At 70.6% G+C, this 451604-nt stretch carries 463 protein-coding genes and 4 pseudogenes (2 of these 467 cut by a window edge); 243 read left to right on the top strand and 224 right to left on the bottom strand.

The window, feature by feature from the left end:
- Positions 1-1527: the 3' portion of an NACHT domain-containing protein gene (locus tag ACSHWB_RS37445; protein ID WP_439658042.1), read on the top strand. 1353 nt of this gene lie to the left of the window's left edge; the window shows 1527 of its 2880 coding nt (coding positions 1354-2880); the start codon falls outside the window, past its left edge; its stop codon occupies positions 1525-1527.
- Here ACSHWB_RS37445 and ACSHWB_RS37440 read toward each other — a convergent pair.
- On the bottom strand, positions 1484-1741 hold the full coding sequence (locus ACSHWB_RS37440) for a hypothetical protein (RefSeq protein WP_439658041.1): 258 nt from the start codon (positions 1739-1741) through the stop codon (positions 1484-1486). The two genes, ACSHWB_RS37445 and ACSHWB_RS37440, sit on opposite strands and share 44 nt — an antisense overlap.
- Before the next feature lie 2 nt (positions 1742-1743).
- Positions 1744-2688 carry a helix-turn-helix transcriptional regulator gene (locus tag ACSHWB_RS37435; RefSeq protein ID WP_439658040.1) on the bottom strand — a complete coding sequence of 315 codons (945 nt, stop codon included), beginning with the start codon at positions 2686-2688 and terminating at the stop codon, positions 1744-1746.
- Between the two features lie 52 nt (positions 2689-2740).
- Here ACSHWB_RS37435 and ACSHWB_RS37430 point away from each other — a divergent pair, with 52 nt between their 5' ends.
- The 3 genes from ACSHWB_RS37430 to ACSHWB_RS37420 are packed head-to-tail and all read left to right on the top strand — an operon-like array spanning position 2741 to position 5547.
- The gene (locus ACSHWB_RS37430) at positions 2741-3826 is read left to right on the top strand and encodes an epoxide hydrolase family protein (RefSeq protein WP_439658039.1); all 1086 of its coding nucleotides are present in this window, start codon (positions 2741-2743) and stop codon (positions 3824-3826) included.
- A 2-nt stretch (positions 3827-3828) separates the two neighbouring features.
- A complete protein-coding gene (locus ACSHWB_RS37425) occupies positions 3829-4578 on the top strand; it encodes a ZIP family metal transporter (protein ID WP_439658038.1) in 750 nt (249 codons plus the stop codon).
- Positions 4579-4620: 42 nt separating this feature from the next.
- The gene (locus ACSHWB_RS37420; protein WP_439658037.1) at positions 4621-5547 is read left to right on the top strand and encodes an isopenicillin N synthase family dioxygenase; all 927 of its coding nucleotides are present in this window, start codon (positions 4621-4623) and stop codon (positions 5545-5547) included.
- Here ACSHWB_RS37420 and ACSHWB_RS37415 read toward each other — a convergent pair.
- Positions 5544-6173, bottom strand: a complete 630-nt coding sequence (locus ACSHWB_RS37415; RefSeq protein WP_439658036.1) for a class I SAM-dependent methyltransferase — start codon at positions 6171-6173, stop codon at positions 5544-5546. The genes ACSHWB_RS37420 and ACSHWB_RS37415 overlap by 4 nt on opposite strands.
- Positions 6174-6223: 50 nt before the next feature.
- Positions 6224-6922 carry an SDR family oxidoreductase gene (locus ACSHWB_RS37410; protein ID WP_439658035.1) on the bottom strand — a complete coding sequence of 233 codons (699 nt, stop codon included), beginning with the start codon at positions 6920-6922 and terminating at the stop codon, positions 6224-6226.
- Between the two features lie 49 nt (positions 6923-6971).
- Here ACSHWB_RS37410 and ACSHWB_RS37405 point away from each other — a divergent pair, with 49 nt between their 5' ends.
- The gene (locus ACSHWB_RS37405) at positions 6972-7559 is read left to right on the top strand and encodes a PadR family transcriptional regulator (RefSeq protein ID WP_439658034.1); all 588 of its coding nucleotides are present in this window, start codon (positions 6972-6974) and stop codon (positions 7557-7559) included.
- Complete coding sequence (locus ACSHWB_RS37400; protein ID WP_439658033.1) at positions 7556-7885, top strand: hypothetical protein; 330 nt, start codon at positions 7556-7558, stop codon at positions 7883-7885. Before ACSHWB_RS37405 ends, ACSHWB_RS37400 begins: the two co-directional genes overlap by 4 nt.
- Here the strand turns inward: ACSHWB_RS37400 and ACSHWB_RS37395 are convergent.
- The gene (locus ACSHWB_RS37395; protein WP_439658032.1) at positions 7876-8247 is read right to left on the bottom strand and encodes a DoxX family protein; all 372 of its coding nucleotides are present in this window, start codon (positions 8245-8247) and stop codon (positions 7876-7878) included. The genes ACSHWB_RS37400 and ACSHWB_RS37395 overlap by 10 nt on opposite strands.
- A gap of 110 nt (positions 8248-8357) precedes the next feature.
- Here ACSHWB_RS37395 and ACSHWB_RS37390 point away from each other — a divergent pair, with 110 nt between their 5' ends.
- From ACSHWB_RS37390 to ACSHWB_RS37380, 3 genes are read left to right on the top strand one after another with little or no spacing between them, the layout of a single operon-like run.
- Positions 8358-9221 carry a sucrase ferredoxin gene (locus ACSHWB_RS37390; RefSeq protein WP_439658031.1) on the top strand — a complete coding sequence of 288 codons (864 nt, stop codon included), beginning with the start codon at positions 8358-8360 and terminating at the stop codon, positions 9219-9221.
- A gap of 10 nt (positions 9222-9231) precedes the next feature.
- A complete protein-coding gene (locus ACSHWB_RS37385; RefSeq protein WP_439658030.1) occupies positions 9232-9747 on the top strand; it encodes an AAA family ATPase in 516 nt (171 codons plus the stop codon).
- A 4-nt stretch (positions 9748-9751) separates the two neighbouring features.
- Entirely contained in the window at positions 9752-10369 is a 618-nt protein-coding gene (locus ACSHWB_RS37380) for a hypothetical protein (RefSeq protein WP_439658029.1), read from the top strand.
- On the opposite strand, the gene ACSHWB_RS37375 is transcribed toward ACSHWB_RS37380, so the two are convergent.
- A complete protein-coding gene (locus ACSHWB_RS37375; RefSeq protein ID WP_439658028.1) occupies positions 10323-10937 on the bottom strand; it encodes a TetR/AcrR family transcriptional regulator in 615 nt (204 codons plus the stop codon). The genes ACSHWB_RS37380 and ACSHWB_RS37375 overlap by 47 nt on opposite strands.
- Complete coding sequence (locus tag ACSHWB_RS37370) at positions 10924-11130, bottom strand: hypothetical protein (RefSeq protein WP_439658027.1); 207 nt, start codon at positions 11128-11130, stop codon at positions 10924-10926. Before ACSHWB_RS37370 ends, ACSHWB_RS37375 begins: the two co-directional genes overlap by 14 nt.
- A gap of 26 nt (positions 11131-11156) precedes the next feature.
- Here ACSHWB_RS37370 and ACSHWB_RS37365 point away from each other — a divergent pair, with 26 nt between their 5' ends.
- Positions 11157-11657 carry a CGNR zinc finger domain-containing protein gene (locus tag ACSHWB_RS37365; RefSeq protein WP_439658026.1) on the top strand — a complete coding sequence of 167 codons (501 nt, stop codon included), beginning with the start codon at positions 11157-11159 and terminating at the stop codon, positions 11655-11657.
- On the opposite strand, the gene ACSHWB_RS37360 is transcribed toward ACSHWB_RS37365, so the two are convergent.
- Positions 11645-12517, bottom strand: a complete 873-nt coding sequence (locus tag ACSHWB_RS37360; protein ID WP_439658025.1) for a pentapeptide repeat-containing protein — start codon at positions 12515-12517, stop codon at positions 11645-11647. The genes ACSHWB_RS37365 and ACSHWB_RS37360 overlap by 13 nt on opposite strands.
- 92 nt (positions 12518-12609) lie before the next feature.
- Positions 12610-13107: a hypothetical protein gene (locus ACSHWB_RS37355; RefSeq protein WP_439658024.1), complete on the bottom strand. Its 498-nt coding sequence runs from the start codon at positions 13105-13107 to the stop codon at positions 12610-12612.
- A gap of 50 nt (positions 13108-13157) precedes the next feature.
- Between ACSHWB_RS37355 and ACSHWB_RS37350 the strand changes: the two genes are divergently transcribed.
- The gene (locus ACSHWB_RS37350) at positions 13158-14582 is read left to right on the top strand and encodes an amidase (RefSeq protein WP_439658023.1); all 1425 of its coding nucleotides are present in this window, start codon (positions 13158-13160) and stop codon (positions 14580-14582) included.
- Positions 14583-14618: 36 nt separating this feature from the next.
- On the opposite strand, the gene ACSHWB_RS37345 is transcribed toward ACSHWB_RS37350, so the two are convergent.
- The 5 genes from ACSHWB_RS37345 to ACSHWB_RS37325 form a co-directional block, all read right to left on the bottom strand.
- Positions 14619-15710, bottom strand: a complete 1092-nt coding sequence (locus ACSHWB_RS37345) for a hypothetical protein (protein WP_439658022.1) — start codon at positions 15708-15710, stop codon at positions 14619-14621.
- Positions 15711-15779: 69 nt separating this feature from the next.
- Entirely contained in the window at positions 15780-17054 is a 1275-nt protein-coding gene (locus tag ACSHWB_RS37340; RefSeq protein WP_439658021.1) for an RNA polymerase sigma factor, read from the bottom strand.
- A gap of 25 nt (positions 17055-17079) precedes the next feature.
- Positions 17080-17502 (bottom strand): YciI family protein, encoded by a 423-nt coding sequence (locus ACSHWB_RS37335; RefSeq protein WP_360036415.1) that lies wholly within the window; start codon positions 17500-17502, stop codon positions 17080-17082.
- A 185-nt stretch (positions 17503-17687) separates the two neighbouring features.
- The gene (locus tag ACSHWB_RS37330) at positions 17688-18911 is read right to left on the bottom strand and encodes an SPFH domain-containing protein (RefSeq protein ID WP_439658020.1); all 1224 of its coding nucleotides are present in this window, start codon (positions 18909-18911) and stop codon (positions 17688-17690) included.
- Positions 18912-18937: 26 nt separating this feature from the next.
- Entirely contained in the window at positions 18938-19363 is a 426-nt protein-coding gene (locus ACSHWB_RS37325) for an NfeD family protein (protein WP_439658019.1), read from the bottom strand.
- Between the two features lie 150 nt (positions 19364-19513).
- On the opposite strand from ACSHWB_RS37325, the gene ACSHWB_RS37320 reads away from it, so the two are divergent.
- A complete protein-coding gene (locus tag ACSHWB_RS37320; RefSeq protein WP_439658018.1) occupies positions 19514-20095 on the top strand; it encodes a dihydrofolate reductase family protein in 582 nt (193 codons plus the stop codon).
- Here the strand turns inward: ACSHWB_RS37320 and ACSHWB_RS37315 are convergent.
- From ACSHWB_RS37315 to ACSHWB_RS37300, 4 genes are all read right to left on the bottom strand, one after another.
- Positions 20076-20882 carry a DUF3097 domain-containing protein gene (locus tag ACSHWB_RS37315; protein WP_439658017.1) on the bottom strand — a complete coding sequence of 269 codons (807 nt, stop codon included), beginning with the start codon at positions 20880-20882 and terminating at the stop codon, positions 20076-20078. The genes ACSHWB_RS37320 and ACSHWB_RS37315 overlap by 20 nt on opposite strands.
- An 11-nt stretch (positions 20883-20893) precedes the next feature.
- Positions 20894-21595: an aminoglycoside phosphotransferase family protein gene (locus ACSHWB_RS37310; RefSeq protein WP_439658016.1), complete on the bottom strand. Its 702-nt coding sequence runs from the start codon at positions 21593-21595 to the stop codon at positions 20894-20896.
- Positions 21596-21600: 5 nt separating this feature from the next.
- On the bottom strand, positions 21601-22047 hold the full coding sequence (locus ACSHWB_RS37305; protein ID WP_439658015.1) for a hypothetical protein: 447 nt from the start codon (positions 22045-22047) through the stop codon (positions 21601-21603).
- 135 nt (positions 22048-22182) lie between these two features.
- Positions 22183-23217 carry a S66 family peptidase gene (locus ACSHWB_RS37300; protein WP_439658014.1) on the bottom strand — a complete coding sequence of 345 codons (1035 nt, stop codon included), beginning with the start codon at positions 23215-23217 and terminating at the stop codon, positions 22183-22185.
- Positions 23218-23303: 86 nt separating this feature from the next.
- On the opposite strand from ACSHWB_RS37300, the gene ACSHWB_RS37295 reads away from it, so the two are divergent.
- Positions 23304-25769 carry a P-loop NTPase fold protein gene (locus tag ACSHWB_RS37295; protein WP_439658013.1) on the top strand — a complete coding sequence of 822 codons (2466 nt, stop codon included), beginning with the start codon at positions 23304-23306 and terminating at the stop codon, positions 25767-25769.
- On the opposite strand, the gene ACSHWB_RS37290 is transcribed toward ACSHWB_RS37295, so the two are convergent.
- Positions 25766-26551: an SCO1664 family protein gene (locus ACSHWB_RS37290; RefSeq protein ID WP_439658012.1), complete on the bottom strand. Its 786-nt coding sequence runs from the start codon at positions 26549-26551 to the stop codon at positions 25766-25768. The two genes, ACSHWB_RS37295 and ACSHWB_RS37290, sit on opposite strands and share 4 nt — an antisense overlap.
- A 1-nt stretch (position 26552) precedes the next feature.
- Complete coding sequence (locus ACSHWB_RS37285; RefSeq protein ID WP_439658011.1) at positions 26553-27119, bottom strand: DUF3090 domain-containing protein; 567 nt, start codon at positions 27117-27119, stop codon at positions 26553-26555.
- 78 nt (positions 27120-27197) lie between these two features.
- On the opposite strand from ACSHWB_RS37285, the gene ACSHWB_RS37280 reads away from it, so the two are divergent.
- Genes ACSHWB_RS37280 through ACSHWB_RS37265 form a run of 4 tightly spaced genes read left to right on the top strand, consistent with a single transcriptional unit; the run spans position 27198 to position 31112 of the window.
- Positions 27198-29084 carry a dipeptidyl-peptidase 5 gene (locus ACSHWB_RS37280; protein ID WP_439658010.1) on the top strand — a complete coding sequence of 629 codons (1887 nt, stop codon included), beginning with the start codon at positions 27198-27200 and terminating at the stop codon, positions 29082-29084.
- On the top strand, positions 29081-29929 hold the full coding sequence (locus ACSHWB_RS37275) for a S66 peptidase family protein (protein WP_439658009.1): 849 nt from the start codon (positions 29081-29083) through the stop codon (positions 29927-29929). Before ACSHWB_RS37280 ends, ACSHWB_RS37275 begins: the two co-directional genes overlap by 4 nt.
- 60 nt (positions 29930-29989) lie before the next feature.
- Entirely contained in the window at positions 29990-30703 is a 714-nt protein-coding gene (locus ACSHWB_RS37270) for a poly-gamma-glutamate hydrolase family protein (RefSeq protein ID WP_439658008.1), read from the top strand.
- Positions 30704-30755: 52 nt separating this feature from the next.
- Positions 30756-31112, top strand: a complete 357-nt coding sequence (locus ACSHWB_RS37265; RefSeq protein ID WP_439658007.1) for a VOC family protein — start codon at positions 30756-30758, stop codon at positions 31110-31112.
- A 143-nt stretch (positions 31113-31255) separates the two neighbouring features.
- On the opposite strand, the gene ACSHWB_RS37260 is transcribed toward ACSHWB_RS37265, so the two are convergent.
- Genes ACSHWB_RS37260 through ACSHWB_RS37245 form a run of 4 tightly spaced genes read right to left on the bottom strand, consistent with a single transcriptional unit; the run spans position 31256 to position 34635 of the window.
- Positions 31256-31762 carry a GNAT family N-acetyltransferase gene (locus ACSHWB_RS37260; protein ID WP_439658006.1) on the bottom strand — a complete coding sequence of 169 codons (507 nt, stop codon included), beginning with the start codon at positions 31760-31762 and terminating at the stop codon, positions 31256-31258.
- A 4-nt stretch (positions 31763-31766) separates the two neighbouring features.
- Complete coding sequence (locus tag ACSHWB_RS37255; protein ID WP_439658005.1) at positions 31767-32978, bottom strand: acyl-CoA dehydrogenase family protein; 1212 nt, start codon at positions 32976-32978, stop codon at positions 31767-31769.
- Entirely contained in the window at positions 32978-33982 is a 1005-nt protein-coding gene (locus ACSHWB_RS37250; protein ID WP_439658004.1) for a phosphotransferase family protein, read from the bottom strand. Before ACSHWB_RS37250 ends, ACSHWB_RS37255 begins: the two co-directional genes overlap by 1 nt.
- Positions 33979-34635, bottom strand: coding sequence for an HAD family hydrolase (locus tag ACSHWB_RS37245; RefSeq protein WP_439658003.1), 657 nt, complete (start codon positions 34633-34635; stop codon positions 33979-33981). The genes ACSHWB_RS37250 and ACSHWB_RS37245 overlap by 4 nt, the downstream gene beginning before the upstream one ends.
- Positions 34636-34789: 154 nt before the next feature.
- Here ACSHWB_RS37245 and ACSHWB_RS37240 point away from each other — a divergent pair, with 154 nt between their 5' ends.
- The 4 genes from ACSHWB_RS37240 (at position 34790) to ACSHWB_RS37225 (ending at position 40444) form a co-directional block, all read left to right on the top strand.
- Positions 34790-36274, top strand: a complete 1485-nt coding sequence (locus tag ACSHWB_RS37240) for a carboxylesterase/lipase family protein (protein WP_439658002.1) — start codon at positions 34790-34792, stop codon at positions 36272-36274.
- Positions 36271-37761, top strand: a complete 1491-nt coding sequence (locus ACSHWB_RS37235) for a carboxylesterase/lipase family protein (RefSeq protein WP_439658001.1) — start codon at positions 36271-36273, stop codon at positions 37759-37761. The genes ACSHWB_RS37240 and ACSHWB_RS37235 overlap by 4 nt, the downstream gene beginning before the upstream one ends.
- A gap of 3 nt (positions 37762-37764) precedes the next feature.
- Positions 37765-39024, top strand: a complete 1260-nt coding sequence (locus ACSHWB_RS37230) for an MFS transporter (RefSeq protein WP_439658000.1) — start codon at positions 37765-37767, stop codon at positions 39022-39024.
- 232 nt (positions 39025-39256) lie between these two features.
- Entirely contained in the window at positions 39257-40444 is a 1188-nt protein-coding gene (locus ACSHWB_RS37225; protein WP_439657999.1) for a diguanylate cyclase, read from the top strand.
- Between the two features lie 74 nt (positions 40445-40518).
- Here ACSHWB_RS37225 and ACSHWB_RS37220 read toward each other — a convergent pair whose 3' ends face one another.
- Positions 40519-41361 carry an alpha/beta fold hydrolase gene (locus ACSHWB_RS37220; RefSeq protein WP_439657998.1) on the bottom strand — a complete coding sequence of 281 codons (843 nt, stop codon included), beginning with the start codon at positions 41359-41361 and terminating at the stop codon, positions 40519-40521.
- A 10-nt stretch (positions 41362-41371) separates the two neighbouring features.
- Between ACSHWB_RS37220 and ACSHWB_RS37215 the strand changes: the two genes are divergently transcribed.
- Positions 41372-41836: a PPOX class F420-dependent oxidoreductase gene (locus ACSHWB_RS37215; RefSeq protein WP_439664737.1), complete on the top strand. Its 465-nt coding sequence runs from the start codon at positions 41372-41374 to the stop codon at positions 41834-41836.
- A 16-nt stretch (positions 41837-41852) separates the two neighbouring features.
- Entirely contained in the window at positions 41853-42248 is a 396-nt protein-coding gene (locus ACSHWB_RS37210; protein ID WP_439657997.1) for a hypothetical protein, read from the top strand.
- On the opposite strand, the gene ACSHWB_RS37205 is transcribed toward ACSHWB_RS37210, so the two are convergent.
- From ACSHWB_RS37205 to ACSHWB_RS37195, 3 genes are all read right to left on the bottom strand, one after another.
- Positions 42241-42885, bottom strand: coding sequence for a VOC family protein (locus tag ACSHWB_RS37205; RefSeq protein WP_439657996.1), 645 nt, complete (start codon positions 42883-42885; stop codon positions 42241-42243). The genes ACSHWB_RS37210 and ACSHWB_RS37205 overlap by 8 nt on opposite strands.
- Before the next feature lie 15 nt (positions 42886-42900).
- Positions 42901-44901: a putative bifunctional diguanylate cyclase/phosphodiesterase gene (locus ACSHWB_RS37200; protein WP_439657995.1), complete on the bottom strand. Its 2001-nt coding sequence runs from the start codon at positions 44899-44901 to the stop codon at positions 42901-42903.
- Positions 44902-44973: 72 nt separating this feature from the next.
- Positions 44974-45315, bottom strand: a complete 342-nt coding sequence (locus ACSHWB_RS37195) for a hypothetical protein (RefSeq protein WP_030475304.1) — start codon at positions 45313-45315, stop codon at positions 44974-44976.
- Positions 45316-45601: 286 nt separating this feature from the next.
- Between ACSHWB_RS37195 and ACSHWB_RS37190 the strand changes: the two genes are divergently transcribed.
- Both ACSHWB_RS37190 and ACSHWB_RS37185 read left to right on the top strand, forming a co-directional pair.
- Positions 45602-46363 carry a glycerophosphodiester phosphodiesterase gene (locus ACSHWB_RS37190; protein ID WP_439657994.1) on the top strand — a complete coding sequence of 254 codons (762 nt, stop codon included), beginning with the start codon at positions 45602-45604 and terminating at the stop codon, positions 46361-46363.
- Positions 46364-46417: 54 nt separating this feature from the next.
- The gene (locus ACSHWB_RS37185) at positions 46418-47830 is read left to right on the top strand and encodes an MFS transporter (protein WP_439657993.1); all 1413 of its coding nucleotides are present in this window, start codon (positions 46418-46420) and stop codon (positions 47828-47830) included.
- Between the two features lie 50 nt (positions 47831-47880).
- Here the strand turns inward: ACSHWB_RS37185 and ACSHWB_RS37180 are convergent, their stop codons facing one another.
- Positions 47881-48762, bottom strand: a complete 882-nt coding sequence (locus tag ACSHWB_RS37180; RefSeq protein ID WP_439657992.1) for a hypothetical protein — start codon at positions 48760-48762, stop codon at positions 47881-47883.
- Positions 48759-49106 carry a PadR family transcriptional regulator gene (locus tag ACSHWB_RS37175; RefSeq protein WP_439657991.1) on the bottom strand — a complete coding sequence of 116 codons (348 nt, stop codon included), beginning with the start codon at positions 49104-49106 and terminating at the stop codon, positions 48759-48761. Before ACSHWB_RS37175 ends, ACSHWB_RS37180 begins: the two co-directional genes overlap by 4 nt.
- A 559-nt stretch (positions 49107-49665) precedes the next feature.
- Between ACSHWB_RS37175 and ACSHWB_RS37170 the strand changes: the two genes are divergently transcribed.
- Together ACSHWB_RS37170 and ACSHWB_RS37165 are read left to right on the top strand one after the other, a co-directional pair.
- Positions 49666-50421 (top strand): thymidine kinase, encoded by a 756-nt coding sequence (locus ACSHWB_RS37170; RefSeq protein ID WP_439657990.1) that lies wholly within the window; start codon positions 49666-49668, stop codon positions 50419-50421.
- A gap of 238 nt (positions 50422-50659) precedes the next feature.
- Complete coding sequence (locus ACSHWB_RS37165) at positions 50660-51004, top strand: RNA polymerase-binding protein RbpA (protein WP_030466135.1); 345 nt, start codon at positions 50660-50662, stop codon at positions 51002-51004.
- An 82-nt stretch (positions 51005-51086) separates the two neighbouring features.
- On the opposite strand, the gene ACSHWB_RS37160 is transcribed toward ACSHWB_RS37165, so the two are convergent.
- Entirely contained in the window at positions 51087-51728 is a 642-nt protein-coding gene (locus ACSHWB_RS37160; protein ID WP_439657989.1) for a TVP38/TMEM64 family protein, read from the bottom strand.
- Positions 51729-51758: 30 nt separating this feature from the next.
- On the opposite strand from ACSHWB_RS37160, the gene ACSHWB_RS37155 reads away from it, so the two are divergent.
- The 3 genes from ACSHWB_RS37155 (at position 51759) to ACSHWB_RS37145 (ending at position 53814) form a co-directional block, all read left to right on the top strand.
- Positions 51759-52583, top strand: coding sequence for an aldo/keto reductase (locus ACSHWB_RS37155; protein WP_439657988.1), 825 nt, complete (start codon positions 51759-51761; stop codon positions 52581-52583).
- 8 nt (positions 52584-52591) lie between these two features.
- Positions 52592-53179, top strand: coding sequence for an SMI1/KNR4 family protein (locus ACSHWB_RS37150; RefSeq protein ID WP_439657987.1), 588 nt, complete (start codon positions 52592-52594; stop codon positions 53177-53179).
- A 209-nt stretch (positions 53180-53388) separates the two neighbouring features.
- Complete coding sequence (locus ACSHWB_RS37145; RefSeq protein WP_030466138.1) at positions 53389-53814, top strand: MgtC/SapB family protein; 426 nt, start codon at positions 53389-53391, stop codon at positions 53812-53814.
- Here the strand turns inward: ACSHWB_RS37145 and ACSHWB_RS37140 are convergent.
- The 3 genes from ACSHWB_RS37140 to ACSHWB_RS37130 all read right to left on the bottom strand — a co-directional run bounded on the left by ACSHWB_RS37140 (position 53811) and on the right by ACSHWB_RS37130 (position 56457).
- Positions 53811-54119 carry a DUF1540 domain-containing protein gene (locus ACSHWB_RS37140; RefSeq protein WP_439657986.1) on the bottom strand — a complete coding sequence of 103 codons (309 nt, stop codon included), beginning with the start codon at positions 54117-54119 and terminating at the stop codon, positions 53811-53813. The two genes, ACSHWB_RS37145 and ACSHWB_RS37140, sit on opposite strands and share 4 nt — an antisense overlap.
- A 107-nt stretch (positions 54120-54226) precedes the next feature.
- Positions 54227-54994 (bottom strand): amino acid ABC transporter ATP-binding protein, encoded by a 768-nt coding sequence (locus tag ACSHWB_RS37135; protein WP_439657985.1) that lies wholly within the window; start codon positions 54992-54994, stop codon positions 54227-54229.
- Positions 54991-56457, bottom strand: coding sequence for an ABC transporter substrate-binding protein/permease (locus ACSHWB_RS37130; protein ID WP_439657984.1), 1467 nt, complete (start codon positions 56455-56457; stop codon positions 54991-54993). The genes ACSHWB_RS37135 and ACSHWB_RS37130 overlap by 4 nt, the downstream gene beginning before the upstream one ends.
- Positions 56458-56524: 67 nt before the next feature.
- On the opposite strand from ACSHWB_RS37130, the gene ACSHWB_RS37125 reads away from it, so the two are divergent.
- Positions 56525-57304, top strand: a complete 780-nt coding sequence (locus ACSHWB_RS37125) for an alpha/beta fold hydrolase (protein WP_439657983.1) — start codon at positions 56525-56527, stop codon at positions 57302-57304.
- On the opposite strand, the gene ACSHWB_RS37120 is transcribed toward ACSHWB_RS37125, so the two are convergent.
- Complete coding sequence (locus ACSHWB_RS37120) at positions 57288-58040, bottom strand: class I SAM-dependent methyltransferase (RefSeq protein WP_439657982.1); 753 nt, start codon at positions 58038-58040, stop codon at positions 57288-57290. The genes ACSHWB_RS37125 and ACSHWB_RS37120 overlap by 17 nt on opposite strands.
- Before the next feature lie 84 nt (positions 58041-58124).
- Here ACSHWB_RS37120 and ACSHWB_RS37115 point away from each other — a divergent pair, with 84 nt between their 5' ends.
- Together ACSHWB_RS37115 and ACSHWB_RS37110 are read left to right on the top strand one after the other, a co-directional pair.
- A complete protein-coding gene (locus tag ACSHWB_RS37115; protein WP_439657981.1) occupies positions 58125-58709 on the top strand; it encodes an NADPH-dependent F420 reductase in 585 nt (194 codons plus the stop codon).
- Positions 58706-59725 carry an LLM class flavin-dependent oxidoreductase gene (locus tag ACSHWB_RS37110; protein WP_439657980.1) on the top strand — a complete coding sequence of 340 codons (1020 nt, stop codon included), beginning with the start codon at positions 58706-58708 and terminating at the stop codon, positions 59723-59725. The genes ACSHWB_RS37115 and ACSHWB_RS37110 overlap by 4 nt, the downstream gene beginning before the upstream one ends.
- Positions 59726-59763: 38 nt before the next feature.
- On the opposite strand, the gene ACSHWB_RS37105 is transcribed toward ACSHWB_RS37110, so the two are convergent.
- Genes ACSHWB_RS37105 through ACSHWB_RS37090 form a run of 4 tightly spaced genes read right to left on the bottom strand, consistent with a single transcriptional unit; the run spans position 59764 to position 63249 of the window.
- Positions 59764-60300 carry a hypothetical protein gene (locus ACSHWB_RS37105; RefSeq protein WP_439657979.1) on the bottom strand — a complete coding sequence of 179 codons (537 nt, stop codon included), beginning with the start codon at positions 60298-60300 and terminating at the stop codon, positions 59764-59766.
- Positions 60301-60317: 17 nt separating this feature from the next.
- A complete protein-coding gene (locus tag ACSHWB_RS37100; protein WP_439657978.1) occupies positions 60318-61487 on the bottom strand; it encodes an ABC transporter permease in 1170 nt (389 codons plus the stop codon).
- Positions 61484-62218, bottom strand: a complete 735-nt coding sequence (locus ACSHWB_RS37095; RefSeq protein ID WP_439657977.1) for an ABC transporter ATP-binding protein — start codon at positions 62216-62218, stop codon at positions 61484-61486. The genes ACSHWB_RS37100 and ACSHWB_RS37095 overlap by 4 nt, the downstream gene beginning before the upstream one ends.
- Positions 62215-63249 (bottom strand): peptidoglycan-binding protein, encoded by a 1035-nt coding sequence (locus ACSHWB_RS37090; RefSeq protein ID WP_439657976.1) that lies wholly within the window; start codon positions 63247-63249, stop codon positions 62215-62217. Before ACSHWB_RS37090 ends, ACSHWB_RS37095 begins: the two co-directional genes overlap by 4 nt.
- Before the next feature lie 79 nt (positions 63250-63328).
- Here ACSHWB_RS37090 and ACSHWB_RS37085 point away from each other — a divergent pair, with 79 nt between their 5' ends.
- The 6 genes from ACSHWB_RS37085 (at position 63329) to ACSHWB_RS37060 (ending at position 69794) form a co-directional block, all read left to right on the top strand.
- Positions 63329-64024 (top strand): response regulator transcription factor, encoded by a 696-nt coding sequence (locus ACSHWB_RS37085; protein ID WP_439657975.1) that lies wholly within the window; start codon positions 63329-63331, stop codon positions 64022-64024.
- The gene (locus tag ACSHWB_RS37080; RefSeq protein WP_439657974.1) at positions 64014-65711 is read left to right on the top strand and encodes a sensor histidine kinase; all 1698 of its coding nucleotides are present in this window, start codon (positions 64014-64016) and stop codon (positions 65709-65711) included. Before ACSHWB_RS37085 ends, ACSHWB_RS37080 begins: the two co-directional genes overlap by 11 nt.
- A 34-nt stretch (positions 65712-65745) precedes the next feature.
- Entirely contained in the window at positions 65746-66537 is a 792-nt protein-coding gene (locus ACSHWB_RS37075; RefSeq protein ID WP_439657973.1) for a glycoside hydrolase family 20 zincin-like fold domain-containing protein, read from the top strand.
- Positions 66538-66752: 215 nt separating this feature from the next.
- Positions 66753-67442 carry a response regulator transcription factor gene (locus tag ACSHWB_RS37070; protein WP_439657972.1) on the top strand — a complete coding sequence of 230 codons (690 nt, stop codon included), beginning with the start codon at positions 66753-66755 and terminating at the stop codon, positions 67440-67442.
- Positions 67439-68683: a sensor histidine kinase gene (locus ACSHWB_RS37065; protein WP_439657971.1), complete on the top strand. Its 1245-nt coding sequence runs from the start codon at positions 67439-67441 to the stop codon at positions 68681-68683. Before ACSHWB_RS37070 ends, ACSHWB_RS37065 begins: the two co-directional genes overlap by 4 nt.
- 331 nt (positions 68684-69014) lie before the next feature.
- Positions 69015-69794: a transposase family protein gene (locus ACSHWB_RS37060; protein WP_439657970.1), complete on the top strand. Its 780-nt coding sequence runs from the start codon at positions 69015-69017 to the stop codon at positions 69792-69794.
- Between the two features lie 99 nt (positions 69795-69893).
- Here the strand turns inward: ACSHWB_RS37060 and ACSHWB_RS37055 are convergent, their stop codons facing one another.
- The gene (locus tag ACSHWB_RS37055) at positions 69894-71390 is read right to left on the bottom strand and encodes an aromatic amino acid ammonia-lyase (protein ID WP_439657969.1); all 1497 of its coding nucleotides are present in this window, start codon (positions 71388-71390) and stop codon (positions 69894-69896) included.
- Between the two features lie 63 nt (positions 71391-71453).
- Here ACSHWB_RS37055 and ACSHWB_RS37050 point away from each other — a divergent pair, with 63 nt between their 5' ends.
- Genes ACSHWB_RS37050 through ACSHWB_RS37025 form a run of 6 tightly spaced genes read left to right on the top strand, consistent with a single transcriptional unit; the run spans position 71454 to position 79524 of the window.
- Positions 71454-72995, top strand: coding sequence for an NAD(P)-binding domain-containing protein (locus tag ACSHWB_RS37050; protein WP_439657968.1), 1542 nt, complete (start codon positions 71454-71456; stop codon positions 72993-72995).
- Entirely contained in the window at positions 72982-74397 is a 1416-nt protein-coding gene (locus tag ACSHWB_RS37045) for a class I adenylate-forming enzyme family protein (protein ID WP_439657967.1), read from the top strand. The genes ACSHWB_RS37050 and ACSHWB_RS37045 overlap by 14 nt, the downstream gene beginning before the upstream one ends.
- An 11-nt stretch (positions 74398-74408) precedes the next feature.
- Positions 74409-75953 carry an NAD(P)-binding domain-containing protein gene (locus tag ACSHWB_RS37040; RefSeq protein WP_439657966.1) on the top strand — a complete coding sequence of 515 codons (1545 nt, stop codon included), beginning with the start codon at positions 74409-74411 and terminating at the stop codon, positions 75951-75953.
- Entirely contained in the window at positions 75950-76945 is a 996-nt protein-coding gene (locus ACSHWB_RS37035; RefSeq protein WP_439657965.1) for an alpha-hydroxy acid oxidase, read from the top strand. The genes ACSHWB_RS37040 and ACSHWB_RS37035 overlap by 4 nt, the downstream gene beginning before the upstream one ends.
- Complete coding sequence (locus ACSHWB_RS37030) at positions 76939-78234, top strand: cytochrome P450 (RefSeq protein ID WP_439657964.1); 1296 nt, start codon at positions 76939-76941, stop codon at positions 78232-78234. Before ACSHWB_RS37035 ends, ACSHWB_RS37030 begins: the two co-directional genes overlap by 7 nt.
- Positions 78235-78249: 15 nt before the next feature.
- A complete protein-coding gene (locus ACSHWB_RS37025) occupies positions 78250-79524 on the top strand; it encodes a cation:proton antiporter (protein ID WP_439657963.1) in 1275 nt (424 codons plus the stop codon).
- Here ACSHWB_RS37025 and ACSHWB_RS37020 read toward each other — a convergent pair.
- From ACSHWB_RS37020 to ACSHWB_RS37010, 3 genes are read right to left on the bottom strand one after another with little or no spacing between them, the layout of a single operon-like run.
- Positions 79499-80614 (bottom strand): glycosyltransferase, encoded by a 1116-nt coding sequence (locus tag ACSHWB_RS37020; protein WP_439657962.1) that lies wholly within the window; start codon positions 80612-80614, stop codon positions 79499-79501. The two genes, ACSHWB_RS37025 and ACSHWB_RS37020, sit on opposite strands and share 26 nt — an antisense overlap.
- Positions 80615-80634: 20 nt before the next feature.
- Positions 80635-81033, bottom strand: a complete 399-nt coding sequence (locus ACSHWB_RS37015; protein WP_439657961.1) for a VOC family protein — start codon at positions 81031-81033, stop codon at positions 80635-80637.
- Positions 81030-81881 carry a helix-turn-helix transcriptional regulator gene (locus ACSHWB_RS37010; RefSeq protein ID WP_439657960.1) on the bottom strand — a complete coding sequence of 284 codons (852 nt, stop codon included), beginning with the start codon at positions 81879-81881 and terminating at the stop codon, positions 81030-81032. Before ACSHWB_RS37010 ends, ACSHWB_RS37015 begins: the two co-directional genes overlap by 4 nt.
- A gap of 102 nt (positions 81882-81983) precedes the next feature.
- Here ACSHWB_RS37010 and ACSHWB_RS37005 point away from each other — a divergent pair, with 102 nt between their 5' ends.
- Entirely contained in the window at positions 81984-88970 is a 6987-nt protein-coding gene (locus ACSHWB_RS37005; protein ID WP_439657959.1) for an alpha/beta fold hydrolase, read from the top strand.
- On the opposite strand, the gene ACSHWB_RS37000 is transcribed toward ACSHWB_RS37005, so the two are convergent.
- Together ACSHWB_RS37000 and ACSHWB_RS36995 are read right to left on the bottom strand one after the other, a co-directional pair.
- Positions 88951-89817, bottom strand: a complete 867-nt coding sequence (locus ACSHWB_RS37000; protein ID WP_439657958.1) for a hypothetical protein — start codon at positions 89815-89817, stop codon at positions 88951-88953. The genes ACSHWB_RS37005 and ACSHWB_RS37000 overlap by 20 nt on opposite strands.
- A 51-nt stretch (positions 89818-89868) precedes the next feature.
- Complete coding sequence (locus ACSHWB_RS36995) at positions 89869-91521, bottom strand: choice-of-anchor B family protein (protein WP_439657957.1); 1653 nt, start codon at positions 91519-91521, stop codon at positions 89869-89871.
- A 134-nt stretch (positions 91522-91655) separates the two neighbouring features.
- Here ACSHWB_RS36995 and ACSHWB_RS36990 point away from each other — a divergent pair, with 134 nt between their 5' ends.
- From ACSHWB_RS36990 to ACSHWB_RS36980, 3 genes are all read left to right on the top strand, one after another.
- Positions 91656-93101 carry a phenylacetate--CoA ligase family protein gene (locus ACSHWB_RS36990; protein ID WP_439657956.1) on the top strand — a complete coding sequence of 482 codons (1446 nt, stop codon included), beginning with the start codon at positions 91656-91658 and terminating at the stop codon, positions 93099-93101.
- A gap of 99 nt (positions 93102-93200) precedes the next feature.
- Entirely contained in the window at positions 93201-93659 is a 459-nt protein-coding gene (locus ACSHWB_RS36985; RefSeq protein ID WP_439657955.1) for a peptidase inhibitor family I36 protein, read from the top strand.
- 181 nt (positions 93660-93840) lie between these two features.
- Positions 93841-94764 carry an ArsR/SmtB family transcription factor gene (locus ACSHWB_RS36980; RefSeq protein WP_439657954.1) on the top strand — a complete coding sequence of 308 codons (924 nt, stop codon included), beginning with the start codon at positions 93841-93843 and terminating at the stop codon, positions 94762-94764.
- Here ACSHWB_RS36980 and lnt read toward each other — a convergent pair.
- The 5 genes from lnt to ACSHWB_RS36955 form a co-directional block, all read right to left on the bottom strand.
- Complete coding sequence (gene lnt, locus ACSHWB_RS36975) at positions 94741-96210, bottom strand: apolipoprotein N-acyltransferase (RefSeq protein ID WP_439657953.1); 1470 nt, start codon at positions 96208-96210, stop codon at positions 94741-94743. The two genes, ACSHWB_RS36980 and lnt, sit on opposite strands and share 24 nt — an antisense overlap.
- Entirely contained in the window at positions 96197-97645 is a 1449-nt protein-coding gene (mptB, locus tag ACSHWB_RS36970) for a polyprenol phosphomannose-dependent alpha 1,6 mannosyltransferase MptB (RefSeq protein WP_439657952.1), read from the bottom strand. Before mptB ends, lnt begins: the two co-directional genes overlap by 14 nt.
- Positions 97646-97712: 67 nt before the next feature.
- Positions 97713-99302 (bottom strand): sigma-70 family RNA polymerase sigma factor, encoded by a 1590-nt coding sequence (locus tag ACSHWB_RS36965; RefSeq protein WP_439657951.1) that lies wholly within the window; start codon positions 99300-99302, stop codon positions 97713-97715.
- 94 nt (positions 99303-99396) lie between these two features.
- The gene (locus ACSHWB_RS36960) at positions 99397-100167 is read right to left on the bottom strand and encodes an SDR family NAD(P)-dependent oxidoreductase (RefSeq protein WP_439657950.1); all 771 of its coding nucleotides are present in this window, start codon (positions 100165-100167) and stop codon (positions 99397-99399) included.
- 46 nt (positions 100168-100213) lie between these two features.
- Positions 100214-100795 (bottom strand): TetR/AcrR family transcriptional regulator, encoded by a 582-nt coding sequence (locus ACSHWB_RS36955; protein ID WP_439657949.1) that lies wholly within the window; start codon positions 100793-100795, stop codon positions 100214-100216.
- Between the two features lie 53 nt (positions 100796-100848).
- Here ACSHWB_RS36955 and ACSHWB_RS36950 point away from each other — a divergent pair, with 53 nt between their 5' ends.
- The gene (locus ACSHWB_RS36950) at positions 100849-101871 is read left to right on the top strand and encodes an alpha/beta hydrolase (RefSeq protein ID WP_439657948.1); all 1023 of its coding nucleotides are present in this window, start codon (positions 100849-100851) and stop codon (positions 101869-101871) included.
- Positions 101868-102344, top strand: a complete 477-nt coding sequence (locus ACSHWB_RS36945; protein WP_439657947.1) for a GNAT family N-acetyltransferase — start codon at positions 101868-101870, stop codon at positions 102342-102344. The genes ACSHWB_RS36950 and ACSHWB_RS36945 overlap by 4 nt, the downstream gene beginning before the upstream one ends.
- Here ACSHWB_RS36945 and ACSHWB_RS36940 read toward each other — a convergent pair.
- Positions 102337-103176, bottom strand: a complete 840-nt coding sequence (locus ACSHWB_RS36940) for a helix-turn-helix transcriptional regulator (RefSeq protein WP_439657946.1) — start codon at positions 103174-103176, stop codon at positions 102337-102339. The genes ACSHWB_RS36945 and ACSHWB_RS36940 overlap by 8 nt on opposite strands.
- Before the next feature lie 102 nt (positions 103177-103278).
- On the opposite strand from ACSHWB_RS36940, the pseudogene ACSHWB_RS36935 reads away from it, so the two are divergent.
- Positions 103279-104042, top strand: a pseudogene (locus ACSHWB_RS36935) (SDR family oxidoreductase).
- A 10-nt stretch (positions 104043-104052) separates the two neighbouring features.
- Here ACSHWB_RS36935 and ACSHWB_RS36930 read toward each other — a convergent pair.
- Together ACSHWB_RS36930 and ACSHWB_RS36925 are read right to left on the bottom strand one after the other, a co-directional pair.
- Positions 104053-104211 carry a hypothetical protein gene (locus ACSHWB_RS36930; RefSeq protein ID WP_439657945.1) on the bottom strand — a complete coding sequence of 53 codons (159 nt, stop codon included), beginning with the start codon at positions 104209-104211 and terminating at the stop codon, positions 104053-104055.
- Between the two features lie 141 nt (positions 104212-104352).
- Entirely contained in the window at positions 104353-104661 is a 309-nt protein-coding gene (locus tag ACSHWB_RS36925) for a hypothetical protein (RefSeq protein WP_439657944.1), read from the bottom strand.
- Between the two features lie 48 nt (positions 104662-104709).
- Between ACSHWB_RS36925 and ACSHWB_RS36920 the strand changes: the two genes are divergently transcribed.
- Complete coding sequence (locus tag ACSHWB_RS36920; RefSeq protein ID WP_439657943.1) at positions 104710-105066, top strand: 5-carboxymethyl-2-hydroxymuconate Delta-isomerase; 357 nt, start codon at positions 104710-104712, stop codon at positions 105064-105066.
- A 16-nt stretch (positions 105067-105082) separates the two neighbouring features.
- Here ACSHWB_RS36920 and ACSHWB_RS36915 read toward each other — a convergent pair whose 3' ends face one another.
- Positions 105083-105598, bottom strand: a complete 516-nt coding sequence (locus ACSHWB_RS36915; RefSeq protein WP_439657942.1) for a winged helix-turn-helix transcriptional regulator — start codon at positions 105596-105598, stop codon at positions 105083-105085.
- An 89-nt stretch (positions 105599-105687) separates the two neighbouring features.
- Here ACSHWB_RS36915 and ACSHWB_RS36910 point away from each other — a divergent pair, with 89 nt between their 5' ends.
- Positions 105688-106461 carry an SGNH/GDSL hydrolase family protein gene (locus ACSHWB_RS36910; protein ID WP_439657941.1) on the top strand — a complete coding sequence of 258 codons (774 nt, stop codon included), beginning with the start codon at positions 105688-105690 and terminating at the stop codon, positions 106459-106461.
- A 389-nt stretch (positions 106462-106850) separates the two neighbouring features.
- Here the strand turns inward: ACSHWB_RS36910 and ACSHWB_RS36905 are convergent, their stop codons facing one another.
- Together ACSHWB_RS36905 and ACSHWB_RS36900 are read right to left on the bottom strand one after the other, a co-directional pair.
- On the bottom strand, positions 106851-107558 hold the full coding sequence (locus ACSHWB_RS36905; RefSeq protein ID WP_439657940.1) for a type 1 glutamine amidotransferase domain-containing protein: 708 nt from the start codon (positions 107556-107558) through the stop codon (positions 106851-106853).
- Positions 107559-107639: 81 nt separating this feature from the next.
- Positions 107640-108227 (bottom strand): TetR/AcrR family transcriptional regulator, encoded by a 588-nt coding sequence (locus ACSHWB_RS36900; RefSeq protein ID WP_439657939.1) that lies wholly within the window; start codon positions 108225-108227, stop codon positions 107640-107642.
- 164 nt (positions 108228-108391) lie between these two features.
- Between ACSHWB_RS36900 and ACSHWB_RS36895 the strand changes: the two genes are divergently transcribed.
- From ACSHWB_RS36895 to ACSHWB_RS36875, 5 genes are read left to right on the top strand one after another with little or no spacing between them, the layout of a single operon-like run.
- Complete coding sequence (locus ACSHWB_RS36895; RefSeq protein WP_439664736.1) at positions 108392-109300, top strand: ABC transporter ATP-binding protein; 909 nt, start codon at positions 108392-108394, stop codon at positions 109298-109300.
- Positions 109297-110091 (top strand): ABC transporter permease, encoded by a 795-nt coding sequence (locus ACSHWB_RS36890; RefSeq protein WP_439657938.1) that lies wholly within the window; start codon positions 109297-109299, stop codon positions 110089-110091. Before ACSHWB_RS36895 ends, ACSHWB_RS36890 begins: the two co-directional genes overlap by 4 nt.
- Positions 110091-111221 (top strand): streptophobe family protein, encoded by a 1131-nt coding sequence (locus ACSHWB_RS36885; protein WP_439657937.1) that lies wholly within the window; start codon positions 110091-110093, stop codon positions 111219-111221. The genes ACSHWB_RS36890 and ACSHWB_RS36885 overlap by 1 nt, the downstream gene beginning before the upstream one ends.
- Positions 111200-111910: a response regulator transcription factor gene (locus ACSHWB_RS36880; RefSeq protein ID WP_439657936.1), complete on the top strand. Its 711-nt coding sequence runs from the start codon at positions 111200-111202 to the stop codon at positions 111908-111910. Before ACSHWB_RS36885 ends, ACSHWB_RS36880 begins: the two co-directional genes overlap by 22 nt.
- On the top strand, positions 111907-113370 hold the full coding sequence (locus tag ACSHWB_RS36875) for a sensor histidine kinase (protein ID WP_439657935.1): 1464 nt from the start codon (positions 111907-111909) through the stop codon (positions 113368-113370). Before ACSHWB_RS36880 ends, ACSHWB_RS36875 begins: the two co-directional genes overlap by 4 nt.
- 62 nt (positions 113371-113432) lie before the next feature.
- On the opposite strand, the gene ACSHWB_RS36870 is transcribed toward ACSHWB_RS36875, so the two are convergent.
- Together ACSHWB_RS36870 and ACSHWB_RS36865 are read right to left on the bottom strand one after the other, a co-directional pair.
- A complete protein-coding gene (locus ACSHWB_RS36870; RefSeq protein ID WP_439657934.1) occupies positions 113433-114419 on the bottom strand; it encodes a LuxR C-terminal-related transcriptional regulator in 987 nt (328 codons plus the stop codon).
- Between the two features lie 57 nt (positions 114420-114476).
- A complete protein-coding gene (locus ACSHWB_RS36865; RefSeq protein ID WP_439657933.1) occupies positions 114477-115919 on the bottom strand; it encodes an RICIN domain-containing protein in 1443 nt (480 codons plus the stop codon).
- Between the two features lie 250 nt (positions 115920-116169).
- Here ACSHWB_RS36865 and ACSHWB_RS36860 point away from each other — a divergent pair, with 250 nt between their 5' ends.
- From ACSHWB_RS36860 to ACSHWB_RS36845, 4 genes are all read left to right on the top strand, one after another.
- Positions 116170-116910 carry a FadR/GntR family transcriptional regulator gene (locus ACSHWB_RS36860; RefSeq protein ID WP_439657932.1) on the top strand — a complete coding sequence of 247 codons (741 nt, stop codon included), beginning with the start codon at positions 116170-116172 and terminating at the stop codon, positions 116908-116910.
- Positions 116911-117244: 334 nt separating this feature from the next.
- Positions 117245-119629, top strand: a complete 2385-nt coding sequence (locus tag ACSHWB_RS36855) for a non-reducing end alpha-L-arabinofuranosidase family hydrolase (protein WP_439657931.1) — start codon at positions 117245-117247, stop codon at positions 119627-119629.
- A 17-nt stretch (positions 119630-119646) separates the two neighbouring features.
- On the top strand, positions 119647-123390 hold the full coding sequence (locus ACSHWB_RS36850; protein WP_439657930.1) for a glycoside hydrolase family 2 TIM barrel-domain containing protein: 3744 nt from the start codon (positions 119647-119649) through the stop codon (positions 123388-123390).
- A 125-nt stretch (positions 123391-123515) separates the two neighbouring features.
- Entirely contained in the window at positions 123516-124082 is a 567-nt protein-coding gene (locus tag ACSHWB_RS36845; protein ID WP_439657929.1) for a hypothetical protein, read from the top strand.
- 2 nt (positions 124083-124084) lie between these two features.
- Here the strand turns inward: ACSHWB_RS36845 and ACSHWB_RS36840 are convergent, their stop codons facing one another.
- The 4 genes from ACSHWB_RS36840 to ACSHWB_RS36825 all read right to left on the bottom strand — a co-directional run bounded on the left by ACSHWB_RS36840 (position 124085) and on the right by ACSHWB_RS36825 (position 128446).
- Positions 124085-125365 carry an NAD(P)/FAD-dependent oxidoreductase gene (locus tag ACSHWB_RS36840; protein ID WP_439657928.1) on the bottom strand — a complete coding sequence of 427 codons (1281 nt, stop codon included), beginning with the start codon at positions 125363-125365 and terminating at the stop codon, positions 124085-124087.
- Positions 125366-125440: 75 nt separating this feature from the next.
- On the bottom strand, positions 125441-126817 hold the full coding sequence (locus tag ACSHWB_RS36835; protein WP_439657927.1) for an FAD-binding oxidoreductase: 1377 nt from the start codon (positions 126815-126817) through the stop codon (positions 125441-125443).
- A gap of 49 nt (positions 126818-126866) precedes the next feature.
- Entirely contained in the window at positions 126867-127721 is an 855-nt protein-coding gene (locus tag ACSHWB_RS36830; RefSeq protein ID WP_439657926.1) for an alpha/beta hydrolase, read from the bottom strand.
- A 152-nt stretch (positions 127722-127873) separates the two neighbouring features.
- Positions 127874-128446, bottom strand: a complete 573-nt coding sequence (locus ACSHWB_RS36825; protein ID WP_439657925.1) for a TetR/AcrR family transcriptional regulator — start codon at positions 128444-128446, stop codon at positions 127874-127876.
- 86 nt (positions 128447-128532) lie between these two features.
- Here ACSHWB_RS36825 and ACSHWB_RS36820 point away from each other — a divergent pair, with 86 nt between their 5' ends.
- From ACSHWB_RS36820 to ACSHWB_RS36810, 3 genes are all read left to right on the top strand, one after another.
- Complete coding sequence (locus ACSHWB_RS36820) at positions 128533-129759, top strand: amidohydrolase family protein (protein WP_439657924.1); 1227 nt, start codon at positions 128533-128535, stop codon at positions 129757-129759.
- A 63-nt stretch (positions 129760-129822) separates the two neighbouring features.
- Positions 129823-130575, top strand: coding sequence for a DUF1963 domain-containing protein (locus tag ACSHWB_RS36815; protein ID WP_439657923.1), 753 nt, complete (start codon positions 129823-129825; stop codon positions 130573-130575).
- A gap of 131 nt (positions 130576-130706) precedes the next feature.
- Positions 130707-131594 (top strand): hypothetical protein, encoded by an 888-nt coding sequence (locus ACSHWB_RS36810; RefSeq protein ID WP_439657922.1) that lies wholly within the window; start codon positions 130707-130709, stop codon positions 131592-131594.
- A gap of 159 nt (positions 131595-131753) precedes the next feature.
- On the opposite strand, the gene ACSHWB_RS36805 is transcribed toward ACSHWB_RS36810, so the two are convergent.
- The 3 genes from ACSHWB_RS36805 to ACSHWB_RS36795 form a co-directional block, all read right to left on the bottom strand.
- A complete protein-coding gene (locus ACSHWB_RS36805; RefSeq protein ID WP_439657921.1) occupies positions 131754-131915 on the bottom strand; it encodes a hypothetical protein in 162 nt (53 codons plus the stop codon).
- A gap of 133 nt (positions 131916-132048) precedes the next feature.
- Positions 132049-132609 (bottom strand): CBS domain-containing protein, encoded by a 561-nt coding sequence (locus ACSHWB_RS36800; RefSeq protein ID WP_439657920.1) that lies wholly within the window; start codon positions 132607-132609, stop codon positions 132049-132051.
- Between the two features lie 133 nt (positions 132610-132742).
- A complete protein-coding gene (locus ACSHWB_RS36795; RefSeq protein WP_439657919.1) occupies positions 132743-133573 on the bottom strand; it encodes an SPFH domain-containing protein in 831 nt (276 codons plus the stop codon).
- A 212-nt stretch (positions 133574-133785) separates the two neighbouring features.
- Between ACSHWB_RS36795 and ACSHWB_RS36790 the strand changes: the two genes are divergently transcribed.
- The 3 genes from ACSHWB_RS36790 to ACSHWB_RS36780 all read left to right on the top strand — a co-directional run bounded on the left by ACSHWB_RS36790 (position 133786) and on the right by ACSHWB_RS36780 (position 135563).
- The gene (locus ACSHWB_RS36790) at positions 133786-134877 is read left to right on the top strand and encodes a carboxylate-amine ligase (protein WP_439657918.1); all 1092 of its coding nucleotides are present in this window, start codon (positions 133786-133788) and stop codon (positions 134875-134877) included.
- Between the two features lie 67 nt (positions 134878-134944).
- Positions 134945-135334, top strand: a complete 390-nt coding sequence (locus ACSHWB_RS36785; protein WP_439657917.1) for an AMIN-like domain-containing (lipo)protein — start codon at positions 134945-134947, stop codon at positions 135332-135334.
- Between the two features lie 34 nt (positions 135335-135368).
- Entirely contained in the window at positions 135369-135563 is a 195-nt protein-coding gene (locus ACSHWB_RS36780; RefSeq protein WP_439657916.1) for a hypothetical protein, read from the top strand.
- 30 nt (positions 135564-135593) lie between these two features.
- Here the strand turns inward: ACSHWB_RS36780 and ACSHWB_RS36775 are convergent, their stop codons facing one another.
- Positions 135594-135725, bottom strand: a complete 132-nt coding sequence (locus ACSHWB_RS36775; RefSeq protein WP_439657915.1) for a hypothetical protein — start codon at positions 135723-135725, stop codon at positions 135594-135596.
- Between the two features lie 47 nt (positions 135726-135772).
- A complete protein-coding gene (locus ACSHWB_RS36770; RefSeq protein ID WP_439657914.1) occupies positions 135773-136696 on the bottom strand; it encodes an MBL fold metallo-hydrolase in 924 nt (307 codons plus the stop codon).
- A 145-nt stretch (positions 136697-136841) separates the two neighbouring features.
- Between ACSHWB_RS36770 and hypF the strand changes: the two genes are divergently transcribed.
- The 10 genes from hypF (at position 136842) to ACSHWB_RS36720 (ending at position 146276) form a co-directional block, all read left to right on the top strand.
- Positions 136842-139034, top strand: a complete 2193-nt coding sequence (hypF, locus tag ACSHWB_RS36765) for a carbamoyltransferase HypF (protein WP_439657913.1) — start codon at positions 136842-136844, stop codon at positions 139032-139034.
- Positions 139034-139282 (top strand): HypC/HybG/HupF family hydrogenase formation chaperone, encoded by a 249-nt coding sequence (locus ACSHWB_RS36760; protein ID WP_439657912.1) that lies wholly within the window; start codon positions 139034-139036, stop codon positions 139280-139282. The genes hypF and ACSHWB_RS36760 overlap by 1 nt, the downstream gene beginning before the upstream one ends.
- A complete protein-coding gene (gene hypD, locus ACSHWB_RS36755) occupies positions 139279-140382 on the top strand; it encodes a hydrogenase formation protein HypD (protein WP_439657911.1) in 1104 nt (367 codons plus the stop codon). The genes ACSHWB_RS36760 and hypD overlap by 4 nt, the downstream gene beginning before the upstream one ends.
- Positions 140379-141404 (top strand): hydrogenase expression/formation protein HypE, encoded by a 1026-nt coding sequence (gene hypE, locus ACSHWB_RS36750; RefSeq protein ID WP_439657910.1) that lies wholly within the window; start codon positions 140379-140381, stop codon positions 141402-141404. The genes hypD and hypE overlap by 4 nt, the downstream gene beginning before the upstream one ends.
- 107 nt (positions 141405-141511) lie before the next feature.
- A complete protein-coding gene (locus tag ACSHWB_RS36745) occupies positions 141512-142582 on the top strand; it encodes a 4Fe-4S dicluster domain-containing protein (protein WP_439657909.1) in 1071 nt (356 codons plus the stop codon).
- Positions 142579-143043 carry a Crp/Fnr family transcriptional regulator gene (locus ACSHWB_RS36740; protein ID WP_439657908.1) on the top strand — a complete coding sequence of 155 codons (465 nt, stop codon included), beginning with the start codon at positions 142579-142581 and terminating at the stop codon, positions 143041-143043. The genes ACSHWB_RS36745 and ACSHWB_RS36740 overlap by 4 nt, the downstream gene beginning before the upstream one ends.
- Positions 143040-143822: an FAD/NAD(P)-binding protein gene (locus ACSHWB_RS36735; RefSeq protein WP_439657907.1), complete on the top strand. Its 783-nt coding sequence runs from the start codon at positions 143040-143042 to the stop codon at positions 143820-143822. Before ACSHWB_RS36740 ends, ACSHWB_RS36735 begins: the two co-directional genes overlap by 4 nt.
- Positions 143822-144559, top strand: a complete 738-nt coding sequence (locus ACSHWB_RS36730) for an oxidoreductase (RefSeq protein ID WP_439657906.1) — start codon at positions 143822-143824, stop codon at positions 144557-144559. Before ACSHWB_RS36735 ends, ACSHWB_RS36730 begins: the two co-directional genes overlap by 1 nt.
- Positions 144556-145851, top strand: a complete 1296-nt coding sequence (locus ACSHWB_RS36725) for a Ni/Fe hydrogenase subunit alpha (RefSeq protein WP_439657905.1) — start codon at positions 144556-144558, stop codon at positions 145849-145851. The genes ACSHWB_RS36730 and ACSHWB_RS36725 overlap by 4 nt, the downstream gene beginning before the upstream one ends.
- On the top strand, positions 145848-146276 hold the full coding sequence (locus ACSHWB_RS36720) for a hydrogenase maturation protease (protein ID WP_439657904.1): 429 nt from the start codon (positions 145848-145850) through the stop codon (positions 146274-146276). Before ACSHWB_RS36725 ends, ACSHWB_RS36720 begins: the two co-directional genes overlap by 4 nt.
- An 18-nt stretch (positions 146277-146294) precedes the next feature.
- Here ACSHWB_RS36720 and ACSHWB_RS36715 read toward each other — a convergent pair whose 3' ends face one another.
- Positions 146295-146888: an Rv1733c family protein gene (locus ACSHWB_RS36715; protein WP_439657903.1), complete on the bottom strand. Its 594-nt coding sequence runs from the start codon at positions 146886-146888 to the stop codon at positions 146295-146297.
- A 285-nt stretch (positions 146889-147173) separates the two neighbouring features.
- Between ACSHWB_RS36715 and ACSHWB_RS36710 the strand changes: the two genes are divergently transcribed.
- Positions 147174-147911, top strand: coding sequence for a calcium-binding protein (locus tag ACSHWB_RS36710; protein WP_439657902.1), 738 nt, complete (start codon positions 147174-147176; stop codon positions 147909-147911).
- A 349-nt stretch (positions 147912-148260) separates the two neighbouring features.
- Here the strand turns inward: ACSHWB_RS36710 and ACSHWB_RS36705 are convergent, their stop codons facing one another.
- Positions 148261-148689: a DUF2267 domain-containing protein gene (locus tag ACSHWB_RS36705; protein WP_439657901.1), complete on the bottom strand. Its 429-nt coding sequence runs from the start codon at positions 148687-148689 to the stop codon at positions 148261-148263.
- On the opposite strand from ACSHWB_RS36705, the gene ACSHWB_RS36700 reads away from it, so the two are divergent.
- From ACSHWB_RS36700 to ACSHWB_RS36655, 10 genes are all read left to right on the top strand, one after another.
- Positions 148688-148867 carry a hypothetical protein gene (locus ACSHWB_RS36700; RefSeq protein WP_439657900.1) on the top strand — a complete coding sequence of 60 codons (180 nt, stop codon included), beginning with the start codon at positions 148688-148690 and terminating at the stop codon, positions 148865-148867. The two genes, ACSHWB_RS36705 and ACSHWB_RS36700, sit on opposite strands and share 2 nt — an antisense overlap.
- A gap of 161 nt (positions 148868-149028) precedes the next feature.
- Positions 149029-149475, top strand: a complete 447-nt coding sequence (locus ACSHWB_RS36695) for a hypothetical protein (RefSeq protein WP_439657899.1) — start codon at positions 149029-149031, stop codon at positions 149473-149475.
- The gene (locus tag ACSHWB_RS36690) at positions 149472-150371 is read left to right on the top strand and encodes a hypothetical protein (RefSeq protein WP_439657898.1); all 900 of its coding nucleotides are present in this window, start codon (positions 149472-149474) and stop codon (positions 150369-150371) included. Before ACSHWB_RS36695 ends, ACSHWB_RS36690 begins: the two co-directional genes overlap by 4 nt.
- Before the next feature lie 4 nt (positions 150372-150375).
- Complete coding sequence (locus ACSHWB_RS36685) at positions 150376-151602, top strand: V-type ATPase 116kDa subunit family protein (RefSeq protein ID WP_439657897.1); 1227 nt, start codon at positions 150376-150378, stop codon at positions 151600-151602.
- On the top strand, positions 151599-152015 hold the full coding sequence (locus ACSHWB_RS36680; protein ID WP_439657896.1) for an ATP synthase subunit C: 417 nt from the start codon (positions 151599-151601) through the stop codon (positions 152013-152015). Before ACSHWB_RS36685 ends, ACSHWB_RS36680 begins: the two co-directional genes overlap by 4 nt.
- 3 nt (positions 152016-152018) lie before the next feature.
- Positions 152019-152234 carry a hypothetical protein gene (locus tag ACSHWB_RS36675; RefSeq protein ID WP_439657895.1) on the top strand — a complete coding sequence of 72 codons (216 nt, stop codon included), beginning with the start codon at positions 152019-152021 and terminating at the stop codon, positions 152232-152234.
- Positions 152231-152737, top strand: a complete 507-nt coding sequence (locus ACSHWB_RS36670) for a hypothetical protein (protein ID WP_439657894.1) — start codon at positions 152231-152233, stop codon at positions 152735-152737. Before ACSHWB_RS36675 ends, ACSHWB_RS36670 begins: the two co-directional genes overlap by 4 nt.
- Positions 152725-154446, top strand: coding sequence for a V-type ATP synthase subunit A (locus ACSHWB_RS36665; RefSeq protein WP_439657893.1), 1722 nt, complete (start codon positions 152725-152727; stop codon positions 154444-154446). Before ACSHWB_RS36670 ends, ACSHWB_RS36665 begins: the two co-directional genes overlap by 13 nt.
- A complete protein-coding gene (locus ACSHWB_RS36660; protein WP_439657892.1) occupies positions 154443-155798 on the top strand; it encodes a V-type ATP synthase subunit B in 1356 nt (451 codons plus the stop codon). Before ACSHWB_RS36665 ends, ACSHWB_RS36660 begins: the two co-directional genes overlap by 4 nt.
- A complete protein-coding gene (locus tag ACSHWB_RS36655; protein WP_439657891.1) occupies positions 155795-156415 on the top strand; it encodes a V-type ATP synthase subunit D in 621 nt (206 codons plus the stop codon). Before ACSHWB_RS36660 ends, ACSHWB_RS36655 begins: the two co-directional genes overlap by 4 nt.
- A gap of 47 nt (positions 156416-156462) precedes the next feature.
- Here ACSHWB_RS36655 and ACSHWB_RS36650 read toward each other — a convergent pair whose 3' ends face one another.
- Positions 156463-157056: an Rv1733c family protein gene (locus ACSHWB_RS36650; RefSeq protein WP_439657890.1), complete on the bottom strand. Its 594-nt coding sequence runs from the start codon at positions 157054-157056 to the stop codon at positions 156463-156465.
- 62 nt (positions 157057-157118) lie between these two features.
- Here ACSHWB_RS36650 and ACSHWB_RS36645 point away from each other — a divergent pair, with 62 nt between their 5' ends.
- Positions 157119-158120: a polysaccharide deacetylase family protein gene (locus ACSHWB_RS36645; RefSeq protein WP_439657889.1), complete on the top strand. Its 1002-nt coding sequence runs from the start codon at positions 157119-157121 to the stop codon at positions 158118-158120.
- A 24-nt stretch (positions 158121-158144) separates the two neighbouring features.
- On the opposite strand, the gene ACSHWB_RS36640 is transcribed toward ACSHWB_RS36645, so the two are convergent.
- Genes ACSHWB_RS36640 through acsA form a run of 5 tightly spaced genes read right to left on the bottom strand, consistent with a single transcriptional unit; the run spans position 158145 to position 163458 of the window.
- Positions 158145-158381: a phosphopantetheine-binding protein gene (locus ACSHWB_RS36640; protein WP_439657888.1), complete on the bottom strand. Its 237-nt coding sequence runs from the start codon at positions 158379-158381 to the stop codon at positions 158145-158147.
- Positions 158378-159796 (bottom strand): dihydrolipoamide acetyltransferase family protein, encoded by a 1419-nt coding sequence (locus tag ACSHWB_RS36635; protein ID WP_439657887.1) that lies wholly within the window; start codon positions 159794-159796, stop codon positions 158378-158380. Before ACSHWB_RS36635 ends, ACSHWB_RS36640 begins: the two co-directional genes overlap by 4 nt.
- A complete protein-coding gene (locus ACSHWB_RS36630; protein ID WP_439657886.1) occupies positions 159789-160766 on the bottom strand; it encodes an alpha-ketoacid dehydrogenase subunit beta in 978 nt (325 codons plus the stop codon). The genes ACSHWB_RS36635 and ACSHWB_RS36630 overlap by 8 nt, the downstream gene beginning before the upstream one ends.
- On the bottom strand, positions 160763-161716 hold the full coding sequence (gene pdhA / locus ACSHWB_RS36625) for a pyruvate dehydrogenase (acetyl-transferring) E1 component subunit alpha (protein ID WP_439657885.1): 954 nt from the start codon (positions 161714-161716) through the stop codon (positions 160763-160765). Before pdhA ends, ACSHWB_RS36630 begins: the two co-directional genes overlap by 4 nt.
- Complete coding sequence (gene acsA / locus ACSHWB_RS36620) at positions 161713-163458, bottom strand: acetate--CoA ligase (protein ID WP_439657884.1); 1746 nt, start codon at positions 163456-163458, stop codon at positions 161713-161715. The genes pdhA and acsA overlap by 4 nt, the downstream gene beginning before the upstream one ends.
- Before the next feature lie 172 nt (positions 163459-163630).
- On the opposite strand from acsA, the gene ACSHWB_RS36615 reads away from it, so the two are divergent.
- Positions 163631-164002 carry a VOC family protein gene (locus tag ACSHWB_RS36615; protein WP_439657883.1) on the top strand — a complete coding sequence of 124 codons (372 nt, stop codon included), beginning with the start codon at positions 163631-163633 and terminating at the stop codon, positions 164000-164002.
- A 41-nt stretch (positions 164003-164043) separates the two neighbouring features.
- On the opposite strand, the gene ACSHWB_RS36610 is transcribed toward ACSHWB_RS36615, so the two are convergent.
- Positions 164044-164331 carry a hypothetical protein gene (locus ACSHWB_RS36610; RefSeq protein ID WP_439657882.1) on the bottom strand — a complete coding sequence of 96 codons (288 nt, stop codon included), beginning with the start codon at positions 164329-164331 and terminating at the stop codon, positions 164044-164046.
- Positions 164332-164421: 90 nt separating this feature from the next.
- Here ACSHWB_RS36610 and ACSHWB_RS36605 point away from each other — a divergent pair, with 90 nt between their 5' ends.
- Positions 164422-164766: a YidH family protein gene (locus ACSHWB_RS36605; RefSeq protein WP_439657881.1), complete on the top strand. Its 345-nt coding sequence runs from the start codon at positions 164422-164424 to the stop codon at positions 164764-164766.
- Complete coding sequence (locus ACSHWB_RS36600) at positions 164763-165047, top strand: DUF202 domain-containing protein (protein WP_439657880.1); 285 nt, start codon at positions 164763-164765, stop codon at positions 165045-165047. The genes ACSHWB_RS36605 and ACSHWB_RS36600 overlap by 4 nt, the downstream gene beginning before the upstream one ends.
- Positions 165048-165053: 6 nt before the next feature.
- Here the strand turns inward: ACSHWB_RS36600 and ACSHWB_RS36595 are convergent, their stop codons facing one another.
- Genes ACSHWB_RS36595 through sqr form a run of 3 tightly spaced genes read right to left on the bottom strand, consistent with a single transcriptional unit; the run spans position 165054 to position 167113 of the window.
- On the bottom strand, positions 165054-165521 hold the full coding sequence (locus ACSHWB_RS36595) for a DsrE/DsrF/DrsH-like family protein (RefSeq protein ID WP_439657879.1): 468 nt from the start codon (positions 165519-165521) through the stop codon (positions 165054-165056).
- A gap of 22 nt (positions 165522-165543) precedes the next feature.
- Complete coding sequence (locus ACSHWB_RS36590; RefSeq protein WP_439657878.1) at positions 165544-165861, bottom strand: TusE/DsrC/DsvC family sulfur relay protein; 318 nt, start codon at positions 165859-165861, stop codon at positions 165544-165546.
- A 13-nt stretch (positions 165862-165874) separates the two neighbouring features.
- Positions 165875-167113, bottom strand: a complete 1239-nt coding sequence (sqr, locus tag ACSHWB_RS36585) for a type III sulfide quinone reductase, selenoprotein subtype (RefSeq protein ID WP_439657877.1) — start codon at positions 167111-167113, stop codon at positions 165875-165877.
- Positions 167114-167223: 110 nt separating this feature from the next.
- On the opposite strand from sqr, the gene ACSHWB_RS36580 reads away from it, so the two are divergent.
- Positions 167224-168945, top strand: coding sequence for an aminotransferase class V-fold PLP-dependent enzyme (locus tag ACSHWB_RS36580; protein ID WP_439664735.1), 1722 nt, complete (start codon positions 167224-167226; stop codon positions 168943-168945).
- Here ACSHWB_RS36580 and ACSHWB_RS36575 read toward each other — a convergent pair.
- On the bottom strand, positions 168912-169175 hold the full coding sequence (locus tag ACSHWB_RS36575) for a metal-sensitive transcriptional regulator (RefSeq protein WP_439664734.1): 264 nt from the start codon (positions 169173-169175) through the stop codon (positions 168912-168914). The two genes, ACSHWB_RS36580 and ACSHWB_RS36575, sit on opposite strands and share 34 nt — an antisense overlap.
- Positions 169176-169281: 106 nt before the next feature.
- Here ACSHWB_RS36575 and trxA point away from each other — a divergent pair, with 106 nt between their 5' ends.
- On the top strand, positions 169282-169641 hold the full coding sequence (trxA, locus tag ACSHWB_RS36570; protein ID WP_439657876.1) for a thioredoxin: 360 nt from the start codon (positions 169282-169284) through the stop codon (positions 169639-169641).
- Positions 169642-169653: 12 nt separating this feature from the next.
- Positions 169654-170052: a DUF302 domain-containing protein gene (locus ACSHWB_RS36565; protein ID WP_439657875.1), complete on the top strand. Its 399-nt coding sequence runs from the start codon at positions 169654-169656 to the stop codon at positions 170050-170052.
- On the opposite strand, the gene ACSHWB_RS36560 is transcribed toward ACSHWB_RS36565, so the two are convergent.
- Positions 170036-171355, bottom strand: coding sequence for a HAMP domain-containing sensor histidine kinase (locus ACSHWB_RS36560; RefSeq protein WP_439657874.1), 1320 nt, complete (start codon positions 171353-171355; stop codon positions 170036-170038). The genes ACSHWB_RS36565 and ACSHWB_RS36560 overlap by 17 nt on opposite strands.
- Positions 171345-172031 (bottom strand): response regulator transcription factor, encoded by a 687-nt coding sequence (locus tag ACSHWB_RS36555; protein WP_439657873.1) that lies wholly within the window; start codon positions 172029-172031, stop codon positions 171345-171347. Before ACSHWB_RS36555 ends, ACSHWB_RS36560 begins: the two co-directional genes overlap by 11 nt.
- A 144-nt stretch (positions 172032-172175) precedes the next feature.
- Here ACSHWB_RS36555 and ACSHWB_RS36550 point away from each other — a divergent pair, with 144 nt between their 5' ends.
- Positions 172176-172814 (top strand): DUF2202 domain-containing protein, encoded by a 639-nt coding sequence (locus ACSHWB_RS36550; protein ID WP_439657872.1) that lies wholly within the window; start codon positions 172176-172178, stop codon positions 172812-172814.
- 26 nt (positions 172815-172840) lie between these two features.
- On the opposite strand, the gene ACSHWB_RS36545 is transcribed toward ACSHWB_RS36550, so the two are convergent.
- Genes ACSHWB_RS36545 through ACSHWB_RS36535 form a run of 3 tightly spaced genes read right to left on the bottom strand, consistent with a single transcriptional unit; the run spans position 172841 to position 175658 of the window.
- On the bottom strand, positions 172841-173689 hold the full coding sequence (locus tag ACSHWB_RS36545) for a sulfite exporter TauE/SafE family protein (protein ID WP_439657871.1): 849 nt from the start codon (positions 173687-173689) through the stop codon (positions 172841-172843).
- Positions 173690-173694: 5 nt separating this feature from the next.
- The gene (locus ACSHWB_RS36540; RefSeq protein ID WP_439657870.1) at positions 173695-174270 is read right to left on the bottom strand and encodes a rhodanese-like domain-containing protein; all 576 of its coding nucleotides are present in this window, start codon (positions 174268-174270) and stop codon (positions 173695-173697) included.
- The gene (locus ACSHWB_RS36535; RefSeq protein ID WP_439657869.1) at positions 174267-175658 is read right to left on the bottom strand and encodes an MBL fold metallo-hydrolase; all 1392 of its coding nucleotides are present in this window, start codon (positions 175656-175658) and stop codon (positions 174267-174269) included. Before ACSHWB_RS36535 ends, ACSHWB_RS36540 begins: the two co-directional genes overlap by 4 nt.
- Before the next feature lie 416 nt (positions 175659-176074).
- Here ACSHWB_RS36535 and ACSHWB_RS36530 point away from each other — a divergent pair, with 416 nt between their 5' ends.
- Together ACSHWB_RS36530 and ACSHWB_RS36525 are read left to right on the top strand one after the other, a co-directional pair.
- Positions 176075-177010 carry an alpha/beta hydrolase gene (locus ACSHWB_RS36530; RefSeq protein WP_439657868.1) on the top strand — a complete coding sequence of 312 codons (936 nt, stop codon included), beginning with the start codon at positions 176075-176077 and terminating at the stop codon, positions 177008-177010.
- Between the two features lie 137 nt (positions 177011-177147).
- The gene (locus ACSHWB_RS36525; protein WP_439657867.1) at positions 177148-177411 is read left to right on the top strand and encodes a hypothetical protein; all 264 of its coding nucleotides are present in this window, start codon (positions 177148-177150) and stop codon (positions 177409-177411) included.
- A gap of 10 nt (positions 177412-177421) precedes the next feature.
- Here the strand turns inward: ACSHWB_RS36525 and ACSHWB_RS36520 are convergent, their stop codons facing one another.
- A complete protein-coding gene (locus tag ACSHWB_RS36520) occupies positions 177422-179986 on the bottom strand; it encodes a cation-translocating P-type ATPase (RefSeq protein ID WP_439657866.1) in 2565 nt (854 codons plus the stop codon).
- Positions 179983-180489 carry a universal stress protein gene (locus tag ACSHWB_RS36515; RefSeq protein WP_439657865.1) on the bottom strand — a complete coding sequence of 169 codons (507 nt, stop codon included), beginning with the start codon at positions 180487-180489 and terminating at the stop codon, positions 179983-179985. The genes ACSHWB_RS36520 and ACSHWB_RS36515 overlap by 4 nt, the downstream gene beginning before the upstream one ends.
- A 124-nt stretch (positions 180490-180613) precedes the next feature.
- Between ACSHWB_RS36515 and ACSHWB_RS36510 the strand changes: the two genes are divergently transcribed.
- Positions 180614-181063, top strand: a complete 450-nt coding sequence (locus tag ACSHWB_RS36510) for a universal stress protein (RefSeq protein ID WP_439657864.1) — start codon at positions 180614-180616, stop codon at positions 181061-181063.
- Between the two features lie 62 nt (positions 181064-181125).
- On the opposite strand, the gene ACSHWB_RS36505 is transcribed toward ACSHWB_RS36510, so the two are convergent.
- The gene (locus ACSHWB_RS36505; RefSeq protein ID WP_439657863.1) at positions 181126-181428 is read right to left on the bottom strand and encodes an HPF/RaiA family ribosome-associated protein; all 303 of its coding nucleotides are present in this window, start codon (positions 181426-181428) and stop codon (positions 181126-181128) included.
- 153 nt (positions 181429-181581) lie between these two features.
- Between ACSHWB_RS36505 and ACSHWB_RS36500 the strand changes: the two genes are divergently transcribed.
- The 6 genes from ACSHWB_RS36500 (at position 181582) to ACSHWB_RS36475 (ending at position 187467) form a co-directional block, all read left to right on the top strand.
- Positions 181582-183912 carry a phosphoketolase family protein gene (locus ACSHWB_RS36500; protein WP_439657862.1) on the top strand — a complete coding sequence of 777 codons (2331 nt, stop codon included), beginning with the start codon at positions 181582-181584 and terminating at the stop codon, positions 183910-183912.
- Positions 183897-184976 (top strand): acetate/propionate family kinase, encoded by a 1080-nt coding sequence (locus tag ACSHWB_RS36495; RefSeq protein WP_439657861.1) that lies wholly within the window; start codon positions 183897-183899, stop codon positions 184974-184976. The genes ACSHWB_RS36500 and ACSHWB_RS36495 overlap by 16 nt, the downstream gene beginning before the upstream one ends.
- An 89-nt stretch (positions 184977-185065) precedes the next feature.
- On the top strand, positions 185066-185404 hold the full coding sequence (locus tag ACSHWB_RS36490; protein ID WP_439657860.1) for a spore germination protein GerW family protein: 339 nt from the start codon (positions 185066-185068) through the stop codon (positions 185402-185404).
- A 6-nt stretch (positions 185405-185410) separates the two neighbouring features.
- A complete protein-coding gene (locus tag ACSHWB_RS36485) occupies positions 185411-185725 on the top strand; it encodes a hypothetical protein (RefSeq protein WP_439657859.1) in 315 nt (104 codons plus the stop codon).
- A 62-nt stretch (positions 185726-185787) separates the two neighbouring features.
- Positions 185788-186201: a hypothetical protein gene (locus tag ACSHWB_RS36480; protein ID WP_439657858.1), complete on the top strand. Its 414-nt coding sequence runs from the start codon at positions 185788-185790 to the stop codon at positions 186199-186201.
- A gap of 102 nt (positions 186202-186303) precedes the next feature.
- Entirely contained in the window at positions 186304-187467 is a 1164-nt protein-coding gene (locus ACSHWB_RS36475) for a globin domain-containing protein (RefSeq protein ID WP_439657857.1), read from the top strand.
- Between the two features lie 52 nt (positions 187468-187519).
- Here the strand turns inward: ACSHWB_RS36475 and ACSHWB_RS36470 are convergent, their stop codons facing one another.
- From ACSHWB_RS36470 to ACSHWB_RS36460, 3 genes are read right to left on the bottom strand one after another with little or no spacing between them, the layout of a single operon-like run.
- Positions 187520-187735 (bottom strand): PLDc N-terminal domain-containing protein, encoded by a 216-nt coding sequence (locus ACSHWB_RS36470; protein WP_439657856.1) that lies wholly within the window; start codon positions 187733-187735, stop codon positions 187520-187522.
- Complete coding sequence (locus ACSHWB_RS36465; protein ID WP_439657855.1) at positions 187732-188175, bottom strand: universal stress protein; 444 nt, start codon at positions 188173-188175, stop codon at positions 187732-187734. The genes ACSHWB_RS36470 and ACSHWB_RS36465 overlap by 4 nt, the downstream gene beginning before the upstream one ends.
- The gene (locus tag ACSHWB_RS36460) at positions 188175-188861 is read right to left on the bottom strand and encodes a CBS domain-containing protein (RefSeq protein WP_439657854.1); all 687 of its coding nucleotides are present in this window, start codon (positions 188859-188861) and stop codon (positions 188175-188177) included. Before ACSHWB_RS36460 ends, ACSHWB_RS36465 begins: the two co-directional genes overlap by 1 nt.
- A 161-nt stretch (positions 188862-189022) precedes the next feature.
- Here ACSHWB_RS36460 and ACSHWB_RS36455 point away from each other — a divergent pair, with 161 nt between their 5' ends.
- From ACSHWB_RS36455 to ACSHWB_RS36440, 4 genes are read left to right on the top strand one after another with little or no spacing between them, the layout of a single operon-like run.
- Entirely contained in the window at positions 189023-189487 is a 465-nt protein-coding gene (locus tag ACSHWB_RS36455) for a universal stress protein (RefSeq protein WP_439657853.1), read from the top strand.
- Positions 189444-190367, top strand: coding sequence for an ATP-binding cassette domain-containing protein (locus ACSHWB_RS36450; protein ID WP_439657852.1), 924 nt, complete (start codon positions 189444-189446; stop codon positions 190365-190367). The genes ACSHWB_RS36455 and ACSHWB_RS36450 overlap by 44 nt, the downstream gene beginning before the upstream one ends.
- Before the next feature lie 2 nt (positions 190368-190369).
- Positions 190370-191539: an ABC transporter permease gene (locus ACSHWB_RS36445; protein ID WP_439657851.1), complete on the top strand. Its 1170-nt coding sequence runs from the start codon at positions 190370-190372 to the stop codon at positions 191537-191539.
- Positions 191536-192627 (top strand): ABC transporter permease, encoded by a 1092-nt coding sequence (locus ACSHWB_RS36440; protein ID WP_439657850.1) that lies wholly within the window; start codon positions 191536-191538, stop codon positions 192625-192627. Before ACSHWB_RS36445 ends, ACSHWB_RS36440 begins: the two co-directional genes overlap by 4 nt.
- Here ACSHWB_RS36440 and ACSHWB_RS36435 read toward each other — a convergent pair.
- Positions 192533-193933, bottom strand: coding sequence for a wax ester/triacylglycerol synthase family O-acyltransferase (locus tag ACSHWB_RS36435; protein WP_439657849.1), 1401 nt, complete (start codon positions 193931-193933; stop codon positions 192533-192535). The two genes, ACSHWB_RS36440 and ACSHWB_RS36435, sit on opposite strands and share 95 nt — an antisense overlap.
- Positions 193934-194027: 94 nt before the next feature.
- Complete coding sequence (locus tag ACSHWB_RS36430; protein ID WP_439657848.1) at positions 194028-194726, bottom strand: CPBP family glutamic-type intramembrane protease; 699 nt, start codon at positions 194724-194726, stop codon at positions 194028-194030.
- A 12-nt stretch (positions 194727-194738) separates the two neighbouring features.
- Here ACSHWB_RS36430 and ACSHWB_RS36425 point away from each other — a divergent pair, with 12 nt between their 5' ends.
- Both ACSHWB_RS36425 and ACSHWB_RS36420 read left to right on the top strand, forming a co-directional pair.
- Positions 194739-195797 carry an acyltransferase family protein gene (locus tag ACSHWB_RS36425; RefSeq protein WP_439657847.1) on the top strand — a complete coding sequence of 353 codons (1059 nt, stop codon included), beginning with the start codon at positions 194739-194741 and terminating at the stop codon, positions 195795-195797.
- Positions 195794-196594: a 2-oxo acid dehydrogenase subunit E2 gene (locus ACSHWB_RS36420; protein WP_439657846.1), complete on the top strand. Its 801-nt coding sequence runs from the start codon at positions 195794-195796 to the stop codon at positions 196592-196594. The genes ACSHWB_RS36425 and ACSHWB_RS36420 overlap by 4 nt, the downstream gene beginning before the upstream one ends.
- Before the next feature lie 3 nt (positions 196595-196597).
- Here the strand turns inward: ACSHWB_RS36420 and ACSHWB_RS36415 are convergent, their stop codons facing one another.
- Entirely contained in the window at positions 196598-197725 is a 1128-nt protein-coding gene (locus ACSHWB_RS36415) for a Gmad2 immunoglobulin-like domain-containing protein (protein WP_439657845.1), read from the bottom strand.
- Positions 197726-197735: 10 nt separating this feature from the next.
- Positions 197736-197981 (bottom strand): hypothetical protein, encoded by a 246-nt coding sequence (locus ACSHWB_RS36410; protein WP_439657844.1) that lies wholly within the window; start codon positions 197979-197981, stop codon positions 197736-197738.
- A gap of 225 nt (positions 197982-198206) precedes the next feature.
- Here ACSHWB_RS36410 and ACSHWB_RS36405 point away from each other — a divergent pair, with 225 nt between their 5' ends.
- From ACSHWB_RS36405 to fbp, 5 genes are all read left to right on the top strand, one after another.
- Positions 198207-198482, top strand: a complete 276-nt coding sequence (locus tag ACSHWB_RS36405; RefSeq protein ID WP_439657843.1) for a DUF4342 domain-containing protein — start codon at positions 198207-198209, stop codon at positions 198480-198482.
- The gene (locus ACSHWB_RS36400) at positions 198479-199126 is read left to right on the top strand and encodes a LiaF transmembrane domain-containing protein (protein WP_439657842.1); all 648 of its coding nucleotides are present in this window, start codon (positions 198479-198481) and stop codon (positions 199124-199126) included. Before ACSHWB_RS36405 ends, ACSHWB_RS36400 begins: the two co-directional genes overlap by 4 nt.
- A complete protein-coding gene (locus ACSHWB_RS36395; RefSeq protein WP_439657841.1) occupies positions 199123-200214 on the top strand; it encodes an AI-2E family transporter in 1092 nt (363 codons plus the stop codon). Before ACSHWB_RS36400 ends, ACSHWB_RS36395 begins: the two co-directional genes overlap by 4 nt.
- Positions 200147-201085 carry a DUF2157 domain-containing protein gene (locus tag ACSHWB_RS36390; RefSeq protein ID WP_439657840.1) on the top strand — a complete coding sequence of 313 codons (939 nt, stop codon included), beginning with the start codon at positions 200147-200149 and terminating at the stop codon, positions 201083-201085. Before ACSHWB_RS36395 ends, ACSHWB_RS36390 begins: the two co-directional genes overlap by 68 nt.
- 67 nt (positions 201086-201152) lie before the next feature.
- Complete coding sequence (gene fbp / locus ACSHWB_RS36385) at positions 201153-202271, top strand: fructose-1,6-bisphosphate aldolase/phosphatase (RefSeq protein ID WP_439657839.1); 1119 nt, start codon at positions 201153-201155, stop codon at positions 202269-202271.
- A gap of 40 nt (positions 202272-202311) precedes the next feature.
- Here fbp and ACSHWB_RS36380 read toward each other — a convergent pair whose 3' ends face one another.
- The 3 genes from ACSHWB_RS36380 to ACSHWB_RS36370 are packed head-to-tail and all read right to left on the bottom strand — an operon-like array spanning position 202312 to position 205730.
- Positions 202312-204597, bottom strand: coding sequence for a heavy metal translocating P-type ATPase (locus tag ACSHWB_RS36380; protein WP_439657838.1), 2286 nt, complete (start codon positions 204595-204597; stop codon positions 202312-202314).
- A 25-nt stretch (positions 204598-204622) separates the two neighbouring features.
- The gene (locus tag ACSHWB_RS36375; protein ID WP_439657837.1) at positions 204623-205147 is read right to left on the bottom strand and encodes a flavodoxin domain-containing protein; all 525 of its coding nucleotides are present in this window, start codon (positions 205145-205147) and stop codon (positions 204623-204625) included.
- A 10-nt stretch (positions 205148-205157) separates the two neighbouring features.
- The gene (locus tag ACSHWB_RS36370; RefSeq protein WP_439657836.1) at positions 205158-205730 is read right to left on the bottom strand and encodes a CBS domain-containing protein; all 573 of its coding nucleotides are present in this window, start codon (positions 205728-205730) and stop codon (positions 205158-205160) included.
- 149 nt (positions 205731-205879) lie between these two features.
- On the opposite strand from ACSHWB_RS36370, the gene ACSHWB_RS36365 reads away from it, so the two are divergent.
- Positions 205880-206350 carry a GyrI-like domain-containing protein gene (locus ACSHWB_RS36365; protein ID WP_439657835.1) on the top strand — a complete coding sequence of 157 codons (471 nt, stop codon included), beginning with the start codon at positions 205880-205882 and terminating at the stop codon, positions 206348-206350.
- Here ACSHWB_RS36365 and ACSHWB_RS36360 read toward each other — a convergent pair.
- Positions 206311-207690, bottom strand: a complete 1380-nt coding sequence (locus ACSHWB_RS36360) for a DUF4389 domain-containing protein (RefSeq protein WP_439657834.1) — start codon at positions 207688-207690, stop codon at positions 206311-206313. The two genes, ACSHWB_RS36365 and ACSHWB_RS36360, sit on opposite strands and share 40 nt — an antisense overlap.
- A 124-nt stretch (positions 207691-207814) precedes the next feature.
- Here ACSHWB_RS36360 and ACSHWB_RS36355 point away from each other — a divergent pair, with 124 nt between their 5' ends.
- Complete coding sequence (locus ACSHWB_RS36355) at positions 207815-208321, top strand: flavodoxin domain-containing protein (RefSeq protein WP_439657833.1); 507 nt, start codon at positions 207815-207817, stop codon at positions 208319-208321.
- An 11-nt stretch (positions 208322-208332) separates the two neighbouring features.
- Here ACSHWB_RS36355 and ACSHWB_RS36350 read toward each other — a convergent pair whose 3' ends face one another.
- Both ACSHWB_RS36350 and ACSHWB_RS36345 read right to left on the bottom strand, forming a co-directional pair.
- Positions 208333-208749: an OsmC family protein gene (locus ACSHWB_RS36350; RefSeq protein WP_439657832.1), complete on the bottom strand. Its 417-nt coding sequence runs from the start codon at positions 208747-208749 to the stop codon at positions 208333-208335.
- 10 nt (positions 208750-208759) lie between these two features.
- Entirely contained in the window at positions 208760-209641 is an 882-nt protein-coding gene (locus ACSHWB_RS36345; RefSeq protein WP_439657831.1) for a universal stress protein, read from the bottom strand.
- Between the two features lie 222 nt (positions 209642-209863).
- On the opposite strand from ACSHWB_RS36345, the gene ACSHWB_RS36340 reads away from it, so the two are divergent.
- From ACSHWB_RS36340 to pflA, 3 genes are read left to right on the top strand one after another with little or no spacing between them, the layout of a single operon-like run.
- Positions 209864-210859, top strand: coding sequence for an Acg family FMN-binding oxidoreductase (locus ACSHWB_RS36340; RefSeq protein ID WP_439657830.1), 996 nt, complete (start codon positions 209864-209866; stop codon positions 210857-210859).
- A 34-nt stretch (positions 210860-210893) separates the two neighbouring features.
- The gene (pflB, locus tag ACSHWB_RS36335; RefSeq protein ID WP_439657829.1) at positions 210894-213143 is read left to right on the top strand and encodes a formate C-acetyltransferase; all 2250 of its coding nucleotides are present in this window, start codon (positions 210894-210896) and stop codon (positions 213141-213143) included.
- On the top strand, positions 213140-213871 hold the full coding sequence (pflA, locus tag ACSHWB_RS36330) for a pyruvate formate-lyase-activating protein (RefSeq protein WP_439657828.1): 732 nt from the start codon (positions 213140-213142) through the stop codon (positions 213869-213871). The genes pflB and pflA overlap by 4 nt, the downstream gene beginning before the upstream one ends.
- Here pflA and ACSHWB_RS36325 read toward each other — a convergent pair whose 3' ends face one another.
- Positions 213872-214384 carry a DinB family protein gene (locus ACSHWB_RS36325; protein WP_439657827.1) on the bottom strand — a complete coding sequence of 171 codons (513 nt, stop codon included), beginning with the start codon at positions 214382-214384 and terminating at the stop codon, positions 213872-213874.
- 104 nt (positions 214385-214488) lie between these two features.
- Between ACSHWB_RS36325 and ACSHWB_RS36320 the strand changes: the two genes are divergently transcribed.
- Positions 214489-214698, top strand: coding sequence for a hypothetical protein (locus tag ACSHWB_RS36320; protein ID WP_439657826.1), 210 nt, complete (start codon positions 214489-214491; stop codon positions 214696-214698).
- 4 nt (positions 214699-214702) lie between these two features.
- Here the strand turns inward: ACSHWB_RS36320 and ACSHWB_RS36315 are convergent, their stop codons facing one another.
- The 4 genes from ACSHWB_RS36315 to ACSHWB_RS36300 are packed head-to-tail and all read right to left on the bottom strand — an operon-like array spanning position 214703 to position 219222.
- On the bottom strand, positions 214703-215602 hold the full coding sequence (locus ACSHWB_RS36315; protein ID WP_439664733.1) for a carbamate kinase: 900 nt from the start codon (positions 215600-215602) through the stop codon (positions 214703-214705).
- Positions 215602-216594: an ornithine carbamoyltransferase gene (argF, locus tag ACSHWB_RS36310; RefSeq protein WP_439657825.1), complete on the bottom strand. Its 993-nt coding sequence runs from the start codon at positions 216592-216594 to the stop codon at positions 215602-215604. Before argF ends, ACSHWB_RS36315 begins: the two co-directional genes overlap by 1 nt.
- A gap of 13 nt (positions 216595-216607) precedes the next feature.
- Complete coding sequence (locus tag ACSHWB_RS36305) at positions 216608-217852, bottom strand: arginine deiminase (RefSeq protein ID WP_439657824.1); 1245 nt, start codon at positions 217850-217852, stop codon at positions 216608-216610.
- Complete coding sequence (locus ACSHWB_RS36300) at positions 217849-219222, bottom strand: APC family permease (RefSeq protein WP_439657823.1); 1374 nt, start codon at positions 219220-219222, stop codon at positions 217849-217851. Before ACSHWB_RS36300 ends, ACSHWB_RS36305 begins: the two co-directional genes overlap by 4 nt.
- A gap of 190 nt (positions 219223-219412) precedes the next feature.
- On the opposite strand from ACSHWB_RS36300, the gene ACSHWB_RS36295 reads away from it, so the two are divergent.
- Positions 219413-220450 carry a zinc-dependent alcohol dehydrogenase family protein gene (locus tag ACSHWB_RS36295; protein ID WP_439657822.1) on the top strand — a complete coding sequence of 346 codons (1038 nt, stop codon included), beginning with the start codon at positions 219413-219415 and terminating at the stop codon, positions 220448-220450.
- 63 nt (positions 220451-220513) lie between these two features.
- On the opposite strand, the gene ACSHWB_RS36290 is transcribed toward ACSHWB_RS36295, so the two are convergent.
- A complete protein-coding gene (locus ACSHWB_RS36290; protein ID WP_439657821.1) occupies positions 220514-221122 on the bottom strand; it encodes a CBS domain-containing protein in 609 nt (202 codons plus the stop codon).
- 11 nt (positions 221123-221133) lie between these two features.
- On the bottom strand, positions 221134-221823 hold the full coding sequence (locus ACSHWB_RS36285) for a CBS domain-containing protein (protein WP_439657820.1): 690 nt from the start codon (positions 221821-221823) through the stop codon (positions 221134-221136).
- Positions 221824-222009: 186 nt separating this feature from the next.
- Between ACSHWB_RS36285 and ACSHWB_RS36280 the strand changes: the two genes are divergently transcribed.
- The 3 genes from ACSHWB_RS36280 to gap are packed head-to-tail and all read left to right on the top strand — an operon-like array spanning position 222010 to position 226285.
- Positions 222010-223005, top strand: a complete 996-nt coding sequence (locus tag ACSHWB_RS36280; RefSeq protein WP_439657819.1) for an Acg family FMN-binding oxidoreductase — start codon at positions 222010-222012, stop codon at positions 223003-223005.
- Positions 223002-225248 (top strand): phosphoenolpyruvate synthase, encoded by a 2247-nt coding sequence (gene ppsA / locus ACSHWB_RS36275; protein ID WP_439657818.1) that lies wholly within the window; start codon positions 223002-223004, stop codon positions 225246-225248. The genes ACSHWB_RS36280 and ppsA overlap by 4 nt, the downstream gene beginning before the upstream one ends.
- Before the next feature lie 26 nt (positions 225249-225274).
- On the top strand, positions 225275-226285 hold the full coding sequence (gene gap, locus ACSHWB_RS36270) for a type I glyceraldehyde-3-phosphate dehydrogenase (protein ID WP_439657817.1): 1011 nt from the start codon (positions 225275-225277) through the stop codon (positions 226283-226285).
- Positions 226286-226392: 107 nt separating this feature from the next.
- Here the strand turns inward: gap and ACSHWB_RS36265 are convergent, their stop codons facing one another.
- A complete protein-coding gene (locus tag ACSHWB_RS36265; protein WP_439657816.1) occupies positions 226393-226599 on the bottom strand; it encodes a hypothetical protein in 207 nt (68 codons plus the stop codon).
- Positions 226584-226796: a flavodoxin domain-containing protein gene (locus ACSHWB_RS36260; protein ID WP_439657815.1), complete on the bottom strand. Its 213-nt coding sequence runs from the start codon at positions 226794-226796 to the stop codon at positions 226584-226586. The genes ACSHWB_RS36265 and ACSHWB_RS36260 overlap by 16 nt, the downstream gene beginning before the upstream one ends.
- 121 nt (positions 226797-226917) lie before the next feature.
- Here ACSHWB_RS36260 and ACSHWB_RS36255 point away from each other — a divergent pair, with 121 nt between their 5' ends.
- On the top strand, positions 226918-227412 hold the full coding sequence (locus tag ACSHWB_RS36255; RefSeq protein ID WP_439657814.1) for a flavodoxin domain-containing protein: 495 nt from the start codon (positions 226918-226920) through the stop codon (positions 227410-227412).
- A 24-nt stretch (positions 227413-227436) separates the two neighbouring features.
- Here the strand turns inward: ACSHWB_RS36255 and ACSHWB_RS36250 are convergent, their stop codons facing one another.
- Entirely contained in the window at positions 227437-229032 is a 1596-nt protein-coding gene (locus tag ACSHWB_RS36250) for an ABC transporter permease (protein ID WP_439657813.1), read from the bottom strand.
- Entirely contained in the window at positions 229029-229916 is an 888-nt protein-coding gene (locus ACSHWB_RS36245; protein WP_439657812.1) for an ATP-binding cassette domain-containing protein, read from the bottom strand. The genes ACSHWB_RS36250 and ACSHWB_RS36245 overlap by 4 nt, the downstream gene beginning before the upstream one ends.
- A gap of 135 nt (positions 229917-230051) precedes the next feature.
- On the opposite strand from ACSHWB_RS36245, the gene ACSHWB_RS36240 reads away from it, so the two are divergent.
- Positions 230052-230393, top strand: a complete 342-nt coding sequence (locus ACSHWB_RS36240) for a spore germination protein GerW family protein (protein ID WP_439657811.1) — start codon at positions 230052-230054, stop codon at positions 230391-230393.
- Positions 230394-230404: 11 nt separating this feature from the next.
- Here the strand turns inward: ACSHWB_RS36240 and ACSHWB_RS36235 are convergent, their stop codons facing one another.
- A complete protein-coding gene (locus ACSHWB_RS36235; RefSeq protein ID WP_439657810.1) occupies positions 230405-230656 on the bottom strand; it encodes a hypothetical protein in 252 nt (83 codons plus the stop codon).
- Between the two features lie 163 nt (positions 230657-230819).
- On the opposite strand from ACSHWB_RS36235, the gene ACSHWB_RS36230 reads away from it, so the two are divergent.
- From ACSHWB_RS36230 to ACSHWB_RS36220, 3 genes are all read left to right on the top strand, one after another.
- Positions 230820-231962 (top strand): site-2 protease family protein, encoded by a 1143-nt coding sequence (locus ACSHWB_RS36230; protein WP_439657809.1) that lies wholly within the window; start codon positions 230820-230822, stop codon positions 231960-231962.
- A complete protein-coding gene (locus ACSHWB_RS36225) occupies positions 231959-233287 on the top strand; it encodes a nicotinate phosphoribosyltransferase (RefSeq protein WP_439657808.1) in 1329 nt (442 codons plus the stop codon). The genes ACSHWB_RS36230 and ACSHWB_RS36225 overlap by 4 nt, the downstream gene beginning before the upstream one ends.
- A gap of 323 nt (positions 233288-233610) precedes the next feature.
- On the top strand, positions 233611-234162 hold the full coding sequence (locus ACSHWB_RS36220) for a hypothetical protein (RefSeq protein ID WP_439657807.1): 552 nt from the start codon (positions 233611-233613) through the stop codon (positions 234160-234162).
- A 55-nt stretch (positions 234163-234217) separates the two neighbouring features.
- On the opposite strand, the gene ACSHWB_RS36215 is transcribed toward ACSHWB_RS36220, so the two are convergent.
- Together ACSHWB_RS36215 and ACSHWB_RS36210 are read right to left on the bottom strand one after the other, a co-directional pair.
- The gene (locus tag ACSHWB_RS36215) at positions 234218-235123 is read right to left on the bottom strand and encodes a universal stress protein (protein ID WP_439657806.1); all 906 of its coding nucleotides are present in this window, start codon (positions 235121-235123) and stop codon (positions 234218-234220) included.
- Positions 235124-235128: 5 nt separating this feature from the next.
- Positions 235129-235722 (bottom strand): Rv1733c family protein, encoded by a 594-nt coding sequence (locus ACSHWB_RS36210; RefSeq protein WP_439657805.1) that lies wholly within the window; start codon positions 235720-235722, stop codon positions 235129-235131.
- Between the two features lie 167 nt (positions 235723-235889).
- On the opposite strand from ACSHWB_RS36210, the gene ACSHWB_RS36205 reads away from it, so the two are divergent.
- Positions 235890-236279: a hypothetical protein gene (locus ACSHWB_RS36205; protein WP_439657804.1), complete on the top strand. Its 390-nt coding sequence runs from the start codon at positions 235890-235892 to the stop codon at positions 236277-236279.
- Positions 236280-236413: 134 nt separating this feature from the next.
- Here the strand turns inward: ACSHWB_RS36205 and ACSHWB_RS36200 are convergent, their stop codons facing one another.
- The 12 genes from ACSHWB_RS36200 to ACSHWB_RS36145 form a co-directional block, all read right to left on the bottom strand.
- Positions 236414-236824 (bottom strand): Hsp20/alpha crystallin family protein, encoded by a 411-nt coding sequence (locus ACSHWB_RS36200; protein ID WP_439657803.1) that lies wholly within the window; start codon positions 236822-236824, stop codon positions 236414-236416.
- Positions 236821-237642, bottom strand: a complete 822-nt coding sequence (gene ppk2, locus ACSHWB_RS36195) for a polyphosphate kinase 2 (protein ID WP_439664732.1) — start codon at positions 237640-237642, stop codon at positions 236821-236823. The genes ACSHWB_RS36200 and ppk2 overlap by 4 nt, the downstream gene beginning before the upstream one ends.
- A complete protein-coding gene (locus ACSHWB_RS36190) occupies positions 237642-240104 on the bottom strand; it encodes an HAD-IC family P-type ATPase (RefSeq protein WP_439657802.1) in 2463 nt (820 codons plus the stop codon). Before ACSHWB_RS36190 ends, ppk2 begins: the two co-directional genes overlap by 1 nt.
- Positions 240085-240480 carry a CBS domain-containing protein gene (locus ACSHWB_RS36185; protein WP_439657801.1) on the bottom strand — a complete coding sequence of 132 codons (396 nt, stop codon included), beginning with the start codon at positions 240478-240480 and terminating at the stop codon, positions 240085-240087. Before ACSHWB_RS36185 ends, ACSHWB_RS36190 begins: the two co-directional genes overlap by 20 nt.
- Positions 240477-240932, bottom strand: a complete 456-nt coding sequence (locus tag ACSHWB_RS36180; protein ID WP_439657800.1) for a universal stress protein — start codon at positions 240930-240932, stop codon at positions 240477-240479. The genes ACSHWB_RS36185 and ACSHWB_RS36180 overlap by 4 nt, the downstream gene beginning before the upstream one ends.
- Positions 240933-240955: 23 nt before the next feature.
- The gene (locus ACSHWB_RS36175) at positions 240956-243550 is read right to left on the bottom strand and encodes a bifunctional acetate--CoA ligase family protein/GNAT family N-acetyltransferase (RefSeq protein ID WP_439657799.1); all 2595 of its coding nucleotides are present in this window, start codon (positions 243548-243550) and stop codon (positions 240956-240958) included.
- A gap of 33 nt (positions 243551-243583) precedes the next feature.
- The gene (locus ACSHWB_RS36170) at positions 243584-244102 is read right to left on the bottom strand and encodes a universal stress protein (protein ID WP_439657798.1); all 519 of its coding nucleotides are present in this window, start codon (positions 244100-244102) and stop codon (positions 243584-243586) included.
- Between the two features lie 78 nt (positions 244103-244180).
- Entirely contained in the window at positions 244181-245395 is a 1215-nt protein-coding gene (locus ACSHWB_RS36165; RefSeq protein WP_439657797.1) for an MgtC/SapB family protein, read from the bottom strand.
- A 3-nt stretch (positions 245396-245398) separates the two neighbouring features.
- The gene (locus ACSHWB_RS36160) at positions 245399-245614 is read right to left on the bottom strand and encodes a DUF1918 domain-containing protein (protein ID WP_439657796.1); all 216 of its coding nucleotides are present in this window, start codon (positions 245612-245614) and stop codon (positions 245399-245401) included.
- Positions 245611-246489, bottom strand: a complete 879-nt coding sequence (locus ACSHWB_RS36155) for a universal stress protein (protein ID WP_439657795.1) — start codon at positions 246487-246489, stop codon at positions 245611-245613. Before ACSHWB_RS36155 ends, ACSHWB_RS36160 begins: the two co-directional genes overlap by 4 nt.
- Positions 246489-247058, bottom strand: coding sequence for a CBS domain-containing protein (locus ACSHWB_RS36150; protein WP_439657794.1), 570 nt, complete (start codon positions 247056-247058; stop codon positions 246489-246491). Before ACSHWB_RS36150 ends, ACSHWB_RS36155 begins: the two co-directional genes overlap by 1 nt.
- A 25-nt stretch (positions 247059-247083) precedes the next feature.
- Positions 247084-247776: a hypothetical protein gene (locus ACSHWB_RS36145; RefSeq protein ID WP_439657793.1), complete on the bottom strand. Its 693-nt coding sequence runs from the start codon at positions 247774-247776 to the stop codon at positions 247084-247086.
- Positions 247777-247903: 127 nt separating this feature from the next.
- Between ACSHWB_RS36145 and ACSHWB_RS36140 the strand changes: the two genes are divergently transcribed.
- The 3 genes from ACSHWB_RS36140 to ACSHWB_RS36130 all read left to right on the top strand — a co-directional run bounded on the left by ACSHWB_RS36140 (position 247904) and on the right by ACSHWB_RS36130 (position 249152).
- A complete protein-coding gene (locus ACSHWB_RS36140; RefSeq protein ID WP_439657792.1) occupies positions 247904-248173 on the top strand; it encodes a DUF1876 domain-containing protein in 270 nt (89 codons plus the stop codon).
- Positions 248174-248180: 7 nt separating this feature from the next.
- Positions 248181-248414 (top strand): SHOCT domain-containing protein, encoded by a 234-nt coding sequence (locus ACSHWB_RS36135; protein ID WP_439657791.1) that lies wholly within the window; start codon positions 248181-248183, stop codon positions 248412-248414.
- Between the two features lie 81 nt (positions 248415-248495).
- Positions 248496-249152: a response regulator gene (locus ACSHWB_RS36130; RefSeq protein ID WP_439657790.1), complete on the top strand. Its 657-nt coding sequence runs from the start codon at positions 248496-248498 to the stop codon at positions 249150-249152.
- A 3-nt stretch (positions 249153-249155) separates the two neighbouring features.
- Here the strand turns inward: ACSHWB_RS36130 and ACSHWB_RS36125 are convergent, their stop codons facing one another.
- Positions 249156-250835, bottom strand: coding sequence for a GAF domain-containing sensor histidine kinase (locus tag ACSHWB_RS36125; protein WP_439657789.1), 1680 nt, complete (start codon positions 250833-250835; stop codon positions 249156-249158).
- A 138-nt stretch (positions 250836-250973) separates the two neighbouring features.
- On the opposite strand from ACSHWB_RS36125, the gene ACSHWB_RS36120 reads away from it, so the two are divergent.
- Positions 250974-251978, top strand: a complete 1005-nt coding sequence (locus tag ACSHWB_RS36120; RefSeq protein ID WP_439657788.1) for an Acg family FMN-binding oxidoreductase — start codon at positions 250974-250976, stop codon at positions 251976-251978.
- Positions 251979-251983: 5 nt separating this feature from the next.
- Here ACSHWB_RS36120 and ACSHWB_RS36115 read toward each other — a convergent pair whose 3' ends face one another.
- Entirely contained in the window at positions 251984-253357 is a 1374-nt protein-coding gene (locus ACSHWB_RS36115) for an MBL fold metallo-hydrolase RNA specificity domain-containing protein (RefSeq protein WP_439657787.1), read from the bottom strand.
- A 153-nt stretch (positions 253358-253510) separates the two neighbouring features.
- Here ACSHWB_RS36115 and ACSHWB_RS36110 point away from each other — a divergent pair, with 153 nt between their 5' ends.
- From ACSHWB_RS36110 to ACSHWB_RS36095, 4 genes are read left to right on the top strand one after another with little or no spacing between them, the layout of a single operon-like run.
- Positions 253511-254203 (top strand): universal stress protein, encoded by a 693-nt coding sequence (locus ACSHWB_RS36110; RefSeq protein WP_439657786.1) that lies wholly within the window; start codon positions 253511-253513, stop codon positions 254201-254203.
- Entirely contained in the window at positions 254151-254750 is a 600-nt protein-coding gene (locus ACSHWB_RS36105; RefSeq protein ID WP_439657785.1) for a hypothetical protein, read from the top strand. The genes ACSHWB_RS36110 and ACSHWB_RS36105 overlap by 53 nt, the downstream gene beginning before the upstream one ends.
- A complete protein-coding gene (locus ACSHWB_RS36100; protein WP_439657784.1) occupies positions 254747-255634 on the top strand; it encodes an ABC transporter ATP-binding protein in 888 nt (295 codons plus the stop codon). The genes ACSHWB_RS36105 and ACSHWB_RS36100 overlap by 4 nt, the downstream gene beginning before the upstream one ends.
- Complete coding sequence (locus ACSHWB_RS36095) at positions 255624-256424, top strand: ABC transporter permease subunit (RefSeq protein ID WP_439657783.1); 801 nt, start codon at positions 255624-255626, stop codon at positions 256422-256424. The genes ACSHWB_RS36100 and ACSHWB_RS36095 overlap by 11 nt, the downstream gene beginning before the upstream one ends.
- Here ACSHWB_RS36095 and ACSHWB_RS36090 read toward each other — a convergent pair.
- Positions 256414-257532, bottom strand: coding sequence for a lycopene cyclase family protein (locus tag ACSHWB_RS36090; protein WP_439657782.1), 1119 nt, complete (start codon positions 257530-257532; stop codon positions 256414-256416). The two genes, ACSHWB_RS36095 and ACSHWB_RS36090, sit on opposite strands and share 11 nt — an antisense overlap.
- 107 nt (positions 257533-257639) lie before the next feature.
- Here ACSHWB_RS36090 and ACSHWB_RS36085 point away from each other — a divergent pair, with 107 nt between their 5' ends.
- The 5 genes from ACSHWB_RS36085 (at position 257640) to ACSHWB_RS36065 (ending at position 262015) form a co-directional block, all read left to right on the top strand.
- Entirely contained in the window at positions 257640-257876 is a 237-nt protein-coding gene (locus ACSHWB_RS36085) for a hypothetical protein (protein ID WP_439657781.1), read from the top strand.
- 1 nt (position 257877) lies between these two features.
- Entirely contained in the window at positions 257878-258294 is a 417-nt protein-coding gene (locus ACSHWB_RS36080; RefSeq protein WP_439657780.1) for a hypothetical protein, read from the top strand.
- Between the two features lie 88 nt (positions 258295-258382).
- A complete protein-coding gene (locus tag ACSHWB_RS36075; RefSeq protein ID WP_439657779.1) occupies positions 258383-259003 on the top strand; it encodes an SRPBCC family protein in 621 nt (206 codons plus the stop codon).
- The gene (locus ACSHWB_RS36070; protein ID WP_439657778.1) at positions 259003-260226 is read left to right on the top strand and encodes a wax ester/triacylglycerol synthase domain-containing protein; all 1224 of its coding nucleotides are present in this window, start codon (positions 259003-259005) and stop codon (positions 260224-260226) included. The genes ACSHWB_RS36075 and ACSHWB_RS36070 overlap by 1 nt, the downstream gene beginning before the upstream one ends.
- A 310-nt stretch (positions 260227-260536) precedes the next feature.
- Positions 260537-262015, top strand: a complete 1479-nt coding sequence (locus tag ACSHWB_RS36065) for a family 43 glycosylhydrolase (protein ID WP_439657777.1) — start codon at positions 260537-260539, stop codon at positions 262013-262015.
- Between the two features lie 229 nt (positions 262016-262244).
- Here the strand turns inward: ACSHWB_RS36065 and ACSHWB_RS36060 are convergent, their stop codons facing one another.
- The gene (locus ACSHWB_RS36060; RefSeq protein ID WP_439657776.1) at positions 262245-262433 is read right to left on the bottom strand and encodes a hypothetical protein; all 189 of its coding nucleotides are present in this window, start codon (positions 262431-262433) and stop codon (positions 262245-262247) included.
- A gap of 8 nt (positions 262434-262441) precedes the next feature.
- Between ACSHWB_RS36060 and ACSHWB_RS36055 the strand changes: the two genes are divergently transcribed.
- From ACSHWB_RS36055 to ACSHWB_RS36030, 6 genes are read left to right on the top strand one after another with little or no spacing between them, the layout of a single operon-like run.
- Positions 262442-263014 carry a hypothetical protein gene (locus ACSHWB_RS36055; RefSeq protein ID WP_439657775.1) on the top strand — a complete coding sequence of 191 codons (573 nt, stop codon included), beginning with the start codon at positions 262442-262444 and terminating at the stop codon, positions 263012-263014.
- Between the two features lie 22 nt (positions 263015-263036).
- Entirely contained in the window at positions 263037-264023 is a 987-nt protein-coding gene (locus tag ACSHWB_RS36050) for a 3-oxoacyl-ACP synthase III family protein (protein ID WP_439657774.1), read from the top strand.
- Entirely contained in the window at positions 264020-264769 is a 750-nt protein-coding gene (locus tag ACSHWB_RS36045) for a glycosyltransferase family 2 protein (RefSeq protein WP_439657773.1), read from the top strand. Before ACSHWB_RS36050 ends, ACSHWB_RS36045 begins: the two co-directional genes overlap by 4 nt.
- Positions 264766-265899 carry a cytochrome P450 gene (locus tag ACSHWB_RS36040; RefSeq protein ID WP_439657772.1) on the top strand — a complete coding sequence of 378 codons (1134 nt, stop codon included), beginning with the start codon at positions 264766-264768 and terminating at the stop codon, positions 265897-265899. Before ACSHWB_RS36045 ends, ACSHWB_RS36040 begins: the two co-directional genes overlap by 4 nt.
- Positions 265892-267394 (top strand): class I adenylate-forming enzyme family protein, encoded by a 1503-nt coding sequence (locus ACSHWB_RS36035; protein WP_439657771.1) that lies wholly within the window; start codon positions 265892-265894, stop codon positions 267392-267394. The genes ACSHWB_RS36040 and ACSHWB_RS36035 overlap by 8 nt, the downstream gene beginning before the upstream one ends.
- On the top strand, positions 267394-268275 hold the full coding sequence (locus tag ACSHWB_RS36030) for an NAD-dependent epimerase/dehydratase family protein (RefSeq protein WP_439657770.1): 882 nt from the start codon (positions 267394-267396) through the stop codon (positions 268273-268275). The genes ACSHWB_RS36035 and ACSHWB_RS36030 overlap by 1 nt, the downstream gene beginning before the upstream one ends.
- Before the next feature lie 39 nt (positions 268276-268314).
- Here ACSHWB_RS36030 and ACSHWB_RS36025 read toward each other — a convergent pair whose 3' ends face one another.
- Positions 268315-269811, bottom strand: a complete 1497-nt coding sequence (locus ACSHWB_RS36025) for a hypothetical protein (protein WP_439657769.1) — start codon at positions 269809-269811, stop codon at positions 268315-268317.
- Between the two features lie 650 nt (positions 269812-270461).
- Here ACSHWB_RS36025 and ACSHWB_RS36020 point away from each other — a divergent pair.
- Positions 270462-270650: an aroma-sacti cluster domain-containing protein gene (locus ACSHWB_RS36020; RefSeq protein ID WP_439657768.1), complete on the top strand. Its 189-nt coding sequence runs from the start codon at positions 270462-270464 to the stop codon at positions 270648-270650.
- A gap of 1 nt (position 270651) precedes the next feature.
- Positions 270652-271680: a BTAD domain-containing putative transcriptional regulator gene (locus ACSHWB_RS36015; protein ID WP_439657767.1), complete on the top strand. Its 1029-nt coding sequence runs from the start codon at positions 270652-270654 to the stop codon at positions 271678-271680.
- Between the two features lie 129 nt (positions 271681-271809).
- On the opposite strand, the gene ACSHWB_RS36010 is transcribed toward ACSHWB_RS36015, so the two are convergent.
- The 5 genes from ACSHWB_RS36010 to ACSHWB_RS35990 all read right to left on the bottom strand — a co-directional run bounded on the left by ACSHWB_RS36010 (position 271810) and on the right by ACSHWB_RS35990 (position 275759).
- Entirely contained in the window at positions 271810-271935 is a 126-nt protein-coding gene (locus tag ACSHWB_RS36010; protein ID WP_439657766.1) for a hypothetical protein, read from the bottom strand.
- Positions 271936-272062: 127 nt separating this feature from the next.
- Positions 272063-272659 carry a TetR/AcrR family transcriptional regulator gene (locus tag ACSHWB_RS36005; RefSeq protein WP_439664731.1) on the bottom strand — a complete coding sequence of 199 codons (597 nt, stop codon included), beginning with the start codon at positions 272657-272659 and terminating at the stop codon, positions 272063-272065.
- Between the two features lie 28 nt (positions 272660-272687).
- Entirely contained in the window at positions 272688-273734 is a 1047-nt protein-coding gene (locus ACSHWB_RS36000) for a hypothetical protein (protein ID WP_439657765.1), read from the bottom strand.
- Positions 273731-275200, bottom strand: coding sequence for an NAD(P)/FAD-dependent oxidoreductase (locus ACSHWB_RS35995; RefSeq protein ID WP_439657764.1), 1470 nt, complete (start codon positions 275198-275200; stop codon positions 273731-273733). The genes ACSHWB_RS36000 and ACSHWB_RS35995 overlap by 4 nt, the downstream gene beginning before the upstream one ends.
- A gap of 79 nt (positions 275201-275279) precedes the next feature.
- Entirely contained in the window at positions 275280-275759 is a 480-nt protein-coding gene (locus ACSHWB_RS35990; protein ID WP_439657763.1) for a DUF6326 family protein, read from the bottom strand.
- A 164-nt stretch (positions 275760-275923) separates the two neighbouring features.
- Here ACSHWB_RS35990 and ACSHWB_RS35985 point away from each other — a divergent pair, with 164 nt between their 5' ends.
- Positions 275924-277138, top strand: a complete 1215-nt coding sequence (locus tag ACSHWB_RS35985; RefSeq protein WP_439657762.1) for a sensor histidine kinase — start codon at positions 275924-275926, stop codon at positions 277136-277138.
- On the opposite strand, the gene ACSHWB_RS35980 is transcribed toward ACSHWB_RS35985, so the two are convergent.
- Entirely contained in the window at positions 277074-277916 is an 843-nt protein-coding gene (locus ACSHWB_RS35980) for an SDR family oxidoreductase (RefSeq protein WP_439657761.1), read from the bottom strand. The genes ACSHWB_RS35985 and ACSHWB_RS35980 overlap by 65 nt on opposite strands.
- Positions 277917-277968: 52 nt before the next feature.
- Between ACSHWB_RS35980 and ACSHWB_RS35975 the strand changes: the two genes are divergently transcribed.
- The 3 genes from ACSHWB_RS35975 (at position 277969) to pdxY (ending at position 280304) form a co-directional block, all read left to right on the top strand.
- The gene (locus tag ACSHWB_RS35975) at positions 277969-278901 is read left to right on the top strand and encodes an MmyB family transcriptional regulator (RefSeq protein WP_439657760.1); all 933 of its coding nucleotides are present in this window, start codon (positions 277969-277971) and stop codon (positions 278899-278901) included.
- A 58-nt stretch (positions 278902-278959) separates the two neighbouring features.
- Positions 278960-279349 (top strand): HPF/RaiA family ribosome-associated protein, encoded by a 390-nt coding sequence (locus tag ACSHWB_RS35970; protein WP_439657759.1) that lies wholly within the window; start codon positions 278960-278962, stop codon positions 279347-279349.
- Between the two features lie 103 nt (positions 279350-279452).
- A complete protein-coding gene (gene pdxY / locus ACSHWB_RS35965; RefSeq protein ID WP_439657758.1) occupies positions 279453-280304 on the top strand; it encodes a pyridoxal kinase PdxY in 852 nt (283 codons plus the stop codon).
- Positions 280305-280390: 86 nt separating this feature from the next.
- Here pdxY and ACSHWB_RS35960 read toward each other — a convergent pair whose 3' ends face one another.
- From ACSHWB_RS35960 to ACSHWB_RS35945, 4 genes are all read right to left on the bottom strand, one after another.
- Entirely contained in the window at positions 280391-280819 is a 429-nt protein-coding gene (locus ACSHWB_RS35960) for a hypothetical protein (protein WP_439657757.1), read from the bottom strand.
- A gap of 239 nt (positions 280820-281058) precedes the next feature.
- Positions 281059-281856, bottom strand: coding sequence for a heavy metal-binding domain-containing protein (locus tag ACSHWB_RS35955; protein ID WP_439657756.1), 798 nt, complete (start codon positions 281854-281856; stop codon positions 281059-281061).
- Complete coding sequence (locus ACSHWB_RS35950) at positions 281853-282572, bottom strand: heavy metal-binding domain-containing protein (protein ID WP_439657755.1); 720 nt, start codon at positions 282570-282572, stop codon at positions 281853-281855. The genes ACSHWB_RS35955 and ACSHWB_RS35950 overlap by 4 nt, the downstream gene beginning before the upstream one ends.
- Entirely contained in the window at positions 282569-282955 is a 387-nt protein-coding gene (locus ACSHWB_RS35945; protein ID WP_439657754.1) for a hypothetical protein, read from the bottom strand. Before ACSHWB_RS35945 ends, ACSHWB_RS35950 begins: the two co-directional genes overlap by 4 nt.
- A 224-nt stretch (positions 282956-283179) precedes the next feature.
- On the opposite strand from ACSHWB_RS35945, the gene ACSHWB_RS35940 reads away from it, so the two are divergent.
- Positions 283180-284079: a tyrosine-type recombinase/integrase gene (locus ACSHWB_RS35940; RefSeq protein WP_439657753.1), complete on the top strand. Its 900-nt coding sequence runs from the start codon at positions 283180-283182 to the stop codon at positions 284077-284079.
- A 461-nt stretch (positions 284080-284540) separates the two neighbouring features.
- Here ACSHWB_RS35940 and ACSHWB_RS35935 read toward each other — a convergent pair whose 3' ends face one another.
- Positions 284541-285155 carry a hypothetical protein gene (locus ACSHWB_RS35935; RefSeq protein WP_439657752.1) on the bottom strand — a complete coding sequence of 205 codons (615 nt, stop codon included), beginning with the start codon at positions 285153-285155 and terminating at the stop codon, positions 284541-284543.
- Positions 285156-285664: 509 nt separating this feature from the next.
- Between ACSHWB_RS35935 and ACSHWB_RS35930 the strand changes: the two genes are divergently transcribed.
- From ACSHWB_RS35930 to ACSHWB_RS35920, 3 genes are all read left to right on the top strand, one after another.
- Positions 285665-286006: a hypothetical protein gene (locus tag ACSHWB_RS35930; protein WP_439657751.1), complete on the top strand. Its 342-nt coding sequence runs from the start codon at positions 285665-285667 to the stop codon at positions 286004-286006.
- A 143-nt stretch (positions 286007-286149) separates the two neighbouring features.
- On the top strand, positions 286150-288705 hold the full coding sequence (locus tag ACSHWB_RS35925; RefSeq protein WP_439657750.1) for a tetratricopeptide repeat protein: 2556 nt from the start codon (positions 286150-286152) through the stop codon (positions 288703-288705).
- Between the two features lie 458 nt (positions 288706-289163).
- The gene (locus ACSHWB_RS35920) at positions 289164-289853 is read left to right on the top strand and encodes a DUF7822 domain-containing protein (RefSeq protein ID WP_439657749.1); all 690 of its coding nucleotides are present in this window, start codon (positions 289164-289166) and stop codon (positions 289851-289853) included.
- Here ACSHWB_RS35920 and ACSHWB_RS35915 read toward each other — a convergent pair.
- From ACSHWB_RS35915 to ACSHWB_RS35900, 4 genes are all read right to left on the bottom strand, one after another.
- Positions 289777-290193, bottom strand: coding sequence for a recombinase family protein (locus ACSHWB_RS35915; RefSeq protein ID WP_439657748.1), 417 nt, complete (start codon positions 290191-290193; stop codon positions 289777-289779). The two genes, ACSHWB_RS35920 and ACSHWB_RS35915, sit on opposite strands and share 77 nt — an antisense overlap.
- A 229-nt stretch (positions 290194-290422) precedes the next feature.
- Positions 290423-290713, bottom strand: coding sequence for a hypothetical protein (locus ACSHWB_RS35910; protein WP_439657747.1), 291 nt, complete (start codon positions 290711-290713; stop codon positions 290423-290425).
- A gap of 24 nt (positions 290714-290737) precedes the next feature.
- Positions 290738-290875: a hypothetical protein gene (locus tag ACSHWB_RS35905; RefSeq protein WP_439657746.1), complete on the bottom strand. Its 138-nt coding sequence runs from the start codon at positions 290873-290875 to the stop codon at positions 290738-290740.
- 451 nt (positions 290876-291326) lie between these two features.
- Positions 291327-292235, bottom strand: coding sequence for a LysR family transcriptional regulator (locus ACSHWB_RS35900; RefSeq protein ID WP_439657745.1), 909 nt, complete (start codon positions 292233-292235; stop codon positions 291327-291329).
- Between the two features lie 93 nt (positions 292236-292328).
- Here ACSHWB_RS35900 and mdlC point away from each other — a divergent pair, with 93 nt between their 5' ends.
- The 3 genes from mdlC to ACSHWB_RS35885 are packed head-to-tail and all read left to right on the top strand — an operon-like array spanning position 292329 to position 296554.
- The gene (mdlC, locus tag ACSHWB_RS35895) at positions 292329-293897 is read left to right on the top strand and encodes a benzoylformate decarboxylase (protein WP_439657744.1); all 1569 of its coding nucleotides are present in this window, start codon (positions 292329-292331) and stop codon (positions 293895-293897) included.
- 2 nt (positions 293898-293899) lie between these two features.
- The gene (locus ACSHWB_RS35890; RefSeq protein WP_439657743.1) at positions 293900-295327 is read left to right on the top strand and encodes a benzaldehyde dehydrogenase; all 1428 of its coding nucleotides are present in this window, start codon (positions 293900-293902) and stop codon (positions 295325-295327) included.
- A 12-nt stretch (positions 295328-295339) separates the two neighbouring features.
- Positions 295340-296554, top strand: coding sequence for an MFS transporter (locus ACSHWB_RS35885; RefSeq protein ID WP_439657742.1), 1215 nt, complete (start codon positions 295340-295342; stop codon positions 296552-296554).
- Between the two features lie 92 nt (positions 296555-296646).
- On the opposite strand, the gene ACSHWB_RS35880 is transcribed toward ACSHWB_RS35885, so the two are convergent.
- From ACSHWB_RS35880 to ACSHWB_RS35840, 9 genes are all read right to left on the bottom strand, one after another.
- Positions 296647-296790 carry a hypothetical protein gene (locus ACSHWB_RS35880; RefSeq protein ID WP_439657741.1) on the bottom strand — a complete coding sequence of 48 codons (144 nt, stop codon included), beginning with the start codon at positions 296788-296790 and terminating at the stop codon, positions 296647-296649.
- Entirely contained in the window at positions 296775-297056 is a 282-nt protein-coding gene (locus ACSHWB_RS35875; RefSeq protein ID WP_439657740.1) for a putative PEP-binding protein, read from the bottom strand. Before ACSHWB_RS35875 ends, ACSHWB_RS35880 begins: the two co-directional genes overlap by 16 nt.
- Positions 297057-297165: 109 nt before the next feature.
- Positions 297166-297921 carry an IclR family transcriptional regulator gene (locus tag ACSHWB_RS35870; protein ID WP_439657739.1) on the bottom strand — a complete coding sequence of 252 codons (756 nt, stop codon included), beginning with the start codon at positions 297919-297921 and terminating at the stop codon, positions 297166-297168.
- Between the two features lie 9 nt (positions 297922-297930).
- On the bottom strand, positions 297931-299307 hold the full coding sequence (locus ACSHWB_RS35865) for an amidase family protein (protein WP_439657738.1): 1377 nt from the start codon (positions 299305-299307) through the stop codon (positions 297931-297933).
- A 49-nt stretch (positions 299308-299356) separates the two neighbouring features.
- Positions 299357-300376: a branched-chain amino acid ABC transporter permease gene (locus tag ACSHWB_RS35860; RefSeq protein ID WP_439657737.1), complete on the bottom strand. Its 1020-nt coding sequence runs from the start codon at positions 300374-300376 to the stop codon at positions 299357-299359.
- The gene (locus ACSHWB_RS35855) at positions 300373-301245 is read right to left on the bottom strand and encodes a branched-chain amino acid ABC transporter permease (RefSeq protein WP_439657736.1); all 873 of its coding nucleotides are present in this window, start codon (positions 301243-301245) and stop codon (positions 300373-300375) included. The genes ACSHWB_RS35860 and ACSHWB_RS35855 overlap by 4 nt, the downstream gene beginning before the upstream one ends.
- A complete protein-coding gene (locus tag ACSHWB_RS35850; RefSeq protein ID WP_439657735.1) occupies positions 301242-301955 on the bottom strand; it encodes an ABC transporter ATP-binding protein in 714 nt (237 codons plus the stop codon). Before ACSHWB_RS35850 ends, ACSHWB_RS35855 begins: the two co-directional genes overlap by 4 nt.
- Positions 301952-302680: an ABC transporter ATP-binding protein gene (locus ACSHWB_RS35845; RefSeq protein ID WP_439657734.1), complete on the bottom strand. Its 729-nt coding sequence runs from the start codon at positions 302678-302680 to the stop codon at positions 301952-301954. The genes ACSHWB_RS35850 and ACSHWB_RS35845 overlap by 4 nt, the downstream gene beginning before the upstream one ends.
- A complete protein-coding gene (locus ACSHWB_RS35840) occupies positions 302677-304005 on the bottom strand; it encodes an ABC transporter substrate-binding protein (RefSeq protein WP_439657733.1) in 1329 nt (442 codons plus the stop codon). The genes ACSHWB_RS35845 and ACSHWB_RS35840 overlap by 4 nt, the downstream gene beginning before the upstream one ends.
- A gap of 253 nt (positions 304006-304258) precedes the next feature.
- Between ACSHWB_RS35840 and ACSHWB_RS35835 the strand changes: the two genes are divergently transcribed.
- The 7 genes from ACSHWB_RS35835 to ACSHWB_RS35805 all read left to right on the top strand — a co-directional run bounded on the left by ACSHWB_RS35835 (position 304259) and on the right by ACSHWB_RS35805 (position 311170).
- Entirely contained in the window at positions 304259-304426 is a 168-nt protein-coding gene (locus tag ACSHWB_RS35835) for a hypothetical protein (RefSeq protein WP_439657732.1), read from the top strand.
- On the top strand, positions 304423-304590 hold the full coding sequence (locus ACSHWB_RS35830) for a hypothetical protein (protein ID WP_439657731.1): 168 nt from the start codon (positions 304423-304425) through the stop codon (positions 304588-304590). Before ACSHWB_RS35835 ends, ACSHWB_RS35830 begins: the two co-directional genes overlap by 4 nt.
- Before the next feature lie 23 nt (positions 304591-304613).
- Positions 304614-305531: a malate dehydrogenase gene (locus ACSHWB_RS35825; RefSeq protein WP_439657730.1), complete on the top strand. Its 918-nt coding sequence runs from the start codon at positions 304614-304616 to the stop codon at positions 305529-305531.
- Between the two features lie 72 nt (positions 305532-305603).
- A complete protein-coding gene (locus tag ACSHWB_RS35820; RefSeq protein ID WP_439657729.1) occupies positions 305604-306617 on the top strand; it encodes a carbon-nitrogen hydrolase family protein in 1014 nt (337 codons plus the stop codon).
- Between the two features lie 263 nt (positions 306618-306880).
- Complete coding sequence (locus ACSHWB_RS35815) at positions 306881-308170, top strand: MFS transporter (RefSeq protein ID WP_439657728.1); 1290 nt, start codon at positions 306881-306883, stop codon at positions 308168-308170.
- 8 nt (positions 308171-308178) lie between these two features.
- Entirely contained in the window at positions 308179-310530 is a 2352-nt protein-coding gene (locus ACSHWB_RS35810) for a glycoside hydrolase family 3 C-terminal domain-containing protein (RefSeq protein WP_439657727.1), read from the top strand.
- 10 nt (positions 310531-310540) lie between these two features.
- On the top strand, positions 310541-311170 hold the full coding sequence (locus ACSHWB_RS35805; RefSeq protein WP_439657726.1) for a TetR/AcrR family transcriptional regulator: 630 nt from the start codon (positions 310541-310543) through the stop codon (positions 311168-311170).
- Positions 311171-311586: 416 nt separating this feature from the next.
- On the opposite strand, the gene ACSHWB_RS35800 is transcribed toward ACSHWB_RS35805, so the two are convergent.
- Positions 311587-311952, bottom strand: a complete 366-nt coding sequence (locus ACSHWB_RS35800) for an ArsR/SmtB family transcription factor (RefSeq protein ID WP_439657725.1) — start codon at positions 311950-311952, stop codon at positions 311587-311589.
- 156 nt (positions 311953-312108) lie between these two features.
- Between ACSHWB_RS35800 and ACSHWB_RS35795 the strand changes: the two genes are divergently transcribed.
- Entirely contained in the window at positions 312109-312774 is a 666-nt protein-coding gene (locus ACSHWB_RS35795; protein WP_439657724.1) for a CBS domain-containing protein, read from the top strand.
- 99 nt (positions 312775-312873) lie between these two features.
- Here ACSHWB_RS35795 and ACSHWB_RS35790 read toward each other — a convergent pair whose 3' ends face one another.
- The 10 genes from ACSHWB_RS35790 to ACSHWB_RS35745 all read right to left on the bottom strand — a co-directional run bounded on the left by ACSHWB_RS35790 (position 312874) and on the right by ACSHWB_RS35745 (position 323213).
- Positions 312874-314688, bottom strand: a complete 1815-nt coding sequence (locus tag ACSHWB_RS35790) for a phosphoenolpyruvate carboxykinase (GTP) (protein WP_439657723.1) — start codon at positions 314686-314688, stop codon at positions 312874-312876.
- Positions 314685-315443: a hypothetical protein gene (locus ACSHWB_RS35785; RefSeq protein ID WP_439657722.1), complete on the bottom strand. Its 759-nt coding sequence runs from the start codon at positions 315441-315443 to the stop codon at positions 314685-314687. The genes ACSHWB_RS35790 and ACSHWB_RS35785 overlap by 4 nt, the downstream gene beginning before the upstream one ends.
- Before the next feature lie 2 nt (positions 315444-315445).
- Positions 315446-315652 (bottom strand): hypothetical protein, encoded by a 207-nt coding sequence (locus tag ACSHWB_RS35780; RefSeq protein WP_439657721.1) that lies wholly within the window; start codon positions 315650-315652, stop codon positions 315446-315448.
- Between the two features lie 106 nt (positions 315653-315758).
- Positions 315759-317228, bottom strand: a complete 1470-nt coding sequence (locus tag ACSHWB_RS35775) for a hydrogenase large subunit (protein WP_439657720.1) — start codon at positions 317226-317228, stop codon at positions 315759-315761.
- Complete coding sequence (locus ACSHWB_RS35770) at positions 317225-318682, bottom strand: proton-conducting transporter transmembrane domain-containing protein (RefSeq protein ID WP_439657719.1); 1458 nt, start codon at positions 318680-318682, stop codon at positions 317225-317227. The genes ACSHWB_RS35775 and ACSHWB_RS35770 overlap by 4 nt, the downstream gene beginning before the upstream one ends.
- Complete coding sequence (locus ACSHWB_RS35765) at positions 318682-319344, bottom strand: hypothetical protein (protein ID WP_439657718.1); 663 nt, start codon at positions 319342-319344, stop codon at positions 318682-318684. Before ACSHWB_RS35765 ends, ACSHWB_RS35770 begins: the two co-directional genes overlap by 1 nt.
- Positions 319345-319356: 12 nt before the next feature.
- Complete coding sequence (locus tag ACSHWB_RS35760) at positions 319357-320304, bottom strand: respiratory chain complex I subunit 1 family protein (protein ID WP_439657717.1); 948 nt, start codon at positions 320302-320304, stop codon at positions 319357-319359.
- Positions 320301-322298 (bottom strand): proton-conducting transporter transmembrane domain-containing protein, encoded by a 1998-nt coding sequence (locus ACSHWB_RS35755; protein WP_439657716.1) that lies wholly within the window; start codon positions 322296-322298, stop codon positions 320301-320303. The genes ACSHWB_RS35760 and ACSHWB_RS35755 overlap by 4 nt, the downstream gene beginning before the upstream one ends.
- On the bottom strand, positions 322295-322786 hold the full coding sequence (locus tag ACSHWB_RS35750; RefSeq protein ID WP_439657715.1) for an NADH-quinone oxidoreductase subunit B family protein: 492 nt from the start codon (positions 322784-322786) through the stop codon (positions 322295-322297). Before ACSHWB_RS35750 ends, ACSHWB_RS35755 begins: the two co-directional genes overlap by 4 nt.
- 76 nt (positions 322787-322862) lie before the next feature.
- Positions 322863-323213 carry an ArsR/SmtB family transcription factor gene (locus tag ACSHWB_RS35745; protein ID WP_439657714.1) on the bottom strand — a complete coding sequence of 117 codons (351 nt, stop codon included), beginning with the start codon at positions 323211-323213 and terminating at the stop codon, positions 322863-322865.
- 107 nt (positions 323214-323320) lie between these two features.
- Here ACSHWB_RS35745 and ACSHWB_RS35740 point away from each other — a divergent pair, with 107 nt between their 5' ends.
- Both ACSHWB_RS35740 and ACSHWB_RS35735 read left to right on the top strand, forming a co-directional pair.
- Positions 323321-323713 carry a response regulator gene (locus tag ACSHWB_RS35740; protein ID WP_439657713.1) on the top strand — a complete coding sequence of 131 codons (393 nt, stop codon included), beginning with the start codon at positions 323321-323323 and terminating at the stop codon, positions 323711-323713.
- Positions 323710-324105, top strand: a complete 396-nt coding sequence (locus ACSHWB_RS35735; protein ID WP_439657712.1) for a DUF5313 family protein — start codon at positions 323710-323712, stop codon at positions 324103-324105. Before ACSHWB_RS35740 ends, ACSHWB_RS35735 begins: the two co-directional genes overlap by 4 nt.
- A gap of 369 nt (positions 324106-324474) precedes the next feature.
- On the opposite strand, the gene ACSHWB_RS35730 is transcribed toward ACSHWB_RS35735, so the two are convergent.
- Positions 324475-324738 (bottom strand): hypothetical protein, encoded by a 264-nt coding sequence (locus tag ACSHWB_RS35730; protein ID WP_439657711.1) that lies wholly within the window; start codon positions 324736-324738, stop codon positions 324475-324477.
- A gap of 161 nt (positions 324739-324899) precedes the next feature.
- Between ACSHWB_RS35730 and ACSHWB_RS35725 the strand changes: the two genes are divergently transcribed.
- The 9 genes from ACSHWB_RS35725 (at position 324900) to ACSHWB_RS35685 (ending at position 334537) form a co-directional block, all read left to right on the top strand.
- Positions 324900-325400, top strand: coding sequence for a hypothetical protein (locus ACSHWB_RS35725; protein ID WP_439657710.1), 501 nt, complete (start codon positions 324900-324902; stop codon positions 325398-325400).
- Positions 325401-325507: 107 nt separating this feature from the next.
- On the top strand, positions 325508-326167 hold the full coding sequence (locus ACSHWB_RS35720; protein WP_439657709.1) for an RraA family protein: 660 nt from the start codon (positions 325508-325510) through the stop codon (positions 326165-326167).
- Positions 326164-327315 (top strand): pyridoxal phosphate-dependent aminotransferase, encoded by a 1152-nt coding sequence (locus ACSHWB_RS35715; RefSeq protein WP_439657708.1) that lies wholly within the window; start codon positions 326164-326166, stop codon positions 327313-327315. The genes ACSHWB_RS35720 and ACSHWB_RS35715 overlap by 4 nt, the downstream gene beginning before the upstream one ends.
- Before the next feature lie 99 nt (positions 327316-327414).
- Entirely contained in the window at positions 327415-327993 is a 579-nt protein-coding gene (locus ACSHWB_RS35710; RefSeq protein WP_439657707.1) for a TetR/AcrR family transcriptional regulator, read from the top strand.
- A gap of 230 nt (positions 327994-328223) precedes the next feature.
- Positions 328224-329336, top strand: coding sequence for a DUF3500 domain-containing protein (locus ACSHWB_RS35705; protein WP_439657706.1), 1113 nt, complete (start codon positions 328224-328226; stop codon positions 329334-329336).
- Between the two features lie 91 nt (positions 329337-329427).
- On the top strand, positions 329428-331161 hold the full coding sequence (locus tag ACSHWB_RS35700) for a gamma-glutamyltransferase family protein (protein ID WP_439657705.1): 1734 nt from the start codon (positions 329428-329430) through the stop codon (positions 331159-331161).
- The gene (locus ACSHWB_RS35695) at positions 331158-331847 is read left to right on the top strand and encodes a DUF1275 family protein (protein ID WP_439657704.1); all 690 of its coding nucleotides are present in this window, start codon (positions 331158-331160) and stop codon (positions 331845-331847) included. Before ACSHWB_RS35700 ends, ACSHWB_RS35695 begins: the two co-directional genes overlap by 4 nt.
- A gap of 78 nt (positions 331848-331925) precedes the next feature.
- Positions 331926-333323 carry an MFS transporter gene (locus ACSHWB_RS35690; RefSeq protein WP_439657703.1) on the top strand — a complete coding sequence of 466 codons (1398 nt, stop codon included), beginning with the start codon at positions 331926-331928 and terminating at the stop codon, positions 333321-333323.
- Entirely contained in the window at positions 333320-334537 is a 1218-nt protein-coding gene (locus ACSHWB_RS35685) for an FAD-dependent monooxygenase (protein ID WP_439657702.1), read from the top strand. Before ACSHWB_RS35690 ends, ACSHWB_RS35685 begins: the two co-directional genes overlap by 4 nt.
- 193 nt (positions 334538-334730) lie before the next feature.
- Here ACSHWB_RS35685 and ACSHWB_RS35680 read toward each other — a convergent pair whose 3' ends face one another.
- Entirely contained in the window at positions 334731-335351 is a 621-nt protein-coding gene (locus ACSHWB_RS35680; protein ID WP_439657701.1) for a TetR family transcriptional regulator, read from the bottom strand.
- Between the two features lie 80 nt (positions 335352-335431).
- Here ACSHWB_RS35680 and ACSHWB_RS35675 point away from each other — a divergent pair, with 80 nt between their 5' ends.
- The gene (locus tag ACSHWB_RS35675) at positions 335432-335902 is read left to right on the top strand and encodes a nitroreductase family deazaflavin-dependent oxidoreductase (RefSeq protein ID WP_439657700.1); all 471 of its coding nucleotides are present in this window, start codon (positions 335432-335434) and stop codon (positions 335900-335902) included.
- A gap of 252 nt (positions 335903-336154) precedes the next feature.
- On the opposite strand, the gene ACSHWB_RS35670 is transcribed toward ACSHWB_RS35675, so the two are convergent.
- The 11 genes from ACSHWB_RS35670 to ACSHWB_RS35620 all read right to left on the bottom strand — a co-directional run bounded on the left by ACSHWB_RS35670 (position 336155) and on the right by ACSHWB_RS35620 (position 346990).
- Positions 336155-336409, bottom strand: coding sequence for an integrase core domain-containing protein (locus tag ACSHWB_RS35670; RefSeq protein WP_439664730.1), 255 nt, complete (start codon positions 336407-336409; stop codon positions 336155-336157).
- A 95-nt stretch (positions 336410-336504) separates the two neighbouring features.
- Complete coding sequence (locus ACSHWB_RS35665) at positions 336505-336768, bottom strand: hypothetical protein (RefSeq protein WP_439657699.1); 264 nt, start codon at positions 336766-336768, stop codon at positions 336505-336507.
- Between the two features lie 179 nt (positions 336769-336947).
- Entirely contained in the window at positions 336948-338405 is a 1458-nt protein-coding gene (locus tag ACSHWB_RS35660; protein ID WP_439657698.1) for a pyridoxal phosphate-dependent decarboxylase family protein, read from the bottom strand.
- Positions 338406-338670: 265 nt separating this feature from the next.
- A complete protein-coding gene (locus tag ACSHWB_RS35655) occupies positions 338671-340212 on the bottom strand; it encodes a hypothetical protein (protein WP_439657697.1) in 1542 nt (513 codons plus the stop codon).
- Between the two features lie 393 nt (positions 340213-340605).
- Complete coding sequence (locus ACSHWB_RS35650; RefSeq protein WP_439657696.1) at positions 340606-340755, bottom strand: integrase core domain-containing protein; 150 nt, start codon at positions 340753-340755, stop codon at positions 340606-340608.
- A gap of 52 nt (positions 340756-340807) precedes the next feature.
- Complete coding sequence (locus ACSHWB_RS35645) at positions 340808-342037, bottom strand: MFS transporter (RefSeq protein ID WP_439657695.1); 1230 nt, start codon at positions 342035-342037, stop codon at positions 340808-340810.
- A 7-nt stretch (positions 342038-342044) separates the two neighbouring features.
- Positions 342045-342995, bottom strand: coding sequence for a fumarylacetoacetate hydrolase family protein (locus ACSHWB_RS35640; protein ID WP_439657694.1), 951 nt, complete (start codon positions 342993-342995; stop codon positions 342045-342047).
- Positions 342995-343933 carry a VOC family protein gene (locus tag ACSHWB_RS35635; RefSeq protein WP_439657693.1) on the bottom strand — a complete coding sequence of 313 codons (939 nt, stop codon included), beginning with the start codon at positions 343931-343933 and terminating at the stop codon, positions 342995-342997. Before ACSHWB_RS35635 ends, ACSHWB_RS35640 begins: the two co-directional genes overlap by 1 nt.
- The gene (locus ACSHWB_RS35630; RefSeq protein ID WP_439657692.1) at positions 343933-344937 is read right to left on the bottom strand and encodes an amidohydrolase family protein; all 1005 of its coding nucleotides are present in this window, start codon (positions 344935-344937) and stop codon (positions 343933-343935) included. Before ACSHWB_RS35630 ends, ACSHWB_RS35635 begins: the two co-directional genes overlap by 1 nt.
- The gene (locus ACSHWB_RS35625) at positions 344934-346049 is read right to left on the bottom strand and encodes an FAD-dependent monooxygenase (protein WP_439657691.1); all 1116 of its coding nucleotides are present in this window, start codon (positions 346047-346049) and stop codon (positions 344934-344936) included. The genes ACSHWB_RS35630 and ACSHWB_RS35625 overlap by 4 nt, the downstream gene beginning before the upstream one ends.
- Positions 346046-346990: a fumarylacetoacetate hydrolase family protein gene (locus ACSHWB_RS35620; RefSeq protein WP_439657690.1), complete on the bottom strand. Its 945-nt coding sequence runs from the start codon at positions 346988-346990 to the stop codon at positions 346046-346048. Before ACSHWB_RS35620 ends, ACSHWB_RS35625 begins: the two co-directional genes overlap by 4 nt.
- Positions 346991-347101: 111 nt before the next feature.
- On the opposite strand from ACSHWB_RS35620, the gene ACSHWB_RS35615 reads away from it, so the two are divergent.
- Positions 347102-348019, top strand: a complete 918-nt coding sequence (locus tag ACSHWB_RS35615; RefSeq protein ID WP_439657689.1) for a LysR family transcriptional regulator — start codon at positions 347102-347104, stop codon at positions 348017-348019.
- A 2-nt stretch (positions 348020-348021) separates the two neighbouring features.
- Here the strand turns inward: ACSHWB_RS35615 and ACSHWB_RS35610 are convergent, their stop codons facing one another.
- Together ACSHWB_RS35610 and ACSHWB_RS35605 are read right to left on the bottom strand one after the other, a co-directional pair.
- Entirely contained in the window at positions 348022-349131 is a 1110-nt protein-coding gene (locus tag ACSHWB_RS35610; protein WP_439657688.1) for an alpha/beta fold hydrolase, read from the bottom strand.
- Positions 349056-350417, bottom strand: a complete 1362-nt coding sequence (locus ACSHWB_RS35605; protein ID WP_439657687.1) for a glycoside hydrolase family 3 protein — start codon at positions 350415-350417, stop codon at positions 349056-349058. Before ACSHWB_RS35605 ends, ACSHWB_RS35610 begins: the two co-directional genes overlap by 76 nt.
- A gap of 354 nt (positions 350418-350771) precedes the next feature.
- Between ACSHWB_RS35605 and ACSHWB_RS35600 the strand changes: the two genes are divergently transcribed.
- The 4 genes and pseudogenes from ACSHWB_RS35600 (at position 350772) to ACSHWB_RS35585 (ending at position 353069) form a co-directional block, all read left to right on the top strand.
- Positions 350772-351719, top strand: a complete 948-nt coding sequence (locus tag ACSHWB_RS35600; RefSeq protein ID WP_439657686.1) for a cyclase family protein — start codon at positions 350772-350774, stop codon at positions 351717-351719.
- 123 nt (positions 351720-351842) lie between these two features.
- A pseudogene (locus tag ACSHWB_RS35595) lies at positions 351843-352163 on the top strand (carboxylesterase family protein); the annotation flags it as partial.
- A complete protein-coding gene (locus ACSHWB_RS35590) occupies positions 352051-352464 on the top strand; it encodes a carboxylesterase family protein (RefSeq protein ID WP_439664729.1) in 414 nt (137 codons plus the stop codon). The pseudogene ACSHWB_RS35595 and the gene ACSHWB_RS35590, both read left to right, overlap by 113 nt.
- Positions 352461-353069, top strand: a complete 609-nt coding sequence (locus ACSHWB_RS35585; RefSeq protein WP_439664805.1) for a hypothetical protein — start codon at positions 352461-352463, stop codon at positions 353067-353069. Before ACSHWB_RS35590 ends, ACSHWB_RS35585 begins: the two co-directional genes overlap by 4 nt.
- 81 nt (positions 353070-353150) lie before the next feature.
- On the opposite strand, the gene ACSHWB_RS35580 is transcribed toward ACSHWB_RS35585, so the two are convergent.
- Both ACSHWB_RS35580 and ACSHWB_RS35575 read right to left on the bottom strand, forming a co-directional pair.
- The gene (locus tag ACSHWB_RS35580) at positions 353151-353405 is read right to left on the bottom strand and encodes an aldehyde dehydrogenase family protein (RefSeq protein ID WP_439664728.1); all 255 of its coding nucleotides are present in this window, start codon (positions 353403-353405) and stop codon (positions 353151-353153) included.
- An 87-nt stretch (positions 353406-353492) separates the two neighbouring features.
- Entirely contained in the window at positions 353493-354617 is a 1125-nt protein-coding gene (locus ACSHWB_RS35575) for a hypothetical protein (protein WP_439657685.1), read from the bottom strand.
- 840 nt (positions 354618-355457) lie between these two features.
- Between ACSHWB_RS35575 and ACSHWB_RS35570 the strand changes: the two genes are divergently transcribed.
- Both ACSHWB_RS35570 and ACSHWB_RS35565 read left to right on the top strand, forming a co-directional pair.
- Entirely contained in the window at positions 355458-355895 is a 438-nt protein-coding gene (locus ACSHWB_RS35570; RefSeq protein WP_439657684.1) for a MarR family winged helix-turn-helix transcriptional regulator, read from the top strand.
- A 31-nt stretch (positions 355896-355926) separates the two neighbouring features.
- Complete coding sequence (locus tag ACSHWB_RS35565) at positions 355927-356403, top strand: hypothetical protein (RefSeq protein WP_439657683.1); 477 nt, start codon at positions 355927-355929, stop codon at positions 356401-356403.
- Positions 356404-356594: 191 nt separating this feature from the next.
- Here the strand turns inward: ACSHWB_RS35565 and ACSHWB_RS35560 are convergent, their stop codons facing one another.
- Both ACSHWB_RS35560 and ACSHWB_RS35555 read right to left on the bottom strand, forming a co-directional pair.
- Complete coding sequence (locus tag ACSHWB_RS35560; RefSeq protein ID WP_439657682.1) at positions 356595-356777, bottom strand: hypothetical protein; 183 nt, start codon at positions 356775-356777, stop codon at positions 356595-356597.
- An 86-nt stretch (positions 356778-356863) separates the two neighbouring features.
- Positions 356864-358120, bottom strand: coding sequence for an FAD-dependent oxidoreductase (locus ACSHWB_RS35555; protein WP_439657681.1), 1257 nt, complete (start codon positions 358118-358120; stop codon positions 356864-356866).
- A 62-nt stretch (positions 358121-358182) separates the two neighbouring features.
- On the opposite strand from ACSHWB_RS35555, the gene ACSHWB_RS35550 reads away from it, so the two are divergent.
- The 3 genes from ACSHWB_RS35550 to ACSHWB_RS35540 all read left to right on the top strand — a co-directional run bounded on the left by ACSHWB_RS35550 (position 358183) and on the right by ACSHWB_RS35540 (position 361312).
- Positions 358183-358773, top strand: a complete 591-nt coding sequence (locus ACSHWB_RS35550) for a TetR/AcrR family transcriptional regulator C-terminal domain-containing protein (RefSeq protein WP_439657680.1) — start codon at positions 358183-358185, stop codon at positions 358771-358773.
- Positions 358774-359592: 819 nt separating this feature from the next.
- Positions 359593-360213, top strand: coding sequence for a histidine phosphatase family protein (locus ACSHWB_RS35545; RefSeq protein WP_439657679.1), 621 nt, complete (start codon positions 359593-359595; stop codon positions 360211-360213).
- Between the two features lie 25 nt (positions 360214-360238).
- Complete coding sequence (locus tag ACSHWB_RS35540) at positions 360239-361312, top strand: DegT/DnrJ/EryC1/StrS family aminotransferase (RefSeq protein WP_439657678.1); 1074 nt, start codon at positions 360239-360241, stop codon at positions 361310-361312.
- Here ACSHWB_RS35540 and ACSHWB_RS35535 read toward each other — a convergent pair.
- The 6 genes from ACSHWB_RS35535 to ACSHWB_RS35510 are packed head-to-tail and all read right to left on the bottom strand — an operon-like array spanning position 361231 to position 365793.
- On the bottom strand, positions 361231-361995 hold the full coding sequence (locus tag ACSHWB_RS35535) for an alpha/beta hydrolase (RefSeq protein ID WP_439657677.1): 765 nt from the start codon (positions 361993-361995) through the stop codon (positions 361231-361233). The genes ACSHWB_RS35540 and ACSHWB_RS35535 overlap by 82 nt on opposite strands.
- A complete protein-coding gene (locus ACSHWB_RS35530) occupies positions 361992-362603 on the bottom strand; it encodes a dTMP kinase (protein ID WP_439657676.1) in 612 nt (203 codons plus the stop codon). The genes ACSHWB_RS35535 and ACSHWB_RS35530 overlap by 4 nt, the downstream gene beginning before the upstream one ends.
- Positions 362600-363724, bottom strand: coding sequence for a glycosyltransferase (locus tag ACSHWB_RS35525; protein WP_439657675.1), 1125 nt, complete (start codon positions 363722-363724; stop codon positions 362600-362602). Before ACSHWB_RS35525 ends, ACSHWB_RS35530 begins: the two co-directional genes overlap by 4 nt.
- Entirely contained in the window at positions 363721-364452 is a 732-nt protein-coding gene (locus ACSHWB_RS35520) for an alpha/beta hydrolase (RefSeq protein WP_439657674.1), read from the bottom strand. Before ACSHWB_RS35520 ends, ACSHWB_RS35525 begins: the two co-directional genes overlap by 4 nt.
- On the bottom strand, positions 364449-365048 hold the full coding sequence (locus tag ACSHWB_RS35515; protein WP_439657673.1) for a dTMP kinase: 600 nt from the start codon (positions 365046-365048) through the stop codon (positions 364449-364451). The genes ACSHWB_RS35520 and ACSHWB_RS35515 overlap by 4 nt, the downstream gene beginning before the upstream one ends.
- A gap of 4 nt (positions 365049-365052) precedes the next feature.
- On the bottom strand, positions 365053-365793 hold the full coding sequence (locus tag ACSHWB_RS35510; protein WP_439657672.1) for an alpha/beta hydrolase: 741 nt from the start codon (positions 365791-365793) through the stop codon (positions 365053-365055).
- 93 nt (positions 365794-365886) lie between these two features.
- Between ACSHWB_RS35510 and ACSHWB_RS35505 the strand changes: the two genes are divergently transcribed.
- From ACSHWB_RS35505 to ACSHWB_RS35480, 6 genes are read left to right on the top strand one after another with little or no spacing between them, the layout of a single operon-like run.
- Positions 365887-366591 (top strand): histidine phosphatase family protein, encoded by a 705-nt coding sequence (locus ACSHWB_RS35505; RefSeq protein WP_439657671.1) that lies wholly within the window; start codon positions 365887-365889, stop codon positions 366589-366591.
- Positions 366581-368044, top strand: a complete 1464-nt coding sequence (locus ACSHWB_RS35500; protein ID WP_439657670.1) for a hypothetical protein — start codon at positions 366581-366583, stop codon at positions 368042-368044. Before ACSHWB_RS35505 ends, ACSHWB_RS35500 begins: the two co-directional genes overlap by 11 nt.
- On the top strand, positions 368026-368751 hold the full coding sequence (locus ACSHWB_RS35495; protein ID WP_439657669.1) for an SDR family NAD(P)-dependent oxidoreductase: 726 nt from the start codon (positions 368026-368028) through the stop codon (positions 368749-368751). Before ACSHWB_RS35500 ends, ACSHWB_RS35495 begins: the two co-directional genes overlap by 19 nt.
- Positions 368752-368764: 13 nt before the next feature.
- A complete protein-coding gene (locus tag ACSHWB_RS35490) occupies positions 368765-369910 on the top strand; it encodes a nucleotidyltransferase family protein (RefSeq protein WP_439657668.1) in 1146 nt (381 codons plus the stop codon).
- Entirely contained in the window at positions 369907-370857 is a 951-nt protein-coding gene (locus ACSHWB_RS35485; RefSeq protein ID WP_439657667.1) for a GNAT family N-acetyltransferase, read from the top strand. The genes ACSHWB_RS35490 and ACSHWB_RS35485 overlap by 4 nt, the downstream gene beginning before the upstream one ends.
- Entirely contained in the window at positions 370857-371843 is a 987-nt protein-coding gene (locus ACSHWB_RS35480; RefSeq protein ID WP_439657666.1) for an aldo/keto reductase, read from the top strand. The genes ACSHWB_RS35485 and ACSHWB_RS35480 overlap by 1 nt, the downstream gene beginning before the upstream one ends.
- A gap of 4 nt (positions 371844-371847) precedes the next feature.
- On the opposite strand, the gene ACSHWB_RS35475 is transcribed toward ACSHWB_RS35480, so the two are convergent.
- From ACSHWB_RS35475 to ACSHWB_RS35455, 5 genes and pseudogenes are all read right to left on the bottom strand, one after another.
- Complete coding sequence (locus ACSHWB_RS35475; protein WP_439657665.1) at positions 371848-372426, bottom strand: O-methyltransferase; 579 nt, start codon at positions 372424-372426, stop codon at positions 371848-371850.
- A complete protein-coding gene (locus ACSHWB_RS35470) occupies positions 372423-373157 on the bottom strand; it encodes a hypothetical protein (RefSeq protein WP_439657664.1) in 735 nt (244 codons plus the stop codon). The genes ACSHWB_RS35475 and ACSHWB_RS35470 overlap by 4 nt, the downstream gene beginning before the upstream one ends.
- The gene (locus ACSHWB_RS35465) at positions 373144-374376 is read right to left on the bottom strand and encodes an MFS transporter (protein ID WP_439657663.1); all 1233 of its coding nucleotides are present in this window, start codon (positions 374374-374376) and stop codon (positions 373144-373146) included. Before ACSHWB_RS35465 ends, ACSHWB_RS35470 begins: the two co-directional genes overlap by 14 nt.
- On the bottom strand, positions 374373-375035 hold the full coding sequence (locus ACSHWB_RS35460; RefSeq protein ID WP_439657662.1) for an LLM class flavin-dependent oxidoreductase: 663 nt from the start codon (positions 375033-375035) through the stop codon (positions 374373-374375). The genes ACSHWB_RS35465 and ACSHWB_RS35460 overlap by 4 nt, the downstream gene beginning before the upstream one ends.
- A 247-nt stretch (positions 375036-375282) precedes the next feature.
- Positions 375283-375717 (bottom strand): annotated as a pseudogene (locus ACSHWB_RS35455) (LLM class flavin-dependent oxidoreductase); the annotation flags it as partial.
- Positions 375718-376126: 409 nt separating this feature from the next.
- Here ACSHWB_RS35455 and ACSHWB_RS35450 point away from each other — a divergent pair.
- Together ACSHWB_RS35450 and ACSHWB_RS35445 are read left to right on the top strand one after the other, a co-directional pair.
- Positions 376127-376927, top strand: coding sequence for a phytanoyl-CoA dioxygenase family protein (locus ACSHWB_RS35450; protein WP_439657661.1), 801 nt, complete (start codon positions 376127-376129; stop codon positions 376925-376927).
- A 575-nt stretch (positions 376928-377502) separates the two neighbouring features.
- On the top strand, positions 377503-378120 hold the full coding sequence (locus ACSHWB_RS35445) for an AAA family ATPase (protein ID WP_439657660.1): 618 nt from the start codon (positions 377503-377505) through the stop codon (positions 378118-378120).
- Positions 378121-378865: 745 nt separating this feature from the next.
- On the opposite strand, the gene ACSHWB_RS35440 is transcribed toward ACSHWB_RS35445, so the two are convergent.
- Positions 378866-379549 carry a TetR/AcrR family transcriptional regulator gene (locus ACSHWB_RS35440; protein WP_439657659.1) on the bottom strand — a complete coding sequence of 228 codons (684 nt, stop codon included), beginning with the start codon at positions 379547-379549 and terminating at the stop codon, positions 378866-378868.
- 59 nt (positions 379550-379608) lie between these two features.
- Here ACSHWB_RS35440 and ACSHWB_RS35435 point away from each other — a divergent pair, with 59 nt between their 5' ends.
- From ACSHWB_RS35435 to ACSHWB_RS35420, 4 genes are read left to right on the top strand one after another with little or no spacing between them, the layout of a single operon-like run.
- Positions 379609-380436 (top strand): alpha/beta fold hydrolase, encoded by an 828-nt coding sequence (locus tag ACSHWB_RS35435; protein ID WP_439657658.1) that lies wholly within the window; start codon positions 379609-379611, stop codon positions 380434-380436.
- Positions 380433-381323: an alpha/beta fold hydrolase gene (locus ACSHWB_RS35430; RefSeq protein WP_439657657.1), complete on the top strand. Its 891-nt coding sequence runs from the start codon at positions 380433-380435 to the stop codon at positions 381321-381323. Before ACSHWB_RS35435 ends, ACSHWB_RS35430 begins: the two co-directional genes overlap by 4 nt.
- A 2-nt stretch (positions 381324-381325) precedes the next feature.
- Positions 381326-382888: an FAD-dependent oxidoreductase gene (locus ACSHWB_RS35425; protein WP_439657656.1), complete on the top strand. Its 1563-nt coding sequence runs from the start codon at positions 381326-381328 to the stop codon at positions 382886-382888.
- Positions 382885-384195: an amidohydrolase family protein gene (locus ACSHWB_RS35420; protein ID WP_439657655.1), complete on the top strand. Its 1311-nt coding sequence runs from the start codon at positions 382885-382887 to the stop codon at positions 384193-384195. Before ACSHWB_RS35425 ends, ACSHWB_RS35420 begins: the two co-directional genes overlap by 4 nt.
- A gap of 195 nt (positions 384196-384390) precedes the next feature.
- On the opposite strand, the gene ACSHWB_RS35415 is transcribed toward ACSHWB_RS35420, so the two are convergent.
- Entirely contained in the window at positions 384391-385707 is a 1317-nt protein-coding gene (locus tag ACSHWB_RS35415) for an MFS transporter (RefSeq protein ID WP_439657654.1), read from the bottom strand.
- 88 nt (positions 385708-385795) lie between these two features.
- The gene (locus tag ACSHWB_RS35410) at positions 385796-386626 is read right to left on the bottom strand and encodes an alpha/beta fold hydrolase (protein WP_439657653.1); all 831 of its coding nucleotides are present in this window, start codon (positions 386624-386626) and stop codon (positions 385796-385798) included.
- Between the two features lie 208 nt (positions 386627-386834).
- On the opposite strand from ACSHWB_RS35410, the gene ACSHWB_RS35405 reads away from it, so the two are divergent.
- From ACSHWB_RS35405 to ACSHWB_RS35390, 4 genes are all read left to right on the top strand, one after another.
- Complete coding sequence (locus ACSHWB_RS35405) at positions 386835-387665, top strand: IclR family transcriptional regulator (RefSeq protein WP_439657652.1); 831 nt, start codon at positions 386835-386837, stop codon at positions 387663-387665.
- A 24-nt stretch (positions 387666-387689) separates the two neighbouring features.
- Positions 387690-389270 carry an AMP-binding protein gene (locus ACSHWB_RS35400; protein ID WP_439657651.1) on the top strand — a complete coding sequence of 527 codons (1581 nt, stop codon included), beginning with the start codon at positions 387690-387692 and terminating at the stop codon, positions 389268-389270.
- A gap of 69 nt (positions 389271-389339) precedes the next feature.
- A complete protein-coding gene (locus tag ACSHWB_RS35395) occupies positions 389340-391580 on the top strand; it encodes a CoA transferase (protein WP_439657650.1) in 2241 nt (746 codons plus the stop codon).
- Between the two features lie 11 nt (positions 391581-391591).
- Positions 391592-392359 (top strand): enoyl-CoA hydratase/isomerase family protein, encoded by a 768-nt coding sequence (locus ACSHWB_RS35390; RefSeq protein WP_439657649.1) that lies wholly within the window; start codon positions 391592-391594, stop codon positions 392357-392359.
- A gap of 43 nt (positions 392360-392402) precedes the next feature.
- Here the strand turns inward: ACSHWB_RS35390 and ACSHWB_RS35385 are convergent, their stop codons facing one another.
- Complete coding sequence (locus ACSHWB_RS35385; protein ID WP_439657648.1) at positions 392403-392738, bottom strand: indolepyruvate ferredoxin oxidoreductase subunit alpha; 336 nt, start codon at positions 392736-392738, stop codon at positions 392403-392405.
- A gap of 18 nt (positions 392739-392756) precedes the next feature.
- Positions 392757-393743 (bottom strand): NAD(P)/FAD-dependent oxidoreductase, encoded by a 987-nt coding sequence (locus ACSHWB_RS35380; protein ID WP_439657647.1) that lies wholly within the window; start codon positions 393741-393743, stop codon positions 392757-392759.
- A 226-nt stretch (positions 393744-393969) separates the two neighbouring features.
- Between ACSHWB_RS35380 and ACSHWB_RS35375 the strand changes: the two genes are divergently transcribed.
- The 9 genes and pseudogenes from ACSHWB_RS35375 (at position 393970) to ACSHWB_RS35335 (ending at position 402543) form a co-directional block, all read left to right on the top strand.
- Complete coding sequence (locus tag ACSHWB_RS35375) at positions 393970-395193, top strand: Rieske 2Fe-2S domain-containing protein (protein ID WP_439657646.1); 1224 nt, start codon at positions 393970-393972, stop codon at positions 395191-395193.
- On the top strand, positions 395193-396125 hold the full coding sequence (locus ACSHWB_RS35370; protein ID WP_439657645.1) for a hypothetical protein: 933 nt from the start codon (positions 395193-395195) through the stop codon (positions 396123-396125). Before ACSHWB_RS35375 ends, ACSHWB_RS35370 begins: the two co-directional genes overlap by 1 nt.
- Positions 396122-397393, top strand: coding sequence for a M20 family metallopeptidase (locus tag ACSHWB_RS35365; RefSeq protein ID WP_439657644.1), 1272 nt, complete (start codon positions 396122-396124; stop codon positions 397391-397393). The genes ACSHWB_RS35370 and ACSHWB_RS35365 overlap by 4 nt, the downstream gene beginning before the upstream one ends.
- Positions 397390-398256, top strand: coding sequence for an alpha/beta fold hydrolase (locus tag ACSHWB_RS35360; protein WP_439657643.1), 867 nt, complete (start codon positions 397390-397392; stop codon positions 398254-398256). Before ACSHWB_RS35365 ends, ACSHWB_RS35360 begins: the two co-directional genes overlap by 4 nt.
- 106 nt (positions 398257-398362) lie before the next feature.
- Positions 398363-399220 (top strand): alpha/beta fold hydrolase, encoded by an 858-nt coding sequence (locus tag ACSHWB_RS35355; RefSeq protein WP_439657642.1) that lies wholly within the window; start codon positions 398363-398365, stop codon positions 399218-399220.
- Positions 399217-400170: a quinone oxidoreductase family protein gene (locus ACSHWB_RS35350; RefSeq protein ID WP_439657641.1), complete on the top strand. Its 954-nt coding sequence runs from the start codon at positions 399217-399219 to the stop codon at positions 400168-400170. The genes ACSHWB_RS35355 and ACSHWB_RS35350 overlap by 4 nt, the downstream gene beginning before the upstream one ends.
- A gap of 70 nt (positions 400171-400240) precedes the next feature.
- Positions 400241-400999: an IclR family transcriptional regulator gene (locus ACSHWB_RS35345; protein WP_439657640.1), complete on the top strand. Its 759-nt coding sequence runs from the start codon at positions 400241-400243 to the stop codon at positions 400997-400999.
- A gap of 355 nt (positions 401000-401354) precedes the next feature.
- A pseudogene (locus ACSHWB_RS35340) lies at positions 401355-401626 on the top strand (transposase); the annotation flags it as partial.
- 137 nt (positions 401627-401763) lie between these two features.
- On the top strand, positions 401764-402543 hold the full coding sequence (locus tag ACSHWB_RS35335; RefSeq protein ID WP_439657639.1) for an AfsR/SARP family transcriptional regulator: 780 nt from the start codon (positions 401764-401766) through the stop codon (positions 402541-402543).
- Between the two features lie 94 nt (positions 402544-402637).
- Here the strand turns inward: ACSHWB_RS35335 and ACSHWB_RS35330 are convergent, their stop codons facing one another.
- Entirely contained in the window at positions 402638-405751 is a 3114-nt protein-coding gene (locus tag ACSHWB_RS35330; RefSeq protein ID WP_439657638.1) for an ATP-binding protein, read from the bottom strand.
- A 23-nt stretch (positions 405752-405774) separates the two neighbouring features.
- Between ACSHWB_RS35330 and ACSHWB_RS35325 the strand changes: the two genes are divergently transcribed.
- The 15 genes from ACSHWB_RS35325 (at position 405775) to ACSHWB_RS35255 (ending at position 419483) form a co-directional block, all read left to right on the top strand.
- Entirely contained in the window at positions 405775-406770 is a 996-nt protein-coding gene (locus ACSHWB_RS35325) for a hypothetical protein (RefSeq protein WP_439657637.1), read from the top strand.
- 168 nt (positions 406771-406938) lie between these two features.
- On the top strand, positions 406939-407898 hold the full coding sequence (locus tag ACSHWB_RS35320) for an amino acid--tRNA ligase-related protein (RefSeq protein WP_439657636.1): 960 nt from the start codon (positions 406939-406941) through the stop codon (positions 407896-407898).
- Positions 407895-408905 (top strand): S66 peptidase family protein, encoded by a 1011-nt coding sequence (locus ACSHWB_RS35315; protein ID WP_439657635.1) that lies wholly within the window; start codon positions 407895-407897, stop codon positions 408903-408905. The genes ACSHWB_RS35320 and ACSHWB_RS35315 overlap by 4 nt, the downstream gene beginning before the upstream one ends.
- A gap of 29 nt (positions 408906-408934) precedes the next feature.
- Positions 408935-409807 (top strand): class I SAM-dependent methyltransferase, encoded by an 873-nt coding sequence (locus tag ACSHWB_RS35310; protein ID WP_439657634.1) that lies wholly within the window; start codon positions 408935-408937, stop codon positions 409805-409807.
- Positions 409804-411138, top strand: a complete 1335-nt coding sequence (locus ACSHWB_RS35305) for a diaminopimelate decarboxylase family protein (protein WP_439657633.1) — start codon at positions 409804-409806, stop codon at positions 411136-411138. The genes ACSHWB_RS35310 and ACSHWB_RS35305 overlap by 4 nt, the downstream gene beginning before the upstream one ends.
- A complete protein-coding gene (locus tag ACSHWB_RS35300; protein WP_439657632.1) occupies positions 411135-412040 on the top strand; it encodes a hypothetical protein in 906 nt (301 codons plus the stop codon). The genes ACSHWB_RS35305 and ACSHWB_RS35300 overlap by 4 nt, the downstream gene beginning before the upstream one ends.
- A 4-nt stretch (positions 412041-412044) precedes the next feature.
- Positions 412045-413061 carry a phosphotransferase enzyme family protein gene (locus tag ACSHWB_RS35295; RefSeq protein ID WP_439657631.1) on the top strand — a complete coding sequence of 339 codons (1017 nt, stop codon included), beginning with the start codon at positions 412045-412047 and terminating at the stop codon, positions 413059-413061.
- Positions 413058-413744 carry a P-loop NTPase gene (locus ACSHWB_RS35290; protein WP_439657630.1) on the top strand — a complete coding sequence of 229 codons (687 nt, stop codon included), beginning with the start codon at positions 413058-413060 and terminating at the stop codon, positions 413742-413744. The genes ACSHWB_RS35295 and ACSHWB_RS35290 overlap by 4 nt, the downstream gene beginning before the upstream one ends.
- A complete protein-coding gene (locus tag ACSHWB_RS35285) occupies positions 413737-414648 on the top strand; it encodes a cupin-like domain-containing protein (protein WP_439657629.1) in 912 nt (303 codons plus the stop codon). Before ACSHWB_RS35290 ends, ACSHWB_RS35285 begins: the two co-directional genes overlap by 8 nt.
- Positions 414641-415654, top strand: coding sequence for a hypothetical protein (locus ACSHWB_RS35280; RefSeq protein WP_439657628.1), 1014 nt, complete (start codon positions 414641-414643; stop codon positions 415652-415654). Before ACSHWB_RS35285 ends, ACSHWB_RS35280 begins: the two co-directional genes overlap by 8 nt.
- The gene (locus ACSHWB_RS35275; protein WP_439657627.1) at positions 415651-416262 is read left to right on the top strand and encodes an HAD family hydrolase; all 612 of its coding nucleotides are present in this window, start codon (positions 415651-415653) and stop codon (positions 416260-416262) included. Before ACSHWB_RS35280 ends, ACSHWB_RS35275 begins: the two co-directional genes overlap by 4 nt.
- Before the next feature lie 216 nt (positions 416263-416478).
- Positions 416479-416733, top strand: coding sequence for a PqqD family protein (locus tag ACSHWB_RS35270; RefSeq protein ID WP_439657626.1), 255 nt, complete (start codon positions 416479-416481; stop codon positions 416731-416733).
- The gene (locus tag ACSHWB_RS35265; protein WP_439657625.1) at positions 416726-417448 is read left to right on the top strand and encodes a lysostaphin resistance A-like protein; all 723 of its coding nucleotides are present in this window, start codon (positions 416726-416728) and stop codon (positions 417446-417448) included. Before ACSHWB_RS35270 ends, ACSHWB_RS35265 begins: the two co-directional genes overlap by 8 nt.
- Complete coding sequence (locus ACSHWB_RS35260) at positions 417445-418248, top strand: nucleotidyltransferase domain-containing protein (RefSeq protein ID WP_439657624.1); 804 nt, start codon at positions 417445-417447, stop codon at positions 418246-418248. The genes ACSHWB_RS35265 and ACSHWB_RS35260 overlap by 4 nt, the downstream gene beginning before the upstream one ends.
- Positions 418245-419483 carry an MFS transporter gene (locus ACSHWB_RS35255; protein ID WP_439657623.1) on the top strand — a complete coding sequence of 413 codons (1239 nt, stop codon included), beginning with the start codon at positions 418245-418247 and terminating at the stop codon, positions 419481-419483. The genes ACSHWB_RS35260 and ACSHWB_RS35255 overlap by 4 nt, the downstream gene beginning before the upstream one ends.
- Positions 419484-419488: 5 nt before the next feature.
- Here the strand turns inward: ACSHWB_RS35255 and ACSHWB_RS35250 are convergent, their stop codons facing one another.
- The gene (locus ACSHWB_RS35250) at positions 419489-419824 is read right to left on the bottom strand and encodes a methyltransferase (RefSeq protein ID WP_439657622.1); all 336 of its coding nucleotides are present in this window, start codon (positions 419822-419824) and stop codon (positions 419489-419491) included.
- Between the two features lie 369 nt (positions 419825-420193).
- Here ACSHWB_RS35250 and ACSHWB_RS35245 point away from each other — a divergent pair, with 369 nt between their 5' ends.
- A complete protein-coding gene (locus ACSHWB_RS35245) occupies positions 420194-420913 on the top strand; it encodes a TetR/AcrR family transcriptional regulator (RefSeq protein WP_439657621.1) in 720 nt (239 codons plus the stop codon).
- A gap of 346 nt (positions 420914-421259) precedes the next feature.
- Positions 421260-421964, top strand: a complete 705-nt coding sequence (locus ACSHWB_RS35240) for a response regulator transcription factor (RefSeq protein ID WP_439657620.1) — start codon at positions 421260-421262, stop codon at positions 421962-421964.
- 278 nt (positions 421965-422242) lie between these two features.
- On the opposite strand, the gene ACSHWB_RS35235 is transcribed toward ACSHWB_RS35240, so the two are convergent.
- From ACSHWB_RS35235 to ACSHWB_RS35205, 7 genes are all read right to left on the bottom strand, one after another.
- Positions 422243-423370, bottom strand: a complete 1128-nt coding sequence (locus ACSHWB_RS35235; RefSeq protein ID WP_439657619.1) for a hypothetical protein — start codon at positions 423368-423370, stop codon at positions 422243-422245.
- A 53-nt stretch (positions 423371-423423) separates the two neighbouring features.
- Positions 423424-436005 (bottom strand): hemopexin repeat-containing protein, encoded by a 12582-nt coding sequence (locus tag ACSHWB_RS35230; RefSeq protein WP_439657618.1) that lies wholly within the window; start codon positions 436003-436005, stop codon positions 423424-423426.
- A gap of 234 nt (positions 436006-436239) precedes the next feature.
- On the bottom strand, positions 436240-439026 hold the full coding sequence (locus ACSHWB_RS35225) for a helix-turn-helix transcriptional regulator (protein WP_439657617.1): 2787 nt from the start codon (positions 439024-439026) through the stop codon (positions 436240-436242).
- A 530-nt stretch (positions 439027-439556) separates the two neighbouring features.
- The gene (locus ACSHWB_RS35220; protein ID WP_439657616.1) at positions 439557-439727 is read right to left on the bottom strand and encodes a hypothetical protein; all 171 of its coding nucleotides are present in this window, start codon (positions 439725-439727) and stop codon (positions 439557-439559) included.
- Positions 439728-439911: 184 nt separating this feature from the next.
- Positions 439912-440451 carry a carboxymuconolactone decarboxylase family protein gene (locus ACSHWB_RS35215; protein ID WP_439657615.1) on the bottom strand — a complete coding sequence of 180 codons (540 nt, stop codon included), beginning with the start codon at positions 440449-440451 and terminating at the stop codon, positions 439912-439914.
- A gap of 51 nt (positions 440452-440502) precedes the next feature.
- The gene (locus tag ACSHWB_RS35210) at positions 440503-441030 is read right to left on the bottom strand and encodes a hypothetical protein (protein ID WP_439657614.1); all 528 of its coding nucleotides are present in this window, start codon (positions 441028-441030) and stop codon (positions 440503-440505) included.
- Between the two features lie 4 nt (positions 441031-441034).
- On the bottom strand, positions 441035-441628 hold the full coding sequence (locus ACSHWB_RS35205; RefSeq protein ID WP_439657613.1) for a protoglobin domain-containing protein: 594 nt from the start codon (positions 441626-441628) through the stop codon (positions 441035-441037).
- Between the two features lie 208 nt (positions 441629-441836).
- On the opposite strand from ACSHWB_RS35205, the gene ACSHWB_RS35200 reads away from it, so the two are divergent.
- Positions 441837-442475: a MarR family winged helix-turn-helix transcriptional regulator gene (locus ACSHWB_RS35200; RefSeq protein WP_439657612.1), complete on the top strand. Its 639-nt coding sequence runs from the start codon at positions 441837-441839 to the stop codon at positions 442473-442475.
- Between the two features lie 6 nt (positions 442476-442481).
- Here the strand turns inward: ACSHWB_RS35200 and ACSHWB_RS35195 are convergent, their stop codons facing one another.
- From ACSHWB_RS35195 to ACSHWB_RS35150, 10 genes are all read right to left on the bottom strand, one after another.
- Positions 442482-442712 carry a hypothetical protein gene (locus ACSHWB_RS35195; protein WP_439657611.1) on the bottom strand — a complete coding sequence of 77 codons (231 nt, stop codon included), beginning with the start codon at positions 442710-442712 and terminating at the stop codon, positions 442482-442484.
- 160 nt (positions 442713-442872) lie between these two features.
- Positions 442873-443445 carry an alkaline shock response membrane anchor protein AmaP gene (locus tag ACSHWB_RS35190; RefSeq protein ID WP_439657610.1) on the bottom strand — a complete coding sequence of 191 codons (573 nt, stop codon included), beginning with the start codon at positions 443443-443445 and terminating at the stop codon, positions 442873-442875.
- A complete protein-coding gene (locus ACSHWB_RS35185) occupies positions 443442-444305 on the bottom strand; it encodes a DUF6286 domain-containing Asp23/Gls24 family envelope stress response protein (RefSeq protein ID WP_439657609.1) in 864 nt (287 codons plus the stop codon). Before ACSHWB_RS35185 ends, ACSHWB_RS35190 begins: the two co-directional genes overlap by 4 nt.
- 4 nt (positions 444306-444309) lie before the next feature.
- The gene (locus ACSHWB_RS35180) at positions 444310-444486 is read right to left on the bottom strand and encodes a hypothetical protein (RefSeq protein ID WP_439657608.1); all 177 of its coding nucleotides are present in this window, start codon (positions 444484-444486) and stop codon (positions 444310-444312) included.
- A gap of 58 nt (positions 444487-444544) precedes the next feature.
- Positions 444545-444868 (bottom strand): hypothetical protein, encoded by a 324-nt coding sequence (locus ACSHWB_RS35175; protein WP_439657607.1) that lies wholly within the window; start codon positions 444866-444868, stop codon positions 444545-444547.
- On the bottom strand, positions 444865-445335 hold the full coding sequence (locus ACSHWB_RS35170) for an Asp23/Gls24 family envelope stress response protein (protein ID WP_439657606.1): 471 nt from the start codon (positions 445333-445335) through the stop codon (positions 444865-444867). Before ACSHWB_RS35170 ends, ACSHWB_RS35175 begins: the two co-directional genes overlap by 4 nt.
- 95 nt (positions 445336-445430) lie before the next feature.
- Positions 445431-445781 (bottom strand): hypothetical protein, encoded by a 351-nt coding sequence (locus ACSHWB_RS35165; protein WP_439657605.1) that lies wholly within the window; start codon positions 445779-445781, stop codon positions 445431-445433.
- Positions 445778-446203, bottom strand: a complete 426-nt coding sequence (locus ACSHWB_RS35160) for an Asp23/Gls24 family envelope stress response protein (protein WP_439657604.1) — start codon at positions 446201-446203, stop codon at positions 445778-445780. The genes ACSHWB_RS35165 and ACSHWB_RS35160 overlap by 4 nt, the downstream gene beginning before the upstream one ends.
- 57 nt (positions 446204-446260) lie before the next feature.
- Positions 446261-446824 carry an Asp23/Gls24 family envelope stress response protein gene (locus ACSHWB_RS35155; RefSeq protein ID WP_439657603.1) on the bottom strand — a complete coding sequence of 188 codons (564 nt, stop codon included), beginning with the start codon at positions 446822-446824 and terminating at the stop codon, positions 446261-446263.
- The gene (locus ACSHWB_RS35150) at positions 446815-447366 is read right to left on the bottom strand and encodes an RNA polymerase sigma factor (protein WP_439657602.1); all 552 of its coding nucleotides are present in this window, start codon (positions 447364-447366) and stop codon (positions 446815-446817) included. The genes ACSHWB_RS35155 and ACSHWB_RS35150 overlap by 10 nt, the downstream gene beginning before the upstream one ends.
- A 236-nt stretch (positions 447367-447602) precedes the next feature.
- Here ACSHWB_RS35150 and ACSHWB_RS35145 point away from each other — a divergent pair, with 236 nt between their 5' ends.
- Positions 447603-447809, top strand: a complete 207-nt coding sequence (locus tag ACSHWB_RS35145; protein WP_439657601.1) for a CsbD family protein — start codon at positions 447603-447605, stop codon at positions 447807-447809.
- 296 nt (positions 447810-448105) lie between these two features.
- On the opposite strand, the gene ACSHWB_RS35140 is transcribed toward ACSHWB_RS35145, so the two are convergent.
- Positions 448106-448243 carry a hypothetical protein gene (locus tag ACSHWB_RS35140; RefSeq protein WP_439664804.1) on the bottom strand — a complete coding sequence of 46 codons (138 nt, stop codon included), beginning with the start codon at positions 448241-448243 and terminating at the stop codon, positions 448106-448108.
- Here ACSHWB_RS35140 and ACSHWB_RS35135 point away from each other — a divergent pair.
- Positions 448184-448543, top strand: coding sequence for a hypothetical protein (locus tag ACSHWB_RS35135; RefSeq protein ID WP_439664727.1), 360 nt, complete (start codon positions 448184-448186; stop codon positions 448541-448543). The genes ACSHWB_RS35140 and ACSHWB_RS35135 overlap by 60 nt on opposite strands.
- A 43-nt stretch (positions 448544-448586) precedes the next feature.
- Here ACSHWB_RS35135 and ACSHWB_RS35130 read toward each other — a convergent pair whose 3' ends face one another.
- Positions 448587-449042: a hypothetical protein gene (locus ACSHWB_RS35130; RefSeq protein ID WP_439657600.1), complete on the bottom strand. Its 456-nt coding sequence runs from the start codon at positions 449040-449042 to the stop codon at positions 448587-448589.
- A gap of 82 nt (positions 449043-449124) precedes the next feature.
- Positions 449125-450453, bottom strand: coding sequence for an NB-ARC domain-containing protein (locus ACSHWB_RS35125; protein ID WP_439657599.1), 1329 nt, complete (start codon positions 450451-450453; stop codon positions 449125-449127).
- 340 nt (positions 450454-450793) lie between these two features.
- Between ACSHWB_RS35125 and ACSHWB_RS35120 the strand changes: the two genes are divergently transcribed.
- Both ACSHWB_RS35120 and ACSHWB_RS35115 read left to right on the top strand, forming a co-directional pair.
- Positions 450794-451108: a hypothetical protein gene (locus ACSHWB_RS35120; protein ID WP_439657598.1), complete on the top strand. Its 315-nt coding sequence runs from the start codon at positions 450794-450796 to the stop codon at positions 451106-451108.
- Between the two features lie 112 nt (positions 451109-451220).
- Positions 451221-451604 carry the 5' portion of a YbaB/EbfC family nucleoid-associated protein gene (locus tag ACSHWB_RS35115; RefSeq protein ID WP_439657597.1) on the top strand. The gene runs 75 nt beyond the window's last position, so only the first 384 of its 459 coding nucleotides appear in the window; it begins with the start codon at positions 451221-451223; the stop codon falls past the right edge of the window.

Below are 451604 nucleotides of genomic sequence, written 5' to 3'. Positions count from 1 at the left end.
CAGGTGGTGCGGTTGATGCCGTTCGACGAGGAGCAGGTGCGCGCGTGGCTGGAGGTGTGGAACGCGGTCAACCGACCGCTGCCCGCCGAGACGGTGCTGCGCTACCCAGACCTGGCTTCTCAGCCGTTGCTGCTGTTGATGCTGGCGTTGTACGACGCGGTGGACAGCTCGTTCCAGCGTGACCACGAAGGACTGAGCCGCGGTCAGTTGTACGGGCGGCTGCTCGACCGGTTCGCCGAGCGCGAGGTCACCAAGACCGAGTTGGACCGCACAGAGGCCGATCTGGCTGAGGATGTCGGTTTCGAGCTGGACCGCTTGTCGGTGGTGGCGCTGGCGATGTTCAACCGAGGTGCACAGTGGGCCGCCGAGCACGAGGTGACTGCGGACCTGGTCCAACTGCTGGATGTTGCGTCTCCAGAAAGGCTCAGGGGCACACGCACTCCCTTGTCGGCCGGTGAGACGGTGCTGGGGCGGTTCTTCTTCGTGCAGAGGGTCGAGGCCATCCGGGAGGACCTGACCAAGCTGCGGACCTACGAGTTCTTGCACGCGACGTTCGGCGAGTACCTGGTGGCGCGTTTCGTGTGGGACAGGCTGACGGAGCTACGCCGGGAGGACGAGGCACGGTCGCGGAGGAAGGTGACGGTGGACGACACCGAGCTGTACTCGGTGCTGTCGTTCGCCGCGCTGACGGCGAGCAAGCCGGTGCTGGATTTCCTGCGGGAGTTCGCTGCCGACTCCGACCGGGACGGGCTGTTCGACCTGGTGTCGCGGTTGTTCGCCGCGCGGGACGAGTCACGGAGTTCGCGTGGTGGGTATGCGCCGGTGGCGTTGACGGACTCGGTGCGGGACGCGAAGTACTCGCTGAACCTGGTGGTGCTGACGCTGGCGCTGCGTGGAAGGTGCTACTCCGACGATCTCGGGCTTGGCGTCGACGATTGGCGGCGGCTCACATTGTTCTGGAAGTCGCGGCTGCCCTCCAGCGAATGGGCGAGCGTGGTGCTGTGGCTCTGGGTGGAACGGGACGCCGATCGGCATTTCTCGGTGTGCCTGAACTCCCGGACCCGCGAGGTGGGCACGGAGTGGCTGGTGATGGCGGAGCCGTATGTGACCCTGGACGAGGTCGCGATGACGCTGCGGGACGCGGTGACGCCGTTGGCCTCCGTGCACGGCATCGCGGTGACGGCCGTGCTGATCGAACTCATGGCCGCGTCACCAGCAAAGTCCTTGCCTGCGTTGGAGCAGCTGAAGGACTCCTTCTCCGCGAGGGACATCTATCTGACAGAGGTGGTCAGGCACTTGGGGCGGGGCGGGGACGATCGCGAGCTGCTGAGGCTCGCCAGGAATGATCTCGACCTGCTGCCGCCTGACGAAGTGGTGGATGCGTTGGTGCGGATGTTCGAGGCGGGCTCTCGCGCCAGGTTCGATCTGGCCGAGGACCTGGCGCTCGCCCAGAAGGGCTGGTTTTCGGAACGGATTGATCTGATCAGGCATGCCGCTGCTGATCTGGATCTTGAATGGCCTCCGTAAGAGCCACCGCCATCGCCGCCAGCTCTTCCTCGCTGAGATCCCGCTCCCCCACCCTCCGCAGGATCTCACTGCGCGAGCACACCACCACGGCCCCAACATGCGAGCCCAGCTCCGCAGCGGCCACGATCTCGGTCACCCCGTTGTGCACGACCAGGATCGGGTCGGGCGTGTCGGTGTAGAGCAGGTGCTCGATGTCACGTCCGGTGATGGCCATGCTCAGTCTTGTACGGCGCGGGCGTAGCGGGCCGCAAGAGAGCGAACGTGTGCCACGAGCTCCGGTGGTGAGGTGACCTCGAAGTCGTAGCCGAGCATGCCGATCCACACGGCGAGCGTTTCGACGGAGTCGGAGCCGGTCACGAGCACGCACGACTGCGCGTCGACGGCTTCGACGGTGCCGATGGCGGCATGAATGCGGGCGGCGACGGCGTCGGCGGATGCACGAACCAGGACGCGGGCCTGGAAGCGCCAGGCGGCCTGGGTGACGCGGGAGGCGACGTAGGTGGTGGCGTCGAAGTCGCGTGCGGTGAAGCGCGGGCCGAACGGTGGCTGAGGCGGGGTGATGCGGTCCACGCGGAAGCTGCGCCAGTCGGACTTGTCGGCGTCCCAGGCGACGAGGTACCAGCGGCGGCCCCAGTTGACCAAGCGATGGGGCTCCACCCGGCGGCGAGTCGATGCTCCGTCGTGGGCCTGGTAGTCGAAGCGCAGGGTGTCGCTGTCGCGGCAAGCGGCGGCGAGGGTAGAGAGCAGTTCCGGGTCTAGGGCGGGGGCCGGGGAGTCGCGCGGAACGGATTCGACCTGTTCCAGGGCGGAGACGCGGTGACGCAGGCGGGAGGGCAGGACCTGTTCGAGTTTCAGCAGCGCGCGCAGGGAGACCTCTTCCAGGCCCGTGACGGCGTTGGTGCGCAGGGCGGCGGCTACGGCGACGGCCTCGTTGTCGTCGAGCAGCAGGGGTGGGAGTTCGGCGCCGGCGCCGAGGCGGTAGCCGCCGAACGAGCCTGTGGTGGCGTTGACCGGGTAGCCGAGCTCGCGCAGGCGGTCCACGTCGCGGCGGACGGTGCGGGGGCTGATGTGCAGCTCGTCGGCCAGTTCGCTGCCCTGCCAGTCGCGGCGTGACTGCAGCAGGGCGAGCAGGCGCAGCAGGCGCGCCGAGGTTTCCAACATGGACCGACACTTTAGGACAGGGGCTGGCCGCAAGCGTCGTTAGCCTCGGGTTATGACGGAGATCAGGGAATTCCAGGTCGCGATCGACGATGCCGACATCGACGAGCTGCGCGCTCGGCTGGCGCGGACGCGGTGGACCGACCAGGTCGCGGGGGCCGGGTCGCTCTACGGCGACGACGTGGCGGACGTCGCGGAGATGGCCCGGTACTGGGCGGAGGACTTCGACTGGCGGGCGGTCGAGGCGAGGCTCAACGCCTTCCCGCAGTTCGTCACCGAGATCGACGGCACGAACGTTCACTTCCTGCACGTCACCAGCCCGAACCCGGACGCGTTGCCGGTCATGCTGATCCACGGCTGGCCGGGTTCGGTGGTGGAGTTCCTCGGCGTGGTCGAGCACCTGCGCGAGGACCACCACCTGGTCATCCCCTCGATCCCCGGTTTCGGGTTCTCCGGGCCCACGACCGAGACGGGCTGGCACTCCGGGCGGATCGCCAGGGCGTTCGCGGAGCTGATGGCGCGGCTGGGGTACCAGCGCTACGGGGTGCACGGCAACGACGCGGGGGCGATCATCGCGCCGCAGGTCGGGCAGGTCGACCCGGAGCACGTGGTGGGGGTGCACGTGACGCAGATCTTCTCGTTCCCCTCGGGCGACCCGGCTGAGATGGAGGGGCTGACCGAGGACGACTACCGGCGCCTGGGTGTGCTGCAGAACTTCTGGGAGACCATGTCCGGCTACGCGAAGCTGCAGCAGGCGAGGCCGCAGAACGTGGCGTTCGCGCTCGCGGACTCCCCCGTCGGCCAGCTCGCCTGGACGATGCAGCTGATGGGAGAACCGGCCGTCACCAAGGACTTCCTGCTCGCCAACGTCGCGATCTACTGGTTCACCGCCACCGCGGGCTCCAGCGCGCGCCTGTACTTCGAGGACGCTCACCGCGAGGACCAGCCCACCGAGCCGACGACGGTGCCGATGGGCGTGGCGATCTTCCCCGACGACTTCCAGACCATCCGCCGCTTCGCCGAGCGCGACCACCACAACCTGGTGCACTGGTCGGAGTTCGAACGGGGCGGGCACTACTCCGGGCACGACGCGCCGGAGCTGCTGGCGGGCGACCTGAAGGTGTTCTTCGCCAAGATGTAGCGGTGCCGCAGTGGGTGGAAGCAGGGATCTGGGGACTGGCAGGCGGCGGGGCGCTCGTGGTGGGCGCGCTCGTCGCCTGGTTCCTGCGCGTGCCCCGTGACGTCGTGGCCGTGGTGATGGCGTTCGGTGCCGGGGTGCTGACCGCGGCGGCGGCGTTCGAGCTGATGGACGAGGCGGAGAAGACCGGCGGGCTGCTCGCCACCTCCGCCGGGTTCCTGGGCGGCGCGGTCGGTTACGTGCTGGCGAACCTGCTGCTGGCCCGCCGCGGGGCACGGCACCGCAAGCGCAGCAGCAACCAGCCCACCGAGTCCGACCAGGCAGGCAGCGGCACGGCGATCGCGGTGGGGGCGCTGCTCGACGGCGTCCCCGAGTCGGTCGTGCTGGGCGTGTCGCTGCTCAGCGGCGGCGGGGTCGGGGTGGCGATGCTGGTGGCGGTGGTCATCTCGAACGTCCCCGAGGGCCTGTCCAGCGTCGCCGGCATGAAACGGGCCGGACGCGGATCTGGGTACGTGTTCGGGGTGTGGGGTGGGATCGCGGTGGTGAGCGGGGTGTCCGCCGCGCTGGGCAACCTGCTGCTCGACGGCGCGTCGCCGCAGCTCATCGCCGTGATCACGGCCGTGGCCGCCGGGGCGATCCTGGCGATGATCGCGGACACGATGATCCCCGAGGCCTACGAGCGCGCCCGCCTCTACACCGGGCTGTGCACCACCGCCGGGTTCCTGACGGCGTTCGTGGTGGAACGGCTGGGCTAGCCCCACTGGCGCGGCGCACGCCGTGGCGGTAGGAGTGCGGTCATGGGTGTTCCGCTGGTGGACCTGTCCGGGTGGTTCGACGGCACGCGGCGTGCCGAGGTGGCGGCGCGCGTCGACGCGGCGCTGCGGGAGTCGGGGTTCCTGCTGATCACCGGGCACGGCGTCCCGGACGAGCTGCGCGAACGGACCCGGTCGCTGTCGCGCGAGTTCTTCGCCCTGCCCGCCGCCGGCAAACAGCCCTACGCGGTGCGCACGGGCGGACGGGGCTGGTTGCCGCCCGACGAGCAGGCCACCGGACGGGCCGACGGCGCGATGGCACCGGCCGACCTGAAGGAGACCCTCGCGTTCGGGTCGGACGACCCGGCGGGCGGCGACCCGTTCTTCTTCCGCCCCAACGTCTTCCCCGCCGAGGTACCGGGTCTCGAGGGTGCCGTGACGGAGTACCTGCGGCGGATGCGGGCGCTGTCCGACGAGCTGCTGACGATCTTCGCCGTCGCCCTGGGCGAGCCGCAGACCCGGTTCACCCGCCACACCGGCAAGGCCTCCTACGCGTTCAACGTCAACCACTACCCGCCGCTGCGCCAGGTCGGGCCCGCCGCGGCCGGGCAGTTCCGCATCGGCGAGCACACCGATTTCGGCACCGTCACGATCCTGGACCGCCAGCACGGCGTGGGCGGGCTGCAGGTCCGCGGCGCCGGCGGGGAGTGGGAGGACGCGCCGTTCGACCCGGCAGCCTTCACCGTCAACATCGGTGACCTGATGGCGCGCTGGACCTCGGACCGGTGGCGTTCCACCCCGCACCGCGTGCTGCCCCCGGACGCCTCCGCACCCGACGAGGACCTGGTGTCGCTGATCTTCTTCTACAACACCGACCACGACGCGCGGATCGTCTCGCTCGACGGCCGCTACCCGGAGGTCGGCGGCGGGCAGTACCTGCGCGCCAAGCTCGACGCCATCTCGATCGGCTAGGCGCGCCACACCGTCGCGCTGCGGGTCTCGGTGCTCTCCAGCGTCAGCGGCACCGGCACGTCGTAGCGGGCCTGCTCGGTGAACCGGTCGCGCGGCAGGTGCGCGCGGTCCGGGTCCCCGAGCAGCACCAGCGCGCCCCGTGCGGCGGCCCTGGTCAGGAACGGCAGCACCAGCGCGGTGATCTCCGCGTCGTAGAACACGTCACCGGCCAGCACGACGTCCGCGCCGAGGGCGTCGCTGTCGAGCTGGTCACCGTCCACCGTGTGCACCGTGACGCCGTTGGCCGAGGCGTTGAGCTCCACCGCGGCGAGCGCCAGCGGGTCGATGTCGTTCGCCGTCACCGAGTCCGCGCCCGCCAGCGCCGCGGCGATCGCGACCAGGCCCGAGCCGCACGCCAGGTCGAACACCTTCTTGTCGCGCACCAGACCCGAGTTGTCGAGCAGGTGCCGCGCCAGGGCCTGCCCGCCCGCCCACGGGAACGCCCAGAACGGCGGCTGGTCGTGGTGCGTCAGCTCCCACAGGTCCATCGCCTCGGCCGCGCTGTGCAGCAGCACCTCCGGCACCAGCGGCACCGGGGCCAGCGTCGTGTTGGCGAGCACGAAGTGGGTGAGCGTGGGCGCGGACATGACGGTGAAGCTTAGGGGCAGCGCGAACACCGCCCGAAGAGGCGAAAGGCTCAGGTTCCGCCGGTCACCCGCAGGATCGCGCCCGTCGTGTACGAGGCCTCGTCGGAGAGCAGCCACGCGATGGCGTTCGCGATCTCGTCCACCTCGCCCGGACGGCCCATGGGCACCCGTCCGGCGACGCGGTCCGGGCGGTCGGGCTGCCCGGAGAGCTGGTGGATGTCGGTGCGGATGGTGCCGGGCTGCACGCAGTTGACCCGGATCCCGCGCGGCGCGAGCTCCTTGCCCAGGCCGATCGTCAACGCGTCCACGGCGGCCTTGGTCGCGGCGTAGTGCACGTACTCCCCCGGACTGCCCAGCGTCGCCGCGCCTGAGGACACGTTCACGATCGCGCCACCCGTCATCCGCCGCGCCGCCTCCCGCGCGACGAAGAACGCGCCGATGACGTTGACGTCCACCACGCGGCGCAGGTCCTCGGTGCGCAACTGCGCCAGCGGACCGGACGGCGAGGTGATGCCTGCGTTGTTCACCACCCCGGTGATGTCGTCGCCGGCCGCGTCGAACAGCCTTGCCACGTCGTGCTCGTCCGCGGTGTCGGCTTGCACGGCCAGCACCCCGAGCTCCTTCTCCAGCAGCCGCGCCTCGGCCTCTGCCTGGCGGTAGCTGATCACGATCCGATGCCCGTCGCGCACGAGCCTGCGCGCGGTCGCGGCACCGATACCCCGGCTTCCCCCGGTGATCACCGTTGTCATACCGCCCACCCTAACCCCTATACTCGGCGCCGGATATACGGGAGCGGATATGACGTTCAAGCGCACGAACCCCCTGGCCCTCGCGGTGCTGGCCCTGCTGTCGGAGCGGCCCATGCACCCCTACGAGATGGCGCAGACCATGCGGGAACGCCACCAGGAGGAGGTCGTCAAGCTCAACTACGGCTCCCTCTACACGGTGGTGGAGTCGCTGCGGAAACACGAGCTGATCGCCGCGTCGGCCGTGCAGAAGGCGGGCAACCGGCCCGAACGCACCGTCTACTCCGTCACCGACGCGGGCACGGTGGAGCTGCGGGACTGGCTGCGCTCGCTGATCGCCGAACCGGCCAGGGAGTACCCGCGCTTCGAGGCCGGGATCTCGATGGTCGGCCTGCTGCCCCCGGACGAGGCCCTCGACGTCGTGCGCCGGCGTGAGGCCGCCGTCGCCGAGCAACTCACCGCACTGGCCGTGCTGCTGGAGAAGCTCGCGGGCATGGGCCTGCCGCAGCTCGCGTGGATCGAGCTCGACTACCGGATGGCCGTGCTGCGCGCCGAACGCGCCTGGCTGTCCTGGTTCGCCACCGCCACCGCCGAGGGCACCGTCGGCGGGTTCGACGACTGGGAGGACAGACACCGATGAGACTGCTGTTCGAAGTGACCGGCGTCGTGCACGCGCCGCTGGAGGACGTGCGCGCGCGGATGTTCGCCGACGCCGGCGAGTCCGGATCGCACCGGCTCGTGGACCGCGAGCAGGGCGTGATCGCCTACTGGGGCGACTGGTGGTACCGCGGCGAGGACACGCTGCACCCGCACCCCGAGGGCGCGCTCGTGCGGCACCGCGTCTACAACATCGCCAGGCAGGGCAACTGGGCGCCCTACCTGGCGAACAAGCTGTTCCTCGGCTACCGCGCCAAGCTCGAGGCGTCGATGCGCGAGCAGGTGCGGCAGCTGGAGGGTCAGAGCTGACCGAAGCGCACCACGGCGACGAACACCGCCAGCGCGCACAGCACCAGGTTGACCGGCACCGTCGCGCCCTCGCCACGCCGGATGTGCGTGATCGCGGCACCCACCTGCACCAGCGCCAGCCCCAGCGCCGCGATCGGGGTGAGGATCGGCGCGACGCCGGTCAGCCACGGCAGCACCAGCCCGAGCGCGCCCGCGACCTCGACCGCGCCGATGCCCTTGACCTGCCCCTCGGTGAAGTCGCCGGCCCACGACATCCGCGGTTCGGCCAGCAGGTCCTGTTTGGCCTTGACCAGCTTGGTGAAGCCCGCCATGAGATAGAGGGCCGCCAGCACTCCCGAGACGATCCACACCGCGAGGTTCATGAACGAAACCTAGACCTCTCCTCCACGTCCCTACCACTGATGTCCAAGGTCACACAGATTAAGTAAGGGTGTCCTTAGTCATCACCCGAACGGCCGTATAGGGTGTGCAGATGAGGTGCTCGATACTCTCCGACTTCGCGGGCGAACCGCTGGCCGGCACGGCCGCGACCGCGACGGCGTGGCTGTGCCTGGAACAGCCGGGCCCCTGGGGCCGCGACGCCCTGCTGGAGAGCCACCTCGACCCCGAGCTCGGCGCGGAGCTCGCCCGACGCGCCGCCGGCACCGGTGTGCGCATCCTGCTGATCCGCCGCCCCGGCAAACACGCCGACACCCACGTTCCCGCGACCCGGCGCCTCTACCTGGCCTCGACGAAGCCCGGCGCCTCGTGGCTGGAACAGGCCGACCTCGACTCCCCGGAGGAAGCCCTCGAGCTCGACTTCGAGGCACTGGGCGCGGGCCGCTCCACCGCGTTCGGCACCCCGGTCGCCGACCCGCTGCTGTTGATCTGCACGAACAGCAAGCGCGACGTCTGCTGCGCCCTGTACGGCCGCCCGATCGCCACCGCGCTCAACCTCTGGGAGTGCACCCACACCGGCGGCCACCGCTTCGCGCCCACCGGCGTCCTGCTGCCCACCGGCCACCTGTACGGGCGAATCGACCACCAGTTGGCCGAGCGCGTCGTCACCGAGGGCATCGTCGCCGACCGCTGCCGGGGCCGTTCCTGCTTCACCCCGCGGGGTCAGGTCGCGGAGGTCGCCGTGCGTTCGCAGATCGGTGAGTCCCGCGACGTGCTGACCGTCGTCGGTGAGACCGCGGACTCCGCGACCGTGCGGCACGCCGACGGGCGGGAGTGGCGGGTGGCGCTGACCGAGCAGCCGGTGCCGCCGCGGCCCGCCAGCTGCGGGAAGTCGCCGGACATCGCGATCGCGCTGGTGGCGACGGCGATCGACGAGCTGGTGAAGGTCTGCCGCTGACCTCGGCCCGGTGCCTCGGCTGATCCACCTCAACGGTCCCACCGGCGTCGGCAAGTCCACGCTCGCCGCCCGCTACGCCGCAGCCCACTCCGGAACCCTCAACCTCGACGCCGACGAGATCGTCCGCCTCGTCGGCGGCTGGCGCGAGGACTTCTACCGCGCGGTCGACCTCGTCCGCCCCCTCGCGCTGAGCATGGCCGCCACCCACCTGGCCTCCGGAAACGACGTCGTGATGCCGCAGCTGATCATGCGCCACGGCGAGCGCGACAGGTTCGCCACAGCGGCCACGTCCGCGGGCGCGGACTACCTCGAGTTCGTGCTGCTCACCCCGCCCGGGACCGCGATCAGCCGCTACCAGCACCGCGAGCACCACATCGACCACGTCGTCGAAGCGCTCGGCGGCGAGACCGTCATCCAGCACAGCCACGACCGCATCACCGCCTACCTCACCCCAACCACGACGGTCATCGACGCGACGGGCGACGCGGACCATACGTACGCAACGCTGATCGCTGAACTAGATTGATCGAATGGGCACCCTGCACAGCACGCACGCCGTCGCCACCGACCGGCGGCACGTCCTGGGCCGCGTGGTCCTGATCGTCGCCCTCGCGAGCGCCGCCCTGCTGGCCCTGTCGTTCGTGCTCGACCTCGGTGGCGCCCAGAACGGTCTGGTCTTCGCGCTCATCCCCCTGGTGCTGGCCACCCCGGCCGCGGTCGTCCTGCTGCGTGCCCCGCGCACCCCCCAGCTGATCGAGCTCACCGACGACGGCATCGCCCACGTCGTCGCCGGCGCGCGGCGGTCCTGGGCGTGGGACCAGGTGCGGGTGATCGACGAGTACCCCGACTCCGGTGCCACGATCCTGTTCACCGACGGCGCCCAGCTGCACTTCGGCGGGGCCACCGAGAACAGCCGCGTGATCGTCGGCGCCCTGGGCACGCACTGTCCCGACGCCTCCCGCTCGTCGCTGCGCGGGAGGAACAAGGGACGTGCGGCGGCGCTCATGGGGACCATCGCGCTCATCACCGGTGGTGTGGCCGTCTGGGGATGGGACACCGGGCCGACCGTGTTCACCGTGGCGTGTGCGGTGCCGGCGGTGCTCAGCCTGATTCTGCTGGTCTGCGTTCTGGTGACGGGCCGGCGTTAGGCACGGTCGCGGAGAACACGCCGATGCCCAGCGCGTACGGGTCGTCCAGGCCCACGGTCGCGAGCGTCTCGGTCGGCAGGGCCAGCAGGGAGATCGCCACGCCCAGGAAGTAGGCGTCGAGCAGGCCCGTGTCGCGCACCGTCGAGGGCAGGCCCGCCGCCTGTTGCAGCGCGGCGCCGGCCTCGGCGTTGGCCAGCACCATGCCCGACAGCGCCTCGCGGACGCCGGGGCGGCGGACGGCCTCCAGGTAGAGCTCGACCATCGCGAGCATCTGCGTCGGGTCGTCGGCCACCGCGCGGCGCAGCAGGGCCGGGTAGAGCTCGGCGACGTCGGTGGCGCTGATGTCGGGCGGGGTGGTCTCGCGCAGGCGTTGCACGGCGGCGCGGTGCAGGGAGGTCATGCGGGCGGCGCACGCGGTGAGGACGGACTCGCGGGTCGGGAAGTAGTTCTTGGTCGTGCCGATGGGGACGCCGGCCTCGCGGTCGATCGCGCGGTGGGTCAGGCCCCTGCCGCCTTCCACCGCGAGGATCTGGATCGCGGTGTCGCACAGGAGATCACGACGGCTCACGGTCCGGGACACTAGCAAGATCACCACGGGTGTGGTGACTCGGGGCGAACGTGCTGGTCCCGGCGGTCGCGGTGACCTCGCCGCGTTCGACGACGAGGAACAGGCCGCAGACGCAGCGGACGTAGGCGACGGCGCCGTGCGAGGAGACGGCGGAGGAGCAGGGCCAGTGGCAGGCGGGGCAGGTGGCGATCATGACCACCAGCGTGCTGTCATGGTCTAGTGCATTTCAACCCTTACGGCGGGGCGGCCGCCGAACTCGCCGCGACGCTGGTCAACGCCGATCGGTCCGCACACCTGCTGGACGTGCTGAAAGCGTCGGACTACAAGCCGCTGGGCTCGCTCGACGCCCGGCAGGAACGTGACGTACGAGACTGGATCGAACGGCTGCGGCAGGTGTTCCGCGAGCCCGCGGTGGAGCTGCTCAACGACCTGCTGGCGAAGTCGTCGACCACGCACTACATCTCCACCCACGACGGACGCGCCCCGCACCTGCACTACGCCCGCGAGGACGCGCCGACCGACGTGCGCCTCAAGGCCTACACGGCGGCGGGCATGGCGGCGTTGTTCTGCGAGGACGCCGGACGCATCGGCTGGTGCGGCCGCGAGGGCTGCGACCTGGTGTTCGTCGACACCAGCCGCAACGGCAAGCGCCGGTTCTGCTCGACCAAGTGCGCCAACCGCGTCGCCGTGGCCAACCACCGGAGCCGTCAGTCGGCGTGAACGCGGTGCCCGAACCGGGTGTTCTCGAACGAGGAGTCGCCCCCGAACACGGCGTCCACGAAGTCCTCCCGGCCGCGGAACCACGCGCCCTGGAACGACGAGGCACCGGCGAACCAGGCACGGCGGAACACCGCCCGCCCGCCGAAGCGCACCCCGGAGCAGTCCAGCTCCGACCCGAACCGCGCGCACCCGAAGTCCGCACGCCCTGAGACCCGCGCGCCACTCAACACCGCGGGCCCGGCGACGTGGATGTGCGACAGGTCGCCGTTGCCACACAACGCCACCCCGCGCAGACCCAGGCCGCGGGCGAACACCGACCGCGTGAACAGCACGTGCCGCCCGAAGAACGCGCCGTCCGCGACGAAGGCCCCGAGGAACGTCGTGTGGTCGAACCGCGTGTCCCCGCGGAACCGGGTGCCCTCGAACCGGGCGTGCCGAAGCCGGCACCCCGACAGGTCGAAGTCCGTCAGCGTGGTGTGCCGCAGGTCGACGTCGCTGTCGAGCCAGAACCCCGGACCGGGCCGCAGCCGCGCGGCCAGCGTCGCCTGCAGCACGCCGCGCCACCGCCGGTCGACCTCGGTGCCGGGCCACGGCAGCTCCCGCAGCGCCTCGCACAGCACGTCCAGCGCGGGCTGCCGGTTCTCCACCCGGCCCTCACCGAAGGCCACCCAGTCCCGCAACCCGCCCAGCCGCACGTCCGCCTCGGCCACGCGCAGCCGCGACCGGATGTCCTGCAACGGCGACACGACGGGCTCGTCGGCCTCGGCGGGCATCGAGGCCAGGCGACGCCTGCCCAACGTCACCGCCGCCACGGTCAGAACACCGGAGGTCGCTGTGAGCCAGCGCGAGAGAAGGGACATGACTCGATGATGTGACCCGGGTCATTGCATCGGACAGTGGTGGAGTTCAACGCGGTGCCCACCGACGGTGACAGCCAGTGGGCACCGCCACCTCAGCCGGTCACGTTGGTCAGCCGGCGCGCCACGTACTGGTCGCCGCCCAGGCCGTAGCGCAGCACCCGATAGGTCGTGCCGTGGACACTGCGCTGCTCGTAGCCGTAGTAGGCGGTCTTGTACGGGTCGGCCCACTTGTCGAAGATGACCGCGTGACGGGTGTTCCCGTCGCCCACGGGATCCACGACGATGTCACCCCACCGCAGGTCGTTCATCGCGATGCCGGTGGAGAACGGCTTCTGCGCCAGCTCGACGGTGCGCTGACCGGGAGCGCCGATCCTGGCGGCCATCGAGACGTAGCCGGAGCAGTCCTGGCGGTAGCCCTCGGCACCCCAGTACAGGTTCTGACCGTAGGGAACAGGACCGCCGTTGCTGGCGGTCAGCCACGACTTCGCCCGGCTGATCATCTCCTGGCGCGACACCGACACGGCGTGGGCCGGGGCCACCAGTGTGCTCAGGGCGACGAGTGCGGCGGCGGCCATCGCGAGGACTCTCATGCGTGCTACTCCCATTCCGTAGATCACCTGTGGGCGCTTAGGGTCGGTTCATGGAGCTGACGGAGCTGTGTTTCGCCGGGGTGGCCAGGCAGGCGCACGCCGTGCGCTCCGGCGAGGTGACCGCGCGCGACCTCGTCGCCGAGCACCTGCGCCGCATCGAGCGGATCGACCCGCGGCTCAACGCGTTCCGGCTGGTCTTCACCGAGCAGGCGCTCGCGGCAGCCGAGAAGGCGGACGAGCGCAGGGCCGCGGGCGAGGACCTGCCGTTGCTGGGTGTGCCGATCGCGGTGAAGGAGGACATCGCGATCGAGGGCCTGCCCACGACCAAGGGCACCAACGCCGCCCGCACCCCGCAGCCGGCCGACTCCGCGATCGTCACGAGGCTGCGCGAGGCCGGGGCGGTGATCGTCGGCCGCACCCGCATGCCGGAGCTGGGTCTGTGGCCCTACACCGAGAGCTCCTGGGCGGGTCCGACGCGCAACCCGTGGTCGCTGACGCACTCGCCCGGCGGCTCCAGCGGCGGTTCGGCCGCGGCCGTGGCGGCGGGGCTCGCGGCGGCCGCGATCGGCACCGACGGCGCCGGCTCGATCCGCATCCCCTCCGCCGTGACGGGCCTGTTCGGCCTCAAGCCCCAGCGCGGCCGCGTCTCGCTGTCCCCGGAACCGGAGATGTGGGGCGGTCTGGTCGTGGCGGGGCCGATCACCCGCACGGTGGCGGACTGGGCGCTGGTCGCCGACCAGATCCACGGCGCCGCCCCCGGTGACGTGCACGTCGCCCACCCGCCGCGCACGAGCTTCACGCAGGCCGCGCGCACCGATCCCGGCCGACTGCGGATCGGGGTGTCGCTGCGGCCGTGGGGTCCGGGCATCGCGATCGCCGACGAGGTCCGCGACGTCGTGCAGGACACCGCGGCGCTGCTCACCGACCTCGGTCACGACGTGGTGCGCCTGGACCCGCCGATGCGCGACGTCACCGCCTCCACCCAGTTCGCCGCCCGCTACCTGCACAACGCCTACCTCGCGCGCACCGGCATGGAGTTCCCGGACCTGGTCGAACCCCGCACCCGCGCGGTCGGCGAGCTGGGCCGCCGCATCCCGCGCGGCGCCGTGCGGTGGGCGGCCAAGGACGACGCGACGCTCACCGCCTACGCGAACCGGGTGTTCACCTCGGTCGACGTGCTGCTCACCCCGGCGCTGACCCGCCCGCCGATCCGCGTGGGCGAGTGGGACGGCCGCAACGTCGTCACGGCACTGCTCGCGGCCTCGCACTACACGACGTTCCTGCCGCTGTGGAACATCGTCGGCAACCCCGCCGCCTGCGTTCCCGCCGGCCGCACGTCCACAGGCCTGCCGCTGGCGGTGCAGCTCGTGGGCCGCCAGCACGACGAGTGCACGCTGCTGTCGGTGTCCGCCCAGCTGGAGCGCGCCCGGCCGTGGGCGGACCGGATCCCCTCCGGCCTCGATCATGCGAAATAGGATAGTACGAGTACGGACTATCCGAACCGGGATCGGTCAGAATCCGCGGCGGGACAACTCGTCGAGCAGTTCGCGGTCCGCCACGTGCCGCGACTTGATGTGGTCCAGGTAGTCGGCGAACGCGTCGGGCTGCAGACCGCGCAGCTGCGCCAACCACTCCACGATCAGCTCCTGCTCCTCGATACCGCGCCGGGCGAGCTCGACCTCCACGACGCGCCGGTAGACCTCCACGGCGAGCCGGCTGCCGTCGCGCACGAGGTGGTCGATGAGCTCCGCGCGCAACGGCGGCCAGTCGTCGGTGTGCACGACCAGCGCCCGCAGCTTGAGGTAGACGTCGAGGTTCGGGCGGGCGAAGAACGCCTCCCGGCACACGTCCACCGCGCGCTGGGGCGTGCCGCGGCGCAGGTGCTCCTCCACGGCGAGGTCGATCAGCCGCAGCGCCGCACCGCGCCCGCCGACCGCGCGCAGTCCCCGTTCGACCCACTCCAGGGCCTCGCCGGAGCGGTCGTTGTCGCGCAGTACGGTCGCGACCTGCAGGTAGTGCCATCCCGAGGACAGGTCCTTGGTCAGCACGAGCAGCTGCAGGTCGACGTCCTCGGTGTACTCGGCGAGCTCCTCCATGACGCGCAGCAACGCCCAGCGGGCGCGGTCGTAGCGTCCTGTCTCGCCGAAGCCGATCACGGGCAGCGGCTCGAACAGCTCCACCGCCTGCTCGCGGTAGTGCGCGAGACCGTCGTCGTCCAGGGCGTCGGCGTAGGCGGCGAGACTGACGTCGGGGGCGTCGGGGTGGTGCAGCTGCAGGTCGAGCAACCAGTCGGCGAGCCGCCGCGGGGCCGGCCGGGTCTGCGCGCACGCGAGGGCGTGGGTGCCCAGCACGCGGTGGGCGAGCTCAGCGAGTTCGACGCGATGCCGGCGGCTCCCGGCGACCCCGTCGGCGAGCTGGGTGACGATCTGCTCGATCAACGCGACCAGCTCCGGGCCGGGGTCGGTGACCAGCAACGACTGCAGCTCCACGGACACGGCGGTGAGCGCCTGCCACTGCGCGGGCCAGTCGGTGTTCTCGCTGTCGGCCTCGGCGAGCGCGGAGGCCACGGTGCTGGGCAGCGAGTGCATCACAACATCATTCACGTGTCACCCGGTCGAGTGCCACCGGTGTCGCCCTAACGGATTTAAGGTTCACCCTGAGTGCTGGGGCGCCTACAGTTCCGCCAGCTTGCGGGTCAGCACGGCACGTTCGCGTTCGTTGCCGCACAGACGTATGGCCTGCTCAAGTTCGGTGCGGGCCTCGTCTATGCGGCCGAGCCTGCGCAGCAACTCTCCGCGCACGCCCGGTAGCTGGTGCGACTCCTTGAACGCGTCGGCCGACGCCAGCGCGTCGACGATCGGCAGGGCGGCGGCGGGCCCCTGGGCCATCGAGACGGCCACCGCGCGGTTGAGGTCCACGACCGGCGACGGGGCGAGGCTGCCCAGTCCCTCGTAGAGGGCGACGATGCGGCCCCAGTTCGTGTCCTCGACCGAGGACGCCAGCGCGTGGCACTCGGCGATCGCGGCCTGCAGCCCGTAGTAGCCGTAGCCGCGGCCGGCGTCGGCGGCCTTGGCCAGCGCGGCCCGGCCCCGTGCGATCGCGGAGCGGTCCCAGCGGCGCCGGTCCTGTTCCTCCAGCAGCACGGTCTCCCCGTCGGGGCCGCGGCGTGCCGGGAACCGGGCGGCGGTGAGCTCCAGCAGCGCGAGCAGGCTGTGGACCTCGGGTTCCTCGGGCATCAGCCGCGAGAGGATCCGCGCGAGTCGCTGCGCCTCCCCGGCCAGGTCGAACCGGATGACCTCGTCACCAGAGCTGGCCGACGAACCCTCGGTGAAGATCAGGTAGACCACGCTCAGCACCTGGGCCAGCCGCGCGGGGCGTTCGTTGACCGGCGGGACCTCGAACGGCACGCCGGCGGCGCCGAGGGTCTTCTTCGCGCGGGTGATGCGGGCCTGCACGGTCGCGGTCGGCACCAGGAACGCCCGCGCGATCTCGTCGCTGGTCAGACCACCGATCACGCGCAACGTCAGCGCGACCCCCGCCTCGCGCGAGAGCACCGGGTGACACGAGGTGAACATCAGCGCGAGCGTGTCGTCGTCGATCTGGTCCGGGTCCCACAGCACGTCGTCAGGCGCGGGGCCGGGGTCGGCACCGGTCAACGCGCCTCCCTCCGGCAGGTGGTGGGCCATCGCGGCGTACTTCTCGTCGCGGGCGCTGCGGCGCCGGAACGCGTCGATCGCGCGGCGCCGGCCGACGGTGAGCAGCCAGCCAGCCGGGTTGTTCGGCACGCCCTCGCGCGGCCAGGTCACCAGCGCCTCGGCCAGTGCCTCCTGCGCGAGGTCCTCTGCCAGGGCGAAGTCGCCGGTGTAGCGGGTGAGCGCACCGATGATCCTCGCGGAGTCGATGCGCCACACCGCCGCCACAGCCTTGCGTCCCGTGGGGTCGCTCATGGCGCTAGATCAAACCAAACGCCGTTCAGAGCTGGCCGGTGGACTCGCGCCACGCGCGTTCCTTCTTGATCCACTCGTTGTCCTGCGGGAACTCGTCGATGGTCGGGACGCGGCGGATCTCGGTCTTGAACCCGGCGGCGGTCATCGGGGTGCGCTTGGCCCAGCCGATGGCGTCCTCGATGGTGGGGACGTTGATCAGGTAGAAGCCGTTGAACAGCTCCTTGGTCTCCCCGTACGGACCGTCGGTGACCACGGGCGGTTCGGAGGAGAAGTCGACGACCACGCCCTCCTCGGCGGGAGCGAGGCCCTCGGCGGCGATCAGCACACCGGCCTCGATGAGCTCCTCGTTGAACCTGCCGACGGTCTCGAGCATCTGGTCGAAGTCGATCTCACCGAGGTTGGCCCACGCCTCGTCGGAGGCCACTCGCCAGATCAGCATGAACTTCATGATGTGCTCTCCCAGTGGGTTCGTGCGGGTCCGTCGTGGACCCTTTCACGCCAAGGTCGAACGGGCCGGGCGTTCGATCGACACACGATCCGGATTTTCTCGGACTTTTCTGTTCGTGCTGGTGAGACGACTGAGCGGCCCACCCCGGTGATCGGGATGGGCCGCTCGGTGTGTCGTGCGGGCGCCTAGACCTGCTCGTCGGGCTGGTGCAGCGAGCGGGGCTGTTCGCTCTCGAACTCGGTGCCCGCCAACTCCGGCAGCGGGGCGGAACGGCCGACCGGGCGCGGCATGCCGCTGAGCGGGCCGGGCACCTCCTGACGCGCCACCGCCTCCGCGGCGGCGACGGCCTCGGCGACCTTCGGGTCCGACTTGAGGTCGAACCAGGCGGCGACCGACTCGTCCTCGTCCTCCGGACGCGACGCCTCGCCCTCCTCGGTGGCGGGGGGCTCGTAGCGGAACACCCCGTCGTCGCCGGGCGCGCCGAGCATGCGGGCGAACCCCTCGAGGGCCTTGCCGTAGTCGGACGGGATCATCCAGACCTTGTTGGCGTCGCCCTGGGCCATCTGCGGCAGCGTCTGCAGGTACTGGTAGGCCAGCACCTCCGGCGTGGGCTTGCCGGCCTTGATCGCGGCGAAGACCTTCTCGATGGCCTTGGCCTGGCCCTGCGCCTGCAGGTAGCGGGCGGCACGTTCACCCTGCGCGCGCAGGATCTGCGACTGCCGCTCACCCTCCGCGGACAGGATCGCGGCCTGCTTGCCGCCCTCGGCGGCGAGGATCTGCGACTGCTTCTGACCCTCGGCCGTCTTGATCGACGACTCGCGCTGGCCCTCGGCGGTGAGGATCATGGCGCGCTTCTCGCGGTCGGCGCGCATCTGCTTCTCCATCGAGTCCTGGATGGAGGGCGGCGGGTCGATGGACTTGAGCTCGACGCGGGCCACGCGCAGGCCCCAGCGGCCGGTGGCCTCGTCCAGGACGCCGCGCAGCTGACCGTTGATGTGGTCACGCGAGGTCAGCGTCTCTTCCAGGCTCATGCCACCGACGAGGTTGCGCAGCGTGGTGATGGTGAGCTGCTCGACACCGACGATGTAGTTGGAGATCTCGTACACCGCGGAGCGCGGCTCGGTGACCTGGAAGTACACGACGGTGTCGATGGACACCGTGAGGTTGTCCTGGGTGATCACCGGCTGCGGCGGGAACGACACGACCTGCTCGCGCAGGTCGATGCGGGCCCGCACCTTGTCGATGAACGGCACGATGATGTTCAGGCCGGGTGCCGCGGTGTTGCGGTAGCGGCCGAGGCGTTCGATGACGGCGGCCTGCGCCTGCGGGATGACCAGCACCGACTTGATGGCGATGGTCAGCACGAAGATCGCGATTACGGCCACGACCACAGCGGTGATCGGGTCCAACTCGGTTCACACCCTCCTGCGGGCGCTCACACCGCGGCTATCACCACGGCGACGGCGCCCGAGATCTCGACAACGGTGACGGCTTCACCTTCTTCGACCACGGACCCGTCGAGGGTGCGTGCGCTCCAGGTGTCGCCGCCGATCTTGACCTGCCCGCCGTGCTCGTCCACCTTCGACACCGCGACGGCCCTGCTCCCGAGCAGCGCCTCGTGGTGCATCCTGATGCCGGACCCGAGCTGCAGCCGCTTCTTGAGCAGCGGCCGGGCCGCGACGATCAGGCCCACCGACGACGCCGCGAAGACGAGCACGCTCACCAGGTCGGCGGCACCCAGTGCGGACACGCCCGCCGCGGCCAGCGCGGCGGCGCCGAGCATGACCAGCACGAAGTCACCGGAGAGAACCTCGGCGACGACGAGCAGTATCCCGACGATCAGCCAGATCAGCGCGGCCATGCGCCCATACATACACCAACGGGGACCGCCCGGCTTCAAGATTCACCGTGCTGGGCCCCTGACCGTGACGAAATCGATCAACCGGCGGTGTCGAAACGCCTCACAGCCGTTCGTGCAGGCGGTGACTTCGACTTTCCAAGGGGTGCAGTGATGCGATCGATCTCCGCGACGATGTTCGTGACGCTCGACGGTGTGGTGCAGGGTTTCGGGCGTCCGGACGAGGACACCCGCGGCGGGTTCGCCCACGGCGGGTGGGGTGCGCGCTACCAGGACGAGGTGCTGGCCGCCGAGATGAGCAAGGGCATGGCGTCCTCCGGCGCGATGCTGTTCGGGCGCCGCACGTGGCAGGACTTCATCGGCGTCTGGGCGTTCGCCACCGACGGCAATCCGTTCACCGAGCACATGAACGCGGCCCGCAAGTACGTGGTGTCGCGCGAGCTGGCGGACGCGGACGCGTGGCAGAACTCGGTGCTGCTGCGCTCACTCGACGACGTCGCCGCGCTCGATGATGACCTGTCGGTCATCGGCAGCGCGGCGCTGCTGCGGTCGCTGCACGCGGCCGGGCTCGTCGACCGGTACACGCTGGTGATCCACCCGCTGACGCTGGGCGGCGGCGCGCGGCTGTTCGACGGGCCGGCACCGGTGACGGAGTTCGAGCTGACCGGCACCGTGGCGACGCCGAAGGGTGTGATTGTCGCGCACTACGCGCGGGTCAGTCCTGGGGCACGGTGACGAAGTCGATGAGCCGTTCGACGGCGCCGAGCAGGTCGGACTCGATGTCGCGGTAGCTGCTCACGGAGTTGAGGACGCGCTGCCAGCCCTCCCAGGGCTCGCCCCAGCCCAGCTGCGCGCACACGCCGGTCTTCCAGTCGACGCCGCGCGGGATCTGCGGCCAGGCCTTGATCTTGACGGCCTGGGGTTTCACGGCCTGCCAGATGTCGACGTAGGGGTGGCCGGTGACCAGCACGTTGTCGTCGCGGATCTGGTCGACCACGCGTTGTTCCTTGGAGTGGGCGACGAGGTGGTCGACCAGGACGCCGAGGCGGCGGTGCGGGGCCGTGCCGAACTCGGCGATGCGCTGCGGGAGCTCGTCGACGCCGTGCAGGGGTTCCACGACGATGCCCTCGACGCGCAGGTCGTGGCCCCAGACGCGTTCGACGAGCTCGGCGTCGTGCTTGCCCTCGACCCAGATGCGGCTGGCCTTGGCGGTCTGCGCGCGCAGCCCCTCGACCTTGACCGAGCCGGACGCGGTGATCTTCGGCTTCTGCGGCTGCGGCATGGGTTTGACCAGCGTGACGGGCATGCCGTCGACGAGGAAGCCGGCGGGGTTGAGCGCGAAGAGCCGGCGGCGGCCGTGGCGGTCCTCCAGGACGACCTGGCCGTACTCGAACTTCACGACGGCCCCGCAGAAGCCGCTGGCGGGGTCCTCGACGACGAGGCCGGGTTCGGCCGCGATCTCGGGGACCTTCTTGCGCTTCGGGTTCGACAGGATGTCGCGGCCGTAGTCGTGGGAACGCACGACTCGCAAGGTTAGCCGTAGAAGGGTTTGAAGGCGGTGAGCCACTCGTGGACGCGGTCGAGGTCGACGTCGGCGCCGTGCAGGTCGTGTCCGCCGTGCACGAAGTCCATCCAGTCGACGGCCGGGTCGCCGACGCAGGCACGCGGGTCGATCGCGACCGGGCCCGCGGGGCCTTGCAGGACGTTGCCGGGGTGCATGTCGCCGTGCAGGAGCACGGGTTTGACGTTGTCCTCGGCGAGTTTGCGGGCGCGGTGGTGTTCGGTGGCGTAGTAGGTGCCGGTGCGGCGGGTGAGCAGGGTCTCGAAGAGGAAGTCGACGCGGGCCTTGAGCGGCGGGAAGCCCTGGGGGCTGGCCTCGTGCAGGTGCGGGACGACCTTGGCGGGTTCGGCGGCGGGGGTGCCGGGCCGGATCGGCGCCAGCAGCAGCGCGCCGCGGGACAGGTCGGTGTCGTAGAGGTCGACCATCGCGGGGGTGCCGGACCAGGCGGCGAGTGCCCTGGCCTCGTGCACGGCGAGGTCGTGCTCCGGGGTGAGCTTGAGAACGGCGCTGGTGCACAGGAACGTGGCGCTGGTGCCGCCGGGCAGGTGCCGCACGAGGGTGAGTCCCCAGCGTGCGGTCAGCGTGGCGACCAGGTCTGGCAGCGCGTCGATCCACCCCGTCACGCCGGTGCCGAAACGTCGGATCAGGCGGGCTCTGGCGTCCTCATCGATCACTCAACTCAGATTAGCGAGTTCGCTCCCGATTGTCGGCGGAACTGGTAGTCCGCCAGCGCCGGGCGCCACAGTCCGTTGGCGTCGAAGCACGTCGAGAGCAGCCGCAGATCGGCCCCGTCCCCGGCGACGGCGACCTTGCCGTCGACGATCCACCGGTTGACCGGCAGCAGCGGCACGGGCCACCCGGCCACGACGAGCCGGTCGCACACCAGGCGCTGCAGGCGGCCGCCGTCGTTGTCGACGATGACCGCGGGCGTGTCGAGGTCGAGCTCGCGGACGGTGGCGTGCGGGTAGCGGCGGACACCGACGTCGGCGAGCGTCTCGGCGCCGGGGCCGATCAGGTGAACCGGCCCGAACCGTCGCGCCAGGCACGTGGCCGCCCAGGCGCCGAGACCGGCCGCACCCACGACGACGATTCGTTCGAAATAGGTCATGTCCACCGTGTCCCGCATTCACAATTCGATGTTCACGCAGGTCAGAACGCCCACCAGAAGATAAGGGCACGATGATCCGCACGTCAAACTCCCGCGCCATCTCAATTGGCGAACATCAATGGGCAAGGAATAGATCGCGGATGGTGGCCACCGTCAGTAGGTGACGGTGATCGTGCGCGCCGGTCCGTTCACCTCGATGGTGCCGCCGACGGGGATGATCACCTGCGGGTCGGTGTGGCCGAGGTCGACGTCGAACACGATCATGGTGTCGGGCGCGTACTCGGCGAAGGCCTTGAGGACGGCCTCGCGTTGCGCGGTGGTGTGGGCGAGGCGGTCGGTGTCCTGGTCGGTGAAGAACCAGGCCTTGGCCCGCCCGACGAGCACGGCGGCGAAGCGCTGCAGCAGGCCGCGTTCCCCCATGTGCCGCAGGATCCGGTAGACCTCGGTCGCGGAGGGCATCTCCTCGGAGGTCTCGAAGAACAGCACGGCGCCGTCGTAGGTCTCGGGGGCGTTGATCTCGCGGTCGGCCATCATCAGCCAGGACAGGATCTCGAGGTTGCCGCCCCACGACCGCGCCTTGACCACGTGCTCGGGCCGGTGCCAGATCCAGCCGCCGCTGGGTTCGAGGACGGGTTCGGTGTCGAAGGTGGCGGGGTCGTCCCAGGGGCTGTCCCGGTCGCCGTAGGCGGTGGACTCGGTCAGCCGGTACTCCCCCGGCGTGAACAGCGCGGCCCGCAGCGAGTCGGCGGTGGTGGGGTGCATGGCGCCGGGCCGGCCGAACTGGACCATGACGCTGCCGCCGTAGAAGCCGACGATGCCGCGGTTGGCGAGCCACGTCAGCACGTTCGTGTTGTCGCTGTGCCCGAAGTACGGCTTGGGGTTCGCGGTGATGAGGTCCGCGTCCAGGTGCGGCAGGACGGTGATCTGGTCCTCGCCGCCGATCGTGGCGATGACCGCCTTGATGGACGGGTCGGCGAACGCGGCGTGCAGGTCGGCGGCCCGTTCCCGCGGGGTGGAGCCCATCTTGCGGGTCGCCGGGTACTCGACCGGGATGAGGCCGAAGTCGTGTTTGAGGCGCTGCAGGCCCAGTTCGAGGGGCAGGGGGAACAGGCCTGCGACGCCGGCGGCCGGGGAGACGATCGCGACGCGGTCGCCGGGCCGGGGTTTGGGCGGGTTGATCAACGACATGGTGGCTGAGCGTAGTAACGGCGGGCGCGCAGAGTGCGAAGTCACCCGATGCCGGATGTCGACGCAGGGGTATCGGTGATCAACAGGTGACTCGGCCAGGCTCTGACGTCCGCATCCTCGTGGTGACGTCGCAGCGAGTGGATTTCGACGCGGTAGAACGCCATTTCGCCGCCAGCGAGGTCGTCGACGACGAGGCCGGCGCGACGTTCGTGGTGGGGACGCTCCTCAACACGGGTGTTCAGCTGGTCCTGTGTCCTCCGCACACCGGGGTCGACCCACAGGCGCTTCTGACACATCGGGCGATCACCCGATTTCAGCCGAACGCGATCCTCTCCGTGGGCCTCGCCGCCTCGCACGCGAGCGTTGCCCAGGCCGGAGATGTCGTCGTGGGCATCGGCTCCACTCAGAAGTTCTTCGGTTCGATGCTGATGCTCGCCCGCGATCTCGCACGCACCGAGTGGTGGCGGAACGGCGCTGCATTCCCAGAACCCGGCCGAGTCCATTTCAGACCGGTGGTGAGCTCCGCACTCGACCCGCAGCCGGACGACTCCGATGTCGTTCTGGCAGCCAACTCCGACGTTATGGCCGTTCAGCACGCGCTCCGTGCCCTCGGGCTGCCGTTCCTGCCGATCTACGGCGTCAGCGATGTGCTTGGTGCCGGACCGGGTGGCGCGGCAGGCTCGAAGATGGTCGCCGCTCGCAACGCGGCGCTGTTCGCCGTCTCGTTCGCGGCCTTCTTCGAACGGGCGAGCAACTCGGTGGTCCACCACCTGGTGTCGATGGGCCATGGTGACCGGATCGCACGTACGGACCTGCTCGCCCGGCACGCGTTCGTCGAGTCCCTGGCCGAGCTGTTGTCGCGCTCGGCGCCACCTGATGCCGACGAGGACCTCGCGGGTCCGACGGTGATCGCCATCGAGGGTGCGTGGGGTTCGGGCAAGAGCACCCTCATGGACATGACCCGTACCCGGCTCGACACGGCGGGACCTGTACCGGCGAGGCGCGGCCCGTGGGCGAAGCAGGTGGCCAGATGGCGGGAACGGAAGCTGCGGGCGTGGGACGCCGATCTGACGTTGAACGGCAGGTCCACGCGGCGAAAGCGCAAGAACGTCGAGGCGCCGAAGGTGCTGACGGCCATGTTCAACCCGTGGTCCTGCCAGACCAGCGAACACGTGTGGGCCGGGCTGAACGACTGCATCGTCAGCACGGGCGCGCCGGTCATCGCCACGAACTCCGGCTCATCGCTGCAACGCTTCTGGTTCGCGCACAACGTCGAGCAGCTGGACCGCAGCCATGTGCAGCGGACGTTGCGCAAGCGGATCGTGTCGCCGTCGCTGCGGCTGGGTGTGTTCGCGTTGCCGGTGCCGTTGCTGGCTCAGCTTGTCCGTGCGCCGGCGCCGTTCAACGTGCTCGGATTCGACGTCGCCCCGGCGGACCTGACGCTGTGGGTAGTCGGACTGATGCTGGGGATCGGGTTGGCGCACACCGCAGTCCGGTACCTGGTCCGGGCTGCCGACACGTTGCTGCCCGCCGAGCTGTTCGGCCCGTCCGGGGCGATGGGCGCCTACTCGACGGCCGTGGGCATGGACGACCCGTTGCGTGATCCCCATCGGCGCACGCGCAAGGGCCAGTTGCACAGCGCGCAGGAGGACGTTCACCGGTTGATTCGCGAGCTCGGTGAGCAGGGGACGCAGCTGGTGGTGTTCATCGACGACCTCGACCGGTGCTCGCCCCGGACCACCGCGGACGTGTTCGAGGCGATCAACGGGTTCCTGAGCGGGTCGTTCCCGTCGATCAGGTTCGTGCTCGGCATCGACGCGGCCGCCACCGCCGCCCATCTGGATGCGGCGTACTCGGCGCTGGTCGTCGCGGACGCGGGCAGGGACTCGGCGGATCCCAGCCCGGGGTGGACGTTCCTGCGCAAGCTCATCCAGCTGCCGCTGCCGTTGCCGCGGGTGGCACAGACACAGGTCGAGCCGCTGCTGACGGGACTGCTGGGCACGCCGCCCGCGGAGGACGATCTCGTGATCACGCCAGAGGAGGTGGCGCGACTGACGCCGTTCGTCCCAGGTAAGGCACCTGCGGACGTCGCCGGGGCCGAGGTGATCCACACCCTGCCGGCCGTGGTGGCGTTGGAGCACGACGCGAAGGTGAAGGAACGGTTCGCGGAGCGTCTGCGCGCTCAGCCGGACCTGTCGGTGCGTGAGGCGAAGCGGATCCTGACGGTGTGGATGTTCTACGTCCGGGTGCTGGACCGGCTTGATCCCGAGACGGGGCCGGAGGCGGTGCGCAGGGCGTGTCACCTGGTGTTGCTGGCGGAGATCGTCGCGCGCTGGCCCGCGTCACAGCGATGTCTGCACCGGCGTGTCGACGGTGTGCACGGCTTGAGGGCGCTGGCCGGTTCCGTGGACGACACCGTGCAGTGGGAGATCGAGGTCCGCAAGTACGAGCTGCACGGTGATCGGCACAGGTCGTTCCGCAAGGGTGTCCAGCAGATCCTGAAGGACTACGACGGCGTCAGGATCGCCGGGCTCGCCGAGCAGCTGACCTAGAACGCGGGCCAGGGGATCGCGGGCCAGTCACCGGACGGCTCGGGGTAGACACCGGCGGCCAGCAGCTTGTCGGTCCTCTCCCCCACGGCCCGGACCTCGGCGCGCGTGAGGTGGTCGTGCAACGACTCCCCCAGCGCCCCGTCGAGCGACGACCTCAGCCGGCGCAGTGTCTCGACGACGTGCTCGGGCAGCGGTTCGCGGGCCCAGCCCCACAGCACGGTGCGGAGTTTGGGTTCGGTGTGCAGGCAGATGCCGTGGTCGACGCCGTAGACCGCGCCGTCCAGGGCGTGCAGGACGTGGCCGCCCTTGCGGTCGGCGTTGTTGACGACGACGTCGAAGGCGGCCATCTCGGCGATGCGGGGGTGGTCGGCGTGCACGAGGACGGCGGGGTCGCCGAAGCGGTCGTGGGCGTGGAAGACGGGGATCCAGCCGGGTTTGACGTCGTCGACGCCGATGATGTCGACGAGCTCGTCCTCTTCGCGGGTCTCGACCCAGAGCTGGACCATGCCGCTGCCGAACGGGCCGGGGCGCAGCACGGTGGGCGGGACGACGCCGAAGGACGCGGCGGAGATCAGGTAGGTGGCCACCTCGCGGCCGGCGAGCGTGCCGTCGGGGAAGTCCCACAGCGGCCGTTCGCCCCGCACGGGTTTGTAGACGCACTGGGCGTCGACGCCGTCCAACGAGATCTTGCAGAACAAGGTGGCGTTGGAGGCGTCGACCAGGCGTCCTTCGACCTCGATGCGGCCGTGTTCGAGCAACCTCAGGGCCGCGGAGGTGTCCACGTCAGTCTTCTTCGGTGCGGCGGTAGCCGTTCTGCCGCGGGCAGATGTGGCCGTCCGCGTCGAGCGGTTCGGCGCACAGGGGACAGGGTTTGCGGCCCGCGTTGATGACGCGGTCCGCGCGTTCGGCGAAGGCACGGGCGGCGGACGGGGACAGGAAGACCCGCACGGCGTCGGGGCCCTCCTCGGTGTCGTCGAGCACGACGGCCTCGTCGACCTCCTCCTCGGAGACCGCGAGGAGCTCGATGACGACGGCCTTGGACTCGGCGTCCCAGCCGAGGCCCATGGTGCCGACGCGGAACTCCTCCTCGACGGGCACGTCGAGGGGCTGGGTGTCGAGGTCGTCGGGCGGGGCCTCGTCGGGCACGTCGGTGCCGAAGCGGCGATTCACCTCCTCGAGCAACGAGCCGATGCGCTCGGCGAGGACCTGGACCTGCTGCTTTTCCAGGGCGACGCTGATCAACCTGCTCTGCTCTGAGGCCTGCAGGTAGAAGGTGCGGTCGCCGGGCTGCCCGACGGTTCCTGCGATGAACCGGTCGGGTGCGCGGAATACGTGAATGACGCGAGCCATGGCAGAAACGAGCCTAGGCCACGCGGAGATCGTCGGCAGGTCCTCCCCCGCCAAACACCGCCCGTATAGGGTCGGGTTGTGGTGAAGATCGCTTCGTACGGGACCTGGACCTCGCCGATCACGGCCGGCGACACGTCGAAGCCGGGGGGTGGGTTCCAGTGGGCCGACCTGCACGGCGAGCACGTGTGGTGGGCGGAGAGCCGGCCTGCCGAGGGCGGCAGAGTGGCGTTGGTGCGCGACGGCGTGGAGGTGCTGCCCGCTCCGTGGAACGCCCGCAACCGGGTGCACGAGTACGGCGGCCGGCCGTTCGTGGTGCTCGCCGAGGACAAGGTGGCGTTCACGCATTGGGACGACCAGCGCGTCTACGTGTTCAACCCGGACTCGCCCGAGCCCAAGGCGCTGACCGAGGCGCCGCAGCGGCACCACGGGGTGCGCTACTCCGACCTGTCGGCGGGCCCGGACGGCGAGGTGTGGTGCGTGCGGGAGACCGTCACCGGTGACGCGCGCACCGATGTGCGCCGCGACCTGGTGGCGATCACTCAGGCGGGTGAAGTCCGGGTGCTGGGTGCCTCGCACCACTTCATGACCGGCCCGAAGATCAGCCCGGACGGCACGCGGTTCGCCTGGATCGGCTGGGACCACCCGCAGATGCCGTGGGACGGCACCGAGCTGTGCGTGGCCGAGGTCGGCTCCACCGAGCACCGGGTCGTCGCCGGGTCGCGGACCGAGGCGGTGTGCCAGTTCGAGTGGGAGGGCGAGCACCTGCTGGCGCTGACCGACCCGGACGGCTGGTGGAACCTGTTCCGCGTCTCCCCCGACGGCACGCGCACGAACCTGGCGCCGTGCGAGGAGGAGCTGGGCGGCCCGATGTGGCGGCTGGGCAACCGCTGGTTCGCGACGCTCTCGCCGGGCCGCTACCTGGTGGTGCGGTCGGGGCACCTGGCGGTGCTCGACGAACGTTCCGCGACGGTGACCGACGTGCAGACCGACCTGCCGACGTGGGTGCCGGACCTGTCGGTGCGCGACGGCGTGGTCATCTGCGCCGCCGCGGGGCCGACGTCGGACTTCGCGGTGGTGCGCCTGGACCTGTCCAACGGTGAGCTGACCTACCTGACCGGCGGCGAGCAGTCGCCGGAGGCGGCGTACCTGCCGGTGCCGGTGGAGCGGATGTTCGGGGAGATCCCGGCGTACGTGTACGCGCCGTCGAACCCGGACTTCGAGGGGCCCGAGGGTGAGCTGCCGCCGTACGTGGTGCACGTGCACGGCGGGCCGACGGGGCGCGCGCTGCCCAAGCTCGACAGCGACATCGCGTACCTGACCAGTCGCGGCATCGGTGTGGTGGCGGTGAACTACGGCGGTTCGACCGGGTACGGGCGGGCGTTCCGGGAGCGGCTGCGCGAGCAGTGGGGTGTGGTGGACGTGCAGGACTGCGCGTTCGTCGCCCAGCAGCTGGCCGCGGAGGGCACGGCGGACCCGAAGCGCCTGGGCATCCGGGGCGGGTCGGCGGGCGGCTGGACGTCGGCGGCGTCGCTGACCTCGACCGACGTGTACCGGTGCGGCATGGTCGCGTTCCCGATCCTGGACCTGGCGGGGTGGACGTCGGAGGGCGGCGAGACGCACGACTTCGAGTCGCGCTACGTCGAGGGCCTGGTGGGCACGCTGCCGCAGGCCGCCGACCGCTACCGGGACCGTTCGCCGTCGACGAAGGCGCGGTCGGTGTCGGGGCCGGTGTTGTTGTTGCAGGGCCTGGAGGACGAGATCTGCCCGCCGGAGCAGGCGGACCGGTTCGCCGCGGACCTGGCCGGGTCGGGCATCCCGCACGCCTACATCACGTTCGAGGGCGAGCAGCACGGTTTCCGGATGGCCGAGAACATCAGGACGGCGCTGGAGGCGGAGCTGTCGTTCTACGGGCAGGCGTTCGGCTTCGTCCCGCCCGGTGTGCCGGTGCTGGAACTGTCGGAGTGAGCCTGCTGTCCCACGGGGACCGGGTCGCGCTGGTGTCACCGGCCGGCCCGGCCCTGGCTTCGACGATCGCCGCGGGCACCGAGGTGTTGCGGTCGTGGGGTCTGCGGGTGAGCGCACCCGTGGTCGAGCCGTGGTCGTTGCCGTACCTGGCCGGCTCGGACGAGGCGCGGGCCGCGGAGTTCGTGGCGGCGTGGCGTTCGGACGTGGCGGCGGTGTTCTGCGTGCGCGGCGGCTACGGGTGCCTGCGGATGACGGACCTCGTGCCGTGGCGGGACCTGCCGCCGCGGGTGTTCGTGGGGTCGTCGGACGTGACGGTGCTGCACGCCGAGCTCAACGCGGCGGGTCAGGCGACGGTGTTCGGGCCGATGCCGGGCACCTCGGACTTCGTCGGCGACCCGCTGGCGCAGGCGCGGCTGCGGGACGTGCTGTTCTCCGGTGCCAAGTCGTGGACCTCGGGCACGCCGGTGGTGGCGGGCACGGCGCGCGGGGTGCTGACGGGCGGGAACGCGGCGTTGCTGGCGGCGTCGGTGGGCGGGCCCCGGTGGGCGCCGCCTGCCGAGGGTGCGATCGCGTTGCTGGAGGACATCGGCGAGGAGCCCTACCGGCTGGACCGGATCCTGACGCAGCTGCTGCGGGCGGGCTGGTTCACGCAGGTGTCGGGGATCGTGCTGGGGTCGTGGACGGACTGCGGTGACGTGTCCTCGGTGCTGGCCGACCGCCTGTCCGGGCTGGGCGTGCCGGTGCTGGGCGACTTCGGGTTCGGGCACTGCGCGGGCTCGTGGTCGTTGCCGCTGGGGGTGCCGGCGGAGCTGGACGTGGCCGCGAGGACGTTGACGCTGGTGTGAGCGGGGGTCACCCGGTGGGCCGCGGCCGTCCGGGTGACGCCGGGTAGGCTTCCGGCCGCCATGAGACCCCAGCCTCAGTGGGCGGCGTTAGACGTCTACGCGTCCAACTCCGACCTCTACGCCGATCCCCGACTGGTGGAACGGGTGGACTACCGGCGTCGCTTCAAGCGGCACCGTCCCCGTACCGCGTCGGTCGTCCTCGCCCCGCACGGCGGTGGTATCGAGGTCGGAACGTCCGAGCTGTGCCTCGCGATCGCGGGTTTCCACCCCGCCACGCGCGTGCCGATCGGTCAGACGCACGACTACTGGATGTTCGAGGGCCTGCGCACGGCCTCCAACGACGAGCTGCACGTGACGTCGTCGAACTGCGACGACCGCGTGGCCCGCACCCTGGTCTCGGGCGCCTCGCACGCGCTGGGCCTGCACGGCTGCACGGCGGCTGCGGCGGGTCTGGAGGACCACGACCGGGCGGTGCTGGTCGGCGGCAGGGACGCGCTGCTGCGGCTGGAGCTGCTGACGCGGCTGCGGCGGGCGGGGTTCCACACGGTCGACGCGGTGGACCACCCGATCCTGGGCGGTTATGACCGGGCGAACATCGCGAACCGGACCCGGTCGCGGCAGGGCGGGCAGCTGGAGCTGACGACGCCGTTGCGGTCGGCGATGTTCGAGGAGAACTCGCGTTCGGACCGGCGGTACACGACGACCGAGGTGTTCTGGGACTTCGTGCACGCGTGCCGGGCGGCGGTCGCGGCGCGTGAGGCGCTGAACAACTAGTCCTGAACAACCAGTCCTGAACGACTGGCCCTGGACGGCTAGCGTCGGGGGCGTGCGCCTCACCTCGGTCACCGTCGGTACGTCGCAGCCGGTCGAGCTCGCCGGGTTCTACGCCCGTTTGCTCGGCGCGTCCGTGGGGGCGGTGGAGCACGACTGGGCGCAGGTGCGGGTGCCGGGCGGGTTGACGCTGAACTTCGAGCGCGAGGCGTGTTTCCGCAGGCCGGTGTGGCCGAGTGTCGAGGGCGGGCAGACGGCGTCGCAGCACCTGGACATCGAGGTGGAGGACCTGGACTCGGCGGTCGAGCATGCGCTGGGGTGCGGGGCGGTGCTCGCGGTGGTGCAGCCGCAGGAGAACGTGCGGGTGCTGATCGACCCGGACGGGCACCCGTTCTGCCTGTTCACCGGGTAGGAGCTCCGGGGCGGAGGATCCGGGTGTGCGGCGCCGGGTCAGGGGCGCAGGGGTCAGGGGCGCAGGGGTCAGGGGCGCAGGGGTCAGGGGCGCAGGGGTCAGGGGCGCAGGGGTCAGGGGCGCAGGGGTCAGGGGCGCAGGGGTCAGGGGCGCAAGGCGAGCAGCCGGCCGGGCCAGGTGCCGTTGCGGGCCTTGAAGGTGGCGACCGAGGTGAAGCCCTGCTTCTCGTAGTAGGAGACGAGGCGGTGGTCGTCGCTGTCGTAGCAGTCGACGCGCAGCAGGCCGACGCCGGCGGCGCGGGCCTCGCGGCGGGCGTGGGCCAGCAGGGTGGCGCCGACGCCGCGTCCGGCGTGGGCGCGGGCGATGACCAGCAGGGACACGTAGTGCTCTGGTTCGGTGGCGGGCGGCACGTACTCGGGCGGGGTGGTCGAGGTGATGACCACGCCCGCGGGTTCGTCGTCGATCACGGCCAGCCAGACGGTGCCGGACGTGGCGAGGCGGGTGAACCGGTCGACGGCGGACGGGACACCGGACCAGTGGTCTGTTCCCCACTGTCCGGTGCGGCCCTGCGAGGCGAGCCAGTCCTGCGCGTCGTCGAGCATCGCCATGATCGCCGGCACGTCGGCCGGTCCGCCTCGCGTGACGTCCATGCCTCTACAGGTACTTCTTGAGCTCCCGCTTGGCCAGCGACATGCGGTGGACCTCGTCGGGTCCGTCCGCGAGGCGCAGGGTGCGGGTGGCGGCCCAGAGCTCGGCCAGCGGGAAGTCCTGGCTGACGCCGGCGCCGCCGTGGGCCTGGATGGCCTTGTCGAGGACCCATTCGGTCATCGCGGGGGTGCCGATCTTGATGGCCTGGATCTCGGTGTGGGCGCCCTTGTTGCCGACGGTGTCCATCAGCCACGCGGTCTTGAGCACGAGCAGGCGTGCCTGTTCGATGCGGACGCGGGACTCGGCGATCCACTCGTGCACGACGCCCTGGGCGGCGATGGGCTTGCCGAACGCGATGCGCGAGGACGCGCGGCGGCACATCAGTTCGAGGGCGCGCTCCGCCATGCCGATCAGGCGCATGCAGTGGTGGATGCGGCCGGGGCCCAGGCGGGCCTGGGCGATGGCGAAGCCCTCTCCCTCGCCGGAGATGAGGTTCGAGGCGGGGACGCGGACGTCGACGAACTCGATCTCGGCGTGGCCGCCGTGGGCGTGGTCGCCGTAGCCGAAGACGTGCATGGCGCGTTTGACGGTGACGCCGGGGGTGTCGCGCGGGACCAGGATCATGGCCTGCTGGCGGTGACGTTCGGCGTCGGGGTCGGTCTTGCCCATGACGATGAAGATCGCGCAGTTCGGGTTCATCGCGCCCGAGGACCACCACTTGCGGCCGTTGATGACGTAGTCGTCGCCGTCGCGTTCGATGCGGGTGGCGATGTTGGTGGCGTCGGAGGAGGCGACCTCGGGTTCGGTCATGCAGAACGCGGAGCGGATCTCACCGTCGAGCAGGGGCTGCAGCCACTGCTTCTTCTGCTCGTCGGTGCCGAACATGGCGAGCACTTCCATGTTGCCGGTGTCCGGGGCGGCGCAGTTGAGGGCCTCGGGGGCGAGGTGGGGGCTGCGGCCGGTGATCTCGGCGAGCGGCGCGTACTGCAGGTTGGTCAGGCCGGCGCCGTGCTCGGGGTCGGGCAGGAAGAGGTTCCACAGGCCCTGGCGGCGGGCCTCCGCTTTGAGCTCTTCGAGGATCGGCTGGCGTTCCCACGGGTCGGCGGCGTCGTGCAGCTGCTGTTCGAGGACCGCTTCTGCCGGGTAGACGTGCTCGTCCATGAACGTGAGGAGCTTGGTGCGCAGTTCCTCGGTCTTGGCGTCGTAGGCGAAGTCCATTAGAGCTCCTTGTGGGCGGCGGCGAGTCCCTGCCGCACGAGGGGAACGGTGAACGCGCCGAGCTTCTCGAAGCCGGCGCCGACGGTCTTGCCACTGGCGAAGCGGAAGTGGATGCCTTCGACGATGACGGCGAGCTTGAAGTAGCCGAAGGCGATGTACCAGCCCAGGCCGGAGGTGTCGGTGCCGGTGCGGGCGGTGTAGCGGGCGACGAGCTCGTCGGCGGACAGGAACCCGGGCAGGGAGGTGACGCCGCCGGTGATGGGGTCGTTGTCGGAACCCAGGCCCGCCCAGTAGACGTAGAGCAGGCCGAGGTCGGCGAGCGGGTCGCCGAGGGTGGCCATCTCCCAGTCCAGGACGGCGCTGATCTCCAGCGGTTCCTGGGTGACCAGGGCGTTGTCGAGGCGGTAGTCGCCGTGGATGATCGTGGCGCGCGGCGAGTCGGGGACGGTGTCGGCGAGCTTGTCGCGCAGTTCCTCGATGCCGGGCAGGTCGCGGCTGCGGGAGGCGTCGAGCTGCTTGCCCCACCGCTTGACCTGCCGGGCGAGGAACCCCTCCGGGCGGCCGAAGTCCTGCAGGCCCACGGAGGCGGGGTCGACGGAGTGCAGGTCGGCGAGCACGTCGACGAGGCGTTCGGACAGTGTGCGCGCCTGCTCCGGGGTGATCCACGGGCACTGGGAGCGTTCGCGCAGGGCGGCGCCGGGCATCTCCTGCATCAGGTAGAACGGCGCGCCGATGACGGAGGTGTCCTCGACGAGCTGGTGGGCCGCGGGCACGGGGACGTTGGTGTTCGCGAGCGCGGAGATGACGCGGAACTCGCGGGCCATGTCGTGCGCGGTCGCGAGGACGTGCCCGAGCGGCGGGCGGCGCAGCACCCACGTCCGCGTGCCGTCGCTGACGCGGTAGGTGAGGTTGGAGCGGCCGCCGCGGAACAGCTCGCCGGTGAGCGGGCCTGTGCCGAGGTGGGTGGCCAGTGCCTGCAGGTCGAGGCCGGGAAGGTCGGTCACAGGTTCACTCCGAGGGTGGCGAGGTGGGCGCGGGTGCTCTCAGCGCTCGTGTGGCGGAACGCGTGCATGCCGGTGGCCTGGGCGGCTTCGACGTTGATCGGCGCGTCGTCGAAGAACACCGAACGCCCGGCGGGCACGCCGACCTGCTCGAGGGTGTGACGGTAGATGCGCTCGTCGGGTTTGCGCAGGCCGACGCGGCCGCTGATGACGACGGTGTCGAACAGCTCGAGCAGCAGGTCCTTCGGGTAGCCCTCGCCCCAGCTGTTGGACAGCAGCGCGGTGTGCAGGCCGGCGGCGCGGGCCTTGCGGACGAGCTCGACCATCGCCGGGTCGGGCGTGGCGCCGCCGAACATGCGCTTGAGCAGCCCGTTCTCGTCGATCCTCGAGCCGGTGGTGGTGATCAGCTCGGCGGCGAGCAGCCGTTCGAACTCGGGCACCGTGAGCTCGCCGGTCTCCAGGCGGAACACGGGGTTGTCCGGCAGCGCCTCGCGGCTGAGCCATTCGCGCATGATCCGGCCGTAGACGTCGCGGTCGATGGCCTCGGCGTGCAGCCAGGCGCCGACGAACTCGGGCACCGAGACCGTCAGGACGCCGCCCCAGTCGAAGATCAGGGCGTCGACGAGCGGCTGGGGAGGAAGCGTTGTGTCACCCACGGACCGGAGGGTACCGACCGGTCGGTATGTCGGCAACCGGTGGGCGTCCCGTCCGACTTTCGATGGAGGGGACAAGTGGCCTTTGTGTGGTTTCCGGGTGCCTCGGACCTCGATACGTTCGAGCCCGAAGGGGGTCGGACAACTCATGGCGAGAATGACGACGGTGGCCTTGGCCGCCGCGATGACGCTCGCCGTCATCGTGACGCCGGCACTGGCCGAGAACGACAGCACAGTGGTGAGAACACAGGACGGCGCCGTGCGGGGAACGGTGGCCGGGGCGGTGCGGACGTTCGGGAGCATCCCGTTCGCCGCTGCGCCGGTGGGCGAGAACCGGTGGCGTGATCCGCAGCCGGTGACGCCGTGGCGGGGGGTGCGGGACGCGACGACGCCCGCGCCGATGTGCGCGCAGGGCGCGGGGCTGGGGCAGCCGCCGTCGCAGTCCGAGGACTGTCTCTACCTCAACGTCACCACGCCGGCGGGCAACGCCCACAAGCGGCGGCCGGTGATGGTGTGGATCCACGGCGGGTCGTTCACCGGCGGCGGCGCCTCGATGTACGACGCGCGGTGGCTGGCGAGCAAGAACGACGCCGTGGTCGTGACCGTGAACTACCGGCTCGGGGTGTTCGGGTTCTTCGGCTATCCCGGTCTGGCCGGGTCGGGGACGTTCGGGATCGCGGACCAGCAGGCCGCGCTGTGGTGGGTGCAGCGCAACGCCCGCGCGTTCGGCGGGGACGCGCGCAACGTGACGGTGTTCGGGGAGTCTGCGGGGGCGTTGAGCGTGTGCGCCCAGCTGGCCTCACCGCGGGCGGCCGGGTTGTTCGCCAAGGCGATCATCCAGTCCGGGCCGTGCGGGGTCGACGCGCCCTCGCCGACGGAACCGGGCAGGTTCGTGCACCTGTGGAAGCCGCGGGCCGAGGTGGAGCAGCAGGGTGTGGGCACACTGGGCTGTGCCGACCTGGTGTGCCTGCGGGCGCAGCCGGTCGAGAAGCTGCTCACGGTGCACGACCAGTTCTCCTCCCCCGCCTACGACACCGCGGTGCTGCCGATCGACCCGGTCGTGGCGCAGCGGACGGGACGGATGCACCGGGTGCCGACAATGGTGGGCACCACGCACGACGAGATGACGCTGTTCGTGCCGGACGCCTTCCCTCAGCCCGTGCCGGACGCGGCGTACCGGGCCACGTTGGGCGCGTTGTTCGGCGCGGACGCGGACAAGGTCGCGGCGCGGTACCCGGTCAACGGCAACGGCGACGCGCGCGACGAGATCGCCACGCTGCTCACGGACAAGTCGTGGTCGTGCACGGCGACCGTGACGCGCACGGAACTGGACCGGCACGCACGCGTGTCGGGCTATGAGTTCGCGGACCAGGACGTGCCGATGTTCTTCCCCGGCAGGCAGCCGTTCCCCGGCGGGTACCGGGCGTTCCACGCCTCCGAGCTGCCGTTGCTGTTCGACTTCGGGGTGCCGCTGACGGCCGGGCAGCGGGAGCTGTCGGACTACATGGTCACGGCGTGGGGACGGTTCGCGCGCACCGGTGACCCGGGCTGGCGTGCGGACGTGCAGTCGCTGGTCGCGGGAGCGGCCGGGCCCGCTGACTTCGAGAAGGACCACAAGTGCGACTTTTGGGGGTCGTTGTGAGAAGGACTGTGTCGGCGGTCGTGGCCGCCGTGATGGCGTGTGCGGTGGTGACGAGCCCGGCCGCCGCGGACAGTGGTGCGGTGGTGCGCACGGACAAGGGTGCCGTGCGGGGGAAGGTCACGCAGGCGGTGCGGACGTTCGGGAGCATCCCGTTCGCCGCTGCGCCGGTGGGCGAGAACCGGTGGCGTGACCCGCAGCCGGTCGCCGCGTGGCAGGGGGTGCGGGACGCGACGACGCCCGCGCCGTTCTGCGCGCAGAACTCGATGCTGGGGCAGCCGTCGTCGGACACCGAGGACTGCCTCTACCTCAACGTCACGACACCGGCGGCCGGCTCGCACAGGAAGCGGCCGGTGATGGTGTGGATCCACGGCGGTGGGTTCACGTCCGGGGCGGCGTCGATGTACGACGCGACGTGGCTGGCGGCCAAGAACGACGCCGTGGTCGTCACGGTGAACTACCGGCTCGGGGTGTTCGGGTTCTTCGGTCACCCCGGCCTGCCCGGCTCGGGCACCTTCGGGCTGGCCGACCAGCAGGCGGCGATGAAGTGGGTGCAGCGCAACGCCCACGCGTTCGGCGGTGACGCCCGCAACGTCACGGTGTTCGGCGAGTCCGCGGGCGGCCTGAGCATCTGCGCGCAGCTGGCGTCGCCGCGGGCGGCGGGGTTGTTCGCGAAGGCGATCATCCAGTCCGGGCCGTGCGGGCTGAGCCTGCCGTCGTTCACCGCGCCGGGCGAGTTCGCGACCGTGTGGCGCTCGCGTACCGCCACGGAGAACGCGGGCGTGGGCGTGCTGGGCTGCGCCGACGTGGCGTGCCTGCGGGCGCAGCCGGTGTCGAGGCTGCTCACGGTGCACGAGCAGTTCGCCTCGCCGTCGTTCGACACGGCGGTGCTGCCGATCGACCCGGTCGTGGCACAGCGGACCGGCCGGATGCACCGGGTGCCGACGATGGTGGGGTCGACGCACGACGAGATGACGTTGTTCGCGCCGTTGTTCTGGCCGCAGCCGATCCCGGAGGCCACCTACCCCGACCAGCTGGCGTGGCTGTTCGGCGCGAACGCCGGCGAGGTCGCCGCGCGGTACCCGGTCAACGGCAACGACGACGCGCGCGACGAGATCGCCCGGCTGCTGACCGACCGGTCCTGGGCCTGCACGTCACAGGTCACGCGCGACGAACTGGACCGGCGCACGCGGGTGTCGGGCTACGAGTTCGCCGACCCGGACGTGCCGATGATCTTCCCGGACCTGCCACCGTTCCCGGAGTACGGGGCTTACCACGGCTCCGAGCTGCTGATGCTGTTCGACATGGGCCAAACGCTGACACCGCGGCAGCGCGAGGTCTCGGACTACATGATCGCGGCGTGGGGACGCTTCGCGCGCACCGGTGACCCCGGCTGGCGTGCCGACGTGCAGTCCCTGGCACCCAGGGCGATCAGGCCGGCCGATTTCGCCCGAGATCACCAGTGCAGGTTCTGGTCGTCCATCCTGTAGCCCATGCCCGGCTACCGCGACCTCGCTCGCGACCGCGAGTTCCGCGCCTTGGTCCTGGCGCACGTGGTGTCGGTGGCCGGGGACCAGTTCGCCAGGGTCGCGCTGACGGTGCACGTCTACCACCGCACCGCCAGCGCGGGCCTGACGGCGCTGACCTACGCGCTGACGTTCCTGCCCGACCTGATCGGCGGGCCACTGCTCTCCGGGCTCGCGGACCGGTTCGCCCGCAAGAAGGTCATGGTGACCGCCGATCTCGTCCGGGCGGCCCTGCTGCTGTTCATGGCGATACCGGGACTGCCGCTGTGGGCACTCGCGTCACTGGTGGTGGCCGTGCAGCTCGCCGGCGCACCCCACGGCGCGGCACGGGCGGCGTTGCTGCCGCACATCCTCCCCGACGCGCGCTACCCGATGGGACAGGCGGTGCTGAGCACCCTGACCCAGGCCGCGCAGGTCGCCGGGTTCCTCACCGGCGGCGCCCTGGTCGCCTGGCTCGGACCCGGACCGGTGCTGGTGCTCGACGCGGTGACCTTCTGGATCTCCGCACTGCTGGTCACGACCTGGCTGCTCGACCGGCCCGCACCGCGCAGAGCGCACGTGCGGGCCTGGCCGACCGACCTGGCCGGCGGCACGCGACTGGTGTGGGGCGACCGCAGGCTGCGCGCGCTGCTCGCGCTCGCCTGCGTGTCCGGTTTCTACATCGTCGGCGAGGCGCTCGCGGTGCCGTACGCGGCACAGCTCGCGGCCGGCCCCGCCGGCGTCGGGCTGATCTTCGGTGCCTACGCCGCGGGCGCGGCGGCGGGCATGCTGGCGCTGGCGCACCTGGACGAACGGCTGCAGGCGCGGCTGATGCCGTGGCTGGCGATCGCCGCGTGCGCCGTTCTCGTCCCGGCCGCGCTGCGGCCGGGCCTGGTCGTCAGTGTGGGGTTGTTCGCGCTGTCCGGGGCGGCCAGCGCCTATCACCTGGTCGCGAACACGCGGTTCGTGCGCGCGGTGCCCGACGAGTCACGCGGGCAGGCGTTCGGCCTGGCCGTCACCGCGCTGCGCGTCTCCCAAGGCGTGGGGGTGGCGCTGGCGGGTGTGGCGGCCGAGACGGTCGCGGTGCACCGGGTGGTCGCCGCCGCCGGAGCACTGGGCGTGCTCGCGGCAGGCGGTGCGGCAGTCCTGTGGTGGCTCAGCGACGCCAGTCGGTCGGCCGGTTCCAGTCCGTCGGACGGTTCCAGTCGGTCGGGCGAACGGGGCGGCCGGTGGCGGAGACACGGTTGATCATGACTGCTCCTATGGGTGTTCGTTGCGCCTGAACTGCAGCGGCTTCTTGTGAGTGCGAACTGTGAGGACTACTCACGGTGAGGTCCCCCACATGGAGCCACGACTTTGCGTGACCCGGTAGCTACAGTGGTTGGTTCCTGGACGGTGGTGTGGGGGTGGCAGCGTGCCTTGGCTCGACCCGCGCCGGTGGAAGTTATGGTCGCTTCCTCCTGTGGTGCTGGCCTATGTCGTGACGGTGGTTGTTTCGGCGACCCTCGTCACGCTCGCCACCGCATGGCGTACCCCTGCCGAGGCCTTGAACTGGCCCTGGTTCCTGCTGCTCGCCGCTGGTGCCGTCGGGCACCTGGAAGCAGCACGGGGCATCGAACGCATCCGCGAGATCGGCGCCGAAGGATCGCCACACGCCCACATGCAGTCCGTGTGGCTGTTCGCGGGCGTGCTCGTGCTCCCGATGCCACAGCTCGTCGCGCTGATCGTCATCAGCTACGCGCACTCGTGGTTCCGGGTCTACAAGCGGCGGGCCGTCCTGTTCCGCAAGGTGTTCTCCGCGGCCACTGTCGTCCTGGGCAGCGCGGCCGCGCAACTCGTTCTGGGGTTGTTCCCAGACCGCGCTGTCGACGTGGACGGACCGCTTGGCCTGTTGGCACTGGTTACGGCCGGGGCGCTGTATTGGTTCATCAACTATGCGATGGTCGTGACCGCGATCTACCTGACGAACCGCCAGAACCCGGTCCGCACGGCCCTGGGCAACGCCTCCGACGTGCTCATCGTGCTCGCCTCCGTCGGCCTCGGCTCCGGCGTCGCGATCATCATGAACTGGCGGCCGTGGCTCACCCCGATGCTGCTGCTCACGGTCCTGGCCCTGCACATGGGCCTGCTGCTGCCCCAGTTCCGCGTGGCGGCCCGCACCGACTCCAAGACCGGCCTGGTCGACGCCACCTTCTGGCACGACGTCGCCGAACGCGAACTGCAGCGCGCCCGCCGCCTGGGCTCCACCGTCGGCGTGCTGATCCTCGACCTCGACCACTTCAAGCTCATCAACGACACCTACGGCCACCTCGCCGGCGACCGGGTGCTGCGCGCCGTCGCCGACGCGCTCAAGCACTCCGTGCGCTCCTACGACCTCGTGGGCCGCTTCGGCGGCGAGGAGTTCGCCGTCGTGCTGCCCGGCGTCGCCAACGGCGAGGTCCGCGCCACCGCCGAACGCATCCGCTACGAGATCGCGAGCCTGCACATCGTCGTGCTCGACCGCCTGGGCGAGAGCCAGGTCGTCGCCGGCCTGACCGCCTCGGTGGGCGCCGCCGTGTACCCCGACACCGCGACCGAGCTCAGCCCGCTGCTGCTGGCCGCCGACGAGGCGCTCTACCAGGCCAAGAGCAACGGCCGCGACCGCGTGGCCACCGCCCAGGTCTTCTAGTCACCCCACACGCCCCGGCCGTCACCACCCGACGCTGTGGTTCGTGCAGGCGGCAGGGAAACAAATCCCGCGGCTCAGCGGTCCAGGAAAGCGGCGATCCGCCGGGACACCTCGGCGGGCTCCTCCACCCACGGGTAGTGCCCCACACCCTCGTGCACCGACAGCGTCGCGTCCGGGAACAACCCGGCCAGCTCCGCACACCGGCGCACCGGCGAGATCGGGTCCACCGAGCACGCGTACACCAGCACCGGGTGGTCGAACTCGGCGAGAGCCCGCCGCAGCACGCCGGGCACGAACGCCCCCTCGGCGTTGTAGCCCAGCGCCACCTCGTACTTCCACTGCCCCAGCTCCGCGTCCGCGTGCGCCCGAGCCCGCTCGTCCCACCGCGCGTACAGCAACGGCGACGCCGCCACCCGGTTGCGCACCGAGTCGTCCCCCGCCGCGTTGCGCTCCAGCGCCGCCGTCGCCGCCTCGAACCACGGCTCACCGGCACGCGAGGCCAGGAACGTGTCCCAGTCGCTCTGCTCCGGCGACAACCCCACACTGCGCAACGCCGGCGTCAGCAGCACCAGCCTCCCGATCCGGTCCGGGAAGTCCGCCGCATAGCCCATCGCGATCCCGGCGCCGGCGGAATGCCCCAGCACGTCCACCACGTCCAGGCCCAGGTGCCGGCGCAGCATCTCCACGTCCCGCACCAGCATGTCCCGCCGGTACGTGAACGGGTCCGCAGGCTCGTCCGACTCACCCGTGCCCCGGTTGTCCAGCACGATCAGCCGCCGCGACGCGTCCAGCCCACCCAGCGTCCCCAGGTACTCCGACGCCCGCCCCGGACCACCCGCCAGCACGAGCAGAGGGAGACCCTCGCCCGCTTCTCGATAGGCGAGTTCGGTGCCGTCGAACGAGGTGAAGCGTGCCATGCTGCACATCATGCCGAAGATCGCCACGGCCGACCTCGTCGACCGGCCGCAGCTGCTCGAGTTCCTCTCCACCCGCCACCACGGCGTCCTCATCACCCGCCGCTCCACCACCGACGGAGTGCAGGTCTCCCCCGTCGCCTGCGGCGTCGACACCCAGGGCCGCATCGTCATCGCGACCTACCCGCAACGTGCCAAGGTCCGCAACGCCCGCCGCAACCCCGCCGTCACGATGTGCGTGCTCTCCGACGACTGGAACGACGCCTACGTCCAGATCGACGGCACCGCCGAGGTCCTCGACCTGCCCGAGGCACTCGACGACTTCGTCGAGTACTACCGCTGCATCGCGGGCGAACACCCCGACTGGGACGAGTACCGCGCCGCCATGCTCCGCCAGGGCAAGTCACTCATCCGCGTGACCATCGACAGCTGGGGCCCCATCGCCACCGGCGGCTTCCCACCCGAGCTGGACGCCTGACCCCGTGAAGCTCTGGATGAAGACCGTCCTGTGGGTCTACATCGCGTTCAACCTGCTCCAGGCCGTCGTCCTCACGTTCAGCCCCGAGCTCACCGACCGCGCCTACCTCGGCGGCGAGATGACCCCCACGCGGCACTTCCAGTGGTACGCCGTCGCCGGCTACCACGTCCTCATCATCGCCGTCACCATCATCGCGATGGGCCTGCAGCGCGCCGCTGACCGACGCAAGATCATCATCGTCAACGCGCTGATGTACCTGTTCTGGGACGCCGGCTCACAACTGACCTACTGGGGCCGCGAGATCGGCATGGCCACCCCCGACCTGCTGATCAACTCCGGCGTCAGCATCGCCACCGGCCTGATCCTGCTCGCCATCGCCTGGCTCGACCGCGACCCCGCCACCGCTAGCTAGACCACGTCCCGCCCCAGCCCGCCGGCGACTCCAGCAACACGCACGAGCCGCCGTGCGGGCCCTCGACCGACGCGATCAACCCCGTCGGCACCGTCGTCGGCTCCAGCAGCACCCGACCGTCCAACTCGGACACCCGCGCACACGCCGCCGCCAGATCATCCACCGCGAAGTACGTCTGCCAACCCTGCGCACGCGTCGTCGTCAACCGGCCCGCGACAGAACGCGGCTCACCGTGACGCGCCGACGTGAACAACACGAAGTCCTCGGACTCCGGCTTGATCTCCCAGCCGAGCTCGGCGGCCCAGTACTCGTCCTCCGCCGTCTCGGTCATCAGCTCGACCCAGCACGGCTCACCACCACGCGGCGGCGGCGCCCACGGACCGTGCAACACCCGGCCCGAGTCCACAGAGGAGTTCGCCTTCAGCTCCCGCGGCTCATCGCCACCGAAGAACACGCGCCAACCCTGGTCCCCCGCAACGACCTGAGCCGCCAGCCGATCACCCACCCAGCCCGAGAACGAACCACCAGGCTCCGAGATCACCGTCCACCCGAGAACACCGGCGAAAAAATCCACCGACGACTCAGGCTCGGCAACACTCAACTCAAGACGACGAAGACCACAAGACGACACGGGCATCCCATCGGGCGGAAATCACGAGCGCGCCCCATCCTCTGCTCCGACCACCTGAGACGACAATGCGCCATTCGGCGGCATGCGCTCCGCGCTCACCACGTCACGCAGCGGCACCGGCCTGCCCAGGTGAAAACCCTGACCCACCCGCACCCCGAGCTTGCGCAGAGCGTCCACCTGCGACGGACGCTCCACCCACTCCGCCACCGACGACAACCCCAGCCCGTTCGCGATCTGCACGATCCCCGACACCAGCACCGCGTCCGCCGCGTTGGTCTCGATGCCCTTCACGAACTCACCGTCGATCTTGATCCCCGTGATCGGCAGATGCTTCAGGTGCACGAACGACCCGAACCCGGAACCGAAGTCGTCGAGGGTGATCCGGCACCCGAAACTGCGCAGCTGCGTCGCCAGCGTCACCGCCGCGTCCAGGTTCGTCACCGCCGCCGTCTCGGTGATCTCCAACCCCAACCGGCCAGGAGCGACACCGGCCGACCCCAGCTTGTCCAGCACGAAGTCCCCGAAGTCAGGATCCTCCAGCGTCCGCCCCGACACGTTCACGTTGAACCGCAACCGCGGATCCGGCTGCGCCACAAGGGCATCGATCGCCGTCGTCAGCACCCACCGGTCCACCTCCAGGATCAGGTTCGACCGCTCCGCCACCGGCAGGAAGTCCGCAGGCCCCAGATACGGCTCCTGCCCGTCCTCCAGCCGCAGCAACAACTCGTGCCCGAGCACCTGCCCCGTCGCCAGCTCCACCATCGGCATCCCGTACAACGCCAGCCCGTTGCCCGCCAGCGCCGCACGCAACCGGTCCAGCACACTGACCCGCTTCACCGTGTCCGCGTAATGCGTCGGCTCGTACACCGTCACCCGGTCCCGGCCCGCCGCCTTCGACGCGTACAACGCCAGATCCGCGTTCGCCAGCACCAGCTCCCACGAGTCACCCGGCCCGAACTCCGCCAGCCCCGTGCTCACCGTGATCCGCGCCGGAGTCCCGATACCCGCCAACGGAAAACCCGCCACCGCGTCCCGCAACCCGTCCGCGACCTCCGACGCGTCCTTCGGCGACGCCCCCGGCAACACCACCGCGAACTCATCACCACCCAGACGAGCGATCAACCGATCACCCAAACGGGACTGCAACGCCGACGCCAGCATCCGCATCACCCGGTCACCCACCGCATGACCACGCAGATCGTTGACGTCCTTGAAGTTGTCCAGATCCAGCACCAGCAACGCACCAGAACCGTTGTTCGCCAGCTCCTGCTCCAACGCACGCGTCAGCGCCCGGCGGTTCGGCAGACCCGTCAACGGATCCTGCTCCGCCATCCTCACGAGCTCGTCGTGCACCCGCGACGACTGCGTCACGTCGTGCGCCGTCCCCAAAGCCCGCAACGGCGTGCCGTCATCCCCCACGACGACCTCACCGAAGCACTCGAACACCCGCTCCTTGCCGTCCGGCCGCAACATCCGATGCGTGTACGTGAACACCGAACCGGTCTTGAGCGCGGTGTCGAGGGTCTCCTCGATCATCGGCAGATCGTCCGGGTGCACCAGCTGCGAGTACATCTCGAAGTCGAACGCCGTCCCCGGCGCGAACCCGAACATCTCCAGCAACGTGTCCGACCACGTCACCCGGTCCTCGCGGATCGACCACTCCCACGTCCCCATGCGCCCCAGCGCCTGAGCCCGCCGCAACGCGTCCGCCTCCTGCGTCACCGTCAACTCACGATCACGCCACGCCGACACGTCCACGACCTCGTACATCAGGTCGTCACCCAACCGGGAACACCGCACCTCGAGCCACTTCGGACCCGGCACCAGCACTTCCCTCACGGGCGCCGGCACCTCGGGCACCCCCGGCAGCAACGCCGGCAACGAGCGGCCGTACGCCTGCTCGACCGGAACCCCCAGCACAGCACCCAGCGCGCGGTTGCACCACAACAGGTTTCCGCGCGAGTCCGTCACGGCATAGCCGACACCCGCTCGGTCCAGCACCGTGCGGCAGTAGGAGGTCACGCGCGTCATGATCGTCCGATCACCGGACGTAAGCAACCCGCTACGCCGGTCAGTTCGCTGATGTGCGAACGGCTATCGCAGCCGCTCCAAACCCTTCGCCGACTCCACCAGCTCCGCCGCCAGCTTCCTCAGCTCCTCGTTCTCGGCCCCGTCCTGCGCCGCCGTCACCACATCCTCCGCGGCGCACCGCAACTGGAACAACCTGTCCTGCAGATCCGCCAGCTCGGCGGTGCTCAGCACCACCGCGTCCTCCGGCAGACCACCACGTTGCAACGCCGCCCTGCGCTCGTACGCGCGCTGACGACACGGCTGTGCGCAGTACCTCCGCGGCCGGCCGATCCGCCCGCTCCCGGGCAACCGCCTCCCGCACCACGCACAGTGCCTGGGCTCATCCGCCTCCATGGAGCGCTCCATGGCGCGCGACGGTAGCGAATGGTGGCGGGTGGTCTCCAGCGACGCGCCAGAAAGCCCGACCTTCGTAGGGAACCGGACACTACCCGCATGGCCGTTGGTGTCGGATCAGGGTGGGGTTTGATCAACTTCCGTCGTTCCGTGGCGGTTTGAGGGTAGTGCGTTCCGCTGGGACGAACGGCCGACAGGCCTCATTTCAGGCAACACTGAAGAAATAGAGACAAAGAAGAAAGTGTGTCGCCACCCACCGTCCACCCCGGAGCCACCGCCGGAAGGCAGACTCCCCCACGTGACACATCCCTACCTCGCAGGCCCACGCCCCCGAGCCTTCGCCCACCGCGGCTGGCACGTCGACGACCTCACCGGCATGGAGAACTCGCTGAGCTCCTTCCGCAGGGCCGTGCAGGAGGGCTACCGCTACATCGAGACGGACGTCCACGCCACCGCCGACGGCCACGTCGTCGTCCACCACGACGCCACCCTCGACCGCACCACCGACGCCCACGGCGTCGTCTCCGAACTCCCCTGGACCGAGGTCCGACACGCCCGCGTCGGCGGCCGCGAACCCATCGCCCGCCTCGCCGACGTCCTCGAAGAACTCCCCGACACGTTCTTCAACATCGACGTCAAGTCCGAGAACGCCGTCGAACCCATCATCACCCTGCTGCGCAAAGCCAAGTCACTGCACCGCGTCTGCCTCGCGAGCTTCTCCGACAACCGTCTCGCCCGCCTGCGCAGGATCGCCGGACCGGAACTGCTCACCTCCATGGGCCCTCGCTCCGCCGGCGCCCTCTGGGCCGCCGGCCGCCTCCCCCTCGCCGGACTCGCCGTCCGCGGCCAGGTCGCCCAGGTCCCCGTCAGCCAGGGACGCCTGCAGATCGTCGACCGCCGCTTCGTCCAGGCAGCCCACCGCAGAGCCCTCGAAGTCCACGTCTGGACCATCGACGACGAAGCCGACATGCGCGCGCTTCTCGATCTCGGAGTGGACGGACTCGTCACCGACAGGCCCGACGTCCTGCGCGAAGTTCTCCAGTCGCGCAACAGCTGGTAACAGGTTGGGCAGTAGATCATCGGCCCCGTCGGCGGACAAGTACAGTCCGCCGACATGAAGAGCACGGGCGACGACACCGCCGACGCCAACACCGCCGGGCGCCGCAAGAAAGAACAACGCGGCTGGGTCTGGTACGACGTGGCGAACTCCGTGTTCCCCACGTCGGTGATCACCGTCTTCCTCTCGCTGTACCTCACGAGCATCGCGACCAACGCCGCCAAGGCCGACACCGCGCTCAACGGGGCCAACCCGTGCGCGAACGACAACGCCTTCGACCACTGCGACGTCACGATCCTCGGCCTGCAGTTCCCCTCCGGCTCGCTGTGGGGCTACCTGCTCTCCATCGCCACCGTGGTCCAGGTGATCGTGCTGCCCGTCATGGGCGCCATCGCCGACCGCACCCAGAACAAGAAGAAGATGCTCGGCGCCTTCGCCTTCACCGGCTCCGCCGCCACCATCGCGCTCGCCGCCGTCGAAGGCACCAACTGGAAGCTCGGCGTCTTCTTCTTCATCATCGCCAACATCTGCTACGGCGCCAGCGTCGTCGTCTACTACGCCTTCCTCCCCGAGATCGCGACCCCCGACGAACGCGACGCCGTCTCCAGCCGCGGCTGGGCCTTCGGCTACCTCGGCGGCGGCGTCGCCCTCGCCATCCAGCTCGGCATCACCCTGTCCGCCGACTCCCTCGGCATCACCTCCGGCGACGCCGCGCGCATCGCGTTCGTCATCTCCGGCATCTGGTGGGCCGCCTTCACGATCATCCCGCTGCGCGCCCTCACCGAGCACCAGCGCCCGCACGGCGGCGAACACGGCGCCTCGGTGATCTCCGCAGGCTTCAAGGAGCTCGGCACGACCCTGAGGCAGGCCAAGGCCTTCCCTCTCACGCTCGCGTTCCTCGGCACCTACCTGATCTACACCGACGGCATCGCCACCGTCGCCAACGTCTCCGCCCAGTACGGCAGCGTCGAGCTCAAGTTCACCCAGCAGACGCTGATCACCGTCATCCTCATCGTCCAGTTCGTCGCCTTCATCGGCGGCGTCCTGCACGGCTACGTCGCCAAGCGCGTCGGCGCCAAGAAGACGATCCTCGGCTCCCTGGTCGTGTGGATCGTCGTGATCACCGCGGCGTTCTTCGTCGAGGCAGGCGACGAGACCTCGTTCTACCTCGTCGCCGCGGGCATCGGCATCGTGCTCGGCGGCACGAACGCCCTGTCCCGCAGCCTGTTCAGCCAGATGGTGCCGCCCGGCCGCGAGGCCCAGTACTTCTCGCTCTACGAGGTCGGCGAGCGCTCCACCAGCTGGCTCGGCCCGCTGGTGTTCGCCGGCGTCGGCCAGGCCACCGGCAGCCTGCGGCCCGCCATCCTGGCCCTGATCATCTTCTTCGTCGCCGGGTTCGTCCTGCTGATCTTCGTGCCCGTCCGCCGCGCCATCAAGGCCGTGGGCAACGAGGAACCCGCACTCGTCTGATCCTCCCGACCACCGCGGGCGGTGCCGCTTCGCCGCGGCACCGCCCGTTCTCACGCCTGGACCCTCTGCGCCCGCCTCCGCACCGGCGCCACCGCGGACAGCAGGAGCAACAGCGCCAGCACACCCGCCGGCACGACGAACCCACCGGACGGGATCACCAGGTACAGCAACGGCACCAGCTGCAGCACCGCGAACAACGACAACGCCCGCCCCAGCACCGGATCGTCCCGCAGGAACGCCACCACCCGCACGACCACGGTGACCAGCCCGACCGTCAGCATCCCCGCCCCCGCGGAGACACCGCCGACCACACCGAGCAGCACCGCTCCCCCGCCCCACCACAGCAGCCGCCGCGCCGGCGGCGTCGGCGCCTCCCGGTGAAACCCGAGGCACAGGCACACGAACGTCACCAGCGACGGCAGCTGGAACACGCTCCACGTCAGCAGGTACCCGGGCTGCCCCAGCGAGACGACCGCCAGCAGCACGGGCGCACCCGCCGCCACCTTCGCGAGCGTCCGCCGCCCGCCCAGCAACGCCCCGAACGCCACGAACGGCCCCAGCTCCAGCACCCGCCACCAGGCGACGTCCTGCTGGTACGGGCCACCGAACCCCACGGCGAGGCCCACGACCGCCGCCGTCGCGTAGAACAGCCCCAGCAACAACCCGAGCATCCCCAGCGCCCGCACGACCTCGCCCCGCCACACCACCTTCGCCGGGACGCTGCTCATCCCCGCCCCCGCCGCGAGGTGCGTGCGCACCGACAGCGCGAGGATCGCGCCCGTCTCCCCCCACCCCGGCCAGCTGTGCTCCAGGTCGAGCTCGTCGTCGCGCTCGGCCAGGAAGATCCCGACCATCTCCTCCTCGCGGTCCTGCCGGTACCACCGGGGCAACACGCCCAGCAGTGCCCGGTACCGCCGCTCCAGATTGCTCACGCCCGGCTCGACCACGTCTGGACACCCCTCCCCCTCAGCACCGCACTCGCCGCGCGCACGTTCGCGCTCAGCCGTGCGACCTCCGCCTGCAGCGCCCGCACACCGGAGTCGGTGAGCTTGTAGTAGCGCCGCAGCCGCCCCTGGTGGATCTCCTCGCGGTCGCGCTCGGCGAGCCCGTCCGCCACCAACCGGTCCAGCACCCCGTACAGCGTGCCGACCCGCAACACCATCCGCCCCTCGGACAGCTGCTCCACCGCCTGCACGATCGCGTACCCGTGCAAGGGCTCCTCCGCCAGCGCGGTGAGCACCAGAAACGTCTGCTCGGACATGACCCGACCACTCATGTCGCTGAATATATCGCGGCGCGAGGTATATCGGGAAGCGGATGCCAGCCGAAAGGTTGACTTCAGGCAGCACTGAAGTTATCGAGCGCTTCGAGCTGGGGTTCGGGTCGGTGTGAGGCGGTCCGTCCCCCACGTTCGCAGGCAAGCGTGCCGCACTGAGCGACAAGAACCGCCAGCCCGAGCCGGCCGTTCGCAACAAGCCCGGCCTCCGTTCGCGTCGAGCCCGGCCTGGACGAGGCGCGTTCGCCACGAACCCGTCCTCTCCCTCACCTCCCTTCCCTCCACCTCTCCCCCGGCTGCGGGCACCCACTTCTCGCGGCCTCGCCTCGTCGAGGCCTTCCCGAACGTCCCGTTCCACCCTCGTCACCCCTCGGCACGAGGCCTCACCTCAGCCTGCACTGAAACTATCGAGTGATCCGAGTCGAGATGATGTTTGAAGGTCCCCCACAGCGGCTATGTCGTCCGAAATGGCAGGTAGCGGCCGAAACACACCATCGAGGGGAGGCGCACACCGTGGGGATTCCTCATGATCGGGATCCAGGCACTAGGGTGACCCGCCGTGGACGCCCTCCCCGATCCGACAGACGCCCTCTCCGCAGTCCCTGTCGCTGGTTCCCGGCGCTCGACGCCGGTGGTCGGGCACCTCAAGTTCTTCTTCGGTCCGATGGACTGCGGCAAGTCGACGCTCGCGCTCCAGATCGACCACAACAACTCCCGCCAGGGCCGGCGCGGCCTGCTGCTGGTGCGGCACGACCGGTCAGGCAAGCCGCAGATCTCCAGCCGCATCGGCATCACGCGCGAGGCCGCGGAGATCAGCGACGACGATCTCCGCCAGATGGTGCGCTCGGAGTGGGCGCTGGGCCGGCGGGTGGACTACCTGATCGTGGACGAGGCGCAGTTCCTCTCCCCCGGCCAGGTCGACCAGCTGGCGGAGCTCGCGGACGACGTCCAGGTCGACGTGTACTGCTTCGGGCTCGCCACGGACTTCCGCGGCGACATGTTCCCCGGCTCGCGGCGGCTGTTCGAGCTCGCCGACGAACTGCACGCGATCCAGGTCGAGGTGCTGTGCTGGTGCGGGGTGCCCGGACGCTTCAACGCGCGGGTGCGGGCCGGACGGGTGATCCGCGCCGGCGACACGGTTCTGGTCGCAGATACCGCGACGGACACGGAACAGCACCAATCGGGTACAGAGAGCAACGGTGTAACCGACGCCACGGAAACTACTGTCCGTTATCAGGTGTTGTGCAGGCGTCACTTTCGATTGGGCGACCTGGGCCCTGACGTCGCACAAAGTGGTCAGCTTCGGTTGGCCTAGGCGACTACCCACAGCCCCCACTGGGCCATTAGAGTGATGCATGAGCGCAGGAGCTTGATAACGCGTCACGATCCTGTGGCGATCGCATCCATTAGTAGGAAGCCTTCGTTGACGAGTGAACGACGTCACTGTGGGCGACCATGAGAGCGAACCGGAAACAAACGGAGCAATCCGGGCGTTGCACACGGTGAGCAAGAAGCCTGGGCCCCGGCCCTGAGCCGAGCGAAAGGACACCGCCATGGCCGACCGCGTTTTGCGTGGAAGCCGGCTCGGAGCAGTCAGCTACGAGACCGACCGCAACCACGATCTCGCTCCGCGCCGGGCAGCGCGGTACGCCTGCCCGAAGGGACACGACTTCGAGGTCCCGTTCTCCGACGACGCCGAGCTGCCGCCGACCTGGGAATGCCGTCTCCACGGCACAGAGTCGAAGATCATCGACGGCGTCGAGCCGGAGGTGAAGAAGGTCAAGCCGCCGCGCACGCACTGGGACATGCTCCTGGAGCGCCGGTCGATCCCCGAGCTCGAAGAGCTGCTCGATGAGCGCCTCGAAGAGCTTCGCGGACGCCGCACCCGCACGGCCTGATCTTCGGTCAGCAGGTTCGCAGACGCTTCAAGCCGTCCCGGTCTCCCGCCGGGGCGGCTTTTTGCGCACCTCGTGCGGGCCCCTAGGAGGCCCGTGCGGCCGCTGTGATCAAGTTCCGGCCCCACCACAGGCCCACGGCCGCCAGTACGGCCCAGATCGCCAACGCGGCGATCGAGCGCGGTGAGCCGAGATCGCTCAGCGCGTCTCCCAGCACGGCGGCGAGCACGGTCGAGGGCACCAGCCCGAGAGCGGTGCCGAGAGCGAAGTGCCTCCCCTTGACCGACGTGACGCCCGCGCCGTAGTTCGCCAGCGTGAACGGCAGGACCGGCAACAGCCTGAGCACGAGCGTGGCCTCGATCCCGCGCCGGGCGAAGACCCGTTCGAGCACCGCGAGCCGCTCCCCGAGCCAGCCCTTGACCGTGTCGCGGCCGAGTCCGCGGGCGATCGTGAACGCGATCATCGCGCCCGCCGTGAAGCCCGCGATCGCGAGCGCGCTCCCCCAGCCGACGCCGAACAGCAGCCCCGCCGCCGTGGCGAGCACCGGTTTCGGGAAGAACACCGCCGTGCCGAGCGCGCACACCGCCACGAACGCGAACGGCGCCGCGTTCCCCGCACCGTCCACGAGCGCACGCAGTTGTGTGCCGTCGGGCAGGTCCACGAGCTGGGCCGCGACCGCCAGGGCGACGACGAGCAGCACCAACAGGATCGGGCCCGCACGTCGCATCAGACCAACGTACCGGGCAGGCTGGGGAGCATGACCGTACTGCTCCCCTCCGGCGAGACCGTCCCCGCCCTCGGCATGGGCACCTGGAAGATGGCCGAGGACCGCGACCGGCGTGCCGACGAGATCGACGCCCTGCGCACCGGCCTCGACCTGGGCCTGACCCTGGTCGACACGGCCGAGATGTACGGCTCCGGCGCGTCCGAGACGCTCGTGGGCGAGGCCGTCGCGGGCCGGCGCGACGAGGTGTTCCTCGTGTCGAAGGTGCTGCCGTCCAACGCCTCCGCGGCCGGGACCGTGCGCGCGTGCGAGGCCTCCCTGCGCCGGCTCGGCACCGACCGGCTCGACCTTTACCTGCTGCACTGGCGCGGCGGCATCCCGCTCGCCGAGACCGTGGAAGGGTTCGCGGCGCTGCAGGCCGCGGGCAAGATCCGGCACTGGGGCGTCAGCAACCTCGACCTGGACGACATGCTCGAGCTGACGGCGTTGCCGGGCTCCTGCCAGACCAACCAGATCCTCTACAACCTCAGCCGCCGCGGCCCCGAGCACGACCTGCTGCCGTGGCACGCCTCCACCGGCATCCCGGTGATGGCCTACTCCCCCGTCGAACAGGGCAGGCTGCTCGGCTCCCCCGCGCTGGCCACGGTCGCGGCCCGGCACGACGCCACGCCGGCCCAGGTGGCGCTGGCGTGGGTGCTGCGCCTGCCGTACGTGAACGCGATCCCGAAGGCGGGCACGGCCGAACATGTCCGGGAGAACGCAGGGGCGTTGGAGCTCGAGCTCACCACCGAGGATCTGTCCGAACTCGACAGGGCCTTCCCTCCCCCTGCTGGGCCCTCGCCGCTGGCCATGCTTTAGTTCCGCGCGTGAGCTGGACCGACATCGAGCGCTGGACCGCCGACCGCGCCCCGACCCTGTACGCGGCGCTGCTCCCGCCTTCGACCGCCGCGGACGTCGCGGACGCCGAGGAGGAGATCGGCTACGCGCTGCCCGCCGACCTCACCGCGTGGTGGCGCCAGTTCGGCGGCATCGGCGAGACGTACAGCCAGTGGCCGCTCATCCCCGAGCTCTGGCAGCCCCACGGCCTCGACCGGTCGCTGCACGTCCGCACGCTGATGACAGAGGCGATCAGCGGCATCGCCTTCTCCACCCTGGGCGAGGAGAAGGACTACGAGAAGGCCGCGCTGAGGGAACCGGCCGGCACTCCGTGCGTGGACATCTGGCTGCCCGCCTGGCTTCCCGTGGCGGCCGACGGCTCCGGGCACGAGCTGTTCGCCGACCTGCGCGGCGGGCCGCGGCACGGATGCGTGATGGAGTGGGACAAGTACAGCGGCGCGGACAGCGAACCGTTGTGGCCCAACGTGACCGCGATGCTCGACGACACCCTGCGCGCGCTGCGCGGCGAGAGCGCGCGGCGGCTGGTGTTCGAGCACAACACCTTCCACTGGGACTGAGACGCGCGTCCCACTCTCACCCGGGGCTCACGCCCGGTTCAGTACAGTGACTCCTCGGTCTTACCAACCAGACACAGGAAGCGAGGTGAGCGACACATGCCAGGCGACAGTAGCCCGCGCAGGTCTTTCACCTCGCGGAACCCTTTTTAGGGCACGCTCGCAGTTCTGGCGTGTGACGCACACCCCTGCAACACAAGGGGAGTCACACGATGCACGTCTTCGACATGACCCTGCGCATCGCCGAGAGCATGGGCCTCGGCGCGCTGATCGGTTTCGAACGGCAGTACCGCTCGCGCATGGCGGGCCTGCGCACCAACGCCCTGGTGGCCGTCGGTGCCGCACTGTTCGTCCTGCTGTCCGCGCAAGGCTTCGACGGCCAGGGCGACCCCACGCGCGTCGCCGCACAGGTGGTCTCCGGCATCGGTTTCCTCGGCGCGGGCGTGATCCTGCGCGACGGACTCTCGGTGCGGGGCCTGAACACCGCGGCCACGCTGTGGTGCGCGGCCGCGGTGGGCTCGCTGGCGGGCGCCGGCCTGCACGTCGTCGCGGCGGCCGGCACGGTGGCGATCATCGCCGTCAACGTCGGCCTGCGGGAGCTCGGCCGGGCCGTCGACCGCAAGGACGAGGAGGTCTAACGCGGTTGGTACGTGAGGCAGTTCGCGTGGTGGTCGCCTTCACCCTGACCGACTCGCACGCTCTGCGCCGTGCACTCCAGCGAGGCGTTGTGCGTGCAGTCGGTGCGGGAACAGGCACCCACCCGCGCGACCACCTTGTCCAGACCGCCCTTCGTGCCCAGCGGGATGAACGTGCCGCAGTCGGCCGCACCGTTGTCGCCGCGCACGGTGATCGCGAACGCGTGGCAGCCGTCGTGGTTGTAGGAGCAGTCGCTCACGGTGCAGTCGTGGACTGCGGGCATCGCCGGGTTCTCGAGTGTGGTCATGTCCGCTCCTGCCGTGGTGGGAAAGGTTCGGTGAACCGGACGATGCCACCGCGGCAGGAGCCCCGCAATTCGAGTGGAATTAGGCGAGCCTATCCTCAAGAATCATTTCAGTCGTGTTCCAGGACCCGCTTGAGGAATCGCCGCGTGCGTTCTTCCTGCGGGTCCGCGATCACCCGAGCGGGCGGCCCGTGCTCCACGATCACGCCGCCGTCCAGGAACAACACCTGGTCAGCGACCTTCTCGGCGAACCGGATCTCGTGCGTGACGATGACCGTCGTCCATCCCTGCGAGGCCAGGTCCTTGATCACGGCCAGCACCTCCCCCACCAGTTCCGGGTCGAGTGCCGAGGTGGGTTCGTCGAACAACACCACGCGCGGTTTCAACGCCAGCGCGCGGGCAATCCCGACGCGTTGTTGCTGACCGCCGGAAAGCTGGTACGGATACGAATCAGCTTTGTCCGCCAGTCCCACCTGATCGAGCAGAACGCGGGCTTCGGCGGTGACTTCCTCCAGCGGGCGCTTCTGGGCGACGACCGGGCCCTCGGTCAGGTTCTGCAGGACCGTGCGGTGCGGGAAGAGGTTGTGCGACTGGAACACCATGCCGCTCTGCGCCCGCAGCCGCGCGCTCTCGGCCCGGCCCGCCTTGCCCGGAGGCAGGGCGGAGAAGTCGACCGACACGTCGTCGATGCGGACCACGCCGCTGTCGGGGGTGTCGAGGGCGTTGAGCGAGCGCAGCAGGGTGGTCTTGCCGGAGCCGGACGGTCCCAGCAGGACGGTGGAGGTGCCGCGCGGGGTGCTGAAGTCGATGCCGCGCAACACGTTCAGCTCGCCGAACGACTTGTGCAGCCCGGTGACGTCGATGCGGATGTCGCTCATGCGATCACGTACCTGTTCAGCCTGGTCTCCAGTCGTTTCTGCCCGGCGGACAGCGCCACGCAGATCACCCAGTAGTAGAGCCCCGCGAACGCGTAGAGGGCGAGGAACTCGTTGCTCTCGGCCGCGGCCAGCTGGGACTCGCGGAAGAGCTCGGTCAGCAGCACGACCGAGCCCAGCGAGGTGTCCTTCAGCAACGACAGCAGCGTGTTGGACAGCGGGGGCACGGCGGTTCTGGCGGCCTGGGGCAGCACGATGCGGCGCAACGTCTGCGCGTAGCCGAGGCCGATGGTGGACGCCGCCTCGAACTGGCCGCGCGGCACGGACAGGATCGCCGAACGGATCACCTCGGCCGCGTAGCCCGCGACGTTCAGCGAGAAGGCGACCACGGCGGCGGTGAACGGCGGGAACTTCAGGCCTATCTGCGGCAGTCCGTAGAAGACGATGAACAGCTGCAGCAGCAACGGGGTGCCGCGGATGATGGAGATGAACGCGCGCGCCAGGCCGGAGAGCACCTTGTAGGGCGAGATCCGCGCCAACGCCACCAGCAGCGCCAGGACCAGGCCGATGGCGAACGACAGCGCGGTCAGCGGGATGGTGACCTTGACCAGGCCCACGAACATCGGCCACGCCGTGGCACCGAGGATCTCCCAGGTGCTGCGCGGGCCCCGGCCCTCGGACAGGTCGGCCGCGCCGCCGTCCGCGACGGACACGTCGGCCTTGAAGTACTTCTGCGAGATGCCGCGCAACGTGCCGTCGGCCTTGAGCGCGTCGATCGCGGTGTTCGTCTGGGACAGCAGTGCCGAGTCGGCCTTGCGCAGCGCCAGCACCTGTTCGCTGCCGGACTCGCCCGCGTCGCCCGCGATCTCGACTTCCTTCGAGCCGGTGGTGGCGAGGTAGTCGAGGACGGCGATGTTGTCGTTGACGATCGCGTCCACGCGGCCCTGTTGCAGCAGCGCGGCGGCCTGGGCGAAGCCTTCGACGGCCTCGACGTTGGCGCCGGCGTCGCGGGCGACCTTGGCCCAGTTGCTGGTGCTGGACTGGGCGGTGGTCTTGCCGCGCAGGTCCGCCAGCGACTTGATCCGGTCGTCTCCGGTGCGGCGCACGACCACACCGCGGGAGAAGGTGTAGGTGGTGGACAGGCCGTACTTCGCGGCGCGTTCGGGGTTGCGCGACACCTGGTTGGCGATCAGGTCGATGCGGCCGGAGTCGAGGGCGGGGAAGATCGCGTCCCACTGGGTCTCGACGAACTCGAGCTTCCAGCCGGCCTTCGCGGCGATCGCCTTGACGACCTCGATGTCGTAGCCGGTCAGTTCCTGGCTCTGGGGGTCGTGGAAGGAGAACGGCGGGTAGGTGCCCTCGGTGCCGACCTTCACCACCGGTGGTTGTTGTTGCGCCGTCGCCGGTGCGGGGACGACGATCAACAGCAGCAGGAGCAGCACCGCGCCCCTGAACACTTGTCGCATCCGGGCAGGGTAGAGCGGATCGGGCAGGCGGTGCTGAAGATCCACTATGCGGGACGAGGTGTACGGCATGACTACGGTGACCACCGCCGACGGGCAACAGGTGTCCTACGTGGACCACGGCGGTGACGGCCCGGCGGTCGTGCTGCTGCACAGCTTCCTGATGGACGCGTCGATGTGGGCGCCGCAGGTCGCGGCCCTGGGCGAGCGCTACCGGCTGGTCGCGATCGACGAACGCGGCCACGGTGCCACGCCCGCCGGCGCGCCGTTCGACCACTGGGACGTCGCCCGCGACACCCTGGCCGTGCTCGACGAGCTGGAGATCGGCGGCGCGGCCGTCGCCGGCACGAGTCAGGGCGGGTTCGTGGCGCTGCGGATGGCGTTGCTGGCGCCGGAACGGGTCACGGCGCTGATGCTGCTCGGGACCTCCGGCGAGACGGAGGACGAGCAGATCTCCGCCGCCTACCAGCAGCTCGCCGAGGTGTGGATCGCGCAGGGCCCGGAGACGGTGATCGAGGCCGTCGCGAAGATCTGCCTGGGCGACTACGACCCGTCCGAGTGGACGCCGAAGTGGGGCGAGATCCCGCCGGAGCGACTGCGGCTGATCATGAACGCCCTGGTGGGCCGTGAGGGCGTGCTGGACCGGGTCGCGGCGATCGAGGTGCCCGCGCTCGTGCTGCACGGCACCGCCGACCTCGCCTACCCGGTCGCGAAGGCCGAGGCCCTGGTCGCGGCACTGCCCAAGGCCGAGCCTCTCGTCCTCGTCGAGGGCGGCGCGCACTTCCTGAGCCTCACGCACGCGGCGGACGTGAACCCGCACCTGGAGCGGTTCCTCAGCGCGAACCTCTGACGGCCCAGGCCCGCGCGGTCAGCTCGATCGGGCCTTGCGCGGGCAGACGGGAGCGGAGCAGGTCGCGCACGGCGTCGAGCTGCTCCGGCGGCAGCTTCGCCGCGTAGGCCGGCGCCGCGCCCGTGCCGCCGAGGAACGGTTCCCAGAAGTCGGCGAAGTCGCGGAACACCGTGGGCACGACGATGCCCGTCACCTCGACGTCGCGCAGTCCGGCGCCGGTCCACAACGCGCGCAACGGGTCGGCGCCGCTCACGTCGCCGAAGCGCAGCCCTTCGTCGTGGGCTGCGGCCGCCGGGTCGACGTCGCGGGCGGCGTCCCAGAACAGCCGCATCATCTGCATGCCGGTCGTGTAGTCCCACACGTAGGAACCCACGTACGGAGCGGCACGGGCGAACTCCGCGACCGCCTGGGCCGCGTCGGGCACGAACGTGAGCACGAGCCCGCTGACCACGACGTCGGCCGTGCGTCCACCCAGGTCGGTGGCGTCGCCGACCTCGAACGCGGCGTCGGGAACGCGCTGCCGGGCGCGGTCCAGGAAGCCCTCGGACGGGTCGACGCCGGTGATCACGGCAGGCCCGGCGTGCGCCAGGACGGTCTCGGTCAGCGCGCCCGTGCCGCAGCCGACGTCGAGCCACGTCCACCCAGGCGGCGCGGCCAGCCAGCGCAGGAACTCCACCGCGACGGGCCGGCTCCACCGGCCGACATAACGCTCATACGCGTCACTCGCAGCCCACACCCGCTGAAGGTACCCCCACCGGAATAAACGGGGGCTAGTCCGGTTAAGCTAGATGACAAGTCAACTAGCGAGGTCGGGTGTGCTGTGAAGATCGCTGTTCTCGGTGCGGGCCACGTCGGTCCCGTCCTCGCGCGCCTCGCCCTGGCGGCGGGCTACGAGGTGACCATCGCGGGGTCCGGTGATCCCTCGCGGATCGAGATGATCACGGAGTTCCTCGCGCCCGGCGCGGTGGCGCTGTCCGCCGCCGACGCCGTCGCGGACGCCGAGATCGTCGTGCTCGCGATCCCGTGGCACCGGTTCCCCTCTCTCGACCCCCACCTGCTCGACGGCAAGGTCGTCATCGACTCGATGAACCACTGGCCGCCCGCCGAGGCGCCGCTGGGCACGAGCGAGGAGGTCGCGCGGCGGCTGGCGGGCGCCCAGGTCGTCAAGACCCTCAACCACGTCGCCTACCAGGACATGGAACCCGCTGGCGGCCGCGCCGTCGGCCTGGCCGGTGACGCGCCGGCCGCGCTGAAGACCGTCGCGGAGTTCCTGGAACGCATCGGGTTCGACCCGGTGCCGGTGGGGTCCCTGGCCGCGGGACGGCTGCTGGAACCCGGCAGCCCGGTGTTCGGCGTCGCGGCCCGCAGGCAGGAATTCGAGAAGATCATCGAGGAGCAGTCATGACCACGTTCGGGCTCGACACGTTCGGCGACGTCACCAACGACGCGTCCGGCACCCCGCTCACGCACGCCCAGACCATCCGCGACCTCGTCGACCAGGGCGTGCTCGCCGACCAGGTCGGCCTCGACTTCTTCGGCATCGGCGAGCACCACACCCCGGACATGCCGCTGTCGGCGGCCGACGTGGTGCTGGCCGCGATCGCCGCCCGCACGTCGTCGATCCACCTCGGCTCGGCGGTGACGGTGCTCAGCTCGGACGACCCGGTGCGGGTGTTCCAGCGCTTCTCGACGCTCAACGCCCTGTCGGACGGCCGCGCGGAGGTCATCCTGGGCCGCGGGTCCAGTGTGGACTCGTTCCCGCTGTTCGGGTACGACCTCGCGGACTACGAGGACCTGTTCGAGGAGAAGACGCACCTGTTCGCCGAGCTGCTCAAGGGCGGCAAGATCACCTGGCAGGGCAAGACCCGCGCGGCGCTGCACGAGCAGGACGTCGTGCCGTACACCGAGCCGTTCCCGACGTGGATCGGCGTCGGCGGCAGCCCGCAGTCGGTGGTGCGCGCGGCGTCGTACGGGTTCTCGCTGATGCTCGCGATCATCGGCGGCCATCCCGGGCGGTTCGCGCCGTTCTCGGAGCTGTACAAGCACGCGCTGGAGAAGTTCGGCCGCGACCCGTTGCCGATCGGGATCCACTCCCCCGGTCACGTGGCGCCGACCGACGAGCAGGCGCGGGAGGAGTTCTGGCCGCACTACCTCGACGTGATCGGCCGGCTCGGCAAGACGCGGGGGTTCTCCACGCCGACGCCGGAGTCGTACGCGCACGAGGTGGGGCCGCACGGCGCGTTGTTCGTGGGCTCGCCGGAGACGGTCGCGGAGAAGATGGCCCGCACCATGAAGAAGCTCGACGCGAGCCGGTTCGACCTGAAGTACGGCATCGGCGGGCTCTCGCACGAGTCGCTGATGCGGACCATCGAGCTGTACGGGACGAAGGTCGTGCCGCTGGTGCGCGACATGCTGGCGTGAGGTGGGCGGGGGCCTGTCACGGGCCCCCGCCCGTCGCGTCACTTCTTGGAGCTGGCGATCTCGCAGTCCTTGACGTGCTCCAGGCCGAGCGAGATCGACGCGGCGTCGTTGTTGGGGCCGCCGAAGGCGTAGGAGACGGTGTCCGAGCCCGGTTCGTTGTGGACCTCGACGTAGCGGACCCCCTTGCCGCGCAGGCACTGCACGACGCGGTTGGCGAAGTCGACGGCCTCCGGGTTGGTGACGTCCTTCTCCCACGGCGGCAGGGGCGTCTTCGCCTCGCAGACCTGCAACGCCTTGTCGAGCTCCTCCTTCGTCGGCTGCGGCCCGACGCTCCCCTCGGCCGCGCGGCCCTTCTTGTCCATGCCGAAGCTCGCCATGCACTGGTTGTAGGGGACGTAGAGGGCCTCGACGTCCTCCGGGGTCATGTCGAGGCGTTCGCGGGGCCGTTGCTCCTGGGCCGCGGCGGACGTCGGGGACGCGCTGCTGGGCGCCGAGATGGAGGCGACCTGGGGCTGGGTCTCGGGCTTCGCGCACGCGGCCAGCAGCAGCAGGAGGGCCAGGGTGGCCTTCTTCATCGGGGAACTTCCTTTCGTCACGCGGCGAGCGCCTGCGTCGGGGTGAGCCGGGCGGCGCGGAGGGAGGGGTAGAGGCCGGCGGCGGCGCCCACGACGAACGCGGCGAGCACACCGGCGGCCAGGACTTCGAGGGGGATGACGAGCGGCCAGCGGTGCAGGGTCGCGTACCCCGCGACCCCCAGCGCCCCCAAGGCCGTGCCCGCCAGACCTCCCAGACCGGACAGCAGGACGGCCTCGGTGAGGAACTGCGCGCGGATGTGGCCGCGGGTGGCCCCGAGCGCGCGGCGCAGGCCGATCTCGCTGCGGCGTTCGAGCACGGAGATCACCATCGTGTTCGCCACCCCGACCCCGCCGACCAGCAACGCGACCCCCGCGAGGCCCAGGAACAGCGCGCTGTAGGAGTTCTGCGTGGCGCGTTTGGCCGCGAGCGCGTCGGACGGGCGGCTCACCTGCACCAGGCCGGGGATCTCGCCGTGGAGCGTGGCGGGCAGGACCGCGCGAACGTCCTCGATGGACTCCTCGCGGGCCTTCACGTAGACGACCGTGGGGTGGCCGTCGAACCCTAGCTGCGTGCGGGCGGTGTCCCAGCCGACCAGCACCGAGCGTTCGATGTCGGGGGCGAGCGGCATCGGGCCGAGCACGCCCGTGACCGTGAACCACTGCTCCCCCACGAACACCGCCGGGCGTTCGCCGACGTCGGGGATGCCGAGCCGCTGGGCCGCGACGTGGCCGAGGACGACGTTCGGGAAGTCCGGCCGTGGCAGGAACTCTCCGCTCTGCACGTGGCCGTTCACCGTGTCGAGCAGGCCCGCGGTGGCGGCCAGGACCGTGATGTCGGAGCTGTGGCCTGGGTCGAGCAGGTCGTTGCGGCGGACGCGGACGTGGGTGTTGGCGACCGCCGCGGCGGCGGTGACCGGGCCGATGCGCTGGACCATCGCCACGGAGGACTCTGGCAGGAGCACGGGATCGTCCTGGCGCGGGGAGGGCTGGGCGCGCAGGAGGTTGGTGCCCAGCGTGGTGAGTTCGTCGAGCAGGGCCTGCTGACTGGAGGCAGGGATGCCGGTGACGACCACGACGGTGGCGATGCCCAGGGCGATACCGAGTGCGGAGAGGGCGGCTCGGAGGCGGCGGGTGCGCATGCCGAGGGAGCCGACGGCCAGGAGGTCGACCGGGGAGAGGCGGGTCATGGCTTGGTCCTGGGGAACTGGACGGTCGTGGCTGTCCGGGGATCGGTGGCGAGTCGGCTGTCTCCCGTGTCCGCGACGACCCTCCCGTCCCGCAATTCCACCCGGCGTGGCAACGACGCGGCGATGTCCCGGTCGTGCGTGATCAGCGCGATGGTCGTCCCCTGCCCGTTGAGCTCCCGCAACAACTCCAGCACCGCGAGCCCGTTGGCGGTGTCCAACGCGCCAGTGGGTTCGTCAGCCAGCACGAGGGCCGGGTTGTTCACCACGGCGCGGGCGATGGCAACGCGCTGCCGTTCGCCACCGGAGAGCTGCTGCGGCTTGTGGTCGGTGCGGTGGCCGAGTCCGACGCGGTTCAGCGCCTCCACGGCGAGCGGGCGGCGGTCCTTGCGGCGCACGCCGGCGTAGAGCAGGCCGGTGGCCACGTTCTCGGTCGCGGTCAGGCCGTCGGAGAGGTGGAACTGCTGGAACACGAACCCGAGACTGCTGCCGCGCAGTGCGGACAGGCGTCGGTCCGGCAGGCGGGAGACGTCCTGGCCGTCGAGCTCGACGGTGCCCGACGTCGGCAGGTCCAGGGTGCCGACGAGGTGGAGCAGGGTGGACTTGCCGGAGCCGGACGGGCCCACGATCGCGAGCAGCTCCCCTGCGGCGACCTGCAGGGACACGTCGTCCAGGGCCGTCACGCCGCCGGGGTAGCGCTTGGTCACCGAGCGCAGGGCGAGCACCGGGGTCACTGGGCCGTCACCACTTCCAGGCCGTCGGTCACGCCGTCGCCGGAGATCTCGACCTTGTCCTGCGAGTACAGGCCGGTCTTCACGGCCTTCAGGGCACCGGACGGCAATTGCACGGCGTAGCCGCCCTCCTTCAGCGCGATCAGGGCGGCCAGCGGCACGGTCAGCACGCCGGTCCGGCTCTCGGTCGTGACCATCAGGCGGACGGGGGCGGTGTCCAGGTCGCCGACGTCCGCGGGGTTGTCCGGGGTGATGACGACGTCGGCCTTCGGGCTGCCGCCGTTGTCGGCGGTGGCGGCCACCTGCGTCACGGAGGTGACCTTGGCGGGGACCGGGCGGTTGTCCGGGCGCATGATCGTGACCGGCAGGTCCGCCTTCAGCACGCCCGCCTCGGACACGGGCACCTGCAGCGACACCAGGCGGGTGGTGGGCGTGAGCTCGAACAGCTCCTCCGCGGCCGGCTCGCCGAGCTGGGCCTTCACGGTGCCGACGCGCATCGGGCGGTCCAGGACGAGCACGCGGCCGGGCGCCAGGGTGCCGGTCTGCTCGACGCCGAGGGCCTTCTGCCACTTCTTCACCGCGTCGATGACGCGATGGGTGAGCTCGGCCTTCGTGGCGTCGCGGGGACGGGTGCCGACCGAGTAGCCCAGGGCGGCGAGGTTGTCCATCACGACGGCGACGTCGGAGCCCTTGAGGCCGGGGGTGTCGAGGGCGCGGAACAGGGGTGTGGCGCCGATGAACACGACGACGGGCTGGTCGTCGACGCGGTAGAGCTCCTTGCCCGGCTCGGTGTTCTGGCCGGTGGCGGGCAGCTTCGTGACGGTGCCCGCGGCGCCCTTGACCGGGCGGGCGGCGCCGAAGCCGAGCTGGGCCTGCAGCGTGCGGGTGTTCGCGAGGTCTCCCCGTTGCACCGTCGTGGTCTTGACCGCCGGTGCGGGGGCCGCGGCGGGCTCGGGTGGCCTGCCGCGCACCACCAGCACCACGGCGAGGACGACCACGACGAGCACCGTGGCCGCGATGACTGTCTTGCGCATGGTGTGGATCTTCGGAGGCACTTGTGAGGATCCTGTGTCGAACCGGTGATCGCCGCGAGGGCGTCCATATGATCGGCCGGTGGGCGCTCTCATCCTGGTCGCGGAGGACGACGAGAACCAGGCCGAGCTGGTGCGCCGGTACCTGGAGCAGGACCACCACCGGGTGATCGTCGTCCACGACGGACGCGACGCGCTCGACGTGGTCCGCCGGCACGGTCCCGCGCTCGTGGTGCTCGACCTGATGCTGCCGGGGCTGGGCGGGCTGGACGTGTGCCGGGCGTTGCGGGCGGACTCGGACGTGCTGGTGCTGATGCTGACGGCGCGGTCCACTGAGGACGACCTGCTGCACGGGCTCGGGATCGGCGCGGACGACTACATGACCAAGCCGTTCAGCCCGCGCGAGCTGGTGGCGCGTGTGCGGACGTTGCTGCGGCGGCTGCCCGTGGAGAAACCGCGGCCGGTGCTGCAGGTCGGGCCGATCGTGGTCGACCAGCTGCGGCACGAGGTGCGGGTGCACGGCGGGCTGGTCGAGTGCACGCCCGGCGAGTTCGGGCTGCTGGAGGTGCTGGCGTCCGAAGTGGACAGGGTGTTCAGCCGCGAGCAGCTGCTGGAGCGGATGCACGGCATCGACAGCTTCCTGACCACCCGCACGATCGACACGCACGTCAAGAACCTGCGCCGCAAGATCGAGACCGACCCGCGTTCGCCCGCGCACCTCGTCACCGTCTACGGCATCGGCTACAAGCTCACGGCAGGACGCGCTGATGCGCCGTAGCGTCTTCACGCGGTTGCTCGTCGTGGTGGTGCTGATCGCGGTGTGCTCGATCGCCGCGACGGCGTGGCTGGCGACGCAGCTGACCACGGCGTCGATCGCCCGCGAGCAGGGCCGTGAGCTTGCCTCGGACCACCAGATCTACACGACGTTGCTCGCCTACGCCGCCCAGCACCGCGACTGGTCCGAAGTGGACGGTTACGTCGAGTCGCTGATGGCCGAGCACCCCGGCCGGCGCGTCGTGCTGGTCACCAAGGACGGTCGCACGGTCCTCGACAGGGGCGGGGACGGCGGCCAACTGCCGGCGAAGGCCGCGGCGGTGGTGGACCCGCTGGCGGTCGACCCGGTGCTGGTGCCGGGCGCGCCGGCGGACCGGATCGACAAGCGCGTGCTGGGGCCGTTCCGCACGCCGATCGACTTCCGCGACCGCGAGGACCCGACCGGGTCGCTGTACTGCCTGCGGCTGGTCGAGAAGGAGCAGGCGCGCCTGGACTGCCGGGAGCGGGACCTGCCGTTCGACACCCAGGCCGACTTCTTCGCGTTGCTCGACCTGGAGGACCTGGTCAACGCCTGTCTGGCGCGCCGCTCGTTGCCCGCGGTGGAGCTCGACCCCGACTTCACGCCCGCGCAGAAGCAGTCCACGGGCACACCGCCACCGGACGAGCCCGCCGTCGCCGCGTGCGTCGCCGCGTCGCGCAAGGAACAGCTCACGCCGTACGTGGCGGCGCCGGTCCTGCTGTACCTGACGAACCCCACTGGCCTGCCGACCGCCGCGATCTCGTTGTCGGGCAACGGCTGGCGGGTGATGGGCGCCGCGGCGGCGGTGCTGCTGGCGGCGATCGGGGTGGCGGCGTTCGCCGGGGCGCGGATCACCCGGCCGCTGCGGGCGTTGACGGCGGCGGCGACGCACCTGTCCGGTGGCAGCGAGATCCCGCCGGTGCCGGTGCGCGGGCAGGACGAGATCGCGGGGCTGACCAGGGCGTTCAACACGATGGTCGCGACCAGGGCGCAGCTGGAGCAGGCGCGCAAGGCGATGGTCGGCGACGTCGCGCACGAGCTGCGCACGCCGTTGAGCAACATCCGGGGCTGGCTGGAGGCGGCCGAGGACGGGGTGAGCGACCTCGACCCGGCGCTGATCACGTTGCTGCTCAAGGAGGCGCTCGTTCTTCAGCACGTGGTGGACGATCTCCAGGACCTCGCCGTGGCCGAGGCGGGCTCGTTGCGCCTGACGCTCGAACGGGTGAACGTCGCGTCGGCCTTGGAACAGGTCCAAGCGGCGCACGAGGCACGGGCGACGCAGGCCGGTGTCGCGCTGACGGTGGCCGCGGACCCGTCGCTGTTCGTGCGGGCAGATGCGCTGCGGTTGCGGCAGATCCTCGACAACCTCGTGGCGAACGCGCTGCGGTACGTGCCCTCCGGTGGGTCGGTGAGGGTCGAAGGCATGTCCGGGGACGACGAGGTCGTGATCACGGTGACCGACACCGGATCGGGTATCGCCGCGGAGGACCTGCCGCACGTGTTCGACCGGTTCTGGCGCGCGGACAAGTCGCGCAGCCGCAGCACGGGCGGCAGCGGACTGGGTCTCGCGATCGTCCGCAAGCTCGCCGAGGCGCACGGCGGAACCGTCGATGTGACCAGCACGACAGGCACCGGAACCACGTTCCGCGTCCGTTTGCCGGAACTCACCTGATACACCCAGCGTTAGTTCGCTGGAGAGGAAACCGGTGATTGTTCCCATGCCCTCGAGCGCGCCCCGTCGCACGGGCTCGTTCGTACTGACCGAAGACGTGACCGTCCGGGTGACCGGGCAGGCGCGGACGGCGGCCGCGATGCTGCGCGAGCACATCTTCCGGGAGACCGGTTACCTGCTGGCGGAGTCGCCGGACGGCATGCTGATGGTGTCGCACGACCCGGCCATGCGAGGCCTCGGCCCCGAGGGCTACGCGCTGCTGGTCAGCAACGACGCGGTGATGCTGCGCGCCGGCACTCAGGCGGGGCTGCGGCACGGCGTGCAGTCGTTCCGGCAGCTGATGACGCGTGACGCGACGGTGCGCGCGGCCGACGTGCGCGACTCCCCCGTGTTCGCGTGGCGTGGAGTGTCGAGCGCGCTGCTGCCGCCCGCCGAGATGCGCAAGGCGATCGACCGGATGGCCGCCTACAAGCTCAACGTGCTGCACGTGCTGCCCGACGGTGATCCCGACGCGTTGCGCGATCTCGTCGAGTACGGCCGTGATCACGGGATCATCGTGGTGCCCGAGCTGAGCCCGGCGACGGTCGAGCTGCTGGAGCTGTTCCCGAGCCGCTGGGTGCACATCGGGACCACGAAGATGACGGCGAAGTACGCGGGTCTGCTGGAACGGCACGGCAAACTGCCGGTGCGGTGGCACGACGGCAGCAGGGACGTCCTGGGCCCGCACGGCGAGCTCGCCGAGGGCGACGACGGGCTGCGGGCCGTCGCGACCGCGGGCTGGGTCGGCGGTCTGCGCACCACCGCCGCGGTGGCACCGGCCTGGTAGTCGTTCACAGTCGTGGTGTGATCGCAGGTCACGGGTGGCCCGTGGTTCACATGTTTATCTTTGACCGGCGGGAGCCCGAGGTGCGCTCGAGCCGCGTGGCGCCGGAAACTCCGCTGTACCAGGCGTTGTGGTCACGTCCGTGAACATGTCCATTGGCTGTTGCCCCACCGAGATCATCTGGTTCCGTGCTGTGAGCGCGTGCGATCGTGGTCGCTGTGCGGGCCTCTTCGAAGTTCCGGTCGGTCCAGCGCTTCCGGCTGCTGCTCGTGGACGACGACCGGGAGCTGGTGGAGCTGCTTGCCGCGGTGCTGCGCGGTGAGGGATATGACGTCGATGTCGCCTACGACGGGCAACGCGGACTGCACCTGGCGCTGACCCGCACCTACGACGTGGTGGTGATCGACCGCGTGCTGCCGGTGGTCGACGGGCTGGACCTGTTGTCCCGGTTGCGTTCCCGGTCCGTGCGGACGCAGGCGTTGATGCTCACCGCGATGAGCTCCGTCGACGAACGGATCCACGGCCTCGACGCCGGCGCCGACGACTACCTCACCAAGCCGTTCGACCTCGGCGAGCTGACCGCGCGGCTGCGAGCCCTCTGCCGGCGTGCCGCGGAACTGGCCGCGGTGCTGCGCATCGGCGCCGGCCGCCTGGAGCTCGAACAACACCAGGTAGTGCTGCCCGACGGCGAGAAGGTGCCGCTGACGACCAGAGAGTTCGCACTGCTGCGAGTCCTCGCCACGCACCCCGACACGGTGCACACTCGGGCGGCGTTGCGGCGCACGGTGTTCTGCGACGCACCCTCCCAGTCCATTGTGGACACCTACGTGCACTACCTGCGTTCGAAGGTGGGACGTTCGGTCGTGCAGACCGTTCAGGGGATCGGCTACCGGTTGGGGGCGCTGTGAGGTCGTGGGCCGAGGCGGAACGCACGGAGGTCCGGCGGGCGCGGCTGCGGGTCAGCGTGCTGGTGGGCCTGGCGATCACGCTGATGATCACGTTCGTCGGCGCGATCGCGTACGTCGTCATGGCGCACGCGCAGGCCACCGAGATATCGCGCGAACTCCGCTACAACGTCACGTACGGCGTCCCGGGCGTGGCGCCCCGCTGCGCGTGGGTGTTCGTGCTGGAGGACGGCGTGCTGCACGAGGGCCCGCTGGAGGTGCCGCCCGGTTTCCCCCTGCGCACCGACATCGACGCGGTGCACTCGTCGGGCCGGTCGATCGAGCGCGACGTGACCGCGAACGGCACCGAGTACATGACCCTCACGGCTCCCGGCGCCGACGGCACGACGGTGCAGGCGGTCTTCGACCTGCGCTACCAGCTGGCTGACCGCGCGCATCTGCTGCAGGCACTGGCGATCTCCCTGGTGGCGGGCCTGCTCGTCGCGGCGTTGATCGGATTGGGCATCAGCCGCCGCACCGTGGGGCCGCTGGCGGAGGCGCTGGCCCGGCAACGTCGCTTCGTCACCGACGCGAGCCACGAGCTGCGCACCCCGATCGCCCGTGCCTACCTGCGCGCCCAACTGCTCGCCGCCGCCTCGGACCTGCCCGATGCCCAGCGCACCGACCTGAACGCGTTGGCCAAGTCGATCCGCGGGCTGGCCGACGTGGTGGACGACCTGCTGGCGTCCGCGCAGCTTCAGCAGCGGCCGGACCGCGGCCAGGTGGACCTGGCGGACGTCGCGGAGGCCGCGGTGGTCGGTGAGACCGAACGCGCTGCCGAGCGGCGGATCACGTTGTCGCTGGACCACCCCGGACATCCCGTGGTGGTCGACGGTGTCGAGACCGGGTTGCGGCGGGCGGTGGACGAGCTGCTGGCCAACGCCGTCCGGCACACGCCTGAGGGTGGGCGGATCGAGGTGCGCGTGCGGGCCGTGGACGGGCAGGCGGAGCTGGTGGTGGCCGACAGCGGGGAGGGGTTCGAGCCTCGGGAGGCGGAGCGGGTGTTCGAGCGGTTCCACCGCGGGGCCGGGGAGGGGCGGTTCGGGTTGGGGCTCGCGTTGGTGCGGGAGATCGTGACCGGGCACGGGGGGACGGTGCAGGCGGTGGGACGGCCTGGGGTGGGGGCTCGGTTCACCCTGCGGATCCCGGTGGCTCGGGTGGAGGCGGGGGTGGCTCGGGAGCGGATCGCCAGCGCCTCCCTGTGATGGAGCGGCACTACCGCCCAAGCCCGCCCGACCGGTGTTCCCTTGTTGGTGCCGAGGCGTCTGCAAGTACCACCAACTCTTGATCGAATCGCCGTCAACCACATCCAACCTGTTCGCCGTCTGACGAACAGGCGCCGTGTTCTCGGGCCCCGCAGGCCTGTTGGTAGTAGGAAAGTGCCTGTTGATGTTGAGTTGGTGGTGAGCCTTTTCCATCCTGATCTTGCTGGTCACAAGATCGGATCGGTGTAGCTCGACGGCCTTGAACATGGCGAAGCCCCTGGTAGCACTGGCATCACGACCAAGATCAACCGATGCCGACCAGGAGCTTCGTGTGTTGTTCTATCCGTCCGTGATCACGTTGTCCAATCGCACCCTGGACTACGTCGCACGCCTGATCCGCCGCCACCGCACCAGCATCGGGTCCCGCTGGCGCCGCCTGCCCAGCAACCGCCAGGCCCTGCTGGTGCTGGCGCATTTACGCAACGGCGACACCTACCAGCGCCTGGCCACCGGGTTCGGCATCGGCCTGGCCACCGCCTACCGCTACATCCGCGAGACCACCGACCTGCTCGCGGCACGAGCACCCAGCCTCACACACGCGGTCGCCCGGCTGGCCGGATCGTTCTCCAACTACGCGCTACTGGACGGCACCGTCATCCGCATCGACCGCGCCGGCGACCGTGAGCGCCTGAAAGCCTGCTACAGCGTCAAAACCCGCCACCACGGCATCACCGTGCAGATCCTGACCGACCCCTACGGCCGGCTCGCCTGGGTCTCCGACGGACTCCCCGGCTCGGTCTACGACCTGACCGCCGCCCGCACCCACGGCATCCTCGACACCTGCCGTGACGCCGGGCTCCACCTCGTCGCCGACCGCGGCTACATCGGCGCCGGCGAGGGCGTTCATCTGCCCTACCGCCGCTACAAAAACGAGTTCACCCCAGGCAGACGCGCCGCCAACCGCGCACACTCCGCCATCCGCTGCCTCGTCGAACGCGGCATCGCCACCCTCAAGAACTGGCGCGTCCTCACCCGAGTCCGCGCCAGCCCCCACCGAGTCACCCACTACGCCCGCGCCATCCTCACCCTCGAACAACGCACCCGATCATGAAGATGGAAAAGGCTCGGTACTTGCAGACGCCAGCAGGACCAGGCGTGGCGCGCGGGCAGCGGTGATCACCGCTGCCCGGCGGTCACCACTCCCCTGCGGTCACCACTGGCCGGCGATCACCACCTCCGCCGCCACCCGCACGTCCACGTCCAACGGCCGATCCGGATCCACCGGCTCGATGGCCTCCGCCAACGCGTCCACCAACGCCGCACACCGAGCCGCGGTAGGCCGGCGCCCGCCCACGTGCACCGCCTGCCGCAACCCCAGCGCCAACGACCCGCACAACAGCCGCAGCAACTCCGCGAGGTCGTAGGCGCGCAACGCAGACTGGGTGCCGAACGGCACCACGTCCTGGTTGTGCAGGTTGGTCGGCAGGCTCTGCGTGCTGGCGGGCAGCACACCGCGCCGGATCTCGGCGACGAACGCGGTGGTGGCGAGCTGGACGCCCTGCAGTCCGTGTTGCTGACCGGGGCCGGCGGCGAGCATCGGGGGCAGGCCGGTGTTGCGGGCCGGGTCCACGAGGAGGTCGAGCTGGCGTTCGGCGAGGTTGCCCAGGGACGCGGTGACCATGGCCAGGACGTCGGCGGCGAACGCGGCCGGTTGGCCGAAGAAGTTGCCGCCGTGGGCGACCAGGTCGTCCTCGGGGAAGAACAGCGGGTTGTCGCTGACGCCGCCCAGATCTGCGGCGACGATGCTGTCCACGTAGCGCAGGGCGTCTTCGGCAGCGCCGAGGAGTTGGGGTGAGCAGCGGATGCTGTAGGGCTCCTGCAGGGCGCGCAGGCCGGTCGGGGTGGTGCCGTCGAGCATGGAGCGCATCCACGAGGCCACGGTGACCGCGCCGGTGTGGCCGAAGGCGGAGATCAGGCGGGGGTCGGTGAAGCCGGGGTCGGCGCCGACGACGTCCACCAGCAGGCAGGTCAGGTCGGCCAGGGCTCGGTGTGAGGCCCGGACCGACGACAACGCGAGAGCCAGGGCGGCGGTGGTCACGGAGGTGCCGTTGACCAGGGCCAGGGCGTCGCGGCCGTCCAGGGCCAGGGGTGAGAGTCCGGCCGAGGCGAGGGCTTCCGAAGCGGGCCGGCGGACGCCGTCGAGGTAGGCGTGGCCGCGGCCACGCAGGGCCTGGGCCGCGTAGGCGAGCGGGATGAGATCGCCGCTGGCGCCTACGGAGCCGTAGCGCGGGATCGCCGGGACGAACGTCGTCGCGAACATCGCGGAGAGGCCCTCGACGACGTGGGCGGACACACCGGACAGGCCCTGGGCCAGTGACCAGGTGCGGACCAGCAGGGCGGCGCGGGCGACGTCGAGGGGGAGGTCGGGGCCTTGGCCCGCGCCCAGGTGTGCGAGGGTGTTGTCGCATTGGTCGGCTTCGGAGGATCTGCCCGCGAAGCCCACCAGGGCGCCGAAGCCGGTCTTGGCGCCGTACACCGGGCGTTCGTCGTCGGCCAGCACCGTGCGCAGGTAGGCGCGGCCCCGCTCCACGCGGTCCAGGACGCCGGTGCCGACCAGCAAGTCCAGTGGTGCGGCGGAGCGCTGCAGGTGCGCGGGAGTCAGGGGCGAACCCAGGTCCACGGACGTGTCTGAGGCGGTCGTGGTCACCGCACGGACGGTAGGCAGCTGATCTCAGAAAGTTCTGAGATCGCGTGGGTAGCTTCCCCGTCCATGGCTCACGACTACCTGATCATCGGCGCGGGACCGGCCGGTTTGCAGCTCGCCGCACTGCTCGAGCGGGACGGTCGCGACTACGCGGTCCTCGAACGCGGCAGCGGGGCCGGCACGTTCTTCACGCGCTACCCGCGGCATCGCAAGCTCATCTCCATCAACAAGGTCCACACCGGGTTCACCGACCCGGAGCAGCGGATGCGGATGGACTGGAACTCGCTGCTGCTCGACGACCCCGAGCTGTTGTTCACCCGCTACAGCCCGCGGTACTTCCCCGACGCCGATGACATCGTCCGCTACCTCCAGGACGTGGCAGCAGGGCTCAAGGTCCACTACGACATCGATGTCACGCGGATCTCCCGCGACGACAACGGGTTCGTCGTCCAGGACGACAGCGGACAGACGTGGCAGGCGAAGAACCTCGTGATGGCCACCGGGGTCTCCCAGCTCTACGTGCCGCCGATCCCCGGCATCGAGCACGCCGAACGCTACGACACCTTCGACACGGACCCGGAGTCGTTCACCGGCCAGCGGGTGCTCGTGATCGGCAAGGGCAACTCGGGCTTCGAGACGGCGGACGCGCTGGTCGAGCACGCGGCCGTCATCCACGTCGCCGGGCCGCACTCGGTGAAGCTCGCCTGGCAGACGCACTACGTCGGGCACCTGCGGGCGGTGAACAACAACTTCCTCGACACCTACCAGCTCAAGAGCGAGAACGCGGTCATCGACGGCTCGATCGAACGCATCGAACCCAGGGCCGAGGGCGGGTTCCGCATCCAGTTCCGCTACGCCCGCACGGTCGAGAAGCTGCGCGAGCTGGAGTACGACCGGATCATCGCGTGCACCGGCTTCCGGTTCGACTCGTCGATCTTCGCGGAGGACTGCCGCCCCGCGCTGATCATCAAGGACCGCTTCCCGCAGCTCACCTCGGCGTTCGAGTCGACGAGCGTCCCCGGCCTGTACTTCGCGGGCACGATCACGCAGTCGCGGGACTTCAAGAAGTCGACCAGCGGCTTCATCCACGGCTTCCGCTACGGCGCCCGCGCGCTGCACCGCGTCCTGAGTTCCCGCGACGGCGTCCCGTGGCCGGGCACGAACCTGGAGCTCTCGCCGGAGGCCGTCAGCGACGCGGTCATCGCCAGGGTGAACACGTCGTCCTGTCTGTGGCAGCAGTTCGCGGTCATGGGCGATGTCGTGACCATCGACAAGAACACCGCGCGGTACACCGAGGAGGTGCCGGTCGCCTACGTGGCCGATGGTGGCCTGGGTCCGGCCGAGCACCGGTTCGTCGCGACGCTGGAGTACGGGCCCGACCACGACACCGTGGACCCGTTCGACATCACCATCCCGCGCGTCGCCGAGAACGACGCCCTCAACGCCGCCGACGCCAGCTACCTGCACCCGGTGGTCCGCTACTACCGGCACGGCGTGCTCGCCGCGACGCACCACCTGGCCGAGAACCTCGAGAACCACTGGGACATGCCGGAGGTGCACCAGCAGCCGCTGGTGGTGTTCGTGAAGGAATGCCTTGCCGGCGCGTGACGAGCCGTTCCCGCGCGCCGTGCTCGACGTGCTCGGCGCCGCCGCGGACCGGCCCGTGTTCGAGCACGGCAGCCGTGTGGTGACCGGGAACGAGATGCTCGACCTGATCGCCCGCATCGCCACCGGGTTGCGCGCCAACGGGATCAAGCCCGGCGACGGGCTCGCGCTGCTGCAGGGCGTGCACCCGGAGGCCTTCGCGACGATCCTCGCCGGGCACGTCGTGGGTGCACGGGTGGTGGGCGTGCGGCCAGGGCTGACAGAGGCTCAGGTGCGGCACCTGCTCGGCCTGGACATCGCGGCGGTGGTGACGGACGCGGATGACGCGGCGGAGGCCCCTGTCCGGCTCACCGTCCCCGAACTGCTCATCCACTCCCCCGAACCGCTGCACTGCGACGGCCGGCTCGAAGACATCGCCCGGCTGATCCACACCAGCGGCAGCACCGGCGCTCCCAAGGCGTGCGCGCAGACCTACGCGTCGATGACCAACGCCTGGACCGCGCGGCCCGGCGCCTGGCCTCCCGCGGTCCGGGAGCTGGCCACGAGACTCGACCGCTACCTCGTGTTCGGATCGCTGTCGAGCCAGGTGATGTTCGAGTACGCGATCCTCACCCTGACCGCCGGCGGCACGATCGTCGTCGCCGGCGACCCGGCGGACGCGATCACCCGCCTGAAGGCCACCGCGCGCGTGATCACCGTGCCGGGCCTGGTGAAACTCGTCGCCACGCAGAAGACCGAGCCCGCCGACCTGTCGACGTTGAAGGCGTTGCTGGTCTCCGGCTCTCCCCTGACGCCCGAACGCCACCGCGAGGCCCTGGACACCCTGGGGCCGGTGCTCTTCCACGGCTACGGCCAGACCGAGACCGGCATGATCTCGATGGCCACGCCGGCCGATCCCCCTGGCACGGTGGGAAAACCTCCGGTCGACGTGGAGCTGCGCGACGGCGAGCTCTTCGTCCGCACGCCGGGACAGGCCTGCGGCTACTGGGGAAACCCCGATGAGTCCGCCGAGGTCTTCACCGGCGGCTGGGTGCGCACCCGCGACCTCGGCCGGTTCGACGCCTTCGGGTACCTGCGCCTGACCGGCCGGGTCCGCGACGTCGTGATCGTCAACGCCACCCTGCACTACATCGGCCCGATCGAGCAGCTGATCGCCGAGCACCCGGACGTCGCCGAGGCCTACGTCGTCGCGGTCCCGGACGACCGGACCGGTGAGGCCGTGCACGCCTTCGTGGTGGCCAAGGCCGACCGCGTGCCCGAACTCGACGAGCTGCGCGAGCTGGTGACCGCACGGCTGGGCGCGGCCTGCGCGCCCGCCAGGGTCACCGCCATCGCCGAGATCCCCGTCGCCCCGAGCGGCAAACCCGACAAGCGCCAGTTAGCCAAATTGATCGACTCCGCGTGAAGGAGAACGTCGTGTCCAGCGAGGTTTCGACCGAGTATCTCGTCATCGGCGCCGGTCCGGCGGGCCTGCAGGCGTCCTACCTGCTCAAACAAGCCGAACGCGAGCACATCGTGCTGGAGGCCGGCGCGACCGCGGGGACGTTCTTCACCCGCTTCCCCCGGCACCGCCAGCTGATCTCCATCAACAAGGTCCACACGGGCTGGGACGACCCGGAGCTGAACCTGCGCGTCGACTGGAACTCGTTGCTGTCCGACGATCCCGACCTGCTGTTCACCGGCTACACGCCGCGCTACTTCCCCAACGCCGACGACATGGTCCGCTACCTCGGCGACTTCGCGGTCAAGAACGACCTGCCGATCCGCTACGACACCAAGGTCGTGTCGGTGACCCGGCCCGATGACTTCGTGGTGCGCGACCAGCACGGCGTCACCTACCGCGCGAAACGGGTCATCGTCGCGACCGGTGTGTCCAAGCAGTACGTCCCGGACATCGACGGCGTCGAGCACGCGGAGCCCTACTACGACGTCTCGGTGGACCCGCAGGACTTCGTCAACCAGAAGGTACTGATCATCGGGCGCGGCAACTCGGCGTTCGAGACCGCCGACGCGCTGGTCGAGACGGCGTCGGTGATCCACGTCGCCGGGCCCGGATCGCTGAAGCTGGCGTGGCAGACGCACTTCGTCGGCCACCTGCGGGCGGTGAACAACAACTTCCTCGACACCTACCAGCTCAAGTCGCAGAACGCCGTGCTGGACGGGCACATCGCGGGCATCCGCCGCGACGGCGACGACTACCTCGTCAAGGTCAGCTTCCAGCGCGTCAACGAGGTGATCAAGGAGATCCGCTACGACCGGGTGATCCTCGCGACCGGGTTCCGGTTCGACGCCTCGATCTTCTCCGACGACTGCCGCCCGGAGCTGACGATCAACTCCCGGTTCCCGCACCTGAGCGCCGCCTGGGAGTCGGTGAACGTGCCGGACCTGTTCTTCGCCGGCACGATCACGCAGTCCCGCGACTTCAAGAAGTCCACCAGCGGCTTCATCCACGGCTTCCGCTACGGCGTCCGCGCGCTGCACCGGATCGCCGAACAGCGCTACCACGGCGTCGACTGGCCCAGCAGGGACATCGCCGCCGGGGACGTCACCGAGGCGATCATCGAGCGGGTCAACCGGACCTCCGCGCTGTGGCAGCTGTTCGCGTTCATGGCGGACGCGGTGCTGACGCTGAAGGACGGCACGGTCCGCTACGTCGAGGAGGTGCCGGTCGCGCACCTGCACGAGGCCGTGGCGCGCGGCGAGTTCGGTGACGTCGAGTCGTACCTGGCCGTGACCCTGGAGTACGGCGCGGACCACGACAAGATCAACCCGTTCGACATCGCCGCGGGCAGGAACTCGCAGGACGACACCAGCGGTCTCGACGGCCGCTACCTGCACCCGGTCGTGCGGCGGTTCCGCGGCGGCGAACTGGTCGACGAGCACCACATCACCGAGAACCTCGAGAACGAGTGGGACAGCGAGACCGTCCACAAGGCTCCGTTGCGGGAGTACCTGCGGTGAACCCGGTGCTCGCGGAACTGCACGACAAGGCACGCGCGGTGCTCGACCCCGTCCACTACGACTTCTTCGCGGGCGGGGTCGGGGACGAGGTCGTGCTCGCGGAGAACGAGGCCGCGTTCCGGCGCCTCGCCCTGCTGCCCAGGGTGTTGCGCGGCAAGGAGATCAGCGGTGACTTCCCGTTGCTCATCTCGCCGACCGCGTTCCACCGGCTCGCCCATCCCGACGGCGAACTGGCCACGGCACGGGCGCTGGCGGGGACGACGCTGGTGTCGAGCATGGCCTCCACCGTGCCGATCGCCGACGTCGCGGCCGCCGCGACCGGGCCGGTGTGGTTCCAGCTGTACGTGCAGCCGGACATGGCCGTCACGGAGGCCTTGGTGCGGCGGGCCGAACAGGCGGGCTGCACGGCATTGGTCGTGACGGCCGACTCCCCCGTGTTCGGCCGGCACCGGCGGGACATCGCGCACGGCTTCCACGACCTGCCCGCCGGACTGGCCGCGGAGAACATGCGCGACCTGAACGGGGCAGGCCTGCGGAACATCGAGATGTCGGCGGCGATCTCCTGGGAGCACGTCGACCGGCTGCGGGAGATGACCGGGCTTCCGTTGTGGGTCAAGGGAGTCCTGCATCCACAGGACGCGGTGATCGCGGTCGAGCACGGCGTCGCGGGCGTCGTCGTGTCCAACCACGGCGGCCGCCAGCTCGACCTCGTGCCGGCGGCGCTCGACGCGTTGCCCGCCGTGGTCGACGCGGTGGCCGGACGAGTGCCGGTCGTACTCGACGGAGGTATCCGCAGCGGTGGGGACATCGCGCTGGCACTGGCGCTGGGAGCGTCCGCGACCGGCATCGGCAGGCCCGTGCTGTGGGGACTCGCGGCGGACGGCGAACAAGGCGTGCGGCGGGTGCTCGACGTGCTGCGCGACGAGTACCGGCACGTCCTGGCGATGTGCGGCGGCGAGCTGACCAGGGACATGGTGGTGTCCCGGTGCTGAACTGGTTGCCCGCACGGGTGGTCGCGTTGCGCGCCAAGGTGTTCGAGAAGGTCAACGGCGACAACGCCATCACGTTCCCGAACGCCCAGGTCGGCCCCGACCGCTTCCAGGAGCTCTACAGCCACCCCGCCGCGAACGGCCGCAGCAGGGGCGCCGGGCTGTCGGACCTGTTCTGGTACTGGCTCGCCCCTGGCCCCGAGGTGCACCAGGAGCACCTGGAGGCCGGACCGCGCTACGACGACGTGGCCCGCGCGACCCGCACTTTCCTGGCGGGGCCCAGTGATGCGCTGTCAACGGCCGCAACGCGCTGCACGGCGAAGGTGCTCGACGAGGTGCTCGCCGGACGCGTCACCGCCGTCCGGTTGCGCGACCTGATGATGCCCGTGTGGGCCGAGTACTTCTACGAGCTGGTGTTCGGCGAACCGTGCACCCGCCACGTCCGCGACCTGATCGTCGACCACGCCACGGACGTCGTGAACTCGTTGAAGTGCGTGAGCCTGCGCCACACCGCCCGCCGCGACCGCCTCACGCGCTACCTGAAGGTGCGGCTCGCGGACGTCCGGCACCCCATGCCCGAGACGTTGTCGGAGACCGAACAGGTGTACTACCTGCAAGGCACCTACTTCAACACCGCCGTCGTGCAGATGTCCGAGGCGATGGCACACCTGCTGCTCGCGCTCGCCCAGCACCCCGAGGCGGCACAAAGGGTCGGCGACGACCGCTACTTCGCCCACGTCCTCGACGAGACCTTCCGGCTCTACCCGCTGTTCGGCATCGCCCACCGCATCACGACCGCCGACATCGAACTCGACGAGCACACGTCGTTCCCGGCGGGATCGGTGCTGTGCTTCAACTATCCCGCCTACCACGCCACCGGCTACGACCACCCCGAAGAGTTCGACCCCGGCCGCTGGGAGAACACGGCGGCGCGCAACGAGCACCACATCCCGTTCGGCATCGCCGCCAACCGCCCCTGCCCGGCCTGGCGGCTCTCCCCCATCGCGATGCGCGCGGCCGCCAGGGAGGTCCTGCGCCGCGTGACGCTGCACTCCACCGTGACGCACACCCGCTCGCTGCCCAGCCGAGGCCCGTGCCTGCTCGTCCGCGACGGCCCCGCACCCCGCCTCAGGCTGACGCTGATGCGCGTGCGCGACCGCGGGGAGGACGTCTGGCGCAGCGTCGTCCAGCTCGTGCTCGGCACCGCGATGGTGCTGCACGCCCACCGGCTCCGCCTGGCAGGGCGCTACTTCGACACGCACGACACGCAGGGTTGCCCGGTCCGGCACTGACCACAGGAGATCCCGGTGAACCAGATCCACTTCGCGTTGCAGGTCTTCGCCGCGCTGGCGTTGGTGCTCGCCGCGACCACGCTGTGCGGGCGCCTCGCCATGCTGGTCAAACAACCCAGGGTCGTCGGCGAGATGGTCGCCGGCGTGCTGCTGGGCCCCGCGCTGTTCGGCGCCATCGCACCCGGCGTACAGGCCCAGATCTTCCCCGCCGACGTCAAGAGCACCCTGTACGTGCTCAGCACGATCGGCCTGACGTTCTACATGTTCCTCGTCGGGTCCTCTTTGGACCACGGCCTCACCACGGGAGCGAACGCCCGCAAGGCAGGGGTGCTCGCCGTGTCCGGCATCGTGCCCACGTTCCTGCTCGGCGCGGGCGCGGCCGTGCTCTTCTACGACTCGCTGAGTCCAGAGGGAACGCAGCTGTGGGTGTTCATGCTGTTCATCGGCGGCGCCCTGTCGATCACCGCGTTCCCCATGCTGGCGAGGATCCTGCAGGAACGCGGCATCGCGAACACCCCGATCGGCGGCCTCACCCTCGTCGCCGCCGCGATCGACGACGCCGTCGCGTGGGGGTTCCTCGCGCTGATCATCGCGGTCGGCACGTCCGGCAGCCCCGCAGGCGCCCTGCGCACGATCCTCGGCGCGGCGATCTTCGCGGGACTCATGCTCACCCTCGGCCGCAAGTGGCTCGCCAAGCTCGGTGAACGCGCCGAGCGCGACGGCAAGCTCAGCCGCGACATGGTCGCCGTGATCCTGCTCATCGTCCTGCTGGCCGGCTGGTACACCGACCTCATCGGCGTGTTCTCCGTGTTCGGCGGTTTCATCACCGGTCTCGCGATGCCCAAGTCGAAGGTCGTGCGCCAGGAGCTCGAGACCAAGCTCTCCGACCTGAACTCGATCCTGCTGCTGCCGGTGTTCTTCGCGTTCAGCGGCCTCAACACGCGACTGGACGGCTTCGGCTCCGGCGGCGCGCTGTGGTTCCCGCTCGCGGTGATCATGCTGGCCGCGTTCGCCGGCAAGTACCTGGGCTGCGGGCTGGTGGTCCGCGCCCAGGGCTACTCCTGGCGCTACGCCTCCGCGGTCGGCGGCCTGATGAACGCCCGCGGCCTGATGATCCTGATCTTCATCAACATCGGCCTCGCCTACGACCTGGTGACACCCGAGATGTTCGCGATCCTCGTCGCCGTCGCGATCGTCACCACCGCCGCGGCCATGCCGATCTACCGCGCCTCACTGCCAGAACACCTGGAGGCACAGGCCGACGTCAGGACCCCGTCACCAGTGCGGTGAGCCGCTCGACCACGGCGGCCGGGGCCGGCATCCCCGCGATCTCGGCCGCCGCCCTGCCCGCGACCTCCCGTGCCGCCGGGTCGTCGAGCAGACGCCCCGCAGCGGCTTCGATGGCGTCGGCCGTGACCTCCTCGCCGACGAGCCTCACCCCCGCACCCGTCTCGGCCAGCACGTCGGCGTTGACGAACTGGTCGGCCCCCTGCGGCAGCACCAGCTGCGGCAGTCCGGCCGCGAGCGCGCCCAGCACTGTGCCCGAACCGCCGTGGTGCACCACGAGATCGGCTCGCCGCAACACCGCCGCCTGCGGCACGAACCCCGCCACGACCACGTTCGCCGGCACGTCACCCAGCCGTGCCGGATCTCCGGGGCCGACGGCGACCAGAACCGTGACGGGGAGCCGGGCGAGGCCGTCGATCACCTTGCGCAGCAGGTCCGTGGCACCGGCCTGCATCGTGCCGAGCGTCAGGTAGACGAGCGGCCTGGTCGTGTCGACGGCGGGCATCGGCACGTCCAGGTCGAACGCCGTGGGCCGCAACCGCACCACCGTCGGCAGCGCCGCGACGACCGGGTCGCGGACGGTGTCCGGCCACAGGTCGATCGCGGCGTCCCCCAGCATCAGGTCGGCGGGCGTCGTGCCGTCCCACATCCACGCCATCTCCCCCGCCGCCATCCGCTGGATCTCCGGCGGCATCGAACGGCCGATCACGTGCGACACGAACGGGATCCCGGCGTCCCGCGCGGCCTTCGCGGCACCGGTGTCGCTCTGCTCGTAGACGACCAGGTCGGGCTTGACGCCCGGAATCAGCGCGCCGAGGTCGGCGACCGTCGCCCGCGGCAGCACGTCCGCGAACATCGTGATCAACAGGCGCGGCACCTCCGCGTCGCCGTGCCGCCTGCGGGCCTCGGCTTCGGCCTCCTCGATCGAGATGCCCGACGCGTGCGCCTCGAAACCCAGCCCGCGCGCCTTCTCCACGAAGCTCCGGCCGGTCGCGAACACGACCTCGTGACCGGCCTGTTGCGCCGCTCTGGCGAGCGGGGCCAGCGGAAACAGGTGGCCGTAGGCGGGGCGGCACGAGAAGAGGATGCGCACCCCGTCCAGATTAGCGATCTTCAGTGCTGGAAGCACTTGTAGACCGCCTCCAGGCTGTAGCCGTCCGGGTCCAGGACGTTCGCGGCGTAGTAGCGCGGGTCGTAGTACTCACGGGCGGAAGGCGGGCCGTTGTCCTTCGCGCCGGCCTCGATCGCCGCCTCGTAGAAGGCGTTCACCTCGGCCTGGCTCGTCGCGACGAACCCGACGTGCGTCGCCCGCGCGTCCGCCTCGCCTTCGCGCAGCCACAGGAACAACCTGCCGTCGCGGCCGAAGCCCTTGAGGTCCGGATGGCCGGGAGGACCGTCCGCGCCGTCGAAGTCGCCGAGGTGGCCGATGCCCAGCGGGGCCAGGGCCTGTTCGTAGAAGCGGATCGAGCGGTCGAGGTCGGACACCGTCAGGAACACGTGGTCAAGCGTCATGTCTCCGAACGTAGATCCCTATCCGGACGCGATCGGTCCGCATTGTGCTCGGCGAGTTCCAGAGCACGTCGCCGGACCGCCGAACGCACCTCGTCCGGTTCGAGCACGGACAGCGGAGTCCCCAGGCGCAGCAGGAGAACCGCGACCGACTCGGCGTCCGTGCCGCCGATCTCCACGATCGTCGATTGTGGACCGTCCGCGCGGTGCTCACCGGCCGTGGGCGGCACGAGCCGCCGGGCCTCGGCGAGCGGCAGCGGCAGGCGGACCGTGGCGTAGAGCGGATAGGCGCTCGTCAAGGTGCTCGCGACGAGCTGCGCGGCGTCCGGCGGGTTCTCCAGCCGGACCACGCGGCCGGTCGGACGGGCCTCGGTGACGCGGTCGGCCCGGAACGTCCGCCACGCGTCCTTCGAGACGTCCCTGGCGACCAGGTACCAGCGGTGTCCGGTGTGCACCAGGCGGTGCGGATCGGCCTCGCGCACACTCTCGCGGCCGTTCATGTCTCGATAGGACAGCCGGACCCGCTCGCTCTTGCGGCACGCCATGGCCAGCACCGCGAGGGTGCTGAGCGAGACCTCGCCGATCGGTGTGGTCTGCTCCACCGCGTCGTCGATCGCACCGAGCTTCGTGATGGCCGTGGCGGGCAGCCGGACGACCTCGGCGAGCTGGTAACCACCCCAGCGGCCGGGATCGGAGCGCACGTCGTACCCGAGGTCGCGCAGCCTGGTGATGTCACGGCGCACCGTGCGCTCGGTGATGCCGATCCGGCCGGCCAGCTCGGCCGCGGTCCAGCTCGGCCGGGAGGACAGGACCGTCAACAGCTGCAGTAGTCGGGACGACGTGGTGAGCACGGGTCCATTGTGGCGCGAACGCCTGAATTCAGTCCACACTGAAGTCATAGACACGCTCGACGCGTCCGTCGTCGCTAACGTCGGTTTCGGGGAGGTACCGGGGTGAAGCCGATTTCTGAGTTGCTCATGGACAACGCCCGTGAGCGCGGTTCCAGCGATGCCTACGGCGACGACCGCCGGACCGTCACGTGGTCCGCGCTGGCCGAGCGCACCGGCCGGCTCGCGGCGGGACTGGGGGTCGAACGCGGGGCGCGGGTGGCGGTGCTGCTCGACGACGGCGTCGACCTGGTCGAGGCGGTGCTGGCCGTGGCACGGGCAGCCGCGGTGTGCGTGCTGCTGAGCCCGCACACCACCGAGACCGAGCTGAGACAGCTGCTGACCGACTGCGAGCCGTCGCTCGTGATCACCGATCCGCGTCAGGTGCCGAAGCTGCCCGCCTCGCTGCGCGTCGTGGTGACCGGGGACGGGTTCGAGGCGCTGGCGACGTCCGGGCAGGGCTCGCCGCGCGACGACCTCGGGCTCGACGAGCCGGCCTGGATGCTCTACACCTCGGGCACGACCGGGGCGCCGAAGGGCGCGGTGTCGACGCAGCGGGCCGGGTTGTGGTCGCCGCTGACGTGCTACGGACCCGTGCTGGGGATGACCGCCGAGGACCGGCTGCTGTGGCCGTTGCCGATGTCGCACAGCTGGGCGCACACGATGTGCCTGCTCGCCGTGCTGACCTTGGGCGCTCAGGCGCGCATCTGCGGACGGGTCGAGCCGACGGTGTTGAAGCGGTTGATCAGCGAGTACGAGCCGACCGTGCTCACCGGCGTGCCGACGACGTACCGGATGCTGCTGGAGACCTCGCCCGATCCCGTGCCGTCGTTGCGCTTCTGCCTGACGGCCGGGGCGCCCAGCAACCCGAAGCTGCTGGCCGACGTCGGCGCCGCGCTCGGCGCTCCGCTGCTCGACCTCTACGGCACCACCGAGACGTGCGGTGCGATCAGCATCGGGGCTCCGGTCACCGGGGTGTCCGTGCGGATCGTCGACGGCGAGATCCAGGTCAGCAGCCCCGGGCTGTTCTCCGAGTACCACGGCAGGCCAGAGGAGACCGCGAAAGCGTTGCGGGACGGGTGGTACCGGACCGGCGATCTCGGGCGGTTCGCCGAGGACGGGACCCTGCTCGTGACCGGGCGGGTCGGTGACCTGATCATCCGCGGCGGGCAGAACGTCGACCCGGTGGAGGTCGAGACCGTGCTGCTCGGGCTCACCGGGGTGCGCGACGCGGCGGTGGTGGCCCGGCAGGACTCGGTGCTGGGCGAGGTGCCGGTGGCGTTCGTCGTCGGAACGACCGACGAGGCCTCGGTGCTCCGGGCGTGCGCGGAGGTGTTGTCGGCGCACAAGGTTCCGGTGGAGGTGCGGTTCGTGGACGCCGTTCCGCGCACCGGATCCGGCAAGGCCCGGCGGAACGTGCTGCGCGAGAGTCTCACACCGGCACCGCGGACCGGTTCTCTGGAACAGCTCGTGCTGGACGAGGTCGCGGCCATGCGCGGAGCGCCGATCGGCGCCACCACCGCGTTCGCCGACACCGGCATGACGTCGTTGGACGGCACCACGTTGCGGCATCGGCTGAGCGTGCTGACCGGTCTGACGCTGCCCGCCACGCTGGTCTGGGACCACCCGACACCGGCCGCGGTCGCCGCGCACCTGTCGTCGCTGCTGCACGGGTCTTTGTCGGAACCCGTTGCCCCGCAGGCATCTGAGGCCGAGCCGATCGCCATCGTCGCCGTGGGATGCCGGTTCCCCGGTGGGGTCGAGTCGCCGGACGAGCTGTGGCAGCTGATCGCGGACGGTGCCGACGCGACGAGCGAGTTCCCGGTGAACCGCGACTGGGACCCCGATCTCTACGACCCGGAGCCCGACCAGGCGGGCAAGACCTACGTCCGGCGGGGTGGGTTCCTGCACGACGCGGCCGACTTCGACGCCGGGTTCTTCGGCATCTCCCCGCGTGAGGCGATCACGATGGACCCGCAGCAACGCCTGCTGCTGGAGGTCGCGTGGGAGACCGTCGAACGCGCGGGGATCGCCCCGACCTCGTTGCACGGCAGGGATGTCGGGGTGTTCACCGGCCTCATGCACAACGACCACGCGACGCGGGTGGACGGCCACGGCATCGAGTCGCACCTCGCCCTCGGGTCGACGGGCAGCGTCGCGTCCGGGCGGATCTCGTACGTGCTCGGGCTGCGCGGGCCGTCGATGACGATCGACACGGCCTGTTCGTCGTCGCTGGTCGCGATGCACCTGGCGGCTCAGTCGCTGCGGTCAGGCGAGTGTTCGCTGGCCCTGGCCGGCGGGGTGACGGTGATGGCGACGCCGGGGCCGTTCGTCGCGTTCAGCCAGCAACGCGCGCTCTCGCCGGACGGGCGGTGCCGGTCGTTCTCCGCCGGCGCCGACGGCACGGGCTGGGCGGAGGGCGCCGGACTCGTGCTGCTGGAACGGCTGTCGGACGCCCAGCGCAACGGTCACCCCGTGCTCGGGGTGCTGCGCGGGTCGGCGGTGAACTCCGACGGTGCCTCGAACGGCCTGACCGCGCCGAACGGGGTGGCGCAGCAGGACGTCATCCGGCGGGCGCTGGCCGACGCCGGCCTGAGCGGGTCCGACGTGGACGTCGTCGAGGGGCACGGCACCGGAACCGCGCTCGGGGATCCGATCGAGGCCTCGGCGCTGGTCGCGACCTACGGGGCCGACCGGGAACGGCCGCTGTGGCTCGGGTCGGTCAAGTCGAACATCGGGCACACGCAGGCGGCGGCGGGGATCGCGGCACTGATCAAGGTGCTGTGGGCGATGCGGCACGAGGTGCTGCCCCGGTCGCTGTACGCGGAGGAGCCCTCCCCGCACGTCGAGTGGTCCGGCGTCCGGTTGCTGTCCGAACCCGTTGCCTGGCCCGCTTCGCGGCCTCGGCGGGCGGGGATCTCGTCGTTCGGGATCAGCGGGACCAATGCGCACATCATCGTGGAGGAGCCACCCGTTCGTTTGGTTGAGCCTGGTGGCGTGGGGATCGCGCCCTGGTTGGTCAGCGGTGATGACGAGGAAGGGTTGCGGGCGCACGCGGCTGCGCTGGCCAGTGCACTTCGCGACGAATCCTCAGTGGACGTTGGCTGGTCACTGGTCTCATCGAGGGCTCAGCTGAGCCGGCGGGCGGCGGTGCTTCCCGGCGACAACATGGTCGCCGGGTTGCGGGACCTGGCGCGCGGAGTGCCGAACCTCGCGGTCCTGGTCGGCACCGCGCAACGGTCGCCGCGGCCTGCTTTCCTGTTCACCGGCCAGGGTTCGCAGCGTCCCGGCATGGCGGAACTCGCCTCGGAGTTCCCCGTCTTCCGGGAGACCTTCTCCGCGGTGTGGGCGGAGTTCGGCCTGCCGGTGGAGGTCCTCTCCTCGCCGTTGATCGATCGCACCGAGCACGCCCAGCCCGCGTTGTTCGCGTACGAGGTGGCGATGTGCGCGTTGCTCGGGTCGCAGGGCGTCCGTCCAGGGGCGGTCGTGGGGCACTCCATCGGCGAACTGGCCGCCGCGCACGTCGCGGGGGTGTTGTCGTTGCCCGACGCCGTTCGGCTCGTCACGGCTCGTGGACGGGCAATGGCCGCGATGCCCGCCGGTGCGATGGTCGCCGTTCGTTGCAGTCCTGACGAGGCAAGGCGGATCGCCGCCGAGTACGGGGTGTCGGTCGCGGCGGTCAACGGACCCGAGTCGGTGGTGTTGTCCGGTGCGGCTGAGGCCGTGGAGGCGATCAGTGGCCGCCGGCTCAGCTCGTACGCCTTCCACTCCGCCCTGCTCGACGGTGTGCTGGACGAGTTCCGCTCGGTCGCGGAGACCGTCACCTACCGCCTTCCCACGCTGCCGTTCTTCTCGACACTGACCGGTCGGCATGAGTCCGAGGCGTTGACCCATCCCTCGTACTGGGTCCGCCAGGCCCGCGAGACCGTGCTGTTCGCGGACGCCGTCGCGGGTCTCGCCGGCACGGTGTTCGTCGAGGTCGGGCCGTCCGCGACGCTCACCGCGCTGGCGCAGGAGTCCGTGGACGGGGCGTTCGTGCCGATGTCCCGTGGTGTGCTGGAGGGTTTGGCCGCGTTGCACGTGCACGGTGTCGACGTCGACTGGAGCACCGTGTACGCGGGCACCGGGGCGCGGCGCTGTGACCTGCCCGTGTACCCGTTCCAGCGGGAGCGCTACTGGCTGAGGTCCGGGGTCGCCTCGTCCTCGTCCGAGCCTGTGGTGTCTTTGGCGCGGTGGCCGTGGCTCGAGGACCACCGCATCGGTGACGACGTGATCGTGCCCGCGACGGCGTTCGTCGAGATGGCGTGGCAGGCCACCGGCGATCGGCTAGAGGACCTCGTCGTGCACGAACCGTTGGTGCTCAAGGAGGACGTGCGAGTCCAGGTCCTGGTGGACCAGGAGCGGACGGTGACCATCTGGTCCCGTGTTAGCTCCAACGAGCCGTGGACGCGGCACATCTCCGCGACTGCCGCGCCCGTTCGCGGGTTCCCGGACTCCCCTGTTTCGTTTGACGGGGCCTCGCCGGTTCCCGTCGACTACGCGGGCCTGGCGGCGCGGGGACACCACTACGGGCCGGCTTTCCAGGGCGTCACGGCGTTGTGGCGGCACGGGGACGACCTGCTCGCCGACATCGACCTGCCTGCCGGCCCGTTGCCGTGCGTGCTGGACGCGGCGTTGCACGCCTCGCTGCTGGCGGAACCCGGTGGCGCGGTGAAGGTTCCGTTCGCGTTCAACGGCGTCGAGATCTACCGGACCGATGCCACGGCCGTGCGGGCGCACCTCACCCGCATCGGGCCGGACGAGCTGCGCGTGCTGATCACTGATCGGGATGGGCGCCCGGTGGCGCTCATCGAGTCGCTGGTGACGCGGCCGCTGAAGGTCCACGACGTGGTGAAGCAGGTGCGCTGGGTCCCGGTCACGCCGTCACCGGTGGACGGCTCGGTCTTCGAGGCCACCGATCTTGCATCCACTTTGGACCGGCTGCACCGCTGGCTCGCCGGGCCGCCGGAACGACTGGTCGTGGTCACGCGCAACGCCACCGGCGACGACCCGGATCTCACGGCCGCCGCGGTGTGGGGACTCGTCAGCAGCGCACAGGCCGAGCACCCCGAGCTCGGTCTGTGCGATCTGCGTGCTGCTTCCGACACGGTGATCGTCTCTGCCGAACCACGCATCGCCGTTGACGGCCCGCTCGTGTTCGCGCCTGAGCTGGTGCCGGCCTCGGAGCCTTCCGGTGTGCGGCCCGCTTTCGACGGCACCGTGCTGATCACGGGTGGTACGAGCGCGCTCGCCGAGCCGCTGGCCCGCTATCTCGCTCCCCTGTCGCGGCACCTGGTGCTGGCGAGCCGGAGCGGCGGGAAGCCCGAGTGGTCGGCCGAGCTCGCCTGCCCGGTGACCGTCCTGGCGTGCGACGTCAGCGACCCGGCGGCGGTCACCGAGCTGGTGGCGTCGTGCTCGCCGTTGCGCGCGGTCTTCCACCTCGCCGGTGTGTTGGACGACGGTCTGCTCGGCGCCATGACCCCAGCGCGTTTGTCTCACGTTTTCGCGCCCAAGGCCGATGGTGCTTGGAACCTGCATGAGGCGACCGCGCACCTGTCACTGTCCGCGTTCGTGCTGTATTCCTCGGCCTCCGGGGTGCTGGGCAGGCCCGGGCAGGCGAACTACGCGGCCGCCAACGCGTTCCTCGACGCCCTCGCCCGGCATCGGGTGGCGCGCGGGTTGCCCGGTCTGTCGCTGGCATGGGGGTTGTGGGACACCTCGTCCGGGATGGGCGCCGGGCTGCCGGCCGACGGGGTGGTCGCGATGAGCGCGGAGACCGGGATCGCGGCGCTCGACCGGGCGTTGCGGACGCGGGAGCCGGTGCTGGTGCCGGTGCAGCTGGCGCCTGTTGCGGCCGTCGCGGCCGTTTCGGACAGCTGGGGCGATGTCGGGCAGGGGGTTCGCGGTGTGGTCGCGGCGGTGCTCGGGTATGCCGATCCGGCTTCGCTGCCTGCCGACAGGGAGTTCGGCGAGCTCGGGTTCGACTCGCTGACCGCGTTGCAGGTGCGCAACCGGATCAACGCGGCCACGGGGTTGAGGCTGGGTGCCACGGTGGTGTTCGACCATCCGACGCTGCCCCGGCTCACGGCCCACGTGCAGGCGTTGCTCGACGCCTCCGAACCTGGCCAGCTGGGCGGAATCGATCCAGACTCGCAGGCCCCCTGGGGGGATCAGGTCCCCACTCCTATCGTCTCAAACGGGTCTGACAATTCCGGTCGACGGCCGGAGGGGTTCGCGGCCCTCTACCACCGCGTGCTCCACCAGAAGGGTCCGCGCGAGGCCATGGCCCTGCGCTTCCTGGCGTCCTACGCCCTCCCCACCACCACTCCGGCCCCGGTCGAACCCCAGCAGCTGACCAAGGGAACCCAGGACCCGGTCCTGATCTACCTCCCCAGCTACCTCACCCCGGGAGACCAGACACCGCTGAACCTGGCACGGCAGTTCGACCACGACGTGCACCTGCTCCCCTACCCCGGCTTCGGAGACGACCCGGCAATCCCCGCGGACGTCGATGCCCTCGTCCAGTCCCACGCGGACGCGGTGCGGAACCTCGCCCCAGGCAGACCGAAGGTCCTCATAGGACACTGCCTCGGCGGCGCAGTCGCCCACGCGGTCGCCGAACGGGCGGGCGCAGCCGGAGTGGTTCTGATCGAAACCGACGAAGGCGCACTCGCCAGAGACGACGACCGAGCCCTGGCACTGGTCAGCGGCGAGGCCAGACTCCCGGCGCACCACTACGGCAGCATCGTCGGCGACGCGGCCCTGCTCGCCGGCGGCGGCTACGTGCGGCTCTTCGACGGCTGGCGACCGGAACCGTCAGCAGTGCCGTCCCTGCTGCTCAAAGCAGGGCCGACACCCGAGATGCGCAAAGCCGACCCCGACCGGGACTGGCGACCTCGCTGGCCGGCCCACGAAACAGCCGACATCCCTGGAGACCACGACACGGTGCTCACCGAGCATGCAGCGTCCACCGCGCAAGCCATCACCCAATGGCTCAGCCGACGTCGACGGTGAAGGCCGCCCGGTGCACCTTGCCGCCGTGGGCGAACTCCAGGAACAGCCGGTACTCGCCCCGGTCGGCGAACACGGCCTGGAAGCTCAGCTCGCCGTTGTCGAGCGGGATGCCGGCCAGTTCGACCGGGTGCAGGTGGGTGGCGGAGAGCAGCATGGTGTGGAAGCCGGTCATGTGGCCGTTGGCGCCGAGGTGTGGTTCCAGGGAGCTGACCGGCTTGCCGTCCGGGGCGCGGATCGACAGGCGGAGGGTCTGCGGGCTCATCGCCTTCGGCTGGGCCGGGGTGTCCACGCGCGTCACGGTGTAGCCGTCGGTGGTGGTCGCGCCGTCGGACGGGGCGGGCAGCGGGGCCAGTGCCGTGTCACCGGGGACGCTGAACGGCACGCCGAGCACTACCGGGTGGCGCGGGTCCGCGGTGTCGAGCGGGACGAACTCCGCGAACATGCGGTAGGCGCCGCCGTCCGGCAGGGAGAGGGTGGCGTGCCAGGTGTCGCCGTCCAGCACTGGGTGCAGGTGCTCGAAGACGTTCATGTCCTCGCGGACGGCGAAGAAGTGCATCTGCTTGGTCTGGTTGTCCAGGAAACGGGTGACGGGCGCGCCGGCGCCGTCGAGGATGCGGAACGCCACCGGGACGGCCGTGCCGCGGGTCTCCGGCATGGTGACGCGGTCGAACCGGTAGCCGCTCTCCACTTCGGACAGTCCGTCGCTGTGCGCGGCGGGCAGCACCGGGCCCATGTTCTGGTGCTGCATGGCCGGTGCGGAGCGCGAGAACATCATGACCCCGCCGCCCGCCACCACGGCGAGGGCGAGCAGGGCGAAGAACCAGTCGGTGAGACTCAGCTTGCGCATGACAACTCCTCGGAGCGCGGGTGGGCGGTGCTGCCGCCCACCCGCGTCAGGTCAGAACTGCAGGCTCCACGCGTCGACGTAGCCGACGTCGGAGCGGGCGACGTCCTGCACCTTGAGCTGCCACGTCCCCGCGGCGTCCTCGGCGGCGGCGTTGACCTCGTAGGTGGTCAGCACGTTGTCACCGGAGTCGTTGCCGGAACCCTTGAGCCGGAACGAGGTCCCGTCGGGCGCGACGAGGTCGATCACCAGGTCCCCGCGGTACGGGTGCAAGATGGCGACGTTCACCTTCAACTCCGCCGGCGCCTTGCCGGGCACACCCGAGACCGAGACGGACGACGTCACCGCGGCGCCCGCGTCCGGGATCTGCACGTCCGCGGTGTTCTCGAACCTGCCGCCGGTGGGCGGCGGCTCGACGGCGCCGAGGTTGGGCTTGACCACGACCAGGCCCTGCTCGATGCCGTTGACCAGGACGATGCCGCTGGCGAAGTACGGGTAGTTGCTCCACGCCCCGTTGAACTTCGCCTCGTTCGCCGCCGGGTAGATGTCGAAGAACCCGGCCTCCGTCAGCTGCGCCGAGGCGATGCCGCTGACGTCGAGGATGCGCAGCCCCGCCTGGTAGTTGGCCTGGTAGGAGTACTTGCCCTTGATGTACTGGTTGTGGTCGATGGCCGTGGCCGGCGAGTTGTAGACGCCGGTGTGCACGGGGTTCGCCAGCGACGCGAGGTCCCAGATGTAGGTCTTGGTGCGCTTGTCGGTGCCGCGCGACTCGTCCAGCTCGTCGTCGAGCAGGAAGTAGCGCTGGTCCTCGGTCAGCCAGCCCTGGTGCGAGTACTGCGCGCCGGAGTAGGCCTTGCGCACGATCTGGACCGGGTTGGCCTTGTCGGTCACGTCGACGATCGTCAGCGTGTCCTCGTTGGAGTTGAAGCAGATCTCCCGGCCGCGGTAGGTGGCGTCCGGGCCTCGGTAGACCACGCACTGGTTGTCGTGCGTGTAGCCGTCCTGCGCGACGCAGCCTGCGTTCTTCGGCGACTTCGGCGTGCGGATGTCGACCATGTGCGGGCCGCCGCTGCACGTGTTGGAGCCGATCGCGTACGCGTACCCGGTCTCCTCGTTGATGGCGATGTTGTGCGCCGGGCCGAAGTCCTTGTACAGGGTGTCGGCCGTGAACGTCTGCGGCGTCGTGATCGTCCGCAGGCGGGTCAGGTCGAACACCTGCATCCCGTGGCCGGTGATGAAGTCGGCGACGATGAACGCGTGGTCCCTGTAGACCTTCATGTCACGCCAGGAGCTGCTGCCGCCGTTGGACGGCAGGTTGCCCAGGAACCTCGGCGCGGTGGGCGTGCTGACGTCGACGAACGCCGTGCCGTTGGTGCGGCCGACGATCGCGTACTCCTTGCCGGAGGCCGGATCGGTCCAGCCCCAGACGTCGTTGCCGTTGCCACCGCCCATCGAGGACAGCGGCAGCACGCTGAGCAGGTCGACGTTCTTGCAGGGGTAGATGTCGGCCTTGCCGTCGACGCACGGCACGCCGGCAGCCTGCCCGGTCACGGCGTGGCGGTCGGCGGGGAGGTGGTCGGCGAGGAACGTCCTGGCCGCGGCCTGTCCCTCGGCGGTGTTGGGGTCGTGGGCGGAGGCGCCCGTCATCGAGAGGGCGACCACTGAAGCCGTCAAGACGGCCAGCGCCCCCGTGCGCAGGGATTTCATGAAGTTGTGCTCCTCACGACCGGGAGGCAGGGGGTTCCCGGTCAGACACAGACGGTAGAAGCGGCGAGCACTCCCCGTGAACCGTCCTTCGTCTGGTTCGGGTGGAATGTGGATCAGATCGATACGCTCGGGTGATGGACAGCAGCCGGCAGGACCGCGTGCGCCAGGCGTTCGACGACTTCTTCGCCCCCGCCGAGCCGAAGTCCGGGAGCTGGGTGCTCGACCTGTTCCAGCACACGGCCGCGACCGTGCCCGCGTACCGGAAGCTGCTGCGGGAGAACGGGATCGAGCCCGCCACCGTCACCACGTTCGAGGACTTCCAGCGGCTTCCGTTGCTGGACAAGGCGAACTACCACGAGCGGTACCCGCTGCCGGAGCTGTGCCGCGACGGCCGGCTGGAGAGCTGCGACATGATCGCCGTGTCGTCGGGATCCAGCGGCAGGCCGACGATCTGGCCCAGGAGCCTCGAGGACGAGCTGCACGTCGCGCGGCGGTTCGAGCAGGTGCTGGTGGACGGATTCCACGCGGACGAGCGCAGAACGCTGGCCGTGGTGTGCTTCCCGCTCGGCACGTGGGTCGGCGGGCTGTTCACCCAGGCCTGCGTGCGGCACCTCGCGGCCAAGGGCTGCCCGATCACGGTCGTGGCGCCGGGCAACAACAAGGCCGAGATCCTGCGGGTGCTGCCGGAGCTGGCACCGCACTTCGAGCAGGTCGTGCTGCTGGGCTACCCGCCGTTCGTGAAGGACGTCGTCGACACCGGGCTCGCGCAGGGCGTCGACTGGCCCGCGTACCGGATCAAGCTCGTGCTGGCGGGCGAGGTGTTCAGCGAGCAGTGGCGTTCCCTGGTGTCCGGGCGGGCCGGCATCGCCGACCCCGTCACGGACGTCGCTTCCCTCTACGGCACAGCGGATTCCGGCGTGCTGGGCAACGAGACCGCGCTGTCGGCGAGCATCCGCCGGTTCTTCGCCGGCCACCCGGACAGGGCACGGGAGGTCTTCGGCGATTCGCGGTTGCCCACGCTCGTGCAGTACGACCCGGCGAGCCGGTTCTTCGAGGTGCACGACGGCACGCTGGTGTTCACCGCGGACGGCGGGATCCCGCTGATCCGCTACCGGATCGCCGACGAGGGCGGGGTCCTGCGGCACGCCGACCTGCTGGCCTACTGCGCCCGCAACGGCTTCACTCCCCCGCCGGGCCCGGAGCTGCCGTTCGTGTTCCTGTTCGGGCGGTCGTTGTTCACGGTGTCGTTCTTCGGCGCGAACGTCTATCCGGAGAACGTGACGGTCGGATTGGAACAACCCGGCATCAGCGAGACGGTGACGGGAAAGTTCGTGATCGAGTCGGTCGAGAACGAAGATCGCGACCGGCTGTTGCGGATCACCGTCGAGACCGCGCAGGGCGCGACGGCGGACGCCGCGGTGATCGCGGAGGCGGTGCGGGCCCAGCTGCTGCGGCTCAACAGCGAGTTCGCGCACTACGTCCCCGCCGAACGGCAGCTGCCCGAGGTCGTGCTGCGCCCCGCGGGAGATCCGGAGTACTTCCCGGCAGGCGTGAAACACAGGTACACCCGACGGCCGTGAAATGTGCTTTTGCGCCACGGAGCAATAGCTTTCTTCCCGATCCTCTCTCTGTTTAAGGTGACCTCGGCCGAATTCATTTCGGGTTTAGGGAGGAATCCTTTGAGGTTCGTTCGGCGTATTGTGCTGGCGTTGATGCCGCTCGCCATGCTGTTCAGTGTCGCTCTCGCGGCGCCGAGCGCTCAGGCGGAGGCCCCGGTCGCCCAGGCCGCCGCTGTGGGCGCGGCGTTCGACTCCGAGACCGGCCAGGCGCTCGCCGCCTGGGACTGCAACACCGGCAACATCTGCTTCTGGAACGGGTTCGGCGGAACCGGTGGCCGGTGCATGTGGGACGTGGCGGACTCGGACTGGACCGCGGGGACCTACAAGTGTTCCTGGGCCACGACCAAGGAGGTCAAGTCCGTCTACAACCGGGGGACGTCGTCCGCCACGGGCGTCCGGTTCTACCGCAACACCGGGTACAACAACTCGATCGGCTGCACGAGGCAGGGTCAGAAGGGTGACCTCGCCGGGACCTACCAGGTCCGTTCGCACCAGTGGGTCAGCACCAGCTGCGGCTGATCCCGCCAGATGGCGCGTAACCGGTCTCGGGGCATTGGTCCCGAGACCGGTTTTCGTTGCGTGATTCGGCGGAGTGACACGCCCGGTAACGTTATGCGCGGTGACCTGGCCTGGGGAGGTTGCTGTGTTGCGCATCCATTTTTCGCCTGGCGATCTGGAGCGTACGCAGGTAGCAGAAAGGGTGGATCCGCTCTGGGAAATGGTGTTCAGCTGGCTTCGGCTGACCGAACTGGACAGCGGGTTGTTGCTGCAGCCGTGGCTTCGGCACATCCGCCGCAACGGCGACCGGCAGGTGATCACGTCCGGCGTCCGCATGCTGTCCGTGCTCGCCCCGCTGGGGCCGTACTTCCCGGATTTCCTCACACCGCCGGAGGGCGCGCAGGGACTGGGGAGCGCGCTGGCCGCGATCCGGTCCACGCCGCGGCACCGGTTGCGGGAGGAGTTCGGGCGGCTGGAGGACGTGCGTCCCACACCTGAGTGGACGCGTCCGCTGGCGGCGGGTGACGGTGAGTCCCTGCTGGAGCTCACCGAGGCGTTCGCCCGCTACCACTGCGCGGTGATCGCGCCGTACACCGATCTGATCGAGGAGGCCGTCGAGACCGATCGTGTGCACCGCAACGGCGTCGCGGGGTCCATCGAGGGACTGCTGCGGGGCATGTGGCCGTTGATGAACTGGCGGCCGCCGGTGCTGGAGGTCCAGTACGCGTACGACCGCGACCTGTACCTCGACGGGCGTGGACTGCAGCTGGTGCCCTCGTACTTCTGCCGCCGCACACCCGTCGCGTTCGCTGATCCGGAGCTGCCGCCGACGGTGGTGTACCCGTTGCACCACGACTGGACGTGGCAGCGGCAGCTCGCGAGTGGACGGCGTGAGCAGGGCGCGCTCGCGGCGTTGCTCGGCAACACCCGGTCTGCGGTGCTGGCGGCGGTCGGCGCCGGGGCCACGACGACCGAGCTGGCGGAACGCCTGGGCGCGTCACCGTCGTCGGTCAGCAGGCACACGACCGTGCTGCGGGAGGCCGGGCTGCTGACGACGGAGAGGCAGGGGTTGTCCGTGCTGCACCAGCGAACGCTGCTGGGGTCAGCCCTGCTCGGCAAGAACTGAGGCGCGGCGGCGCCTCCACAGTCCCACCACGCACGCGGCCAGCGCCGCACCCGTGAGCAGGACGTGGACCGCGCCGCCGAACCTCGTCGCGAACGTCAGGTCCGTGCGCAACGGCACGGTGTCCACCATCAGGTCGTCGGTGAACATCCCGGTCGACTGCACGACGCTGCCGTCCGGCCGCACCACCGCGCTGACGCCGCTGATCGCCGCGACGACGACGGCGCGGCCGTGTTCGATGGCGCGCAGGCGGGCCATCCCGAGCTGCTGGTAGGTCATCTCGCCGCGGCCGTACCAGGCGTTGTTCGTCGGCACCACCAGCAGCTGCGCGCCTTCAGCCGCGCTCTCGCGCAGGACGTAGTCGTAGGCGACCTCGTAGCAGATGCCGACGCCCACGCGCGTGCCCGCGATGTCGAGCACGCCGGGTTCGGTGCCCGCGTCGAGGTCCGGCTGGTCGGCGAACGGCGTGAAGATCCGGGCCAGCGGGCGCAACGGGATGTGCTCGGCGAACGGGACGAGCTCCTGCTTCGCGTACGACTCCCCCGCGCCCTTGACGGGATCCCAGGCGATGACCGAGTTCTGCCCGTCGCGCAACGCGCTGACCAGGGTCGGCACGCCGAGGTCGGCAATGGCGTTGTCGAGCACGGGGTCGCGGTCACCGGTCCTGGTCGCGCTCTCCGGCCACACCACGAGGTCCGGCCTCGGCAGCGCGCCGCCGCGGACCAGCGCAGCCAGCTCCGCGGTCTTGCGCAGGTGGTTGGCGCGCAGGGTGGCGCCCTCGGAGAGCAGACCGAGGCCGAGGTCGGGGGCGTTGCCCTGCACGACGCCGACGGTGCGCTGGCCGGTCTGCGCCTCGATCGAGATCAGGGGGCTCACCGCGAGCGCGGCGACGATCGGCACCAGTGCCCAGGCACGGGTCCATCTGGGGAACCAGGCGGCCAGGCCGAAGCCGGTGAAGACCACGGCGAACGTCACCAGCGGCGCGCCACCGAGCACGGCGAGCCGCGCGAACGGGCCGTCGACCTGGCCGAACGCGACGCGGCCCCACGGGAAGCCGTTGAACGGGATCAGCCCGCGCAGGGTCTCCTGCAGCACGAACAGCAGCGCCGCCCACACAGGGGCGGCGGGCAGCCGGGAGACCAGCGGGAACAGTGCGCAGACGGCGCAGATGAACAACGCCATCAACGCGCTGAGCACCAGCCACGGCCACGGGCCGAAGTCGTTGCCGAGGAAGTGCTGGATCCACCACAGGTGCGGCAGGAAGAACGTCAGGCCGAACGTGAACCCGAGGCCGGCGCTGCGACGGGCGCCCGCGCCCTTCAGGGCGAGCCACAGCACCACGAACGCGGGCACGGCGAGCCACCAGAGCGTGCGGGGCGGGAAACTCAGGGCCAGCGCGCCGCCGGCCAGCGCGGCAGCCCCGTACCGAGCGAGGTCAGGCTTGCGCAACGGACACCCTCGCGCGGCGCAGGCCGAGGTACGCGCCCCCGACCAGGGCGATCCCGAGGACGTAGGCGCCGACCAGCTCGGGCACGCGGCCCGCGAAGTTGCCGGCGAGCGGCGGCACGAGCAGCGCGAACGCCCCGGCGAGCACGGCGACCCTGGTCCGCCACGTCCCCACCGGCAGGCACGCGGCCAGCGGCAGCACGGCCCACAGCAGGTACCACGGCTGGATCACCGGCCCCAGCACCACGATCAGGCTCATCATCAACCCCAGCGACATCACCTCGGAGATCCCGCCGCGCAGCTGCCGGTGCACCACCACCGCCACCCCGCACAGGATCAGCACGAGCCCCGCGATCCGTGCCGAGGAAATCATCGCCTGACCGCTTTCCGGACCGAACACCGCACCCGACAGATAGCCGGGCCAGTTGGTCGGCGCCATCCAGCTGTTCACCTTCGACGGAGTCCCGAGCGCCTGCACCCAGCCGAAACCGGCCATGCCCGCCAACGAGGTCACGACCGACACGACGCACGCGGCCACGACCATGCCGAACCCCGCGGCGACGAACCGGGCCCAGCCACCGCCGAGCCGGCGCGCCAGCGCGGTACCGACCACCGCGAGCGCCACCAGTGCGGGCAGCTTCACCTGAGCGCCCAGTCCGATGAGGACGACACCGGCCGTGTACTGCCACCACTTCAGCTCCGGCAGCGCGTGCAGCGCGACGACAGTGCCCGACAGCATGAGGCCGAGCATCAACGCGTCATTGTGGACACCGCCGATGAGATGCCACAGCACCAACGGGTTCATCACGCCCAGCCACAACGCCGCGCGTTCCTGCACGCCCGTCATGGCCGCGAGCCGGGGCACCGCCCACACGACGAGCAGCAGGCCCAGCACGGCGACCAGCCGGTACAGCACGATGCCCGCGACCGGATCGCCGCCGGTGACCTGGGTGATCGACCGCTCGACCGTTGTGAACAGCGGCCCGTACGGCGACGGCGTCTCGCGCCAGTAGACGCCGACGCGGGCCACCGCCTCCGCACTCGCGCCGACCGCAGGGCTCACCACGTTGGGATCCAGGCCCCGTGCCGCGACCTCGCCCTGGGCCAGGTAGCTGAAGACGTCCCCGCTGAACAGCGGCGGGGCCACCAGCAGCGGCCCGCACCACCACGCCAGCGTCCGGCGCAGCCAGCCGGGGTCCGGCCTGGTGCGGCCGAGCAGCGCCCACGTCAGCACGACCAGGCCCGCACCCGCGATCGCGACACCCAGCGCCAGTCCCCCCGCTCTGGCGCTCACCGCCCAGGCACCGGCGGTGAGCAGGAGCGCGCCGCCGAAACCGGTCCAGCGCAACAGTTCCGGGGTGTCGGTCGTGACCGCGGTCGGCCAGCGGTAGGTGACGGTCTGCACGGGAGAGACAGTGGTGTCCGGACGGATCGTCACGCGTCCGACCGTGGTCGCGTTCCCACGTACGACTTCAGGATGATCTTTTTTAAACCGGCGTCTCGAATCAACTTCCGGCGAAGTCGTGCGTCATCCACACGGTGCCCTTGGCGTCGCGGATCACCACGATGCCGATGCGGGTGGACGACTTGCTCAGGATGTTCTTGCGGTGGCCGTCGTTCGGGGGCTTCTCGTCGATCATGCCCTGGGTGAGGCCGAGCGCCATCTTGGAGATCGCCTCGACGTTGTCCTTGACCGGGCCGCCCATGCCGACGTTCTCCGCGACCGAGCTCCACTTCACGCCCGCCGCGGTGCTGCGCTCGCCCAGGCCGCTCTCGCCGGGGCACTGGTGCGACAGGCCGCAGCCGTTGGCCATCATCGCCCTGGTGTGCCGGTCGGCGGCGGTGACCAGGGCCGGGTCGACCGTGAGCGGCGCGAGGCCGTCCTTCGCCCTGGTCTCGTTGATCAGCGCGAGAACGCGTTCCTCCGGGGTGGCGACGCGAACGGGTTCGGGCGGCGCTGTCGTGGTGGTCGTCGTCGTTGTGGTCGTGGTGGTGGTTGTGGACGACGGCGCGCTCGACGTCGCGGACGTGGTCTCCGGCGACGAGGACGTGGTCTCCGGCGACGAGGACGTGGGTTGCAGCAGCGCCTGGGTGGTGGCCGGGCCCGCCACGGCGGCCGGAGGGTCGGACGGCATCAGCACCATGGCGCCGACCACCCCGATGATCGCGCACACCCCGACCGCGCCCGCCACCGCGAGAACCGGCTTGGCGGCGAGCTTCGCGAACACGCCCGCCGGTTCGGCGAGGTGCGAGGGAACGAGCTCGGTCGCGTGGGCCGCGAGGTCCGGCGTCACGTCACCGAGGTTCTCGAGCAGCTGCGGCAGGTAGGCCGCCGGGACGACGAGCAGCGCGGCGCCGGTCAGGATGCGTTCGACCGGCATCGCGTCGTCCACACCGCGCCGGCAGCGCCCGCACTCGTCGACGTGCCGCAGGAGCCGCTTGCGCCACAACGGGTTCGGCTCGCCGTTCCAGCCCTGCGCCGCCCGGTCGAGCCCGGCGCACCGCGGCTCCATCGACAACGCGCGCACGAGGTGCCGGATCGTCTCCAGCCTGCCCTTGAGCCTGCTGACACGCACCGTGACCGCGTGCGCGCCGAGGTCGAGCGCGTCGGTGACCTCGGCCCTGGTCAGCTGCCCGACGCGTTCGAGCGTCCACAGCGCCAGCAGCTCCCGGTCGGCCGGGTCGAGCCAGCGGGCGGCCTCGTCGACCTCGCGGCGCTGCTGGGCGAAGTGCAGCCGGGACAACGCGACCTCGACGAACTCGGCGCCCGGATCGGCCCTGTCGTACTCCTCCAGCGGGGCGGGGGCCAGGTCGCGGCGCCGGTAGTGCTCGCGGACCTGGTTGATCGTGACGGCGACGAGCCACGACCGGAACCGGTCGGGCTCCCGCAGCGCGTCGATGCCGCGGATCACGCGGACCATCGTCTCCTGGACCACGTCGTCGACGTCGGCGTCGGCGTGCAGCGCCCGACCGGCGACGTTGTAGACCAGCGGCAGGCAGCCCGTGACGACGGCGTCGAGCGCCGCCCGATCACCGGCCCGCGCGGACTCCACCTGCTCGGCGTCCACCTGCCCCAGCCACTCCCGACCCGTCACTTCCGCACCCTTCGCCCGACAACTTTCCGTACGCCATGGGAGACCGGCGAGTCTCACCTCAGGTCACAGAAACCGGGCGGATAGGTGACCCAGGTCACACGGCGACGACCGCCACTCCCGTCCGGCCGCCGTCGACGTCCAGCACGATGCCGTGCACGAACTCGGCGTCGTCCGAGGCCAGGTAGACGGCCGCCCCGGCGATCGCGTCGGGATGTCCCGACCGACCGGCCGGGGTGCCGTGCATCATCACGTCGGCCATCTGGCGGGTGGCGTCGTCCCAGCCGTCGGAGGCGATGACGCCGGGCGAGATCGCGTTGACCCGGATGCCCTGCGACCCGAACTCCGACGCCCACGCGCGGGTCAGCGTCTCCATCGCGCCCTTGGTGGTGCTGTAGATCGACCCGCTCGGGACGCCGAGCCGGGTGATCCACGAACCGAGGTTGACGACGACACCGCCACCGGCGGCGATCATCGCGGGAACGAGCGCCTGGGTCAGGAAGAACGGCGCCTTCACGTTGACGCCGAAGACGCGGTCGAAGAGCGCCTCGTCGGTGTCCGGGGTGGTCGAGGGCGGGTAGATCCCCGCGTTGTTGACGAGGACGTCGACGCGTCCGCCCAGCAGGGCCGAGGCCTCGGCGGCCAGTGCGTGACTCGCGGCGGAGGAGCCGTCGAGGTCGGCGCGGGCGAAGTCGGCCTTGCCCCCGTCGGCGCGGATCTGGTCGACGACCTCCGCTCCCCTGGTCTCGTCACGCCCGGAGACGACGACGTGCGCTCCCTCGCGGGCGAAGGCGACCGCGATCGAGCGGCCGATGTTGCTGGTGGAACCGGTGATGAGGGCCGTCCTGCCCTGCAGTCGCTGTGTCATGTCCTCGAAGTTAGGAGCGGAATTTTGGACCCGCAAGTCCAGGAAATCAGCCGCGGAGGTGGTCGATCAGCGTGTCGAGCACGGCCTCCAGGTAGGTGATGCTGCCCGTCGACCTGAGCACCTGCACGCCACCCTGGATGCCCGCGATCAACGCGGCGGACATGCGGTCGGCGTCCACGGTGGGACGCACCAGGCCGGCCTGCTGCATGTCCAGGACGCCCTGCCGCAGCTGGTACTGCCACTGCTCGATCAGGGTGCCGATGACCTCGTGCGCGCCCGGCGTGCTGTCGAGCTGGCCCATCAGCACACCCAGGGGGCAGGACCGGCCCTGCGCCCGGTAGCGGGCGACGACCGAGTCGCGCCAGCGTTCCCAGGCGGTCCACGACGTCAGGGCGCCGAGGTGCGGCTGCTGGTCGGAGAGCACACGATCGGCCTCGAACCGCGCCACGGCGAGGAAGAGCTCCTCCTTGCCGTCCGGGAAGTAGTGGAAGATCTGCCCCTTGCTGGTGCCGGTGATGGCCCGGATGTCGTCCAGCGTCACGCCGGCCGCGTCGTCGCTGCGCAGGTGTGCCGCCGCGCCCTCGATGATGCGCTGCCGCGTAGCCTGCCCCTTCGCCGTGAGCTTCATGCCCCCACGCTACATTTTCTGGACCAGTGAGTCCACTGTGGTTGACTGGGGGCATGCTGCCTTGGGAGGGACCGCTCGCCGGTCGGCTGGACCAGCACACCGTCGAGTCCGCGCTGCTGCGCGACAACCCGCTCGGTGATCCGCACGAGCGCCCGCTGTGGGTGTACGTGCCGCCGGGCTACGACTCCGGGACCGAGCGCTACCCGACGATCTACATGATCCAGGGCTACACCGGGCACGTGGCGATGTGGGCGAACCGCACGCCGTTCCGCCAGCCGTTCATCGAGACGGCCGACGCGGTGTTCGCGCAGGGAGCGCCTGGGTGCATCGTCGTCTACGCCGACGCGTGGACGAGCTACGGCGGCTCGCAGTTCGTCGACTCCCCCGGCACCGGCCGCTACCACTCGTACCTGTGCGACGAGATCGTGCCGTGGGTGGACGCGCACTACCGCACGATCCCGGACCGCGAGTCGCGGGCGATCGCCGGTAAGTCCTCCGGCGGGTTCGGCGCGATGATCACACCGATGCTGCGGCCGGACCTGTTCGGCGCGCTGGCCACGCACGCGGGTGACGCGCTCTACGAGCTCTGCTACCAGGCGGACTTCGGCAAGGCCGTGCGGGCGTTGCGCGGCTACGACCACGACGTGCAGAAGTGGTGGACCGACTTCCGCAGCCGCACGGCGTTCACCAAGCCCGAGGACATGGACCTGCTCGGGATTCTTGGTGTGGCGGCGTGCTTCTCGGCCACCGAGGACGGCACGCCGGAGCTCCCGTTCGACGCCGTCACCGGTGTGCCGAAGCCGGAGGTGTGGCAGCGCTGGCTCGACTGGGACCCGGTGCGGATGGTGGCCGGGCACGCCGACGCGATCCGGTCGCTGCGCGCTGTGTGGATCGACGCGGGCACGCGGGACGAGTACTTCCTCGACCTCGGCGCCGAGGCGTTCCGCAAGGAGATCGCGCTGGCCGGGATCCCGGACGAACGCGTGCACTTCGAGCTCTTCGACGCGGGCCACGGCGCGATCGACTACCGGTATCCCCTCTCGCTGGCGTGGCTCGCGACTAGGCTGGCTCGATGATCACAGAGGTGACGCTGCGCGGCGTCGAGGACGCGGACCTGGACGTGTTGTTCGAGTTCATGCGTGATCCCGAAGCGGCGTGGATGGCGGCGTTCACGGCGGAGGACCCGGACGACCGCGAGGCGTTCGACGCGCACATGCGCAAGATCCGCTCCAACCCCGAGACCCTCAACCACGTGATCCTCGGTGACGGGGTGGTCGTCGGCAGCATCGCCAGCTTCGTGATGGAGGGCGACACCGAGGTCACCTACTGGGTCGACCGCTCCGTGTGGGGTCAGGGCGTCGCCGGGCGGGCGCTGGCGTTGCTGCTCGAACGCGTCACGGTCCGGCCGCTGCACGCCCGCGCCGCCAGTGACAACACGGCCTCGCTGCGCGTGCTGACCAGGGCAGGGTTCAAGCCCGTCGGCACCGACACCGGCTACGCGGCGGCGCGGAAGGCCGAGATCGAGGAGACGATCCTCGTCCTCAGCTGACGAACTTCTCCGTGCCCAGCACACCGAGCAGCTGCAGCTTGTCGAACGCCTCGGTGCGCGGCGGCGCGGTGAGCACCAGCAGCGCCTGCGACTGGTCCTCGGTGAACAACGCCTGGCAGTCGACCTCGATCTCGCCGAGCTGAGGGTGGATCAGCACCTTGTGGTCCTCGAACCGCTTCGAGACCTCGTGCCGTTCCCACAGCTCGGCGAACTCCTGGCTTTCCTTCTGCAGAGCGCGGACGAGCTCGCCGGCGCGTGAACGCGGGCCCATCGAGGCGTAGGCGGCACGCAGGTTCGCCACCTGGGTGCGGCTCTGCCGGTCGCGGTCGTGCTCGGGGTAGATCAGGCGCTCGCCCGGCTCGGTGAACCAGCGGTAGATCCCGCTGCGGGCGTGGCCGGTGAAGTGCGAGGAGTCGCCGTACAACGCCTCGGCGAACCGGTTCTGCACGAGGACCTCGCTGAGGTTCGACAGGATCAGCGCCGGAGTGTCGTTCAGGCGGTCCAGCACCCGTTGCAACGCGGGCGCGACGTGCGTGGCGGTGGCCTGGGGCGACGGGGCGTTGCGACCGGCGACGCGGAACAGGTAGTCGCGTTCGTCGTCGCTCAGCCGCAGGGCCCTGGCCAGCGCGGCCAGCATCTGCTCGCTCGGCTGCGGGCCGCGTTGCTGTTCCAGGCGCGTGTAGTAGTCCGTGGACATGGCCGCCAGCGCCGCGACCTCCTCGCGCCGCAGCCCCGGTGCCCGCCTGCGCGCACCCACCGGCAGGCCGACGTCCTGCGGCCTCAGTTCCTCCCGGCGGCGACGCAGGAAGCCGGCCAGTTCCACCCGATCCATGTGGTCGAGTATCCGGCTTGTGCGGCTGCGAACCAGGGAGCGCCGATCCCCCGATAAGGGCTCTCTGGTGAGGTACCAGTGACCGGGCCGAGACTCAGTGCCATGGACATCACCGGAAACACCGTCTTCATCCCCGGCGCCACCAGCGGAATCGGCCTGGCGCTCGCCCTCGCCCTGCGCGAGCGCGGCAACCCGTGATCGTGGGCGGCCGGCGCACCGAACTGCTCGACCGGATCGCCGCCGAGCACCGCGGCGTCGAGACCGTCCGCATCGACACCGCCGACCCCGCCAGCGTCCAGACCGCGGCCAAGGACGTCATCGCCCGCTTCCCGGCGGTCAACGTGCTGATCACCATGGCGGGCGTCATGCGGATCGAGGACTGGCACCGCCCCGAGTCGTTCCTGGAGTCCGCCGAGGGCATCGTCACCACCAACGTGCTCGGCCCGATCCGCCTGATCGCCGCGTTCGTCGAGCACTTCCAGACGCTGCCGGACGCCACGATCATGACCGTCTCCTCCGGCCTCGCCTTCGCGCCGTTGAAGATCACGCCGAGCTACAACGCGTCCAAGGCCGCCATCCACATGCTCAGCGAGTCGCTGCGGCTCCAGCTCTCCGACACGTCGGTGAGGGTCGTGGAGCTGGAGCCGCCGTCGGTGCAGACCGACCTGCTGCCCGGCCAGGCCGAGAGCGACCACGCCATGCCGCTCGACGAGTACGTCGCCGAGGTCATGAGCATCATCGAGACCCAGCCCGACGCCCGCGAGATCCAGGTCGAGCGCGTCAAGTTCCTGCGCTACGGCGAGGCGCGCGGCGACTACGACCAGGTCGTCGCCGCGCTCAACACCTACGACCCGCACGGGAAGTGACTCAGGCTCGTCAGAGACCCCGGGCGTACTCCCGGAACGTCGTCGGCCGGCGGCCGATCAGGTTCGCCAGTGCGCCGGAGCCGGCCGCCATCGTCGAGCCGTGCTGCGCCACCCGTGCCGCCACCGAGGTGATGTGGCCCGCCATGTCCGGGTTGACGATGTCGTCCACTTCGGACAGTTCTGTTGGCTCGCGCCACCACTGCTCCGCGGAGACCGGCTCGAACCGGACCGGCCTGCCCAGCTGTTCGGCGAGGACAGCAGTTCCCGGTAGGTCGCCGGGGGCGTGTGTCCCCAGAGGACCTCGACGATCTCACTCTGGGGACACGAAGCTGTTGGCGTGCAAGGCGAGCAGCCCGACGAGGCCGCGTTGCTGCGGCGACCTGATCACCACGGCCTCGTCACCCCGGTGCACAGCCGGCGGCCCCAGCACGTCGATGGCGAGCGGCCCGCGCGCCGGCTGCCCGAGCACCGCGCACAGCCGGCGCACCGACTCGTGCCAGGGCTGCTCGACGCACCCCTGCTCGATGTGGTGGATGGTCCGCACGGACACCCCGCTGAGCCTTGAAAGCTCGCTCTGCGTGACCGACTGCGGCGCGAGCTGATCCCACGTCCTGGTCACCCGGTTGTACGGCCAGGACCCGGCCCTCGTCGCCGGTAGCGTGAAGCCATGCCACAGATCACCGTCGAGTACTCCGCCGAACTGAGCGAGGCGTTCGACCGCCGCGCCTTCGCCCTCGCGCTGCACCGGACCGTGGGGCCGCTGGTCAGCGCGGAGGTGGCGGCGTTCAAGACGCGGTTCCGGCAGATCGAGGAGTCCGTGATCGGCGACGGCTCGCCCGCCGCGATGATCCACGTCAGGGTGGGGTTGCTGACGGGCCGGTCGGTCGAGCTCAAGCAGGAGGTCGGGCAGGTGAGCATCGGGATCGCCCGTGATCACCTCAAGCCCGTCGAGGGCCTCCCGACGCAGGTGACGCTCGAGGTGTACGACATGGACCGCGAGCAGTACCAGAAGGTCGTTCTATGACATCAACGCCCGCCGGTCAGTCCCGCGCGCTGGCGCCGGGCCCTGGGGCGGCTTGGATGTCGCCGAGGCTGTCCACGGGGTGGTCGTGCGCGCAGCGGATCTCGGTTCGGATCGACGCGCCGCAGCCGTGGTGGGTGAGCACGACGGTGGGTCCGCCGGGAGCGGGAAGCCAGCGGTCGGCCCAGTTCAGCAGACTGATGATCGCGGTGGCCAGGTCCCGCCCCTTGTCGGTGAGGCGGTATTCGTGGCGGCCGCGTGACCCGGTGTCGTGGTAGGCGACCTTGGTCAGGATGCCCTGGTCGGTCAGGTCGCCCAGACGTGCGGACAGCACGCCCGGGGTCAGGCCCGTGTGGCGGCGGAAGTCGTCGAAGCGCCGGGTGCCGTAGAACGCCTCCCGCACGATCTGCCCGGCGCTGCGCGGCACGAGCACGTCGAGCGCTCGTTGCACGGAGTCCGGTTCCAGGAGCCACGCTTCGCGGTTCCAGGCCGGGTCCCCGGCCTCGGCCGATTCGTGCGTGCGGGACTGCTGCATGCGCGCACTGTGTCACATGACCCGGTACGCGGCGTCCGCAAGAGCAGCTGTCGTGCGGTGTGCCGGAGGGTTCCACTACGGTGCTGGGTATGGTTTCCAGAACTCAGCCGGTGCGGCGGTTCGTGGCGCTCGGCGACAGCCTCACCGAGGGGGTCGGCGACCCCCGTCTCGACGGCACGCTGCGCGGCTGGGCCGACGTCCTGGCCGGCGAGCTCGACCACGCGTGGCCCGGACTGCGCTACGACAACCTCGCCGTCCGCGGATGGCACGCACAGCACGTCCTCCAACACCAGCTCGAGCAGGCACTGCGCCTCAAGCCCGACCTGGCGAGCGTCATGGTCGGCGCCAACGACGCGTTCGACCGCCAGGGCTTCGACGGCGCCGCGGTAGGCCGCGTGCTGCGGCAGACGGTGGCGGCCCTGTGCGACACCGGCACACGGGTGGTCATGGCGACCCTGCCGGACATCACCCGCCGCTGGCCCGGACCCGCACGCCTGCACCAGGCAACACGCTCACGGTTCCAACTCGTCAACGACCACGTGCGCACGATCGCGGCGGAGCACAACGCGATCATGCACGACCTGTGGCACGACGAACGCACCCACGCGCCGAGGATGTGGTCCATCGACCGCGTCCACCCCGGCACGCACGGACACGCCGGCATCGCCCACAGCTTCGCCGAACTCATCCTCGGCCAGGCCCGCTCCCCCTGGACCCCGGCCGGACCGGCAGTGACGGCGGCACAACGACTGGCCGAGATCCGCTCGCTCTACACCATCCTGCGAACCGACCGCGGCCGGCCGCTGCCCACCCAACTCCCCCGCGGACCGTGGAACCTCACCCGGACCGGCGTACAACACTGATCGGTTGATCTGACGCGTTGTCGGGGAACTGCCGGCCACTGGAAAGGGCTTCGGGCGGTTCCTCGAGCCGGAGTTGCAGGCCGAGAGGCTGCCGTACTCGGCGGACGAGCATCACCAGGCGCAGATGGGGTTCCGGACGGGCAGCCGGAACACCTTCCGATCGAGGCGGGCTCTGTCACAGGAGATGCCATCGGGATTTCCCGTGCTCCGCTCGGGTCCACCCGGTTACACGAACCGCGACGGTGACGAATGATCTCGCAGGGAGATCAACCGAGGGAGACCGCGATGGCACTCGCGCGGTCTCCCTCCAGCCCGCCGCCGAGCAGATCATCGGTGCCTGCGTGCCGCACCGGCCCCAGCAGAGTGGCCGAGCCGTTACCGCGACATGCTCACGCGTCGGCCTTGTCGCGCCCGGCGGTCTTCGTGACGAGCTCGATGAGCGCGTCGGCCGCAGGACCGGAGGAGGCCGGGTTCTGCCCCGTGATCAGCAGGCCGTCCGTCAGGACGTACGGCGCCCAGTCCTCACCCTTGGAGTAGTCGCCGCCCAGCCGCACGAGCTCGTCCTCGACCAGGAACGGGACCACCTCGGTGAGCTGGACGCCCTCCTCCTCGCTGTTGGTGAACCCGGTGACCTTCTTGCCCCGCACCAGTGGCGTGCCGTCCTCGTTCACCGCGTGCCGCAGGACACCGGGAGCGTGGCAGACCAGGGCGAGCGGCTTGCCTGCGCGCAGCGTGGTCTCGATCAGCCTGATGGAGGTGGCGTCCTCGGCCAGGTCCCACAAGGGGCCGTGACCGCCGGGGTAGAAGACGGTGTCGAAGTCGTCCACGGAGACGGAGTCGAGGCGGACGGTGTTGGCCAGAGCGTCCATGGCCTCCGGGTCCGCTTCGAAGCGGCGGGTCTCGTCGGTCTGGCTGGCCGGCTCGTTGCTCTTGGGGTCCAGCGGGGGCTGACCGCCCAGAGGCGAGGCGAGCACGACGTCGATGCCGGCGTCACGGAAGCGGTAGTAGGGGGCGGCCAGCTCCTCCAGCCAGAAGCCGGTCTTCCTGCCGGTGTCGCCGAGCTCGTCGTGCGAGGTGAGAACGAGAAGAACGTTCATGGTGCTGCTCCTTCGATTGCTATTAGACCGGTCGTCTCTAGACGGCGGTGATCAGACCGCGCATGATGCGCGGGCGTGGTGCTACAGATGCAGAAGCCGACGAGTCACCGTTGTGACCGTGTCCAGAGGGCCGATGTCCCGGTGGATCTTGGCCATGACGCTCGCGCCGAGCCACATGTCGTACAGGGCCTGCGCGGTGGTGCGTGCGTCGTCGTCGACGGCGAGCGAGCCGTCCTCCAGGCCGGCGGCGATCACCCGTTCCAGGCGGTCGACGATGGCGGTGGTGCCCTCCTTCAGGGCGAGCCGCATCGCCTCCGACAGGTCGGCGACCTCCGCGCCGAGCTTGACTGCCAGGCACTTGCCCTGGCAGTCGTCGACGCTCTGCGTCTCGCGCCAGCTCTGCCAGTAGTCCATCAGCCGCTGCGCCGAGGTCGCGCCCGGCTTGGACAGGACGCGGTCCATGTCCGCCAGGTAGTCGACGAAGTACGAGCGCATCATCGCCTCGCCGAAGGCGTCCTTGGAGTTGAAGTAGTGGTAGAAGGACCCCTTGGGCACGCCGGCCTCGATCAGGACCTCGTTGATGCCCACCGCGGCGAATCCCTTGTGCGACATGATCCGCTGAGCGGCGTCGAGGATGCTGCGGCGGGTGTCGCCCTGACTGACCGGCATGGCACCACCGTAGCACGATTAGACCGGTCGTCTACACCTCTCCGAATCTGGGTGTTCTCTGGGAACGTGCCGCCGCGGCCGTGGTCGGGAGCGGGATTCTCCGGGTTCTCCCAGGAACTCCCAGGGGTCGGTCAGACCGGCTCGCCAGGGTCGGGTCCATGACGATGATCGACGTACGGGGGCTGACCAAGCGGTACGGCCTCGACACCGTGGTGGACGACCTGTCGTTCACCGTGGAGGCCGGTCAGGTGACGGGGTTCCTCGGGCCGAACGGCGCGGGCAAGTCCACGACCATGAAGATGATCCTCGGCCTGGCCGCGCCCACCGCCGGTTCGGTCGCGGTCGGCGGGCGCCGCTACCGCGACCTGCCGGCGCCGTTGACCGAGGTCGGAGCGTTGCTCGACGCCGGCGCCGTGCACGGTGGGCGGAAGGCGCGGGACCACCTGCTGGCGCTCGCCGTGGGCAACGGCCTGCCTCGGCGCCGGGTGGACGAGGTGCTCGCCAGGACCGGGCTGGAGAGCGTGGCGCACAAGCGTGCGGGTGCGTTCTCGCTCGGCATGCGGCAGCGGCTCGGTATAGCGGCGGCGCTGCTCGGCGACCCGCGGGTGCTGATCTTCGACGAGCCGGTCAACGGGCTCGACCCCGAGGGCATTCGCTGGATCCGCGACTTCATGCGCTCCCTGGCCCGCGAGGGGCGCGCGGTGCTGGTCTCCAGCCATCTCATGAGCGAGATGGCCCAGACCGCCGACCACCTGGTCGTGATCGGCCGGGGCAGGCTCATCGCCGACATGGGCGTCGCCGAGTTCCTGCGCGGCCGCGGTGAGGGGACGGTCCTCGTGCGCACGGCCGAGCCGGACGCGTTCGCGCTCCAGCTGACCGCGACGGGTGCCACCGTGCGGGAGGGACCCGGCTCGGCGCTGGTCGTGTCCGGCCTGGCGAGTGTGGAGATCGGCAAGCTCGCCGCCTACCACGGGACCGTGCTCAGCGAGCTCACCCCGCAGCGGCCGTCGCTGGAGGACGCCTTCATGGAGCTGACCCGGGACAGCGTCGACTACCAGGGGGTGACGGCGTGAACCGGCCGGCACAGCGGGCGTTGTTCGTCCACACGCTGCACGCGGAGTGGGTGAAGCTGCGCAGCCTGCGTTCCACCTGGTACACGCTCGCCTGCCTGATCTGCGTGGAGCTCGGTATCACGGTCCTGGCGGCGAGCAAGGCGGGCGAGGCGTACCGGGGCGCGCCCCCCGCCGAACAGCTGGCGTGGGACCCGACCGAGCGCAGCCTGACCGCGTACCTCGTGGCGCAGCTGGTGATCGGGGTGCTCGGGACGCTGGTCGTGACCTCCGAGTACGCCACCGGACTGGTGCAGACGTCGCTGGCGGTCACGCCGCGGCGGCACCGGTTGCTCGCGGCCAAGGTGGTGGTGGCGACGGCCGTCTCCGTGGTCGCGAGCCAGTCGCTGATGTTCGCCACCTTCCTGATCGGCCAGGCGCTCTTCGCGGCTCAGGGTGTGCCGAGCGCGGCGCTCGACGACCCCGGCGTGCTCTCGGCCGTGACGGGCGGCGGGCTCTACCTCGCGGCGATCGCGGTGCTCGCGATCGGCCTCGGCACGATCCTGCGTGCCACGGCGGGTGCGATCACCACGCTGGTGGGGGTGGTGCTCCTGGTGCCGGCCCTGGCCGGCCTGTTCCCCTCGTGGCTCCAGGGCCTCCTCGACTTCTGGCCGACGCTGGGCGGCGCCGCGGTGCTCGCGACGGTGCCGGATCCCGCCCATCCGCACCCCTGGCTGAACCTGGGCGGGATGTGCCTCGGTGTCGCCGCGGTGGTGGCCGTCGCGTTCGTCGTCTTCCAGCGCCGGGACGTGTGATGGCGGTGCGACGGGACGTGGGGCGGGGCGTGACGGCGGGGGTCGCGGCCCTGGCCGCGATGGCGGGTGTCGCCGCGGCCGGGTTGCTGCTGCTCGACGCGGGCCGGGTGGGCGGATTCGGCCGGCTGACGGCGGCGGTCGTGGCCATGGCCGTGGGCGGTTCGGCCGAGTTCGGCGCCGCACCGGGTGATGCGCGGTTCGCGGTGCGGGGTGGCGTCGAGGTGGTGCCGTCGGGGGTCGCGCTGGCCGGCGCCGTGGTGCTGGGGTGGCTGCTGCTACGGCATCGGGACGGATTGCTCGTCCGCGGCGGGGCGGCGGCCACGACGTTCACGGCCGGTGCGGTGGCGATCGCCTTGACAGCACGGGGAACGGTGACACCACCCCGTGGTGCGACAGGCGGGTTGTCCGGCATCTGCGGACTCCCTTCAGCCAGTCCCCTCGGCCGGGTCGGGTCTGTCGACTCGCTCGGTCTGGGGTTCTCCGTGCCCGTCGGACCAGTGGTGGCCGGAGCGGTGTGCTGGGTGCTCGCGGTCGTCGGGGTGTGCCGGCTGGTCGCACGGTTCGAGATCTCGCTGCGCGCTCCACTGTGGACGGTCGGTGCGCTCGTCGCCGCGAGCCTGCTCCTGGCCTGGGTTCTGGGTGCCCCGGCCGTCGCGGGCGGAATGCTGCTCCTGCTGCCGTCGGTCGTGTTCGGTGTGGTGTCGCTCGGACTGGGGGTGCCCTGGACGGTCGAGTCCGGCGGTGTGCTGACGTGCGCTCTCGACGGGGTCGCGCCGCCCGCGCCAGGCGGATGGCTGACCGGGGTGGCGCTCGTCGTGCTGCTCGCTCTCGGTGTCGTCACCGGTCTGGCCATCGGTCGTGGCGATCGGCCGCTGGTCCGCGCGGCGTGCGGCGGAGCGGTGCTGGGTGTGTCGCTGGGAGTCCTGGCGTGGGTGTCGCGGCCGGCGGCACGGCTCGGCGTCGAGGCGTTCGCGTTCTCGGTGCCGGTGCTCGAAGTGCGGGCGGCGGCGAGCCTGGTGGGCGCGGTGCTGCTGGGAGGTGCGGCCGGTGTCTCGGGCGGTCTGCTCGTCGCGGGGGCTCTCAGGTTGACGTCCGTACCGTGGCCCGCGTGGAGAGATCGAGTCCGGTGACGACTCTGCTGGTGGTGGACGACGAGCCCACGGTCCGCGAACTGCTGTCCGCGACCCTGCGTTTCGCGGGGTTCCGGGTGACGTCCGCGGCGACCGGTGCCGAAGCGGTCGCCGCGGCCACCGAGGAACCGCCCGACCTGGTACTGCTCGACGTGATGCTGCCGGACGTGGACGGGTTCGAGGTGGTCCGGCGGTTGCGCGAGCAGCGCGCGCAGGGGCACCGCGGGCCCGTGCCCGTCCTCTTCCTCACCGCCAGGGACCGCAAGGCGGACAAGGTCACCGGCCTGTCCCTGGGTGCCGACGACTACGTGACCAAGCCGTTCGACCTGGAGGAGCTGATCGCCAGGATTCGGGCGATCCTGCGCCGCACCTCCGGTCACCGCGAAGGCCTGCTGACCGTCGGGGCGGTCGTGCTCGACCCGCAGGGGCACCAGGTGACCAGGGACGGACTGCCCGTCCGCATCTCCCCCACCGAGTTCCGGTTGCTGCACTACCTGATGGAGAACGCCGGGCGCGTGGTGTCCAAGGCGCAGATCCTCGACCGGGTGTGGCGCTACGACTTCGGCGGCGACGCCGGAATCGTGGACACCTACATCTCGTACCTGCGGCGCAAGGTCGACGTCGAGGACACCAAGCTGATCCACACCGTGCACGGCGTCGGCTACGTGATGCGGGAACCCGCGCGGTGACGCGCGTGCTGGGCAGGCTCTCCCTGCGGACCAGGTTGCTGCTGCTCACAGCGAGCCTCCTGCTCGCGGGGCTGGGGCTGGTCGGTGCGGTCGTGTCCGACCAGCTGGAGCGCTACCAGCTCGACCGGATCGACGGCCAGCTGCGTTCGCTCGGCGAGATCCTCTCCCGCGTGCCCGCCTCCGGGCCGCTCGCGTCCACCGACGCCACGGCCCGCCCCGAGCTCCTCGATCCCGCCCTGCGCCTGATCGGCGCGCCCTACCTCGTGTACCTGGACGCGAACGGCGCGGTGGTGGGAGGCCTGCACACCAGCCGACTGGACGGTGCGTCCCTGCCGGGGCCCGGCGAGCTGCGCACCGTGCCCGCCGACGGCCGGCCCGTCGACCTGAACGCCGCGGACGGCTCGGGACGCTGGCGCGCCGCCGCACGGCCGACCACCGGCTGGGACGGCGCGGTCGTCGTCGCGGCATCGCTGGCCGAGGCCGACGCCACCACGACCCGGCTCCGCACCACGAGCCTGGTCAGCGGCGTCGTGCTGCTCCTGCTCCTGACGGCGGTCGGCTGGTTCGCGCTGGGCCGGGGTCTGCGGCCGCTGCGCCGGATCGAGCACACCGCCGCCGCGATCGCCGAAGGCGACCTCACCCGGCGCGTCCCCGCCCTCGCGGCACCGGCCACCGAGGTCGGGCACCTGGCGGCCTCGCTCAACACGATGCTCGGCCAGCTCGAACAAGCCTTCGCCGACCGGACCGCGTCCCAGGCGCGCATGCGGACATTCCTCGCGGACGTGAGCCATGAACTGCGCACCCCGTTGTTCGGCATCAAGGGCTCGACCGAGCTGTACCGGATGGGCGCGATGCCCGCCCGCGCCGACGTGGACGAGGCGATGCTGCGCATCGACCGCGAGGCCACCCGCCTCACGAGCCTCACCGAGGACCTGCTCCTGCTCGCCCGGCTCGACGAGGCCCCGCGGGCCCAGCTGGACCCCGCGCCGATGGACCTGCGCACCCTGGCCAACGACGCCCGGCACGACCTGCGCGCGCTGGACCCGTCCCGCCCGGTCGAGCTCACCGGCCCCGGCGGCACCGGACCACCGGGCCCCGCCCCCGTCCACGCCGACGAGGACGTGCTGCGCCAGGTCGTCACCAACCTGATCGGCAACGCCGCCACCTACACCCCGCCGGGCACGGCGGTCCGCATCGGCGTGGGCACGGCGAACGGACGCGCCGTGCTCGAGGTCGCGGACCGGGGCCCCGGCCTGACCGCCCATCACGCCGCCCGCGTCTTCGAGCGCTTCTACCGCGCCGACCCGTCGCGCAACCGGGCGGGCGGTGCCAACGCCGGACTCGGCCTGTCGATCGCCCTCGCCCTGGCTCGCGCTCACGACGGCGACCTCGAGCTCGACACGACCGTGGGCGAAGGCGCGTGCTTCCGCCTCACCCTGCCGCTGCTCGACCGGTGCTGAGAACCGGACGGCCGAGGGGACGGGACCGAGGTGCTCGTCTCGCCTCGGCGTCGCACCGCAGGTCACTCGCCCGGATGCACGAACCCGCTCTCGCAGGCGTGGACGACGGCGTGGACGCGGTCCCGGAGGTCCAGTTTGGACAGAACTCTGCCGACGTGGGTCTTCACCGTCGTCTCGCCGAGGAACAGCCGCCGCGCGATCTCGGCGTTGCCGGCGCCCTTGGCCGGCAACGCGAACACCTCGCGCTCCCGGTCGGTGAGGCGTTCGAGGCGCGGATCGGGTGGTGGCATCGCCGAGGCGGCGGTGTTGCGCACGCACAACCGCACGTCCCGTCGGTCAGCTCCACTCCCCCAGTCCACCAGCACCTGTGCGGTGACGGGAGGAACGGCGTGCTTGAGGACGTTGGCGAGCGCCTCCTGCACGATCCGCACGACCTGCACCACCAGCCCTGCCGGCAGGTCGTCGGTCCCGCCGCGTTCGTCGAGGTCCACGGCCAGCCCGGCGGCCCGCACCCCGTCCACCACGGCGCGGAGGTCGGCGCCGGTGGGCTGCGGCGCGGTGCCGTTCGGTTCCTGGCGCAGCATGCGCCGCAGCTCCCCCATCGCGTCGCGGCCGCCCTGACTGATGTCGCGCAACGCCTGCTCCACGTGGTCACCGCCGCTCGTGAGCGATATCCGCGCGCCCTCGGCCTGCATCACCATCATGCTCACCGCGTGCGCCACGACGTCGTGCATCTCGCGGGCGATCCGCGTGCGCTCCTCGGCCACGGCCGCACGTGCCAGGGCCTCCTGCTCCCGTTCGGCCCGCACGGCGCGATCCTCCACGGCGAGCAGGTAGGCGCGGCGAGCGGAGACGAACTCCCCCAGCAGCCAGCACGCGAGCAGCAGCAACACGACGAAGCCGACCGCGACGACGAACTCCCGCCACTGCCCGTCCCTGGCGTCGAACGTCCGCACGGCCCACCAGGACACGAAGACCGCGAGCCACATCTGGCGCCGCCGGCCGTAGACGGCCACCGAGCACAGGACCGGCGCCAGGGCGAGGTTCATGACCGGCACGAACGGACAACCGGCTGCGGGAAGTCGAGGACGAGCTGAGGTCGGCGATCAACCGGCGGCGACGATCCGCCACTGCTGGTTGGTGCTGTTGCTGTCACCCCACTGCCCGAGGTTCGCGCCGCCCGACGTGCGGCCCATGCCGTCGAGGTAGAGGTTCGTGGCACGGTTCCTGATGCGCACGTCGTTGCCGCGGCTCTTGCCGGTCACCACCGTCCACTGTTGACTCGTGGCCGTGCCACCGGGGCGCTGGCCCGCGTCGGAGCCGTTGCCGGTACGGCCGGCGCCGTCGAGGTAGAGGCCGGTGACCGCGTTCCTGAACCGGACGTAGGGGCCGGCGTTCTCGACCGTCCACCGCTGGCTGGCGCTGGTGCCACCGGTGCCCTGGCCGGCGGCGGAGTCGGTGGTCCGGCCCAGACCGTCGATGTACGAGCCAGTTGCGATGTTGCGGACCTCGACCGTGGTGCCACCGCTCTCGCCCACGCCCCAGGCGTGGCGCAGTTGCTGCAGTCCTGACGGGTTCGTCAGCGACAGAGCGATGTTCGGTCCGCTGCCGCTCCTGCTGGTCATGCTGTACCAGTCACCGTCGCGCAGGCCGGGCCAGTACACGCTGCCCATGCCGAGGCTGCGCAGCTTGGCGCTCACACCCCGGACGTAGTCGGCCATGTACGAGCCGCTCGGGATGCTGTAGTCGACGGCGTCGAAGGACACGCCGTTCTTGGAGCCGGGGCTCATCGGTCCGCCCCACTCGGTGGCGATGGTGCGGCCGGCGTAACTGCCGATGTAGCCACCGATGTGGTCCGCCCACTCGGTCTCGCTCTCGTAGCCGGCGAAGAACGAGTAGTCGTGCACCGCGAGCAGCGTCCCGTTCAGCCTGCTGTCGCCGCCTACCGCGGGAACGTTCTGGGCGAGTCCCGCGCCGTCGAGGATCACCCTGCCGCGCGGAATGGTGGAGTACCTGTTCAACCAGGAGTTGTACATGTTGTTCAGGTCAGTCGTGCTGTAGCCGTGCGGCTCGTTGATGACCTCGAAGTAGGCGTTCGGGTTTCCGCCGTACCTCGCGACGACCCGGTCCCACATCTGGTCGAACGCGGTCACGTCGGGCGGCCTGCCACCGGTGTGCGCCCAGTAGGCGATGATCACGTTGCCCTTGGCCAATGCGGTGTCGATCGCGCCGGTGTACGTGCCCCAGTAGTTCGCCGCGGTCGGCTCGTTGATCGGGATCCGGACCGTGTTCGCGCCCGTGATCGAGTACATCTGGCCGACCACCCTGTCCGCCACGGTGGCCGCAGACGAGTAGGTGTCCGACGCGCTGAGCCCGGACGGGTACAGCACCCCGTTGACGAAGTTGTCCCTCTGGTCGGCCCAGTTCACGCCCCTGAACTGGCTGGTGTTCGCCTGCGCCTGACCCGATGCGGCTGTCACCAGGCCGGCGGCGAGCACCACCGAAGCCGCCAGGCGCAGAACGGAAAGCGCTTTCCAACGACAGATCATCGGCTGCTCCACCACGTTGTGTCACTCATAGCTGCCGTTCGAGCGCAGACAGTGCCCGGCACCAAATAAGAGCAGCCAGGCGAAGCCGACGTCAAGCAGATGAGCATGCTTATCTGGCACCGCAGCACCGCATCGCACCAACGCCCTGACCGGCGGCGATCTCCCGTTCGACGGCCTGCCCTGCTCGTTCGATGCGCATGTACCCTGATTCGACGGTCGAAAAGTCGTACTCATAAAAGGAGCCGTCCCGGTGGATGCCGATGCCGCGTACGCGCCGCCCGCCACGTACCGGCCGGGCTACGAGCTGGTGGCCGAACGGATCCTGCAGCTCATCGCGGAGCTGGAACTGAGTCCCGGCGACCGCATGCCGACCGAGAACGAGCTGGCCGAGCGGATGGGGACCAGCCGCACCGTGGTGCGGGAGGCGGTGAAGATCCTCTCCGCGCTCGGCAGGGTGCGCGCCCAGAAGGGCCGCGGGCTCTACGTGGCCGACGACGACGGCATGCTCGGCTCCTCCAGGTGGGGTGGCATCTTCCTGCCCACCGACCTCGACCACGTCTACATGCTCTTCGAGTTCCGCCGGGTCCAGGAGACTGCGGCCGCGCGGCACGCCGCGACCCGTGCGACCCCTGCTGAGCTGCGCGCCATCGAGGCCGCCGCCGACCTGTGCCGCGAGGGGCACCTGACGGGGCAGGCGGCACTGTTCGACCGCGGGGACGACGACTTCCACCTGGCCGTCGCCGCCGCCTCGCACAACCAGTTCCTCGTCGCGGCGGTGCGCGAGGCCCGCCGGCTGCAGCGCCAGTCCAACATCATCGGGATGAACGGCGCGGTCGGCAGCCACACCGCGGAGGCGGTGCAGGAGCACGCCGCGATCTACCAGGCCATCCGCGGCGGCGACCCGGAGGCGGCGGCCGCGGCCGCCGCGGTGCACGTGGACAGGACCCTCGAGGACTACCGGCGGGAGATCCAGCGCCGCGTCTTCGGCTGACCTGGACCCGTCTTCCGCATGTGTGCTACAACTTTTCCCGGTGTTCGGTGCGATGAATCGCACTGAACCGACGCGGCAACACAGCGAGGAAGGACGCACGTCCGTCGCTGGACGTGCGCATCTGACGCCCTGAACGCGCCATCGCCCCCGGCCGTTCCCGGACGCACCTCGGCGTTGCCGATCGCCACCCGCCCCATGGCGAGGAACCTGACTGTCCACTGAGGATCCACCGGAGCCGCACCGCCGTCGGCGCCGGTGATGACGCACGGCCGGTGTGCCTCAACGCCGGAGAACTCGATTAACCCCACCTTTCACTGACGAAACGAGGGTTGCGATGTTCAACAGCCATTCCCTGCGACGGCGGGCCCGTTCGGCGGCAGCCGTCCTCGCCGCCGCGGGACTCACGGCAACGACCCTGGTCGTCCTTCCGGGCCCTGCCACCGCGGCGGCGAGCACACTGGGCGCCGCGGCGGCGCAGAGCGGCCGGTACTTCGGGGCCGCGATCTCCCAGAGCCACCTCGGCGAGTCGGCGTACGTGAACACGTGGAACGCGGAGTTCACCAGTGTCACGCCGGAGAACGAGATGAAGTGGGACACGGTCGAGCCGGGCCCCAACCGGTTCAACTTCGGCCCCGCCGACCAGATCGTCGGCCAGGCGCGCAGTCGCGGCATGTCGGTCCGCGGTCACACCCTCGTGTGGTACCAGCAGATTCCCGACTGGGTGAGGAACCTGAACGGGAACGACCTGCGCGCGGCGATCGCGAACCACATCAACCAGGTGGCCGGTCACTGGAAGGGCCAGATCCACTCCTGGGACGTGGTGAACGAGGCGTTCGAGGAGAACGGGTCCCGGCGCCAGTGGTTCGTCCAGCAACGGCTCGGCGACGGGTACATGGACGAGGCGTTCCGCACCGCCCGCGCGGCGGACCCCGGCGCGAGGCTGTGTTACAACGACTACAACACCGACGGCATCAACGCGAAGAGCACCGGCATCTACAACATGGTGCGCGACTTCAAGTCCCGCGGGGTGCCGATCGACTGCGTCGGCTTCCAGAGCCACCTGAGCTCCGGCGCGAACCTGAGCAGCTACCAGGCGAACCTGCAGCGCTTCGCCGATCTCGGCGTCGACGTGCAGATCACCGAACTGGACGTCGGCGGTTCCGGCGCGAGCCAGGCCGCGACGTACCGCACGGTGGTCCAGGCCTGCATGGCCGTGACCCGCTGCACCGGGATCACTCCCTGGGGCGTCACGGACAAGTACTCGTGGCGCAACGACACCCCGTTGTTGTTCGACGGCAACTACAACAAGAAGCAGGCCTACACCGCGGTGCTCGACGTGCTCAACAGCGGCGGCGGCGGGGGTGGTGGCGGCGGAACGCTGCGTGCCGTGGCCGCCGGCAGGTGCCTGGACGTGCCGAACTCGTCGACCGCCGCCGGTACGCAGCTGCAGATCTGGGACTGTCACAGCGGAACGAACCAGCAGTGGACCCGCTCGACCTCCGGTGAGATCACGGTCTACACCGGCGACTCGAAGCGGTGCCTCGACACCTCAGGGACGGCGGCAGGGGCGAACACCGTCATCGCGAACTGCACCGGCGCCGGCACCCAGAAGTGGAACGTCAACGGCAACAGCACGATCACGAACGTCCAATCAGGACTGTGCCTCGACGTGAACGGCCGGGCGACCGCCAACGGCACCAAGGTCATCATCTGGTCCTGCACCGGTGGCACCAACCAGCAGTGGACAGGACTGAGCACCCCTGCTCCCCTGCCGTCGCGCCACACGTGGAGCTCGAGCCAGCAGCTGATCTCTCCCAAGTCCGACGCGACGCACGACGTCGCGGGCATCAAGGACCCGTCGGTGGTGTACCACGACGGCAAGTGGCACGTCTTCGCCAGCGTGGCGAACTCGGCGGGCTACAACATGGTGTACCTGAGCTTCACCGACTGGGCGCAGGCGAGCGCGGCGTCCCACTTCTACCTCGACCGGTCGGGGATCGGCACCGGGTACCGGGCGGCGCCCGAGGTGTTCTTCTTCGCGCCGCAGAACCTGTGGTACCTCGTGTACCAGGACGGCAACGCCGCCTACTCGACCAACCCCGACATCAACAACCCGGCGGGGTGGACCGCGCCCCAGCACTTCTACCCGGGGATGCCGCAGATCATCCGCGACAACATCGGCAACGGGTACTGGGTCGACATGTGGGTCATCTGCGACACGGCGAACTGTCACCTGTTCTCCTCCGACGACAACGGCCACCTGTACCGGTCGCAGACCCCGGTCGGCAGCTTCCCCAACGGGATGAGCGACCCGGTCATCGCCGCGCAGGACGCCGACAGGTACAAGCTCTTCGAGGCGGCCAACGTGTACAAAGTGGATGGTTCGGACCAGTACCTGATGCTCGTGGAGGCGATCGGCGCACAGGGACGGTACTTCCGCTCCTGGACGTCCACGGCCATCGCCGGTCCGTACACGCCACTGGCCGACACGGAGAGCGTCCCGTTCGCGGGCCCTGCCAACGTCACCTTCGCCGGCGGCAAGTGGACGCAGGACATCAGTCACGGCGAGATGATCCGGTCCGGCAGGGATCAAACCCTGACCATCAGCCCGTGTGGCATGCGTTATCTCTACCAGGGCCGTGATCCCAGCTCCGGCGGCGACTACAACAGCCTGCCGTGGCGGCTGGGCCTGCTCACGCACACCAACTCCCCCTGCTGACCGGCTAGGAGACGACGTTGCCCACCACCCCAGAAGAGCCGTCGGCGCACCGCGACCGGGTCCGCAGGCGCACGCTGCTCGGCGGCGGCCTCGCGGCGCTGGCCGCTCCCGCCCTGTCCACGCCCGCATCGGCCGAGACCACCGCGGCGCCGGCGACCGGTGACGTCGGTGCGGCGGCGTGGGTCGATCCGCCCAACGGCTATCCCGAGTGGAACAACAACATCGGGTACTTCCAGGTCAACTCCCAGCCGGCGCACGCGACGTTCATGCCCTACGCCGATCTCCAGCAGGCGCTGACCGGGGACCGCACGAACTCGCCGTTCCGGCTCGACCTGACCGGCACCTGGCGGTTCAAGCACGTCAGCCGCGCGGCCGACCGGGACCAGAACTTCTGGCGCACCGACTACGACGACAGCGGCTGGGCCACTCTCCCGGTGCCGTCCAGCTGGCAGCTGCACGGCTACGACAACCCGATCTACGTCAACGTCACGTACCCGTGGTGGGGCGCCAACGGCCAGAACGAGAACGCGCAGCCGCCGTTCGCGCCGTCGCGGGTCAGCCCCGTCGGCCAGTACCGCCGGACGTTCACGCTGCCGGCCACGTGGCAGGGGCGGCGCGTCCACCTCCACTTCGAGGGCGTCAAGGCCGGGTTCTACCTGTGGGTCAACGGCACGAAGGTCGGGTATCGCGAAGGGTCGTACACGCCGTCCGAGTTCGACATCACCGATCACGTCAGGGCGGGTTCGAACCTGGTCGCGGTCGAGGTCTTCAAGTTCCCTGACGGGGACTGGCTGGAGGACCAGGACATGATCCGGCTGTCCGGGATCTTCCGGCCGGTCTGGCTCTACTCGCTGCCTTCCACGCACCTGCGCGACTTCACGATCACCACGCCGTTGCGGGACAACTACACCAACGCGGACCTCGCGGTGGCGGTGGCCGTCCGCAACAACGGCGGCCAGCAACCGGGCACGTTCACCGTGGAAACCCAGCTGTACGACCACAACCGGCAGCCGGTCTGGCCGGAACCGTTGCGCACGGCGGTGAACTCACCTTCTCCAGGTCAGGAGGCGACCGCGCGCGGTTCCAAGGCGGTGGCGGGACCGCGACTCTGGTCGGCGGAGCACCCGAACCTCTACACCGCCGTGCTGACGTTGCGCGACCCGTCCGGCGCGGTGACCCAGACCGTGTCGGCGCGGGTCGGTTTCCGCGAGTTCGCCCTCAAGAACGGCCTCATGCGGATCAACGGCCAGCCGGTGTCGTTGCGCGGTACCAACCGGCACGAGATGGACCCGGACCGCGGGACCGCCCTGACCCGTGAGGACCACGTCCGCGACATCACGGTGATGAAGCAGCTCAACATCAACTCGGTGCGCACGTCGCACTACCCGAACAACACCGTGTTCTACGAGCTCGCCGACGAGTACGGCCTCTACGTCGTGGACGAGGTCAACCTGGAGACGCACGGGATCCGCGACAACTACCCCGCGTCGAGGTCGGACTGGACCTCGAACGTCCTCGACCGCGCGGCCCAGATGGTCCACCGGGACAAGAACCACGCCTCGGTGGTGATCTGGTCGCTCGGCAACGAGGCCGGTGGCGGCAGCAACTTCGTGGCGATGCGCGACTGGATCCGCGCGGCCGACCCGACCAGGGTCATCCAGTACGAGGGAGACAACCGTCCCCAGGTCAGCGACATCCGTTCCGCCATGTACGAAAGTCCCGCGGCGGTGGCGAACCGGGCGCGGAACACGTCCGACACCCGGCCGTACGTGATGATCGAGTACACCCACTGCATGGGCAACTCCGGGGGCAACCTCAAGGAGTACTGGGACATCATCCGGGCCAACCCGGTCCTGCAGGGCGGCTGGATCTGGGACTTCGTCGACCAGGCCCTGACCTGGAAGACCTCGACCGGCGTCACCTACCTCGCCTACGGCGGCGACTGGGGCGACAACCCGAACGACGGTGCCTTCTCCGGCGACGGCATCGTCACCCCCGACCGCCGGATCAGCGGCAAGGCCGTCGAGGTCAAGCAGGTCTACCAGGCGATCAACGCCGACAACGCCGGCACCGCGGGAACCATCCGGATCACCAACGAGCACCTGTTCACCAACGTCAACGAGTTCGTGTGCGCCTGGGCACTCGTCGCCGACGGCGTAATTGTCCAAAGTGGACAGCTCACCGCTCAACAGACCGACATCCCGCCGCTGTCGGCCAAGACGGTGCAGGTGCCGATCCAGCGCCCGTCCGCCCCCGCCCCCGGCGAGGAGCACTTCCTGCAGCTGTCGTTCAGGCTGCGGGCGGCGACGTCGTGGGCGGGCGCGGGTTTCGAGGTGGCCAAACAACAACTGCCCGTCAACCTCGGCAGCCCGCCGGTCGTGCCGACCCCGGTCACGTCGGTGCCGGTGCTGACCGCCACCGAGACCGGCGACCGCTTCACCGTCACCGGCCAGGACTTCAGCGTGACCATCGCGAAGGCGTCCGGCCTGATCACCTCGTACGACGCGATGGGCATGCGGCTGCTGAACTCCGGCCCCGTGCCCAACTTCTGGCGGGCGCCGACCGACAACGACTACGGCAACGGCCACCAGAACCGCAACGCCACCTGGCGCTACGCCGGCACGAACCGGACGGTGAGCCGCGTCGTGCTCGACCGCCCGTCCGACCGGGCCGTGCGGGTCACCGTCACCGGCACCCTGCCGACCAGCACCGTGTCGACGTTCTCGACGACGTACACGATCTACGGCAACGGTGAGATCAAGGTCGACAACGTCCTGCACCCCGGATCGTCGAGCCTGCCCTACATACCCGAGGTCGGCACGATGCTGTTCGTGCCGGGCGAGCTCTCCCGGATCCGCTACTACGGCCGGGGTCCGCACGAGAACCAGTGGGACCGCAAGACGGGCTCCGACGTCGGCGTCCACACCTCGACCGTGGCCGAGCAGTGGACCGGCTACCTGCGTCCGCAGGAGAACGGCAACAAGACCGACGTCCGCTGGGTCGCCCTGGTCAACGGCAGCGGCCGCGGCCTGCTCGCGTACGCCGAACCGCTGATGGAGGTCAACGCGTCCCACTTCACGCCGGAGGACCTCTCGAAGGGGGTCCGGCACGACTACCAGCTGACCAGGCGGCAGGAAGTGGTGCTGCGGCTGAACCTGCGGCAGACGGGTGTCGGCGGCAACGACAGCTGGGGCGCGCACCCGCTCGACACCTACAAGGTGTTCCCCAACCGGGACTACGCCTACACGTACCGGTTGCGGCCGCTGCCGGACGTCGCCGAGGCGCTGGCGCTGTCCCGCAAGCCGGTCGAGACCGCCGGTGGCGGCACCGGTCCGGTGCAACCGGGCGTGGACTACCGGCTCGTCGCCCAGCACAGCAACAAGCTGCTCGACATCAACGGCGGCTCCGTCGCGGCGGGTGCCGCCGCGATCCAGTGGACGGCCACGGGCGGGCAGAACCAGGTGTTCGACTTCCTCGACTCCGGTGGCGGCTACTACCGGATCCGCGCCCGGCACAGCGGTCTCGTGCTCCAGGTGGCGAGTGCGAGCAGTGGTGCGGACATCACGCAGCAGACCGACACCAACGCGAGCAGCCAGCAGTGGCAGGTGGTCGACCAGGGCCTCGGGGTGGTCAGCCTGGTCAACCGGCAGAGCGGTCTCGCCATGGACGTGTGGGAGGCCTCGACCGCCGACGGTGCCCGCATCTCGCAGTGGGCGACGGGTGGCGGTCTGAACCAGCGGTTCGGGCTTCAACGGCTCTAGCCGAGGGCGTCTGGTGGTGTCGGCGGAATCGGCAGGTTCCGCCGACACCCGCGATGCTTGCCCACCGGCGAAGCCGGTGCCGAAACCGAGATGCCCCCGACCCGACAATCGTGGATCTTGGTGAGATGGCAGCCGCGCACGACATGAGTGACGACGAGAACTGGACGGGCGGTTTCTACGAACTGTCCGTGGTCCTGGGCCCAGCCGGGGACCACAGGCTCGACCAGGCCGTGCGGTCCCTGTGGCGCGCCGCAGGTGTCCAGGAGTGCCGGGTGGGTTCCGGCCTGCACGTCGAGCCCAGCGCGGCGGCGCTGCACGAGCACGGGCATCTGCGCGGGTGGCTGGCCCTGCCGTTCGGCGACCGGGTCGTGTGCGGTGCCCTTGTGTTCCGGTACGAGGGCACCGACGTGCTGGAGTTGTACCTGCCGCTCGGCGCGCTGGCGCGGGTCGACCACAGGATCGGCGGCTATCCCTTCGACGAACGCGGCGGTGTGGAGTCACTGACCTGGCGAGCCCCGCTCGACCGGTGGCTTGCCGACGTGGCCGTCGCCGTGCACGCCGATGTGCCGTTCCACCGTGCTTTCATCGGCTTCGAGATCGACGAGGACGCCGACATCACCGCCGAGCAGAGGTACGCCGCCGTCCTGCTGCCCGGCACCGAGGGCTGGGACTACCGCCCGGCAACCGCCTGAACTCAGCCCAGCACCGTTCCGGTGTTCGCGGTGTTCCTGCTGCGGCGCCGGGAGAACGCGCCCAGGTCGAGCTCCAGTCCGGTGCGCGGGGCGACGAACCGGACGGGCTGTGCGTCGTGGTCGGCACCGTTCTCGACCCGGCCGATCAGTTCCGCCATGAGCTGTCCGACGACGGGAGCGTTCTTGAACTGGTTGCCGCTCGTGCCGATGGCGACGTAGAAGCCGTCGAGCTCGGTGCGGTCGTAGATCGGCGTCCAGTCGTCGGCCACGTCGTAGACGCCCACGACGCCACGCGCGCGGTTCGGCACCGCGAGGTTCGGCAGCCGCCGCGCCGCCCTGGTCACCTGAGCCTCGAACACGGCCGCCGTCGGGTGGACGTCGACGCTGTCCGGGACGTCGGTCCACTGCATCGGGTCGCACTCCGGTTCGGTTCCGCCGACGAGGATGCCGCCGACCTCGCCGCGGAAGTACGTGCCGAGGTCCATGTCCGCCACGATCGGGCCGTCGTAGCCTCCTGGAAACGGCACGTGCGCGACCTCCTGTCTCATCGCCCGCAGGCCGACGGTGAAGTCGGAACCCGCACCTGCCAGGCGGTTCAGCGTGCTCGACCACGGACCAGCGGCGTTGACGACCACCCCGCACGGGATGCTGGTGCCGTCCGCCAACCGCACGCCGGTCACACGTCCGCCTGACGTGTCCACGGCCGTCACCGTGCTGCGAAACCTGAACTCCGCCCCCTGTGCCGCCGCCGCGGCCGCGAGGTTGACCGCGGCAAGGCCGGGATCCGAGACGTAGCCCGCGTCCGGTGTGTGCACGCCTCCGAGGGAGTTGTCCGAGTCCTGCCAGAACGCGTCGTCGTCCAGCCGTTCCGGCGGCCAGTAACGGCCGACGTCGATGCCGGGGACGCGCTCCGCCAGCACGGCGGCGTCCCACTCCTCGTACGGGACACCGACATCGCTGAACAACGGCAGCCAGGACGCGCGCGGAGCGGCGTCGACGTCCAGCATGACCAGGCCGGTCTTGCGGAACGCGGCCAGAGCACCGATGTCGTGTCCGAGGTGTCCCGCCCAGTCGAGCCAGCACCAGTGCGACTCCCACGCCATCGCCACCCCGGAGAAGGTCGAGAAGTTGTACCGGACGATGGCGCTCGACGCCGATGTCGAGCCCTGTCCCGCACCAGACGCGCGGTCGAGCACGACCACCCGGTGGCCTGCTCGCGCCAGCTCGAGCGCGATCGACGAGCCGATCACGCCTGCCCCGATCACGACCGCGTCGGTCCCCAATGCGTGTCTCCCTTCGTGAGGTAACGCGATGCTCGTGTCGTCATGGCTTTCGGGAAACCCGGGCCGTTCGGCCGCTCACGGAAGTGGTGGCAAGACCTTGCCGGGGTTGAGGATCCCGTGCGGGTCGAGCGCCTGCTTGACGCTGCGGTGCAGCGCGAGGGCCTCGGGTGCCAACTCGCGGCTCAGGCCGTCCCTCTTCAGCGTTCCCACGCCGTGCTCGCCGGTGACGGTGCCGCCGAGGTCGAGCGCGTCCGCGATGATCTGGTGGAACGCGGCCTGGGCGCGCGCACGGGCCGCGTCGTCGCCCGGTGGGGTGATCAGCAGCGGGTGGAGGTTGCCGTCGCCGGCGTGGGCGATGTTGGCGATCCTGATGTCGTGCACCTGCGCGGTCCGGTGGATGCGCGCGAGCATCTCCGGCACCGCGGCCTTGGGAACGCAGACGTCTTCGGTGAGCACCGGGCCCAGCCGTTCGAGGGCGGGATAGGCGAGCCGGCGCGCCGCGAACAGGGCGTCGGCCTCCTGCTGGTCGGTGGACCGGGCGGCCCAGGTCGCGCCGGCCTGCTCGAAGCAGGACAGGATCGTGGCCGCCTCGTCGTCGCCTTCCGCCCCGGCCGAGTCGCAACGGGCGAGCAGGACGGTGTCCGCCTCGACCGCGAGACCCATGTTCTTCCAGGCGTCCACAGCGGACAGGCAGTGGTGGTCGACCAGTTCGAGCGCGGACGGGATGACGCCTGCCGCGCCCACGAGGGCGACCGCGCGCCCGGCGTCGACGACCGAGGCGAAGTGGCCCGCGACGGTGCGCTCGGGCGGACGGCGAGGCCGCAGCCTCACGGTGATCTCGGTGATCACGCCCAGCGTGCCCTCCGAGCCGACCAGAAGGCTGACCAGGTCGTAGCCGGCGACACCCTTCGCCGTGCGGCGGCCGAGACGCACGAGTTCGGCGGTGCCGGTCACGACCTGGAGCCCGAGCACGTAGTCGCCGGTGACGCCGTACTTCACGCAGCACAGACCGCCCGCGTTGGTGGCGACGTTGCCCCCGATGGTCGACCAGGGCGCGCTGGCCGGATCAGGCGGATACCACAGCCCGAGCTCCGCGCAGGCGGCGCGCAGGTCGTCGTTGACCACGCCCGGCTCGACGACGGCGAGGCGCTCCACCGGGTCGATCTCCCTGATGGCGGTCATCCGCTCGGTGGACAGCAGGACGCAGCCGTCGACGGCGTTGGCTCCGCCGGAGAGCCCGGTGCCGGCACCTCGGGGCACGACCGGGACGCCGTGCCGGACACAGGCGGCCACGACCGCCTGGACCTCCTCGGCACTTCTCGGCCGGACGACCACCAGCGGAACGCCGTGCTCGGCCCACTCGGCCTCGTCGTGCACGAAGCCCTCGACGACGTCGGGGTCCTCGACCAGGCGGTCGCCGGGCAGCTCGAGACGCAGCTCGTCGATCAACACGTGGATCCTCCGGAACCTGGTTCACGCACCGCGGGCGACGCTTCGGCGCTCACGCGGAGCGGCAGGCCCTGAGATAGCTGAGGAACGACGCCTGCAGGCCGGTCAGGTGCGTTTCCCGCATGACTGCGCTGGTCACGGCCGCACCGCGTGCGGTGAGGTCGCTCAGGAGAGTGGCCGTGTTCCTCGCGAGGTTCTGGTACACGGGCAACTCGCCGAGCAGCTCCTGCTCGTTGAACGTCACGTGGAGCTTGGCGGCGGGCAGGCCGTCGCCACGCCGCGCGAGCTGTGCGAAGACCTGGCTGTCCGTGCTGACGACGCCGGGGCTGCCCGCACCGACGCTCTCGAAGAACCCGCCACTGTTGAGCCAGGCGTAGAGGCTGAAAAGTCCGCCGTAGGAGTAGCCGAAGAGGCCGTGACCGCTCGTGGCCGCACCGTGATCGCGTTCGACCCGCGGATGCAGTTCATCGGTGAGGAAGCTCAGGAACGCGTCGGCCCGGGTGTTGCGCAGTTCGCCGACGTAGGCGTCGGCTTGCTCCCGGGTCGTCGTGCCTGCTTCGACCCCCATCTCCACGGCGTCGAGGAACTCCTGGGCGACGGGTTCGCCGGGAGGAACGAGGTCGCGGTTGCGCAGCCGATCCCAGTGCTGCGCCTCCTCACCCGCATACCCCACGCTGACCTGGACGTAGGGCTGGATCTGGTGCATGCGGTCCAGCTGGGTGACGATCAGCGGGGCGGTCAGCCCCACCGCCCAGTTGCCGTCGAGCACGTACAGGACGGGTGCGGTCGCCTCGGCGGGGTCGTAGCCCGGCGGCGTGGTGACCCAGACCCCGTAGTCGTACCCGCCGCTCGAGCGCATCTCGAAGTAGTCGGTGTCGGCGAGGCAGCCCTGCCACATGGAGCTCATCGGGGGTCCTTCACAACTCGGTCGCTGAAGGCATGGCGCCCTTTCTTTTCCAATGGAAAACTACGGTGGCGATCCTGTCAAGCGCGGAACGCAGCACGTCGATCAGAACGTGGCGCCGGCCTCCTAGCGTCCACTTCGGACACTGACAGCCCTCAGGATCGACCCTTGCTCATGCGCAGGATCGAAGCGACCGCGTCCTCCGAGTGGGTTCCCGGAGTCAGGACCTCCTGCAGGAGCAGGCCGCGTATCGCGGCTACCGCCACGGTCGCCATGGTCCGCGCGTCCTCGGCGCTGACCTGTTCGCGTTCCGCGAGCGAGGCGAGGACCATGGTCAGGTCGTCGAGCGAGTCGATGAACTCGCGGAAGTCGTCGGGGCTGTACGCGGCCAAGCCGACGACGTGGAAGAAGCCGCGGACGCGCGACAGCTGCTCCGGGCGGGTGTAGGTCCGCCAGATCGCCACGACGAGGTCGTCGAAGGTGTTCTGCTCGGCGGCCCTGAACAGCTCCTCGTTGTCCCGGGCCCGCTGTTCCTTGAGCATGGCCGCCAGCACGCCCGAGAGCGACCCGAAGTGGTACCGCAGCAGGGCGTGACTGGTCCCGGTCCGTACCGCGATCTCGCGCAGCGACACCTCCGGCGAGGGAAGGGCCTCACCGAAGGCGTCGAGAAGGCGCGCCAGGAGACGTTCGCGTGCTTCGCCCTTGCGTTCCGTGCTTGACAGGACCACTCCCGCAGTTTATCCATTGGAAAGAACAGCACCGTGGTGCACCGCACATGGTCGCAGCCGGCTCGCAACGGCGGAGGGATCGGTCCTTGGGACGTGTGCGGATAGCCGGCGCGACGGTGGTCGACGGGTCGGGTCGCGACCCCGTCGACGTCGACGTCGAGATCGAAGACGGGCTCATCACCGAGCTCGGTGCGTCCAGTGCGCACGGCGAGCGGCTCGACGCCGGTGGGCTGACCATGACACCCGGCCTCATCGACGCGCACGTCCACTTGGGACTGTCGAGCCCGATCCAGCCTCAGTTCTCGTTCCAGATCAGCGCCGCCGAGATCGCGGCGGACATCTTCGCCACGGCCGGCACGGCGCTCGACGCCGGCTTCACGACCGTCCGGGACACCGGTGGAATCGACGGCGGTGTCGTCACCACGATCGCGAAGGGCAAGGTCAGAGGGCCACGCGTGCTGTCGTGCGGACCTGTTCAGTGCCAGACCGGCGGGCACGGCTACTACGGGGCCGCCTGGGAGCCCACCGAGCTGTGGAGCAGCCATCACGTTCCCGGCCTGTGCGCCCTGTCCATGATGGCGGGCAACGCCGACGAGCTGCGGCGCAACGTGCGCGAGGCGTTCCGGCGCGGTGCGTCGTTCCTGAAGCTCTGCGTGACCGGCGGAGTGGTCGGAGCCCACGACCAGCTGACCGACACCCAGTTCACCGTGGAAGAGATCGCTGTCGCCGTTCAAGAAGCCGCGGCACGGGGCACCTACGTGACCGTGCACGCCCACAACAACGAAGGCATCCGGAACGCGGTCGAGGCCGGGGCGCGCTGCGTCGAACACGGCACCGACCTCGACGAATCCACGGCCACCCTGATGGCCACTCGCGAGGTCGCGCTCGTTCCCACGTTCGCCGTCGTCGACCAGCTGCTCCAGGACACCGCAGGTGCCGGCCTCGGCGAGTCGACCCGCGATCGCGTGCTGGGTGTTCGTGAGCGGATGACCGAGGCGCTCGCCGTCGCCAAGAAGGCCGCGGTGCGGATCGGGCTGGGTTCCGATCTCATCGGCCCTGCCCAGGACCGCCGAGGCGAGGAACTCAGATTGCGCGCAGCGCTGGAGACGCCGATGGAGGCACTCGTGGCGGCCACGAGGACCAACGCCGAGATCCTCGGCCTGGCCGGCCAGGTGGGGGTCATCGCTCCCGGCATGCAGGCGGACCTCGTGCTCTGGAACGGCAACCCGCTCGAGGACCCGGGCCTCTTCGCCGATCCCGCCAACGCCGTGCTCGTCGTCCAGGCTGGACGGGTTGTGAAGGACCTCAGATGAACGACTCGGCGATGTGCTTCTCGACGGCCGACCGGTTGTGAGCGCCGGATAGCCTGCGCGGCTGTGGATCAACTACAGCCGTTCCGCGACGAGGCGCTTCGCCTTGGCATTCCGGGCGACGAGGTCGAGCGGTGGATCAGGACGGCCAGGCCCGGCCTGACGATGGTGCCGGGCGCTGGTCCGGGATCGCGGATCGCCGGGCAGCTCGGCGGTCATCCCCTGCTACCGGAGGACGTCCCGCGTCCCGAGCTGTCCTTCGCCGGCTCGCTCGACTGCGCCGCCGTACCGGCCGGGGCGAGCGACCTCGACCTGCCGCCGGACGGGACCCTGCTGTACTTCGCCGAGCCCGATCTCACCGCCGGCACCGACGAGGCGGCGGTGATCTACGTCGAGGCCGGTACGCCCGTGGCCGAACGCCCACCGCGGTCCGGGAGCGTGGTGGTCTTCCCCCGCGGCGACGCGCACCCGGTGATCGATCTGGTCCTGCCGAACAGGGCGCGGAACAGTCCCCTGTTCCCGCACGCCGAGGCGCTCGCCGACGTCTGGTGGGACCTCGGCGACCAGCTGGTCCGAGGCAGAGGACCGCTGCAGATCGGCGGTGTCCCCTGGATGGAACAGGACGACCCGTTCGAGATCGCGGCCGAGGAGGCCGGGAACCGGCCGGAGGACTGGGCGCTGCTCGGCAGCTGGACACCCGAGGGCGACGGCGAGTACGACGGCTACTTCATCGGCTCCCTCCAGATGTTGATCAGGCGCGAGGACGTGACCACACGCCGCTTCGACCGCTTGTCGCTGTTCTGGCAACAGGAAGGCTGACCGAGCGGAGTCGTCCCTCAGACCGGCGAACGGCTCCGTGCTGGAAGGTGGTGGCGCGCGGGGACCTTGGGCCGGGCAACGGTGGACGGTCAGCCCTGTGGCGGAACGCTCGACGAGCCCAGGCTCGAATCATGACGAAACCTCAACCTGAACCCGGTTCATCTGGGCGGGACACTCGGTCTCGCGAGCACCGCACCCGGCGTGGCGTCATCGCGGCCGGTGCCGTGGTGTTGATCGTCATCGGTACTCTCAGCCTGCTCGTGATGGTGCGCGGCGATCGGAACGTCACGCCTGGCGCGCAGGACTCGTTGACGACCGGCCCGTCACCGACCACGACCAGCCTGACGACCACGACGGCGACCACGAGCCGCCCCAGCGCCGCCGAGGGGCTCGCAGCGTTCCTGTCCGCAGCGGCCACGCTGGACCAGCAGCTGCACGACGCGTCCGCCGCCATCAACGCCGCCGGTCCACCGTGGACCCACACGGGACCCGAGGTCGCGCGTGTGGTGACCGCCGCCGACCTGGCACCGGTGGCCCGTGCGATCCCACCCGGTCTGCCCCACGACCTGCAGCAGTCGGTGATCCTGGTCTACAGCGATCTGTCCTCCCGCCGGCACGCCATGACCTCCTTCCAGAGCACGCCGCCCTTGCCGACCCAGGACTCCACCGAGGGCCTGCTGCGCGAGCTGGGCAGGGGGCACGCCGCGGCGGCACGGTTCGAAGCGGACCTCGCCGCGACCCGAGCGCTCGCCACCCGGACACCGCCGATCGACGCCGTGCCAGGGGATTCCCGGCTGGTCGCCGAGGTGCTGCTGCGGGTGCAGTACGTCGACATCGGCAACGGCGGATGCAACGCCCGTGGCGGACTGGTCTTCATCGACCTGCCGGAGATCAGATGGGGGGCCGTCGTCTGGAACCCCGAGAGCGACGGGACCATCGGTCGCGGTGACGCCGCCACCGACTTCACGGCGGACCTCCGTCCCGATGGAACATGGGCCGTCCAGGTCATGGCTTGCTGAAACGACGTCCTGTGCCGTTGCCGGTCCCGCCACGACCCTGAGGACGTGGACACCCGGTGGCCACGTCCTCAGGGTCGTCGCACACGAAACGCAATCTGTGCCTGTGCACGTCCACCAGACCTGCGCTGGCCGACGACCGGAATCCGGCCGACCCGACCGTCACGGTGGCGCCCGGCACGACGCGAGCGCACCTGCCGAGACCACGACGGCCCCGACCGGGACCACGCCGGCAGAGCCGGACCAGGCCTCGTCCACCGCACCCGCACCGACCACGCCCGCGACCCCCGAGCCGCCACCGTTCGAACACCGCGATGTGACCATCGCACCTGGCCAGGGCGCGCGCCAGAGGCCTGCCGGTCCCGGCTCGCGCAGCGCCTGGGGCTGCCTGTTTCCGTCGGCGGCGGGACGTCCGGGGGTTCCTGGTCATCGGTGACGAACGGCCCGCCACCCGTCGTCAGGACGCGACGCTCGACTCGCGCACTCCGGGCACCGTCCGCACCAGCGCCTCGACGATCTTCCGTTCCGCCTCGTCCGCGAACCGGCCGGTCACGTTCACCTCGCCGTCCTGCACGTCCACCGTCCATCGTGGAGCGCCGCTGTAGGCCCGCAGGGCGATCTCGACCCGCGCCGCGAGCACCGCGTCCTCCGGCGTGAGGATGCGCAACAGGTCGCCGCGGCTCACGACACCCACGAGCATCTGCCCGTCCGTCACGATCGGCAGGCACCGCAGCCGCTGCGAGAGCATGGTCGCGGTCAGTTCGGAGGGGGTGGCCGTCATCGGCGCGCTGATCACCGGTCGGCGCATCACCTCGGAGACGGGCCCGTCCGCGATCGCCGGCGTACCGCTCGCCTGCAGGAGGTCGGTACCGGACACGATCCCGACCAGTCTGCCCTCGTCGTCCACCACCGGCAGCGCGGAGAACCCGTGCTCCCCCAGCGTCGCACTCGCCGAGCGGACCGTGGTGGCGGGGTTCACCACGACCGCCGGGCTGGTCATCACATCTGCAGCGTTCATACGTCGAGGGTCTGACTTCGCGGTGTGTCGTGGCAGGGCGGTTGGCCACACCTCCGCCGTGACCTAGGTCCTGGCCTCACCGCGGTGAGGCCAGGACCACCGGTTCAGGGACGCGTGCACTCCATTGTGGACGTCACCGCGGCGAGGAGAGCGGCTGCTCCGGGATGGCGGCGACCGAGGAGTCCTTGCCGGAAACAGCCGCGGCGGACTCGCGCGAGAGGAACGAGCCGAGCTCGCCGATGGTGCTCATCAGCGGTGCGGGGAACACGACCGTGGTGTTCTTGTCCACGCCGAGCTCGACGAGGGTCTGCAGATTGCGCAGCTGCAAGGCGAGCGGGTGCGCCATCATCGTGTCCGACGCGTCGCCCAGCGCCGCCGCGGCGAGCGACTCGCCCTCCGCGTTGATGATCTTCGCGCGCTTCTCCCGCTCGGCCTCGGCCTGCCTGGCCATCGCGCGCTTCATGCTGTCCGGGAGCTGGATGTCCTTCAGTTCCACCAGGGTCACTTCCACACCCCACTCGACGGTGGTGACGTCGAGGATCTTGCGGATGTCGAGGTTGATCTGGTCGGTCTCGGACAGGGTCTGGTCGAGCGTGTGCTGTCCGACCACCTTCCGCAACGTGGTCTGGGCGATCTGGTCGATCGCGGCGTAGACGTTCTCGATGGCGACCACCGACTTCACCGCGTCCACGACCTTGAAGTACGCCACGGCCGACACGTCGACGCTGACGTTGTCCCTGGTGATGATCCCCTGCGACTGAATCGGCAGCGTGATGATCCGCAGCGACACCCGGCGCATGACGTCGATCACCGGGATGATCAGCCGCAGGCCCGGCATCCTCACGCCGCGCACCCTGCCCAGGCGGAACAGCACCCCCTGCTCGTACTGCTTCACCACCCTCACCGACATGCCCAGCACCAGCAGGACCGCGGCCGCGATGCCGGGGACGACCCAACTGCTCATGACGAGACTCCGTCCTGATCCGTGAGGCCCACGACCAGTACGCCGGCCTCGCGGTCCCCACGATGCGTTCACGTCGATCACGGCGCCGCTGCCGAAGGTCCTCGAAGTCCGGCGCCGATCGGCCCGGGCCGAGACCACCGTTGCCCTCTGGGAACGGCGCCCACCTGGGACGACCGTGGACTTGTGGACCCTGTCGTGAGGCTGGTGGAGTCGTGAGCACCGCGCTGACGTTCGGCATCGAGGAGGAGTACCTGGTGCTCGACGCCGTCACCAGGCGCCCGTCGCCGGTCGGCGCGCGGAGCGTGGAGCATTTGTCCGATGTGGACTTCCACCGGGAGTTCTCCGCGGCACAGGCCGAGTTCGCGACGCCGGTGTGCCGGGATCTGGCCGCGGCCGGCACCGAGCTGGTCCGCGGACGAACGACGCTCGCCGAGGCCACGCGCGACCGCGGCGCGTTGGTCATCGCCTCGGGGACTCCACCGCTGGGCCGTCCGGGACCCCCGCCGGTCACGGACGAGCCGCGCTACCGGCGGATGGCGCACCGGTTCGGCATGCTCACCGAGGACCAGGGCGTGTGCGGATGTCACGTGCACGTCGGCGTCCCGGACGTCGACCAGGCGATCCGCGTGAGCAACCACATCCGGCCCTGGTTGCCCGCGTTGTTGTTGCTGGGAGCCAACTCACCGTTCTTCGACGGCCGCGACACCAGGCACGCCAGCTGGCGGACGGTCGTCTGGTCGCGGTGGCCCGTCGTGGGAGTGCCCCCGCACTTCCGCGACGCGCAGGAGTACCACGACCTGGTCGGCCGGCTGCTCGACGCCGAGGTCGTCACCGACGCCGGAATGATCTACTGGTACGTCCGGCCGTCCCGGCACGTGCCGACCGTCGAGGTGCGGGTGGCGGACGTCGCGACGACCGTGCCGGAAGCCCTGCTGCAAGCCGCGCTGACCCGAGCGCTCGTCAGCGTCGCACTGGCCTCGGACCACCGGCCGGACGTGCCGGACGCCCTGCTGCGCGCCGCGTGCGCGCAGGCTGCGCTCGTGGGGCCGGACGGACGCTGCCTCGATCCGTTCAGCGGCACGGCGACCGGCGGCTGGAAACTGGTGGACCGCCTGGTGCGGCACGTGTCGCCCGCTCTGCGCGCCGCCGGGGACGTGGACTTCGTCGAGAACCAGATGTCCTGGTTGCGCGCGCACGGCGGTGGTGCGGCACGGCAACGCCGCGTGTTGCTCGAACGCGGCGGGCTGACCGCCGTCGTGGACCACCTCGCGGCCGCGACCACCGGAACGGAACCGCTGTGGTGACAGGCCCTGTCCCGCAGGGACCTTGGCCACTGCCCCGTGCCATTCCGTTCTCGCGATGCTCACCTGAGTGGTCGCGGCCAGTGGCGCCTCGACCCTGGTCGCGATCCGGGCGGCACATCACCCCGGCCACGACCGCGTCGTGTTCGAGTTCAGCGGACCGGTCCCCGCGCAGCGGGTGACCGGCTACGTCCCCGATCTCGCCGGCGATCCCTCCTGGCTGCCCGTTCCGGTCGCCGCAGACGCGATCCTCCAGGTCCGCATGGCCTCCGCGCGAGGCCACGACGACAACGGCAACGGGACGTACAGGCCGACGCGGCGCACCTACCCGCTGCCCGACGTCATCCAGATCGTGAACTCGGGCGACTTCGAGGGCGTGCTGACCTTCGGAACGTCCACTTCCTCGGCCGATTCGAGTCCGGAGTCCCGTCTTACACCCGTGCCGTCACACGGCCGGTGATCCGCCGGCCACCGGGCTCACCAGTCTGCCCATTGTGGACGGGATCGCGCGGGTGCGGCTCACCGGCGGCTGTTCCAGCCACGGCTCGACCTTCTCGGTGGCCGACGAGATCATGCCGACGCTCAAGCAGTTCAGCTCGGTGCGCTGGGGCAAGATCTACGACCCGCAGGGCGACACCGAACGTCCCACCGGGCAGACCGACTCGATCCCCGAGTGCCTGGAGCCCTGAGGAGGTGCCGCCATCAGGCGAACGGCGCGTTCACCCCAGGTGTCCGTTCAGCCTGACCTCGTGGTCGTCGGGCTGGTTCTGCGCCTCGGCTGTCTCGTCCGAGCTCGTGCTCTCGGTCAGCAGGTCCGCGGCGAGCGCATCGAAGATCGGTGTACTCGTCATGCCAGCCACTGTGTGGCATCTCCCGCCCTGGAGGAAAGGGGCCGCTCTCAAGCCTGGCCGGAGGGGCCGAACGGGTCCGAGGGCTGCCACGCCACCGGCAGCAGGACCTCCACGGCGTCACGTGCGGAGAGCGTCGAGAGCCGGCGCAGGGTGGTGTCCAGGTCGTCGGCCGGGTACGGCATCGGACGCAGCGGCCGGTCCAGTGAGACGAAGAAGTCGTCCCAGTGGATCAGCACCACCCTGCGCGCGCCGGTCGCGCGCACGACCTCGTCCCAGTAGGCCTCGACGTAGCGGGCCGGCTGTCTGCCCAGCGCGCCGACGCCCAGGTACACCACGTCCGCGCGCGTGCCGTGCAGCGCGCCTGGCCGGAAGCCCGCGCTCGCGTGCAGCAGCAGTCGCCCGCACCGATGCGACACGAGGACGGAGTACACGGCGCCGGTGCGCCACTGCCTGCTCCGGCCGGGTGGCACGAGCGGGGCGTCCACGGTGCCGGGAAAGCGGTCGCCTGGGCTGTGCTCGGACTCGAGGAACGTCAGCTCGAACCCGCCGTAGACGAGGGTGTCGCCCTCGCCGACGACGCGCAGGCTCTGCTCCGGCACACCGAGTCCGCGCCCGATGTTCGCCGTGGACTCCGAGCCGACCAGCTCGGCCTGGGCCGACAACGCCCACACAGGTGCGTCCAGCGCGTGGTCGTAATGCGAGTGCACGCAGACAACGGCCGCGATCGGCGGTGAACCGAGCCGTTCGATCGCCGCTCGGACCACCCGCTCGTCGGGCGCGATCCTGCCGAACACGACTCTGGCCAGTCCCGGCCGCGTGACGAAGCCGTCGCTGAGCACCGCCGTGTGCCCGTCGCTGAGCAGCACCGAGCTCGTGCCGAGGAACCACGCCGTCACACCGCCGCCGGCCGTGCCGGGCTGCAGCTGCGCCGAGTAGCGCTCCAGGCTCGGACGGCTCGACCACAGCTTCACCGGCCCATCATGCCGGATCAGGTGATCAGGCGTCCGCCACAACGGTCCCTGCCCTCCGGGGACCTAGGCCCCTGCCCCGCACCGTGCTCCCGATGTGAGGTTCATGGGGAGCGGGCAGGCCATCGCGACAGCGGGAGCAGCGGCTGTGATCACGACCGAACGCATCGAGGTGCACGGCACCGTGCAGGGTGTCGGGTTCCGTCCGCACGTGTTCCGCCTCGCGACCGAGCTCGGCCTGCGCGGCGACGTCCGCAACGTCGGTGGGTACGTCGTGATCACCGCCTCCGGACCGCCCGACGCGCTCGGCGAGTTCCGGCAGGCGCTGCACGAGCGCGCGCCACGCCATGCGCGCGTCGACCGCGTCACGGTCACCCCTGCGGCCGACGTCGGCCATTCCGGGTTCGTCGTGCGGGACAGCGGGTTCGCGGACGGCCCGCGCGCCATCGTTCCCGATCTCGCGACCTGCGACGCCTGCGTGGCGGAGCTGTTCGACCCCGGTGATCGCCGCTACCGGTACCCGTTCGTCAACTGCACCGACTGCGGTCCGCGGGCGACGATCGTCGAGTCGGTGCCCTACGACCGATCCCGCACGACCATGCGCGGCTTTCCGCTGTGCGCACTGTGTTCCGACGAGTACCACGATCCGGCCGACCGCCGGTTCCACGCGGAGCCGGTGGCGTGCCCTGCCTGCGGTCCCCGGCTGCGCTGGGGTGACGTGACCGGTGACGAGGCGTTGCGCCTGGCCACCGGGACCATCGCGCGAGGTGGTGTCGTCGCGGTCAAGGGCAACGGCGGCTACCAGCTGGTCTGCGCTGCCGGGGACGAGCAGGCAGTCGACCGGCTCCGCGAGCTGAAACACCGGCCGCGCAAGCCGTTCGCCGTGATGGTGCGCGACCTCGCGCAGGCACGCGATTTGTCCGATGTGGACGATCAGGCGGCCGGGCTGCTGCAGTCCCCCGCCGCACCGATCGTCGTGGTGCCGTCGCGCACCGGAGGCATGGACGTCGGGCTCTTCCTGCCCTACAGCCCCCTGCACCACCTGCTTCTGCACGACCTCGCCCGTCCGCTCGTGGTGACCAGCGGCAACCTCTCCGGCGCGCCCATCGAGATCCACGACGACGAGGCGGAGTCGAGGCTGGGGCCGCTGGTGGACGGCCTCCTCGCGCACGACCGGCCGATCCTGGCGCGCTACGACGACTCGGTCGTCCGCGCCGGACGGATGGTGCGCAGGGCCAGGGGTTTCGCGCCAGAGCCGATGCCCTTGCCCGTGTCGTCACCGGCTCCCGTGCTGGCGCTGGGCGCGCAGCTCAAGCACACCGCCGCGCTCGTGACGGGCGACCGCGCGACGCTCGGGCCGCACACCGGTGACCTGGAGAACGCCGAGACGCTCAGCGCGTTCGAGAGCACGGTGGAGACACTGTGCCGGTGGCAGCGCGTGCAGCCGGAGTGGTGTGCCCACGACCTGCATCCCCGCTACCTCTCGACCCGGTACGCCGAGCGGTGGCCGCGGGATCGCCGCATTCCCGTGCAGCACCACCACGCGCACGTCGCGGCGACCGCGGCGGAACACGGTGTGCGAGGCCGGTTCGTCGGTGTCGCCTACGACGGACTGGGCCTGGGCGACGACGGCACGTTGTGGGGTGGTGAGATCTTCCTGACCACCTACCGGGACTACCGGCGGGTGGCCAGGTTCGGCCGCGCCCCGCTGCCCGGTGGCGAGGTCGCGGTGCGCCGGCCCGCCAGGATGGCGCTGGGTTACCTCCACGGCGCGGAGGACTTCGGCGCACCGTCCATTCCGGACCTCCGTCCGGCGCCGGACACCGGTCTCGTGCGGCGCATGATCGAGCGGCGGGTCAACAGTCCGCTCGCGTCCAGCGCGGGCAGGCTCTTCGACGCCGCGGCGTCGTTGCTGGGCCTGTGCGACGAGAACTCCTATGAGGGAGAAGCCGCCGTGCTGCTGGAGTCGGCCGCCTCGGGGCACTCCGGTCCGGCACTGGACTGGAAGCTGCACCGGCGCGACGGGATGTGGGTGTACGACCCGGTGCCCACGTTGCGCGACCTCGTCACGTCCGGCGATCCGGCCGGCGTCGCCGCCGCGCGGTTCCACACCACCGTCGCGGAGGTCACCGCGGCGCTGGTGCGCGAGGTGGCGGGCGGGATCAGGACGGTGTGCCTGGGCGGCGGGGTGTTCCAGAACCGCAGGCTCGTCGACGAGGTGGCCCTCGGGCTCGACGGCTTCCGCGTGCTCGTCGGCGAACGCGTGCCGGTCAACGACGGCGGGATCGGCTACGGGCAGGCCGCCGTGGCGGCGGCGCTGCTGTCGGGAGGGGAATGCTGATGTGCTTGGGAATTCCGGGCCGGATCGTGAGCGTCGCCGACAACGACGAGCCCCGCACGGGCGTCGTCGACTTCGACGGTCTGCGCAGACCGGTGTGCCTCGCGTACACCCCGGAGGCGCAGGTCGGCTGCTACGTGATCGTCCACGTCGGTTTCGCGATCAGCGTCGTCGACGAGGACGAGGCGGCGAAGACGCTGGCCGTGCTGCGCGCCATGCCGGACGCGATCGAAACGGAGCTGGGGCCGTGAAACACCTGGAGGAGTACCGCGATCCCGTGCTGGCACGGCGTCTGCTGGCCGAGTTGCGCGCCACCGCCACGACCCCGTGGACGATCATGGAGGTCTGCGGCGGTCAGACGCACACGATCGTGCGGCAGGGCATCGACGAACTGCTGCCCGCCGGCATCCGGATGATCCACGGACCGGGCTGCCCCGTGTGCGTGACACCGCTGGAGACCATCGACAAGGCGCTCGCCATCGCGGCACGACCGGACGTGGTCTTCACCAGCTACGGCGACATGCTCCGCGTGCCGGGCACGTCCGGCGACCTGCTGGCGCTCAGGGCCAGGGGCGCGGACGTGCGGGTGGTGTACACGCCACTGGACGCGGTGCGCATCGCGCGGGAGAACCCCGACCGGCAGGTGGTGTTCCTCGCGGTCGGTTTCGAGACCACCGCACCGGCCAACGCGATGGCGGTGCTGCACGCCGCGGCGTCCGGGGTGGCCAACTTCAGCGTGCTGGTGAGCCACGTGCTGGTGCCGCCGGCGATCACCGCGCTCATGGACGACCCGGACACGCAGGTGCAGGCGTTCCTCGCGGCCGGGCACGTCTGCGCGGTCATGGGCTGGACGGAGTACGAGCCGATCGCGGACACCTACCGCGTGCCGGTCGTGGTGACCGGGTTCGAGCCGCTGGACCTGCTGGAAGGCGTCCTGATGGCCGTGCGGCAGCTGGAAGAGGGCCGTGCCGAGGTCGAGAACCAGTACGCCCGCGCCGTGCGCCGGTCCGGCAACCCGGCTGCGCAGGAGGCGATGCGCCGGGTGTTCCAGGTGAGCGACCGGACCTGGCGCGGCATCGGCCCGATCCCGCGCAGCGGGCTGGTGCTGCGCGCCGAGTTCTCCCGCTACGACGCGGAACTCCGTTTCGACATCGGCGATCTCGTCACCCGCGAGTCGCCCGACTGCATCGCGGGCGACGTCCTGCGCGGCACCCGCGTGCCGACCGACTGCGTCGCGTACGGACGTACCTGCACCCCGAGAAACCCCCTGGGCGCACCGATGGTGTCCAGCGAGGGCACCTGTTCGGCGTTCTTCAACGCCGGCCGCACACTCACCGTGGAGCACCGATGAGCCTTTCCTGCCCCGTCCCGCGAGTGGAGACCGAACGCGTCCTGCTGGGCCACGGCTCCGGCGGTCAGCTCATGGCCGAACTCCTCGCCGACGTCATAGCCCCCGAACTCGGCCTCACCGAGCCGATGGAGGACGCCGCGCTGATCGGGCTGGACCAGGTGTTCAGCACCGACAGCTACGTCGTGACGCCGCGGTTCTTCCCCGGCGGCGACATCGGCTCACTCGCCGTGCACGGCACCGTGAACGACCTCGCCATGCGCGGCGCCCGCCCGGTCGCGCTGAGCCTGGCCTACATCATCGAGGAAGGCCTGCCGATCTCGGAACTGCGCGCCATCACGCACTCCGCCGCGGCCGCCGCGCGTGCGGCGAACGTCCCGATCGTCACCGGCGACACGAAGGTCGTGGGGCGTGGTGCCGCCGACGGCCTCTACATCACCACCACCGGTGTCGGCGTCCGGCTGCGTGACGCGTGGCCTTCCGCGGCGAGCGCGGTCCCCGGTGACGTCGTGCTGGTGTCCGGGCCGATCGGGCTGCACGGCGTCTCGATCCTCAGTGCCCGCGAGGGACTCGGCTTCGAGGCGGACGTCTGGTCCGACACCCAGCCGCTGCACGAGCTCGTCGCCGCGATGATCCGCGCGGGCGGCGCCGGCGTGCACGCGTTGCGCGACCCCACGCGCGGCGGTCTGGCCGGCTCGCTCAACGAGATCGCCGCGGCGTCCGGGGTGTGCGTGGAGGTCGTCGAGTCGCGGGTGCCGGTGCCCCGGTCCGTGGCCGCGGCCTGCGACCTGCTCGGCCTGGACCCGTGGCACGTGGCCAACGAGGGCTGCCTGGTGGCCTTCGTGGCACCGGACGCCGCCGACGCCGTGGTGAAGGCGATGCGCGGCCTGCCGGAGGGCGTGGACACCACCGTCATCGGCGAGGTGACGCACGGGGTACCGGGGCGGGTCCTCGCACGCACCCTGGTCGGGTCGTCCCGCGTGGTGGACGTGCTGGTCGGCGAACAGCTGCCCCGGATCTGCTGACAGGGCGTGCTTCCAGGACCGAAGCGCCGCGCCGCGCGGGCCTTTCGTCACTGGGAGCGGCGACCGCTCGTCGTGACGATGGAGGAGAAGCCCCGAGGAGGACCGCCATGGACGTGGTACTGGACTTCACCGGACTCGACGCGCTCATCGGCGCGCTCCGCGAGGACGGCCGGACGGTCGTCGGTCCCGTGCACCAGGACGACGCGATCACGCTCGCCGAGCTGACGTCCGCCGCGGACCTGCCGAGCGGCTGGGGCGTCGAGACGGGTCCCGGTCACTACCGGGTGCGCCGGAGGCAGGACGACGCGGTCTTCGGGCACTCGGCTGGACCGCAGTCGTGGAAGTCGTTCCTGCACCCACCGCGCCGCGCACTGGTCTCCAGCGACAGCAACGGATTCCACGCCGCGGAGGTGCCCACGCCGGACTACGCGTTCCTCGGTGTGCGGCCGTGCGACCTCGCCGCGATCGCGAAGCTCCGGCAGATCGTCGGGGGCCGGGCGCCTTTCGTGGTGGCGGCGCAGTGCACCGAACCCGGCGAGGTGTGCTTCTGCTCGTCGATGGGCTGCGGCCCCGGTGCCGGCCAGGGCTACGACATCGCGCTGACCGAGCGGATCGACTCCGCCGGCCACCGGTTCCTCGCCACCTCCGGCACGACCGGCGGCGCCGACGTGCTCGCCCGCGTACCCGCTCGCCCGGCCACCACCGAGGACGTCACGACGGCCGAACAGGACGTCGCGGCGGCGGCAGGGCGGATGGGCCGGGCCATGCCCGAACTGGACCTGCGCGACCTGCTCGCCGCCAGCCGGGACTCCGGCCACTGGGAGAGCGTCGCGGAGCGCTGTCTCACCTGCGGCAACTGCACGATGGTGTGCCCCACGTGCTTCTGCGTCTCCGTCGAGGACACCACGGACCTGCACGGCGGCGCGGAACGCTCCCAGCGCTGGGCGTCCTGCTTCGAGATCGACTTCTCCTACCTGCACGGCGGCGCCGTGCGCGCGTCCGGCGCGGCGCGGTACCGGCAGTGGATGACGCACAAGCTCGGCACGTGGCACGACCAGTTCGGCACGTCCGGGTGTGTCGGTTGTGGACGGTGCATCGCCTGGTGCCCGGCCGGGATCGACATCACCGAAGAGGCCGCTGCTCTCGGCCGCGACCACGACGCACGGGGTGAACGATGATGACAACGCCGGCTACCAGCCTCGACGCCCTCCCGCTGCTCGCGAACCTGTCGCACACGCAACGTGCCGCGATCGCGGGGGTCAGCCAGATCAAGTCCTACGACGCGGGCACGCGCCTGTTCGACGAAGGAGGTCTGGCCGACCAGTGCTGGGTGGTGCTGTCCGGGTGCGTGATGCTCGACGCGCTCGTCCCGCCCCGCGATCTCGTCGTGTTGCAGAGCATCGGGCCGGGTGAGCTCATCGGCCTGTCGTGGCTCGTGCCGCCCTATCGCTGGCACTTCGGCGCCACGGCGGTGTCGCCGACCCGGGCGGTGGTGGTGGACACCGCCGCGCTGCGCTCGCTCGCCGAGGGTGATCCGGCGCTGGGCTACCAGCTGGCGCTGATCCTGCTCGAGGCGTTGCTGAACCGATTGCAGGCGACCAGGATCAGGCTGCTCGACCTCTACCGGAACCCCTCATGACCTGGGTTCCGGTCCCCTACCGGGTCGTGACGCGCACAGTCGAGACGCACGACTCCGTGACGCTGGCGCTGCGGCCGGTCGGAGAGTCGCTGCCCGCGTTCCGGCCCGGTCAGTTCGCGATGCTCTACGCGCACGGCGTGGGCGAGGTGCCGATCTCCATCAGCGGGATCCCCGATGACGGCACGCTGCTGCACACCGTGCGCGCGGTCGGCGCGGTCAGCCGTGCGTTACACGACGCCCAGCCGGGAACGGTGCTCGGCGTGCGCGGCCCGTTCGGCACGGCCTGGCGGCTCGACGACGCCGAGGACCTGCTCGTCGTCGCGGGTGGCATCGGCCTGGCCCCGTTGCGGCCCGTGCTGAGCCACCCCACCAGGCGCACCGTGCTCGTCGCGGGTGCCAGGACGCCGCGAGATCTCCTGTACGCGGACGAGCTCGCGCGGCTGTCCGATGTGGACGTGGTGCTGACCGTCGACCGCGGCGACCACGACTGGCACGGGCGGATCGGCTTCGTCACCGAGCCGCTGGCGTCGATCCCGCTCGACCCCGGCCGCACGACGGCGCTGTTGTGCGGACCGGAACCGATGATGCGCTTCTGCGCCAGGACGTTGCTCGGGCGGGGCGTGCCACCCGAGAACATCCAGGTGTCGCTGGAACGCAACATGCAGTGCGGTGTCGCGCTGTGCGGGCACTGTCAGCTCGGCCCGCTGCTGGTGTGCCGGGACGGGCCGGTCACCGGCTACCCGGTCGCCGAACCTCTGCTGCTGGCGAAGGAGTTGTGATGCCGACCATCGCGGTGTGGAAGTTCACCTCCTGCGACGGCTGTCAGCTGACGTTGCTCGACTGCGAGGACGAGCTGCTGCCGTTGACGGACCACGTCCGGATAGCGCACTTCCTCGAAGTGACCAGTGTCAGCGAACCGGGTCCGTACGACATCTCGATCGTCGAGGGATCGGTGACGACACCCGAGGAGGCCGAACGGATCCGGTGGATCCGCGAGCAGTCCGCGGTACTGGTGGTCGTGGGCGCGTGCGCGTCCTCCGGTGGCATACAGGCGTTGCGGAACTTCGCCGACGTCGACGAGTTCCGCTCGATCGTCTACGCCCGGCCAGAGCACATCACCGCGCTCGCCACCTCCACGCCGATCTCCGACCACGTCACCGTCGACCACGAGCTGCGCGGGTGCCCGATCGACAAGGGGCAGCTGCTGGAGGTGCTCACGGCACTGCTCGCCGGACGGGCGCCCGACCTTCCCGACACCAGCGTGTGCACCGAGTGCAAGCGACGCGGACTCACCTGCGTGCTGGTCGCGCGGAACACGCCGTGCCTGGGCCCCGTGACGCACGCCGGCTGCGGCGCGCTGTGCCCCGCGGTGAATCGGGGCTGCTACGGCTGTTTCGGCCCCATGAAGCAACCGAACGTGCCCGCGCTCGTGCCGTTGCTGCGGCGCAGCGGGCTCGGCGACGACGAGCTGGAGATGGTGTTCCGCACCTTCAACGCCAACGCGGAGTGGACATGACGCATCGCGCGAACCGCACCCTGCAGGTCGCGGGTCTGGCCAGGGTCGAGGGCGAGGGCGCGCTGCACGTACGCACCGTCGGCGGCGAGGTGGACCGGGTCGAGCTCAACATCTACGAGCCGCCGCGGTTCTTCGAGGCGTTCCTGCGGGGCCGCGGCTTCCGCGAGCCACCGGACATCACCGCGCGCATCTGCGGCATCTGCCCGGTGGCGTACCAGATGAGCGCGTGCCTGGCGATCGAGGACGCGTGCGGCGTCGAGGTCGGCGGCACGCTGCGGCTGCTGCGCCGGCTGTTGTACTGCGGAGAGTGGATCTCAAGCCACTCCCTGCACATGTACCTCCTGCACGCACCGGACTTCCTCGGCTTCCCGGACGGCATCGCGATGGCGCGCGAGCACCGGCCGCTGGTCGAACGGGGGCTGGCGCTGAAGAAGGCGGGCAACCAGATCATGGACCTGGTCGGCGGGCGCGCCATCCACCCCGTCAACGTGCGGATCGGCGGGTTCTACCGGGTGCCCACCGCCGCGGAGCTGCGACCCCTGGCCGAGACGCTGCGCCGGGCGCTGGACGACGCGCTCGCGACCGTCAGCTGGGTCGCCGGGTTCGACTTCCCGGACGTCGAGGTGCCGCACGACCTGCTGGCGTTGCGCGACACCGACGGCTATCCGCTCGACCGCGGCACGCCGCACGTCAGCACCGGGCTCGCCTTCCCCGTCGCCGAGTTCGGCGATCACGTGGTGGAGCACCAGGTCCCGCACTCGACGGCGCTGCACGCCCGGCTCGACGGCGAGGTGTTCCTCGTCGGCCCCCTGGCCAGGTACAGCCTCAACCACGACCGCCTGTCCCCCGTCGCGCGGCAGGCCGCCGATGCGGCCGGGCTCGGTCCGGTGTGCCGCAACCCGTTCCGCGGCATCGTCGTGCGCGCCGTCGAGGTGGTGTACGCCGTCGAGGAGGCCCTGCGGATCATCTCCGCCTACGAGCGGCCGGAATCCCCGAGCGTCGAGGTCGCTCCCCGTGCCGCGATCGGGCACGGCGTCACCGAGGCGCCGCGCGGCCTGCTCTACCACCGGTACGAGCTGGGCCCGGAGGGCCGGATCCTCAGCGCGGACATCGTGCCGCCCACCTCGCAGAACCAGACCGCTATCGAGGCGGACGTGACCCACGTCGTGCGCACGCACCAGCACCTCGACGACCACGCGCTGCAGTCGTTGTGCGAGCAGACGATCCGCAACTACGACCCGTGCATCTCGTGCTCCGCCCACTTCCTCGACTTCACCAGGGAGCGGGTGTGACCAGCGTGGTGATCGGGGTGGGGAACGAGTACCGCCGCGACGACGGCGTCGGACCGGCCGTGGCGCGTGCCCTGGCCGCCCTCGGTGTCCGCGCGGAGCTCAGCGACGGTGATCCCGTCCGGCTCATGGAGTCCTGGGAGGGCGCCGACGTCGTCGTGATCGTGGACGCGGTGCGGTGCACGCCGGCGGTACCGGGCCGTTGGCACCGCACGACTCTGCCGTGCACCGTCCCGGCGGCGAGCACGCACGGGTTCGGGGTGCCCGAGGCCGTGGAACTGGCCGAGGCGCTCGACCGCCGGCCCGAACATCTCGTCGTGTACGCGGTGGAGATCACCGACACCGGTTTCGGCACCGGCCTGAGCCCGGCCGTCGCCGCCGCGGTCGCCCCGCTCACCACCGCCGTCCAGGCCGAGCTGTCTTCCTGACGGCCACCCCTGGGGCCGTCAGCGTGCGGTCCAGTCCGACGAGATCCGTTCCCACTCCACCGCCCACCGGCGGGCGCGGAGCCGCTTGTGCGTGCACCGCACCGCCAGGAACAGCGCGAGCATCACGGCCGACACCCCCGCCCAGAGCACGACCGCCAGCACCACCGCCTTGACCACGGCGCCTCCGGTGGTCAGCGCCGCCCCGGCGGGAACGCCGTCCTGATCCACCCAGATCGGCACGGTCCCACCGGCCTTGCGGCCGTGAGCGGCCCGGACGGCCCCCTGCCTCTGCTTGCCGTCCGGTCCGCGCCACGTCGCGAACACGAGTGCGGACTCCACCGGCCCGTCCGGGTCCACGAACCCGCTCACCGGCGGCGCGTCCTCCAGCAGCACGGCCGCCACCTGCTGCCGCGTCTGCCGCTCACCCGCCGACTGGATCGACTGCGCGGCGTAGTACTCCGAGCCCACCGCACCCGAGATCGGGAGGGCCAGCAGCACGACAGCCACCACCACGACGAGCACAGCGCCCTCGACGCGGTCCCCCGCGGTCGCGAGGCTGTTGCGGCCGGGAAAGGCCTGCCGGACAACCCGGGTGAACAGCTTCGCGTCCACGGCGCACCTCCGTGGTCGAGGTTTGCGCACGCAAGTGCCCTCGTCCCAGGGCCTTTGGTCCCGTTGCGCGGGAAATGTCGGGTGACGGCCGATCGACCTGAGGCGGAAGTCCCTGGTGCGTCAGGGAACTCGCGGGAAGACTGTGCACCGCGTCGGCGCGCCGGACGCAGATGTCACAGTCGCACCATCCGCGCGCTGACGTCCAGACGCGAAAAGTGTTGTCCCGCAACCGATCCTCGACATGGCCCCTTGGTTCGGCATGGCGTGAGCCGAGAAACTGCGGACATGGACACATCTCGAAGGTCGGTCGTTCCCCCGCTGCTGGTGGCCGCGGGACTGATGCTCTGGCCGGTGCACACCGCGGCGGCGCAACCTGCTCCCACGTGCAACGGACTTCCCGCCACGCAGGTGGGCACCAACGGCAACGACGTGCTGTTCGGCACGAACGGGCCGGACGTGTTCGTCGCACTCGGCGGTGACGACGTCGTGTTCGGCATGGCCGGCAACGACACCGCGTGCCTGGGAGCAGGCGCCGACGAGTTCTTCGGCGGCGCGGGCAACGACTGGGCCGCCGGGGATGCCGGCGCGGACACCCTCAACGGCGAGGCGGGTGCCGACACGCTGAACGGCGGCGAGGGTCCCGACCGCCTCGACGGAGGAGTGGGCAACGACACGCTCACCGGCGCCGAGGCGGCCGACGTCATCGAGGCCGGAGCGGGCGACGACACCGTCAACGCCGGTGCGGGGGCGGACTCCGTGTCCGGCGGTGACGGCGACGACACCCTTGACGGTCAGGGCGGCGCCGACCGGATGAGCGGTGGCGCCGGCAACGACCGGCTCACCGGCGGGGCAGGTGTCGACGACCTCGACGGAGGAGACGGCAACGACGTCGTCAGCGGTGACGCGGGCAACGACACCCTGACCGACCCGTCGGGACTGGACGTCGGTGACGGCGGCGCGGGTCCCGCGGACCGCTGCGACTCCCGCTTCGAGTCGCTGTCCGACTGCGAGGTCATCTTCTGACCGGATCCCTCCGGCCGGACCCCGGCACGGCGCGACCGGGAGACCGCGAGGCCGCGAGCCCCGACCGAGCGGCTGTCCCTCTTCCGGTCGTGCCGATCCCGTCGTTCCCCGCGTCGAGGCGGGGCGCCAACGGACCGAAACGGGTCGTCGGCGCCGCGCCCGGTGACCTTCGTCCGTGAGAACGACGATGGCGCGGTCCCTGGACCCGTGCGCGCGACCCGGTCTTGGACGCGTGCACGAGTCCGGCCGGAGTCGCGTACACCGCGGCCACGTGGTGGCTGCGACCGCAGCGAACGCTCAGCCGCCGGGCGTCAGCACGGTGCGGACAGGCCCTCCCGCGCCTGCCTGTTCACGGCAGCGGGGCGAGCACGCGACGGACATCCTCGGGAAAGTGCGCGAGCACCTTGTCCAGCATGCCGTCGGAAAGGTGGTGCGGCACCACGGAGGCGACCGCGGCCGTCGCGGTCGTCACGTCCTTGCGCGCCACGTTCGCCTCGCCGGCCAACCGTGCGGCGCACTGCTCGGCGTCGTACTTCTCCGGCACGCGGCTCGGGTTCCAGCCCTCGTAGTACATCCCGCGCACCAGCTCCGGGAGCTGTGCGGCGAAGTGCGCGCTCACCTCGACGGTCAACCGGTCCCGCAGCAGGTGCAGCCACGCGCGCAGCACGCGGTGCGCGAACTTCCGGTCTTCGGTGGGAAAAGCCTCCGCGACGTCTCGCACCAGTTTGTCAGCGCTCTCCAGGGCGTGGTCGAACACGCCCGTTCTCGTCGTCGTCATGACTCCATCCGACTCCACGTGGCGGGTGTGGACCACTGTCGTTCGTCTTGCCGGTCGAGTGACGAACGGCCTGTCCTCGCCGTTCGGACCGCACGGCGTCGAGACGGGCGAACGCGCGGCACTCGACCGCCCGCCGGGCTCTTCCGGTGAGCCCACCCGCAGATCGACCGGTGCGTGACGAGAAGGTCGAGGTTCTCGCCGTTCGACATCCCCTGCTCGCCCGGCGGCAGCAGGGCGCCCACCGTCCTCAATGGACGAAGAGGGCAGGGGACTTGGTCCCGGCCCGGTGGGGTTGGAGGACCCTGACGGGCCGCGGGACGGCGTGGCCAGCATGGAGGGGTGACCGGCCTTCGCGACCTCCTGCAGCGCTACCGCCCGGTGGGGACACCGGGCGCCGCGGCACGGCCGGGGGTGCCCGCCGATCGCGCGACCGAGGTGGCGACGGAGCTCGAACCGGTGCTCGCGCTGCTCGCGGACACCGAGGACGAGATGCGGCGCCTGCGCGCCGCCGCGCGCGAGGAGGCGCGCCGGATCCGGGAACAGGCCGCCCATCAGGCGGAGGAGCTCGTCGACGCGGCACGGGACCAGGCCGTGGAAGTGCGGTCACAGGAAGCCGCGCGCGCACGAGAGGAGGCGGCGCCCGATGGCGAACTGCTCGTCGACGCCGCGCGGGACCACGCGCGCCGCATGCACGAGCGCGCCAGGACGTTGATGCCCGAGTACGTGGCCCGTGCGGCAGCGACGGCGCTGCGCGGCATCGCGCGTGCGAATGCGGAGAAGCGATGAGCGCGGCGTGGATCGCGGGAGGCGTGCGCGCGCGGGCGTTGTTGCGGCGCCGGACCGGCGCGGTCGGCGCGCGGGAGATCGCCGGGTGCTCGTCCACGGCGGAGGCGACGGGGCTGCTCGCCGCCGGCCCCTACCAGCGCGACGTGCGGGCCGGGCAGTCGCTGGAGCGGGCCGAGCACGGTGTGGCGGCGACGTTGCTGTGGCACCTGAGGGTGCTCGCCGGATGGCAACCGCGCGCGGGCGCCGAACTGGTCCGGTTGCTCGCCGGGTGGTTCGAGGTGGCCAACGTCGTGGAGCACGTGCGCGCACTGGCCGGCGCGGCGGCGGGTGAGACCTTCCGGCTCGGCACGCTCGCCACCGCGTGGCCGCGGCTCGCCGCCACGTCGTCGCTCGCGGAGCTGCAGCTCGCGCTCGCGGCCTCCCCCTGGGGTGATCCGGGAACCGCCGATCCACGGCGGATCGTCGCCTCCGTGCAGCTCGGATGGGCGTCGAGGGTCGCAGGTGGTGTGCCGCAGGCGCGGGAGTGGGCAGCGGGAGGCGCGGCACTGCTGGTCGCGCGCGAGAGGTTCCAGCTCGGTCACCCGGTGCCCGGCTCGGTGCTGCTGGGGGACGTCGGACAGCTCGATCTCACCGACTTCGCCGCACGGTTGCCGGGCGAGGCGGCGTGGGCGCTCGCGGGTGTCACGGATCCCGATGAACTGTGGCAGGCCGAGGAGAACTGGTGGACGCGCGTGGAGAGCGACGCGCGCAAGCTGGTGCGCGGACGAGGTTTCGGCCCTGGCGCGGTGGTGGGGTGCGCCGCCCTGCTCGCGGTCGACGCCCGCCGGGTGCGGGCCGCGCTCGAGTGCGCCGCGCGTGGCGGGCGGCGGCTGGAGGCGTTCGATGCCATCACATGACGCGATGACACCTGTGCGGATGGAACGGATCGCCGTCGTGGCACCGCAGGACGCGCTGCGTGAGGCCCTGGACCTGGTGGCGGAGGCGGGTGTGGTCGACGTCGACCGCGCCGACGACCAGCTGGAGACCGTCCTGGCCGCCGCGGTGCGCCGGGAGTCGGTCGCGGCCGTCGCGGGGTGGTGCCCGGCGGAGGAACGGCCTGGTCTGGCCGCGATGCTCGCCGGGGTGGGGGCCGCCGCGGTGCCGTTGCCCGTGCCACGTGGCGTGGATCCACCCTCGTTGTTGCGTTCGGACAGCACGGTCCGGCGGTCGTTCACGCCGCTCGTCACGACGTACGGCACGGTGCCGTACCAGGACGTCGACCCCACGGTGCTCGCGGGCGCCGCCTACGTGCTGATGTTCGGGATGATGTTCGGCGACGCCGGGCAGGGACTGCTGCTGGTCGCCGTGGCCCTGCTGCTGCGGGCCGGGTGGCCGCGGCCCCTGGCGCGCTGGCGTTCCACCTGGCCCTTCGTCCTGGGTGCCGGGGTCGCGAGCACCTTGTTCGGGGCGCTGTACGGGGAGTTCTTCGGGCCGACGGGCGTTGTTCCCGTGTTGTGGCTCGACCCGCTGGACGACCCGGTCGAGCTGCTGGGCGCGGGGATCGCCACAGGGGCGGTGCTGCTGGCCGCGGCCTACGCCGTCGCGATCGTGAACCGGTGGCGTGAGGGCGGGCCGCGGCTCGCCGTGTACGCGGCGTCCGGCATCGCGGGAGCCGCGCTGTTCCTCGGTGTCGCCGGGATCGCGGGTGGGCTGCTGCTGGGCGCCGACCTGGTCGTCGTGGCCGGAGCCGTGATCGCCGTGGTGGGCCTGGTGCTCGCCGGGGTGGGGTTCGCCGCGGCGTCCGGTGGTGGCGCCGCGGGATGGGTGCAGGCGGCCGTGGAGCTGTTCGACATCGTGATCAGGACCGGGTCGAACCTCGTGTCCTTCGCGCGGCTCGCTGCGTTCGGCCTGGTGCACGCCGCGATCGGCTCGGTCGTGTGGCTGGGGACGACGGCGCTGGCGGACGGTGGTGTCCTGGGCATCGCCGCGGCGGTGCTGGTCTTCCTGCTGGGCAACGCACTCGCGTTCTCCCTCGAGGCGCTGGTCGCCGCCGTTCAAGCATTGCGTCTGGAGTTCTACGAACTGTTCTCGCGGGTCTTCGAGATCGAGGGCCGGCCGTTCCGCCCGTGGCACGGGGAGGCTCGATGATGGTCTGGTTGGCAGGACTGCCGGTGCTCGCCGCGGTGTGCGCGGGAGCCGTGTTGTTGATGCGCCGCAAAGGACGCGCCGTGCTCACCCTGTTCGCGGGGCTCAACGGAGCGTTGCTCGTGGGTGCGCTGGTCGTGCTGGTGATGGCGTTGCAGGCGGGTGAGGCGTCCGCGGCCGCGGCCCAGTCCCCCGCTCCCGCGGCGAACTGGGCGGCGCTGCTCGGAGCGGCCATCTCGGTCGCCGGATCGTCCATCGGCGCGGCGATCGCGGTCGCCCACACCGGATCCGCCGCGCTCGCCGCGCTCAGCGAGCGACCCGAGCTGTTCGGCCGCGCGATGGTGATCGTGGGCCTCGCGGAGGGCATCGCCATCTACGGGCTGATCGTCGCGGTGATCCTCCTCGGGAAGGCGTGAGCGGTGGGAGCCGTGGCCGTGATCGGCGCCGGTGTCGCCGACTGGGCGCTCGCCGGGGTGCGGGTCAGCGAGGCGGCCGACCCCGCGGCCGTGCGCGTGGCCTGGGACAGCCTGGGCGACGACGTGTCCGTCGTGCTGCTCACCGACGCCGCCGCGGCGGTGCTGGGCACCGAACTCGCGGAGGCCGGCACGCGGCTCGTGGCGGTGATCCCGTCATGACCGCGCGGCAGCAGGACGCTCTGGCCCCGGTGCGGGCGGCGTTGCTGACCAGAGCGCGTGCCGACGCCGAACGCGAGCTCGCCGCCGCACGCCTCGACGCGGACGCGACGCTCGCCAGTGCTCGTGCGGAGGCGCGGACGATCCTCGGCAAGGCCGCGCGGGCAGGGCGCGCGGACGCGGTGTCGTCCATCGCCGCCGAGCACGAGAAAGCCCGCCGTGCGGCTCGCAGGCTCGAACTGAACGCACAACGTGAGATCTACGACGAACTCCACCGGCGCGTCACCGACGCAGTGGCACTTGCGTTCGCCGAACCGGGCCGGCGAGACGACCTCGTGTCGATGATCCGGGCCGAGCTGGGCGCAGGCGCCACCGTGCGGGACGCCGCGCGCGGAGGCGCGACCGGTGAGGCGGCGGGCCGGGTGGTCGACCTCGGCGTCGAGGCGGTCGCCGACCGCGCCGTCGACGCGCTCGGCGACGAGGTGCGGGCGCTGTGGACACCGTGAGCCCCGGACGGGTCGTCCGGGTGTCCGGCCCCCTGGTCGAGGTCTGCGACGTCGGCCCGGTCGCCATGCACGACCTCATCGCTCTCGGGCCCGAGCGGATCCCGGGCGAGGTCGTCGCGATCAGGGACGACCGGGCGAGCGTGCAGGCCTACGAGTACACCGGCGGGCTCAGCCCCGGTGCCGCCGCGATCCCCGCGGGCAGGCCGTTGTCGGTCCGTCTCGGTCCCGGACTGCTCGGGAACGTGTTCGACGGGTTGTTGCGCTCGCTGACCGCCGCGCCGGTCTTCCTCACTCCCGGTGCGACCACGCACGACTCCGACCGCCGGTGGCGCTTCGACCCGAGGGTGGTGGTCGGTGACCGGGTCGAGCCGGGGCAGGTGCTCGGCGTGCTGGCCGACGCCGGTGCGCTCGAACACCGGGTGCTCGTGCCGCCGGGCGTCGACGGAGTCGTCGGGTCACTGGCGGACGGCAAGTGCGGAGCGGACACCGTGGTCGCCACCGTCGGTGGAACGGCCGTGCGCCTGTTCTCGGACTGGCCGGTCCGGGTACCGCGGCCGTGCCGGACCCGTCTCACCGATGTGACGCCTCTGCGCACCGGGCAGCGCGTGCTGGATCTGCTGTACCCGGTGGCCCGTGGCGGGGCCGCCGCGGTCCCCGGAGGTTTCGGCACCGGGAAGACCGTTCTGCTGCAACAGATCGCGAAGTGGTGCGACGCGGACGTCATCGTCTACGTCGGCTGCGGTGAACGCGGCAACGAACTGGCCGAGGTCGTCGCAGAGCTGTTCGAGCTGACCGACCCGCGCACCGGCGGGCGCCTGACGGACCGCACGGTGGTCATCGCCAACACCTCGAACATGCCCATGATGGCGCGCGAGGCGAGCATCTACACCGGTGTCGCCGTCGCGGAGTACTACCGCGACATGGGGTATCACGCGGTCGTCATCGCCGACTCCACCTCGCGCTGGGCGGAGGCGCTGCGGGAGTTCGCGTCGCGCACCGGGGCGCTGCCCGCGGAGGAGGGGTATCCCGCCGATCTCGCCTCGGCGCTGGCGGCGTTCTACGAACGCGCGGGTTGCGTGCGGACACTCGGCGGGGAGACCGGTTCGGTCACGATCATCGGCGCGGTGTCTCCGCCCGGTGGTGACATGACCGAGCCCGTCACGGCGCACACGGAGCGTTTCGTCCGGGTCCGCTGGACGCTCGACCGGGACCTGGCCTACGCCCGGCACTACCCCGCTGTCTCGTGGTCGGGCTCGTTCTCCCGCGACGCGCCGGCGGTGGGCGATCACCACGTCCGGGCGGGCGAGCACGAGTGGCCCGCCCGGCGGGCCCGCGTGATGACCGCGCTGGCCGAGGCCGACCGGCTCGCCGCCCTCGCCGAGCTGGTCGGCGCGGCCGCGCTGTCCGGACCAGAGCGGGTCGCGTTGCTCGCCGGACGCCTGCTGCGCGACGGCGTGCTCCAGCAGAGCGCCCTGTCCGCGGTGGACGCGGCCGGAGGCGAGGAGAAGGCGGCGGCGCTCGTGGCGGCCGTCCTGGCGGTGGTGGACGAGTGCCACCGGCTGGTGACGGCGGGGGTGCCCGCCGAGGAGCTGGAGGAGTTCGACTTCACCGCGCTGGTGCGGTTGCGCGAGGAGGCGGCGCCACACGACGTCGAGCTGATCGGCAGGCGCCGCGACGAGGTGCTCGCCGGGTTGCGGAGGCTGCGATGACGGTCGAGTTCACCGGCGTGCGGGAGCTGCGCGGCCCTCTGGTCGTGGTCGGCGGCGTCGAGGGCGTCGGGTGGGACGAGTTCGTGCGCATCAGGCTGGACTCCGGCGAACTGCGGCACGGTCTCGTGCTGGAGGTCGACCACGACCTCGCCGTCGTGCAGGTGCTGGAGGGCACGGGCGGCATGACCACGGCGGGAACCCGGCTGGAGTTCACCGGACGGCCGCTGAGCATCCCGGTCGGCACCGGGTGGCTCGGCAGGACCTGCGACGGCCGCGGTGCCCCGGTGGACGGCGGGCCACCGGTGTTCGGCGCGCGGCGCGAACCGGTCGCGGGCGCGCCGCTGAACCCGACGTGGCGTGAGGCACCCGCCGAACCGGTGCTCACCGGCGTGTCCGTCATCGACGCGCTGACCACGCTGGTCCGCGGCCAGAAGCTGCCGCTGTTCTCCCTGCCGGGGCACCCGCACCTGGAGCTGGCGACCCAGATCGCCGTGCAGTCCACGGCGGGTGGCGAACCGTTCTGCGTGGTGTTCGCGGGCATCGGCCTCACCCACGCGGACGCCGCGTACGCACGCGACGCACTGGAGGCACGATCGGCGGCGGGCGAGCTCGTCCTGCTGGTGAACACCGCCGACGATCCCGTCATCGAACGGATCCTCACCCCCAGGCTCGCGCTGACCATCGCCGAGTCGCTGGCGTTCCGCGAGGGCAGGCACGTGCTGGTCGTCATGACCGACATGACGACCTACGCCGAGGCGTTGCGCGAGGTGTCCGCGGCCCGCGGCGAGATCCCCGCGCGACGGTCGTACCCCGGCTACCTCTACAGCGACCTCGCCTCGTTGTTCGAGCGCTGCGGCCGCATCCGGGGCAGGCAGGGGTCGGTGACGGTGCTGCCGGTCCTCACCATGCCGGGAGGCGACATCACCCACCCGGTCCCCGATCTCACCGGGTACATCACCGAGGGGCAGGTCGTCTTCTCCGCGGAGGCCCACGCGCACGGCCTGTACCCGCCGGTCGATCCGCTCGCCTCGCTGTCACGGCTGATGCGCAACGGCGCCGGGCCGGGCCGGACCCGCGCCGACCACCTCGACGTCGCGGCCCAGCTGCTGTCCGCGCTGGCGCGGGCCCGGCAGGTGCGCGACCTGGCCGAGCTCATCGGGGTCAGCGGCCTGAGCCGCACCGACCAGGCCTATCTCGACCTGGAGCAGGCCTTCCGGACCGAGGTCCTCGGTCAGTCGCCCGGCGAGGCGCGGACGCTCGACGACACCCTCGAGCGGGTGTGGCGGGTGCTGCTGCGGCTGCCCCGTTCGGAGCTGTCGATGCTCCCCGCCGCACTGCTGGAGGGCCGGTGAACGCCCTCCGCGTGCCTTCCGGCCGGTCAGGACGCCAGTGGTTGCGCGGCCGTCTCGACAGCGCCGAGCACGCGGCCACGTTGCTGGAGCAGAAGCTGCGCGCGTTGCGCGCGGAACAGCGCCGGCTCGCCGACGAGGCCGCACGCAGCCACCACGACCTGGTCGCGCAGGCGGAGGAGACGGGGACCTGGACGCTGCGCGCCGCGCTGACGGCGGGGCGCCGCGGGATGCGCCTCGCGTGCGGCGACGCGGAAGCCGACGTGACGATCTCGTGGTCCACGACGGCGGGGGTGCGGCACCCCGCCGGCATCACCTGGTCGACACCGCCGGACGTGATCGGGGTGCCGACCGGTTCCCCGGTCGCGCGGGCGGTGCTCGAACAACGCCGGATGCTCGACGCCGCGCTGCGGCACGCCGTCGCGGCCGACGCGCTGCGGCGGCTCACCGCGGAGGCCGACACGACCCAGCGGCGGGTGCGGGTGCTGCGCCGGCACTGGGCGCCGCTGCTGCGGGAGGCACTCGCGCGGGTCGACCTGGAACTGGAGGAGCGGGAGCAGGCCGAGAACCTCCGGCACCGGATCGCCCTGGAGGCTGACCGGCACCGTCCGGGGCGATGACGCAGAGGTGACGCGGACCGTTCGGGCGACGAACGCGAACCTGGTGGTCAGCGGGCGGTCCAGTCGCGAGCGATCCGCTCCCACTCCCTCGCCCACCTCACCATGCGAATCCGCTTGTGCGCGTACTGGATCGCCAGGTAGAGCAGCATCATCGTGCCCACTGCCACCGCCCAGAGCAGCACGGCGACGAAGACGCCGTTGACCGCGGCACCCTCCGTGCTCAGCGGTGCCGTCGTGAGATTCCCGTCGCGGTCGATCCAGATCGGGACGGACGTGCCCGCCTTCGCCTGGGAGGCGGCCTGCACGGCGCCCTGGCGCATCCCTCCGTCCGGCGCGGTCCAGGTCGCCTCGACCGGCACGGACTCGACGACCCCCTCGGCCACCGCCGCGCCGACGACCAGCGGTGCGTCCGCGATCAGCTCTGCGTGCGCCCGGAGCGTGGTCTGCTGCTCGCTGACGGCCTCGGCGGACTGCTGGACGTACAGCTCCGAACCGACGGCGCCCGCGAGCGGAACGGCCACCAGAGCCACCAACGCGGTCAGCACCAGGACGAAGCCCTCCAGCCGATCGCCCGCGGTGGCCAGCTCGCTGTGGCCGGGGAACGCCCGCCGGAGGACTCGGGTGAACAGCTTCCTGTCCATGGGTCACCTCCGTGTTCAAGGGTTCTCCGCACGGGCAGCCCTTCCCCAGGGCACTTGGTCGCGTGACCACAGTGCCCGTGGTCTCACCGGAATGCCGTTGTCCGGCACTGCCTTGGTCCCGCCTGGAACAGGACCTGGCACCCGGTTCCGCCGGCCCGCAGGCCGTCACGCTGGGCTTGGAGGTGAGTGCGGTGAAGGAATGGTTCAAGGCCCACCGGCCCCTGGTTGCCGGTGTGGCGGTGCTGGTGCTCGGAGGTGTGGTGGTGCTGGTCCTAGCGCTGCTCCGCGCGACACCCGGACCACCGGTCGCGGCACCACCGAGCACGTCGGTCACCGCGACGACCACCAGCGTGAGCAACCCGGCGACGACGACACCCGTGGCGACGACCACCGCAAACACGACGACCGTTCCCCCGGGACCCGGTGTCCCGGATGCGTTGCGCGGCAAGGACATCTCCAGGATTCCGACCGATCGCAAGGTGGTCGCGCTCACGTTCGACGCGGGCGGCAACGCCGCCGGGCTGCCCAGCATCCTGCGCACGCTCGCGGACCAGCGCGTGCGCGCGACGTTCTTCCTCACCGGCACCTTCGTGCAGGCCGATCCGGGCGGCGTCCAGGCGATCCTCGCCGCCGGGCACCGCACCGGCAACCACTCGATGACGCACCCGTACCTGACCCGGTTGCCGGACAACGAGATCCGCGGCGAGGTGACCGGCGCGGAGCAGGTGCTCATGCGCACCGGTGCCGACCCCCGGCCGTTGTTCCGCTTCCCCTTCGGCGATCGAGACGCGCGCACGATCGGGGCCGTCAACTCCCAGGGCTACGTCTCCGTCCGCTGGACCGTCGACACGCTCGGCTGGCAGGGCACGAGCGGTGGCGCCGGCGTCACGAAGGTCGTCGACCGCACGATCGAGGCGTTGCAGCCGGGTGAGATCGTCCTGATGCACGTCGGAGCCCACCCCGAGGACCGATCCACTGTGGACGCCGACGCGCTGCCGGACGTGATCGCCGCCGTGCGGGCGCGCGGGTACGACTTCGTGACCCTCGACGCCCTGCTGGGGTGAGGGCTCCACCGGACGAGCGTCGCGTCAGCGGGTCAGGAACGTCACGCCCGCGGCCAGTGTCGTGAGGCGGCGCTGGTCGTCCTCGGACACCGCAAGCCCGCTGCGCCTGCTCAGTTCCGCCGCGTAGGCCTGGAAGTCGATCGAGTCCAGGTCGAGCTCCTCGCGCAGGTCCGCGTCCGGGGCGACGTCACCGAGCTCCGCGTCCGGAGCTACGGTCAGCAGGGCCGCACTGATCATCTCGCGGGCGTCGTCGGGTGTCATGGTTCCTCCGGTGTGTTCAGCAGTTTCTCGACGATCTCCAGGAAGCGCGCTCCGGTGTGCCCGTCGGTAGCGCGGTGGTCGGCGGACAGGGTCACGGTGACCACGGGGCGCACGCCGAGGAGACCGTCGACCGCCCACGGACGCTCGACCACCTTGCCGACGCCCACGAGAGCGACCTGAGGCGGGTGGATCACCCCGAACACGGACTCGACACCGCGGTCCCCGAGATTGGTCACGGTGATCGTGGCGCCCGTCAGCTCGCTGCCCCGCAGCCGGCCGCTCCTGGCGCGGGTCACGAGGTCGCGCACCCGGTCCATCAGCTCCACCGGCCCGAGTTCCGTCGCGTCCGCGATCACCGGGACGATCAGTCCGCCGCCGCGCAGCGCCACCGCCATCCCGAGGCGCACTCCGGCACCGGGCTGGAACCGCTCGTCCGTCCACGACCCGTTGAGCTGCGGCACCTTGGCGGCGGCACGGGCGCATGCCCGCAACACCAGTGCGATCGGCAGCACGCGGCGCTCCACCGGGAGATCCCGGTTGAGCTCGGCGAGCCGGGCCATCGCGGTGGACATGTCGACCGTGGTGCTGAGGTAGTAGTGCGGGATCTCGCGCTTCGACCGCGCCATCAGCTTCGCGGTGGCCTGACGCATCGCCTGGACCTTGTCCACGGCGGGAGTCACCGGCGCCCGCGTGGCCCGCTCGGCTTGCTCCGGGACCGGCTTCGCCGCGCGCACGTCGCCGGCGCGCACGACCCCGTCCGTGGCGGACGCGGTGACCTGGGTGAGGTCCACGCCCAGTTCCTTCGCGAGTCGCCGGGCGTACGGCGACACCCCGCCGCGACCGGCAGGTGCGGGCCGCGCGGCTCGTTGCACGTCGGCGCGGGTGATCGCACCGCCTCTTCCGGTGCCGCGCACGGTCGTCAGGTCGACACCGAGCTCCGCGGAGAGCTTGCGCACCAACGGTCCGACGACCGGAGGCCGTGGCGCCGGCTTCAGGTTCGGCACGGGTACGGGTTTGGGCTGCGGCGCAGGCGAAGGCGCGGACTCCGGCTGCGACGCGGACACGGTCGCGAGCTCCACAGCGGACTCCGGCGCGGGAACGGGCACGACCGCGGCCTCGGGCCTGGGCTCTGCCTGCGGCGTGTGCTCCGGCCACGGCTCACGCTTCGGCTTCGCACCGTCGGCCGTCCCGATGACGGCGAGCGGGGTGCCCACGGGCACGGTCGTCCCGGGCTGCACCAGGATGTCCTCGATGACGCCGCTGTCGAAGCACTCGGCCTCGACCGCGGCCTTCGCGGTGTCCACGACCGCGACGACATCGCCTCGCGCGACGGTGTCTCCCGGTTTCACCAGCCACTCGATCACCGTGCCCTCGTCCATGTCGGCACCGAGGGACGGCATCGTGAACTCAGCCACCGCGCACCACCTCACGCGCGGCGGCGGCGATCGACGCGGGCTGCGGGAGCGCCGCCTCCTCCAGGTGCTTCGCGTACGGGATCGGCACCTCCGCGGTGCACACCCGCCGCACCGGTGCGTCGAGGTCGTACAGCGCCTCCTCGGCGATGCGCGCGGCGATCTCGGCGGACAAGCTGCCGCTGCGCCATCCCTCGTCGACGACCACCGCCCGGTGGGTGCGCCGCACGGATTCGAGGAAGGTCGCGGAGTCCAGCGGCCGCAACACGCGCAGGTCGATCACCTCCGCGTCGATCCCGTCCGCCGCCAGGTCGTCCGCCGCGGCCAGCGTCTTGGCGAGGCTGCCGCCGTAGGTGATGAGCGTGACGTCCTTGCCCGGCCTGCGGATCGCGGCGCGCGTGATGTCGGCGGGACCGGCGCCGTCGGCCAGCTCACCGGCGAGGTTGTAGAGGCCGTTGTGCTCGAAGATCAGCACCGGGTCCGGGTCGCACAGCGCGGGCCACAGCATGCCGCGCGCGTCCTCCAGGGTCGCGGGCGCCAGCACCCGCAGGCCGGGGATGTGCGCGTACCAGCCCTCGAGGCTGTGCGAGTGCTGCGCGGCGAGCTGCCGTCCCGCGCCGGTGGTCATCCTGATCACCAACGGCACCGGGAACTGGCCGCCGGACATGTGCAGCAGCGTCGCGGCGTTGTTGAGGATCTGGTCGAGCGCGAGCAGGCTGAAGTTGACCGTCATGATCTCGACGATCGGCCGCAGGCCGTTCAGCGCCGCACCGATGCCCGCGCCGACGAACGCCGACTCCGACAGCGGGGTGTCGCGGATCCGCTCCGGCCCGAACTCCTCCAGCAGCCCCAGGCTCACTGCGTAGCAGCCGCCGTAACTGCCGACGTCCTCACCCATGAGGAACACCCGCTCGTCGCGGCGCATGGCCTCGCGGATCGACTCCCGCAACGCCTCCCGGTAGGTGGTCTTCACCTGGCCACCTCCGAGGTGACGAAACGGGTGAGGTCGGCGACCGGTTCGAACTCGGCCGCGTCGGCGGCGGCGACGGCCTGGTCGATCTCGGCCGCCACCTCCGCTTCCAGCGCGGCCAGGTCGTCGTCGGTGAGGTCCGGCCGCATCGCGGCGACCAGGCGGTCGATCGGGTCGAGGTCACGCCACTTCGCGACCTCGACCTTGTCCCGGTACCGCTCCGGGTCGTACATCGAGTGCGCGCGGAACCGGAACGTCTTCAGTTCCAGCAGGCACGGACCGCCGCCGGCCCGGATGGACTCGGTGGCGCGGCGAGCGGCGTCCCGCACCGCGAGCACGTCCATCCCGTCGACCGGCCAGGCCGCTAGTCCGTAGGAGGAGGCTCGCAGTGCGAGGTCGGGTGCGGCGTGCTCCTTGGCGAACGACGTGCCCATCGCGTACAGGTTGTTCTCGCAGCAGAACAGCACGGGCAACCGCCAGAGCGCGGCGAGGTTGAGCGCCTCGTGGAACTCTCCCTCCGCGGCAGCACCCTCGCCGAAGAAGCAGGCCACGACCCGTGGTTCGCCGCGCATCGCGTGCGCGAGAGCGAGTCCCACGGCGACGGGCAGCCCACCGCCGACGATCGCGTTGCCGCCGAAGAAGCGGTGGCCGGAGTCGAACAGGTGCATCGACCCGCCGCGTCCCCTGCTGCACCCGGTCACCTTGCCGAACATCTCGGCCATGACCGCGTCCATCGGCACGCCCCTGGCCAACGCGTGGCCGTGGTCGCGGTACGTCGACACGACCGCGTCCTGCGGGTCGAGCTCGGACACGACGCCGGCCGCCACCGCCTCCTCCCCCACGTACAGGTGCAGGAATCCGCGGATCTGCGCCGAGCTGTACAGCTCGGCGCACCGTTCCTCGAACCGCCTGATGCGCGTCATCTCCCGCAGCAGGTCCAGGTGTTCCTTCACCCTCCCACCTCCAGTGTGGACGTGTCGCCCTCGGGCAGTCCCAGCTCCCGTGCCTTCAGCAGCCTGCGCATCACCTTGCCGCTGCGGGTGTGCGGCAGGTGCTGGTCGAACGTGATCTCCTTGGGCGCCACCGCACCCAGCCGCCTGCGGCCGAACGCGATCAGCTCCGCGCGCAGTTCCTCGGTCGGCTCGTTGTCCGGACGCAGCGAGACGAAGGCCTTCACCACCTCGCCGACCACGGGATCCGGTTTGCCTATCACTCCGGCCTCCGCGACGGACGGGTGTTCCATCAGCGCGCTCTCCACCTCGAACGGTCCGACGAGGTGGCCGGCCGACTTGATGACGTCGTCCGCACGTCCGACGAACCAGTAGTAACCGTCCGGATCGCGGCGGGCCAGGTCGCCGCTGAGGTACCAGCCATCCACAAAGGACTTCGCGTAGCGGGCGTCGTCGTGCAGGTAGCCGCGGAACATCGACGGCCAGCCAGGACGCAGCGCGAGCTCCCCCGCCGCCTCCGGATCGTGCACCTCCACGACGCGACCGCCCTCGCTCGTCACGATCCCGGCCTCCACGCCCGGCATCGGCCTGCCCATCGAGCCCGGCCTGATCTCCTCCGCGGCGTAGTTGCTGATCATGATGGCTCCGGTCTCGGTCTGCCACCAGTTGTCGTGCACGGGCAGTCCGAGAGCCTCCTGGCCCCACACCACGACTTCCGGGTTCAGCGGCTCGCCGACGCTGGCGACGAAACGCAGTGCCCCGAGGTCGTACCGCTTGGCCAGTCCGGCACCGGACCGCATCAGCATGCGCAACGCGGTCGGCGCGGTGTACCAGACCGTCACGTGTTCGTCCTGCAGCACCTCGTACCAGCCGTGCGCGTCGAAGTCCGAAGCGTCGACGATCATCGTCACGCCGTGCGTGAGGGGCGCGAAGATCCCGTACGACGTGCCGGTCACCCATCCCGGATCGGCCGTGCACCAGTACACGTCGTCGACGTGCAGGTCGAGAGCGAACGCCGCGGTGACGTGATGCGCCAGCACCGCGCCGTGCACGTGCACCGCGCCCTTGGGCTTTCCCGTGGTGCCGCTGGTGAAGTGCAGGAGCGCCATGTCATCCGGCGACGTGGGCGGGATGGTGAAGTCCTCGCTCGCCGACGCCATCGCCTCGGTGAACGACGTGGTGCCGTCCGGCGCGGGTCCGTCGCCGATCACCAGCACGTGTTCCAGCGCGGGCAAGGAGTCGCGCAGCTGCTCGACCCTCTTGCGGTACAACTGCGGCGTCGTGACCAGCACCCGGACGTCACCGAGACGCAGGCGCTCCCGCACCGGTTCCGGCCCGAAGGCGGAGAACAGCGGTGCGTAGACGCTGGTGTTCTTCACCGTGCCGACCGCCGTGACGTACAGCTCGGGCACCCGCCCCAGCAGGGTCGCCACGCGATCACCTTTGCCGATGCCGAGTCCGCGCAGCACGTTCGCGAACCTGTCGGTGGCGCGGCGAAGACCGTCGTAGGTCAGCTCCGTCACGTGCCCGCCACGGTCGCGGCAGCGCAACGCGACCTTCTCCCGCAGCGGTCCGGCCGCGTGCCGGTCCACCGCCTCGTGCGCGATGTTGAGCCCGCCGCCCGGCAGCCCGTCGAGCAGCGTCCTCGCCTCGTCCCAGGAGAACGTCGCGCGCGCGTGCCCGTAGTCCGTCAGGTTCGGCCTGATCCCGCCGGTGTAGCGCTTTCTGATCGGTTCCCAACCCATGTGTCCAGGCTGGAACGCCGAGGAACCCGGCAGCAGGGACGAAGGTCCTCGGTGTGCCCGTCGTTGGTGTGCGAAGTGCGTCCGGTCCCGCCATCGGTCCCAGCCGCGGCGGGACCTACGCCCCTCACCACACCGCCGCGCCCGATCGACGATGAACGGTGGAGGTGTCGTGATGAGCAGAGTCGTGCACTTCGAGATCCCCGTCGACGACCCGGACCGGGCAGGAGAGTTCTACGGAGCCGTGTTCGGCTGGGAGGCGCACAAGTGGGGACCCCAGGACTACTGGACGATGGCCACCGGACAGGAGCCCGGTAGCGGCCCCGGCGCCGAGGGCGCGCTCACCCCGCGAGCCGAGGCGCCGGAGGGCGTGCTGGTCTACGTCGACGTCGCGGATGTGGACGCCGCACTGGCCCTGGTCGAGAAGGCAGGCGGTTCCGTGGTGCACGACAAGATGCACATCCCCACGGTCGGATGGTCCGCGCACGTGCGCGACAGCGAGGGCAACCTGATCGGCCTGTTCCAGAGCGACGAGTCCGCGACCTGACTGCGCGTTCGAACGGGCAGGTCATCGCCGCGACTCCTCGGTCACGCGACGAGCTCGCCGCCCAGCGCCCGCGCAGGTGACCCCTTCGAGCAGACGGCCACAGCCGAACGGAGTCCGGACGAGTCGTTGCCGCGGCGCGGCAGCGCGGCGACCCGATGCGCGAACACCTGCCGGGCGTGCGCGAGATCGAACCCCTCCGTCTCGGCGAACAGCAGGACCACCCCGAAGCAGGCCGACGCGGTCGTCGTCCATTGCCAGGAACGCACGGTCCGCCGGACTCGCCGGTCGACCGCGGGAGCGCCGGGATCGGCTCCGCCCCAGGGCATCATCACCCCAGGAGACCCGCGAGCAGGCGGGGCGACCAGGGGCCGGCGTCCCCAGGGGCGCCGCCGCTCGACCGTGCGACCGAGGAGGGGCGGATGGCCGCCGAACCACAGGAGGGTGAACCGGACTACCGGTTCACCCTGGCCAACGAACGCACGTTCCTCGCCTGGATCCGCACGGCGCTGGGTCTGCTCGCCGCGGGGGTGGCGGTCAGCCAGCTCCTGCCCCCGTTCAGCGTGCCGGGAGCCACGACCGGGCTGGCCCTGGCCTGCACCGCGCTCGCCGCGGTGGTCGCGGCCACCAGCTTCCCGCGCTGGCGCCGGGTGCAGGAGGCGATGCGGACGGGTGCCCCGCTGCCGCGCAGCCCGATGGCCGGTGTGCTGGCGGCCGGGGTGCTGCTGATGGCCGTGCTCGCCGCGGTCCTGGTGGTCGTCGGATGAGGCGGGACACCGGTCTGCAGCCCGAACGCACGAACCTGGCGTGGAACCGCACCGCGCTCGCCGCCGCGGCGTGCGCCCTGGTGATGCTGCACGTCGCGGCCGAGCGCGGCTGGGGCATCGCCACGACGCCCGCGGTGTGCACGGCCGCCGTGGCGGTGACGCTGGTCCTGCTCGGCCGGCACCTCGGCGCCACGCGGCCGCGCGTCCTGTTGCTGGTCGCGGTCCTGGTCACGCTCGGCTGCGCCAGTGCCCTGCCTCTCGTGCTGAGCGGGCCGCGCTGACCCCGGTCACGTGAAGATGATCTGCCCGCCCGCCGCGAGCTCGTAGAACTCGCCGACCGTGATGATGTCCTGGACCTGGTCGATGAAGTCCTCTTTGGACAGGCCGAACAGGTCGACGGACGCCTGGCAGGCGTAGAGACCCGCGCCGGTGTCCGCGATCATCTCGACGAACTCGGGGATCGGCGGGATGTCCAGCTCCTCCATCTTGTGCGACAGGTAGCGCGTCATCACCGAGGACACGCCGGGCAGTCCTCCCGCCCAGGTCGCGAGGTGAAGGCCGGGGTTGCCGACGGTGGCGAGCTTGATGTGCTCGTGCCGCGCCCTGTGCACGGCGTCGAGCCCGAAGAAGGTGAAGAACAGGTTGGCGTCGATGCCTTCCGCGCGGGCGCCGTTGGCCATGATCAGCGCGGGGTAGATCCCCTCCAGGGAGCCCTTGGAGACGATGATGGAGACCTTCTCGATCTTGTCCGACATCGCGAACGGTTCCTTTCTGCGCTCAGATGCAGCCGCGCGGCTTCGGGATTCCCGCGATGCGGGCGGCGAGCTTCGCCGGCCCCTTCGGGAACAGCTGGTAGAGCTCCTTCACGGTGACGCCGGAGGTCTTGCCCAGGGCGCGGACCGTGGGACCGGTGCCCTTCTCCGCGAACTCCGCGCGCATGAACCTGATGACCTGCCAGTGCCGATCGGTCAGGTCGCCGACGCCCGTCTCGCGGGCGATCTCGGGCGCCATGTCCTCACGCCACTGCCCGGGTTCGACGAAGAACCCCTCGTCGTTGACCGGCACCTCGGTGCCCGCGTACACCTTCGTGGACATTCGCCACTCCCTCTCACCGGGCTTCGAACCGCTTGCCCGCCACGGGCATCGCGGCGGACACGCCGGGCAGGTCCCGGCCGGGCAGCAGGCTGTGCCAGTACAGCCAGGAGAACATCAGCTTCCCGAGGTGGTTGAGCCTCGACTCCGCCAGCAGCGGCAGTCCCACCGCCGACGGGTAGTGGCCGGGCAACGGCTCGGTGTCGTAGTTGAAGTCGATCAGCAGGGCCTTGCCGAACCCGCTCTCGATGAAGCAGTTGGTGTGCCCGTCGAAGCTCGCGTCGAGCTCCTGCCCCGCGAGGAACCGGGCCACGTTGCGGGTCAGCACCTCACCCTCGAAGTGGGTGACCGATCCCGCCTTCGAGGTGGGGATCGCCGCGGCGTCGCCGATGACGAAGATGTTCTCCCTCACTTTGGACCGCAGGGTGTGCTCGTCGGCGGGGACGAAACCGAGCGCGTCGCCCAGACCCCACGAGCGTTCGACGCATTCGGCTCCACCGTGCACGGGCACCACGACCGCCAGGTCGAAGTCGACCTCGCGCTCGTCGTAGGAGATCAGCCTCCCCGCCTCGCCGTCGACCTCGCCGGTGTTGAACTCGGTCACCAGCTCGATGCCCTTGTCCTGCAGCATTCCCGCGAGCGTGCGGGAGGCGACGGGCTTGGTGAACGCCCCGTCCAGCGGCGTGACGTAGGTCAGCCGGACCCGGTCGCGGATGCCGCGTTCCTGGAAGTACCAGTCGGCCAGGAAGCAGAACTCGAGAGGCGCCACCGGGCACTTGATCGGCAGGTCCACGACGTTGACGACCAGCCGGCCGCCGTCGAAACGCTCCAGCGCCCGTGCCAGCGCGGTCGCGCCCTCCAGGTCGTAGAAGCTGAACACCTTGCTCATCCAGCCCGGTCCCGTCAGGCCCTCGGTCTCCTCCGGCACCAGCCGGGCGCCGGTCGCGATGATCAGGACGTCGTAGTCGAGCAGACCGCCGTCGGTGAGGTGCACCCGGTTCGCCTCCACGTCGACGCGGTCCACGCCGCTGTCGCGGTAGGTGATGCCGTCGTGCAGCTGCCGCCGCCGGGACCGGACGAGGTCGTCCGCGTGGGCGAGCCCGAACGGCACGAACAGCAGGCCCGGCTGGTAGACGTGGTCGTCGTCGCGGTCGACCACGGTGATCTCGCACTCGGCGTCCAGCTCCCGGCGCAGCCTGTTGGCCGCGAGCGTGCCGCCCGTACCGCCGCCGAGGATCACGATCCGCTTGCTCATGCCTCCAGTCTTCGACGCGGCGTGGCCGCTCCCCAGGGGCCTTCGTCCTCGCACACGCGGGCCCATCGACAGCGTCCGCCGGCGCACGGGCGATCCACGATGGACAGGTGATGGGCACCGTTCTCGACGCGGGGGCCTCGCCCCTGCTGGACCGCATCCGGCGCGGCCTCATCGGCGACGACGAGGTTCTCGACGGACCCTACGGCCCGCGCCGGATCATCTACGCGGACTACACGGCGTCCGGGCGGGCACTCGACTTCGTCGAGGACTTCGTCCGCGCGCACGTGCTCCCCCGCTACGCCAACACCCACACCGAGAGCTCGACCACGGGCCGGTACACCACGAGGCTGCGCGAACAGGCCCGGCGGCTCGTCCGCGACTCGGTCGGCGGCACCGAGGACGACCTGGTGATCTTCTGCGGCTCCGGTGCGACGGCCGCGATCGCCAAGCTGGTCGGCATCCTCGAACTGCGGCTCCCCGCCGGGCTGGGCGAGAGGTACTCGCTCGCCGACCGGATCCCCGCGGACCAGCGTCCGGTGGTGTTCGTCGGCCCGTACGAGCACCACTCCAACGAACTGCCGTGGCGCGAGTCCATCGCGGACGTCGTGGTCATCGGCGAGGACTCCCGCGGGCACGTCGACGTCGCCGAGCTGCGCCACCAGCTGGTCCGGTACGCCGGCCGTCCACTGAGGATCGGCAGCTTCTCCGCCGCGTCCAACGTCACCGGCGTGCTCACCAACACCGACAGCATCGCCGCGCTCCTGCACGAACACGGCGCACTGTCCTTCTGGGACTACGCGGCCGCCGCCCCGTACGTGCCCATCCGCGTGCGTGAGAGCGCGCCGGGCCGTGGCGACCACAAGGACGCCATCTTCCTGTCACCGCACAAGTTCGTCGGCGGCCCGCAGACCCCCGGCGTGCTGGTGGTCCGCCGCGAACTGGTCACCAACGAGGTGCCGACGGTGCCGGGCGGCGGCACGGTGGCGTTCGTACGCCCGGACGGTCACCGCTACCTCGACGACCCGGTCGCCCGCGAGGAGGGCGGTACACCCGCGATCGTCGAGTCGGTCAGGGCCGGTCTGGTGTTCGCGCTCAAGGACGCCGTCGGCACCGGGGTGATCCAGGAGAACGAGGAACGGCTGTGGCGGCACGCCCTCGCCAGGTGGGAGGACGAACCCGGCATCGAGATCCTCGGCAACCACGACGCGGCCCGGCTGTCGATCGTGTCGTTCCGCGTCCGCCACGGCGAGCGGTTCCTGCACCACAACTTCGTGGTCGCCCTGCTCGACGACCTGTTCGGCATCCAGTCCCGTGGCGGCTGCTCCTGCGCAGGACCGTACGGGCACCGGTTGCTCGCCATCGACACCGCGCACTCCCGCGGGTACGACCACGAGGTCGCCATCGGCTGTGACGGGGTCAAACCGGGCTGGGTGCGGCTGAACTTCCACTACTTCATCACCGACGCCGTCCGCGACTACCTCGTCGAGGCCGTGCGCCTCGTCGCCCGGTACGGCCACCGCCTCCTGACCGACTACGTCTTCGACCCGCGCACCGGGTCGTGGCAGCACCGCGCCACCGCGACAGTCCCGCTGGGACTGCCGGACCTGCGCTCCGCCGTGACCACTCCCCCGCCCCGTCCCTCAGCTCACGCCGGCGACGACGTCCTGGCCGCGCGGCTGGAAGAAGCCCGGTGCCTGCTGGCCGGACGCGCGGACCTGCTCGACGACGGCACCACCGGCCTGCCGGAGGACTTCGAGTCGCTGCGCTGGTTCGTGCTGCCGCCGGTGTGCCTGCTCGGTCAGGCCAGCGCGAGAAACAGCTTCTCCAGTTGAGCGCGGTCGGCCACCGACTGCTCGGAACCGTCGGCGATGCACTGCTCCAGGCCGCTGGCGATGAGTTTGAAACCGGCCCGGTCCAGCGCGCGCGACGCCGCGGCCAGCTGGGTGATGACGTCCTTGCAGTCACGGCCGGACTCGATCATCTGGACGATCCCGCCGACCTGCCCCTGCACTCGCCGCAGACGCTTGACCACGTCGGTGAGGACTTCTTCGTTCAGCTCCACCAGCAACCTCCTTGAGTACCCCCCAGGGTACCCGAGCCTGGAACAACCGAGCCGCGTACGACGGTGGAAGGTATACCCCTGGGGGTATCAAGGAAAGGAGAGCCTCATGGCGGTCGTCGAACTGACCAAGTCCGACTTCACCGAGATCGTGGGCCGGCCGGGCACGGTCCTGGTCGACTTCTGGGCGTCCTGGTGCGGCCCCTGCCGGATGTTCGCACCGGTCTTCGAGCAGGCCGCGCTCCGGCACACCGGCATCACGTTCGGCAAGGTGAACACCGAGACCGAGACCGACCTGGCCCGGACGTTCGGCATCTCGTCGATTCCGACGCTGATGGTCGTCCGCGACGGTGTCGTCGTCTACTCACAGCCCGGCGCGCTTCCCGCCGCCGCACTCGAGGAGCTGATCACCCAGGTCGGCGCACTCGACATGGACCAGGTGCGCGCCGGCGCCCAGCCACACCGCTGACCAGGAGGCGCCATGAAGTACGACCTGACCATCACACTCGACCTGCCCTACGACGACGCGGTGCCCGCAGTCCGCGCCGCGCTGAAGGAACAGGGTTTCGGTGTGCTGACCGAGATCGACGTCCGAGCGACCCTGCGCGAGAAGCTGGGCGCCGACGTGGAGCCGTACGTGATCCTCGGCGCGTGCAACCCGCCGCTGGCGCACCGGGCGCTGGAGGTCGACCGGACGATCGGCCTGCTGCTGCCGTGCAACGTCGTCGTCCGCGCCGATGGCGACGGCAGCCTCGTGCAGGCGCTGGATCCCGCGCTGATGGCCGAGGTGCCGCAGCGCGAGGAGCTGGGCCCGATCGCCGAGGAGGCGGGCAAGCGGATCCGGGCCGCGCTGGACTCGCTGATCACCACGGCAGGCTGAGGGTGAGGACGGTACCGCCGGCGCCGGACGTGGCGTCGACGGTGCCGCCGTGCGCGGTCACGAGCTCCCGGACGACGGCGAGCCCGATGCCCGACCCCGCCACCGCCTGCCCCGCACTGCCGCGCCAGCGCCGTTCGAAGAGGTGCGGCAGTTCGTCCTCGGGGATCCCCGGCCCCGTGTCCCGTACCTCCACCACCGCCGCGTCCACCTCGCGGCGCACGGTGACGGTGACGGTGTCGCCCGGCCGGAGATAGCGGACGCAGTTGGCCAGCAGGTTGCCCACCGCCTGGTGCAGGCGGTCCGGGTCCGCCCGCACCACGACGCCCTCCGCGAGTTCGAGGCGCACCCGCAGACCCGCGGCGCGCAGGTGGGCGGCGTGTGCCGTCGCGGCGGTCCTGGCCACCGCCGCGAGGTCGACTTCCTGCCGCCGCAACGACAACGCCGCCGACTCCGCGTCAGCCAGCTCCGTGAGGTCCTGCACGATCCGGCCCAGTCGCTGGGCCTGGTCGTGCAGGCTCGTCAGACGCTCCGGGTCCGGCGGGACCAGACCGTCGCGCAGTTCCTCGAGGCCCGCCTGCACCGTCGCGAGCGGTGTGCGCAGCTCGTGCGCGACATCGGCGGTGAGGTCGCGCAGCACCTGGTCGGAACGGGCGACCTCGGCCGCCATGTGGTCGAACGCGCCCGCCAGCTCGCCGAGCTCTCCCGGGGCGTCCACGGCGGCACGCGCGGAGAGGTCGCCCGCCGAGATGCGCCGCGCGGCGCCGGTGAGGCGGGTGAGCGGCACGACGATCCGCCTGCCCACGAACCAGCTCGTGCCCGCCGCCACCGCGAGCGCCACCACGGCGGCCAGCGCGATCCAGCCCCAGGCGATCTCCCGCGCCGCGGACGCCGGCGCGCCGAACGCCAGCCGCACCGTGCCGACCACCTCGCCGGAGACCGTCACGGGAGCCTCGGTCCACCCCGCCCCGGCGTTCATCGGCATGCCCCGGCCATGACCGGAGACGACGCCGCCCTCGGAGGTGTGCACGACCAGACGGGCGCCCGCTCCCGCGGCGAGCGTCGACGCGGGCCCCAGATCCACGCCGTCCCAGCCTCCCGCGGCGGCGTGGGCGGCCGCGACCGCGTCGGCGACCCGCGTGGCGGCCTGCCGGCGGGCTTCCTCCTCTGCGGAGGCCAGCCCCTGCCCGGTGCCCCACAGCGCGGCTGCGGCGAGCACCACCACGGCCGACAGCGCGGCCAGCACGAACGCGGCGAAGAGTCTCCTGCTCAGCGGCCCCCAGGCGGCCGGGCTCTCACCGGTCACGACGCAGCCCCAACCGGTAGCCGACGCCGTGCACCGTCTGCACGACCTCCGGCCCGCACTCGCCGAACTTGTGGCGCAGGTTCTTCACGTGCGAGTCCACGGTCCGCTCGTAGCCCTCGAACTCGTACCCGCGCACCTGGTTGATCAGCTCGTAACGGGAGTAGACCCGCCCCGGCACAGCGGCGATCACGGCCAGAAGGCCCCACTCGGTCGGTGTCAGCTCCAGCGGCTCACCGTTCCAGCGCACCTCGTGCCTCGGTTCGTCGATGAGGAGCCGGCCGTTCGCGAAGGACGCCACAGCCGGGACGGCGGCGCCGGCCCGGTGCAGCACCGCCTGGACCCGCAGCACCAACTCCTTGGGGCTGAACGGTTTGGTGACGTAGTCGTCGGCGCCGAGCTCCAGCCCGCGGATCCGGTCCTCCACGGCGCCGCGGGCGGTGAGCACGACGACCGGCGTCGCGCCGGCCTCCCTGGCCGCCCGCAGAACCTCCACGCCGTCGACGTCGGGCAGTCCCAGGTCCAGCACCACGAGCGAGGCCACCCTGTCGGCCACCATCGTGAGCGCCTGTGCCCCGGAACCCGTGGTCAGCACGGTGAGACCCGCCCGCTCCAGGTAGCGGCGCAGCAGGTCGCGAATGTCCTTCTCGTCCTCGACGACGAGCACCGTCTCAGCCACGAATCCCTGTGTACGCAGGCGAACAGGCCCGAACGAGGGTCGAAGTACCCCGCCCCGCCGGGCTCCACGTCATCTCCACACGACCTGCACGTGGCCTCCTCCACCCGGCGCGACGATGAGGTCGTCACGATGAGAGGAGGAGCCATGAAGACCCGGACACGGATCGCCGCGATCACCGCGGCCGGCATCGTCACCGCAGGTGCGTTCGCCGGGACGCTCGCACTGGCGAGCGGTCCTCCCCCGACGCCCGGCCCTGGGCCCGGCCCCGGAGGAATGGACATGCCGCGCGGCGGGCCGCGTGACGGTGGATGCCTCGCCGTCCCCGGTGTCGTCGACCCGAGCGGCACGCTCACCGAGGCGCAACGCACCTCGCTCGCGGCCAACGCCGAGGAGGAGAAGCTGGCGCACGACCTGTACACCGCGTTCGCCGACCGCTACGACCTGCGGATCTTCGACCGCATCGCCGCGGCGGAGACCTCGCACCTCGACGCGGTCCGGACCCTGATGACCCGTTACGGGATCACCGATCCCACCGCGAACCAGGCGGCCGGCCGCTTCACCACCCCGGCCGTGCAGGCGACCTACGACCAACTGCTGGCCAAGGGGACCGGCAGCCAGGACGCCGCACTCGAGGCCGGTCGCACCGTGGAGACAGCGGACATCTCGCTGCTGCGCCAGTCGCTCGACGGCCTCACCGCGCCGGACGTCCAGCGCGTGTACGGCCACCTGCTGACCGCTTCGCAGCACCACCTGACCGCGTTCGACCGGTGGCTGAGCCGGTGACACGACGGTGGGCAAGGGTGGCGGCCCTACTCGGGGCCGCCACCCGCCGTCACCTTGCGGCGCTTGAGGTGCACGAGCCACGCGCCACCGCCCGCGGCGGCGAGCACGACCGGGACGATCCAGGCCGCGACGGGGACCTGCTGGGCCAGCACGAAGCCACCCATCACGAGCACGAACCAGCCGAACCCCTTGCGCAGCACCGTCTCCGGGATCCGTCCGGCCAGCCTGCCGCCCGCCAGACTGCCCGCCACCGCCGCCAGGGTGACCAGCACGGCCAGCGTCCAGTCGACGTGGACGGTCGCCAGGTACCCCGCCAGTCCGGCGAAGGACTTCATCGCGATCACCACGAGGGACGTGCCGACCGCGACCGCCATCGGCAGGCCGCCCAGCAACGCCAGCGCGGGCACCACCAGGAAACCGCCGCCCGCGCCGACCAGTCCGGTGACCGCGCCCACCGCGACGCCCTCGGCGACGACGCGTCCGATCGGCAGCTCTCCGTGCGGCTTCGCCTGGACACCCTCACGACGTCCGCGGATCATCGCCACGGCGGTCGCGATCATCATCAGCGCGAAACCCACCAGCAGCCACGTACCGGGGATGAACTGCGCGAGCCTGCCGCCGCCGTACGCCCCGGCCATGCCGGCCGCGCCGAACACCAGTCCGGTGCGCCACCGCACCCGGCCAGCCCGTGCGTGTGCCACCGCACCGACCGCGCTGGTGACCCCCACGACGAACAACGACATCGCGATCGCCTGCTTGGGGTCCTGACCGGCGAGGTAGACCAGGATCGGCACGGTCAGGATCGACCCACCGCCGCCCAGCACCGCCAGGGCGACCCCGACGAGCACCGCGGCGAGCAGCGTCAGGACGATCATCGTGCTCACCCCCTCCCGTCACCCAGCGCGGCGACCACGGCCTCGACGGTGGCGCGCGGGCCGCGGTTGTACGGCAGCTTCGCCAGCAGCTGGCCGAGCAGGCAGGTGTTGCTCAGCGCGGCCACGACCAGACCTGCGCCGACCAGACCCGCGAGCCAGGTGACGGGCGGGACGAAGGCCCCGACGAGCACCGCGATCGCCACGATCGCGCCCGCCACCAGCCGGACCTGGCGTTCGAGGTCCCAGCGCGGTGTCCCGTGCCGCACCGGGCCTCCCGCCGCCTGCCAGGCCGTCATCCCGCCGGCCAGCAGCCGGAGGTGGGGCAGGCCCGCCGCCGTCAGCGCCTGGCCGGCCTGCCCTGCCCGCTGTCCGGACCGGCAGATCAGCACCACCTGCTCGTCGAGGTGGTGGCGCAGCTCGTCCCTGTGCTCGCGCAACAGGTCGAGCGGCACGTTGTAGGCACCGGGGATGTGCGCGGCCTCGAACTCGCCGGGGGTGCGCACGTCGATGAGCCGCGGCCCGTTCCCGGACTCCACCAGCTGCCGGAGCTCCGCCGCTTCCAGCGTCACCGCAGTGCTCACCGCTGCTCCCCCGTCACGAGCAGACCGGCGTTCCGGGCGGTGTCGAAGTCGTCGTCGACGTGCACCACCGTGCGGCCCGCCCTGGCGAGCACACTCGCCGCGATCGACGCCCGGTAACCGGACTGGCAGTGCACCCACACCACACCGCCGGGCACGTCCGCCACCCGCTGCGGCAGGTCGGGCAACGGGATGTGCAGCGCCCCGTCGAGGTGGCCCTGCTGCCACTCACCGCCCATGCGCACGTCCAGCAGCACGTCGGCGGGAGGCAACCCGTGCGGCGGCTGCCCCGCCCGTGCCGCGGCGAGGTCGGTGAACGTGGCCACGGCCAGCTCACCCAGCCGGCTCTCGTCGCCTGCCCACTGCTCCGGGGCACCGGTCGCCGCGGCCGCGGGCCGGTCGATCCCGATCCGCACCAGCTCGCGCTGCGCCTCCGCCACCTGCTCGGCGGACTCGCCCAGCAACGTGATGGGTGCGCCCCACGGCGCCATCCAGCCCAGCCAGGTGGACATCGGCCCGTCCAGGCCGAAGCTCAGCGTGCCGGCCAGGTGGCGATGGGCGAAAGCCTTGCGCGAGCGCAGATCCACGACCCACTCCTGGGCGTCGATCCGGCCGCGCAGCTCCGCCGGGTCCGCTACGCGCACCGGCGTCAGGTCGGCCAGCTCGGCCCCCTCGGCGTTGCGCGCGCCCATGTGGGCGTAGTAGGCGGGATAGGCGTCCAGCCCGGCGAGCACCTGCGCGACGAAGTCGTCGGTCTCCAGCCGCAGCGCCGGGTTCGCGGTCTTCTCCCTGCCGATCGTCGAGGACGGCGCGTCCGCCTGGGTCGCGGAGCAGAAGCTGCCGAACCCGTGCGTGGGCCACACCTGCGCCCCGTCCGGCACCAGGTCGGCGAGCCGTCGCACCGAGGCGTGCTGGTGGCGCGCCAGCATGTCGGCGTGCTGCTTGCCGAGCAGGTCCGTCCGGCCCGTCGTGCCGAACAACAGCGAACCGCCGGTGAACACACCGATCGGGCCGTCCTCGCCGTGCAGGACGTACGACAGGTGGTGGAACGTGTGCCCCGGCGTGGCCACCACGGTCAGCCGCATCCGGTCGGACAGCACGATCTCGTCGCCGTCGCGCACCGGTGAGCGTTCGAACTTCACGTCATCCGCTGCCGCCACCGCGTACACGGCGCCCGTCAGCTTCGCCAGCGCCAGTCCGCCGGACACGTAGTCGTTGTGCAGGTGGGTCTCCACGACGTGCGTGATGCGCACCCCGCGCCGGCCCGCCAGTGCCACCACCCGGTCGATGTCGCGTTGCGGATCGACCACCACCGCCACCCGTCCGTCGTGTGCGAGGTAGCTCCGGTCGCCCAGTGACGAGGTCGTCACGACCTCGACTTCTACCGTCATGATCTTCCTTCTCGTGTCGTACCGCTTGGCCGTCAATGGAATTCCCCGTCCGGATCACATACCCCCTGGGGTACCTCCTGAAGCCACTGTACGTCTCGCCCGAGCGTTCCGACAACTACCCCCGGGGGTATGCGGATCTGCCTGCGCAGACCGCCCGGACAACGGCGAGGCATTCCACTCCACCGTCTGCTCCTGGCGGTCGGGTGACCAGAACCCAGCGGCATCGGCGTGCGCGCCGAAGGTCCCGCGAGATCCCGGCCGGGGCGGAGGACGGTCGCCGGAGAGGACCAACGGCACTGCGGCCGGGACCACGCCGAACGGGACGCTCGAGGAATGGGGCGACGCGGCATCACCGCCTGCGTCGGTGGCGCGTCACGCACTCGACCTCCTCGACGAGGAGGAGAAAGCAGGTTGCCATGTCCTCCCCGCGTGAAGTGTTCTTCGACTCCGCCGGCGTGCGCTGCGCCGCGGACCTCCACCTGCCGGACGAGGCGTCAGGACCCCTGCCGTGCGTCGTGATGGCGCACGGCGGCAGCGGCACCAAGAGGCTGGGACTTCCCGCCTACGCCGAGAAGTTCGCGCGCGGTGGAATCGCCGCCTTCGTCTTCGACTACCGCGGTTTCGGCGCCAGCGCGGGCGAACCGAGGCAGGTCATCGACGTCGCGGCTCAGCGCGAGGACTACCGGGCAGCGATCGCCCACGTCCGGGGCCTGCCCGAGATCGACCCGCGCCGCGTCGCCGTGTGGGGCACCTCGCTCAGCGGCGGGCACGTGCTCGCGGTCGCCGCCGCCGACCCCGGCATCGCCGCCGTGGTGTCGCAGGTACCCGTGATCGACGGCTTCCACCGGGGACGCACGCTGCGGCAACGCCTCGACCGGGAGGTCACCGCACGCACCCTGCAGTTCACCGCGGCGGCCGTCCGCGACGTGCTGGGCGCCCGGCGCGGCGAGCCGCCGCACCTGGTGCCGGTGGTCGCCCCGCCCGGACGGGTGGCGGTGTTCACGGAGCCCGACGCGAGAAGGACCTTCGCCGCGCTCGGAGGCGAGGCGACCGGCTGGCGCAACGAGCTCGCGCCGAGGTTCGTGTTCGCCCTGCCGCGCTACGTTCCCGGCACCGCCGAACGACTGTCCATGCCCCTGCTGATGTGCCTGGCCGACCACGACCTGCAGGCGTCCAGCGCGTTCGCCGCCCGCATCGCCGCCCGAGCACCGCACGCGGACCTGCGCCACTACCCGCTCGGCCACTTCGACGTGTACACGGGCACGGCCTTCGACCGGATCAGCGATCAACAGCTCGCATTCCTGCAGGCCCACCTGCGTTCATCGGGCGAGAACGGCACCGGACCGTTGTGACAGCGCGACCGTGCGCCGGCTCCGCGGTGCCGGTCGCTCTCCACCGGTCCCTGCGAGAACGGGACCTTGGCCCCTGGGACGGTTGCTCCACACGACGCAGAGTGTGGGCCTTCGCTCAGTCCAGCAGGAGGTTCCCCGTGCACCACACCGGCGTAGCCCGGACCCCGGTCGCCATCACCAGATACTTCGACGAGGTCGTCGACGCCCTTGCGCGCGAGGGCGTCGACGTCACGCAGGTCGTTCTGGAACTCTCACCCACACGCCCCATGTGCGGCGAGCTGGTCACCGGCCGGGGACCGGTGCTGCGCTGGCGTGAGGACCTGGGCTGGAGCAACGGTGTCCGTTCCACCAGCCCGGCCGCACACCCCGGCGAGGTCGCCGACCTGATCGGTCGCAACTGAGCGACACTCGTCAGCGCGGTGATGACGTCCGCGCGTGCCTGCGCGCCAGCAAGGCTTTCGCCGCCGCGTCCGCAAGCAGGACCGCGGGCACCGTGGCCACGGCGAGCGCCCAGCCCAGTGCGCTCGGCGCCTGCCCGCCGAGCAGCGTGGGAAGCGGCGGCACGAAGAGGAACACGACCAGCACGGCGAGCTCGAACGCCACCGCCCAGAGCAGCAACCTGTTGCCCGCCAACCTCTTCGACGTCACCGGCCGCGACGCGCTGCGGCACGCGTAGGCGTTGGCCAGCTGACCCAGCACGATCGCGGTGAACGCCGTGCCGGACGCCGTCGCGAGCAGTGCCGCGTCCGGGGTGTCCCCCAGCCGCCAGCCGCCCGCGAGCAGCACCACCAGGAACGCCGCCATCGACACCAGTGCCTCGGCGGGGCCGAGCACTCCGAACACCCGCCGCAGCAACGAGCCGTCGATGAGCGAGCCGGTGCGCAGACGGCCGCGCATGGTGCGGGAGTTCGGTGGTTCGGCGCCGAGCGCGAGTGCCGGCATCAGGTCCGTGCCGATGTCCAGGGCGAGCACCTGGAGCACCGTGATCGCGAGCGGTATCGAGCCTCCGGACAACGCCCACACCACGAACGGCGTCAGCTCGGCGACGTTGTCGGTGAGGTGGTAGGTCAGGAAGCGGCGGATGTTGGCGAACGTGGCGCGGCCCAGTTCCACCGCGGCGACGATCGTGCTGAAGTGGTCGTCGAGCAGCACCAGGTCGGCCGCCTCGCGTGCCACGTCGGTGCCGGACGCTCCCATCGCGACACCGATGTCCGCCGCGCGCAGGGCGGGGCCGTCGTTCACGCCGTCGCCGGTCATGGCGACCACGTGGCCCTTGCGTTGCAGCGCGGTGGCGATGCGCAGCTTGTCCTCTGGCGTGACACGGGCGACGACGACTCCGTCGCGGTCCAGCAGCGCACCGAGCTCGTCGGGGTCGGCGGGCAGCGCCGCCCCCTCCACCACGAGGCGGTCGGGTCCAAGCAGGCCCACCTGCTCGGCGATCGCCCGCGCGGTCGCGGGGTGGTCGCCGGTGATCATGGCGATGCGGATGCCCGCCGACCGGCACGCGGTGATGGCGTCGGCGACGTCGTCGCGAGGCGGGTCCTGCAGGCCCACCAGCCCGAGCAGCTCCAGGTCGCGTTCCGCGTGCTCCCAGGAGGTCTCGTCGTCCGGACGCGCCGGCCTGCGCGCCACCGCGAGCACGCGCAACCCGCGCCGGGCCAGGGCCGCGATCGCGTCACCGGCGCCGGGTGCCGGACGGCACTGCGGCAGCACCGAGTCCGGAGCACCGGCGACGTGCACGCCGTCGGAGTCCACAACGGACGAACGGCGGCGCCTGGGGTCGAACGGGAACCGCACGGCGTCCGCCGACGGGCCGTCGACACCGACACGGGCGGCGAGGACGTGCAGCGCGACCTCCATCGGGTCGCCGACGGGCAGCCAGCGGTTCTCGTGCTGCCGGGCGTGGGCGGTGGGCGAGCACCGTTTCGCGCTGCTCGCCAGTGCGCGCACCTGGTCGACCGCCTCGGGCGAGCCGTTCACCGTGCCGGTGGGCTCGTACCCGTCGCCGTGCACGGTCACCTCGCCGGCCGGCGTCCAGACGTGCACGACCGACATCTCGTTGCGGGTCAGGGTGCCGGTCTTGTCGGTGCAGATGAACGTCGTGGCGCCCAGCGTCTCCACGGCGTCGAGCCTGCGCACCAGCGCGTTGCGGGTGGCCATGGTCTGCGCGGCGCGGGCGAGGGACAGCGTGACGGTCGGCAGCAGGCCTTCGGGGACCAGCGCGACGGTGACGCCGACCGCGAACAGGAAACCCTCGGTGAGCGACAGCCCCAGCAGGACCGCGACGCCGAAGAACGTCAGGCCCACCGCGATCGCGAGCACCGCGACGACGACCACGACCCGGTGCAGCTGCCCGGCGAGCGGACTGCGGGGCGGCTTCGCCTCCTGGGTCAGCGCGGCGATACCCGCGAGCTCGGTGTGCGCGCCGGTCGCGGTCACCGCCACGGCCGACTCGCCCTCGGTGACGTAGGTGCCCGCGTGAACTCGTTGTCCTGCAACGGGCCTGACCGGCACGCTCTCGCCGGTCAGCATCGACTCGTCGACGGCGAGCCCCGCCGAGGTCAGCACCTCGCCGTCGGCGCAGACCCGCGCGCCCGCCTCCAGGACCAGCTCGTCGCCGACGACGAGGTCGGCGGCGTCGACCTGGCGGAGGTGACCGTCCCTGCGCACCGTGGCGCGCAGTGGCATGAGATCGCGCAGCCGCTGGGCGGCCCGGTCGGCGCGGTACTCCTGGGCGAACGCGAAGACGCCGTTGAGCACCACCACGACGACGATCGCGACGGCCAGTGCGGGCATGCCCGCGACGAGCGCGAGCACCGCGGCGACCCACAGCATCAGGGCGAAGAAGTGGACGAGTTGCTCGACCAGCAGCAACAGCGGATGCCGCCGGCGGGTCTGCGGCAGGACGTTGGGGCCGTCGTCGTGCAGCCGTCGAGCGGCCTCCGCCGACGAGAGCCCGGTGCTCGCGAGAGTCATAGCAGCGGTCCCGGGGTCAGCGGAGGACGGACGACATCGCCGTTGCGCTCCTCCTGCCGCGGCCGCGCCTCCTTCACCACCACGACGGGGCACAGGGCGTGGTGAACGCAGTACGAGCTGACCGAGCCGAGGACGGCCGCGACGAACGGGCCGTGGCCGCGGCTGCCGACTACGAGCAGCTCGGCGTCGGCGGAGGCGTCGATGAGCTCACTGCGCGGATCACCGTGGACCACCACGGTGCGCAGCCCGACCTCGGTGATGTCCTTGACCGCGTGGTCCACCACGGCGCGCTGGGCGGCTTCGACGCGCTCGGGCGTCATCCGCATGCCGATCTCGGCGGGCAGCGGGCCGATCACGACGCCGGGTTCGCGGTACCAGGCCGAGATCACCACGAGCGGGCGGTTCCGGCGGCGGGCCTCGTCGGCGGCCCAGCTCAGCGCGGCCCTGGCGGCGGGTGACCCGTCCACCCCGACGACGACGGGCTTGGGTTCTGAGTCGCTCATGGTCCCAGCGTCGCGGTCCTCGACGGGAGGAAGCAGTGCGGATGGGCTCGGCCGCAACATGCCATTGGTCCCTGCCAACGCTTCCGCTGCTGCCGCACGCTCGGGGAGAGCGATGGGAGAACCGATGAGACGACGAGTGATCATGGTGGGAGTGGACGGCTCCGCGTCCTCCCGCGCCGCGCTGAAGTGGGCGCTGACCGAGGCCGGCCGCACCGGGGCCGACGTGGAGGCCGTGCTGGCCTGGCAACGCGAGGACGCCTTCGTCCCGGCGACCTCCATGGGGATCCACCCGTACCGGGAGAAGCCGCAGCGGCACCCGGCGCAGGAACTGCACTCGGCGGTGCTGGACATTCGGGCCGCGGTGCCGTCGGCGCCCGAGGTCGTGGAGACCACGGTGGTGAGTCAGGCAACGGACGCGCTCGTGCGCGCCTCACGGCACGCGGACCTGCTCGTGCTGGGCACGCGAGGACACGGGCCACTGGCGGGAGCGCTCCTCGGCAGCGTCACCGCGCATTGCATCAAGCACGCGGAATGCCCGGTCGTCGTGATTCCACCTCGGGCCGTGCACGAATAGACCTCTGTACACGACGAAGGGCGCTTCCCCGCACGGGAAGCGCCCTTCGTCATGCACGCCGGTCAGTTGTGCATCTTCACCAGCCGGGTGTGCAGCTGGTCGTGCACCTCGTCGATCGCCTCGGTGAACGTGGCGGCCTCCGCCTGCGCGGGCAACGAGGTGCCGTTCACGTCGAGGTTCACCCGGACCGCGACGGTGCGCGGTCCGGGACGGGTCAGCCGCACTCGCGCGAACTGCACCGGCGCGGGTGCGTAGCGGCTGAGCGGTGCGATCTTGTCGTGCGCGTACTGCCGGGCTTCGGCGGGTACGCGCTCACCGAGCTCCACCACCACGTTGCCGATCTCGGTCGCGCCTGCGTGCTTCATCGAACACCTCCGTTGGTCCTGATGGGTGCACTGTCGTCGAACTCGATCACCGCGCGACAGGTGCCAAGGGGCCGTGCGGACAGGGACCTGGGTCCCTGTTCCCTGATCGATCAGGTCAGCATCGTGAAGGCACACCGAGCAGAGGAGTGCGAGATGTCCCACGCCGACCTGTCGCTGGTCGACGCGTACTGGCGAGCCGCGAACTTCCTGTCCGCGGGCCAGATCTACCTCATGGACAACCCGTTGCTGAGCGAGCCCCTGGCGCCGGAGCACATCAAGCCGAGACTGCTCGGCCACTGGGGCACCACACCGGGCCTGAACTTCGTCTACGCCCACCTCAACCGGGTCATCAGGGAACGCGAGCTCGACGTCCTGTTCGTCACCGGTCCCGGTCACGGCGGCCCCGCGCTGCTCGCCAACACGTGGCTGGAGGGCTCCTACAGCGAGACACATCCGGACGTGCCGCGCGACGGGGAGGGCATGCGCAGGCTGTTCCGGCAGTTCTCGTTCCCCGGTGGCGTACCGAGCCACGTGGCGCCCGAGGTGCCCGGCTCCATCCACGAGGGCGGTGAGCTCGGGTACTCGCTCGCGCACGCGTTCGGCGCCGCGCTCGACAACCCCGATCTCATCGTGGCGTGCGTGGTCGGTGACGGCGAGGCGGAGACCGGGCCGCTCGCGACCAGCTGGCACGCGGGCAAGTTCCTCCACCCCCAGCGCGACGGCGTGGTGCTGCCGATCCTGCACCTCAACGGCTACAAGATCGCCAACCCGGCACTGCTGGCCCGGATCCCCCACGACGAGCTCGACGCGTTGCTGCGCGGCTACGGCTACGCGCCCTTCTACGTGGAGGGCGACGAGCCGGAGGCGATGCACACGCGGATGGCCGAGGTGCTCGACCAGGTCGTCGACGAGATCACGCGGATCAAGGGCTCGCAGGACCGGCCGACGTGGCCGATGATCGTGCTGCGCAGCCCCAAGGGCTGGACCGGTCCGTCCGAAGTGGACGGCGTGCCGGTCGAGAACACCTGGCGCGCGCACCAGGTGCCGCTGGCCGGTGTGCGGGACAACCCGGACCACCTGCGGCAGCTGGAGCAGTGGCTGCTCAGCTACCGGCCGGCCGAGCTGTTCGACGAGAGCGGCGCGCCACGACCGGAACTCGTCGCCCTCGCGCCCGAGGGAACCCGGCGCATGGGCGCGACACCGCACGCCAACGGCGGCCTTCTGCTGCGCGAGCTGAAGATGCCCGGTCTCAAGACCCACGCCGTCGAGGTGAGCAAGCACGGCACCACGCACTCCGAGCCGACCAGGGTGCTCGGCCGGATGCTGCGCGACGTCGTCACGCTCAACGCGGACCGGCGGAACTTCCGCGTCTTCGGGCCGGACGAGACCGCCTCCAACCGGCTCGACGCGCTGTTCGACGTCACCGGCAAGCAGTGGCAGGCGCAGACGCTGCCGGTGGACGAGCACCTGGTCCACGACGGCCGGGTGATAGAGGTCCTGTCCGAGCACCTGTGCCAGGGCCTGCTGGAGGGCTACCTGCTCAGCGGCCGGCACGGGTTGTTCAACTGCTACGAGGCGTTCATCCACATCGTCGACTCGATGTTCAACCAGCACGCCAAGTGGCTCAAGACGCACAAGAAGCTGGAGTGGCGCAGGCCCGTCGCGTCGCTCAACTACCTGCTCAGCTCGCACGTGTGGCGGCAGGACCACAACGGCTTCTCCCACCAGGACCCCGGTTTCATCGACCACGTCATGAACAAGAAGGCCGAGGTCGTCCGCGTCTACCTGCCGCCGGACACCAACACGTTGCTCGCGGTGGCGGACCACTGCCTGCGCAGCAAGGACTACGTGAACGTCGTCGTGGCCGGCAAGAACGAGACGCCGGACTGGCTCGACCCCGAGGAGGCCGTGCTGCACTGCACCCGCGGCGCCGGCATCTGGGAGTGGGCCAGCACGGACGACGGCGTCAGCGAACCCGACGTCGTGCTCGCCTGCGCGGGTGACGCGCCCACGGTCGAGGTGCTCGCCGCGGCCCGTCTGCTGCGCGAACACCTGCCGGAACTACGAGTCCGCGTGGTGAACGTGGTGGACCTCATGCGGCTGCAGCCCGAGACCGAGCACCCGCACGGAATGCCGGACCGCGAGTTCGACGCCCTGTTCACCACCGACCGCCCGGTCCTGTTCGCCTACCACGGTTATCCCTGGCTGATCCACCGGCTGACCTACCGGCGCACCAACCACCACAACTTCCACGTCCGCGGCTACAAGGAGGAAGGCACCACGACCACGCCGTTCGACATGCTGGTGCTCAACGACATGGACCGCTACCGGCTCGTGATCGACGTGGTCGACCGGGTGCCGGGACTCGGTCCGAAGGCGGCCAGGCTGCGGCAGTTCATGCAGGACCAGCGCACCCGCCACCACGCCTGGATCCGCGAGCACGGCGAGGACCTGCCCGAGATCCGCGAGTGGACCTGGCAGTGAACGTCCTCGTGGTGAACGCGGGCTCCTCCAGCCTGAAGCTCGGTGTGCTCGGCGAGGACGGCACCGTTCTCGCCGAGCACCACGCCGAGCGCTGGCAGGGAGACACCGGTCCGCTGAAGGACTTCCTCACCGACGCCCCTGACGTCGACGCGGTGGGACATCGTGTCGTACACGGCGGATCCACTTTCACCAGTGCCACAGCGATCGACGATCACGTGCGCGGGGAGATCGAGGCACTCACCGCTCTCGCACCGTTGCACCAGCCCCGTGCGCTGGCCGGGATCGACGCCGCCCGTGAGCTGCTGCCCTCGATCCCCCACGTCGCGTGCTTCGACACGGCGTTCCACACCACGATGCCCTCCGCCGCGACGACTTACGCGATTCCCGAGTCGTGGCAACGCAAGTGGCAGCCGCGCAGGTACGGGTTCCACGGGCTCTCGCACTCCTACGCGTCCCGGCGCGCGGCAGAACTGGCCGGCACGCCGGACGCCCGCGTGGTCAGCTGTCACCTCGGCGCCGGGGCGTCGCTCGCCGCCGTCGCGAGTGGACGGTCGGTGGACACGACGATGGGCTTCACTCCCCTGGCGGGCCTGGTGATGGCGACCCGCAGCGGCGACGTCGACCCCGGCCTGCTGGTGTGGCTGCAGCGGGCGGGACTGTCCCTCGACGAGCTCGAGGACGGGTTGGAGCACCACGCGGGGCTCGCGGGACTGTCCGGCGTCGGCGGTGACCTGCGCGACGTCCGCCGGGCCGCCGGCGCCGGTGACCCGCGCGCGGGACTCGCACTCGAGGTGTACGTGCACCGCTTGCGTCAGGGCGTCGCCGCCATGGCGGCGTCGCTGGGCGGGATCGACCTGCTCGTGTTCACCGGCGGCGTGGGCGAGCACGACGCCGTGCTGCGTGCCGACACCACCGCGGGGCTGGGGTTCCTCGGTGTGGCGGTGGACTCGAACCGCAACGACGGACCTGGGCTGATCAGCGCGGACGAGTCGGCTGCCGGCGTGTGGGTCGTGCCCGCGCGGGAGGACCTGGAGATCGCGGCGCAGACCCGCGCAGTGGCTTGAGGCTCACCCGCGCGGGGACCTGAGACCCTGTCTCCTCCTGTCGCCACGGCCGAGGCTGGAACCGTCAGCCCGACGCCGAAGGAGCGACGATGAAGATCGACGAGATCATGGGCAACACCAAGGACTCGCTGAAAGCGCGCACCGTCTACGGCGAGCCCGTCGAACGGGACGGGATCACCGTGATCCCCGCCGCCACGATCGCGGGCGGTGCGGGCGGCGGCACGGGGAAGGACGAGAAGGGCCAGCAGGGCGAGGGCGGAGGGTTCGGCATCAACGCGAAGCCGGCCGGGGCCTACGTGATCGACAACGGCAAGCTCCGCTGGCAGCCGGCGGTCGACGTGAACAAGCTGGTGGCCATCGCCGGCTCCGTCGCCGTCGCCGCGCTCCTGGTCGTCGCGCGCGTCCTCCGGTCACGCCAGAAGGACTGAGCAGCGATGTCCCGCCGGACGTGGGTCGTGCTCGCGGCCGTGGCGCTCGTCGTCACGGCCTGCGCGGCAGGCCCGAACGTGGTGTCCTCCGTGCAGGGAGTTCCGGTCGCCGGGTTCTGGCGCGGGGTGTGGCACGGGCTCATCTACCCGGTCACGTTCCTCATCTCGTTGTTCACCGACAACGTGAACATCTACGAGGTGCACAACAACGGCAACTGGTACGACTTCGGCTTCGTGGCCGGAATCGGTCTGCTGCACACCGTTCTCGGCCACGGTCGACGGATGTCGCCCAAGCGCCGCAAGGCTTCTGCGGCTTCCTGAGCGGCACCGCACCCGCGTGGGCGATCGCCGTGCTCTCCCCCGTCCCACGAGGAGGAACCGACGTGGACACACGAGCGAAGCGGATCGCGCATCCGTGGATCAACCTGTTCGCCGGCGCGATCGCGCTGTCCGCGTGGGCGGGGGCCGCCGGTCTGGCGACGGGAGTCCTCGACTTCGGGCCCGCCATCACGGCGAGGCTGCCCCTGCACAGCGGCGCCCTCGCCGCGGCAGGGCTGAGCCTCGTCGTCGCACTGCCGATGACGCTGGCCGCCTGGCTGTGCGGACGGAACCATCCACAGTGGAGGCTCGTCACCGCGGCGGCCGGCGCGCTCCTCGTGGGGTGGATCCTGATGCAGGTCGCCGTCATCCGGACGTTCAGCTGGCTCCAGCCGCTGATGGCGACGGCGGGCATCGTCGTCGTGGTCTGCGCGATCGCTCGCCGCGACCGGTTCCAGGGACCAAGGTCCCGTTCCTGAGACGACGTTCCGATCTGCGGTGGACCACACCTGATCGCGCAGGCTCGAGCTGCGATCGCGCGTTCCCGCGCCATCCTCCCGATCCTTCTCGAGGAGTCCTCCGTGCTTTCCGCTGCTTCAGCCGCCGTGGTGCGTGCGACGCTGCCCGTCGTCCGCGACCACGCCGCCGAGATCACCGCCGAGTTCTACCCGTCGATGTTCGCCGCGCACCCCGAGCTGCTGAACCTGTTCAACCAGGGCAACCAGGCCAGCGGCAAGCAGCAGCTCGCGCTGGCGGCCGCCGTGGTCGCGTACGCCCAGCACCTGCTCGACGGGACACCGTTCGGTCCGATCGCCGAGCGCATCGCCCACAAGCACGTCTCGCTCGGCGTGCGGCCCGAGCAGTACCCGATCGTCGGCAGGCACCTCATCGGCGCCGTGGCCGCGGTCCTCGGTGACGCCGTCACACCGGAGGTCGCCGCGGCGTGGGACGAGGTCTACTGGCTGTTCGCGGTGTCGCTGATCGCCGCCGAGGCACGTCTGTTCCAGACCGCCGGCGTCACCCCCGACACGCTGTGGCGGCCCTGGCGCGTCGCGAAGCGCGCCGAGGAGGCTGCCGACACCGTGTCCTTCACGCTGCTGCCCGACGACGGCGGCCCGGTGCCGGCGTTCGAGCCTGGCCAGTACGTGTCCGTGGCGGTCGACCTGCCGGACGGGCAACGGCAGCCGCGCCAGTACTCGCTGTCGCAGGCACCCGGGCGAGACGAGCTGCGCATCACCGTGCGCCGTGTCCGCGGTGTGGACGGCGCCCCGGACGGCGCGGTGTCGAGCTTCCTGCACGACCACGTGCGAGCCGACGACACCGTGCTGGTCGGTCCTCCGGCGGGCGAGGTCGCCCTCCAGCCCGGCGACCGGCCCGTGGTGCTCATCAGCGCGGGCATCGGCATCACCCCGATGGTGTCGATGCTCGGCCACCTCTCCGCCACCCAGCCCCGACGCACGGTCGTCGCCGTGCACGCCGAGATCTCGGCGGATCGGCACGCACACCGCGAGGAGTACGTCCGCCTCGCCGGTCCCCAGCAGATGACCTGGTACGAGAACGGCGACGGGGACGGCCGGTCCGGACGCGTCGACGTGGACGCGATCCCGCTGCCGGCGGACGCGATCGTCCACCTGTGCGGCCCGATCACCTTCATGCGCGACGTACGTGCCGCACTCCTCCGCCGCGGCGTGAGTGCGGACGACGTCCACTACGAGGTCTTCGGCCCCGGCATGCTCGAGCGGTGAGCTCACACGCGGGCAGGTCGAGCGCCCGGCCGGTCGGCCGGCCGGGCGCGGATCAGGTTCGCCTGCCCCAGCGGAAGTAGGCGACCGGGCCGGCGAAGTTGACCAGGATCGCCAGTGCCCACCACAGCTTCCTGCCGCGCACGAACTGCGCCGGTCGCAGTGCCAGGTCGGTCCACGCCGCCGCGGCGAGGAGGACCTCGACGACCCCCGTGGCCACCGCGGTCCTGCGCTGCCACGGAGTCATGTCGCTCCAGTGCTTTCTGGTCATCCGGTCGTCGCCTCCTTCACGACCACGACGGGACAGGCCGCGTGGTGCACGCACTGTGCGCTGACGGAACCGAGCAGTGTCTCGGTGACCGCGCCGTGCCCGCGGTTGCCGACGACGAGGAGATCCGCGTCCGCGGAGGCTTCCACGAGCACATGCCGCGGATCGCCTTCGACGAGCACCGGACGGATGCGCGCGCCGACGTTGCCGATGTCGTACAACGCCTCGTCCAGGGCCTTCTGCCCGAGGGACTTCTGGTGCTCCTCCGACAACTGTGCGGCCACCTCCACGGGCACGGGGCCCGAGACGACGCCGTTGTCGCGGTGCCACACCGAGATCGCCGCCACGTCGGAGTCCCGCCGCACGGCCTCGTCCACGGCCCAGCGCAGGGCCGCCTTCGAGACCGGCGAGCCGTCGACCCCGACCACGATCGAGCCGGCCATCAGCCGAAGATCTCGGTCTGGCGCGGAGGCTTCGAGTCGTCCCACTCCGGCCTGAGGTTGTTGTGGACCTCCACCACGCCGGGGGTCGACCGCACGAGGTGCTCCGCGATGTCGATCTCGCTGCGCCGCTCCAACCGGCCGCTCAGCGTGACGACGCCCTGGGCGACGGTGACGCCGATGGTCAGGGGGTCGACCCACAGCGTCCGGCCGAAGACCTCGTCCTGGATCTGGCGGCGCAGGTCGGCGTCCTCGCGGACGAACAGCGACAGCAGGTCCCGGCGGGACAGCACGCCGACCAGGACGCCGTCGTCGTCGACCACGAACAGCCTGCGCACGCCCGAGATCGCGAGCTCACGCGCCGCCTTGCTCGCCGGGGTGTCCGGGGTCGTCGTCCGCACAGGGGAGGTCATGACGTCCCGTGCGGTGAGCCCGGCGGACTGCGCCCAGCGGTGCTTCTCCGCGCGTCCGGCGAAGAGACCGGGAGGCTCCTCGGCACCCGCGCGGAACTCCTCCTTCGGCAGCAGGTCCGCCTCGGAGACCACGCCGACGGGCCGGTCGTCCTCGACCACCGGCAGGGCGCTGATCTTGTTCTCCTCGAGCAGTCGCACGAGGTCCTGGAACGAGGTGTCGGGGCTCGCACCGATGACCTCGGCGGTCATCAGTGAGGCCACGGTGGGTTCGCGCATGGCGGTCCTCCTCAGGTCTTCGGGTGTCCCGTTCCCAGCGTTCATCCGCGCCGAAGCCCGCGACACGTGCGAAAGCCGGTGCCGGTACGGGACGAAGGGCTCTGCGCGACGGCGGCGCGCACTGGGCACGCTGATCACCGAACCCACTCGAGGAGCGACCCATGAAGGACAAGTCCCGCATCGTCGTCGGCGTCGACGGCTCCCCCGCCGCGCGGGGAGCACTCGCCTGGGCCGTCGCGGAGGCCAAGCGCACCAACGCGTCCGTGCTGGCGTTGTCGGTCTGCCAGTTGAACCCCTCGCTCGACGAGGGTGTCGACCCGTTCAGCGAGAGGCACCGCCAGGACCTGGAGGCCGCCCTGGAGTCGCTCGGCCCGTCGGTGCTCGACGTGCGCATCGACACCGAGGTGCCGCAGGGCGTGGCGGGTCCGGTGCTGGTGGAGCGTTCCGCCGGCGCGGCCTGCCTGGTGGTCGGTGAGCACGGCTCGCACCGGGCGGACGTCCTGGTGATGAGCTCCGTCACGAGCTACTGCCTGCGGCACGCCGTGTGTCCCGTCGTCGTGGTCCCGTTGGAAGGAGCGCACCATGACGGTCCTCTCATGCTCCGGCCTGAGCCGCAGGTTCGGTGACGTCCAGGCCGTGGACGACGTCTCGTTCACGATCGCGGAAGGCGAGACCTACGGACTGCTCGGACCCAACGGCGCCGGCAAGACGACCACGATCTCGATGATCACCGGCGTGCTCGAACCGGACGCCGGTGAGGTGGTCGTCGCCGGACAGCCGATGTCACCCCGGGCGATCGCCGCCAAACGGCTGGTCGGCTACGTGCCGCAGGAACTCGCGCTCTACCCCGACCTCACCGGCCGGGAGAACCTGCGGTTCTTCGCGAGCCTCTACGGCGCGGCCCGCTCCCGCGTCGACCACGTGCTCGACGTGGTCGGCCTGACCGACCGCGCGGGCGACCTGGCCCGCGAGTACTCCGGCGGCATGAAACGGCGGCTCAACGTCGCGATCGGGCTGCTGCACGAACCTCGGCTGCTGGTGCTCGACGAACCCACCGCGGGCGTCGATCCGCAGAGCCGCAACCAGATCATGGACAACGTCCGGGCGCTCGCCGCCGAGGGCATGGCGATCCTCTACACCACGCACTACATGGAGGAGGCCGAACGGCTCTGCGACCGCGTCGGCGTCATCGACTCCGGGCGGCTCATCGCCGAGGGCACCCGCCGCGAGCTCGTGGAGAAGCTCGGCGAACGGGACCGGATCTCGTTGCTGCTGGACGGAGATCTCGCCCACGCCGCGACGATGCTCGGCGAGCTGCGCGACGTGAAGAACGTGGCGGTGCACGGGCACGGCGTCGAGCTCGTGGTGGACGACGCGCGGGAATGCCTGCCCGTCGTGCTGTCGGCCGTCACCTCCAACGGTGTCGTGGTGCGCTCCGTCGAGGTGGACGAGCCGAACCTGGAGACCGTCTTCCTGCACCTCACCGGCAAAGCACTGCGGGAGTGACCATGCGGCACGCACTGCTGATCGCCCTGCGCGACCTGCGCGAACGAGCCAGGGACCGCACCGCCTACGTGCTGGCGCTCGTGCTGCCGCTCGGTCTCGCCGGCGTGTTCACCCTGATCCTGGGCAACATCGGCGGCGACGGCGAGGTGTTCCGCTACGCCGTCGCCGACGCCGACCGCGGTGTCGTCGCCACGACGTTCACCGGCGAGGTGCTGCGCGGCGCGGCGTCGTCGGGCGCGATCGAGATCCGCACCGCGTCGTCCGCCGCCGAGGCCAGGTCGTGGGTGGACGGAGGTGAGGTCACCGCGGCTTTCCTGCTGCCGCAGGGCCTCACCGAGGACGTGACCGCGGGTCGTGCGGCACGGATCGAGGTCGTCGGCGACGTCGACGCTCCGACCGGCACCCAGGTCGCCCGTTCACTCGCGGAGGCCTACACCGGCCGTCTGGCCGCGGTGCGGGTCGCGGTGGCGGCGACCGTCCACTCCGGAGTCACCACGCCACCGGCGGAACTGGCGGCCGAGGCGGCGGCATCGCTGCCCGAGACCGTCCTCGCCGAGGACACCACGAACCGCCGCCAGCTCGACCCCAAGACCCAGTACGCGGCAGGCATGGCGGTGTTCTTCCTGTTCTTCGCCGTGCAGTCCGGCGTCACCGGTCTGCTCGACGAACGCCGCACCGGCACGCTGGCGCGGTTGCTCGCGGCGCCGGTGCGGCGTTCGTCGATCCTCGCGGGCAAGCTGCTCACGAGCGTCGTCATCGGCGTGCTGAGCATGGCGGTGCTGATCGTGGCGTCCTCGTTGCTGATGGGCGCGCGCTGGGGACACCCGGCCGGTGTCGGCCTGCTCGTGCTCTCCGGTGTGCTGGCCGCCACCGGGGCGATGGCCGTCGTGGCCGCCCTCGCGAAGACCGCGGAACAGGCGGGTGGCTGGCAGGCCGTCGTCGCGATCGTGCTCGGCGCGCTCGGCGGCGCGTTCTTCCCGGTGGCGCAGGCGGGCCGGGTGCTGGAGGTGCTCAGTCTCGTGGCGCCGCACCGCTGGTTCCTGCGCGGGCTCGCCGATCTCGCCGGCGGCGGGGTCGCCGCCGTGCTGCCCTCGGTCGCCGCCATGACCGCGTTCGCCGCGGTCACCTGCTCCGCGGCCCTGCTGCTGTTCCGGAAGGTGGTGCGACCGTGAAGGTCCTCTCGATCGCCTGGATGAACCTGCTGCGGGTGATGCGCGACCGCACCGGCCTGTTCTTCCTGGTGGCTCTGCCGATGATGCTGGTCTTCATCATCGGCGCCTCGTTCGGCGGAGCCGGCACCCCGCTGCTCGGCGTGGTGGGCGATGCCGGCGTGCTGCGCACCGAACCCTCGTTGCGGGTCAAGGACTTCCCCGACGAGACCGCGTTGCGCGCGGCCGTCGAGCACGGTGAGGTGAGTGCCGGCCTGGTGCGCATCGGCACGCCCAGGATGCTGGTCCGACCGGACCGCACAGGTCAGCAGCTGCGGATGCTCGTCACGACGACCCTGACGAGGGAGGCGAACCGCTCCGCCTCCGGTGACTTCGTCGCGTCCCACACCGGGCTCGACCGCGCCACCGCACTGTCCGTTGTGGACTCGATCCGGGTGGAGCCGGTCGAGGTGCGCACCAGCACCACGGGCGAGGCCTTGTTCCCCCAGGACTTCTCCGGGTTCGACCTCGGCGCGGCCAACCAGCTCGTGCTGTTCACGTTCCTCAACGCGCTCACCACCTCGGCCGCGCTGGTCGAGTCCCGCGCGCTCGGTGTGACGCGGCGCATGCTCGCCACCCCGACGCCGGCTCGTGTCGTGGTCGCCGGCGAGGCGCTGGGCCGGGTCGTGATCGCGTTGCTGCAAGGGCTGATCGTGCTCGTCGGCTCGGCCCTCCTGTTCGGCGTGCGCTGGGGCGACCCGCTCGGCGCCGCCGCTCTGCTGGGCGCGTTCGCACTGGTCTCCGGAGGGGCCGGGTTGCTGGTCGGCTCGTTGTGCCGCACTCAGCAGCAGAGCACGGGCGCGGGCATCCTGGTCGGGCTGAGCCTCGCGGCGTTCGGCGGGTGCATGGTGCCGATCGAGTTCTTCAGCCCCACGCTGCGCACCGTCGCCTTCGTCACGCCGCACGGCTGGGCCGCCGACGGGTTCGCGGCGCTCACCCGCCGCGGCGGTGATCTCCTCACCGTGGCGCCGCACCTGGGCGTGCTGCTCGGGTTCGCCGCCGTGCTGTTCCTGCTCGGCTCCTGGAGGTTGCGGCGGGCGGTGACGGCGTGACGCGTGCCTTCGCCGCGACGCTCAGCGCGGCGAAGGCGTCCCGCAACGCCGCTGCCAGCACGTCCACGTCGGGGTTGCTGTCGTAGTCGGCGGTGATGCCCAGGGTCAGCCGGTCTGCGTAGGAGAGCACCGCGATGCCCGTCCTGATCCGCACGGCGATCGGCACGTAGGGCAGGATCTCGACGATCCGGCGGCCCAGCACGTCCAGCGGTCCCCTCGGTCCCGGCACGTTGGTGGTCACCGTGACGATGCTGCGTTGCGGCAGCATCGCACCGAGCCGGATGCTCCACGACAACGGCGCGAACGGTTCGTGGCGCGCAAGTTCGGTGACCGCGTGTCCCGCCTCGGCCTCGTTGCCCTCCTTCAGCGCCGCGAAGCGCTCGTGCACGGCCGCGAGCGCGTCCACGACGTCCTCGCTGTCGACGGGCAGGAACGCCAGCCGGAGGCTGACCTGGTTGTCCATCCTGCGGTCGCCGCGCACCGACACCGGCACCATCGTCCGCACGCTCTCCGGATCAGGCCGTTCTCCCCGTGCGAGCAGCACAGCGCGGTACGCGGAACTGACCGCCGCGAGCACCACGTCGTTCACGGTGGCGCCGAACGCGTGCGCGACCTCCTTCACCTCGGCCAACGAGGTACGGACGATCCGATAGTGCCGTGCGGTGCCGAGCGGCCCGAACAACGAAGAGGCGTGCACCGGCAACAGAGAGCCCAGGAGCGACACCAGTCCGCTCACCGCGGACGTGACCAGCCGCGCGGTCCGCAGCGGAGAGGTCACCACGGCGCCCAGCAGGGCCAGCAGGCCCGGGTCCGCGTCCGGTGCGTGTTCCGGCGGGGGCGCGTCGCCGTACAGCACGTCGTAGAGCATCGTGCCGCCCACGCCGTCGACCAGGCAGTGGTGCACCTTGGCGACGATCGCCCAGCGGCCGTCCTCGAGCCCCTCGACCACCCAGTACTCCCACAGCGGGCGGTCGCGGTCCAGCCGCTGCCCCATGATGCGCGCGACCAGCGCGGACAGCTCCGCGTCGCCTCCCGGCACCGGCAACGCGGTGCGGCGCACGTGGTAGGCGAGGGTGAACGCCGGATCGTCCTCCCACCCCGGCGTGCCGAGGTCGAGCGGGACGCGGACGAGCTTCTGCCGGGCGCGCGGCAGCACGTGCAGCTTGGCGCGCAGGAAGGCGAGGAACTCGTCCTGGGACGGGGCCGGGCCCTCGACCACCGCCACCGAGGCGATCGCGAGGGAGGCGTGCGGATCCGCGTCCTCGATGTCGAGGAACGCCGCGTCGAGCGGGCTCAGGTGGTCCATGAACCCAGTGCAGCAAGGGAGATCCCGGTGCGACACGGCCCGGCGTCCCTCGCCGGACGAGCACTTCGGCCCTGCCCGCGCGCGCCCGCGCGGATCACGCTGACGACAGGACCCACCAGGCGACCAGCACACCGCCGGAGTTCGTCGCGAGGTGCACCAGCGCGGGTGCGAGCACGCCCTTGCCGGTGTGCCGCCACCAGAGCAGGAACACACCGGCGACCGCCGCGGCGAGCATCGCCACGACCGACACCAGCGCCAGCGACGCACCGCCGAAGACGGCGCCGACCGCCGCGTTGCTCGTCAACGCCAGTGAGGGAAGCACGTGCCACAGCCCGAACAGCGCCGACGCCCCGAGCACCGGCCCCCAGCGCCAGCGGTCCCCGCCGCCGAGCAGGGCGGGCAGCACGCCGCGGAAGGCGACCTCCTCCAGCAGCACCGTGCCGAACGGGATGCGGACCAGCATCGCCCACAGCAGCGGTCCCACCGCCAGGTCGTGCACCCGGCCGTCGTGGAAGAACGTCCGCAGCGCCGGCACCGCGAGGGCGATCCCGAACCCGAGCGCGATCACCCCGAGGCCCAGGAGCCCGAACAGACCCGCGCGGCGCAGGTGCGCGCGCTCGAGTCCGATGGCGGCGGCACGCAGCCCGGACCAGTACGCGAGACCGACCAGCCCGGCGGTGGTCACGACGCCGGTGATCGGGTAGGCCCAGCCGGGCAGCACGCGGTTGACGAGAACGGTGGCGAGGGCGAGAAGGACGACTGCGGCGGCGAACGCGGCGACACGACGGCTCATGGTTCTTCCAGTATGCGCCCGCGTGAGGAGTACCTGGACTGGCTGCGCGCCACGAGCTTGATCGTCGTTGTGTTGTGGCACTGGGCTTTCACGATTCTGCGCTGGACACCGGACGGGCCGGTGGCGACGAGCCCGCTCGGTTTCCTGTCCGGGCTGTGGATCCTGACCTGGCTGTTGCAGGTGCTGCCGGTGTTCTTCTACGTCGGCGGGTGCGTGCACAGTCACTCGTGGGAACGTGACAAGGAGCACGGCGCCTGGCCGTACGTCTGGCGGCACGTCCGGCACCTGGTGTTCCCGTCGCTGGCTTTGTTGTGCACGTGGCTGGTGCTGGGGTCGCTCGTCGGCGCCGCCTTCGGCCTGCCCTGGATGCGCGGCGTGGTGCTGCTGGTGATCAGCCCGTTGTGGTTCGTCGGCGTCTACGTCGTGCTCGTCGCGCTGGTGCCGCTCAGCTCGTGGCTGCACCGGCGGTTCGACCTGCTGGTGCCCGTGTGGCTCGGTGGCGTCGCGATGCTCGTGGACGTGCTGAGGTTCCGCTACGACGTGCCCTGGATCGGCTGGGTCAACATGCTCGTGGTGTGGTGGCTCGCCCATCAGGCAGGCTTCTTCCACGAGCGGCTGACCAGGCGGACGGGCTGGGCGCTGCTGTCCGGCGGCCTGTTCTGCCTGGCGGGGCTGGTGTCCTCCGGCCTCTACCCCGGATCCATGGTCGGGGTGCCCGGCGACCGGCTCTCCAACGTGGGCCCGCCCACGTTCGTTCTGGTGGCGCTGCTCGCCTTCCAGGTCGGGTTCGCCGAGGTGACCCGCCCTCTGGTGAAACGCCTGCTGCGGCACGGCCCCGCGCGGCGGATCGTGACGGTGGTCAACGCGGTCGCGCTGCCGCTGTTCCTGTTCCACAGCACCGGAATGGCGCTCGCCAGGACGTTCGGCTACCTCGTGCTCGCCGGCCAGATCTCCGACGACCGCGCCCCGGACCTCGTCTGGTGGGTGCAACGCCCGCTGGCCGTGCTGGGGTCGCTGGTGTTCACCCTGCCCGTGATCGCGCTGGTGCGAACGAGAAGGAGACGATCATGACCTCGCGGACCCTCCCGACGTGGCGCAAACTCGCCTGGGCCGCGTGGCGGCCTCCCTCGGATCCCCAGTTCTACGGCGAGCTCGACGTCGACGCGCAGGCGATGCTCGACCACATCGCGCACGTCCGGGCCACGAGCGGACGGCACGTCACCGTCACCCACCTCGTCGGCAGAGCGGTCGCCCGCGGTCTCGCCCGCGTTCCCGAGCTGCGCACCCGTGTCGTGCTGGGGCGCGAGCACGACCGCGAGTCGATCGACGTCTTCTTCATCACGTCGGTCCACGGTGACAAGGAACTCAGCGGTGTGAAGATCAGCGACGTCGCGCACAAGTCCGCTGTGGACGTCGCGGAGGAGCTGGCGCGCCGGCACTCCGCGATCGCCGACGGCACCGACCCGGAGTTCGGCAAGGGCAAGGCACTGCTCGGGTGGCTGCCGGTCTGGCTGTTGCGGCCGGTGCTGCGCTGCGGCGCCTGGCTCACGTCGGGACTGGGCCTGGACCTCCGGGCGATCGGCCTGCCGCGGGAGGCGTTCGGCGGTGCGATGATCACCTCGGTCGGCATGTGGGGAGTGCGGCGCGCGTTCTCGCCCCTGGCCGCGTACTACCGCGTTCCGGTGCTCGTGCTGGTGGGGGCGGTGGAGCACCGGGCCGTGGTGGTCGACGGAGAGGTCGTGGCGCGGCCCGTGCTCGGGATCACCGCGACCTTCGACCACCGTTACGTCGACGGGTCGCAGGCCGTGCGGTTCGCCGCGGCGGCGCAGGAGTACTGCGCCGACCCCGGTGCGTTCGAGCCCGCCTGAGCGTCAGCCGTTCCCGGTCGCCTTCGGTTGCGCCACACCGAAACCCACCCGGACGGCCGTGGTGAGCACGACGTCGCCGTTCGCCGCCGAGAACTCCTGGAACAGCACCCATCCCTCGCCGCCGTTGGGCTGGGCGAAGGGGATCGTCCCGGTGAACGGCTGCAGCGCGTCCCCTCCCCCGGTCACGAAGCCGCGGCCGATCTCGGTGGAGGCCTTGTCCACCAGGACGCGCACGGTCACGTTGCCCTCGAACACGTGCGCGCGACCGCTGACGGCCAGCGGGGTGGCGACCACGTCGCCGGAGCGGGGCCCGTCGACCTGGATCACCCCGGCAGCGGCCGCGGTGACCGTCCACCTGCCGTTGTCCCTGCGCAGGGCCACCACCGTGGGTTGTCCCGTCGACGGCACGGTCACGTCGTTCGCCCTCGGCGGGTAGCAGGTGACCTCGGCCAGGTCACCGGTGCGCCGGGCCGTCCCGGTGAACACGGCGCGCATGCCGGCGACGTCGAGCAGGAACCGCCTCGCCTCGGCCGTCGCGTCCCCGACGTCGTCCTGGGACGGTGGCGTCAGCTGCAGCCAGTGGTAGAAGGCGGACACGTCGCCGTCGAAGGAGTGCACAGTGGACTTGACGGTGGGGAACTGCCTGAGTGTCGAGTCGAGTTCCGCGAGCAGTGCCGCGCCACCGAAGCTGGAGCTCGCGTTCGGAATCGCCTCCCGGAAGTCCCGGAAGTCCGCGTAGGCGACCCCGTCGACGACGCGGACGCTCCTGAGGTGGTCCGCCGTGCCGTTCCCGAACATCGACCAGTGGCCGCTCGTGCGCTCCGCCTCGGTGGGACCGCGCAACAGCTCCGTCAGTGCCGCCGTCGCGACCGCCGCGGTCTTCGGCACCGACCGCGGCACCGCGACCACCTCGCGGGGATCGTCCGGCGAGCCCTGGTGGAAGTACACGGCGAAGCTGGTCATGTCCGGCGCGGTCGTGGAGGCCGTGGCCGGACTCGTGGACGGGTCCGGTGGTGGTGCCGCGGTGCGATCTGTGCGCACGGCGACCAGCACCACCGCGACAACGGCGAGCAGCGCCGCCACAGCAACGGCCAAGAGGCCCACGCGTCGTTTGTCCTGCCACCACTTCATCTCGGTCTCCTCACGCGAACGAGCTCAGGACGCGCAGTCCGGACGTCGTCAGCTCGGCGGGCGCCTGCGCGCCGAACGCGGCAGGCCGCGCCGGGCGGAACAGGCCCTCGGCGAACATCTGGCCGGTGGCGGCGAAGTCGCACCACAGTCCGTCGACGGCGAGACTGGGCACACGCCCGCACAGCAGCTGGCCACGCCCGTCCGCGATCGCCTGCAGCATCGCCCGGTGCCTCGCCGTGTAACCGTTGGCGCTCATCGTGTTCCCCTTCCTGTTCGCGACGAACCGACTGAAGGAGAGCCTGGCCTTCGGCACCGTGCTCCTCGCAGAAGCCAAGGTGGGCAACGGTTCGGGACCATCGCGACGAACCGCTCGGGCCCTGTCCCGGCTCTCGGGAGGACCGACGAACCTCTCGGAGAGGACCGAAGGGCACTGCCCCCGCCCCGCTCCTGGAGAGAGGGTGGTGGTGGAAGGGAGACAGAGATGACCGTCCAGCAGGAGACCAAGGTGAGCAAGCTTCGCGGCGAGGCTCTCGTCGAGAAGGTCAGGGAGCTCATCCACGAGGGCAACGTCCGGCGCCTGATCCTCAAGAACGACAAGGGTCACACCGTCATGGAGATCCCGGTGACCGCGGGTGTCGTCGCCGCGATCGCCGCCCCCGTCGTGACCGCGATCGGGGCCGTCGCCGCGATCGCGAGCGAGTGGACCATCGAGGTCGAGCGCCGCGGTGGCACCACGCCGGAGGAGCCGCAGTCGTGAGGCCCGTGCGCGCGTGGGTGGGGCTGGTGCTGCTCGCACTCGGTGTCTTCGGCATCCTCGACGCCACCGACGTGCTCGACTCCGGCACCGCCGTCGAACGCTGGTGGCCGCTCGCCCTGGTGGGGCTCGGGCTCGTGGCGATGGCCGCGCAGCGCCGGGTCTCGTTCGGTCCCGTCGTCATCACCCTCGCCGGGCTGGTGCTGCTCACGGGGTCGCTCGGGTGGGCCACCGGCGATGTCCTGTGGCCCACGGTGTTGATCTGCGCCGGAATCGCCGTGCTGGTCGGCATGCGCAGGCACCAGGGGGCCCACGTTCCCGTCACGGTGTTCGGCGGCACGACGACCCGCGAGCGCGCGCGGCACCTCGAGCACGCCGACGTCTCCGCCATCTTCGGAGGCGCCACGCTCGATCTGCGCCAGGCTCACGTCGACACCGAGGCCAGCGTCGACGCGTTCGCCCTCTTCGGCGGCGTCGAGGTGCTGGTGCCGGAAGGGTGGCGCGTGTCCGTGGGCGGGTTGCCGTTCATGGGCGGGATCGTGGACAAGACCGAGAACGACGGGCTGAGCGACGACGCACCGGTGCTGACCGTCAACGGCACAGCGCTGTTCGGCGCCGTCGAGGTCGCGAACCAGCCGAAGCCGTGAACGGTGACGTGCGCCGGTGGAGCCGGGGCGGTGCTGCCGCCCTGGTTCTGCTGGCGCTCGGCTACGTGGGCTGGCGTGCCGCAGTGGCGCTGGCGGCGGTGCTGATCCCGGTGGCGGTCGCCGTCCTGCTGGCCGCGCTGCTCTGGCCCGCGGTGGCCTGGCTGCGCCGCCGTCACACCCCCAGTGCCCTCGCGGCGGCTCTGGTGCTGGTCGCCTCCCTCGCACCGCTCGGCACCCTGCTCGCGTTCACCGTCGACGCGCTGATCAGCGGCGCGGGCGGACTGGGGACCGCGCTGCGCGACGCCGTCGGCGAGGGCCGGGACTGGCTCGTGCACGGACCGCTCTCGCTGAGCGAGCCGCAGATCGACGCGGTGCTCAACGACCTCGTGAACCTCGTCGCCGGGCAGAGCCGGCAGATCCTCGGCGGTGCCACGGCGACCGCCGCGGCCGTGGGTACCGCGTTCGCCGGCGCCGTGCTCAGCCTGTTCACCCTGTACTTCTTCCTCTACGACGGCGATCGGTTGTGGCGTGGTGTCCTGCGCGCGGCACCGATGCGTCTGCGTGAGCGCGTCGACGGCATCGGCCGCAGGGCCTTCCACGCGTTGTCCGGGTTCACCAGGGCGACGCTGGCGGTGGCCGTCGTGGACGCGGTGGCGATCGGCGTCGGGCTGGCCGTGATCGGCGTGCCGATGGTGGTCCCGTTGACGTCATTGGTGTTTCTCGGCGCGTTCGTGCCGTACGTGGGCGCCTTCGTCGCCGGATGCGCCGCGGTGCTGGTCGCGCTCGTCAGCGGTGGCCCGGTGACCGCGCTGCTCGTGCTGGCGCTCACCGTCGCCGTGCAGGAGCTCGAAGGTGATGTCCTGCAACCGTTCCTGCTCGGCCGGGTGGTCCGGCTGCACCCGCTGACCGTCGTGCTCGCCGTCGCGACCGGCGTGGTGCTGGCCGGGGTCGTGGGGGCGTTGTTCGCCGTTCCCGTCGTGCTCGTGATGCGGGAGATCTGGCATCGGGAGGGTGAGAGCCGTGAACCTGAGGACACAGCAGAACGAGGCGCTGCACCGGCTGACGACGCGCGGAGTGCTGTCGCCTGAGCAGGAGACCGCCGTGCGCGAGGCGCTCACCGGAACGGGGGCGCCGTCGCGGGTCGCGGACCGCATCGCGGAGGTCGCCGGCTACGTCGGAGGCGGTCTGGTGCTCGGTGGGGCCGCGCTGCTGCTCGGGGTGTCCTGGGAGGACCTGTCCCGCCTCGGCCGCGTCGCCGTCCTCGGCGGTACCGCGGTCGCGCTCGTCGTTGCGGCCATGGTGGTCGCCGGTGGTCTCAGGGCGATGCGCACCGTTGTGCGTCACCGCAGACGTGTCGTCAGCACGTTGTTGTCGCTTGCCGCTGTCACCACGGCGTTCACCGCGGGTGCCGGGGCGACGTCCCACGAGGTGACCATCGGCAGCACCACCGGACTCGCCGCCGCGGTCCTGGCCTACGTCGTGGTGCCGACGGCGCTGGCGTACCTCACCACCGCCGCGGCGGCCATCAGCGCCGTGCTGGCGTGGGTCACCGACTTCGTGCCGGACAGCTCGGTGCCGGGAGGCGTGGCGTTGTTCCTGCTCGGCCTGGCCGGCGGATGCCTCGCCCTGTTCCAGGTGCTGCGCCCGGTCCCGCTCGCACTCGCCACCGGCGCCGCGGTCGCGTTGTTCGGCGCACAACAACCGTTGGCGGGCAACGGCCCTGCCGCTCTCACCTACCTGCTCACCGCCGGCCTCGCGCTCGCGTGCTTCGCGGCCTATCTGAGCGTGCGCACCACGGTGCTGCTCGTCGCGGGCGTGGTGTGCACGACGGTCGTCGTGCCGGAGGTCGTGTGGGACCTGACGAACGGTGCCGCAGGAGGCGGCGTGCTGCTTCTCGTGGCAGGTGCCGTGCTGCTGGCGACGAGCCTGGCGAGCCGATGGCTGTGGCACACCCGTTGAGGGCCACGGGCCCTCTCGACCGGAATGCGTGACAACAGGGAATCCCGACACTCGCCTGGAGGCGAAAATGATCACACTGAGCATCATCAAGGCCGACACGGGCGGCTTCGTCGGTCACTCCGCGGTGCACCCGGACATGCTGGCCGCCGCCCAGGAGGCGCTCACGACCGCGGTCGGGGACCACCTGCTCGTCGACGCGAAGGTCGCGAGCTGCGGCGACGACATCTCGCTCATCATGACCCACGAGCACGGAGCCGACGCGGAGCCGATCCACTCGTTCGCGTGGGACGTCTTCGGCACGACCACGGGGATCGCCCAGCGGCTCGGTCTCTACGGCGCGGGCCAGGACCTGCTGTCCGACGCGTTCAGCGGCAACCTGCGCGGCATGGGACCCGGCTACGCGGAGCTCGAGTTCATCGAACGGCCCAGCGAGCCGATCATCTGCTTCCTGGCGGACAAGACCGAGCCCGGCGCGTGGAACCTGCCGCTGTACAAGATGTTCGCCGACCCGTTCAACACCGCGGGTCTCGTCATCGACGCGAAGATGCACGCGGGCTTCCGGTTCGAGGTCTACGACCTCTACGAGGAGAAGAAGATCTGGTTCGACTGCCCCGCCGACCTCTACGAGATGCTGATGTACATCGGCGCACCCGCCCGTTACGTCATCCACTCCGTGCGGTCCAAGACGCTCGACGAGCAGGCCGCCGCCACGTCGACCCAGCGGCTGTCGCTCATCGCCGGGAAGTACGTCGGCAAGGACGACCCGGTCATGATCGTCCGCGCGCAGTCCGGCCTCCCGGCGGTCGGTGAGTTCCTGGAGCCGTTCGCGTTCCCCTACTCGGTCGCCGGGTGCATGCGCGGCTCGCACCACGCTCCGATGATGCCCGTCAGCATCGAGCAGGCCCACCCCGCCCGCTTCGACGGGCCCCCGCGCGTCACCGCGCTGGGGTTCCAGGTGCGGGAAGGCAAGCTCATCGGCCCGAGGGACATGTTCGACGACCCGTCGTTCGACCTGGCGCGGTCGCAGGCCAACGAGGTCATGGACTACCTGCGCCGGCACGGCCCGTTCGAACCGCACCGGCTGCCGCTCGAAGACCTCGAGTACACCACGATGCGCCAGCTCGAGCAGCGCCTCGCCCAGAGGTGGGAGCCGATGGCCGCCGCACCGCTGCCCGTCGTCCGGTGACACGGGTCGTGAGTGGTCTCCGTCGCAGGACGGAGACCACTCAGGACTGCGAGTCGGCCAATGCGAAGTACGCCTCTTCCTCCTGGGCGAAGTGCAGGCGCAGCACGGCGTCCAGTCCGTAGAGGGTGGCTCTCAGATCGTCCACTCCGCCGGACGACGAGCCTTCCCATCCGGTGAGGTGCCGTCCGAGCCTGCGGGTGAGCCTTTCGATCTCGGCGTGGCCCCTGCTCATCGTCACGGTCGACTCGGCGTCACCGAACTCGGCGGCGAGGGCGGGGTACAGCTCCACTTCCTCGGCGTGTTCGTGCGGCAGCACCGATGTCACCATCAGCTCGTGCGCCCGGCGCACCGCGGCCAGTGCCTCCTCGGTGGGGCCCGCGCGCAGTTCGTCTGCCGCGAACCGCACGGTCTCCCTGGCTGCGCGCAGGTCCTCGTGCTCGGCGTCGAACCTCTGCAGCAACCGGGTCGTGTCCGCACTGAGCTTCAGCCGCCGCACCGGTAGCAACGCGCGCAACGAATGCAGGATCACCGCGGCGTCGATCGCCTCCTGCACCACCGCGCCGCCCACGGGTGCGAGCAGGCCGAACGCCGCCAGTCCCATCGCGGCCAGTGCCAGGCCCATGCCCCACATCGCGCTCTGCGTCGCGATCCGCCGGGCCCGCGCGGCGATCTCCACGCCGTCGGCGAGCCGGTCGATGCGGTCGTCGAGGATGATCGCGTCGGCGGCCTCCACCGCCGCGGACGATCCCCGGTTGCCCAGCGCGACGCCGACACCGGCCGCGGCGAGTGCGGGAGCGTCGTTGATGCCGTCGCCCACCATGACGGTGAGACCGGCGGTGTTCTCCGTCCGCACCCTGTCCACTTTGTCCTGTGGCGTGCAGCGGGCGACGACGTCGTCGAATCCCAGCATCCCTGCCACGTCCTGCGCCACGGCGGTGCGATCACCGGTGAGCATCACGATGCGGCGCAGGCCGGCGGCGCGAAGCCTGCGCACCGTGCGGACCGCGTCGCGGCGCACCGGATCCCGCAGCAGCACCGCACCGGCCACCTGACCGTCGACCTCCACCCACACCGCGGTCGCCGCGTCCAGGGCCGCACGCGCGACCACCGCGCGTTCCCACTCCGCTCCCCCGCTCTCGTCGCGCCTGCCCACGACGACGACGCGCCCGCCGACCGATCCGGTCACCCCTCGTCCTGGTTCCTCCCGCACGTCGAGTGCCGGAGGTGGCCGCAGCCCCGCCGTGGCCGCGGCCTCGACGACCGCGGCGGCGAGCACGTGGGTGGACAGCTGCTCCACCGCGGCCGCCACCCCCAGCACGCGTTCGGTGTCCCAGCCCGGTGCGGGCACCACCTCCACCACGGCCGGATGTCCCTCGGTCACCGTGCCGGTCTTGTCCAGCACGGCGATCCTGACGTGCCCCAGCGCCTCCAGGGCCTGGCCGTCCCGCATCACCACACCGGCACGCGAGGCGCGCGACATCCCGGCGGTGATCGCGACCGGCACCGCCAGGAGCAACGGGCACGGCGTCGCGGTCACGAGCACGGCGACCGCGCGCACCGGGTCGCGGGCGAGCACCGCGGCGACCACCGCCACCCCCAGCGCGAGAGGCAGGAAGAAGGCGGCGATGCGGTCGGCGATCCGCACGATCGGCGCGGTCGAGGCCGCGGCCTGCTCCGCCAGTCGCAGCACGCCGGCGTACGTGCTGTCCGCCGCGGCCGCCGTGGCCCGCAGCTCCACCGCGGCACCCGCCGCGACGACACCGCTGCGAACCCGGTCTCCGCGTGGACGGTGCACCGCGAGGGGTTCGCCGGTCAGGGCGGACTCGTCGAACTCACCGTCGGTGAGCAGCACCGCGTCGACCGGAACGACCTCACCGGGACGGACCGCGACCACGTCGCCCGGCACGACCTCGTCCACGGGCACCTGCCGCAGGTCGTCCCCGACGCGCACCTGCGCGAACCGCGGCGCCCGGTCGAGCAGCGCGCTCAGGTCCCGCCGGGCCCTGCGCTGGGCGAACGAGTCGAGCGCGTGGCCGGTGCCGAGCATGACGGCGACCATCGCGCCCGCCAGGTACTCCCCAACCACCAGCGTGCCGGCCAGTGCGAGCACGGCGAGCACGTCCGCACCGAACCGCTTGGCACGCAGGTCCGCCACCACCCAGGTGACGGCGGGCAGCAGGGCCGTCACGGTGGCCGCGGCCCAGCAGACGCGGGCGGCACCGGGTTGCCAGAACCACAGGCCGCCGCCCACCACGGTCAGCGTCACGACGAGCACGAGGAACGCGGGCCCCGCCCACCGCTTCGTCCTCGCGAGCACGGCACCCATCACACGTCCCTCCCCCGCCGCCGGGTCACCTGGTCGCGGCCTCGATGTCGGCCAGCACGCCGGCGATGTCACCGGCCCACACCTCGATCTCCTGCCAGTCGCGGAAGTCGCCGAACCGGCCGCCCACGGCGCGGAAGACCAGCGCGCCGAGCTTCCCGAGCATCTCGGCCCGCACCACGCCGCTGAACAGCCGGTGCTCGACAGGCGTGACGTCCTCGCGCAGATGGCTGAGGATCGTCGGCTCCTCCAAGCCCGCCCATCTGCGCAGCGGACCGCGCAGGGAGTCCGGCAGGCCGACGCTGAAGAGCCAGACGGGCTTGCCCCGCAACGTTCCGCGTTCCCTCGTCAGGAACGCCGCGCCGGAGGGCAGCCAGGCCTGGTCGTGCACGGCGCTGCCGATGACGTAGGCGTCGTACTCGCCCGCGTCGGCGACCTCGTCCACGCTGTACGTCGTGACCTCGTGGTCATGTGCGCGCAGCACCGCCGCGATGCGCGCCGCGACGCCCACCGTCGAGCCCGCCGCGGTCGCGTAGGCCACCAGCACCTTCATGATCTCCTCCTCAGACGTCTTCCGCACAGGGCTGCACCAGGACGGAACGCACCCCGGGCACGCTCTCCGCCAGCGCGGCCACCGCCTGCTCCTCGTCCCTGCCGGTGAACGGCCCCAGGACGGTGGCCGTCCCGGACACCACCACGACGTCCCACGGCCGCGCGCCGAGGTTGTCGCACAACAGCTTGCTGATCCGCGCCGCCGTCACCTCGTCCTGCGGGGTGAGCGCCCGCAGGAGGTCCCCGCGGCTCACCACGCCGACGAGCAGGTCACCGGCCAAGACCGGCAACGACCGGTAGTGGTGGCCGAGCAGCTGCCGCGCGATCTCCCCCACCGGCATCTCGGCGTCGACGGCCACGACGAGATCGCTCATCGCCTCGCCCACGTGGTGTGCGACCCGGCGCGCCCGCAGCTCCTCGCGCAGCAGGTCCTCACCCGACACGACACCGACGAGCCGTCCCTGGTCGTCGACCACCGGCAACGCCGCGAAGCCGTGCTCGGCGACGAGTGCCGCGGCCTCCTCGATCGACGTTCCCGGCGACACGGTCACCGCGGGCGCGGACATCACGTCGAACGCACGCATCTGCACTCCTCCGTCCACTCAGGACAACGGGCGGCCCGCCCACAACTCCAGCCTCCGCCGCTCAGCAGGTGGCCACCAGCTCCTTGAGCCCCAACGGTCATGGACCTTCGGCCCTCCCGGGCCGGGACAACACCCACGACGCTCGGTGCATGACCTACGACATCACGCTCACCGAGCTCTCCCCCACGACGACGTGTCACCTCAGGGTGCGCACGTCCGCCCACGACATCGCCGCGTCGGTCGGCGGCGGGCTGCAGGACCTCTACGAGTTCGCGTCCGCGGCGCACCTGACGCCGTCCGGTCCGCCGCAGCTCGCGTATCCGGAACCGGTCACCGACGGCGACTTCGAGCTCGACCTGTACCTGCCGATCTCCGGCGAGGTGCAGGGCAGGTCTCCCGTCGACGTCGTGACCCTGCCGGGAGGACCGGCCGCCCGCACGATCCACCGGGGTGCCTACGACGAGATCCCCGCCGCGTACGAAGCGGTGTTCCGGTGGATCCACGACCACGGCCACGACCCGTCCGGCCCGCCGAGGGAGCTGTACCTCACCGGGCCGGACGAGGAGAAGAACTCCGACGACTACGTCACCGAGGTCGTCGTCCCGCTGTCGCGACGCTGAGCACCGACAACGGCCAGCACCAGCACGACCACGCCCAGCAGGAACAGCACTCCCCCGCCGATCATGAGGCCGACGGACACCGGACGCAGCGCGGGGACCTCGGCCTGCGCGGCGAGAGCGGCGTCGACCCCGCGCGAGTGGTCGGTGTTGAGCACCACCGCGGTCCAGCTGCCCTGCTCCGCCCGCCAGGTCACCTCGCCGGTGCCCGACGCCGCCCAGAAGGTCTGCGCGGCGGGATTCGCCGGCGCGCCACCGTCGCGGTGCCAGTACGTGACGCGGTCACCGGTCACGGTCACCTCGTCGTGGTCCACATCGGACAGGTACCGCCGGACGTCGTCGGTCCGGCCGATGCCGATGAACACGTCGTTGCCGGCCTTGAGCCGCACGTCGCCCAGCCAGTTCTCCGCCAGCACCCAGTCCGCGTCCGTCCAGCGCAGCTCCACCGTGCCGAACTCGAGCGCGTAGCCGTTGCTGTGGAACGACTCCGAGCGGGTGCTGAGCATTCCGGCCGAGTCGCGTTGCGTCTGGTCGGCCCACAGGCCGAAGCCGCCCGTTCCACCGACCGACGCACCGGTGATCAGCAACAGCGCCCCGATCACCACGGCGGCGACCCGGCCGGCTGTCCAGCCGTTCGCGGGCGACGGCGGTGGCGGCGGCGACTGGTCGATCGTCGTCACGCCCGCCTCGTCGCCTCCGGAGTCGAAGCGGAACGGCGGGTAGGAGTCGGTCATCAGGCCCGCGTAGGCCGCCACGCGCAACGCCCAGCGGTCCATGCCCAGCACGAAGTCGAACAGTCCCTGGGGATACCGTCCGGTGAACAGCAACGCGATGCCCGCGAACAACGCCATCAGGCCGACGAGGCCGCCGGAGTTGTAGACGGTCTCGCCCGTCTGGTAGGCGACGTAGCTGCCGCCGCCGACGAAGAACCCGACGATCAGGTAGTGCGGAATCGCGAGCAGCCACCACTTCACCAGCACCAGACCGCGGGAGAGGTGCTCGGGGTAGGCGATGTCGAGCGTCGCCGGGTAGTCCGGCTCCTCACCGAGGCTGAACGGCGGGTAGCGGTCGGTCGCCAGTGCCCCGTAGGTGTAGTAGGCCACCCTCCACGTCCAGCGCAGCACGCCGACGTTGAAGTCGAACAGGACGCGCGGATAGCGGCCGGTGAACAGGATCGCGAAGAACGCCACCACGCTGAACAGGACGAACCCCAGCCAGAGGAACGCCAGCACCAGGTAGTGCGGAATCGCGAGGAACCACTTGACGAGCCACAGCCAGCGGCTCAGCCCGGGTTCCAGCCGTGCGTGCACGTGCACCGGATAGCCGGTCGTAGCAGTTGTCATCGTTGCCTCCCTACTCACCACCACCGTCACCCGGTTCCGCGGGCCCCGGCAGTACCGCGCGACCCTTCGCAGCACAGACCTAGGGCCCTGTTGCCGTCTCGAAGAGGTGGCAGATCGTGGTGGTATGACTGATGTCCTGGTCGCGTACGCGACGAAGATGGGTTCCACCAAGGAGATCGCCGAGGCGATCGGCGAACGGCTGCGCGCCGCGGGGCACGAGGTGACCGTGCTCGACGCCGCCCAGGTCCGTTCGGTCGAGCACCACAGCGCACTGGTGCTCGGCAGCGGCCTCTACGCGGGCCGCTGGCGCCCCGAGGCGGTGAAGGTGCTCAAGCGCAACGAGAAGCTGCTCGTGGACAGGCCCACGTGGCTGTTCCACGACGGTCCGCTCGGCAAGGAGCTCACGCCCCAGCCCGCACCGCGCAAGGTGCGGCAGATCGCCGCCCGCATCGGCGCCGACGCGCCGACCACGTTCCCCGGCAGGCTGACCGCGCAGACCGCCACCGGCTTCATCGCGAAGAAGATGGCCCAGGGCGACATGGCGGGCGACTTCCGCGACTTCGACGAGATCCGCGCCTGGGCCGACCGGGTCGCCGGACAGCTCACCGCCGGCTCCCCGGCAGGCGCGTGATCACGACACCCTCACGGCAGGCCGTCGCGGACGAGGATCTCGATCTCCGGCGGCTGCCGGAGGGTGTTGTGCACGGTGCAGTGCTCGACGACGGCCTGCAGTGCCTGAAGGCGGCGCGGTTCGAGCTCCTGGCCGGGATCCACGGAGATGCGGACGCGGCCGATCCGCGGCGGGCGGTCCTCCGCCATGCCGTACTCGGCCACGACCGCGAGTCCGTCTCGCGGAAGGGAATGCCGGTGCAGGTAGCTCCCCGCGTAGTGGGCGATGCACGTGGCCAGTGACGTGGCGAACAGCTCGACCGGGGACATGCCCCGGTCGCTGCCGGGCTGGTCGGTGTGCACCTCGTGCGCCCGCACCTGGACGGCGTACTCGTCACCCTGGACGTGGCGCACTCGGATCCGTTGGCGCAGCGCGACTTCGGTCGTCATGGCGGACCCGTCACCTCTTCGGCGGACGCACGATCGCGAGCGGGCAGGGGGCGTGGTGGACGAGAGCCTGACTGGTCGAGCCGATCAGCATGCCGACGAACCCGCCGTGCCCGTGGCTGCCGACGACCAGCAGCTGCGCCTCGGCCCCGTAGCGCACGAGCGCCCGCGCCGGGCGGTCCCGCAACGCGATCCGGTTGACCACGACGTCCGGGTACTTCTCCTGCCACCCGGCCAGGCGCTGGGCGAGCAGTCGCCGTTCGTCCTCCTCGGCCTGTCCCCAGTCGGCTCCCAGGCGCGACAGCACGTACGCGCTGTCGGCGGCGAAGCCCGTGACGGTCGTGACCGCGGTCAGCGAGGTGGAGCGCAGCGAGGCCTCCTCGAACGCGAACGCCAGCGCGGCCTCACTCGTGGGCGAACCGTCCACACCGACGACCACCGGGCCGTCAGGCACGGCGTTGCCCCGAACGACGACGACCGGGCTTTGGGCGTGCGCCGCCAGCGCCACCGCCGTGGAACCGACCGCCAGACCGGTCACGGTGCCCAGGCCGCGCGACCCGATCACGACCTGCCGGGCGCTCTTCGACAGCTCGGTCAGCAACGCGCCCGCGCCGCAGCAGAACACCTCGGCCGTCACCTCGACCCCGGGAGCGGCCGCTCGTGCCGCCGCCCTGGCCTCCTCCAGCCACGCCCGGCCCTGTTTCTCCATCGCGTGACGGATGTCGTTGCCGATCAGCACGATCTCCGGAAAGCCGCGGGTCGGCAGCATGAAGGCGTGCACGAGCCGCAGCGGCACCTGGTGGCGGGCGCACTCCTGAGCGGCCCAGCCGACGGCGGCCAGCGCGGAGTCAGAGCCGTCGACGCCGCACACGATCGGGGCGGATGGGGATTTCATCGTCGTCCTCCAGTCACAACGGGCGTGACCCAAACGCTAGGAAGCGGGAGAGGGCGCGGACGCTGCCGTTGGTCCCGCACCGGCCGGGCCCTTGGCACCGGCCACCCGTCCGATACCCGTCGTTCCCGGTCAGGTCGGGACCTTCGACGGTGGGACCACCTCGTGACCGGACGGAGAGTGGAACCACGGAGACGTCCACCGCGACAAGATGAGGTGAAGGACATGGCCGAGCTGCCAGGGGCGCTGGGGCTGGCGCCGGAACAGGTCCACCAGGTGCTCGAGGCCGCCTCGCTCGCGCCGTCGGTGCACAACGCCCAGCCGTGGCGGTTCCGCGTGCTGCCCGACCGGATCGAGCTGCATCCCGACCCGCACCGCCGGCTGCCCGCGACCGATCCGGAGGACCGCGAGCTGCGGTTGTCCTGCGGCGCGGCCCTGTTCAACCTGCGGATGGCGTTGCAGGGCATGGGCGTGCGGCCACTCGTGTCGATGCTGCCCGGTCAGACCGCACCCGGAGCGCTCGCGGTCGTGCGGCGCGGGGGCACGATCGTCCCCAACGCCGAGCAGCTCGCTCTGCTCAGGGCGATCCCGCGCCGCCGCACGAACCGCAAGCCGTTCCACGAAGCGCCCGTCGACCCCCGGCAGCGTCACGCGCTGGTGCGAGCGGCCGAGCTGGAGCGCTCGTGGCTGCACGTCATCTCGACGCCGGAGGAGCGGGCCCAGCTCAAGAAGTTCGTCCACGAGGCGCACGAGATCCAGCTCCACGACCAGGACGTGCAGGCCGAGCTCGCGTCGTTCACCGGGCACCGGCCACACGCGAGCGACGGCATCCCGTCGGCGTCCGCGGGGGTCCGGCCCGCGCTGCAGGACGAGTGGGTCTTCCGCGACTTCCAGGGCCCCGAACGCCTGCCGGGCAAGGACTACGAGTCCGACCCGCTGGTCGTCGTCCTGTGCTCGTTCTACGACGGCCCCCTCGGCGAACTGCAGGCAGGACAGGCGATGCAGCGCGTCCTGCTCGCCGCCACCGTGCGCGGGCTGTCGGCGTCGTTCCTGTCGCAGCCGGTCGAGGTCCAGAGGGTCCGCGAGCAGTTGCGCCGTTCGCTCGGCGGGATGCTCGTGCCGCAGACCGTGCTGCGCCTCGGGTACAGCACGCCGGTTCCGCCGACACCGCGGCGTCCCGTCTCCGAACTGCTGCTCGAACCCAACGACTGCCGGTCCTGAGCGGACACCCGACCGGCCGACGAGGAGGAACACGATGACCGCTACGGCGGAACGCCCGACCACCGCCTGGCGTGGATTCCACACCGGACAGTGGTGCGACGAGATCGACGTGCGGGACTTCATCCAGGCCAACTACACGCCGTACGAGGGCGACGCGGGCTTCCTGTCCGGGCCGACGCCCCGCACGACGGCGTTGTGGCACCGGCTGACGGAGATGTTCACCGACGAACGCGCCCGCGGGATCTACGACGTCGACGTGAGCACCCCGTCCTCGATCACCGCGCACCGGCCCGGCTACATCGACCGCGACCACGAGCTGATCGTCGGTCTGCAGACCGACGCACCGCTCAAGCGCGCCATCATGCCCGCGGGCGGGCTGAGGCTGGTGGACAACAGCCTCAAGACCTACGGCTACCGGCTCGACCCGCGCGTCGAGGAGATCTTCACCAAGTACCGCAAGACGCACAACGACGGCGTGTTCGACGCCTACACCGCCGAGATCCTGCGAGCGCGCAAGGCCGGCATCATCACCGGACTTCCGGACGCGTACGGCAGGGGCCGGATCATCGGCGACTACCGGCGCGTTGCCCTTTACGGCGTCGACCGGCTCGTCGCGGCGAAGCGAGCCGAACGAGCCGTCCTCGACGACATGGCGTCCACCGAGGACATCATCAGGGACAGAGAGGAACTGGCGGAGCAGATCCGCGCGCTCGGCGAGCTCCGCGACATGGCCGCGGCGTACGGTCACGACATCTCCGGCCCCGCCACCACCGGCCGGGAAGCCGTGCAGTGGCTGTACTTCGCCTATCTGGCGGCGGTGAAGGAGCAGAACGGCGCCGCGATGTCGTTGGGCCGCACGTCCACGTTCCTCGACGTCTACCTGCAGCGCGACCTCGACGAGGGTGTGCTGACCGAGCGCGAGGCCCAGGAGCTCGTCGACGACCTGGTCGTCAAGCTGCGGATCGTGCGGTTCCTGCGCACGCCGGAGTACGACCAGCTGTTCTCCGGCGACCCGACGTGGGTCACCGAGTCGATCGGCGGCATCGGCCGCGACGGACGCCCGCTGGTCACCCGCACGAGCTTCCGGCTCCTGCAGACCCTCTACAACCTGGGACCCGCGCCGGAGCCGAACCTGACCGTGCTGTGGTCGTCGCGCCTGCCGGAGGGCTTCAAGCGCTTCTGCGCCAAGGTCTCCGTCGACACGAGCTCCATCCAGTACGAGAACGACGACCTGATCCGTCCGAGGTTCAGCGACGACACCGCGATCGCGTGCTGCGTCTCGGCGATGCGCGTCGGCGAGCAGATGCAGCTGTTCGGTGCGCGCGTCAACCTCGCCAAGGCGTTGCTGTACGCGATCAACGGCGGCCGCGACGAGGTGTCGGGTGTCCAGGTGGCCCCGGCGTTCCCGCCGATCACCTCGGAGTACCTGGACCACGAGGAGGTGCGGGCGGCGTTCGACCGCATGACCGACTGGCTGGCGAAGACGTACGTCGAGGCGCTCAACATCATCCACTACATGCACGACAAGTACGCCTACGAACGCATCGAGATGGCGCTGCACAACCATCCGGTCCAGCGGCTGCTCGGCTGCGGCATCGCCGGCCTGTCGGTGGTCGCGGACAGCCTGTCCGCGATCCGGTACGCCAGGGTCAGGGTGATCCGCGACGAGACCGGCCTCGCCGTCGACTACGCGGTCGAGGGCGACTTCCCAAAGTACGGCAACAACGACGACCGCGCGGACGCGATCGCCGTCGGCCTGGTCGAGGACTTCATGCGGAAGGTGCGGCAGTACCCCGCGCACCGCGGCGCCGTGCACTCCCAGTCGGTGCTCACCATCACCTCGAACGTCGTCTACGGCAAGCACACCGGCAACACCCCGGACGGCCGGCGCGCGGGTGAGCCGTTCGCACCGGGCGCCAACCCGATGAACGGCCGCGACCGGCGCGGACTGGTGGCAGCGGCCCTGTCGGTGGCGAAACTGCCCTACGACCAGGCCCAGGACGGGATCTCGCTGACCGCGAGCATCACCCCGACCGGCCTCGGGCAGACCGAGGACGAGCGGGTGAACAACCTGGTCGGCCTGCTCGACGCCTACACCGACGCGGGCGGGTTTCACCTCAACGCCAACGTGCTCAACCGCGAGACGCTGCTCGACGCCATGGCTCACCCGGAGAACCACCCGCAGCTGACGATCAGGGTCTCCGGTTACGCGGTGAACTTCATCCGGCTCACGCCCGAGCAGCAGCGCGACGTCATCAACCGCACCTTCCACGAGTCGCTGTGACGATCACCGGATCGATCCACTCGTGGGACGTCTCCACGGCGGTCGACGGACCGGGCACCCGCTTCGTGCTGTTCCTGAGCGGGTGCCCGCTGCGGTGCCTGTACTGCGAGAACCCGGACACCTGGCACATGCGCGACGGCCACCGCAAGACGGTCGACGAGGTCATGGCCGAGGTCGCGAAGTACCGGCGGTTCATCGAGGTCGCCGGCGGTGGCATGACCATCACCGGCGGGGAACCGTTGCTGCAGCCCGACTTCACCGCCGCGGTGTTCCACCGCGCCAAGGAACTCGGGCTGCACACCGCGCTCGACACGTCCGGGTTCCTCGGCGCACGGGCGTCCGACGAACTGCTGGCCGACACCGACCTGGTGCTGCTGGACATCAAGTCGTGGGACCCGGCCACCTACCGGCACGTCACCGGCGGCGAGGTCGCGCCGACGCTGCGGTTCGCGCGCCGGTTGTCCGACCTGGGCAAGACCATGTGGATCAGGTTCGTGCTCGTGCCAGGACTCACCGACGACCCGGACAACGTCGCGGGCATCGCGTCGTTCGTCAGCACCCTGAAGACCGTCGAACGCGTGGAGGTGCTGCCGTTCCACAAGCTGGGCGCGCCCAAGTACACCGCGCTCGGCATCCCGTTCCCGCTGGCCGACGTCCCCACCCCCGACAACGACCTCGTCCGGCGCGTGCGGGAGCAGTTCGCCGGGTGCGGCGTTCCGGTGCACTGATCAGGCGAGCGAGAGCTGGTCGCGGTGGAAGTCGAAGTGCCGCACCGGGAAGCGGTACAGGTCCGCGATGGTCATGAACTCGCGGAAACACGGGTCCCAGCGCGTCGGGTAGGGCATGCCCTTCGCCAGGCCGATGTCGTTCTCGCGGTCGAGCCGGCGGTGCAACGACGCGATCGTGCGGTCGCACAGCACGAGCATCGCCCGCCGGGGCAGGAGGCTGCCGCCGAGCCACGAGCCCGCGAAGTTGACGACGTCGAAGGGTTTGGTGCCGGCGTCGAGCAACCGGGCCCAGGTCCGGCCCACCCCGCCGGGCAGCCGCGCGACGATCCGGGCCAGGCCGATCAGCGCACGCATGATCAGGAAGCCGAGCAGCATGTGGAACAACAGCTGCCGGTTGTTCCACCGCGTGCCGTTCGACCGGCGGCGAAGTTCGCCGTCGGACGCCCCGCCGAGCAGCGTGCGGAACGTCGTCCGCACGCGCTCGAAGTCCTCGTGAACCGCCTGTCCATCCACCACACCAGTGTGCGCCTCGCACGTCACATTCGTCATGGCGTTCGCGGTCGCCTTACAATTTTCGACGAGGAGCGAGGCCTTCGCAGCCGGGAGAGTCGTTCACCATGAGTCGGTTCGTCAACGACCTGCGCAACGCGGTCCGGCGCGGCGAACTGCCCGCGCGATTTCGTCCCGACGACGTCCGCAAGGCCTGCCCCGGTTGGGCCGACCACACCTACGGGGTGTTCCTCCCGAAACATCGCCAGGGCAATCCCGGTGGCTGCACCGCCTACTTCGCGCGCCACGCGGACGGCACGTACAGCCTCCTCTCCTGACCGCCTAGGCGCTGATGGTCGTGCCCGCCTCGCCCGAGAGCAGTGCTCCCGCGTCGGCCAACGCACCGATCGCCGCCACCGAGCCGGTCGCCAGCACGAACCGGCGGCAGGCCTCGATCTTCGGCCCCATCGAGCCGGCGGGGAAGCTCAGCTGATCGATCTCCGCCACGTCGAGGTGCCGCAGCGGTTCGGCGTCCGGCAGGCCGAAGTCGGTCATCACGGCCGGCACGTCGGTCAGCAGGAGCAGGCGGTCGGCCTTCAGGGCGATCGCGAGCGCGGCCGCGGTGAGGTCCTTGTCCACGACGGCCTCCACGCCGCGCAGCTGTCCCTCGTCCACGACCGGCGCGCCTCCGCCGCCCGCGCAGACCACGACCGTTCCGCCGCTCACCAGTTCCTCGATCGACTCCTGTTCGACGAGCCGCAGCGGTTCCGGTGACGGGACGACCCTGCGCCAGTGCGGGCCGTCCGCGGCCGTGGTCCAGCCGTTCTGCCCGGCCAGGCGATCGGCCTGCGCGCGGTCGTAGATCGGCCCGATGAACTTCGTCGGCGCGAAGAACGCCGGATCCGCCGCGTCGACGACGGTCTGGGTGACGACGGCGAGGACGGGTTTGCGGACGCCCGCGTTGCGCAGCGACTGGGCCAGCCAGTAGCCGATCATGCCCTGGGTCTCCGCGCCCAGGGTGTCGAGCGGGTACGGCCGGCTCAACGACGGGTCGGCCTCGCTCTCCAGGGCGAGCAGGCCGATCTGGGGGCCGTTGCCGTGGCACACCACGAGTTCGTGTTCGGCCGCCAGCGGCGCGAGTGCTCGCGCCGCCGCCTCGACGTGGTGGAGCTGGACGGACGCGTCCGCGCGTTCGCCGCGCATCAGCAGGGCGTTGCCTCCGAGGGCCACGACGATCCGCATCACGAGGCCAGTCCGGCGACGATGACCGCCTTGATGGTGTGCAGGCGGTTCTCGGCCTGGTCGAAGACGACCGACGCGGACGACGAGAACACCTCGTCGGTGACCTCGGCGCCCTCGAGGCCGTACTGGTCGTACACGCGGCGGCCGACGGTCGTGGTGCGGTCGTGGACGGACGGCAGGCAGTGCAGGAACTTCGTGCCCGGCTTGCCGGTGGCCTTCATCAGCTCGGCGGTGACGCGGTAGGGCGTCAGCAGCGGCACGCGGGTGTCCCAGGCCTCCGGTGAGTCGCCCATGCTGACCCAGACGTCGGTGTAGACGAAGTCGACGCCCGCGACGGCCTCTTCGGGGTCCTCGGTGACGAGCACGCGGGCACCACTGGCCGCTGCCAGCTCGTGCGCCTTGGCGATCACGTCGGCAGACGGCAGCAGCTCGGCGGGCGCGCAGATCCGGACGTCCATGCCGAGCAATGCGCCCGTGATGAGCAACGACCGGGCGACGTTGTTGTGACCGTCCCCCACGAAGGCGAAGGCGATGTCCTCGACCTGGCCGTCGAAGTGCTCGGTCATCGTGAGGACGTCGGCGAGCATCTGGGTGGGGTGCCAGGAGTCGGTCAGGCCGTTCCACACGGGCACGCCGGCGTGGTCGGCGAGCGTCTCGACGGTGTCCTGGGCGAAGCCGCGGAACTCGATGGCGTCGAACATGCGGCCGAGCACCTTCGCGGTGTCCGGAACGGACTCCTCGCGGCCCATGTGGGAGCCGGTCGGGTCGAGGTAGGTGACGTGGGCGCCCTGGTCGTGGGCGGCGACCTCGAACGCGCAGCGGGTGCGCGTCGAGCTCTTCTCGAAGACCAGGGCGATGTTCTTGCCCGTCAGCACGGGGTGCTCGGTGCGGGACGCCTTGGCGCGCTTGAGGCCGCGGGCCTGGGAGACGAGGTCGAGGAACTTCTCCTTGGTGAGGTCGAGTTCCTTGAGCAGAGAGCCGGGGTGTCGCATCGGAGGGGTCCTTTCAGATGCCGTCGCGCTGGATCGGGCAGGTCATGCAGCGGGCCCCGCCCCGGCCGCGGCCGAGTTCGTTGCCGGGGATGGAGATGACCTCGATGCCGTGGTCGGCGAGCATGGTGTTGGTGACGGTGTTGCGCTCGTAGCCGACGACGACGCCGGGGGCGAGCGCGAGGAAGTTGTTGGCGTCGTCCCACTGTTCGCGTTCGGCGGCGCGGGCGTCCTCGTCCGCGCACAGCACGCGAAAGCGGTCGATCTCCAGCAGTTCGGCGATCGTGGCGAACACCGAGACGCGTTCCTCGACCCGCAGGCCCGCCGAGGCGTGCTCGACGACCTCGTGCGGATCGGCCGGTGTGATCACCCACGTGCGCAACGCGGCCGGGTCGAGCTCCGGGTAGCGGATGAACGTGTCCAGGTCGAGCATCGTCATCACGGTGTCGAGGTGCATGAGAGCGTGCGAACGCGGCAGCTGCACGGCGATCACCGAGGTGGCCTGGCCGGTGCGGAACAGTTCGCGTGCCAGGATCTCCACGCCCATCGGGGTGGTCCGCTCCCCCATGCCGACCAGCACGACACCGCGCCCCAGGACGAGGATGTCGCCGCCTTCGAGCGTCGCGGGCTGGTGGTCGGCGTCGTCGGCGCCGTAGTAGACGGGGAACATCGCGTCGGCGAACAACGGGTGGAAGCGGTAGACGGCCTGGCAGTGCAGGGACTCGCGGCGGCGGGCGGCCTTCGCCATCGGGTTGATCGTGACGCCGCCGTAGACCCACGCCGAGCTGTCGCGCGGGAACAGGGTGTTCGGCAGCGGTGCAAGCACGAAGTCGTCCAGTCCCAGGGTGTTCCAGCGCAGGCTGTGCACTCCGAGCGGGGACAGGTCCGCGCGGGTCACGCCTCCGACGAGCAGTTCGGCGAGATCCGTGGCGTCGACCTTCTCCGCGAACTCGCGCACCGGCCCCGCCAGCGCCGGTCCGAGCAGTTCCGGCGTGCACACGCGGTCGAGCACGAACGCCCGTGCCTCCGGCAACGCCAGGGTCTGGGCGAGCAGGGTGCCGGTGTGGTGCACGGTGATCCCGCGGCCGCGCAGCACACCGGCGAACACGTCGTGCTCCTCCTGGGCCTTCGCGGCCCACAGCACGTCGTCGAACAGCAGCTCGTCGCAGTTGCGCGGGGTGAGCCTGCTGAGCTCCAGCCCCGGCCGGTGGACGATCACCTGGCGCAGCGCACCGACCTCGGAGCCGACGCCGAGGGTCATGACGCGACCTCGCCGTACTCGCGGCGGCCGACCTTGAGCCAGATGTAGAGCGGCACACCCAGCAGCAGACAGATGACGCCGTAGTAGACGGCCTGGTAGCCACTGCCGGCCAGCGCCCAGAAAGCGAAGGCGAGGGCAAGGATCGAGACTGTGCAGTCCCGCACGAGGTGCGGCCACTCGGCTTTGCGGCCGCGGACCAGCAGCCAGAACAGCTGTGCGGCGGCGCTGAACAGGTAGGGCACGACGGCGGTGAACACCGACAGCAGCACGAGCGTGGTGAAGACCTGCTCGAAGTTGGTGTAGCTGACGACGACCAGCGCCGAGGCCAGCACGGTCGAGCTGATGATGCCGAAGCTCGGGATGTCACCGCGGGTGCGCAGGAACGCCTTGGGGAACAGCTTGTCCTTCGCCGCGGCCATCGGCATCTCACCGATGATCAGCGTCCAGCCGACCAGGCAGCCCAGGCCGGAGACGACGGCGGCGACCGCGATCGCCTGCCCTGCCCACTGACCGCCGAACATGGCGTTGGCGGCGTCGGTGAACGGCGCCTTGCTCTCCTGCAGCGCCCCGTTCGGCACGGCGCCGAAGACGGCGAGGGTGCCGAGGACGTACACGACGGCGCACCCGATCGTGCCGAACACGGTGGCGCGGCCGACGTTGCGCTCGGGGTCGCGGACGCGGCCGGCGGCGACCGAGGCGGTCTCGATGCCGATGTAGCTGAACAACGCGATCGCCGCGGCGGCGGAGACGGCACCCCCGAGCGAGAGGTCGCTGGCGTTGAACGGGCCGAAGTTCGCCGACTTCACGAAGAACAGCCCGACGGTCGCCATGAACAGCAGTGGCACGATCTTCAGCACGGTGAAGACGATCTGCGTCACGGCCATGCTCCGCAGCCCGGACAGGTTGACCAGGGCGGGAATCCACAGGCCCGCCAACGCGATCACGATGGACCAGCCGACCTGGTGCTCGGTGTTCACGAACACCTCGACGTAGCCGACCAGCGCCACGACGATCGCCGCGTTGCCCGCCCACGCGGTGATCCAGTAGCACCACGCGTTGAGGAATCCCGCGAACTCGCCGAACGCGTCCCTCGCGTACACGTACGGGCCACCGGAACCGCTGAGTCGCTTCGCCAGCGCACCGAACGTGAGCGCGAGGGCGAGAGCGCCGATCGACACGAGGACGAACGCCACGAGGCTCACCGGCCCGAACGGCGCCAGTGCGGACGGCAGGCCGAACACGCCGGTGCCGATCACGGATCCGACCACCAGCGCGGTGGCGGTGGGGAGGCCGAACCTCGACGGCCGCGGCCGGTCACTTCCCGGGTCGGGCCGCGTCTCGGCAGCCGGCCCGGCGATGTCTGTGCTCACGGCGAACTCCTCACTCCGATGTGGACCGTGTCGCTGTCAGCAGCGTGCGCCGCGGCCGCGCGATCCCCCACCACCCCAGGTCTTCTCGGCGGCAGGTCCTAGGTCCCCCGGCGGGCGGGACCCCGGTCTCTGCGCGGCACGCACCCGCGCGAGCAGCCTGGGGTGGAAACCGGAAAGAGGAGGAATCCTGATGAAGGCGCTGGTCTACCACGGGCCTGGGAAGCGCGCGTGGGAAGAGGTTCCCAAGCCGGGGATCCAGGACCCGACGGACGCGGTCGTGCGCGTCACGGCGGTGACGATCTGCGGCACCGACCTGCACATCCTCAAGGGGGACGTGCCGGAGGTCGAGAACGGACGGATCCTCGGGCACGAGGCCGTCGGCGTGGTCGAGGAGGTCGGCGCGTCCGTCACCGGTCTCCAGCCCGGCGACCGCGTGCTGATCTCGTGCATCACCACCTGCGGACGCTGCCAGTACTGCCGCACCGGCAGCTACGGCCAGTGCCTCGGCGGTGGTGGCTGGATCCTCGGTCACCTGGTCGACGGCGTGCAGGCCGAGTACGTGCGCGTGCCGTTCGCCGACACCTCGACCCATCTGCTGCCCGACGACGTGAGCGACACCGCCGCGGTCGTGCTGGCCGACATCCTGCCCACCGCCTACGAGGTCGGCGTGCTCAACGGGACCGTGAAGCCCGCGGACACCGTCGTGATCGTCGGTGCAGGGCCGATCGGCCTCGCCGCGATCCAGACCGCGCAGCTCTACAGCCCCAGCCACATCGTCGCCGTCGACCTCGCGGCCTCGCGGCTCGACGCGGCCAAGCAGTTCGGCGCCGACATCACCGCGTCGAGCGCGGAGGAGGCCGAGCGGATCGTCGGCGAGCTCACCGGCGGCCTGGGCGCCGACGTCGCCATCGAGGCGGTCGGAGTGCCGGACACGTTCGAGCTGTGCGCCAAGCTGGTCCGTCCGGGCGGGCACGTCGCCAACGTCGGCGTGCACGGCAAGCCCGCGACGTTGCACCTGGAGAACCTGTGGATCCGCAACGTCACCATCACCACCGGGCTCGTCGACACCGTCTCCACCCCGACGTTGCTGCGCATGGTCGCGGCCGGCCGGATCGACGGGGAGCGGTTCATCACGCACCGGTTCGCGCTCGGTGAGATGGAGCAGGCGTACGAGGTGTTCGAGAACGCGGGTGACACCGGAGCGTTGAAGGTCGTTCTGCAAGCCTGACCGCGCAACGACAATAGGCGCCGGGGAGAACCCCGGCGCCTTTCGTCCGCCGTGACGCGGTGGTCAGTTCCCCGCGTACTGCACGATCCGCACGTCGGTCACACCGGCGACGGCGCGGGCGAGCACGTCCGCCACGTGCCGGTCGGTCGCGTCGTTCAGCTTGTCCACAATGGACACCTTGCCGTCGCGCACGGAGACCGTCCACCGGTGCTCGGAGCCGATCACGTCCAGACGGTGCCGGATCTCCGCCTCGATGATCCAGTCGTCCCTGCTGATCGAGCGCAGCAGGTCCCTGCGGGTCACGATGCCCGCGAGGTGGCCCTCGTAGACGACCGGCACGCTGCGCACTCCGCGTTCCAGCATCAGGTCCGCGACCTCGGCCAGGTCGGTGTTCGGCGTGACCGTCGCCGGGGAGGTCATCACCTGGCCCACCAGGTCGGCGGGGGCGACCCTGGCCTTGGGCGGCTCGCCGTGCACCAGTTTCCTGGGGTCCTGCGGCAATCGGTGCCGCAGCAGCTCGGTCTCGCTCACCAGGCCGACGAGCACGCCGTAGTCGTCCACGACGGGCAGCGCGGTGAAACCGCGTTCGGCGAGCAGGTGCGCCGCCTCGCGGGCGGGGGTGTCCGGCCTGACCACGACGACGTCGGCCGTCATCACGTCTCGAGTCCTCATCGTGCTCTCCTTCACCCGAAGATCTCGGTCTGGCGTGGATGGGTGGTGTCGTTCCACTCGGCCCGCAGCCCGTTGCGGACGTCGACCACGCCCGGCAGGGTGCGTACGAGGTGCCCGGCGACCTCGACCTGGCTCTGGCGCTCCAGCTGTCCCTGCAAGGCGACCACGCCGTCGGTGACCTCCACGTCGATGCCGTCCGGGTCGACCCACAGCATCTGGCCGAAGATCTCGTCGCGGATCTCGGTGCGCAGTTCCTCGTCCTCCCGCAGGAAGAGCTTCAGCAGGTCGCGACGGGACAGCACGCCGACGAGCGCGCCGTCGGAGTCCATCACGAAGAGCCTGCGCAGCCCCTCGGCGGCGAGCTCCCGCGCGGCCGCGCTCGCCGCGGTGTCCGGCGACACGGTCTTCACCGGAACCGTCATGACGTCCTCGGCGGTGAGCCCGGACGCCTGCTCCCAGCGGTGCTTCACCGCACGGCCCGCGAACAGACCTGGCTCCTCGGCCGCACCGCCGCCGCGGAACTCCTCCTTCGGCAGCAGGTCGGCCTCCGACACGACGCCGACGGGATAGCCGCCGTCGAGCACGGGGACAGCGCTGATCGCGTTGTCCTCCAACAGCTTCACGACGTCCTTGAACGAGCTGCCGACGTCGGCGGTGATCACCTCACGCGTCATCAGCGAGGCGACTGTCGGTTCACGCATGACACCCTCCGGTGATCCTCGGTCCACGTGCCTCCAGCCTTCTGCCGGGACGGCGTGCGGGACACCTGCCAAAGGCGTGGGCGACCCAGGACGCGGGTCCCGGCGATGCGGGGACCTACGCCCCTCACCTCAGGCCGTCGTCGCTGCGAGTTTCAAAGGTGCGACTCAGACCTGGAGGTGAACCGGATGGACCGCGGTCAGCCGGACAAGAACACGCTGCGGGCGGCGGTTGCGCTCGCCTGCCGCGCGCCGTCGGTGCACAACACCCAGCCCTGGCGCTGGGAGCTCGGCGCGCACACCCTGCACCTGTACGCCGATCGTGCGCGGACGCTGCCCGCGATCGACCCGACGGGTGCCGACCTCGTGATCAGCTGCGGTGCCGCGTTGCACCACCTGCGCGTCGGGCTCGCCGCGCTCGGCTGGCGGGCGGTCGTGCACCGCCTGCCCAACCCGAGCCGGCCCGACCACCTCGCCGCCATCGAGTTCCAGGCGCGCGAGCCGAGTGAGGCGCTCGTCGCCCTCTCGACCGCGATTCCGCGCAGGCGCACCGACCGCCGTGCCTTCTCCTCCTGGCCCCCGCCGGACGCCGTGCTCGAACAGCTCGTGCAGCGCGCCCGCAACGAGGGCGTGGAGGCTCAGGTGGTGACCGGCAGGGCCAGGGACGAACTGCTGATCGCGATCGAGAAGGCCGCCTCGACCCAGGAGGCGAATCCCGCCTACCGCAAGGAGATCCGCGAGTGGAGCGGGGTCTACCCCGGCGCGTCGGCCGGCGTGCCCGCCGCGAACATCCCCTCCGGCTCGCACCAGTACGGCAACCTCCGGATGCGCGAGTTCGCGCCCGGTGAGCTGATCCAGGCCGACCAGCGGCTGCTCGGCGAGGACGCGGGGGCGCTGCTGTTGCTCAGCACGTCGTCCGACGACGACCTGTCGCGGCTGCGCGCGGGTGAGGCGACCAGCGCGGTGCTGCTGGAAGCCACGTCGGCCGGGCTCGCGACGTGCCCGCTGAGCCAGCCGCTGGAGGTCGTCGAGACCAGGGAACTGGTGCGTGACCACGTCCTCGGGGGCGCGACCTGCCCGCAGCTCGTCATCCGGATCGGCTGGGCCGGGTTCAACGCCGACCCGCTGCCCGCCACGCCCCGCCGTCCCGTCATCGACGTCCTCAAGCCTCAGGAGCAGCCGTGACCACGTACATCCGCGACTTCACCACGCTCGGCAAGAACGACACCGACATCGCCGGCGGGAAGGGCGCCAACCTCGGCGAGCTGACCCGCGCCGGCCTGCCGGTGCCGCCCGGCTTCGTCGTGACCGCCGAGGCGTTCCTGACCTCGATGAGCCAGGTCCGCGACGACCTCGACGCCGAGCTCGCCGTCGCGCTCGACCGGGCCACCACGCCGGACCGGCTCGCGGAGTCCGCCGAACGCATGCGCGACCTGGTGCGCAAGGCCGGGATCTCCGACACGGTGCGGCACGCCGTCCTGGAGGCCTACCGCGCGCTCGGCCAGGACGAGTCCGTGGCCGTGCGGTCCTCGGCCACCTCCGAGGACACCGCCGGCGCCTCGTTCGCCGGGATGAACAGCACCTTCACCAACACCAGGGGCGCGCACGCCCTGCTGGACCGGCTGCTCGACTGCTGGGTGTCGCTGTTCGGCACCCGGTCCGTGGCCTACCGCGCCGAGCAGAACATCTCCGACGAACCCGCGATCGCGGTGGTCGTGCAGCGCATGGTCGACTCGGAGCGCTCTGGCGTCATGTTCACCGCCGACCCGTCGACCGGCGAGCGCGACCGGCTGCTCGTCGAGGCGTCGTTCGGGCTCGGTGAGGTCGTCGTCAGCGGCTCGGTGGAGCCCGACACCTACATCCTGCACCGCGACGGCGACACCGTGTCCCTTGTGGACACCCGGATCGGCCGCAAGACGCACAAGATCGTGCGCGGCGCGAACGGCAACGACGAACGGATCGAGCTCACCGCGGAGGAGTCGCACGCCCAGGTGCTCAGCGAGGAGGAGGCCGTCGCGATCGGACAGCTGGGTGTGCGCGTGCAGCGGCACTACGGCGAGCCGCAGGACACCGAGTGGGCGATCGCCGACGGCAAGACGTGGCTCGTGCAGTCCCGTCCCATCACGACACTGCCCGCCACCGGCACGACTCTCGACGGCCCGCTGGTCGCCGGGCTCGGGGCCTCACCGGGCATCGCCTCAGGCCGGGTGCGCGTGCTGTCCTCCCCCGACGAGGGCTCCCGCCTGCGGGACGGCGAGATCCTCGTCGCCGAGATGACCAACCCCGACTGGGTGCCGACGATGCGGCGCGCGTCCGCGGTCGTGACCGACGGCGGTGGCATCACCTGCCACGCCGCCATCGTGGCGCGCGAACTGCGCGTGCCGTGCGTGGTCGGCACCGGCTCGGCGACCTCGGTGCTGAAGGAGGGCCAGCAGGTCACCGTCGACGGCAGCGCGGGCGAGGTGCGCGCGGGGTCGGCTCCGATCACGACGGCGCCGCGGATCGTCGCCCCGGTGGTGCAGGGGACCGAGGCGCTCGGCACGCGGGTGTACGTGAACCTCGCGCTGCCGGAGCACGCCTCCGAGGTGGCCGCGATGCCGGTGGACGGCGTCGGCCTGCTGCGGGCGGAGTTCATGCTCACCGAGGCGCTCGGCGCCGAGCACCCGCGCCGGTTCCTGGCGCAGCACGGCACCGAGGACTTCCTCAACGCCATGACGTCGTCGCTGCTGCAGATCACCCACGCGTTCGCGCCTCGCCCGGTCGTCTACCGGACGATGGACTTCCGCACCAACGAGTTCCGCGAGCTCAAGGGCGGCGACGAGTTCGAGAAGCACGAGCACAACCCGATGATCGGCTACCGCGGCTGCTACCGGTACGTCGACGACCCGATGCTGTTCGGGCTGGAACTCCAGGCGCTCGCACGGGTGCGGGAGCAGACGCCGAACCTGCACCTGATGATCCCGTTCGTGCGCACCAAGTGGGAGCTCGAAGCCTGCCTGGAGCAGATCGACCGCAGTCCGCTGGGCCACCACCGCGGCCTGCACCGGTGGGTCATGGCCGAGGTTCCCTCGGTGGCGTACTGGATTCCCGAGTACGCGCGGTCCGGCATCGACGGGGTCTCCATCGGCAGCAACGACCTCACGCAGCTGATGCTCGGCGTCGACCGCGACTCCGAGCTGTGCGCGGACCTGTTCGACGAGTCCGACCCCGCCGTGCTCGACATGATCGGCCGCATCGTCGGCGCCGCCAGGGACGCGGGCATCACCTCGTCGCTGTGCGGGCAGGCGCCGTCCAACAAGCCGGAGTTCGCCGAGAAGCTCGTCGAGTTCGGCATCACGTCCATCTCGGTCAACCCGGACGCCGTTCCGGCGGCCAGGGCGGCGATCGGGTCCGCCGAACGCCGGCTCCTGCTGCGGCACGCCCACTGACACACCACTCACCAGGGAGAAGCACCATGGCTGTACGGGTCGGCATCAACGGGTTCGGGCGCATCGGCCGCGACGTGCTGCGCGCCGCCTTCGACCGCAACGACGCGGCGATCGAGATCGTCGCCGTCAACGACGTCACCGACGCGGAGACGTTGGCACACCTGCTCGCCTACGACTCGACGTACGGTCCGTGGAGCCGCCACGTCACCGTCGAGCACAACACCATCACCGTGGACGGCCGCAGCATCCTCGTGACCGCGCAGGCGGACCCCAAGGAGCTCAACTGGGGCATGCTCGGCGTCGAGATCGTCATCGAGGCCTCCGGCCGCTTCCGCACCCGTGAGACGGCCGGCGTCCACCTCGAGCGAGGCGCGCGCAAGGTCATCATCACCGCCCCCGGCAAGGACGTCGACGCCACCATCGTCATGGGTGTCAACGACGACGTCTACGACGCACGCCAGCACCACATCATCTCGAACGCCTCGTGCACCACCAACTGCGCGGCACCGATGGCCGACGTGCTGAACGAGGCGTTCGGGATCGTCGAGGGCGTGATGACGACGATCCACAGCTACACCGGCGACCAGGCGTTGCTCGACCGCCCGCACAAGGACCTCCGGCGGGCGCGCTCGGCCGCGGTGAACATCATCCCGACCTCCACCGGCGCCGCGCGTGCGATCGGCCAGGTCATCCCGTCGCTGGACGGCAAGCTGGACGGCCTCGCGGTGCGCGTGCCCGTCGAGGACGGCTCGCTCACCGACCTGACCGTGCGGCTGGCCGAGCCGGCGACGGCGGGCCAGGTCAACCGGGCGTTCGCGGAGGCGGCGGCCCGGCACCTGAAGGGGATCCTGCGCTACACCACGGATCCCGTCGTGTCCCGCGACATCATCGGTGACGCGGCGTCGTGCGTGTTCGACGCGTCGCTGACCAAGGTGCAGGGACACGTCGTCAAGGTGATGGGCTGGTACGACAACGAGTGGGGCTACGCCAACCGCACGATCGACCTCACCGACCGGGTCGCCAGGACGCTGCCGTGAACGTGGTGGACGAGGCGGGGAGCTCCGAGGCGGTGCCGCGGTCTCCCCGCAGGTAGGAACTGAGCACGACGGCCGAGGCCGGGGCACCGCCGGTGTCCCGGCCTTCGTCAGCGGCGCGCCTCGATTCCGGCGAGCACGTCGGAGATGGAGGCACTCCACCTCTCGATCTCGTCCCAGTCGCGGAAGTCCCCGAACCTGCCGCCCACCAGCCGGAACACCGCCGCCGCGAACCACCCGAACGCCTCCGCGGTGACGACGCCCGTGAACAGGCGGTGTTCCACCGGGTCGACGTCGCCCATCAGGGAGGCCGGCACGTCGGCCTCGCTCCAGGCCAGGCTTGGTCGTGCACGGCGCTGCCCAGGACGAAGGCGTCGTAGGCGCTCACGCCGCGCACCTCGTCGAACGAACGCACGACGACGTCGTGCCCACGCGCCCGCAACGCTCCCGCGATCCAGTCCGCGATCCCCGCCGTCGATCCCGCCGCGGTCGCATAGCCCACGAGAACCTTCATGGCCGTCTCCTCCGACTGCCATCGTCACTCGCGGAAAACGTTGGTATCAGTAACAGGCGACCTCGCCCAGGCGAGCACAAGTGCTCTGTCGGCGCGCGCCGCCCAGTCGCATCGTGGTGGTATGGCCGAAATTCTCGTCGCGTACGCGACCAAGTCCGGTTCCACCAGGGAGATCGCCGAGGCGGTGGCGGAGCAGATCCGCCACGCCGCGCACGAGGTCACCGTGCTGGACGCGGCCGAGGTGCGCTCGGTCGAGCCGTACAAGGCCGTCGTCCTGGGCAGTGCGCTCTACGCCGGCCGCTGGCGGCGCGAGGCCGTCAGGCTGTTGAGGCAGAACGAGGAACTGCTCGCCCACAAGCCGGTGTGGCTGTTCCACAGTGGACCCATCGGTCCGGGGCAGGTGCCCCAGCGCGCACCGCGCAAGGTGCGTGAGATCGCGGCGCGCATCGGCGCGGAGGAACCCGTCACGTTCGGCGGCAGGCTCACGAGCGACACGGCCGCCGGGTTCGTCGCGAAGAGGATGGCGCGCGGCGGAATGGCGGGCGACTTCCGGGACTGGGACGAGATCCGGCTGTGGGCGTACGTGATCTCGGAGAGGCTGGTCGCCGCGCGTTGAGACGTCCTGGCGCGCGGCGATCCCTCACCCCACGTCCCGGCGCCTCAGCGCGGTCAGCCCCGCCGCGGTCAGCGCGGCGGCCACGACCACCAGCCACACCAGCGGTGCCGCTGTGACGGTCCCTCCCGGCATGCGCGGCACGTGGGCGAACGGGGAGAGGTCCCTCAGCCACTGGTCCAGCTCCAGCAGCGGCCCGAGCTCGCCGAGCAGCAGGAACGCCACCAGCACCGCCCAGCCCGCCACGGCAAGCCTCGGCGCGGTGCCGAACACCGCGACGACGACACCGGTCAGCACCCATGCGGCGGGCACCTGCACCAGCGCGCCGACGAGAACGCGACCCACCTGGCCTGCGTCACCGGTCTGGGCGGCGTGCACGACTCCAGCGGCGACTCCGGCGCTCACGAGCAGAAGCGCGGTACCGCCGAGAGCGACCCAGACGTGACCCATCGCCCATCGCGCGCGGGTCACCGTCGTGGCGAGCACGGGGTCCGCGCGGCCCGCCGACTCCTCGGCGTGCAGGCGCAGCGAGGTCTGCACCCCGTACGCCGACGCCACGACGGCCAGCATCCCGAACATGGCGGCGAACACCGCGTCCGTCAGAACGTCGCGGCCGCCGAGCTTGAGGAACATCTCCTGGGCCTCGGCACTGCCGACCATGTCACCGATGCTGCCGGCGACGCTGCCCACCATCAGCCCGTACGTCACGAACCCCGCGGTCCAGCCCAGCAGGGCGCCGCGGTGCAGCCGCCAGGCCAGCGACAGCGGCCCTCGCAGCGACGGCGCCGCGGTGGCGGGGCCGAGCCGTTCGGGGAACACCCCGGCACCGTGGTCACGGCGCGACACGAGCAGACAGGCCACCGCCGTGACGACGACGCCGAATCCCAGGGTGATCGCGAGGACCCACCAGCGGTCGCCGGCGTACGGGCGGAACTGCTGTCCCCACCCGAAGGGCGACAACCAGGACAGCCACCTCGGTCCCGCCACGTCCGCGGTGTCACCCGCGGCACGCAGCAGGAACACCACCCCCGCGACGGCCACCGACAGCCCGATCGCGGCACGCGCGGTCCGCACGAGTTGCGCCGCCACCGCCGCGATGCAGGCGAACGCGATGCCGACGCTCGTCCAGGCCAGGCCGAACGTCACCGATCCGGCGACCGGCAACCCCGCCGCCGCCACCGCGACCGCCGTCAGCAGCCCCAGCACCGCGTCCGCACCGACCACGACCGTCAGCGCGGCGGTCAGCGGCGCCCAGCGGCCGACCACGCCGGATCCGACGAGCTCGAGGCGCCCCGCGTCCTCCTCGGCACGGGTGTGCCGCACCACCAGCACGATCGACAGGATCCCGACGATCACCGCGCCGGATCCCGGTGCCTTCAGCATCGCCAGCGCGCCGAGCGACGACGGGTCGTAGATCCGTCCGTACACGGCGACCAGCGCGGGGGTGCCGTTCATGACGGACGCCGCCTGCACCACCGACTCCACCGTGGGGAACAGGCCTTTCGTCGCCGCGGCCGAGGTGACGGCCATCAGCACGAACACCGCGATCCAGGCCGGCAGCAGCACCCGGTCACGCCGCAGCGCGAGCCGGACGAGCGTGCCGGTGCCGGTCAGCGCGTTCACCGGTGCACCTCGTAGTGGCGCAGGAACAGCTCCTCCAGCGTCGGCGGGCGGCACACCAGGCCGCGCACACCGAGCCCGGTCAACGCCTGCAGCAAGGGATCGAGCTGGTCGGTGTCGACCTGGCACCGCAGATGCGTTCCGGTCACGTGCGCCTCGTGCACGCCGGGCAGTGTGACGACGCCGTCCGGCGGGCTGACCAGATCGGCCTCGACGGAGGTCCGGGTGAGGTGCCGCAACTGGGTGAGCGAGCCGCTCTCGACGAGCTTGCCGTGCCGGACGATGCTCACCCGGTCGCACACCTTCTCGACCTCGGCGAGGACGTGGCTGCTGAGCAGCACGGTGCGGCCCTCCGCCCGGACCTCGGCGACGCACTCCTCGAAAACGGCCTGCATCAACGGGTCCAGGCCGGCCGTCGGCTCGTCGAGCAGCAGCAGTTCGACGTCGCTGGCCAGTGCGGCGATCAGCGCGACCTTCTGCCGGTTGCCCGACGAGCAGGCGCGGCCCTTCTTCGTCGGGTCGAGCTCGAAGCGCTCGACGAGGGTCGCCTTGCGGGCGGCGTCGACGCCACCGCGCAGCCTGCCGAGCAGATCGATCACCTCACCGCCGGTGAGGTTCGGCCACAACGTCACGTCACCCGGCACGTAGGCCAGGCGCCGGTGCAGGGTGGCGATGTCGCGCCACGGATCGGCGCCGAGAACCTCGGCCGTGCCCTCGTCTGCGCGCAGCAGTCCGAGCAGGACGCGCAACGTGGTCGTCTTGCCCGCGCCGTTGGGGCCGAGCAGACCGTGTACCTCTCCGGCGCGGACGGTCAGGTCGAGTCCGTCGAGCGCGGTGGTCCGGCCGAACGACTTCCGCAAGCCGGACAAGGCGATTGCCGCTGTCATGCGTTCGAAGCCAGGGATGCGAGCAGAGCCGGTGGAGGGGCTTGGGACACCACCGCGCGGCATCGAAGGACCCTGGCAGCGGTGGTTCCGACGGCGGAGGCTGGGGTGGCAGCCAACCGCGAACCGGGAGTTGTCATGAAGATCGACGAACTGATCGCGAACGTCAAGGACTCGGTGGACGCCAAGAAGGTCTACGCCGAGCCCTGCGAGCGGGACGGGGTCACGGTCATCCCGGCTGCGAGCGTGTCCGGCGGCACCGGAGGCGGCACGGGTCGTGATGAGAAGGGGCAGGAGGGCGAAGGCGGCGGCTTCGGGATCAGCGCGAAACCGACCGGTGCCTACGTCATCAAGGACGGTGAGGTGACCTGGCAGCCCGCGATCGACGTGAACCGCCTGATCGCCACCGCGGGCGCGGTCGCCGTCGTGGCGCTCCTCGTCGCCGCGCGGATCGTCAGGGCGTGCACCCGCGAGCGCTGACGAGCTGGGCGTCAGGCGGCCACCAGCGTGCCGAGGACCTGCCTGCCGACCGGCGTCAGGACCGCGGGAACCCGCGCCCCCGTCCGGGATCGTGACGCCGCCACGACCAGGCCCGCGGCGCACAGGTCGTTCGTGGCGGTGAAGTCGCACCACAGTCCGTCCACGGACAGGCTGGGGACGCGGTCGCCCTGCAACTCGGCGCGGCCGTCCGCGACCGCCTGCAACATGGCCCGGTGCCGGGCGGTGTATCCGTGGACGCTCATCCGACTTCCCTTTCCGCGCATGCCTTCGTGGTGAGGTAAGGCTGCTCTTCGGGCCGGGGTGTGATGCAGGTCCCAACGTGGTGACCGCACTGGGACCATCGCCGCGCGCCGGCGAGACCTGAGGCTCTGCCCGGTGAGGACACCGGCCGAGACGCTGGAGTGCATGAACACACTTCTGCGTTCCGTTCCGCTCGGCCGTTACCGGGGCGTCGCGCTGGGCGCGCACTGGTCGACCCTGGTCGTGGTGATCCTCATCGCCCAGGCCGTGGCCATGGCGTTCCTTCCCGTCGCCGCACCCGGTCGTTCGCCGGTGAGCTACTGGCTGGCCGGTGTGCTCGCCGCGTTGGCGTTCATGGTGTCGCTGCTGGTTCACGAGTTGGCGCACGCACGCGTCGCGAACCGCTACGGCATCGAGGTTCGCCGCATCGACCTGTGGCTGCTCGGCGGCGCGACGGAACTGACCGCGCCGCCACCGACACCGCGGGCCGATCTGCTGCTCGCACTCGCGGGGCCCGGTGCCAGCGCGGCCGTGGGTGTGGTCGCCGCCGTGACCGCGACGGCACTGGACGCGGCCGGCGCACCGCCGCTGGTGGTGTCGCCGCTGATGTGGCTCGGCGTGGCCAACGTGCTGCTCGCCGGGTTCAACCTGGTGCCCGCCGCGCCACTGGACGGAGGACGGGTGCTGCGGGCGATCGTCTGGTGGCGCACGGGTGAGCAGGCTCGCGGTGAACGGGCGGCCGCCTTCGCCGGGCGCGCGTTCGGCCTCGTCCTCGTCGCGCTCGGTGCGGGCAACGCCTTCAGCGGCCGGACCTCCGGGCTGTGGCTCGTGCTCGTCGGCGTGTTCCTGGTGTTCGCCGCCTCCGCGGAGCAGTCGTACAACGAGGTCCGGCACCGGCTGGACGGTGTGCTCGTGCGCGACGTGATGAGGACGGATCCGCCGGTGGCTCCGGCGTGGTGGACCGTGGACAGGTTCCTGCGCTCCTGCACCGCCGACCGGCACCAGCGGGTCTTCCCGGTGGTCTCCTCCGAGGCGGCGCCGATGGGCGTCGTCAGCCTCACCGATCTCGTGAGCGTGCCCGACCAGGCCCACACCACGGTGTCCGACGTCGCCAGGGACGTGCCGGTCGCGCTGCCGGGTGAGCCGCTGCTGGACGTGCTCGGCAGGGGTCCGCTGACCGCGGGCAGGGACATCGTGCCGGTGCTCGACGACGGCGTCCTGACCGGCGTGCTCGACGCCGAGGACGTCGCATGGGCGACCGAGATCAGCAGAGCGGTCCGGCTCGGCGACCGGGAGACGTCGTCATGAGCGGAAACCGGACCGACCTCTACGAGATCAGGATGGCGCTGAGCTACCTGCGCCGCGACATGGGCGCGCCGGCGACGTTCAGCCTGTTCGTCCGGGGACTGCCGCAGGCGCGCGGATTCCTCGTCGCGGCCGGGCTCGCCGACTGCCTGTCGTTCCTCGAGGACTTCGGCTTCACCGACACCGAGCTCGACGACCTGAGCCGGATCACCGGTCTCGACGTCGCGCCGCTGGCCGGTCTGCGGTTCACCGGCGAGGTGCGCGCGGTCGCGGAGGGACGGGTGGTGTTCGCGGGCGAACCGCTGCTGGAGGTCACCGCTCCTCTGCCGGAGGCGCAGCTGGTGGAGACCGCGCTGCTGAACCTCCTCAGCTACCAGACCGCGATCGCGTCCAAGGCGGCCCGGTGCCGGATCGCCGCCGCCGGACGTGACGTCGTCGACTTCGCCGCCCGCCGCACGCACGGCCCCGACGCCGCGATGGCGGCCGCGCGGGCCTCGGCCATCGCGGGCTTCGCGGGCACCAGCTACGTCGCGGCCGCAGCCCGGTACGGCCTGAGCCCGAGCGGCACCATGGCTCACTCCTACGTGCAGGCGTTCCCGGACGAGAGCACGGCTTTCGAGGCCTTCGCCGCCGACTACCCCTCCACTGCCGTCTTCCTGGTCGACACCTACGACACGCTGACCGGAGTGGACCGGGCGATCGAGGTGGCCCGGCGGATGCCCGCGCACCACCCGATCGGCGTCCGGCTCGACTCGGGCGACCTCCACACCCTGTCGTGGGTGACCCGCAAGCGCCTCGACGACGCCGGCCTGAGCGACTCCCTGATCATCGCCAGCGGCGGGCTGGACGAGCGCGCCATCGACCGTCTCGTGACCGCCGGCGCGCCGATCGACGTCTTCGGTGTGGGCACCAGGATGGGCGTCTCCTCCGACGCGCCCGCCCTCGACAGCGTGTACAAGCTGGTCGAGCACGACGGCAGGCCGACGATGAAGCTCTCGGCCGGCAAGGCCGGCCTCCCCGGACGCAAGCAGGTCTTCCGCGCGGCGGACCGGCCGGCGGACGTTCTGGCCCTGCACGAAGAGGAAGCCCCACCGGGACACGAACCGTTGCTGACGACCGTCCTGCGCGGCGGGCGGCGCGTTCATCCACTTCGGACCGACTCCGAACTGGTGCGGGACGCGCGGGCCCGGTGCACCGCCGACCTCGCCTGGCTGCCGCAGCACGCGCGGGACCTCGTCGATCCGGCACCGGTGCGGGTGCGGGTCAGCGAGCGGCTGCACGCGCTCACCGAGGACGTGCGCCGATCGCTGAGCCCTCACCCGGCGTGACTCGGCGGCACGGCGGAAGAGGAACGGTGACTGTCGCAAGTGGACTATCTGGGAGGCCCGTGCGGCCGCGGATCTCTCGACGGCCTCCCGTTCGCGGGCGGCTCCACGACGAGACCTCGCCGGACGAGGACCTTCCCGCGGACGACCTGTGCCCGTGGTCGACGAACTGGCGTCGTCCGGCGCGGACACGGCGACAGACGAGCCCAGGGAGGAGTGACCCGGCGACCAGGTCGTGACGTCCCGGCCGGATCGGGACCAAGGACCGCGTCCCCGCCCGCACCACCGGAGAAGACTCAAATCAGGGAAACACATGGGAGGCAACGATGTCCGCTGTTCACGCTCCAGCCCGCAGCCGCGTCGACGCGGCCGCGACGTCCCTCGCGGTGCTGCGCATCGCGACGGGACTGCTGTTCCTCTGGGCGTTCTTCGACAAGGCGTTCGGCCTCGGCTACGCCACCCAGTCCAAGAACGCGTGGTTCTCGGGTGGCTCGCCCACGAAGGGCTTCCTGAGCCGGGTCGACGTCGGACCGTTCCAGTCCACCTTCCACGACATCGCGGGGACCTGGTGGGCCGACGGTCTCTTCATGATCGGCCTTCTCGCGATCGGGGTCGCCCTGGTGCTCGGCATCGGCCTGCGCATCTCGGCGGTCGCCGGCGCTCTGATGATGCTGCTGATGTGGGTCGCCGAGTGGCCGCCTGCCCAGCACAACGCGGCCGGTGAGGCCACCATGTCGACCAACCCGCTCATCGACTACCACGTCGTGTACGCGATCGTGCTGGTCGTCCTCGCGGCGACGGCGTCGGGTGTCGTCTGGGGTCTGGGCCGCTGGTGGGCCGAACTGCCGCTGGTCAAGGCGAACACCTGGCTGCGGTGACGGCACCGCGAAATGGGAGGGCACCTCGGTGCCCTCCCATTTCGCGTGCGCGGGATCAGCCCGCGCGGCGGGCGTTCTCGATCTGCTCGTCGAGTGCCGGACGCACGAGCAGGACGGGGCACGGTGCGTGGCGGATGACCGCCTGGCTGGTCGAGCCGAGCAGCTTCCCCCGCAGACCGCCGGTGCCGTGCGAACCCACGACGAGCAGGGACGCGCCGGCGGCGAACTCGACCAGGCGGTGTGCTGCGGAGCCGTGCACCACGTGCCGCTCCACACGCACTCCGGGGTGCCGGTCCGCACACGCGGCGAGCCTCTGGGCCACCACCGCGTCGCGGACCGTCTGGAGCTCGGACCACACGATCCCGACCGAGGCGGCGAGCTTCTCGTTGCCCATCGGCGGATGCCAGGCGTGCACGGCGACGAGCAACGTGCCCCGCGCCTCGGCTTCCGCGAACGCACGGTCGACGACCATCCAGTTGTGCGGTGCCCCGTTCACGCCGACGACCACGGGTCCTTCCACCTCGTCGCCGCGGACGACGACCACGGGACACAGCGCACGGCACGACAGCGAAACGGCGACCGAACCGAGCAGCAGGCCGGTGAAGCCGCCGAGGCCCCGTGAGCCGACGACGACCAGCACCGCGTCGGCCGACTCCTGCTCGAGCAGCCAGGCGGGCGTGTTCACCTCGACGCGGTGCGTGACCTCAAGTCCCGGTGCGACTTCGAGTGCACCCGTGACGGCGTCGCGCACCCAGTGCATCGCCTCGTCGTGCAGCGCACGGCGGGCCATTCCCGTCATGTCCAGCGCATCGGCGGGCAAAGGCAGTTCCGCGTGCACGACGCGTAGCGCGGCGCCCCGGCGCGCGGCCTCCGCCGCGGCCCAGCGGGCGGCGCGCTGTGCCGCGTCCGAACCGTCCACCCCGACGACGACCACGTTCGAATGTCCGATGGGGACGGTCACGGAACTCACCTACCGGTCCATTCCGGGGAGATCTGCTCCCACTCACGAGCCCATCGCCCCAGACGGATGCGCTTGTGCGCGAACCGCGCCGCCAGGTAGAGCAGCGTCATGGCGCCGGCCACACCGCCCCACATCATCAGCGCCAGCGTGATCGCGTCGATCGCGGCACCCTCGGCGGTCATCGGCGGATCGGACGGGTTTCCGCTCTCGTCGATCCAGATCGTCACCGTGGAGCCGGCCTTCGACTCGTAGTGCGCCTGAACCTCGCCCTGCCGCGCGCTTCCGTCCGTCAGGCGCCACGTGGCGAGCACGGCGGTCGCCTCGACGGTGCCGCCCCGTTCGGACGCCCCGATCGACTCCGGGGCGTCCTCGATCAGCACAGCGGTGGTCTCGTGCCTGCTCGCCTGTTGCACGACCACCTGGGAGCGCTGGTACGCGTAGATCTCCGAGCCCGCCGCACCCGCGAAGGGGATGGCGAGGACCGTGACGGCGAGCCCCAGCGCGAGCACCGCGCCCTCTGCGCGGTCTCCCGCGGTGGCGAGCTGGTTGCGGCCGGGAAAGGCTTGATGGACGAGTCGGGACATCGGTTTCGCGATCATGTGGTCCACCTCCTGGTTCAAGATTTCCGCGTGGAGGCGCCAGGTCCCAGGGTCCTTCGTCGCATCGCGGATGAGCCCGTGGTCTCGCCGGAACGAAGCCGGGATGCGGTGTTCGCGGCGGTGGGGGCGGAGCACGCTGGAGCGGACCTCGACACCGGGAGAACGCCATGACAACGCCACTTCTCGTCGCCGATCGACAGCGCTACGCGGACGTCAGGGACCGCCGGCTCGCGGCGATGCTCGCCGAGGAGGACGCGGCGGAGGATCTCGGGCTCGACCCGCTGGAACGCGTCTCGTGCCGGCTGCATCGCCGATGGCTGCACCACTGCGTGCATTCCGCGGACCACGTCATCAAGGTCACCGGCCACCGGTGGTGCCGGGACTGCTCGTCGGTCGCGTCCGTCGGTGTCGACGAGCTGACCGGTGACGTCCTGGTCCGCTGCGGGTCGTGCGGCACGGCCCCCGGCACCGCTGCCACCCGGCAGATCGTCCGCACGTGCCGGGCGAGCCTGGCCGCGGCACAGGGGTTCTTCCCCGATCACGCCGGAGCGAGGTAGGCGGGCACCGTCCTGGTTCCGGCACGGCAGTCACGAGCGGGCATCGCCTCGACCGTCCTGAGTGGACGACGAACGAGCGGCGCGGCGTGGCCTGCCTGCGAAGCCACGCCGCGCTCTTCCCCCGTGGTCTCAGCCTAATCCGGCTGGACCTCGATCTCGATCTTGCGCTCCTCCGGCGCTGCCGGCAGCGGAACGCGCACCTCCAGGATGCCCTTCTCGTACTTCGCAGAGATGTTCTCCGCTTCCGCCCCCGCGGGGAGGGTGACCGCACGGGTGAACGAGCCGTAGTGGAACTCGGTCCTCTGCTGCTTCTTGGTGGTCTCCTCCCGCTTGGCCTTGATGGTCAGCACTCCGTTGACCGCGCTGACGTCGACGTCCTTCGTGACGTCGAGCCCTGGCAGCTCCGCGCGGACGACGTAGGCGCCCTCCTCGACGAAGTCCTCGATGTGGATGGGGTGCCTGGTCGAGAACGGCCAGGACGCCTCGAACACGTCCCACAGGTCGGGCAGAAGTGTCCCGGTGGGACGACGGACGACCGAAGTCATGTCTTCACCTTCCTGTTGTGGTTGTCTCGCACCAGCCCCGCGGCGTGGTCGGGAACCTCCGTCTGCAGGGCACGTGCGGTGCGCTGGTAGCCCGTCGAGGACGGGCGCTCGGGCAGGGTGATCCGCGGCGCGGTCACCTCGTGGTAGTCGACGGTGCCGAGCAGGTGGGCGATCATGTTGATCCGCGCGCGCCGCTTGTCGTCGCCTTCGACCACGTACCAAGGGGAATCGCTGATGTCGGTGTGCACCATCATCTCGTCCTTGGCGCGGGAGTAGTCCTCCCAGCGGGTCAGCGACTCGAGGTCCATCGGGGACAGCTTCCACCGCTTGAGCGGGTCGTCGAGCCGCTTGCGGAACCGGCGTTCCTGTTCGGCGTCGCTGACGGAGAACCAGTACTTGCGCAGCAGGATGCCGTCCTCGACGAGCATCCGTTCGAACAGCGGGCACTGGCGCAGGAACAGCCGGTGCTCCTCGGGTGTGCAGTAGCCCATCACGTGCTCGACGCCCGCGCGGTTGTACCAGCTCCGGTCCAGCAGCACGATCTCGCCCGCCGCCGGCAGATGTGCCACGTAGCGCTGGAAGTACCACTGGGTCCGCTCGCGTCCGCTGGGAGCGGGCAGGGCCACGATCCTGGCGACCCGCGGGTTCAGGTGCTCGGCGATCCGCTTGATCGCCGAGCCCTTGCCCGCGGCGTCACGTCCCTCGAAGATCACCACCAGCCGCGCACCGGTCTCCCGGACCCACTCCTGCAGCTTCACGAGCTCGGTCTGCAGCCGCAGCAGCTCCCGCTCGTACGTCTCGCGGTCCAGCCGGTCCATCAGGCGCCCTTCCCGGACCCACTCCACCAGCACGTACGCACGCTGTGGAACAGCGTGTTCATGAACGGCGTGTAGGTCAGCAGCAACTGGAGTCCGACCGTCAGCGCGACACCGACGAGCAGCCACCGGTTCGGTCCGGTGCGCGGCCGGAAGCGTTCCAGCGACCGGCAGTTGGCCAGGTAGGCGATCTGGGCGCCGACGAACACGTTCACCGCCACCGTGCGCGCGACCTCGAGCGACGCTCCGGCCGAGAGCTGCCAGCGGAAGGCGCCGAACGAACACGCGAGCAGGATCGCCGAGACGAACAGGATGCGTCCGACGAGCTGCCTGGTCAGCAACGGCAACGACGGCGGCAACGGCGGCCGGTTCATCACGCCCGCCTCGCGCGGCTCGAACGCCAGCGTCAGTCCCAGTGCGACGGCCGTGGTCATGTTGATCCACAGGATCTGCACCGGCAGGATCGGCAACGCCGCGCCGAGCAGGATCGCGGTGAGGATCACCAGGCCCTCGGCCATGTTCGTCGGCAGCGTCCAGATGATGAACTTGCGGAGGTTGTCGAAGACCGCGCGGCCCTCCTCGACCGCGGCGCGGATCGAGGCGAAGTTGTCGTCGGTCAGCACCATGTCCGCCGCCTGCTTCGCGACCTCGGTGCCACCCTTCCCCATCGCCACACCGATGTCCGCACGGCGCAACGCGGGCGCGTCGTTCACGCCGTCGCCGGTCATCGCGACGACCTCACCGCCCGCCTGCATCTCCTTGACCAGCCGCAGCTTCTCCTCCGGCGCCACACGGGCGTGCACGGTGGAGATCCCGAACTCGGCCGCGATCGAGCGCGCCGTGGCGGGGTGGTCCCCTGTGATCATCTTGACCTCGATGCCCGCCGCCTGGCAGGCCCGCACGGCCTCGATCGCCTCCGGACGCGCCGGGTCGTGCATCGCCACGACGCCCAGCAGTTCCACGTTGCCCCGCAGGCCCTCCTCGGTCAGCTCGGCACCCGCCGCCCGGCCGATCGCGAGCACCCGCAGGCCCGCGCGGGCCAGTTCCTCTGCCTGCGCGAAGTGGTCGAGTCCCGCCAGGGCCAGGACGCGTTCGACCGCGCCCTTCACGTACACCACGTCGTTCGCGTGCCGGGTCGCCATGAACAGCCGCTCCGAGCTGAACGGCAGCGCGTCCACCCGTGCGGGCACGTCGTCCTCGGACAGCCCGGCCTTGCGCGCCGCCACCACGAGCGCGGCCTCGGTCGGATCACCGATCGGCAGCCAGCGCCCGTCCTCCTCCACGATCCGCGCGTCGTTGCACGCCAGCCCGGCGAGCAGGCACTCGCGCAGGGCCGGGGTCACGAACGGTGTCACGGAACCCTCTGGGGCGTAACCGATGCCGGACAGCTCGTAGCGCGTGCCGGCGCTCAGGACGACCGTGCCGACCGTCATCGCGTTGGCGGTCAAGGTTCCTGTCTTGTCCGTGCAGATGACGGTGGTGCTGCCCAGCGTCTCCACCGCGGGCAGCCGCCGGATGATCGCGTTGCGGCGTGCCATCCGCGCCACACCGATCGCCAGCGTCACGGTGACCGCCGCGGGCAGGCCCTCCGGGATCGCACCGACGGCGAGAGCGACGGCGGCGGTGACCATCTCCGCGAACGGCTCGCCGCGCAGCACGCCGACCAGCACGCTGAACGCCGCCAGTCCGAGGATCACCGCGGTCAGGACCTGGCTGAAGTGGGCGAGCTTGCGGGTCAACGGCGTCTGCACGGTCGTGGTCGTGCTCACCAGCCGGTGCACGCGGCCGATCTCGGTGTCCGCGCCGGTCGCGACCACGACACCGCGCCCGGCCCCCGCGGTCACCAACGTGCCGGAGTAGGCCATGTTCGCGCGGTCCGCCAGCGCGGTGTCGGAGGGCAGCGTCACCGGGTTCTTCGTCACCGGCACGGACTCCCCGGTCAACGCCGACTCGTCGACGTGCAGCTCCTCGGTGGACGTCAGCCGGAGGTCGGCGCCCACCTGGTCCCCCGCCTCCAGCACCACGAGGTCACCGGGCACGAGGTCCGCGGAAGCAACGCGCGCGGTCAGTCCGTCGCGCACCACCGTGACCTCGGTGCGCACCATCGCGGTCAACGCGTCCAGCGCCCGTTCGGCACGTGCCTCCTGGACGAACCCGATGATCGCGTTGACCACCACGACGCCGAAGACCACCGACGCGTCCACGATCTCGCCGAGCGCGGCGGTGATCGTCGCGGCCGCGAGCAGCACGTAGATGAGCGGGTGGTGCAGCTGTCCGAGCAGCCGCACCACCCACCCCTGCCCGCGGCGGGCGGGCAGCTCGTTGGGGCCGAGCTGGGCCAGCCTCTGCCGCCACTGGGCGGTGGAGAGGCCGGCGCCGGAGTCGGTCTCGGCGAGCAGGACGACCTCCGCCACGGGCAGCCCGTGGTGGACGACGTCCTCACGCTCAGGAGCGGTGACCGGCATGGTCCACCCTCAGGTGCGGATCGTCGTGGCTGAGCGCGCGCAGCACGTCGAGGCGGGTGACCACGCCGACGACCTCTCCCCGGTCGAGGACCGGCACGCAGATCACCTCGTAGCGGGTCATCGCCTCGAACAGGGTCCCGGCGTCGAAGTCGGGGCCCACGGTGAGCGCCGGCTGCGACATGACCCTCTCGACCTTGGGCGCCTCGTCCTCACCGCGCCGGCACCCCGCCTTGGTCACCACACCGCAGAAGAACCCGCGGTCGACGACGGGCAGCATCGTGAGGCCGAAGTCGTCCATCAGCCCCTCGGCGTGGCGGGCGAAGTCGCGCGGCCCCACGGTCACGAGGGGCCGCCTCACGAGGTCCCCGGCCTTCATCGCTTGCTCTCCGCGTGCTCACGATCGGTCACCGGGATGACGACGATCGGGGCGTGCGCGTGGCGCACCACGTGCATGCTGGTCGAACCGAGGACCATCTGCCGGATCCGGTGGTTCGTGTGCGACGCGACGACCAGCATGGCCGCGCCCTCCGACGCCGTCTCCAGCACCTCGGCCGCGTCACCGCGCAGGCAGCGCCGCACGATCTCCGGCTGGTCGGCCCTGCCGGCGAGCACGCGGTCCAGCGCCTGCTCGACCAGCCGTTCCGCCGCGGCCTGCTCGCGCTGCGCCGAGGTCTCCGTCCAGTCGACCAGCGCCTCGTACTGCCAGGCGTTCACGACGTGCAGCGGGCACCCGCGCACGACCGCCTCTTCCACAGCCCACGTGAGCGCGCGGTCCGAAGCCGGCGTCCCGTCCACACCCACCACGACGGGCTTTGCGTTCGTGCTCATCTCGATCTCCTCGTCTCGTGTTGTCAGCTGGTCCGCAACCGCCGCAGGAACGGGTCGGTCCGCCGCGCGGGTGCGACGCGGACCCTGGCGTCGACCACCAGGCACCCCTTCTCCGACACGACGAGCGGGTTGATGTCGAGCTCGACCACCTCGGGCAGTGCCGCGGCGAGCGCCGCGACCCGGAGGAGGACGTCGCGCACGGACTCCCTGTCTGCGTCCGCCAGCACGGCACCGGCCGCGCGGAAGCTGTGCAGCAGGCCGTCCGCGTCCGTTGTGGACAGTGGCGCCAGCGCGGCGGCCCTGTCGTCGATCACGTCGGTGTCCACGCCGCCCAGACCCGTCACGACGAGCGGTCCGAACTTCTCGTCGGTCGCCACGCCGACGAGGAGTTCCCGTCCGCGGTCGGCCATCGGCTGGACGAACACCCCGCGCAACCGGTCGCCGAAGCGCTCCTGGAACGCGCGGAACGCCGCGGCCGCACCGTCCGCGTCGGCGACACCGAGCTCCACGCCGCCGCCCTTGCTCTTGTGCAGCAGGTCGTCGGCCACGGCCTTGAGCGCGACCGGTCCGTCGTACGCGCGTTGCGCCGACGCCGCGTGTTCGGCGGTCGTCGTGAACGTGCCGCCGAGAACCGGCAGGTTGAACGCCTTGAGCAGCGTCACGACCTCGTCCGGTGTCAGCCAGCCCTCGCCGCGGCGGGCGACGACCGCCTGGGCGGTGGCCAGGTCCAGGCCGTCGAGCTCGGGAACCTCAGCGGGCTTGGCGAGCCACTCCGCGCGTTCCGCGAGCCGGGCGAGCGCGGCGGCCGCCCTGGCTGGTTCGGCGTAGCAGGGCACCTCGCCCGCGAGCCGTTCGGTCTGGCCGGTGCGCACGGCCAGCACCGGCTTGCCCTCGACGCGGTGCACTCCGCCGGTGGGGTCGCCGAGCGCGGTCGGCACGGTCACGGTGATCACCGCGTCCACGGCGGGATCGGCTCCGATGACGTCCAGGCAGCGGGCGAACGTCGCATCGTCCACGACAGCGGTCGTGTCGACCGGGTTGTGCACGCTCGCGACGGGAGGCAGGAGCTTCCGCAGCGCCGCGACCGTGTGTTCGGAGAGATCCGCCACGTGCAGGCCTTCGCGCACGCACGCGTCCGCGCCCAGGACGCCGAGCCCGCCCGCGTTGCTCACCACGGCGACGGAACGACCTGCCGGCAGTGGTTGCCAGCTCAGCGCCATCAGCACGTCGACGAGCTCCGGCACGCCGTCCACGGCGATCACCCCGGCCTGGCGGAACAACGCGTCCCTGGTGACCGAGGGCGTCGCGGTCGACGCCGTGTGCGAGGCGGCGGCGCGCTGGCCGGCCTCGCTGGTGGCGGACCGGATCGCGAGCACCGGCTTCTCGCGGGTGACGCGCCGGGCCAGGCGGGCGAACTTGCGCGCGTTGCCGAAGGACTCGAGGTACAGCACCACGAACCGGGTCTCCTGGTCGTGCTCCCACCACATCAGCAGGTCGTTGCCGCTGACGTCGAGCTTGTCGCCGGTCGACACCAGGCTCGACAGCCCGAGCCCCAGGCGCCGCAGCTCCTCCTGCACCCCGATGGCGATGCCGCCGGACTGGGTGACGAGCCCGATGTCGCCCGCGAGAGTGCTGTGGGCGGCGAAGGTGGCGTTCATCCGGACGGCCGGCGAGCTCGTAGAGACGCCCAGGCAGTTCGGACCGACCAGCCTCATGTCGTAGCTGCGCAGCACCTTCGTCAGTTCGCCGGCGTCCACACCGGACGAGATGACCACCAGGGCGCGCACCCCGCGTCGCCCGCACTCCTCGGCCACACCGGGCACGGCCTTGGCCGGGACGCACAGCACCGCGAGCTCCGGCGCCTCGGGCAGCGCGGTCACCGAGGAGTAGCAGTCGACACCGGCGACCGACTTCGCGTGCGGGTTGACCGCGTACAGGTCACCGGTGAAGCTCCCCTCCACCAGGTTGCTCAGCACCACGTGGCCCACCGAGTCCGACGACCTGCTCGCACCCACGACCGCGATCGAGCCCGGACGCAGCACGTGCTCGAGGCTCGCGACGTCGGCGACGGCCTCGCGTTCGGCGACCGCGTCCAGATAGCGGTCGCTGGCCTCCAGGCCGAGATCGACGTGCACGACGTCGCCATCGGGGACGACCGTCCACACTAGACCCATGTCGGTGAACACCCGCAGCATCCGGAAGTTCATCGCGAGCACTTCCGCCTTGAACTCCCGCACGCCCCGGCTTCTGGCCAGGGACACCAGGTGTTCGAGCATCAGCGTGCCCACCCCGTGGGTCTGCTCGGCGTGCGACACGACCAGCGCGACCTCGGCGCAGCCGGTGTCGCCGAGCAGGACGTAGCTCGCCGCGCCCAGCAACCGGTCTCCCCGCAGCGCGCCTATCACCACGTGGCCCGGTACGTCCGGGGACACCATGCGCTGCACGAAGTCCTCGAGCTGGTGCGTCGAGGTGCTGAAGAACCTCAGATACCTGTCCTCGACCGGCAACGACCGGTGCAGGTCCAGCAGCGAGGACACGTCGGCAGGCCCCAGCTCGCGGACCGTGACGGCCGTCCCGTCGGCGAGCAGTGCCCGCACGGGTGCCTGTGACGGGGTCATGTCGTTCCTTCCTCGGCGGTCGTCCGCGAGTGGTCAGAGCAGGGGGCCGGGGGTGAGCGGCGCGGGGGTCGCGGCGAACCGCCGGTCCTGCACGGGCTCGGTCTCGACGGGCTTCGGAGCGCGGACCACGACCACCGGGCACGGTGCGTGGTGCACGCAGTACGAGCTGACCGAGCCGATGATCGCCTCGACGATCGGCCCGTGCCCGCGGCTGCCCACCACCAGCAGCTCCGCGTCCTGGGACGCCTTGACGAGCGCGGTCCTCGGGTCGCCCTCGACGAGCACGCGCAGGATCTCGACGCCGGCGAACTCCTCCACCGCGCCGTCCAGCACCGCCTGCTGGGCCGCCCGCCGGTTCTCCGGGGACAGCTGCAGGGCGATCTCGGTGGCCATCGAGCCGATGGCCATCCCGTAGTCCATGTGCCACGCGGAGACCGCTTCGACACGGCAACCGCGCAACCGGGCTTCGTCCACCGCCCACCTCAGGGCCGCCTGAGCGGCCGGGGACCCGTCCACGCCGACCACGATGGGCCGGGATTCGTTCTCGCTCATGTACTTCAGCCTCGCGGTCCGCGGCGCCGCAGGTGAGTGCCCCGGGTCCCCCGCCGTCCGGGACCTTCGTCCCAGGGCCTACCAGGTCATCCCGAGGGCCACCGCGGCCACGACGGGGGCCAGCCAGGCACCGAGCCGCAGCGCGAAACGCGGCCCACCCGTGACGGTGGCGAGGACCAGCTTCACGACGGTGTTCGTGGCCAGCGCGGCACCGCACGCGAGAACCGCCGTGTGCACGGGAATCGACTGTGGCGCAAGCGAAGCGGCCGCGATCGACGCAGCGTGGGCGTCCGCGAGACCACCGATGGCGCTCGCGGCCACCACTCCCCCGCCACCGAGCCATTCCGCCGCGGCACGGGTGGCCACCAGGAACAACACCAGCACCGCGGCGAGGGACAACGCAGCCTTGAGCGACATGGGCCTGCTCACCACGGGTTCGTCGTTCGGCGCGTCTGCGGGCTTCGTGCGCCACACCAGCCACGCGACCTCGGCGAGCAGCACCACCATCCCCGCGCCGATCGGGGGCAGCAGCCTCAGCGCGACCGGTGGGCTCGCGACCGCGGTCACCGCGAGGATCTGCGCGAGCGTGGCGAGGTTCACCGCCACGGCACCGGGAAACGCCGCCGTGCCGACGACCCTGTACTTGCGCGCCATCACCGCCGTCGTCGCCGAGCCGGAGACGAACCCGCCGGCGAACCCGGTGACCAGCAGCCCCCAGCGCTCACCGAACGCCCTCGCGGCGACGTACCCGGCCCAGCCGATGACCGTGACCGCGATGACGAGCCACCACACCCGAGCGGGGTTGAGCACCCCGTACGGGCCGAGCGGACGGTTGGGCAGCAACGGCAGAACGACGAACGCGACGACGAACAGGATCATCGCGTCGCGCACGTCCTGGTCGCTGATCACCTTGCGCGCGAACGTGTGCAACGGCCGTTTCGCCGCCAGCAGGGCCGCGGCCGCCACTCCCACCGGCACCGCCAGCTCCGGGCGCGACCACGCGAGGGCGCCGAGCAGGAACGTCGCGATGGCGGCGATCTCCGTCGTCGCACCGGGTTCGGTGGTGCGCAGGTACCAGGCGATGACCAGTGCGGCCACGGCGACGAGCGCCACGCCCAGCGCGACCGGGGACAGCGCGGCGCTGATCGCACCGGCCAGTGCGATCAGCGGGAAGGTCCGCGAGCCCGCGGGCCTGGTGGAGTCGCGGGCGTTGTCGTGCTCGCGCTCCACCCCGAGCAGCAGCCCGATCGCGAGCGCCGTCGCGAGGTGGCCGAGCGCGACGGCGGTGCCCACGGTTCAGCCCGCGTGCAGGCGTGCGGCCTCGTCCTCGGCCGGCACGACGTGCGCGTCCGGGCCGGGGAAGACCAGTGCCTCGTGGTCGCTGTCCAGCCAGCGCACGACGTACGGCGGGCTGCCGTCCTCGTGCCGCAGGCTCACGATCTGCCCGCGCCGTCCGCCGTGGTCGACCACCGGGCCCTCGACGACCAGCCAGTCGCCCGCCTTCGCCTTCATGACACTGGCCTCACGATCGCCAGCGGGCAGGGCGCGTTGTAGGCCAGCGCCTGGCTCGTCGAACCGAGCAGCATGCCGGCGAACCCGCCGTGCCCGTGGCTGCCGACCACCAGGAGCTGGGCCTCGGCGCCGTACCGCATCAGAGCGCGCACCGGCCGGTCACGCCGGACCACGCGGGTGACCGGCACGTCCGGGTACTTCTCCTGCCACCCGGCGAGGCGCTCGGCCTGCACCTGACGTTCGTCCTGCTCGACCTGGCCCCAGTCCACGGTGAACCGGGAGGCCGTGTAAGCGCTCTCCACCATGAAGTCCTGCCAGCACGTCACCGCGGTCAGCGGTGCGTTGCGCACAGACGCCGCCTCGAAGGCGAAGGCCAGTGCCGCCTCGCTCGTCGGGGAGCCGTCCACGCCGACCACGACCGGTCCGCCCGGCACCTCCGTGCCGCGCACGACGACCAGCGGGCACTTGCCGTGGGACGCGAGCGCGAGGGCCGTCGAGCCCACCAGCAGGCCCGTGACGGTGCCGAGTCCCTGGGAGCCGAGCACCATCAGCCGCGCCTCGCGGGACTCGTCGATCAGCAGCGTGGTGCCGTTCTCGCAGACGCGCTCGGTGGTCACCTCCACGTCCGGCGCCACGGCGCGAGCGGCCACGGCGGCCTCGGTGAGCCAGGTGTCGGCCTGCTCCTCGATCGCACCGCGCACGTCGATGCCCGTGAGCACGACCTCGGGATATCCCGGTGCCGGCACGCCGTACCCGTGCACGATCCTCAGCGGGGTGTGGTGGCGGGCGCAGTCGGCTGCGGCCCACCTCACCGCGGCCAGTGCCGAGGACGAGCCGTCGACGCCGACCACGACCGGGGCAGCGGGTCCCTTCATCACTTTCCTCCTGTCAGCACGCGGACCCGCAGCACGCCGTGGATCGACCTGGCGAGTGCCGCGAGAACGTTCCTGGTCTCCTCGTCGGTGTTCTCGGCGCCGATCGTCGCCTCGCCGTCCCGCACGACGACCGTCCACTTGCGACCTCCGCCGCCGTAGAGGTCGAGCACGCGCTGGACCTCCGCCGCCACGGTCGTGTCGGTCCTGGCGAGCGCACGGACGAGGTCGCGCCTCGTCACGACGCCGACGACCTGCGCGCCGTCCACGATCGGGAAGCAGCGGACGTGGTCGTCGACCATCGCGCGCGCCAGCACCGGTACCTGTGCGTCACCGTCCATCCCGACGGCGGGGGTGGTCATCACGTCGCCCACGCGGGAGGCGCCCGCCTCGTCGCCGTAGCCGTTGCGCAGCAGGTCGGCCTCGGTCACGATGCCGATGAGCCTCTTGTCGTCGTCGACGACCGGCAGCGCGGTGAACCCGTGCGACACGAGCAACGCCGCGGCCCCGCGCACGGGCACCTCCGGCTTCACCGTGATCGCCGGGCTGGTCATGATCTCGCGAGCGCGCATGGCGTTCTCCCTTCCACTTCCGACGCTAGGAACGGGTCGCGCCCGAGGACGCGGTCGTTGGTCCCGCCCCGTCCGGGTCCTTGGCACCCACGTGCAGCACTGCCTGGGGGAAGCCCGCGAGCTCGTGCTGTTCGATCAGGCCGGCCCGCCACTCCTGGCGGTGCATGAGGTGCACGACCGGCCGCACCCGCGTGCCCGCCGAACGGGCCGCCAGGATCGCGGCCTGCAGGGCCGCCCCGCCGCGCACGTGGTCAGGGCGCCCGTCCCCCACCGTGACGACGACCAGCGTGTCGTCGGCGACGCGGTGCAGCTCGGTGCCCGCCCAGTGGTTCGCCGCGACCAGGTCGCGCGCGTCGCCGTCGCCGGTGCCGTCCGGCAGCAGGATCGCCTGGTGCTGCGCGAGTTCCTCCTGCACCGGGGGTTGCCGGCGGTCGGCCTTGACGACCGCGACCAGGTCCGGGTTCGCGTGGTCGGCCGGGAACACGACCTTGGCGTGCCAGCCGGTGGCCCTGATCGCGAGCACGACGTGCTCCATGGCCGCTCCACACGTGAGCAGGCGGTCCATTCCCAGCGGGTCGTGCAACGACCTGCGCGCCACCTCGTACAGGTAGACGGACCGGCCGTGCATCTCCAGCACCCAAGGCCTGCCCGCGCTGTACACCGGCGCTTTCCGCGCCGCCTCGACGATTGCCGCTGCCTCTCCCGGATTCCACCGCATGTCCCGACGATCCCGTCCGCCGACCGCCCGCCGACAGGGCGCACCGGCTCGCCCGGCACGGGCCCTTGGACTCTGCGCCTGGGCACGCACCTCGCCGCAACCTGGAATCCCCGGACGAGGAGGATTCATGAGCACCGCCAAGAAGTGGAGCGTCGAGCTCCTCATCGACGAGCACGAAGGCCGCACCAGGGCAGAGGCCCGCCTGCACACGCAGGACCCGACCAACCTGGTCGGCGTCGGCACGGCCCGGCTCAACCCGTCGGACCAGGACGTCCCGGAGATCGGCGACGAGCTCGCCGCGTCGCGCGCACTGTCCGAGCTCTCGCACAAGCTGCTCGACGCGGCCGCGAACGACATCGAGGGCGTCACCCGCGCCTCCGCACAGCTGAGCGAGTGAGGTGGACATGATGTGGTACTACGGCGGTGCCCCGGCTGGCTGGGGCGGAGTCGTCATGATGACGCTGAGCATGATCGTGTTCTGGAGCGTGCTGGGAGTGGCGGGCGTGCTGGTGCTGCGCAGGACCGCGGAGACCGGGCGACGTGGCTCCGCGCTGCGTATCCTGGAGGAGCGGCTGGCCAAGGGCGAGATCGACGTCGAGGAGTTCGACCGCGTGCGCAAGACCCTGAGCACTCGTTGATCAGAGTCTTTGGACCCTGTGTGGGTCCCGGCTGCCAGGGCATCGTCCATTGTGTTGTCGGCGGGCGAAAGGTGGTCAGCGGTGGTCTCGCGTGTGTTCCTGGTGGACGACCACGAGGTGGTCCGTGTCGGGATCAGGGAACTTCTAAGCGCCTCAGAGGACCTCGAGGTCGTCGGCGAGGCTTCTTCGGTCACCGAGGCGCTCACCAGGGTGCCCGCGGTGGCGCCGGACGTGGCCGTGCTCGACGTGCGGCTGCCCGACGGCAACGGCATCGAGCTGTGCCGTGAGCTGTTGTCGCGGCTGCCCGACCTCAAGTGCCTGATGCTCACGTCGTTCACCGACGACGAGGCGCTGTTCGACGCGATCATGGCGGGCGCTTCGGGCTTCGTGCTCAAGCGCATCGTCGGCAGCGACCTCACCAACGCGGTGAAGACGGTCGCCGCCGGTCAGTCCCTGCTCGACGCGCGGTCGACCGCGGCGCTGCTCAACCGGATCCGGCGCGAACGCGAGCAGGGCGACCCGGTGCGCTCCCTCACCGAGCAGGAACGCACGGTGCTGGACCTGATCGGCGAGGGCCTGACCAACCGGCAGATCGCGGACAAGATGTTCCTGGCGGAGAAGACCGTCAAGAACTACGTGTCCCACCTGCTCGCCAAGCTCGGCCTGGAGCGCCGCACGCAGGCAGCCGTGCTCGCGTCCAAGCTCACCGCGCCGCCCGAGCCGCGCGAGGACGGCTAGGCGCTAGTCCAGAGGGACCTGCCAGGTCACCCGTGTGCCGCCGCCGGGTTCGTCCGCGACGGCACAGGTCCCCCCGTATCCCGCGGCCCGCTCCTCCAGGTTGCGCAGCCCGCTGCGGGCGACGTGCGGCGGCATGCCCACACCGTTGTCCACCATCGAGATGACCAGCGCTTCCCCGGCCTCGACGGTCAGCGTGAGATCCGTGGCCCGCGAGTGTCTCAGCGCGTTGCTGACCAGCTCCCGGACCACGGCCTCGGCGTGCTCGCCGATGTGGTCGGGCACCAGGTTGTCGATCGTGCCGCTCATCCGCACGGCCGGCGTCAGCGCGGCGCCCTCCGTGAGCTCGGCGACGATGTCCAGCAACCTGCGGCGCAGACCGGTGTCACCCATGTCCGCCTGCAGGTCGAAGATCGACGTGCGGATCTCCAGGACCGTCTGGTCGAGCTGGTTCACGGCCTTCTGCACCCGCTTGCGGGCCTCGGGGTGGTTCACCCACGTCAGCGAGCCCTGCAGGCTCATGCCGGTGGCGAAGAGCCGCTGGATGACGTGGTCGTGCAGGTCGCGGGCGATGCGGTCGCGGTCCTCCAGCACGTCGACGAGCCGGCGCGCCTTCTGGTTCTCGGCGAACTCCAGCGCCACCACGGCCTGGTCGGCCAGCGAGGCCAGCAACGGCATGAGGTCGGCGTTGAACGGCGTGGCGCCCTTCTCCCGCAGGCACATCAGCAGGCCGGAGACCGCCGAGCCCGCCCGCATCGGCACGATCACGCAGGCGCCGAGCTCGGGCCCGTCGGAGCCGAACAGTCCCTCGACGTCCTCGGCGAGCGCGGGCGCCCCGGTCTCCAGCACCTCGGCCAGCAGCGTGTCCTTCGCGTCGAACACCCCGTCCACCAGCGCCACGCCGGCCTGGGCGGCGGCGCGCAGCACCTGTCCTGCCCCTTCGGTCAGCAGCACCATCGCGCTGCAGCCGGACGTCAGCTCCACCGAGCGCTGGGCGATCAGGTGCAGCGCGTCCTGCCCCGACGCACCGCCCAGCAGCTGTGAGTTGATCTCCGCGGTGGCCTCCAGCCACCGCTCGCGCATCCGCGACCGCTCGAACAGCCGCGCGTTCTCGACAGCCACACCGGCCGCGGCGGCCAGTGCCTCCAGCACCACCTCGTCGTCGGCGGTGAAGTCCTCGCCGTTGTTCTTCTCGGTCATGTAGAGGTTGCCGAAGATCTCGTCGCGCACCCTCACCGGCACGCCGATGAAGCTGTGCATCGGCGGATGGTTCGGCGGGAAGCCCACCGAGGCCGAGTGCTCGGCGAGGTCGTGCAACCTGATCGCCCTCGGGTCCTTTATGAGCAGTCCGAGCAACCCCTTGCCCTCGGGCAGGTGGCCCATCTTCGACCGGGTCTCCGGGTCGATCCCGACGTAGACGAACTGCGAGAGGTTGTCCCGCTGTCCCAGCACTCCCAGCGCGCCGTACCGCGCGCCCACCAGTTCGACAGCGGCCTGCACGATGCGCTGCAGGGTCGAGTCGAGCTCCAGCCCCGCGCCTACGGCCAGGACCGCGTCGAGCAGTCCCTGCATCTTGTCCCGGGTCGAGCCGATCTCGGCCAGCCGATCGCGCATCTCGTCGAGGAGGTCGTCGAGGCGCAGTCCACCGAGCAGGCTTCGCGCCCGGCTCTCTGCTGAACCAGTCATGGATCACACCTTGCCGCAGTCTTTGTCGCAACACCAGGCGGTCCCTGTCAGGTGAGGACCTTCGGCCGTGTGATCCCGGCCCCTCAACGCTGAAGGTGGATCGCACCACGATCTTCCGGAAACGCATGGGGTGAAAGCATGACCGAGGTGTCCTCGGCGCTGGGCCTGGCACCTGACCAGGTGCGGACGGTTCTCGAGTCCGCGTCGCTCGCGCCGTCGGTGCACAACAGCCAGCCGTGGCGGTTCCGGTTGCTGCCGGACCGCATAGAACTGCACGCGGACGCGGAACGCCGCCTCCCCGCGACCGATCCCGACGCACGGGAGCTGCGCCTGGCCTGCGGCGCGGCGCTCTTCAACCTCCGGGTGGCGTTGCAGGGGCTCGAGGTGCGTCCGCTGGTCTCCCTCCTGCCAGGTCAGGCGGCACCCGGCGCGCTCGCGACTGTCCGCAGGGGCGGGACGATGCGACCGGACGACGAGACGCGGGCGTTGCTGCGCGCCATCCCGGCCCGCCGGACCAACCGCCGCCCGTTCTTCGAGTCCGGAGTGGATGGACGCCAGCGGCACGCGCTGGTCCGTGCCGCCGAGCTGGAACGCTCCTGGCTGCACGTCGCCGGTGCTCGGGAACAGGTCGCCCGGATCAAGTACCTCGTCCGGCGCGCCCATCAGATCCAGCTGGAGGATCCGGGTGTGCAGGCCGAGCTCCGGTCGCTCACCGGCCACCGGCCGGGGGCCCTCGACGGTGTGCCGCCGGCCTCCGCTGGTGTCAGTCCGGAGGCGCAGGACGAGTGGGCCTTCCGCGACTTCCACCCCGGCGCGAACCACGATCGCCTGCCCGGCAAGGACTACGAGTCCAACCCCCTGGTCGTCGTCGTGTGCTCGCACTACGAGGGACCGCTCGGCGAGCTCCAGGCCGGCCAGGCGATGCAGCGCGTGCTGCTCACCGCGACCACGCTCGGGCTGGCCGCGTCGTTCCTCTCGCAGCCGATCGAGGTGCGCAGCGTGCGCGAGGAGCTCCGCCGCGAGCTCGGTGGGGTGCTGGTTCCGCAGACCGTGCTCAGGGTCGGGTTCAGCTCCCCCGTGCCCGCGACGCCGCGACGCCCGGTCACCGAGCTGTTGCTGGAACCGAACCGCGCGGTGAACTGAGCAACTCACACCAGCACCCGTTCGCCGTCGCGCGGGACCACGGCCGTCCAGCGGTGCTCGTTCTCCAGGCGTTCCGCCAGCGTCTCGGCCCCCTCCGGTTCGCCGTGCACCACGTACGCGGTGGCCGGAGGGGGTCCGGTGGCCGCCCACGCCAGCAGCTCGTCCGCGTCGGCGTGGGCGCTGAACGCGTCCAGCACCCGGACCTCGGCCCTCACCGGCAGGTACCGGCCGTGGATCTTGATCTCGCGGGCGCCGCTGACCAGCTGGCGAGCTCGTGTCCCAGCCGCCGCGTACCCGACCACGACGATGGTGTGCCGGTTGTCGGGCAGCATCGACTTGAGGTGGTGCAGCACGCGGCCGCCGGTGGCCATGCCGGAGGCCGAGATGATGATCGACGGCGTCCTCGGGTTGTTGGCCTGCATCGACTGGGTGGCGGTGTGCAGCTCGGCGAGCCGGCCGGGGTCGAAGGCGTCGTCGCCGTCCGACAGCTCCGGGCGGATCTCCTGCCACCTCTTCGCCACCGCCTGCCGGTAGACCCGCAGCGACGCGAGCGCCATCGGGCTGTCGACGAACACCGGCAGGTCCGGGATCTCGCCCGCACTCACGAGCTTGGCCAGCTCGACGAGGATCACCTCGGTCCGGTCCACCGCGAACGCCGGGATCAGCACGCTGCCACCCCGTGCGGCCGTGCGGCGGATGGTGTTCGCGAACAGGGCCGTCGCCGCGGCGTCGTCGTGCCTGCGGTCGCCGTAGGTCGACTCGATCAGCAGCGTGTCGCACTCGGGCCGGGGTTGCGGTGGCAGCAGCACTCGGTGGGCCGGCCTGCCCAGGTCACCGCTCACGACGGCACTCCGGTCGCCGAACGTGAGGTGGGCCCACGCCGACCCGAGGATGTGCCCCGCGCGGCCGAACTCCAGCTCGACGCCGTCGGCGACGGCGTGGACCATCCCGAAGTCGATCGGCCGGAACAGCCGGGTGGCGCGGTCGGCGTCCTGCGCGTCGTACAGCGGCAGTGCGGGCCGGTGCTTGGTCCACCCCACCTCGTTGGCCTGGCGGGCCTCCTCGACCATCAGGTGCGCGCTGTCGGCCAGCACGATCGCGGCCAGGTCCGCGGTGCCCTCCGTGGTGAACACCGGCCCGCGCCACCCGTTGCGCACCAGCACCGGCAGATAGCCGCAGTGGTCGAGGTGCGCGTGGGTGAGCACGACCGCGTCGAGCCGGTCGAGGTCGAGCGGTGGTTGCTTCCAGTTCCGCCGTCGCAGCGGCGCGAGGCCCTGGAAGAGCCCGCAGTCGACCAGGACCTGGGAACCGCCTGTGTCGAACAGGTACTTGCTGCCGGTGACCGTGCCAGCGCCACCGAGGAACGTCAGCGTGCTCATCCTCAGCCTCCTCGTACTCGCCGACCACACGGTCCTTTCTTGCCGGCTTCGATCCCAGCGGCGCGCGACCCTGCGCAGGCAGGACCTTCGTCCCGGCTCACCGGCCTGCTTTGCGCCCTGTGCAGGTCGCCCGCGGCGAGCGACCGTGAGGACATGGAACCTGTCGTGGTGATCGCAGACGGCTCCCCGTGGGACGAGGCAGCCGCCCGCTGGGCCCGTGCACACGCCGAACTGGTCGACGCCGAGGTGGAGGCCCATCAGCCGCGAGACCACTTCCACGCCCAGCTCGTCGTTCTGGGCTACCAGAACCGCAGCGGCTCGCCGCTCGGGCTCGGCAAGCACGTTCTCCCCTCGGTGTGCGCGACCTTCTGCGACACGGTGGTCGTGCGCGGCACGGCCGCCGCGCTGCGCGGCGAGCACGGCCGCGTCACCGCCCTCGTGAGCGGCGGCCACGACGACGGACTGGTGCTCGCGGCCGCGGCGAACTTCGCCCTGCGGCGGGGTGCCGTGCTGCGGCTGCTGCACGCCGCTCCGCCGCCCGTGCTGCGCGAGGACCACGCCGAGGACCACAGCTGGGTGCTCGCCAGGGCCTCCGCTCTCCTCGGCGGCTTCCCGCACACCGCCGTGCTCGTGCGGCGGCATCCGCACGAGGCCATCAGCCGCTGCACCGACAGCGACCTGGTGGTCGTCGGTCCCGGCGAGACCCGCGCCTGCGGATCGGTGACCAGGGCAGCGCTGCACCACGCCCCGTGCCCCGTTCTCGTGGTGCACCGACCCGTACAGGAGGAACGCCGTGACATCCCTTCCGTTCCCGCTCCTCGTCGACCGGTTCGCACCTCGGTGTGAGTTCGGCCGTGCCGACCACGTGGTCGTCGAGGCCGATCCCGCGACGGCGTTCCAGGCCGTGCACGACCTCGATCTGACCGACCTGCACGGGTTCCTGGTCACGGCCGCGGTGCGGTTGCGCGAGCTGCCCGAGTCCTGGCGTGAGCGCGACCGCCGGACACCCCGGCGGCGCACTCGCCTGACCATCAACGACCTCACGACGGGCTCCGACTGGGTCCTGCTGGGCGAGCAACCCGGTCAGGAGATCGTCTTCGGTGCGATCGGCAAGGTCTGGCAGCCGGTCGTGAAGTGGGTTCCCGTGGAGGCACGCGACTTCACCGACTTCGCCGAACCCGGCTACGCCAAGGTCGTCTGCTCGATCTCGGTCCTCCCGTACGGCGTGCGGCGTTCCCTCGTCACCGCGGAGATGAGGGTCGTGCTCACCGACCCGCGCGCGTGGCTGAGCTTCCGCCGGTACTGGCGGATCAGCACGCCGTTCATCGGGATCATCAGCCGCGCGATCCTGCGCACCGTCAAGCACTCCGCCGAAACCGGAGGTCCGCGATGAACGTCATCAGCACCCATCAGCTCACCAAGAGCTACGGCAGCACGAAGGCCTTGCGCGACCTCGACCTGCAGGTGCGCCCCGGCGAGGTCTACGGACTGCTCGGACCCAACGGCGCCGGCAAGACCACCACCCTGCGCCTGCTCATCGACGTCATCAGACCGACGCGCGGCCGCATCAGGCTGTTCGGCGAGCCGATGTCACCCCGGCTGCGCGGGCGCATCGGCTACCTGCCGGGGGAACTGGTCCTCTACGACCGCCTCACCGGAGCCGACTACCTCCGCTTCTGCGGTGCGTTGCGCGACCACCCGGACCTCGGCGAGGCGGTGACCCTCGCGAAGCGCCTCGACCTGGACCTGGACCGGCCCGCCGGCGAGCTGTCCAAGGGCAACCGGCAGAAGCTCGGACTCGTGCAGGCGTTCGCGCACCGCCCCGACCTCGTGATCCTCGACGAACCCGCGTCCGGTCTCGACCCGCTCGCGCAGCGGGAGTTCCACTCCTACCTGCGCGAGTACATCGACGGCGGCGGCACGGCGTTGTTGTCGTCGCACGTGCTGTCCGAAGTGGAGCACGTGGCCGACCGGGTCGGCATCCTGCTCGCGGGCAGCCTGGTCGTCGAGGACACCGTCGCGTCGTTGAAGGCGAACGCGTTGCGGGAGCTGACGTTCACCTTCGCCGAGGAGGTCGCGCCGGCGACGTTCAGCGGGATCCCCGGTGTGCAGGCCGTGCAGGCCAACGGCACCGAGGTGCGGTGCCGCGTCACCGGCGCCGTCGGTGAGCTCGTCCGCACCGCCGCCCGGTTCCCGCTGCTCAACGTGACGAGCCACGAGCCCGACCTCGAGGACATCTTCGTGCACTACACCGAGGAGCACGGCGATGAAGGCTGAACTGATGACGAAGTCTCTGCGCGACAACCAGTCGGGCATCATCGGCTGGGGCGTCGCGCTGGTGGCGAGCGTGCTGCTGCAGCTCGCCGTCTACCCCGCCGTCCGCGACGCGGCCGGCGACTTCGAGAGGCTGCTCGACTCCTACCCGGAGGCGTTCAAGGCGCTGTTCAACGTGCAGCAGTCCCTGGCCAGCGGCGTCGGGTACCTGCAGGGCGAGGTGTTCGGCTTCCTCGCACCGCTCGTGCTGCTCGGCATCGCGATCGGGCAGGCCGCCAGGGCCACCGCCGCCGAGGAGCAGAACCACACGATGGACCTGTTGCTGGCAGGCCCGATCTCCCGCACGCGTCTCCTGCTGGACAAGGCCGCCGCCGTGCTCGCCGCGGTCGCGATCGTCACCGGCGCGTTCGCCGTCGTGCTCGTCGCCGGCAGCGGGGTCGCGGGCCTGGGGGTGCCGTGGCAGGACCTGCTGGCCGCGGTGCTGGCCAGCGCGGTGGTGGCGCTCCCGTTCGGTGCCATCGCCCTGCTCGTCGGCGCGCTGACCGGACGACGCGGCCTGGCGATCGGGGCGGCCGTGGGACTGGCGCTGTTCACGTACCTGCTGGACGCCCTGTCCGTGCTCGCCACCGGGCTGCGGCCGTGGCGGGTGTTGTCCCCGTTCCACCACGCCGGTGTGAACGAGGCGCTGACAGGCGACCCGAACTGGTTGGGCCTGGCCGGCCTGCTCGTGCTCACCGCCCTGCTCGTGGCCGGTGCGGCGGCGGCGTTCGAGCGCCGGGAGATCAGGAGCTGACCAGCCGGTGCCGTGCGGCGGCCAGATAGGTCGCCGCCGGCATCCCGGCGAACAACCGCCATTCCTGGGACGGCGTCGTGGCCTCGTCGAGGAACCGCAGAGCGGGCTCCGCGGTGCGGTAGCGGAACAACGCCGCGAACGCGCGCTCCAGCTGGGCGGGCTCCTTCGTCACCACGTCCAGCAACACACCGTCGAACATCCGGAACCTCGCCGACTCCCCCGGCAGCGCGAACGGGTGACCGTTGCGGTGCAACGATTCCGCGATGGCGGCGCTGTCCAGCTGCACGCGCTGGAACGCGAACCCGGTGGACGCCTTGAGCAACCCGCCCTTGGCTCCGATCGTGACCGCGTTGCCGTGCACGCGTCCGGTCCTCCCGGCTCGCAGCGGGAGCACCGCGTGCTCTTCGCGTTCGATCTCGTACCGCCCGGCGCCCACGACCTCGGTGAGGTACTCGGCGAGCGCCTCCCGTTGCGCCGCTGGATCAGTCACGACATCCGGCGCCAGGAACGAAGTGTGTTCGACGAGTGCGTGATGGGCGTCGTCCGGCAGCACGTACACGAAGCTCGCGCCACGCGCCTGCGGCGTCCGGAAGTCGAACAACGTCGGGATCTCCGCGTCGAACACCGCCCGTTCGGTGTGCACACGCCATCCCCGGAACGACAAGAACGCGTCCGCAGGCGGTTCCTCCGCCTGCCCGAGCACGCTGTCGAACACCCACCGCGCCCGCAGGTGCTGCCCGTCCACCACCACGCCGTCGTCCGCGATCCGATCCACGTGCCCTTCGAGGAACGTGAAGTGCCGCAACGGATCGGTGAACCTCCGCACCACCTCGGCCAGATCCCCGCCACGCACCACCCGATACCGGTACCGGCCGAGCCGCAACACCTTCGTGGTGCCGTTCACGTGCACCCGGATCTTGTCGAACCACCGGCAGGCCGCCGCGTCCAGCAGGCCGGCACGATCACTCCACGAGGCCCATGCCCTGCCGCCCAACGGATCGCGGCCGTCGTCGACCACGATCACCGGATGCCGGTGGTCCACCACCGCGAGATGCGCCGCGAGACTCAGCCCGCTGAGGCCACCTCCTGCGATCACGATGCGCGTCATACCACCACTCTGTGCGGAAACGTCCTCGTCCACCACGGCAAGGAGCACTGCCGAGCTGAGGACCTTCGTCCCTGCGCCCGGCGCCGCAGAGGGCGCACCGTTGAGGTATGGGCACAACGCTGACGACCCGCGAGGTCTGGCGGACCTGGTTCGCCCGGGTGACCGTCGGAGAGTTCCTCGGCTTCCTCGCACCGGCGCTGCCCGGCGCGTTGACTTCGTCGGCACTGGTGCTCGTCCTGGCCGGCACCGCGGAGGGCGCCAACGCGGTGGCCTGGGCCACGGGCCTGGCCGTGTTCGCGGCGATCACCGGCTCTGCCCTCACCCGTCTCCTGGACCGGAGCTGACATGAACACCGACAGCTACATCGCCTTCCTGACCATCAGCACGCTGCTGGTCGTCGCCGACGCCGCGATCATCACCATCAGCGGGCGCCACTACCTCGCCAAACGCGGCACGAGCATCGCCGCCGGCTGGCTCACCACCACGCTGTTCGTGCTGATCGTCCTCGGACTCGTCGCCCTGATCTCCACCTTTGACGTGCCGGTCGACGGTCAGCTGCAGCAGCTCGTCACCAAACTCGGCATCGTGCTGCTCCTCCTGGCGTTGGCCCACGCGATCACCATGAGGGTTCTCGCGAGCTACCGCGGTGAAGAACTTCAGGAACAGCTCGCCGACCAACTGGCGGAAGAACACGTCGAACGGAACCACAGGCCTTCTGTCACGCAGTCGATCGAACGGTCAGAACCCTATTCGACGCCGTAGAGCCACACCCGCTGCCGGGCGGACTACCCCGGCAGGTCGGGTCCTACGGCTCTGAGCAACCGGTACGGGCCGAAGCACGGTGGGAACCATGAAGATTGCCAACCTCTCGGGACTGGTACTGGGTGCCGCCGCAGCAGCGGTGGCGTCGTACCCGCTGCTGTGGCGCAAGTGGTGCGTGACCTGGGGCGCGACCGACGACGAGGCTCAGAGCACGTTGCCCGGTGACGACCTGCTGCGCCGACCGGACCTGCTGACCACCCGCGCGATCACCATCGCAGCGCCTCCCAGCCGAATCTGGCCGTGGCTGGTGCAGATGGGCAGCGGGCGCGGCGGTGCCTACACCTACGACTGGATCGAGAACCTGTTCGGCCTGAACATGCACAGCGCCGACGAGATCCTGCCGGAGTTCCAGGACCTGCACGTCGGTGAGGTGCTGCCGGTCGGGGAAGGAGGCCCCACACTGCTGGTGGAGATCCTCGAACCCGATCACGCGCTCGTGCTGCGTTCCGACGACGGCAGGTGGGTCTGGGCGTTCGTGCTGCACGAGGTCGTCGGCGGAACCAGGCTGATCAGCCGCAACCGCATCACCGTCCCCGACGCGTCACTGCCCGTCCGTTGGTTCAACCAGCTCGTGATGGAGCCGGGAAGCCTGGTCATGGAGCAGAAGATGTTGCGCGGCATCGAACAACGAGCCGAACGGCACCCCTGATGATCGACCGGACGACCCCCGAAGACATGATGTCGCTGGCCTCGGACATGCAGGTCGGCGCGATTGTCGTGCTGCAACGGGATCCTGGCGACGTCGAGTCCCTGCTCGCGGACCGCGTCCGCACTGTTCCGCGGCTGCGCCGGCGACTCGTCCGCACACCGTTCGGATGTGGCCGCCCCGTCTGGGTCGACGACGCCGCGTTCGACATCACCAGGCACGTGCATCGCATGGCCTGCCCGGCTCCTGGCGACGAGGCGGCACTCCTGCACATCGCCTCCTCGCTGGTGACCCGCCCGTTGCCCCGCTCGGCACCGCTCTGGTCGGCGACGCTGGTCACCGGCCTGACGGAGAACAGGGCGGCGCTGATCCTGGTGTTCCACCACGTGTTGTCCGACGGCATCGGCGGCCTCGCCGTGCTGGCGAACCTCCTCGACGGGGCACCCAGGACCGAGACCGCGCCCTTTCCCGCTGCCGCTCCTTCCCGCCGCGCACTCGCGAAGGACGCCTGGAAGACCCGGCTGAGCCCGCCAGGACGCATCTCGTCGCCCAGGTTCCAACGGCCGTCACGCGGTGCGCGCTGTTCCCTGAACCAACCGACCGGCCCACGACGGCAGCAGACCATCGCACGAACCAGCGTGTCCCAGCTCCACGCCGCCGCACACCTCTACGGGGGCACGATCAACGACGCCCTGCTCACCGCCGTCACAGGTGCACTCGGCACGTTGCTGACCGGCCGCGGTGACCACGTCGGCGAGCTGGTCGTCTCGATCCCCGTGTCGACGCGCCGCTCGACCACGGCCGCCCACCTCGGCAACAGCACCGGCGTCATGCCCGTCGCACTGCCGATCGGCGGCGACCACCGGTCACGCCTGACCCGCATCGCCACGATCACCCGTTCCCACAAGAAATCGGTCGCCTCGGCCACGTCGATCTTCCGGGTGTTGAAGCTGCTCGGCATCGCCGACTGGTTCATGAACCACCAACACCTGGTGCAGACCGTCGTGACCAACATGCACGGCCCTGACCGGCCCGTGCACCTGGGCGGGGCGCCGGTCGTCGGCCTCATCCCGTTGTCGGCCACCACCGGCAACGTGACGGTGGCGTTCGCGGCTCTGTCCTATGCCGACACCTTCACCGTCACCGTGGTCTCCGATCCCGACCACGTGCCCGACCTGCAAGTGCTCACCAAGGCCCTGCAGGCCGAGCTCGATCTGTTCAGGTGAACGTCATCCGCGACGCGCCGGCCAACTCGACCGCGGGCTCGGGTGGTTCCGCGCAGTGGCAGGAGAACAGCTTCAGCCTTGGAGAGTCTGCGCGAGCTGTCCACAGTGCTTCCGCTGTCAGGACCGGTTTGATCGGTGTTCCCAGGTCGACCGCGCGTTGTGCCTGCAAGATCGCCGCCGCCCGCACAGCCCAGCGCACCGCGCCTCGTCCCGACCCCGCGATGGCTGGACACCGCCCACGGAGAGTGTTTGGATCGATCCAAGACGGATTTTACAACGTTGTAAAGACTCCCTGCAGATTGGACGAGACGTGACGTCAAAGATCGTCGTGACGGCCTTGGCGCTCTCCCTGCTCGGCGGCGTGCCCGCGGCCGCCGTACCCGCACCGCCCGACTTCCCGACGGCCGAGGCCGGCAACCCCTTCGTCGACGGGTGGTACGCCGACCCGGACGTCGCGGTCTACGGCAACCGGTACTGGGTCTTCCCCACCTCGTCGCGCCCCTACGACGAGCAGACCTACCTCGACGCCTTCTCCTCGACCGACCTCGTCACCTGGACCAAGCACCCCGACGTCCTCACCAAGGCGAACATCTCCTGGGCCCGCCGCGCGGTCTGGGCACCCGCCCCGATCGAACGCGCCGGCAAGTACTACCTCTACTTCGGCGCCAACGACATCCAGAGCAACTCCGAACTGGGCGGCATCGGCGTCGCCGTCGCGGACCGCCCGGAAGGCCCCTACCGCGACGCCATCGGCAAGCCGTTGATCAGCCAGTTCGTCAACGGCGCGCAGCCCATCGACCAGGACGTCTTCATCGACACCGACGGCCAGGCGTACATGTACTACGGCGGCTGGGGTCACGCGAACGTCGTGAAGCTCAACGCCGACATGACGAGCCTCGGCACGTTCCCCGACGGCAGCACGTACAAGGAGATCACCCCGGCGAACTTCACCGAGGGCTCCCAGATGTTCAAGCGCAACGGCAAGTACTACTTCATGTGGTCAGAAGACGGCTGGACCGGCCCGAACTACGCCGTGGCGTACGCGATCTCCGACTCCCCCACCGGCCCGTTCACCAAACTCGGCCGCGTCCTCGCCCAGGACGCCGCCGTGGCACGGGGTTCCGGCCACAACTCCGTGATCAACGTGCCCGGCACCGACATCTGGTACATCGCCTACCACCGCCGCCCGCTGAGCCGCTCGGGCGCCAACGACCGGCAGCTCGCCTACGACCGCATGACGTTCAACGCCGACGGCACCATCCAGCCCGTCACCATGCGGGTCAAGGACAACTTCGACGACAACAACGCCATCGGCTGGACCACGCACGGCGGCACCTGGACGGCGAGCGGCGGACGGTACGAGACCGGCGCGTCGTACGGCGGGAAGTCCTTGCTGGACACGAACTTCACCGACTTCGTGCAGGACGCCGACATCACGCCCAGGTCAGCGAACGGCGACAGCGGGGTCGTGTTCCGCGCGACGCAGGCGACCACCGGCACGGACGCCTACCGCGGCTACTACGCCGGGATCACCGGCAGCGGACGCGTCGTGCTCGGCAAGGCCGACAACAACTGGACGCAGCTCGCGTCAGCACCCGTGACCGTGCGGCCGAACGTCAAGCACCACCTGCGGGTCGAGGCGGTCGGCTCGTCGATCAAGGTGTACGTCGGCGACATGAGCACACCGAAGATCTCCGTCACCGACACGAGCTTCACCAGCGGCGCCAACGGAGTCCGAGTCTTCAACACCGGTGCCGCGTTCGACGGCTTCGCTGTCGCGCACCACTGACGCGGAGGACGGGAGGGTCCCTCGGCTGGGGCACCGAGGAACCCTCCCGTCGCGCGAGCCCGTCAGACCGAAGGCCGAGGCAGCGCTGGGCGACCATGCCTCCGTCCGGGTCATCGCACCGGCCAACCCCTTCCGCCACCGGGGTGCGCGGCGAGAATCGTCCGATGACGTCCGGGCCGACAGTCCGGGTGACGCGGTGGTCAACACGGTCCACGGCCCCGTGTCGGGGTCAGTGGTCCAGGCGGGTGTCGTCGAGGGCGGCGTCCACCAGCGCTTCGGCACCCGTGCCCACGTCGTCCAGCCGTTCCGGACACCGAGCCCGCCCAGCACCGCGTGGCTGATGGCCCAGCCACGCCGTCTGCCGGACGCCCGCAGCCAGGTGGTCCCGTTCGTCGGCAGGGACACCGGGCTGGAGCACCTGCGGGAGTGGCGGGACTCGCCGAGATCGACCGCGTCGCGCACCTGCCCGCTCTGGCCTCGGCGATGGTCGACCACGCTGTGTTCTTCGAGCACCTGGGGCGCTCAACAGAATCCCTGGACCACTCACGCCGTGCCGTCGATCGCCGCGAGGAACCCGCGCGGCACGGTCACGTGACCCACCTGCCGGCGCTGGCGGCATCGGTGCGTACGCACGGGCGCCGGTCGCTGGACGCCGGGCAGGAGACCCGCGAGTTCACCCGGCGCGTCGCGGAGGCGTACGGCGAGCCGGCGGCGCACGACCGCGCAGCCCATCTGCACGACGCGGCGATGGCGGCCGGGTACCACTCGATGCGGCTGAGTGAGGCCGGCCACACCCGTGAGGCGCTGGAGTGCTCCCAGCGAGTTCGCGGTGTTCTGGATTCTCCAGACACGCGAGTTGGGGAACGAATAGGTCAGCTGGCGCCGTTGCGGAGAGCCGCTCGACCGGGTCTGGCGTTCGATCTCCTGCAACTCGACCACCAGCGCCTGCTCGGCCATCCAAGTAGTTCTACCGACGTCGCTCCGCACTGCCGCATATAACGTGCACGCAGGAGGTGCGGGAGTGAGCACAAGGTTGGCCGGCGTGGCCGTGCATCTGCCCGAGGCACGGCTGAGCACGGACGAGGTGGAACGGCGTTTGGGACCGTTCTCCCCTCCGCCTGGGCTCATAGGCCGGTTGACCGGTATCCGGTCACGGCACGTGATGCGCGATGACGAGCAGGCATCTGACCTGGCGGTCGCGGCGGCACGCAAGCTGTTGGCGGACACCGGATCCGAGCCTGCGGACGTCGACCTGCTCCTGTTCGCTTCCGCCAGTCAGGACATGGTGGAGCCGGCGACCGCCCACATCGTTGCGGCGAAGCTCGAGCTGCGCTGCCCCGTGATGGACGTCAAGAACGCGTGCAACAGCGTGCTCAACGCGATCGAGGTCGCCGATGCGTTGATCTCGGCGGGTCGTTACCGCACCGTTCTGATCGCGAGCGGTGAGTCACCGTCGCGGGCTGTGCGCTGGGACGTGGCGGATGCAGCGCAGTTCCGACGTGCCTTTCCCGGGTACACGCTGTCCGATGCGGGCGCGGCTGTACTGCTCACCGCCGGGGATGCCGGCGTGCTGGGCAGTGCGTTCACCGCGGATTCGACGTGGTGGGACGTCGGCACTCTCCCCGGCGGCGGATCTCGGCATCCGCGCGATCCGGAGTTCACCTACTTCGACATGGACGGTCCGCGGCTCAAGGACGCGTTTTTGCACCTGGGCCGCGACGTCCTCGACAACACCCTCCGCGGGCTGGATTTGACGTGGGACGACTTCGCGGTGGCGTGCGTGCACCAGGTGTCGTTGCCGTACTTGGAGATCTTCGCCGAGCGGGCGGGCGTGCCGCGCGACAAGTTGGTGGTGACGCTGGCCGAGCACGGCAACGTGGCGTCCGCGAGCCTGCCCCTGCAACTGGTCACCGCGCAGCGCATGGGTCGTTGCGGTCCCGGCGACCTCGTCGCGTTGGTGGGCCTGGCCGGCGGAGTGAGCCTCGGGCTCGTGGTGGTGCGGCTGTGAGCCTGTGGGTGGTCGTGCCGGCCTACAACGAGGAACGCTCCGTCGTCGCGACGCTGAGAGCTCTCGCGGCGCAGGAAGACCTGGATTTCACGCTGGTCGTGGTGGACAACGGCTCGACTGATTCCACAGTGGACCTGGTGCGCCGGTTCCACAGGGAGAATCCGGGGCTGCGACTGCAAGTCGTGCACGAGCCGCAGAAGGGCACCGGCGCGGCGGCGGACACCGGGATGCGCCACGCGGTCGCCCATGGGGCGCGATGGCTGGCGCGCACGGACGCGGACTGTCTTCCGGCTCCTGATTGGACGGTTCGGATCAAGGCCGCGCTGGGTAGCGGACTTCGCCTGGTGTCTGGACAGCTCCTGCCACGCAAGGACGAAGGGGTTCGGGCTGTCACGCGGTGGGTGCTCATCGCCGCCGTCGAGGTCGCCTCGGTGTTCGGCAAGATGAGGTCCGGCAACCGGGATCCCCGCTACCTGGGGCCGTACGTGATGACACCCGGCTGCAACATGGCGATCACGGCCGAGCTGTACGTGCTCGCCGGTGGGTTCCCGCGGTCGAAGATCGAAGACCTGCACGAGGACCGCGCCCTCGTCAACGCGGTTCGCCTGCACACCAAGGCGTACGGGCTGCGGCGGGACGTGGTCGTCCACGGCTCGTCGCGGCGGGCACAGGCATGGGGGTTGCGCAAGACGCTCGCCTGGTATGCCGACCACCGCTACCGGCCAGACGTCGTGGACATCCGATGAGCTGGGAGTTGAAGCTCCACCTGGCCGCGCACCCGGTCGCCTACCCCTTGGTCCGCGCCGTCGGCCGCATCGCACCGGTGGTCCGCGTACCGCGGGTGGGGGTCGTGGTCAGCGACGCCGCTCTAGCGAAGGAAGTGCTCAACGACCCGGCGCACTTCACCAAGACCGGACCTGGGTCACCTGCGGACCTGTGGACGCCGGTGGTGGGCCCGACCGTGCTGCTGAACATGGAAGGCGCGGCGCACGGTGACCTCCGGCGCAAGCTGTCCGGGCTGTTCACACCGCGCAGCGTGGCCGATCTGTGCGGGACGGTCCTCGAGGCACCGGTGGAGGAGCTGCGGAACGCGCTGAAGGCCGGTCCGGTCGACCTGGTGGCCGTCGTGCGGCGGCTGGTGGGCGCGGTGATCTGCGGACTGGTCGGACTGGAGGTGTCCGAGGCGGTGGCGGCACACGTGGCAGGGACCGCGATCACGTCGGCGATCCGGCTGGGCCGTCGGTCCCTGACGCCCGCACAGGTGCTGCGGTGCCGGGAGTCGCTGGGGGTACTCACCAAGCCGGCCGCGCGGGCGTGGGCCGACGGCGACCCGACGACTGTGCCAGGCCGGATGCGCCAACTCGGGCTGACCGAGGAGGAGGCGCTCGGCGCGGTGGCGGCGTTCGTGCTCACGGGGACCGAGACGTTGGTGTCGTACGTCCCGCGGCTGGTGGCGTTGCTGCACGACTTCGGCTGGCTGGACCGGCTGGCCGCGGACAGGAGCCTGGTCGACGACGCGGTCGCCGAGGCGCTGCGGGTGACCGTGCCCTCGCCGGTGATGCTGCGCAGCGTGGCCGCGGACTCCCGGATCGGCCGCGTGCGGGTGCGGGCCGGCGACCGGGTGGTGATCGCGACGATCTCGGCGGCCAACGCGTTGGGGTCCTTCGATCCGGAGCGTCCGCACCCGCCGCAGATCAGACAGCTGTGGTTCGGCGCGGGACCCCACTTCTGCCTGGGCATGCCGCTGGCCCAAGCGGAGATCCGCGCGGTGCTCGGCGCCGTGCTCGACGCGGCACCTTTGTCTGTTGTGGACCGAAGCGCCGCCGGACGGGTGCTGATCCCCTCTTATTCGAGACTGGTGGTGCGCCGTGGCTGACGACCTTCTGATCGGGGTGTTGCAGGCGGCCAGGCTCCACAGCGGGAGACCTGCGTTGACCGACGGCCGCGGAAGGACGATGACCTACGCCGAGCTGGCGGACCGCGTGCTCGGCACAGCGCACCGGTTGCGCTCAAGGGGTTTCTCGCCTGGAAGCCGCATGCTGTTCTCGGTACGACCAGGGCCTGACGCGATCGTCCTGGCTCTCGGAACCGTCGCGGCCGGCGGCACGGTGGTCTTCGTCGACCCCGGCGGCGGGCAGGAGCTCTTCACGAGGCGCACCGAACTGGCAGGGCCGGGCTGGGTGGCGGCCGAGTCCCTGCTGTACGCGGCGAGCGCACCCGGCCCGCTGCGCGCCCTGGCTCGTCGCAGGGGCGTGCTCCTGCCGGACTACACCTCCTTGCCGGTGCGGTACATCAGGTCCGGGCCCTGGCTGCCCGGTGTGCCACTGCGCGCGGTGTCCACCCGGAGGCTCGCGAAACCAGTCGCCGGCGCGCCGCTGCCCGACCCTCGACCAGACCAGGACGCCGTGGTCGTGTTCACCTCGGGCACCACGGCGGAGCCGAAAGCCGTTGTGCACACGAGGGGTTCGCTCGCGGCCGCGCTGAACGTGCTGGCGATGCGGTGCGAACTGGATCAGGACTCCCGAGTGCACACCGACCAGATGATGCTGGGACTGCCCGCGCTGGTCGCGGGTGCGCACTGGTCCATGCCGCCCTACGGGTTCGCGCCCGCTGCCGAGCCCGCCGCGCTCGCGGCCGGTCTGGAGGGCGCCACCCACACCTTCCTGGTGCCTTCCGACCTGGCCGCGATCCTCGACAGCGGGGTCGCGCTGCCGCGGTCGCTGCGCCAGGTGTTGCTGGGATCCGCACCGGTCCTGCCGCCTCTGCTGCGACGTGCACGCGCCGCGTTGCCCGGGGTCGAACTGCTCGCCGTGTACGGCATGACCGAGATCCTTCCGGTGGCGATCGCGACCGCCGAGGAGAAGCTCGCGCACGACGGCGACCTCCTCGGCCGGCCGCTGCCGGGCGTGCGGGCACGCGTCGCCGAGGACGGGGAACTGATGGTGTCCGGCCCCAACCTGTGCCGCGGTTATCTGGGGTCGCCACCGTTGACGGAGCACGCCACCGGCGACCTGGCTCGGCTGGAGGGCGACTTGATCGTGCTCACCGGCCGGAAGAAGGACATGATCCTCCGCAAGGGGACCAACGTGTATCCCGGCCTGTACGAAACGGCCATCACCCGCCTGCCGGGAGTCGCGGCCGCCGTCATGATCGGAGTGCCGGACGAGATCGGCGACGAGCGGATCGTGCTGGCGCTCGCGGCCACCCCTGACGCCGGCCCCGGACTGGCCGCGCGGGTCCGAGCCTCGTTGCCAGACCTGATCGACGTCTACGCGCTGCCCGATGAGGTCGTGGTCCTGCCGGAGCTGCCGGTGTCGGGCCGCACCAAGAAGATCGACCGATCCGCCCTCCGCGCGCGACTGGCTCGCTGATGCGGCTCGCGGTGACGGGGGCGACCGGCTTCGTGGGTGGGGCGGTGTGCCGTGCCGCCGAAGCACGGGGTTGGCAGGTGCACGCCTACGGGTCACGTTCGTGGGACATCACGGCGGGGCCGCTGATCGATCCGCCGGTCGTCGACGCCGTGGTGCACTGCGCCGCTGCCGTGACCGACTGGGGTTCTCCCGCGAAGATCCGGCGGGTGAACGTCTCCGGTACGCGGAGCGTCCTGGAGACCTTCCCTGATGCACGGTTCGTGCACATGTCGACGGCGAGCGTGTACGACCCGTTCAGGCCGACCGTCTCGGCGATCGAGTCCGCTGCCCCGGTGAGTCGCTACCTCACTGCCTATGGTGCGACGAAGGCCGAGGCGGAGGGATTGGTGCTGGCACGCCCGGACAGCGTCATCCTCCGCCCCCATGCCGTCTACGGCCCGGGCGACCCCACTCTGCTTCCACGGGTCCTCAGCGCGATCCGCGGCCGGACCTTGTTCCTCGTGGGCAACGGGCAGGCGCTGCAGTCGCTCACGTCGGTCGACAACCTGGCACAAGCCAGCCTGTTGGCGTGCACCGGCCAAGCCGGCGTCTACAACGTGGCGGACTCTTCGCCGGTCGTACTGGAAAGTGCGTTGCGGGACCTCATGCGGGAACGTGGCCTGGACGTCCGGATCCGCCATCTTCCCCTGAGACTCGCCTGGGCTCTGGCAACAATGGTCGAGCCCGTCTGGCGACTGGCGGGTCGAGCTGAGCCTCCTCGCCTGACCAGGTACGCCATCAGCCACCTGGCCAGCGAGCGCACTCTGGACATCACCGCCGCCCGGACGCACCTCGGTTACGAGCCCGCGCCGACGTCTTTCGCCGGCGCGGCAACGTGGTGAGCAACCGTCGTCCGGCATGCGCCCGACACCGCACAGACCTCAGTGCGGGCCGGGCGCGCCCTTGATCCGGCAGCCGACGCCGCCTTGGCTCTCCAGGCTGTGCTCGGCCGCGCCGACCGGGCTGGTGTGCACGGCCACGGCGACCTTCAGTTCGTTGACCAGCAGAGTGACGAAGCTCTTCATGACCGCCTCGGTGCTCGTGCCATTGGTCAGGTAGTGGACCTGATCCCTCTCGTCCGCGACCAACTCGCCGTTGAAGAAGTTGTAGACGGTTCCGCTTTCCAGCTTGTGCCGGTGCACCGTCAACCCTCCGGCCGCGAGGTCACGCGCCGCGAGGTCCTCCAGGCCGCACTGAAGACGCAGCTTCGCCGCGTGCCGCCGGCTGGCGTCGTTCGGGTAGGTCGTGAGCCTGGCCTCCGCCTCCTCGAGCTGGGCCCGGCTGTCGTTGAGCAGCACGACGCCTTTGCCGACGAACAGCAGACCCATGTCCAGGTGGAACTTCCCCGGCTGCTCGACGGGGATCACCCGCTGCACCGCGATGCCGAGGTCTTCGGCGATCAACGCCAGCACCGGGTTATCGCCGACGAACAGGTACTCGCCGGCAGTCGCGGCGATCGAGTCCCGCCCGACCAGTGCGATCGTCTCCCCTGCCGCGTTCTCACCGACGATCAGGTTGCCGCCCTCGGCGTAGAACCGGAGGTGTCTTGCTCTGCGGTGCTGCCGTTCCAGCGCGGACTCCACCATCTCGCGGGTCCTGCCCGCGACGACCAGCAGCCCTTCCGGCACCCACTGCTTGGACCCGATCGGATCGAAGACGTCGTTCACGTAGGTGGCGTCCAGCAACGCCGCCCATCGCGCCTGGCGCCCGGCCACCAGCCCTGCCCGCAACGCGGTGGCGTTGAACTCCTCCAGCACCGCCACCTCTCCGGACTGCAGGTGCTCGACGCTGTCCTCGGCCCACTCGGAGGCCACCTGGTCGACGATGGTCCACTGCGGGTCGAGGCCCTTGAACACGTCGTCCTTCAGCAGGTCCTGCCGCCCACCCTCGGTGGTGAGGACCCGCAGTCCCAGCTTGAGCGCGCGTGCCTGGTCGGCGAAGAACAGAGCGTGGTCGAACTCGGTGCTCTTCCGCACGTCCCGCTGCCCGGTCTTGTAGTTGAAGGCGATCACCCTGGTCTTCCCGGCAGGTGTCTTCTTCTGCGGCGGAACACCACCTGTGTCGCAAGGGCGCACCGCCGCCGTCACCGCGTTCTCCACCGCCCGGAGGTGCTGTTGTGCCTGCAGGACCGGCAGATTCGCCCGCAGGAAGTGCAAGTCGCGCCGTGGCCAGGTGCCGAGCTGCCGCAGCGCCGAGCCGAGCAACGCGTTCAGGTCCGCGAGCACCGCCTGGTCGTCCCTCTTCTTGGACATGTCGAGCAGCAAGGACACGCTCGAACCGCTGGGCAGCTCCCGCATCGCCGCCGACTTGCGTTCCGGCGCCCAGTCGGTGTCCCACAGAACCGTTGCGGTCGGACCGAACCCCGTCTTGAACCTCATCGTGCGGTCTCCCCCTCGTCGTGGCCGACGCTTTGCGCGTCCCGAGATAGATCGCCGCTTCCCGCACCAGCGCAACGTCCGAGTCGCCGGCACTACTCGAAAGCACCAATCCGCGGCGGAGGACGGAGAGACATTTCGATAACCCGGATGTAAAACAGGCGGACATGACCGGAATTGCTCCACAGCCCGCCACGCGGCGACCAAACGAGACGCGGGACGAGGGCCGCAGGCAGGCGGAGCGCATGTGAGGCGCCCGAGGGAGACTTGGGACTTCCTTGCTGCCGCTATCGTTCGGCACGAGTTCAGCTCTCCAAGCCAGGCGTTGTCGCCGAGCCGGGGTGGCGCGGCAAGATCGTTGCCAGCACTTCACCCCGTGTCCCACCATTCGGTCGATTGACTGCGCAGTTCCGCGGCGAGATTCTTGATCCGACCCCTGAGCGGGGTTGCGATCGAACAGGCTCATTAACGCGTTGACTTGCAGCCGAAGAAAGCGAATAAGAGCATTTGCTTTCTCCGGAGCCATTCGTTGCGATGCGCGAGTGCGTCCTGGGCGCGGGCCGGACTCAGCCGATCCGAGACGCTCCCGCTGTGGGTCCGGACGTTGACGGGTGTCCACTTAGGACATCTCCGGGCACTGCGAGGGAGCCCTAATGACGTTCGACGCGCTGGCCGTACTACGCGAGGCGGGGAATCCGGTCGACATGCTCGCCGCGGAGCAGCGGGACGTGCTCGCCCAGCTCACCGAGGACGAGGTCGCGGTGCTGAACTCCGTCAAGAGACGGCTGGACGCCCTGGCGGATCCCGATGTCGAAGGCCACACGAGCGTAAAAATCGCCTAGCATGACCGGCTCACCTCCGACGGCCGGCAGGCCGGGGATGCGTTTCGGGATCCTCGGTCCCCTGCGGGTCGAGGCGCACGGCGACCTCCTGGACGCCGGGCCGCGCAAGCAGCAGATCGTGCTCGCCGCCCTGCTGTGCCACGCGAACTCGCTGGTGTCGGTCGACGCACTGGCCGAGGCCCTGTGGCTCGGCTCGCCGCCGAGGACGGCGCGCAAGAACATCCAGGTGTACCTGTCCACGTTGCGCGGGATGATCGGCACGGGGCCAGGTCCCCGCATCCGCCACCAGAGCGGCGGGTACGTGCTGCACGTGGAACCGGCCGAGCTGGACTCGCTCCGCTTCGAGCAGCTGGTGCGGGACGCGGGGAGGTTGCGGCGCGTGGAGTCGCCGGCGGCCGTGGCCGAGGTACTGGCCGGCGCTCTCTCGCTGCGGCGCGGCCAGGCGCTCGACGGGATGCGGGACGTGCCGCTGCTCGCCGCCGCCGCGAAGCGGCTCGACCGGCAGTGCCTCGCCGCGATCGAGGACTGGGCCGAGGCCGAGATCGAGATGGACTGCGGTGCGAACACGGTGGAGCGCCTGGCCGAGGTCGCGCAGCAGCACCCACCTCGCGAACGGCTGCGCATCCTGCAGATGACCGCGCTGTGCCAGTCCGGCCGGCAGCCGGAGGCACTGGCGGTCTACGACGAGATGCGGCGCCTGCTCGCGCACGAGCTCGGGCTGTCACCGAGTTCCGCACTCGAGTCGTACTACCAGTCGGTGCTGCGCGGGGACGTGCCCGCCATCCGCACGTCCAGCCGGCCCCCGCGCCGGCTGCCCTGGGACCCGCCGAACTTCACCGGGCGGACGGAGATCACCCGGCAGCTGACCGACGCGGTCGCCCGCGGCAAGCACCGGCTCGTCGTGGTGACGGGACCGCTCGGCACCGGCAAGACGGCCCTCGCGGTGCACGCCGCGCACCAGCTCGGTGACCGGTTCCCGGACGGCCGGGCGCCGAGACGAGCTATGCCACCCCGGCCGAGGAACCAGTAGTTCTTCTTGCCCGCGAGGACCCGCGCCCCGCTGTCCAACTTGACGTGGTCCACGCTCACAGAAACTCCGCAGGGTTCGCTGATTCCGATGACGATCTCTCCGACCACGGGCGCCCAGGGCAGTCCGTCGTTACAGGACTTCAGAGGAGTTGAACGTGCAACCCGCGTTCAACTCCTCGTCCTCGTCGGCGCTGTGCGCGACGACCTCGATCTCCTCAGGGGTCTGCCCCTCGGGCTCTTTGTTCTCGTCTGGCATGGCGCGTGACCTCCAGCGGGTAACAACGAAGTCGGATGCCTCGCGAGTCACCGTATGAATCCGTGGTTCGGCGACGCCCAACCAGCGGTAGGGATTCGGTAAACCAGCACCGGAGAGGCCGCGGCGGCTACTGGAGAGCGGGCCCGATCCACCGGCGGACGAGAGCCCGCAGCTGGTCATCGTCGAGCGCCGGGGTCGAGGGGTGCTGCAGGAACGACAGGAAGAGCCGCATCAGGATCTCGGCGAGCCCCTGGAGCTCGTCGTCGGTGGTGATCCCGGCACCGGCCCAGTCCACCGGCACGTCGCGGAGGATGCGCGCGCCGAGCGCGAAGGACTCGGGCGAGGTCACCGCGACGGTGAAGAAGTCGGACTCGCCCGCCTGCAGGAGCAGGCCCAGGTACGGCTCCCGCGGGACCTCCAGGACGCCGAACACCACGGACTCCACGGCCACCTCGGCCGGGCTGCCGAACGTGGCGAGGTGCCGTGCCATCCGCGCGGCGAAGTCCTCGGCGCCGGCCACCGCCACGGCGCTGAGGATGTCCGCGAGCCGCGGGAAGTAGCGGTAGACGGTCTGCCGCGTCACGCCCGCCTCGGCGGCGACCACGGACATGCTGGTCTTGGTGAGCCCGACGCGGTCCACACAGGCCGTCGCGGCCTTGACGATCCGGCGGCGTGCCTCGTCCTCGGTGCCGGGCGGGTTGCCCTGCCAGCCGTGGTACCCCATGCGCACCATCATCCCCGAGAGCGTCGGCTCAGACGGTGGAAGGTGCCTTCCGGTGCACTCGACGCAGCGCCGCGAGCAACAGACCTGCCCCGATGAAACAGGCGAGCGCGTAGAGCGCGCCGGTGATCGGCGGGCCGTCGGGAAGCGCACTGACCCAGAACACCGCCATCCCGCCCAGGTAGACGGCCGGGTAGATCCGGACGAAGGCGGACAGCGGTTCATCAGGCCCTGGCGACCTCAGCTGCGACAACACGATCCAGCCACCGGCCAGCCACACCAGGGCCAGCTCGACGCCGAGAACCCAGGCCTGGGCGGTGGCGTTGCCGCTGAAGAAGCTCGACGGGATGCCCGCGATCGCCATGGTCGGCGGCGTGAGGACGCCCGCGAGCAGAACGCGCGGCACCAACGACCACCCGCGGCGCTCGCCGGCCAGGCGCACGACCAGATAGGTCATGGCCCCCAGCGAAACGGACGCGAACAGCAGCATGCTCGTCATCGGCACCGCCGCCAGCGCGGGGTGGTTGACGATGTGGTTGTCCGGGTTCCAGGCCCACCACCTCAGCTGTGGTCCGATCTGGTCGAAGACCTCGTAGAACACCTGGCAGGCGAAGGCGACGGCGACCGACCCCACGAGCGCGCCGCGGCGCAGGAAGACGCCGAGCGACCGCACCAGCTCGTAGGCGAGCTGACTGATCACCGGGTAGAACGCGATGATGTAGAGCGGCAACCTGTCCCACATGAACTGCACGGTGAACTGGTTGTGGGCGAAGATGAAACCGTAGATCTCGTTGAGTCCGAACCACTCCGGGAAGTACAGCGGTGGTTCGATCACCGCGAGGTACACCAGCGACGTCCACCACAGCGCCAGGTTGATCGGATCGCCGTTGCGGTAGCGGCGCCATGCGTGCACCAGGGCGAAAACGGCGCCGCCGATGATGAGCAGCTCGAGCAGCGGCATCGTCCAGTGCGCGAGATCCCACGGAAACCGCACGGAGACCACGGGTGAGACGTCGTGGCAGTCGAAGCCGAGGCCGCGGGTGACGGCTTCCGCCTCCGGCCCGCACACGGCGCTCATCGCGCGGAAACCGTTGCCGCGGCACCGTTCGGCGAGTAGTCCGTGGCCGGCGGCTCCGCCTGGGGATCGAACCCGAAGGGAATCCGCTGCCTTCCCAGCGCTTTCCGGATCCGGTAGCGCACGAGCGCCGCGATCACCCTCGGGTTCCGCATCATCTCGCCCAGCGACTCGTCCATGTTGAACACCTTCGCGAAGTGCTCGTCGACCACCTCGTACTCACGCGCCGCACCGACGATGAGACTGAAAGCCGGGCCGGACACGGCCGCCAGCACGCGACGCCACCACTCCGGCACCTTCTCGGTACCCACCGCGCACTCGTAGCCCTGGTCCCTCGCCATGGCCAGCGACCAGGGCACGGTGAGGGATTTGCGTTGCGCCAGGAGGAACCTGGCGTGGAACTCCGCGTCGAGGCGTTGCGCGCGGGACAGGTGCTCGCGCAGCAACAGCGCGGACATCGCCGCGGAACTGATCCCCTGTGCGTAGAACGGGTTGAACGCGCAGATCGAGTCGCCGACGAAGACCAGACCAGGTGTGCTCAAGCGGTCGTAGCGCCGCCACTTGTTGCCCGTCGACCGGGTCAGGTGCACCTCCGAGGTAGGTGAACACCGGTCCATCGCGGCCGCGAACAACGGCGTCCGCACCCGGCGCGCCGACTCGACGAACGCCTCGGTGGTGCGAGGCATGTCGATGCCCCACGAGCCCATGCAGGCGATGACGCGGTTCCCCTCGACGGGGAAGAAGTTCACCAGGAACTCGTGCTCGGCGGGGTGCTCCCCCTTGTCCGGGGTCGGCATGATCACCAGGTGCCGCCACCACCACGAGGCCGGCCGCTCGGCCGGTGAGGGCAGCTCGTACCAGCGCGAGGTGTAGGTGACCTTGGCGTCGAGCGTGCGCACCTCGGGTTCTGGCCATCCGGCGGCCACGAGCCAGCCGCTGACCGAGGACCCGCGCCCCATCGCGTCCACCACGAGGTCGGCGTCGAGGTGCTCGTCGCCGGCGGACGTGGACAGGCCGACCCCGGTGACCACCCCGTCCCGCGTGGTGAGGCCGTGCACCGAGACGCCCTCGCGGATGGTCGTGTTGGGCAGAGCCCGAACGGCGTCGCGCAACACGCGTTCGATGAGGATCCGCGATCCGTAGATCATCGTCATCGCCCCGCGCTTGCGCGCCGACCAGCCCTCCCCGTCGAGGTAGGCGGCGTCCAGCGACGGCATCAGGTGCAACCCGCCCGCGGCGATGAGCTCGTCCTCGAATCCGGGGAACAGCGCCCCGATCGAGCGCCGTCCCGAGTTCAGCAGGAAGTGCGGGTGCTTGCTCTGAGGCACACCACGGCGGTGCTCCGCGGAGGCCGGGAGCTCGTCGCGTTCCAGCACCACCACCTGGTCGAAGTGCGGGGCGAGCGCCCCGGCGGCGCACAGACCAGCGGTGCTGCCACCCAGTACGACGGCGGTTCTGCCCAGCGTCACGCGGACCACCCCTCGTCATTCATACAATCAGGACTCGAATGTATGAATGACGAGGGGTGGCGTCAATCCGGCTTACGGGCTACGGCTGCCGGGCGTGCACGGTTTCGCGGTCCGAACTGGTCGCCGTCGGTGCGGTGCGGGGCCAGGTCCAGGCGTACCGCAGGACGAGGACGAGAAGGACCACTTCCAGTGCGATGCCGAGGCCGTAGAAGTACGTCCAGGTCTCCCCCACCACGTTGAACGCCGCGTAGGGGATCTGCACCGAGGCCACGACGAGGTTCGTGATGCGGTTCGCCCTGGCCGGCAGCGTCATCGACAGCACGATCATGAGGATCGGGATCGCCATGAGCACGAGGAAGGTGGTCAGCAACGTCTGGCTGACGTCGAACTCCCAGACGACGCCGACCTCGATGTCGTCGATCACGCCGGGCTTGAAGAAGGCGATGATGTCCACGTAGGCGTACAGGAACATCACGCTCGTCCACGCCGCGGCGAGCTTGGCTCTCACCGGGATCCGCGGGTCTTCCAGGGCGGTCTTGGTGGGGTGACGTGTACTCATCGCAGGCTCCGTTGTCGTGGTGAGGACCGGTAGGCGCCCACGATCGCCGAGCCCGGCGACGGGCACATCGCCGTCGAGGCCGGAGCTGACCTGGCCGTTGGTAGAGGCGGCGTCTCGTTCTTTCGGTTGGTCCCCTGCGCCTCGGCGGTCCCTAGGCTGCGTTCGTGACCACCAACGCCCTGACCTCGCTGTGGACCGAGCCCCGTGCTCCGGACGCTCCCGCACGGGTGTCGCGCGACTGGGTGCTGGTCGGGGCGTTGATGGTGACGGCGCTGCTCGAGGGAGTCCTCCGCGACGACGTCGCCTGGCGGCCGTTGGCGACGATCGTGGCGGTCGGACTCGCGCCGCTGCTGCTGTGGCGGCGCACCCACCCGTTGGCCTGTGTCGTGGTGGCCTTCGGCACCGCGACGGCGTTGGCGCTGGCGAACCTGCTGGGCGGTGCCCCGAGCGTGGGCCTTGACACGATGGTCTACGTCCTGGTGCTGCTGTACGCGCTGGTCCGCTGGGGCTCGGGGCGCGAGATCGTGATCGGGCTGGCGGTGGTGGCGGTCGCGGCCGGAATCGGCACGGTCGCCGACCACGCCGGGCCGGCCGACGTCTTCGGAGCGTTCGCCGTCCTGACGGCGTCGGCGGCGGCCGGAGCGGCGTTCCGCTACCGCGCCGAGAGCTGGCGGCGGGCGTTGGACCAGAGCCGCAGCGAGGAGCGGGTCGGCCTCGCGCGCGTGCTGCACGACATCGTCGCCCACCACGTCTCGGCGATCGCCGTGCAGGCGCAGGCGGGCCGGGCGATGGCAGGGCAGCGACCTGAAGCGGCGCTCGAGGCGCTGGCGGTCATCGAAGGGGAAGCGTCGCGGACGCTGGCGGAGATGCGGACGATGGTCAGGGTGCTGCGCGACGGAGCGCCGGCGGAGTACGCCCCGCAGCCCGGCGTCGCCGACCTGGTGTCCCTCGCCCGGCGCGCCCCTGTCCCGGTCGTCGACGTGGAGTTGCCGGACGACCTGGACGAGCTTCCGTCCCAGGTCGACGCGGCGGTCTACCGGCTGGCGCAGGAGGCGCTGACCAACGCCCTGCAGCACGCCCGCAACGCCTCGCGGGTGGAGATCCGCGTCGTGGAGGGCGCGGGAACGTTGCGGCTGCGCGTGATCGACGACGGACAGGTCGATCCTGCACGGTCGGTGAACCACGGCTTCGGGCTGCTCGGGATGACCGAGCGGGTGCAGCTGCTCGGCGGCACGCTGCGTGCCGGGCCCGCGCCCGAACGCGGGTGGTCGGTCGACGCCGAACTGCCGACGACGGTAGGCCGCCCAGAGCCGGTCAGTTCAACTTCATCTGCCGGCGCAGCACGCGGTCGAGGAGCCGGTCGGGAACGATCCGGCTGAGCGGGACCACCATGGCCGCGTCAGGACCGACGGTGTAGCGCGTGCGCGGCTTCCGCGCGGCGATGGCCCGTGAGATCACCGCGGCGGCGCGCTCGGGCTCGACACCGTCCCTGGCGAACGCCTCGACCTGACGCAGGAATGCGGCCATGAGCTTGTCGTAGCGGCCGTGCTGCTCTGGTGTCATGCCTTCCGACAGCCGGGTGGCGGTGGCGATCCCGCTCTCGGTCATGTTCGTGCGGACCGCGCCAGGGGTGATGACCACGACCTCGACCCCGAACTCCGCCACCTCTCGGCGCAAGGCGTCGCTGACCGCCTCCATGGCGAACTTCGCGGCGGCGTACGGACCGAAGCTCGGCATGGCGACCCGGCCCGCGACCGATCCGATGTTGATGACGCGGCCGGTGCCGGCGAGAATCGCCGGCAGCAATGCGCGAGTCACCGCGATCTGACCGAAGACGCTGACGTCGAACTGCCGCCGCCACTCCTTGAGCTCCAGCGTCTCCACCGGAGCGTTGATCGCGATACCGGCGTTGTTGACGAGCGCGCGCAAGCGCCGCCCGTCGCCGGCCACCCGCTCCCCCAGTGCGGCCACGTGGTCGTCGTTGGTGATGTCGAGGATGAGCGGTTCGACGTTGACGGCGGCCAGACGTTCGGCGTCCTCCTGTCGGCGCACACCCGCGAGGACGTGGAGGCCGTCCAAGGCCAGCCGCTGCGCGGTCGCTCGGCCGATGCCGGTCGAAGCGCCGGTCACCACCACCAGTTCAGAAGGCCTCGTCATGTTCTTGTCCCTTGCTGCCGCGTTCCGTCGGTTCACGACTCCAAGGTCCACTGTGGAAGGAGGTGCCGACAGCCACGGATCGTCCTGGTACAGCCAGTACCACGACGCGGCCGGCGCGGTGCGGGACACTGCGGGGATGAACGACCTCGGCAATGCCGTTCGTGCGTGGCGGACCCGCCTCGATCCTCAGGCGGTCGGGCTCACGCAGAACTCGCCGCGCCGTGCTCCCGGACTGCGACGCGAGGAACTCGCCGTCCTGGCAGGCATCTCGATCGAGTACGTGATCCGCATCGAACAGGGCCGAGCCGCCACACCGTCGGCACAGGTGTGTCTCGCCTTGGCACGAGCGCTGCAACTGTCCGATGAGGAGCAAGCCCACCTCATGCGCCTGGCCGGTCACCACTCGGACGCCGGCCGCATTCCGCGGCTGATCCCGGGAAGCGTGCACCGGATCATGGACCAGCTCTCCGGGCACCCGCTGTCGGTCTACGACGCCACCTGGCAGCTGCTGCACTGGAACCGGCTGTTCGCGGCGACCTTCGGCGACCCCAGCGCCGTGCCCGTCGAGCACCGCAACATGCTGCTGCTCCAGTTCGAGGGCCCGCCGACCCGCGCGAGGTACACGCCGGCGGAGCGTTCCGCGTTCGAGAGGTCGCTGGTGGCCGATCTGCGTGCCACCACGAGCCGGTACCCCGACGAGAAGGAGCTCCAGGCGTTGATCGTGCGACTGGAGCGCAGCGCACGTTTCCGTGAGCTGTGGGCTCAGGGTCTGGTCGCGACACACCAGAGCGGGCACAAGATCGTCGAGCACCCGGAGGTCGGAGACGTCGACCTGGACTCCGATACCCTCACCACACAGGGCTCGAATCTCCGCGTGGTCGTGTACACGCCTCGGCCGGGCACGGACGCGCGGAGCAAACTGGATCTGCTGGCGGCGATCGGCGTCCAGGAGCTCTCACCGCGACCTGATCAGCGCCGCGTTTGAGCCGGCCGCTGCCGTGGTACCGACCAGAACCATTGCTGTCCCGTTTCGGAGGGTGCTCATGCAGATCCAGGTCAACACCGACCACAACGTCCACGGTGGCGAACGACTGGCCACCTATGTGACCACCGACCTGGAAAGCAGCCTGTCCCGGTTCAGCGGATGGTTGACCCGCGTGGAGGTGCACCTCAGCGAGGACGCGGGCGGCAAGCCGGAGGACAAGAAGTGCGTCATCGAGGCGCGGCCCGGAGGCAAGCAGCCGGTCGCGGTCACCCACCACGCGACCACCGTGGACGACGCGTACGCCGGGGCGGCGCAGAAGCTGGGACGGGTGTTGGACTCCCGGTACTCCCGCGCCCACGACCACAAGGGCAGTGACAGCATCCGGCACATGCCCGCTCCGGAGGACCCGGAGCTGGTCGGCGTGGTCGAGGACGAGCCTCGGAGCTGATCGAGGCGACGCGGCGCTGCAGGCCTCATCGGTCGGGCGACGGTCGAGGATCACCAGCGTGGTCCAGCGACACCAGTCGAGGTGTCCGTTCTAGGGTGGACGGATGAAGGTTCTGTCCATCCAGTCGGTCGTCGCCCACGGCCACGTCGGCAACTCCGCCGCCGTGTTCCCGCTGCAGCGCCTCGGGGTCGAGGTCGTCCCGATCCCCACGGTGAACTTCTCCAACCACACCGGGTACGGCGCGTGGCGCGGTCCGCTCCTGCCGCCGTCGGACGTGGCCGAGATCCTGCTCGGGGTGGAGGAACGCGGGGTGTTCCCGCAGGTCGACGCCGTGCTGTCCGGCTACCAGGGCGGCACGGGCATCGCCGATGTGATCATCGACGCGGTGCGCAGGGTGAAGGCCGCGAACCCGGCGGCGCTCTACGCGTGCGACCCGGTGATGGGCAACGCCAAGTCCGGCTGCTTCGTCGCGCCCGAGATCCCCGTGCTGCTGCGCGACAGGGTCGTGCCGGTGGCCGACATCATCACCCCGAACCAGTTCGAGCTGGGCTTCCTCACCGGCACCGAGCCGGCGAGCGTCGAGGAGACGCTGGCGTCGGCCGACCTCGCCCGCGCGATGGGCCCGTCGACCGTGCTGGTCACGAGCGTGGAGCGGCCCGACCGGGAGGAGGGCACGATCGAGATGCTCGTCGTGGACACCGCCGGGTCGTGGCTCGTGACCACCCCGCACCTGCCGTTCAAGGCGAACGGGTCCGGCGACGTCACGGCCGCGCTGTTCACCGCCCACTACGTCCAGACCAACGACGCGGCGCTGGCGCTGGAGCGCACCGCGTCGAGCGTATTCGACCTGATCGACCTGACCCACCGCTCCGGTGAGCGCGAACTGCGGCTGGTGCAGGCCCAGGAGTTCTACGCCACGCCGCGGATGCAGTTCAAGGCCGAGCAGGTGCGCTGAGCACGAGTTCCCACACGATCAGCCGATCGCCCCGTCGTCCGCTCATGCCGAGCTGAGGATGTCGACGCACGGGGTCGATCGGTTGGTCACGGGCGCTGCTTCTTGCCGCGACGCCCAACGCCGAAGAACGAGAATCGTGACCGGGCAGGACTCTCCGAACCTGGAAGGTTGACCGCACCGACGATACCCAGCTGGATCAGGCTGCCGTGGACGGTGCCGGTGTAGACGTTGTACACATTCTTCGCCGTGGGACCGAACAGCACCTCGGGCCAGAGAGCGTCGAGCAGCACGGAGAACGCGCCACCATCGTCATAGGCTGCCTTGAGGCCGTTCGCCAGTTCCCCCGCGAGGTGGATCGCGTCGGACTCGTCTCCCGCGCGAGCCGCGTCCAGCGCATCGCCCAGGCCGGGCACCGCACGGACCGCTTTCTCCAGCTGCGCCAGAGCTGTGAGGTCCGGCTCCTCCTCGGAAGCGATGAGTGCGGCGGCAACGGACAACATCCACATGTCCACCATGGTCGATCCCCCCAAGAGACACTGCGCCACAGGTCAAACAGTTGGAGAACACTAACACCCACGTGGTCGGACACGATGATCCTTCCAGCCTCAAGAGGATGTGCTGCCGACGGCGCGACCGACCGCATGGCGCCCGTATGAAACGCGTCGGGACGGACATCCGCTCATGCCACTGATCGTGTGCCGAGCAGAGACGCGCTCATGCCGATGAGCGGACGATGTGGGTGCTCGGTTCGCGTTCAGGAGTCCAGGCCGAGCACCAGCTGCGGGGCCGGGATGGTGTGGTCGTCGCGGACAGGCCGCACCGCCGTCCCCACAGCGAAGAACTCCGTGACGTGACCGGACCAACTGTGGTTGTGCTGCAACAACTGCACGCCGACGATGCCCTCCGCCCCGAGCGCCGCCGCCTCCGCCTGCATCCGTTCCATGGCGAGTTCCCTGGCCGTGTAGAGGCCTTGGGTGAACGCGGGCAGCTCGGCGTTGCGGCCCACGTTCCTCGTGACGGCACCGATCTTCCGATGCGCGACGTGGTAGACGCACGTGCCCATCACCAGGCCGGACGGCGCGTACCCGGCCTGCAGCAACGTCCAGAAGTCCTGCCCTGACAGGTCCGAGGTGAACGGCTTTCCCGCGTGGTTGCGCCAGTTCCCGCCGTCCTCCGCCTTCACCGCGGTGCCGATCGCGCTGAACTCGGCGACGTGCGTCCCCCACTCCTTGAGCTCGACCTTGAGCCGCACACCGACGATGCCGTCCGCGCCGAGCACCTCCGCCTCGGCCTGCATGCGGGTCATCGCGAGCTCCCGCGCGTGGTACATCGCCTGCGAGAGCACGTCGAGCTCCTGGTTGGCGTTCCAGCGCCGGAACTGCGTGCCCACGTGGTAGATCGACACGCCGAGCACCAGCCCCAGCGGCCGGAAACCCGCCTGCCGCACCAGCAGGAACTCGTTGACCGACAGGTCGGACGTGAAGATCCCCTTGCCTCCGGGCTGGAGCTGGCGGAGTCTCTTCATCGCCTCGGTGGACAGCTCGACGCTCATCGGGTTCCCCCTTCGTGCAACGGCATGATGGCCATCGGCGGGCGCGAGACCAGCCGGAACCGCGCGATCGCCGTGCCGACGATCAGCACCCGCGCTTCGACGTCGGTGCCGTGTTCACCGCTTCCGCACTCCTCGTTGCCGACCCAGGTGCTCATGTCCTGGACGACGACTTCCTCCGCGCTCTGGCGAAGCGCATCGTCGTGGAACGCGCGCCGTGCGGTCACCATCGCGTGGGCGAGTGTGTCGGTGTGCTCGGGTTGTTCGTCTACCTGCGGAAGTCTCCTGCCGAGGTGGCCGCGGACCGTGGCCGGCCCGACCACGACTCCCGCCGGCACCCATCCCGCGGCCATGAGAACAGCGAACTCCCCGGCCTCGACATGTGCGGTGAACGGCAGTGCCGGGTGCATTTCGCCGTCCGCGCGCACAGCCGTGCCCGATGCGGTGAACTCGACCAGGCGCCCCAGCTTCTGCTGTGCCAGGCGCACGCCGATCACGCCGTCGCCGCCCAAGACCCCGCAGTGCTCCCTCAACCGGGCGAGTGCCGACGTCCAGCCCTGGTACCGCAGCGCGCCCGCGGCCGTGTCGGGGTAGACCTCGAAGCCGTCGCGGTTCCGCCCGCACCGCGGCCGCGGAGCCCTCGCTTCGAACACCGAGGTGCCGCTTGCCGGGCCGAGCGGGGTGAAGCCGACCGGCCTCAGTGCCGCGATCTCCTTCACGGCAGATCCGGCAACGTGATGCGGCGCAACAGTTCCGCGGCCTCGGCGTGGTGCGCGGCGTACGACGTCAACGCGCCCGCGAGCTCACGGGACCACGCGTCGATCCTGACCTCCGAGGTGCTCAGCACGATACCGCGCGACTCGTGGACGATCTGCGCACCCACCTCGGCGCCGACCGCCTCCCTGCGCAACGTGAACCGGCGGTCCCCCACCCGCACGGTCACGGCGAGCACCGCGCCGTTGCCCCGCCGCAGCACACCGTTCTTCCGCCGTACCTCGACCATGTCCGGCGGCAACGCCTCGGACAGCGTGTTCACCATGAAGCCCGCGTACAGCGCCAGGTCTGCACTGCAGGCCCGCAGGCCAGCTGCGAGCGTTTCCACGTCCAAGTCCGGCAACCTGCCCCCCAAGCGCGGATCGATGTCCCCAGATCGTATCCATCACCACGCCACTGGAGACATCACCCAGTAGCCGCAGGCGTGGTGGCCGAAGCGGACACCGCGCCGGGCGACGTGAACACCTCGCTCGCACTCTCACGAACATCCACTCATGCCGCAGCGGGTGTGATCGAGTAGCTGACACATGAGGCTTCGCCTGTCCTCGAGGTATGACTCAACCGGATGCGTCGTCTCTTGATGTTGTGTTGCGGTTAGCGGCTTCCGCCTTCCTCGGCCGCTACACCGGTGTCTCGCGGGTGCACTCGGAGTCGGATCTGCGTTTGTTCTTCGCCTGGTGCGCCGAACGTGATCTCCCACCGCTGGCCGCCCAGCGAGCGCAGATCGAGTTGTACGTGCGCTGGATGCAGGAAGTGCGCCGGTTCAAGCCCTCCACGGTCTCGCGTCGCATGGCTGTCGTGACCGGGTTCTACCGGACCTGTGTGATCGACACGGTGCTCGAGCACTCACCCGCCGACTACGTCCGCCGGCCACGAGTCCCTAATGAATCACCCGTACTCGGGCTGTCGCACCTGCAGTTCGAGGCGCTGCTCGCGGCCGCACGCGAGTCGACAAACCAGTTCGACTTTGCGTTGATCGCGATGCTTGGACTGTTAGGCCTGCGCATCTCCGAAGCCACCCGCGCCGATGCCGACGATCTCGGCGAAGAACACGGCCACCGTGTGCTGCTTGTGCACGGCAAAGGCGGCAAGGAGACCCTCGTGCCTCTGCCTCCCGCGGTCGGACGGGCCATCGACCGCGCCGTTGACAACCGTTCCGCGGGGCCGATCCTGCTTAACCTGCGCGCCAGGCGAATGGATCGACACTGCGCCACTCGCCGGCTACGAAGGCTGGCCGAGGCCGCCATCGTGCGGCTGCCTCCACTGCATCCACACCTACTCCGGCATACCTATGTCACCACCATGCTCGACGCCGGAGTCGACCTCCGCGACGTCCAAATCGCCGCCCGGCACGCCGACCCACGCACCACCATGCGATACGACCGCGCCCGCAAGAACCTCGACCGCCACCCCAACTACATCCTCGCCGCCTACATGGCCTCAGCCACCTGACAACGCACCCGCAACGAACCGAGTCTTCATGTCGCAGGCGCCCACGATGGCGGCCACACTGGCAAAACCAGGAAGGAGTGACCGAGGATGATCGTCCGAGGATGAGCAACGGATCGCCGCGACTCTCCTGCGCGGGCTACGGCTCTCCGCTGCGGATCGAGACCAGCACTTCCGACGCGAATGGACATCCGTCCAGATCGACCTCGGCCCCTACGGCGTCACCACAGTGGCCCTGTCCGCCTCGTTCTGGCGAACCTGCACAGAACTGCGAAGCGCAGACGTAGGCCACTGGCTTATCACCCAACAGCTTGCGCCGTGGCCGAAGGGGGCACCCCCGCACCTCAACCTCGAACACCTCGGAGACGCCCGATTCCGGCTCACCCACCCAAGCTAGACACGCGCTAGACGAACATCCGACCATGCCGATGAGCGGACATTCACCGGAACCAGGCACCATCGTCTCAGCCGTCAAGCTGAGTCCTGATGCTCGCTCCATTCGCAGGTTGGGTGGACGGGAACTGGCGGTGCGCGATCTTGATCCAGTCAGACTCGAACCGGTTGTCCGTGATGCTGCGGAACGCCGTGGCAGCCGCTTCCGGAGATGGAGGCCTCCTTGCGGACTTGCCCCGCCTCAAGAGGCTTGACATGAAGACCGCGAGGTTCTTCATGGCGACGTACTCTGCGGCCCCGGAGAAGTGCCAGGGCAGTTTGCGGTTGCGCCGCATCGATTTGCGAAGCTGCTGGAACGCCTGCCGCAGCGAGCCGAGCGCCTCGACGTCGGAGTCGGAGAGGATTCGCTCCGCGCATACCTTGGTCAGCAGGGCCTCGATGCCACCCTCCATGACGGACGCCCGTTCGAGCAACGCCCAGACCACCCCGTCGGGAGGCTCGGCGGCGTGTACATCTTCGTTGGCCGCATTCCAGATCTTCCACACGGCGAAAAACTCGCCGTAGAGCCGTTGAAAGTCTTGTGCAGCGGCGAGATCCAGTTCCCGGGCCTTCTTCACCCGGTCCCATCTGTCAGTGACGCGGGTGGTCACCAGCCATCCGCCGGCGAGAGTCAGCAGCACTCCCACCAGTGGGACGGCCGCAGAAGGCAACATGTGACATGTGGTCGCTGTTCGCGATCAGAGCGTTACTTGGACCAGGCGGACGCGATGTGGCGAGGGCATCGATGTCCACTACTGCCGATGAGCGGGCGTACTCGTACATTGTCCTGCTGCGGCCGGTGCTTCTCTGCTCGGATCAGCGCGCGGGCTTTCTTCCAACTGTGGGCGGTGGTGTGGGATGCCAGGTGTTGCAATGATGAGGCTCAGAGGCGTCGCCTGCCGAGCGGATATTCCAGGTGACTAGTACTTGGTTCCCTATCTCATCCGACTTGTGGATCCATCGAAGTGGGCCTGCGCGGTAGGAGTAACGCTGCCCTGCGGGTAGACGAAAAACGAGTACGAGTTTGTGGCTAACCGGACGTTCTGTGGTTCGCGGCTGCGGACCGTGTCGGTTATCTGGTGCGTTGGGGTGGGTCGTGGCCGTTGGGCGCAGTGCGCGGTGGGTGTGGGTGGGGCGGGTTGTTTTTGGTGTGATCGTGGCCGGGTTGGTGGTGTACCTGTTCGTGGTCGGCTTGGACAAGGCAGACAAGGTGGGCAGCAGCATCGGTGGTGTCTTGGCGTTGGTCGCACTGGGTACGCCGTATCTGCTGCCGCGGTCACGAGAAGAGGACCCGATGTTGGAGCACACTCAGGCCAGCGAGATCGTGGTCGAGGATTCTGGGGACGCCAACGCCACAGGGGGCGGTGAAGCGAACACCGGTGCGCAGGCCGTCGAGGGTGCCATGGGCGCCGTGCGGGTGACCGGGTCGGGCAACGCGACCGCGGATGGGCCGGGTTCGGTGGCCAACACCGGCGCTCAGGGGATTCCTCGTTCGTGACCGCCCACCATCCCCAGTCTGCCAGGGCACGTGACGTGGACGCGCAGAACACCGGTGATGCCACAGCTGATCACGGTGGTGTGGCGAACTCTGGCGTAATCCGCGATGTGCACGTCCATCATCACCAGTCGCGCCGACCGGTCGTGACCTTGCCTCATCGGGCTGGTGTCACGCCGCTTCCGGCGGCGTCTTTTCAGGACCGCGAGGAGACGACACGTCTGCTGGTACAGGCGTTGGACCGCGGGGACGCGGCGGTGCTGACCGGTCAGTCGCGGGTGCACACCGGTGTGGTGTCGGGGTTGGGCGGGGTCGGCAAGACACAGGTCGCGCTGGACTATGCCCAGCGGCTGTGGACCGCAGGCGAGGTGGAGTTGTGGGTGTGGGTGACGGCGGGGTCGCGGGAGGCGGTCGTGTCCAGCTACGCCCGCCTGGCCGCGGACCTCACCGGTGTCGAGGATGCCGATCCCGAGGATGGTGCGCGGCGCCTGGTGGAATGGCTGTCCGCGGCGTCGGTTCGGTGGCTGGTCGTGCTCGACGATGTGCAGAACCCCGCTGATCTGCGTGGGCTGTGGCCGCCTGCTTCGGCCGGTGGCCGGGTGGTGGTGACGACCCGGCGTCGTGATGCCGCGTTGCGTGGGCACGGCCGGTGCCTGGTCGAGGTCGATGTGTTCACTGGGCAGGAGGCCGAGGCGTACTTGCGGTCGGCGCTGGCGGATCAGCCGCATCTGGCGTCTGGTGCGGCTGAGTTGGCTGTCAGGCTGGGTTGTTTGCCTCTGGCGTTGGCGCAGGCTGCCGCTTTCATGCTGGACCGTGGTCTGTCCTGCTCCGATTATCACGCCCGCTGGGCGAGCCGCCGGCGGAGCCTGGTGTCGTTGCTGCCCGAACTGGACGGGCTGCCAGACGAGCACCGCGCCACGGTGGCCACCACATGGTCGCTGTCGGTGGAGCAAGCCAACCGGCTGGAACCCGTGGGGATCGCGGGGATATTGCTGGAGGTCGCCAGCGTGCTCGATCCCAACGGCATCCCCGCCGACCTCTTCACATCCCCGCCGATCACCGACCTGCTCGCGAGCGGCACCGGAGGTGAGGTGGACGCCGAGCGGGCCAGCGATGGGTTGAGGTGTCTGCATCGGCTCAACCTGATCACCCTGAACCAGGGGACGGTGTCTGCGGCGGTGCGAGTGCACGCGCTGGTGCAACGCGCCACTCGTGACACGCTGCCCGCCCTGCGGCTTGCTGAAGTGACGTCCGCGGCGGCGGACGCACTCATGCACATCTGGCCGGAGACCGAACGCGACACCGCGCTCGGACAGGTACTGCGCGCCAACACCGATGCTCTCGCCGAGGTGGCCGGCGAGCACCTGTGGACGCCCGACGGACATGCCGTGTTGTTCCGCGTTGGGAGCAGTCTTGGCGGCAGCGGGTTGGTTGCCGAGGCACGGGACTACTTTCACCTGCTTCACACCACCGCCACACGGCGATTGGGGCCAGACCATCCCGACACCCTGACCACCCGCAGCAACCTCGCCCACTGGCGGGGTGCGGCGGGTGATCCCGCCGGCGCCGCCACCGCGTACGAGGAACTGCTCACCGACCATCTGCGGGTCCTGGGCCCCGACCACCCCGACACCCTGACCACCCGCAGCAACCTCGCCCGGTGGCGGGGTGAGGCGGGTGATCCCGCCGGCGCCGCCACCGCGTACGAGGAACTGCTCACCGACCGAATGCGGGTCCTGGGCCCCGACCACCCCCACACCCTGACCACCCGCAACAACCTCGCCCACTGGCGGGGTGAGGCGGGTGATCCCGCCGGCGCCGCCACCGCGTTCGACGAACTGCTCACCGACCGAATGCGGGTCCTGGGCCCCGACCACCCCGACACCCTGACCACCCGCAGCCAACTCGCCTACTGGCGGGGTGCGGCGGGTGATCCCGCCGGCGCCGCCACCGCGTACGAGGAACTGCTCACCGACCATCTGCGGGTCCTGGGCCCCGACCACCCCGACACCCTGGCCACCCGCAGCCAACTCGCATCTTGGCGGGGTGCGGCGGGTGATCCCGCCAGCGCCGCCACCGCGTACGAGGAACTGCTCACCGACCGAATGCGGGTCCTGGGCCCCGACCACCCCCACACCCTGGCCACCCGCAGCAACCTCGCCCGGTGGCGGGGTGAGGCGGGTGATCCCGCCGGCGCCGCCACCGCGTCCGAGGAACTGCTCACCGACCATCTGCGGGTCCTGGGCCCCGACCACCCCGACACCCTGACCACCCGCAGCAACCTCGCCCGGTGGCGGGGTGAGGCGGGTGATCCCGCCGGCGCCGCCACCGCGTACGAGGAACTGCTCACCGACCATCTGCGGGTCCTGGGCCCCGACCACCCCCACACCCTGACCACCCGCAACAACCTCGCCCGGTGGCGGGGCGTGGCGGGTGATCCCGCCGGCGCCGCCACCGCGTACGAGGAACTGCTCACCGACCATCTGCGGGTCCTAGGCCCCGACCACCCCCACACCCTGACCACCCGCAACAACCTCGCCCACTGGCGGGGCGTGGCGGGTGATCCCGCCAGCGCCGCCACCGCGTTCGACGAACTGCTCACCGACCGAATGCGGGTCCTGGGCCCCGACCACCCCCACACCCTGAACACCCGCAACAACCTCGCCCACTGGAAACAATTGGTCAGACGCACATCCGAGTGATGCACTCGACGCCACTTAGAAACCAACCGACGCAGCTCGCGTACGGCGCTGGCGGTCGAACGTACTCTCATGCCGCCGAGCGCGCTGGTGTCATCGAACGGCGGTTCAGGGTGATGTACGGATAGGGCTCCATAAGCCACCCGAGTGGCCGAGCTACCCCAACTCGTCCTCCAGACACCGGAACCCTTGATCGCGGACGCACTCGGCTCCACAGCAAGCACGTCACCCGAATCTGGGCCGACGCAGGTGGCGTCTGGAAGACCTACACCCCCGGCGATCACAGCAGGTGAGATTCACCGTGGATTACCAACTACTCGATCAATGAAGCCTGCCCGCCCCAAGGGCCAACTCGTGCGGGGCGGAGGAAGCGGAGAACGCCCGCGTCTACCCGCAACCGAAACGGACCATTCGCCTCGGCCAGGTCCAGCCCCGCCGCAGGCCCGTCATAGGATCCGGTCATGGCGAACCGTTCGTACCTGTACAGCACGGGAAACCGGCCGGAGTCCTATGAGGACCGGCCGGAGACGGTCTCCGGGTTGTCGGAATGGCCCTACGCCATCCCGTTCTCCTTCCTGGTGCTCCTGTCCGGCGATCCCCGGCTGTGCGCGTCCCTGATCGCCGACGGGTTCGACGGCGAGCCCCCGGAAAGCAGGACCACGCTGTACGCCATCAGCGGTGAGTTCGACGCCGGGTTCGCGCGGCTGACGAAGTTCGCCGCCGCCGTGCGCGCCGTGAGCGACGCCGAAAGCCTGCACGCCGCGCTCGCCGAAGCGGAGCGGTTCCTCCACGCGCACCGCGACCGGTACGTCCTGCTCGAGACCATCGAGCTCGACACCATGATCGAAAGCGGCGAGGACGAGCTGCGCGCGCTCATCGAAGGCCACCTCGACCTGTGCCGGGCGGCGGGCACGGCCATCGACGCGCTGCCCGACGACGCGGCGGCGGCCGGGGCCGTGCTCGCCGCGGCCGCGGCCCAGCGGTCGGCGCCGCCGCTGGACGCGTTCCACGGGCTCGTGCTGACCGACGACTTCGACAACACCCGTGACGACAAGACCGAAAACCCGATCGGCCTCAGCTGGTGGACCGACGTCCTCTACTTCGCGCTGTGGAACCGGGCGGAGTATGCGGCGAACCAGCCGAATCGGTAACCCGCGGCGGCCAGGACGGCCTCGGCGACGGCCTCGTGCCCAGCCGGGGTGAGGTGAGGTGAACGTCCCATCCCGTGACCGGGTTGCGGGTCACCCGGCCCGCGGCACGTCCACCGAGCTGACCGCCAGGGCCCCTCCCCCGAGTGCCGTGCCGATTCCACACCTGCCTGCCCGTGTAACGCGGGTTCTCAGGAATTGCCGCGACCGCGGTCACCACCCACCGCCCGCCGTTCCGGTGCGCGTTACGGCCAGGATCCGCACTCGGACATGGGGCGCCGCGGTCATTGAGCTCGCGGGCGATTGACGCCAGCGGACGACCACACCCACGCTCCCGGAACATCCACCGTACCCACGGGGCGGTCACGGGATCCGGCGCAAGGACCTGCACCCGCCGACCCCACCCGCCGTGGCGGGCATTCGAATGCGGGCACCGTCGACCAGGCGGTACCCGTAAGGCGGGCGAGCGCCGAGAAATCTGCCCTGCTGACTGGTCTGCGCCCGCATCGCCGCCAGCACACGCTGACGAGCACGGGCCACCTCCCGCTGAGCCTGCGCACCGAGCAACGCCATCAACGCCTGATGAACCGGGCTGTCCAACTCGACCGGACCGCCGGCCTCGGGTACCACACCGCGACACCCAACTCGTTCAGCCGCGAGACCACATCGCGGAACTGGTCACCGTAAAAAGCGCGCTCGTACTCACCGATCACCACCGCGTCGAACACACGATCCGACCGGGCCGCCGCGGCGAGCAACGCCGACGCCTCAGGACGCTCCCGCCACGACCAACGACGCGACCTCCCCACATCGAAGAACTCCACCACCACCGAGCCGACACCGTCGATCAACTCATCCGACACCGCACGCTGCCACGCTCGAGAGGTCTACGGGTCCTGAAACTCACTCGTCGACATCCGGCCATAGAACGCGAACCGCACACCTATCTCGGGCACCGGCATCGGCACTGGTCGGCGGTTTGTCACCACAGCCAGCAATTCGGCGTTCGTCAGCACGGTCATCATCAGCTCCTCAGGTCAGAGCCGAGACCGCAACGCCGCAGACGCGTGATGAGCCCCGGCCCCGGCTCATGTCCACCCGAACAGCGCAGTCCGCCACTTCCCATTGGCCAGCCAGTCGCCGTGTTGTTTGTCTGCAGTCCGGACTGCCCGTGCCTGGTGTTATCGAGTCTGCGGGTCAAGACGCAAGGCTGGCCGTCATGTGGATTGACCACGCGACCGGTCCCTGGACTCGCAACTACATCGTGCACCGCTAGACATCAAGGGGGTCCTGGCTTGGCGATCGCGACGTACAACAGCGCGAGTTCGACGTGGATGCTTGCTATCCCCACCTGCACAGACGTGTTTCTCGTCGGCACGCCAACCCCACACTCACGGTGGGCGGCTACGGCCTTGGACGCCGAGGTCTGCGAGCAGCGCACGTGGTCGAACGCTTCTTCAACCGGCTCAAGCAGTCTCATGACCTGGGCATCTCCTGACCGAGCACCTCGCGCATGAAGCCCACCAGCCAGTGCTGGGCCGGACTCCGCGCGTGCGGGTGCCGCGCGTACACCGACACCTGGGCGGGCTCGATCTCGAACGGCAGCTCGAACAGCCGGACCCGGTGCTCGGCCGCGAACATCTCCGCCACCAGCCTCGGCACCATCGCCACCAGCTCGCCGTCCTGCACCAGGTACGGCAGCGCCGCGAAGCGGGTCACCTCGAGTACCACGCGGTCAAGCAGGCCGTATGCCTCCAGCGCGCGGCGCGGGCCGTCGTGGCCGGTCGGGCCGACCACCGTCACATGGCGCTCAGCCGCCAGCCGGCCCGCAGACACAGCGGAGCCCAGTCGCGGGTGGTCCCGCGCCACCATCCCGACATAGCCCTCGGAGAACAGCGGGATGCGGGCGGCGCGCTGGGTGCTGATCAGCGAGGACGCGATGAACGCGTCGACCTCGCCGCGGCCGAGCTGGTCGGCTGCCCGGTCGACGTCCAAGGGCCGGACGGTCAGCGTCACCCGTGGTGCCCGCGACCGCAACGCCGCCATCAGGCGTGGCAGCAGCGACATCTCCCCCAGGTCCGACAGGCAGAGGGTGAACTCCGCCTGGGCCGTCGCCGGCGAGAACGACTTCGCGCCGCTGACCGCAGTCTCGATCTCCGACAGCGCGCTGTGCAGGGGCTCGTAGAGCGCACGAGCGGTCGTCGTGGGTACGAGGCCGCCGCCGGTTCGGCGGAACAGCTCGTCGGAGAACCGGCGCCGCAGCTTCTGCAGGCTGTAGCTGATCGTCGGCTGCGTGACGTGCAGGGACTCGGCCGTGGCGGTCACGCTGCGGGTTTCGTAGAGCAGCACGAACGTGCGCACGAGGTTCAAGTCGAAGTCCGGCATATCGATCCCATCGATGAAGCAGCGAGCCAACATTTATTGGAACACAGCCGCGCGGCTTCATAGGGTCGGTCCGATTTCGAGGAGGCCCCGCCCATGCCCACCGTTCGCCGGATCGCCCACGAATTCCTGGACCGCCGTGGCCTGACCACCATCTTCGGCAACCCCGGCTCCAACGAGCTGCCGTTCCTCGCAGGGTTGCCGGAGCACTTCCAGTACGTCCTCGGCCTGCACGAAGGCGCCGTCGTCGGGATGGCGGACGGCTACGCGCAGGTGACCGGCCGCCCGGTGCTGGTCAACCTGCACGCCGCCGCGGGCTCCGGCAACGCGATGGGCGCGCTCACCAACGCCGTCTACTCGCGTTCTCCCCTCGTGCTCACCGCCGGCCAGCAGGTCCGGACGGCGATCGGGATGGAGGCGATGCTCGCCAACGTCGACGCGACGCAGCTGATGCGGCCGCTGGTCGCCTGGTCCGGTGAGCCGAGCTGCGCCGAGGACGTCCCGAGGTCGCTCGCGCAGGCGGTCTTCGAGGCCGAGTTGCACCGCCGCCCGACCTACCTTTCGGTGCCCTACGACGACTGGGCCGCCGAACTGGCGGGGAGCACGATCCTCGACCGGGAGGTCCACAAGGGACTTGTCCCGAGCGGGGCCCAGCTCGACGCCCTCGTCGCGAGTGTCGCCGCGGCGAGAAACCCGGCGCTGGTCCTCGGCGGCGACATCGACGCCGCGGGGCTCTTCGACCGCGCCGTCGCGCTGGCCGAGCACCTCGGGCTGCCGACGTGGGTGGCGCCGTCACCGCACCGGCTCCCCTTCCCCAACCGGCACCCGCTCTTCCGCGGCGTGCTGCCCGCCGGCATCGCGTCGGTGTCGGCCGCGCTGACCGGGCACGACCTCGTGCTGGTGCTCGGCGCGCCGGTCTTCCGCTACCACCAGCACGTGCCCGGCGCGTACCTGCCCGAGGGCACCAGGCTGATCCAGGTCACCGACGACTTCGGCGCCGCCGCCCGCGCGCCGATGGGCGAGGCGCTGGTGGCCGACCCGGCGCCGGTGATCGAGGCGCTGCTGGCCGAGGTGCCCGCACGCGGTACTCCCGGCGATCACGTCGAGAACCCGGAGCCGAGGACCGGCGACACAGCGCTGCACCCGGAGCAGGTGTTCGCCGCCCTGCGCGACACCCAGGCCGCCGACACCCGCTACGTCGTCGAGTCGACGTCGACGAACTCGGCCTGGTGGCGGCAGATGGACCTGCGCCGCGAGGGCTCGTACTTCTTCCCGGCCGCGGGCGGGCTCGGCTTCGGTCTGCCCGCCGCGGTCGGCGTGGCGATGGGCAGCCCCGACCGGCCGGTGGTCGGCGTGATCGGCGACGGCTCGGCCAACTACGGCATCACGGCGTTGTGGACCGCCGCGCACTACCGCGTGCCGGTCACCTTCGTGATCCTGCGCAACGGCGTCTACGGCGCCCTGCAGTGGTTCGGCAAGCTGCTCGGGACGCCGGACGTGCCCGGCACGGAGATCCCCGGCATGGACTTCACCGCCATCGCGGCCGGCTACGGCGTCGAAGCCACCGCCGCCCGCGACGAAGACGACTTGCGCGCCCAGCTCAAGGCGACCGCGGACGGCCCACGGCTGATCCAGGTCGACACCGAAACGACCACACCGGAGTGATCATGACTTTGCTGGAGAGCGAGTTCCGCAACGGCAGCGGCGGGACCCACCGGGTCGTCGAGCCGGCCACCGGCAACGTGCTGGGAAGCGTGGGCGTCGCGACAGCGGGCGACGTCGCGGAAGCCGCCGCGGCCGCCGCGAAGGCGCAGCGCGACTGGGCACGGCGCAAGCCCGCCGAACGAGCCGCCGTGCTGCGCCGCGCCGGCGAGCTGTGGGAGACGCACGCGGCGGAGGTGCAGGACTGGATCGTCCGCGAAGCCGGTTCGACGCGGCCCAAGGCCGGGATCGAGACCGAGATGGCGGCGGGGATCTGCTTCGAGGCGGCGGCCCTGCCCACCCACCCGCTCGGCGAGGTGCTCAGCACCGGCGAACCCCGCTGGTCGCTGGCCCGGCGGACCCCTGCCGGCGTGGTCTCGGTGATCGCACCGTTCAACTTCCCGCTGATCCTGGCCATCCGCTCGGTCGCCCCTGCGCTCGCGCTCGGCAACGCCGTGCTGCTCAAGCCCGACCTGCGGACGGCCGTGTGCGGCGGGGTGAGCATCCTGCGCGTCTTCGAGGAGGCCGGGCTGCCAGAAGGCGTGCTGCACCTGCTGCCCGGTGACGCCGCCGTCGGTGCCGCGGTGGTCGACGCGCACGAGGTGTCAGTGGTGTCGTTCACCGGCTCGACCGCGGCCGGCCGGAAGGTCGGCGAAGCCGCCGCGCGCTCGCTCAAGCGCGTGCACCTGGAGCTGGGCGGCAACAACGCGCTCGTCGTGCTGCCGGGCGCCGACGTCGCCAAGGCGGCCTCCGCCGGCGCGTTCGGCTCGTTCCTGCACCAGGGCCAGATCTGCATGACCACCGGCCGCCACCTGGTCCACGAGTCCCAGGTGGACGACTACGTCGAAGCGCTCGCCGAGAAGGCGCGGCGGCTGCCGGTCGGGAACCCTGCCGCGGAGGACGTCGCGCTCGGCCCGATCATCGACGACCGCCAGCTCGCGCACGTCACCGACGTCGTCGACCGGAGCGTCGCGGCGGGCGCGCGGGTGCTCGCCGGAGGCAAGCCGGACGCGCCGTTCTACCCGCCGACCGTCCTCTTCGGACTCGACGACGCGAGCCCCGCCTGGCGCGAGGAGATCTTCGGTCCAGTGGCGCCGGTACGCGCCTACCGCGACCTCGACGAGGCCGCACGGCTGGTCAACGACTCCGAGTACGGCCTGTCGGTCGGCATCCTCGGCGACGTCGGCACGGCGATGAAGCTGGCCGAGGAGGTCCGCTCGGGGAAGGTGCACATCAACGAGCAGACCGTCGGCGACGAGCCGACCGCGCCCTTCGGCGGCGTCGGCGACTCCGGCAACGGCTCCCGCTTCGGCGGGGCGAAGGCCAACATCGAGGCCTTCACCGAGACGCAGTGGCTCACCGTCCGCGCGGACATCGCGAACTACCCGTTCTAGAGGAGCACGACGATGACAACGACGTCTCGTGGCACGTGGACGGCGATCCTCTGCTGGCTGACCGTCCTTCTCGAGGGATACGACCTGGTCGCGCTCGGCGCCAGCATCCCGACGTTGCTCCAGAGCGGCCACCTCGGCTTCACCGCGGCCGGCGCGACCGCGGTCGCCACGGTGTCGCTGATCGGCGTGGCCGTCGGCGCCGCCGGTCTCGGCCCGCTCACCGACCGGTTCGGCCGCCGCGCGCTGCTGATCGGCTCGGTTCTGCTGTTCTCGCTGTTCACCCTGGTGACGCCGCTCGCGCCGAACGTCGCGACGTTCGGCGTCTTCCGGTTCGTGGCCGGGCTCGGCCTCGGCGCGTGCATGCCGGTGGCGCTCACCATGATGTCGGAGAACCTGCCGGCCCGGCGGCGCGCCAGCGCGAGCACGTTCACCATGACCGGGTACCACGTCGGTGCGGTGCTGACGTCGGTCCTGGCGCTGTACGCCAAGGAGGACTGGCACCTGTTGTTCTACGGCGGCGGGATCGCCGGTCTGCTGGCCGTGCCGCTGATGTGGTGGAAGCTGCCCGAGTCCGCGGCCTACCTCGCGGCCCGCGAAGCGTCCGAGCGAGTGGGGATCAGGGACCTTCTCGGTCCCCGGTTCCGGCGGATCAGCATCGCTGTCTGGACGGGTTCGTTCATGGGGCTGCTGCTGGTCTACGGGCTCAACACCTGGCTGCCGCAACTGATGCGCACAGCGGGTTACCCGATCTCGACGTCGATCACGCTGCTGCTGGTGCTCAACATCGGCGCTGTGCTCGGACTGGTGCTGGCCGGGATCATCGCCGACCGGTTCGGCATCCGTCCGATCGCCCGGCTCTGGTTCGGTGCCGGGGCGGTCCTGCTGGCGGCGCTGAGCCTGAAGATCGGCAACGCGGTCGTGCTCAACACGGTCGTGCTGCTGACCGGCGTGTTCGTGTTCTCCGCACAGGTGCTCATCTACGGCTACGTCGCGCAGGCGTTCCCGGCGTCGGCTCGCGGTACCGCGCTCGGGCTGACGTCAGCGGTCGGCCGGCTGGGTTCGATCCTCGGCCCGTTCGTCACCGGGGCGCTGGTGACGGCAGGAATCGCCTACCCGTGGGGTTTCTGGTTCTTCGCCGTCGTGGCCGCGCTGGGTCTGGCCTCCTTGCTGCTGCTGCGCGGCGAGACGCCGGTCGAGGAGCCGTTGACGCCGGTGTCCGCCCGGTAACCGCGAAGGATCGGCCATCGGCGCATCCGGCCACGCCCGTGTGCGCGACCACAGGGACCAGCCCGCTCCGCTGATGCCCTCGACGCCACGGTTCAGCAGCCCGCCTCCGGGACGAGCACCGCGCGGGCGAGCTCTCGCGCCTGCCGGGGAGTGACCGCCGACAGCACCTTCCCGGCCGCCGCCCGGCACTTCTCGGCGGTGACGCTCTCCAGCTGAACTCCTACCTCGGGCGCCATGGACAGCGACGTGACTCCAGTCCGATGAGGACGGCGGCGAGCAGCGGATCGGCGGCTGCCTCGCCGCACACCCCGACGGGTTGCCGCGGACGCCGGCCGGCGTCCGCGGTCGTCGCCACCAGCCGCAGGACCGCCTGTTGCCAGGGATCGGTGAGGTGTGCGAGGTCCGCGGCCAGGCGGTCGGCGGCCATCGTGCACTGGGCGAGGTCGTTGGTGCCGATCGAGACGAAGTCGACGACCTCGAGGATCCGGGCGGCCGCCAGCACCTCGGCGTGGACCGCCGCCTGGGCTTCGACGTCGGGTCAGGTTCGATTTCCTCACGGTAGGCAGCGCGCCACAGCGCTCACGACATCGTGGTTCGCTGTGCGAGACAGCTCATCCGGCGCCGGGCACGACGGCTCCCGTGGCCAGAGCCGTGCGCAGGCGGCCGGTGATGACTCTCGCGGTGTCGAGGACCGCGGTCACCTCGGGGCGGGTGGGACGCTCGACGGTGTACGCGATCGAGACCGCGGCGACCGGGTGACCGGGAGCGGAGGTCACCGGAGCGGAGATGGTGGCCAGGCCTGGGATCACCTCTCCCGTCGTGGCGGCGTAGCCGGCCGCGCGCGCCTGGGCGACCTCAGGACGTTCGCCCTCCCTGGGCGGTTCGGCGGCGAGCATCGCGATGCCGGGAGAGCCCACCGTCAGCGGGTGGCGGTCACCGGGGGTGTACACGGCGCGGGAACGTGCGCTCTCCACCTCCACGGACACCAGCGTGACCGCCTCCTCGCCGTCGCGGACGACGAGAAACGCGGTCAGGCCGACCCTGGCGGCGAGTTTGGCGATCTCGGGTTTGGCGATCTGTTGGAGCACGGGCATGGCGCGGCGTCCGAGAGACTGCACGCGGCTGCCCAGCACGTATCCCTGCGGTGTGTGCACCACCAGCTGGTGGTCCTGCAGCGTGCGCAGCAGCCGGTACACGATGGAGCGGTGCAGGCGCATCTGCGCGGCGAGCTCGGCCAGCGAGAGCGGTACGCCGGGCATGGCGATCAGCTCGAGCAGCCGCAGCCCCCGGTCGAGCGTCTGCACCGACGGCCTGGGCGCGCGCTCACTCCGTCCGGCGGGGGCGATCTCATCGTCCGGTTGCGGCATCGGTCTACGTTAAGCCTGGTCCGGAGCAGCGACCAGCTCTTCGACCAGTGTCGCCAGCCCCAGCAGACGCCGGTCGCTCCTCCACGGCCCGTCGAGCGCCAGTCCGAACGGGAGTGTCCCCGGTCCCGAGCGCACGGGAACGGCGACCCCAGGAAGCCCGGCGATGCTGCCGGGCCCGGTGTTGCGGATGTAGGTCTCGAAGGTGGGCAGGCGCTGCCCGGCGAGCACCACCTCGGCGGTGTCGCGGTCGAGGCGTCCGGCGGGAAGCGGGGTGACCGGGAAGACGATCGCGCTGATGTCCGGGACGGCGAAGATCCGCCGGTACGCGGCGATGAGCCGCTCCTCACGAAGGCGCAGCGCGTGCTCGTACGCGGCCCGGGAGATCGCGTGGGGCGCGCCGCCGAGCAGGGACTGCTCGAAGATCATCCGCACGTCGGGGCTGGCGATCCGGCTGGTGAGCTCCTCCATCCCGGTGCCCGTCGCCGTGGCCAGGTAGGCCGGCAGCAGCCTCGCGGCCTCATACAGCGTGATCGGCACGCCGATGTCCCGCTCCACGGTGTCGAAGACCGCCGTGTCCACCGGTACGAGCGTGATTCCCGCGCCTTCCAGGACACCGAGGCAGTGTTCCCACACGGCTTGCGTCTCCGGGCCCAGCGGTGCGGTGAAGTAGGAGGTGGGCACACCCAGCACGACAGCGGTGGCCACGGGCGGTTCGGCCGGTGCCGGGTCGGCGGCGAGGACGGCGTCCAGCACGACGAGATCGCGGACGGAGGCCGCCATGGGCCCCACCGTGTCGCGGGTGCTGGACAGCGGTGTGACCCCCGCTCCCGGGTAGCGCCCGGTCGTCGGCCGCAGTCCGGCGATGCCGGTGAGCGCGGCGGGAATGCGCACCGAGCCACCGGTGTCGGTGCCGAGCCCGGCGACGGCGGCGCCGACCGCGATCGCCGCCGCCGTGCCGCCGCTGCTACCTCCGGCGAACCGGTCGGGGTCGGCCGGGTTGTGCACGGGCCCGAACGCGGTGTTGGCGCTCGTGGCGCCGAACGCCAGCTCGTGCAGGTTCGCCTTGCCGAGCACGAACGCGCCGGCCGCGCGAAGCCTGGTCACGACCTCGCTGTCCTCGCGAGGCACGAACTCCGACAACGCCACCGTGCCCGCGGTGTTGGGCATCCCGGCAACGTGGATGTTGTCCTTCACCGCGATCGGCAGACCGTGCAACGGGCCGATCGGTTCGGTCTGGTCGGCGAGGTGGGCCAGGTCCAGCGCCCGCTCGGTGAGCGTGATGAACGCACCCAGCCCTGCCGTGCGCTCCGCCTGGTCGAGCAACTGCTCGGTGAGCGTGACACTGGAGAGGCGCCCCGTGAGGAGCCGTTCGAGGCGGGTCGTCATGGTCACCGGGCTCCCGTGGCGTGGGGTGAGGGCGGTTCGGTCATGAAGATCATGCGCTCCTTCCCGTGACCTGGTGCGCCACCGGGAAGATCGCGTACCTGCCGTGCCGGCTCACCGCTCCCCAGAGGCCGCGGGGCAGGTACAGCGACACCAGGATCGCGGCCACGCCGATGATCACCAGATACCACACGCCGCTCTGCGAGAAGTACTTGTCCAGCAGGAAGTAGGCCACCGCGCCGATGATCGGGCCCTCCACCGTGCCGACACCTCCGATGATCACCATGAAGATCATCAGAGCGGAGTACTGGACCCCGAAGATCTGGGTGGGCGAGGCCACTCCGAGACTGCTGACGCAGATCACCGCGCCCACGGCGGCACAGCCCGCCGCCGACAGCACGTAGATGATCCGTTTCCCCCGGGTGACCCGGACGCCGAGAGAGCTCGCCGCGACCTCGTCGTCACGAATGGCCTGCAGGTCCAGGCCGATGCGGCTGCGCAGCACGAGGTAGGTGCCGACGACCGCGGCGACCATCACCGCCACCGCGAGCCAGTACGTGTACGCGCGCCGGAGCAGCGGGTCCTCGGTGATCGCGGTGAGGTTGCGGCCGCGGGCGGCGCCGAGCGCGTCGAAGCGGATCACGATCAGCCGCACCACTTCGGCGATCACCCAGGTCCCCACGGCGAAGTACCCGCCGCGCAACCGGAAAGCCAGGAACGACAAGGGCCAGGCGACCAGCCCGACGACCACCGACACGACGGCGGTGCCCGAGTACACGTCGAGACCGAGGTCGTTGACGATGAACAACGCATACGCTCCGAGGCCCAGGAACGCCTGCTGACCGATGGAGATCATGCCCGCGTAGCCGGCGAGCAGGTTCCACATCGTGGCCAGCGCGATGAGGTAGCACAGTTTCACCAGCTGCCCGGTGACCGAGGTCTCGACGAGATAGGGCAGGGCCACGAGCACGAGCACGACCGCCGAGAACCCGCCGGCGCCGATGATCGCGGCACCTCCACCCCGCCGCACCCGCAGGACTTCCGTCGCGTCCGGCGACACCGCAGTGCTCACGCGGTCACCTCCTTTCCGAACAGCCCCTGGGGCCGGAACACCAGCACCAGAAGGAAAACGACGTGTCCTGCCAGCAGAGGAAGGTCCGGCGACACCTGCGCGCCGACCGACTGCGCGATGCCGAGCGCCACTCCCCCTGCGAGCGTCCCCCACAGCGAGCCGAGGCCACCGATGATCACGGTCTCGAACGCGAACAACACCGTCAGCTGGCCCTCGAACGGTGTGACACCGCCCTGCCGCATCGCGTACAGGGTGCCGGCGAGCGCGACGGTGCTCAGCGCGATCACGGTGGTCAGCGCATAGACCCGCCGGTCGTCCACGCCCATCAGCCGGACGGTCCGGCTGTCGTCGGACGTGGCGCGGGTGATCCGCCCGTACTGCGTGCGGTACAGGAACAGGTGCAGCCCCGCGAGCACGAGCACCGAGGCGACCACGGTCAGCAGCGGGAACCAGCCGACCGTCAGGCCGGGTGCGAGCTGGACGCTCGCGGTGCCGAGCGCGCCGATGCCCAGTGGCACCGCGTCGTTGGAGAAGGTCTCCACCAGCGCGTTCGGGATGATCACCGACAGCCCGAACGTCACCATGAGCGGGGTGAACTCGCCCAGGCGCATGGCCCGGTCCAGCAGCACCCGCTGGACCACCCAGCCCAGCGCTCCCAGAGCCACCATCGACACGACCACCGTCAGCCACACCGGCATGCCGAGGTACGTCGCGGAGGCCGCGGCGACGTAGCCACCAAGGATCATCAGGTCGCCGTGCGCGAGGTTGGCGATCCGCATGACGCCGAACATCAACGACAGCCCGCTCGCGGCCATCGCGAAGATCCCTCCGAGCAGCACTCCCTGCACGATCGCGTTCACCCAGCTCACGAGACCACCTCCGGGGCACCGAAGTAGGCCGCCGTGACCTGCTCGCGGGTCAGCTCACCGGCGGCGCCGGACAGGACGATCCGCCCTTCGAGCACGCACGCGATCCGGTCGGCGACCTCGAACGTGCGGGTCAGGTCCTGTTCGACCAGGACGACGGTGACGCCGGTCGCGCGGATGTCCGGCAGCGAGGTGTACAGCCGGTCCACGATCACCGGCGCGAGCCCGAGCGAGACCTCGTCCAGCAGGAGCAGTCGGGGGTTGCCCATCAGCGCCCGGGCGATGGCCACGGCCTGCTGTTCGCCGCCGGACAGCCGGGCCGCCCCGCGGTCGCGGCGGTCGGCCACCAGTGGCATCAGGTCGTAGACCGTCGCCAGGTTCCACGGTCCGGGCCTGCCGGTCGCGGCACCGACCAGCAGGTTCTCCTCGACGGTCAGCGAACCGAACAGGCGGCGGCCCTCCGGCACCAGACCGATGCCGAGCCGGGCCCGCCGCACGTCCGGCAGAGCCGTGACATCACTGCCCGCGAAGGAGACAGACCCGCGAACCGGGCTCAGCTCACCCGCGATGGTGCGCAGCAGCGTGGTCTTCCCCGCCCCGTTCGCGCCCACCAGCGCCAGCAGCTCGCCCTCGGCCACGGTCAGGTCGACTCCGAACAGCGCCTGGAAGTCGCCGTAGCCCGCGTCGACGGACTCCAGTTGCAACAGGTTCACGCGCGCGGCCCTCCCAGGTAGACCTCGGCCACCTCGTCACTCGCCAGCACCTCGGCAGGGTCGCCGTCCGCCGAGATCCGTCCTCCGGCGAGACACACGAGCCGGTCGACCACCTGCACGAGCGCCTTGAGGACGTGTTCGATCCACAGCACGGTCGTGCCGCTGTCCTTGATGGACGCGATCGTCGCGACGAGCTCGTCCGCCTCCGCCTGGGTGAGTCCGCCCGCGATCTCGTCGAGCAGCAGCAGCTGCGGGCGCGTCGCCAGCGCCCTGGCGAGCTCGAGCCGCTTGCGCGCCAGCAACGGCAGGGAACCCGCCGTCGTGTTCGCGACCTTCAGCATTCCCGTCGTGGTCAGCACTTCCAGTGCCTGCTCCCGTGCCTGCCGCCGCGGCAATCCGGCGCCGCGTTCGGCCCCCAGCAGGACGTTCTCGAACACCGAGAGACCCGCGAAGGGGCGTGGGATCTGGAACGACCGGCCGATGCCCAGCCGGCACCGGTCCGCGGGCGTCGACCGCGTGACGTCGCGGCCCGCGAGCTTCACCGTGCCGGCGGAGGTCCGGGTCACGCCGGAGACCGCACTGAGCAAAGTGGACTTCCCCGCGCCGTTGGGCCCGACCATGCCGACCGCCTGGCCGCGCGGGATCTCCAGGGTCACGTCGTCGAGCACGCGCAGTGCGCCGAAGCGCACCGCGACGTGTTCCAGGCACAGCAACGGTTCCGTCACAGCGACGCCGCCTTGCCGTCCACGGCGACCTTCGGCGCCAGGCTGTTGCTGACGACCTTGAGGTCGAAGGACCCGTTGCCGCCCTTCGTCCACTGGGTACCGACCATCGGAATGGTGGCCACGTTGGGAACCGGGTTGCCGGCGCCGCCGCCGGTCCAGGACAGGTGACCGAGGACGGTGTCGATCGTCGTCTTGCCGAGCTGTGCGGCCACGGCCTGGCGGTCCTTGGGGTTGACGGCCGTGAGCACCGCGTTGGCCACCTCGAACAGCGCGTGGTTCGGGCCCAGGCCCTGGTTCCACTTGCGTCCGGCCGCCTCCCCGGACTTCTCGTAGTCGTCGGCGAGCTGACGGCCGGTCTGACCGGTGAGCGAGGAGGTGTACGGATACTGCGGCACCCACCAGCTGGCGATCGACAGGCGGTCGCCGAGGTCGTTCGGCAGCGCCGCCACCGATGAGCCGAACAGGATCGCCTTGGAGATCGTGGCGACCTTCGGCCGGAAGCCCTGCTGGGCGGCCTGCGTCCAGAACGTCGCGAAGTCGGGCGGGGTCGGCACGCCCGCGAGGATCTCCACGCCCTCCTGCTTGAACCGGGCGATGATGGCGGAGAAGTCCTTGGTGCCGTTCTCGTAGGCGCCGGGGTCGACGAACGTGAACCCCTGCGTGGCCGGCTGGCCGCGGTAACCGTTCGTCGCGTCGCGGAAGGCCGCGCCGTCCGTGTCGTTGGGCCACAGCACACCCACCTTGCGGTTGGTGTCGAACAGCTTCCAGATGTCGCTCTCGACCGTGGCGACCTGCTCGATGCCGTTGAAGAAGTGGTAGGTGTACTTGAACGTCTTCGTCGGCGAGCCGCCGCGACCGAAGAAGTACGCCTGCCACGGCTCGATCGTCGAGACGCACGGCACGCCCTCGGCCTCGCACTTGTTCGCCACCGGGTGCACCGTCTCCGGGGTCGCGGTGACGAGCACCAGGTCCACGCCCTGCCGGGAGACGAGTTCGTCGGCGACGGTCGCCGCCTGCTGCGGATCGGATCCGGTGTCGCGGTCGAGGACCTCCACCGAGTACGTCGTGCCGCCCGCCGTGATCCCCTTGCCGAAGAACTCCCTGACCTGCTTGAGGAGGTAGGCGTCGGACTCGGCGAAGGCGGCGTAGGCGCCGGTCCGCGGGCTGACGTACCCGATCTTCACAGAGGTGCCGGAGCCGCCACCGGCACCCTTGAGGCCGGCACCGCATGCCGACAACACCGGCGCGGCGCCCACGGCCACGGCGCCGAGTCCCGCCGCACGCAGCAGGGCCCGCCTGGACATCGGGTTCGCAAATGGTTCCATGGGAGCTCCTCGGGAGCGGCCGGGATGGGCTGGGAGGCCGTGAAGTTAAGCGGCGGTGTGCCGTACCGACAGGGCTCGTCTCGCATAGCGAAACGACGGCGACCGTCCACTTTCGACCGACCTTCCCGGCGCCGGCGCCGGGCTTCGCGTCCGCCGTCTCGCATTGCGAACCGTCCGGTTGTCCGGCAGCCGGTGGCGTCCTAGCGTCGGCGCTCCACTGCACGCCTCGGAAGGGATCGCGCCGGTGCCAACGGTGAAGAACGCCAGCCTCCAGGTCCTACGCCGGTCCGGGCTCACCACACTGTTCGCCAACTTCGGTTCCACCGAGGTCGCGCTGCTCTACGGCCGTTATGCGTTCACGGACCGGCTGCCGGCACAGGCCGGTGCGGCCGAGCCGGCCTGCCTCCGTTCACCGAGGTGAGCGTCACGGCCCCGGCGCGCGGCTTCGGTTGCCCGGCCGAACGCGTCGACGACCATCCGGGCCTCCTCGCGGCACTGGCCGCCGTGCCGCCGACGCCGGCCGGCCGCCGGGAACCCCTGCTCCTCGAAGTGGCCGTCGAGCCCGACGCCCACTACCGCGCATGAACGCCACCACGGAAGGGACACCGGTGAAGGTAGTCATCATCGGAGGTGCCGGCGGCATCGGCTCGTCGGTCGCCTTCAACCTGCTCTGCGCCGCGGGCACCTACGAGGTGGTGCTGGTCGACACCAGACCCGACATGATCACCAGCCACACCATGGACCTGGAGAACGCGGCCGCGCTCGGACGCGCCGCGACGACGGTTCGCGGTGGCACGGCCGAGGACGCCCTGGACGCCGACGTCGTGGTGCTCAGCGCCGCGGTGCCCCTGCGGCTCAACAGTTCTCGCCTGGTCTTCCTCGCCGACAACGCCCGGATCGTCGAGGAGGTGCTGGCTCCGCTGGCGGGTTCGCGGTTCACCGGCGTGGTGCTGATGCTGACCAACCCGGTCGACCCGCTCATCACGCACGTGCACCGGCAGGGCTGGCTGCCCCGGCGCCGGCTGATCGGTTACACGCTCAACGACAGCCTGCGCCTGCGCACCGGGATCGGCCAGGCACTCGACCGGCACCCCGGCGACGTCGGCGCGTGGATGCTCGGCGAGCACGGTGACGACCAGGTGCCGCTGTACGGCCGGGTCACCGTGGGCGGGCAGCCCGTCACGCTGACCCCGGGGCAGCGCGACGCGGCGCAGACCTACGTCGACACGTGGTATCAGCGCCATGTCGCCCTCGACTCCGGTCGCACGTCGACCTGGACCACCGGGCTCGGCACCGCCCGCATGATCGAGGCGATGGCCACCGAGTCCGGCGCGCTCCTGCCGGCCTCGGTCGTCCTCGACGGCGAGTACGGGATCTCCGGAGTCAGCCTCTCCGTCCCCGTCGTGCTCGGCCGCAAGGGCCTCGACCGGATCGAGGAGTGGCGCCTCACCGACTCGGAGCGCGTCGGCCTGGACCGCGCGGCGGCACGGGTCGAGGACACCGTCGCCGAACTCCGCCGAGCCTGACTTCGAAGGCCCCTCTGCGCACTGCCTGGAAACCCGCCTGACACCACACCCCATCCGCCTCAAGGAGAATCCATGTCAGACACCTGTCGTGTGGCCGTCGTCCAGGCCGAGCCCGCCTGGCTCGACATCGAGGCCGGCGTCGAGAAGACGATCTCGCTCATCGACGAGGCGGCCGATGCCGGTGCGGCGCTCGTGGCCTTCCCGGAGACGTGGCTGCCCGGTTACCCGATCTTCCTGTGGCTCGGCCCGGTGGTCTGGCAGATGCCGTTCGTCGCCCGGTACCACGCCAACTCGATCAGCGTGGACAGCCACCACCTCACCACCATCCGCAAGGCCGCCCGCCGCCGCGGCATCATCGTCGTGCTCGGCTACAGCGAGAAGGTCCACGGCAGCCTGTACATGGCGCAGACGATCATCGGCACCGACGGCGAGGTGCTCCTGCACCGCCGCAAGCTCAAGCCCACCCACGTGGAACGCAGCCTGTTCGGCGAAGGCGACGGCAGCGGCCTCAAGGTCATCGACACCGAGCTCGGTCGCCTCGGCGCGCTCAACTGCTGGGAACACCTGCAGCCGCTCAACAGGTACGCCATGTTCGCCCAGCACGAGCAGATCCACGTCGCGGCCTGGCCCGCCTTCGGCCTCTACAAGGACATCGCGCCCGCGATCGGCTCCGAGGCCAACATGGCCGTCAGCCAGACCTACGCCCTCGAGGGCGGCTGCTTCGTCCTGGCCGCCACCCAGGTCATCAGCGAAGCGGGCATCGAGGTCTTCGCGGGCACCGACGAGCAACGCGCGCTCATCACCGCCGGTTCGGGCTGCTCCAGGGTGTACGCGCCGGACTCCACCCTGCTGAGCAAGCCCCTGGACGAGCACGCCGAGGGCCTCGTGCTGGCCGACCTCGACCTCGCGCTGATCGACCTCGCCAAGAACGCGGCCGACCCGGCGGGACACTACGCGAGGCCGGATGTCACCCGGCTCCTGCTCGACACCCGGCCCTCCAGTCCGGTCATCTCCCCCGAGTTCGCGAACGAGCCGCTGTTCCCGGACCTCGACGAGATCACCGACGAGACCACTGTGGACGGTTGATCGGTCGCGAGAGCGGGTCTGGCCGTCCTCGTGGGTGTTCCGCCTCCGCACGCGGAGCACCCGCGCACCGGCTCGGCGACCCGGCAGGTTGTCGAGCACAGCCGGTCGAGACGGCATGGGTGTGCTCCGCCCGCCCCCTGCGGGTCCCCGCTGGACCCGACGAACCGCTTGCGAACAACGGTCTGGTCTCACGACGACTCTGGTCGTACTCTTCCACCTACCGAGTACTCGGTTGGTGGAAGTCAGTCGTCAAAGGAGACGCCATGACCGTTCCCGATTCGGCCCCTCCCGCCTCAGCAGTCCCGTCCTCTCCGGCCGACCGCACGGATCGGGCCCGGCCCGCCGTGGTCGCCGCCATGGCGATCGCGCAGTTCGGCCTCTTCGTGGGGCTGCTCGCACCGGTGACCGTGAGCCTCGCGCTCAAGACCCGGACGCTCGTACCCGGAACCGAGGCCGCCGCGGTCAACGGCAACGTGCTGGCGGTGGCCGCGCTGTTCGCTCTCGTGGGCAATCCCGTGATCGGGCGGCTGTCCGACCTGACGACCTCGCGGTTCGGGCGGCGGCGGCCGTGGATGGCCGGAGGCGCGGTCGTGTTCGTCGGGGCGATGCTGATCGTCGCGCTGGCCCCGTCGGTGACGGTCATGCTCGCCGGCTGGTGCCTGGCACAACTGGCAGGCAACGCCGTCCTCGCGCCGTTGCTGGCGACCATCGCCGACCAGATTCCGCAGTGGCAGCGCGCGTCGGTCTCGGCCAACCTCGGCGTGATGCAGAACGTCGGCATCCTCGCCGCCGCCTACATCGCCGCCCTGTTCGTCGACAACATGGTCGCGCTGTTCGTGGTGCCCGGTCTGCTCACCCTCGTCCTCGTCGGCGTGTACTGCGCCGTGCTGCCGGACAAGCCCATCACCGAACGGCCCGACACCGGCGGCTGGCTCGCGCTGCTGCGCACGTTCTGGGTCAACCCGGTGCGCCACCCCGATTTCGGGTGGGCCTGGCTCTCGCGGTTCCTGGTGTTCCTCGCCTACTTCCTCTTCATCAGCTTCCGCATCTTCTACCTGCAGGAACGAGTCGGCCTCAGCCCCGCCGCGGCGGCGAGCACCCTGGGGCTCGGTGCGCTGGTGTTCACGGTCGGCATGGTGATCACCGCGAAGGCGGGTGGCGTCCTGTCGGACCGGACGGGACGGCGCAAACCCTTCGTCGTGATCTCGATCCTCCTCCTCGCTCTCGCGTTCGCCCTGCTCGGCGTGGTGACGACGGTTCCGGGCTTCCTGATCGTCGAGGCGATCATGGGGATCGGGTACGGCATGTACTGGTCAGTGGACACCGCGCTCACCGTGGACGTCCTGCCGGATCAGGAGAACACCGCGAAGGACCTGGGCGTCATGAACATCGCCAACGCCCTGCCCCAGTCGCTGGCCGCCGCGCTGGGCGGCATCCTGCTGGTGATCGGAACCGGCGGCCCCGCGACCAACTACACGGCGCTGTTCGTCGGCGCCGGCGTCATCGGCGTGCTCGGCGCGCTGGCCATCCTTCCCATCCGTTCGGTGCGATAGGACTCCCCGTGGACATCGAAACCTTGCTGGACAAGCTGGATCTCCCGGCGATGGTCCGGTTGCTGACCGGCGCGGCCATGTTCGAACTCCACGGCGAACCGGCCGTCGGCCTGAAGCCGCTGGTGTTCTCCGACGGCCCCTCCGGCGTCCGCGGCCCCGTGTTCTCCGGTGGGCGCGCGGTCGCGCTGCTGCCGAACGCGACTCTGGTCGCGTCCACCTGGGACACCCGGATCGCGCACGACGTGGGTGCCCTGCTGGCGGAGGAGGCGCGCGAACAGGACGTCGACGTCGTGCTCGGCCCGACCGTCAACCTGCACCGCACACCGCTGGGCGGCAGGCTGTTCGAGGCCTTCTCCGAAGACCCCCTGCTGACCGGTGCGCTGGCCACCGCCTACGTCCGCGGGCTGCAGGAAGGCGGAGTCGGCGCCTGCCCGAAGCACTTCGTGGCCAACGAGGCCGAGACGGACCGGACGAGCGTGGACTCCAGGATGGCCGAACGCGTGCTGCGCGAGGTCTACCTGCTGCCGTTCGAGATGCTCGTGGCCGACGCCCAGCCGTGGACGATCATGGCCGCCTACAACGACGTCAACGGCGTGCCCTCCACCGAACACCGCGAACTGCTCGACGGTGTGCTGAAGGGCGAGTGGGCGTTCGACGGCCTGGTGATGTCCGACTGGTTCGCCACGAAGAGCACCCTGGCCGCGGCGAACGGGCTCGACCTGGTGATGCCGGGCCCGGAGGGACCGTGGGGCGACGCGCTCGTCGAAGCGGTCCACGCCGGCGAGGTCAGCGAGGACGCCGTCCGCGACCACGTCCGCCGTCTGCTGCGACTCGCCTCCCGCGTCGGCTGCCGCACCTCCGCTCCCGCGGCCCTTCCCGCGCGCGACGAACACCTCCGGTCGATCGCGGCCTCCGGCATGACGGTGCTGACCGGCGGCGACGTGATCCCCTTCGAGGAGGCACCGGTGCTGCTGGTCGGCAGGCACGCCCTGCGGACCGTCGCCCAGGGCGGTGGGTCCGCGCAGGTCCGGCCGCCGCACGTGGTGAGCATCGCGGACGGCCTGCGCGCCGCACTCGGTGATCGTCTCACCGTGCTGGACGGGGTCGAGGTGCGTGCGACGCCCGAGCCCGCGGACCCGGCGTTCGTCTCGGACCCCGACACCGGCGCGCCCGGGATCCGGGTCACCAGCCGCCAGGCCGACGGCGGCGAGCAGGCCTCCACCTACCACGCGGTGCCCTCCCTGCTGCTGGATCTGGAGGGCGGGCCGCACGACGGCGCCGCGCACGTGGTCCTGTCCGCGGATCTGCCCCTGACCCACACCGGCGAGGTCGAGGTCGGCGTGATCGGCACCGGCCGGTGGACCGTGAGTCTCGGCGACCGCGACCACGAGGTCACCGTCGCCCCGGCGGACGCCATCTCGGCGGTCCTCGACCCTCCACACTGGACCGTACGGCTGCCCGCGGTACCCGGCGGGCGGCTCGTCGCCACCCGGCGGCCGCCGGACGAGGGCAGGCCCGCCAGCATCGTCGCCCTGGTGGCTCGCCCCGTGCCCCGTGCGGACGAGGACGCCATCACCGCGGCCGCGGCAGCCGCGGCCGGCGCCGCACGCGCGGTGGTCGTGGTCGGACTGACCCCGGAGCAGGAGATGGAGGCCAAGGACAAGACCACCCTCGCGTTGCCCGGTCGCCAGGACGACCTCGTCCGGGCGGTCGCAGCCGCCGCACGCAGCACGGTGGTCGTCGTCAACGCGGCCACGCCGGTCCTCATGCCGTGGCTCGAGGACGTAGATGCCGTGCTGTGGGCCGGGCTGCCGGGCCAGGAAGGCGGGCACGCCGTCGCCGACGTGCTGCTCGGCCGCCGCGAGGCCACCGGACGGCTGGTGACCACCTTCCCCGCCGCGGACGGCGACGGCCCCGCGTGGTCACCCGTTCCGGTCGACGGCGTGCTCGAGTACGCCGAGGGCCTGGGCGTGGGGTACCGCGGCTGGGCGCCCGACAGCCCGCTCTTCTGGTTCGGCCACGGGCTCGGCTGGACCACGTGGGCCTACCACGACGCCGAACCGGACGGCCCCGACGCGCTCGTCGTCACCGTCGAGAACACCGGGACCCGCACCGGCCGGGAGGTCGTGCAGGTCTACCTGCGGCCCGACGACGACCCGGTCCGGCTGGCCGGCTGGGCGGTGGCCGACGACGTCGCACCCGGAGAGCGCCGCAGTGTCCGGGTCACGCTCGACCCGAGGGTGCTCCGCCGCTGGGCACCCGACGGCTGGGCGCCGATCCACGGCGGGCGGCTGGTGGTCGCCCGCGGCCTCGGCGACGTGCGGCTCGACGTGGCACGCCCGTCACCGGCGGATGGGTAACCTCGTCATCGTGTCGTTCCCCCGCCAGTACCGCCACACGCTCACCGGCCGCGCCAGCGCGGCCGGTGACGAAGCGCGGACGCGCGTCCTCGAGGTGGCGCTGGACCTGTTCGCGGCGTCCGGCTACCGGGGGACCTCGGTGGCCCAGGTCGCACAGCAGGCCGGCCTCAGCCAGGCCGGCCTGCTGCACCACTTCCCGTCCAAGGTCGCCCTGCTCACCGCCGCCCTGGAGTACCGGGAGGAAACCGAAGGCACCCGCCTCGAGGTCGAGGGTGCGGCCCCGCTCGGATGGGCCGCCTTCGACGCACTGACCGGGCTCGTCGCCCGCAACGCCGCCCGGCCGTCCATCGTGCGCCTCTTCGTCACCCTGTCGGCGGAGGCCCTCGACCCGGCACACCCCGCGCACGAGTGGATCCTCAACCACTACGACAGCCTCACGACCTGGCTCACCGCCGCCGTCGAGTTCGGTCGCGAACGGGGAGAGTGCCGCTCCGACACCCCGGTCGACACCCTGGTCCGCCTCACCATCGCCACGATGGACGGCCTGCAGCAGCAGTGGCTCGCCACAGGCGCGGGCTTCGACATGGCCGAGGAGTTCCGCCGCTACGTCGAGAGCCAGAAACGCACCTGGAAGGCCTGACTCCACGCCCAGCCGGATCACGCTGCTGCAGGTTCATACTCGTTGATCAAGCCCCAAGCACTCGCCGACGACGTACGGATCTACAGCCGGGGACTCCAGCTGACTGATCGGGTCGTGGCGGACAGTGGTGTCGCACTCGGTGTGGTCGCCGCTGGTTGTAGTGCGACACGTAGCGGTTCTGCACTGACTCCAGGTGACACTCGTTGATGATCAGTCCTCGGTTGGCTTCGTCCATCCCTCTGGAACTGAACAGGTGGCTCAGGAGTGCACGCTGTAGCGCAACGGTCGAGTGAGGACGTTGCTCCCTCCACTTCGGACGCTGCAACGCACAGCGTCGAAGTACTAGCGCCCGACTGGCCACACGCGACACTTGGCAGTCGTGGTTCCGCTGGACGGCGGCGGGAGAGTTCGCAGGTTCAGCTCTGCTTGCGAGCTCGACCGCGAGGCGCGGCGGCGGCCGGCGTGCGGAGGTCTTCGAGAAGCTCCATCTGACCGGTGATGACTCCGGAGAGGATGCGCCTGGCGACGGCGAGCAACTCCGCGACATGAGGGCTGGTCAGCGAGTAGAAGACGTTGGAGCCTTCCTTGCGGGTGGTCACGAGTCCGGCGCGGCGCAGCACCGCCAGCTGCTGGGAGAGGTTGGCGGCTTCGATTCCGACCTCAGGCAGCATCTCCGCGACGGAGTGCTCGCGCTCGCTGAGCAGTTCGAGCACCCGGATGCGTGCGGGGTGGCCGAGTGTCTTGAAGAACTCCGCCTTGACTTGATAGAGGGGCCTGCTCATCGAAGCCCCTTTCCGGCCGGCCGTCGTCATGGTGCTGATCCTCCCTGCTTGATCCCTGTTGTTGCGACTCGGGATGCGTTTCAACGGGGTTCAGCAGTTGCTAATCTTACCAAGTAAGCAACCCTGGTCGCCTCGCACGGCTGTGGGAGGGCGGGCATGAGTGAGCCGACGACGGCGGATGTGATGTGCCGACGGGTCGTCACCGCGGCGCTGGACAACTCGTTCAAGGAACTCGTCGGCATGATGATCGCCCACGAGGTGAGCGCGATACCGGTGGTGGACTCGGCCGGCCACCCGGTCGGCGTGGTGTCGGAGGAGGATCTGGCGGCCAAGCTGGAGTTCCACGGCGGTGCGGAGAATCCGCCGGTGCTGGCGGGCACGCACCGGCGGATGCGCTGGCACAAGTCGTCCGCGACGGTCGCGGCTGACCTGATGACGACTCCGGTGACGACCGTGACGGAGGGCTTGAACCTGTGTGCCGCGCTACGGCTGCTCGCGGGTGAACACGCGAGCTTGCTGTGTGTGGTGAACGGTGCGGGCACGCTCGTGGGGGTGCTCACCGGGCGTGACGCGCTGCGGCTGTTCCTGCGTGGCGACAACGCGATTCGCGCCGATCTCGAACGGCACCTGCTGCCGGCTTCGACGAGGGTGCACGGGGTCACGGTGCACGTGTCAGGCGGGGTGGTCACGCTCGACGGGACGCTCAGTCTGCACAGCGCGACCGAGCGGGCCGAGTGGATCGCGCGCAGGGTTCCGGGTGTGATCACGGTGCGCAACAGGCTGAGCTTCGACGTCGACGACCTGATGATCACTGGCCTGTGAGCACCGCTTCCTGACGTTACGAGCTCGCGGGCGAGAGGGCGGGTGTCGCCGGCCGATGGCGAAGCCGGGGGGTGAGGTTGCCATCGGCCGGCGACGGCATCAACCAAGGCGTTGCTTGAGCGCCTGGAGTTCGTCCTGCAGTTCGGTGGGGAGCTTGTCCCCGATGGTGGCGAACCACTGTTCGATCAGCGGGAGTTCGGCGCGCCACTCGTCGTCATCGACGTTCAGCGCCTGCTTGATGTCCTCGCGCGACACGTCGAGGCCGTCGAGGTCGAGAGCCCTCGGGCCGGGAACCCAGCCGATCGGGGTCTGGAACCCGGTGGCGCGACCTTCGATGCGGTCGACGGCCCATTTGAGGATGCGGGCGTTCTCGCTGAATCCCGGCCAGAGGAAACGGCCGTCGTCACCGCGGCGGAACCAGTTGACGTAGAAGATCTTCGGGAGCTTGGCGGTGTCGGCGTTCTTGCCTGTGTCGATCCAGTGCTGGAAGTAATCGCCGGCGTGGTAGCCGATGAACGGCAGCATCGCCATGGGGTCGCGGCGCACCACGCCGACCTGGCCGGTGGCGGCTGCCGTGGTCTCCGAGGAGAGCGTGGCGCCCATGAAGACGCCGTGCTGCCAGTCGAACGACTCGGTGACCAGGGGAACGGTGGTGGCGCGGCGGCCGCCGAAGAAGATCGCCGAGATCGGCACGCCGTTGGGGTCGTCCCACTCGGAGGCGGCGATCGGGCACTGGGCGATCGGTGTGCAGTAGCGGGAGTTGGGGTGCGAGGACGGGTCGGTGGACTCGGGCGTCCAGTCCTCTCGCCGCCACGAGGTGAGGTAGTCCGGCGAGGTGTCGGAGCTGCCCTCCCACCAGACGTCGCCGTCGTCGGTGAGCGCGACGTTCGTGTAGATGGAGTTGCCTTGGGCCAGCGTGAGCATGGCGTTGGGGTTGGTGTTCCAGCCGGTGCCCGGCGCGACGCCGAAGAAACCGTTCTCGGGGTTGACCGCGTGGAGGCGGCCGTCGTCCCCGAACCGCATCCAGGCGATGTCGTCACCGAGGGTTTCGACTTTCCAGCCAGGAAGGGCGGGGTCCAGCATGGCGAGGTTGGTCTTGCCGCACGCCGAGGGGAACGCGGCGGCGATGAAGTGGACCTCGCCCTGTGGTGAGGTGAGTTTGAGGATCAGCATGTGCTCGGCGAGCCAGCCCTCGTCGCGCGCCATCACGCTGGCGATGCGCAGCGAGTAGCACTTCTTGCCGAGCAGGGCGTTGCCCCCGTAGCCGGAGCCGTAGCTCCAGATCATCCGTTCCTCGGGGAACTGGGTGATGTACTTCGTGCGGTCGCACGGCCACGGCACGTCGGCCTGACCGGGCTTGAGCGGTGCGCCGACGGAGTGCAGGCAACGGACGAACTCCGCGTCGTCGCCGAACAGCTCAAGGGCGGCGCTGCCCATGCGCGTCATGATGTGCATCGAGACGACCACGTACTCGGAGTCGGTGATCTCCACGCCCAGCATGGGATCGTCAGCGGACAACGGGCCCATGCAGAACGGGATGACGTACATGGTGCGGCCGGCCATGCTGCCCCGGTAGTGCTCGGTCATGATGACCTTCATGTCGACCGGGTCCATCCAGTTGTTGGTGGGACCCGCGTCGGCTTCGTCGGCCGAGCAGATGTAGGTGCGGTCCTCCACCCTGGCCACGTCGGTGGGATCCGAGGCGCACCAGAACGAGTTGGGCTTGCGGTCCAGCCGAACGAGGGTTCCCGCTTCGACCAGCTTGTCGGTCAGCCGCTGCCATTCCTGCGGGGAGCCGTCGCACCACACCACCTCGTCGGGGGTGGTCAGTGCCGCGACCTCGGACACCCACGCCAGCATCCTCTGGTGTGTGATCGGCGCCGGGTTCAGGCCGGGGACGGTGGGGGCGGTCATCGTGCGGCTCCTCGATGCAGTGCGTCTGTCGCGAATTCGGCGATCTGGCGGGTGAGGGTCTCGTCGGCACGCCGGGGCACCTGTTCGCCGGGCGGGGTGGCTGCGGACAGCGCGATCGCACAGGCGTGCTGGACGTCCGGGGTCAGTCGTGCGCGCGGATGCCGGCTGAGCGCACGCAGCAGCCCCGGAAGGGCCAGCAACGGGTCGCGCGCCGGGTCCGGCACGATCACCACGGGCGCGGCGTGCCGTGGCCAGGCGAAGCGGCCGCCCCCGCCGACCAGGTTGATCACCGCATCGGCGTCGGCGGCGATGCGGCGCAACGGGAACGCGAGCGCGTCGACGGGGTTCCAGGTGGTGATGTCACGGATCCCGGCGGTCAGCAGGACCGGGTTGAGCAGCGGCAGGGTGTTGGCACCCGCGATGACGACCCGGCTGGCCTCCGGTGCGTTGCCCGCGCGCGTCAGCGTGGTGAGCAACGCGGCGGTCAGGGCGATCGCGGTGGTGTCCTGGTCGGTGAGGAGCGGGACGCCGACGAGGGAGTCGCGGGCCCTCTGCTCGCGCTCGGGTGTGGCCCTGACCAGCAGCACGGCGCCCGTGTCAGGCGGCAGGTCGTGCAGTCCGTAGTCGGAGGCGATGACTCGGGTCGGCAGTCCCGCCTCGTCTTCGACGACCGCGGCGTAGCGACGGAGGACCTTCGTGGTCGCGGCGATTCCGCCGACCACCGCGACCACGCAGTCGCTCGATGGCGCGCTCATGGTCAGTGCCCGAGCCCGGAGTTCTCCAGCAGCGCCGGGTCGATCCAGTCGTGGGTGTCGACGCCGTGCTGGGCGGCTCGGTCGAGCAGGTCGCGGATCCGGGCGCTGTGCAGGTGGATCTCGTAGTCGTGGCCGGCCCGCCGGGCTTCCCGCAGGGTCTCCTGGGCTTCGGTGACCTTGCTCCGCAGCGCCGCTTCGAACTCGCTCATCGTCCTCAACATCTCTCCTCGGCCGAAGAACTCAATAATCTGCGCACTTAAACAAGTTTGCAAGTCTTGGAGTATGCGAGTCCGCACACACCCGATCGGGTGTCTCCTACAGGTCGTTGCCGGCGTAGGAGAGGTTGAAGCTCTTGTTGGTCAACGGGAAGTCGGGAACGATCGTGTCGGCCAGTGCGACCGGGAGCGCGGGCCAGTTGAAGAAGCTGGGGTCGACGACCTTCACCCGGCTCAGCGTCCCGTCGCCGGCGAGTTCGACGCGATGCACGATCGTGCCGCGCCAGCCCTCGACGATGCCGACCCCGGACCGGCCAGTCCCACTGGCCGCCCGTGCGGTCGCGGCGGTTCGACCGCCCAGCATGTCGGTGAGGCTGGTGATCCTGGCGATAGAGGTGACGACTTCCTCCGCACGCACCAGGAAGCGGGACAGGACGTCACCGTTCGTCTGAGTGTGGATGGCGCGGGGGAACTCCGAGGACAGGAACGGGTGGTCGTGTCGGGCATCGATGGCCAGGCCGCTGGCGCGGGCTACGACGCCCAGCGTGCCGAGGTCGGCGGCCTGGGCCTGGCTGAGAGGGGCGGTGCCGGCGAACCGGTCGGCCACAACGGTGTTGGACAGTGCCAGCGCGACGATCTCGCCGACGTCGACGCCGATCGCGGCCAGTTCCCGCGGGTCGGGAAGCGTGGCGATCGTGGCGCCACCGACGTGGATGGCGCCACGCATCAGCCGGTGACCGGTGACGGCGTCGTTGATGCGCAGCAGGCGTTCGCGAACGCGCTGGGAGTGGGCGTTGAGCACGCCGTAGGCGACGTCGTTGCACAGCGCGCCGATGTCGGTGATGTGGTTGTAGAGCCGCTCGAGCTCGAGCAGGATCGCGCGGATGCGTTGCGCGTCCTCGGGCACGGGCAGACGGTGGGCGTCCTCAACGGCGAGGCAGAAGGCGAGCGTGTGGCCGACGCTGGTGTCACCGCTCACCCGTTCCGCCAGTTCGATCCCGTCCTCCGGAGTGCGGCCCTGAAACAGCTTTTCGAGTCCTCGGTGGACGAACCAGAGGCGCGCCTTGAGGTTGAGAATGGTCTCGCCGACCACGGAGAACCGGAAGTGACCCGGCCCGATCATGCCGGCGTGCACCGGTCCGACCGGGATCTCGTACACCCCTGGCCCTTCCACGGTCCGGAACGGGTACGGGCCGTCGAGGTCTCCGAACTCCGGCGGATCGCCTGCGTCGGTGAGCATCGGGTACCAGCCCTGGGGCCAGTGGAAATGACGTACCAGCCGCCGCGGTAGCGGGTGGTCGGTGGGCACGATGCCGAACAGGTCGTGCATCTCGCGTTCGAACCGTCCGGCCGCGAACGACAGCCGTGCCAGACTCGGCACCTCAGGCGCGTCAGGATCCAGCGGGACGTGCAGTTCGAGCCGCCGATCCGGCGCGGCGGCGGTGAACAGGTACACCGCGCGCAGACGATCTATGTCGTCATGGCCGGCGACCAGCGCGAGCCGGTATCCCTGTGCCAAGAGGGAACTGGCGTGCTCGGGCAGTTCCGCAGGGGCGAGGGTCGTGATCATCGGGTCACCACCAGGGTGTCAGTGGCCAGGTCCAGCAGCACCGGCAGCGGTCCCGCGGCGACACCGAGCACGGCACACGCAAGCAACCCGCCCGCCAGCGCGATCGGGATCGGCGAGGACGCCGCGGTGTCCGGAGTGGACACGGGCGATCCGAGGAGCATCCGGCTGGTGCGGACGATCAGGGCGGCGGCGATCACCAGCACCAGCAGCAGCGCGGCAGTGGCCGGCCAGCCGAGGCCGGCGGTGAAGCCGGCGCGGACGATGCCGAGTTCGCTGGCGAACAGACTGAACGGAGGCAGGCCGACCAACGCGAGCACGCCGAGACCGAACGTCGCCGCGAGCGCCGGATGGTGTGCCAGCAGGCCGCGCACTCCGTTGATCCGGCTGGTGCCGGTGATCTGCAGGACGCGGCCGGCGCCGAGGAACAGCACCGACTTGACCAGCCCGTGGCCGAGAACGTGCAGCAGTGCGGCGGCCAGCGCGAGGGGACTGCCGATCGCGGCGCCGAACGCGACCAGGCCGAGGTGTTCGATGCTGGAGTAGGCCAGCATCCGCTTGTAGTCTTGCTGGGCGATGAGCAGCGACGCGGCCAGCAGCAGCGACGCCACCGCCATCACCGCGAGCAGCGTGCGAGCGAACTCGGTGCCCAGCGCACCATCGCTGATCACCTTGACGCGCAGGATCGCGTAGAACGCCACCGACAGCAGCACCCCGGACATCAGTGCCGACACCGGCGCCGGTGCCTGGGAGTGCGCGTCCGGCAGCCACGCGTGCAGCGGAGCCAGACCGGCCTTGGTACCGAACCCGAGCACCAGCAACACGATCGCGGTCCGGGTCACACCGTGGTCGAGACCCGATGCGTGGGCGGCGAGCGCGGCGAGATCCAGCCCGGCGGTGCCGGGAGCGTGGGCGGCGGCGAAGTTGAGCACGATGGTGCCCAGCAACGCGAGCGCGATACCGGCCGAGCAGATCACCACGTACTTCCACGCCGCTTCCACGGAAGAACGGGTGCGGCGCTCCCCCACCAGGAACGCGGTCACGATCGTGGTGGCCTCGACAGCCACCCACACCACACCGAGGTTCGCCGCGAGCACAGCCAGCGCCATGGTCGCGAGGAACAGCTGCACGAGCACGCTGTGCCGCGCGGCGGTGCGGGCTGTGGCCCGTTCCGCCACGATCTCCTCCCGCAGATACGCCGGGGTCGCGGCGGTGGCGATCAGCCCGACCGCGCCGATCACCAGCAGCATGAACGCCGACAACGCGTCCACGCGCAGCAGCCCGCCCAACGTGGTCAGCGGCCCGGATCGGATCACCGCGACCGCCAGGAGGATCGCGGCGGTCAACACGACGCTCGCGCTCACAGCGCTGATCCACGCGGTGGCGCGGCGCCAGCCGAGCAAGAGGTAGGTGAGTGCGCCGAGCACGGGCACTCCCACGGGAACCAGCACAGTCATCAGTCGCGCAACTCCCGCAGTTCGTCGAGGTCGGTGTCGCCGAAGGTCTCCCGCATCCGGGCGGTGAGAATCTGCAGGACCAGTACCGCCAGCAGCACGTCCAGCGACACCCCCAGCTCCACCACGAGGCCCACCCCGGAGGTGGTGAGGAACCCGACCGCAGTAATCCCGTTGTCCATCAACAAGAACCCGACCAGCTGCGACAGGGCGCGACGCCGGGTCACCAGCACGAAGAACCCGATCAGCACCACGGTCACCCCGACCGGGATCGCCTGCGTCGCCGCGGACGGCGCCAGCGCCACCAACGGCTGCGACACCGCGTAGGCCAGCAGCGTCAGCGCGGCGGCTGCCAACAGCGACGACGCCACGTTCACCAGCGGGCTGGTCTCCCGCTGCGACTCCCCCGCGCCTGCCAGGGCCCGGCGCAACAGGCAGGGCAGCAGTCCCGCGCGAAGCACCAGCACTCCCACCGCCAAGGCCCACAGCTCCACGGAGTTCTCGTGGGCCGCCAGCACACCCACAAGGACGGCAAGTGCGGCACCCTGCAACGCGAACACCCGGATGATCACCGCGAGCTCGCGGAGCCACAACACGAGCACGGCCGTCAGCAGCAAGGCACCGCACGCCAGGTCCAGCAGTGACACGTACAGGCTCTCGCTCATCCAGACTCCCCTTCAGGCCAAGAAGAACGAGGCCGCGACGGCCAGCAGGGCCAGCACGAACGAGCCGGCCAGCAGTTCGGGCACCCGGAACAGCCGCAGCTTGGCGACGAACACCTCGCCGGCCGCGAGCAGCACGCCGAGCACACCGACCTTCACGACCAGGGCCAGTACCCCGATCAGCAGCGCCACCGGGGTGGCCGTGGTAGCGATTCCCCACGGCAGGAACAGGTTCGCCAGCAATCCGAGGAACACGGACAACCGCATCGCGGATGCCAGTTCCACCAGCGCCAGATCAGGGCCCGCATACTCCAGCACCATCGCCTCGTGCACCATCGTCAGCTCAAGATGTGTTGACGGGTTGTCCACCGGCAACCTGCCGGTCTCCGCGATGATCACCACGATCAGGGCGACCGCGGCCAGCAGGCTCACCGGGGAGATCACCCGCGCCGGTTCGTGCAGGGTCGAGGACACGATCGCACCGAGGTCGGTCGACCCGACCCGCACCGACAACGCGAAGATCGCCACCAGCAGCGTCGGCTCCACCAGGGCGAGAATGGTCATCTCCCGGCTGGCGCCCATCCCGCCGAACGCCGTACCGGTGTCCAGTCCCGCCAGCGCGAGCGCCACCGCGCCCAGCGCCAGCAACGCCACCACCGCGAACAGGTCCGCCGCCGGGTCCAGCGCGGAGTCGGTCGTCACGAACGGCGCCACGACCGCGACCACCAAAGTCGTGGCCACCAGCACCAGCGGGGCGAGGCGGAACACCTCGCTCGTGCCGCGCGGAGTGATCGATTCCTTGCGCAGCAGCTTGCGCAGATCACGCCACGGCTGACCGACACCCGCACCCGCTCGTCCTTCGAGTCTGGCCCGCACCTGCCGCATCAGCCCGACCAGCAGCGGCGATCCCGCCACGATCAGCACTGGCTGCACCACCCCACCGACTACGCCGAGCGCGCTCATCGGGTCACCGCCAGCAGGATCAGCACGCCGCACACCGCGTAGAAGCCGTAGCCGAGGTAGCGGTGCACACTGCCCGGCGCCAACCTGCGTCCTGCCTCGCCCCAGGCGGTGATCACGCTCAGCACCGGCTCGTAGAGGCGCCGCTCGATCCGGTCCGGCACCCTCCTGCGGTACTCCACCGCTTGCACCAGGTACCGGGACTCCTCGTGGTGGGTCACGTCCACGTCCAGCTCCGGCTGCACCACGTCGTCGAACACCCGCTGCAACGGCTCGGCGAACGACGTCGCCGTGTACTCCATCCGCGCTGACGTCGGACCTCCGCCGCAGTCCCACAGCCGGGCTTCCCGGCGTGCCCTCCGCACCGCCACCACCCGCACCGCGCCGGACGCCGCAACCATCGCGGCGACCAGTCCGAGGGCGAGCAACAGCGGCGACAACGCACCGGTCACACCGGTCAGCCGCAGGGTCACCTCGCCAGCCACCGCGTCCCCGCCTGCCGCGGCCTGCACGGCGGGCAGGATCCCGGCCGGCCAGAGGGCGACCGCCAGACAGGCCAGCGCCGCGATGCCCATCCCGGCGAGCATGGTGGCCGGGCTCTCGTGTGCGTTCGCGGCGGCCTCGCTGCGGGGTTTCGCCAGGAATCCCACCCCGAACGCCTTCACGAAGGTCGCCACCGCCAGCCCGGCGGTCAGCGCCACCGCCGCCACCGCGACCGGCATGGCGATCGCCGCCGCCACCCCGCCCGCGGGCAACCCGTGGACCAACGACTGCAGCAACAGCCACTCCGACACGAACGCCGTCCCCGGCGGCAACGCCGACGCCGCCAGCGCCCCCAGCCCGAACGCGGCCGTGGTCACCGGCATCGTCGGCCGCAAACCGCCCAGCGCGTCGAGATCCCGGCTGCCGGTGGCGTGCAGAACCGACCCCGCTGCAAGGAACAACAACGTCTTGAACGCCGCGTGGCCGACCACGTGCACCAGTGCGGCGGTCAGGGCGAGCCCGGCCAGAACACGGTCCCCGGACGAGGCGAACAACCCGGCCGCGCCGACTCCGACCAGCACCAGTCCCATGTTCTCCGTCGTCGACTGCCCCAGCAGCCGCTTCAGATCCGAGCTCATCGCCGCCTGCAGGATCCCGTACACGGCCGACACCGTGCCCAGTGCGAGCACGAGCAGCCACCACCACGCCACACCACCGCCGAGCAGATCGACCCCGACCCGCACCAGCCCGTACACCCCGAGGTTCACCATCGCCGCCGACATCAACGCCGACACATGACTCGGCGCCTCCGGATGCGCGCGCGGCAGCCACGCGTGCAGCGGCACGATCCCCGCCTTGGACGCGAAGCCCACCAGCGTCGCCACGAACACGACCGCCGCCACTGCGGGCGAGAGACGCGGACCTGCTTCGCGTAGCGCAGTGAACGAGTCGTCGCCGGTGTGCGCGACGAACACCATCAGTCCGATCAGGACGGACATGAAACCCAGATGCGTCATCACCGCGTACCACCGGCCCGCCGAGGCCACCTGCGGGCCACGCCGGTGCTCGGCAACCACCAGTACCAGCGACGCCAGCGCCATCAGCTCCCAGCACACCAGCAACGTGCCCACGTTCGCCGCAGCGGGCACCAGCACCATCGCCACCACGAACAGCGGCAGCGCCACCTGCACACCACGCGCCCGCAGATCCGCAGTGTCCGCATAGGACATCCCATAGATCCCGGCGGCCACCGCGACGCCGCCGGTCACCGCCACGAACAACCCACCCAGCGGATCCAGCGCCAGCGACACTCCGGACAACGGCAACAACCCAGGCAGCCCAACCGAGAACGAACCCCCGCCCAGTGCCACAGCCCCCGCGAACACCGCGGCCACACCCGTCAACGCCGTCCCTGCACCCATCACTGTCGTCCGCGACGGGACGACGAATCCGGCCAATGCGGTCAGCAGCCCGATGGCCACCACCGCGGCCATGCCTGTCGCAGCGAGGTTCATCGACCGGTCAGCTTCCGCAGTCCCTCGACGATCGCCTCCGGCCGCGGCGGACACCCGGCGATCTCCAGGTCGACCGGCACCACGTCACGCACCGCACCGACCACCCCGTAGGCGCCGGCGAACACTCCGCAGTTGCGTGCGCAGTCCCCCACCGCCACCACCAGCTTCGGCGCTGAGACCGCGTCGAACGTCCGCCGCAGCGGCTCGGCCATGTTCCGCGTCACCACACCGGTCACCAGCAACGCGTCCGCGTGCCGAGGCGAAGCGACCAACCGCGCCCCGTAGCGCTCGCCGTCGTAGACCGGCCCGAACGCCGATCCGATCTCGACCTCGCAGCCGTTGCACGATCCCGCGTCGACGTGCCGGATCTGCACCGACCCGCCCAGCACCGCCGCCTGCGCCGGCCGGTCGCCCACGGGCCGCGGCGGCGCAGGTTCGGCCACTCGCCCGGTCCGACGGATCTTGCGCCACAAACTCAGCACGCTCATGCTCCCGCAATGGAGTCGGTAGTTCGCAGGGGTGTGGTCACCCCGCCTCTGGTGAGGGACACGGGGTGACCACGGCTCAACCGCCGCGCGGCACCGGCAGGCCCGCGGTGCGGAGGTCCTCGAGCAGCTCGACCTGCCCGGCCAGCACGGCCGAGAGGATCCGCCGCGCCACGACCAGCAGCTCGGCCACGTGCGAGCTGGTCAGCGAGTAGTAGACGGTCGCGCCCTCTTTGCGGGTGGTGACCAGGCCGGCCCTGCGCAGCACCGCCAGTTGCTGGGAGAGGTTCGCGGGCTCGACACCCACCTGCGCCACCATCTCCGCGACCACGTGCTCACGCCTGCTGAGCAGCTCCAGCACCCGGATCCGTGCCGGGTGCCCCAGCGTCTTGAAGAACTCCGCCTTGAGCTGGTACAGCGGCTTGCTCATCCGCTCACCCCTCTTCGCTCATGCGCTGCCCGACAGCTGGTCGCATGCTTCAACACTTGCTAACCTTAGCAAGTGTTGAAAGACGCACAACCCGACAGGACCACACCGTGACCGGAACTCCCGACCGGCTGAGAGTTCTCGTCGCCGACGCCTCCCCCTTCTTCCGGGACACGCTGCGGGAGGAACTGCAGAGCGCCGCCGACATCGATGTCATCGCGGTCGCGGGAACAGCGGGCGACGCGATCCGGCTGGCGCAACAGCACGTGCCGGACGTCGCCGTGGTGGACGTACACCTGTCCGGCGACGGCGTGCACGCCATCCGACGCATGCATCAGCGGGTGCCGGCCGTCAGGCTCGTCGCGTTGTGCGGCTTCATCGACGCCCCGTCCGAGTCCGAACTCGCAGAACTCGGCGTGGTCGAGTACGTGATCAAGGGCGTGCCGAACCGCAAGATCGTCGCGGCCATCCGCCGAGCCGCTGAGGAGAACACGGACCGATGACACTGCGTGGAACCAGACCCAATCCGGCCCAGTGGTTGTGGTACGCGATCGGCGGACGACTGCCACAACGATGCAACCCGTGGGTGCTGCACGACGTCACCTGCCGTACGTGGGCGGTACGGCACTTCGTTCGCGGCTTCGTCCAGATGTCGCCGATCCTGTTGCTGCTCCTGCTGCCCGGACCGCTCTCCGTCCGGATCCTGTCGATCCTGCTCGGCATGTTCGTCGGCTACTTCTACTCGATGACCTACATGTGGCACACCACCGAGCAACGCCTCGTCAAACAAGGCTTTCCGCGCGGCCTCGGCGAGCAGACCCGCCGGGCCGAACACGCTGAGGCTGACGCGCGCGCCAAAGCCGCCTACGAACGGCTTTACCGCAGTAACTCCTGAACCACACCTGAAGTACGGCTACTGCTTCGGCGGCGCTGAGCCGCCCGCACGTGGCGGCTGTTGCCGGCCACCCCCTCTGAACACCGCCACGAGGCTGAGCCGCGGGGACGGTGAGGTTGAGCACCGTGTCGACGTCCGCCCTGCCGAGCAGGCGCTCGGGCGTGCGCGCATCGCGCGCACGGCGATGCGGTCCGAGTAGAAGTAACTCACGGCCCAGTCGCGTGTCGGCTGGGTGGTGATGCCGGTGATGTGCAGGCGTCTGGTGCCGTGTTCAAGGAACGCCAACGTGTGCAGACGTGTGCCGAGTGCGGTGTCGATGTGGAAGAAGTCCGCCACGATGATGCCCTCGGCCTGGGCTGCGAGGAACTCTCACCAGGTCGGACCGGTTCGACGTGATGCCGGGTCGATGCCTGCTGCGTTCAAGATCCTCCGGACGGCGGAGGCGGCGATTCGACGTCCGAGTCGAGCCAGCTCGTTCGCCAGGTCCAGCTCACGGACCTCGATGGCGCCGGACATGGCAACCGTGGCCCGTTCACCTGCGGCGACCTCACGCACCGCAAGCACCGTGCGCGCCCCCGCCGCGACGAAAGCGGTCGCCGTGCCGCGGCCCACCCCGCTCGCCGCACCGGTCACCAGACGGTGCGCCCGCTCGGGTCGGGAAGGGCGTCCGCGGTCCACCAGCGCTTCGTCATGATCGTCAGCTTGGGCGCCCTGCCGGAATCGAAACCAAGAATAATACTTTCTTATCGAGTGATACAGTTGCCTCAGATAATCACATTCGCAGGAGGTTCGCCTTGCTGTCCGACACGCATCCCAACGCCCTCTGGCTGGCCGACCTGTACCAAGGCGGCGCGGCGATCACCACCGATCTCAGCCTCAGCGAGGAGGAGCGGGTGAACAAGCTGCACGAGCACACCGCCGAGGTGATGGGCAGGATGTCGCCCGACATGGTGATCCACACCGGCGGCGTGCGCCTGGCGACGACCGGCGGGATGGACTTCATGCGCCGGTACATGAAGCGGCGTGCGGGCCTCGCCGACGCCAACGTCGAACCCGTGCAGTTCGACCAGATCCTCGCCGACGACCACTACGGCATCGTCCACGGGACGTTCCGCACGTCGCGCGGCGACTGGACGTGGACCCGCGTCGGCCTGGGAGCGTGGCGCTTCAAGGACGGCGTCGCCGTCGAACACTGGGAGCTCTCGGACGGCCCGACGTGGGACGAGTTCTTCCTCGCCGGCGACCCGGACGCGTTCACGGGGTCGGCACAGGAGTTCTGGACCCGCGGCGTCTGACCCACGTCGACCGGCTCTTCCGCCTCGACGCCCTTGCAGAGAGAGTTGCGCAGAGCTACGGTCATCTCGACTGATATAAGCGTCTCATTTGAGGATGAGGTTCCGTCGTGTACATAGCCGCAGCGACCGACAGGGTGTCCATCGCACCGAGCTGGCCCAGGACACCGGCGGCGGAGATCCGCCGGCTGGGAGAGGTGGCGGCCGCCAACGTCGGCGACGCGCTGCAGCGGATGACCGTGATGGACGGCGGGATCCGACTGTTCACCGGGCGCGCGCCGTTGCTGGGCACCGCCCTGACGGTGGACGTGAGATCGGGTGACAACCTGGCCATCCACCGCGCTCTCGACGAAGCCCGGCCGGGTGACGTCCTGGTCGTCAACGGGCACGGCGACCTGACCCGCGCACTGGTCGGCGACCTCATCGGCGAGATCATGGTGAACACCGGGGTGGCCGGAGCGGTGGTCGACGGCGCGGTGCGCGACGTCCAGGCGCTGTCGGAGATGGGCCTGGTCGTCTACGCGCGGGCGGTCACCCCCGCCGGCCCCTTCAAGGACGGGCCAGGCGCCATCGGTTCGCCGGTGGCGGTCGGCGGCGTCGTGGTCGAAGCGGGTGACGTGATCGTCGGCGACTCCGACGGGGTCGTCGTCGTCTCGCGGCACCGGGTCCGGGAGGTCGTCGGCGCGGTCGACGGGATCGGCGAGAAGGAGAAGGCGCTCCGGCAACGCATTCTCGCCGCCCGCCCCGGCCGTGCGGAGGTGGCTCGATGACCGCCGCACGACCGGCTCTTCGCGTCGAGGAACTGCGCCGCTTCTCACGGCGCCCGGCCCTCACGCCGCCTCCCCCCGGCTCCGTCTCGCTCGCCATGGGCGAGCCGGACTTCCCGACACCCCCTCAGGTGGTCGAGGCCGCCGCGGCCGCGTTGCGCGCCGGGGACACCCACTACGCCGATCAGTCGGGCCTGCCGGAACTGCGCGCCGCCCTCGCGCTCCGGTTGCCGGAACACCCCGGCCGGACGTGGAACGCGGACGACGTACTCGTCACTCACGGTGCCACCGCCGCACTGGCGGCGGTCGTGCTCGCCGTGATCGGTCCCGGCGACCGCGTGGTCATCCCCGAACCGGCCTACTCGCTGTACGCCGACCTGGTCGTCCTGGCCGGGGGCACCGTGGACTTCGTCCCACTCGGCAAGGACCTGCACTGGGACCTCGGCGCGCTGGCCGCCGCGCTGCCCGGCGCCAAGATGATGATCTTCTCGAACCCGTCGAACCCCACCGGCGTCGTGCACCACGCGCAGGAGCTCGAAATCCTCGGCGACCTCCTCGACGGCTCTGACGTCCTGATCGTCAGCGACGAGGCGTACCACCGCCTGGTCTACCCGGGACACGAGGCGGTCCCGGCGCTCGCGATCGAGTCGCTGCGGGACCGGACGGTGTACGTGCAGACGTTCTCCAAGACGTACGCGATGACCGGCTGGAGGGTGGGCTACCTGGTCGGGCCGCGCAAGGTGGTCGACGCTGCGGCGCACGTGCACCGCAGCCTCAACGGCTCCGTCAACACGGCGGTCCAGCGCGCGGCCCTCACCGCGCTCTCCCTGCCGGACGGCGTCGTGAACGCGATGGTCGGCACGTACCGGCGGCGGCGCGACCTGGTGGTCGCACGCCTGTCGGGCATCCCCGGTCTGCACCTCGTTCCACCGGAGGGCGCGTTCTACGGCTTCCTGCGGTACGACGCGGCTCGCTCCTCCGAGGAGGTCGTTCGCGAGCTCGCCGAGCGGAAGGTGCTTGTCCGGGCCGGCGCGGAGTACGGCCCCTCCGGCGAGGGGCACATCAGGATCTCGTTCGCGGCCTCCGAGGACGACCTGCGGACCGGGTTGGACCGGATCGTCGCCCACCTCGGCGTCACATCCCAGCGGTGACGTGCGCGGTGATCAAAGGCGGTACCCTTTGCCCGCAGTTCTACGAGGCGGAGGAGGCCCGTGTCCGACCAGCAGCCCGCCCCACGAGGGGGGCGCAAGTTGCGCAGTGACACCCGCCGCAACCGCCGACGCCTCCTCGAAGCCGTCGGTGAGCTCGCCCGCGAAGCGCCCGACGAGCTCACCATGCAGGCGATCGCGTCCCGCGCGGAGATCGGCCCGGCCACCGCCTACCGCTACTTCTCCTCGATGGAGGAGGTGCTCGCGGCCTACGTGCTCAGCGTCGTCGAGGAGCTCAGCGACTTCACGGCGACCTCGACCGCGCAGGGGCGGCCGCTCTTCGACGCCGTCGTGGACAAGTGGGTGGACCTCCTCGCCGAGCACGGCCCGGCACTGGTCCAGCTCCGGTCGCGGCGGGGCTACCTGGAGCGGCTGCACGACGGCAACGAGATCATCGCCGCCATGCGGGACGCCTGGAGCGAGCCCGTGCGCGGACTGCTGGACGACATCGGCCTTCCGCAGGAGCTGCTCGAGGACGCCCTGTTCCTCAACAACATGATCTTCGACCCGCGCGAGATCCAGGACCTGCTGCAGACGAGGCGCTTGTCCCGCCGTGAGGTCATCACCAGGCTGACCGAGGCGTACTGCGGTGCGCTGCGCGGGTGGGCACGGGTCGGCTGACCGAGCGCGGCGTTCGCGCCGAGCGAGGACCTCCTGTCTGATGTAGACAGTCGTGGTCGTGTTGCCGCAGTTGGCCTTGCCCCTTTCTCCGAACACTCCTTGTCCGTCCACTCCGCACCCGCAGGGCTTGCGGATCGAGGCTTCCCCATACCTTTTATGTGATAGAATTGTCTCAAGTCATACGGACGTTGCACTTTGCGCCGAGGAAGGGAGCAGAGGTGGCACCAGGGATGACTGACGGCGACCGTGAGGTCGCGACGCGGATGGCGGAGGCGGCCCTGGCGTGGCTGGACTCCCTGGACGCGGAGCAGCGCGCTGCGGCGGCCTGGCCGGCGCCGGACACCGGCGGTGCGGCCGAGGCCGAACGGACCCGCTGGTTCTACACCCCCACCGACCACGGCGGCCTGACCTTCCACCAGCAACGTCCCGCCCAGCACCGGCTCGCGATGCGGGTGGTCGCGAGCGGCCTGTCCGAAGCCGGTTACACCACCGTCGCCACCGTGCTCGGCCTGGAGAACGTGCTCGACCGCGTCGAGGGCTTCTCGGTGAACTGGGGGCGGGAACGCACCAGGGATCCGGGCATGTACTACCTGCGGGTCTTCGGTGAACCCGGCGGCCGGGAGCCCTGGGGGTGGCGCTTCGGCGGCCACCACGTGTCGATCAACAACCTCGTGGTGGACGGGCGGGTCGCCGCCACCACACCGTGCTTCCTCGGTGCCGACCCCGCCGCCTCACCGCTCCTGGGCGGCGCGGCGCTGCGCCCGCTGGGAAGCGCGGAGGACCTGGCCCGCGACCTGGTCCAGTCGCTGCACCCCGACCTGGCCCGCCGTGCGGTGCTGCTGTCCCGGCCGCCGAACGACGTCGTGGCGGGCAACAGCACCGCCATCGAGGACCGCGTGGTCAAGCGCAGCGAGCTCTGGCGCCCCGGTCAGCACGTTCCGGACCGCGCCGGGCAGCCGGTCACCGGGCTCGACGGCGAGAACCGGCGCGCGCTGGCCCTGACCGCGGCTCCCCGCGGCGCGCCGGGAAGCGAGCTCGACGCCGCGCAACGGGAACTGCTGCGGGCCTTGCTGAGCACCTACCTCGACCGCGTACCGGAGGCGGTGTCCCCGCTGTCGCGGTACGACGACCCGGCGGCGCTGGACGCCGTGCACTTCGCCTGGGCCGGCTCGACCACGGCGGGCGAACCGCACTACTACCGCCTGCAGGGCGCGCGGTTGCTCGTCGAGTGGACCAACGTCCACCGCGGTGCCAACCACGCACACGCCGTGTGGCGTGACCCGGAGGCCGACTTCGGCGGCGACGTCCTGGCCGCCCACCACGCCGCGCACCACGCCGTCTGAACGGAGTCTGACGCACATGTCCGGCCTACCTCCGCCACCGAACCACGCCCCGCCGCACACCACACGTCCGACTCTCCGCGGATCCTTCGGCATGTGCGCGTCCACGCACTGGCTGGCGTCCGCGACGGCCCAGTCCGTGCTGGAACGGGGCGGCAACGCGTTCGACGCCGCCACGGCGGGTGCGTTCGTGCTGCACGTGGCCGAGCCCCACCTCAACGGTCCTGGTGGCGATCTCGTCGCCGTGCTCGCCACCGCGGCGGACCCCTCCCCGCTCGTGCTGGCGGGGCAGGGCCACGCTCCGCGAGGGGCGACCATCGAGCACTTCCTGGCAGAAGGGCTGGACCACGTCCCGGGCGCGGGAGCGCTGGCCGCCGCCGTTCCCGGTGCCGTGGACTCCTGGCTGTGGCTGCTCGCCGAGCACGGCACGTGGGAGCTGGCCGACGTCCTGGCCTATGCGATCGGCTACGCGGAGCACGGAGTCCCGGTCGTGCCCCAGCTGGCGCGCGTCCTGGCCACGGTCGAGACACTCTTCCGCACGCACTGGCCGACCTCGTACGCGCTGTGGATGCCAGGAGGCGTCCCGCAGCCCTACAGCACGCTGGTGAACGCCACCTATGCCCGGACGCTGCGCCGGCTGACCGCCTCGGGTACCGGCGCGACGAGAGCCGCGCGAATCCACTCGGCGCGCGACACCTGGCGCACCGGGTTCGTGGCATCGGCGGTGGCCGAGTTCGCGGCGGTACCCCACCGGCACTCCTCCGGCGGCGACCACGCCGGGGTGATCACCGCCGCGGACTTCGCGGACTTCGCCCCGTCACTCGAGTCCGCGATCACCGCGCAGTTCCGGGGAACCACGGTGGGGAAGGCCGGTCTGTGGTCCCAGGGACCCGTGCTGCTGCAGGTCCTCACCGTGCTGGACCACTTCGACGACGAGCGGATCGATCCGTCGACCGCGCTGGGAATCCACACGATCACCGAGGCCGTGAAGCTCGCCATGGCGGATCGGGAGGCCTACTACGGACACCTCGCTCCGGCGGACGCGGAGTCCGTGGTGCGCCGCCTGCTGTCGCCCCGGTACAGCGGGGAGCGCGCACGCCTGATCGGCGAGGTCGCGTCGACGGAGTTCAGGCCGGGCGACATCGGCATCGCGCCGTACACGCCTCCCCTGCTCCCCCGGCGCCCCGCCGCCGTCGCGGACGGCGTCGGGGAACCCACCGTGCAGCAGACGGGGGACACCAGGGGCGACACCTGCCACATCGACGTCGTCGACCGCTGGGGCAACATGATCTCCGCGACGCCGTCGGGAGGGTGGCTCCAGTCCTCCCCCGCCGTGCCGGACCTCGGTTTCGCGCTGGGCACCCGGCTCCAGATGACCTGGCTCGACCCAGCCGCGCCGGCGCGCCTGGCTCCGGGCCGAAGGCCTCGCACGACCCTGAGCCCGACGCTGCTGCTGCGCGACGGCAAGCCGGTGGCGGCGCTGGGCACGCCGGGCGGCGACCAGCAGGACCAGTGGCAGGTGCCGTACCTGGTGCGCACGCTCGCGCTGGGGTTCGACCCGCAGGCGGCGATCGACGCGCCCGCGTTCCACACCACCGCGGTGGTGAGCTCGTTCTGGCCGCGGACCTGGGGGCCGGGCGGGCTGGTGATCGAGGAACGGGCGGGCGACGCGGTCGTCGCCGAGCTGGCCGGTCGTGGTCACGACGTGACCGTCTCCGGCCCGTGGAGCCAGGGGCGGTTGTCGGTCGTCACCCGTGATCCCGACACCGGCGTCCTCCGGGCGGCGGCGAACCCGCGCGGTGCCCAGGGTTACGCGGTGGGGCGATGACCGGCCTCGCGGCCCGCGCCGGCCGTCGGGTGACTCCGGTGCACCTGCTGCTGGCGCTCACGTTCGCGACGGGGGTCGTCGACGCCGTCGGCTACCTGCGGCTGGACCAGGTGTTCGCGGGCAACATGACGGGCAACGTCGTCATCCTCGGCATGGCGGTCGTGGGAGGGACTGACCTGCCGGTGCTGGGCCCTGCCGTGGCGCTGCTGTCGTTCCTCGCCGGCTCAGCCGCGGCCGGACGGGTGCTGCGGGCCGCAGCCCCTGCCTGGACCCACCCGCACACCGGACTGCTGGCCGGCGTCGGCCTGGTGCTGGCCGCCACGGCGCTCACCACGGCCGTCACCGGGGTGGACGCCGACGGCGCCCGCGTGGTGGTGGCGGCGGTGCTCGCGCTCTCCATGGGAGTGCAGGCGGCGACGGCCCGCCACCTGGCGGTCAAGGACGTCACCACCGTCGTCGTCACCTCCACGCTGACCGGACTCGCGGCGGACTCCCGGCTCGGTGCCGCCCGCGGCCAAGGCGCGGGACGGCGCGTCGCCGTCGTCGCACTCCTCGTCGCCGGTGCGGTCGCCGGCGCGGCGCTGTGCCAGGTCCACGCAAGTCTCGCGGTCGCGCTCGCGGCGTTCGTCGTGCTGGGCGTAACGGTCGTCGGCCGCACACAGGTCCACGACGGCTCGCACGAGTAGGTGCACGCCGCACCTCTCACAGGCCAGCGCACTCCCCGTACAGCCGATGTCCCCTACTCCAGCGACAAGAGGAATGCCATGACCACAGCCGTGCCTCCCCCGGTCACCGTCGGGAAGGCCGCTCTGGGAGCGCTGGGCGTGCTGGCGCTCGCCACCGGCGCCCTGGAGTCGGTGGTGACGCCGACGCTCCCCCTCCTGCAGCGCGAACTCGACATGAGCCCGTCCGAAGGGGCGCTGCTCAGCATCGTCCTGCTCATCACCGGCGCGCTCGTCACCCCGATCGCCGGCAAGCTCGGCGACCGCTACGGCGGGAAGCTGGTCCTGATCAAGCTGATGTCCGTGGTCTGCGTCGGCGGCCTGGTGTCGGCCCTCGCGCCCAACCTGCCCGTGCTGCTGGCCGGCCAGGTGCTGCAGGGCGCGATGGTGGGCGCTCTGCCGTTGTCGTTCATCCTCGTGCGCAAGCACCTGCCCGCCGGAGAGGCGAAGGTCGCCATCGGGGTGGTCAGCGGACTGTTCGTCGGTGGCGGGATGGTGGGGACGCTGTCCGCCGGTCCGGTCGCCGAACAGCTGTCCCGGCACTGGATGTTCGCGCTGCCCACGATCGTCGTCATCGCGGCGACCGCGGCGACGAACCGGTTGATGCCGCACGACTCCCCCGGCCGCGCGGACGACGGCGGAATCGACTGGCCCGGCTTCGCCCTGCTGAGCGGCACACTGGTCACGCTCATGCTCGTACTGGCGCTGGCACCGGACCTCGCCACCGAGCCCCTCCTGCTCGTCGGCGCCGTCGTGCTGCTGGTCGCCTTCGCGGCGGGGTGGGTGGCCGTCGAACGCCGGGCCGCCTCGCCGATGGTCGACCTGCGCATGCTGGCCAGGCCCGCGGTGTGGAAGTCGTGCCTGCTGACGTTCGTGATCTGCGCCGGCACCGCCGGCGCGGTCTACCTGGTCCCGCAGCTGTTCGCGGTCTCCGGTGACGGGTACGGGTTCGGGGCCGGCGCCACCCAGATCGGGTTCTACCTGCTTCCCGGCGCCGTCGCCGCGTCACTGGCCGGACCGGTCGGCGGTGTCGGGGCGCGGCGTTTCGGCTCGCGTGCCGTCGTCACCACGGGCGTGATCATGATGGCCGTCGCCCTGCTCGCCGTGGCGGCCGTGCACACCGAGGTCTGGCACCTCGTCGTCGGCAAGGCGCTGATCGCGTTCGCCAACGGCCTGTGCGTCACGGCGATGGTGACCAGCACCGCGACCTCCGTCGACCAGGGCGACACCGGCATCGCCACCGGCCTGGTCCTGGTGACGCGCGTGCTCGGCTTCGCCGTGGGCGTGCAGGTCAGCGGCGCGATCCTCACCGCCGGAATCCCGGACGGGTCGGACGTCCCCGCCGAATCCGCGTTCATCACCGGTCTCGTCATCGCCGGCGTCGTCACGGCGCTGGCCCTGCTGGTCACCCGCACCATGCGAAAAGGAGTCACGGAATGACCCGCACCGACCGAGCAGGCCTGCCCACCGCGGGCGGGCGCAAGGTCCTGATCTCCGGGGCCAGCGTCGCGGGCCCGGTTCTCGCGTTCTGGCTCCACCGCCACGGCTACGAGGTCACGGTCGTGGAGAAGGCGAACGCGCCGCGCAGCGGCGGCTACCCCATCGACATCCGAGGCTCCGCACTCGAGGTCGTGCGCAGGATGGGAATCCTGCCCCGGCTGCGGGACGCGCACATCGACCTGCGGCGGCTGACCTTCCTCCACGGAGACGGCAGCGAGGTGGCCTCACTGCACCCCCACGCCATCACCGGCGGCGTGGAGGGGCACGACCTGGAGGTGCGGCGCGGAGACCTGACCGAGGCGCTCTACACGACCGTCCGCGACGACGTGGAGTTCGTCTTCGACGACTCGATCCGCACCCTTGACCAGCACGAACACGGAGTCGACGTCACCTTCCACGGCGGCGGCGCCCGTTCGTTCGACATGGTGTTCGGCGCCGACGGCACGCACTCCCGCACCCGCGAGATGCTGTTCGGCCCGGAAGAGCAATTCCACCACTACCTCGGTTACTGCTTCGCCATCTTCACCGTGCGCAACACCTTCGGGCTCTCTCACGAGACCGTCATGTGGAACACCCCTGGCAGGGCCGCGGCGCTCTACGCCGTCGGGGAGGACGACGAGGTCCACGCGTTCCTGAACTTCTCGCTGCCGGAACCGCCGTTCCACGCGTTCGGGGAACCGGCCGCTCAGCGGAACCTGCTCGCCACGGTCTTCGCCGATGCCGGCTGGGAGATTCCCGCGCTGCTCACCGCGGCGCGGGACTCGGACGACCTGTACTTCGACGCCGTCAGTCAGATCCGCATGCCGCGCTGGTCGAGAGGAAGGGCCGCGGTCGTGGGCGACGCCGCGTACGCGCCCTCGTTCCTCACCGGGCAGGGCACCAGCCTCGCGCTCGTCGGCGCCTACGTGCTCGCCGCCTCCGTCGCCGGCCGGGACCACACCGGAGGCTTCGCCGCCTACGAGCACGGCACCCGCGAGTTCGTGACGCTGAACCAGGACCTGGTGGGCAGGGGCGGCGCCACGCTCTTCCCCGTCACCGCCGAGGCCCTTCAGCAGCGCAACGACAGGCTGCGCCGGCTCACCGCGATACCCGTGAAGGAGGGCAGGCCGGCCCATTCCGCCATCACCCTGCCTGAGTTCACGCTCGCGACCTGACCGGACACTCCCGGGGCGACCGCCTCATCAGCCGATACCTGGACTACGTCGGCCGGTGCCAGGGCAACGATCCGGAGGTCGTCGGGGGCCGGCCGCACCGGTCACCACGACGGTGTGGCCGGCAGGTCGGGAAGGTCATCCGCGGTCCACTCGCGCTTCGTCATGATCGCCGGCGCGAGCGCCCGCCGAGCGGTCAGCCCTCACCGCGCACGGCGAGCTTCGCCGGGTAGTCGAGGCCGGCGGACAGCAGGTCGAACGCCTGCCCGGTCAGGTCGGACTCCGGCGCCTGGTGGCCGGCGGCTCGCCACGCGACGATCGCCGTCGGCACGGCACACAGCGCCACCGAGGCCACCAGGCCTGGCCGGGGGTCCACGTCCGGGTCCACCCCCATCCGGGCACCGATCAGGCGCGCCACGTCGCTGAACCGGGCGGTCCCCCGCTCGACGCGCGCGGCGGTCAACGCCGGGCTCACCGAAATCAGGCTCTGCAGGCTGTGGTAGCGCGCCTCGGCCTCGTAAGCCCGCACGACGTCGACAGCGGCCGTCCGCAACGCGGTCAGCACCGGCATGTCAGCGGGTTGCGCGGCGAACGCCTCGAGCACCGCCGTGATCTGGTCATCCGCGAGCGACAGCGCGACGTCCTCCTTGGAGGTGAAGTACCGGAAGAACGTGCGCGACGAGACCTCCACCGCCTCCGCGATCTGGTCGATGGTCGTGGCCTCGAAGCCGTGGGCGCAGAACAACGCGTGGGCCGCGTCGATCAGCGCTTCCCGCGTCCGCTGCTTCTTCCGCTCCCGCAGACCGCGCTTCTCCATGCGGTCAGCCTACGGCAGTCGAGTCACAAGCCGACTTTTGTCATTTGACGACACTTGTCAGTTGCTGACACTATTTCGCCATGCCGAAACCTCCCGCGCCCACATCGCCCTTCTGGAAGTTGAACCGGCTCATGGCGCGCGTCAACACGTTCGTGTTCCGCAAGACCGGCGGCAAGGTGGGCGGGTCGTTCTTCGGCGGCGCGCCCGTGCTGCTGCTCAACCACGTCGGCCGCAAGTCCGGTCAGTCCCGGACCAGCCCGCTGATCTACGTCGACGACTCGCCACGGCTGGTCGTCATCGCGTCGAAGGGCGGCGTGGACGCGCATCCAGCGTGGTTCCACAACCTGATGGCGATGGCGGCCACCGAGGTGGAGCTGCCCGGCGGCGAACGCCGGCGAGTCCGTCCACGTGTCGCGGAGGGCGCGGAACGTGCCCGCCTGTGGGAGCGAGCAGTGGCGGTCTACAAGCCCTATGCGGCCTATGCGTCCTACACGGAGCGGAAGATCCCCGTGGTCGTGCTCGAACCCGCAGACGCCACATCTGCCGATTAGGCCGTGTCGAAGAACCTGCGGCAGGTTCGTGCTCGTTGATCAAGCCGCCGACGACGAACGGCGCCACTGCCTGATCCTGTGAGCGGGTAATCGGGTCGTGGTGAAGAGTGGTCCCGCGCTCTGTGTGGCCTTCGGTGACGACGCAGTCGACTTGGAAGAAGACGCACGCCAGCACGCTCGCCACCTGAGCACGCAGGAACTGCCGCCACGACGTGTCGGCGTTGTACGTGCCGAAAATTACGTCCGCACAGGTCAAGCGGCATGCCGGTACTCGTGGAGGACTCCGCCGAGACGGTCCCGTCGGAGTACCGCGAGGCGTTCGATCCGGTCAGGTCCAAGGGGCTGGTGCCGGGCTCGCAAGGGTGCTGCGGCGGCGAGGGATCGGTGGGTGCGGTGCTCGTTGTAGTGCCGCTCGTACTCGCGCAGCGCGTGCCGTAGGTGGGTGTGGTTCCAGATCAGCGTGCGGTCCAGCAGTTCGGCTCGAAGTGTCTTGTCCCAGCGTTCCATGATCGCGTTCATGCGGGGCATCCGGACACCGGTCGGCACCGTGTCGATCCCGGCAGCGCCGAGGATTTTGTCTATCAACGCCGGGTATCTGGCGTCTAGGTCGCGAGCAACACCCTCTCCTCAGGCCGCAATCGTGGGCGCTGATCACCGAGCTGTCTGCTCAGGACCACGAACTGATGGCGCAGCGCGAGAATCTCGACGTCCTTCTCACGATCAGTCATACGCAAGAGCCACAGCGCAGCGAAGGCGTAGGAGACGGCGAGGTAGGCGAAGCGGACCAGCACGACCGCGATCATGCCGGATGGTGAGGTACCCACCGATGCCTGCTGACCTGCACGGACGTACTTCTCGGCACGCACAGGGTCCCCGTGATGTCGGGGTCAAGCCTGGCCTGCACCCCGTGCAAGCAATTCCGGGTGTGCGGTTCTGACCGGCGTCCGTCGTGGCCCCGTCGCGCGGGGGCGCACCTCGACTGTCTCCGGGTGCGCCCCGCTAACTGCGATGAAAGATCCACCAGGGTCGCACCTGGTGGAGAAGGTCAACTCGTGACCAGCTGCCTGCCCACGTGGAGCACCTCAGCGAGAAGGGTTTCGATGTCGGCCTTGGTGGTGCGGTGCCCGCACACCGACGCCCGCAGCGTCAGCCTGCCGTGAACTCGCACGGTGGCCAGGAAAGCCTCGCCGCGGTCTTGGACCCGTTGGGCGACTTGGGCCGTGAGCTCGTCGATGTCCCCGGCGAAGTCCTCGGGCAGGTAGCGAAAACAGGTGATCGCCCAGGGGCCGGCGGTGACCAGGTGAAGTTCGGGTCGCTCGCTGATCAGTTCCCGCAGCAGCTGGGCATGGCGCAGGTAGTGGTCGAACAGCTCGATCACACCTCGTTTGCCGAGCTGGTGCAGCACGGCCCTGAGGGCCAGCGCCCGCCCGCTGGGGCGGGTCAGCTCCAGGGTGTACTCCGACAGCCACGGCCAGTCGTCGTTGCCGTCCAGATAGGACGCTTCGGCGGTGAACGCCGCACGCAGGCTTTCGGCGTTGGTGACCAGGGCTGCGCCGCAGGAGATGGGGACGTTCAGCGTCTTGTGCGGGTCCACGGTCAATGAATCGAGCTCGTCGACTCCGTTGTAGTGGGGTGCCAGATCGGGATGCACGGCGCCGAGACCGCCGTAGGCGCCATCGCCGTGGTGCCACATGCCGTGTTCCCGGCACAACCGGGTGATCTCGAGCAGCGGGTCGACCGCTCCGGTGCCGACCGTCCCGAGGTTGGACACCACGCAGAACGGCAGCAGTCCAGCGGCTCGATCTGCCTCGACAGCGGTCCGCAGCGCGTCGATGTCCATGAGCAGGTCGGCGGTGACCGGGATGTTCCGAATCCGTGAAGGGGGTAGCCCCATGGTGCGGGCCGCCTTGGCGACGCTCATGTGGGTCTCAATGGACTGGTAGCACACCAGACGGGCGTGCGCTTGGTCGTGGGCGTCACCGTCGGTGGCGCCCCGAGTCGATAAGAACCATGTTCGCGCTGCGGCCAGGCACAGCAGGTTGGCCATGGAACCGCCGCTGGTGAGCACCCCGCCGGTGCGCGCGGGCAGGCCGGCGAGCTCGGCCAGGGCGCGCACGGCGCCACGTTCCATGTCCACCAGCGCGTTCTCGCCGTAACCGCAGCTGGCGTTGAGGGCGCATCCGATGAGGTCGGCGAGGATGCCGATCGGGGCGGGCGGAGTGGTGATCCAGGCGAAGAAGGCCGGGTGCCCGTTGCCTCCAGGATAGGGAGTCACGTCGGTGTCGACGAAGTCGAGAAACTCCGCCACCGGACGCCCGGTGTCCTGCAAAGGGGAGGCGGACAGCCGCCGGCGGTGGTCTGTGGACATCGGGCGGGACACGGGATTGTCGGGCACGGCCTCGAGGTAGTCGGCGACCCAGTTCGCCGTGCGGAGGAGTTCTCGCCGAAAGTCGGCCGGCTCGACAGCGAGCGGACCTTCGACCGGGTGTTGAGTGACATGCACCGGCCGACCCTAGGCGAAGATGATCAACCTTGACGTCGGCCGTTGCCGCTGAAACGCGGATGTCACCCCAACGTGAACGATCACCAACCGTACATCCGTGATTGGTACATCACGCAATTCTTCGAGCTGTGTGAGCCGCAACGCCGAATCGCAGCGGGCGGCTTTGATCATTGGATGCGCGCGACCAAGCACCGCTCGCTGTCGGTGAGCATGGCCCCGTGCGGCGGGATGGCTCAGCCCAGAGCACAGTCAGTTCGTGTGTCTGTCACCTGCTCGACGGCCGGTTCCAGATGCGCCACCACTGCCTGTGAGACGTGACCGGTACCGATTCGGAGTGCGGTACCGGTACGCAGTCCTGCGCTGCAGAGGAGCGGGGCAGGTCGGGAAGTCCGGCAGCGAACGCGATGGAGCTGCGTTGATCGCGGCTGATGGGGACGGTGGAGAGCAGCTCCGTGATGCGGCGCTTCTGGGTGTCGGTCGGCCGCAGGTACATCGGCAACTCGCGCTGCCGGCCCAAGGCGGCCAACCGCGGGTCTGAGTCGTGGAGGAACTCGAGATCAGCGATGACCGCTTCCCACCCGCCGCGCCGGCGGTGAAGCCACCATGCCCGGCGGCGAAGTTCCGGATCCTTCGCTGCCTTGAGCGGGGCCAGGTCGGTGAGAGACCACAACCGAGGGCTGCCGATGAGGACCTCGCCGGCCAACCGCGCCACTCGCGAGTGGTCACCGGCTACCGACCGGAGCAACAACGGGATGTCCTCGGCGGTGGCACCGTCCCGGAGCAACAACAGGCCGACTTTCCGCAGCGGAAGCTCCGTGCTGCGGACCAGGCCGACGATCTCCTGCCGTTCGACGACGGTGCCGGTCTCGGCGAGCCCGATGTAGGCGCGAGCGCGCACGACGGGTTTGGCGGTGGAATGTGCGCACGTGGCATAGACAACGGCTGGATCGCGTCCCATCTCCTGCCAGCGGCGACGAGCCCACAACCGGGTGAGCACAGAGGAGTCGAGCAGAAGCCGCTCCACGTCGGCGGGGTCGAGCCGCGCAGCCGTCAGCTTCACCAATGCCAGGGTGCGGCTCTCGGCGGACCGGTCGCGAAGCAGCACCCTGGCGATCACATCAGGAGTCGCCGAGTCGGCGATGACCTCGATGAGCAGCCGGCGGACCACTTGGTCCCTCTCTCCGGGCAGCAGCACGACCGCGTCCGGCAACCCGAGCAGTCCGGAGTCGAAGCTGTGCCGGAAGGCGGCGCGCCGGAGTTCGTAGTCCGTGGACCTGCGGAAACGAGCCCACACGTCCGCCTCGCCGTGCTCGGTGACCAGTGCCTGCACGTACAGCGCCAAGACCTCGAAGCCCCGGCCGCGCTGCTCGATCCGACGCAGTAGCGGAACCACGTGGTCGGCGTGATCCAACGTCCGTCGTCGCAGCACCTCGCCCGCAGCCACCTCGCGGATCACTCGAACGTGGTCGTTGACTCGGACTGCCAGGGCACGATCACTCAACGCGTCCAGAGAGGTGACCAAGGACCGAACAGCGCGCTCACGCACGTATCCGTCGGGGTGCATGCTGGCCAGTACCGCGACGACGGGCAACGGACTCGCCAGAACCTCACTCGTCCACTCCTCCGGCTTTCCCAGCGCCGGCCGTCCGTAGCGGAACTGGCGAGCATCGTGGTCGATCCGCAAGAACTCACGTGCGGTCACCGAGGTGAGCCAGGACGCGGTCTCGTCCAGAACAAGCCGGCCGCCCTGCACGGCCGCTACGGCACCCTCACTCAGTCGGCGGCGGATCTGCGGCGGGGTCAGCATGCAGACGATTCTGACGGCTTCGCGTCCAACGTTCATCCGCAATGAACCTGCGGCGCCATTGCCAGGCCAGCCGAAGAACATCCTGTCCTACCGCTGATCGTGTGCCGAACGAAGACGCGCTCATGCCGCGAGGCGCGTCCTCACTGGGTAAGCCGGACGATGGTGCTCCCATCTCCCGCTGATGCTGCCAGAACAGACGGCAGGCTCGCCCCTGCCAGCCGAAGCCTTCAGGGGCTGAGCCTCAGTCATGGCTCGTAGCCAGCACGCCAAAGCCGCGGCGGCCACAGCACCGACGAGCATCTCCTCGCCACGATGCGCACCATCTACACATACGCGATCCGCGACGAACTCGTTCCGCTGCAGACGCCAAGGGCTCATTCTCCGTTCGAACGGTCATACCCCGGATCGGTGGGTTCGGTGCTCGTTGTAGTGCCGCTCGTACTCGCGCAGCGCGTGCCGTAGGTGGGTGTGGCTCCAGATCAGCGTGCGGTCCAGCAGTTCGGCGCGAAGTGTCTTGACCCAGCGTTCCACGACGGACTTCATACGGACACCGGTCAGCACCGTAGCGACCCTGCGGAGCTGAGGGTTTTGTCGATCAACGCAGGATATTTGGCGTCTCGGTCGCGGATGACGCGAGCTGGACTGGCTCGGACCTGCGATCCCGATGCCCGTTCAGTGCGATCCAGAGCGCGACGGCGACCGCCACGGACAGACCCCCGAGAACCGCGATCCCTCCTCGCAGACCTCCCGCCACGGCCGCGAAAGCAGCGATCACGAGGGGTGAGAGGAACTCGCCCACGAACAACGCCCCCGTCCACAGGCCGGTCCCCCGGCCGCGGGCCGCGTAGTCGAGGCGGTCGACGGCCCACGTGAGCAGGGTCGGCAGGAGCACGCCGGTCGCGAAGCCGGTGATCACCGCGCCCAGGAGGATCACCGGCAGCGAACCGGAGGCGAAGACGACCACCAGGCCGGCACCCGCCAGAGCGAACTCGGCGGTGAGCAACGTCCGGCGGCCGAACTGGACGAGCTTGCCGAACAGGGCCGCGCCGGCCGCAGTCGCGATCGACATGACGGCGGTCGCCGCGCCGATCAGCCCGGATGACGTGACGCCGATGCCGTTCAGGACGAACGAGAGCTGGACGATGAGGGCGTAGAACACCGCTCCGCCGACCACCGACACCAGGCAGGGCACGACAAGAGTCCGCCACGGCAGGGCGACCCGCACCGAGTCCTTGGCGGACGAGCTGCCGCCGTCCGTCCACAACAGACGCGCGGCAGGGATGACGAGGATCAGGGACACCAGGTACATCCAGAAGGGAGCGCGCCACCCGCCGACGCCCAGCGCACCGCCGACGGCGATGAACGCGGTCGCGGAGATGGTGGCGACGGTGGCCTGCAGGCCGAGGTAGCGGTTGCGGCGGTCGCCCGTCCAGTAGTCGCCGATGAGGGTGGTGGCGCTGGTCATGATCGCGGCTTCGCACACGCCGACGACCACTCGGCTGGCGATGATCGAACCGAGGTCGTCGAGCCAGAGCGGCGCGGTGCCCGCGGCGGCGTAGACGACGAGCGCGACGAGCAGGATGCGGATGCGTCCGATCCGGTCGACGATCACGCCCGCGAACGGGGCGGTCAGGCCGATCACCAGAGCCGGGACGGTGAGCACGAGCGGCACGAGGACGCCGACACCGGGGACGTCGGCGAAGTGCGCGCTCATCTGGGGCAGCACCGGAGCGATCAGCACCGCGCCGAGGACCGAGAGCGAGCTCGCGGCGAGCAGGACGAGCAGTTGCGGAAGACCCGCGGTGCGGGTGGGGGCGGCGGTCATGGGCACCTCACATCGTTGTGGGACCGGGTGAAGCGGGTCTGTGCCGGCCGCGTCGGCGCGCGGCCGGGATCAGGTGCGGGCCGACGCCCGCGACGACGGTGTTGGCGATCGTGCCGAGGCCGTCGACGGTCATGGTCACGACGTCTCCCGGGACCAGCGGCGGTAGTTCGCTGCCCCTCCCCCACAGTTCGGCGAGGCAGCCGCCGTTGCCGCAGGTTCCCGAGCCGAGGACGTCTCCTGGGCGCACCTCGGTGCCCCGGCTGGCGTAGGCGACCAGGTCCTCGAACGGCCAGGCCATGTTGGACAGCAGGTCGCGGCCGATCTCCACGCCGTTGACCGCGACGGTCATGCCCAGCGAGAGGAATCCGTCCGGATCGCGGTGGGGCTCCAGTTCGTCGGCGGTGACGAGGACCGGGCCGAGCGTGGTGGCGAAGTCCTTGCCCTTGCAGGGCCCCAGGCGGACCGCCATCTCGCGGAACTGCAGATCGCGGGCGGACCAGTCGTTGAGGATCGTGTAGCCGGCGATGTGGTGGCGGGCCTGCTCAGGGGTCAGGTCGGAGCCCTGAGTCCCGATCACGGCGGCGACCTCCAGTTCGAAGTCCAGACGGTGGCTGCCGGGCGGAACGGCCACGTCGTCGTGGGCGCCGATGAGCGCGTACGGATTGGTGAAGTAGAAGGTCGGTGCGGCGTACCAGGCCTCGTCGACCACACCGGCGATGCCTTCGACGTGCTCCTCGAACGCGACGAAGTCCCGCACCGTGGGTGCGTCGACCGGCGGCAGGAACCTCAGTCCGGACAACGAGATCGGGTCGTCGGCCGCCTCGCCCGCTTCGAGCAGCGTGCCGGACCTCAGGAGGTCCAGCACGCTCGTTCCAGCGGGCAGGCGCAGCAGGGTGTCCCCGTCGACGACGCCGCAGCGGACGTCGCCGCCGGGCTCCTCGACGGTCGCGAACCGCATCAGACCGGCGGGGCCTGGAAGAGGCCCCGGTCCGGGTCGTTGAACGACTTCGCGGCCACGAACTCGTCCATGCGGTTGGCGGTGCCCCACTGGTCGGACACCGCGGGGTCGCTGAAGTCGTGCAGACCGGGGTGCCAGGTGTCCTCGTCGAGACGGTCGAGCTCGGTGGTGTATTCGAGCGTGTTTCCCTGGGGGTCGAGGAAGTAGGAGAACGTGTTGTTGCCCGCCTTGTGCCTGCCCGGTCCCCAGATCTTCTCGACACCGGCGCGCAGCAGGCGGCCGGTGCCGCGCATGTACTCGTCGATGCCGCGCATCTCGAAGCTGGCGTGGTGCAGTGCGGGATGAGGGCCGCGTGCGACGGCGAAGCTGTGGTGCCAGTCGTTGCAGCGCAGGAACCACATCATGTTGCCCATGCGCGGGTGCATGAGGACGTCCGAGAGCGCGAAGCCGAGATGGCGTTTGTAGAAGGCGACCGTGCCCTCCGGGTCAGCCGAGTTGATCACCACGTGCGAGAGCCGGACGGGAACCGACTCGCCCTCCTCGACCTTGCGGTGGGCGCGCAGCGTGACGTCGGCGGAGACCTCGACGGTGCGGCCCTCGTTGTCGAAGAAGCGGAAGCCGTATCCCCCGCCGGGTGTGGCGACGACGCCCGGTTCGGAGACGAGCTTGACGCCGTCGCGGGCCAGCGCCTGGGCCAGCGTGTCGACGTCGGCCGGGCTGGCCGCGCCGAACGCGATGAGGTCGATGCGCTTGTCGGTCGCTTGCCGCAGTCTCACGACGTACTGCTCGGGTGAGCCTTCCGCGGCCAGGAACGAGAGTCCCGTGTCGGTCGCGACCTCGGTCAGCCCCCACTGTCCTGTGTAGAACGACTGCTGGAGAGCCAGGTCCGGCACCGCGAGATCCACGTGGCGCAGGTGGGTGATCAGCCGCTGGGCCATCACGAGTCCTTCCCGGGGCCGAGCCCCAGTTTCAGTGCGGTTCCACCGGCGATCGCGTCGCGGTCGCCCGCGTTCAGTCCGGCGGCGTCGAGGCGGGCGACCGGGTCGGTGACGCCCATGTCGAAGGGGTGGTCGGACCCGAGGAGCACCCGGTCAGCGCCGACGGCGGCCACCAGGGCTCGCAGCGCCTCCGGGGTGTGGACCAGCGAGTCGAACCAGAGCCTGCGCAGGTAGGACGACGGCGGGTCCGCGCAGCCGCGGGCCTCGGGTCTCACCTGCCAGGCGTGATCGGATCGGCCGAGGTAGGTCGGCAGGTAGCCACCACCGTGCGCCGCCACGACTTTCAGGCCGGGATGGCGGTCGAGGACGCCTCCGAAGATCAGATGGGAGAGCGCCACGGCGTTCTCCACCGGCTGCCCCACCGTGTTGGACAGGTAGAAGCGGTCCAGCCGTTGGTCGAGAGAGCATCCGAAGGGGTGCAGGAAGACCACCGCTCCGGTGTCGGACGCGCGCGCCCAGAACGGGTCCAGCCGCTCGTCGGACAGTTCGACGCCCGGCGCGAACGAGGAGATCTCCACGCCCTTGAGCCCGAGCCCGATCGCGTGGTCGAGCATGCCCGCGCAGAGGTCGGGGTGCTGCAACGGAACCAGGCCGAGACCTCGAAGCCGTTGCGGCGCCGAAGCGACGAGACCGGCGACGCCGTTGTTCGCGGCCCGGCACACCTGCGTCGCCAGGTCCCGATCCGCCCAGTAGTGGTAGTGGGACGGGGAGGGCGACACGACCTGCACGTCCACGCCGGCGGAGTCCATGTCCACGAGTCGCTGCTGGACGGAGGTCAGCGAGGGCAACGCGGATCGGACCATCGCGCCGGACACCGCGGAGGACTCCGGCCCGTTGCGAAGAGCATCCAGTGCGCGGTGTTCCGCCAGACCCGCGTGCCCGGCGACCAGTGCCTCGACCTCGGCGATAAGGCAGTGGGCGTGCACATCGACCACGGCCGTCATGGTGCCTCCGACACGACAGCGGCGATCCTGCCCATCAGACCCGCGGTGTCACCGCGCTCGCCGGCCATCAGCCAGCGGCACAGTTGCACCGATCCCTCCACGACCGCGCGGACGCGGGGCAGGCGCCGGGCGGAGAACTCGGCCCACAGGTCCTCGTCGACGGCGTCCCGGGTCGTGAGCAGTTCGGCGAGCACGAGGGCGTCTTCCAGTGCCTGTGCGGCGCCCTGGGCGAGGGTCGGCGGGCAGCAGTGCACCGCGTCGCCGATCAGCACGACGCTGCCGCGGTGCCAGGGACCGTCCAGCAGGTGGTGTTCGAACCAGGTGTAGTTGACCCGTGAGGGATCGACGAGGTTCGCGCGGATGTCGTCCCAGGGGCCGTGGTAGTTCTCGGCCAGCGCCCGCATGGTGCTCAGGCGTTCGTCCGGGCTCAGACCGCTGCGGTCCTGCGCGTCCTCGACCAGGTAGGCGTAGAGGGTCTCCTCACCGGTTGGGCAGTACCCGGCGATGTAGGCCTCGCCGCCGTAGGTGAGGTCGGTCTGGATCACCGACTCCGGTCGCTGGGCGAAGGCACGCCAGATGCCCATGCCGATCGGCTCGGTGGTGAGGTCGACCCCCAGCGCCGCGCGGGTCCACGACCGCACGCCGTCGGCGCCGATCACCAGGTCGTAGCGCGCACGACCACCGTCCGAGGTGGACAGTTCGGCTTCCCGGGTGAGCGCCGTCGCCGTCACGCCCGTCCGGATCTTCACCCCGAGCCCGGTAGCGCGGTCGGCGAGGAGCCTGGCGAGGTCGGGGCGGTACATGCCGACGGTGGCGGGCAGGTCACGTCCACCGGTGCGGGCGTCGGGGATCGTGGCCAGCACGGTGCCGTCGGGAGCCCGCAGGCCGAGGGTGTCGAACCCGAAACCGAGGCGTCGCACGCCGTCCCACACGCCGAGCCGGTGCAGCACCCGCAACGCGTTGCCCTGCAACGTGATACCGGATCCGAGCGCACCGATGTCGGACTTGGCGTCGATCAGGTCGACGGCCACCCCTTCCTCCGCCAGCAGGATCGCGGCGGCCAGCCCGGCGACCCCGCCTCCGATGATCCCGACCGTCTCGACGGCGCTCACGGGTTCACCACGCGGGTGCGCTGGGTTCCGAGGCCGGTGATCGACCCGGTCATGACGTCGTCGGCTCGCAGGAAACGTCCGTGTGCCATGCCGTTGCCCGCGGGGCTGCCGGTGAGCAGGAGGTCGCCGGGCCGCAGCACGGCGGTCCTGGACGCGGCGGAGACCAACGTGGCGACGTCGAAAATCATGTCCTTTGTGGACTCGTCCTGCATCACCTCGCCGTTGAGGTCCAGCCGCACCTGCGGGTGCTCGCTCACGAACTCGGCCGGAACGAGGTACGGACCCAGCGGTGTGAAGCCTGGTGCGTTCTTGGCGCGGAACCAGTCGCTGCCGATCTCCGGCATGTCCCGCCGGAAAACGAGATCGCGAGTCGTGAGGTCGTTGGCGATGGTGTACCCGGCGACGTGGTCCAAGGCGTCGTCGCGGCTCACCTGGAACGCGCTGCGGCCGATCACCACCGCCAGTTCCAGCTCCCAGTCGTGCCGGTCGGAGTAGGCCGGCAGGACCACGTCGTCGTACGGCCCGGTGACCGACGAGGACAGGCCGATGAAGATGTACGGCTCCCCTTCGGCGATGCGCCGGTCCATCATCACCGCTGCTTCGGCACGCACTTCGTCCGCGGGCCTGTCCGGTGCGTGTTTCACCGCGAGGTCGATGACGTGCGTGCGGTAGTTCGCGCCCGCCTGCAGGATCTGGCCGGGGTTGAGCGGCGGCCGCAGGCTCGTGGGCTCCAGCGGGATGTCCGCCTGCTCCACGAGACCGCGGAGGCGAGGGAGCACCACTTCCCACTCCTGCAGCAGCGCGTGCACCGACGGTGCGATGTCGGACAGGTCCCGCCACCGGGTCGCGCCCTCGATGTCGACGACGAGGGCGGGCACCTCCCGGACCTCGGCGGTACCACGCCCGGTCGAGATGGTGGCGATGGCGAAGGGGACGGCCACGGGAGGTCCTTCCGTCGACGGTGACGGCGACTACTGTCACGCGAGCAGCGGATATAAGGGAACCCGAATATCCTGATACCGGTTATCAGCGAGACGAATTACGGTGCCGACGTGAACCTGGCGAACCTGGACCTCAACCTGCTCGTCCCGCTCGACGTGCTGCTGGCGGAACGGTCCGTCACGCGTGCGGCCGAGCGCCTGGGACTCTCCCAGCCCGCGCTGTCCGGCGCGCTCGCCCGTCTTCGGCGGCACTTCGACGATCCGCTGCTGACCCGCGCCGGCAACTCCTACGAGCTGACCCCGCTGGCCGTGCAGCTGCGCAGGCGAACGGGGCTCGCGCTGGCCGGGGTCGAGCGCGTGTTCGCCAGCGAACCGGACTTCAATCCCGCCACGTCGCGCAGGACGTTCACCGTCCTCGCCTCCGACTACCCGATGGCGGTCCTGGGACCACGGGTCACCGCGCTGATCGCGGAGCAGGCGCCGTCCGTCACCTTGAGGCTGGAACACCACAGCCCCGCGGTGATCGAGGCCGGGGGCGAGGCGATGCGCGGGGTCGACGGAATCCTTCTCCCCCACGGCGTTCTGTTCGACCTTCCGTCGGTCAACCTGTTCACCGACTCGTGGGTCGTCATCGCCGACCGCGAGTGCGAGACCATCGGCGACTCCCTGACCATGGCCGACGCGCAACGCCTGCCCTGGGTCTTCACCTACCACAGCGCTTCCGCGTTCACCGGCGCCGGCAGGCAGCTCCAGCTGATCGGCGCCGCGCCGCGCGTCCAGTGCGTCGTGGAGAGCTTCCTCGCGCTGCCGTACTACGTTCTCGGCACTGAAAGGCTCGCCTTGGTGCAGTTCCAGCTCGCGCGCCATCTCGCCAGGGACGAGAGGCTGCGCGTGCTGGACTGCCCGTGGGACGTGGTGCAGCTCGTGGAGGCGCTGTGGTGGCACCCGACGCACACCCACGACGCCGAGCACGTCTGGCTTCGCACCCTCTTCGCCCAGGCCGGCGCCGAACTGCCACCACGTCGCTGAACTCAGTTCCGGAGGAAGTCCACCACCGCGGCGCGGAAGTCCGGATTGCTGCCCACGATGTTGTGGTCACCCGCCACGAGCACCAGCCGTGCGTTCGGCAAAGCGTCAGCGAGCACCTCGGGGCGCACGGCCAGGGGATCGTCGTCGCCCGCGATGACGAGCGACTCGGCGGTGACACGGGCGAGGTCGACCCCGCCCACGTGCAGGGACCGCGCTTGTGCCGCCAGCGACGGGAAGTCGGCACCCACCATCTCCGCGAACGCACGCATGCCCACCATCTCCGGCGGAAGCGCACTCGGGTCGTCGGCGAGAAATGCCTCCGCGACCACGTCTCCGTCCAGTTCGCGCGTGTCGACACCGCCGACCTCGACGACTCCGGCACCGACGCCTCCGACGACCAGCCGCCGCACCTTCGGTTCCTCGGCGGCGACGAGCAGCGAGATGATCGACCCCATCGAGTAGCCGACGAGGTCCACCGCGGGCACGTCGAGAAGGCCGATCACGGCACGCAGATCCCGGGCCATGCGCGGTTCGCCGTAGCGGCTGGGATCCGGGGACTTCTGCGACAGGCCGTGCCCGCGGGCGTCGACGCCGACGACGGTGCGCCCGGCGGCGGTCAGGGCCTCGACGGTGCCGCGGCTGGCCCATTCCACCATCGTGTCGACCGTGAACCCGTGCTGCAGAACGACGGGGACGGGGTGCGGCTCGACGCCGGGACCAGGTTCCCAGCGGTGGTAGGCGATCTCCGTGCCGTCGTCGACGACGACCGTCGCGGTCCTGGGTGTCGGGGCGGCGGCCAAACCGGCTTCCACCAAGGCTTTGACGTCGGTCAGGGGGTCGGTCATCGCAGGCCTTCCGAAGGTGAGTCCGTGACGGTGGGGATAGGCGGGCGCGGCGCTGTCGAACGGTACGTCCGGACGACGCGCCGCCAGTTCTTCGGCATTACCGCAGATCTCGAACGGCAGGGCACCTGTTGCCGGCACACGGCCGAAAACGACATCGAGCAGCGCGCCGTCGCTGACTCCGAACGACGCGGTCAGCGCGGAGACCGGACCGGCGATCTCCCCGAGCAGCGCGGCGCGGTCCAGCATGACGTCGAGGACGACCGGCACGCGGCCGGCAAGTGTCGCGACGTGCTCCCGGACGTCGTGGCCGAAGCTGAGGCTTCCGGCGTGGAAGAACCTCTCGAACCCCTCGCTGCGGGGCTCGTGGGGTGCGTCGACGCGCAGCAACGCCACATCGGCGCGGACGGGGTCGTCCACGACATCGGCGTACCCGGCCAGCACCTGCGAATCCACGCTCTCGGCGTACACCCGGCAACCTTCGCGCATCGGCAGCACGGCGTCTCGGTTCTCCACGACCACGACGGAACGGCGTTGTGCACCGAGGCGTCGAGGCGTTCCTCGGTGAGCCTGCCGTCACGAACCAGGTCGACCACCAGTTCCGGCGCCACCTCTCCGCCGAGCTGGTCGCAGCCCGCGTCGAGGATTTGCACCACGCGCTCGTGCCCGTCCAGGTGCTCGACGCCCCAAGCCCTGGCCCGCATCGGGGCTCTGAAGACCGTCCGATCCGTGACGAGCGCGAAATCGGTGCACACGAGTCCGCTGAATCCGAGGGTCTCGCGCAGCAGACCGGTGATGATCCGCCGGTTGAAGGCGAAGCCCACCTCGTCGACCGGCCCGCCGTCCAGGCTCGGTCCGGTGGGCACGCCGTAGTAGGGCATGACCTGTACCGGGTACCGCGCCAGCACGTCGGCGAACGGGCGCAGGTGCAGGTCGAACGCACCACCGGGGTACACCTGCTCCTTGCCGTAGTCGAAGTGCGGGTCCTCGCCGTCCTTCTGCGGTCCCCCACCGGGAAAGTGCTTGATCATGGCCGCTACCGGCGGAACGTCCGCGTCCGCCGTGAACCCGTCGAGGAACGCCGCGGCCAGAGCGGTGACGAGCTCCGGGTCCGCGCCGAACGTCTCGATCGTCCGCGCCCAACGCGGTTCGGACGCGACGTCGAGGGTTGGTCCGAGCAGAACGCTGATTCCGGCGGCGGCGAGTTCGTGCCGGACGGTCGCCGCGTACGCGCGGACCAGATCGGGGTCGCGGACCGCGCCCAGCCCCAGCGACAGGGTCACCGGGATGCCGAGACGGGTCCGCGCTGCCAGGTCCTGCACGGCGTCGTGCCAGCGGGCCATGTCGGCAGGGGTGGCGGGCCCCATGACCGTGACGTGGGAGATGCCCGCCGCGATCTGAGCGCGCAACGGCCCCATCGCGGCCGGGTCGTCGTCGGCCAGAACCCTGCCGCCGGGGCCGACTCCCGCCATGCCGTGGAAGAGCTGACCGGCCTTCTCCTCGATGGTCATGCGCCGCAGCAGCGCTTCCACTCGGGCATCGTCGGGGTTGATCACGTGAATCTCCGATCGGACGGGTCAGCGAACGGAGCGGACGAAGACCATCAGCGACGCGCCGACGATCGACACCGCGCCGGCCGCGGCGAACAGCAGGAGGTAGTTCGGTGCTCAGCCAGAACTTCCTCATGACCGCGCGGTTCGCGACGATGCTGCGCGCCATGGGACTCGACCCCGGCAGCGACTGAACTGCGGCTATCGGTCGCGCGGATGTCGATCATTAGCAGGTCGGCCTTCCCCGATACCCGCTGCTCGGCGAATCTGGGCGCGGTCGGCGTGGACCGGAGGTGATCTTCGGGGCGTCACGACCCGATCAGCACCGAACGCGGTGCCAGAGCAGGAAAGTGACCGCTCATGACCGATGCCGCCACCGCGATCGCCGCGGCCGCCCAGCGCTGTTCCAACGTCGGCCGATGGGGCCCCGATGACGTCCTGGGCACCCTCAACCACATCACGGAAGCCGACCGCGTCGCCGCAGCCCGGCTCATCACCCGCGGCCGGGCCTTCTCCCTGTCGCTGCCGTACTCCGCGGACGGCCCCCAGCGGGGCTGGCGCCGCCGCACCAACCCGGTGCACACCATGCTCGACACCGGACTGGACGCGGAACACGGAAACCAGGGATTCCCCCACGGCATCGGCGGTGCCGACGACGTCATCGCGATGCCGCTGCAGTGCTCCACCCACTGGGACGGCCTCGGCCACATCTTCGACCACGGCCGAGCGTGGAACGGGCGCCGCGCAGGCGAAGTCGTCACCAGCGAAGGCGACGCTTTCACCGGGATCGAGACCGTTCGCGGCCTCATCACCGGCCGCGGGGTTCTCCTCGATGTCGGCCGCGTTGTGGGCGACGGCGAGCTACCGGACGGATTCGCCATCACCGAACAACACCTGCTCGACACCGCCGACGCCCAGGGCGTCGAAGTGAAGCGCGGTGACCTGGTGTGCGTGCGGACCGGGCGCCTCACGCGCGCTCGCAGCGAGGGGTGGGGCGAGTACGCGGGCGGTCCGTCACCCGGGCTGTCCTTCAGCACGCTGGACTGGCTGCACCGCACCGAGATCGCGGGAGTCGCCACCGACACCTGGGGTTGCGAGGTACGCCCCAACGAGTTCGACGACGCGTTCCAGCCCCTGCACCAGGTCGCGATCCCCCACATAGGACTCTTCCTCGGCGAGATGTGGGACCTGGACGAACTCGCCGAGGACTGCGCCGCCGACGGCGTCTGCACCTTCTGGCTCACCGCCGCTCCGATCCCGGTCACCGGCGCTGTCGGAGCGCCGGTCAACCCCGTCGCCGTCAAGTGATCGTCGCCGTGGAGGCGTTGTAGATGAAAGGTCTGCGCAGCAAGGCAACCGGCGCGTGCATCGCCTTCGCTGCCCTTGCGGCGAGCGTCACCGCGTCGTCGGCAGACCCTCGGAACGGGCCCGGTGGAGAGTCCACCGAGCCCGTCATCACCTCGGTCGCCCCGGGGATCTCTGCTCGGCTACCGTGACGACGCCGTCTACACGTTCAAGGGAGTTCCTTACGCGGCTTCCGAACGGTTCGGTCTGCCGACCACTCCCCCGGTGTGGAGTGGCGTGCGCCCGGCACTCCGCAACGAGGCTCGCCGCCCGGTGGTCGTGTGGTTGCACGGAGGTGGGTTCTCCAGTGGTTCGTCGTCCGAACTGCCCTACTACGACGGCCGCAACCTCGCGGACCACGGCAACACGGTCTTCGTCAGCGTCGACCACCGGCTCAACGTGCCGGGGTACATGGACCTCTCCGCCCACGGCGAGGCATACCGCGACTCCGAGAACCACCGTCGCAGGGCAGTCAGGCGGTGCCGCCAAGGTGCTGACCCTCATGGGCATGCCTTCCGCGAAAGGGCTCTTCCACAAGGCCGTCGTCGCCAGCGGACAGGCAGCCTGCCGTTCCCAGAGCGACGTGCGGGCTCAGACTGCCGCGGTGTTCGGGGAACTCGGTGTCACCGCTGTCGAGCAGCTCAAGCAGGTACCGCACCGGACGCTGCTCGCGGCCTCCGGCAGGCGAGGTTCTCCGCGAGCCCGGTGATCGACGGCGCCCTCTACCCCGAGCGCACCGTCACAGCGGACGGCAAGATCTCCGCACTCTCGCGGCAAGTCCCGCTCATGGTCAGCAACACGTTCGCCGAGTTCTCCACCAATGCAGGTGCGGCGAGCCCGCTCCAGGACGCCTACCGGTTGCAGACTTACGAGGCGCGAGTCCTTCAACTGCTCAACGAGCGGTACAAGGCGTCCACGCCGGCGGTCCTGCGAACCGACTTCCCACGGCTCGTGCCAAAGCAGGCCTGGGCGCGGCGCCTGTCCGTGCGTGCGGCCGTCTACGCCTGGACGCTTCCGGTCTTCGGCGGCGTCACCGCCTACCACACTGGTGGAGACCTCCCGTTCGTGCTCGACAACGTCGACACGGTGCGCAGCCTCGTGGCGGGCAAGCGTCACGAGGCCGACAAGCTCGCCGCCGAGGCCTCGGGTGCGCTGATCCGGTTTGCTGCCACGGGTGACCCCGGTGAGAGTGGCAGGCTCGACTGGCCTGCCTACGACAGCGCCACCGGTTGGACGATGGTCTTCGACGCCAGGAGTTCAGCTCGCAGGAAGCACGACGAGCGCTTGTTCGAGCTGATCTCCCGAGCACGCTGAGCAGCCTCGGCGTGCGGACGTGGTGATCTCCGCCAGGCCGTCCGGTCACTTCCGGGCGGCCTGGCGGCGACGGCCTGTTTCTCAGAGGTAAACGCTCTGCAGCTGCTGGTATGCGGCCAGTCCCGCGGGCCCGAGTTCGCGGCCGATACCGCTGCCCTTCACACCGCCGAACGGTGCGGCCGGATCGGGCACGTACCGGTTGACGCCGATCGTGCCGGCGTGGACACGCCTGGCTAGTGCCGCTCCACGGTCCGGGTCCGAGGTCCACGCGGTGCCGCCGAGACCGAAGTCGGAGTCGTTGGCGATGCGGACCGCGTCGGCCTCGTCAACCGGCAGCTACGAGTGTCCACCGCGGACAACGGTTGGACTGGCAGTTCAACCGTCGACATGAGAGAAGGTTGGAGCTTGACGGAGCACTTTCCGTCACACGAACGAGACAGAGACACGGAGCACCACCGTGCCATCCGGCTCTACTTGGTGTTCGACCCTGCATCGAGCAGCGCTGTCCACAAGCGCAGAATTGAAATCGCCGGGAGCAACTCCGGTGTAGCGCAGCTCGACGCAGACCCCGCAGTTCTCATCGGAACCAAGGCCGCTGACGCCAAGAAGAACTGATCGCGTGCTGCCGTACCTGTTCGCTATCGCGACGGTCTCGTGAATCCAGCTTTCCACAATTCCGGCAGAACCGAGAACTGAGGCGGACAACGCCTCCGCATCGATCTTCGCGTTACCGACGAGCTGATGTCGCCTGGTCGCACTGGCGAAACTGGACAAGAACCGACGGCGCAGCATCTCGCCGAGTTCCGCGTCGGCAACCTTGTCTCCGGCGGACTCCCTGGCGGCGACGATCAGGTCATCAAGATCGCGGATGGCGGCGTCCAGCGACGTTGCCGCGGGGCCGGCGGCACGGACACGCAACGAAGAAAGCGCAGCCGTCACACCGAACAGGCGACCTGCGACTCGCGTGTACAGCTCCGAGGCCATCTTCCAGCGCTCGTCATGCATGAACCCGGTGGCCACGAGCCGCTGGACAGCCAAACCCCACCCCAGGTGGCGGGCGAAGGCGTCCACCACGTCGGCTTCGTTGCTGGTGAAGTTCGGCTCGCCTTGCCGACGCCCGATCATGACGACGCCTTGAAGACAGCCGTTCCCGTACGCCGGAGCGACGACCGTCGGCCCGATCTCGGCAGATCGAGCAGCCTGTTCGGTACGTCGATCCAACACGACATCGTCGATCACCACAGCGCGGCCCGACTTGGCGGCCAGCGCGGACACCGAGCCCTCCCACGGCAGCAGCCGCCCTTCCCAGTCGGCGAAACCACCTGCGGTCACTGCGATACGCAGCCAGTCCGACTCCTCCGATGGCACAGTCAGAGCCGCGGAGTCCGCCCACACACACCGCCGCAGACACTCCACAAGCGAGCGGATCAGTTCATCCGCATCCTCAAGCGGACGCGCGCAAGCGAGAACCGCCCCCAGTTCGGTGCGCCAGTCCTCGACATGGGTGGCACCTCCAGAGGAGCCAGACAGAGGAATGTCCTCCTTCATAGGGGTACCCACTTCCTTGCCCGTTCACCATTCGAAGAACCAGACAACGCAGTCCGAACGGGTTGATAGTAGCTTTCCTTCGGCTTCGAACAGTCGACCGCACCCCACACCTACGAGGAATTACACAAAACGGACGAACAACCGCTGGATGCGGAGCCTTCAGGCGAGCTAAGAACCAGACCACGTCTCATTCAGCACAACTGCTCAACCACTCTCCGTCATCACCAGCCGCAGCCGACAATGGATCTTCGCCTTGAGAAGACGTCAGATTCTCTGTCGCGTGGCAACATTCAGCTTGCCTGCGAACCACGTTCACACCGCAGCCCCTCGATGGGGATTAGATCGCGCGAGAACAGTCGTAGACCGAAGGGTGCGGCACAAGCCGTGGAGCACGCGCGCCCAAGATGCAGTTTCCGAAAGAAGGCGTGGATTCTGCCTTCCGGTCCCAGATGACTACGCACATGCGCCATGTGCATTACCGGCTGTTACTTCCAAGTTGCTGGACGCACCTCAGGGCCAACCACGGGAGAGACCCACGAGCCTCGCACGGGCCGCAACCCGCGAACCCCTGCTCGACATGGCCATCCACAAGCGCTGCCGGTTGGCCGCAATGACTGACGCCTTCCGGCGGGGCAGGTCACAGGACTCCACGGCCGATTCCCGAGCATCGACGGCGACTGGTTCGGGGTCGTCAACCACGGGATCAGCTATGCCGATGTCCGCCGCGCCAAGGTGGACCTGCTGCGCAGCGTGACTGCCCCAGCCGTGTTGAAACTCGTCCGTCCCCGGCCGGACCCTAACTGGTTGCAGCGTCGAACCACTTGGTTGTACGGTCGAACCATGCAGGGTGAGGACGTAGACGCGGCGCAGGAGGCCTTGATGCGGTTCGTCCGCAACTTCGGTCTTCATCAGCCCGACCGGACTCCGTGCGGGCAGTCGCTGCCGGTATCGGAAGCGCACGCCATGGTGGAAGTCGCCAGGGAGGGGCAGATCCGTCAGGTGGAGCTCGCTCGCCGGTTGCGGTTGGAGAAGAGCACCGTCAGCCGCCTGGTCACCAACCTGGTCGGTCGGGGTTGGGTGCGCAGGGAAGCGGCCGACGACGACGGCCGCGGCGTTCTGCTGGTGCTCACCGACGCAGGTGCCACCGCAGCCGCCGGACAGGCAGACGCCCGCCGGAATCGGTTGACCGCCCTGCTCGATCGCGTACCAGACGACCAACGCGGCGCCGTTGTGCACGCGCTGCAGATACTTGCGGAGGCCACCGTTGAACCGTCCTGAACACCATCGGGTGCGTCTTGCCCTGCTCCTAGTGGCCGCAGCCGCCATCGGTGTGCTGAGCAGCGGCTGCGGTGGCAACCCGTCGGCGCCGGCACCGAAGACCTCCGACCGGCAGGCCGAGGTCGCCGAGCGGGGTACATCCGTCATGCCGTTCGACCTGGAACGCACCACCCACCGGTTCACCAAGACCGACACCGGCGGGGTGCAGACCGTGGTCGCCGACGACCCGCAGGACACCACCCAGGTCACGCTCATCCAGGAGCACCTGACCGCGGAGGTGGACCGCTTCCGGCGCGGCGACTTCACCGATCCCGGCCGCATTCACGGCAACGACATGCCCGGTCTGGAGGCGCTTCGTTCCCACGGCGGGGGAATCACCATCGCCTATGAAGCCACCCCTGACGGAGCGCGCGCCACCTACACCGCCGGCGACGCCGGACTCCGCAATGCCCTGCACACCTGGTTCGACGCCCAAGTCAGCGACCACGGCCAGCACGCCACCCGCTGATACGGCAGCGTTGGTTCGACGCGAAGGCGTCCTGCCGCGCGGATCCCGACGAGCAGGCCTCCACCGTCACATCGATCAGCGCGGCCGCGTTCAGCGAACCACCAGGTGATGTCCAGGACCGGCCGGTTGCGCCCGCATCCAGCCCGAGGGCGTGCAGCCGTCACGTCACGTGCTCCCACGGAGCGACGTTGTCAGACGTTGGCCGACTGACGTTCAGCGGCTTGTACCACCGAACGACGGCCGCGCAGCGCTGCGCCCGCGATGAGCACTCCCGCTACGGCGACGCCGGCGGCACCGATGAACGCGGCGGACACGCCGCTGGTCAGGGCGTCAGCGTCACCGAGCTGGCCGGAGCAGCAGCAGGCGACGAGCACTCCCGTGCGCGGCCGGCGGAGGACCTGCGATCGTTCCTCGCCGGAAAGGCTTGGAACTCCCGACAGAACGATCGTCGTCGGCCGGTTCAGGCCGTTCGAACTCCGGCGGTCGCCATCGCGGGGAGCTGCCACTCGCCGCCGCGGTCGCTCCTGGCGAAGCGGGCCGCGATCTCGGGAACGCGCAGGGCGCCCAGAACACGGCTCATCGTGAGCAACGCGTAGATGCCGAGGCGCCCCTCGGGGAATCCGGCTCGCAGGATCTTCGGGTTCACCTCGTCCTGCACGTGCTCAGCGAACGGGCGGAGCGTGTCCTCGTAGTCCTGCAGAGCGGTGCTGATGTCGCCGGGATGCGAGGCGAGCGAGTTCGCGAGCACGTACGCGCCCACGAGCGCAAGGGAGGTTCCCATGCCGGAGTAGGGCGACGGGCAGTAGCCGGCGTCTCCCAGCAGGACGAGTCGGCCACAGGACCATCGGTCTGCCCTCACCTGCACGACCTGCTGGGAATAGAAGAACTCCGTGGTGCGCAGCCCGTCGAGAAAGCGGTCTGTCTGCCAGCCGGCATCCCGGTAGCGGCCGGCCCAAAAACGCTTCTGCTCCTCGACGCTCTGGCGGTGGATCGCGGTCGCCTCCTCCGAGTCGTCCCACATCGAGAAGTACACCTGCGTGTCGGTGGCGTTGTGGCTCCGACGCATGATCATCCGGCCGTCGCCGGCGAGGTAGCTGTCGCGGAGGTCATCGTCTCCTGCGGTCCTTGGAACGAACCAGTACGCCATGTGGATCCCGATCGGCCTGTACAGCTCCGGGGAGTCGTCGCCGACTACGAGGGCACGCGTCCGTGACCCTTGACCGTCCGCACCGATGACGAGGTCGAAACTCTCGACGCTGCCGTCGGAGAACGTGACGACGGCAGCGACTTCGTTCTGGTCGATGCGGGTCGCCGTCATCCCGTAGCGGTGGTCGACACCGTCGCCGACCGCTTCGTGCAGTAATCGGACCAGGTCGCCGCGCATGAGCTCGTACTCCGACGTCAGGGTCTGGGCTCCCTTGCCGGAGGTGTTGGCCATGACCTTGCCCCACCGGACGCCCTTGTGGTCGACGAACGCCACGCCGAGCTCGGCGACCCTGATGTCACGAACGGCCTGCAGGAGCCCCATCCGCTCGATCACCTCGATGCCCTGGCCGCGCAGATCGATCTGCGCGCCCGCAGCGCGCAGATCGGGGTACCGCTCGATGACGACGACCTCGTGACCGGCCCGTTTCAGCCACCAGGCCGCGGCCGTGCCGGCGACACCGCCTCCGATGACCAGCACGCGCATGCGGCCGTCGTTGCTTCCCTTGTCCATCTCCACACTCCCTATCAGTGAAAGGCAACTCGATGCTTGCCTATCACTGATAGGCTGTCAAGGTGTCGAAGTTGAACCGCTCCACCGTGGTCACCGTTGCGCTCGAGGTGCTCGACGAGGTCGGCCTCGACGCCGTGTCGACACGGCGCATCGCGCAACGCCTCGGCGTGGAGCAGCCGTCCCTCTACTGGCACTTCCCGAACAAGTCCGAACTGCTCACAGCAATGGCCGAGGCGGCATTGCACGATCACGTGTCACGACCGTTGCCCGAAGAGGGAGCAGAGTGGCGGACGTGGTTCGCGGAGAACTTCCGGAGCCTGCGGATGGCACTCCTGGCGCATCGCGACGGCGCCCGCCTGCACTCCGGGACGGTGCCGCGAGCCGAGTCGCTGGCCCGGATCCTGGTCAAGATGGACTTCCTCTACTCCTCTGGCATTCCGGAACGCGCCGCACAGATCGCGATGCTCGCTGCCGGCCGTTTCACGCTCGGCAGCGTTCTGGAGGAGCAAAGCGACGACGGGCGGCACGTGACCGAAGCAGGAGCCGCGGACAAGCAGATTCCCCCGTTCAGCCACGAGGAGGCGTTCGAGGAAGGCCTCGCGATGCTCATCGCAGGCATCCCCACCCAGAGCCCTCGGGGGCAGTCTGCGTGAGGTTTCGCGGGGACCACCGGGAGAAGTTCTCGGCGGTCGGCTCTCCGCGTCTTCGAAGATCAGGAAGGTCTTGGTCGCAGGACTCCGGGAATGGTCTGCAGCTGCTCCAGGACGACGTGGCGCAACGTGTTGTCGCTACGATCAGCCCACTCCAACCACGGACGTCCATGGGTACGGCGCAACACCGCGACCTCATGCCGCAACTCGACATCCTTGGCCGCCGAAGACCGGCCGAGCAAAACCAGCCAGCCAGCCGAACAATGATGAGGCACAGCAGTCGCAGCGCCACGCCCACGATCATGCCTGCAGGACGACACAACCTGATCACCGCAGCTCAGCGTGTGAGTGCAAGGTTCTGGCACCCCACACCGTCCACAGCGGACCCACGATCGGATGAGCGCAAACACCGCCTGCGCCCACGAGCACCTTCGCGGCCGCGGGTTGCATGTGATCCGCCGCTGTTCACTCTTCGACTGTGGTCCTGCCGGCCGGAAGCGGGAGGTGTCCGTCCACATCAGACAAAGGGCCTCCGACAGCCTGTCGGAAGCGGGGAATGGCACCGCGAGCTCCGCTCACCCCGACGACGTCACCCGCATCCGCCCTCGGTTGCTCGCGCAGTTGAACGGCGACGGTGCGTGGCGGGCTGTGCGTTCAGATCGTGCGAGTCCAACTTGGTGCGCGAACTTGCCGGGTCTCACGGTGCTCGGCGAGTCGGACGACATCGACGCGCACCTCGCTTGACTACGGCGATATCGTGGGTACCACTTGAGGACGCAAGCGGAGACGAGCGTTGTCAGGAACGGCTGGGGGGCCACGACTTTGACTCGACTGCTGGTAACGCGCCACGGGGCCACGACGTGGAACCGGACGGGCAAGCTTCAGGGGCGGATCGACGTTCCGCTCTCCGATCTCGGGCACGCACAGGCGAAGGCGCTCGCCGCGCGTCTCGCGGTCACCGAGTTCGCTCACGTGTACCGCAGTGACACGGTGCGTGCCGAGGAGACCGCGCGAATCCTCGCCGGCGGCAGGCGGACACCGGTGACCACAATGGATGGTCTGACCGAGATGGACCTCGGTGGCTGGCAGGGTCTCACGTTCACCGAGGTCGCCGAACGCTGGCCGGAGTCTCACGACGCGTTCTGGCACGATCCCGGCGCCTACCGGTCGCCGGTGGGTGGTGAGAGTTTCGCCGAGCTGCGGCGCAGAACGGCCGAGGCGATGGCGCGCATCGTGGACCACCAGCCGTCCGCCACCGTGCTGGTCGTGACGCACAGCTTGGTGATCAAGGCGATGTGGCTGATCGTGAACGACCGCCCGCTGTCGGACTTCTGGGTCACCGAGGAGTTCGGGCCCGCGGGCCTGACGGTGTTCGACACCGACGGGCACGGCTTCACCACCACGTTGTTCAACGACACCAGTCATCTCGATCTCGCCGTGTGACAGCGCAATCCTGGGGAGAACGCACATGTACGTCCATCGGTCGGAGCAGGATGTGCCGAGCATCGCGGCGGCGGTGGCCGCCGGGCCGTTGTCCGGGCTCGCCGACGTGGTCGCCGAGTACGAACGCGCGGTCGTCGAGAGGTTCGGCGCCGCGGAGGCGGTAGCGGTCAGCAGCGGAACGGCGGCGTTGCACGCCGCGTTGCACGTCGCGAAGGTCCGCACCGGCCGCACCGAGGTCCTGGTTCCCGCGATGGCGCCGCTGCCGACGTTGCTGCCCGTGCTGGCCGCGGGACTCGAACCGCACTTCGTCGACGTGGCGCCCGATCGGCTGGAGTTCGACGGTGCCGACCTCACCCGTGCGCTGGAGCGCCGTCCCGCGGCCGTGCTCACGGTGTCGCTGTGGGGTTATCCGTTCGACGTGCGGCCGCACTTGGACATGATCCGCTCCGGCGGCGGGACGTACCTCGTGGAGGACGCGGCCCAGGCGCACGGCACGACGCTGGGCGGGGTACAGATCGGGTCCGCCGCGGATCTGTCGTGCTTCTCCACGCACGACCGCAAGACGCTGGCCACTGGCGAGGGCGGCTTCGTGCTGGGGCGTGATCCCGGGCTGCTCGACGAGGTGCGGCGGTTCTGCCGGCTCGGGGCGCTGTCCGGGACGCACGCCGGGCTCAACTACAAGCTGAACGGGCTCGCCGCCGCTCTCGGGCTGGCGAGGATCGGCGACGTGGACACGATCATCAGCAGGCGCAACGAGAACGCGCGGGTGGTGCTCGGGTCGCTGCGGCCGGAGTGGGGTCTGCGCGAGCTCGGCCATCCGAGCGACGCCGCGCCCAATCACTACTCGCTGGTGCTCACCACCTCGGACGGCGGCCGCGAGTTCGCGCAACGGCTCGCTGCCCTGGGCGTGGAGACCGATCCGATCCGGTGGCGGTACCGGGTGAGCTACCGCCACGACCTCTTCACGCGCTGGGCCAGGCCCTGTCCCGGTGCGGAACACCTGGTGGACAACGCCCATCAGCTGGAGGTGGACCCGAATCTCGGCGTGGACGAGCTGGCCGCGACCGTGGCGGCGCTGGGAGCAGCCAGCAACCGGTGAACCTCGCGCACCACGTGGTCGACGGCCCGACCCTCGCGGAACGGCAGCCCACCCGGTAGTGCTGCCGTCCGCACCGTCGTGCCGCTGAGCACGGCGGCGGTCGCGGACGCCTTCTCGTCCTGCTCGCCGTACACGAGCACGGCGGGTGCCGGACCCTCTTCGGCATCGGTGCGCGGCCGGATTCCCTCTCGTTCCCGGAAGAACTGGTCGGGCAGGTGCCACTTTCCGCGCTTGGTGGCGAAGCTGCGCCCGACGACGTACCGCACGTCCTGCAGCAGGTCCGCGTCGACGAGCACCATGCCGGCGCAGCCGGGTACCAGCGGCGCCGCCTGCGTCACCGGTACCGCGCCGATTCCGTGCCCCACCAGCACGACGGGCAGCTGACCGATCTGGTCGAGCGCCCACTGGGTCATCGCCACGACCTCGTTGGTCATGCCGGACCACGTGCAGTCCCGCAGCCGGCCGGAGGAGTCGCCGGCGCCTTCGGCGTCGAACCTCAGGCAGGTCACCCCGCTCTCCGCCAGCGCCGCGCCCAGCAGAGCGCCGGTGCGCACCGGGCCGCTGCGTTCGGAGAGCAGGTCGTGGACGTCCACGACGAGAGCGGACGCGGTCGCCGCGACGTCCAGCACGGCCACCCGCCAGCCTCCGTCGTGCGGCACGACGTGGTGTCGGCGATCGGTCACAGGGCCACCTCGATGCTCCGCAGCGCGAGCCGGAAGACCTCCTGCTCGGCCTGACCACCGTCCAGCCGCACGTGCGGGCGGCCGGTGAACCAGTCCGCCAGCCCGGTGCGGAAGTGGCGCAGGAACTCGTGCCCGGTCCCCGCACCGGCGTCGCCTCGTGCGTCGATCCGGCGCTGCGCCAGCTCCGGATCGCAGTCCACCAGGAACGCGACGTCCGGATCGGGCAGCGTCGCGAGAACCGGCGCGTGCGGACCGACGTCGACGCCGAACCACGTCTGGCTCACCACGTGGTCGGCCACCCACCTGTCGCAGATCACGACCTCTCCCGCGGCGAGCGCGGGCCGGATGATCTCGGTGGCGTTCACCGCCAGGGTCCAGCTGATGTACGCGGCGACGAACTCCTCCCTGCCGGTGATCCACTCGTCCGCGTGCACCTGCGACGGTGGTTTCATCGACGCGACGGCGCCGATGAAACCCGGATCCCTCCGCATGGGACGCACCACTCGCACGGAACGCCCGGCGGCCGTGACGGCGTCGTGCAGGCGGCGTGCGACCGTGCTCTTGCCGGAACCGTCGATACCGGACAGCGTGATGAGAACTCCGGTCATGAGGCGGCCCTCATCCGCGCGTAGGCGAGGTGGTAGGCCAGACCGGCGTAGCCGAACGGCGTTTCGAAGTGCGTGCAGCGGAAGTAGTCGCGCTCCGTCCGCGTCGGCCATTCCTCGTGCAGGAAACCGGGGTTGGCGGCGGCGACCGAGCCGAACAGGTCCGCGGCGTCGGCCCATCGTCGCTGACTCTGCGCGACGAGGCCGCGGTTGATGTCGATGTGCTGCAGGCGGGGTTCCGCGGCACGCGCGGCGACGAAGTGCTCGTCCGCCTCCTCCGGGCGGCCCGTCGCGAGCAGTTGAACGCCCACCATGTTGAGCAGCGCGGGGTCGCCGGGTGCCAGTTCGAGACCGGTCCGATAACAGTCCAACGCACGTTGCGCGGTGTCCGTCGCGCGAACGACGTGGCCGTGGAACAGGTGGATCACCGGATGGTCCGGCAGAGCTAGCAACGCCTGCTGAGCGGCGGTGATCGCCTCGTCCATCCTGCCCAAGGTGCGCAGGATGAGGCCGCTGAAGGCGTGGAACCACGGATCGTCCGGGGACTGCCGCAACCCTTCGTCCATCAGCGCGAGGTACCGGACCGCCTTGCTCTCACGGCTCTCGACGTCACGGCACTGTCCGAAGTGGTTGAGCACGACCGGCGCCGGGGCGATGCGGCCTCCTTCGCGCTCCACCGCCGCCGTCACGCTCTCGTTGACCGGCCGCTCGTAGCGCACGCCCGCGCGGTTGCGGAAGACCTTGAGTTCCCGGCTGGAGTAGAAGCCGCCGGTGCCGAAGAAGTTGTACCGCAGCAACGTGAGACCGAGTACGTCGGCCGGCGTCTCCCGCAGGACGCCGCGCAGTGCCTCCGCCTCTCCTGCGGGGAACTGCTCGTCCGCGTCGAGGAACACGATCCAGTCGCCTTGCGCGTGCTCCAGAGCGGCGTTGCGCGCCGCGGCGAAGTCACCCGCGAACGGAACCTTGTCGACCACGTCGGCGAGCTCGGTGGCGATCTCGAGCGTCCGGTCCGTCGAACCGGTGTCGACGATGACCACCTGGTCCGCGAGCCCCCGTGCACTGATGACGCACTCGCGCAGGAACCGCTCTTCGTCCTTGACGATCAAGCAGAGACTGGTGGTCACCGCGTTCCTCCCACTGCCACAGCGGACCCCGTCACCGTGCGCACGAACTCGATCGAGCCGATCGCGAGCCCCGCGCGCGCCTCACGCGTCTCGATCAGGTGCCCGCATCCTTCGATCCTCACCACGTCCACCCCCAGTTGTCGCAGGCCGGGCACGTTCGCCACGACCTCCCCGTCCTGATCCCCGTAGATGAGCCGCACCGGAACGGCCAACGCGGCCACGACCGGACGAACCGGCCAGTTCTCCCTGTCCGCCAGCAGCTTTCGTCCCAGGTGGAACTCACCCGCGCGCATGGCGAACGCGGTCACCGGCGGATCTCCCACGCCGTCGAGCAGGTCCGACGACAGCAGGAGCAGCCCGGTGAGTCCCGGCAGCCCGGCACTCGCCGCCGTCGCCACCACCCCTCCGGTGCTGATGCCCGCCGCGATCGCGGGCACACCACGCACCCGCTCGCGCGCCCAGTCCCACACGGACTCGAAGTCCTCGACCATCCCGGTGAACGTGGTGGCCGCGAACCGGCCGCTGGAATCACCGGAGCCGCGGAAGTCGAACCGCACCACGGCGATGCCCGCAGCCGCCAGGTCCGCCGCCCAGCGCGCCAGGAGGTCGGCCGGACCCGACTTGTCGCCGGTGAGACCATGTGCGCAGAGCACGAGTGCCGCCGGTGGACCGTCGGGAAGGTCCAGGACGACCGCGAGTGACGACACGACGTGCTGCGTCCTCGTCATGGCCGGACCTCCTTGCGCGCCAGCAGCTCCCGCGCGACGGTCGTCGCGGATTCGGTCAGGTCCGCGGTGCCGTCGACGACGATCTCGCCGTCGCCCAGCAGATGCCGGTACTCGGCCGCCGCGTACGCGAGGAACTCCGGATCCGTGCCGAACCTCCCCGCCCCCGACGCACGGGCCCGTTCCAGTGCGACCGGGGTCGACGTGCGCAGCCAGATCTGCACGTCCGGTGTGGGCAACCGGTCCAGCACGGGTTCGAGCGTGGAGAAGGACCCGCCGAAGAACGCCTGGTTGATCTGGTGGTCGACGAGCCAGCGGTCGGCCACGACCCACTCGCCCGCCGCGAGTGCCGGTTTGATCTGCTTCTCCGCGCTTCTGACCAGCCGCAGGGTCAGGTAGTCGAGCAACCAGCGCTCCCTCTCCACCCACGTCTGCCGGTCCGGCGAGGGCAGGCCGCTGAACCTCCGCACGAGCCGCGTGTTCGCCTTCAACGGTTCCACCACGTTCACCCGCACGTCCTCCGCGCGCAGCCGTTCCGCCAGTGCACGCGCGAACGTCGACTTGCCGGCACCGTTCGTGCCGCTCACCGCGATGAACACCGGATCACCCCAGGTGGTCCGCGAGGAGGGACACCAGACCGAACCGGGCGGCCTCCAGCAGGACGAGGGGATCCGACTCCGTCACCACGATCCACGACGGAACGCGCGGTTGCCGGTCCGCGGGCCCCAGCTCGGTGTCCCAGCGCGGCTCGGCCAACCGCTCCCCCAGTTGCCGCACCAGTTCCGCGTCCAGCTCCAGGCCGCCGATGAGCGACGGGTCGGCTCCGAGCCGGGCCCACAGCAGCGCTTCTTCCGCTGGGAGGCCGGTTCTGCCGACGAGCAACCCGTTGTCCGCGGTGGACGCGAGAAGTGCCAGCTCTTCCGGCGTCGGCGGGCTGAGCGCCATGCGCACCACTTCACCGGCGTCGACCGGAAGCAGCGCGGCACTGGCGCCGCGAGCCAGCCAATGCACTGGTACGCCGGGCATTTCGGCACGCACGACGTCCAGCACCGCCGCGCACTGTTCGTCCCAACCGGCCAGTGAAGCACTTCCCGTGCTCTCACCACAGCCCATCAGGTCGAACCGCGCCGTGGCGATGCCGTGCGGCACCAGGCCGCGCGCGAGCTCGGCGAACAGGTAGGCGTTGCCGGTTCTGTTCTCCCCCAACGCGTGCACCACGACCAGCGCGGCACGTGGACTGTCCGGAGTGGACAGAAGGACAGGATTCGCTTCTGGGCCCAAGAATCGTGGAACAGGCGCGATCACGCCGCCGTTCCAGCCGTGCGCCCCCAGCACCTCGGCCATGTCGGCGAGGCTACCGCACGGCGCCGCTTCGTGTTAGCTTCGAAATCCGACGAGGAAGCTGGGGGGCTGCCTGGGGGGCACGCTGTGTTGGGCTTGATCATCGTTGTGCGGCACGGGGAAAGCGAAGGCAACGTCGCGAACGCCGTTGACGCGTCGCGTGTTCCGGACGCGTTCTGGCCACGTCCCGCCGCCACCTGGCGGCTGACCGATCGCGGCATCGAGCAGGCACGCGCACTCGGCGTGTCGCTCGGCGCGACCGGTTTGTTTCCTGTTGACACATATCGCGTTTCACCGATGGCACGTGCGCTGGAAACCGCCGCGCACCTCGACGTTCCCGATGCGCGCTGGCAGATCGAACCCGCTCTCGCCGAACGTGCGTGGGGTGGGGAAATGCGCGCGCTCGACCACGACGGCCGGGCGCGGTTCACGCGACGGGCGGGCGAGGAGCTGCGGGCGGACCGGTGGGGCTGGGCACCGCCCGGCGGCGAGAGCCTGGCCGCCGTGCAGAGCCGGCTGCGCACGTTGCTGCACTGCATCGGTGACGAACATCCTGGGGGGTCCGCGTTGTTGGTGACGCACGGGGAAGTGATCATGGCGTTGCGGGCGCACGTCGAAGGCGTGGCGGCCGCGGAGGGCACACGTGCTCCGGGAACCGGGCTCGCGTACCGGTTCTCCGAAGGTGTCTGGTGGACGGCCGACCTCGGCGGGCATCCACCGCGGTGGACGGTGCCGAAGCCGACGGAGAGCGGCGCGGAGCTGCTCGGCCGAGTTCAGGGACTCCCCCGCCATGTCCGCTGACGGCAGCCGCGGCGTGGTGCTGTTCGGACTGGGTCCGCACGCCCGGCGGATCTACTACCCGGCGCTGGAGGCACGCGCGGCGCGGGACAATCTCCGGCTCGCGCTCCTGGTCGAGCTGGAGTCCCAGAAGGACGTCGTCGAGAGCTACCTCGCCGGACGGTCGCTGCAACCGGAGCAGGTCGTCTATCTGCCCGCAAGCCATCGCGACGGGGCGTCGTTGCCGGTGGAGTTCCTCGCCGCCGCCCAGGAGGCGCTGCGGCGCGGGCTGTGGGGCGCCGTGGTCGCGACCGAACCCAAGTCCCACTTCGTGTACGCCCTCTGGGCCCTGCAGAACGACCTGCACCTGCTGCTGGACAAGCCGGTGACTGCGGTGGACCTGCTGGGCGCCGAACCGGCCGAGGCTTTGCGGCTCGTCGACGACTTCGTCGAGCTCTCCGCACTGGCGCGCCGGACGAACCGCACGGTGCTCGTGCAGACGCAGCGCCGGGCGCATCTCGGTTACGAGCTGGTCCGGGAGTACCTCACGGAGTTCCTCGGCGCGTTCGACGTGCCGATCTCCTATGTCGACCTCTACCACGCAGACGGGATGTGGAACCTGCCTGCGGAGTACTTGTTCCGGGAGAACCACCCGTACAAGTACGGCTACGGCAAGCTGATGCACTCGGGTTATCACTTCATCGACCTGTTCGCCTGGCTGACCGAGCTGAACCAGCAGCTTCCGTCGGCGCCGGACCGCGTGGACATGACGTTCAGGTACGTGCGGCCCGCGGATCAGATGGCCCAGGTCAGCGCAGCCGTGGGACGCAGGTTCTTCGGGCCCTCCGCCGACGACGTGTTCGCCGTCGACCCGAGCGAGGTCGCGGGGTTCGGTGAGGTGGACGCCTTCCTGCTGATGCAGCTGCTGCACGGCGACGACGTCATGACCACCGGATCGGTGAACCTCCTGCAGACGTCGTTCTCGCGGCGGGCGTGGCCTCGGCTGCCCGCCGACACCTACAAGGGCAACGGCCGCGTGCGGCACGAACGCGCGACGATCCAGGTGGGACCGCTGCTCACCGTCCAAGTGCACTCTTACCAGTCGTACGAGGCGACGGAGTGGGGCGGCGACCAAGGCGGCGGCACCGGTTCGTACGAGCACTTCGACATCCACTTCTTCCGCAACAGCGCACTGGTCGGCGGGCGTCCGTTCGACTCCGTCGCGCTCGGCGACTCGACCAGGCACCGGCGGGTGGACCGCACCTACCTGGGGCACAACGAGGCCGCCCGGCTGGAGGTGCTGACCGACTTCTTCGCCGAGGACTCGAGCCGTGCCGGGCTGGCGTCGCACGAGCTGCCGGTGAAGCTGACCGCGGCCAGCTACTACAGCATGCTCGGGCGGCAACGAGGTCCCGGCAGCGTCCAGATCTCCCTCACCCCCGGCGAACAGGACTGGCTGTGGACGGCGCACCGGTGACGCGGCCCCGGTGCGCCGTCGTCACCGGTGCAGGACGAGGTCTCGGCGCCGCGCTCGCCACGGATCTGCTCGATCGCGGCTACCGGGTCTTCGGCCTGGTGCGCAAAGAGGAGCACGCGGTCGCCCTCGCCCGGCAGGGTGGCATCCCTGTGCGGGCGGACGTGACTTCGGACTTGGTCGCGGCCGCGTTGCACGCCGCTCTCGCCGCCGAGACGAGCGTCGATCTGCTGGTCAACAACGCCGCGGTCATCCGGTTCGGCACGGAACTGTCCTCGGTGCGCAGCCGGGACGTCCTGGAGTCGATCGACGTGAACTGCGTCGGTGCTTTGCGCACGGTGCAGGCGTGCCTGCCCTGGTTGCGGCGCTCACCACGAGCGGTCGTGCTGAACGTGTCGAGCCGGCACGGATCCGTGGCGCTGGCCGCCGCCGGTGGCACCACCGGGGTGCCGGTGTCCTACGCCTATCGGGTGTCGAAGGCGGCGCTGAACATGCTTTCGGTGGCGATGCACGAAGAGCTGAAAGAACAAGGCATCGACGTCGTCACGCTCCATCCCGGCCGGTTGCGCGGCGCGAACGCCCCACCGGACGCCGACCTGCGTGCCGACGAGGCGGCGCGGCGGGTGCTCGACGGCGTCGACGCGGGGCTGCTGACCGGCGGCCGGTTCCTGCACCCCGGCGCACGGGGTGTCGCAGAACTCGAGTGGTGACGGGGGAAACGCCATGCCGAACACCGACGTACGGCTGCAAGGAAGACTGCTGGACGAGATCACCGCAGGCACCGGGCCGTCCTTGCGCGGGCTGTCCGAGGAGGCGGCGGTCACCGAGAAGATCATCCCGCAGTGGCTCGCCGCCGGTGGGGAACGGCCGGACAGCGGGCTCACGCTAGCGGGGTTCCGGCAGACGCAGGACCGGCTGGCGACCGAACTGGCGGACGCCGTGACAGCCCTGCGCGCACGTGGTGTGGACGTGCTGTTGTTGCGGGGCTTCGCGTTCCAACGTCTCTACCCGGCAGGATCGGTGCGCCAGTTCAGCGACATCGACCTGGCGATCCGCGATGTCGCGGACCTGCCCGCCGTCGTCGAGGTGCTCGGCGGCCTCGGGCATCGCGTCGTGCGGCCGATCACCGCGTGGTCGTCGCGCCACGGCGTGTGGGCGGGCGTGGCGTTCAACAAGCCGTCGGGCCACGGACTGCCGTACTACCTGGATCTCGTGATCCCCGGTCCCGCAATGGGATGGGGACGACATCATGCGATCGGCGACTCCGCCTGGCGTCGGCGGACGCACGTCGCGCTGCGCGGAACCGATGTCCCGGTGCTGGCTCCGGCCGACCTGCTGACCGTGTTCCTGGTGGAGCTGCTCGAACGCGAGACCTGTCTGGTCCGCGACGCCCTGGACTTCGTGGTTCTCAGCGGTGCGGACGACTTCGACGCCGACCGGGCGGTGATGAACGCGGCAGGTCTGCCAGTGCGCCAGGGGCTGCTGAGGCTTCTGCCGATCCTGCGCGCGTCCGGGCATCAGCACGCCCGGCGTCTCGCCGCTCGGCTGGCCGCGTCCACGACGGCACCGTCCACGCTCGACCAGGTCCGGTCCAGCACCGTTCGTATGCTGGGCAAGGGATTCGAGGCGGTACGTGGCCGGAGTCCGAACCTGGCCGCACGCATCGCCGCGGCACGCTCCGTCGTGTCGACGGCCGAACGGCTGGGTCTGCCGACCTTCCTCTTCCCCGATCCGGACCGCCGGCTGGCCGGTTTGCCCGCCAGGCGCACACGTGCCGCACTGGACGGGTTCACCGCAAGACTGCGCCCGATCGCCGACGAGGCCGAACAGGAGTACGCGTTCTCGACGAAGGGGGTGCCGTCGCGATGACCGCGACGATCACAGAACCGCTGCTCGGCGACGGCGAGGCCGTGCGCACCATGGCGGAACTGCAGGCGGTGGCGGCGCTCGCCCCGGCCGACCGGGCCTACCTCGATCTCGCCCACCTGCGCGAACGGGTGTCGCGCGAGCTCTCCGACACCGTGGTCGCCGAGTCCGGCGGGCTCGTCCGCCGGCGGGACGGCCGGCCGAGTGCGGCGGTGTTGTGGACCGACGGACGGCATCCGCTGACCGGGCACGGTGAACGCGTGTTGAGCGCGGTGGTCGCGATGCCGGACGCTCGTGCAGACCTGGCGGAGCTGCTGGTCGAGGCCGTGACGAAGGCGGCGGACGACGAGGTGGACGCCCTGCGCGCCGAGGTCGGCGACGAGCTGTCCGCGGAGCTGGCCGAAGCCGGGTTCACCGCCCACTTCCTGGTCACCCGCAAGGAGATCGTGCCACGGCCCGGGGATCCGGACTGCGTCCCGCTGCCCGGCGAGCTGCGCTGGTTCGCGGTGCGCTGCCTCGCCGACGCGGTGGTCACCGGGCTCGGCACCGGGCCGTTCGCGACGAGGACTGTCGGCCGGCCCGAGGTCGAACAGTTCGTGGAAACGCGCATGGCGACGTGGGACGGCCGCACCGCGCTGTCCTACGTGGCTGTCAAACCCGAGGGCGGGCCGGTGGCGCACGCCGACGTCCGGCTGCGCATCGCCGCGCACCACAGCGGCACCGACGCGATGCTGAGCGACGTGTACGTGCTGCCGGGCGAGCGCGGTCACGGCTGGGGAATGCGGCTCACCGGCCACGTCGAGAGCGAGCTGGCGAGTCGCGGGGTGCGCTGCATGGAAGGCACCGTGGTGCTGAACGGCGGCGCTCCCCCACCGGGCCTGCTCGACCAGCTCACCGGCGCCGGGTGGTGGGTCGACCGCCGTTCGATGACGTTGCGGTTGAAGTCCTGATGCGGCAACGGAAGCTCGGCGACCGCGGGCCGGAGATCAGTGCGGTGGTGCTGGGCACGATCAACCTGGGCACGGAGATCGGTCCGGACGAGAGCTTCAGGCTGCTCGACGCGGCCGCGGCCGGTGGCGTGACGATGATCGACACCGCCGACGTGTACGGCCGCAGGCCAGGCGAGGCGTACACCGAACTGCTGATCGGGAAGTGGTTCGCCACCCGGCCACACCGGCGGGACGAGGTCGCCGTGGCCACGAAGATCGGCATGCCGTTCACCGCGGCTCCGCACGACCGCGGCCTGAACGCCCGGCACCTGCGGCGTGGCTGCGAGAACGCACTCGCACGGCTGGGCGTCGAACGCATCGGCCTGCTCCAGCTCCACCAGCCCGATCCGGCGACGCCGCTCGAGGAGACGTGGTCCGAGATCTCCCGGCTGCAGCGCGAGGGCAAGGTCGGCGAGGCCGGCACGTCCAACCACGCGCCCGCCGACATCCGGCGCAACCACGCCGCGGCACTGCGGGCGGGTGCTCGCGCGCCGGTGTCCGAGCAGTGCGCCTACAACCTGTTGAGCAGAACCCCGGAGAACGACACGGTGGAGGTGTGCGCGCAGCTGGGAATGGGCTTGCTGGCGTGGAGTCCGCTCGCCCGTGGCCTGCTCGGCGGGATGATCGCGCGGCGGGACGCGGGTGAGGCCGGCGGGAGGCTGATGCAGCCGGCCGTGCTGAAGGCGCTGGAACGACATGAGGAACGGCTGCGGGAGTACGAGAAGGAGTGCGCGGCCCGCGGGTCGGTGCCCGCTGACGTGGCGCTGGCGTGGCTGCTCGGTCGGCCCGGTGTCCGCGCGGCGGTGATCGGCCCGCGCACCGTCGAGCAGCTCGCATCGGCTTTGTCCACTGCGGACTCGGAGCTCGACGAAACGTTGCGGGACAGGCTCGACGCGCTCTTTCCACCGGGCACACCGGCGCGCGGTGAGCCCTACGCGCATCCCTGACGGGTCATCGCGCCGAGCGAACCCCCACCACGACCGCCATGGTGTCCGTGACCCGGACCTCGGTCGCCACCAGCAGAGGATGGGTGAGGTAGTGCATGCGCAGGTCGTCCACGCCGTCGCCGTAACGGGGCGGCCAGGTGGTCGCGGGAGCGAAGTCGTCCAGGACGAGGATTCCCCCCGGCGCCAGCAAGCCGACGACACCGTCCGGATCGTCCCGCTTGCCCCCACCGTCGCAGAAGAACAGGTCGAACGGGCCGAGCTCCCGCAACGCGGTCCAGTCGGCCGTCAGCACCCGCACTCGCTCGTCTCCGGAGAACAACGCACGCGCGACCTCGGCGCGGAGCGAGTCCCGTTCGACGGTGACGAGCGAGGCGTCCGCGGTCATCCCGCTGCACAACCACGCCGCGCCGACGCCGTGCCCGGTACCGCTTTCCGCGAGCCGGCCGGTCGGCTTGGTGGCGGCCAGTGCGGCCAGCAGCCGGCCGACACCGGGTTCGCAGCTGTGGGTGAAGCCGTCCGCCTCGGCGTTCGCGAGCGCTCGCCGCACGAGCTCCGGTACGGGACGGTCTGCTGATGTGGTCATCGATTCGCTCTTCCCGGTGTTCGCCATTCGTGTGCGGCCAGCGCGGCGACGATCGCTTGCACGGCGGGAAGTTCGGCGCTCGGCGGCAAGCTGTCCTCGTCGTTGCGGACCATCAGGTGAAATCGACCGTAGTCGGCCAGGCCGGTCTCGGTGCGGTGCCGCGCGGTCGCCGCATCTGGGGGCACTCCGTCGCGAGCGGCCAGCCTGCGCTGCCGCACCGGTTCAGCACACTGCACGTGCGCCAGCAGGAACCCGGCGTTCCTGACGGCGTCCGCCTCTTCGGCGGTGCGCACGTCCGGCACGTACACCGAGGCCCCGGTGGCCAGGTCTGCGGCTCGACCCAGCGCGGTGCGGATCCAGTAGCCGGGATCGGCCGCCCTGCGCGCGTCGCCCAGCAGCTGCATGGCCCTGCGGGCGACCGGGCCGCGTTCCCGCGCGAAGGTCAGCGTGCCCGCGCGCACCGGTTCGGCCAGCAACGCGGTGAAGGGGCGCACGGACTCCACCGGCATGCCCAGGGCCCTTGCCACGGCCACCGCGGGATCCGTGCCGTGATCGGACCTGATCGCGCCGATCACGAGCTCACATTCGGAGATCACGGCGTCTCCGAAAGCGACTCGCTCGTACCTCGTCCCGGAGACGGCGTGCATCGCGAGAGCCGCCAGGGTGTCCTTGCCCGACCCCGACCTGCCCGCGAGCGCGAGCCGGTACCCGCGGGCGTCAGCCCCGTTCATCGTCACCCCGCACCGGCACCGGCTCCACCGCTTCCACGTCGCGCAACACGGTCCACGGCACCACCAGCCCCAGCGCCACGACGAGAAGGCCGCTGACGAGGATGACACCGGACACGTCGTTCGTGACCTCCACCGCCACGCTGCCGATGGCGGCACCGAGTGGCTGCGCGGACCAGGCGAACACCATCGACACCGTGATGACCCGGCCGAGCAGGTCGACCGGTACGAGCCGCTGCCGGACCGTGTTCGCACTCGTCGCGAACAGCACCGCGAACGCGCGGACGCCGGCCGCGCACACCGCGCCGACGATCAGCGAACCGGTCAGCGCCGCCGTGGACACCGCCAGCCCCATGCCGACCACCGCGACGGTGACCAGAGTGAGGAAGCCGAACCTGGTGACCAGCCTGCCCGCGGACAACCCGGCGATGACGACACCGATGCTCGCCGCGGCGAACACCTGGCCGACCTGCGCGTCACCGGCGCCCCAGCGGTCCTTCGCCAGGAACACGAGCTGCGCCCAGTACGGTCCGGTGAAGAGGTTGATCCCGACCGCTACGAGCGTGATCGTCCGCAGCACCGGAGACCGCCACACCACCGCCAGGCCCTCGCCGACCGCCCGCCACATCGGCTTGGACGAGCGCTCACCGGTGAGCGGGGTGCGGATGGCGGCGATCGCGGCCGCCGACACCAGGAACGACACCGCGTCGACGACGAGCACCGTCGAGACGTCGGCCACCAGGGTGACCGCGCCCGCGATGCTCGGCCCGAACACGGCTCCGGCGTTGTACGCGGCCTGCACCCGGCCGTTCGCCCGGTGCAGGTCCTCGCGGTCCACCAGGCTGGGGATGACCGCGAACTGCGCCGCCTCGAACGCGATGCGCATGGTCGCGTGCACCGCCACCACGGCGAGCAGGAGTCCGATGTGGAGCGCACCGAGGAAGTACAGCGCCGGCACCAGTCCGACCACCACAGCCCGCCCGGCGTCGGTCCACACCAGGATGCGACGCAGGTCGAACCGGTCGACCAGGGCACCGATCGGCAGGCCGAACACCAGGTACGGCAGATAGCTCAGCACCGTCGTCATGCCGAGTGCCAACGGGGAGCCGGTGAGCTGCAACGCGAGCACCGGGAACACGAAAGCCGTGCATCCGCTGCCCACACTGGAGATCGCCTGGGCACCGAGGTAGAGGCGGAAGTCCCGCCGGTTCCCCGTCGTCATCTCGCTGCCGGTTCGGCGTCGCGCGGGCTCTCCGCTCCGCGCAGCCGGTCGGCGTCGAGGAACCGGCGCCGCACCAGCCTGCCGAACTCGACCGCCTCGCTCAGCTTGGGGTACCCGGAGAGGATGAAACCATCCACTCCGGACTCCCGGAACTCGATCAGCCGCGCCGTCACCTGGTTCGGATCACCGACCAGCGCGGTCGCGACGCCGAACCGCCCGACACCGGGCCCGGCCCACAAGTTGGGACCGACCATCAGGTCACCGGCGCTCAGCGCGGTCTGCCGGTCGCGCCCCGGGCTGTCCGAAGTGGACGGAGCCACCGTACGCGCACGCACGCGCGGATCCACCCTGCTGATCAGCTCCTCCGCCCGTCGCCAGGCCAGTTCCTCGGTCTCCCTGACGATGACGTGCACGCGCAGGATCATCCGCACCGACCGGCCGTGCAGCTCGTAGCGCCGCCGCAGGTCCGCGACCTCGGCGGCCACCCGGTCCGGTAGGTCGGCCCAGATCAGGTGTGCGTCGGCGAACCGCGCGGACAGCTCCCTCGCGGGCGGGGAACCTCCGGACAGGTAGACGGGGATGTCGCGTTCCGGTGGCGGGTACAGCGACAGGCCGTCGAGCCGGTAGATGTTCCCCTCGTACCCTGCGGCGGCCGGCACCGCGCCAGGCCTGCGTGAAGACGTCCAGCCACTCCTCGAGTCGGTCGCGTGGATCCGTCGAAGCAACCGATCCACCTGGGTCACCACGTTGAGGGCGACCCTGCCGGGGAAGTGCGAACCGCGCGGACAGCTCCCTCGCGGGCGGGGAACCTCCGGACAGGTAGACGGGGATGTCGCGTTCCGGTGGCGGGTACAGCGACAGGCCGTCGAGCCGGTAGATGTTCCCCTCGTAGGACATGTCCTGCAGGCGGCCGGCACCGCGCCAGGCCTGCGTGAAGACGTCCAGCCACTCCTCGACTCGTCGGTAGCGCGTGGATCTGTCGTCGAAGCAACCGATCCACCTGTCCTCTCCCCACTCACCGGTCACCACGTTGAGGGCGACCCTGCCGGGGAAGTGCATGTCCAATGATGCGGCCATCCTGACCGCCTGCGCCGGGTGGAACTGGTTGGGACGGACGGCGAGGATCAGTCGGGCCGTTCGCGTCCTCGCCAGAACGGCGCTCGCCGTGGTCCACGTCTCCGCGTGGTTGATGTACGCGGTGGGAACCAGCAGACCCGAGAACCCCGACTGCTCAGCGGCTTCGGTGATCGAAACCAGGTGCGGGATCGTCGGTTCCTCGCCCTCCAGCGGCCACGTGCCGATGTGCCGCACGTCCGGATCGAGAGGGAGGAACCAGTTCATTTCAGGTACTGCGCTCGTCATCTCATCCCCCAGGACTCACCAAGCGCTGACGGCCGGGCGGCCGGCGGATCATGGCCGCCCGGCCGCACATCAGCTACAGCTGTCGTTCTTCGGTCAGTGCTTGACCACCGGCTCGACCGGAATGACGAACGCGTCCTTCTTGGCCATGGTGACACCCCCTTCCCCCAAATCGACCGTCTCGTCGCGACAACGTCGACTTTCCTTGTGCTGCACCGATGTTGCGTGACATGCGAGACGGAGCCGAGTAATCTCAAGCTGCCACGTGCGGGGGGCGCCGTCAAGCAATCGCGAACGGACAGGAGTGGCGAAATTGGCTCGTACAAGTGTTTCCGGAGGACCGACGGCCCGTCTTCGGGCTGGAGTGTTCGGCACGGTTGAACACTCCGACATGATCGAATTCTTTCGCACCAACGGGTTCGTCGTGCTCAGAGGACTGTGGACAGCGCAGGAGCTGGACAGCCTCGACATCGCATGTGCTCGCGCACAAGAGCAACTGCGGCGCGGCGAGCTCCCCGAACGACACGGCGCTCGTTCGGGTTTCGACCCGACGGACGAGCGCGCCGGCACCGCTTTGCCCAACTACGTCCTGCACGTAACGGAAATCGTGCCGGAGGTGCGCGCCGCCGTACTGCATCCCACGGTGACCAACCTGGTCCACAGTTGGCTGACTGATCCGTGGCTGTTGGAGGGCGGGCTGTTCGGCGTCGTGATGCAACACGCGCGGCCGGGACGCGACAGCAACTACAGCCGGATCGGCTGGCACGCCGACTGGCAGGCGGGACCACACCTGGACCGGTGGCCGTCGGTCGCGTTCACGATCCACCTCGACGCGACGAGCCCCGCCAACGGTTTTCTCCGCGTGGTGCCGGGCAGTCACCGCTGGGCCACGCCCGCCCCCGCTGCCAACGCCGACGGCGGCCCGTTGCCGGAAGGTTCCCGCACCCACGCGGGCCACACGGACGAACCGCCGCCCTACCCGATGCCCGCGGGGTTCGAGGGCATCCCGGACGAGTACCCGGTGTTCTGCGAACGGGGTGACGTGTTGTTCCACGACGCCTTCCTGTGGCACTCGGCGGCACGCGGCACGGACGACGACAGCCACCGCAGGCACATCCGCGGTGGCTGGTTCTCCGGCAGGCCCGACCAGTCGGGCGATCCGAAGGACTTCGTCAAGAACGCGCGCCGCTGAGTCACAGCGGCGCCGATCCGGCCGGGTACAGGTGTGCGGAGGCTCCGCACACCTGTACCCGTCGGAGAGAGCCGAGGGCACCATCGTCCGCACACATGCGGACCGCACAGCCGCACCGCCGGTCCGCGCCGCCCGTCACGACCTCGTCGCCCTTCGACTGGGGCCGACCGCCGTCACAGTGCCGATGCCCACGTGTACGGCCGGAACGGCTGCCGTACCAGGCCCCGCCGTCCAACTGCGGTTCTCGCCTGGACGAGAGTCCCGCTGGAAACGCCGGCACAGTCAGCCCGGTGCCGCCCGAAATGTCATCGCCGCACCTCACTCGGCGCATCTGCACTTGGTGATGACCCCACCCAGGAGTCCGATCCCGGGAACGTCGAAGGTGTGCGACGTGACGACGGCGCCGGGAAACTTTGGTGTCACCATGCGACCGACGCCCTCGCGCTCGTCGCTCAGCCACAAGCCAGGTCGTCAGGCGCGAGCAGCTTGTTGGCTGCCATCGATCGACTGCTGGAACGATGTTCCTCGCCGGAGGACGCGGCTACTCCGACGTCCCTGGCTGATACCTTCAAAAGATGCCCACGCTCTTCCATCTCAACGGCGCCCCTGGAATCGGGAAATCCACTCTCGCGCAGATGTACGTCGACCAGCACTCCGGCACATTGCATCTCGACGCAGATCTTGTCACACGCATGATCGGAGGCTGGCAGGAAGACTTCTGGAAAACACTTCACGAATCACGAGCGATCGCTGTCGCAATGGCCGCGACACACCTGAAGGCAGGGAAGGACGTGGTGTTGCCGCAGCTGGTGACCAGTCACGACGAGATCGACGACTACCTGCGCGCGGCGAACGAGAATGACGCGCAGTACCTCCAGATCGCACTGACGGCGCCCAAAGACACGGCGCTGAAAAGGTTTGCCAACCGGGCATCCGACGCGGGTGACGACTGGAATCGACACATCACGGGAATCATTGAGAAGAGCGGCGGGCCGCAGCTGCTGCTGCGGATCCACGATCAGCTCGATGACTATCTCCGCAAAAACCCACCCGTCGCCGCGGTGGACACGGACGGGAGCGATCCGAGCCAGGTTTATGCGGAACTAAAGACCACACTCGAAGCACTGCGTGAGCCTGTACGTGCCGAAAATTGCATCCACGCAGGTCAAGCGGATGGTGGTTCTCGTGGGTGACCCCCGCCGAGACGGTCCTGCCGACCTACGGTGAGGCATTCAATCTGGTGCGGTGCTTGCTGTGACGCCACTCGCGCCAACCACGAACTATAGGTCTGCCTGATTCCAGAACGGCGGGCGGTCCAGCCGTTCTCCGCGAAAGTTCTTGGCCTCAGTCGACAGAACTTGGCGGCGAAATACTGAATCGCTTCGACTGACCCTCTCCACTAGAGCCGAGCTCTCCAATACCGCATGAACACGCCAACCGCGCAAGCGTGCGACACTTGGGGGTCAAGTTTCCCATGAACCGCGATCTGTGGCACGAGTTGTCCAACTGGTCAGATGCGCACAGGCCGTGGCTCACGAAGCCCTCAGCCATTGAGATTACATTAATACGCTGGTAGAGCACGTGGGCATAGTCTCACGCTCGGTCCTGCGCAGCAGCCGCAACGCGGCGAAGACCTGGGAGACGGCAAGGTAAGCGACGATTTCTCGGCACGCACAGGATTCATGGCGTGACAGGCTTCGTGTGGCGGCGGTCGTTCATCCGGGCGCCGTGGTGAACCACTCCGGATTGTGGGACCTGGTGTCACGTGACGCCCAGGACCGCGGCTGGGTTTGGCATCTCGCGAAGACAGCACGGTGAACGCGGTGGCCGCCGGGTCGGCGTCCCATGGCCAGGCCGACCCGAACCCACCCCACCCGATCCGGTTGGTACCCCTTCTTCGCCGGTGTCCTGCGCGGGATGCCGACTCACTCGGAGAAGTCAACGGGTGTGCAGTTGGCTCAAACCGTTGATGATCAGCTCCAGCCCGAAGGCGAACTCGTCCTCCAGCGGCACCGGCAACGAGTCCGCGACCGCAAGGGTGGCCGGATACTCCGCTGACGAGAGATTGTGGAAGTGCTCCGACACCTGCTTCTGCTCGGCCCCGTTCCCTGATCCGGCGAGCTGGATGGCGAAGCCCAGGACGTAGCGCGCGAGCGTCGCGTAGGCGCGCGCCGCGAGACTCGGGGACAGTCCACCGGCGAGCAGGACGGCCAGGCAGCGTTCCCGCAGCATCATCGCGTTCGGACCGATCGGCGTCTCTTCGATCAGCAGGGGTGCGACCTTGCGATGCTTGCCCAGCGTGTCGAACATCGCCTGACTGAGCGCCCGGCAGGCCTGGTCCCAGCTCATCTCCGCAAGAGCGCCGGAATCGAGTTCGACCTCGCCGAGAACGCGATCGACCACGTGCCCGATGAGCACTGCCCGGTTGGTGAAGTGGCGGTACAGCGTGGCCGTGCCGGATTCGAGGCGTTGCGCGAGGGTCCGCATGGACAGGGCCTCGGCGCCTTCCTCGTCGACGAGTTGCAACGCCGTGGCGAGGATCCGGTCCAGCGGGACGGCGGGACGGCCACGTGAGCGCCTGGTGGACTCGGTGCCGGCAGCGGGCAGAGACGAACTGGTCACAGGCATCAGTATCACCTCCGGTTGACACCTCACACAATAACGGCAACACTGTTGCCATTATGAAGAGCAACCACAACCCCACCTCCGGCACCGAGATCGTCTCGGTGGACGGCCTGCGCGTTCACTACAAACGAGCAGGTCAGGGGCCGACGGTAGTGCTGCTGCACGGCAGCGGGTCGTCGTTGGAGGGCTTCGAGCGGGTGGCGGCGCTGCTGTCGTCGTCCTACGACGTGATCCGCCCGGACCTGCCCGGCTTCGGACGGACCGGGCCTCGACCCGACCGTGACTACCGCGTCCGGACGTACGCGCGAACGGTCGCCGACTTCATGACGGCGTTGCGGGTGCCGCACTTCGCGGTGACCGGGAACTCGTTGGGCGGCAACATCGCGTGGAACCTGGCGTTGGACGCCCCGGAGCGGGTCGACGGGCTGGTGCTCGTCAACGCCACCGGCTACCCGGAGAAGTCACTGCCCGCCGGGTTGAGACTCGCTCGGAATCCGCTGCTGCGCCCGGTGTTGCGGCGATGGCTCCCGCGCGGCGCGACCGAGCGAGGGCTGCGTGAGGCGGTCGGCCCGAAGTCCTCGATCGTGGACGACGCCATGGTGGACCGGGTGCACGCGTTGACGAGCCGTCCAGGGAACCGGTCGGCGTTCGTCGACTTCGCCAACACCGACCAGCCGGACCGCAGCGGCGAGATCGCGCGGATCAAGGTCCCGACGCTGGTGCTGCGCAGCGCAGAGGTCGACGGGCAGCTTTTCGCCCGCGACATCCCCGGCGCCCATGAGCGCGTGCACCCCGACGGCGGTCACCTGCTGCCAGAGGAGTACCCGGACTGGGTGGCTGCGGCGATCGCCGAGTTCCTGCCAGCGAAGGAGGAGCGGCGATGAGGTACTTCGTCGCGTCCGATGAGGACATTCGACTCGACGGGGCAACACGGCGCACACTGCGGGGCAGTTACGTCGAGCTGTCCGACGGGGTGACGCACTACGAGCTGGCCGGTCCCGACGACGGCGCACTCGTCGTGCTCGTCGGCGGCATCACCATTCCGCTGTCCTACTGGGACAAGACCGCAGAGCAGCTGCACAGCCGAGGACTGCGCACCCTGGCCTACAGCGCCTACGGGCGCGGCGGTTCCGACCGGGTGCGCGCCACCTACGACGAGGCGTTGTTCGTCCGGCAACTGGCCGAACTGACTGCGGCCCTGGACCTCACGCCACCGTGGCACGTGGTCGGCACGTCGATGGGTGCGCTCGTCGCGATGGCCTACACGAACCGTTATCCCGAGGCCGTGGCCACGCTCACCATCGTCGGGCCGGCCGGTCTGGGCCCCCGTCCCCTGCCGCAACGGTTGCTGCGCAACGATCTCGTGAGCGGGTTCGTCGCCAGGCGCTTCGGCCGCAAGTTGCTGGAGGGGCACCTCGGGCACAACGTCCGCGACCCAGCGCTGTCCGCCGAGCTGGTCGCGATGGTGCGCGACGCCTACCGGTGCGAGGGCTCGCTCTACTCGTTCTTCCAAACCCTGCAGGACTTCCCGTTGTTCGAGCGGCAGGAACTCTTCCGACGGACGGGCGAACTGGGAATCCCTGCCCTGCTCGTGTGGGGCGACGACGACCAGGTCACCCCGATCACCCATCTCGACACCGTCACCAAGCTGCTGCGGCCACGACGGACACATGTCATCACCCAATGCGGCCACATGGCTCCCTTTGAACGGCCTCACGACGTCAGCGATCTGCTCGCCTCGTTCACCGTTCCCCACCCAGATCGGCTCTGACCATGAACGATCCCAACACCTCCCGAATCATCGACGTGCTGATCGCCGGTGCCGGCCCGACCGGCACCACGCTGGCGATCGACCTCGTGCGCCGCGGCTTGAACGTCCGCATCATCGACAAGGCCCCTCACTCGTTCGAAGGCTCACGCGCCAAAGGCATCCAGCCGCGGACACTCGAGGTGTTCGACGACCTCGGCACGATCGACGAGGTTCTCGCGGCCAGCAGCGACTACCCGCGCCTGGGCATCCACCTCGGACCGGTCGCCGCACCGTGGCGCATGTTCCGCAACCGCGACCGCACCGCCGACGTTCCCTACCCCAACACCCGGCTGATTCCCCAGTACCGCACCGACAGCGTGCTGCACGACCGGCTCGAGCAGCTGGGCGGAAGGGTCGAGTACGGCCGCGAACTCGTCGAGTTCGTTCAGGACAGCACGTCGGTCACCGCGACGACGACCGGGGACGGCGGCACCGAGAAGATCGCGGCACGCTATCTCGTGGGAGCCGAAGGCGGTTCGAGCGCCGTGCGCGGCCAGCTCGGCCTGAGCTTCCTCGGCACGACCGACGAACAGGACCGGATGCTGATCGTCGACGCCGTCACGACCGGTCTGTCCCGCGATCGCTGGCACGTCTGGCCGGGCGTGAAGGGCCGGTTCGCAGGTGCCTGCCCGCTGCCGCACAGCGACCTGTTCCAGTGGATGATCCGCCTGGCCCCGGACGAGGAACCCCCGGTGGGAGTGGAGGCGATCACCCGGCGGATCCAGGCCCACACCCGCAACCGGAACATCGAGCTGAGCGACATCCGCTGGCGGTCGGTGTTCCGGCCCAACATCCGCCTGGTGGAGGCCTATCGCCGCGGACGGGTCTTCCTCGCCGGCGATGCCGCGCACGTGCACACCCCCGCCGGCGCGCAGGGCCTCAACACCGGCATCCAGGACGCCTACAACCTCGGCTGGAAGCTCGCCCAGGTCCTCGCCGGAGCCGATCCGCGGCTGCTGGACAGCTACGAGGCCGAACGCCTGCCGATCGCCGCGGGCGTGCTCGGCCTGTCCACGCAGAAGTACGAAGGCATCGCGAAGCTCGACCCGTCGAGCCTGCGCCGCGGCAAGGACGAGCAGCAGTTGTCACTGACCTACTACGGCGGCCCGCTCGCACCCACCGACTGCGATCGCACGACGACACTGCAGGTCGGCGATCGTGCGCCGGACGCAGAACTGCTCGGCACGAACGGCACACCGGTGCACCTGTTCGACACCTACCGGGGTCCCCACTTCACCCTCGTCGCCTACGGCCCGGATGCCGCCGCTGCGAGCGATGAGCTCGACTGGCCGACCACGGGTGCGCCACTGCGGCGTGTCGTCGTCGACTCCGGCGCCAAGGCCGACCACGTGCTCACCGACCCTCGGCGCGACTTCCGCCACATCTACGGGATCAAGGAGGACACCCTGCTGCTCATCCGGCCCGACGGTTACATCGGGCACATCGCCACCCGGAACTTCCTCACCTCGATCCAGACCGCCGCCCGCGCGCTGACGCCCGTGGCCCAGCAGGAGACCGTCCGATGACCCGCATCCTGCTGCGCGGCGCGCAGGTGATCACGATGGCGCCGCACCGGCCCGACGCCGAACGCTGCGACGTCCTCATCGACGGCGACCGCATCGTCGGAGTTGGCGACGACCTCGACGACACCGGTGCGGAGATCGTCGACGTCACGGACCGCATCATCATGCCCGGCCTGGTCAACGCCCACCTGCACACCTGGCAGACCGCGCTGCGCGGTGCAGGCGTCGACTGGACGCTCGCGGACTACCTCGGTCGCATGCACGGCGCCGTGGCCAAGCACTACCGCCCGGAAGACATGCGCGTCGGGACGCTCGCCGGCGCGCTGAGCCAGCTCGACCGCGGCACCACGACCCTGGGCGACTGGTGCCACAACACGCCCACACCCGAACACACCGACGCGGCGATCGACGGCCTGCTGTCGTCCGGCATCCGCGGGGTCTTCCTGCACGGCACTCCGTATTCCGCCGCCGACGCGGCCCACCCGGTGAGTGAGATCGACCGGCTGCTCGACGGCCAGGCCGGCACCCACGCGTTGCTGACCTTCGGTTTGGCCGTCCGCGGCCCGCAACTGTCCACTCCAGACGTCGCGGTAATCGACTTCCGCGTGGCCGCCGAGCGCGGGATCGTCGTGTCGATGCACCAGAGCGGCGGAGTGCCGGGGCCGGGGTGGGAGGCGGTGCGGTCGGCCGGACTGCTGAGCCCTTCGACCAACGTCGTGCACGGCGCCGGGCTCACCGACGAGTGGATCAAGATCCTGGTCGACGCAGGAGCGAGCGTCACGTGCACGCCGGAGAACGAGCTCGGCCAGGGCCACGGCTCCCCCGTCACCGGACACCTGCTCCAGCTGGGCGCCGCACCGTCGCTGGGCACCGACACCGACGCGGTCACCCCCGCCGACGTCCTCTCCGCCGCCCGGATCGCGCTGGCCCACCAGCGCGGCCGCGACCACGACCACCATCGGCAGACCACCGGCGCGTTCTCGCTCACCGCGACGATCACCGCCAAGCAGGCGCTGTCCTGGGCGACGGTCGAAGGCGCCAGAGCGCTCGGCCTCGACGACCGCGTCGGCAGGCTCGAAGCGGGCATGCAGGCCGACCTCGTCGTCATCGACGGCTCCGCGCCGAGGCTGTGGCCGATCACCGATCCGGTCGCGACGGCGCTCTACGCGAGTTCCGGCGACATCGAGGCGGTCATGATCGCCGGACGCTGGCGCAAACGGCAGCACGAACTCGTCGACGTCGACCTCGACGCCCTGCGAGGACAGCTCCAGGAGTCCGCGGGTCACCTCCTGCCCAACCTCGTGGACTGACCGCTGCTGTGCCTGTGCGGCAGGCTCAAGAGGATCTTCGCAAACGCCGCCGAGGCTCGGGCGTGCAGACCGCGACACCGCCCAGTCGACGTCTGCCTCGTCAACATCCTCAACTCGCACCGGGGTGACGAGAGGCAGCCGCGCCCGGGTTCGCCGGCGCGGCTGCCTCTCGTCACCGATGTCCGCTCAGGACGTTCACACCGCGGGCGCCACCGCCTTCACCTCGGCGCTCTCCGGGTGTTCTGCGCGTGGTTGCCGCAGCAGGAGCCCGGCGACGAGACTGATGATCGCCGCCACAGCCATGTACCCCGCGATGGAGAGCCAGGTGCCGGTCGACTCCAGCAGTGTCGCGCTGATGGCCGGTGCCAGCGCGTTGCCGAAGATGGTGCCGAAGGTGAAGCCGATGGCCATGCCGCTGAACCGCAGCGACACCGGGAAGGCCTGGGAGAAGAACACCGGGAACATCGCGAAGTTGGCCGCGTAGCCGCCGAACAGCAGGGCGAACCCGAGGAACATCAGGATCGGCTCCTTGGTGTGCAGCAGGGGGAACCACACGAACGGGAAGACGGCCATCGCGACGGCACCGGCGGTGAAGACGGTGCGCGGTCCGATGCGGTCGGCGAGCCGGCCGTAGAGCGGTGCGCTGATCACGACCACCACCAGGCCGGGCAGGATGACGCTCAGCATGGTGGTCGTGCTGATCTGCAGTGCGGTCTTGCCGTACGTGAGCACGTAGATCGACCCCACGGTGATGCTGACCCCCGCGCTGATGGTCGCGAGCGTCACGAGAGCGACGGTGCCGCCGCACTTGCGCAGGACGTCCACGAGCGGCAGCCTGCGGACCGCTCCGGTTCCCTTGGCGTCCTCGAACTCGGGGCTCTCGTGGAGCTTCACCCGGATCACGAACCCGGTGACCACGAGCAGGAAGCTCGCCAGGAACGGGATCCGCCAGCCCCACGCGAGGAGATCTTCCTCCGGCAGCTGGGACACCAGCAGGAACGCGATGTTGGCCAGGATGGTGCCGACGGCCGTGCCGGTGTTGAGGATTCCTCCGAAGAAGCCGCGCCGGTGTTCGTCCGCGTGTTCGACGGTGAGCAGCACGGCGCCGCTGGACTCACCGCCGAACGACACGCCCTGCACGACGCGCAGGACGACCAGCAGCACGGGTGCGGCGATCCCCCACTGGCCGTAGGACGGGAGCAGCCCGATCGCGGTGGTCGCGAGACCCATCATCACCAGCGTGGTGACCAGGATGAACTTGCGGCCCATCCGGTCGCCGAGGTGGCCGAACAGCAGGGCGCCGAACGGACGTGCGACGTAGCCGACGCCGAAGCTGGACAACGAGATGAGCGTGCCGACGAGCGGGTCCGCGGCCGGGAAGAAGATCTTCGGGAACAGCAGCGACGCCGCCAGGCCGTAGAGCACGAAGTCGTAGAACTCGATCGTGGTCCCGAACCACCCGGCCAACGCGGCCCTGGCCGGTTGCCGGCGCGGTTGTGTACCAGTGGACATGGCTGCCTCCGAACGAGCTGGTCGAGTTGACGTACCTTTGCCCCGCAACGGGATCGCGACAACGCGCCGGTTCAGTGAGCGGACCGGGTCAGCGGGCGAATCTGTGCAGGAACGGCAGCACCGCGGCCGCCACCTCGTCGGCCTTGTCCTCCATGAGCGCCACCGTGCCGCCCCCGATCACCGTCCGGTGCACGACCTCGGCCGCGTTCAGGTTGCGCGCCAACGGTTCCAGCGCGGGCAGCGCGAACGGGTCGTCGGCGCCGCCGAGCAGCAGGACAGGTGCGGTGACGCGGCCGATCCGCCGTTCCATCTCGTACCTGGCGCACGCGAGGTGGCCTTCGCGGGGATCCACGCCGGGAGCCAGCGCGTCGCGCACGAACCGGTCCAGCAGGCCGGTCGCCGCGCGCGGGTAGTAGGGCCGCCGCTGCTCCCACCACGTCAGCAGGTGACCGCCGCCGGGATCGCGAGGCGCGTCGTCCACGCCCGGTCCGTCCCCGTGCGACCTCCGGAAACCGGCATCCGTCCAGGGCGTCGAGGACAGCACCGCCGCGGTGATCCGCTCGGGCACCGCGGCGGCCAGCTCGACCGCGACCACGCCGCCGGTGTGGTGACCGAGCAGCGCCGTGCGGTCGACACCCAGCGCGTCCAGCGCGGCGAGCGTCCCCTGGGCGTAGTCCTCGACGTGCTGCGGGGCGGACAGCGGCGAGCTGTTGCCGAACCCCGGCATGTCGATCGCGATCACCCGGTGGCCGGTCGCCAGCAGCGGTTGCAGCTCGCGGAACTCGTCCAGCGAGCGCGGGGCCTGGTGCAGCAGGAGCACGGCCGGGCCGCTCCCCTGCTCCGCGTAGTGGACCTGGCCACCGGGGACGGTGACGTAGCCGTACTCGGCCACGCTCTCCGCCGGAACCGTCTTGCTCACCGTCTACCTCCGCCGAGCCGTGTCTGCCGGATCCCGCAGTGTCCGTCGTCACGGTCGGTGAGCCCAGCAGGGCGGTCCGCCCAGCGGACCGCGCGGGCACAACGGCCACGCGCGGAAACGCGCAGGTAACGGGCAGTGACAGCTACTGGACTTGGATCTTTCCGGATGGCGATAATCGCGACCCGTGCACGCTCGGTGAGGAGGCTCCATGTCAGCAGAGGACTCGGGCCGGCCGAGCTCGGTGCTCGGCAAGGCGCAACTGCTCCTGCGGGCCTTCGAGTCCGGCACCTACCAGTTGGGGCTCACCGACCTCAGCCGCCGGTCCGGCGTGCCGAAGGCGTCGGCCTACCGGCTCGCGCAGGAACTGGTCGAGTGGGGCCTGCTCGAACGCCGCGGCGACCACTACCAGCTCGGCCTGCGGATGTTCGAGCTCGGGCAGCGGGTGCCGACCTCCGCGGTGCTGCGGTCCGTCGCGGGACCGGCGCTGGCCGACCTGTTCGCCGTCACCCGCGCCACGATCCACCTGGCCGTGCTCGACGGTGCCCACGTGCTCTTCCTGGAGAAGGTCGCGGGCGAGGCCAACATCCTCTCGCACTCCCGCATCGGTGGGCGGCTGCCCGCACCGTGCACGGCGACGGGCAAGGTGCTGCTGGCCGCGGCGACCGATCTCGACGAGCACCTGGCCCGCTTCCGCGAGGCCGGGCTCGCCCACCTGACCTCCCGCACCGTGTCCTCTGTGGACGATCTGCGCAAGCAGTTGACGGCGGTGCAGGCGCAGGGGTTCGCCTTGGAGATCGAGGAGACGATGCCCGGCGTCGGCAGCCTCGCGGTCCCCGTCACCGGCGCGGACGGCACCGTCCACGCCGCGGTGTCGACCACCGCGCCGGTCACCCGGCTGACACCCCGGCACCTGCTGCCCCAGCTGCGCACGACCGCGGCCACCATCGCGCGAGCGCTCGACCGCGCGCTGCTGGCCGCCGCCGCTGTGCGCGACGCGCCCTCGTCCCCGGCTGCCGCGGTGAGACGAGCAGCCGGCTGACGGTCCGCTGAGCGGATCGCCCGCTTGGCCGGGCAGGCCGCCGGCTCGACGATCGGCCAGGTGCGCGAGGAACGAGCGAACTCCCCGGTAGAACTGCTCAGCGCCAGGTCACGAGAGGACCCGGATCGGGAACTGGTCCGGTTCGACGACGGCACGCGCCTTCTCGTGGGTGAGACCGAGGAACGCTCACGTGCCCTCGCCGCCCGGCTCCGTGTCCCACCCGGCCGCCGAGTGCTCACGTGCGTGCGGCCGGGCCGCACGGCGGTGGACCTGCTCTTCGGCCTCGCCCGCCAGGGCGCGGTGGAGGTGCCGCTCGCCCTCGACGTCACGATCGCGGCAGCGGAGTCGATCCTGCGGTCCACAGGTGCGTCGATGCTGGTCGTGGGCACATCCGTGCTCGCGGGCAATGCGGCTCTGCGGGCTCTGCTGCCCCGCGTCGAGCGGGTCGTGCTGGTGGCAGAGGACGATCGGGGTCCGGGTGGCCATCCGTTCCTGGACGAGCTGCCCGCGCTCGGTGGGCGGGACCACCGGCCCGAGCCGGGGGACGTGCTCGTCGTGCTGTCGACCTCGGGCACCACCGGGCGGGCCAAGGCGGCCGAACTGCCGCACTTCGCGGCGGTGCGGCACGCGCGCCGGGTCTCCGCGACGATGCGGTACGGCCCCGAGGACGTGCTGTTCAACGTGTTCCCGTGGCACCACGTCAACATCCGGCACACAGCGCTGCTGCCCGCACTCATGACCGGCGCACGGCTGGTCGCGCACCGGCGCTTCTCCGCCTCCGGGTTCTGGGAGACGTGCCGGTCCGAAGGGGTCACCGCGTTCAACTTCATGGGCGCGATGCTGGCGATCCTCGACCGCCGGCCGGAGGACGACCGCGCCCACCCGGTCCGCCTCGCCTACGGCGCTCCGGCGCCCGCCGACCTGACCACGCGGTTCCTGGAGCGTTTCGGGGTGCGCGCCCTGGAGGCGTACGCGAGCACGGAGCTGGGGGACGTCGCGGCCAACACCCCAGCCGACTGGCGGCCGGGCACGGCGGGTCGCGTCGTCCCGGAGTACGAGGTGGTGATCGTCGACGAGACCGGGTGTCCCCTGCCGACGGGGTGCACCGGGCAGATCACCGTCCGCTCCCGGCTGCCGCACATGCGGTTCCTCGGTTACGCCGGAGACCCCGCCACCACCGCAGAAGTCCTGCGTGACGACTGGTTCCGCACCGGCGACCGGGGTCGTCTCGACGCGGAGGGCCGCCTGACGTTCGCCGGGCGCCGGGGTGACGTGGTGCGGCGGCGCGGGGAGAACATCTCGGCCTGGGACGTCGAGCAGGTGGTGCGCGCGCTGCCCGGCGTGGTGGACGCCGCCGTGGTCGGGGTCGACTCGGAGCTCACCGAGCAGGAGGTGCTCGTGGTGCTGACCACCACCGACCGGCGCCTCGACGGACCGGCGGTGCGGGAGTGGTGCCGCACCCGGCTGCCGCGGCACGCCTTGCCGCGGTACGTGCGCCTCGCCGGGGAACTGCCGCGCAACGGCAGCGGCAAGATCGTCAAGTCCCTGCTGCCCGCGGTCGTGGACGAGTCCACGTGGGACGCCGAACACCGGTCCGCCCAGTGAACCGGACGCGGGCCGCCTGGCGTCAGCGCTCCTACGGTCGGGGAAACCCGTCACGTCTGGAGGGCAGTGTTGCGCGTACTCGACCTCACCGATGATCTGGCCCGGCAGGGCGCACGGCTCCTGGTCGGGCTCGGCGCCGACGTCCTGCGCGTCGACGCCGACGAGCACCTGGGCGAAGCGGAACGCCTGCACTGGCACGCCGGGAAGAAGCTCGTGCGGACTTCCGGTGACGAGGACCTCGACGCACTCGCACGGGACGCGGACGTGGTGCTCGAGAGCGGCCCTGTCGCGAAGCTGCGCGGCCTGCGCGCCGACGGCACCTCGCGCTGGCCGCACGCCGTCCACGTGATCGTGACCCCGTTTGGTCTCACTGGTCCCCACCGGGACTGGGTCGGCGGCGACCTCGTGCTCGCCTCGGCCGGCGGGATGACCTGGCTCGGCGGGCAGCCGGACGGCCAGCCCAAACCCCCGCCGCGCGAGCAGGCGTGCCAGGTCGCCGGGGCGCACGGGGCCATCGCAGCCTTGCTGGGCGTCCTCGCCCGGGACCGCGTGGGCACCGGCCAGCTGATCGACGTCTCGGCACAGGAAGCGGTCGCCGCCACGCTGGAGACCGGCGCCATCTCGTGGATCCACGCCGGTCGGTTCCCGGTCCGCACCGGCGGTGTCTACGACCACGTGGCGCACCGGATCTTCGCGACCGCTGACGGGCACGTGGCGGGCGGCTACTCCGGCAGCGAACGCATGTGGACGGACCTGCTGGCCTGGCTTTCCGAGGAGGGCGAGGCGGGCGAACTGCTGGACGAACGGTTCGCCGACCCGGTGGTGCGCTGGGCGGAGCGGCCGCGGGTCGACGCCGTGGTCTCCCGGTTCGTCGCGAAGCGGACCGCGCGGGAGGTGGCCGAGCAGGGCCGGGAACGGGCGCTGCCGTGGGCCGAGGTGACCACGCCGGCGGACCTGGTCCGCAACCCGCAGCTGCGCGACCGGCGGTTCTTCGTCTCCGTCGACGGCACCGAGGACGCCGGGTTCCCGTGGAACGCGCCGGGCCTGCCCCGGCCGGTCGTGCTGTCCCCGCTCGCCGAGGGCACGTGGACCGGAGCGGCACGCGGACGGAGTGCCACCGACGGTCGCCGTCCGCTCGACGGGGTGCGGGTGCTGGACCTGACCTGGGTGCTGGCCGGGCCGTACGCGACGAAGGTCCTCGCCGAGCACGGCGCCGACGTGATCAAGGTCGAGTCGCGGCACCGGCACGACCCGACCCGGTTCTCCCCGTCGATGCGGCTGCGGCCGGACGCGGGACCGGACGACTCGGGCTACTTCCTGAACTACAACCGCGGCAAGCGCAGCGTCGCGCTCAACCTGCGCACGCCCCAGGGCCAGGAGGTCCTGCGCGACCTGGCCGCCCGGTGCGACGTCGTGGTCGAGAACTTCAGCCCCGGCGTGCTGGACCGGTGGGGCCTGGACTACGAGTCGCTCCGCGCGCTCAATCCGCGAGTGGTCCTGGTGTCGATGTCCGGTGTCGGTCACACCGGGCCGTGGCGCAGGGCGGTCACCTTCGCCGACACGCTCGCCGCGATGTCCGGGCTGTCCAGCGAGACCCGCGACCCCGGGCTGCCACCGCAGGGTCTGGTTTTCGGGCTCGGTGACGTGGTGGCGGCCAACGCGGCGGTGCTGGGCGCGCTGGACCTGCTCGTGCGCGGGCACGGCGGGCACGTCGACCTGTCCCAGCTCGAGGCGATGGCCGCCACGATGGGACCTGCCGTGCTCGAGCACGGACACGACGACCCCCGTACGGCCGCGCACCCGAACCGGTCGCGGCACGCCGTACCGCACGGTGTCTACCCTGCCGCCGGAGACGACCGCTGGGTCGCCGTCACCGCGCTGGACGAAGCCCAGTGGGCCGCGCTGCGAGACCTCGCGGACCTGCCCGGCGACGGCGACCTCGCCCGGCGGCGGGCGGCCGAGGACGAGATCGACGCGGCGCTCGCGGCGTGGACGCGCGCGCAGGACGCCGAGGAACTCGTCGCACGACTGCAGCACGCCGGAGTCGCCGCCGCACTGGTCGCGACCGGCCGCGACCTCGTCGACGGCGATGAGCACCTGGCCGAACGCGGCTTCTACCAGCCTTTGGACCACCCGATCGCCGGCACCGTCCTGCACGAGGGCGTCGTCGCCCGGCTGACCGCGACCCCCGGCGTGCTGACCTCGCCCGCTCCCCTGCTGGGCGAGCACACCGAGGAGGTCCTGCGGGAACTGCTGGGCCTCGAAGACGACCGCCTGGCCGCACTGCGTGCCGCCGGGGTCACCGAATGAGAGGAGTACCGATGCCGGTGCTGACCACCGTCCTGGACGCGGGCGTGGCCACGATCCGGATCGACCGGCCCCCGGCCAACGCCGTCGACCCGGCCATGATCTCCGAGTTCCTCACGGTGCTGCCCCCGCTCATCGCGGATCCGGATGTGCGGTGCCTCGTCATCACCGGCACCGGACGGTTCTTCATCGCCGGCGCGGACATCGCCGTCATGCGGGACCTCTCGGAGGCCAACCAGGCGAAGATGCGCGGCTGGATCGACGTGCAGCGGCTGCTGGAACGAGCGCCGAAGCCGGTGGTCGCCGCCATGAACGGCCATGCGCTGGGCGGCGGTGCCGAGCTGTCGCTGGCGTGCGACCTGCGAATCCTGTCGTCCTCGGCGAGCTTCGGCTTCCCCGAGATCGCGCTGGGCCTGTTCCCAGGGGCGGGTGGCAGCCAGCGCCTGCCACGGCTCGTCGGGCCGCACCGGGCCAAGCGGCTGATGGTGGACGGCACCCGGCTCGCCGCACACGAGGCGCTGGAGCTCGGCCTGGTGGACCTGGTGGTCGACCCCGGCGACTTCGACGCCACCGCGGCCGAACAGGCACGACTGCTGGCGGCCAAGCCGACCGCGGCGATCGGGTTGATCAAGAAGGTGGTGGACGAGGGGTACGGGCTGCCGATCGAGGAAGCGTTGCGGTACGAGGAGAAGGGCGTGCTGGAGCTGACCCGCACGGCGGATGCGGCCGAGGGGCTGCAGGCGTTCCTGGACAAGCGCCCACCGAAGTTCACCGGCCGCTGAGCGCCGAAGGGCGGCAACGGATCCCGTTGCCGCCCCGAACTTCTCAGTACTGCGCGACCAGCGGGGTGTCCACGCCGATGTCGCCGATCTTGCCGGCGCCGCCGGGGTCTCCCAGCGGTGCGTCGCGGCCGGGCAGGGTCTGCTGGAAGAACCCGATCGAGTCGGTGACGAACACCGCCTTGCTCTCGTCCCCGCGTGCCTTGCGGTCGACGAAGATGGCGTCCACCGGGCACTCCGGTTCGCAGGCGCCGCACTCGATGCACTCGGTGGTGTTGATGTAGCTCTTGCGGTCGCCGACGTAGATGCAGTCGACGGGGCAGACGTCCAGGCAGGCTCGGTCGGTGACGTCGATGCAGTTCGCGCCGATGACGTAGGCCATGGTTCTTCCCTCCGGGGGTCAGGAGTTCTCGGTCGAGTGGCCGGGGAACAAGGACAGCTCGGGGTCGAGCACGACCGCGGCGTTGTTGACCGCTGTCGCGACCTCGCCGAAACCGACGGACATCAGACGCACCTTGCCCTCGTGCTCCGCGACGTCGCCGGCGGCGTAGACGTGCTCCAGGCTGGTGCGCATGCGCGAGTCGACCAGGATCGACCGGCCCCGCAGCCTCATCCCCCAGCCGGCGAGCGGACCGAGGTCGCTGACGAACCCGAGTGCCGCGATCACACTGTCCACTTCGAACACCCGAGGTGCGTCCTCCCCGCGGACGCGGACGTGGGCCAGCCGCACCGTGTCCCCGCCGACCAGGTCCTCCACCTCGGCGTCGGTCACGATCCGCGTACCGCCCGCGGCCACGGCCGTGACGCTGGCCGCGTGCGCCCGGAAGGCCGACCGGCGGTGTACGAGGGTGACCGACCGCGCGATCGGTCCCAGCGCCAGCGCCCAGTCCACCGCGCTGTCACCACCGCCCACGACGAGCACGTCCTGCCCTCTGTGCGCGCCGGGGTCGGTGACGAAGTAGCTCAGGCCGCGGCCGAGGTACTCCTCCCCGGCGGGCAGCTTGCGCGGCGTGAACGTGCCGATCCCGGCCGTGACGATCACCGCACCGGCGCGGACGACCTGGCCGTCGGACAGCGTGACCTCGGGCCGGCCCTGCTCGTCACGGCCCAGCGCCACGGCCTGGCGGCCCAGCAGGTACTCCGGGTCGTACCGGCCCGCCTGGTCGAGCAGCGCGGCCACGAGGTCGCGACCTCGCACTCGCGGCAGCCCGGCGACGTCGAGGATCTCCTTCTCCGGGTACAGCGCGGAGATCTGCCCGCCCGCCTGCGGCAGACCGTCGACCACGACGGTGCGCAGTCCGCGGAACCCGGCGCAGTAGGCGCCGTAGAGGCCGGTCGGTCCGGCGCCGACGAGCAGGACGTCGGTGTCGAGGGGAGCAGGGGGCATGAGCCGGCCTCCGTCGGTGCGGTGGTGTCTGGAGTGGACGGACAGCGTCCGCGGTTGCACCGGACCGTAGGAGGACGTGACGGCGCGGTCGTGCATCGCGGACCGCTGAGCGGACCACGTCCCCGATTTCGGATCCCGGTCCGGTGAGCGGACCGGAGGCGTTGGCCGGCGGGCACGCCGGTGGTGGACTCCGCCTCGGCTTCGGCACAACGGACTTGGAGCGGCCATGAACGCGCAGAACGGGGAGAAGACGGGCACGCCGCCTCGGCGGACCCGGCGACCGACGAGCCTCCCGGGCCGGCAGGACTGGGCGAGCTGGCCGCACTACCAGGCCGCGGCGGCCGGCTTCCGCGGCTACTGGTACCCGGTGGGCTACTCGTCGCGGTTCACCGGCAAGCCGCGGCAGATCACGTTGCTGGGACAGAAGATCGTGCTCGTCCGCGACGGCGGCAGGATGTACGCGCTGAAGGACCGGTGCCCGCACCGCGGTGTGCCGCTGTCGGAGGGCAACCAGCAGTTCCCCGGCACGATCTCCTGTCCGTACCACGGCTGGACGTTCGACCTGAAGACCGGCGACCTCAAGGCCGCCATCACCGACGGCCCGGCCTCGCCGATCTGCGGCAAGGTCACCCAGCCCACGTACGCGGTCGAAGAACGCCTGGGCATGGTGTGGGTGTTCGTCGGTGACGGCGAGCAGGCCCCGCCGATCGACGAGCAACTGCCCGAAGAGCTGGTGAGCAACGCCGCCGTCATCGGGTCGAGGATCCAGCCGCGCGAGGGCAACTGGCGCTTCGCCTGCGAGAACGGCTACGACGAGGGCCACGCGAAGTACCTGCACCGCACCGCGTTGTGGCGGTTGTTCAAGTCGATGCCGGTGTGGAACGAGACCCGGATCGTGCAACGCGGCCGGTGGATCTACCGCGTGCAGGACGAGCAGTACTGGACGGCGGACTTCCCGGGGCTGGGCAAGTGGGACAACCAGGCGTGGTTCAAGCTGCGGCCACCCGAGAAGGTCGGCAACATCGGCAACACCGGATCGCACCGCCAGGTCAACCCGGTGATCGAGGCCCAGGACTTCCCGGGCTTCGCCTCGGTGAGCATGCCCGGCGTGCTGCGGATCGTGTACCCGACGTTCATCCACTACGAGTTCTACGTACCGGTGGACGAGGACAACCACCTCTACGTCGGTGTGCTGGCGAGCTTCCAGCGCGGGTGGCGGACGCTTCCCTTCTACGCCAAGTACCTCGGCTTCGTGCGGTGGCTGTTCCACGGGCAGTTCTCCGCGCAGGACAAGTGGATGGTCGAGGTGACCGACGCGCCACCGGAGAAGCTCTACCGGCCCGACGACTCGTTGCTCAGGTGGCGCAAGCTCGCCGAGGACACCTGCGAGGAACGCGTCGACCGGTTGAGCGCGCGGGGCGTGACCGTCCCGGTCCCGGGGGCGAACTGATGGCGCGCGTGGTGCTCGGCGTCGGAGCGTCCCACTCGACGTTGATGAACACCCACTGGGACAAGGTCGTGCACACCGACCGCGCGCAACGGTTCCGCGACGCACTGCGGGAAGCGCGCGACGAGATCGCCGCGGCGGAGCCCGACGTCGCGATCATCGTGGGGTCCAACCACTTCCGCGGGTTCTGGCTCGACATGATCCCGTCGTTCACCCTCGGCGTCGGTGAGGTGATCGCCTCAGGTGAGGCGAAAACCCCGTCGGGACCGCAGAAGACCGCACCCGACGTCGCGCAGCGGCTCGCCGAGGAGCTGGTGCAGCGCGGCACCGAGGTGGCGATCTCGGCCCGCCTGCAGATCGACCACGGTCAGACCCACGCGATCCAGTACCTCCTCGACGACATCGCGGTACCGGTGGTGCCGCTGGTCGTCAACGTCTTCGCCGCCCCGCTCCCCCGGCCCGACCGCTGTGCCGAACTGGGGCGCAACCTCACCGCCGCGATCGAGGCACTGCCCGAGGACCTGAAGGTGGTCGTGATCGCCTCCGGCGGCCTGTCGCACCAGCTGCCGTGGCCCGACGACTGGCGTGCCCCCGACGGCGAGGACGAGGAGTTCCTCGTGGAGGCGTGGCTCAACGGCCGCGGTGACTGGGAGCGCTACGACGGCCGTCGGCGCGACATCATCACGGCCGCGCGACCGGTGCTGTTCCCCGAGTTCGACGAGACCTTCCTGGCCGACCTCGAACGCGGCGAACTGGAGAAGTACACGGCGCTGACCGCCGAGGAGATCGGCGAGGCCGCGGGCAACGGCGGCCAGGAGCTGCGCTCGTGGCTCGTCATGGCCGCCGCGCTGGGTTTCGCACCGGGCCGCGCGCTGGCCTACTCCCCGATGCCGGAGTGGCTGACCGGGATGGGGGTCGCGGTGATCCGGCCATGACCGCGCTCGACGCGGTGCTGGACCACATCACCGAGGACCGGCTCCGCGCGGCGGCGCGCGCCGTCACGGGCATCCCGAGTCCCACCGGCCGTGAGGCGCCGTTGGCGCGGATGCTCGCCTCCCGCCTGTCCGCGGCGGGTTTCACCGCGCAGGCGCAGCACCTCGACGAGTTCCAGGCCAACGCGGCCGGCAGGCTGCGCGGGTCGGGCGGCGGCGAGGACCTGCTGCTCTACGCGCCGATCGACACCCTCACGACAGGGCAGCCGGAGCTGGACGTGCCGTGGATCGGGCCGGAGCTGCGCCAGGACATGCGGGCGCAGCCGCGGGACGAGGGACCGTTCGTCTCCGGTCTCGGCGCGAGCAACCCCAAAGGCCACGCCGCCTGCGTCCTGGTGCTGGCCGAGGCACTGGGCGCGGTGCGACCGGACCTGGCCGGTGACGTGGTCGTGGCGTTCGGTGCGGGAGGCATGCCCACCAACGCGATCGAGGCACCCGGCTACCCCGCCCGCGCCAACACCGGTCACGGCACGGGCTGTTCCTTCCTGCTCGAACGCGGCTGGTACGCCGACCACGCGGTGATCGCGAAGCCGGGTGACTTCGTCGCCCACGACGAGGTCGGGCTGTGCTGGTTCGAGATCACCGTGCCCGGCGTCCACACCTACGTCGGCAGCCGCCACCGGCTCCCCTACCGCAACCCGATCGTCACCGCCGCCGAGGTCGTGACCCGCCTGGAGCGGTGGCTCGCCGACCACCCCGCGAGGCACCGCACCGCCTCCGCCGCGCCGCAGGGCGTGATCGGGTCGATCGCCGGCGGCTGGGAGCGGATGCTCGCGGTCACGCCGGCCGCCTGCCGCATCCGGCTGGACCTGCGGATCGCGCCGGGTACCACACCGATGTCGGTCAAGCGGGAGCTGGCCGCGTTCCTGGCGCGGTTCGAAGACGTGCTCGGAGTCGAGATGGTGCTGGCGATCCCGGGCACCAGCACCCCGCCGGACGCACCGATCGTGCGGACGGCGATCGAGGCGTGGGAACGCACTTCCGGCCGTCCGCACCAGCCGATCCCGGACAACAGCGGTGCCACGGACGCGAACGTCCTGCGGTCGCGCGGCATCCCGACCGTCCGCACCGGAATGCCCAAGGTCGCCTCCACCGAGTTCGACGTCGACTTCAGCCGCGGCATGAACACCGTCGACGTGCGCGCGATGCGCCGCCTGTGCGAGGTGCTGGCACGCACCACCTTCTCCACCACCGCAAAGGGAGCAGCATGACCCCACCACCCGCCAGCCACTACGCCGACGGCGGCGGCGTCACCTTCCACTACCACGACCTCGGCTCCGGGCCGGACACCGTGTTCCTGCACGGCGGCGGCCCCGGCTGCACGGGGTGGAGCGACTTCGGGCCGGTGGCGCCGCTGTTCGCCGCAGACCGGCGGTGCCTGCTGGTGGACATCCAGCAGTACGGCCGCTCCTCGAAGACCACCATCAGCGGGCCGATGTGGGACCACCACGCGGCCAAGACCGTCGCCCTGCTCGACACCCTGGGCGTCGAGCGCGCCGACTTCGTCTGCAACTCCTGGGGCGGCACCATCGCGCTCAACCTCGCCGCCAAGTACCCGGAGCGGGTGCGGTCGCTCGTCATCACCGGCAGCATGCCGGTGTTCTACGGCCCGCTCGCCCCGCTGCCCGAGGGCGGTCGCCGCGGTCGCAACGCCCGCGACGTCTACTACGGCGGCGAAGGCCCGACGCGCGAGAAGATGCGCCGCCTGATCACCACCCTCGAGTGGTACGACGGGGAGCAGCTGCCCGAGGAGACGCTCGACCTCCGCTACGAGCAGAGCCTCGACCCCGGCGAACGCGCGCTCGCCGGCATGTCGGACTCGCCGCGCGGCGAGTGGCAGGACCTGACCGAGGAGCTCGGCCTCGTCGAGGCGCCGGTGCTGTTCGTCTGGGGCATGCAGGACGCGTTCCTCACACCCGACTACCCGCTGATGCTGGCCCGCATGGTGCCGCGCGGAAACCTCCACGTCATGGACCACGTGTCCCACCACCCGCAGGAAGAGCGCCCGCACGCCTACCACGCGGTGGTCGACGGGTTCTTCCGCTCACTCGTCCCGGAAGGGGTTCCCGCGTGAAGACCCTGCTCGCCCTGACCGCCGCGGTCGCGGCCATCGCCGCACTGCGCAGGCTCGCGGCGTTCAGCAACACCCAAGTGCACCGCATCAACACCGAGGAGTCCGCGTGAGCATCTGGACCGACCTGAGCCCACTGCCCCACCGCGTCGAGTACGTCGACGCGGCGGGCGTGCCGACCCGCACGCTGCGGGCCGGCGACCCGGACGCCGAGGCCGTGGTGTTCCTGCACGGCACCAGCGGGCACCTGGAGGCGTTCAGCCGCAACATCTCCGCGCACGCCGAGTTCGACGTGCACGCCGTCGACATGCTCGGCCACGGCTACACCGGCAAGCCCGCCCGGCCCTACGAGATCGCCGACTACGTCCGGCACCTGCTGGACTACTTCGACGCCGTCGGCATCGGATCCGCGCACATCGTCGGCGAGTCGCTGGGCGGCTGGGTCGGCGCCCGTGCCGCGATCGACTTCCCGGAGCGGGTGACGAGCCTGCAGTTGTTGTGCGCCGGTGGAACCGTGGCCAACCCCGAGGTCATGAACCGCATCCGGACGAGCACGAAGGACGCCGTCGCCACCGACGACGTCGAACTGACCCGGAAGCGCCTGCGGTTGCTCATGGCCAGTGAGCAGGACGCCACCGAGGAGCTGGTGGAGGTCAGGCACGCGATCTACCACACGCCCGAGTTCGTGGCCAATGTGGACAACCTGCTGTCGTTGCAGGACATGGAAAGGCGGCAGCGCAACCTGTTGCGCCCGGAGGAACTCGCCCGCATCACCCAGCCGACGCTGATCGTGTGGGGCCGGCAGAACCCGTTCGGCGAGGTGCCGGAGGCCACCAGGATGCACCAGAACATCCCGGGGTCGCGGCTGGAGCTGTTCGAGGAGTGCGGGCACTGGCCGCAGCACGAACAGGCGGCGCGCTTCAACCCGCTGAGCCTGGAGTTCCTGCGCAAGGCGAGCGCGGCATGAGGGCCGCGCGGTTCCACGAGTGGGGCTCGGCCCCCGTCGTGGAGGACGTGCCGGAGCCGGTGCGCGGCGAGGGCGAGGTGCTCGTCGAGGTGCAGGCCGCCGCGGTGGCGCACCTCGACACCACCGTCGCGAGCGGGACTTTCGACCTCAAGCCACCTCTGCCCTACATCGGCGGGGTGGAGGGCGCCGGGGTCGTCGTCGAGTGCGACGCGGACTCCGGCCTCGAACCCGGCTGCCAGGTCCGGTTGCGCGGCGGGGGCCTGGGGCTGCTGCGCGGTGGCACCTGGACGGAACGGCTGAGCGTGCCGGCCAAGGCCGTGACCCGGCTCGACGCACCGCTGGCCGCGGAGGTCGCGGCTACCTTCTTCGTCCCGGCCACCACCGCGTTCGCGGCCCTGCACGACGTCGCGCGCCTGGGCGACGACGAGGAGGTGATCGTGGTCGGCGCCGCCGGCGCGGTCGGCTCGATGGTCGCGCAGCAGGCCAGGTTCGCCGGCGCGAAGGTGATCGGCGTGGTCGGCCGCGCCGACCAGCTGGCCGACGTGCCAGAGGGAGTCACCGGCGTGGTCCTGGACTCGGCAGAGGACGTCGCCCGGCTCGCCGCGGACCGCACGGCGACCCTGCTGGTCGACACACTGGGCGGCGACGGACTCGTGGCCCGCACCCGGTGGGTCCGTCCCGGCGGGCGCGCGGTGGTGGTCGGTTACGTGACCGGCGCGGAGGTCCGCGTCGACCTGCCGTCCTGGCTGCTCGACGACGTCGCCCTCCTGCCGCTCAACATGATCCGCCGGGAACGCCGGGCCCGCGAGGTCGCCGACGACCTGGCGAAGCGGCTGTCCGCAGGCGAGCTCCGCGTCGACGTGCAGAGGTACGCGTTCGCCGACGCTGCTTCGGCCGTCGAAGACCTGAAAGCCGGCCGGGTGCGCGGCCGAGCCGTCCTGATCCCCTGAACCCCGGGTTCGGCCGGCGATCCGATCCACCGGCCGAACCCGGCCCGACGTCAGGTCTGGCGGTTCTTCCATGACGGCGAACAGCGTCCTCGGCAAGGTCCAGCTCATCCTGGAGGCGTTCGGGCTCGACGACGAGCACCTGAGCCTCACCGAGCTGTCCCGGCGCTCCGGTGTGGCCAAGGCGTCCGTCCACCGCCTGGCGCAGGAACTGCTGGCGTGGGGCGTGCTCGAACGACGCGGCAGCGACTACTGGCTCGGCATCCGCCTGTTCGAGATCGGGCAACGGGTGCCGCGCCAGCGCATCCTCCGCAACGCCGCCCGTCCGTACATGGAGGACCTCTACCACGCCACGAACGAGACGATCCACCTCGCGGTCCCCGACGGCCGCGAGGTGCTGTACCTGGAGAAGGTGTCCGGTCACACCGAGGTGACCAGACCGTCCAGAGTGGCCGGTCGCATGCCGTTGCACTGCACCGCCACCGGCAAGGTCCTGCTCGCCTTCGGGCCGCGGGCACTGGTCGAGGAGGTGATCGCCGGCCCGCTCGAACGCGTCACTCCCCACACGGTCAGCGCGCCGGGACTGCTGCTGAACGAGCTGGGTCAGGCGAGGGCGAACGGCTACGCGGTCGAGTACGAGCAGACCCGTGTCGGCTTCGTCAGCGTCGCCATTCCCCTGACGGGCCCGACCGGCCTGACCACCGGTGCGCTGTCCATCACCGCGCCGCTCTTCCGGGCCGACGTCCCCAAGTACACGGGCCTGCTGACCATGGTCGGACACCGGATCACCAGAACCATCAGCGCCCTCCAGTCGGCGTCCGCCGAACCGTGAACCACGGGTCCGGTGACCGACTCACCTCGTTGCCCGGTGATCCGGCCCGGAACGAGCTTCCCGAACCTGTGCGTGCCGAGAACTACGTCCGCGCAGGTTGAGCAGCATGGCGGTACTCGCGGATGACCCCGCCGAGACGGTCCTGCCGCTCTACGCCGAGGCGTTCGATCTGGCCGGGTTGAAGACGCTGAGGCCGACCTCGCAGGGGTGCTGCGGCGGCAAGTGACCGGTGGGTGCGGTGCTCGTTGTAGTGCCGCTCGTACTCGCGCAGCGCGTGCCGTAGGTGAGGTAGCTGGGCACCACCATGGGGACTGTAAAACGCTCGGTGTAGCTCCCGATCATGGAAGTGCACCTGATGACCGACATGATGTCCGGCGCGGAGAACGCCGAGGACTCGAAGCCTGCGACCGGTCTGGACGGCCTGGACGAGCAGCTCATCGCGCAGCTGCTGAGCAGTGCCAAGGCGAGCGGGCTGAAGCTGACCGGTGAGGGTGAGATCACCGATCACCTCCGCTATGACAAGCACGATCCGGCCGTGGGACCGGTAACTCGCGTAACGGCACCCGATCCAGGACCGTGCACACCGATGTCGGTCCGGTCGAGATCGACGTGCCTCGTGATCGGGACATGCGCTCCAGGGCGCGGAGTGAGCGACTCTTCGACACACGCCGAACCAGTACCCGCGTCACCGCCGTGCCCGCCAGTGGCACGGCGGTGGCACACCCGTGTCACGCATAGAGGACATGGGTGACAACAGGGGTGGATTGACCCGTGTCAGGTTCCGGGGCGGCGGCCGACAGGTGCGGCTGGTCGGCGCGGTGGCCGTGCACGGGTCTGAAGGTACGTGGGAAGCGCTGGAGGTGGGGAGCCGGAAAGCACGGACGTTGCTGGCACTGCTGGGTGCGTCGCACGGGCGGCTGGTCACGGTCGAGACCGTCGTGGACGAGTTGTGGGCTGGTGTGCCGCCGCAGCAGCCGGAGGCCAACGTCGCCACGCTGGTCAGCCGTCTGAGAGCCAAGTTCGGCCCGGACGTGATCACGGGCGGGCGACGGGGCTACCGGTTGGGCACGGGGGTCGGGGTGGACCTGCACGACGCGGCCGGCCTGGTGGCACAGGCGGAGGGCGCGCTGAGCGGCGGGCGGGCACGTGCCGGACTGCTGGCCTCCGAACAGGCGCTCGAGCTGATCGGTGGAGGGCCGGTCCTGGCCGACCATCCGACGTCCGAGTGGGCCGAACAGGCCCGTGCGTGGCAGGCCGAGCTGTTGCGCCGCGCACGGCACACGGGCGCCGGGTGCGCGCTGCGGGAGGGACTTCCCGCACGGGCACGAGCGCTGGCCGAGGCGGCCATCGCGGTCGACCCGCTCGACGAGCTCGCGTACGGGCTGCTGATGCGGGCACACGTGGCCGCAGGCGAGCCGGCCAGGGCTCTCCTGGCCTACGAAAGGCTGCGTGCCGCGCTGGCCGCCGAACTGGGCACCGTCCCGGTGGCCACGACCCGCGATCTGCACGTCGCCATCCTGCGCGCCGACATGGTCTCGGCGTGACGGTGGCGCGGTGTCCACGACCCACGCCGGGGCCAGCGGGGCGGCGAAACACCGCACGACCGCGCACCTCGGACACGTCGTGGACACCGCGCCGCTACGGAACCCGCTCCACGCGCCACTCCCGAGACGAAGGCGTGTAGCGGCACACGCCACCGGTCGTGACAGCAGCACGCAGCTCCCCACCCAACACGGGGTCGTGCTCACTGATCGCGTCAACGGCCCGCTTGATGGCCTTGCGCACGGCGGTACGAGCCCGTTCCGGAGAGGAGGCGAAGCCGCGGACACGGCTGCCCAACCCCATCGCGCGGGCGAGCTCGGCGGCCACCGCGTCGCGTTCCGAACGGAGCCGCTCCGCCTTGGCCAGGTCGTCGTTGGCCTCGGAGGCGTCGATGGCCTGGTCGAGGTCGCGCACGTGCCTGCGGTAAGCGCCGATGGCGGTCTCGTCCAGCAGCTCGTGCTTGCCGGTCAGCACCGCGGAGCTGACCAGTTCGACGGCGGCGAGGTCCTCGCCCGGCTGGGCGAGGAGCCGGGCCAGGTAGTCGATGCCGACCAGGTCCGGGAGTGCCATGTGGACGGTTCCGCTGTGCACCGTCCACTTCGAACCGGAGCGTCGCAGCACCACGGGAGTCGAGGACGGCGCGAGGGCTTCGGCCCTGGCCGTCCACTGGCGGACGCGCGACGGCATGTCCAGTGCGGCGGCCTCGTCGGCCGCGTGGGCGAGCAGGTCGCGGGCCCACGCGAGGTCGCCTGGCCTGGCTCTGGCGACGAGGGCCTCGGCGAGGCGGGCACGGCTGAGCGCGGTCGCCGGGCGGTTCTCGAGTCTCATGTTGGCGTGGACCGCTTTTGTCAGGTGCTCCACCGCGGCCACCGGGTCGCCTGCCACCAGCGAGGCGAGGCCCAGGGCACCGGACACCGAGCCCAGGCAGGCCACCGCGAGCGACACCGTGACCGGGAGATCGGCGAACGGGCGCAGCAAGGCCGCCAGCTCGGTCGCCATGGCAACGTCGTTCAGCAGGGCCGCCGCCTCGACGAGCGCGACCATCGCGGGGAGCCAGGTGCTCGACCTCGGCACGTTGGCGAGGCCGAGGTCGAGCAACGGGGTCAAGGCCGCGCGCGCCTCGGCGAACCGGCCGTCGCGGGCCAGCACCATCACCGCCGACGCGCGGAAGCCGTACTCCCCCACCGCCAGGGTCGCCGAGGACAGCGTGTCGGTCACGAGGTCGGCCAGCTCGCCGGCGCGGCCCTGGAACCAGCGGATGTTCAGCAGCTGCGCCGCGTGGTAGCCGATGGCGTCCGCGTCGCCCACCGCCAGACCGAGCCGCAGGCAGACGCCCGCCTCCTCCTCGGCCTGCGCCAGCCGGCCTGCCCTGATCTGCCGCATCACGTCCATGCACGCCACGATGTAGCCGGTGCTGGCCACGCCGAGGGTGGCCGAACGCTGGCGCAGCTCGGTCAGCGACCGCTCCGCCTCGGGGTCGCCGAGCATGTACAGGTCGGTGGTGCGCCACAACAACCCGAAGAGCGCGAGGATCCCGTCGCCCGCCGCGGACGCCGCCGCGATCTGCTCCTCGGCCAACGGCAGGCGCATCGCCGCGTGCTCGGGGCTGAGCAACGCGTGGTGCGCCAGCGAGAGCGCGTCCGCCACGGCGTGCGGGTCCCCGGTCGCGCGGGTCCGGTCCAGCGCGTCCAGCACCTGCTGGACCGGCGCGCCCTCGTAGACGGCCTCGGCGGCGAGGCGCACCGTGAGCCGGCAACGCAGCGAACGCTCGTGGTCCGGCAGCGAGGCCAGGGCTCTTCGCTGCCGGGCCAGCACGTGGCCGCGCACGGCCGCGTTGCGGTACTCGTGCACCCAGACGCCGCCCAGCCCGAGCACCGCCCGTGCCGTCAGCACCGGGTCGCCGGTCGACTCGGCGGCCTCCGAGGCCTCCTCGAACTCGGTCCGCGCGTCGCTCAGCCGTCCGCACGCCAGCACCGCGTCGGCGTGTTCCACCAGCAGCTCGGCACGGCCCGGCAGGTCCTTGCGCTGCAACGCCAGCGCGGCCGCGCGGCTGAGCAGGTCCGCAGCGCGTTCGTAGGCGTAGCCGCGCCGCAGCGACTCGGCCGCCACGCGGCACGCGTTGATCGCGATCACGGTGTCGGCGTCCGAACGCACGGCGGCGGCCAGGGCGTGGTGGGCGATGCGTTCGGGGTTGCCGGTCAGGACGGCCGCGGCGCGGGCGTGCGCGTCGAGCAGCCGCACGGTGTCGAACTGGCCGATCGCGACGGCGCGGACCAGGTCGTGGAGCTGGTACCCGTTCGGGGTCAGGTCGAGCAGGCCCTCGTCCGCGGCCGCGGTGAGCGCGGCCAGCACCTCGGCGGGTGACCGGTCGGCGAGGCTCGCGATCTCGCCGGTCGTGCCGTCGACGTCCAGCAGGGCGGCGAACGCGAGGATGCTCCGGCTGTCCGGCTCCAGCCGGGCCACGGCCTCGGCGATGGCGTGTTCCAGCGTGGCCGGGCGGGATCCGGTCCAGCCGAGATCGACCGCACGGGCCAGGTAGAGCGGGCTGCCGCTGGTGACGCGCAGCAGCGTCCTCGCCGTCGCGCGGTCCGGTCTCGGCTGGCCGTGGGCCTCCAGCAACGCCTCGACGTCGTCGATGCCGAAGCGGCGAAGCGCGATCGTCGTCGCGGTGGCCCGCAGCTCTCCCAGCAGCGCGTCGGCGGCCGGCCCGCTCTCCACCGGGGTGTCGCGCGTGCAGAGGACCAGGACCAGCGGCAGCCGGTCGAGCGCGCCCGCGAGGAACCTGGTCAGCAGCAGCGCGCTCTCGTCGGCGTAGTGGACGTCGTCGATGACGATCATCGTCGGCTTGTCCGCGCGCACCTCGGTGAGCAACTCGGCCACGGCGGCGAACCTGGCGAACCGCTCCGGGCCGACCCCGTCGCTGCCGGAGTCCGCGGCCAGCAGGCTGGAGCCCGCCGGACCGGCCAGTGCAGGCAGCACCGCGGGCCACGGCCACAACGCGGGTGCACCACCGTGCGGCCAGCACCGGCCCCACATGACCTCGAAGCCGTCGCGTACGGCCGCCGCCGACGCCTGTTCGCACAACCAGGTCTTGCCAACGCCCGCCGTACCGGACACGACGACGAGCTGCCTGCGCCCTCGGGTCGCCTTCACTCTCGCCGCGGCCAGCACCTCGAGCTCGTGGCCGCGACCGACAAACGTGCCTTCCACCCACCAAGTCTGTCCCACGACGATTGGAGGTAGACGCTTTTCCCGAGATACATAGAACTGGAATTCGTCCCGGTGGCTGCAATCCCGCGATCTACACTGCCGCGATGCTCGAGCAGATCGTTGCTGCCGTCGCGCAGGTCTCCGCCAGCCCGACACCCGAGGAGGTGTGGGTCGCCGAACCCGCACCGCACGCCGACGCGGCCGTTAACCAGTTCGTCGTGTTCCTGAAACCCGAGGTCACACACGCGGGAGTGCGGTTCGGCGCGGTGTGCGGGATGGTGCTGGACAAGTTGGCGGCACACGAGATCGACGTCCACGCGGTGCGGGTGGTCAACGGACCGTTCATCGCACGCGCGCGCATGATGGAGAGCCACTACGGCGTCATCAACGAGGTTTCCCGGCTGGGCGAACGCGCATTGTCCGCGGCCGCACGCAAAACCGCACACGAACACTTCGGCGACGCGGAGGTGCTTGGCGCGCACCAGTTCCTGGAACGCTTCCCGCAGTTCTCACCGCTCGCGCTCGCCACGCTCTTCGCCAACGTCGGAAACATCAAGATCGCCTCGGGAACGTATGCCGGCGCGGTGTCCGTGCTGGGCCGGAAAATGGTGCTGTTGAACGGTTTCCACCCGTTCCAGCTCGAACGCTTCACCCGGGGCGACGCCTCCATCGTCGTTCTGGAATGCACGACGACGACCTCGTGGAGGATGTTGCGGCAGGAGATCGCCGGTGCCACCGATGCCGCGAAGGCCGCTCCTGGCTCGATTCGGCGCGCTTTGTTCGACCGTTCCGCCGAGTTCGGTCTGAGTGGACGGTCGAACGGCGTCCACCTCTCGGCGGGCCCGCTGGAGGGCCTGGTGGAGATGCGGCGCTTCTTCGGCGACAAGGCGACCACCTTCGACCGGTTGCTGCAGGCCGTTGGCCTTTCCGCCGACGACTTCACCGGAAGTCCGGCGGCATTCGACCTGACCGAGGAGATGGACGCTCTCGACGCGGTCGAGGTCCTCCTGCGGAGCTGATCACTGCAACGGCACTGCAACGCCAATGCAATCCCCGTCGCTAGGTTCCTGTTGCAAGACAAGGAATTCGGGCCGATTGGGGAGTTGTTGATGAAAGGGTCACTGAGTCCTGGAAAGCTCCGCTTTCGCGCTCCAAGATCGTGGCAAGAGCCCGAGGGGCACTTCCTCGTGGCGCTGTCCGACCCGTGGTACCGCACCCTGGTGCAGGCGCAGGACACGATCGCGAGCACCACGTCGAAGTTCTGGTCCGCCCGCGGTGTGAAGTCGTTGCTGCTGCCGGTGACCACGGGGTCGATCTCGTCGCCGATGGGCCTGGGCAGCGACTCCGAGCCGGTGCTGGTCAACCTCAACGGCGCGCCGACCTACCTCGCCGACTCCATGCAGTTCATGCTGGAGTACGGCTGCCGGCTGTCGCCCGGCGGTGCCTACTACCTCATGCCGTCGTTCCGCGGCGAGATGCCGGACGCGACGCACCTCAACGAGTTCTTCCACAGCGAGGCGGAGATCCCCGGCGAGCTCGACGACGTGATCGACGCCGTCGAGGCCTACGTGCGGGCGATGTCCGGTGCGCTGGTGACCGAGCACGAGGAGTCCATCGCCTCCGTCGCGGGCGACGTGACGCACCTGGAGGAGATGAACGCGTCGACGGGTTCGTTGCCGCGGCTCACGTTCGACGAGGCGGTCGAACTGCTGGCCCGGCTCGGCGGTGAGGTGTGCACCGATCCCGTGCACGGTTTCCGGACCATTCCCCGCAAGTCCGAGCAGCTGCTGATGGACCACTGCGGCGGAATGCTGTGGCTCACCCACTTCGACCGGCTGGCCGTCCCGTTCTACCAGGCCGATGTGGACGGCAAGGCCGTCAACGCCGACCTGCTGATGGGGCAGGGCGAGACCGCGGGTGCCGGGCAGCGTCACACGACCGGTACCGAGGCGCGTGCCGCGCTCGCCGCCCACAACGTGGCGGAGGAGGAATACGCCTGGTACGTCACGATGAAGGACCACTACCCGATGCTCACGTCCGGCTTCGGCCTCGGCGTCGAGCGGTTCCTGCTGTGGGTGTTCAACCACGACGACGTGCGCGACCTGCAGCTGCTGCCCCGCATGCGCGGGCGGGTCATCCTGCCATGAGCAGCGGCGCCGTGCTGCCGCCGCGTCTGCGACCGGGCGACGTGGTGGCGGTGGTCTCACCGTCCGCCGGAGACGCCGCCCGGTACGCACGACGCGCGGCACGCGGCGTCCGCGCGTTGGAGGAGCTCGGTTTCGTCGTCGAGGTCATGCCGAACGCCACGCTCGACCGGTCCTGGGTGTCGGGCACGGTGCGGGAGCGCGTCGACGACGTCCACCGGGCGTTCGCCGATGACCGGGTGCGCGCGGTCGCCTCTTTCATCGGCGGCAACCACGGCGCACAACTGCTGGAGTCACTGGACTTCGACCTGATCGCGGGCAACCCCAAGGTCCTGTTCGGGTACTCCGACATGACCAGCCTGCTGCACGCGGTGCACCGGAGGACGGGACTCGTGACGTTCTACGGGCCCGCCGTGCTCCCCCAGTTCGGCGAGTTCCCGAGGCCGCTCCGCGAGACGGTCGACCACTTCCGCGCGGTGACGTCCGTCGCCGAACCCGCGGGCGCGTTCCCGGTGCTGGACGGGATCGTGCGGGAGTTCATCGACTGGGCCGACGACGAGGTGCGCCCGCGCGAGCAGGAGAAGGCGCTCGGACGCCGCGTGCTGCGCGGCGGCCGGGCGCGAGGTCCACTCGTGGCCGGGTGCCTTCCCACGATCCGCCACCTCGTCGGAACGCCGTGGCAGCTCGACCTCCGGGGCAGCGTGCTCGTGCTCGACGTCCCGGACTCCCGGTACCGCGTGTGCGACGCCGACGCGGACCTGTGGCACCTGCGCAACGCGCGGGTGCTGGACGGCCTGGCCGGACTGGTGGTCTGCCGGTCCAGGCACTTCGACGGGCCGCTGGCCGCTCAGCTGTGCGACGTGGTCGAGGAAGTGACCAGGCCGTACGGGTTTCCGGTCCTGGCCGAGTTCGAGAGCGGTCACGGCGACCCGGCGCTGACGGTCCCCATCGGACCCGCCGCCGAGCTGTCCGGTGCCGAACTGACCGTTCTCGACGCCGCAGTCAGCTGAACCACACCACGAGCCAATGGAGTAGCACCTTGCTGGACACAAGAGAAGCCGACCTGCCGTACGTCGACCTGCTGTCGCTGATCGGTGAGACCAACCGCTGCCCCGGCGGCAAGCGGACCGTCATGAGCATCGCCCGACGGCTGGGCATCGGCCGTGACACGCGGGTGCTCGAGATCGGGTCGAACACCGGGTTCACGTCGACAGAGCTGGTCAAGATCACCGGATGCACGGCCGTCGGCGTCGACGTGAACCCGGCCGCCGTCGCCCAGTCCGAGATGATGCGCAAGTCCCTCGTGGACAGCATCGGCGACCGGATGCGGTTCCACGTGGCCGATGCCGCGTCGCTGCCGTTCGAGGACGGCAGCTTCGACGTGATCGTCTGCGGTGGCGCGAACACGTTCATCCAGGAACGCGAGGCGGCCTTCCACGAGTACGCCAGGGTGCTGCGGCCGTACGGGTTCGTGTCGATCACCAACCTCTTCTACCGGCGTGAGCCGGACCAGCAGCTGCGGGACGCCCTGAGGGACGTGCTCGGCTTCACCGTGCCCGCGCTCGGCATCAACGAGTGGCTGGAGATCCTGGCTCCGGCGGCGTGGGAGTTGTACGACCTGAAGCGCTCCGAGCTGGCGGTCCGCCCGGACCACGTGCTGGACGCGTACGTGGCCGAGCTGTGCTCACCCGAACGGCTCGGGCACGTCGACGACGAGCAGCGGCGCCAGATCAGCGCGCAGTGGCACCGGGTGATGAGCGTGTTCAACCGCAACAACGCCCACCTCGGGTTCATGGAGCTGACGCTGCGCAAGCAGGAGCCGGGTGACGAGGAGCAGCCGGAGCTGTTCCTGATGCCGGGCGTGTACGACCCGCACTTCGAGAAGGCCTTCGTGGGGATGAACGACCGATGACGGAGCTCTCGGCCACGGCCCCGGCGCGCGGGCACGACTTTCCCGCCCGCGTCGCGGAGCGCCTGCCGTACCTCACCCGTGACGACGCCGGACGCGCGCTTCTGCACGGCCGCGACGCCGGGGAACTGCTGGCGCACCAGGGTTCTCCCCTGCTGGTGCTGCTTCCCGACCGGGCCGCCGACAACGTGCGCAGCGTGCGCACGGCGTTCGGCCGGCGGTTCCCGGACGTCTCGGTGCACTACGCCGTGAAGGCGTGCTACCACGCCGGGATCGTGCTGGCGGCACGGGAAGCCGGTGCCGGGATCGAGGTCATGAGCGGTCTCGAGCTGCAGATCGCGCGGCAGCTCGGTTTCCGGCCGGAGCAGATCGTGCTCAACGGGTTGGGCCGCGACGAGCAGTACGTGGCGGCGAGCATCGGCGTGCCCGAGGCGTTGAACGTGCTGGACACGTGGGAGGACGTCGACTCGCTGGCCCGCGCCGCCCAGGAGGCGCGCGTCGTGGTGAACGTGGCCGTCCGGGTCACGCCGTGGATGCCGTTGGAGATGGACGGCGCGACGCCGCGCGACAGCAAGCTCGGCAACCACGCCGACGGCGAGTCGTTCTGGCGGCTGCTCCGCGCGGTGACCGACAACCCGTGGCTGAACGTCCGCGGGTTGCACGCGCACCAGTTCACCAGGGCGTCGTCGCTCGAGGACTACGGCCACTACCTCGCCGGCTTCGCCGATGTCGTGCTGGAGGCCGACGAGCGCGGGTACCGGTTCGACGTGCTGGACGTCGGCGGTGGTTTCGAGGCCCGGTCCGCACTCGAGGCGCGCGGCGTGCGCATCGACGACTTCGCCGAGGTCGCGGCGGAGAAGCTGGCCGCGGTGCCGTACTCCTTCACGCTCGTCGTCGAACCCGGCCGGTACGTCGCGGCGGACGCCTCGGTCGGGCTGACCAAGGTCCGCGCCCGCAAACCCCGGGACGGCTTCACCTGGCAGATCGTCGACCTGGCGACCAACGTGCTCATCCCGGTGCCGGGCGCCGAGTACTACCCCGTCGTGCTCGAGGAGAACGCCGACGACCACGTCACGATCGCCCGGCTCGGCGACGGAACCTGTGCGCCGTCGACGATGTGCGGCGACGTCGTGGTGCCCGACGTACCCGCCGGCACCGGTCTCGCGGTGCTGGGCTGCGGCGCCTACACCACCGTCTTCAGCCACGTCTGGGGCCCGCGGCCACCGGCCGTCGTGTCGCTCGACGCCGACGGGACCGTCGACGTCGTCGCGGGACCATCGGCGTTCGCGGCGGCCACGAAGGCCGTGTACGGCTACGACCTGGACCTGTCGTGAACGCGGTCCTGCCTCCACCCGACCTGGTCGACTGGGCGCACGCCGAGGTCGGCCCGATCCTGCACGCCACCTCGCTGTCCACTTCGAACAGTCGCGTCTGGAAGGCCTCCTCGGCCTCGGGCGACTGGGTGCTCAAGCACCTCGACGACCGGTCGAGCACGCCGGAGGTCGAGTCGTTCGTGCTGGCACAGCTGCGGGACCGGCCGGACGTCCGGCAGATCAGGGCCCTCATGCCGTGCGCGGACGGGTCGACCTATCTCATCGCCGAGTACGTGACCGGGCGGACGCTCGACGAGTGCCTCGGCACCGCGAAGCCCGCCGCGGCGGCAGGATGGGCCGGCCAGCTCGACGACCTCGTCGAGGCGGTCGCCAGGATTCCGGTGACGGGCTACGGCAAGGTGCGACTCGGGCCGGACGGCCTGTGCGCCGAGAACGACAGCTGGCCGGAGTTCCTCGGGGACTACCTGGAGGGCCAGCGCGTCAAGGCGCCTCGCCTCGCGGGCCTGCGCCACGACCGGCTGCGCCGGGCACTGCGCGCCTTCCACACCGGCCTCGTTGCCGCCGCACCGGTCCCCCGGCTCGTGCCGGCGGACGTGAACCTGCGCAACTTCGTCGCCGGCCCGTCCGGACTGGTGTGCTGCAACATCCCGGTGCTGTGGGCGGGCGACCCGGACGCGGCGCGCGGCGAGGCGCTGCTGCACTGGGCGGGCACGGCCGGTGAGCCGGTGCTGAGGTCGGAGTCCCCGTTGCTGCACTTCTACGCCGCGTTCCACGCGTACGTCATCCTCGCCTACGTCGAGCGCTTCTCCCCCGAGCCGCTCGACCGCGCCACGCCGTGGGGATGCGACACCCCGCTGCTCCAGCTGCTCGACGAGCACCTGCTCGCCGCGGAAGGAGCGTGACCGGATGCCGGTGGCGCGGAAGCCGAAGACGGTGAAGGGGTTCGACGACCGTCACCTGCACGCGCTCAGCCTCGCGTACGGGATGTCCGATGTGGACGCTCTGCTGCCGGTGATCGTGGACGGCACGCACGCCTCGCTGCTGGACGTGCGGACCGAGACCAGTCGCAAGGCGCTGCTCGAGGACGAGCTCGGCACGTGGTTCGTGAAACAGGTCCCGTGGTACGCCGACGACGACGTCGAACTGGCGCGCAAGCACGCGCTGACCCGCCAGCTGGGCCGGACCGGACTGGTGCCGAAGATGCGAACGACGCGCGACGGGATCGGGTGGACCCGGATCGACGGCGCCGCGTTCGAGGTCACCGAGTACCGCCGCGGGTGCCGGTTCGACGGTTCCACCGACCAGGTCCGCGCCGCGGGCGCGGCGCTCGCCACCCTGCACGACTGCCCGGTCGAGCACGACGGCCCGGCCGAGGACTACCGGCAGCTCGTCGCCAAGCACGTGCGGCTGGCCGAGGAGGTCACCGGTGCGAACGCCCCGCGGCGTCTCCTCGCGGTGCTGCGCCGGAACCTGACCGACCAGCTCCCCGACGACGTCTGGCACGCGTTGCCGATGACGTTCGTGCACGGTGACTACAGCCCGTGGAACATCGTCTTCGGCTCCGACGGCGTGATCGCGGTCGTCGACTTCGACAACAGCGACGTCGGTTCCCGTCTGCGCGACCTCGTCGAGGGCGTGCTGACCGCGGCGGGTGTGCGCTACCAGGACGACTCGACGAACTTCGCCCGTCCGTTCCGCTGCGTGCTCGACGAACGGCTGGCGACGGCGTTCCTGAGCGGCTACCTCGGCGCCACCGCTCTCACCGACGCCGAGCTCGCGTGCGTCAACTGGTTCGCGCGCGCCGTCCACACCGAGCTGGTCGCGCTGGCGATCCTGCGCGGCGAGATCGACGACGACTCGGCCGCCGAGGTGGCCGCCTGGCAGGTCGACCTGTCCGCACTCGTGAAGGAAGTGCTCCGGTGAGCCGCGTGGTCCTGGTGGCCGGCGGCAAGGGCGGAGTCGGCCGGACCACGGTGGCGGCGGGACTGGCGTTCGCGCTCGCCCGCGAGCACGAGGTCGGGCTGCTCGACGCCGACCTGTCCAGCCCGAACCTTCCGGTCCTGCTCGGTGCGCACGGCCCACCGCGCGTGCGCGACGGGAAGATCGTCCCAGCGCACGCGTCCGACGGCGCCGCAACGGTTCCACTCATGTCCACGGGTCTGTTCGGCAGACCCGACACCGTCTTCGCGTGGCAGGGCCCGTTGCTCGTCGGCGTGCTCCGGCAGTTCCTCCGCGACGTCGACTGGGGCCGGCTCGACTACCTCGTGGTCGACGTCCCGGCAGGCATCGGGCAGGTGCACGCGGCGCTCCTCGACGCGCTCACCCCGGACGCCGCCGTCGTCGTGACCACGTCCAGCACTCTCGCGCTCGCGGACACGCGCCGCTGCCTGCGCTTCCTCGACGACGTGCTGCCCGTCGCGGCGATCGTCGAGAACTTCGCGGGCGAGGAGACCGATCTCGGGCTCGGTCCTCGGCCGTCGTTCCGGATTCCTGCTGTACCAGGGCATTCGCTGCCGTGGCGCGCGGACGAACGCGCCCGCGGGGAGCTCGACCGCTTGGCAGGCCATCTCGTCTCACGCATCGAACCAGGGAGGACCCATGCTTGACCTAGCGACACTCGTGGCGCCGCACACGATCGAGGACTTCCTCGCCGGCGAGTGGCCGCGCGCCCCGTACATCAGCATCGAGGACGCGGACCGGGTGGCGACGTTCGCCGAGGCCGTTCCGGAGCTCGACTCGGCGGAGAGCCTGCTGTCGAGCTGGCAGGACCGGGTCAGCCTGATGAGCCCCAAGGGCTTCCGCGCGTCCGTCCAGGACGGTCGCACCGCGCTTCCGTTCCTGCGCCAGGGCTTCACCTGCTACCTGCGCAACCTGGAGAACCACATCCCGGTGCTGTCCGACCTGCTGGACTCCGTCGCCGCGCAGCTCGGCGTACCGCGCAAGTACATGATCTGCGAGGTGTTCTGCTCCGAGGGCGAGAGCGGAGTCGCGATGCACAGCGACTACGACCACAACTTCGCACTCCTGCTGCGCGGCGCCAAGAAGTGGACGTTCTCGCACAACACCCACATCCGGCACGCCACGAACACGATCATCGGCGGCGACCGCCCGCAGCGCGACAAGCGCCAGCTGGAGTTCGCGACGAGCCTTCCGCTGCCGGACAAGCAGTCCGACGACGCCCAGGTGGTCACGGTGCGCGGCGGCGGCATGGTGTTCATGCCGCGCGACTGGTGGCACCAGACCGAGGCCATCGGCGAGTGCATGCAGCTGAACGTCGCGGTGAAGGGCCCGATGTGGCTCACCGTGTTCCAGGAGGCGCTGACCGAGACGCTCGTGTCGGACGTCGAGTGGCGCGACATGGCGTACGGCATCGTCGGCGACGAAACGGCCCGCGAGTCCGCGCTGGACGCGTTCACGGAGCTGGTCGGGCGGTTCCGCAAGGAGACGTCCGGCGACAGCGACCGCGAACTGGCCAAGCGGTTGATCGAGGCAGCTGGTTGCGGTGACTGATCGTGTTCTCCGCCACCGCTTCGCCTGCGGGAGCAGCGAGGTCGACGTGCGGACCGATGCGCGGACCGCCGCCGAGCTCGACGGCCTGTGCAGGCCGTTCTTCCGGCGCAGGCCGGTGGACGCGGACAGCCCGCCGGCACCCCTGGTGTGGGCCACCACGCGTCCACCGGCAGGCAACGGCTGGGAACGGCTGGAGTACTCCTCGCAGACCGAGCCCGACCGGGTGCTGCTGGTACACCAGGCGAGACGGGAGATCGCCTTCGTGGCGCCGCCGTCGGCGTGGCGCACGCAGCAGCTCCTGCGCAGCGTGCGCAACCTGGTCCGCTGGCAGGCCTACGAACGCGGCGAGCTCTTCGTGCACGGCGGAATGGTGGCCGTGAACGGCGTCGGCGTCGCGTTCCTCGGCCGGAAGCGGGCGGGCAAGACGTCCAGCATCCTCAGCGCGCTCGTCAACGCCGCGGCAGACTTCGTGTCGAACGACGACCTGGTGCTGGCGTCGACCCCGGACGGCGTGCTGGGGCACGGGTACCCGCGGGCGATCACCATCCGTCTCGACTCGCTGATGGCCGTCACCAGGGACGACCAGCGGCTGCGCTCGCTCGTGCACGACGTCCGACACCCGATCAACCACCACCGCGTGCAGGAGAGCCTGTTCGTGCGGTGCGCGGAGCTGGTCGCGGCGGCGGAAACGTCGCTGCGGCCGCGGCATCCGCTGCACGTCGTGGCGTTCCCCCGGTTCGTCCAGCCGGGCGAGAGCGCCGGCGTGGAGGAGCTCGGCCGCGCCGAGGCCGCGCGGTCGCTGGCCGAGCACACCGAGTCCGAGGCGACCGACCACGATCCCTTCCTCGCCTCGTGGTTCCCCTCGTACGACGAGTCCGCTCGTGCCGCGGTCGTCGACCAACTGCTGGACACGGCCACGTTCGTGCGGGTGCGGCAGGACATGGACGACATGGGTTCGGCGACGGCGGCGCTGCTCGAGGCCGTCGGCGTCGCGGTGCACCGGTGAGCGGCGCGCTGTTCGTCGACCTGGACGGGGTGCTGCGGCGCCGCGATCCCGGCGTGGTGCGGAGCTGCGAGCTCCAGGCGGGACTGCCCGCGGGCAGCATCCTGGCCGCTGCGTTCGAACCCGAGCTGCTGACCAGGGCGGTGACCGGCCGGATCACCCAGAACCAGTGGGAGAACGCCGTCGCCGGTGAACTCTCGCGCCACCACCCGGACGCGGACGTCAGGTCCGCGGTCCAGCGGTGCCTCGGCGACATCGGGCACGTCGACCCGGAGGTGCTCGCCGTCGTGGACGAGGTCCGTCCACACGCGACGGTGTGCCTGGTCAGCAACGCCACCAGCCGGTTGCACGACGACCTGGAGGCGCTCGGGCTCGACGCCCACCTCGACCACGTCGTGTCCTCGGCGGATCTCGGCGTGACGAAGCCGGATCCGCGCGTCCTGGTCGCGGCGGCCCAGCTGTGCGGCGCGCCGCTGGAGCGCTGTCTCGTGGTCGACGACGCCGCCAAGGTCGTCGCCGCTGCCCAGGAGGTCGGCATGACCGGCCACACGTTCACCACCGTCACCGCGCTGCGACAGGCGGTCCAGAGCTGGCTCGGCGCACTGCAATAAAAATGCAATGCCCATGACTAGTGTCCTTAGTCGTGGCAGTTCGAGCCGCCACCGTTTCAAATGAAAGGAAGGGGGTGATTTTAATGCGCAACTACGCCAAGCCGACCCTCCGCAAGGTGAGCATCCGCAAGGCTGTCATCGAGCTCTGAGGCTAGCCTCGAAATGGTGCCAGCACGTCTGCTGGCACCATTTCTCTCTATTTCGGGAAGGAAACCGATGGACAAGCCGAACCAGGCATTCGACGTCCGGTTCAACAACACGCCGGACGGCCCCATCCTCGTGCGCGGTCATGATGCGTTCGAGCTCAACGACGTCGGCCTCGCGATCTGGGAGCGGTGCGACGGCGTGCACTCCCGGCAGGACATCGTCGGGGAGATCCAGGCGCTGTACGACGTCACGGTCGACGAGGCCGAGGCCGACGTCGAGTTCTTCCTCACCGAGCTCGCGAAGGCGCGTCTGCTCGATGAGTAGCAGGCGGCCCTCTTCCGCCACCGCGGCCGGAGCGGTGGCGATCGCGTCCATCGGCGCGATCCCGTTCGTGCGCGAGTACCCGATCGCCGTCGCCGCGCTGGCCTACCTGGCGATCCTGGCCACCGGCCGGACACGCCTGAACTGGCTCGGCAAGGGCCTGGCGGGCAGGTTCGCGCGCCGCTCGGTGCGCGTCGCGGTCTTCTTCGTGCCGCTCCCGTTCGCCGGCTACGTGTCGTGGTCGGGCGGACTGGTCGAGTCGGTCGTCGCGGCGGCGTGCGCGATCGCCCTGCTCTTCCCCGATCGCCGCGACGTCCTGCGCGAGCTGCGTCCGGCACGACTCGCCCTGCGGCCGTACCGCAGCTGGGACGACCCCGTCCGCGACTTCATCGCGTTCGGCGGCGCCGGCGTGGCCCAGGAGTACTTCTACCGCGGCGTGGTGCTCATGGCGCTGGTGCCGCACATCGGCTGGTTCGCCATCGTGCCGGCGGCGGCGATGTTCGTCTTCGAGCACGTCGCGCAGAGTGGCAGGATTCATTTCGACCGCCGGGACCTGATCAACCACGCGATCATCAGCGTTGTTTTCGGCGCTTTGACGATTCACGCGGGTTCGGTCCTGCCCGCCGTGGTCGGCCACACGGTCTACAACCTGCCGAACGTGATTCAAATCTTCGTGCGGGTGCACACCCAACGTTCTGATCGGAGAGTTTCGCCATGACTGCTGACCTGGGAAGGCCGGAACTGACCGGCGACGTGTGGGCGAAGCGGATCGCGGTCGGCAAGCGGATCGTCGAGCGATACCCGGCGACCAGGATCAGCTTTCTCAGCGGGTCCTTCCTCGACGGTTTCGCCACGCCCACGTCGGACCTGGACATCTTCGTGCTGGTCGACGACGGCGCGGACGTGGCCAGTGCGGGATCGGCCAGCTTCGACGCCGGCGGACGCCGCATCGACATCGACTACGCGGACGACGTCACGATCGACACCGAGGTGTGGCCGGTCGGGTCGGTCGCCGCGATCGCGACCGAGCTGGAGAAGATCGACCTCGAGAACTGGAACGCCGCGGGCGCCATCGAGAGCATCAAGCTGACCGTGGCCCACCGCCTGCGGATCGGTGAACCGCTGACCGGCCTGGACGAGTTCGCCGCGCTGCGCGACACGTTCGACTGGGCGCGGCTCGCGACCGTCATCAGAAACCGTTGCCTCGCCCTGTACAACAGCCTGGCGGACGACGCGATCGGCGCGATCAAGTCGGGCGACGGCATGACCGCGGTCCTGATGTCACGCGACGCGCTCGGTGCCGCGGCGGACGCGCTCACGGCGGCGTACGGCCACACCAACGCGAAGTCGAAGTGGCGCTGGCGCAAGTTCGACGTACTGGGCATCAGCGAGCACGCCGCGGCCTACCGGCGCGCCGAGTCCCTCGCCGGCGAGACGGACGCGGAGATGCTCGCCGGCAGCAAGGCACGCCTGCGGCTGGCGTCGGAGTTCGCGGTCAAGGCGAGCGCCCGGCGATGACGCGGGCGGCGGTGCGCAAGGGGCCGGGCCGGCAACGCCTGTTCTGGTTCGGCCGCGGCGTCTCGTTCTTCGGCAGCGAGTTCTCCGTCATGGGGATCCCGCTCTACTGCGTCGTCGTGCTCGGCGCGGGACCTGCCGAGATGGGTCTGCTCGTCGCCTGCGCCGGACTGCCCGCGCTGCTGGGACCGTTCGTGGCGGGCCCCGCGGTCGACCTGTTCGACCGCAGGCGCCTGCTCGTGGTCACCGACCTCGTGCGTTTCGCCGCCCTGGTGAGCATCCTGCCGTTGCACCTGGCGGGTCTGGTCAACCTGCAAGTCCTGTTAGGACTCCAGGTGGTGCTGGGCGCGGCCGCGACGCTGTACGACACCGCGCTGTTCGCGTTCCTGCCTTCGTACTTCCCGAAGGACCAGCTAGCGATGGCGAACGGCCGTTCCTCCGCCCTGCACAGCGCGGCCCAGCTGGCGGGTCCGAGCCTCGCGGGCACTCTCGTCCAGGCCGTCGGCAGCGTCGCGGCGATCGTCGTCGACGGCGTCTCGTTCCTGGTGTCGGCCCTGACCATCGGCCGCAGCACCGCCGAGGTGACCTCGCCTCCGCGATCGTCACGCGGCTACAGGGCGTTCCTGGCCGACGGCTTCAAGGCGCTGCGGGACACCCCGCCGGTGCTGCTGCTCGGCTTCTCCAGCTGCCTGTTCAACCTCTCCGCGGGAGCCTCCCAGGCGGTGATCGTCTACTACGCGATCAAGGTGCTGGGCTTCCCGGCGTTGCTGCTGGGCCTGGCCACCTCCGCCGGTCTGGCAGGCGGCTTCGTGACAGGCCTGTTCGCGCAACGGCTCTCGAACTTCTTCGGCCTGCGCACCATGGTCTGCGGCGGAATCCTCCTGGCGAGCGTGGCGGAGTTCGCCATCGCGGCGGCACCGAGCGACCGATGGACTGCCTTCACCGTCATCGCACTGGCGCAGTCCGTCGCCACGTCGGGCGCCGTCGCCTACATGACCGCCAACGCGACCCTGCGCCAGCACCTGGTGCCGGAACACGTGCGCGGCAGGGTGTTCGCCACGCTCCGCCTGCTGACGAAGGGCGCCGTGCCGCTCGGCGCCGCGGCGGGCGGCCTGCTGGCGGTCGCGATGTCACCTCGCCTGGCGATCGCGGCGGCGGGGATCGGTCAACTGGTGGCGGCGCTGTGGCTGTTGTCCCGCCGCCGGATCCTCCCTCGCCGCATCGACTCGGACGGCTGAGGTTCTCACCGCCTCCCCGATGCGAGCATCGTGCGGGCACGCAGGGCGTGCGCATCCAGCGGGAGCGGAACCGTCGCGGTGATCTCGAAGCCCGCGTCGGCCAGCAAGGCGCGGTAGTGGGGACTCGGTGCGTTCGTGGCCGCAGACGTCGCAGAGCATGTGGCATGGCCCAGGGAACCGCCAGCGAGTCGGTGTCGACGTTCTCCCGAGCACGTGGTGAGGGTGGTGCGGCACTGCTCGTCGTCCCAGTCGTGCAGGACGCGGGACAGCAGGTACACGTCACCCGTCGCGGGAACGGACTCGGTGAAGTCACCGGGAACCTGTGGGACTCTGTCGCCCAATTCAGGAAGTGCTGGTCGTGGGTGTTTCGTGACCGTCGGTCCACAGCAGCCCGAGCACGTCGCCCGCGATCACCGTCCAACCCGGCTGTTCGAACTGCGCCACACGTCACCAGCGACTCCGCCGAGACGGTCCAGTCGACCGGTCACCGAGGATCACCTCATCCAGGGCGTCGCGGCCTCCGCCTGCAGCGTGTCGCACCGCAGCAGCAACGCCGGCAGACCGGCGTGGCCGGCGGCCTGGTGGGATGAGCCTTACCGGTTGCTGCGCGTGTTCACCTGACCAACCTCCCCCGGACATCACATCTAGTGGCGCGAGAGAGCGCCGGCGACGGGCATCCCGGTTGGTGAACTCGAACGTCTGCCGGTTCAATGACCCCTGGAACACGCACCGCCGACGACGGACGAGGCCGCACTGTGGACGGACGGGCCGCCCGATGGGCGGGGCAACGCGAGACCCGGCGCGCCGAAGTCGTGGCGGCCGCTCTGCTCGCCATCGCCGAGCACGGACCGCAGGTGTCGACCGAACAGATCACCGAACGCGCCGCCATCGCCCGTCCGACTCTCTACCGGCACTTCTCCGACGCGGAGGACCTCTACGACACGGTCGCCCGCAGGATCGGTGACCTCCTGGTCGATGAACTGGCTCCGACCATGGTCAACCCTCACGGCAGTGCGCGCGAGATCATCTCCCGCATCGTGCGCACGTATGTGGCGTGGTTCGCCCAGAACGACCGCCTGTACCAGTACCTGGTCTCCAGGTCGTTGAACACTCAGACGGGTGAACAGCAGCCCGCCACGACCGTGCGCCTGCAGATCGGCGACCGGCTGCGCGAGTTGCTCGCGGCCTACATCGCACTGCTCGGTGGTGATCCGCGCATTGCCGACCCGCTGGCGTTCGGACTGATCGGAATGGTGGAGACGTCAGCGGTGCGCTGGGTGACGTCGTCCGAGCAACTGCTCGACCGGGACGAACTGGTCTCCCACCTGACCGGATGGGTGTGGGGCTCGCTCGACGTGGCGCTGCGCGCGATCGGAGTGCAGCTGGACCCGGACATGCCACTGCCTCAGATCCCCGCTCGCGAGCTCTGAACACACCGCTCAGCGACACGGGGCCGAGCGAGAGATGCAATCGCTCGAGCCCGGACGCATTACTGCTACAGTCATGTAGCCCTTACTTGGCGATTGACCCTCGCGGCTTAGCCATGACCGAACCGAACGGCCTAACGATGAGCGAGCCGAACAACCAGCAGTGGCTGGACGACGCAGCAAAACAGGCAAGAGACCGCATAGCCTCCCTGCACGAGGAGGGCCTGGAATCGCTTCACTCGATGCGGCTTCCGGATCACGCCCCCGAGCCTCGAACGCCGCCGCCCTCGCCGGCGTCCACCGCACACGCCCAAGAGGCACCGGACGTGCACTGGTTCGGCGGTAATCTGTGACATCGTTCTACGCACCCGGCCCGGTGTACCGGGTTCTGGCAGCGGACGCGACACCCGTGTTCCGCGAAGGCCTGCGAACGGCCGTGCAGCGCACGATCGGTTTGGAATGGGCCGGCGGCACGGATCATCCTGACGTCATCCGCGACAGCGTGCGCACCGCTCACCCGCACGTCGTCCTGCTGGACAGTGCGATCGACCCGCACAGCCGGCTGGCCGAGGAACTCATCACGACCATTCCGAGACTGAGGGTGGCAGTGCTCTTCCGCGAGCGCGACCACACTCCCGCCTCCGTGCGCGTCGCCCGCGCGGCCGGTGCGCAGTGTCTGCTGAGCAGGGACACCGACGCCTCGGCCATGTTCCGCGCGATCCTCCGCACGCCGCTGTCCGGTCACTACGTCGATCCCGCGCTCGCCCCGTCCCTCACCGTCCCGAGTCACCGCCCGGAGCGCTGGAGCCGTGACGTGCTCACCTCACGGCAGCGGCAGACCCTGGCCCTGGTCGCCGAAGGAAAGGCCGATGCGGACATCGCGCACAGCCTGAACGTCGCGGTGACCACCGTCCGAACGCACGTCCGGCAAGTCAGGCGCCGCCTCGGTGCCCTCGACCGCGCACACGCGGTCGCGCTCGCGTACCACGTGGGGATCCTCCCCCTGCACCATCGACCGACCTGCGTGGGGCCGGAACTCGGCCCCACGGCCTGACCTCCGCCTGGGCCGATCGGTCAACACCTGAGCACCGGGCACGCGAGCGCCGCTCATCACCTGCAGCAGCTCGACCAACCGTCCCGGACGCGCCAAGACCCTCTGCGTCCACTGACATGGAGCGCACGCGGAAACCGCTGTCGTGAAAGCACTCCACGACAGGTACGAACGTATTTCCCGGCACGCACAGGGTCACCATGGAGACTGTGTTCGTGCTTGCACGGGGTGCCGTGCGGGCGTCCGCTGATTCCGCAGGCGTGTCATGGAGTCGTCGCGTACTACTCGTCGCTGTCACTGAATCCGCTGCTCCCCTCGTCTTCCTGGGTCCTGCGTTCGGATGCGGCGTTGATCAAGGCAGCGAACTTCTTCAGGTGTTCGACGGACTCGGCGTCAGTCATCTCGGCCAGCGTGCGCGTGCCGAGATGCTTGATCGCTTCTGTCATCTCCAACTGTTGTGCTGGTTGACGCGTTCCGCCATACGGATCTTCGTTCATCTTGGCTTCGGCCACGGCCGTGCGGAGGGACCCGATGTCCAGAGTCAGGTAGCGAGCCGGAACAGGCGAGAACGAAATGGCGGTGTCGCCGACCTTCGTCGAGTTTCCCAGCAGTACCGCTTGGCTGTCGCGCAGGTAGGCGTCGCGGAACGCCTCGGGCACCACGATGCGGAGATTCAAGACCGGCGGTGAACCCTCCTCCTGCATGGACTCCCCGACGACGGTGGTCGTCCCCAACCAGGTGGCCGCGCCCAGCAGGGAATCTCGCTTGGCGTACTCCTGGTTTCCCGACGAGAGCCCCAGTCTCACTCGGCTGGCACTGCCTTCCAGGCCGCTCTTCGCGATGCTTTGGACGTGTTTCACAGGTACGAGCTTGAAGTATTCGAGAGGCAGCTGATAAGTCGATTCCGGAACCTCGCTCACGACGTCCACCGAATCCCGGTTGCCTGGCCTGAACCTGCGCCACTTCTGGGCCGTCACGAACTCGCGGTACCCGGTCACGGATCCGTCGGTCCGGTCAAGAACCCACTTCCGCCCGGCAACGCCCTCGCGGAGCACCGTGTACTCGTGCTGCTCGCCCCATTCGAACGGCTTGCCGGTGTCGGCCCTCCCGACGAAGTTCTCGAGCTCCGTCACGTCCACTTCGCTCGCCTCGTCCTTCCCGCGGACGAGTTTCAGACGGTTCAAGGCGCTGTCGTACGTCGCCACCGTGTGCTCGGTCGCAAGCGCAAGAACCGTGGTCGGCAACAGTCCCTGCCGTTTCGTCATCAGTTCGGTTCCGGCTTGGGAGCCTGCGATCGAGTTCGCCCGGCGTCGCACCGGATTCCCGGTTCCGTCCTCCGCCGTGCTCGTCTCCGACCTCGACGCACGACGGGTCGAGCGCATCGACGCCGAGCGGGTTCTTCCGGGCATGGCTTTTCTCCACTGCTGTCAGGGATGAGTCGTCTTTCTTCGGCACGGCGGCCTCACTGAGCGCCGGCGCGGTAGGTCAGGATCAGGCCGAGACCGGTGACCGGGCCGCCTTCGTGGACCAGGGTCCAGTCGCCGGTGGTCAGGCCGGGGGTGTTCAGCAGTTGGCCGTTGTCGAGTGCGAGGCGGGTGTCGCCGTTGAGCAGGAACCTGGCCGGCGTGGCGGTGGCTAGGCCGTAAGTGGCGTGGACGCCGGTGATCTGGCGCCCGGTGATGCCGGGCAGGTGGCCTGGGGTGATCGGCAACGGCAGCCGGTCGGTGTCACCTCCGGTGAACGCTGCCCATTCGTTCGGGAACTCGGTGGCGACGTCGAGGTACCGCGCCGCCGGACGCGGGCGGAGCATGCCCGAGACCGCCGTGCCGAAGGTCTCGCCGCCCTGTTCGGCCGTGTACTTCACCGTGATCGTCACGTCCAGCAGGCCGGTCGGGACCCGCCGGGCCGTCAGCCGCCAGCGGGAGACCGCGCCGGTGCCCTCGAACGGCAGGTAGAGGTCGTCGTCGTAGCGCAGCTCGAACATGCCGTTGTTCTCGCGGCCGTCCTCGACGTCCGACAGCGCGATCTGCCGGCTGGGACGCCAGTCGCCGCGCAGCGACTCCGGTGGCGTTCCCTTGGGATCGAGCAGGTACCTGACCGCTTTCGGGTCCGGTGCGAGCACGATCTTGTTGTCCAGCTGGGTGAGCGTGGCGGGCACGCCGATCGGGCCGTCGGCGGTCTCGAACGTGACGCTGACCGTGCGGATCTGCCGGCGGTAGTGGCCGGGGAAGTCCCGGTCGTAGAGGTCCTCCGAGAGCGTGAACTCGCTGGTTCCGTTGCCCCGCAACGCCAGCAGCGCCATCGGGTCGAGCTCCACCAGGCTCAGCCGTTTGGTGATCTCCAGGTTCCGGCCGGCGCCGGCGGTGTACGCCTGGCCGAGCCTGCCCAGATCGGCGGCCAGGGCCTCGGCCGCGAGCAGGCCGTTGCGGTGGGAGTCCCAGTGTGTCGGCTGGACGAACGCGTCCTCGGTACCGCGTTCGAAGTGGTACGCCTTCTCCGCGGACCGGGCCAGCTCGTACGCCAGGTGGTAGGTCTGGAAGTACAGCCCGGACAGCCGCGTGGCCATCCAGCCGTAGAGCTGGTGGCCGGCGAACTTCCCGGTGAGGAAGGTGGTGACCTCGCCGAGGTGCGCGGCCTGCCGGTCGAGCACCGCCAGCTCCTGCCGGGCGATCCCCACCTGGAGCTCCGCCCCCAGGACCTGGTGGCCGATCTGCTCGGCGTCGGCCCGTGAGGTGGCCAGTTGCAGCCGCCAGTCCTCCTCCTGGCGCAGCTGTTCGGCGCGGGCACCGAACACCTCGCCGAGCATGCTGAGCCCCTCGCCCAGCGACTCCGCGACCTCCGAGCCCTTGTCCAGTGCCTCGCCGAGCTGGTCGCTGCCCCACGACGTGCCGGCGATGAACGGGCCGATGTAGTTCTGCGGGCCGGCCGAGGCGGCCGCCGCGGCGATCTTCAGTCCGCTGGCGGCGAAGTGCGAGGCCGCCCCCGCCGACATGGCCGTGAGCTGAGCGATCTGCAGCGGTGACGCCCCGACGCCGATCAGGTGCTCGTAGTGCCGGATCCGCTCGCCCGCACCCGCCTGGGCGGCCTGGAGCTCGCGCAGCGTCTCCTGCGCCGCCTCGATCTGGTTCAGCTTCACCTCCCGCGTCAGCGCCAGGATCGCGGCCTCCTGCCGGTTCTGCAGCAGGGCGAGCTCCTCGGTGTCACGGCGGTCGAACGCGGCGAGCAGGTCGCTCCCGAGCTGGCGGCACCGGTCGGTGAGGTCGAGCGCCGCGCGGTGCAGGAACGTGAACCGGTACGCGGGGACGGACGCGGCCGTGGTGGCCACGACCTGCTCGATGGACGCCCCGGACGCCGCGGCGCGGACCAGTGAGGCGACGTCGGCCGGCGGGGCGAACAACGGCAGTGGTCGGCTGATGCCCAGGATGTCCATGGAGGCGCGGATCTTGCCGAGCCGGTCCTCGACCCGGTTCCAGTACTCGAGGAACACGCTGTTGCCCGGCACGTGGAAGTACGGGTCCGCCACGCCGGCGTGCACCGCGCCGGAACCTTCCAGCAGTACGCCGTCCAACGTGAGGCCGGCGACCTCGTCGAGCTTGTCGTAGGTGGACGTCCCCGGCAGCAGCCGGGGCCCGAGGTCGTAGGGCCGCTTGCCGAGCAGGTCGTAGGCGAAGATGTAGAGCATCCTGGCCTCGTCCACGCTCTCCGCCGTGTACTGGCGGAAGAGCAGGTCACCCCAGTCGAGCAGGTTGTCCACATAGGACATCACGGTGGCCCGCCGGTACGACTCCGGGCGCAGCTGCGCGATGGCGTGCGGGTCGAACGGGTCGTCGCGGTAGGCCTCCAGCAGTGCGGCCCGGTCGGACGCGGCCTCGACGGCGTCGCGGTCCGGACTCTCGTGGAACGGCAGGAAGCGCCAGGGCCGTTCGCGCACGGTCGGGTCGAAGACGTGCTCGACCCAGCGCCTGGCCTCCTCGAAGCGCTGGGCGCCGTTGAGCGCCTGGGCGATCAGCATCGGGGCGTGGAAGAAGATCTCCCAGTAGTACAGGCCGTTCGCGCTGTCGAAGTCCAGGTGCGCGCCGACCGGCACACCGGCCTTCGCCGTCTCCGGCTGGACCCGGATCGTGGTCGCGTCCGACTTCTCGGCGCTGAACGCGGGCAGCTCGTCCAGTTCCTGGGTGTCCGGGGCCAGCAGGGCCTCAATGCCACCGACGAGCAGGCGGCGGTTGAGCTCGAAGGCGGTGCTCGACGTCAGCCGGATGACCTCGTGCGCCACCGCGATCGTCTCCCTGGGCGCGGGCGAGTCCTTCGGATAGGCCAGGTAGCCGTCGCTCGTGAACAGGTACAGCGCCGAGGCGGTCTCGAGCGTCCCGGTGTGGTTGCCGGGGAAGCCCGCGGGCAGCCCTTCCCAGTTGCCCGCGATCGGACGCCGCGCCACCACGCTGTCCGGTTCCGCGTCGATCGGCAGCGCGCCGTACTCGGCACCGTCGAAGACGTACCGGTGGTGGCCTCGGTTGATCACGGCCGAGACCGGCCCTCCGAGAGGCTTGGGGTACCCGTCGTCGTGACCGTCCGGGACGGCGCCGTTCTCGTCGAGGGTGTACCGCAGGTACTCGCTGCCGGAGACGAGGTACAGCCTGCCGTCCTCGACGTAGGCCGCATCCACCCGCCCGGTCCTCGCCGGGAGGGAGGAGTTGAAGAACGTCCTGGTCGGATAGGTCGTGTCCCCGCCGGCACGCAACAGGAACGTGCGCTGGGCGTTGTCGAACCAGTAGGAGACTCCGTTGAGGACGAACGACGGCCCGGCGGCGGCCTGCTGCGGCAGACCGTCGGGGTTGCCCGCCAACGCCCTGGGGTAGTTCCCGCCCACTGCACCGGACTTGTCGATCTTCGCGTACTGCGCGCCGAAGACCAGGTAGAGCTCGCCCTTGTCCTGCAGCAGCTGGACATCGGCGTCGGCGGGGGCCTTTCCGCGCTGACCGACCTCCCACGTCCTGCCGAGGTCCGCGTCGGACACCAGACCGTGGTGCTCGCGGGAGTAGAAGACCACCCGGCCGTCGCCCTGCACCACGGCGGCGTCGACCCTGGACCAGCGGGGCAGGTTGTCGTCGTTGGTCGCCAGCTTCTTCGGGTAGCCCTCGTCCGGCCGGGGGAAGCTGTTCTTGTGGCAGCGGTAGTACTCGTCGCCCGTGAACAGGAACATGTGGTCGCCCCGCCTGATGGCGGCGTCGAGCCGGCCGGTGCGGCTCAGCACGGTGCCGGACAGCCCGAACCGCTCGGCGGTCGGCCGCTTGGTCAGCCGGGTGGCGTTCTTGTCCGGCGGCACCACCACGTACACCGGACCCGAGTTGTCGAAGTAGTACCGAGTGCCGTCCGGGAGCTCGAACGCGGCGTCGATGCTGGTCAGCGAGGTCGGCAAGTTGTCGGGGTTGTTCTTGAGCGGCCGGACGGCCGGTAGCAGGGCCGGTGCGACGATCGGCCGGCACAGGAAGCTGCCGCCCTTGTGGTCGATGCTCAGCCACGGGCCGTCGGTGCTGTCGACCGGCGCGTTGAACTGCACGATCGCCGCCGGGTCCGGCACCGGCGAACCGGCGGGGACGCCGATCGGCTCAGCGAAGATGTAGGTCGGGTCGACCAGGCGGGGCGGGGTGACGACCGTGCCGGTCGCGGGCAGCCCGTAGAGCTCAGGGGTCAGCGTGGTGGCCCAGTTCTCCCGCACGTCGCCGTCCCGGTAGGAGCACTGGACCAGGATCGAGTCGTGCGAGTCTCCGCCCGGGACCGTCCGGGACGCCTTGACGTGCAGACGCAGTTCGCTGACGGAGGAGCTTTCCCTGGTGCTGACCGCGAGCAGCTGCGCGGGCACCCACTCCTGGTTGAGGTTGCGGAAGGAGTAGCAGATCTTGATCCGGTACTTCGGGGGTGGCGCGGTGACCTTCTGGCCACCGCCCTTCACGGGTTCGGTGAGCACCGTGGTGGCGGTCGTGTCCGGGGTGACCGCCTCGACCACCGGCCAGAACACGAACACACGGCCGAAGGCGTGCACCGGGTCGACCCGGTCCGCGTCGATCGCCAGGTCGACCCGCTCCCACGGCTCCCAGGCGGTGGACAGCGTCTCGCCGTCGCGGAACTGGGCCGCGCGGTAGTAGTAGCGGTGCGGCTGGGTCCTGGTCCGTCCGAACAGGACCAGCTTGCGCGCGCCGGCGGCGGCGTCGTCCTCGGTGTAGACGTAGCCGCCGGCGATCGTCAGCCGGGACACCTCGGTGTACTCGTCCAGGTAGCGCTTGTAGGCGGCCCGGACCGACTCGGCGGTGACCTCCTTCTGCAGCAGGTCGTCCTCCAGCGCGGCGAACGCGGGCGTCTTGCGGTCGCGCAGCTCCGGCCGCAGGTAGTTCTCCGGGTAGAGGAAGACCTTCCGGTTCGCCTCCCAGGTGCGGTAGTTGCGCATCCACGTCCACCAGGACTTGAGCCTCGCCCGGACGTCGTCCGGATCGGCCTGGCTCTCGTCCGGCCGCGGTCGCAGGACGACGTCCTCCAGGTCCAGCAGGTACCGGTGCACGAACAGCTGCGCGGCCGCGATGGCCTCGCGGACGCGGGACGTGGTGGCGGTGGGCCCTGTTCCGGCGTCGATCAGGAAGCGCCGGAACAACTCCTGGACACCGTCGGGGCCAGGGGCGACCGCGGCCACCAGTGCGTCCCGCTTCAGCACGTTGACCTGGTCGTGCAGGTGCGGTCGGAGCTTGGGCCACTCCTGCGGGGCGGTCCGCGCCTCGACCAGGCGCAGCAGGGCCGACGCGGCCGCGGCCGGGTCACCCTGGCCGTGGACCTGGGACCAGACCTCGTCGTACAGGCGGCGCGGGCCGGTGCCGAACCTCCCGGCCACGGCGAACGCGTCGACGAGCGCCAGCAGGAACTCGATGCCGGGCGCGATCTCCTCGGTCGTCCCGGAGACCAGCAGCCCGCTGTTGCGCTGCGCCCACCGCACGTCCGCCACGTCCCACCCGAAAAGACCGGCCAGGTACTCGTACGGGTCGTCCGCGCCGTCGACCAGCAGCGACTCCAGTCCTTCCGGCCGGGACCGGACCAGCTCGGTGAACCGGACGATCGTGTGCACGTCGGTCAGCCGGTAGTCGGCCGTGCCGGCCCAGCGGTGCCGGAACTCCTGCGGGAAGGTGCGGTCGACCTCGTCGTACCCGCCGGAGTAGCGGACGTACCGGTCGGCCTTGGTCAGGTAGGTGCGGCCCTCGAAGCCGAAGGCGCCGTCCGGCCCGGCCTCGAACTCCGCCGGGAGGTCACCCCAGTCGTCCCGGACGGTCCGGGGGAAACCCGGTTCGACGAAGTCGAACGGCTCCCCTGCCGGGTAACGGACGAACTGCCCGCCCGCGAAGGCGTACAGGTGACCGGTCGGCGCGACCACGGCCGCGTCCAGCCGACCGGCGTCGAAGGCGTTGCGCACCTTGCCCCACACGTCCTTGACGGGGTGCGCTTCGCCGTCGACGACGAACTGCCTGCCCCGGAACAGCCGGGTCCGGCCGTCCGGTCCGCGGAACGCCGCGTCGACACCGTCCTGGAACGCCACCGGCAGTGCGGGGATGTCCAGCTCGGTGGCGATCGCCTCGATCGGCCGCGGGTAGCCGTCGTCGACGTGGGTGAAGTCGGCCGAGGAGTAGCGGACGTACTGGTCGCCGCCGAACAGGTACACGCGGCCGTCGGCCACCAGGGCCGCGTCGACCACACCGGACTCGGCGATCGTGTTGCGCACCCGTCCGATCCGGTCGATCGGGAACGTCGCCGTGAGCGCCGTCGACACGGTGTGGCACACGCCGCCGACGATCACGTGGATGGTGCGGTCGTTGCCGACGACCGCGTCGAGCGGCCGGTCCAGCTCGTCGGCGAAGGACTCCGGCAGCGCCGCGAAAGGCTCCTCGAGCCGCAGCTCGTCGGCGATCCGGCGCGGGTAGCCCGGATCGATCGACCGGTAGCCGGAACCCGTGTAGCGGACGAAGCGGTCACCGGAGAACAGGTACGTGACCTCGCCACGCCAGACGAATGCGGCGTCGATCCCACGGCCGGCGGTGATGAACGGGTTGCCCGACAGACCCCAGCGGTCGCGAGTCGGCTCCTGCGGACCGAAAGCGCCGTCGGCGAAACGGGCGAAGGTCCGGTCGAAGAAGAAGTAGGTCGCGCCGTCGTGCGCGGTGAAGGCGGCCCGCAGGCCGTCCGGTGAGTCCAGGCCGTGGCCGAAGCCGGGGAACAGCCGCTCGATCGGCCGCACCACCGACCAGCGCCCGGTGCGTTCGGTGCGGGAGACACAGCGTTCGCCTGCCAGCAGGATCAGCGTGTCGCCCTCGACGAGCACCGCGTCCGGGAACGGGAGGCCGGCGGGGAGGTCCGGGAAGATCTCCTCCACGACCGGGTAACCCGGATCGGGGACCCGGTAGTCGGTGCCCGAGTACTGGACCCGCCGGGCGCGGCCGTCCTCGCCGGGGTGTTCGACGAGGACGGTCCTGTCCCCCACCACGTAGGCGATCGCCACACTGGTCAGTCCTGCCCAGTGCGCGCTGATCGGCAGCGGATCGCCTTCGATCGCGGAGTCCGGACCGGCGCACACCACGAACTGGTCGTCGCTGAACAGGTAGGTCTTGCCGTCACGGCCGGCGAACGCCGCGTCGACCCGGCTGTTCTCGTGGATGGCGTTGCGCGGGCGGCCCCACTCCGCGGCGAGCGGGTAGGCCCTGTCGAGCTGGGTGTCGAAGCAGCTACTGCCCTTGAACACGTAGACGTTGCCGTCGGTGCCCATGAGCACGCTGTCCACACCGGACTGGAACTCGGGTGGCACCGCGCGCAGGGTCCGCGGCCGGAACGAGGTGGCATGGGCCTGTGGCGCCTCGATGGCGGACCGCTTCACCCAGCCCTTCTCGCGGTGGGCGGCGATGACGCTGCCACCTTCGACGAAGGCGCAGGACACGTCGGCGAGGTCGAGGTCGTCGTAGCGGCGGTAGGCCGAGGCGGACACCGCGTGGCACTGCCCGTCCCGGAACAGGTAGGTGGTGCGGCGGTCCGCGAACGCGGCGTCGACACCGTCCAGTGCGACGTCCAGGCCGGAGAGACCCGGCTCGGACACCAGATCCCTGAGGAGCCTGGGATAGCCGGCCTCGACGTGCTCGAACCCGTTGTCGCGGTAGCGGAAGTACTGGTCGCCGGAGAACAGGTAGGTGTGGTCCCGCCGCACTTCGACGCCGTCGACCTCGTCCACGATCCGCGTGACCAGAGCCGCGTCGACCCGGCCGGTGCGCTCGATGTTGTTGCGCACCTTGCCCCAGTGCGCGCTGACGGTCGCCGGGTAGCCGTCGTCGACCCGGGTGTAGTCGTCGGTCGAGTAGCGGACGTACCGGTCGCCGGAGAACAGGTAGGTCCTGCCGTCGTGGCCGACGAACGCGGCGTCGACCTCGTCGAACGGCACGCTGTCCCACTCCTCGCGCAGCGACATCGGCGGCGACCACCACCGGTGCCGGGCGTCGAACCGGAGGAACCGGTCGCCGGCGAAGAGGTAGGTGTTGTGGTCGCGGCCGGTGAAGACGGCGTCGACCGGACCGGGGTCCACCCCCTCCGGCATGTTCCACCAGTTGTCGGACAACAGTTTCGGGAAACCGGCGTCGGGCGTGCGGTAGTCGTTGGTGCTGTAGCGCACGTAGTAGCGCGCACCGTCGCCGCGGACCTTCATCCGCAAGCCTTCGAGCGCGACCGTCAGGGTGACGCCCTGTTCGGTGGTCAGCGTCCACTGTGGAGACGAACCGGTGATCCCGCCCGGGGTGAGACCGTGCTCGGCGAACCGGTTGCGGAGCGCGGGCGTGAGCTGTGCGCGGGCCACGTCGTCCTGCAGTTCCAGTGGCAGGTCGAACAGCACGCCGCCGACGCCGAACACGTACGTCCGGTTCTCCATCACGAACGCCGCGTCGACCGTGCTGATGCCACCCCAGTCCGACTCGACCGCCCGCGGGTACCCGACGTCCACAGTGGAGTAGTTCGCGGACGAGTAGCGCAGGTAACTGCCACCGCTGAAGAGGTACGTCCTGCCGTCGAGGCCGGCGAGAGCGGCGTCGACCCGGCCGCTCGGCAACACCGGCGCCGGCACGCCCCACCGCTGGGCGGTCGGCACGACCGACGCTCCCCCGGCCGTGACCGCCGCGGTCATGCCCGCCTTGAACAGGTGCAGCACGCCGTCGGCGTCGGTGAAGGCGGCTTCGACGCCGCCTTCGAACCGCGCCGGAACGTCGTGGACGCGGCGCGGGTACCCCTCGTCGGCGCGCACGCCGTCGTTCTCGATGCTGTCGGAGTACCGGACGACCTGGTCGCCCGCGTACAGCTGGACGGCGGACCCCGCCACGTGCGCCGCGTCGATCCGCTCCAGCCGCTCGAACGCGTTGCGCAGGGCGCCCCACCCGGTCGCGCCCGTGAGGACGTGGACGTGCCCGTCCGGTGCCTGGAACGCGTCGAGCGGCCCCGCGGCTCCCCCGACGCCCTCGCGTTCCCGCCACTCCGCGATCGGACGCGGGTAGCCCTCGTCGACGTGCGTGTAGTCCGGCGTCGAGTACCGGATGTACTGGTCGCCGCAGAACAGGTGGGTGCGGCCGTCCGCGTCGACGTACGCGCCGTCGATCCGCTCGGGATCGGCGAAGGTGTTCCTGACCTTGCCCCAGACCTGGTCCCGCGACACCCACCGGGTGCTGCCGGGCTCACGGGTGAAGGCGCGCGACGTCCCGTCCGCGGTGTGCCCCGCGACCCACTCCACGCCGGACGGAAGGGTGAAGGCGGCGTCGACGCCGGTCAGCCCGGCGAAGGCGGGTGACAGGTCGGAGAGCGGCGCCGAGGCAGGGCTGATCAGTGCGCGGGTTCCGGCGGCGTAGGTCCAGTAGCCCGCTCCCGCGAAGACCAGGACAGTGCCGTCGTGCGCCTCCAGCAGGGCGTCGAACCGCCGCACACCCGGTGGCAGCACGAGGTTCTCCGGGAACTTGCCGACGAGGTCCTGGTCGGTGAACACGGCCGTGACCTCGGCGGGGGTCAGCCCGAGCTTGGCGGCCAGCACGGCGAACCGGCGGATCCGCCGGTGGGCCAACCGGAAGCGCGGGTCGTCCGGTGGGCCTCCCGCGGCCAGCACCGGAGCGACCAGGAGGTCCAGCGTCTCGGCGGGTCCGCCGGTCATGGCCTCACAGATCGCGGCCGCCGTCGCCGTGGCGATGCCGAACGCGTCGGCCACCACCCCGTGCAACGCCAGTTCCTGCTCGCCCGCACGCCGCACGAGCAGGTCGGCGATCTCGGTCACGGCCGCGGTCGTCTCGACGGCGACAGCGTGCAGCAGGAAGAAGACGTCCTTGCTGTAGTCGGTCAGCCCGGGAAGCTCGAAGTCGTAGGCGCTGGTGATCTCGCCAAAGTACGGCAGGCGTTCCTGGACGACCGCGAACCCGTCGGTGAGGTGACCGGCCGCGACCAGGTGTGCCAGCAACCGGTCGCGATCCTCGTCGGTGAAGCCCAGCGCGGTCACGGCGGCCGGGTCGACCCGGTACGGCCGCTGGTCGTCCAGGACGGCGCCGATCCGGTGGAAGACCATCTCCTGGTCCGCCGGCAGGAAACCGGTGCCGAGATCGAGGCCGGCGAAGGGCCGGGCGAACAGGGCCTCGTCCACGATCCGCTGCTCACGCGTGTAGCGGCCGTCCAGGGCGGCGACCACTCGGCGGCACACGGTCTCGTCGGCGATCACGGCGAAGTCGTCGGCGGTGAAGGTGTGCAGTTCGGTCCACAGTCGCCGCAGGCTGATCCGGATCGCGTCCAGGACCGCCCTGCGCTTCGGGTAGAACTCCAGCCCGAGACCGAAGTCCTCGGCACGCAGGTCGACCAGCGCGGTCTTGTCCCGCACTGCGCCGTTCTCGTTCAGGTGGCCGTTGAAGACCAGGCTCTCCACCAGGGCCGTCACCTGGGCCGAGCTGAACCCGAGTCCGGCGAAGACGGCGGCGTCCACGGTGAACGGCTCGTCGGCGAACCTGACGGTCCGCGTGACCAGTTCGGCACGCACTGCCGCCTGCGCGTCACTCAGGTCGACGCTGGGCGCGAAGAGTTCGATGTTGGCAGGGTCAGCGAAGAAACCGGGATCGGCGAGCTCGCCGCTGTCCGCGACGTGGCCGTGGTGAACGAGGTTGTCGTAGAGCTCGGCGCGCTGCCGCGGTGTCAGGGTCTCGAGCACGGCGAGGTCGGCGGGGAAGAACGCCGCCGAGGTGTCGGCGACCGCGCCGATCGCCTTGAACAGCTCCTCGCGGTGGTCGTCGAAGTCGGTGGCCAGCAGCAGGTCCTCCGGCACCTCGCCGGCGAGCGTGCCATCGGCCCGCAGATGTCCCAGCAGGACCAGGTTGCCGAAGATCTTCGCCTGCATCCGGTCGCCCAGACCGAGCCCGGCGAAGTCCTCCGGCACGATCACGCCGAGATCGGTCACGGCGTCGTAGGCCGCGGCGACCACCACTTCCTGGTCGAGCCGCAGCAGCCGGTCGTCCTCGGACGAGACCACGCCGTCGTCGTACGCGGCCAGCACGTCGCTGACGACCGTGGCGGCGCGCCCTTCGAACCGGCTGCCGGCGAACGCCTCCGCACCGAAGGCGACCGCGCCGAACGCCTGGCCGATCGCGCCGGCCAGTGCCCGCCCGCCGTCCTCGCCGGAGTCCTGGCCACCTCCCAGCACCAGGGCCAGCTCGGCACCACCGAACCCGGCGGCCTGCATCCAGCCGACCACCTCGAACAGGGTCTGCACCAGCCACAGGCTCTCGGCCGGCGCCCCGCCCGCGAGGATCGCGAAGACGTCGCGCCGGGCGGGATCGATCTCGCCCAGCACCGGGAACGTCGTGTACCGCCGTGCCGACGGATCGCTGTCCAGCGCCGTCAGCACGTCGAACAGCTCGTCCATCCCGATGCCGAGCGCTCCGGCGACCAGGCACGTCCGGTGCAGCAACCCGATCTCGGGCAGGCCGATCCCTCCCCGGTCGAACGGGCTGGGCTCGTCGGCCCGGTGGCGCTCGCGGTAGCGGCGGACGATGGTGCCGATGTCGGTCTCGGCCACCTCGATCCAGCCCGCCAGCCGCGACAGGTAGTCCTTGTTGCGCACCGCGAGGAGATCGCCGGAACAACCCTGGACCTCCTCCGGTTCGATCGGCACGGCCATCCGGCAGCTGTCGGTGACGGCGAGCCCGTGCACGCGGTGCAGGCGCAGCACGACCGCCAGGGTGCGCAGGCCGGCCTCGTCGATCCGGCCGGCACAGCACGAGTTCACGGCCAGACCGAGGTCCGGCAGGGCCAGCCCGGTGGCCAGGGACATCCGCACCAGCTTGCGAGCCCGCGTGAGCCACGCCGCGCCGTCCGCGCCCCAGTCCACTGTGGATCCGTCGGAGCTGATGGACGCCGGTGGGGTGACGGCCACCAACGCGCGCAGCTCCTCGCCGGTGAGTCCGAGGGCTTCCGCGAGTCGTTCCGCGTCCTTCAACACGAGCAGCTTCTCCCCGTCCAGACCGAAGTCCGCGGGAACCGCCTCGTCGTCGCGCAACACCTCCGCGACCTCCGCCGGCGACATGCCGAGGTACTCGCGGGCGGCGATGTCGTGGTCGGGCCGCGGGGCGAACAGCCGGTACAGCTCCAGCGGCGTGACCTCCAGGTGACGCAGGTAGGTCGCGATCCGTGCGTGGGACAAGGAGAAGGGCAGAACGAACGGGTACTTGCGCAGCAGGAGCTGCTCGTACGGGTCATCACCCTCGAAGGTGCCTTCGAGCACCGAGTTGACGATGTCGAGGTACGGCGTCTCGGTGAGCGTGTTCGCCTCGTCCAGCGGCACCTGCAACAGGTCGGGCCTGCGCGCGGGTCCCAGCAGGGACGGCTCGGCGAAGTCGGTCTCCAGCATCGCCAGCAGATCGACCAGGTAGGCGGCCGGCGAGTAGACCGACCGTGCGTCGTCCGGCCTGTTCTCCGCCTCGCCGAACAGGTCCTCGTAGTCGGGAGCCGACTCCTCGTGCAGCACTGGGTTCTCCAGGGGTTTCCGGGACGAGACGATTCGCCGGACGGCGCGCCGCGGTCCCGCCTGTGGCGGACGTACCGCAGGAGACCTCGGAGAAGAGCCGGACGCGGACTGCGCGTCCTGTGGCCTGACCGGTTGCCGGAACGCTATGGCGGAGTGGCCCCGAGCGTCGTCCGGGGAACCCCTGACGATTCCCCTGACGTTTGGCACGGGGCGCGGGAAGTGCCGCTGCCGGACTCAGCGGAGGGACATGCGCACCGCGAGCTGGGTGCGCGACCGCACGCCGAGCTTGCGGTAGGCCCTGCCGAGGTGCGTCTCCACGGTCTTCTCGGTGACGAAGAGGTTCTCGGCGATCTGCCGGTTGGTCAGCGCGTCGGCCGCCAGCTCCGCCACCCGCAGCTCCGACGGGGTCAGCGCCGCCACTCCCGTCACCTCGATGCGCGGCGGCCGGCCCCCGCCCACGGTCAGACCCGCCGTCAGCCGTTCGGCCAGCGCCTCCGCGCGGCACCCCAGGGCGATCTCGGCCGCTTCCTTCGTGGTGGCGCGTGCTCCGGCGCGGTCGCCGCCCCGCTGGCGCGCTTCTCCCAGTTCGGCGAGCGCCTCGGCCAGCTCCAGCCGGGCGGGGCCTTCCCGCAGCAGCCGCACCGCCTCCGCCAGCACTCCCAGGTCACCGCCCGCGCCCGCTCGAAGTGCCGTCGCCACGTGCCTCGGCACACCGAACATCCGTGCCAGGCGCAGCTGTTCTGCCACCAGCACCGCCGCCTGTTCTCGCCTGCCCGCCCTGCGATGGGCCGCCGCCGCGTGCAGGCGCCACTGCACGTCCCACAGCCCGGTCACGCCCCACCTCGCGTACAACGTGCCGCACGCCATCGCATCGGTGAGCAGCACCTCGTCGTCGCCCAGCGCCGCGTGCAGGCGCATCCGCGACTCCAGCAGCCACGTGTGCAACGACGCACGTGGCATCGCGCCGTCGGCCAGGACTCCGTCGTCGAGCACCGCGCGTGCCTCGTCCAGCCGGCCGCGTTCGACGAGCAGGTGCACCCGTGCGGCGTCGAGTGCGGGTAGCGCGACGTTCGGCCTCGGGACCGCACCCGTGCCCAGTTCCACGTGTTCGTCGGCGGCGGTGAGATTCCCTCGCAGCAACGAGATCCGCGCCAGGTAGGCGTGCACGATGCCCACGGCGAACAGCTGGCCGCGCTCCAGGGCGTTGCGCAGCGCCCGCTGGCCGCGTTGCTCGGCCTCGACTAGTCGGTCGGCTACGAGCAGCGTGTTCATCGCCGACCAGAGTGCCGACCGTTCGGGCGTGAGGCGGTTGCCGTCGAGCGCGGTTTCGGCGAGTGCGACCGCGTCGTCGGCGCGCCCGCCGGTGAACACCTCCTCCACGGACAGGTGCGCTGCCAGCACGGGATCGGTGCGGTCGGCCGTCGCACGGAACGCGGCAAGCCGTGCGACCAGTTCTTCGCGTGCCGACAGATCGGAGCGGGCCACGCCGAGCAGTTCCGACAGGACGTCCCTGCCGAGCTGGGCGGGTGCGTCCCGTGGCATGACCCGCGCGACCTGACGGAGCAGTGTCAACGCCGCCGGGATCTCGCCGCAGGCGTTGCGGAACCGGGCCAGGCTGTAACCGCACCGCGCGCTCTGTTCCGGCGTGCCGGCCAGCGCGAGCGCCTCGCGCAGGTGGACGTCCGCCTCGGCGATCGCCAGCCGGTGCACCTCGCAGTTGCCGAGCAGCCGGCTGACCTCCGAGCGCAGCCCCGTCTCCGGCGGCTCCTGCCTGGCGCGGGCCAGGTAGGTCCCCGCGTCCTGCGGCGACCCGCGCTGCCACGCCTGGGCCGCGGCGGCGACGAGCACCTTCACCCGGTCCGGGCGTTCGGCGGGCAGCGTCCGCAGCACGTGCGAGGCGACCGCGGCCACCTCGGCCCCCGAAGCTGCCAGCACCCTGGCCGCGCGGTCGTGCCCCGCTCCGCGCTCCGCAAGCGGAACCAGCGAGTGGACGACGTCCCGCAGCACCACGTGCGCGAAAGCCGGCGGGTCGGCCGCACCGAAGAAACCGTGCCGCACCAAGCGTTCCGCGCCGACCGCCGCGGTGGCCACGTCCACTCCCGCCTGCTCGGCGACGAGCGCCAGCGCCGTGTTGTCACCCAGCACCGCGACAGCCTGGGCGATCCGCCGCACCTCGTCCGGCTGCCTGCGCAACCGGGCCTCCACGTGCCCCCTGACCGCTTCGGGGCCGGCCGAGGTGACCACCGCCGCGGTCTCGCCGGGGCTCTCTGCCAGGACCCGTACCAGTTCCCTGACGAACAGGGGATTGCCCGCCGTGGTCACGTGGCACGCCTCGTAGAACGCGTCGTCGGCGCCGCTCACCGTCCCGCGCACCAACCGCGTCACACCGGCCGCGCTGAGGCTGCGCAACCGCAGGTGCGCGCAGTCCTCGGTGGCGAGAACGTCGTCGAGCAGCCCGCCGTCGTCGTGCTCGCCGCCACGGGTCGCGACCACCAGGAGCACGGCGACCGAGTCCAGCCGCCGTGCGAGAAAACCCAGGAACCGCATCGAGGACGGATCCGCCCACTGGGCGTCGTCGACGACCAGCACCAACGGCCCGCTCTCGGCCAGCGACACCAACAGCCAGTACAAGCCGTTGAACAGACCGAACAACGACCCCGTCTCTCCCTCACCGAGGTCGAAGATCGGCTCGACGGCCGCGACTGCACCCGTGAACAACGCCCGCCGCCGCTCCACGTCCACGGGCAACGTCGTCTCGAACAGCTGACGAACGAGCCCGAACGCGAAGTCCCGCTCCAGTTCGGCCCCACGAGCCGACAACACGGCGATCCCGGCATCCACCGCCATGGCACGAGTCCGGCGTATCAGCGCCGTCTTGCCCATGCCGGCACCCGCGTCCACGACGACCACTCCGCCTTGCCCGCGCGTCACAGCCTCGACGGCGGCGCGCAACACGGCTGTCTCGGCGTCCCGTTCGACCAAGTGGGGCAACGACTCGGCGCCTGCGGGACTCGAACGCATGAACGAGTTCTAGCGCACCGGAGACGAAGTTCGGGGGCAGGGGTGGGGACTTCCCGGACGGCACCGGATGCCCGAGTTCCTCTTCACAGCCATTTCGCCTGCACGACGCCCGTGGATCGGTGTGAAGCGCGTCGACCGCCCCTCGTGGGGACATCGACGCATCCAAGCTTCTGCGAAGAGTCCAGAAGGGCGTACTCGGCCAGCGCTGCTCCTTCGCGTAGAACGCGTCCCGGTGGACGAGGAACGCGTCCGATCCCTTGTGCGCGGCGGTCCACCGCGCGCCTGTCGTCGGCCGGAACTGCGTGGATCGTGTCCGCCGCCGCCAGGCCGCTCGACAGCGCTTCGTGCGTTCCCTGTCCGGACAACGGGTCGAAGGACGACCCGGCGTCACCGACGGTTCGTCAGCTCCTCCAGCAGAACCTGCAGCAGTGCAACGGAAACTCCTGGCGGCAGAGGAAGATCTTCGAAGTCATCGGTCACGTGCACCGGCACCTCCTTGCGCGGCACACCGATGAGTCCGCGCGTCGCGGTCAGCGTTTCGGCCGCAGCGTGCTCAATCCGGCCGCGAACCCCGGCCGGGTGCCGCCGGGTTCGCGGCGATCGTCCCCGCCGGACGGCGGCACCGCGTCCACCACCGTCGCGCCGACGAGCGCGGCCGCTCTGCCACGAACACGCTCCTGCCGGCATTCCCCTTCGGGCATCCAGGCACTCTCGCCCCCGAGCGTGCGGCCGATCCCCCTACCCCGCCCGCCTGACCGTCTCGAAGTGGATGTTGGACGTGGGCAGGTAGCCCAGTTGCGGCCCGGCCTCGGCTTGAACGCGAGCGAGCGCCCGGTTGCCGCGGTGAGCGGGCACCGCCGGCATTCCGGGCGCCTCGTTCGTTCCTCAGCGGGTCAAGGCCACGCGGGTGAAGTCGACCGGGACGTCCAGGGCGACGTTGATGTAGTTGGTGAACACGTTGAGGGCGACGTGCGCCACCGTCTCGACGATCTCCTCCTGGCTCAGGCCCGCGTCCCGCGCCGCCTGGACGTCGGCGTCGGAGATCTGGCCGCGCTTCTCAACCAGTGCGGTGGCCAGTGTGAGCACCGCGGCGGTGCGCGGGTCGCCGGACTTGCCGCTCTGCGCCTCGCTCATCTCGTCGGCCGTGGCACCGGCCTTCTTGCCGAGCATGGTGTGCGCGGAAAGGCAGTAGTCGCAACGGTTGCGGTCAGCCACGGCGACCGCGACCATCTCCCCGACCTTGGCGCCGAGCTTGCCGTTGCCCAGAGCGCCGAACTGCGCCCACATGCTCTGCAGCGCGGCGGGCGAGTTCGCGACGGCCTTGAACATGTTCGGCACCACGCCGAACGCGCCCTTGATCTGCGCGAGGGTCTCGGCGCGCTCGTCGGTGATCTGGTCGGGGTTGGTGAGATCGATGCGGGACATTTGTGCTTCTCCAGTTCGGTGATTCGGGTCGTGCGGGATCTGGGGTGCGGATCAGGTGCAGGTGCCGTCGATCGCACAGACGGCCGGGGGCACGGCGCCGTCGAGCAGCCGCGTCACCGCCGATGCCAGGGTCATGTCGTCGACCGGGCCGAGCTTCTGGGCGCGCAGCATGCCGTCGCGGTCGATGAGCACAGTGGTGGGCGTGCCCTGCATGCGATAGCGGCTGAAGGTGACCGGGGCAGGGTGCGCGCTGCGGACGGCGTCGACCCCGACCGGGAACGAGATGCGGTACTCGTGCAGGAACGCCTCGAGGCTCACCGGGGTCATCGCCCGGTGGTGCTCGAACACGGTGTGCAGACCGACGACGGCGAGATCGTCGCCGAACGCCCTGGACAGCCGCATCGCCTGCGGAAGGGCGTGGCTCACGCAGCTGGGGCACAGCATCTGGAACGCCTCGAGCACCACCACGCGGCCGTGCAGCTGGGCGAGGTTCAGCGGCTCGCTGTTGAACCACTCGGTCGTCTCCCACGGCAGCGCGGGCGTCAGCAGGCCGCTGGACGGGGACATGAGCAGGCTCACGACGTCACCACGCCCGCCCGGCGTAGGGCTGCGACCACAGCGCCACCTGGAGAGTGACGGCCTTGAACCAGGCCTGGAACATCGCGTCGACCTGGTCGTCGTCGTGCCCGCCGGCGGCCAGGAACGGCCGGATCGTCGCGGTGATCGGGTAGACGAAGGCGATGATGTAGCGCAACGGGATGTGCGGCACCGAGTCGGCGTGGTCAGTCGCGTTCTTCTTCGGCTCGGTGTGCCGCAACGCGATCTCCTGCTGGTACGCCAGCCAACGCTCGTCGTACGGACGCGTGCAGGTGTCGACGATCCAGCGGCCGAACCTGGCCCGCACCCGTGCCAGGTAGTCGCCGATCGGCGTGCCGTCCGCGGTGGAGAAGTAGGCCACCAGGTGTGGATGCGAGCCGACGAAGCCGTACCAGACGTCCAGGATCTGGTCGATCTGTCCGCTGAGGACTGTGCCAGCGGTGTGCAACGCCTCCTGGTCCGCGGGTCCGAAGAGGACGCTCGACAGCAGCAGGTCGAGGTCCGCACGGGTCACGGGCGACGGGGCGAGACCGGGTTCGTCGTGGGTGTAGCCGGGTGGCGGGTGTTCGGGAGACGTCATGTCGCTTCCTTCGCGATCTCGAAGAAGCCCTTCGAAGCAGGCGAACGTCACTCTGCCACAAACTAGGTAGGACTCCTACCGACTTTGCGGCAGAGTGATCCAGCTCTCAGGTCGAGCACGCCGAGGCCGTGTCCGATCTTGTCGACCTCGCCACCGCGGGTCTGCCCGTACCATCGCCGTGGAAGTCCTACTGGGCGGAGCGGATCGCATGACTGACACCGACGGCACGGCCGGTCTGGACCGGCGGCTGGCCGACGCACTCGAGCGGCTCGGGCACGGCATGCGTTCGCTGGCCCAGCGCACAGCGAGGGAGCACGGGCTGTCGCCGTTGCAGCAGCAGACGGTGCTGGCACTGGCACAGCACCCGCAGACGCGGCACGAGGTGGCCGCTCTCGCCGCGGAGTTCGACGTGACCACGCCGACGATGTCCGACGCCGTGGCAGCGTTGGAGCGCAAGCAACTCGTGACGCGCTCCCCCGGCACGGACGGCCGCCGCCGCGTGCTGTCGCTCACCGACGCCGGCGCGGCGGTCGCACGTGGACTGTCTTCTTGGGACGATCCGTTGACGGCCGCGCTCGCGGGCATTCCCGAGGCCGACCGCGCGATCACCCTGCACACCCTGTTGCGGGTCATCGAGGATCTGCACCGGACGGAGGTGGTGAGCGTGACACACATGTGCACGACGTGCCGCTTCTTCGGCCGCGACGAGCACCCCGACCCCGCCGTGCCACACCACTGCCACCTGCTGCGCATGCCGTTGCCGCTGGCGGAACTGCGGACGGACTGCCCGGAGCACGAACCAGCGGACGCGCCGGCAGGCAGGCGGAAGCGCACTCCCGCCGTGTGACCACGCTCAGCCCTGCAGGCGCGCGACCTGGTCTTCGAGGCGACCGTCGAAGCAGCGGCGCAACAGCCTCATCCACGACTCGGGCAGGAAATCGGCGTGCCGGAGCAGGCGCTGTGCGGCTTCGACGTCGCGGTCGATGTTGACCACGCGGTGCGCCTCGGCCGCCGTGATCCCGTGCAGGGGCCTGCGAGCGAGGACGAGCGCGTCGCCCGCGCCCACGTGTCCTGGTTTCAGCACCCTTTCCGCCGTCGATCAGCCGTGAACGCCCGCACACGGGCTCCAGCGGCGAAGCTCAACCTGGTCGACGTGCGGTTACGGCTCGCTCCCGGCGACTTCCTGCTGCTCTGCACCGACGACACCCCTCTGCTCGCCCTCCGCGTCCCGACGGTGAGAGGCGTCAGAGCGTGCGTGCTCCGGTCTTGGTGGAGAACCTGAACTCGACGGTGACCGGCAGCGCGTCCAGGTCGAGTGCCTGACGCAGTCGCGGCAGACCTTCGGTGTCGAGCCGATGGCGGATCGCGGTGAGGTCCCCGTCCTGCGCGGCGCTCACGACCAGTGCCACGGCAGGTGTGTCGTGTGTTCCGGCAAGCGTGGCGTGCGCGGCCGCCACGCCCGGGTAGGTCCTGACCTCATCGATGAACGGGGCGATCGCGGTGCTCGCGGCCAGTTCGGTCCGGCCGGTGCCGGGGTCCGCCTCGAACCTCCAGGTGCGGGTCTTGGGTTTGCGGCTCAACTGGGCGAGCAGCCATCGCAGCAGAAGGAGCCCGAGGACGACGGCGGCGGCAGCGGTGACGTACAACGCCCAGGTCGGCGGGGTTCCCGTGGCGGGCACCAGCGCTGAGTCCGGTTTCAGCACGGTGAGCCGGCCGAAGTGCGTCAGGACGGTGAACGTCCCAGCGGCGAGCAGCACGGTCCCGAAGAGGCCGAGAAGGGTGCGGTTGAGGCGGGCCGGGCGGTTGAGGTTGGTCATGACGCGCTCCTGGCGGCGTGGACCTTGACCTTCACGTCGGGTCGGATGACCGGGGTGATCTGGTCGAGCCGGTGGCTGATCGCGTCGCGCACGGCGTCGGCGATACCGTCGGTGTTGGTCCGGTCGGTGGACACCTTCACGACGGCCTTGCGGCCCTTCAACTTCAGCTTCGCGCCACTGACACCGTCCACTGCGGATGCGGCGGCGCGCAGCGTGCTGCGGTAGCTGCACCGTGACGCACCCGAGTCGAGTTCGCCTTCAAGGGGAAGGACGGTTCGCTTGCCGGGCAGGATCGCGGTGAGCAGCAGGATGAAGCCGAGCAGGGCGGCGCCGCCTCCGGCGATGGCCGGGACGAGGTCGTTCCAGTGCGTGTTGTGCACGGCGTCGGCGACGGATTGGTAGCTGACCCATGGTGTCTGCTCGAGGATCATCTGGATCGCGATCACGGCGACGAACGCGCAGGCGGCGAGCAGGACGACCGCGGTGAGAGTCGCGGGGGTGCTGCGGCGGGGGCGGCGTTTCACTGGACCCTCCTGGTTTCGTTGACCTCGGCGTGCAGTGCGGTGACGGTGATGTCCACACGGGACTGCGAGCCCGGCGAGCTCTTCGACCCTGCGCATCAGGTGTGCTCGTGCGTTCTCAGTGGTGCGACCGACCGAGGCCGGATAGGAGACCGACAACCGGACGTGGAGGGTGGCGACGCCGCCGCTGACCTTCGCGGTGACTTCGGCGGTGCAGCCGACGCCGTCGATCTCGGTCACCGCGCGGGCGGCGATCCGTTCGACCGTCCCGTCGGAGATGGTGAGCCTGCCCCGCTCCCCCAGTTCTGCCGGATCCGGGGTCGGCAAGGTGGTGATCACGGGGTCAGCCCCTGTCGCGGCCGGTGAGCTGGGACAGGTCGAGCTTGCCGTCGAGCACTCGGCCCGCGAGCAGGCCGAGTGCACCGAAGACCAGGACGACGAGGAAGGCGCCGAAGCCGCCGAACGCCGCTGCGAGGCCGAGGACCAGGCCGGTGAGCAGACCGGTTGTGGTGGAGGACATGGTGTTTCTCCTTGTAGTGGCGATCGGCCCGCGAAGGAGAAGGAGCCGGTCTGAACGTTCAGGGACGTGGCAGCCCGGATGTGGTGTCCAGGCACGCGATGGCGGCGGCCGGCGCGACGTCACCGATGTGGACGTGCACCGGGTGATCCACCGGACCGATGGCGGCGCGGACGCCGTCACCGATCTCGGTGACGGTGGCCGGGTAGCGGCCGGTGACACCGATGGTGATCCCGCCGGGTCGGATCCGGACTCCCGCGATCCTGCGGCCGGGCAGCAACGTGGCGATCTCGCCGAACCGGCCGCTGTGCAGCCCCGCCACGTGCGGGAGGGCTGTCACAGCGAGGGCGATGCGGTCGGCGTCGATCTCGACGCCAGGGGTCACAGGACGCGGCCGGTGTCGGTCTTGGTGTCGTCGCCCTCGTCGTCGCCCGGGAGGTGGACGTCGGAGACGTTGATGTTGACCTCGACGACCTCCAGGCCGGTGATCTGCTCGACCGCGGTGATCACGTTCTTGCGCACCGAGCGGGACAGGTCCGCGATGGAGACGCCGTACTCGACGAGGATCTGCAGGTCGATCGCCGCCTGGCGCTCGCCGACCTCGACCGACACACCCTGCGAGACCGAGGCGGACGCGCCGGGGATGCGCTCGCGGAGCGCACCGAACGCACGGGCCGCGCCGCCGCCGAGGGCGTGCACACCGGACACCTCACGGGCCGCGAGGCCGGCGACCTTCGACACGACGACGTCGGCGATGGTGGTGGAGCCCCGAGACGAGTCCAGCGCACCGGCGGTGATCTTGTCCAGCTCGGTCGAGCGGGCGCCGGTGTTGCTGGCGATCGAGTTCGTCATGATCTCTCCTTGGGACGGTTCTCAGTGTCAGGAGCGGAAGTCCGCGGTGTCCCGTTTCGCTTCCACACCAGTAAGACCCGGCTCCCGGACGATCCTCACGACCCGATCGTGTGTCCACCGTCTCCCTGCGCCACCACGCTCCGCAGGTTTAGAGCGGACGCGTCGATGTCGGTGATCACCAGCCGCAGCCGGGCGTTCTTCCACACTGAGTCGTCCAGCACCGATCGCAGCGCCGCCTCCGCGCGCCGCAGCACGGGAGGCAGTGGCAGCGCCAGGGCGACGAGCCGCAACTGCACGACGTCGTCGTCGACATCCACGGCCATCGCGTCGAGGTCCCAGGGAACCCACGAGGCCTCCGCACGGGTGGACGGGGTCGCGGCGCGCAGGCCGTCGACGCCTCGCAGGGCCTCCAGCAGGGCTCGGGTGAGGTCGTTCGTGGCGCTCATCCCAGACCGCCGCGCGGAACGCCGACGTCCACGATGAAGACCGACACCGACGAGATGGAAAGCCCAGTGGCCGCGGTGACCGCGCGTGCGACCGTGCGCTGCACGGTCTGGGCGACCGCGGCGGCCTGGTCGAGCCCGGACACGGCCAGGTCGATCTCGAGGCTGACCGTCGCCACACCCGTACCGGGCGCGTGGAGGACGCTGACGCGTACACCTTCCGTGGGCGCCGGGTCGAGGTTCTTGACGCGCTGACGCGCGGTGCGGGCCATCGAGGCGACCAGACCGGTCAGCCCGGGTTCCAGACGGGTCACGCCGGCCACCGAGGTGGCGGCGATCGCGGCGATCGCGGCGATCACCGGTTCGGTGATCACCGACTCCACCCTGGACACGGCCCCAGCGGCATCGGAAACTTGGATGATCATGACTTTCTCGCGTTTCTCGTAGTCCGGGCCGGGCACGGCACAGCCGGTTGTGCCGGGTCAGGCGTCGTAGAGGTCGCTCACGGTCAGGTCCAGGCGGGCGAGCCGGACCCCGATCCGCGCCGAGGCGGCAGCGGTCACCCGTTCCCGGACGTCGGCGAGGGCATGGCCGGAGAAACCGAGGTAGCTGACCGCAATGCTCATCTTCACCGTCACGGCGTGATCCGGCGAGTCGACGGTCGTGACCCGGCACTCCCGGGCGCGGACGCCGTCGACGGTGTCCGCGGCGAATCGCAGCACCGCTGCGACCGCCTCCGCGCTGATCCGCACCACACCGGGCTCCGGGGTCGGCAGGGGCAGCTGGTCGTGACGCCGGACCTCCGCGCGCACCGCGGACATGATCCGGCTCGTCAGATCGAACGACGGCTCCACGTCCTCCGCCGCGAGCTCACCGGTCAGCTCACGCAGCACCGTGAGACTTTCCCTGGTGGCACGGCAGTGCGGACAGTCGATCTCGTGGGCGTCGGCGCGGCCGGCTTCCACCTCACCGAGTCGTTCCCACACATCCTCGACGTCGCGGCCGCACGGCAGGGTGTATCCCTGCGTCGCCTGGTTCATCGCCATGGCGCCATCACCTCCATCAGTTGTGCTCGTGCCCGCGCGATGCGTCCTCGCACCGTGGTGTTCGTCGTGCCCGTCGCCTCGGCTATCTCGTCGTAGGACCGCCCGTGGACCTCGCGCAGCAGCCAGCAGGCTCGCAGCTCCGGCGGAAGCAGTTCCAGTGCCTTCGACAGCGCGGTCATCTGCTCGCTCGTCTCCGCCGCCCGTTCCGGCCGCCCCGCGGACCCGACGGTCTCGAACCTCTCGAGATCCGCCTCGGCGGTCGGCTTGCGCGAACGGATGACGTTCAAGCAGCGGTTCGTCGTCGTGCGGTACAGCCAGCCGACGAACGCGGCGTCCTCCTGCAGCTGACCGAGCCGCCGCCACGCGGTCAGGAAGACCTCCTGAACCACGTCCTCCGCATCGCCGCCGCTCGACAGCATCCGCCGTGCCAGCCCGAACATCGGGCCCTGGTACCGGCGCACCAGCTGCTCGAAGGCATTCACGTCCCCGTCACGGGCTCGGGCGACGAGCGTGACGTCGTCGAGCGCCATCGAACTCGTCATCTGCGGCACCTGTGTTCACCGGTCATGGATCGGCGTTCCTCTCCGGCTGCATGCCTGGACTGTGCGGGATGACAGTCCGAGGACACCTGCTGACGGTGATTCGTCACGGAGGAGCGCGCGGTCGGCCGAGTGACCCTCGTCATCCGACTGCGGCCGTGAGGATCGCGAGAACGCCGGTGTCTTCAGTGCAGGACGGCGCCCACCCGGTGCGCCGCGGCATCAGAGGGAGCATCCCCATGTCACTGGGCGACAAGATCAGCAACAAGGCCGAGGACCTCGGCGGCAAGGCCAAGGAAGCCACCGGGAAGGTCACCGGCGACGAGCAGCTCCAGGCCGAGGGCAAGGGCGACCAGGCCAAGGCCGGTCTCAAGGACGCCGTCGAGGACGTCAAGGACGCGGTCGGCGACGTCGCGGACAAGATCAAGAGCGTCTTCAAGAAGTAGACCGAAGTGTGGGGCGGGTCAGGGCATTTCCACGACCTGATCAGGCGGTGCAGGGATCAACGCCCACACGGTCTTTCCTTGTCCTGTCAGAGGACGAACGCCCCACGCCTCTGTGACGTGCTCGACGACGACGATCCCCCGGCCTCGGTGCCGGCCCAGTCGCGAACGGCCGCGCCTTCCGCACAGGCGAAGGCGATCGCTTCTTCGGCCGCAAGGAGTTGACCGCCCGTTTGGTGACAGCGGTCGCCAACGGGCCGGTCATCGTCGTCGGCACGTCCGGCTGCGGAAGGACTTCCCTACCGCGAACCGGTCTGGTGCTCGTGATCGATCACCTTGAACAGCTGTTCACCGGAGAGAAGCAGCGCGGCGATTTCCTGGCCAGAGCATGCGCTCGGCGCGAGCAAGTCGTGTTCGGTGTGCGCGCGGACTTCCACGACGAGGCACTGCGGCATCCCTTCCTGGCCGCCCTGCTCCGGGACCTCTCCGAGACCTCTCCGAGGCAACTCCGCCGCGCTGCGCGACGAACTTGCCTGCTTCAGCGCCGACCCAGGTCGCCCCGGCGAAGCTCCGCACAAGTGGGCGCCACGCAAGCAAAGTGGCCGCCACCAGGAAGTGACCGCGATGACAGCCGATCGGTGAGAAGAGGTCACCGCGGTCATGCCGTCGGCGACGACGACACCACATCCTCGTCGCCGACGGCCGCGTGTTCCCGCACACGCCCCGGCACCTGCTGAACGCTTGCGGCACGAATCGGCGGAACCCGTCTCGTGCCGCCGATCAGCGGCCGTCAGCGCCGAGGGTTCCCGTGCCCTGGCTGGATTCCTTGCCGGCGAGGGCCGCCCCCGGGCCGAGCAGGAGGTGACAGCCGTTGAGGCCGCTGAAGGTGCTTTGGGTTCCGGTGCCGGAGTTGCTCGTCACCAGCGAGGCGTACGTCGTCTTCACGCCGTTGAACTGGAACTGCAGAACGCTCCCCGTCTGTGCCCAGAGACCGGACAGCGACCCGGCCGTGAAGGTGCCATCGCCGTTGAACGTGATCGGTGTGCTGGCGTAGCTGCCGGTGCAACCCCAGTCGAAGCGCAGGGTCGCCGCGCCGGGGGCGACCGCCTGGATGCCGACGCTGGGTGCGGCGACCTCCGGGCGTGGGGCCGGAGCGGCGGAACCCGAGGTCGTGAGCGCCGTGACGGCCAGTACCGCGCCCGCGGCGCCGGCGAACAGCCTTCTCTTCGTGATCATGAAACCCTCCCCGTTTCAGTGCTGGAGAACCAGCCAGCACAGCATGGGAGGCCAGCGGCCCGGCGGGTAGGGCCGATGCCTGTCAGGAACGTCGCTGACAGTCGGCCGCGTAGGCCGACAACAGGCTGTTCATCGTGAACTCACCGGGCCGTACCCGTTCGAGAACGTTCTTGCGCACGAGCACTTCCGTCAACCTGCCTGCCTGATCCGCGGTTATCCTGGCGAGCGCGGCCACGCTCGCCAGGTCCACCAGCTGGTCCCGGTATCCCCCGAACAACCGGAAGAGCCCGGCCGCGTCCTCTGGCAGGCGTCGGTACGACCACGAGAACACCGCTCGGATCGCCGTTCGCGGGTCGTCGCCCGCGTTCAAGAGGTCCAACCGGCGTTGGTCGTCCGTGAACTCACGAACCAGGTCGGCCAACTTGTCCACATTGGAGGAATTGGCCAGCTCGGCCGCGATCCGCAACGCCAGCGGCAGTCGTGCGCACCGCTCGGCCAACGCCTCGATCGCCGCCGGTTCGCGGTCGAACCCCGGCCGCAGCAGCTCCCGCATCAACTCGGTCGCCTCAGCGGGCTCGAGGACGTCCAGCCGTACGCGCCGGGCCCCGTGGCGGGCGACCAGCCCGGCCAGACTGTCCCGGCTCGTGACGACAACCAGACACGACGGGGTACCGGGCAACAACGGCCGCACGTGGTCGGTGTCGCGAGCGTTGTCCAGCACGATCAGCATTTTCCGACCGGCCAGCGAAGATCGGTACCAGGCGGCACACTCCGCCACCTCCGTGGGAACGTCCGCGGCCCGCACGCCCAACTCGCGCAACAGCGACGCGAGCGCTTCGGACGCCGGCATCAGTGAGTCCGGGTCGTAGCCACGCAGGTCGATGAACAGGTTCCCGTCCGGGAACTGGTCGGCCACGCTGTGCGCCCAATGCACCGCCAGCGCGGTCTTGCCGACCCCAGCCGTGCCGGAGATGGCCGCGGTCCGAGCGGACTGGCCGAGTGGCCCCAACAGTCCGCGCAACTCCGTCTGCTGCTGGATTCGGCCGATGAAGGACGGGACGTCCGGCGGCAACGCCTGCGGGGTCGGCCGTCCCGTGCGGTGACCCGTGATGCCGCCAACTGGCTGTTCTGCCTGGAGCTCCACCCGCCGGCCGTCCCGCCACAGCGCGGCGAACTCCTCCACGTTCCCGCCGAGCTGCCTGACCAGCGCGTGCACCGTGTCCCATTGGGCCAGCTGCGGCCCGGACAGCGCCTTGTGGATCGTCGTCGGATTGATTCCGTTCGGTCGCTGCCGGCAGCGCGTGCGCCGTTGCAGTTCTCGCATGCTCGGATTCCCGGCGGCGGAATGCAGCGCGTGCAGCCGGTCGAAGAAAGTCCGGATGGCACCTCTCGGCACCACCGGTTTGCGCACCTGGCCCATTGACCCCCCTGACCCCGATCTCCGTGAGGAAACCACCGTGTCAGCGGAACGCGACGGTTGTCTATCCGGCGGATGTCCAGGAAAATGCTGGGTCATTCAGCACAATGTGATCCCCTTTTGGGGCAGTCAAAAGGGAAGGCCCGCGTGCATCGTCCTTTGTGGAGGTATTTGGCCGGAGCCTGCCAACGACCGAGGTTCGAATCGGGCTCGTCGATGAGCGCGGAAGCCATCGCCCTCGCCGGACCGCACCACCCGGACCTCGTCGCCTACGTGACCAGCCACGGCAGCCTCTCCGCGCCACGTCGCCGAGTGGAACCCGGTCTCGGCCGTCATGCCGTCCCCGCGCGAACTGTTCGGCAACACCTCGCCCCTGCGACCGGCGCCGGACGTGTGGCCGTTGCGGCACCCGGTGCTCGCGTCACCGGCATGGGTGGTGATCCTCCTGCTGATCTTTGTGCCCCTGGTCGACTCAGTCCGGCCGCTGCCCTACACGGAATCCACTCGCTGCTGTCCTATCGGCCGTTCGTGGCCGACAGCACAGACGCCGATGGACCTCGTGGCTGGGCACCGCCCGCGCGGACTCCGCTACACGTCCACCCGCGCGCCGACCTGCGTCGCCTGGCGTGCGCTACGCCGGTCGCCGTAGCGGAACCGGCCTGGCGCAACGTCTTTCGGCATCCTGGACACCCGCCATACTGACCTGTCGCGAGATCTCCTTTCTGATCTAGGGTCGGCGGAGACGAGGGGATGGGGTGCCCTTGACCGGTCCGGTTCTGCACGACGACGAGCCGCCGCGCACAGAGCAGGAGATTGCGCGGTGGGCGGCACTCGTCACCGCGCGGGCCGAGAAGTTCCGCGCGCTCGATCGCGACGTCGGAGCAGTCACCGTCACCGAGACCTCACGCGACGGCGTCGTCCGGGTCACCGTCGATGCCTCCGGTGTACTCCGGCAACTCGAACTCTCCGACCGCATCAGGGAGTTCTCCGGCCAGACGCTCGCCGCGCACGTCCTGGCCACCCTGCGTCGCGCGCAGGCTCGCATCGCGGACGAGATGTCGTCACTCACCGCAGACCTGGCCGCCGACGACCCGGCGGCCGCGGCGGCGATGGTCGCGGGCTACCGGCGGCGGTTCCCCGAGCAG

Source organism: Lentzea sp. HUAS TT2 (assembly GCF_051853195.1).
Taxonomy (GTDB): Bacteria; Actinomycetota; Actinomycetes; order Mycobacteriales; family Pseudonocardiaceae; genus Lentzea.
This window is presented reverse-complemented; position numbering and strand designations above follow the sequence as displayed.

Coding starts and splice junctions, on each gene's coding strand:
- ACSHWB_RS35920 (WP_439657749.1), top strand. CDS start 289,164: ATGGCGAACCGTTCGTACCTGTACAGCACGGGAAACCGGCCGGAGTCC.
- ACSHWB_RS37285 (WP_439658011.1), bottom strand. CDS start 27,119: ATGGCTCGCGTCATTCACGTATTCCGCGCACCCGACCGGTTCATCGCA.
- ACSHWB_RS37360 (WP_439658025.1), bottom strand. CDS start 12,517: ATGTCCCTTCTCTCGCGCTGGCTCACAGCGACCTCCGGTGTTCTGACC.
- ACSHWB_RS36690 (WP_439657898.1), top strand. CDS start 149,472: ATGAGCGCGGCGTGGATCGCGGGAGGCGTGCGCGCGCGGGCGTTGTTG.
- ACSHWB_RS35990 (WP_439657763.1), bottom strand. CDS start 275,759: ATGAGTACACGTCACCCCACCAAGACCGCCCTGGAAGACCCGCGGATC.
- ACSHWB_RS36000 (WP_439657765.1), bottom strand. CDS start 273,734: ATGAGCGCCGTGTGCGGGCCGGAGGCGGAAGCCGTCACCCGCGGCCTC.
- ACSHWB_RS35640 (WP_439657694.1), bottom strand. CDS start 342,995: ATGCGGTTCGCGACCGTCGAGGAGCCCGGCGGCGACGTCCGCTGCGGC.
- ACSHWB_RS37260 (WP_439658006.1), bottom strand. CDS start 31,762: ATGGACGTCACGCGAGGCGGACCGGCCGACGTGCCGGCGATCATGGCG.
- ACSHWB_RS36530 (WP_439657868.1), top strand. CDS start 176,075: ATGTCCTCCCCGCGTGAAGTGTTCTTCGACTCCGCCGGCGTGCGCTGC.
- ACSHWB_RS36465 (WP_439657855.1), bottom strand. CDS start 188,175: ATGGCCGGCTCGATCGTGGTCGGGGTCGACGGCTCGCCGGTCTCGAAG.
- ACSHWB_RS37105 (WP_439657979.1), bottom strand. CDS start 60,300: ATGAAGAAGGCCACCCTGGCCCTCCTGCTGCTGCTGGCCGCGTGCGCG.
- ACSHWB_RS35570 (WP_439657684.1), top strand. CDS start 355,458: ATGCAGGGTGAGGACGTAGACGCGGCGCAGGAGGCCTTGATGCGGTTC.
- ACSHWB_RS36455 (WP_439657853.1), top strand. CDS start 189,023: ATGAAGGACAAGTCCCGCATCGTCGTCGGCGTCGACGGCTCCCCCGCC.
- ACSHWB_RS36230 (WP_439657809.1), top strand. CDS start 230,820: ATGAACACACTTCTGCGTTCCGTTCCGCTCGGCCGTTACCGGGGCGTC.
- ACSHWB_RS35695 (WP_439657704.1), top strand. CDS start 331,158: ATGACCGGCCTCGCGGCCCGCGCCGGCCGTCGGGTGACTCCGGTGCAC.
- ACSHWB_RS35750 (WP_439657715.1), bottom strand. CDS start 322,786: ATGAGCGTGCTGAGTTTGTGGCGCAAGATCCGTCGGACCGGGCGAGTG.
- ACSHWB_RS36460 (WP_439657854.1), bottom strand. CDS start 188,861: ATGCGCGAACCCACCGTGGCCTCACTGATGACCGCCGAGGTCATCGGT.
- ACSHWB_RS35795 (WP_439657724.1), top strand. CDS start 312,109: ATGAGTGAGCCGACGACGGCGGATGTGATGTGCCGACGGGTCGTCACC.
- ACSHWB_RS36810 (WP_439657922.1), top strand. CDS start 130,707: ATGACGAAACCTCAACCTGAACCCGGTTCATCTGGGCGGGACACTCGG.
- ACSHWB_RS36885 (WP_439657937.1), top strand. CDS start 110,091: ATGGCGGTGCGACGGGACGTGGGGCGGGGCGTGACGGCGGGGGTCGCG.
- ACSHWB_RS35700 (WP_439657705.1), top strand. CDS start 329,428: ATGTGCGCGTCCACGCACTGGCTGGCGTCCGCGACGGCCCAGTCCGTG.
- ACSHWB_RS36905 (WP_439657940.1), bottom strand. CDS start 107,558: ATGAACGTTCTTCTCGTTCTCACCTCGCACGACGAGCTCGGCGACACC.
- ACSHWB_RS36670 (WP_439657894.1), top strand. CDS start 152,231: ATGACCGCGCGGCAGCAGGACGCTCTGGCCCCGGTGCGGGCGGCGTTG.
- ACSHWB_RS36485 (WP_439657859.1), top strand. CDS start 185,411: ATGTCCCGCCGGACGTGGGTCGTGCTCGCGGCCGTGGCGCTCGTCGTC.
- ACSHWB_RS35380 (WP_439657647.1), bottom strand. CDS start 393,743: ATGCCCCCTGCTCCCCTCGACACCGACGTCCTGCTCGTCGGCGCCGGA.
- ACSHWB_RS36110 (WP_439657786.1), top strand. CDS start 253,511: ATGGAACCTGTCGTGGTGATCGCAGACGGCTCCCCGTGGGACGAGGCA.
- ACSHWB_RS35540 (WP_439657678.1), top strand. CDS start 360,239: ATGTACGTCCATCGGTCGGAGCAGGATGTGCCGAGCATCGCGGCGGCG.
- ACSHWB_RS35205 (WP_439657613.1), bottom strand. CDS start 441,628: ATGACGTCTCCCGAACACCCGCCACCCGGCTACACCCACGACGAACCC.
- ACSHWB_RS35295 (WP_439657631.1), top strand. CDS start 412,045: ATGCCGGTGGCGCGGAAGCCGAAGACGGTGAAGGGGTTCGACGACCGT.
- ACSHWB_RS36745 (WP_439657909.1), top strand. CDS start 141,512: ATGGACGTGGTACTGGACTTCACCGGACTCGACGCGCTCATCGGCGCG.
- ACSHWB_RS37390 (WP_439658031.1), top strand. CDS start 8,358: ATGAGGTGCTCGATACTCTCCGACTTCGCGGGCGAACCGCTGGCCGGC.
- ACSHWB_RS35745 (WP_439657714.1), bottom strand. CDS start 323,213: ATGAGCAAGCCGCTGTACCAGCTCAAGGCGGAGTTCTTCAAGACGCTG.
- ACSHWB_RS36730 (WP_439657906.1), top strand. CDS start 143,822: ATGCCGACCATCGCGGTGTGGAAGTTCACCTCCTGCGACGGCTGTCAG.
- ACSHWB_RS35960 (WP_439657757.1), bottom strand. CDS start 280,819: ATGGTGGACATGTGGATGTTGTCCGTTGCCGCCGCACTCATCGCTTCC.
- ACSHWB_RS36255 (WP_439657814.1), top strand. CDS start 226,918: ATGGCCGAAATTCTCGTCGCGTACGCGACCAAGTCCGGTTCCACCAGG.
- ACSHWB_RS36340 (WP_439657830.1), top strand. CDS start 209,864: ATGGCCGAGCTGCCAGGGGCGCTGGGGCTGGCGCCGGAACAGGTCCAC.
- pflB (WP_439657829.1), top strand. CDS start 210,894: ATGACCGCTACGGCGGAACGCCCGACCACCGCCTGGCGTGGATTCCAC.
- ACSHWB_RS37100 (WP_439657978.1), bottom strand. CDS start 61,487: ATGACCCGCCTCTCCCCGGTCGACCTCCTGGCCGTCGGCTCCCTCGGC.
- ACSHWB_RS36435 (WP_439657849.1), bottom strand. CDS start 193,933: ATGGACCACCTGAGCCCGCTCGACGCGGCGTTCCTCGACATCGAGGAC.
- ACSHWB_RS35690 (WP_439657703.1), top strand. CDS start 331,926: ATGACCACAGCCGTGCCTCCCCCGGTCACCGTCGGGAAGGCCGCTCTG.
- ACSHWB_RS36200 (WP_439657803.1), bottom strand. CDS start 236,824: ATGACTTCGGTCGTCCGTCGTCCCACCGGGACACTTCTGCCCGACCTG.
- ACSHWB_RS36040 (WP_439657772.1), top strand. CDS start 264,766: ATGAGCTGGGAGTTGAAGCTCCACCTGGCCGCGCACCCGGTCGCCTAC.
- ACSHWB_RS36030 (WP_439657770.1), top strand. CDS start 267,394: ATGCGGCTCGCGGTGACGGGGGCGACCGGCTTCGTGGGTGGGGCGGTG.
- ACSHWB_RS35915 (WP_439657748.1), bottom strand. CDS start 290,193: ATGTTCCGGGAGCGTGGGTGTGGTCGTCCGCTGGCGTCAATCGCCCGC.
- ACSHWB_RS37320 (WP_439658018.1), top strand. CDS start 19,514: ATGCGATCGATCTCCGCGACGATGTTCGTGACGCTCGACGGTGTGGTG.
- ACSHWB_RS35450 (WP_439657661.1), top strand. CDS start 376,127: ATGATCGAATTCTTTCGCACCAACGGGTTCGTCGTGCTCAGAGGACTG.
- ACSHWB_RS35800 (WP_439657725.1), bottom strand. CDS start 311,952: ATGAGCAGGCCCCTCTATCAAGTCAAGGCGGAGTTCTTCAAGACACTC.
- ACSHWB_RS35305 (WP_439657633.1), top strand. CDS start 409,804: ATGACGGAGCTCTCGGCCACGGCCCCGGCGCGCGGGCACGACTTTCCC.
- ACSHWB_RS35820 (WP_439657729.1), top strand. CDS start 305,604: ATGTCAGACACCTGTCGTGTGGCCGTCGTCCAGGCCGAGCCCGCCTGG.
- argF (WP_439657825.1), bottom strand. CDS start 216,594: ATGCGACACCCCGGCTCTCTGCTCAAGGAACTCGACCTCACCAAGGAG.
- ACSHWB_RS37380 (WP_439658029.1), top strand. CDS start 9,752: ATGGGCACCCTGCACAGCACGCACGCCGTCGCCACCGACCGGCGGCAC.
- ACSHWB_RS35170 (WP_439657606.1), bottom strand. CDS start 445,335: ATGACGAACTCGATCGCCAGCAACACCGGCGCCCGCTCGACCGAGCTG.
- ACSHWB_RS36960 (WP_439657950.1), bottom strand. CDS start 100,167: ATGACACAGCGACTGCAGGGCAGGACGGCCCTCATCACCGGTTCCACC.
- ACSHWB_RS36295 (WP_439657822.1), top strand. CDS start 219,413: ATGAAGGCGCTGGTCTACCACGGGCCTGGGAAGCGCGCGTGGGAAGAG.
- ACSHWB_RS35430 (WP_439657657.1), top strand. CDS start 380,433: ATGAGGTACTTCGTCGCGTCCGATGAGGACATTCGACTCGACGGGGCA.
- ACSHWB_RS36135 (WP_439657791.1), top strand. CDS start 248,181: ATGATGTGGTACTACGGCGGTGCCCCGGCTGGCTGGGGCGGAGTCGTC.
- ACSHWB_RS35760 (WP_439657717.1), bottom strand. CDS start 320,304: ATGAGCGCGCTCGGCGTAGTCGGTGGGGTGGTGCAGCCAGTGCTGATC.
- ACSHWB_RS35485 (WP_439657667.1), top strand. CDS start 369,907: ATGACCGCGACGATCACAGAACCGCTGCTCGGCGACGGCGAGGCCGTG.
- ACSHWB_RS36160 (WP_439657796.1), bottom strand. CDS start 245,614: ATGAAGGCGAAGGCGGGCGACTGGCTGGTCGTCGAGGGCCCGGTGGTC.
- ACSHWB_RS36505 (WP_439657863.1), bottom strand. CDS start 181,428: ATGAAGCACGCAGGCGCGACCGAGATCGGCAACGTGGTGGTGGAGCTC.
- ACSHWB_RS36615 (WP_439657883.1), top strand. CDS start 163,631: ATGAGCAGAGTCGTGCACTTCGAGATCCCCGTCGACGACCCGGACCGG.
- ACSHWB_RS35375 (WP_439657646.1), top strand. CDS start 393,970: ATGAACGCGCAGAACGGGGAGAAGACGGGCACGCCGCCTCGGCGGACC.
- ACSHWB_RS35900 (WP_439657745.1), bottom strand. CDS start 292,235: ATGCCGGACTTCGACTTGAACCTCGTGCGCACGTTCGTGCTGCTCTAC.
- ACSHWB_RS35755 (WP_439657716.1), bottom strand. CDS start 322,298: ATGAACCTCGCTGCGACAGGCATGGCCGCGGTGGTGGCCATCGGGCTG.
- ACSHWB_RS36830 (WP_439657926.1), bottom strand. CDS start 127,721: ATGAGCTCCATGTGGCAGGGCTGCCTCGCCGACACCGACTACTTCGAG.
- ACSHWB_RS36450 (WP_439657852.1), top strand. CDS start 189,444: ATGACGGTCCTCTCATGCTCCGGCCTGAGCCGCAGGTTCGGTGACGTC.
- trxA (WP_439657876.1), top strand. CDS start 169,282: ATGGCGGTCGTCGAACTGACCAAGTCCGACTTCACCGAGATCGTGGGC.
- ACSHWB_RS35285 (WP_439657629.1), top strand. CDS start 413,737: ATGCTTGACCTAGCGACACTCGTGGCGCCGCACACGATCGAGGACTTC.
- ACSHWB_RS36605 (WP_439657881.1), top strand. CDS start 164,422: ATGGCCGCCGAACCACAGGAGGGTGAACCGGACTACCGGTTCACCCTG.
- ACSHWB_RS36005 (WP_439664731.1), bottom strand. CDS start 272,659: ATGGGGTACCACGGCTGGCAGGGCAACCCGCCCGGCACCGAGGACGAG.
- ACSHWB_RS36075 (WP_439657779.1), top strand. CDS start 258,383: ATGAAGATTGCCAACCTCTCGGGACTGGTACTGGGTGCCGCCGCAGCA.
- ACSHWB_RS36370 (WP_439657836.1), bottom strand. CDS start 205,730: ATGCGTGCGTTCGACGTGATGTCCGCGCCCGCGGTGACCGTGTCGCCG.
- ACSHWB_RS37255 (WP_439658005.1), bottom strand. CDS start 32,978: ATGGACTTCGCCTACGACGCCAAGACCGAGGAACTGCGCACCAAGCTC.
- ACSHWB_RS36945 (WP_439657947.1), top strand. CDS start 101,868: ATGATCACAGAGGTGACGCTGCGCGGCGTCGAGGACGCGGACCTGGAC.
- ACSHWB_RS36510 (WP_439657864.1), top strand. CDS start 180,614: ATGAGACGACGAGTGATCATGGTGGGAGTGGACGGCTCCGCGTCCTCC.
- ACSHWB_RS36115 (WP_439657787.1), bottom strand. CDS start 253,357: ATGAGCACGCTGACGTTCCTCGGTGGCGCTGGCACGGTCACCGGCAGC.
- ACSHWB_RS37415 (WP_439658036.1), bottom strand. CDS start 6,173: ATGTCCGCGCCCACGCTCACCCACTTCGTGCTCGCCAACACGACGCTG.
- ACSHWB_RS35150 (WP_439657602.1), bottom strand. CDS start 447,366: ATGACGAGTTCGATGGCGCTCGACGACGTCACGCTCGTCGCCCGAGCC.
- ACSHWB_RS36915 (WP_439657942.1), bottom strand. CDS start 105,598: ATGCAGCAGTCCCGCACGCACGAATCGGCCGAGGCCGGGGACCCGGCC.
- ACSHWB_RS35245 (WP_439657621.1), top strand. CDS start 420,194: ATGACCCCTGGAACACGCACCGCCGACGACGGACGAGGCCGCACTGTG.
- ACSHWB_RS36500 (WP_439657862.1), top strand. CDS start 181,582: ATGTCCCACGCCGACCTGTCGCTGGTCGACGCGTACTGGCGAGCCGCG.
- ACSHWB_RS36565 (WP_439657875.1), top strand. CDS start 169,654: ATGAAGTACGACCTGACCATCACACTCGACCTGCCCTACGACGACGCG.
- ACSHWB_RS35575 (WP_439657685.1), bottom strand. CDS start 354,617: ATGAAGGAGGACATTCCTCTGTCTGGCTCCTCTGGAGGTGCCACCCAT.
- ACSHWB_RS35530 (WP_439657676.1), bottom strand. CDS start 362,603: ATGACCGGAGTTCTCATCACGCTGTCCGGTATCGACGGTTCCGGCAAG.
- ACSHWB_RS35870 (WP_439657739.1), bottom strand. CDS start 297,921: ATGCCGCAACCGGACGATGAGATCGCCCCCGCCGGACGGAGTGAGCGC.
- ACSHWB_RS36320 (WP_439657826.1), top strand. CDS start 214,489: ATGAGTCGGTTCGTCAACGACCTGCGCAACGCGGTCCGGCGCGGCGAA.
- ACSHWB_RS36595 (WP_439657879.1), bottom strand. CDS start 165,521: ATGTCGGACAAGATCGAGAAGGTCTCCATCATCGTCTCCAAGGGCTCC.
- ACSHWB_RS35510 (WP_439657672.1), bottom strand. CDS start 365,793: ATGGCCGAGGTGCTGGGGGCGCACGGCTGGAACGGCGGCGTGATCGCG.
- ACSHWB_RS36120 (WP_439657788.1), top strand. CDS start 250,974: ATGACCGAGGTGTCCTCGGCGCTGGGCCTGGCACCTGACCAGGTGCGG.
- ACSHWB_RS36800 (WP_439657920.1), bottom strand. CDS start 132,609: ATGAACGCTGCAGATGTGATGACCAGCCCGGCGGTCGTGGTGAACCCC.
- ACSHWB_RS36865 (WP_439657933.1), bottom strand. CDS start 115,919: ATGATCTGTCGTTGGAAAGCGCTTTCCGTTCTGCGCCTGGCGGCTTCG.
- ACSHWB_RS35685 (WP_439657702.1), top strand. CDS start 333,320: ATGACCCGCACCGACCGAGCAGGCCTGCCCACCGCGGGCGGGCGCAAG.
- ACSHWB_RS35840 (WP_439657733.1), bottom strand. CDS start 304,005: ATGGAACCATTTGCGAACCCGATGTCCAGGCGGGCCCTGCTGCGTGCG.
- ACSHWB_RS36020 (WP_439657768.1), top strand. CDS start 270,462: ATGACGTTCGACGCGCTGGCCGTACTACGCGAGGCGGGGAATCCGGTC.
- ACSHWB_RS36520 (WP_439657866.1), bottom strand. CDS start 179,986: ATGACTCTCGCGAGCACCGGGCTCTCGTCGGCGGAGGCCGCTCGACGG.
- ACSHWB_RS37350 (WP_439658023.1), top strand. CDS start 13,158: ATGGAGCTGACGGAGCTGTGTTTCGCCGGGGTGGCCAGGCAGGCGCAC.
- ACSHWB_RS37335 (WP_360036415.1), bottom strand. CDS start 17,502: ATGAAGTTCATGCTGATCTGGCGAGTGGCCTCCGACGAGGCGTGGGCC.
- ACSHWB_RS36220 (WP_439657807.1), top strand. CDS start 233,611: ATGTCCGCTGTTCACGCTCCAGCCCGCAGCCGCGTCGACGCGGCCGCG.
- sqr (WP_439657877.1), bottom strand. CDS start 167,113: ATGAGCAAGCGGATCGTGATCCTCGGCGGCGGTACGGGCGGCACGCTC.
- ACSHWB_RS35475 (WP_439657665.1), bottom strand. CDS start 372,426: ATGACCACATCAGCAGACCGTCCCGTACCGGAGCTCGTGCGGCGAGCG.
- ACSHWB_RS35705 (WP_439657706.1), top strand. CDS start 328,224: ATGACTGACGGCGACCGTGAGGTCGCGACGCGGATGGCGGAGGCGGCC.
- ACSHWB_RS35815 (WP_439657728.1), top strand. CDS start 306,881: ATGACCGTTCCCGATTCGGCCCCTCCCGCCTCAGCAGTCCCGTCCTCT.
- ACSHWB_RS37430 (WP_439658039.1), top strand. CDS start 2,741: ATGACGGAGATCAGGGAATTCCAGGTCGCGATCGACGATGCCGACATC.
- ACSHWB_RS36290 (WP_439657821.1), bottom strand. CDS start 221,122: ATGAGGACTCGAGACGTGATGACGGCCGACGTCGTCGTGGTCAGGCCG.
- ACSHWB_RS37405 (WP_439658034.1), top strand. CDS start 6,972: ATGACGTTCAAGCGCACGAACCCCCTGGCCCTCGCGGTGCTGGCCCTG.
- ACSHWB_RS36285 (WP_439657820.1), bottom strand. CDS start 221,823: ATGCGTGAACCGACAGTCGCCTCGCTGATGACGCGTGAGGTGATCACC.
- ACSHWB_RS36245 (WP_439657812.1), bottom strand. CDS start 229,916: ATGACAGCGGCAATCGCCTTGTCCGGCTTGCGGAAGTCGTTCGGCCGG.
- ACSHWB_RS37135 (WP_439657985.1), bottom strand. CDS start 54,994: ATGAGCGACATCCGCATCGACGTCACCGGGCTGCACAAGTCGTTCGGC.
- ACSHWB_RS35345 (WP_439657640.1), top strand. CDS start 400,241: ATGACGGCGAACAGCGTCCTCGGCAAGGTCCAGCTCATCCTGGAGGCG.
- ACSHWB_RS36735 (WP_439657907.1), top strand. CDS start 143,040: ATGACCTGGGTTCCGGTCCCCTACCGGGTCGTGACGCGCACAGTCGAG.
- ACSHWB_RS36685 (WP_439657897.1), top strand. CDS start 150,376: ATGACACCTGTGCGGATGGAACGGATCGCCGTCGTGGCACCGCAGGAC.
- ACSHWB_RS36205 (WP_439657804.1), top strand. CDS start 235,890: ATGACAACGCCACTTCTCGTCGCCGATCGACAGCGCTACGCGGACGTC.
- ACSHWB_RS35470 (WP_439657664.1), bottom strand. CDS start 373,157: ATGAACGGGGCTGACGCCCGCGGGTACCGGCTCGCGCTCGCGGGCAGG.
- ACSHWB_RS35500 (WP_439657670.1), top strand. CDS start 366,581: ATGTCCGCTGACGGCAGCCGCGGCGTGGTGCTGTTCGGACTGGGTCCG.
- ACSHWB_RS37230 (WP_439658000.1), top strand. CDS start 37,765: ATGCCCGGCTACCGCGACCTCGCTCGCGACCGCGAGTTCCGCGCCTTG.
- ACSHWB_RS35600 (WP_439657686.1), top strand. CDS start 350,772: ATGACCGATGCCGCCACCGCGATCGCCGCGGCCGCCCAGCGCTGTTCC.
- hypE (WP_439657910.1), top strand. CDS start 140,379: ATGAGCCTTTCCTGCCCCGTCCCGCGAGTGGAGACCGAACGCGTCCTG.
- ACSHWB_RS37185 (WP_439657993.1), top strand. CDS start 46,418: ATGAAGAGCACGGGCGACGACACCGCCGACGCCAACACCGCCGGGCGC.
- ACSHWB_RS35370 (WP_439657645.1), top strand. CDS start 395,193: ATGGCGCGCGTGGTGCTCGGCGTCGGAGCGTCCCACTCGACGTTGATG.
- ACSHWB_RS37370 (WP_439658027.1), bottom strand. CDS start 11,130: ATGATCGCCACCTGCCCCGCCTGCCACTGGCCCTGCTCCTCCGCCGTC.
- ACSHWB_RS36910 (WP_439657941.1), top strand. CDS start 105,688: ATGGTTTCCAGAACTCAGCCGGTGCGGCGGTTCGTGGCGCTCGGCGAC.
- gap (WP_439657817.1), top strand. CDS start 225,275: ATGGCTGTACGGGTCGGCATCAACGGGTTCGGGCGCATCGGCCGCGAC.
- ACSHWB_RS37325 (WP_439658019.1), bottom strand. CDS start 19,363: ATGGCCGCGCTGATCTGGCTGATCGTCGGGATACTGCTCGTCGTCGCC.
- ACSHWB_RS36150 (WP_439657794.1), bottom strand. CDS start 247,058: ATGCGCGCTCGCGAGATCATGACCAGCCCGGCGATCACGGTGAAGCCG.
- ACSHWB_RS36600 (WP_439657880.1), top strand. CDS start 164,763: ATGAGGCGGGACACCGGTCTGCAGCCCGAACGCACGAACCTGGCGTGG.
- ACSHWB_RS36095 (WP_439657783.1), top strand. CDS start 255,624: ATGAAGGCTGAACTGATGACGAAGTCTCTGCGCGACAACCAGTCGGGC.
- ACSHWB_RS35260 (WP_439657624.1), top strand. CDS start 417,445: ATGACTGCTGACCTGGGAAGGCCGGAACTGACCGGCGACGTGTGGGCG.
- ACSHWB_RS37195 (WP_030475304.1), bottom strand. CDS start 45,315: ATGGAGCGCTCCATGGAGGCGGATGAGCCCAGGCACTGTGCGTGGTGC.
- ACSHWB_RS37215 (WP_439664737.1), top strand. CDS start 41,372: ATGCCGAAGATCGCCACGGCCGACCTCGTCGACCGGCCGCAGCTGCTC.
- ACSHWB_RS36855 (WP_439657931.1), top strand. CDS start 117,245: ATGTTCAACAGCCATTCCCTGCGACGGCGGGCCCGTTCGGCGGCAGCC.
- ACSHWB_RS35650 (WP_439657696.1), bottom strand. CDS start 340,755: ATGAAGTCCGTCGTGGAACGCTGGGTCAAGACACTTCGCGCCGAACTG.
- ACSHWB_RS35555 (WP_439657681.1), bottom strand. CDS start 358,120: ATGGACAAGGGAAGCAACGACGGCCGCATGCGCGTGCTGGTCATCGGA.
- ACSHWB_RS35425 (WP_439657656.1), top strand. CDS start 381,326: ATGAACGATCCCAACACCTCCCGAATCATCGACGTGCTGATCGCCGGT.
- ACSHWB_RS36240 (WP_439657811.1), top strand. CDS start 230,052: ATGAAGATCGACGAACTGATCGCGAACGTCAAGGACTCGGTGGACGCC.
- ACSHWB_RS37090 (WP_439657976.1), bottom strand. CDS start 63,249: ATGCGCAAGACAGTCATCGCGGCCACGGTGCTCGTCGTGGTCGTCCTC.
- ACSHWB_RS37305 (WP_439658015.1), bottom strand. CDS start 22,047: ATGCGGGACACGGTGGACATGACCTATTTCGAACGAATCGTCGTCGTG.
- ACSHWB_RS35865 (WP_439657738.1), bottom strand. CDS start 299,307: ATGACGACCCGCCTCGAACGGCTCCTCACGGGGCGCCTCTCCAGTGTC.
- ACSHWB_RS36445 (WP_439657851.1), top strand. CDS start 190,370: ATGCGGCACGCACTGCTGATCGCCCTGCGCGACCTGCGCGAACGAGCC.
- ACSHWB_RS36590 (WP_439657878.1), bottom strand. CDS start 165,861: ATGTCCACGAAGGTGTACGCGGGCACCGAGGTGCCGGTCAACGACGAG.
- ACSHWB_RS35225 (WP_439657617.1), bottom strand. CDS start 439,026: ATGCGTTCGAGTCCCGCAGGCGCCGAGTCGTTGCCCCACTTGGTCGAA.
- ACSHWB_RS35200 (WP_439657612.1), top strand. CDS start 441,837: ATGACTGACACCGACGGCACGGCCGGTCTGGACCGGCGGCTGGCCGAC.
- ACSHWB_RS37300 (WP_439658014.1), bottom strand. CDS start 23,217: ATGTCGTTGATCAACCCGCCCAAACCCCGGCCCGGCGACCGCGTCGCG.
- ACSHWB_RS36430 (WP_439657848.1), bottom strand. CDS start 194,726: ATGAGCCGTCGTGTCGCCGCGTTCGCCGCCGCAGTCGTCCTTCTCGCC.
- ACSHWB_RS37145 (WP_030466138.1), top strand. CDS start 53,389: ATGCACGTCTTCGACATGACCCTGCGCATCGCCGAGAGCATGGGCCTC.
- ACSHWB_RS36305 (WP_439657824.1), bottom strand. CDS start 217,852: ATGACCCTCGGCGTCGGCTCCGAGGTCGGTGCGCTGCGCCAGGTGATC.
- ACSHWB_RS36705 (WP_439657901.1), bottom strand. CDS start 148,689: ATGACGACGACGAGAACGGGCGTGTTCGACCACGCCCTGGAGAGCGCT.
- ACSHWB_RS35465 (WP_439657663.1), bottom strand. CDS start 374,376: ATGACGACGGGGAACCGGCGGGACTTCCGCCTCTACCTCGGTGCCCAG.
- ACSHWB_RS36155 (WP_439657795.1), bottom strand. CDS start 246,489: ATGAAGGGACCCGCTGCCCCGGTCGTGGTCGGCGTCGACGGCTCGTCC.
- ACSHWB_RS36805 (WP_439657921.1), bottom strand. CDS start 131,915: ATGGTCACATCGCGGTGTTCGAACGGTGGCGGCTCGGGGGTCGCGGGC.
- ACSHWB_RS35765 (WP_439657718.1), bottom strand. CDS start 319,344: ATGAGCGAGAGCCTGTACGTGTCACTGCTGGACCTGGCGTGCGGTGCC.
- ACSHWB_RS35385 (WP_439657648.1), bottom strand. CDS start 392,738: ATGGCCTACGTCATCGGCGCGAACTGCATCGACGTCACCGACCGAGCC.
- ACSHWB_RS35775 (WP_439657720.1), bottom strand. CDS start 317,228: ATGATCACGACCCTCGCCCCTGCGGAACTGCCCGAGCACGCCAGTTCC.
- ACSHWB_RS36360 (WP_439657834.1), bottom strand. CDS start 207,690: ATGACAACTGCTACGACCGGCTATCCGGTGCACGTGCACGCACGGCTG.
- ACSHWB_RS36010 (WP_439657766.1), bottom strand. CDS start 271,935: ATGCCAGACGAGAACAAAGAGCCCGAGGGGCAGACCCCTGAGGAGATC.
- ACSHWB_RS36345 (WP_439657831.1), bottom strand. CDS start 209,641: ATGAAATCCCCATCCGCCCCGATCGTGTGCGGCGTCGACGGCTCTGAC.
- ACSHWB_RS35265 (WP_439657625.1), top strand. CDS start 416,726: ATGAGTAGCAGGCGGCCCTCTTCCGCCACCGCGGCCGGAGCGGTGGCG.
- ACSHWB_RS35130 (WP_439657600.1), bottom strand. CDS start 449,042: ATGATCACGAAGAGAAGGCTGTTCGCCGGCGCCGCGGGCGCGGTACTG.
- ACSHWB_RS35365 (WP_439657644.1), top strand. CDS start 396,122: ATGACCGCGCTCGACGCGGTGCTGGACCACATCACCGAGGACCGGCTC.
- ACSHWB_RS35145 (WP_439657601.1), top strand. CDS start 447,603: ATGTCACTGGGCGACAAGATCAGCAACAAGGCCGAGGACCTCGGCGGC.
- ACSHWB_RS35315 (WP_439657635.1), top strand. CDS start 407,895: ATGAGCAGCGGCGCCGTGCTGCCGCCGCGTCTGCGACCGGGCGACGTG.
- ACSHWB_RS37000 (WP_439657958.1), bottom strand. CDS start 89,817: ATGCGCAAGCTGAGTCTCACCGACTGGTTCTTCGCCCTGCTCGCCCTC.
- ACSHWB_RS36420 (WP_439657846.1), top strand. CDS start 195,794: ATGACCTCGCGGACCCTCCCGACGTGGCGCAAACTCGCCTGGGCCGCG.
- ACSHWB_RS35655 (WP_439657697.1), bottom strand. CDS start 340,212: ATGCTGACCCCGCCGCAGATCCGCCGCCGACTGAGTGAGGGTGCCGTA.
- ACSHWB_RS35255 (WP_439657623.1), top strand. CDS start 418,245: ATGACGCGGGCGGCGGTGCGCAAGGGGCCGGGCCGGCAACGCCTGTTC.
- ACSHWB_RS36210 (WP_439657805.1), bottom strand. CDS start 235,722: ATGATCGCGAAACCGATGTCCCGACTCGTCCATCAAGCCTTTCCCGGC.
- ACSHWB_RS36070 (WP_439657778.1), top strand. CDS start 259,003: ATGATCGACCGGACGACCCCCGAAGACATGATGTCGCTGGCCTCGGAC.
- ACSHWB_RS35780 (WP_439657721.1), bottom strand. CDS start 315,652: ATGAGCGAGTTCGAAGCGGCGCTGCGGAGCAAGGTCACCGAAGCCCAG.
- ACSHWB_RS36795 (WP_439657919.1), bottom strand. CDS start 133,573: ATGAGCAGTTGGGTCGTCCCCGGCATCGCGGCCGCGGTCCTGCTGGTG.
- ACSHWB_RS35885 (WP_439657742.1), top strand. CDS start 295,340: ATGACAACGACGTCTCGTGGCACGTGGACGGCGATCCTCTGCTGGCTG.
- ACSHWB_RS36025 (WP_439657769.1), bottom strand. CDS start 269,811: ATGAGGTTCAAGACGGGGTTCGGTCCGACCGCAACGGTTCTGTGGGAC.
- ACSHWB_RS35490 (WP_439657668.1), top strand. CDS start 368,765: ATGCCGAACACCGACGTACGGCTGCAAGGAAGACTGCTGGACGAGATC.
- ACSHWB_RS37440 (WP_439658041.1), bottom strand. CDS start 1,741: ATGGCCATCACCGGACGTGACATCGAGCACCTGCTCTACACCGACACG.
- ACSHWB_RS35435 (WP_439657658.1), top strand. CDS start 379,609: ATGAAGAGCAACCACAACCCCACCTCCGGCACCGAGATCGTCTCGGTG.
- ACSHWB_RS35415 (WP_439657654.1), bottom strand. CDS start 385,707: ATGTCCACTGGTACACAACCGCGCCGGCAACCGGCCAGGGCCGCGTTG.
- ACSHWB_RS36410 (WP_439657844.1), bottom strand. CDS start 197,981: ATGAGCGCCAACGGTTACACGGCGAGGCACCGGGCGATGCTGCAGGCG.
- ACSHWB_RS36515 (WP_439657865.1), bottom strand. CDS start 180,489: ATGAGCGACTCAGAACCCAAGCCCGTCGTCGTCGGGGTGGACGGGTCA.
- ACSHWB_RS36545 (WP_439657871.1), bottom strand. CDS start 173,689: ATGATCGTCCTGACGCTGCTCGCCGCGGTGCTCGTCGGGGTCGCCCTG.
- ACSHWB_RS36085 (WP_439657781.1), top strand. CDS start 257,640: ATGGGCACAACGCTGACGACCCGCGAGGTCTGGCGGACCTGGTTCGCC.
- ACSHWB_RS35905 (WP_439657746.1), bottom strand. CDS start 290,875: ATGATGACCGTGCTGACGAACGCCGAATTGCTGGCTGTGGTGACAAAC.
- ACSHWB_RS36380 (WP_439657838.1), bottom strand. CDS start 204,597: ATGGGTGCCGTGCTCGCGAGGACGAAGCGGTGGGCGGGGCCCGCGTTC.
- ACSHWB_RS37220 (WP_439657998.1), bottom strand. CDS start 41,361: ATGGCACGCTTCACCTCGTTCGACGGCACCGAACTCGCCTATCGAGAA.
- ACSHWB_RS36950 (WP_439657948.1), top strand. CDS start 100,849: ATGCTGCCTTGGGAGGGACCGCTCGCCGGTCGGCTGGACCAGCACACC.
- ACSHWB_RS37015 (WP_439657961.1), bottom strand. CDS start 81,033: ATGACGCTTGACCACGTGTTCCTGACGGTGTCCGACCTCGACCGCTCG.
- ACSHWB_RS36995 (WP_439657957.1), bottom strand. CDS start 91,521: ATGAAATCCCTGCGCACGGGGGCGCTGGCCGTCTTGACGGCTTCAGTG.
- ACSHWB_RS35155 (WP_439657603.1), bottom strand. CDS start 446,824: ATGGCGATGAACCAGGCGACGCAGGGATACACCCTGCCGTGCGGCCGC.
- ACSHWB_RS35630 (WP_439657692.1), bottom strand. CDS start 344,937: ATGACGGCCGTGGTCGATGTGCACGCCCACTGCCTTATCGCCGAGGTC.
- ACSHWB_RS37205 (WP_439657996.1), bottom strand. CDS start 42,885: ATGCCCGTGTCGTCTTGTGGTCTTCGTCGTCTTGAGTTGAGTGTTGCC.
- ACSHWB_RS36760 (WP_439657912.1), top strand. CDS start 139,034: ATGTGCTTGGGAATTCCGGGCCGGATCGTGAGCGTCGCCGACAACGAC.
- ACSHWB_RS36870 (WP_439657934.1), bottom strand. CDS start 114,419: ATGAACCTCGCCCTGGCGCCGGTCCTGTGCTCGGTGGCCGTCTACGGC.
- ACSHWB_RS36315 (WP_439664733.1), bottom strand. CDS start 215,602: ATGCGGATCGTCGTGGCCCTCGGAGGCAACGCCCTGCTGATGCGCGGC.
- ACSHWB_RS35165 (WP_439657605.1), bottom strand. CDS start 445,781: ATGAGCGCCACGAACGACCTCACCCGAGCCCTGCTGGAGGCCCTGCGA.
- ACSHWB_RS35390 (WP_439657649.1), top strand. CDS start 391,592: ATGCCGGTGCTGACCACCGTCCTGGACGCGGGCGTGGCCACGATCCGG.
- ACSHWB_RS37130 (WP_439657984.1), bottom strand. CDS start 56,457: ATGCGACAAGTGTTCAGGGGCGCGGTGCTGCTCCTGCTGCTGTTGATC.
- ACSHWB_RS36955 (WP_439657949.1), bottom strand. CDS start 100,795: ATGAAGCTCACGGCGAAGGGGCAGGCTACGCGGCAGCGCATCATCGAG.
- ACSHWB_RS36610 (WP_439657882.1), bottom strand. CDS start 164,331: ATGATGCCCTGGGGCGGAGCCGATCCCGGCGCTCCCGCGGTCGACCGG.
- ACSHWB_RS37400 (WP_439658033.1), top strand. CDS start 7,556: ATGAGACTGCTGTTCGAAGTGACCGGCGTCGTGCACGCGCCGCTGGAG.
- ACSHWB_RS36235 (WP_439657810.1), bottom strand. CDS start 230,656: ATGAGCGTCCACGGATACACCGCCCGGCACCGGGCCATGTTGCAGGCG.
- ACSHWB_RS36355 (WP_439657833.1), top strand. CDS start 207,815: ATGACTGATGTCCTGGTCGCGTACGCGACGAAGATGGGTTCCACCAAG.
- ACSHWB_RS37140 (WP_439657986.1), bottom strand. CDS start 54,119: ATGACCACACTCGAGAACCCGGCGATGCCCGCAGTCCACGACTGCACC.
- ACSHWB_RS35715 (WP_439657708.1), top strand. CDS start 326,164: ATGACCGCCGCACGACCGGCTCTTCGCGTCGAGGAACTGCGCCGCTTC.
- ACSHWB_RS37420 (WP_439658037.1), top strand. CDS start 4,621: ATGGGTGTTCCGCTGGTGGACCTGTCCGGGTGGTTCGACGGCACGCGG.
- ACSHWB_RS35270 (WP_439657626.1), top strand. CDS start 416,479: ATGGACAAGCCGAACCAGGCATTCGACGTCCGGTTCAACAACACGCCG.
- ACSHWB_RS36375 (WP_439657837.1), bottom strand. CDS start 205,147: ATGAAGGTGCTGGTGGCCTACGCGACCGCGGCGGGCTCGACGGTGGGC.
- ACSHWB_RS36895 (WP_439664736.1), top strand. CDS start 108,392: ATGATCGACGTACGGGGGCTGACCAAGCGGTACGGCCTCGACACCGTG.
- ACSHWB_RS36170 (WP_439657798.1), bottom strand. CDS start 244,102: ATGAGCGAGAACGAATCCCGGCCCATCGTGGTCGGCGTGGACGGGTCC.
- ACSHWB_RS36660 (WP_439657892.1), top strand. CDS start 154,443: ATGACGGTCGAGTTCACCGGCGTGCGGGAGCTGCGCGGCCCTCTGGTC.
- ACSHWB_RS37210 (WP_439657997.1), top strand. CDS start 41,853: ATGAAGACCGTCCTGTGGGTCTACATCGCGTTCAACCTGCTCCAGGCC.
- ACSHWB_RS35635 (WP_439657693.1), bottom strand. CDS start 343,933: ATGGCCCAGCGGCTGATCACCCACCTGCGCCACGTGGATCTCGCGGTG.
- ACSHWB_RS36015 (WP_439657767.1), top strand. CDS start 270,652: ATGACCGGCTCACCTCCGACGGCCGGCAGGCCGGGGATGCGTTTCGGG.
- ACSHWB_RS35160 (WP_439657604.1), bottom strand. CDS start 446,203: ATGATCATCCAAGTTTCCGATGCCGCTGGGGCCGTGTCCAGGGTGGAG.
- ACSHWB_RS36100 (WP_439657784.1), top strand. CDS start 254,747: ATGAACGTCATCAGCACCCATCAGCTCACCAAGAGCTACGGCAGCACG.
- ACSHWB_RS37355 (WP_439658024.1), bottom strand. CDS start 13,107: ATGAGAGTCCTCGCGATGGCCGCCGCCGCACTCGTCGCCCTGAGCACA.
- ACSHWB_RS36900 (WP_439657939.1), bottom strand. CDS start 108,227: ATGCCGGTCAGTCAGGGCGACACCCGCCGCAGCATCCTCGACGCCGCT.
- ACSHWB_RS37410 (WP_439658035.1), bottom strand. CDS start 6,922: ATGACAACGGTGATCACCGGGGGAAGCCGGGGTATCGGTGCCGCGACC.
- ACSHWB_RS35360 (WP_439657643.1), top strand. CDS start 397,390: ATGACCCCACCACCCGCCAGCCACTACGCCGACGGCGGCGGCGTCACC.
- ACSHWB_RS36260 (WP_439657815.1), bottom strand. CDS start 226,796: ATGAAGGTTCTCGTGGGCTATGCGACCGCGGCGGGATCGACGGCGGGG.
- ACSHWB_RS36185 (WP_439657801.1), bottom strand. CDS start 240,480: ATGAAGGCCGGGGACCTCGTGAGGCGGCCCCTCGTGACCGTGGGGCCG.
- ACSHWB_RS35520 (WP_439657674.1), bottom strand. CDS start 364,452: ATGACGAGGACGCAGCACGTCGTGTCGTCACTCGCGGTCGTCCTGGAC.
- ACSHWB_RS36920 (WP_439657943.1), top strand. CDS start 104,710: ATGCCACAGATCACCGTCGAGTACTCCGCCGAACTGAGCGAGGCGTTC.
- ACSHWB_RS37110 (WP_439657980.1), top strand. CDS start 58,706: ATGACCACGTTCGGGCTCGACACGTTCGGCGACGTCACCAACGACGCG.
- ACSHWB_RS35420 (WP_439657655.1), top strand. CDS start 382,885: ATGACCCGCATCCTGCTGCGCGGCGCGCAGGTGATCACGATGGCGCCG.
- ACSHWB_RS35890 (WP_439657743.1), top strand. CDS start 293,900: ATGACTTTGCTGGAGAGCGAGTTCCGCAACGGCAGCGGCGGGACCCAC.
- ACSHWB_RS35120 (WP_439657598.1), top strand. CDS start 450,794: ATGCCGTCCCCGCGCGAACTGTTCGGCAACACCTCGCCCCTGCGACCG.
- ACSHWB_RS37155 (WP_439657988.1), top strand. CDS start 51,759: ATGACCGTACTGCTCCCCTCCGGCGAGACCGTCCCCGCCCTCGGCATG.
- ACSHWB_RS36405 (WP_439657843.1), top strand. CDS start 198,207: ATGACCGTCCAGCAGGAGACCAAGGTGAGCAAGCTTCGCGGCGAGGCT.
- ACSHWB_RS36080 (WP_439657780.1), top strand. CDS start 257,878: ATGAACACCGACAGCTACATCGCCTTCCTGACCATCAGCACGCTGCTG.
- ACSHWB_RS35405 (WP_439657652.1), top strand. CDS start 386,835: ATGTCAGCAGAGGACTCGGGCCGGCCGAGCTCGGTGCTCGGCAAGGCG.
- ACSHWB_RS35190 (WP_439657610.1), bottom strand. CDS start 443,445: ATGACCAACCTCAACCGCCCGGCCCGCCTCAACCGCACCCTTCTCGGC.
- ACSHWB_RS35445 (WP_439657660.1), top strand. CDS start 377,503: ATGCCCACGCTCTTCCATCTCAACGGCGCCCCTGGAATCGGGAAATCC.
- ACSHWB_RS35785 (WP_439657722.1), bottom strand. CDS start 315,443: ATGAGCGCGCCATCGAGCGACTGCGTGGTCGCGGTGGTCGGCGGAATC.
- ACSHWB_RS36145 (WP_439657793.1), bottom strand. CDS start 247,776: ATGCGGTGGAATCCGGGAGAGGCAGCGGCAATCGTCGAGGCGGCGCGG.
- ACSHWB_RS35645 (WP_439657695.1), bottom strand. CDS start 342,037: ATGACCGCCGCCCCCACCCGCACCGCGGGTCTTCCGCAACTGCTCGTC.
- ACSHWB_RS36365 (WP_439657835.1), top strand. CDS start 205,880: ATGACCTACGACATCACGCTCACCGAGCTCTCCCCCACGACGACGTGT.
- ACSHWB_RS35680 (WP_439657701.1), bottom strand. CDS start 335,351: ATGGAGAAGCGCGGTCTGCGGGAGCGGAAGAAGCAGCGGACGCGGGAA.
- ACSHWB_RS36175 (WP_439657799.1), bottom strand. CDS start 243,550: ATGACCCCGTCACAGGCACCCGTGCGGGCACTGCTCGCCGACGGGACG.
- ACSHWB_RS37240 (WP_439658002.1), top strand. CDS start 34,790: ATGACGACGGTGGCCTTGGCCGCCGCGATGACGCTCGCCGTCATCGTG.
- ACSHWB_RS36225 (WP_439657808.1), top strand. CDS start 231,959: ATGAGCGGAAACCGGACCGACCTCTACGAGATCAGGATGGCGCTGAGC.
- ACSHWB_RS35670 (WP_439664730.1), bottom strand. CDS start 336,409: ATGGAACGCTGGGACAAGACACTTCGAGCCGAACTGCTGGACCGCACG.
- ACSHWB_RS36845 (WP_439657929.1), top strand. CDS start 123,516: ATGGCAGCCGCGCACGACATGAGTGACGACGAGAACTGGACGGGCGGT.
- ACSHWB_RS36700 (WP_439657900.1), top strand. CDS start 148,688: ATGACTCCATCCGACTCCACGTGGCGGGTGTGGACCACTGTCGTTCGT.
- ACSHWB_RS35980 (WP_439657761.1), bottom strand. CDS start 277,916: ATGACGAGGCCTTCTGAACTGGTGGTGGTGACCGGCGCTTCGACCGGC.
- ACSHWB_RS36470 (WP_439657856.1), bottom strand. CDS start 187,735: ATGACCAGAAAGCACTGGAGCGACATGACTCCGTGGCAGCGCAGGACC.
- ACSHWB_RS35180 (WP_439657608.1), bottom strand. CDS start 444,486: ATGTCCTCCACCACAACCGGTCTGCTCACCGGCCTGGTCCTCGGCCTC.
- ACSHWB_RS35480 (WP_439657666.1), top strand. CDS start 370,857: ATGCGGCAACGGAAGCTCGGCGACCGCGGGCCGGAGATCAGTGCGGTG.
- ACSHWB_RS36125 (WP_439657789.1), bottom strand. CDS start 250,835: ATGACTGGTTCAGCAGAGAGCCGGGCGCGAAGCCTGCTCGGTGGACTG.
- ACSHWB_RS37165 (WP_030466135.1), top strand. CDS start 50,660: ATGGCCGACCGCGTTTTGCGTGGAAGCCGGCTCGGAGCAGTCAGCTAC.
- ACSHWB_RS36725 (WP_439657905.1), top strand. CDS start 144,556: ATGACGCATCGCGCGAACCGCACCCTGCAGGTCGCGGGTCTGGCCAGG.
- ACSHWB_RS35880 (WP_439657741.1), bottom strand. CDS start 296,790: ATGGCGCCCGAGGTAGGAGTTCAGCTGGAGAGCGTCACCGCCGAGAAG.
- ACSHWB_RS36640 (WP_439657888.1), bottom strand. CDS start 158,381: ATGACACCCGACGACGCCCGCGAGATGATCAGTGCGGCCCTGCTGACC.
- ACSHWB_RS36090 (WP_439657782.1), bottom strand. CDS start 257,532: ATGACGCGCATCGTGATCGCAGGAGGTGGCCTCAGCGGGCTGAGTCTC.
- ACSHWB_RS37435 (WP_439658040.1), bottom strand. CDS start 2,688: ATGTTGGAAACCTCGGCGCGCCTGCTGCGCCTGCTCGCCCTGCTGCAG.
- ACSHWB_RS36990 (WP_439657956.1), top strand. CDS start 91,656: ATGGACAGCAGCCGGCAGGACCGCGTGCGCCAGGCGTTCGACGACTTC.
- ACSHWB_RS35790 (WP_439657723.1), bottom strand. CDS start 314,688: ATGACCGCCCCCACCGTCCCCGGCCTGAACCCGGCGCCGATCACACAC.
- ACSHWB_RS37175 (WP_439657991.1), bottom strand. CDS start 49,106: ATGAGTGGTCGGGTCATGTCCGAGCAGACGTTTCTGGTGCTCACCGCG.
- ACSHWB_RS36940 (WP_439657946.1), bottom strand. CDS start 103,176: ATGGATCGGGTGGAACTGGCCGGCTTCCTGCGTCGCCGCCGGGAGGAA.
- ACSHWB_RS36740 (WP_439657908.1), top strand. CDS start 142,579: ATGATGACAACGCCGGCTACCAGCCTCGACGCCCTCCCGCTGCTCGCG.
- ACSHWB_RS36490 (WP_439657860.1), top strand. CDS start 185,066: ATGAAGATCGACGAGATCATGGGCAACACCAAGGACTCGCTGAAAGCG.
- ACSHWB_RS36710 (WP_439657902.1), top strand. CDS start 147,174: ATGGACACATCTCGAAGGTCGGTCGTTCCCCCGCTGCTGGTGGCCGCG.
- ACSHWB_RS37340 (WP_439658021.1), bottom strand. CDS start 17,054: ATGAGCGACCCCACGGGACGCAAGGCTGTGGCGGCGGTGTGGCGCATC.
- ACSHWB_RS37080 (WP_439657974.1), top strand. CDS start 64,014: ATGCGCCGTAGCGTCTTCACGCGGTTGCTCGTCGTGGTGGTGCTGATC.
- ACSHWB_RS36180 (WP_439657800.1), bottom strand. CDS start 240,932: ATGAGCACGAACGCAAAGCCCGTCGTGGTGGGTGTGGACGGGACGCCG.
- ACSHWB_RS35970 (WP_439657759.1), top strand. CDS start 278,960: ATGCAGATCCAGGTCAACACCGACCACAACGTCCACGGTGGCGAACGA.
- ACSHWB_RS37395 (WP_439658032.1), bottom strand. CDS start 8,247: ATGAACCTCGCGGTGTGGATCGTCTCGGGAGTGCTGGCGGCCCTCTAT.
- ACSHWB_RS37125 (WP_439657983.1), top strand. CDS start 56,525: ATGACTACGGTGACCACCGCCGACGGGCAACAGGTGTCCTACGTGGAC.
- ACSHWB_RS36650 (WP_439657890.1), bottom strand. CDS start 157,056: ATGGACAGGAAGCTGTTCACCCGAGTCCTCCGGCGGGCGTTCCCCGGC.
- ACSHWB_RS37270 (WP_439658008.1), top strand. CDS start 29,990: ATGAGACCCCAGCCTCAGTGGGCGGCGTTAGACGTCTACGCGTCCAAC.
- fbp (WP_439657839.1), top strand. CDS start 201,153: ATGATCACACTGAGCATCATCAAGGCCGACACGGGCGGCTTCGTCGGT.
- ppk2 (WP_439664732.1), bottom strand. CDS start 237,642: ATGGACCGGCTGGACCGCGAGACGTACGAGCGGGAGCTGCTGCGGCTG.
- mdlC (WP_439657744.1), top strand. CDS start 292,329: ATGCCCACCGTTCGCCGGATCGCCCACGAATTCCTGGACCGCCGTGGC.
- ACSHWB_RS36580 (WP_439664735.1), top strand. CDS start 167,224: ATGGGCACCGTTCTCGACGCGGGGGCCTCGCCCCTGCTGGACCGCATC.
- ACSHWB_RS36190 (WP_439657802.1), bottom strand. CDS start 240,104: ATGCCGGTCACCGCTCCTGAGCGTGAGGACGTCGTCCACCACGGGCTG.
- ACSHWB_RS36425 (WP_439657847.1), top strand. CDS start 194,739: ATGCGCCCGCGTGAGGAGTACCTGGACTGGCTGCGCGCCACGAGCTTG.
- acsA (WP_439657884.1), bottom strand. CDS start 163,458: ATGGGTTGGGAACCGATCAGAAAGCGCTACACCGGCGGGATCAGGCCG.
- ACSHWB_RS35215 (WP_439657615.1), bottom strand. CDS start 440,451: ATGTCCCGCATCGATCTCACCAACCCCGACCAGATCACCGACGAGCGC.
- ACSHWB_RS37160 (WP_439657989.1), bottom strand. CDS start 51,728: ATGCGACGTGCGGGCCCGATCCTGTTGGTGCTGCTCGTCGTCGCCCTG.
- ACSHWB_RS35350 (WP_439657641.1), top strand. CDS start 399,217: ATGAGGGCCGCGCGGTTCCACGAGTGGGGCTCGGCCCCCGTCGTGGAG.
- ACSHWB_RS36280 (WP_439657819.1), top strand. CDS start 222,010: ATGGACCGCGGTCAGCCGGACAAGAACACGCTGCGGGCGGCGGTTGCG.
- ACSHWB_RS36415 (WP_439657845.1), bottom strand. CDS start 197,725: ATGAAGTGGTGGCAGGACAAACGACGCGTGGGCCTCTTGGCCGTTGCT.
- ACSHWB_RS37050 (WP_439657968.1), top strand. CDS start 71,454: ATGGCTCACGACTACCTGATCATCGGCGCGGGACCGGCCGGTTTGCAG.
- ACSHWB_RS35235 (WP_439657619.1), bottom strand. CDS start 423,370: ATGCCCGGAAGAACCCGCTCGGCGTCGATGCGCTCGACCCGTCGTGCG.
- ACSHWB_RS36775 (WP_439657915.1), bottom strand. CDS start 135,725: ATGACGAGTACACCGATCTTCGATGCGCTCGCCGCGGACCTGCTGACC.
- ACSHWB_RS35955 (WP_439657756.1), bottom strand. CDS start 281,856: ATGAGCGTCGAGCTGTCCACCGAGGCGATGAAGAGACTCCGCCAGCTC.
- ACSHWB_RS35770 (WP_439657719.1), bottom strand. CDS start 318,682: ATGACTGTGCTGGTTCCCGTGGGAGTGCCCGTGCTCGGCGCACTCACC.
- ACSHWB_RS35940 (WP_439657753.1), top strand. CDS start 283,180: ATGACTCAACCGGATGCGTCGTCTCTTGATGTTGTGTTGCGGTTAGCG.
- ACSHWB_RS35735 (WP_439657712.1), top strand. CDS start 323,710: ATGACACTGCGTGGAACCAGACCCAATCCGGCCCAGTGGTTGTGGTAC.
- ACSHWB_RS36350 (WP_439657832.1), bottom strand. CDS start 208,749: ATGACGACCGAAGTCGCGCTGCGCCAACGGATCCGAGTGCGCCACGTC.
- ACSHWB_RS36535 (WP_439657869.1), bottom strand. CDS start 175,658: ATGACGGTAGAAGTCGAGGTCGTGACGACCTCGTCACTGGGCGACCGG.
- ACSHWB_RS36680 (WP_439657896.1), top strand. CDS start 151,599: ATGATGGTCTGGTTGGCAGGACTGCCGGTGCTCGCCGCGGTGTGCGCG.
- ACSHWB_RS36550 (WP_439657872.1), top strand. CDS start 172,176: ATGAAGACCCGGACACGGATCGCCGCGATCACCGCGGCCGGCATCGTC.
- ACSHWB_RS35220 (WP_439657616.1), bottom strand. CDS start 439,727: ATGCCCGAAGGGGAATGCCGGCAGGAGCGTGTTCGTGGCAGAGCGGCC.
- ACSHWB_RS36140 (WP_439657792.1), top strand. CDS start 247,904: ATGAGCACCGCCAAGAAGTGGAGCGTCGAGCTCCTCATCGACGAGCAC.
- ACSHWB_RS35675 (WP_439657700.1), top strand. CDS start 335,432: ATGCCGAAACCTCCCGCGCCCACATCGCCCTTCTGGAAGTTGAACCGG.
- pdxY (WP_439657758.1), top strand. CDS start 279,453: ATGAAGGTTCTGTCCATCCAGTCGGTCGTCGCCCACGGCCACGTCGGC.